The following is a 447,391-nucleotide window of genomic DNA, read 5'->3' as shown; positions in this document are numbered from 1 at the left end:
TGGCGAAAGGAGTGGGACGCAGTCCGAGACGAGACGACGGGAGTGGGTCGCTCGATCCCGGGAATCGAGCGAGTTGCGGCCGGAGCGACGCGCAGTGCCGGTCTGACGTGAAAAGCGTCTGTAACCGGCATCCGACTCAATGGTGTCCCGAGATAAAAAGACAGCGGTCGACGCCGCCGCTCGAAACGGCCTACAGCCGTCGGTCGCGAAGCGCGGGGAACTCCTCGCGGACGCTTCGAACCGCAGCTGGATCGATGTCGGCCGTGACGAGCACCGGGTCGTCGCCGCTCGAGGCTACGGTCACTCCCCACGGATCGTAGACGGTCGACCGGCCGAGTAGCGTGGCGTCGGCGTCGGGGAAGTGGCCGGCGCCGTTGACGGTCGCGACGTAGCTCTGGTTCTCGATCGCTCGAGCGCGCGAAAGCGTCTTCCAGTGTTCGATCCGCGGATAGGGCCACGCGCTCGGGACGAGGAGTAGATCTGCGCCGGCGTCGATCAGCCGACGGTAGAGTTCCGGGAACCGGAGATCGTAACAGGTCGTTACGCCGACGGTGAAGCCGCCGACCGACGCGGTCTCGAGTCGCTCGCCGGGAACGAGGAGCTCCGATTCGGCCGACTCGTAGCCGAAGAGGTGGTGCTTGCGGTAGACCAGCTGGAGATCGCCGCTCGCGTCGAACAGCGCGGCGGTGTTGGCCAGTCCCTCGTCGGCCGGCGTCTCGACCGTCTCCGTCGCGGCGAGATCCTCGACGATCGTTCCACCGAGCACCGCGATACCGTGCTCGGCGGCCGCCTCGCTGAGTCGAGTGAACGTCTCACCGGCGAACGGTTCTGCGTTGCGCTCGTAGAGGTCGAACGCGAAGTAGCCGACGTTGAACAGTTCCGGGAGGGCGACCAGATCCACGCCGCGGGCTGCGGCCTGGTCGATCGCCTCGAGGGCGCGCTCGACGTTCGCCTCGACCCGACCGGACTCGACCTCGATCTGTGCGAGTGCGATTCGGAACGTCTCCGCTTCGGATTCGGTCTGTGCTGTGGTCATTGTGTGGTCTGAATGTCCCGCTCGAGTTCCCGGTGGAGGTTCTCGAGTTCCTCGTCTAGATTCCGCTTGAAGAACTTCTCGACGCCAGGGAGCTTTCCGTCGACGACGAAGTGGTTCTCGAGACGACTGCCGCCTTCCGTTTCGACGATTGTATGCTCGCCCGTCACCGTCATCCCTTTCGAGTTCCCGGTGAACTTGACGTACTCGGGCGGGCGGCGAGTGATATCTTCCGTCTCGACGGCGATCGTTTTCCGAACGAGAGGGATCGGCAACTCGACGTGCCAGGTCGCGCGACGACCGTTCACGTCGTCGACGGAGTACTCCTGCACCACGCTGATTGCCTGCGCCCGGTTCGCCGGATCGGAGATAAACTCCCAGACGCGCTCGGGAGGCGCCGGCACCTCGAACGACCGGTCGACACGTACAGTCATGCCACTAGCTCGGTCGTTCTCCGGTAAAAAGACCGTGGACCGGGAGACGAACGGCTGCTCAGCTGACGGTGACTCGCCAGGTCGTCGAGCGGGCCCGACCCCACTTTTCGATGTCGACTTCGTCGGATTTCTCCGCGAGATGAGGGAGGCGAGCACCAACCTGTTTCGACGAGAGTCCGATTGCGTCCGCGATGTTCTTCGCCCGGAAGTACTGTTCGCCGCGGGCGGCACTCTCGCGGAGGTACGAGAGAATACGCTGCTCTTCGTCGGAGTAGTCGGTCATCGTCCGTACCTGCTCTAGGTCGTCGTCGGTCTTAACTCTTAACGGCAAATACCACGCACCTGAGACGGTGTGGATCGTGGTATCGTTCACCGAGGGTCGGCGTGTGGTTGCGGGTGAAGAACGAGGAGCGGTCGTCAGTCCCAGTAGAGGTGGATCCCGACGACCGCAAGCGAGCTAAACAACATTGCCCCGGCGAATCCCCATGCGGCTTCGATATCCGGCGCGCCGGTAAGCATCAAGAGTGCACCGATGGTCGCGACTGCACCGAGCGCGAGCGCCAGGCCCAGGCCCTTGTCCGTCGACTCCGATTGCGTAGCCATGCTCGAGGATTCTGTGCAGGGTCCCTTAACTGCATCCATTCGTGCAAACCGACAGTACGGCGCAGCGCCCCGGTAGCAAGGGTGGCGCGAGTCCGCCGCTCACTTGATCGTCGTGTGCTCGGACTCCTCGTTCAGCGCGAGGTTCGCCGAGATCTCGGCGTTTCGCATCGCGTACTGTGCGGTCTGCTGGAGGCTGACGAGCACCTCGCGAACCCGCAGCAGATCCTCGTTGGCCATCTCGGGCAGTTCGGCGAGGATCTCGTGCTCGCGGTCGGAGATCTCGTGGAACAGCGACCTGACCTCGTTCGACTTGTCGTAATCCCGCTCGACGGCCGCTTCGACGGCGAGGGACGTGATCTCGTCGACGACCTCGTTCAGTTCGCGGATGTCGCGCATGATCGAGCTGTCGACGTCCAGAGTGTGGCCTTCGATCTCCATGACGATGTCCGCGATGTCCTCGGCGTTGTCGGCCGTCAGCTCGAGGTTCTTCGCGATCGAACGGTAGCCGATCAGCGGGAAGCCGCTGTTCAGGCCGACCGCCCGCGCGAGGTTCGGGTTCTGGTAGGCCGTAAAGATCAGACGCAGCAGGAGGACGAAGATCTTGTTCGCCTGGCGCTCGCGGTTGAGTGCCCGCTGGGCCAGATCGGGGTTGCCGTGGGCCAGTGCCTTGATCGCCTCGCCGCGCATCGTCCGGCCGGTCCGCTCGAGGCGCTCGAGCAGGTTGTCGAGCGTGAAGTCCTCGGGATCGACCGAACAGCGGATCGAGATGCTCTCGGGCGTCTCCTCGATCACGCCCAGTCCCATCAACTGCGTCTCGGCCTGGTAGACCGCGTTGATGTGGTCCGAGTCGAGGGCGCCGTCCTCGCGCTGGATCCGGATGACGCGCCGCCCGAGGACGTACTGGGCGACGATAGCACGCTCGACGGCGGCGGCGTCGAGGTTATCGACGTGGATGATCGCCTCCGTCTCTTCGGTGTTTGCGGATTCGGGCATCACCGTCAGAGTGCCCTTCCCGCTGGTTCGAATCGTCACTTCGTCGCCCTTCTCGACGCCGTGCTCGGATGCCCACTCTGCGGGGAGGGTCATCGCGAGCGTCGACGGACCGAGTCGTTGCACTTTCCGCGTTTCCATGGACTGGCGTACGCTGGAGCCGACCTTAATCCTGACTATACACACAGTATATTCCGATCGATACTAATATGCTTGAAGCTACACGGAGATGCGAACCGATCCTAGATGACTTTGACGAGTCGCGTCGTGAACCGGCCCGTCCGGACCTGCATCCAGCCGCGAAGCGACTCGTCGACCTCGTCGTCGTCGGTATCCACTCGCAACGCACTGATGTCGTCGAGTTTCTCGCCCGAAGCGACGACCTCAATCTCGTCGGCTCGTTCGATGACCTGCGGCGAGATCTGGTGGTTCCCGCGGCCGAAGACGAAGCCCTGCCCGCCGATCGGCGAGACCACGATCGTGACCGGATCCTCGAGGACCTCGAGAATCTCTGACTCCGCGGCGTCCCGGGCGAGAAGGTCGCCGTCGCGCCAGACGTCGACGCCGAGCGGCGAGGGATCAATCCCGAGTTCCCTCTCGATCGCCCCGACGGTTCCGCCGGGGCCGAAGACGTAGGTTCGATCAGACTCGACCTCGCGAGCGAATCCGGCGGCCAGCGAGTCGACGTTGCCACTCGAGACCTGTTTTCCCGACTGGACGTCCGGCGCGACCGGCACCGGGACGACCGCCTGCAGTTCGGTGCGAACCTCGCCCTCGCGGTACGCCTCCTCGTCGATGTCGTTGACCTCGCGAGCCTCGACGCGGTCGAACTCGGCGGCGACGTAGCCGGCGTCCCTCGGCGTCACCGCGAAGACCGAGGAGTAAATTTTGACGCCGGCCGGCACCCCGAGCATCGGCGTCTCCTCGTCGTGCTCCTCGATCACCGCTGCGACGTCGACCGCCGTTCCGTCGCCGCCGACGAAGAGGATCAGGTCGACACTGTGCTCGAGAAACGCTCGAACGGCGGCCTGCGTGTCCTCCGCGGTCGTTTCCGCCGCCGCGGGATCCGTCGGCGGCGCCGCCGCCGATTCGTTTCCGGCCTCCGTCCAGGGATCGTAGACGACCTCGGGTTCGTAGCCGGCATCTCGAGCCGCGTCCTCCCCCATTACGCCAGCCGCCGTGTAGACCGTGAGGTCGGGCGTCCGCCGGTGCAACGACGCGAGTGCCGTTCGCGCTCGCTCGGGTGCTCGCGGCTCCGCACCGCGTCGACGCGCCTCCTCGACCTTGTCGTCAGTCCCCTTCAATCCGACCCGTCCACCCATCCCAGCGATCGGATTGACGACGACGCCGATGGAATCCATGTCGGACGGTTCGACAGCCGACGCTAAATCCGTGTGGCTTTGCACCGATCGACAGGCTTTCTGAAAAACTAAGAGGGCAGGGAACCGATCGCGGAGTATGAACGAACTGACCGCCGTCGTGCTCGAGACAGAAACGGCGCTGCCGATGGGTATCGCCGGCTGGGGAACGCTGCTCGTGAGTCTGCTGGTTGCGATCGTCTGGCTGGCTTACCTCTACAGATAGTCGGTCGGTTACGACGGTTCGTCGACCCGTTCGCGGAGCCACGCTGCGGCTTCCGCAGCCGTCGCTTCGTCCGCGCTTACGATTTCGACCCTGACCGACTCGCCAGGATAGCTCCCGACCGAGACGTCGAACCGGTCGTGTAACTCGTCGAACCGATCGAGCAGCGCACTCTCGGGTTCGTCTGCGACGACCGTCTCCCGGTAGGTTTTCGCGCCAGTAAACTCGGGTGCGATCGTCTCGAACATCGCTCGCATCTCCGCCGGCACGCCCGGCAGGACGTAGACGCTATCGAGCGCCGCGCCGGGTGCGACGCCCTCCTCGTTGTGTAGCGCCCGTGCACCGGCCGGTAACTTGGCCGTTCCGTCCGTCAGGTCCGAGCGCGAGTAGCCGTGGTTTTCGAGCCACTCGAGCGCGGCGTCGTGTGTCTCGAGCGACCGGCCGAACGCGGCGGCGATTCCGGCCATCGTAACGTCGTCGTGGGTCGGACCGAGTCCTCCCGTGACCACGACGGCGTCGTACTCGGCGCGGTACTCGTTGACGACCCGTGCGATATCCGCGACGCGGTCCGGAACGGTCGTCACGCGTTCGACCGTCGCGCCACGCTCGGCGAGTCGCTCGCAGAGCCACGTGGCGTTGGTGTTCGTCGTTCGTCCGGCAAGCAGTTCGTCTCCGACCGTTACGACCGCGACGTTCATACCGATCGTTCGACTCGACGATTCAAATGCGTCCCGCCCCGTCGATCGCCGGCCAGCCGATATTACTGTACTTCTGATATTCAAATAAAAAAGATACTCAAGATAATCGAAAGATTCAATTTTGATAACTAGTTATAGTGGAACTATGTCTCGTGGCTGGACGGCACAGGACCAGTCGGATTCGACGGCGGTCCTCACGGCACTCGGCAACAAGTACAGCGCGGAAATTCTCTGTGCGGCAGGCACCCCGAAGTCGGCACAGACGTTGAGCAAGGATATCGAGATTCCCATCGCCACCTGCTATCGGCGGATCGAGGAACTCGTCGACGCGGGTCTGTTGACCTGCGAGGGACGACAGCTCTCGGAGGAGGGACGCCGAACGAACATCTACCGGCGAACCGTCGACGAAGTCGGGGTGAACTTCTCGGCCGACGAACCGACGTTCTCACAGAAACGGCGGACCGAGGCGAAAAACAGGATCCAGGACCAACTCGAAGGCTGATACTGTCGGAGAGAAGCCAGTGAGAAGTCGGTCGTGAAATTCCGGCCGTCACCGCTGGTGACGCCCGTGTTCGAGCGACCGATCTTCGAATAGTCTCTCCGACAGGACGAACGGCACCGAATCCGCCGGCGGATTCCAGGCGGAGAGCGCTACTCCGTCGACACGCGCTGGTTCGATCACGGCCGGGTACACGTTCGCTTTTCTGCGATTCCGGACGACCGACTGTCGCGAGAGCGCCGGCCGCCGGTCGACCTCTCGACGTGCCCTGCGGTCCGGATCGACCAGAGTTAAGTATTCCCCAGCGAATATCCAGGTATGACCAAGGAGCTCGCCGCCCGCGAGGAACCCGCCGACGCCGTCGTCGGGACCAGCCGCACCCTCCACGTCGGCCGGGACCGGCCGATCCGGATCAGTACCGGCCACCGTCTCCTCCACCACGACGGAAAGTGTTCCCGACCGCACGGTCACAACTACGAGATCGCCGTCACCCTCGAGGGCGAACTCACCGAAGAGGGGTGGGTCGCCGACAAGGGCGATATTACCGACGTGATCTCAGAGTGGGATCACGTGTTCCTCCTCGAGCAGGGTGATCCGCTCGTCGAGGCCTTCGAGGAGGCCGGTGACGACGACGGCATCGTCGTTCTCGAGCAGCCACCGACGGCCGAGGTGATGAGCGTCCTCCTCGAGCGGAAACTCGAGGACACCCTGCCGGACACCGTGACCGACGTCGCCGTCCAGGTCAACGAGACGAGCGAACTCTGCGGGGGGAGTCAGTTCTGAGATGCCGGTTTCCGACTCGGTCGACCGCGAGACTGGCGACGCAGACCAGGAGAGTGCGTCGGCCGACGGCCTCCCGATCAACGAACTGTTCTACTCGCTGCAGGGCGAGGGAACGCTCGCCGGCGTCCCGTCGGTGTTCGTGCGCACGAGCGGCTGTAACCTCCGGTGCTGGTTCTGCGACTCCTACCACACCTCCTGGGAACCCACCCACGCCTGGATGGATCTCGAGGAGATCGTCGCGGAGGTCGAGTCCCACGAGCGGGCCGACCACGTCGTCCTCACCGGCGGCGAGCCGATGCTCCACGACGGAAGCGTCGACCTCCTCGAGGCACTCGACGACCGGGGCTACCACACCACCGTCGAGACCAACGGGACGATCTACCGCGACGCGCCGATCGACCTCGCCTCGATCAGCCCGAAACTCGAGAGCAGCACGCCGACGTCGGAACGAGACCCTAAAGGGAACGGAGAGTGGGCCGAGAGCCACGAGAACGACCGAATCGACCTCGAGGCGCTCGCCCGCCTCGTCGAGGACTACGAGTTTCAGTTAAAATTCGTCGTCACCGACGCGGACGATATGCCCGAAATTCTCGAGTTGCTCGACGATCTTCGAGACGTCTCGAGCGTCCCGATCCGTGACGACGACGTCCTCCTGATGCCCGAGGGAGCGACCCGCGACCGACTCGCGGAGACCCGTAGCCGGGTCGCCGACCTCGCGATGGAACACGGCTTTCGGTACACGCCCCGGTTACACGTCGACCTCTGGAACGACGCGCCCGAAACGTAATCCGCGACACCGACACCATCCGCGACACCGAGACCATGACCGACGACACCACGACCGAGACCGACGAATCGACCGCGAAACGCGCCGTCGTCCTCCTCTCCGGCGGCATGGACAGCGCGACCGCCGCCTACGAGGCGCTCGACCGCGGCTACGAGATCTACGCGCTGCACACCTCCTACGGCCAGCGGACCGAGGACCGCGAACTCGAGTGCGCGCGCCGGCTCGCCGACGAGTTCGACGCGGCCGACTTTCTGCAGATCGAGACGGGCCATCTCTCGGCGATCGGCGCCTCGAGCCTGACCGACGACGAAATGGCCGTCGAGGACGCCGACATGAAGAGCGACGAGATCCCCTCGTCGTACGTCCCGTTCCGGAACGCGAACCTGCTCGCGATGGCGACCTCCTACGCCGAGGCCAACGACTGCGAGGCGGTGTTCATCGGCGCCCACAGCGAGGACTTCTCGGGGTACCCCGACTGCCGACCCGAGTTCTTCGAGGCGTTCGAGACCGTGATCGACGTCGGCACGAAACCCGAAACCGAGATTACGACCGAGGCGCCGTTCGTCGAGTGGTCGAAGACCGACATCGCGGAGCGAGGCGTCGAACTCGAGGTCCCTTACGAACACACCTGGAGCTGCTACCGGGAGAACGAGCCCGCCTGCGGCACCTGCGACGCCTGTGCCTACCGCCTGCAGGCGTTCCAGCGATTAGACGTTCGCGATCCGATCGAGTACGAACAGCGGCCGTCGTACCTCGAGGACGAGTCGGAGCCGTAACAGTAGTTCGACGCCGATCCCGTCGCGTTCGACTCTCGAGTTGAACGGGTAGCCGTTCGAGACGCGCTCGGAGACGACGGTCCGACCGCACGAATCGAAAGACTGAGACCTCCTCGAACGCGTTTTATCATAACCAGATGGCCACGCAGATCAAGGACCCGGTGCATGGCTACGTCGAGCTTCCGGACCCGCTGGTCGAAGGGATCGTCGACCAGCCGGCGTTCCAGCGGCTCCGATACGTGCGCCAGCTCTCCGCGACAAACCTCGTCTACCCCGGCGCGAATCACACGCGCTTCGAGCACAGTCTGGGGGTCTACCACCTCGGTCGCACCGTGTTCGAAAACCTGCGCGAGGAGCCGTACTTCGTGCGCGATACGCCGAACGAGACGCTCGAGGAGATCCAGCGGACGCTCGAGTGTGCCTGCCTGCTCCACGACGTCGGTCATCCGCCGTTCTCGCACATCTGCGAGCCGTTCCTCGACAGGGGCGAGATCCGCGGCCGACTCGCCGATCACGGGCTGGACGCGGCGTTCCGCGACGCCGGGGTGGGCGAGAGGCCGCTCCGACGGGCGAACGATCACGAGCTGCTGGGCTGTCTGCTCGTTCTCCGGGACTTCGGAGCGAACCTCGAGACGCTGGGCGTCGATCCCGAGGAGGTGTGTGCGTACGTCCTCGGTTACAGCCTCGTCTACGAACGCGGTGGACCGTGGCAACACGGGTTGGGCGCGCAACTCCTCCACTCACCTATCGACGTCGACCGACTCGACTACATCACGCGGGACAACCAGATGACGGGTGCGGACGTGCTGAGTTTCGATACGGACCGTATGGTCGACTCCTACACCGCACACCCGGAGGAGGGACTCGCGCTCTCGGAGAAGGCGCTGTCGACGCTCGGCAACTACCTGGAGGGGCGGATCGCGCTGTACATGTGGGTCACCCAGCACCACAAGTCGGTGTACGCGAACGTCCTCCTGCGGGAACTCGTCGAAGAACTGGCGGCCGTGACGGGAGAACCCCCGGTGACGCTAGATGGAATCCTCGAAGGGTACGTCGACGACAACACGGTGATGGAGCGACTTCGCGTCGCCGCGCGGGACAACCCCGAAACGACGCTCGCGTCGCTTCACGACCGGTTTCGCCAGCGCCGGTTCCCGAAGACGTGCTGGAAGCACCGCATCGCGTACGCGGACCGCATCGACGCCGATCTCGACGCGTTCGGCCAGTGGCTCGTCTCCAACGACGTCCGACTGGAGGAGGCACTCGCCGATCGGCTCGACCTGCCCGTCCACGAGGTGTGGATCGAGCGCTCGTACGTCCCCGAATACGAGCCGGGGGAGCTGAAGGACATCCCCATCGCGTACGGCGGGACGACGCGGTCGGCGGGGGACTGGGGACTGTACGGGGAGCGCGCGTTCGACGCCCCGATTCCGTTCGTCTACGTCCCCGAAGGGAACAAGACTGCCGCGACGGAGTGGCTCGTCGATCGCTTCTACGCGGAACACGGAGGACGGTAGTCGAAAGGGGACCGTGTCACCCCGACCGTCGCGATATCGGTGAGGTTCCGGTCCGAACTGTCGACGCGGGAAACACTCAACTTCAGTGGCGTCGAACCGACGACAGACGGTTCGCTCGCCGCTCGAGTGGTTCCACGACGACGACGGGTGGGCCCGTCCGGACGGACGCAACGGAGAGTTCCTCGCGCTTCTCGTCGGACTTCCAGCGTTCGCCTGGTTCGCGTCCGGCGATCTCGGCGGCCTCGCCCTCGGTGAGAGCTGGCTCGCGGTCTCTCTTGGCGTCTGTTGCGGGTTCGCGTACGCCGCCTACTATCGGCAGCGACTGCTCGAGGTCGTCCACCTCCCTACACCCACCGTTCTCTTCGTCCTCGCCGCGGCCACGACGGTGCTCGGACTCTACGCGCTCAGATTCGTCTCGCCGCTGCACGAGGGAATAGAACCGCCGCGACGCGGCGCCGAGCCGCCGGCGGCGATCGACCCCCAGTAGCGGGCTACCACGCCTCTTCGAGCACGCCCTCGATCTCCTCGACCGTCGGATCGAGTCCCGGCGGCGCGTTCGCCATGAAGCCGTCCGCCAGGATCGCCTCCGCAACGTCGGCGAACTCGTCGTCCTCGACGGGCTCGAGGTCCCGCAGCCGGAACGGGAGTCCGAGGTCGTCGCGGAGTTCCGCGACGCGATCGACGACCGCGGCGCCGTGGTCAGCGGCCTCGCTGACGCCCAGCGCGTTCGCGAGGACTCCCGCCCGCGCGTCGACGTCCTCCTGCTCGAAGAGGTACCGAAGGACGTGCGGGACGACGACCGCGTGGGCGACGCCCTGCTGGAGGTCGTAGGCGTCCCGCAGCCCGTGGCCGAAGGCGTGAACGATCGAGAGCGTCGATTCGTCGGGACGGGAGATTCCGTACTGGACCAGCACGACCCCCTCGAGCAGCGTCTCGAACACCTCGCGGTCGCGGTCTCCTCGCCCAAACGCGCGGAACCCGTCCTCGAGTTTCTCGAGGCCGTGTCTGGCCGTTGCGTCCGTCACCGGCGTCGCGTTGGCGGCGTAGATCGTCTCGATCCCCTTGTCGAAGCCGTTCATCGCCGACCCCGCGAGGACCGACTCCGGCGTCGTCGCGACCAGTTCGGGGTCGTAGAACGCCGCCGCCGGCATCAACCCGGGGTCGGAGACGCCGCCGCCGAGTTCGTCGTCGACCAGCCCCGAGTCGGGAGCGGCGGTGATCCCCGCACCCATCGAGAGGTCGGCGCCGGCCAGCGTCGTCGGAATCGCGACGATCGGCATCAGCCCTTCGTCGGGGACGGTGATCGTCCCCGTCTCGGCGAACTCCTCGGCGACCTGCATGCGCGAACGGTCGCTCGCGGCGAGGACGCTGACGACTTTCGCGACGTCGAGACTGCTTCCGCCGCCGAGACTGACGACGACGTCCGCAGCTTCCTCCTCGAGCCGGTCGAGCCCGTCGAACGCCGTCCCAAGCCGTTTGTCGGGCGTCGTTTCGTCGAAGACGCCGGCCAGCCGGTCTCCGAGGCCGTCCGTGACCCGGTCGATCACCTCGGGCGTACTCCCGACCGTGGAGCCACAGACGACGAGCGCGCGCTCGAGTCCCAGTCGCTCGAGTTCGGTCTCGAGGTCGCCGACGCAGTCCGCGCCGAACCTGATCGTTCCCGGGTGGTACTCGAATCGGAACGACGCGAGGCGGTCGCTCGAATCGGACGTAGACATAGACGGCCGTACGAGCGGATCGGTGTTAAAGGGGAACACAGCGGCGATCCGTTCGGGTTCGCGCGGACCGTTCGGCGGACGGCGGGACGATTCGGCCCTTCCACGCCGCACTACCGCTCGTTTCGCACGGCCCAGGGGCGCAGGATCGCGTGAACGGCCTCGTTCATCGGAACGTCGGCGCCGACGTCGCTCGCGTGTCGAACGACGGAGCCGTGGAGCCCGTCCAGTTCCAGTCGCTTGCCGTGGGTCAGGTCGTAGTGGAGCGAGGAGGTCATCTCCGGATCGAGATCGGACGCGAACGCGAGCCACTCGTCGACGGTGTCCTCGGGGAGTTCGACGCCTTCCGCACGCCCGACGGCGCAGACCTCCTCCATGATGCGTCGGTACATCGTCCAGGACGCGTCGGTCTCGCGGAGTTCGCCGAGCGGAACTCTCGTCGCGGCGGTCATCCCCGCCTGCGCGCAGATGAACGCGAACTTCCGCCAGCGCTCGACGTCGATGTCGTCCGCGAGAACCGCGTCGATCCCCTCGCTGGCCGACAGCGCGTCGTCGAGCGCCTCGATTCGGTCCGTCCGTCGTCCGTCGAGTTCGCCGTAGACGAACCGGGCCGGACCGCCGGTGTGCTCGACGGTACCCGGTTCGGCGATGGTCGAGAAGATGTATGCCACGCCGCCGACGACGTGGTCCGCGCCGACCTCGTCGGCCAGCCAGCGCTCGTTGTCGACGCCGTTCTGGAAGGAGACGACGGCGGTGTTCGCGCCGATCAGCGGATCGAGGTCCGCGGCGGCCTCCCGCGTATCGTACGATTTCACGCAGAACAGCACGTAGTCGCACGCGCCGATATCGGCTGGATCGTCCGTTGCCGGGGGATCGACCGTCGTATCGCCGGCGACGCTCTCGACGCGCAGTCCGTCGGACCGGAGCGCCTCGAGGTGGTCACCCCTCGCGACGAGGTGGACGTCGTGGCCCGCGTCGGCGAGGCGACCGCCGAGGTAGCCGCCGACGCCGCCGGCACCGAACACGGCGAATTTCATACTCTCCGTAGGACAGCACGGACAAAAGCGATTGTGGGGTCGGTATCGGTCGGCGTCGATTCAGTCGCCGCTCGACTCGACGCTCGGCCCCTCGAACGGCGACAACTGCGCTTCGATCCGCTCGCGCTCGTCCTCGAGCCACTCCGGCAGCGCGAGGCTGGAACCGAGTTCCTCGACGTCTTCGTCGGCCGTGAACCCCGGCTCTATCGTCGCCATCTCGAAGAGGACGCCGCCGGGTTCGCGCACGTAGATCGACTGGAAGTACGTCCGGTCGATCACTTCCGTCGGCGAGAGCCCGTGATCGGCGAAGGCCTCGCGCCACTCCTGCTGTTCTTCGACGCTCTGGGCCTCGAACGCGACGTGGTGGACCGTCCCGACGCCCATCCGGCCGCGACCGGCGTCGCTCTCGACCAGGTCGACGATCGATCCCGGTCCGCCGGCTGCGCTGCGGTATCGACGCCGGCCGCCGTCTTCGGTCTCGGCCTCGAGTTCGTATCCCAGCACCTCGGTCAGCACGTCGGCCGTCGCGTCGACCGACTCGAGCGCGAGCGTTACGCTGTGGAACCCTCGGAGCTGGTGGTCGGTCGGGACCGGGCCCCCATCCCACGGCGTCGCGTCCGACTCGCCGTCGGCTGCGATCAGTTCGAGCCCGATTCCGTCCGGGTCGGTAAAGCGGAGGACGGTCTCGCCGAAGCGCTCCTCGCGCTCGACGTCGATCCCGTTCGACTCGAGTCGCTCGAGCCAGTAGTCGACCGACTCCGGCGGGACGCGGTAGGCGGTCGTCTTCGTCTGTCCCGCGCCGAACTGTCCGGAACGACCGCCGTCGGCCCACGGAAAGAAGGTGATGTTCGTCCCGGGCGTCCCTTCCTCGTCGCCGAAGTAGAAGTGATAGGTTCCGGGATCGTCGTGGTTGACGGTCTTCTTGACGAAGCGGAGGCCGAGCGTGCCGACGTAGAAGTCGGCGTTCCGCTGTGGATCGCCCGCGATGGCCGTCACGTGGTGTAGCCCTGGTGTGTCGGGTGCCATTACCGGTGGTACGGTCTCCGTCCTTAGGACGCTTCGCTCACCCCGGCGTCACGGGGTGACACGAACGTTATCGGGAGGGTGTTTCTCAGTGTCGAACTGTCTGCGAGTCTGCGTCGAGTGATTCGTTACGTGAAAATTAGCCGCGAATAATTCATACGGGAGACAGGGTGTTTGGGATCGATCAGTAGTGTCTGACCAAGCCTGACTCATCAGGTGTCGTGTTGATCCAACTATTACGCGTAGATACTAGTGATTCTCGATCTCTACATCGACAATCGGAGTGACAATGTCAACACACACTACGCAATACGACGGAGCGGCGGCCGGCTGGTGGACGTCACAGCGAGTACGCGCTGCTGGGCTCGCCGCAATCGCCGGCGGGACCCTCCTGTTCGCGTACTTTACGATCACAACGGTGCTGGAACTGCTCGGGTTCCTTACGCTCCACGGGACCGATCCGGTAGACGGCGTCGGCACCTCCTGGTACTACGCCAGCGAGGGCTCGCTGCTGATCGCGTGGACCCTCGTCTTCGTCGGCTTCGCGGCGCTGCACGTTCGACTCTCCGGGGCGGGGGGACGTCTCCTACGCGCCGGCACCCTTCTCGCCGCGATCGGATCAGGGATGGCCGCGGTCGGATTCCTCTTCGCGACCGCCGCACCGGCCGTCGGCGCGATCGGGATCGTCACGCCCGCGAACATCGGTATCGGCCTCGGCCTCATGGTCGGCATCAACCTCGGCACGTTCCTCATGGGCATCGCGCTCCTGCGAGCGTCGATCGTGTCGCGGCCCTTCGCGGCACTGCTGATCGCGGTCCTCCCGGCCACGCTGCTCGCGGGACCGGTCGGCTTCGCGCTGGGAGTCGGACTGATCGCCAGCATGATCGCCATCCTCCCGCTCTGTGCCGCGATCGTGCTCGTCGGCCACTACCTCCGAACGGAGACGCCTGAAGTCGTGCCGCCGACCGCAGCACCAGCGTGAATTATTTTTGCTAGAACGACTTCGCTCGCACTGTTTACGAAGACCTCGCACAGCGTCGTCGATCAGGGCTTTTGGAGGGGGAGCGGTCGTCCAACGACGGCCACCTGAACGAGGTCCACGGTCTGCTCAAGCCCCGCGACCTCGTCGACCCCGTCTACGCCACGCTCACCTTCGGGCCGGGAACGCTCACGCCGCCCAGGCCCCGGAACTTCCTGACCGCGATCGATAACCTCCCCGACGGCACGCTGTTCAACACGCTCGGCTTCGATCGGCACCAGCTTCCGTTCGCGACGATGGGGGTCCTCCTCGGCGGTCACGTGCGCGTCGGGCTCGAGGACAACGTCTACTACCGTCGCGGCGAACTCGCCGAGAGTAACGCCCAACTGGTCGAGCGGATCGTCCGGCTCGCGGAGGAACTCGGCCGCGAGGTCGCGACGCCCGCACAGACTCGGACGATCCTCGATATTTGATCCTCACTCGCCCGGGTAGCGAAACCGCTATGTATCCGATTGCCGTGCATGGTATTATCACACATGAATGGCTGCTCGGATCAGGCGCTGTTAGCGATGCTTGCCGAACGAGGGTCGGTCGAGATGGCGTCACTGGCGAGCGAGTTCGAAACGCATCCGATGACGATAACCCAGCGGTGTTACGAACTCCAGTCCGACGGCCACGTTCGCCAGATCGCAGGAGGTGTCTACGCGATCACCGACGACGGGCGGGCGTACCTCGAGACGCTCGAGGACTGACTCGAGCATCGTTGCCCGTCAGCTTTGCCGTCGTTCCCGCTCGATCGTCGTGACGTAGATCCCGGCGAGGACGACGCAGCCGCCGACCACCGTGACCGCGTCCGGCACCTCCGCGAGCAAGAAGAGCGCGAGCAGCGTCGCGCCGACGGGTTCGCCCAGCCAGGTGACGCTCACCACGACCGACTCGAGGTGTTTCAGGACCCAGTTGACGACGGTGTGGCCGAAGACGCCGGGGCCGACGGCCATCCCGAGAAAGAGCAGCCACTCGCGGGTCGGATAGGCGACGTAGTCGTGGCCCTGCGCACCGACGAGGACGAACAGGGTGAGCGCGCAGGCGGTGTAGACGACCGTCACGTAGGGAAACAGCGAGACTCGCTGGCGGATCGACCGCCCGGCCAGGACGTAGCCGGCGACGGTGATCGCCCCGAGCAGCGCGAGGGCGTTGCCGTACATCGTCGCGTCCGAGACGGGGGCCTCTCCGGCGCCGCCGAACGACATCGCGGCCGCGCCAACGATCGCGATCGCGATACCGATGACCGCCTCGCGATTGACGTACTCACCGAGAACGAGCGCCGCACCGAGCGCGACGAAGATCGGCTGGGTCTGGACGAGGGTGACGCTGGCGGCGACGCTCGTGTGGTTCAGGCTCTCGAACCAGGCGGCGAAGTGCACCGCGAGCGCGACACCGGCGACGACCGCGAAGCCGAGGTCCCGCCCGGAGAGACGAGCGAACTCCTCGCGATACCGCATCAGGGCGATCGGTGCGACGATCGCCGTCGTAAACAGCACTCGGTAAAACGCTGCGACCGAACTCGGGGCCGTACTCCAGCGCACCAGGATGGCGCTGGTGCTGGCGGCGAACACCGCGAACGCGAGGGCGGCCAGGGGCGTGACCTCGAGATCGGACGCCTTCACGTCGTGTCACAATACGTGATTGGAACAAACGCCTTCCGATAACCGAACGATCCGACGGGTGGCACTTTCTCGAGACGAAACGGGTGAAAAGTGACTCACAACGCCCTCGGTAGCCGGCGAGTCGGAGAAACCGACGGCGACGACACCCGGCGGAGCACTACTCCTCTGGGAACCGTCCCTCTCGATAGATCGACGCGATGTCGGCGTCGATCTCCTCGAACTCGACGATGTCGTCCTCGGTGAGTTCCTCGGAATCCCACTCGTCGAGGTACGCGACCGCGTCGTCCCGCTCCGCGAACGGGCGGGGGTTGAGGCTCATCACCTCGTCGACGTCGCTGTCGTCGGTGACGATCACGAAGTACGCCTCGGTGGCGTCGATCAACTCGCCGGTCTCGAAGTCGACCGTCCAGGCGCCGACGATTTCCGAGTCGACCGCCGGCGCGGCCAGATAGGCGCTCATACAGCCCGGCGAACAGAAGATCGCTCGCTCCTCGGTCTCGTGGACGAGCTGGCTGTGCCAGTCGGGGTAGTCCGTCGGCGTCATGGCACAGACGACGCAGCTCTGGTCCTGGCTGAACTCGAGAGGGTCGTCACCTGGCTCGGTGAGATGCGGTTCGTTCGGGTGGTCTCCCTCCTCGTCGTCCTCGCTCTCGTCGCCACCATTGCCGTCGCCATCGCCGTTGCCGCCGATACAGCCCGCGACGCCGACGCAGGCCCCCGCGCCGATCGCGCCCAGAAGCCGGCGCCGGGCGAGCGGTCGCCGATCGTGTGGACTCATGCTGTTCGATCTACCGTCGCCGCGACCAAAACGACCGCGATTCGCTCACTCGAGCTGGGCCCGCGTCAGCTGATGTCGCTTCCGAAACATGGCTTCGAATCCGACCCGGGAAAACGGCGTCGCCGCCGCGTTGAGCACGCCCAGCGGGAGTTCGTACTCGACGTGATCCCGAAGCAGCGTCTCGTCGCCGTCGGCGTAGAAGGCGTGTGTGTGAATCCAGCGATCGAACGGGCCGCGGACCATCTCGTCACGGAAGTACGCTGTGCCGTCGGCTCGCTCGCGCTCCGTGATAACCGACGTCCAGCGCTGGCGGGGGCCGACGCCGAACGGACGAGTTGAGAGCGTCAGTTCCGAGCCGGCCTCGAGGATCCCGGGATCCGGCTCGCCGTCCGGACCGACGATCGACTCGACGCGTAGCCCCATCCACCCCGGCGTCAGGGCCTCGAGGCCGGAGACGCGAGAGTGGAAGTCCCAGACCTCCTCGAGCGGCGCTTCGACTCGCAGTTCGCGTTCGTACGACGGCATGGACGTCGGTACGGCGGCCGCGGGGAAAAACTCGAGGCCGTCGTCGGGTCGTCGGTTACTCCTCGTGACGTCCGTCGAGGATTCCCGCGAGTTCGGAGAGACTCTCGAGTTCGTACGTCGCCCCCGCGGGAAGCGGTTCGTCCGCGTTGTGCGGGCGCCGAAGGTACGCCGCCTCGAGGCCCGCTTCTTCGGCCGCGATCACGTCCGTCTCGCGGTCGCCGACGTACAGCCCGCCGTCGACGTCGAGTTCCGCGAGCGTCTCGAGGAGGTAGTCCGGTTTCGGCTTGCGCCGCCGCCAACCCGCCGCCGTCGGGTCGCGTCCCCTGGCGGCCGCGAACGACGCCGGGAGGTGGTCGGCGACGAATTCGGCGGTCTCGTGGCGGTTGTTGCTCACGAGTGCGAGTGTCGCTCGCTCGCCGAGGGTCCGGAGCGCCTCGACATCCTCGTAGATGCCCCGCTCGCCGGAGCGGATCCGGTCGGCCGCGAGCCGAGACGCCTGCTCCTCCTTTCGACGCCAGAACTCCGTCGGGTCGACGCCAAGTGACGAACAGGCCGACTCGACGTTCTCGTAGCCGTGGTCGCGAAGATCTCGGCGCTGTCGCTCCGTCGGCTCGAGTCCGAGCGCGTCGATCGCCGTGTCGGCCGCACGGTTGTAGACCGACAGGGGAGTACCCGGTCCCTCGAGAATCACGCCGTCCATGTCGAACAGAATCGCGTCAGGTCGACTCGTCACGATTGTTCCTCTCGTCCGCGTACGCTCCGGCACGGTATGGATCCGGCGGATCCGGTGGATCTCTCGGAGCCGGCGGGACGAGCGGGTGAGAACGAAATTCCCAGTTTACGAGCGACGGACGGTTCGGCGCCGTGTGCAGTCGGCGATCGTTACTTCAGACGCTCCTGCAGGAAAGACGGGTGTGCCGCGGTGACCCCCTCGATCTCGAGCAGTTCGTCGGCGATGATCTCGCCGAGCGCGTCGCCGTCTTCGGCCCGGACCTCGGCCATCAGCATGTGGTCGCCGCTCGAACTGTACAGCGCCTCGACCTCCTCGAGTTCCTTGATCGCCTTCGTCGCCTCGACGTAGCGTTCGCTCGCCACGTCGAGACCGACCAGCGCGATGGTCTGGCTCGAGAGCTTCTTCGGGTCGACGTCGGCCGAGTAGCCGACGATGACCCCTTCCTCCTCGAGTTGGTTGATATACTTTCGAACCGTCGGCTTCGAAACCCCCGCGCGATCGGCAATATCGGCGTAGGACGCCTGGGCGTCCTCCTCGAGAACTGCGAGGATGCGATCTTCCGTCGCCTGTGTACTCATACTGTGTAGTTTTACTCGGACGGAAAAAGATCTTTTGTATCCGAAAACGTCGACTCACGTGACCGAAGGCGGTGTTGCTCGGGGGTTCCGGCTGCCGCGTCGACCCCGACCGGCGGACTTATTCGGGCCCTGACCACACGTTCGAGAAACGGCATGGTCGACTACAACCTCATCAGCGGCGGCGTCTGGCTGCTCTGCGGGCTCGCAATCTGCTACCTGGGCTATCTCATCGCGTTTCGGGGGCGCGCGGACCTCCACTCCAACTACGACGAGTCGGTCGATCCGGCGTACGTCTCCCGCTGGGCCGGCGGGACGGCGTTGCTCATGGGACTGCTGGTCGTCGGCTACGCGATCCGTGAGATGATCTACGGCTTCCAGCCGTACGCACTCGGCGCGCTAGTCGTCACGCTGCTCGTGTTGAGCTACGTCTCGAAGCTGTTCGCTCGAGGCGTCGGCTACAGCGAGTAGCGCTTTGGCGCGATAAAAAGACGCAGAATGGGTCAGAACGTCCGCGAGGTTACTTGTGACGGTCGAGCAGGTCGTAGCTGCGCTCCCACTCGCTGTCCTCGTCGAAGTAGCGCTCGGCGATCGGCTGCTCCGGCATCTCGCCGACGGCCTTCTTCTCCTGGGAGTAGGAGGGGCTCTCGTCGTCGACGTAGTACCGACCGGTGAGGACGGTGCCCTCGTTGAGGACGTCCTCGGTCTCGCGCATCATCTGCGCGGCTTCCTCCCGGTCGTGGACGTCGAAGTCGTAGTCGTCGGACTCCTGAACGTCGACGTACGGGACGTACTGACGCGCGTCCTTGTTCCAGGTCGGACACTGGGTCAGGAAGTCGATGTGTGCGAAGCCGTCGTGCTCGATCGCTTCCTTGATGATCTCTTTGGCCTGGTTCGGGTTGACGGCGGCCGTGCGCGCGATGTACGTCGCGCCGGCGTTCAGCGCCATCGACAGCGGGCGAAGCGGCGACTTCGCGCTGCCGGAGGGCTGGGTCTTCGACTTGTGTCCCTTGGGGCTGGTCGGGGAGGTCTGTCCCTTCGTCAGCCCGAAGATCTCGTTGTTGAACACGATATAGGTCATATCGTGGTTCTCCCGGGCCGTGTGGATGAAGTGGTTCCCACCGATCCCGTAGCCGTCACCGTCGCCGCCGGCCGCGATCACTTCGACCTCGGGGTTCGCGAGTTTCGCGGCGCGGGCCACGGGCAGCGAACGGCCGTGAATCGTGTGGAAGCCGTACGTGTCCAGATAGCTGTTCAGCTTGCCCGAACAGCCGATCCCGGTGACGGTCAGCACCTCTTCCGGGTTCTTGCCGACCTCCGGAAGCGCCTGCTTCAGCGACTTCAGGACGCCGAAGTCGCCACAGCCAGGACACCAGGTCGGCTGCGGTTCGACGCCGGGAGTGAACTCGTCCCGGTCGATCTCTCGTTCTTCACCGATTGCGTTGAATGCACTCATGGTTAGTCACCTGCAGCGGGTTCGATTCGTACCTGTGCGGTCGGTTCGCGGTCCTCGTCGGCGACGTTGACCTCGTAGCCCTCGACGACCTCGGCGGGTTCGAACGGGTTCCCGTTGTACTTCAGCAGGCTCGTCATCTTCTCGCCGAAGCGGCCGAGTTCCTTCTGGATCAGGCCGCGGAACTGGGCGGTGGCGTTCATCTCGACGACCATCGCCTCGTCGACGCTCTCGAGGAATTCCGTCACTTCGGTCTCGGCGAACGGCATCATGTCGGAGACGCTGAGACCCTTTACGGAGTGGCCCTGCTCGTTCAGGCGCCCGACGGCTTCCTCGACGGCACCCTGGCTCGAGCCCCACGTGATGATGCCGTACTCGGCGTCTTCCTCGCCGAAGTAGGTCTGGTTGGACTCGTGTTCCTCCTCGAGTTCCGTCCGGATGGACTCGAGTTTCTGCATGCGGCGCTCCATCTGGTAGACCCGGTTGTCGGGGTCCTCGCTGATGTGGCCGACGGGGCTGTGTTCGTTACCGGTCGCGAGGTAGCGACCGCCCTTCTGGCCGGGCAGCGAGCGCGGGCTGACGCCGTTCTCGCTCTCGTGCTGGAAGCGCTTGAACTTCCCAGAGTTGTCGTGTGCGGCCTCCGCGAGTTCGTCTTCGGTGAGCGTCGAACCGAGACCCGGTTCGGGCTCGCGGTCGAAGAACTCGACGTCGACGTTCTTGTTCTCACCCGACAGCTTCTGGTCGTAGATGATGATCGTGGGAATCTGGTACTCCCAGGCGATGTGGAACGCCAGACGCGTCTGTTCGTATGCCTCTTCGATGTTTCCGGGCGCGAAGACGACGCGCGAGGAGTCGCCCTGACTCGTGTAGAGGACGAACTCGAGGTCGGCCTGCTCGGGCTTCGTCGGCATCCCCGTCGAGGGTCCGGCACGCATCGATTCGACCAGGACGAGCGGCGTCTCGGTCATCTCGGCGAGACCGAGCGGCTCGCTCATCAGCGCGAAGCCACCGCCGGACGATCCGGACATGGCCTTCGCACCGGCGTGGCTCGCACCGACGGCGAGCGCGGCGGCGGCGATCTCGTCTTCGACCTGCTCGGAGACGCCACCCATGTCCGGGAAGTTCTGGCTGAGGATGGTGAACACGTCCGTCCACGGCGTCATCGGGTAGCCGGCGATGAACCGACAGCCACCGTCGATCGCGCCGTAGGCGATCGCGTTCGATCCGGACAGCAGCGCCTGCTCGGTGTCGTGTTCGCCCGTCGGGGCGCGGAGATCGTGTTCGGCCTCGATCTCGTCACCGACCATCTCGTAGGCCTCGTGGAGAATCTCGAGGTTGGACTCGAGAACGTCTCCGCCCATCGCATCGGACATCAGGTCCTCGATGTGCTCGAGTTCCATGTCGAGCAGTCCAGCGGTGATGCCGACGCCGGCGGTGTTGCGCATGACCTCGCGGCCGTGCTCCTTGGCGAGGCCGCGGAGGTCGACCGGGTAGACGTGCCAGTTGTTCTCCTCGGCACGCTCCTCGAGGTCGAGCTCTGCGACGTCGTCCTCGCTGAGGAGACCCTCGTCGTAGACGATGACGCCGCCCTCTCGGAGTTCGTCGAGGTTCTCCGACAGCGGCTTGATCTCCTCGTTGCCGTAGTAGGCTTCTTCTTGCGGGTTGCGGGCAAAGGAGTCCCCCAGTGCGAGGAGGAAGTTGTACCCGTCGCCCCGTGACTGTACCTCGTGGCCTGCCGCTCGAATCTCGACGTACGTGTGGCCGCCGCGAATCCGCGATGGATAATGGCGGTGTGTGAATACGTGGAGCCCCGAGCGCATCAGCGCCTTCGCGAAGTTCTGACTCGTCGAGTCGATTCCGTCTCCGGAACCGCCTGAGACTCGCCAGATGAGTTCTTCGTCGCTCATTGAAATCAGTGGCCAGTTGGCCAGCGGTATCCAAAATTTCGTCTCACCGTGCCTAAAGCCTTTGCTATAGATTGCCATGCATCTATCGTGAAGAATGAGCAATCATCCATTTTATTCCCGCCACACTTATAGTTTGTTTACAAAAATAACGATCTATCATCAACGATCGGTAGCAACCACACCTCATCAGCGGTCCGACCGCAGGCGGACGACGGGACATCGCGTCGCGCCGTTCGACCTACCGATATGCTTTATGCGATGGTTGTGCCACTTAGGCCCATGGGTTACGTTGTCAGGATGCCGAAGCTCGGATTAGAGATGGAACGCGGGGAGTTACTGGAGTGGACGATCGACGAGGGAGCCACGATCGAAGACGGAGAGGTCGTCGCCGAAGTCGAGTCCGAGAAGAGCGTCGCCGAGGTCGAGGCCAGAGAGAACGGCACCCTCCGACGGACCTACCTCGAGGAGGGCGAGTCGGTGCCACCGGGGACGCCGATCGGTATCGTCGCTCCCGCCGATGCCGACATCGGCGATCTCGAGTCGGAAGTGGCGGCGGAGCTCGACGCGACGGACGAGCCGACCCCCGACGCGTCCGATTCGGCAACCGACGACGGAACCGGTGCGGCGGACGACGCGGCCGTTGCCGAACACGAGAGCGAAACCGGATCGCGAGCAGCCGCCGCCGATCGGAAGATCTCCCCGCGGGCTCGAAAGCGCGCGGCGGAACTCGGCGTCGATCTCGCGACCGTCGAGGGGACCGGCTACGACGGTGCGATCACCGAGGACGACGTCGAGGAGGCGGCCGACTCCGACGCAAGCGAGCGGCGAGAAGCGGACGTCGACGCCTCACCCCGGGCGCGAAAGCGAGCCGAGGAGCTTGGCGTCGACCTTACGACCGTCGACGGGACGGGCTATCAGGGGTCGATCACCGAGAGCGACGTCGAGGAAACGGCGGAGTCGGCGGACGATGCTGGGCGCGCCCTCGTCGAAGAGCGGCCCTTCGACGGGATGCGACGGACGATCGCTTCGAGGCTCGGCGAGAGTTATCGGGAGGCCGTCCACGTGACGGTTCACCGCGAAGCCGACGCCGAGGGCCTGTTCGCCGCCGCCGACGCCGCGGACGCCGACCTCGAGGCGGACGTCTCCGTCCAGGACGTGCTCTTGCTCGCGGTGTCCGCGGCGCTCGAGGAACATCCCGCGTTCAACGCGACGTTCGAGGACGACGTCCACCGGCTCTGGGCGGAGCACAACGTCGGCGTCGCCGTGGACATCGAGCAGGGCCTCATCGCGCCGGTGCTCCGGGACGTCGGCGGGAAATCGCTCGAGGCGATCGCGACCGAACGCCGCGCCCTCGTCCGGTCGGCGACCGAGGGCGAGTACGCGATGGGCGACCTGCAGGGCGGGACGTTCACGGTGACGAACCTCGGCGTCCTCGGCGTCGAATCGTTCGATCCGATCATCAACCCGCCGCAGGTCGCCATCCTCGGCGTCGACGCGGTCGAAGAGGCGCCCGTTCGGGGCGCGAACGACGAGGTCGAGTGGCGGCGGCGGCTGCCGCTCGATCTCTCCTTCGACCACCGCGTCGTCGACGGGGCCGACGCCGCCAGGTTTCTCGAAACGCTGGTCGAGACGCTCGAGGATCCGTGGCCGCTGCTTCCGGACGAGGTCAGTCGTGAAGCCGGCGAGGAGGCGAAGGGTGCCGACACCGAAATGCCGGACCGGACCGTCACCGCGCACAATCCCGATGGGATGGCGGGAACGATCGAGGCCGGCTCGTTCGAGTGGTCGTTCGACGAACCCGAGGAGGCCGGTGGCTCGGAAACGGGACCGACGCCGGTCGACGTTTTCCTCGGCGCCCTCGCGTCGTGTCTCTCGCTGAGCGTCCGGTTCCAGGCGGACAAGCGCGATGCGCCGGTCGGCGCGATCGACGTCACGACCGACGCCGACCCCGGTCACGGCTCGGTCGAGCGCGTCGAGGCGACGGTCCGACTCGAGACGGACGCCGACGACGAGACGGTAGAGCGCATCGTCGACCTCGGCGAGCGAGGCTGTCACGTCTCGCAGCTGCTCCGGGAGGATCTGCCCGTCGAAATTTCCTGGACCCGGACCTGAACCTCGTTTTCGAATCCGCCTCAGTCCTCGGTCGTCGGTAGCGGGTCGGTGCGCTCGAGTGCGCCGGCGTCGGCCCCGGCCGCGAGCGTCGCGTCGACGTCGACCAGTCGGGGGCCGTCGGGAACGACCCGCAGTTCGACCGTGGTATCCGTAAGCTCGAGTTCGCGCTCGCCGTCGGCGCCGACGACGCCGTCGGGAACGTCGAACCGGACGGCCTCGTCCCATTCGAGGCGCTCGATCGACTCGATTCCGACCGTCGCCGTCACACCCGGGGCGAGAACCGCCCGGACGGTTCTCGAGGCCTCCGCGGGGTCTGACAGCCGGAGCGCGACGCCGCCGGGGTCGTCGGGCGCGACAGCCTCGACCGCGCCGGCGACGGCGGCGAGACCGACGTCTCCCGGATGGGCTCGCGAGACGACGCCGCCGCGCAGGTCTCCGGGATCCAACAGCGCCCGCGTCCCGACGAACGAACGGGAGGAGAGTTCGGCGGCCGCGAGCGCTGACAGTCGCCGCTCACCGGTCGCCGTCTCGGCCCGCGCTTCGATCATTCCGTGTCGGGCGGTCGCGTCCGCTTCCGGAACCGCGCCCGTCGCGACGAGCGCCGCGGCGACCCCCGCGACGGTGCCGTCGACGGCCGACGGGACGACGTTGTTCGTGCCGGTCGAGACGGCGACGACCGGAACGTCGCCGATTTCGCACGCGACGTCGCGGGTCGTCCCGTCGCCGCCGAGAACGACGACGGCCGCGACGCCGTCCTCGCGAAATCTGGCCGCCGCCCGGCGCGTGTCGGCCGCCGTCCCCTCGAGGGGTATCTCGAGAATCGACGCGTCGACCTCGTCCGGCGATTCGTCGCGTGCGTGGTCGGCGATCCCCGCCCGGTCCGGCATGATCTGCACGTTCGGCGGCTCGGTCACCGCCGTCAGCCCGGCGAGGACGCACTCGGCGACCCGACGCTTTGCGTAGTTGTCGACGACGCTGGCGCCGCCGGTGAGCCGGCGGATGTCCCGGCCGGCCGCGGGGTTGCCGATCAGTCCGACGCGCGTCACGAGTTACGTCACTCGCTCGACCGCTTCGCGCACGTCGTCACCGTCGGGCAGGACCTCCTGCTCGAGCGGCGGGCTGAACGGCATATGCGTGTCGGGCGTACCGACGCGCTGGATGGGCGCGTCGAGGCTGAAGAACGCCTCCTCCTGGACTCGCGCGATGATTTCGGCGTGCGTCCCGTAGGACAGCGGGCTCTCGTCGGCGACGATGAGCCGCCCGGTCTTTCGGACACTCTCGACGATCGTCTCGGTGTCGAGGGGGTACAGCGACCGGGCGTCGATCACCTCGACATCGACGTCATCGGCCAGGCTCTCGGCGGTCTGTACGGATTCCCCGACGAGGCGCTGGGTCGCGACGACGGTGGCATCTTCGCCCTCCCGTTCGATCGCGGCCTCGCCGATCGGGACGGTGAAGTCCTCGTCGACCGGCACCGCGCCCTGCTGCTCGTAGATCATCTTGTTCTCGAAGACGAAGACGGGATCGTCCGAGCGGATCGCGGCCTTCGTCAACCCCTTCGCGCTCGCAGCGGTGCCGGGAGCGACGGCCTTCAGGCCGGGGAAGTGCGCGATCCAGGTGTGGATCGTCCCCGAGTGCTGGCTCGCGGCGCCCATCCCGCCGCCCTCCGTCGTGCGAACCGTCACGGGCATCTCGGCCTTCCCGCCGAACATGTAGCGCATCTTCGCCATCTGGTTCATGATCTGTTCCATCGAGACGCCCGCGAAGTCCGAGAACATGAGTTCGACGACCGGACGGGTGCCGGTCGCCGCCGCACCCGTCGCCGCGCCCATGAACCCGGCCTCGCTGATCGGGGTGTCACGGACGCGCTCCTCGCCAAACTCCTCGTAGAGGTCGCCGGTGACCTCGAGGACGCCGCCGAAGAGGCCGATGTCCTCGCCCATGAGGTAGACGTCCTCGTCGCGCTCGAGTTCCTCGCGGAGGGCCTGCCGAACGGCCTCCCGAACGGTCATCGTCTCGGTTTCGGTCTCGAGTTCGCGTTCGGTCTGTGCGGTCATTATCGCTCACCTCCGTCGGTCCGGGCGACCGTCGCGAACCGCTCGATCTCGGGCGGCGTCTCGGCGAACATGTCGTCGTACGCCTCGTCGGGCGTCGGCTCGTCGGCCTCCTGGGCGTACTCGACCGCCGCCTGGATTTCGGCTTCGATCTCGGCCTCCATCTCGTCGAACTCCTCGGCGGTGAGTTCGCCGCGATCGATCAGCCGATCCCTGAACGACTCGATCGGGTCTCGATCCTTCCAGCGTTCGATCTCCGCCTCGTCCCGGTAGGGCTCCTCGTCGCCCTCGTAGTGGCCGCGGTAGCGGTAGGTCTCGGCCTCGACGAGGGTCGGCCCGTCGCCGGCCCTGGCACGCGCTCGAGCCTCGCCGACGGCCTCCGCGACCGCGGTGACGTCCATCCCGTCGACGGTCAGCCCCGGGATGTCGTGTGCCTGTGCGGTGTCGCTCAGGTTGTCGACGTTGTGCTGTTTCTCCACGGGCGTCCCCTCGCCGTACTGGTTGTTCTCGACGACGAAGATCGCCGGCAGGTCCCAGGTCGCCGCGAGGTTGATCGCCTCGTGGACCTGCCCCTGCGCGACGGCGCCGTCGCCGAGGAAGCCGACCGCGACCTGATCGCGATCCTGGTAGTCGATCGACAGCGCCGCGCCGGTCGCGAGCGGCGGTCCGGCGCCGACGATCCCGTTCGCGCCGAGCATCCCGGCGTCGACGTCTGCGATGTGCATCGACCCGCCCTTTCCGTTGCAGTAGCCCTCGGCCTTGCCGTAGAGCTCCGCCATCATGTACTTCGGATCCAGCCCCTTCGCGATGCAGTGGCCGTGGCCGCGGTGTGTGCTCGCGATGTAGTCGTCCGACTCGAGTGCAGCGCAGGTCCCGACGCCGACCGCCTCCTCTCCGATGTAGAGGTGGACGAAACCTGGGATCTCGCCGTCGGCGAACCGATCACCAGCCTCCGAATCGAACGCGCGGATCGTCAGCATCCGGCGCAGGGCTTCCGCTCGCCCGTCTCGGCTCTGTAAGTCAATCTCTCCCATGGTCGGCTACCCTGTACTACGGCCCGACTCATAAGTGCTAGTGACTACCACGCAGAGATACAACAGAGCGGTATCTCGGCGCTGATTCCGGCTCGGAAGAACGACCGACGGAGGGGCCGTGTTACTCGTTTCGCGGGTTACTCGGGTGGTAGTCTGTGTCGTACTCGCCGGGCTGATCGTCGACGCGATCGGGGTTGAGCCGACCCGACAGCAACATGAAGTCCACCAGCGTCAGCGCCAGCATCGCCTCGACGACGGGGACGCCCCGGGGTGGCAGGACGGGATCGTGGCGGCCGATGACTTGCTCCTCTTTGAGTTCGCCGGTCTCCCAGTCGGCCGTCTGCTGGCTCTTCGGGATCGACGTCGGGGCGTGCAGCGTCACCTCGCCGTAGATCGGCTCGCCCGAACTGATCCCGCCCTGAATGCCGCCGTGGTCGTTCTCGACCGGGGTTGGGTTCCCTTCGGAATCGAACTCCCAGTCGTCGTTGCGATCCTTGCCCGTCCACTCGGCGGCCTCGGTACCGAGACCGAACTCGAACGCCGTCGTCGCGGGAACCGCCATCATCGCCTGGCCGAGTCGGGCCGAGAGCGAGTCGAACCGGGGTGCGCCGAGACCGACGGGGACCCCCTGGGCTTCGAAGTAGATCGAACCGCCGATGGAGTCGCCCTCGTCCTGGTACTCCTCGATGAGTTCCTGCATCTCCGCGGCCGTCTCGGGGTGGGCACAGCGAACGTCGTTCTCCTCGCTGTGCTCGAGCATCTCCTCGAAGCTCACCTCGGGGGCCTCGACGTCGCCGATCTGGTTGACGTGGGCCTTGAGTTCGATCCCCTCGCGAGCGAGCAGTTTCTTCGCGATCGCGCCCGCGGCGACCCAGTTAACCGTCTCCCGCGCCGAGGAGCGGCCGCCACCGCCCCAGTTACGGGTGCCGAACTTCGCCGAGTAGGTGAAGTCGCCGTGGGAGGGCCGCGGCGCGGTGATGAAGGGCTCGTACTTGCCCGAGCGAGCGTCCTTGTTCTGGATGACCAGCCCGATCGGCGTCCCGGTCGTGTAGCCGTCCTGGACGCCCGACTTGATCGCGACGTCGTCGGGTTCGCCGCGGCTGGTCGTGATCATCGACTGGCCCGGCTTGCGTCGATCGAGGTCTGCCTGGATATCCTCTTCGGAGAGCTCGAGGCCGGCGGGACACCCTGAAACGGTGCAGCCCATCGCCTCCCCGTGGCTCTCGCCGAACGTGGTCACCTGGAAGAGGCGACCGAAACGGTTGCCGTTCATTGGCTCCCCCTCGGGGGCGCGCGTACTTATGGGTGAAGGATACACGCAAGATCGGGCGTTACCGCTGCAGCGCGTCGAGCCGCGTCGCGGCGAACGGGACCAGCATCTCCTCGCGCGTGAGCCCGCCGTGCATCCCGATCAACGTCATCTCCTCCCACCACAGTCCCCGGTTCCGGTGGACGGCGATCAGGTCGCCACACCGGCGCTCGAACAGCGACGACGGCGTTCCCGGCCCGAACAGGCCGCGCTCGAGCGCCTCCTCCCGCGTGAACGTTCGCCCCACCAGATTCGATTCGACGATCTCGCGCGCTTCCTCGAACCGGTCCGGCTGAACGTGAACGTGGACGTTCCGTGGGCTGCCGGTGGGGAGACGCGGCTCGCCCGCGGCGTCGCGGCGGAACGTCTCCCGGAGCGCCGGCCACTCGTCCCACTCGGTCGTCTCGACGTTCTCCTCGGGGACGGTGTCGACGATCCCGTGGTCGGCCGTCACCAGCAGCAGGGTTCGCTCTGCAACGTCGGGGTCGAGTCGGTCGACCAGTTCGTGGCGCAGGCGCTTGAGGATCGCGTCGAGGGTCGTCCGGTAGCGTTCGGTCCCAGTCCCCTCGGCGTGCGAGATGGCGTCGATGGTCGGCTCGTAGGCGTAGACGTAGGTCGGATCGGACGAGTCCTCGAGAGTCCGTCGGATCGTCACCGCGAGATCGGCCACGGTGTCGTACCCCACCCGCTCCGCGCCGGCGGTGGTCGCTCGCGTATATCCCGACTCGACGAACTCGTCGGGCTGGATCGCGTAGCTGTCGATCCCCGCCTCCCGTGCGCCCTCGTAGACCGTCACCGTCTCCCCGTCGAACAGCTCTCGCGTGTCCGACGCTGGCGACGCGTCCGCGAGCGATTCGCCCTCGAGAGTCTGGAACGGGAGCGTCTCGATAATTTGCTCGGCGGACTCGAGATACTGGAACCAGCCGAGCAGTCCGTGCTCGACCGGCGACCGACCGGTGTGGACGGTCGTCAGCGCCGCAGCCGTTTCCGAGGGGAAGATCGACGTCAGCGGCGTCACCGTGCCGCGATCGGTGAGCGCCGAGAGGAGCGTTTGCTCCTCGTGGTAGCGCTGCCAGTGCTCGTAGCCGAAGCCGTCGAGGAGAAAGAGAACGACGTTGTCGACGTCCGTCTCGACGCCCGCGAAAACGTCGTCGGGGAGCCTGGCGTCGAAGCCGTCGTCGAGCACCGACAGGGCCGTCTCGGGGACGTTCGCGAAGCAGTAATCCTCGTAGGACGGGGCCCAGTAGCCGTCTTCAGCCCGCTCGGCGAGCGACTGTGCGACGCGGTCCTGGAGCATGGCACCGCCTACGTGCTCACTGTAGTAAAGTGACGCCCGCCCGGATCCGTCAGTCGCTCCGGTCGAGCGTCGCCCCCAGTTCCTCGAGCGTGTCGAAGAAGTCGGGGAACGAGACGTCGACGTGTTCCGCGCCCGCGATCGTCGTCTCGCCGTCGGCGACCAGTCCGGCGAGCGCGAGCGCCATCACGATGCGGTGGTCGCCGCGACCGTCCACTCGGACACCCTCGAGATCCGACTCGTCGCCGTGGACCGTCAGTGCGTCCTGCTCCTCCGTCGTCTCGACGCCCATCTTCCCGAGTTCCTCGGCCATCGCGCTCACGCGGTCGGTCTCCTTGTAGCGGACGTGTTCGGCGTCGGTGATGTGGGTATCCCCGTCGGCGACTGCACCGAGCGTCGCGATCGTCGGGAGGAGGTCCGGCGTGTCCTCGACAGAGACTTCGATTCCCTCGAGGGCAGCGGTCGAAACGTCGATCGTCCCGTCCTCGCGGTCCCAGTCCACGTCGGCACCCATCCGCTCGACGATATCGACGATCGCCGTGTCGCCCTGCGCGCTCGGCTGTGCGCCCTCGACGCGGACGCCCTCGTCGCCGGCGATCGCCCCCGCCGCGAGCAGGTAGGAGATCGACGAGAAGTCGCCGGGAACGCGGTACTCGCCCCCTGCGGGGTCGTAGCGCTGGCCGCCCTCGACCGCGAAGCCGGCGTCGGTCTGGCGGGCCTCGACGCCGAAGTCCTCGAGCACTTCGATCGTGACGTCGACGTAGGGCGCGGACTTGAGTTCGGTCTCGAGATCGATCTCGAGCCCCTCCTCGGTGACGGCGCCGGCCATCAGCAAGGCGGTGATGTACTGCGAGGAGACGTCGCCGGGAATGGAGACCTCGGTGCCCGTGATCGGTCCGGTAACGACCAGCGGTGCCTGCCCGTTCCCGCGGGTGCTGTAGGCGTCGCCGCCCAGGTCCGCGATGGCCTCGAGCAGCGGCCCCTGTGGCCGGCTTCGGAGCGAGGAGTCGCCGGTGAGGACCGACGTTCCGTCGGCGAGTGCTGCTGTGGCCGTCACCAGCCGCATCGTCGTCCCGCTGTTCTCGCAGTCGATGACGTCCGCCGGAACCCCGGGCTGGCCGTCGAAGCCCTCGATCTCGAGGGTCCCGTCGTCGGTTCGGTCGACGTCGCCGCCGAACAGGTCGACGGCGCCGGCGGTCGCTTTCGTGTCGGCGCTCCAGAGCGCGTCCTGGACGGTCGCGCCGTCCGCGTAGCCGGCGGCGAGGATCGCCCGGTGTGTGTAGCTCTTCGACGGCGGTGCCCGTGCTCGTCCCTGCACTCGAGACGGCGAGATCGTGACGTTCATACTGGCCTCTGGGAAGGGCCGCCCTATCACGGTACCGATGCTGGTGATATTCCGTGACGAGGAGTTCTCGAGTCGGTCGGACTGCCGCCGCCGATTTCGGGTCGTTGGTGGGCGACTTCGAGGGGCTGTTACGCAGGGAGTGCGAACGTAACGCTACGATCGTTGTCAAATAGCGATAGTGTTTAGCGGATCGTGCTGAATAGAGGGCGCGAATGCAACACAGAGGGTACGTTGAATCCACGCTGTACGTAGGTCGATACAGGCACCAGACCGTGCACAGTGTCGCGCTGAAGGTTCTCTACTCGCGGAAATCGGTAAACGGATCAGTGACGGGGTGATCCGTTCGCTGGTTTTCCATCTGTTCGAGAACCGGTGTTAATTCGTCGAACCGGGGACCTCTCGCTACAAGACAATCCTCTGGATTCCATTCGATAAATCCATACTTTGCCAGCTTGGGAAGGTGAACACGGTGTTTCTGGATGAGTTCCGTGTCTGCTCCGGGGATCTCCAACTGCCCCGATAAAACCTGATCGAGGAGTGCGTCGTGGGCCTCGATCAGTTCCCGGGACGTGTCGGATAGGTCTGATACCCGTTGCAGATCGCTGTCCAGTAAGTCGACGAGCAGTTGACGCCGCTGTCCGTCTGCCAGCGCATCGAATACGTCATCGTCTTCCACCACCTCGCCCTGGTGATGCTGATCTGAGGAATGCGCAATCATGTATGGTATCACGTGCCACACACGGAAGAGTGCCTGTTACGTCCACAGTTACATGCGCTTCGGATTAAACAGGGTACAGCCGAGAGATGCGGGAAAGAACAGTATTCAGATGATCACGATCTCTCGGCTCCATCCACTCACTCGACGCTACTCCCGTGGCGCACGGAGTATAGTAATAACTGAAACTGTTTGCACACCGATCGCACGACGGGAGCGCACTGACCTCCAGTGGCTACTATAGCTGTTTTTCGACACGTATGTCTCTCTTCTGGGCCTCTCGACGAGACATGCTCGTGGCGTGTTCTGGCACGATACTCGGAGAGGAGAGACGTCCAGAAGGATACGGCAGGATATACGCGCCGGGCGATCAGTCCTCGAATAGATCCTTTCCGAAGTGATCGAACGGTTGAACGTGGAACTCTTTGATGACCTGACTGGAGACGATTTCGAGACCGAGGTTCTCGATTCCCGTGAGGGTCTCATCTGCCATATTGGAATCGACGGCCACCGACTCAATGTGGACGTTGTGGGTGCCAGTTGTCATCTCACGAACGTTGATCACGCCGGAGAGATCTAACGCCTTCTCGGCCAGCTCGGCTCGTTTTGCAACCGGCGCTCGACACACGATGAACAGATGGAGTTCGAATCCCGCCTCTTCGTAGTCGATCTCGGGGTGATAGCCACGAATCACGCCCTCCTCGAGGTACTCGATGCGGTTTCGCACTGTGCTGGCCGAGGTTCCGACCATATCGGCCATATCTGCGGCTGTAGCTTCCCGTGCATTCTTCTGGAGAAGGTGGAGAATACCTCGGTCGACGTCGTCGAGATTGTGAACCATAGAGACGAATACGGGCACCACTCGAAAGTGGTTTTTTCCAGTCATCTTGTACGATGGGCACTTCCAGCGAGCGGGTGATTCGGCGCGGAATGGGAGGAACGAACGTGGAGAGATTGCTGCATGCATCCACTCAGCACGTCGTTTCTGGCAGCTATCGGCAATGTAAATGGTTGCTCCGGTAACGCCTTCGCCTATACGAACCGGCTGTTTCGATGGCCGGTCCGAATAAATCGTCGTACTACTGCCGACTATTATTACAGGAAAGGCGTTCTGCTCGCACGAACACACGGAATTTCCACATCCACCCCGACCGATTTCTGCTCACGGGCACTGCGGGACGGCAACGCCGTCCCGACAGTCGCGCCACGCCGTGGCGCGCCTCACCTTACGAGGCACTCGCTTCACTCGTGCCTCGCTCCGCTCGACGCGGCTCAGCACGCGCCACGAAGTACGGACGGACCTTCTACTGTCCTGGCCCGCCGACGACGGCGTCGCGCTCGCGCTCGCTCTTCTCGGTCGTCGTCGCCCGCTTCTCGACGACGCAGTCCTCGAGGACGAGCACGTCCAGGCCCATCCCGTAGAAGTCCTTGATCGCCTCAGTCGGCGTGTTGACGATTGGCTCCCCGTGGTCGTTGAACGAGGTGTTCAACACGGCCGGGACATCGGTGATCGACTCGAACTCGGAGATCAGCCGGTGGTAGCGGGGATGCTGCTCGCGGTTGACCGTCTGGGGTCGCGTCGAGCCGTCCGCCGGGTGGATCACGGCCTCGAGGTCGTCGAGTTTCTCCTCGCGGACGTCGAACGTGTCGATCATGAACGGCGCCCGTTGGCCGTTGACGAGGTAGTCAGGTGCCGCCGACTCGAGCAGCGAGGGGGCGAACGGTCGCCACTCCTCGCGATGTTTGACGTACTTGTTGACCCGGTCGCGCGACTCTGCAGTGCGCGGATCGGCGAGGATACTGCGGCCGCCCAGCGCGCGTGGCCCCATCTCCATCCGTCCCTGGAACCAGCCGACGAGGTCCCCATCGGCGAGGCGTTCGGCGACGTACCGCTCCAGGTCGTCGGGCTTCCCGTACTCGATCTTGTTCGTCTGGAGCAGCGACTCGATCTCGTCGGTCCCGTACTCGGATCCGAAGTAGACCGTCGATTGAGAGTCGACGTTGGTGGGTCGCTGGTCGAGCCAGCCCGCACCGAGTGCGAGCCCCGCGTCGTGGGCGACCGGCTGGACGAACGTGTCGTCGACGGCGTCCAGTTCCCGGACCCGCTTGTTGAGTTTGCAGTTCAGCGCGACGCCTCCCGCCAGCGCGACGTTGTTCGACTGGGTGGCGCCGAGGTAGGCTTCGACGATCTCACGGACCGTCTCCTCGAGGAGTTTCTGTGCCGTGTGTGCGAGGTCTTTCTCCCACTGGTCGAACGCGCCGGGCTGGTCCTTACTCGGTCGGTCGAACGCTTCCTCGAGTTGCTCGACGCCGTAGCCGGTCCCCCACCGTTTCGTGAGTGCCGTTACGTCGTAGTCGACCCCGGTGTCGATCAGCCCGCGAAGCGTTCGTTCGATCTCCGGTCGGCGGTTGCCGTAGGGTGCCAGCCCCATCACCTTCCCCTCGCCGTTGAACATCCGATAGCCGAGATACTCGGTCACGATCGCGAAGAACAGCCCGAGACTGTTCGGATGCTCGTAGGTGCGGATGCGCGACAGCCCGTCTTCGGTCCCTCGCCAGATGGCAGTCGAGTCGTACTCGCCTTTCGCGTCGATCGTCAGTACGAGTGCGTCGTCGAACCCGGACGGGTGAAACGCGCTCGCCGCGTGACAGCGGTGGTGCGAGCGGCACTCGACCGGAGGAACCGGCGTTCCGATCGACTCGAGGTGGGACTCGACCTCCCGCGTCGGCAGGAACTGACTCCGGAACTCGTCGACGACGGTTTGCTCGAGTGCGGACACCTTCCTCGCGATCCCGGGTGCCGTAACTGCGTCGACGAGATAGTGGCGTCGAATTCGCGAGCGCAGTCTCGGATCGTACGGCAGCAGAATCCGCTCGAGATCGGCAAGATCGAGGTCACGGTACTCGAGACACGCGCGGATCGCTTTCTCGGGAAACGTGTCGACGGCATGTTTGTCCCGCGTCAGCCGCTCTTCTTCGATCCCAAAGATGGGGGTTCCGTTCTCGAAGAGGACGGCGCTTGGATCGTGTTGACCGTACAGTCCGATCGCGGGTTTGCAGGCGAGGGTATATGATGACATACTCATACGTAACGGGAGGACTCGTTTACCCACTCTGTGTGGGGGGCTCAAAATCCCCTCGAAAGTTCTCTCGGTCAGAAAAACGTGGATTATATACACCAGACGGTGCGAAAAACAGCTGTGCATACAGATCGCAGGTGTGACACCGGTTCTGTTCTCGATCTGCTGGCGGATCCGTACGCACGGAAGATTCTGACCGCAGCCAACGAAGAGCCGATGACTGCCAAAGCACTCAGTGAGGCGTGTGATGCGTCGCTGCCGACGGTCTACCGCCGCGTCGCCACGCTCGACGATCACGGGCTGCTCGAGGAGGAGACGGTCGTCGATCCCGACGGCTCGCATCGAAGCATCTACCGGACGACGGTCGAGTCCGTTCGCGCGACCTTCGACGGCGACGAACTGACCGTCGCCGTCGATACCCGGGACGAACTCGCCGACAACTTCGCCGACCTCTGGAGCGACCTCCGGGGTGGGGACTGATGGCCTCGAGTGTCGCTCTGGCGACGCCGGTTGGACTCACGGCGGGTCTCTCGATCGCGTACGGCGCGAAACTGGTCGTGCTCGCGTTGAGCCTCAGCATCGCCTACCTCGCGTACCACGGCTACCGCCGAAACGGCAACGAGCCGATGCTGTACGTCTCCGGCGGATTCGTCTTCATCGGGACGGGTGCGATCTGCGAGGGGATGCTCTACGCGCTGGGAGGAGTGTCGATCTCTGCGGCCGGCGTCGTGCAGGCGGGGCTCGTCTCGATTGGACTGACGCTCGTCCTCGTCTCCTTGCGAAAGGGAACGTAGCGGCCAGTCGTCTCGCACGCGGCCAGCGGCTGCCGTTCCACAATCCACGCAATTATGTGGAACGGTTGCACAAGCCCCCACATGGAGATCGATCTCACGCCGCTTCTTGCCACCCTCGAGGAGGAGGGAGTAGACGGCTACCTCATCGACGACGACGCCTCGGACTCCGATCAACGGTACGTCTCCGGCTTTACCGCGCCGGACGCCTACCAGACGCTGGTGACCGCCGACGGCGACGTCCATCTCCTCGTTTCGGGTCTCGAGTACGGCCGGGCGACGAAGGAGGCAGAAGCGGACTCCGTTACGCGACGCGCCGCGTACGACTACCAGGAACTGCTCGCCGAGTACGGCTCGTACGAGGGAACGGTTCGAACGATCGCGACCTTCCTCGCGGATCACGACGTCGATTCGATCGCCGTCCCGCGGAACTTCCCGACGGGGACCGCGGACGGCCTCCGAGAGCAGGACCTCGAGGTCACGGTCGAGTCCGAAGGCGTCGTCGAGGGCATTCGAGCGAGGAAAACCCCCTGGGAGACGAACCAGATCCGGGCGACCCAGGAGGCCAACGAGGCCGCGATGGCCGTCGCCGAGGAACTCATCGCGACGGCCGAAATCGAGGACGACGGCACCCTCGTCCACGGCGACGAGCCGCTGACCAGCGAGGACGTCACGGAGGAGATCGAAATCACCCTCCTGCGACACGGCTGCGCGCTCGACGAAACGATCGTCGCCTGCGGCCCGGATGGCGCCGACCCGCACAACCGCGGCAGCGGCACCCTCGAGGCGGACGAACTGATCGTGATCGACATCTTCCCGCGGGACAAGGAGACCGGCTACTTCGGGGACATGACCCGCACCTTCGCCCGCGGTGATCCGGGCGAGGAGGCCCGCCGGCGCTACGAGGTCACCGAGGAGGCGTTCGAGGCCGCCCTCGAGACCGTCGAGGCCGGCGTCACCGGCTCGGACGTCCACGACGCGGCCTGTGACGTGATCGAGGAGGCCGGCTACGACACCCTCCGGAGCGATCCGGAAGCCGAGACGGGCTTCATCCACAGCACCGGCCACGGCGTCGGGCTGGACATCCACGAACAGCCGAGCGTCGCCCCCACGGGCGGCGAACTCGAACCGGGTCACGTGATCACGATCGAGCCCGGCATCTACGACCCCGAGGTGGGCGGCGTCCGCATCGAGGACCTCGTCGTCGTCACCGAGGACGGCTACGAGAACCTGACCGAGTACCCGATCGAGCTATAGTAGCCACTGAAAGTCAATGCACACCTGATCGCACGACGGCTGTGCGATCAGTGTGTAAATCGTTTCAGTTGTTACTATAGAACCGGCGGCCACGTAACTGCAGCCGGCGATCCGTACCGAGACGGCCACTCTCGAACCTGATCCCTGATACTACTCGACCTGACGAGCGGGAGGGGACGAGGTGATCGAAGGGACGTTCCCGGAACCCATACCGCTCGAACGTTCGGAACGCCCGGTTCGGCCGGTTTCACCGCGAGAAGATAGCACTGACTGGTCAGAGTTGGTGGTTATACAGAGTGGTGTGGAGGTGCGGTATATGAGCCCGAAGTCGAAACCGACAGCAGAGAGACACCAGTTCCAGTTTGCGACCGATACTGCGGATCCGACGGTGGCCCTGGCCGAGGCGATCGCGTCCGTGACCGATCGAGACCCACTCGATCTTCCTCCGCTCTACGAGACGGTGGATACGATAGCGTTCGGACGGCTCGTCTCGAGCAGCGACGATGTGACGATCTCCTTCGAGGTCGACGGCCTGGACGTTCTCGTCGACGGCACCGGGAAAATCGTTGTTGCCGGCCAGTAGCGTGGACAGCGGAGGCGACAATCGCCCGTTCCTGATCAGGACCCGAGCGCGATCTGTTCACCGACGCCGAGCCCGTTTCGCAGTGCCGCGTGAAGCCGTCCCTCACCGGCGACCCAGTCGCCGACGCAGTACAGTCCCTCCGACTCCGCCTGTCGTAGCGGTTCGGTCGCGACGCCCGCCTCCGGCAGGGCGTACCGCCAGCCCTGGTGGTCGGTCCAGTCGGGATCGGTGAGGCGGTCGTCCTCGAGCAGTCCGGCGGTGAGCGCCGCGAGTTCCGCGAGGTTACGCTCGGGTTCCTCGTCGGCGTGTTCGACCGACCACTCGTGGTTCGCCTGAACGATCAACAGCGATTCGCTGTCGGGGAGGTGACCGGGCTTGCACTCCTCGCGACCGACCCAGCCTATCTCGTGGTCCTTGTCCACGTTAACCAGCGCGTAGTAGGGTGTCTCGAGTTCGAACGGGTAGTGAAAGACCCCCGTCCAGACCCGCCGATAGGGGACGTCCTCGACGGCTTCGACCAGCGGTTCGCGACAGTCCGCCTCCCAGGCGGCCGACCGCAGCAGGTCGGCCGTCTGCGGTGCCGGCGGATTGAGGAGCACGGCGTCGTACGGGCCCCAGCGCTTCCCGGTGGCGTCCTCGAGGTGCCACGTCCCGGCGTCGGCGTCGCGCACGACGCGCTCGACGCGAGTCTCTCGGTGGATCGTCGCGCCGGTGCGACCGAAGAGCCGCTTCCCGAGTTGCGTCAACCCCTGTCGGTAGGTCCACTTGTGCTCGTCGGCGTCGCGTCCGGGCGAAATCTCTCCCTCGCGGTCGAAGGTCCAGACCGGATCGGTGATATCGACGAGGCCGTCGCTCGAGAGCGTCTCCGTGAGGAGTTCGACGACGCGCTCGTCGTCCGATTTGACGTAGTTCGCGCCGTAATCGTAGACGACGTCGTCTCGCCGCCGGGTCGCTGCCCGGCCGGAGAGCCCGCGGGACTTTTCGAGCACCGTCACCGAGACGTCGGTGGTCGATTCCTCGATTTCGAAGGCCGCCGCGGCCGCACCGACTCCCGCGCCGACGATCCCGATCCGTTCCATACGCACAGTTCGAGTCGAACGCTGAAGTACCCTCACGCAGCCGGCAAACGGCGCCGGCTCGTCGCGTTCGTTCACCGCCTGCGTTCACGGGTACGACACACGTGATCGAATCGCAAGACGGCAACGCTTTCCCCCGAAATACGACGGCTCGATCGTCGAGCGCTGTCACTCGTCTGTTCACACATTCTGGCCACAGGCATATCCGACTGGCAGTTCGTTGTCCCGTTACGGAACGATCGCGTACCGTGTTTCCATTTCCGATCATGGAGGAGATGGTGGATGCATCGTCGTGCTTCCGTGACGCGATCCATTCGCGTGGCCGTTACGCGGGTCTCACGTCGAACAACCCGCGTTCCGCAACTCGAGTCACGCTTCCCATGACCTCCGACACCAACCATACGCAGCAGAATTCGAACGGTGATTCGGTTTCCCCCGACAGCATCGAGGCGGCCGACTCGAAACTCGTCATCGAGTTCACCGTCCCGACCGACGCGTTCGTCCTGGCGGAGACGTTAGCTGCCGTTCCCGATCACGTCGTCGAGTTCGAACAGCTCGTCCCCTCCGAGGGGTCACCCCTTCCGTACCTCTGGGTGAGGGGTGCGTCCGAGGCGTTCGAGGAGGCTGCAGCGGCCGATCCGACGACTGACAGCATCCAGCGAGTTGCAACGTTTTCCGAGGACGCACTCTATCGAGTCGACTGGGCCGCGTCGTCAGCCAACATCCTCCAGTGGATACGATCCCGCGACGCGACGGTTCTCCAGTCGGAGGGACAGGATCACGAGTGGCTGCTCAAACTGCGCGTCGAGTCTCGAGAGACGCTCGAGGACCTGCGGGCGTACTGTAACGACCACGATATCGCGTTTCACGTCGTCCGGCTCTACGATCTGGAGGAACCGAAGATGGGGCAGTTCAACGTGACGGCAAAGCAGCGCGAGGCGTTGATCACCGCCGAGGAGCTCGGACACTTCGAGATACCCCGTGACGCCACGCTCGAAGACGTCGCCGCCGCCCTCGACATCTCGCCGAAAGCGACGTCGGAACGGCTCCGTCGCGGTCAGACGAATCTCGTGAACAATACCCTCACGATCGGACAGCCGACCGGCGTCGGACTGGGCTGACGAACCGCGAGGAGCCGCGTGATATATAAGTGCGTTCGATTGTGGAGCCACCTCGTTTTCGTACCCGAGCTATTCTCTCCGGTGAAATGTTCGAACGCGTCACCAGTAGTTTATCTCACGTATCTGTAAGAAGAGAGGGAGTTAGCCCCTCTCGAGATGACCGGTGGTTCGATGAGTGAGCCGGAAAAGCAAAAGCTCGCGGCGAACTGCGTGTCCTGTGGAAACGTCTACGCTGCCCACCGGTGGCCGGACGGGACGATTCTTCCGATCGGACAACGAAAGGGTTGCGAGTGCGGATCGGCCGAGTTTCAGCCTATCAACGACGAAGACGGTCCCGCTTTTTCAGGTGCCGAACGATCAGAGACGTTGGGAGGCGACTGACCATCTCGGCTGGCGGAAAAGAACGAGACCATACGAACACGGAGTCTACTGCCTCCGTCGAGACCGACGGAAGCCACTCAATCGGGTGCGAGCCAGCCCAACGTATCCTCGCGCGAGAGTTCGTCGTCCTCGCCCCGCTCGATCTCGACGAGTTCCCCATCGGTAGGGGCCGGCACGTCGATACTGACCTTCTCGATCTGGATCTCGCAGACCGTTTCTCCTTCGTCGACCTGCCGGCCCTCCCGTGCGAACCAGTTGACGACGACGGCGGTCTCGTCCGCCTCGGCGTCCTCGGGCCAGACGTCGGCTGCCGCGACGGCGACCCGGTCTTCGTTCCCGCTCATGGTTACGATCGTGCGGAGCGGATCGCGGCTTCGATGTCCTCGGTCCCCGGAATCACCTCGTCTTCCATCGGTCGGGCGTACGGGAGCGGGACGTCCGGGACGGCGACTCGCTCGACGGCTTCGAGGTCGGCCAGTCCCTCCTCCGCGACGCGCGCGATGATCTCCCCGGTGACGCCGTAGGAGCGGTAGTCCTCGTCGACGACGACGAGCCGTCCCGTCTTCTCGACCGAGTCGAGGACCGTCTCGGTATCGAGCGGCACGAGCGTCCGGAGGTCGATCACCTCGGCGTCGATTCCGTCCTCGGCCAGGTCGTCGGCTGCCTCGAGCGCCCGGTGGACGTGCAGGCCGAGCGTGACGACGGTAACGTCCTCCCCCTCGCGTTTGACGTCGGCGCTGCCGAAGGGGATCGTGTAGGGTTCGTCCGGAACGGGCGTCTTCGGACCGTCCGGCGCGGGCATCCAGCCGATCCCCATCAGGCGCTTGTGGAACATGTAGACGACCGGATCGTCGTCGCGGATGGCGTTGTGCATCAGCCCCTTGGCGTCGTAGGCCGTCGAGGGGACGACGACTTTCATCCCCGGCAGATGGGCGAAGGTGCCGTAAAGCGTCTGGGAGTGCTGGGCCGCGTCGTTGTACGTCCCGCCGACGGCCGCCGTCAGAACCATCGGAACGTTCACGCTGGCGCCGCTCATGTAGGTGTTCTTCGCCATCTGGTTGTAGATCTGGTCCATACAGACGCCGAAGAAGTCGACGAACATCAGCTCCGCAATCGGACGCATCCCCTGCTGGGCGGCGCCGACGGCGGCGCCGATGTACGCCGTCTCGCTGATCGGGACGTCCATGATCCGGTCGCGACCGAACTCCTCGAGCAGCCCCTGGGTGCTGTCGAAGATGCCGCCGTAGTCGGCGACGTCCTCGCCCATGTAGAAGACCTCCTCGTTCTCGCGCATCTCGTGGCCGATCGCCTCGACCATCGCGCGGCTCATCGTCAGTTCGCGTTCGACCGCCTGCTGGGATTCCTTCTGTGCCATCAGTCGTCACCTCCGGCGAGTTCGTGGCTCGGTTCCTCGGTCGTCACGCCCGACGGCGGGTTGACGAAGACGTCCTCGTAGGCCTCTTCGGGCCCGGGTTCCGGCTGGTCTTTGGCCCACTCGATCGCCTCGTCGACCCGGTCGCGGGCTCGCTCGCGGATCTCCTCTATGTCGTCGTCCGCGACGCCTTCGCTCCGCAGATCGGCCGCGAGCCGCTCGATCGAATCCCGTTCCTGTGCCGCCTCCTTGTCCTCGTCCGGCCGGTAGCTCTCGGGATCGCCCATGAAGTGACCCATCCGGCGGTGAACCTGCACCTCGAGCAGCGTCGGACCGTTGCCCGCTCGAGCCCGCCCAATCGCCTCCTTCGCGGCGTCGTAGACCGCTGTCGCGTCGTCGTAGTCGACGCGAACCCCTGGCATGTCGAAGCCGCCGGCGCGCTGGGAACCGTCGTCGACGTCGGTGACGCGATCCTTCGGCATGCTGATCGCCCAGTCGTTGTCTTCGACGACGAAGATGACGGGAAGCTCCCGGACGGCCGCCAGGTTGAGCGACTCGAGGAACGCGCCCTGACTGATCGCGCCCTCGCCGAGGAAGGCGACGGCCACGCTGTCCTCGCTCCGTTTCGTCGCCGCGAGACCCGCCCCGACCGCCGGCGGACAGCCCTGCGCGATGATGCCGCTACAGGCGAAGTTCACGTCCGGATCGAACAGGTGCATGTGGCCGCCCTTGCCCTTGCTCAGACCGGTTCGCCGCCCGAAGATCTCCGCGGTCATTCGCTTCAGGTCGACGCCCTTCGCGATCGCGACGTGGTGTGGACGGTGGGGTGCCGTCACGGTATCTGAATCCCGGAGATGCCGGCAGACGCCCGCCGCGGCGGCCTCCTGGCCCGCCGCGAGGTGTAACTCACCCGGAATCGGGCCGGCGGAGATGTCGAACGCCGGCTGTTTCCCCTCCAGATACTCCTCCTGGAGGCGCTCCTCGTAGTACCTCGCCGTAACCATGTCCTCGAACATGGACTGTAACTCGTTAACAGCCACCATGATATCCATCGGAACGATTCGACACGAACGATCATATAGTTGATCGTGCCTCGCGACTCGCGAGGGTTCGAACCTCGCCTCGAGACCGTCAGGAACCGGTCTGTCGGGTCACCAGCACGATTTTGGGACGGAAAGCGGTCGACGAAAATCGCACCCTCGAGTCGCGTCCGGCTACCGAAGGCCGGCGATCACGAGGCCGAGACCGAGGACGGTTCCGGCGACGAGAAGCGCCGCTCCGGCGGCGCCGAGCATCTCGGCCGACGTCCAGCCGAGGAGCTGTTCCTCGTACCGCATCGCACCCGCGGAGAAGAGCAGCGAGAACCCGGCTCCGAACATCATCGTCGCGAGATCAACGCCGAACGGATTGCCGATGTCGACCATACGAGTAGTGGCCAGCCTGCGGGAATAGGAACCGGGCCGTCGTTCGCAGCCGATACTAGTCCCGTCGAGACATTCGCGACGAGTCGGACGTTCGCTCGAAAAGCGGCTGCAGGGCGATCGGCGAACCGGATGCGTGAGTTACTCGTCGTCTTCGTCGTCGCTCTCCCCGTCTTCGTCCTCGTCGTCCGGTTCCTCCTCCTGGACCTCTCCCTGCTCGTCGCCCGGTTCGTCGTCCTCACCCTCCTCGGGGTGGCCGCCGGTCTGCTCCTCGTCGTCGACCGGGCCGCCGCCACCGCCGTTCGAACCGTCGACCTCGTCCGGATGTTCGGGTTGTTCGTCGTCGTCGGGAGTTTCGTCGTCGTCGTCGCTACAGCCCGCGAGGGCGGTGATCGAGCCCGCTGCAGCGAGGCCGGAGAGTTCGAGCGTGCGCCTGCGGTCGAGTTCCGTCGATGAGTCGTCCGTCATAGAATCTATCGGTAGTTGCCGATTCGGAGGCATATCGGTCGTGCTTGCGACGATGCACGGTCGCCGGGTGCGAGACGACCGCAGGACGGTCTCGCGAACCGATCGATCGAACGCCTTTTGCAACGCCGACGGGTATCACAGCCCAATGGACGTACTGATCGTCGGTGCGGGATCCATGGGGACGTGGTTCGGGGATGCCGTCGACGCCGACGTCACCTTTGCCGACGTCGATCCGGATGCCGCGGCCGCGGCCGCCGCCGCCACCGGCGGCGACGTCACCGATCTCGAGCGCGACGACGCCTACGACGTCGTCTGCATCGCGGTACCGCTCGGATACGCCGCGGATGCGATCGCCGAACACGCCCCTCGCGCGCGGCGGGCGATCGTCGACGTCTCGGGCGTGATGGCCGAACCGCTCGAGGCGATGGCTCACCACGCGCCGGACAGCGAGCGCGCGAGCCTCCACCCGCTGTTCGCACCCGAGCGCGCTCCCGGTTCGATCGCGGTCGTTCGCGAGAACGAGGGCGCGACGATCGACGCGTTGCTCGAGGCGCTCGAGCGCCGGGGTAACGATCTGGTCGAGACGACGGCAGCGGAACACGACGAGGCGATGGAGACGGTCCAGGCGACGACCCACGCCGCCGTCCTCTCGTTCGCGCTGGCCGCCAACCGCGTTCCCGAGGGGTTCGAGACGCCGATCTACGACGAGTTACGGACGCTGGCAGCACAGATGACCGAGGGAACGCCGCGGGTCTACGCGGACATTCAGGAGACGTTCGACGGCGCCGAGGACGTCGCCGACGCCGCCACGGCGATCGCCGACGCCGACCCCGACGAACTCGAGTCGCTGTACCGGGAGGCCGCCCGACGAGTGCACGGCGACGACACGAGAGAGGAGTGAGAACACATGACTGATCAACGCGAAGCCATCCGCTCGAACGCGAAGTACCTGCGAAACGTCCGACCGATCGACCCCGACGAGATCTGCGACTACGTCGACGGCAGCCCGCATCCGGCGGTCGTGCGCCAGCACCTCCGCGAGGAGGCCGTCGACCTTGACCTGATCGAGCGCGAGGACGGGACGTTCGTCCCCGTCGGCGACGAGCCGGTTCGACCGAACCGGGGGCCCGTCGAGCGCTTCCCCAAGTCGTACGAGCGCCGACTCGAGGACCTGCTCGTCGAGCGCTACGGCGTGAACTGGCACGAGGACGCGACGGGCAACCTCCTCCGGTCGACCATCCGCCGGTTCAAGTCGCGCTACCTCGAGGGTCGTCACGTCGAGTACGACGACGACGTCGCTGCGGGATACGCGATCTACCACCTGCCGGGCTACTACGCCGCCGTCCAGTACGCGCTCGACGACCTGGCCGAACGTGGTCTGCTCGGTCGAAAGCTTCGCGTGCTCGACATCGGCGCGGGCGTCGGCGGCCCCGCCCTCGGACTCTGTGACTACCTCCCCGACGACGCCCTGCTCGAGTACCACGCGGTCGAGCCCAGCGCGGCGACGGACGTCCTCGAGGAGTTGCTCGCGGGCACGGGCCGGAACGTCCACACGTCGGTCCACCGGACGACGGCCGAGGCGTTCGATCCCGAGACGGCTCTCGAGGACGATGCGGACGAGTTCGACCTCGTGCTCGCCTGCAACGTCCTGAGCGAACTCGAGGATCCCCGCGCCGTCGCGGAGTCGTCCCTCGAAGTGCTCGCACCCGACGGAACCTTCCTCGCGATGGCGCCGGCGGACAAGAACACGAGCGTCCTGCTCCGGGAGGTCGAACGCGACCTCGAGGGGGCGCGGATCGACACGGGATCGAGTGATGCGGACGCAGATACGAGCGTGGACGCAGACACGGACGCAGACGCGGAGAACGAAGCCGAACCGCACGGCGAGGTCACCGTCTACGGACCGACCGTTCGTCTCTGGCCCGGCGAGACGCCGTCGGATCGCGGCTGGTCGTTCGACGTCCGTCCGGATCTCGAGGTGCCCTCGTTCCAGCGGCGACTCGACGAGGCGACGCCCGAACACGACGAGGAGCACGCACCCGGCGAGTTCGTCAACGTCGACGTCCAGTTCTCCTACTCGCTGTTGCGACTCGACGGCCGCCGCCGAATCGCCGTCGACCTCGAGACGAGCGAGCGGGCGAAGATGGCCGAGATGGAGCGCCACGTCACGAACCGGATCGACCTCGCCGCGGCGAAACTCAGCCGATCGCTGTCGGAGGCCGGCGGCGACGACGACCGACCGGGATCTGGCAACTCGAACCCGCTGTTCAAAATCAGCGACGGCAGCGAGACCGTCGACCACTACGCCGTCCTCACGAGGGAGACCTCGCTCAACCGGGCGCTGCTCGAGGCCGACTACGGCGACGTGCTCTCCTTCGAGCAGGCGCTCGTCCTCTGGAACGACGACGAGGAGGCGTACAACCTGGTCGTCGACGAGGAGACGATCGTCGATCGGGTCAGCTGAGTCGCCGCCCCTGTCCTGCATTCCGGAGCGTTTTTCGCGCCTCCGTCCGACGACGTCGATATGAGCGACGACCTCGAGATCCTGCTGACCAACGACGACGGGATCGATAGCACCGGCATTCGGGCGTTGCACGACGCCCTCTCCGAGCACGCGAACGTGACCGTCGTCGCACCGGCGAACGACCAGAGCGCCTGCGGTCGATCGATCTCCCACGCTGTCGACGTCCGGGAGCACGAACTGGGGTATGCGGTCGACGGGACGCCCGCCGACTGCGTGGTCGCGGGACTGGCAGAACTCGGTCCCGAGCCGGACATGGTCGTCGCGGGCTGCAACAAGGGTGCGAACCTCGGCGAGTACGTCCTCGGCCGTTCGGGGACGATCAGCGCGGCCGTCGAGGCCGCGTTCTTCGACGTCCCGGCCATCGCGACGTCGCTGTACGTCCCCGTCGACGACACGCCGTTCGACGAGATCGACGTCGGACCGGCCGACTTCGAGGAGGCGACTCGCGTGACCTCCTACCTCGTCGAACACGCCCTCGAGACGGACCTCTTCGACCACGCCGCGTACCTGAACGTCAACGTGCCGCTGCCCGACACCGATCCGGCACCGATCGAGATCACCGAACCGTCGAAGCGCTACGAGATGGGCGCCAGACGCGACGGCGACGTCATCCACCTCACGGATCGCGTCTGGGAGTCGATGGACCCCGAGACGATACCGGATCCCGACGGAACGGACCGCCGGGCCGTCGCGGAGGGGCGAATCAGCATCTCGCCGCTGACCGCCCCACACTCGACGAACCACCACGAGACCCTCGAAGCGCTCGCAGAATCCTACTTCGAGACCGTCGCCGCGGCTGACCGCTGACCGCCTCGAGCGCATCCCGCCAGCGTTCCAGAACCGGGAAGATATGTACGTCGCCGCTCAATCGTGTCGTGTGACAACCGTCGAAATCGAGTACTGCGTTCCGTGCGGGTTCCTCTCCCGCGCCGAAGACGTCCAGCGCGCACTGTTGACGACGTTCCGGGAGGACCTCGAGGCGGTTACGCTCCGAACCGGCGACGACGGCGTCTTCGTGGTTCGGGTCGACGACGACGTGGTGTTCGATAAGAGCGAGGATCCCTACGACGTCGACGAGATCGTTCGCAAAATTCGTGCGTACGTGTGACACGATTGAATCCGCACCGACTCGTGATGGAGATAACCAACTTGCGGTTCGCAAGGCCGTCGCTATTCCACAGCGGTAGCGTGGATACAAACCGAACTCGACAGCGGGCCAAGTATATAGCTGGCTGAACATAAGACCAAGGTAGGTAGACGTTCAAGCAGCGATAGTCCGAACGAGGGTGACCCAATATGGTATTCAGTACACTCTGGACGCGTCTCTCGTCTCTCTGGTCCGGCGACTCTGCCGACGAGGAGACGAGAGATGCGTCCACGACGGAAGCACCGGAGGAATCGATCGAAGAAAACGCGGACGAGACGCTGAGTTACGCGGAGCAAATCGAGTACGGGACCGAGGAGCGGGACCTTCCGGACGACGACAAGATTCTCCGATTGCTCGTCAAACGTGGTGGGCGGGTCGACGAGTCGACCGTGCTCGAGGAAACCGGCTGGTCGGAGGACCACCTGGCCAGCGTCATCGATCGTATGGAAGACGAAGATCAGGTCAGTGCGATCACCGTCGGCCGAAAACGCGTGATCTGTCGTCGCGGCTTCGAGCCGAAGGGATATCGTTCCCACCTGAACGAGTAATTTGTCGAGCAACGGTCGTGTTCTCTGTCTGCTACCGGAAGATAGCCTGCTAGCCGCGATGGTCTCCTTCGATGCCGGTACCGAACGGAACCGCTCGAACGAAAGACGGAGTCGCGCATAGACGAGGCGGCGCACGAACGCCACGTTCGTATTTGGCAGTGACCACTTCAGCGAACTCTACTCGGACTCGCACCGCTGCGTCTCGTCATCGCTATCGTCGCCAGCGTCTTCGGCGCGACAGCTATCGCCGGACTGACCACATCGACCGCCAGGACCGCGGGGCTGGTTCTCGTCCTCGCAGTCGTCTCGCTCCCCCTGTAAACCATCGGCTCCCGACACGACTCTATCAGCCATTCGTCGCGGATCCGTTACCGGGGAGCGAGGCGTCGTGCTCGTGGACTAGAGGGCCGGCGATCCACCGATCAGTGCGATCAGCGAGAACGGATCCGCGAGCTGTGAGACGGGGTAACCGATACCAGTTACTCCTGCACGGCAACACCTAACACGGAAGGGGTTGAATATACTGGTTGTATATTACAATGACCGAGATCGGCGGATTTCAGGACAACGTCGCACGGATCGACCTCAGCGAAGGGGAGGTGAACCACGAGCCGATCGACGAGGAGGACGCACGGAAGTACATCGGCGCTCGCGGACTCGGAGTGAAGTACGTCTTCGAGCAGGGACCCGACGTCGACCCGCTCGGGCCGGACAATCTTCTCGCGTTCATGAACGGCCCGCTGTCGGGGACACAGGTGACGATGAGCGGTCGGATCGCCGTCTGTACGAAGTCGCCGCTGACCGGCACCGTCACCGATAGTCACCACGGCGGCTGGTCGGGTGCCCGGCTGAAGTGGGCCGGCTTCGACGGCTTGCTGGTCGAAGGCGAGGCCGACGAGCCCGTATACGCCGTCGTCGAGGACGGCGAGGTCGAACTCCGGGACGCCTCACACCTCTGGGGGAAGGGTGTCCACGAGACTCGAGACACGCTCGAGGAGGAGGTCGACGGCTCTTACGGCAAGAACCTGAGCCTCATGGCGATCGGTCCCGGCGGCGAGAACGGGGTCCGCTACGCCTGCATCATGAACGAGGACGACCGGGCCTCCGGCCGCGGCGGCACCGGCTGCGTCATGGGCTCGAAGAATCTCAAGGCGATCGTCATCAAGTCGAACACGAAGATGCCCCAGCCTGCCGACCCGGAGACCTTCAAGGAGGGTCACCAGCAGGCGATGAAGGCGATCACCGAGTCCGACGTCACTGCGCCCAACGAGGGCGGGCTCTCGATGTACGGGACGAACGTCCTGATGAACATCACCGAAGAGATGTCAGGGCTGCCGACGCGCAACGGAAAGTACACTTCGACGGGTGACGCCGTCGCGGACGGCTGGGCCGACGACGAGTTCGACGCCGAGAACGTAAGCGGTGAGAACGTCCGGGAGAACATCCTCGTCGACGAGCCGACCTGTCACTCCTGTCCGGTCGCCTGCAAGAAGGAAGTCGAGGTGCAGGCGATGCACAAGGGCGAGGAGATGAACGTCCGCATGGAGTCCTACGAGTACGAATCCGCCTTCGCACTCGGTCCGAACTCCGGACACACCGAGCGCGACGACATCGCGCTGATGATCGACCGCTGTAACGACATGGGCGTCGACACCATCGAGGTCGGCAACATGATGGCGATGGCCATGGAGATGACCGAGGAGGGGAAACTCGAGGACGTCGGCGAGTTAGACTGGGGCGACTCCGAGACGATGGTCGAGATGATCGAGCGCATCGCCCGCCGCGAGGACGACTTCGCGGACCTTCTCGCCGAGGGCGCAGAACGGGTCGCCGAGGCCCGCGGCGCCGAAGACAACTCGCTGGCCGTGAAGGGACAGACCATCCCGGCGTACGACCCACGTTGTATGAAGGGGATGGGCATCGGCTACGCCACCTCGAACCGCGGCGCCTGTCACCTGCGGGGCTACACTCCCGCCGCCGAGATTCTCGGCATTCCGGAGAAGGTCGACCCCTACGAGTACGAGGGCAAGGGCGAACTCACCGCCGAGTTCCAGGATCTGCACGCCATCTCCGACTCGTTCGACATCTGCAAGTTCAACGCCTTCGCGGAGGGAATCGAGGAGTACGTCTCCCAGTACAACGGGATGACCGGCTTCGACGTTACCGAGGACGAACTCATGGAGACCGGTGAACGGATCTACAACTTAGAGCGCTACTACAACAACCTCGCCGGCTTCGACGGCGCGGACGACTCGCTTCCCGCACGATTCCTCGAGGACGGCATCCGCGGTCAGGGCGCCAGCGAGGGCGAGTACTGCGAACTCGAGGAGATGAAAGAAGAGTACTACGACCACCGCGGCTGGGTCGACGGCGTCGTCCCCGACGAGAAACTCGACGAACTCGAGATCGAGATCGGTCCCGGAACCGGCGTCAGTAGCGGCGACGGCGGTGCCGCAGCGCCCAGCGACGACTGATCGCATCGATCTTTTCGCGGGCCGTCGACCGAATTCGGACCGCGACCGATCAGATCAGGAGCAGTAACGAATGAGCGAGGGCGACATTCCACGGCTGGCGCTGCTCGACGAGTTGGCCGATCGCATCCTCGAGCACGCCGCGGACGAACTCGAACCCGAGCGCACGACGCTCGAGGTGACCGGCTACGCCGACGGCGATTACGAGATCGGCGCCTACGAGACGGTCGAGATCCGGAGCGATCCAGAGCGCGGCGAGGTCTGGGAGCGGGTCGAGATCCGATACAATCGCCAGCGAGAGTGGATCCAGCGCTACCAGTACGCCGAGGCCGAAGGCGGCCGGTTCGACGAGCGCGTTACGGACCTCGAGGCCTACCCCGATCCGGTAGCGCTGGCGGAGTACGACGACGAGTGACGATCTCGGGGTGTCGGTTTGGCGGGTGTGGGTACTCGAGCGCCGGTCTCCGGGCGCTGTCTTCAGAGACTGTTCCGAACCCGGACAGATGATCAGAAGACATATGTTCGTCGTGTTGAGATACGCGAGCAATGCATCCTCCCGCGTCACGCACCGCTCCGTCGCGACCGGTGGTCGACTCCCGCGACGGCGGCCCTGGTCGCCACGCACTGCTCAGTACCGCAGCCGGTATCGAACTCGATCGGTGATCCCCAGATGAGCACTTTCGTCGTCGACCTGACCAACGGCGTCCAGAAGACGTTCGAACGCGTCGAACAACTCGAGGCGGACTGGATCCGGTGTACCAGGTCGCGAACGGAGACGAAGCCCCACCACGCCGGTGACGAGACGACGAAGTACTATCCGCTGGTGGACGTCGAGTCGATTCGAACCGTCCGGTAGTCGCGTTTCGTCGTGTTTCGGTCGTTCGTTTTTGACCGTCCTCTGGTCTCGTTTCGGTTTCCGGTGTCCCGGTTTTCGGCTGGTCCGTTTCTCGGTCGTCGGTCGGTGTGGTTCGTCTCGAGAGAACCTGGACCGACCTCGTGGCCGGCGGGATCGGCTCCCGTGACCGGTCGCTCCCCAGGTGTGGCTGTTCAACTCGGTCGGTTATCCAGACCGGGACTGGAGAACCGACGATGAACGTTCCTCCCGATCGACTCCTGATCATGTTCATCGTCGCGACCGGATTCGCCGTCCTCGTTGGCGGCTGGGCGGGTGGACTCGTCCGCGCGGAAACTGGCGGCCTGGAAGCGATCGGATTGCGGATCGGGCTCGGTATCGTCTTCTTCGCCGTTTTGCTCGGCCTCTGGCAGGTGTTTCGAGGGATCGACGAAGACTCGAGTTGACGAACGGGTTGGAGAGGACTCGAGGGAACAGCGCTCCACACCGCCGTGAATCGACTCGTCCGGTTCTTTTCGGGGACGTGCGTAACATTCCTTGTCGCTGCCGTTCGTTGCTCCGGTATGGATACGAGTCGTGCTGGCGCGCGGGAACGCGACGCAGCAGATCCGCTCGCGGCGTTCGCCGACCGCTTCGACGTCCCGGGACTGTACATGGACGGCAACTCGCTGGGGCCGATTTCCCAGGACGCGGAGCGAACGCTCGATCGAGTCCGCGAAGAGTGGCGCGAGCGGGCCATCGGCGGCTGGACCGACGGCGATCCCCCCTGGTTCGAGTACGCAGAGGCCCTCGGCGACCGCCTCGCCCCGCTCGTCGGGGCCGACAGCTCCGAGGTCGTCGTCGCCAACTCGACGACGGTCAACATCCACACGCTGATCGACACCTTCCTCGAGGACGGGACGGTCGTCGTCAACGAACTCGACTTCCCGACCGACCACTACGCGATCCGGGCACAGTTGCGACGGCGAGGACTCGACCCCGACGAGCACCTGGTCGTCGTCGAGTCCCGCGACGGCCGCACGATCGACGCGGACGACGTGATCGACGCGCTTTCCGAGGACGTCGACGTACTCTTTATGCCCTCTGTGCTCTACCGCTCGGGACAGTTGTTCGACCTCGAGCGACTGACGAGCGCGGCCCACGACCACGGCGCACTCGCCGGGTTCGACCTCGCCCACTCCGTCGGCGTCGTCGACCACGCGCTCGGCGAGATCGGCGTCGACTTCGCCGTCTGGTGTCACTACAAGTACTGCAACGCCGGCCCGGGTGCGCCCGCGGGACTGTACGTCGCCGAACGCCACTTCGACCGCCGGCCGGCGCTACCGGGCTGGTGGGGCCACGAGAAGGAGACGCAGTTCGAACTGCGCCAGACCTACACCCCTGCGCCGGACGCCGGCGCCTACCAGATCGGAACGCCGCCGGTGCTCGCGATGGCGCCGCTCGAGGGCGCCCTCGAGACCATCGAGGCCGCGGGTATCGAGGCCATCCGCGAGAACTCCCTCGAGTTGACCGAGTACCTCATCTCGCTCGCCGACGAGCGACTGCCGGAGTGTACCGTCGGGACGCCGCGGGAACCTGCTCGGCGAGGGGGCCACGTGGCGCTCGAGCACCCCGACGCCTACGGGGTGTGCCACGCGCTGAAGGAACGCGACGTGGTGGTGGACTTCCGGCCGCCGAACGTAATCCGGGTCTGTCCGTCGCCGTTGTACACGAGTTTCGAGGACGTGTATCGGGTGGTCGAGGAGTTCGTGGAGGTTCTCGAGGAAGGGGAGTACGAGGGGATCGAACCGAAAGACGCCGACGTCACCTGATGGCGCGGTACCTCGTCGCCGGCGTTCCGGCCGTCCAGGGGAGGGACGCGACGGATCCCGCGACGCTCGCGACCCCACGCAGATGTCCCTTCATCAGCCTCCGAGGAGTACCACCACGCATGTCCGAGACCGTTCACTCCGACGTGGCGATAATCGGCGGCGGAGTCGCCGGACGAGCGGCGGGGATCTTCGCGGCCCGACACGGATTCGATACCGTCGTCCTCTCCGCCGGCAGTCCGCTCCTTCGACGCAACGCCCACCTGGAAAACTACCCCGGGTTCCCGGCCGGGGTAAATTCTCGACTGCTCCTCGACATGATGCGGGATCAGGCGGAGCGATCCGGATGTACGTTCCACGAGGCGGACGTCACCCGGATCGAACCGATAGACGACGGATTTTCGATCGAGACGGCGTCCGGCGACCGTTCGGCGGCGTACGTGATCGCGGCCACGAAGAACGCGACCGATTACCTGAGCGGCATCGAGCGCGTCGAAATCCTCGACCAGGGGAACGGATTCGTCGAAACCGACGAACGAGGCCGAACGGGCGTCGACGGGCTCTACGCGGCAGGACGCCTCGCGGCGAAGCCGCACCAGACGATCATCGCCGCCGGTCACGGCGCCGAGGTCGCCGTGACGCTGCTTGAGGACCACGGCGAGGGCTTCTTCCACGACTGGGTCGCCCCGGAGGGCTACTTCACCGAGCGCGGGATCAACGTCCCGCCCGGAGTCGAAGAGATCGACGAGGAGGAACGTCGACGCCGGGAGCGAGAGTCGATGGAGATCATGCAGGAGTACTTCGCGAAGCCACACCCGGACGAACCGGAACAACACCCGAACGTCCGGTGACCGGTCGCCGAAGCCGGCGGCCGTTCGCGCTACTTCCATCCATCCGTTCAGAAAAACGCGGACAGACGCCACTCCGCGTTCGGATGGCTACCGAGCGCTTTCTGCGAGAGGTCAGTCGCCAGTCTGAACGTAACGAATTCGGTCGGCTCGAGATCCGTTTTTGCGGTATAGAACCGTACTACGGCAGAAATTCGAGTGGACTGGAGTGAACGAAGCGAGCTGGAGTGAAAGGACTCGCCGGCTTTGAATCCGAAGGAAGACGATCACTCGCTTCGCTCTCTCGTGATGACGAAAGATGTCAAAGGCGTCTTTCGAACCACGACTTCCAGGGCTTCAAATCCCGCTTCGACGACGATTCGCGGCGCTCACGCATTTGTTCGCGCCGCAAAATAGTGGACTCGCCGGGATTTGAACCCGGGGCCTTCCCCGTGCCAGGGGGATGATCTACCACTGATCTACGAGCCCTCGTACGCACTCCCTGCTTTTGCACACGCGAGTATAAACCCCTCGATATCGGGCGATAGCGACGGGGCGCAGTGACGTGGGACGGAGTCACGTACCGCCTCGAGCCACCTTTCCCTACCCTCGATCCTCCAATTGATAGCAAAAAATTAGGCAGATCCCATCGTTGTCTGCTACCGTCCACCAATGAAACAGGAGATGCTCACGACGGACTTCCTCGAGCGGGCCGTCGACCTCTACGACGACGTGACAGGCGTCGTCGCCCACGACGGCACGGAGTACACCTACGCCGAGGTGAACGAGCGCGTCAACCGACTCGCACACGCGCTCGCTGAGAGCGGCGTCGAGCAGGGTGACCGGGTCGCGTTGCTCGCGCCGAACACCCACTACTTCATCGAGACGCTGTACGCGACGAACAAACTCGGCGCGGTGTTCGTCCCGCTGAACTACCGCCTGACGAGCGGCGAGTACGAGTACATCCTCGGCGACTGTGCGGCGAACACGCTCATCGCGGACTACGAGTACGCCGAGAAGGTCCAGGACGTTCGCGACTCGATCCCGGCCGAGACGTACGTCGGGTATCAAGCGGACGAGATCGAGGGTGGTGAGTGGCTGGATTACGAGGCGTTCCTCGAGGGCCAGCCGACCGAGGAACCCGACCGGCCGGAGATCAGCGAGGACGACGACGCCAGCATCAACTACACCTCGGGCACGACGGGCGACCCGAAGGGCGTCGTCCGGACCCACCGGACCGAACACTGGCACGCGCTGGTGCTCAACCAGCATATGGAGATCCGCGACGACGACACCTACCTCTGGACGCTGCCGATGTTCCACTGCAACGGCTGGGGGCACACCTACGCGATCACGGGCACTGGCGGAACCCACGTCTGCCAGCGGACGTTCGACGCCGAGGGGGTCTTCGATCGCGTCCGGGAGTACGACGTCACGTTCATGTGCGGTGCGCCGACGGTGCTGAACACCCTCATCCAGTATCACGGAGAAAACGACGTCGAGACGACCGGCGACCGCGACGTCCGGATCGCGACCGCCGGGAGCGCGCCCGCGACGGCGACCATCGAGACGGTCGAGGACGAGTTCGGCTGGCGGATCATCCACATCTACGGGCTGACCGAGACCGCACCGATCATCACGACGAGCAACTCGCCGCGTCGACTCGCCCAGCGCGGGCGCGACATCAAGGTCAAGCAGGGCTTCGAGACGCTCTGTACCGACGTCAGGGTCGTCGACGAGGACGGCGAAGAGGTCCCGCGCGACGGGGAGACGATCGGCGAGATCGTCGTCCGCGGCAACCAGGTGATGGACCGCTACCTGAACAAACCCGACGAGACCGAGCGGGCGTTCACCGAGCGCCTCGAGGGCTACTTCCACACCGGTGACCTCGCCACCATCGACGAGGACGGGATGATCGCCATCCAGGACCGCAAGAAGGACATCATCATCTCCGGCGGGGAGAACATCTCGAGCATCGAACTCGAGGACGTCCTCTACGATCATCCGGCCGTCCAGAAGGCCGCCGTCATCCCCGTCCCGAGCGAGCAGTGGGGCGAAACCCCGAAGGCGCTGGTCGTCCCGCGAGAGGACGCCGATCCGGACGAGTCGGAGATCGTCGAGTTCGTGACGGACAACCTGGCCGGCTACAAGAAGCCGAGCAGCGTCGAGTTCGTCGACGACCTGCCCGAGACGGCGACGGGGAAGGTCCAGAAGTACGAACTCCGCGAGGAGTACTGGGACGAAGAGGAGACGCGCGTCGGCCAGCAGTAGCGCCCTCACACCAGCCTCGCCGTCGGTCGGTTTCGGTGCTGGCACCGATTGACCGATCCCCAACAACGATAATGATCGATCCCGAAGGATCCACCGCATGGAGGTTCCGCTCTTAGTAACCGATTTTCTCGACCGGGCGCGCAAGTACTACGGCGACGAGGAAGCCGTCGTCGGCGCGACGGGCGAGCGATTTACGTACGACGAACTCGGTGACCGTTCCGACAGACTGTCCGCAGTACTCCAGGAGCGGGGCATCGAGAAGGGCGACCGCGTGGCGGTGCTCGATCCGAACACCCACTACCACCTCGAGGCGGCCTACGGGATCATGCAGATCGGCGCAGTCCACACGCCGCTGAACTACCGGCTGACCCCCGAGGACTACGAGTATATGCTCACCGACGCCGGGGTCGATGCCGTCGTCGCGGACTACGAGTACGCCCACAAGATCGACGCCGTTCGCGACGAGGTGCCGACGGAGACGTTCATCACGAACGACGCCGACGCGCTCGAGGAGTCCGACGGTGAGTGGGAGGACTTCGAGGCGCTCCTCGACGCCGCCGATCCCGACTACGAGCGGCCGGAGATGAGCGAGGACGAGGTCATCACGATCAACTACACCTCCGGGACGACCGGCGATCCGAAGGGCGTCATGCGAACGCACCGTACCGAATCCCTCCACGCCCAACTCGTGACGATCCACCACGAGATCAGCGACGACGACGTCTACCTCTGGACGCTGCCGATGTTCCACGTCAACGGCTGGGGGCACATCTACGCCATCACGGGAATGGGCGCGAAACACGTCTGCACGCGCGGCGTCGACGCCGAGGAGAATCTGCGGCAGATCCGGGAGGAAGACGTCTCCTTCCTCTGCTGTGCGCCGACGGTGCTCACGCTGTTCGACGAGTATCTCGAGGAGAACGATGTGCCGACCGAGGGCGACGCGCCGATGCGGGTCACCGCCGCCGGCGCCGCGCCACCCGAGAGCATCATCGAGACGGTCGAGGAGGAGTTCGGCTGGCACTTCCGTCAGCTCTACGGCGCGACCGAGACCGGGCCGCTCATCGGCACCTCCGCGACCCGGCGGCTGATCGACGAGGAGAGCGACGAGCGCTTCGCGCTGAAGAAACGCCAGGGGATCGCGCCGCTTTCGACCGAGGTCGAAGTCGTCGACGACGACGGAAACGAGGTGCCGTGGGACGACGAGACGATCGGCGAGATCCTCGTCCGGGGCAATCAGGTCATGGACGGCTACTGGGAGAAACCCGAGGAGACCGAAGAGGCGTTCGACGACAAGCGCGAGGGCTGGTTCCACACCGGCGACCTGGCGGTCGTCAACGAGGACGGGCTGATGGCGATCCAGGACCGCAAGAAGGACATTATCGTCTCCGGCGGGGAGAACATCTCGAGCATCGAACTCGAGGACACGCTGTTCGACCACCCCGACGTCGCTGACGTCGCGATCATCCCGTCGCCCAGCGAGAAGTGGGGCGAGACGCCGAAGGCGTTCGTCGTGCCGGCGAACGGTGATCCCGACGATCCAGCGGTCACCGAAGACGACCTGACGGCGTTCACGCGCGAACGCCTCGCCGGCTACAAGGTCGTCCACCACGTCGAGTTCGTCGACGAACTCCCGAAGACGGCGACCGGCAAGATCCAGAAGTACGAACTCCGCGAGCGGGAGTGGGAGGACGAAGATGCGATGGTCGGACAGGGGTAATCACCCGGTCTCCTTCTCTCATCTCGTGACCGCGGTCACGCCGTCGTGCGATCCGCCGCTGCAGCGGATGACGCAACTCTTTAGTCGCTGCTCCCGATATCCCCGGTGGGAAGCGCACGGCCGCAAATCTGACTCGCTGTCCACTCTTTCGGGCAGCTTGGGATTGCGGAAGTGCACGGCGAGAGCCGAGTAACGTGCGGTCAGTGCGATTCCTATCCTCGAACAATGGCACGAATGCACACCCGCCGTCGCGGCTCGTCCGGTTCGGACAAGCCGACGGCAGACGAACCACCGGAGTGGAGCGACGTCGACGCGGAGAAGATCGAAGACCGCGTCGTCGAACTGGCAGAGCAGGGCTACGATCCCAGCCAGATCGGGATCAAGCTGCGTGACGAAGGTGTCACGGGCATCCCAGTCCCGGACGTCAAGCTGGCGACCGGGAAGAAAATCACCGAGATCCTCGAAGAGAACGACGCGAAAGCCGATCTCCCCGAGGACCTTCGGAACCTGATGGTGCGCGCCATCCGCCTGCGCGAGCACGTTCAGGAGAACCCGCAGGACGCCCAGAACAAGCGCGCCCTGCAGAACACCGAGTCGAAGGTGCGCCGCCTGGTCGACTACTACCGCGGCGACAAACTCGAGGCCGACTTCGCGTACTCCTACGACGTGGCAGTCGAACTCCTCGAAGAGTAATCGATGTCCACAGAGGGTCGAACCGCCGAGTCGATGGCCGCCCCGCTCGAGAGCGCGAGCTTCGTCCGGTTCGTCACGCGAGCCGACGGTGACGCGCTCGCCGCAAGCGGGCTCCTCGCACGAGCGATGAGCGACCGTGGGGTCCCGTTCCAGGTAACCGTCGGTCGTACCGTCGCGGAGCGAACCGCACGGGCGATGGCCGGCGAAGCCGAGAACGGCGACGTGACGATCGTCGTCGGCAGCGCAGACGCCGACGTCACTCAGCTCGGGACGGCCGACCGCGCCGCGACGCTCGAGGCCGTCTCCCTCGTTCGCGATCTCGGCGAAACGCCGGACCCAATCCTCGCGCTCAGCGGTCTGATGGCCGCCGGGAGCGAGCCCGGTGCCGGCGAGAGCGAGTGGCTGCTCGAGACCGCACGCGAGCGCGGTCTCGTCGACCGCCGGCCGGGCGTCGCGGTGCCGACCGCGGACCCGGTCGACGGTCTCGCACACTCGACGCGACTTCGCGCGCCGTGGTCCGGCGACCCGGACGCGGTTCGCGAGGCGCTCGAGGCGCTCTCGCTCCCCGAGTCCGACGCGCTCGACGCCGACGATCACCGCGCGATCGGTTCGCTCGTCGCACTCGAAGCGGTCGGGTGCCCGGAGGCCACCGACGAGAGCGCGACCGCGATTCAGCGCGCGCTGAAGCCGTACGCGACGCCCGACGCCCCGTTCGCGACGGTCGGCGGCTACGCCGACGTGCTCGCGGCGACGGCCCGGACCGAACCCGGAACCGGTACCGCGCTCGCGATGGGCCACGGCGTCTCGGAGGCCGCACTCGCGGCCTGGCGAGCGCACGGCCGACGCACTCACGCGGCACTCGAGACGGCGACGACCGGTCGGTACGACGGGCTGTTCGTCCTCGGCGTCGAGGACGGTCCCGTCGAAACGATCGCCGAGGTGGCGGTCGCCTATCGGTCGCCCGAATCGACCGTGCTCGTCGTCAGCGAGGGAGAGTCCTCAAGCGATGAGCCACAGGCCGGTGACGCGACCGGTGAGGCGGCGATCGCTACGCGCGGCGACGAGTCGCTCGGTGCGACGGTCGAAGCCGTCGCCCGGGACCTCGAGAGCGAGACCGACGGTGACGTCGAATACGACGACGGCCGACGGTGTGGCTACCTGCGGTACGACCCCGACGTGGACGAGTCGACGATCATCGCGACAGTGAGGGAGTTCCAGTGAGTCGACGAGCGACGATCCGGACGACACACGACGATCCGGAACTGATCGCCCGCGCGATCGAGCCGGACAACACCGACGAGATGGAGACCGCGATCGACGGCGGTTCAGTCGTCACGCGGATCGAACGCGAGACGACGTCCGGACTCCACTCGACGGTCGACGACTACGTGGTCAACCTCGACGTCGCGATCGACGTAGCACAGCACGCAGAACCGACGGACACGGGCGCTGTGTCCGACACCCAGACAACACAGAATCATGAGTGAACGATCAGTTTCACGCGCGAAACAGGAGAAGCGGTGGTACACCGTCCTTGCACCGGAGCAGTTCGACCGCAAGGAACTCGGAGAGACCCCCGCGGACGAACCGGAAAAGGTCTACGGCCGAACCATCGAAACGACGCTCGGCGACCTGACGAACAACGCCAGCGAGAACAACACGAAGCTCACCTTCAAGATCTCCGACGTCGGGAGCGACTCGGCGTACACGGAGTTCGTCGAGCACTCGCTGACTCGAGACTACCTGCGCTCGCTGGTCCGCCGCGGTGCCTCGAAGATCGAGGCCTACGTCACCGTCCTCACGACGGACGACTACCGCGTCCAGATCCAGCCCGTCGCCTTCACGACGAAAAAGGCCGACGCAAGCCAGGAGAAGGCCATCCGCGAGCAGATGGTCGCGATGATCGAGGAGGCCGCTGCCGAGCGAACCTTCGAGGAACTCATCGACAGCATCGTCGAGGGACGGCTCTCCTCGGGGATCTACGGCGAAGCCAAGACGATCTACCCGCTTCGCCGCGTCGAGATCCAGAAGACGACCCTCGAGGCCCACCCCGAGGAAGTCGCCGAAGAGGAAGCGACGTCCGTCGACGTCGACGAAGAAGACGTCGCAGCCGGCGAGTAACGCAGCCGTCGACTCCGATTCGATTTTTATTGGTGCGCTGACGACGAGTGGAACGCATCAGGACCGTGATCGTCCTGCCAGGCGAACGCGAAGAGCCGACGCGCCGGCACTCGAGCGAGTTCGCGCCCGTCCGCCGCAATGCCCGTCGCGCCGTCCCACGTCGTTTCGTCCGCCCGAAACCGTCCTTCGTCCGATCGATCGAACTCGTATCCCGGATTCTCGAACGCGTGGATGCCGTCGTCCGTCGCGAAGACGACGACGTCGGTTTCGCCGACGGTTTCGTGGACGACCCCGCCGGAAGCCTGCACGCGAGGGAGCGGGAAGCCGAGCGCGTCCGACCCGATCTCGAGGCCGAGGACGACGGTCTTGGGCTCGAGGTCGTCGCGATCCCAGGACCGCGCGTCGTCCGCGCCGCGGTGTGCGGCGAGACCGAACCCCTCGCTATCGAAGTAGTCGGCGTACGGTTCCTCCTCGTACTCGATGTAGGCCGGTTCGTCGTCGTCGCTCGCCGCCTCGCTCTTCGCGTCCTCGAGCGGCTGGAGGACGATCCCGTCCGGGTGACGGTCGCGAAACGTGTCCCAGGTCGTGAGAGCGGCTGGTCGGACCCGCAACTCGCGGCCCTCGAGCGGGCCGTCGATACACTCGCCGGTCGACTGCTTCCACTCGGAGCCGGTTTCGCGGTCGTACATCACGAGATCGTCGTCCGCGAGCTTTCCGCTGACGCCGAACTCGAGGGTGCGGTCGTCGACCGTTCGCTCGTAGACGACCGCGCTGCCACAGAGCGGACACCACGTGACCGCAACCGGGACGGTCTCGCCGTCGACCGTAATCGTGTCGTTGACGATCTCGTGATAGTTCAGAATGCGGATCGGGTACGCGGTCGGCGGCGTCGCGTCGACGGCGATCACCTCGTCGGCATCGGCTCCAGCGTGTTCCATCCCGAACGTCGGCTCGTCGACGCTCGGAATCGCGTCCTTCGGAAGGACCTGCCGTACGTTCATACGCGCACCGACGAACTACGCGCTCAAAATTCTCCCGTTGGGTGACGTAATGGTCGCGTCCTCGTCGCTCGAACGAACTGGTATCCGAAAACAGCCCGGTTAGTCGACGACGACGACCTCGCCGATCATCCCACCCTTGACGTGTGGCTCGCAGATGTAGGCGTACGTGCCGGGGACGTCGAACGTGTGTTCGTAGGTGTCTCGAGTGCCGAGGCGACCGCCGCGGGACTCGTGCCAGGCGTCGATCGCCGTCTCTTCGTCCTCGTAGCCGCCGCTGGCGAAGTACTCGGCCTCGTCGGGAATCTGGTTCTCGAGGGCGGTCACCGTGTGGTCGGCGCCGCTCGTGTTCTTCCAGACGACGGTCTCGCCGACGCTCGCTTCGTAGCTCTCGGGGAGGAACTCGTTGCGGCTCATGCCGATGTCGCACTCGTCGCCGGCACACGGCCCGTCGTCATCGTCGAACACGCTGAGAACGGACGAGCAGCCGGCCAGGCTGGCCGAGGCGGCGGTCCCGACGGCGGCGAGATAGACGCGCCGGTTCATACGCTCGCGTTAGGATGGTTGCGGTATAACGGCCCCGGTTCGATTCTCGAACGTGGTCTCACTGCGGCGAACACGTTCGTGAGCCGGAGGTGTCTATCGAGAATCGAGGTAGACGAGTCGCGCGCAGCGCGAGCGCGGTCGCGGCGTGACCGCGATTGCGAACGACGAAGTCGTGAGCGAGCACGTCTCGGCGTGGTTCGATTCTCGAACAGGATTCGCTGCGGCGTCATCGTGAACGCAGTGAGCGATGGCTCGGAGCAGCAACACTGCTCCGGTGAACACGTTCGTGAGCCGCAGGGGATATCTCGAGATCGAACCCCGGCCGGTTCGCTCACCGTATCTTGCTCGCTGATTCCGGTCTCGAATCGGACCGACGTCTCTCGAAACGAAAACACGTAAGGTATCCGCTACCCGAATCGGAGAGTATGCTTCCGCGGTTCGTCGGCCGGCTCGGCGTTGCGGACGCGGTGACGATCGCCAACGCGACGCTGGGGTTCGTCGCGATCGTCGTCGCGTTCGTCGACATCGACCTCGCCGCACGGCTCATCCTGCTGGCGGCGATCGCCGACGGACTCGATGGACTCCTCGCACGCCGGTACGGCGGGACCCCGGCGGGCCCCTACCTCGACTCGCTCGCCGACGTCGCCTCCTTCGCTATCGCTCCCGCCGTCCTCGCGTTCGTCGTCGTCAGCGAGGGGCTCGGCGTCGGCTTCGACGCTGTCACCGCCGACCTCCTGATCGTGACCGCGATCTGTGGGCTGTTCGTCGCGATGGCCGTCACCCGCCTGGGACTGTACACCGCCTACGATACGACCGGGAGCTATACGGAAGGCGTCCAGACGACCCTCGCCGCGACGATCATCGGTGCCGCGATCCTCGCGGGACACCCCGTCGACGATCCGCTGCTCGTTCTCGGGGTCACGGCCGCCTTTTCGTACCTCATGGTCTCGCGAATCCCGTACCCGGACCTGCTGGCTCGAGACGCAGCCATCATGGGCGTCGTCCACGCGCTCGCGATGCTGATCCCGAACTTCGCCGGTCGGACGTTCCCGTACGCGCTGCTGACGCTCGGAATCGCGTACATGACGCTCAGTCCCTGGTTCTACTGGCGGCCGGAGTCCCGTCCCTCCGAAACAGACGTGCATGGAAACGCTTAGGAACGTGCTGACACGATTATCACGCATGAACGCAGTCACGCGTCGGTGTCGTCCCCGGGTGATTCCATGAGCGAGGACGAAGCGAACGGTGACGAGACTCCCGAGGAAGAGTCGGAGCACGAAGAAGTGGAGGAGGAGCCAGTCGACCTCGACGCCATCGGCGAGCGACTCGACCAGTTCGAGGACGACGTCGAAGCCCTCGAGACCGACCTCGAGGCCGCCGAAACCGAAGACGATCTCGACGTCGTCGAGGCCGACATCGAGGCGTTTCGCGAGGAGTTCGAGACCGTCGAGATTCCGGAGCCGCCAGAGGAAGACGAAGACGAGGAGGAAGACGAGGACGTCGTCCACCCCGAAGAGGAGCTGCAGGACCGGTACGACGAGATCGAAAGCGACGTCGACGACCTCGAGGACGACCTCGAGGACCAGCGCGGTCCCTACGCCGAGGACGTGGTCGGCGAGGTAAACGGCGTCAGCGGCACCATCACGGGCACGCGCTGGACGATCGAGGGCGACGAGGAACTGATCGAGGCCACCGACGCGTTCCTCGCGGACGTAAACGACCTGCTCGGAAGCACCGTGTCGCTTCCCGACGATCTAGAGCCCACCGAGGGCGCCGAACTCCGCGAGGACGCCCCTGACCAAGACGAGGAGGGCGTCCCGGAACGGCTGGACGTGACGCTCGACGAGGTCGTCGAGGCCGTCGAAGACGCGGATCTCGACCCCGACGACGACGCCGAGACGATCGCCGCCCTGCTCGAGGCGACCGACGAGTTCGAGAGCGACGTCGACGACGCCACCGAGTGGACCGACCTCAAGGTCCGCGAACAGCTCCGCCGTGAGGGGTTCTACGATGTCCTCGACCACGTCAAGGACTTCCCGCCGGAGTGGCACGCGCTGAAGGTTCACGAGAAGCGGGGCAACGTCGACATGATCCTGCTCGCGCTCGACTCGCTGGGCTCCGAGTTCATGGAGGACCACTGCATGGAGGCGCTCGAGCGAATGGGCGACGAAGCGGCCATCGAGCCGATGCTCCAGAAGGCGAACCGGCGGGATACGCAGGCGATGAGCATCCTCGGCAAGATCGGGTCCGACGAGGACCAGGTGGTCGACGCCCTGCTCGACTACGTCGACTCCAACCCGCAACTGCAAAAGCCCGCGTTCAGAGCGCTCGGCGAGGTCGGTGCCGAGGACGCCGTCCAGCCGATCGCGAACCAACTCGTCGACGACGAACCGGACGTGCGCAGCAACGCCGCCCGCGCGCTCGGGATGATCGGCGACACGCGAGCGATCGAGCCCCTCGCCGACCTCCTCGAGGACGACGAGGCAGACCGCGTCCGGGCCAGCGCCGCCTGGGCGCTCAACCAGATCGCGACGAAAGAAGCGCTCGAGATCGTCGCGGAGTACACCGACGACCGCGCCTACCTCGTGCAGGCCGAAGCCGAGCGCGCCGACCTCGAGCCCGCGGCCTAGTCCGCATCCGTCTTTTCCGCGAGTTTAAGTACGAACGAGCGGCCAGACGAGCCGATGTCACGTCGGCGAGTCGCGCTCGCAGTGATTATTCTCGCCGTCACCGCGATCGGCCTCCCGTTCGCAGCCAGCGGCGACACCGTCGTCTCGACACCCGAAGCGGCGCCATCGGAGACGGCCGCCGAGAGCCAGCCAGCGACGACGCCGTCCCCTCAGCAACGCGGAACCGACGACCTCGCCTGTCCTCGACCGACCGAAGCCGAAACGACCGCCTCTGAGCCGCGAATCGTCGAACTCTACCCGAACCCCACGACCCACGAAAACGTCGGCGAGTACCTCACACTCGAGACCCCGCCGGAGACGAGCCTCGAGAACTGGACGCTCACCGACGGCCACACGACCGCACACCTCCCGAACGAGACGGTTTCCGGACGGATCGCTGCCACCACTGCTCCGAAAGAGACCCGCGAGCTAACCGACGAACCGGTCGTCGAACTCGAGGGAACGCTTCGACTCGCCGTCGACGGGGACGAACTCGAACTGCGGAACGGATCGAAGACGATGGATACGGTGTCGTACGATCGCGCACCCACTGCAGAACGATGGTACCGAACCGAGGACGCAGCCGACCGGAACGCAACTGTCGACGAAACCCGGCGCGGTGTCTGGTGGCCCCGCGACGCGACCTGCCTCCCGGTCTCGACCACAGACGTCGACGACGCGACGGCGTTCGTCCTCCCCGACTCGCCCGACGTGGCGCGGGAGACGATCCGTGACGCCGACGAACGCCTGCTTCTGGCCGGCTACACCTTCACCGACGACGAAATCGCCGCGGACCTCGTCGCGGCTGTCGATCGTGGCGTCGAGGTGGCGGTCTTGCTCGAGTCCGGTCCCGTCGGCGGCACGCCCCGAGCAACCGAGTCGGTGCTCGAGACGCTCGAAGACGGCGGCGTCGACGTTCGCGTCGTCGGCGGGGAGGGCGCGCGGTACCGATTTCACCACCCCAAGTACGCCGTCGCGGACGACGCGGTCGTCGTTACGACCGAGAACTGGAAGCCGTCGGGCGTCGGCGGCGAGTCGAGTCGCGGCTGGGGCGTCCGCGTCGAGGACGACGAACTCGCGGACGAACTGGCCGCGGTCTTCCGGGCGGACTTCGAGGGGTGGGACACCGAATCGGGCGAGACCTTTCGAGAAGATGCGTCGTTCGTCGACGACGATCCGACACCGCCCCGGGACTTTCCGACGAGCCACGACCCGGAGACGGTGCCGGTCGACTCGGTCGAACTCCTGCTCGCGCCCGAAAACGCCGAACCGCGGTTACTGGAGCTGCTCGAGGACGCCGACGACGAGATCCTGATCAAACAGGCCAGCATCGCACCCGACGTCTCGCTGCTCGAGGCGAGCGTCGACGCGGCTCGTCGCGGCGTCGACGTCCGGATCCTGCTCGACTCGACCTGGTACGTCGAAGACGAGAACGAAGCGCTGGCCGCCGACCTCGAGCGAACCGCCGCCGCGGAGGACCTGCCACTCGAGGTCAGGGTCGTCGACGGCACCGACGAGTTCGAGAAGATTCACGCCAAGGGAGTCGTGATCGACCGGGAGACCGCCGTCGTCGGCAGCGCGAACTGGAACGATAACTCGCTGCAGCACAACCGCGAAGTCCTGGTCGCCCTGCACGGTCCGAGGGCAGCGAGCTACTACGCGAGCGTGTTCGAGAGCGACTGGAAGGGCGAGATGTGGTCCCTTCCGATCGAACTCTCCGTTACGGTCGTCGTCGTCCTCGTCTGTGCGGCGCTCGTGGGCCGGCGATACGTTCGTTTCGGCGCGGAGTAAGTATCCGGCAGTCAGTCCGCACAGCCGTCGACGGGCTCCAGTCGTTCACAGCAGTCCAGTTCGGGATCGAAACAGTCCGGACACTCCGCGGGCCGATCGATGATCGTATCGAGTCGCTCCGCGACTGTATCGTCGATGACGCTCTCGAGCGCGCGGGCCTCGTCGCGGAACTCCTCGACCTCGAGGACGTTCGCGAGGAACCGCTCGATGATGCAGTACGTCTGCAGGGCGTGGTGTGCGCGCTCGAGTCCCTCGTCGGTCAGGCTGGCACCCTTGTACTTCTCGTGTTCGACGAGATCGCGGCCCTCGAGTTTCCCGATCATCTCGTTGACGCTCGCCGGGCTGACCTCGAGCAGGTCGGCGAGCGTTCCAGTCGAGGCCGGCCCCTCTTCGATACGTTGTGCGAGGTAGATCGCCTTGAGATACTGATCTGCGGTGTTCATTTCGTCCCTCCGTCCGTCGCTATCTGGCTGCAAACTGCCGGTCGGCCCCGAACACGTCGCGCTCCGGTCATGCTCTGCGCTCCATGATCTCGGTCACTTCCTCGACGCCCTCTCGTTCCTCTTCGCGGATGTCGTACAGCGTCTCGAGCAGTCGGTCGCGATCGATCGCGAACTCGGCATCGGAGGCCTCGACCGCCCCGATCAGATCGTCGTAGAACTTGTAGGCGGTCTCCTCGTTACAGAGCTGATCGTAGAGGACGCCGTCCGTATCCTCCGGCGGCCCGTACCGCGCGTCGACCAGCGCGTTGATCTCCTCGTAAGCGACCGTCTCGGCATCGAGTTCGTCGACCAGCGCCTCGAGTCGCTCTCGGTGGTCGGCCGACTCCTCGGCGGCCTCGGCGAGCAACTCCCGCACCTCGTCGTCGATCGCCTCGCGCTCGTCGGCAGGCAGCGACTCGAGGTGGTGGGCGGCGCGTGACTCGACGACTTCCTCCAGCACGACCCCGATCTGGAGGAGTCGGGCGAGCTGGTGATCGCTCGAGACACGCTGTCCCAGACTCATGGCTATTTCTGGGTGAGCATGCTACTTAACTTCAGGCATCTCCGACCCGGATTCGGTTCAGCCGGTGTATCGCCAGGTGCGAGCACCGTCCCCGCCGTCGACCGTCTCGACCTGTCTAAAGACTGCCTTGAGGAACGACCACCAGCTCTCGGAGGTCGCGTAGCCAGCCGGGGACGTCTCGTAGAACCCCTCGACGAAGTCAGCCTTCCGTGCCTGACGCTCGTCTCGGAGGAAAGCGAGCGCCCGCCCGGCGACGGCGCGCCGTCGCGCCAGTTGCTCCTCGGAGCGGCCGGGGACGGACAGCGCCTCGAGGTCGACGAGGTCCGCGCCGGGCCGAACGTCCTCGTTCGTGAGCGGCGGCGTCGACCGATAGTCGAGTCCCGTCTCGACGTCCCGATCGAGCCGCTCTCGGGTCTTCGCGACGGCCCGCCGGGAGAACTCGTCGAGGCGCTCGACCTCGACGGACTCGAGGACGTCCGCGTCGGCCGCGACGGGATCTTCGGCGACCCGGACGACGCGCTCCGGCGTAAGCGGGGCCGAATCAGCGTCGGCTGGCGGTCGGCTGTCGTCCTCTCGTTGCTGCTGGCCGTCGGTTTCGGCTGGAGCGGGACGGTCAGTCTCGCTCATTTGCACGGTGGAACTACCACTGGTCGCTTCGGCCGGGGAACCGCCATCGGTCGCTTCGGCCGGCTGTTCGTCCGCCACGGCCCGGCGGACGGTCCGTTGCGGTCCGCCGCGGACTTCGATCGTCGGATCCTGCCCCCAGCGTCGCCACGCGTCGTCCTGGTCGGACCGCTCTCCCTCCGACCGGGAGTCGCTCCGCTCGTCCGACGAGTCGCTCTCTGCGTCTGTGTCCTCATCCAGGTCCGCGTCCTCGCCCACCGCCTCCCCACTCTCGCTCGAGTGAGCCGCGGACTCGAGGTCCTCGAGTCGCCGCTCGAGTTCGTCGATTCGCTGGCGGTACGCTTCGAGTAGTTCGTTGTCCTCGTCGGACCCGCCGCTGATCGATCCGCGGTGATCGACGATCCACCGGACGTACGCGGCCCGGTTCTCGAACCCGATCAGCCGTCGCTCCGCCTCGAGGGCCTCGAGCGTGTCTTCGTCCAGGTCGACGGGGAGTTCCCGCATCGACCACTCGTACCGCGCTTCGGTACAAAAAGGCTCGTCAGACGGTCGGGACTATCGGATCGCCGTCGTTCATTTCGACCGGCGAATCGACGAACTGGTCCGGTGCTCCCTGTCCAGACGTGTGGGTCGTCTGTTGGATATAAGTCCCCACCTGTGAAAAGTGGTGTCATGGAATCTACACCTTCAGAAGGGGTGGGCTGGGAGGGACATCCAACGGCCGATAGCCCGTTACCGGAGTTCGTCGACTGGATCCTCGGGGTCGTCGTCGCGCTGGCCGGACTGCTCTCGATCGTCGGCTGGAGCGCGCTCGCGTTTCTGGTGGACCGGGACGTGCTCGCCGAGGGGATCGAAGACGGCACCGTCACGGTAACGGTCGGGACGACCGAACTCGCCGACGCCGAAGCGCTCGAGGTGGCCGACGCCGTCGTGTCGTGGACGGGAACGGGGCTGCTGGTGACGGGCCTCGGGATGGTACTGGTCGCCGTCGGCTACGTCGTGGTGAGACACCGTGCCCACGGGCGGGCCCAAGCGGGCGAACCGGTCGATTCCTACGGCACGTACGCTGTCGTCGGCGCCGTCGTGACCGTGGTGTTCTCGTTCGTCCCCTTCTCGCCCGTTCTCGGCGGTGCGCTGGCGGGGTACCTCGAGCGCGCCGAGTCCGAACGAACGGTCAGCGTCGGAACGCTCGCGGGCCTCTTGCCCTTTTTGCCGGTCCTCGTAATTCTCGCGTTCGTCCTCGGCGGAGTGGTCGCGGGACTACTCGCCGTCGGACTGGCCGGGGAGGCGATCGTCGTCGGGGCGGCGCTGCTCTTTACGCTGTTGCTCGTGGTGACCATCGGGGCCGCCCTGGGTGCGCTTGGTGGCTACCTCGGCGGGCGGATCGCGGAACGTCGGGCGACGACTGGCGAGACGACGTCTGTTCGAGAGGGAGACGGAGTGCGAAGAACGGACGACGAATAAAAACGCCGGGTTCGGTTAGTCCCGCTGTCGAAGTCGCGCTTCGACCAGGTCCTCGAGGTCCTCGCGGAGTTCATCGACCGCGATCTCCTCGAGCACGGGCACGAAGAAGCCCTCGACGAGCATGTTGCGCGCGGCTCGGGGATCGATACCGCGGGAGGTCATGTACAGCAGGTCCTCCTCGTCGATCTGGCCGACCGTCGCCGAGTGGCTGGCCTCGGTGTCGTGGTTGTTGATGATCAGCTTCGGCGAGGCGTCGGCCTCGGACTCGTCGCTGAGCATCAGCGTGTTCTCGCGCTGGTAGGAGCTGGTGTCCCAGGCGTCGCGACCGACGTCCTGGACGCCCTCGTAGACCGAGCGGGCGATATCGTCGGTGACGCCGCGGGTGACGAGGTCGGCGGTCGTGTGCTCGGCGCGGTGCCAGACCTTCGCGTCGAGGTCGAAGTGCTGGTCGTTGTGGCCGTAGAACGCGCCGACGATCTGCGTTTCCGACCCTTCGCCGCTGAGTTCCGTCGAGACGCCCGCCTTGGTCAGCTGGGTGCCGAGGTTGACCTCGATCCAGTTGATCGTGGCGTAGGTGTCGGTCACACCGCGTTTGCGGCTGAAGTTGTAGGCCTCCTCCGAGAGGTTCTGGAGGCTGCCGTACTGGACGTTGCTGTTCTCACCGGCGGCGATCTCGACGATGCCGCTGTAGTACTGTTCGTCCTGTTCGGCGCCCGTCGACTGACGCTCGAGGATCGTGACCGAACTCGATTCCTCGGTAACGACGAGCGTGTAGTTGAACAGCGAGCGGGAGTTCTGCTCGGTCCGGATGGTGACGTCCTCGGCGTCGACGCCCTCGGGGACGTAGACGACCGTCCCGGTGCTAAAGAGCGCCGTGGAGAGCGCCGTCAGGTAGTCCTCCTGGGGGTCGACGATGCTGCCGAAGTGCTCTTTCAGGAGTTCTTCGTGCTCCTGAACGGCCTCGGCCCACGAGAGGACGTCGGCCTCTTCGGGACCGACCTGGTCCTTGTTCTCGGCCGCGTTCAGCGGGTCCACCAGCGACTCGAAGTCGAGTTCGTGGAGGTTCGTCCAGTCGCGACCCGGCGTCCGGATGACGTCCGGCATGTCGAGCTCTTCGAGCGCCTCGAGTGCCTCGAGACGGGTCTCGGTGAGCCAGTCGGGCTCGTCGAGTCCCTCGCTGATCTGCTGTACCTGCGCTTCCGTTAGATTGGCGTGTACCTGCGTACTCATATTATCCGAGGCTACCTTCCATCTCGAGTTCGATGAGGCGGTTGAGTTCGACCGCGTACTCGATCGGCAGTTCCTCCGTGATCGGCTCGATGAAGCCGGCGACGATCATCTTCTTGGCGTCGTCGTCGTCCAGTCCGCGCGACTGGAGGTAGAAGATGTCCTCGTCACCGATCTTGCCGACGGTCGCCTCGTGAGCGACGTCGACCTTCGACTCCTCGATCTCCATGTACGGCATGGTGTCCGAGGTGGACTCGTTGTCGAACATCAGCGCGTCACACTCGACGGCAGTGCTCGAGTTCTCGGCGCCGTCGGCGATGTGGACGAGACCGCGGTAGTTGGTGCGGCCGCCGTCCTTGGAGATCGACTTGGATTCAATGGTCGAACTGGTGTCGGGCGCGTTGTGGTAGACCTTCGCACCGGTGTCGATGTTCTGTCCCTCGCCCGCGAAGGCGATGGTGATGTGGGTGTCCGTCGATCCGCGACCCTTGAGGATCGTACACGGATAGAGCATGGTCGCTTTCGATCCCATGCTGCCGGAGACCCACTCCATCGTCGCGTTCTCCTCACAGATCGCGCGCTTGGTGTTGAGGTTGAACGTGTTCTTCGACCAGTTCTGGACGGTCGAGTACTGAACGTGGGCGTCTTCGCCGACGAAGACTTCGACACAACCCGAGTGGAGGTTGTGGCTCCCGTACTTAGGTGCGGAACAGCCCTCGATGTAGTGGACTTCCGACCCTTCCTCGGCGACGATGAGCGTGTGCTCGAACTGGCCCATTCCCTCGGAGTTCATCCGGAAGTACGCCTGGACGGGCATCTCGACCGTGACGTCCTCGGGGACGTAGACGAACGAGCCGCCGGACCAGACGGCGCCGTGCAGCGCGGCGAACTTGTTGTCGCTCGGGGGGACGCAGGTCGTCATGAAGTACTCCTTGACGAGCTCGGGGTGCTCCTGGACGGCCTTGTCCATGTTCATGAAGACGACGCCCTTCTCTTCCCACTGCTCCTGCATGTTCTGGTAGACGACCTCGGACTCGTACTGGGCGCCGACGCCGGAGAGTGCGTTCTTCTCGGCTTCCGGAATGCCCAGCTTGTCGAAGGTGTCCTTGATCTCGTCGGGCAGCTCCGTCCAGTCGTCGACGCCTTCACGCTTGTCGACGTCCGGGCGGATGTAGGGGACGATCTCTTCGATGTCCAGTTCGGTCAGATCCGGCTGGCCGGGCCAGTCGGTCGGCATCGGCATGTTCTGGTACTGCTTGAGCGCGCGCAGGCGGCGCTCGAGCATCCAGTCCGGTTCGTCTTTGTCTTCACTGATCAGTCGAACGACCTCTTCGGTAAGGCCTTTATCCGATTTGACGGCCGAGCGTTCTTCCTTCTTGAACTCGAACCGCGCTTCAGTGTCAGTGTCTTTGAGGTGATCTTGTTCGGAACTCATGATGTGATTGTGTATATGGTTACGGCTGTAGCGTTATTACCGTTGTTCTAGCCAAATTTGGTTACGCGGTGCCGTAGACTTCGTCGCGGACCCAGTCGTACCCCTTGTCCTCGAGTTCCTCGGCCAGCGAGGCGTCGCCGCTTTTGGCGATCTGGCCGTCGAGCATGACGTGGACGTGGTCGGGCTCGACGTAGTCGAGGATGCGCTGGTAGTGGGTGATCTGGAGGATCCCGGTGCCCTGCTCGTCGCGCAGCGCGTTGATCCCGTTGGAGACGTCCTGCAGGCGGTCGATGTCGAGCCCGGAGTCGATCTCGTCGAGGACGGCGATCGACGGCTCGAGGATGGCTGCCTGAAGGACCTCGTTCTGTTTCTTTTCGCCGCCGGAGAAGCCGGCGTTGAGGTAACGCTGTGCGAACTTCTCGTCCATGTCCAGCTGTTCCATCTTCTCCTGGAGGATCTGCTGGAATTCGGCGACGCCGACCTCACCCTCGTCCGCGGGGCCTTCCATCGGCGAGGTTTCGAAGCCTTCGTCTTCTTCCTCTTCCTCGGCTTCCTCGTCCTCGAAGAGCTCTTCGCGCTCGTCGATCTTGGCGTTGAGCGCCGTTCGGAGGAAGTTCGTCATCGTAACGCCGTCGATCTCGGCGGGGTACTGGAAGCCGAGGAAGACGCCGAGCGCCGCGCGCTCGTTGGGTTCGAGTTCGAGGAGGTTCCAGGTACGCTGGTCCTCGTCGATCTCGATATCGTTGCCGAACTCGCCCTCTTCGAGGTGGAGCAGGACCTCACCCTCGGTGACCTCGTAGGCCGGGTGGCCGGCGATGACCTTCGCGCATGTCGACTTCCCGGAGCCGTTTGGTCCCATCAGGGCGTGGATCTCGCCTGATTCGACCTCGAGGTTGACCCCCTCGAGAATCTTCTCGTCACCGTCCGCCACTTCTGCGTGCAGGTTGGATAGTTCGAGGCGTGCCATAGTGTTCTGTCGTTTGAATCGTGGGTCGTCTGCGTGATAACGGTTTCGTATCCGATTGGATACGATTTCGAATAACGAAGATTATTTTCTCGAACGGGAACCCCCACGGGGTGACAGTAAACCGCAGTGATCGGCAAACAGGAGTACCTCACCCGGTGAAGCGCCGCATTCCGACAGATGGGCGATCGTTCTAATAGGATGTGACGACCCCCAGACAAATGAGTGTGGCGGCGACCGCGGGTCGGCCGGGCTACCAGTACTGGTCCAGACCGGTCTGTTCCTGTCCCGACTTCACTTCGTCCCACGAGACGTCGAGCGCCTCGAGGATGCGCTCGATCGGCCCCTGGAGGGTCTTCTCGAGCATCGTGTCGTAGTCGACCTCGAACTCCTCGGGAATCTGGTCCTCGTACTCGAAGCAGATGACGTCCGGATCGCGCTTGAACGCCCCGTAGATCGGATCGGTTCGGGCGTCGAACCCTTCCTCCTCCTCGAGTCGTTCGAAAAAGGACGGATCGACCCGCTCGAGGTAGAGTCGCTTGGGCTTGCTCCCGCGCTGGAAGTTGGTCCCGAGCAGGCGGTTCGCGTACTTGGCGCCGCGAACCTGGGCCGTGTCGGTGTCGTAGTTGTCGAGGCGCTTGCCGATCCCGCCGGGGATACCGATCTCGTCGAGGGAGACGTCGCCCGTTTGGACGTCCTCGATGACCTCGTTGACGTACTCTTTCGCACCCTCGATGTCGCCCTCGCGGACGATCATCTCGATGACGCGGTGCTGGACCTCCTTGGTAATCGGGGCGATGTCCGATCGCTTGTACTCGAAGCCGGTGATATCGACGTCGTTGACGTCGTTTCCCTCCTTCCAGATGATGTGGCCGGCGTAGCGTTTCTTCGTGCCCGCCTGAAAGAACCGGCGGTAGAGCTTCTCGAATTCGATCTGAAACCGGTGGGCCTCGGCGTTCAGGTCCTCGCGCGCGAAGTCGTCGTAGCGCTCGTTGAGGTACTCCTCGATCTCGAAGGATTGCTCGATGGCTTCTTCCTTCGAGACGTCGGGGCCGAGCTCGAGCATGACGCTGTCGGTGTCGCCGTAGGCGACCTGATACTCCAGTTCGTTCGCGGCCGTCTCGGTGAACTCGATCACTTCCCGCCCCGTCGCGGTAATCGCGGACGCAGCTTCCTTGTCGTAGAGGCGGAACTGCTCCCAGCCCGAGACGCCGTACAGCGAGTTCATGATGACCTTCACCGCGCCCTGCTGGCGGTCGTACTGCTCGTACTCGGGGTCGCCCGGTTCGTACTCGTTGCGCAGCGATTTCTTCTCCTCGCGCTCCGCGAGCAGTTCCGTGATCATCTCGCGCATCACGCCGTCGGGCTCCTTGCGGAAGTGAATCGGCTCGGGTTCGGTCGGTGCGATGTAGGTCTCCCCGTCGTACGCGTCGGGATCGACCCTCGTCTCCGGCGAGGCGTTGATCGTCGTCATACACATCGGGTAGAGTGACTTCAGGTCGAGGACGGTGATGTTCTCTTTGACGCCCGTGATCGGCTCGAACACTGCGCCGCCCTCGTACTCCTCGCCACCCTCCTGCTGGCCCTTCGAGGGGAGGGCGAACCGGCCGTGGGCCTCGTGGAGGACGTACATGTCGACCGCGTCGCCCGGCGTCGGCGCGTCCTCGAGTTTACAGCCGACGAAGGCGCGCACCTCGTCCCAGAAGGGGATGATCTCCTGCTGGCGGTCGAGTTCGACGCAGATCTCGACGTCCCGCAGGTTGTACGCGAGCAGTTGCGTGGGATCCCCCTCCCAGAGATCACCGATGTCGCCAGCGTACCGTTCTTTGCCCACTCCGAGCTCCGCTTCGCCGACGGCGTCCAGTCGGTACGAATCCAGTTCGGAGAAGACCATCCGCTGGTAGCCGTAGAGCAGGTCGAAGACGACGCGACCCTTGATGTCGGGGCCGCCCCAGTTGCTGCGCCACACCTCGTCGACGCGGGAGAGGCGGTCGATATCGAGATCGTACTCGTGGTGGGAGCCCTGCAGTTCCTCGAGGCGGTCGAGGAAGTACGGCGCGTCGAAGTCTTCGAAGTTCCAGCCCGTCAGCACGTCGGGGTCGGTTTCTCGGATGTAGTCGACGAACGCCTCGAGCATCTCCTCCTCTTCGCCGAACGTACGGATCACGTGGTCGATCGCCCCTTCGATAGGGTCGTACTCCTCGATCTCGGTGGGGATCTCGCCGTCGCCGATGGGTGCCTCGTAGAGCCACATAATGTACTCGTCGCGGTAGGAGTCGTGGCTGGTGAGACAGATGATCGGCTCCTCGCCGTCCTCGGGGAAGCCGGAGCGGTCGTCGACCTCGATGTCGAACGTCTGGACGCGCGGTTCGGTGTCGACGTCCGTGGCTTCGACCTCCTCGTGGGGGACGATCAACGAGTCGTCGTCGGCCCGTCGCTCCGGGACGCGGATCCCGCTGCGAACGTCCTTGTCGATGAGAAGCCGGTTCGGGAAGAGGATGTCCGCCTCGTAGTGCTCGAAGTCGTCGCGCACCTGTCCGACGTCGCGGGGCGTCTGGCCGAAGATCTTGGTCAGCTTCTCGCCCCGGATACTCTCGTAGGGTTCGCCGTCCTCGCCGACCTCGCGGCTCCCGGTAAGCCGGTCGTAGGCGTCCTCCGGCGGGCGCTCGAGCGTCTCCGTCGGCGCGTAGAAGTAGGGCCGGAAGCCGACGACCTGGACGTGCTCGAGTTCGCCCGCTGACGTGCGGCCGAAGACGTGCACGATCGGCCGCTCCTCGTCGCCGTAGCCGGCGATCGTGTAGTCGACCTGCATCACGGCGAGTTCGAGTTCCCCGGTCGGTTCGGGAAGCGTCTCCTCACGAACGTCGATTACTGCTGTGCTGTTCCCCCCGCCGTCCCCGGCGACAGCGGCCGCTTCTTCGTCCGGCCGATCGGAGGACTCACCCGAGAACTCCGCAAGTCCGGTCTGGCCCGCCTCAGTCATGATGTCGAATTTTGCAGCGGCCGGATAAAAACCCTGCACTCCCATCCCCCGAGGACAACGCACTCGCCGGTGACGCACCAACCGCGGTCACACGGTATCGGTGCGACGTAATATTGAAGCGGCAACAAAGCATATAACGTGATAACACATACCATACTCCGAGGTGACTGACGTGTCCACCCGTGTCAACGACGACGAGATGACGGATCGAAGTGAACCGAGTAGTGAACCCGAGGGCACCGCGACGATCGAGGCCTACGAGACCGAGGATGGTGTCGTCTTCTATGACGCCGAGAACCCACTTGCCTGGGTCGAGACCTCCCAGACGCTTCCGCTCGAGGAACTCGCCTGAGTCTTCCGCGAGCGTGCGAACGCGAATCCTTTTCCTTCCCCTTGCCGTTCGACCACTCGTGGTATTCGATCGAAGCGAGCACGAACCGGAGGAGTGGGATCCTGAAGAGGAGTACGCGGATCCCGACAACGACTCGCTGACGATCCCACGAGTGGCAACCGAGGACGCAGGTTCCGATCTCCGGTCGGAGATGCGCTCGGAGCTCGAGTCGCCGACGACTCCCGAAATGTCGACCACCGAAGCGGACGTCTCGGGCGATCTGCTCCAGGCGTTCTGGTCGATCGTGCTCGTGGTCAACGCCGCCGTTCTCGCCCTCTCGCTGGGAGTCCTTTTCCTGATCTTCGAGGGCAGGTCGACCCACAGCATCGCGCTCGTCGGCGGTGGTGTGATCCTCTTCGGATCCGCCGTCCGCCGATACCGGAGCTACAGAGCAGCCGATGCCGATTCGACGACGAACGGCGGCGACGACGCGACGACGAACGACGACGATGACGATACGACGACGAGCGGCGACGATGCCGACGATGACAACGGTGAACCGCCCGAATCGGGCGTGGGAGCCGACGCTGCGCAGTCACCTACCGGCGAAACGAATTCGGCCCCCCAGGCCGAACACCGATCGTCGGACGACCCAGACCGAACATGAAATCCGTTCAAGACGACACCGGGAAGCGATACGTCCTTCTCAAACGGTCCGACCACGCAAGTCTCGTTCGTGATCCCGAAACCGGCAACGAATGTTACATCCAGAACGACCGTCTCGAGGCTGTCACGGACGAGTCGGCCCTCGAGACGGCCGCACGAACTGTCAGCGCTCCCGTCCGAACCCTGCTCACGGCCGTCCACGACGAGGACGGCCTCGGCCTGCTCGTCGAACTCGGCGAGCGCGGTCCGCTCGGCGTTCGGACGATGATGGACGCCTACGACTGCTGTGAGAGTGATCTACACGGACGGCTCACGGTTCTCACCGCCGCCGGGCTGATCGCGGAGACCAACGTCGGCGGCGAACGGGGCTATCAGCTCACCGACGACGGCAAGACCGCACTCGAGGCGATCGGCGCGAGAGTCGAAGAGACGTCCGAGAACCACCGCAAAAAGAGCGCGAACGCATCCGGCACCTGACCAGGTGTCGCTGTGATTTTTCGGACGACGTCTACTCCGACGCCAGCAGCGCCGCCTCCGGCGGCTCGCCGCGCTCGAGTTGCGAGCGGTTCGACGTCGCGTCCTTTTCGACGCGGACGATCGAGTCCGCTGCGCCGACGAGTTCCTCGTCGTGGCTGACGACGACGATCTGTTCGACGCCCAGGTCGCGCATCGACTCGACCAGCGACACTAGCTGCGTGACGTGACCCGAGTCGAGGAAGACGGTCGGCTCGTCGAGGATGAGCGGCGGCATCGGTGCCGTCCCCTCGACGCCTTCGGCGAGCAGCCGGTAGATCGCACACCGCAGGCTGAGGTTGAACAGCGCCCGCTCGCCGCCCGAGAGCTGTTCGGGCTCGAGGGGTTCGCCGTCCTTCTGGTAGACCGTCAACCGGTACTCCCCGTCCAGGTCGATCGCCGCGTACGAGTCGTTCTGGTAGACCAGGTCGAACGTCTCGTTCAGCAGTCGTTCCAGGGTCTCGACGTTGCGCTGGCGCAGTTCCGTCCGTAACTCGCCGTAGGTCGTCTGGAGCGTCTCGGCCTCGTCGTACAACGAATCGAGCCGCTCGCACCGGGCCTCGACGGCCTCGAGCCGCTCGCGGAGCCGTTCGAGCTCCTCGATCTTCTCCTCGACGCCGCCGATCCGTCCCTGGAGCTGATCGCGCTGTTCCTCGAGTTCCGTGAGCTTCTCGTCGACCTTTTCGATGTACTGCTCGGCGTTTTGCCGATCGTTCCGCGCAGCCGCGACGCGCTCCTCGTCGAACTCCGACTCGAGGTCGCGCTTGCGGTCGCGTTTCGCCGAGAGCTGGTCGCGGCGCTCGTCGTTCATCGTCTCCCAGTCGGTCCTGCGCTCGCGGAGCGTCTCGATCTCGCGGTCGAGTTCCGCGCGCTCGGCCTCGATCTCGGTCACGCGCCGGAGCGTCTCGAGCGTCGCCTTGATCTCGCCGCGCTCGCCGTTGATCTCGCCGAGTTCGGCCCGCGCGTCCGCGACCTCGCTCTCGAGGTCGTCGGCCTCGTCGCGCTTCGCCTCGGCTTCACGTTCGTACTCGTCGGCCGCCTCCCGGAGCTCCTCGCGCTGCTCGCGGCGCTCTTCGAGCGCGTCGCGCTTCTCGTCGACCAGCTGGGCGACGTTCTCGCGGTTCTCCTCGAGCCGGTCGACCCGCCGTTCGGCCTCGACGAGCGACTCGGCGCGCTCGATCCGTTCGTCGAGATCGTCGCGTTCGTCCTCGAGTTCCTCGCGTCGCTCCTCGAGTCCCGCCAGCTCCTCGCGTTTGTCGTCCAGCACGTCGACGTGGGGCGAATCCTCGACGGACTGGCCGCACTCGGGACACTTCCCCTCCTCGAGCAGCCGTTCGCCCTCCTCGATCGCGTTCTCGACCGTCCGGATCTCCGCGGTGACGTCACCGATCGTCGAGACGAGTTCCTCGCGCTCGGACTGGCGTGAGTCGAGCTGTGCCTCGGCCTCGCCGAACGCGACCGGCGCGTCGTCGAACGCGGCTCGAGCAGAGTCGATCTCCGCGTCGAGTTCCTCGAGTTTCGACTCCCGCTGATCGATCGCGTCGACGTCGTCCTCGAGCGCCGACTCGAGTTCGTCGGCCTCGCTTCGCGCCTCCTCGGCCTGGGTCTCGAGGTCGGACGCCGCCTCGCGCAGTCGTTCGATCTCGCCGTTGTACTCCGTGATCGAGACGCGAACGTCCTCGAGGTCGTCCCGAAGCTCGTCGTCCCGGCTCTCGAGTTCTTCGATCCGGCTTTCGACCGCGTCTTCGTCGCTCGCATCGATCTCCGCGTCCTCGAGCAGCTCGTCGCGTTCGTCGGCGAGTTCCTCGCGCTCGTCCTTGCGGTCGCGAAGGGTCTCGGCCGCGGTTTCGCGCTCGCGCTCCGTCTCGGAGATCTTCGAGCGAAGCTCCTCGATCTCGCTCTCGAGCTCCGCGATCTCCTCGCGGGTCTCCTCGTGGCGTTCGAGGACGTCCGCCGCTGTGTCACGCGTGTTCTTCGCCTCCTCGCGCTGGGACTCGAAGCGCTCGATCTCGGAGACGACGTCCGCGTGGCGCGACTCGAGTTCGTTCAGGCGGTCGTGGAGCTCCTGTTCTTCCTTTCGTTCGACCTGGGCCCGGAGATCCTCGAGCACCTCGCGCTGCCCGTCGAGCACCGACTTGACGCCGAGACGGGCGTCGCTGGCGCGCTCGCGGTACTCCTCGAGCGCACCAAGTTGCAGGAGGTCGTCGATCATGTCCTGGCGCTCTCCCGGCGAGGCGTGGATGAGCTTGTTGACCTCGCCCTGGCGGACGTACGCGCAGTTGACGAACGCGTCGGCGTCCATCCGCAGGAGTTCGGTCACCTCTCGGCGCACGTCGCGCGCGCCCTCGATGGTCTCGGTCGGCGTCTCGAGGACGCACTTCGTGGTCGTCGCCCGGTCGCCGCGAAGCTTGAGTCGGCGCTCGACGTGGTACTCGCGGCCGTCGTGGGTGAACCAGAGTTCGACCTCGCTCTCCTCTTCGCCCGTCGTGATCACGTCGTCGAGCGTCCGGTCGCCGAGCGCCTTCGAGCCGTAGAGCGCGAAGAAGACCGCCTCGAGCAGCGTCGACTTTCCGCTTCCGTTGACGCCGTGGACGACGGTGACGCCCCGCTCGAGACGGAGCTCTTCTTCACCGTAACACTTGAAGTTCAGCAGGCGGACGCGATCGACCCTCATTCGAAATCACCCAGCGAGGCGTACTCGCCGTCAGCGTTCGGTTCAGACCCAGGGCTGTCCCCAGAATCCGCGTCGGCAGCGTCGTCGGCCGACTGCTGGTTCGCCGCGGTTGTGGCATCCTCGGCCGTCGTCTCGTCGACTGCGGCGTCGTCGTCGGATTGGTCGTCGACCGCAGTCGAGGAATCGTCGCTCGAGTCGCCGTCGGCTGCGGCTGCAGACTCGTCAGGGGCTGACTCGGGCTGTGGGGCGGTCGTCTCGGCTTCGTCACCACCCGAGAGCTGATCCGCGACCGTCGTCACGTCCTCGTCGCTCGGTTCCCGCTCGGGTGCGGGTTCGAACGCGGAGCGGTCCTCCTCGAGCAGGTCGCGCACCCGCCGATCGACGCGCTCGCGGACGTTCGCGTCGGCGAGGCCGTCGTCGCGGACCGTCCGATCGATCTCGAGGGCGGCGTCGCTGAGTCCCAGTTCGCGGACGCGCTCGCGGACCGCGTCGTCGGGGTTGGCGAAGCTGACCGACACCTCCTCGCCCTCGTCGGGGAGCTCCCGTCGATCGTTCACGCGGGCGACGAGCGCCCCGCGGTCGATCGCGAGTTCCTCGACCGCCGCTGGCGTGATCGGTTTCCCGTCACCCTCGACGGTGACGATGACGACCGCGTCCTCGAGGTCGTGCTGGCGGACTCGTTCCTGGACCCGGTCGACCCCCTCGCCCTCGGCGAGTTCGACGTCGACGAAGACGAACTCGCGGGTCGACTCGAGCCCCCGGCGGCGGATCGCCGGCTCCTCGCCGCTCTCGAATCCGACGATGTTGTAGCCGCGGTCCTCGCGCTCGCTCGCGCTCGCGCGCTCGGTCGACCCGCAGTAGGTGACCCACGTATTCTGGACCTCCGCGGTGTCGGGGTGGTGGTTGTCGCCCAGCAGGACGGCGTCGAAGTCGACGGTCGACTCGTCGAGCAGCCGTTCGGTGTCCCAGTCGGCGTGGGGGAAGGGTTCGAACAGGCCGTGGCTCACGAGGGCGGCGTGCTCCGCTTCGCCGGGAACGGCCGCGAACTCGTACTCGAGGTCCTCGCGCCGCGACCGGGGGACGAAGTCGAGCCCGTAGAACGCGACGTCGCCGAGGACGTACGGCTCGGCGCCGAGGCGCGTCGCGAGGCCGAGGTCGGCGAACAGGTCGAGCCACTGAGCGTCGCGTTTCCCCTCGTGGTTGCCGACGACGGCGAGAAACGGGATGTCGGCCGCCGAGAGCGTTCGAAGGATCTCGACGGTTCCCTGGAGGTCGACGAGTCCGGGCCGGCGGTCGTGGAAGAGGTCGCCGGCGTGAATCACCGCGTCGACGTCCGCGTCGACCGCGTCGTCGGCTACGTTTCGGAAGGCCTCGAGAAAGTCCCGTCGTCGCTCGGGCGAGTTGTACTGCTGGTACCCGATGTGGGTGTCGCCCGTGTGTATCACCCGCGTCATCTGTCGGGACGTTGGCGTGCGGGGCCTAAAGGGGTTCCGTGACCGGACTGAAAGTAAAGCGAAGCGACGTGAGCGAATCGTGTCACGTTCGGAACCGGCGTCGCGACGGCTGGCATCGCGGCGGGCGCGATTTGAGACCGCGGCGGGCGCGACTGGCGAGGACCGACTGCGACGTTACGATTCGATATCGAGACTGTACAGGCGCTTGCGGGCGTCCGAGAACGAGAAGCGGGAGTCGATGACGTTCTCCTCGTCGAGGCGGTTCAGGGCGTAGCGAACCGTCCGGGCCGGCAGGAGCGTCTCGTCGGCGATCTGTTGCTGGGTCATCGTGTCGTTGTACTCGAGGACCTTCGCGACGAGCTTGGCGCTCGGGGGGAGGTCGCGGACGTCGTCCCAGGAGCCCTGGTTCGTGGTTTCTTGTTGCAGCGACTCTGAAGCACTCATCGTATACACCCATTCTAAATACGGCCTGATAATATTTTCTATTCCATCTTATGTCTAGTAGTTATACAACGAGCTCGAGTGCATCTACCCGAAGCCTCTTATGAGCCAACACCTAAACCACAGGTGATGAGCGACACTGTGGACGACGTCGACCTCCCATACGACGAGGACGAGGCGTCCCAACAGGAGAAAATTCAGGCGCTCGAGGATCGGCTAGAGATTCTCGAGTCGCAAAACGAGGAGATGCGGGACAAGCTCCTCGATGCGAACGCCGAGAACAACAAGTACCAGCAGAAACTCGAGCGGCTGACTCACGAGAACAAGAAGCTGAAGCAGTCCCCCCTGTTCGTCGCCACGGTCCAGGAACTCACGGACGAAGGCGTCATTATCAAACAACACGGGAACAACCAGGAGGCGCTGACCGAGGTCACCGAGGAGATGCGCGAGGAGATCGAGCCCGACGCCCGGGTTGCCGTCAACAACTCTCTCTCTATCGTCAAGACGCTCTCTAACGAAACTGACGTGCGCGCTCGCGTGATGGAAGTCACCGAGAGCCCCGAGGTCAGCTACGAGGATATCGGCGGTCTCGAGGAGCAGATGCAGGAAGTTCGCGAAACCGTCGAGATGCCCCTCGAGAAGCCCGAGATGTTCGACGACGTCGGGATCGAACCCCCGAGCGGCGTCCTGCTCTACGGCCCGCCGGGCACCGGGAAGACGATGCTCGCGAAGGCCGTCGCCAACCAGACCGACGCCACCTTCATCAAGATGGCCGGCTCGGAACTGGTCCACAAGTTCATTGGCGAGGGCGCAAAGCTGGTCCGCGACCTGTTCAAGGTCGCCCGTGAACACGAGCCAGCAGTCATCTTCATCGACGAGATCGACGCCATCGCCTCCAAGCGGACGGAGTCGAAGACCTCCGGCGACGCCGAGGTCCAGCGGACGATGATGCAACTGCTCTCGGAGATGGACGGCTTCGAGGACCGTGGCGACATCCGCATCATCGCCGCGACCAACCGCTTCGACATGCTCGACCGCGCCATCCTCCGGCCCGGTCGGTTCGACCGACTCATCGAGGTCCCCAAACCGAACCACGAGGGTCGTGAGATCATCTTCGAGATCCACACCCGCGGGATGAACGTCGCCGACGACGTCGACTTCTCGGAACTTGCCGAAGATGCCGAGGAGGCCTCCGGTGCCGACATCAAGGCCGTCTGTACCGAGGCCGGGATGTTCGCCATCCGTGACGACCGCACGGAGATCCGGATGGAGGACTTCCGCGGTGCCTGGGAGAAGGTCCAGGCCGAGAGCGACGAGACCGAAGACGTCTCGAAGACGTTCGCCTGAGCAGTTTTTCCTGTCGGACCGCCCCGTCCACGTTCGTTTTCACCGCCGTTCTCGAGACGCGTCGCTTGCGATCTCAGGAGTTTCGTCGAAAGCGGAGTGTCCGTCGAGCGCAGGGTACTCGTCGAAATCAGAGCGCTCGTCGAAGACGCGCCGTCCTCGAGTCGAGCCTACAGCGCCGCGAACACGAGCCACGGAACGACGAACAGTGCGACCGTGAGCACCACGAGAATCAGCAGATAGCCGACGCCGGTACTCGCCGCGGTGATCCAGGACGGATGATCGAATTCGCGTCTGTCGACTGCCATACCAGTACGATCCGGGGACGCGTTCATAAACGTACCGACCAGCCAACGGTTCCGGTCCGCTTTTATCGGGTGACTGGCTAGAGACCTCCAATGACGAAGATCGTCGTGGTGGACAACCACGGACAGTTCACCCACCTCGAGCACCGAGCGCTTCGCGACCTCGGCGTCGAGACGGAGCTGATCGACAACGACACCGACCCCGAGGAGGTCGACGCGGACGGCGTCGTCCTCTCGGGCGGCCCCGACATGGACCGGATCGGTCACTCGGCCGACTACCTCGAGGACGGCGTGCCCGTTCTCGGAATCTGTCTCGGCATGCAACTGATCGCCGAGGAACTCGGCGGCGAGGTCGGCAGCGGTGACTACGGCGGCTACGCCGACGTCACCGTCGAGATCGTCGACGACGAGGATCCCCTCACCGGCAGCCTCCATCCCGAAACCCGCGTCTGGGCGAGCCACGCCGACGAGGTCACGACGCTGCCCGACGGCTTCGAACTGACCGCCCGCAGCGACGTCTGCAACGTCGAGGCGATGAGCGACACCGACCGCGACCTCTACGGCGTCCAGTGGCATCCCGAAGTCGCCCACACCGAGGAGGGCGAACAGATCTTCGAGAACTTCCTCGAGATCTGCGAAGCGAACGCCGAGTAGCCGGCCGACCATCGACGCGGCGCTCGGTCCTCTCTTCTCCAGTCCACCCTCGCTACTGCACAGCACTCTGAAGCGTCGAGTGAGCGCTGTATTTTCACCGACGATGCTCCTGAACGCTTCCGATAACACCGGTGTTACGTGGTATCCCGAATGTCGCCGAACGGATATATGGGTTACATCACGAACTAGGTAACGTAATGCAATCACCAGACGACGCCGTTTCGATCGGGACTGGATCGGTTACAATCCTCGCTGTCGACGGAGGCGCGAACTAACGTGGCGACGAGCGTACTCGTCACCGGCGCGACCGGCAATCAGGGCGGTGCAGTCGTCGACCACCTGCTCGAGTCGAACGCCGAGTTCGACGTCTACGGGCTCACCCGAAATGCGTCGGGAGAGACCGCCCAGGACCTCGCCGACCGCGGCGTGACGATGGTCGAGGGCAATCTGAACGAGACGGAGTCGCTCGCGCCCCACGTCGCCGAGGTCGACGCGGTGTTCGCGGTCACCAACTTCTGGACGCAGGGGTACGACGCCCAGGTCCAGCAGGGCAAGAACATCGCCGACGTCGCCGCCGACGAGGGGGTCGACCAGTTCGTCCTCAGCGGCGTCGGCAGCCACGAGCGTGACACGGGCGTTCCCCACTTCGATTCGGCCTGGGAGATCGACCAGCACGCGCAGGAGCTGGACCTGCCGTTGACCGTCCTCCAGCCCGTGTTCTTCTTCCAGAACTTCGAGGCGTTCGCCGAGGACGTCGTCGAGGACGGCCAGGTCGCGCTGCCGCTCGAGGAGGGCGTCGCCCTCCAGATGATCGACACCGGAGACGTCGGCCGCGCCGCAGCGGTCGCCTTCGAGAACCCCGACGAGTTCCTCGGCGAGCGCGTCGAGCTCGCGGGCGACGAGTTGACCCTCGCCGAGACCGCCGAGACGCTCTCCGAGGTGACCGGCGTCGACGTCGAACCGGTTCACGTGCCGATCGAGGACGCCTACGACTCCTTCGGCGAGGAGTTCACCGTCATGTGTGAGTGGTTCAACGAGGTCGGCTACAGCGCGGATCTCGAGGGGCTCGAGGAGCGCTTCGGCTTCGAGTTCACTGACCTCGAGACCTACCTCCGCGAGCACGGCTGGGAGGACAAGGAAGGGATGGACTCGGTTCCCGGCTGGGTCAAGGCGATGGAGTAGACGACAAGTCGAACGGCGTCGTTTCACGTTTCGTCCTGGATCACCTGCTGCGTCCAGGCCAACTCCATTCATCTCGAGACGACCGGGGCCGTGTGGTTGCGCGCGCCATCTCTCGGGTTCGAACGAAGCGACGTGCAAGCTTGCGAGCACCTCGGAAGCGAATAGCAGTTGTACAGAACGATTGACTCGAGAAAATTCTGTACTCTGTACGGGTCAAGGAGGTAGCGGATCGGTGATCGACTTCACTGGTACTTATCAGGGGTAGTTTTGTACCGATTTGTCGGTACAACCGCAGACGTGTCACGGTTGCACCGGAACTGACTTCCAGCAGTGCGTATCACGCCGACTCGTCCTCGCAGTCCCGGTCCCGACCCTGCCAGGGATCGCTCGCCAGTCGTCCCGCGTGGCCCGGGTCGTGACCGTCCGGAAGGAGGTACTCCTGGACCGTGTACCCCGCGTCACAGAGATCGTCGAACTCCGCACAGTCGAGGACGAGTCGGACCGGCGGGACGTCGGTCTGGAGGGTAAAGGAGTCCTCAACGACGTACGGTGCGGGATCGTCTCGAGTGGTCGCATCGTCGATCGTGTACGCGCCGCGTTCAGCGCGGCCGACGATCGACCCGTCCGCGTCGACGGCCAGCACACGAACGTCGGTGAGACCATCGACGTACGACCCCTCGTGGTCGACCTCGTCGGGGTCGTGCAGCCAGGCCTCCACGCGGCCGTCGACGAGCCACTCGTCTCCGTCAGTTATCGGCCCAACCCAGGTGTCCAGATCGAACCTGAGCAGGTACGTCACCGGGTCGAACTCCTCACAGCCGGCGAGCACGCTCGCGGTGCCGACCGCCGCGAGTCCGAGGAGGTTCCGGCGGGTCGTTCTCACGCCGGATCACCGCCGTCGTACACCCGGAGTTCGTGGTCGGCCGTAACGACGGCGACGGCACCGTCCGCGACCAGCGGCCCCGCGACGGGGTGGGCCTCGAGGTCGATCACCCAGCGGGCCTCGCCCTCGCTGATCGCGTACAGTCGTCCGTCGTCGCTGGCGACGTAGACTGCCCCTGGGGTCCGGGTGGCGTCCGTCACGAACGTCCGCCGGTGGTCGCCGCCGGGGTCGAAGCGCCACCGTTCCTCGCCGTCCGCGAGCGCGAGTGCCTGTACGTAACCGGCGAAGCGGGGCACGTACGCGACGCCGTCGTCGACGGCCGGCGACCCGTAGATCGGACCGAGTCCCTCGCGTTTCCAGTGCGTCGATCCGTCGCGGTCGACGGCGCGGATCGTGCCGTGGACATCCCCCACGAGGACGCTCCCGTCGACGACCGTCGGCGGCGCAGTCGCCTCACCGTCGAGCGGGACGCCGAACCGGCGGTCGCCGTCGACGAGACGGACGAGGTCACCGTCGAGCGTTCCGACGAAGACGCCCGCGTCGTCCGCAGCCACGGGCGTCGAAGGCCGCAGGTCGACCGTCCACTCGCGGTCACCGGTCTCCGCAGCGACCGCGTACACGGCCTCCGTCGTGGCAGCGTAGACGACCCCACCGGCGGCGACCGGCTGGCCGTAAAGTCGGTGCTCGCCGGCGGAACGCCACAGGATCGCATCGTCAGGATCGTCGTCGCTCCCACCACTCGCGTGGAGGGTCGCCAGATCGAACGCCACCAGTTCGTGGTCGTCGCTGCCGAGATCGTAGCGATGGGTGATCAGGGTCCCGTCGGCGATGACACCGGTGCCGTCGATCTCCTGGGCACCACGTGCCTCCCAGCGGGGTTTGCCGTCGACACTGTCGATTGCCTGCAGTCGTTCGTCGTTCGTCTCCGGGGATCGACACACGAACGCGCCCTCGGAGAGCAGCGGTTGGCCGGTCCGGTCGTTTACGTCGGTCGCCCACCGCAACTCGGGATCCGACGGACCGCTTGCGGCCGTCACGCCGCTGTTCCCGGCGTCGTACTGGGTGGTTCGGATCGTACCCTCGAGTGGGTCGGGCTCACGATCGTCGCCGGTAGTGGTGACGCAGCCAGCGAGGCTCGACCCGCCGAAGGCAACACCGAACGTCGCCAGGACCGCGCGTCGGTGGGACGTCATGAACGTTGTATTCCTCTTTACCTATTTGAATCTTGTATTAAGTTCGGTTGCGGTGTGAGCGGTGCAGGACCGGTCCGGCCGTCGGTGACGTCCGGGCCGTCGATCTAGAGCGGTAGCTCGACCGCTTCGTCCGCAGTCGCCGTCGCCTCGTCGATCCGGTGCTCGAGCGCGCTCGTGGTGACACTCGAGCGTGCGGCGGCTGCCGTACCACCGTCTCGACAGCGACTGCTACCGCCGTCTCTCCCGACGAAGCCGAACAAAACGCTTCTGTATGTCTGTCAGTCCAAACTCACTCGAAGAGAAGAACGGCAAAATCAAACGCGGGCTCGTTAGTCGATCGCTTCGGCTCTCGCTCGCAGCTTTTCGAGCACCGACGGCCGACCGCGACACTCGATCTCGACCGTCTCTCCGGCGTAGTCGATCGACTCGACGGTCGTCCGGTCGTAGGCCCGCGACACCAGCGACATCGCGTCGTCGGTGTTCGGCAGCCGAAGCGTCGCGCGTTCCTCGGGGAACCGCTCCCGGACCGCCGACCGGAGCGCGTCGACGTTCGTTCCCTCGAGCAGGCTCGCGAGGATCGGGTCCGCTGCCGCCTCGGGGACGAGATCCGTCGCGGTCGAGTACCGGCGCCGGCGCTCGTCGTCGGTCAGGGATTCGGCTTTGTTCAACACCGTCACGATCCGCTCCTCGTCGACGTCCTGGGCCTCGAGCACCTCGAGCGACACCGAGAGTCGCTCGCGGAACGTCTCGAGGGTGTCGCTCGCGTCGACGACGAGGACGACGACGTCCGCCGCGGCCGCCTCCGACAGCGTCGAACTAAACGATTCGACGAGGTCGTGTGGCAGGTCGTCGACGAACCCGACCGTGTCGGTGACGAGGGCGGGTCGGCCCTCGAGGGTCGCCCGTCGCGTCGTCGTCTCGAGGGTCTCGAACAGCCGATCCTCGACGGCGGCGGTCGCGTCCTTCTCGGAACCGGGTTCGCGATCCGTCGCCGTCTCCTCGAGGGACATCTCGTCGGCGAGTCGGTGCAACAGCGTCGACTTGCCGGCGTTGGTGTAGCCGGCTAGCGTGACGAGGTCGAACCCTTCCTCCCGACGACGCTTCCGGAACTGGTCGGCCGGATCCGGGAGTTCGTCGAGTTTTCCCTCGAGTCGGTCGATCCGCGTCTGCACGTCGTAGATGCGCGATCCCTTCTCCGTCTGCTGGTTGAGTATCCCTTCGTCCGCCGCCGCGATCACCCGCGGCAGGTCGTAGCGAAGGCGCGCCAGTTCGACCTGGAGCTGGGATCGCCGGGTTCCGGCCTGGCTCTCGAATATCTCGAGAACGAGGCGATAGCGGTCGACCACGACGGTCTCGTCGGGCATCGCTCGTTCGACGGTGTGGTGTTGGTCGGGCGTGAGTTCGCCGTCGACAACGACGCGGCCCGCCTCCCGGTCTTCGACGGCGGCGGCGAGTTCGTCGAGTTTTCCTCGCCCGAGATACGTTCCGGAGTCGTCCGGGCCGACCTGCGTTACCTCCGCGACGACGCTATCCCCGTTCGCCCGGACGAGCCGCTCGATCTCGTCGGTTTCGACGGGTGCGGTCGGTGATCGCTTCACGATAACTGTGTTCGTCGGCTGCGTATCGACTGATGGTGACATGGTGTGTTCGATGGTCGCTGTTCGAGTGCGGTGCGCGGGTTCGGCTCGAGTCCGTGGCGGCCCGTCCGAACCGTGGACGAGGCGGGACGTGGCGGGGCTGGACGAGGCGAGGCAGGACGAAGCGGAGTGCGTCGGCGCTGGCTGAACCGTCGCCGCTGGACGGCGAGGGCGAGCCCGACTCACCGAACGAAAAGGGTCTCCATAGGCTGTGACCGTGTATTCCGGAACGCGGTACTAATCTGTTGTGCAGGTATGCTACACGGCGCCATGGTGCGTGAGTTCGGACGAACGCCGTCGCTACCGACTCGAGTCGTCGACGAAAAGCGGGTCGAACGCTCCTTACTCCCCGAACAGTTCGTCGACGGCCTCGCGCGCGGCGAGTGCGGCGTCGTCGGCGACCTGTTCCGGGTCGGCCTCGTCCTCGGGAGCGTTCAGGTAGACGTCGACCTCGAGGACGCCCTCCTCGAAGGTCACCGTAACGTCGTAGTCGCGAACGTTGGATTGCTTGTACCGGGAGAAGATGAGCCCCTCCGCGGCGTCGGAGGCCGTCTGGACGATCTCCTCGTCCGTCGGCTCATCGCCTGTCATTTACGCGCCGCCTGCGCCCGGACCGCCTGGGCCTGCTGGGCCGCCGCCCATGCCGCCACCCATCAGCTCTTCGAGGTCCTCCTGGAGGTCCTCGAACTGATCCTGGACACGCTCTTCTTGCTTCTCGAGGGTCTCGAGGCGGATCTCGAGGGAGTCGACCTTGTCTTCGAGGTCGTCCTGGGCCGTCTCGTAGTCGGTCTCGACGAAGAGTTCGCCGACGTTCCGGTACATCGTGGTCTCCTCGTCGACGTTCTCGAGTTCGTCGAGCGCGCTCTCGGCTTCGTTCAGGTTGGTCTCCGCCTGCTGCTTCTGGACGGCGACTTCCTGTGCGGTCTCCTGCAGACCCTGAAGCTGTTCGATTTTCTCCTGCGCTTCCGGCGGCAGATTTCCTTGCATACTTCGACCGTAGCCCTCCGGACTGATAAAGCCAAGCTTTGTCACTCGCGACGAAACCGGGCGGATCAGCCCGCCCTCATCGTCCGTTTCCACGGGTTGGGCGTGCAGCCTGCACGCCTATACGGATCGCCGGTGTGGCTATGGTGATGCGACGCCGCGACGCGCTCGCCGCCGGCGGACTCGTGCTCTCGCTGTCGGCCGGCTGTCTCGAGACGCTCGAGCGGGAGGATGCCTGGCGAGAACTCGTCGTCGATCCACCCGACGGCGTCTACGTGCCGCCGAAGGTCGACGGGATGACGGCGTACGGAACCACGACCGCCGACGGGCGGACGGTTTCGCTCGCAGCGACCCGCCCGCACTCGTTCTGGACGGTGACCGGCACCGAACGGGCCCGTGCGGACGTCCGGGACCACCACGCGGTTCACCTGATGGCCAGCGTCCACGACGCCGAAACCGGAACCGTCGTCCCGACGTCGGTCACGACGACGATCCGGCGCCGGGGTACGCCAGTCGATGAGCGCACGCTCTGGCCGATGCTCTCCCAGCGGATGGGGTTTCATTACGGCGACAACGTTCCGCTCGACGGCGACGGGCGATACGTCGCGACGGTGCGTCTCGAGCCGACGAGCGCGGCCGTCGCCGACGGACTCGACGACCACCTCGAGAGCGCGACGACCGTCGACCTCGAGTTCGAGCACGCCGCGGACGAGATCGAGGGGCTCGGCCGCCGACTGATCGACAAGGACGAGGGACGCGGCGACCCAGGCGCGGTCGAGCCGATGGGTGGCGGCGAGTACGACCACGACAACGACGGCAACGGTGACGGCGAGCGTGGCGATCACGGCGACAGTCACGATCATGGTGACGAGCACCCCCGTGGATCGGCCGACAACGAGCACTACGAGCACCGCGATCGACTCGAAGAACGCGCCGAGTCGTGGCTCGGAACCGCGACCAGCGGCGACCTCGAGTTCTCGCTGGCGGTGCTCGACGCCGAATCGGAACACGACGGCGTCCTCGCGGTGCTCCCGCGGACGCGTTACAACCGGTATCCGATCCCGTTCACGTCGCTCTCGGTCGCCCTCGTACGGAACGGGACCACAGAACGAAGCGTGGCGCTCCGGGAGCGGCTCGACGCCACCCTGGGCCACCACTACGGAACCGCCGTCGAGAGAGGCGTCCTCGAGCGAGCCGACGAACTCGCCGTCACCGTCGACGCACCACCCCAGGTGTCACGCCACGAGGGATACGAGACGGCGTTTCTCGACGTCGAGCCGGCGACGGTCGGCGTCGACCTGGAGTAGGAGAACCGACGTCGTTCTCGAGTAGTCTCGTCGTTAGTTCGCCCCGGAAACGGTGGCTCCGTCGGCGCTGCGAAGCAAGAGCAGTCCGACCGCGAGCATGACGATGCTCACGACGAGCCAGTGAGGGTTCCAGGCTTCGGTGCCGTGGACGACGTTGTGGAGATCGAGCACGTAGTGGCTGACCGTGCCGTCGAAGACGTTGAACACGCCCGCACCGACGACGATCGCACCGACGAGATACCGCGTCGAGAACCGGACGTCGGTCCCGTTGACGAGCCGCCAGGTCAGGCCGAGACCGATTCCCATGACGCCGAGCATGAGCAGCAGAAAGAGCCCGTCGAACATGACGTTCGTCCGCAGTCCGTCGAGACTGTACGGATCGTAGATCCCCGACAGCAGGTGATGGGTCTGGAGCGTGAGATGAAAGATTACGACGTCGATGATGGCCCCGAACCCGAACCCGACCGTGCCGCCGGCGAGCAGGAGCCGTCGACGGCGTCGCGTTCCGGCGTCAGTCGTCATAGTTTCACAGTCGGCGACCGCAGGGAAAAAGGACCGGCCGACGACTGCTACGTTTCCGGCCGCTCGATCGCTGTCGCCGGAGTACGTCCGCTGGTCCGTCAGGACGTCACGTTCTGACGACCGCGTCGCCGACGTTGGCCGTTCGTTCGGCGACGTCGATCAGCGAGAACCAGGTGTTCAACGCCGCGCGAAGCGCGACCACGTCGGCCGCGGTGATCTCGAGGAAGACGACCGAACCGTCGCGAGTGATAGTCGTTCGCGAGCGCTCGTCGTCGATTTCGCCGATCTCACGGGCGACGCTCTCGGCCACGATTCGGGCGCGAGACGGCGTCTCGTACTCGAACTCGAGCGTCGCGTCGTGAGAATCCACGGCGTTAGTTGGCGTCGACTTCCTTGACGTCGCGGCTGCGTTCTTTCAGGAGCACGCGATGACCGCAGTAGGGACAGCGGACACCGCCGTACTCGTCGATCTGGACGTCGCGTTTACAGCGGGAGCACTTGTAGCTCATGCGTGAGAGAGTGAGAGACGTCGTTATTCGTCTTCGGACAGCGCGGCGCGGATCGAGCGCTGGACGGTTCGGCCGGCGGGGGTCTCCGGGCGGTAGGCACCGCCGGTGAAGACCTCCCCGGTCTCCTCGTTCTTCCAGATGCCGGTGCCGATGCGGGTGACGTCGTCACCGTCGACCTCGGCGTTCTCCATGTCGTCTTCGATCTCACTGACGCGGCGTCGAGCGACGCGACCGTAGCGTGCGCCAAAACGGCCCGCACTGCCGATTCCTTGATTGGCCATAGTATCGCTATCTATCGCCACCTGATTCTTAAACCTGTTGAGTCACGGCGGCTCCTCTTCCGACTGTTTGGCGACCGGACCGACGAGGAGTTCGCGAAAGACGAGGACGAGTGCGGCGAGCGGGCCGACCGCAGTGAGCGGTGCGGCGAGGAACCCCGTCCCGACGCCAGTCACCGCGATCAGTGATCGAAGTGCGAGTCCACTTACGGCGAGCAGCGGAATCGCAGCCAGGATCGCGTCGGCGCGCTCGAGCATAGCTAATTATATCTAATTACACTCGGTCGGATAAGGGGCTGACAACCAGCAGAGACTGTCGCTTCCATCGACTCGTGAGAGTATCTACGCGATGGATCGTTTCTTCCGCGGCCGAACGGCGGGTGATCGGCGGGTGACCGTCCGATTCCGTCCGTTACAACCCGCACGAGCGGATTTCGATCCGGACAGATACTGAAGTATACGTTTCATTATTTCGTAGTAGTAAGTACTGACACTCACGTCCAGCCGTGACAACGTATTACGGTTTTGGCCGACGTGAGCACGAGTATGCGGCGACGGAGGTATCTCGCCGCCGGGGGGAGTCTGGCGGCGACGCTTACGGGTGGTGTGGAAGCGATCAAACGGGGGGCCGCGAACCGAGTGCGAGACGCCCGAGAAAACGACGGGAGCGTCGAGGTTCGGATCCTCGAGACGAACGCGCCGGTCGAAGGCGGCACGCTGCTCGAGGGGACCGTCGAACTCGAGAACACCGGCACGACGTCGGCGAGACCGACGGTCGAGAGTTTCGTCGAGGGCGATCGACACACGGTTCGCAGAACGTCGGTCGACGCCGGCGACACCGAGACGGTCGAATTCGGCGGCTACCGGACGTATCCGGTCGAAGCGGACGACCGGATAACGGTACGGGTCGAGACCGAGGACGATGCGGACGAGCGGGCGGTCGACGTGCTCGCCGTCGACGGTCTCGATCCGGCGCAGACGACGCCAGACCGAGAGGTTGCGGTTCTGCCGGGGACGACGGTTCTCTTCGAGGTTGAATCCGACGCGCTCGGCGAGTACGGCGGCCGGACGCAGTGGTTCGTCGACGGCGAGTACGTCGGGTGGTCGATGGGCCCCTGGTACAGCGCGTACTACGGTCACCGAGGTGCCGACTACTGGCGAGAGACGTTCGAATCCCCGGGGACCCGCGAGGTCACCGCAGCCATCGACGGCGACGACGAGACGTCCCGGGCGACGTGGACGGTCGAGGTGACGGAGGCCGGAACCCCGGCCCCATCCATCGACGAACAGCGGCCGGCCGACGAGTCGCTCGAGGTGGTTCGCGGCGAACCGACCGAACTCGAACTGGACGTGAGCCATCCCGGCGGCGGGCTCGAGCGCGTCGTCTGGTGGCTCGGCCACGCTGACGTCGTGCTGGAGACGACCGACGTCGGGGGAACCGAAGACACGGCGGCGATCGAACTCGAGAGATACTGTCACGGCTGTCCGATCGTCGTCTGGGTGATCGGCGAGCACGGAACCGTCGCGTCCGAGGGTCCGTGGGTAATCGACGAGGTCCGCGACGAACCCGATCCCGCGCTCGAGGTGACGATCACCGAGACGAACGATCCCGTCGACGCCGGCGAGCTCCTCGAGGTGACAGCCGACGTCGAGAACGCGGCCGACGCCGAGCGATCGGGAGAGGTGGACCTGATCGTCGGTCACGACCCGGAACTGGTCGACAGCCAGTCGGTGACGGTCGACGCCGGCGACACCGAGACGGTCGACCTGGAGTTCGAAACCGCCATGGTTCGCCGAACCCAGACGTTCCCCGCGCGGGTCAAAACCGACGACGACGCCGACGAACGGACGGTCGAGGTGATCGGAACCGAGGACGTCGCGTTGGACGTAACGATCACCGAGACCAATGCGCCGGTCCAGACGGGGGAGTTCCTCGAGGTCACCGCCGAATTCGAGAACGGCCACGACTCGGGACTTCAGCGCGAGGCCCAACTCGTCGTCGGTCACGATCCGGACGTGGTCGAGACGACGGTCGTCTCGGTCGACGCCGGCGACACCGAGACGGTCACGATGGGGTACGAGACGGCGCTCGTCGAGACGGACCAGGAGTTCCCGGTACGGGTCGAACTCGAGGGCGACGCGGACGAAGTTCCGGTCTTCGTCTACGTCGACGAGCCGCCCTTGCTCGTGAGCGTTCTGGAAACGAACGATCCGGTCGCTGCGGGTGATCTCCTCGAGGTCACCGCGGAACTCGAGAACACCGCGGATTCGGAAACGACACAGGAGATCGAACTCGTCGTCGGCCACGATCCACAGCTCGTCGACGCCCGGTCCGTGACGGTCGACGGCGGGGACACCGAGACGGTCAGCCTGGAGTTCGAAACGGCGCTCGTCCGGCGAACCCAGGAGTTCCCCGTTCGAGTCGAGGGTGACGACGACGCAGCCGTCCGCGACGTCGAGGTGATCGGAACGGACGACGCCGACGTGACCGTGGCGATCACGGAGAGCAACGACCCCGTCGACGCCGGCGAGGTCCTCGAGGTGATCGTCGACGTCGAGAACGACGGGGAGGCCGCGATCACGAAGGATCTCGAGTTCGTCGTCGGCCACGATCCGACGGTCGTGGACACCGCGTCCGTACGGGTCGACCCCGGAGAGACCGAAACGGTCGAGCTGAGCTTCGAGACGGCGACCGTCGAGAACGACCAGGAGTTCCCGGTGCGCGTCGAGAGCGCCGTCGCCTCGGACGAACGCACGGTCCTCGTCCGCGGAACGACCGAGGAGGAACTCGAGATCGAATTCGTCGACTGCACGCGAGCCGAGGTCGCCGGCAGGTTCGAGGACGGTGACGACCTGACCGTCGAAACGCTCTTCGTCGATTCGGCCGGCGTCGGAAACGCGCATTCGGGGATCACGGTCGGCGACGAGATCGACGCGCCGTTCTCCGGGACGATCCGCTTACGGATCGCCGAGGAGACTCGGATCGCCGATCGAACCGACGACGAGGTCCTCGTCGAACTGGCGACGGCGGGGTTCGGATCGACCATCGGCTCGGTCATCGTCAACTGGTTCGAGCCGGACGAAGTCCGCGAAAGCAATCCCCTCGACTGCGTGGACGAGCGCCGTCCCGACCGTCCGACGATCTTCCTCGAGGACGTCGCACCCGTCACCGCCGACAGCTACGAGGTCGTGTTCGGCTACGAGAATCCGAACGCCCTCGAGTTGATCGGCGGCGAGTTCGTCGAGGGAACGACGCCGGACGAGCCGCCTGCACTCGAGCCCGGAGCGCACATGTTCACCGTCGAGTGGATGCCCGAGACCGACGACGAGCGCCTCGTCTGGGAGGTCGACCTCGAGCACTACCTCTACGACGAGACGCTCCGTGCCGAAACGGAGCCCGCCAGCGAGTACCCCACTCTCGAGCCGGCGACGTTTGCGGTGACGATCCTGGACGCGCCCGACTCGGTTTCGGTCGGGGAGGTGCTCGAGGTGACCGCCGAACTCACGAACGTCGGCGACGAGTCCGGTGAGACGATCGTTCAGCTGGATACGGATCAGCAACAAGACGTCGACAGCCGATCCGTTTCGCTCGCTCCGGACGACTCCGAACCGGTCACGCTGACGTATCAACCGACGCAGGAAGACGTCGGTGAACGAACCGTCACCGTGAGCACCGACGACGACGCCGCGTCGGTTCAGGTCACCGTGACCGATCCCGAACCGGAGGAACCCGCCGACGAGCCTCTCGACGAGGAAGAGCCGGACGAAACGCCCGAAGAACCGGACGAGGATCCTCCAGCCGACCCACCCGAGGACGGTCCAGACGAAGATCCACCGGACGAGACACCCGAAGAGGGGCCGGACGAAGACCCGCCGGAAGATCCCGCAGAAGACGCTCCAGACGAACCGACCGACGACCAACCGGAGGAGTCGCCGGAGGATGCAGCCGAACAGCAACCGGACGATCAACCGCCGGCAGAATTCCCTGAGGAGTCTTCGGAAGAGTAGCTTCTTCCGGCCATCCGACTTCGCGAGGGGGCCACCCCTACTGGAACTCGGAGTTGGCGAGCACGTCGTTGAGATCGTCGCGGATCCGCTCACCCAGTTCTCGGTTCGGCGCCGTGGTGACGACCCGATTCTCCTGGACGCTCGAGCCGTCCCGGATGAGCATTCGGACGTTGCCGCCGTCGTCTGCTCGGGTCACCTTCGCGCGGAGTCCGGACTGCGAACCCTTCCCACCCGCGTCGATCGGGCCGGGGATGACTTTCTTGACGTGGGGGTGGTCGGCGACGGTGTGGATCGCGCGCATCCCGGTTCGGCCGCCGATGAGCGTCGTGTGGCTGCCGCCGATCTTCTCGGCCGGCGGCGTCTCGACCACCTCGAGCGCTCGATTGCCGCGCCGCTCGAGCACCGCCTCGACGGGATCCTCGCCGTCGACGCGGTAAAAGGGGTAGTGGACGTCGGTCCTGACCGCGCGGATCACCGCGCGCTCGCCGCTGGCGTAGACTTCTTCCGGACGCTTTCGGCGGATCTCGTCGCCGAGTAGGCCCGCGAAGTTCCGCAGTTCGACGACCTCGTTCTCGCCGTCCTCGGGGGTCGTGGTGATCGTCGTCTCGCCGATAATGGGGTCGTCGACGTCGTCGCTCGCCAGCATCGTCAGTGTCGCCCGGTCGCGGGCCGCATCGAGAACGATCGCCTCCGTGTTCTCTTCCCGGCAGACCAGACAGAAGTCGCCGGGTTTCTTAAGCGGCGAAGCGCAGTGGCGACACTCCATAGTCAGCGATTCGGCACACAGGTGTAAAACGAACGTGTTTTTCGGTTGGCGGGATCCGTGACTGGTCGGCTATCGTAGCCACTGAAAATCAATGCATACCCGATTGTACAGCCGTCGTGCGATCGGTGTGGGGACCGTTTCAGTTGTTACTGTAACTCGACGTTCCCATCGCATCCGCAAGTTTCGTTCCGCAGGCCCGACAGTACCGGGCGCCCGCCGAGACGACGGCCTCACAGTTCGGGCAGGCGAGTCCGGTCTCGTCGGCGGTTTCGGTTTCGACGTCGGCGCCACAGGACGGGCAGTAGGCGGCATCCTCGGAGACGTCGGTCCCGCAGTTCGGACAGCCGGTCGTCCGCTCCCAGAGCACCTGGCGACGCGAGTTCGAGACGTAGTTGTACGCCCCCCAGAGGACGTTTCCGATCCCCATCGTCCACCAGATCGTCAGGACCGCGACGAGGATGTGCGAGGCGACCGAGCCGAACTCCCGATCGACCATCACGACGCGGTTTCGGCCCTCGTCCTCGATCTTCCACCCCTGCGCGACGAGATCGTCGATCTCGCGTTGCATGCGTTTGCTTCGCATACTCGAGTGGAGGACTCGAAGGGAGAAAAATCTGACAGCGGTCGAGCGGTGCGACGAGAGGGGAACGGTGAGGACATCTGCCGGATTCCATCGATTTCGATCGGCAGAAACCCACAGGAACCGCAGACCGCGAACGTCGAACGGACGGTTCCTAGACGAAACAATTCATTTATATCATATGAGTAGACACGTTGCAACTGTCGGAGACATCAGAGGGGGTAGGCAGGTCGGTACGGGAGCAATCCGTTGACACACCACTGCTCGACTGAACCGTCTTCGATTCCTCTGACTCCGGCAATTCGAGAGGGGGTGATGGAGGAGTACCCGTCTCTGCTGCTCGAGCGGTGCGCCGTTCGAACAGTGGGTTCGTAGCAATACCCGGCAGACCCAAAACAGTCTGGAGTCACACGTCTCTTCGTCGAAGCGGTACGATAGCTGTGGCAGGGCGCCACGCCACGTCAGATCAGCAACTGCGGCCAGTACGTCAGCGACAGTGCCCCGTACGTCAGCAACAGCGCTCCGTACACCAGCACCCGTCCCTGCCACCGTACCCCGTTCTCTTCAACCGAGATCCACCGGATCGACCTTGAGGTACTCCCGTCCCACGACCGTCGCGTACGATCCTTTCGGCAGGGCGAACGACAGTGTCAACGGCTCGTCCTCGAGTTCCAGATCGGTCCGGACGAGAATCGCCCGTCGGGTTCCCGTCGAGTGGAACTCCCCGGGAAGGTCGAAGTCGCCCGACGCGAGATCGAGATCCTCGAGCACGGCGCGTTCGATCTCGCCCTGTTCGCCGTCGGCCAGTTCCGTCTCGGTGCCGACCAGCGGCGCCGTCACGAACGCCCGTCCGCGTTCGCAGTGGCGCGTCACCGAGTCGACCCGGCGCTCGTCGACGCGCTGGAGCCGGTCCGTGTCCGGTAGCTCGAGCCCCTCCGGAGCGTCGGTATCCGAAAAGCAGACCACGTCGCCGGCGACCGGTCGATCGAACGGGAGGCCACGCTCGAGCCGTTCGCTCAGCATCCGATTGAACGCGTACGACTGGGCGGCGTGGACGAACAGGCGCTGCAGGTTCGAGGGGACGCGCTCGAGTGCGGCGCGGAAGTCCTCCGGCCCGGGTTCGCCCTCGCACTCGGCCAGCGCGTGACACATCGATCGCTCGTAACGCAGGCGGTTCGGGATCCGTTCGAGGGCTTCCTGCCAGTCTCTCGTCTCTTCCACGAACGCACGGGCCTCCTGCGTTCCCTCGGGCTCCGCGTCCGCCGGATTCCCGAGATAGGCCATCACCGCACCTTCCCAGTCCTCACGGGCGATCTCGAGACCCACCTTGTGCGTGACCGGTCGTCGGCTGCCGAACCGCTGCTGGCCGAAGAAGTTGGGGACGCCGATCGAGGTTCCCTCGCCCCCGGTTGCGTTGCCTCGCCGCCCGAGGCCGCCGAACTCGTGCAGTTCGTCGGTGATCGCCTCGGCGTTCTCCGGCCGTTCGGCGTCGCCGACGGCGAGTTCGAACGCGTTGCCCGCGAGATCACCGAACTCGAGGTTCCGCCCCGCCCGACCCAGCACCTCGATCTCGGCACCGTTGACGTCGGGAAGGTTCTCGGGGTCCGCGCCGTAGACCGAGAACAGCTGCGTCGTCACGGCGTACTTGTCCTTCGTCCCGGCCCAGTTGACGCGCTCCCGCGAGACGCCGATCGCGTCCGACAGCCGGGATGCGAAGTCGTTCGTGTCCCACCCCCGTAGGGTCGCCCGGAAGACGAGGTGCGGATAGGCGTCCGTCGGCGCGTCGACGGGTTCGGTGTCGAAGCGCTCGAGTTCGCGCACCCGGAACTGATCGTCCTCGGCTCGTAACCGACCGCCGACGCCGTCGGTGTCGCTCACGTACTGTTCGATACCGACGGCCTGCTCCGTTGGGTGGGCTGGACGCATGCTCGTTGCCGGCCGTTAGACCGCCGCCGGTAAATCGGTTCGTTCTCGGTGACGAACTCTCTGCCCGGATCGAGCACCGTCCAGTCTGAACGATGAACGTGAAAAAACACGAACACGGGGCGAATGGTCAGACTGGAGCCGACCACTCGTGTCCGCAATCACCACACTCGAAATCCGCCGTCACGACGCCGTCGTCGCTGTTCTTTTGGAGTAGTTCGCCGAACCCATCGTCGCATTCCGGACACCGAGCGTTCATCGCTAATTCCGGCTATCTTCCCGCTGGAAATCAAACCGTCTCCCCGTTATTTTGGAGCGAAAATATGACCAATAAAAGCACTGACACTGAAATACCGTCGAACGGGTTCGCCCCGTCACTCCGCGACGTCCGCGACCAGTTCCCGCACGTACTCGAGTTCGTCCTCGAGTACCGTGTGGCCGACGCCCTCGTAGATCCGTTTCTCCACGTCGGCCTCGAGATCCGTGAACACCCGCGCGGTCTCCTCGACGCGGTCGACCGGAATGTGCTGGTCCTGATCGCCGCAGCCGACGAACACCGGCGTTCCATCCATCGAGCCGTCGTACTCTCTGGGGGTTCCCTCGGGGCCGATCAGGCCGCCGCTCAGCGCGACGACACCGCCGTACCGGTCGGCGTTTCGGGCGGCGTACTCGGTTGCGAGACAGCCACCCTGCGAGAAGCCGAGCAGGATCGTCCGCTCGAGCGGCATCGCGCCGTTCTCTCCCGACGTGACGCTCTCGACGACGTCGTCGAGCAGCGAGAGCGCCGAATCGAGGTGGGGCTGGTTCGCCTCGAGCGCCGCGAGGAACGCGTTCGGATACCAGGTGCCGCGCTGGGCCTGGGGCGCGACGTACGCGACGTCGTCGCGGCCGATCTCGTTCGCGAGTCCGAGCATCCCGCGCGCTCGCGCCCCGCGGCCGTGGACGAGGATCATCGCCGCCGACGCATCCTCGAGGTCGGCGCCGGCGTGCTCGATCGGCTGGTTCGCGTGTGGGCCGTCGGTCATACCGGATCGAACGCGCTCCAGTGGAAAAGGGGTTCGTGAGCCGGCGAGGAAGACGCCGACCGGCGATCAGAACAGCGAGAGTTCGCCCGTGACCCGGTCGACGACCTCCTCGTCGCCGGGGCCGACCGCCAGTGCGGTGACCGTCCCGGACTCGAGTTGCGTGTGGCCGGCGTCTCGGATGACCGCGTTCGGTAGTCCCCGACTGTCCGCGATCTCGGAGAGTTCGTGGAGTTGGCGCTCGCTCTCACCCTTTAGAACAACCTTCTTCTGGCCGCCGTTCTTCCACTGCTTTCGGGTTCGCTTGTCGGCTTTCTCGTAGGCCGACAGCGAGGCGTGTGCGACCTGCGCGGCGAGCTTTCCCTGACCCATGCCGATGTCGGTGCGGGCGACGATGGCCTGTTTCATGGGCGGATCGACGGGGCCGATCCCCATAGCCGCAGCGATCGAAACCGCCCGCCGGTGCGTCGCGAGTTACTTCCCCGACATGTTTTTACTACTGGAATAAATCGGTAGAGACGTATCGAATGACCCGAACCCCGCTCGTTGCACCCGCTGCGTACTTTTCCAGGCCCGACGCGTTCGATCCCCGGCAGGCAGTCCTTCCCACGGCCGCGTTCTGGCTCGCGACCCTCGGTACCAACGTCTACCTGTGGTCTATCAGCGACTTCGTCGTGGAACCCAGGTACCTCGCGTGGCTCTACCAGACGCTCGAATCGACGCTCCTGACGCTCCTCATCTTCACCCTCGTCGTGTACGTCCTGGGGCAGGTCGTCGGCGGCGACGGCGAGCCAACCGACGCGCTGGTGCTCGCCGCGTGGGCGCTCGTGCCCGCGATCGTCGCCAGAGTCGGCGCGGTGGCGAGCGCGTCCGGGCCGTTCGTCGATCCCGCGACCAGTACCGAACTCGCTGCGACCGTCGTTTTCGCGCTCGTCGCCTGTCTCTGGGCGGGCTACTGTTGGCGGGACGGCTTTCGGCACGCGTTCGATCTCGAGCGCCCCGTGGCGACGCCGACCGCAGTTCTCGGGGTCGTCCTCTGTGCGACGCTAGTGGTCGCGCCGCTGTTCGTACTCGCGTGAGGAACGCGACCGGCGGCTGTCGCGTTCCGGTCCATTTTAGAGCGCCCCATTCGAGAGTCAACACATGATCCTCTCCGACGCGGACATTCTGAAGCGACTCGAGGAGGGCGACCTCGTCGTCGACCCCCTCGACGATCCCGAACTGCAGATTCAGCCGGCGAGCGTTGACCTCCGACTGGGCCGGGAGTTCCTCGAGTTCCAGCGGACGAACATCCCCTGTATCCACCCGAACTCCGAGAACGAGGTCGACGAGTACGTTACCGAGACGATCGTCGAGGAGGGAGACGACTTCATCCTTCACCCCGGCGACTTCGTGCTCGGAACGACCTACGAGCGCGTCGAGATCCCCGCGGACCTGATCGCCCACGTCGAGGGGCGCTCCTCGCTGGGCCGCCTCGCCGTCGTCGTCCACGCCACGGCGGGCCTGTGCGATCCGGGCTATCGCGGCCAGATCACGCTCGAACTGTCGAACCTTGGATCGGCACCCGTCGCGCTGACGCCCGGGATGCGCATCTCACAGCTCACCTTCACGGAGCTCAAGACCGAAGCCGAGCGCCCCTACGGCAGTGACCGCGGCTCGAAGTACCAGGATCAGGACGGCCCGCAGGCGTCGCGGATCCAGAGCGACGACGAGTTCGGCGGCGATCAGCTCGCACGCGAGGACTGAAAGCTTCGGTATCGGAATCGACCGATACGGCCGGGACGGCTGGTTCTGTTGAAGCCCGCCGTTGGACCTATACCCGACCGGAAATCCAGATGGCGAGGACCAATCCGACCGCCGCGCCGAGCGCAGCCGACGAGCTCGGATCGAAGTGCAAGATCACGGCCGCGACGGCGGCGCCGAGCGCGAAGCCGATCGTGAATCCGGCGAACCCACCCGTCCAGCGGCGATGTCGAAGCGGCGTCTCCTCGGAGAGCCCGGTGGCGACACTGGCCACCGCGATCGCTCCGGCCACGGCACCGACGGGGAGACCGACGAGCAGCGAGACGCCGATCAGCTGATTCGCGAGTTCGCCGACGGCGACCCCGACGATGAGAAACGTCGCGACGCCGGAGCCGAGGACGAGAGCGATAGATTCGTCGGTGTTCATCCGTTTCGAGTACGTTTCCCCGATAGCCGTATAAAACGTGCGTAACGACCGAATCACCGCTCGAGTCGACCCCGATCGCTCGCCGTCGCAGTACCCACAAGTTATTCCCTCAGCGCTCGTATCGCCACCGAACAGATGAAATTCGTCGAAGAGATCGTGGTCGACGAGTTCCTGCCGACGGTTCGGTCGTTGCTCGCCGGCGAACTCCGCGAACGGGGACTCACGCAGAGCGAAGTTGCTACCGTGCTGGGAATCAGTCAGAGCGCCGTCTCGAAGTACGCCCACGGTGACGTGACGATCAACGACCGAATCGCCGAGGAGGAACGCGTCATCGCCCTCGTCGAGGAACTCGGTGACGGCCTCGCCAACGGCGACATGACGCCCGTCCAGGCGCTGATCGAGATCGAAGTGTTGATCCGGGAACTCGAGACCGGCGGCGACCTGCTCGCCCAGCTTCACGAGGAGGCCGTTCCGGAACTCGCCGACCACGGCTCGAGCTTTCGCATCCACGATCCGGAGAGCGAACTCCGGACCAGCGAGCGCGTGCTCTCGTCGCTCCGGCGGGGCCTTCGCCTGCTCGAGAACGCGAGCGGGTTCGCCACACTAATTCCGGCAGTCGGCTCGAACCTGGTCGCCTGTACGCCCGACGCGGCGGACGTCGACGACGTCGCGGGCGTTCCGGGCCGGATCTTCGACGTCAAGGGGAAGACGACCATCCCGAGCAGTCCCGAGTTCGGCGTCTCCGAACACGTCGCGACGGTGTTGCTCTCGGCGCGCCGCCACGGCGCGAACGCTTCGGCGGCGATCAACATCAGGTACGATCGTGAACTGCTGGGGAAACTCGCCGAGCAAGGACACGTCACCGCCGAGTTCGACGAGTCCGACGACGTCGCCTCGAGCGTCGGCGCGGCGATCGACGACCAGCCCGAAGCGACCGTCCTCTACCAGACCGGCGGGATGGGGATCGAACCGCTGATCTACGTGCTGGGGCCCGACGCGGAGTCGGTCGCAGAGACGGTTCGAGCGCTGCTCTGAGCCGTGGTGACTATGACCGACGAAACGGCCCAGGAGTTCTACGGCCGCTGGGCACGCCTCTACGACCTGATCGCCCGTCGAACACCCGGAATCCCACCGCTTCGTCGGCGGGCGGCCGCCGCCTGCCGACTCGAGCGCGGCGACACCGTCGTCGAGATGGGCTGCGGGACCGGCGCGAACCTCCCCTATCTCCGCGAGCAGGTCGGGCCCGACGGCACCGTCGTCGGGGTCGATTTCACCGGGCCGGTGCTCGAGCGCGCCCGCGAACTGACCGCCGAGTACGACAACGTCCACGTCGTTCGGGGTGACGCAACCAGTCCGCCCGTCGGCGAGGACGTCGACGCGGTCCTCGCCACGTTCGTCGTCGGGATGCTCGAGGATCCCGCCAGCGCGGTCGACGACTGGTGTGACCTCGTCGGTTCCGGCGGCCACGTCGTCCTCGCGAACGCCGCTCGAAGCGACGCGTGGTACGCCCCGCCGGTCAACGCCGTCTTCCGAGCGATCGTCGTCCTCTCGACGCCGCCAACGACGAAACTCCGGTACGAGAACGAGCCCCATCTCCGGCTCGATCGGAAGATCGATACCGCCCACGCCCGCCTCCGCGAGCGGTCGGCAGCGATCGCGGACGAGACGCACGTCTTCGGCGTCGTTCGACTGACTGGTGGCCGGATCGCGTAGGGGGACCGACGGGAGACCGGTCGCGTAAGAAAAGCGGTCGCTGTCGGCTGCGACTACGCCGACGCCTCGAGCCCCTCGTGCTCGCGGATGCGCTCTCGAATCGGCTCGGGGATCGGCGTCGGCTTCTGTTCCTCGGGATCGACGTGGACGATCGTCGTCTCGGCCGTGGCGACGACCCCGCCGTCGACCCGGAACTCGTGGGCCATCGTACAGCTCGTCGTGCCGAGTTCGGTCACGGTGAGCGAGACGGTCGGATCGTCACCTAGCTCGATCGACTGCCGATACGTGATCTCGAGGTTCGCGATAACGGAGGTAAACGTTTCGTCCCCGCGCTCGAGGACTGACTCGATGTAGGCGATCCGGGCTTCCTCGAGATAGCTCGCGTAGACGCCGTTGTTGACGTGGCCCATCGGATCGAGGTCGCGATAGCGAACCGGGACCTCGACGGTAAATGCGTCGCTCATATCTCTTCTCGAACGGATTCCCGCTGAAGTACACTCCGGTTTCCGACGGGATCCAGGAGTCGGTCGACCGGCTCCGCCACGGGGGATCAGTCGCCTGCATCGACGAACGAAACGACCGATCGATGACCAGATAGAAGGGCTTACAGACCGCCCGTTAGTATTGAAACCAATGGATTCGACTTCCGACGCAGACACGCCACTCCAGCGACGGGTACGTCAGCAGGAAGTCGTTGCCGACCTCAGTCAGCAAGCACTCCAGACGGACGATATCGATCGGTTACTGCACGAGGCCACGGCAGCCGTCGCTACGACCCTCGAGGCCGAGTACGTGGCGCTCCTCGAGTCGCGTTCCGGTGGCGACGAACTCTACCTCAGACACGGCGTCGGATGGCGCGACGGACTGGTCGGCTCGGCGACGGTGCCAGTCGAGTCGGATTCGCAGATCGGAGAGACGCTGTCCGCCGAGGATCCGACCGTCGTCACCGATCTCCAGACCGAGGGCCGCTCTTCCGGGCTCGAGTTGCTCACCACCTGCGACGTCGACAGCGGAATCAGCACCGTCGTCGGCCCGGTCGGGAACCCGTGGGGCGTACTGGGTGTGCACACGACGGAGAACCGCGAGTTCACACAGGAGGACGTGAACTTCGCACAGCGCGTCGCGAGCGTTCTGGCGACGGCGATCGAAAACCATCGGGCGCGACACGAACTCGAGGAGATGCACGGGCGCATCTCGGACGGATTTTTCGCACTCAACGAGAACTGGGAGTTTACGTACCTCAACGAGCGCGCCCACGAGTTGATCAATCCGGAGAACCGAGAGCTGGTCGGGAAGAACGTCTGGGACGTGTTCTCGAAAGCAGTCGATCGGGAGTTCAAGCCGACCTACGAGCACGCGATGTTCGACCAGGAGTCCGTCTCGTTCGAGGAGTACTATCCCGAACCGCTCGACAGCTGGTTCGAGGTTCACGCCTATCCCTCGGAGACCGGGCTCTCCGTCTACTTCCGCGACGTCACCGAGCGCAGAGCGCGCGAGCAGGAACTCGAGCGCCAGGAACGGCGCTTCGAAGCGATCTTCGACGATCCGAACATTCTCGTCGGCCTCCTCGAGCCCGATGGAACGGTGCTCGACATCAACCGGACGGCGATGGAGTACACCGAGGCCGACCTCGAGGACGTGACCGGCGAGCCGTTCTGGGAAACCCCGTGGTGGGGAGAGAGCGACGGTGGTGAGCGATCCTCGGCGGACTCGCGGTGCTCGTCCGCCGGTGTCCAGCCCGAGGTCAGGGAGTGGGTTGAACGAGCGGCGGACGGCGAGTACGTGGACTTCGAGGCCGATCTCACCCGTCCGAACAGCGAGGTGTACTCTCTGAGTGGCGTTTTCAGACCGGTCACGAACGACGAGGGTGAGGTCGTCTCGCTCGTCGTCTCGGGTCGCGACGTTACCGAGCGCAAGCAACACGAGCGGGAACTCGAAGAGGCCCAGCGCCGATATCAGACGCTCGTCGAACACTTTCCCAACGGTGCCGTCGCCCTCGTCGACGAGGAACTCAACTACGTCACCTTCGGCGGCACGCCGGAGGGAGAAACCGACGTAACGAGAGCGGATCTCGAGGGAGAACCGCTTCGCGAGGCACTGCCGTCGGAACTGGAAGACGTCGTCGTCCCGCACTACGAGGCCGCCCTCGAGGGCGAAACCAGAACGTTCGAACGGGCGATCGACGATAACGTCTATCAGTTCCACTTCGTCCCCGTTCGCGACGGCAACGGCGACGTCGTCGCCGCCATGGGCATGTCACAGGACGTCACCGAGCGGGTCGAGGCCCAGCGCGGACTCGAGGAGTCGGAGCAACGCTACCGCACGCTCGTCGAGCACTTCCCGAACGGGATCGTCACGCTGTTCGATCACGACCTCGAGTACACGCTGGCGGCGGGCCAGGCGTTCGAGGACTTGCCGGTCGATCCGGACGATCTCGAGGGGTGTCAGTTACGGGAAGCCTGGCCCGACGAGATCGCCGCGGCCCTCGAACCCGCGCTCGAGGCCGCACTGGACGGCGAGGTAGAGTCGGTCAACGTCGAATACGCCAGCTCGGAGTGGGTCGTCCACGCGGTGCCGATCACCGACGAGCGCGGGGACGTGTTCGCCGGGATGACGATGGCACAGGACGTCACCGAGCAGAAGGAACGCGAGCGGTACCTGCGCGATGCCAAAGCGCAACTCGAGGCCGCGACCGAGGCCGGCGCCGTCGGCACCTGGGAGTGGCAGATTCCCGAGGACCGGTTCGTCACCGGTGCCTCCTTCGCCCGGAAATTCGGCGTCGATCCGGAGGACGCACGGGGAGGAGTGTCGCTCGAACGGATGGTGTCGTCGATCCACGTCGCCGACCGCGACCGCGTGCAAGCGAAGATCGAGGAAGCCGTCGAGACCTGCAGTGAGTACGAGGCCGAGTATCGCGTCTGGAACGCCGACGGCGAACTCAGGTGGGTCGTCGCCCGCGGTCACGTCGAGTGCGACGACGAGGGCAACCCGGAGACGTTTCCCGGCGCGCTCACGGACATCACGGAGCGCAAACGAGCCGAGATCGAGGCCGAGAAGCGGCGGAAGGAGCTCGAAACGCTGTTCGAGGTGCTGCCCGTCGGCGTCGTCGTCGCGAACGGAGACGGATCGCTGCGCAGGGCAAACGACACCGCGAAGGAAATCTGGGGTGGGAACGTCTTCGACGCGGAGTCCGTCGAGGAGTACGAAAAGTACTCCGCCGTCTGGGCCGACTCGGGAGAGCCGGTCGAACCCGAGGAGTGGACGATGTCCCAGGTGCTTCGCGGCGAGGCGGTCACCGAGCCTAACGTGTACGAAATACGCACGTTCGACGACGAGAAACGAATCATCATGGAGCACGGGATGCCGGTCAGAGACGAGCACGGCGAGGTCAGCCGTGCCGTCGTGACGCTCACCGACATCACCGAGCGCAAGGAGTACCAGCGAAAATTGAAAGAGTCCAACGAACGCCTGGAGCAGTTCGCCTACGCCGCCTCCCACGACCTCCAGGAACCGCTGCGGATGGTCTCGAGCTACCTCCAGTTGATCGAGCAGCGGTACGCCGACGACCTCGACGATGACGGCGAGGAGTTCATCGAGTTCGCCGTCGACGGCGCCGAGCGAATGAGCAATATGATCGACGGCCTGCTCGAGTACTCCCGCGTCGAAGCGCAGGGAGATCCGTTCGACACCGTCGATCTGGACGCCGTGCTCGACGACGTGCTCGCGGACCTGCAGCTTCGAATCGAGGAGACCGACGCCGAGATCACGACCGAACCGCTTCCCCGCGTCGAGGGCGACGCCGAACAGTTGCGCCAGGTGTTCCAGAACCTGCTGTCGAACGCGATCGAGTACAGCGGGGACGGGCCGCCGCGGATCCACGTCGAAACCGAACGCACCGGCTCGAAGTGGCGAGTATCGGTCCGCGACGAGGGGATCGGTATCGATCCCGACGATCAGGACCGCGTCTTCGAGGTGTTCCAGCGCCTCCACAGCCAGGACGAGGGGAGCGGAACGGGGATCGGCCTCGCGCTCACCCGCCGGATCGTCGAGCGCCACGGCGGCGAGATCCGGGTCGACTCCGAGCCCGGCGAAGGGGCGACGTTCTCGTTTACGCTGCCCGAGGCGACCGAGGAGTAGGAGTACTCGATCAGGACCGGCCGTACCGTCGTGCGTGCTCGGTGCAGAACTCCGGTTCGCGAAGCTGTGCCGCGATCAGGTCCTCGTGGTAGTGGGCGTTGAAGAGTCGGCATCCCTCACGGTCACAGAAGCTCTCGCCCGTCTCGAGGAAGTCGTACGCCTGCAGGACGTACCCTTTCAGGGCGTCGGTCGTCCGCGGGTCGTTCTCGACGAGGAACTCGCCTTCGACGCGGTTCTCGAGCACCTCTCGCGGCGGCGTATCTCCCGAGAGCAGCGAGTGGCGCTGTTTCTCCTTGTAGTACGCCTCGGGTTTTGCGGGCGCCTCGTAGAGTCCGGGTACCGAGATCAGCGCCGGCTGTCCGAGGACGTTCACTCGCTTGTGCCAGCGACCGTCGTGCTCGCCCCAGGTACCGATCGCCCGGTCCAGTATCGCCACGTGGAGCGTCTCGAGGCCCCGTTCGTCGGCCGGAAGCGCGCTGTTGAGCGCCCGCTGGACCTGCTGGCCGTCGTAGAGCACCCCGCCCTCGCGTTCGGGGTTCTCGAGGGCGCGTTCCTCGTACCGGATGGTACCCAGCATGGTGTTCCCGGTCTCGCGGTCGTACGGCGAGAGAACCCGCGCCTCGGCGAAGCGCTCGGGAAGTTCGTCGGTTCGGTGTTCTTCGAGAAACCGGTCGCGGACGGCGACCGTCGCGTCGACGCGCGGCTCGAGCCAATTAGCAACCTCCTCGCTGTCAGCGACCGTCGTCGGTGCCCGGTAGAGCGCGATCTGATCGACCATATATTACCTAGTCGTACCACAGGATGAATCCGTTACGGTCGCACAGACGGCGACCGATTTATGAGCTCGAGCGTCCTTCTCTCCGAGAGACATGTTCCCGCCACCGTTCTCGAGCGAATTGATCCTCACGGACGACATGAATCCCCTTACGCAGGCGTACCACGACGTCGTCATCTACGGCGACGCCGACGCGGACGACGCCCTCTACGAGGGACCGGTCGTCGTCCACGCGAACGGCTGGCTCGAACTCGAGGGGAACCGGCTCCTCTCGCCGAGTGCGGTTCATCACATCGATATCTACGACGACGAGTCGGACGAACTCGGATCGGAACCTGCGGGGGGCGATACCGACGGCTCCGGTGACGGCGACGACGACCGGCGAACCGGTCGGTTCAGCCCCCGGTAGCCGGTCTCGAGCCCGCTCGCGGACGACACACCGTCGCGTTCAGTCGTCCAGAAACGCCGGCCCCGCGATAGCTTCGTCCTCCGCCTCCTGCCAGGAGTGTTCTGGCTCCCAGCCCAGTTCTGTGCGGGCTTTCGCCGTCGAGAACGGTGACTCCTCGCCCTCGAGGTCGCACTCGGCAGGCAGGTCGCCGAAGACGGCCTCGATCGTCTCCGCCGTGGGTCGACCGAGGTAGTTCTCCGCGGCGACCGCGAGATAGGTCTCGTGGCCGCCGCGGTCGGTCTCGAGCGCTGCCTCGACCATCGAGACGACGTCCCGGACGTCGACGTACGACCAGAAGTTCCCGTTCGGATCGGCGGTCTCGGGATCGAACGTCTCCCGAGCCTGCGCCGTTCGCTCGCCGCCAGGGTAGGTGACCCACGAGGGCCGAACCGAGGTGACGGAAATCCCGTGCTTTCGCGCGGCCATCGCCGCGACGTCCTCGCCGACGAGTTTCGAGGTCGCGTAGGGGTCCTCCGGACGGCGCGGGTGGGCCTCGTCGATCGGGAAGTAGTCGGGTAGCCACGGCTCGTCGGCGAACACCGAGCCGTAGATGCTCTCGCTCGAGGCCCAGACGACGTCCGCGCCCGCCTGGCCCGCGGCCTCGAGGACGTGGTAGGTACTCGAGACGTTCGTGAGGAAGGTCTCGGCTCCGGGCTCGAGGCCGACGCGGGGAATCGCCGCGAAGTGGATCACGGCGTCGGGTTCGTGGGCGAGGATCGCCTCCCAGGCCTGCCCCTGCTCGGTGAGATCGGCCGCGAGAAAGTCGGCATTCTCGCGCTCGCCGGCCGGGCGCTCGAGGTCGATCCCGAGGACCTCGTGACCCTCGCTCGCGAACCGTTCGACGATCCAGCTTCCGACACCGCCGGTTGCCCCGGTGACGACGACGTTCATGCTCGAGTCGAGTCACCAGGTATCGAAAAACGGTGGGGATTCGGAGGCGACTCGAGTTCGGTCCGACTTTTCGGGGGGTCCTCGAGGTCGGGACCGGCCGTCGTACCGAGGATCCACCAGCTACAGAGGACGGCGGTGATCGGTCCGAACCCGAACAGGAACCTCCGCTGACTCTCGCAGTGATCGGAATCACCATTGCACTGAGGCCAAACAGCGGTCCCAGCGTCGCGAAGATCGGGACCACGAGGACGGTGTTCAGAGTACACTGACTTGCTGAGAGAATCGAACACCACGAAACTCCCACCTGAGTCGGCTGCCTGGCCAGCCACCGCGGGTGGGACTGAAAGGGGCTGGGCCGCTCGGGGACGGCGGGCGATGCAAGCACGCGAGCGAAGCGAGCGCGCAGCGAGCCCCCCGACTCGAGCGGCCCAGGGGCTTTCGTGGTGGTCTCACCGGACGCTGAGTACTCACGGTCGTGTTTGAACACGTTCGCCACGAGGCGTCGAAAGAAGGAGTGTACTCGCGTCGAACGGGGACGAAACCGACGACGCGGTGATCGGTTGGTACTACGTCATAGGGTCGGTTGTAAGTCATTTCCGGTCATTCGGCATCCCGCTCTGACGAACGACCGGTAAACAGTTACAACCGACCCTATCAGTCGTCGGCCGGCGCAGCCCGCGAGGTCAGTTCGACCGGCTCGGCGTCGACCTCGAGTTCGTCGAGTGCGACCTGGGCGGCGCGCTTGCCCGAGACGAGCATGGCGCCGAAGGTCGGACCCATGCGCGGCAGGCCGTAGGTCGTCGCGGTCGCCATCCCGGTGGCGATGAGGCCCTCGTGGACGAGGCCGGTGTGTTCGACGACGGCGTCCTCGGACTTGCCGACCCACATCGAGTCGTGGCCGGGCGAGTCGTGGCCGGGGGCGCCGTAGCTGTCGTCGCCGGTCTGGTCCATTCCCGTCGCGTTTGCCTCGGCGTCGGCGATGCCCGGCGCGTCGAGCACGCCGCGCTCGTCGAGTTTCTTGACCGCCATCGCGTCGTGGCCCGTCGCGTCGATGACCAGGTCGGCTTCGACCGCGATCGGGTCCACACACGTGATTTCGCGCGGCAGGGCGTGGACCGGCGTCCAGTTCATGACGATGCCGCCGACACGGTGGTTCTCGCGGATGACGATGTCGGTGAACTCGGTCATGTTCTGCATCTTCGCGCCGGCGTCGCAGGCGGCCTTGATCAGCCCGGAACAGGCCTCGGGACCGTTGGCGACGTACAGATCCTCGCTGTCCTGTGACTCCTTGTAGGAGACCTCGAGTTCGTCGAGGACCTTCTGGGCCGGGTCGCGGACGGTGACCTTGTTCATCAGGAAGCCGCCGAGCCAGAAGCCGCCGCCGAGGTAGTTGTTCTTCTCGACGACCATGACTTTCACACCGCGCTCGGAGAGCTCCTTCGCGGCCGTCAGTCCCGAGGGACCGCCGCCGACGATGATGACGTCCGAGTCCGAGAAGTCCATGAACTCCTCGGTCCACTCCTGTCCGATCGCACGCGTTACGTCCGCTTCGCCGACGTCGCTGAACTGTTCGAATTCGCTCATACAACTAGGTGGTAACAGCCAGTAGTGAAAAGTGTGTCGTGATAGTCGGCCGGAGTGACACGTCGTTCGACGAACCGGCGTCGGCCGACACTCGTTCCCGAACGCTCAAGGCTAACCACCGCAACTAGCGGGATAGATGCACCGTCGCGCGTTTTTGGCAGTCGCCGGCTTGCTGCCGATTTCGGGCTGTCTCGAGTACCTCACGGACAACGGCGAGGAGATCACCGAACCCGCCGACGTCGAGATCGTCTGGGACGACCTCGTGCGCGACGATCCTGGCACCGAGGACGAACGCGTCTACGTCTGGGGCGTCGTCAGGAACGCCGGCGACCGAACCCTCTCCTACATCGAGATCCGCGCGACCTTCTTCGACGCCGAGGGCGAGGAACTCGAGAGCGTCATCGAGAACGTCGAGGAGGACGTCAGCTCCGGCGAGGAGTGGCCGTTCGACGTCGAGTTCCCGCACTTCGGTGAACGGGCGGCCGAAGTCGAGAGCTACGAACTCGAGCCGGCGACCGGTGTCTGAGACCGTCAGCATGGATCCGAACCAACAGATGCACACTACTCGCCCGCGACGAGGTGACTGTCGGCCGAACTCGACCGCTCCCACGCCGCCATGACTGACCAGGACGAAGGCATCACCACGCTCGCCAAGCAGGGGAGTATCACGTTCGTCGGGAACGTCGTCAACGGTGCGCTGGGCTTTGCGATCGTCATGCTGATGACGCGGTTCGTCAGTCCCTCCGTCTACGGCCTGTTCGTACTGGCGACGTCGGTCATCCTCTTCATGCAGGTGTTCGCGAACCTCGGACTGCCGCTCGCGATCGATTACTTCGTTCCCCAGTATCTCGACGACGACGAGCGGGGCAAGGCGAAGGGCGTGATCGTCCAGGTGACGGCAACCGTCCTCGTGACCTCGTCGCTCGTCGCGATTACGCTCGCTCTCAGCGCCGCCTTCATCGCCGATTTCTTCCAGGAGCCCGCGATGCGGGTCGGTCTGCTCCTGCTCTCGATCACGATCCCGATGCTGGCGATCTACAACGTCCTGCTCACCTCCTACTACAGCATCAAGAAGCTCCAGTATCGGGTTATCATGCGCGACCTCGTGCGCCCGATCGTTCGGTTCACGGTCACCGCAGGGCTGCTACTGGCAGGATTCGGGCTACTCGGGCTCGTTGCCGGCTACGTCGTCGGGCTGTTCGTCGCCATCACGGTCGGCGCGGCCGTTTTCACCTACAAGGCGTGGGACCTTCTGACGACGGACCTCGAACTCGTTGCCCCGGGGCCGATCGTGAAGTACTCCGTTCCGCTGGCGATGACCAGCGTCGTCTTCGTGCTCATGGGCCACGTCGACTACTTCGTGCTCGGCTTCTTCCTCTCCTCCGACGACGTGGGGATCTACCGCGTCGGCTACATGCTCGGCTCCGGCCTGATGATCATCTTCAACTCGCTGTCGCCCGTGTTCAAGCCGCTGATCGCCGAAACCAGAGACGACGTCGAACTGGTCGAACAGCGGTTCCGGATCATGGCCCGCTGGATCGCCGGCATCACGCTGCCGATCGCGATCTTCCTCTCGCTTGGCGCGAGTTCCTACCTCGCGGTGTTGTACACGCCCCAGTACGCCGAGGCGAACACCATCGTCGCACTGCTCGCCGCCGCGTTCCTGTTCAACGTCACGTTCGGCGGCCCCGATGGCTCGCTGTTGCAGGGGATGGGATACTCGCGGGTCGTCTTCGCCAATACGCTCGTCCTCTTCGGCGTCAACTTCCTCGTCTCGGCGGCGCTCGTCCCGTTCATCGGCATCGAGGGGGCCGCGGTCGGGTCGGCGACGGCCCTCTTTCTCGTTGGCGGCCTCACCCTCACCGAGATCTACGTCCTCGACGGGATCCACCCGTTCACCAGGGACTTCGCCAAGATCGTCGGAAGCGGCGTCCCCGCCACTATCGCCGGTGCACCGGTGGTCTACTTCCTCGAGTCCGACCTGCTGATCGTCACCGCTCTTCCGGTCGTCGTCGTCGGGGTCTACCTCGTCTCGTTGGTCGCCACCGACGCGTTCACGGACGACGACGCCCGGATGGCCGCCGAGTTCAGTCCGACCCTCCGGAAGTGGCTGCCGGTCGGCCCCGGACAGTGACCGTCGCGATCAGTCGTCGACGGCGTCCGCGTCGCTCCCCTCGGTGGTCGTCCCGTCCGTAGCCTCCGTCGGCTCGTCTCGAGGCCCGTCCTCGTCCGACTCGTCGATCACCACGTCCCGCCACGTTCCGACCCGGAACCAGGCGACGGCGAGGACGAACGAGGCGACCATTCCGAAGGCGAACGCCCACCAGATCCCCTCGACGCCCCAGCCGAGAGCGGCGACGGTCAGCCCGACACCGGGCAGGGTCACGGTCCAAGAGAACGCGAGCACCAGCGCGACGGGGACGCGGAAGATCCACCGCGAGAGAAAGGAGAGGACCATCGCCTCCTTCGTGTTGCCAGCCCCGCGGAACGCGCCCTGGATGACCATCACGCCGGCGAACAGCGCCCAGAACGGCGCCATGATCCGTAGGAAGACGACGCCCTCGGCGATCACTGCGGGATCGGCGACGAAGATCCGCATGGCCTGTGCGGGAAACGCGACCAGCACCGCGGCGATTCCGAAGATGAGCAGCATCGTCCCCGCCGTCGCCGTTCGCGCGACCGCCGCGGCCCGGTCGGGCGTCTTCGCGCCGAGGTTCTGGCCGACGCCGGTCGCCGTCGCGTTGCCGACGGCGCCCGAAACCGCCCAGGTCACGGACATCAGTCGGACGCCGATCCCGTAGGCCGCGGTCGGCGCGGCCCCGAACCGGGCGACGAAGCCGGCCATCGCGACTGCGGCAAAACTGCGCGCCCAGCCGTCGATCGTCGCCGGGTAGCCGATGTCGACCAGCTGTTTCTGGATCGAGAGGTCGGGCGCGAGATCCTCGAGGCGGAGCCGTACCCCGAAGCTGCCGTCGAGAAGGATGTAGATCCCCGCGACCGTCGCGAACGCGCGGGCGATGAACGTCGCGACCGCCGCGCCGCGGGTTCCCATCTCGGGGAACGGCCCCCAGCCGAGGATAAAGAAGGGGTCGAGGACGACGTTGATCCCCGCCGAAATGAACACCAGCCACATCGCCGTCTTCGTGTCGCCGGCACCCTGCAGCGACGATCGGAACGCGAAGAAGAGGAACGTCAGCGGCAACGCGAGGAAGATGACTTCGATGTACGCGAGCGCCTCGACGAACACCTCGTCGCGGGCGCCGATGAGCCACAGCAGCGGCCGCCGAAAGTAGAGGCCGACCGCGGCGAGGACGCTCGAGACCGCGAGCGCGAGCAGGATCGTCTGGGCGACGACCCTGTCGGCCATCCGGTCGTCGTCGGCGCCGACGTACTGGGAGACGAGCGCGATCGTCGCCGCCGTGAGCCCCATCGCCGTCGAGACGAACATCCACGAGAGCGGAAACATCAGGGAGACGGCGGCGACGGCCTCGCTGCTCACGCGGCCGACCCAGAACATGTCCGCGAGGTTGTAGAACGTCTGGAGCAGGTTCCCGAGGACGAGGGGCCAGGCCAGGTGGAGCAGTTTCGTGGGGATCGCGCCCGTCGTCATGTCGACCCGCTTTCGCTCTGTCTCTGCCACGGCGCTCTCGTCCCCTTGCTCGCCCGGACGGGTGAAAAGGACTCGGCTCCCGTGTCGCGTTGCCGCCTCTCTGCGCGACCCCTCGAACCGGACAGCCGTGTAGGATACCTGAACAGTAATGTGCTCGGCGTCGGAGCACGCCACTATGACCGACCTCGAGTCGTCGACCGTCGACCGAATCGATTCACTGCTGCGCGAGCGACTGCGCGAAGACGAACTCCCGGGACTGAGCCTCGCCGTCACCGACGGCGACGGAATCGTCTACGCCAGCGGCTACGGCTCGCGAGACCTCGAGTCGAACGACCCCGCGACCCCGGAGACGGTGTACGGCGTCGGCTCCGTCTCGAAGTCGTTCGCCGCGCTCGCGGTCGCACAGCTCGTCGACGAGGGGGAACTCTCCTTCGACGATGCCGTCGCGGACCACCTCGAGATCGACGTCCCGGACGACGTCACGCTCCACCACCTGCTCAGCCACACCTCCGGCTACCCGTCGCTCGCGGTCAGCGAGGCGCTGATCGCTCGCCAGTTGGACGTCGGCGAGGCGAACGTCCCGCTGGGAACGCAGGGGGACTTTCACGCCCACGTCGAGGGTGCCCGCGACGAGATCGCGGGCGAACCCGGCGAGCGCTGGCTGTACTGCAACTCCGGCTACACGCTCGTCGGCGAGGTGATCGAGGCCGTCACGGGACGATCGTTCACGGAGTACGTCGAAAGCGAGATCGTAGAGCCCCTCGAGATGGAGCGCTCGACGTACGACGGCGACGTCTTCGAATCGTTCGACGATCGGATGACGCCCTACTTCCGAGACGACGAAGAACTCGAGCCGGCCGCACTGCCGGTCCGCGAGCGAAGCGCGGCCGCGGGCGGCCTGCTCGCGCCCGTAACTGATCTCGCGAACTACCTTCGTCTACACCTGCACGGCGGCACGTTCGAAGGCAGTCGGCTGGTGAGCGAGGAGCCCCTCGAGCGCTGTTACGGCGCGTACGCGGAGACGCCGTCGGGGCCCTACGGCTACGGCTGGCGCACACGCGAGGTCTGCGGCCGGGAGCTGATCGGCCACGGCGGATCGATCGTCGTCTCGACCGCCTACGTCGGCTTCTCGCCGGCGGAGGACCTCGGGATCGCGATACTGGCCAACGCGTCGCCGGGATACGGGCTCGCTGAACTCGGGAAGGGCGTCTTCGCCGCGCTGGTCGGCGAGGATCCCCGCGATCTGCCGTTTTTCGCCCGAAAGAACCGACTCGAGGAGCTGGCCGGCGAGTACGAGACCTACCGCGGCATCAAGCAGGCCGAGGTGGAGATCGAGGGCGGGACGCTCCGCCTGCGGGTCGGCGGCCCCATCGAGGACGGCTCGTGGACGCCGCTGGTGCCGGTAGATCTCGAGGCTGGCGAGTTCCACGCGCTGACGACCGCGGGCGAACGCCAGCCGGTCCGGTTCGAGCGCGACGGGGACGACCTGAGCCTGTACGTCGATCGCTGGCGGCTCCACAGAACGTAGCGCCGTCGGATCGGATACTCGGAGTAAAAATGAAATCGGCAGGGTTCAGCTCGCCCGTTTCGCGGGGGTCTCGTCCATCGATTCGGCGTCCGTCTCGGCGTCCTTCCGGTAGGTGTCGATTCCCAGAAGTCGATTGATCGTACACTTCTGGACGACGCCGGTGGCGAAAAATACGGCACCGGCGACGATCAGTATCGCAGCTACTGTCGTTCCGACCGAGAGCAGTCCGGCGAACGACGCCAGACCGACGGCGACGAGGATCGCACCCCCGACGAGCCGCCAGGTCCGGTCGAATCCGCCGACGTTTCTCTTCATGGTGGTGTTACTCACGTATCACTACGTATCTCACCGTACGCGACGAGCGACGATAACCGTCGCGTCTCGTCGGGGAGGCGGTACCCGAGGCGAACGCATGCAACACCTCACGCACGCGCGAACGCAACCGCCTGCGAACGCACGCACACCCGCGCTGTCTGCCGGTTTTGCCGAAAGCGTTATCAAAGGCTCAATCGTAACGAGCGACAATGCATACCGCTCGCCCGCCGACGCCGAACCGGCACACTCGAAGAGGTGATCGACAGTGGAACTGATCATCACCGAGAAGGACAACGCTGCGAGACGGATCGCCGACATTCTTTCCGGCGGCACGTACGACTCGAGCCGCGAGAACGGCGTGAACGTCTACGAGTGGGGTGGAAAGCGGTGCGTGGGGCTGTCGGGTCACGTCGTCGGCGTCGACTTCCCGTCGGAGTACTCCGACTGGCGAGACGTCGAACCGGTCGAACTCATCGACGCGAGCATCGAGAAGACCGCGACGAAGGAGAACATTGTCGCCACGCTGCGGATTCTCTCTCGGCGAGCCGAGCGCGTGACGATCGCGACGGACTACGACCGCGAGGGCGAACTCATCGGCAAGGAGGCCTACGACATCGTCCGCGAGGTCGACGAGGACGTCCCGATTCGTCGAGTGAGATTCTCCTCGATCACCGAGAACGAAGTCCAGAACGCCTTCGACGAACCCGACGATCTCGACTTCGATCTCGCCGCCGCGGGCGAGGCCCGCCAGATCATCGACCTCATCTGGGGAGCGGCGCTCACCCGATTCCTGTCGCTTTCGGCCGGCCAACTCGGAAACGACTTCATCTCGGTCGGTCGGGTCCAGTCGCCGACGCTGAAGCTGATCGTCGACCGCGAGCGCGAGATTCAGGCGTTCGACGCCGAGACCTACTGGGAGCTGTTCGGCGATCTCACGAAGAGCGAGGAAGACGGCGACTCGGAGACGACTTTCGAGGCCCAGTACTTCTACCGTGACGAGGACGACAACGAGGCCGAGCGCGTCTGGGAGGAGGCCGCGGCCGACGAGGTTTACGAGACGCTCTCGAGTCGCGACACGGCGACCGTCGTCGACGTCAACCGGCGGACCAGGACCGACTCGCCGCCGACGCCGTTCAACACGACGCAGTTCATCCGCGCGGCGAGCGCGATCGGCTACTCGGCGAAGCGAGCGATGTCGATCGCGGAGGATCTCTACACCGCCGGCTACATGACGTATCCGCGAACGGACAACACCGTCTACCCCGACGATCTGGATCCCGAGGAGCTGCTCGACGACTTCGTCGGCCACCCGACGCTCGGCGACTCGGCCGAATCGCTGCTCGAGGCCGACGAGATCCAGCCGACGGAAGGCGACGAGGAGACGACCGACCACCCCCCGATCCACCCGACGGGAGAGATCCCCTCTCGTGGCGACGTCAGCGACGACGAGTGGGAGGTCTTCGAACTGGTCGTCCGCCGGTTCTACGCGACCGTCGCCGACGCCGCGATCTGGGAGCATCTCAAGGTCGTGGCCGAGGTCGAGGACTACCGGTTGAAGGCCAACGGGAAGCGCCTCGTCGAAGCCGGCTACCACGACGTCTACCCGTACTTCAACACGAGCGAGAACTACGTACCCGACGTCGAGACGGGCGAGGAGCTCGCGCTCACCGACGTCGAGTGCGAGGAGAAGGAGACCCAGCCACCCCGCCGGTACGGCCAATCGCGGCTCATCGAGACCATGGAGGACCTCGGGATCGGGACGAAGTCAACCAGACACAACACCCTCGAGAAGCTGTACGACCGCGGCTACATCGAGAGCGATCCGCCGCGACCGACGAAGCTCGCCATGGCCGTCGTCGACGCGGCCGAGAACTACGCCGACCGCGTCGTCAGCGAGGAGATGACCGCGCAACTCGAGGAGGACATGGACGCCATCGCCTCCGGCGAGGCGACCCTCGAGGACGTCACCGACGAGTCCCGGGAGATGCTCGAGGAGATCTTCGCGAATCTCGCGGACTCCCGAGAGGAGATCGGTGACCACCTGCGCAAGTCGTTGAAAGACGACAAGCGCCTCGGGCCCTGCCCGGAGTGCGGAGAGGATCTCCTCGTCCGACAGAGTCGCCACGGCTCGTACTTTATCGGCTGTGACGGCTACCCCGACTGCGAGAACACGCTCCCGCTGCCCTCGACGGGCAAACCGCTGATCCTCGAAGACGAGTGCGAGGACCACGGGCTCAACGAAGTGAAGATGCTGGCCGGCCGCCAGACGTTCGTCCACGGCTGTCCGCTCTGCAAGGCCGAAGACGCCGGCGAAGGGGAGATTCTGGGCGACTGTCCGGACTGCGGGGACAGCGCGACGACGGAGTCGTCGCGAGACGGAGGCGGTGAAACCGCCGAACACGGGGGCGAACTCGCGATCAAAACCCTCCAGAGCGGCTCTCGACTGGTCGGCTGTACCCGCTATCCCGACTGCGAGTACTCGCTCCCGCTCCCCCGTCGCGGCGAGATCGAAGTCACCGACGAGCACTGCGACGAACACGAACTCCCCGAACTCGTCATCCACAGCGGCGACGAACCCTGGGAACTGGGCTGTCCGATCTGTAACTACCAGGAGTTCCAGGCCCGCGAGAGCGACAGCGGCTCCGACCTCGAGACGCTCGAGGGGGTCGGTGCCAAGACCGTCGAAAAGCTCGCCAGTGCAGGTATCGAGAGCCTCGACGATCTGACCGACGCGGACCCCGACGCGGTCGCCGACGACGTGGACGGTGTCAGCGCCGACCGCGTTCGAAGCTGGCAGGCGAAGGCGTAGGCGCGCCGCTCGGTTCGTCTCTGTGCTCAGTCGCTCTCGTTTCCGCCGTCGGTTTCGTCCTCACTTTCGCTTCCGTCGGCGTCCGTTTCGGTTCCGGTCTCGGACTCTCGTCCGTCGGTGGAGTCGCCGTCTTCGGAGGAGTCGTCGTCTTCGGGACCGCCCTCGTCGTCATCCGCATCCTCCTCGGCTCCGGTACCGTCCTGCTCGCCCTCCTCATCCTCGTCATCCTCGTCGTCCGACTCGGCCTCGAGAACGGATTCGACGGCACTGACGAGTGAACTCGCGGCGGTGACGCCCGTGTCGCGCCAGTGTGCCTCGCCGTCGGCATCGACGACGATCGTTACCGGGTAGCCGACGGCGCTGTACTCTCGCATGAGATCCGAGGCGTCGTAGCTGACGAACCCGTCGCCGCCGTTCGTCGTCCACCAGTCGCGGAGTTCGTCGGGCGAAATCTGTTCTCGCGAGTCGTAGGTGACCGACAGGAACGTCACCTCGTCCGGATACTCCGCTTGCAGTTGTGCTCGAGCCTCGGTGAGACGCGATACCTGTGCCTGGCAGTTCCCGCAGGCGTTCACGAAGAACATGAGAACCGTAACGTCGTCCGACGGCACGGTCAGCGTTCCGGCGTCGCTGCCGCGAGCGTCGATCGTCTCGACGTCGATCGGGCCGTCGTCCGAGTCGTTCTCGTCCGCCATCGACTCGCTGTCCTCGTCGTCCTCGAACGTCGGCGCCCCGTACCGCAGGAGTGCGCCCGCGCCCGCGAGGACGCCCACACTCCCGATACCGGCGACGAGTTCGCGCCGTCTCACCGTCCGTTCACCTCTGGACGAACGCTCGGGGAGAGAACGCGGTCGCGAATCGAAGACCACCGGCGCTCGAGCGACCGATCGTTCCGCGGGAAGCGGCGTTCGGCGCGGCCGGTCGGTCGACGTCCCAGCGGCTGTTCCATACTCACCCGTATACGCCGAGGAAAAAAGGGCTCACCGGTTCGAGTCGCTCTCGGCGTGAGACCGTCGGCGAACGGACGAGGACGAACGGCGTCCGCCGACGTTCGTCAGGTCTCGGAATCGTCGCTCCCCTCGTCGGGGTCAGCGTCGGGGTCCGGATCCGCGGCCTCGGGTTCGGCCTCGAGTGCACGCTCGACGCCGGAGATCATATTACTCGCCGACGTTCCGCCAGCGTCGCGCCAGTGGACCTCGCCCTCGCCGTCGACGACGACCACCGTCGGGAACCCCTCGACGTCGTAGTAGTCGTTGAGCGAGCCGTCCTCGTCGACTCCGACCGTCCACTGACCGTCGTGTTCCTCCCACCACTCGGCCAGTTCGTCGTCCGAGGGATCCGGCCCGGATCGCGGATCGACGACCGAAACGAACCACACGTCGCCGTCCGGACCGACCTCGTACCGGGACTCGAGGTCCGCTTTGACGTCACCGATGGTCTCGAGCAGCCCCTCGCTCGTGGGACAGAGGAGCCGCGTGAAGTTGACGAACGTGACCTGCCCTTCCTGGGGAACGGACACCGACCCGGCCTGGCTGCCCGGCGCGTCGACCGTCGTTACGTCGAACGGGGGAGACGCTTGCTCGTTCTCGTTGCTGTCGTCTTCGCCTTCGCTCTCGTCGGCCCCGTTGGCGTCGTCCTCGCTGCCGCTCGAGCCGTCGAGACAGCCGCTGATCGCCGCCAGTCCTGCGAGGGAGAGAACGGCGCGCCGCCTCATCGTCCTCTCGGGCCAGCGTCTTCCGCGGCCGTCACCGTCTCGAGGACGGCTTCGATCCAGGGTACCGTCGTTGCACCGTCGTGAGTGCAGTCCATACCCTCCATACGAGATCCGGTCGCAAAGAGTCGGCGATCGGATCTTGCGCGAGCAGGAGTCGCCGACGCCGGCGGCCGACCGGTACCCGTGCGGGCGAACGAACTGATACGGTCACGACTATCACCAGTAGATATAAGCTACCACAAGTCAACAGCTAGACTGAAAACCGATCGGGCAACCGCCACGCCTGTCGCGCCTGTTCGGATGACGACGGACACGACTACCCAGCGACGACCGGATTCCACCCACATGATCGCAGACCGAACCACACACGCACTCACGCACCTGACGTCTCGTTCACGACAATCTCTACGAGCGCTCGTATCCGTACACGGCGACGAGGGGTGGCGATGAGCCGCGACGCGGTCGACTCGGAGTCCGATTCGACGTCGCTTCCTAACTGTCCGACCTGCGGTTCCCCGATCGCGATGGTGACGATGACCGGCCCGACGGACGGCGTCGCCTCGCCCTGTGGCTGTCAGTTCGTTCCGGAGTCGCTCGAGTAACGCCGAGGGCGACCGAAGGCGCGGTTCTTTTTACCGTCGCCGACCGACTCGAGAGCGAGTTCCGTGATCCTCGCCACCGCACTGGCCGGCGTCGTCTTCGGCATCGCGCTCGCCGCACCGCCGGGTCCGATGAACGCCATCATCGCCGAGGAGAGCGTCGTCCGCGGCTGGAACGCCGGGTTCCGTGCCGGACTCGGCGCGATGCTGGCGGACGTGCTCTTTTTCCTCCTCGCACTGGCCGGCGTCGTCGCGGTGATCGATCGCTACCCCGTGGTTCGGCCGGTGCTCTACCTCGTCGGCGGATTGCTCATGTGTTACTTCGCCATCGGTGCGACCCGCGAGGCCCGAGCGGCGACGGCCTTTACCGACGGCAGCCACGCGTCCTCGAAGGGCTTTCGCAAGACGTTCGCGCTCTCGCTGACCAACCCCTACCAGATCGGGTTCTGGCTCACCGTCGGTGTCGGCTTGCTCCAGTCGGGAACCCTCGATATCTTCGCTCACGTCCCGGGTGTCGGTGCCGCACTCGAGGGTGCACTCGTGGTCCAGACCGGGTCGCCGGCGCTGCTCGCCGGCTTCTTCGGCGGGATCGCGGTCTGGATAGTCGTCTACCCCGCGGCACTGGTGTCGGCCGGGCGGCGCGTCGACGCACTCGCGCCGGTGGTCGCCGCGCTCAGCGCCGTCGTCCTGGCCGGCTTCGGGCTGGTCTTCCTCGCCGTCGGCGCGCTCCAGGTAGTTTGAACGCCGACGGTAGCCACTGACGACCCACTCGACGGTGGCTGGTCGTGATGGGACGGCGACAGAACGGTGTGACGAGGTGACGCTGCGGCTCTACGGCTCTAGTCGCCCATCGCAGCGATTTCGTCCTCGAGCCACTCTCTGAACCACTTGACGCGCTTGAGCCGTCGGTGAGCGATTCCCTCGCCGGTGTCGCTCTGGACTCTCGAAGCGGCGTCGTAGCCGCGTTCGAGGACGCGGTCGACCATCTCGTCGGTCTCCATGTGGGTCCGGGCCTCGTAGCCCATCCGCAGCAGCATCAGCGCGGTCCCGTTGGCGCCGATCTTGTCGAGGAGGTCGGCCTCGATGAGACACTGGGTCTCGAGTGCCACGTCGTTCAGGTCGCCCTGGTAGGCGTGCTGTTCGACGGCGCGACAGACCTGTTTGATGAACGACTCGGGGTAGCCCGCACGGGATTCCAGGTACTCGCGAGCGACGCGAGCGCCGGCTTCGGGGTGGAGATCCTGGTCCGTCTCGAGTTTCGCGACGTCGTGAAAGAGCGCGGCGACGCGCGCGACGTCGACGTCCGCACCCTCCTCGTGGGCGATCTCTTCGGCCAGCGAGACGACGTTCAGAATGTGGTTGTGTCGGTACTCTGCGGAGTGCCAGGGGTACCATCGCATTCGTCCCCCTTCCTCTTCTTTCTCGACGCTTGCTGCGAGATACTCGAAGACGAACTCCTTCATCTCTTCGAACTCGGCGTCGGTTACTCTGGTTTCTTTTATTTCGACGCCCATGAAAGATCCCTCCGCAGTAGATGAACGATAGTCATTGGCTGAATGTAAGGTCGTTTCGCTCTTAGGCCTTTGGTTCGGAGTGCTTTCTGCTAGCACGGAACACACGATTGTCGAACATACCAGATCGAGAATAACTCACGAGAAGCGGATCTCTTCGCAGGAATACCGCCGTGAGAAGAGCCAGAGAGAATCTGCAGGAATTTCCGTTAAAGTCAAACAGGCGGCTGGGGAAGGGAGTGGTATGAGCAGCGAACAGGAACAGGAGTCGATTCGATGTCTCGTCGCCAAAGTCGGTCTCGACGGTCACGACCGCGGGGCGCACGTCATCGCCCGCGCGTTCCGTGACGCCGGGTTCGAGGTCATCTACTCCGGGCTTCACAAGGCGCCCGAGGAGGTCGTCCAGGCCGCCGTCCAGGAGGACGTCGACGTGCTCGGTATCTCGATCCTCTCCGGCGCTCACGACACGCTCGTCCCGAAGATCATGGACGGTCTCGAGGAGTACGGCGCCAAGGACGACACCCTCGTGCTGGTCGGCGGCGTCATCCCCGACGAGGATCGTCCCGAACTCGAGGATGCGGGCGTCTCGGCCATCTTCGGCCCCGGCACGTCGATCGAGGAGACGATCGAGTTCGTCCGCGAGAACGCCCCCGACCGATGAACGCGGACGACGAAGCGCTGCTCGAGGACCTGCTCGACGGCGAGCACCGCGCGCTAGCCCGGGTCATCTCGAAGATCGAGAACCGCGCGCCGGGCTACCGGGACCTGGTGTCTGCACTCTACGCTCACACGGGCGACGCCAGCGTCGTCGGGATCACGGGCAGCCCCGGCGCGGGGAAGTCGACGCTCGTCGACAAACTCGCGGAGGAGTACCGCGACCGCGGCGAGACGGTCGGCATCATCGCGATCGACCCCTCCTCGCCCTTTACAGGGGGCGCAGTGCTGGGCGACCGCATCCGGATGGCCTCGACGGTCGGCGACATGGACGTCTTCGTCCGCTCGATGAGCGCTCGCGGGACGCTCGGCGGGCTCTCGACCGCGACGGCGGACGCCGTCAAGGCGATGGACGCCTTCGGGAAGGACAGAATTATCATCGAGACGGTCGGCGCCGGTCAGAACGAGATCGATATCGTCCGTACCGCGGATACGGTCGCGGTGCTCGTCCCGCCGGGATCCGGCGACGACGTCCAGACGCTGAAGGCCGGGATCCTCGAGATAGCGGACGTCTTCGTCGTCAACAAGGCGGACCGTCCGGGATCCGATCGAACGGTACAGGAGCTTCGAGAGATGATCGAACTCGACTCCGGAAGCGGCTTCGGCGGCGGTGGTCACCACGGCGCCGACGCGATGGACGACCACGGCGGCTCCGCCGTGGCGACCCAGGAGTCGGCCGAGGACGACGCTCCCGAGAGCTGGACGACGCCCATCGTCGAGACCGTCGCCACCGACGGCACCGGCGTCGAGACGTTCATCGACGAACTCGCTGCCCACCAGCGCTATCTCGTCGACTCGGGGGCTCGCGTCGAGAAGGCTCAGCAGCGCTCCGCCGAGGAGATCCGGACGTTGCTCCGCGAGGACGTCCACGCCATGCTCGAGTCGGAACTCGAGCGCGCCGGCGGGATCGACGACCTCGCCGACGCCGTCCACCGCGGCGAGACGGATCCGTACACGATCGCCGACGAGGTCCTCGAGCCGGTCCGCTCGTGTCTCGGCGAACTCGAGACCGAGAACACCGAGTAGCACGGAGGGACGTCGCCGAGACACTGGGTGCGCCTCACACCCGCCGAATGCCAACCGCAGGCCTAAGGCCCTCGCCGGGGTAGGTTTTCGTATGCGAGCCCGAACTGCCCTCGGTGGCATCGTCGGAACCGTCGGCGCGGCCGTCCTCGGCAACCGGCTGCTCAACGCCCGCGCTCGAGAGTTCGAGCATCAGCTACCGGGTCTCGAGCGGACGTACCGCTGGCGTGGGGTCGAGACGTCGTACACCGTCGCCGGCGACCCGAACGACGAAGACGTGCTCCTTCTCCACGGCGTTCACGCCGGCGCGAGCAGCTACGAGTTCGAGCCGATCATCGAGCGGTTGGCCGAGGACTACCACGTCGTCGCCGTCGATCTCCCCGGCTTCGGCCGATCGGAGCGGCCGCCGCTGGTCTACTCCGCGGCCCTCTACGCCGAGTTCATCCGCGACTTCGCCGAGGAGATCACCGATGACCCCATCGTGATCGCCTCTTCGCTGACCGGCGCCTTTGCGGTCGACGCGGCCAGCGATACCGAGTTCGACCACCTCGTCCTGATCTGTCCGACCGCGGATACGGGCGAGAGTCGACCGCGGCTGCGGACGCTCATCCGATCACCGATCGTCGGGACGACGCTGTTCAACGCCCTCGCGAGCAAACCCTCTCTGCGCTACTTCTACAAGCGCGACGGCTACTACGACCCGGACCGGATCGACGAGGAGGAAGTCGACTATGCCTGGAAGAGCGCCCACCAACCCGGCGCGCGGTACGCAGCCGCCTCGTTCGCGTCGGGGACCCTCGATCCGGAGTTCGACCTCCAGACCGAACTCGCGGCGCTCGAGACGCCGACGACGCTCGTCTGGGGCCGAGACGCCGAACTCGTCCCGCTCAGCGAGGGACGAGATCTCGCCGACGCCGCCGACCTCGATCTGGTCGTCGTCGACTACGCAACCCAGCTTCCACACGCCGAACACCCCGAGAAGTTCGTCGAGTACCTGCTGGTGGAGCTGTTCGATACCGATCTCGGCAACGATATTGACGCCGACCTCGACGTCGATACGGGCTCCGACGGCACGGCGTAGGATCGACGACTCTCGAGCCCGAGTTCTACCGATATCGGCCGTCGACGCAAAGAAAACGACGAGTCGCGGGACCGGTCAGTCGTCCCCTGGCTCCTGATCGACGACCGACTCCGAGCCGGGAACGGAGACGTCGTCCTCCTCGCGGAGGAAGATCGCCTCTCGGCTTCCGAACGCGAGCACCATCGACGCGGCGGCGACCAGCGTGATAATCGCGAACGGCCCGCCGGTGATGATCGCGGCCGCCTGCAGCGCGTCGACCCCGCCCACGACCATCAGCAGGGACGCGAGCGCACCGATCAGGAAGCCCCAGATGACCCGATTGATCGTCGAGGGCTCCTGTTCGCCGCCCGTCGTCAGCATGCCGAGTGCCAGCGTCGAGGAGTCGGCCGACGTGATGAAGAACGTCGTCACCAGCAAGAGGAACATCACGGTCAGGACGCCGCCGAGGGGGAGCGCCTCGAACAGGGGATAGCCCGCGCCGGCCTCGTCGTAGGTCGCTATCGCACCGAGGATGTCGGCCTGCCCGTTCTGCTGGAAGTAGATCGCCGAGCCGCCCATCGTCGCGAACCACGGGATCGTGATGCTCGTCGAGGCGATGACGCCGGTGACGGCGACCTGCCTGACGGTCCGGCCCCGCGAGATTCGCGCGATAAACAGGCCGACGAAGGGGGCCCACGAGAACCACCACGCCCAGTAGAAGATCGTCCACCCGCCGACCCAGCCGGCGACGCTCGAGCTCTCGGCGGCGTCGGCGCCGGTGTAGAAGCTCATCGTGATGAAGTCGTCGATGTAGCCCCCGAGCGCCTCCGTCCCTACCGCCATGATGAATCGCGTCGGCCCGAGCAGGAAGGTCACGACCAGCAACACGGCGAACAGCGCGAGGTTGAAGTAGGCGATCCGCCGGATCCCCTTCCGGACACCGAGTGCAACCGAGATGGTGAACGCGACCGTCAGCCCGGTGATGACGAGTACCGTCCCCATATCTCCGACTTCGGTGCCGGTCGTCCACTCGATTCCGGTGAGGAACTGTCCCCCGACGAACCCGAGCGTGGCCGCGACGCCGCCGATCGTCGCGAACACTGCCAGGATGTCGACGGCCTTCGCGAGTGGGCTGTCGAGGTTGTCCTGGCCGAGCCAGGGAATGAGGATCGTCGAGATGCGCATCGGTGCGTCGTACCGGTAGCCGTAGTAGGCGATCGGGATTCCCATGACGACGTACGCGGTCCACGCGGAGATCCCCCAGTGGAAGAAGGTGTACTGAATAGCGCCAACGGCGGCCCCGGGCGTCTGTGAGTCGGCACCGACGAACGGCGAGACGGTGTCGTAGTGGAAGATTGCCTCCGCGGGCCCCCAGAAGACGACTCCCGCCGCGATACCCGCCGAGTACAGCATCGCGAAGTACGCGGGAAAGCTGAACGCCGGCTGCTCGTCGTCCGCGCCGAGGGTGATGTTCCCCCACGGGCTGAAGATCAGGAAACCGACGAAGGCGACCAGCACGAACATGACGAGCAGGTACGCCCAGCCGAAGCTCGCCTGGATAAGCTCGTTCGCGTCCTGCAGCCGACTGGCAGCGGCCTCGTCTCTGAACGTGAACGCGAGCACCGCGAGGAACGTGACGGCGAATCCGGCGCCGAAGACCGTGTAATCGAGTTCGTCGGTAAACCGCTGCCAGGCGTTTCGTACACCGCTCATTTGTGCATCACCGCTGAACACCACAGATCGTGCATCATATTTGGAAGGTTACGTCTCGCTTCGCTGACCGACAGAACGATATACGCGAACCCAGTCGTGATCGTGAGTCCATCGTATACACGTTGCTCGCCGTTCTGGCGGTGTTTTGCTCGCTGTTCATCGGCGTCGGTATCGGTTCGCGTTGCGTTTTCCCAGTCGCGTGGTCAATCGTCGAATAGCTCGGTTCTCACGGTGGTACTCGAGGAGGACATCCTCCCCGTCACCGCCCGACACCGGGCGGCGCGACCGAAACCGCTGATACGCTGTACGCCTCGAGCAAACGGGTGTGCGGCTCGACAGTACCCCGATAGTACCGACAAGCGTACTTGAAGCTGTGGCGGTCACACTCGTGTTGGTCTTATCAGGGGACGTCCGTCGGCCGCTATCGAGTCGGTTCGACGGGCAGGTCGTGGATCGTCGGCCGTGTTTCTCGTAGCTCGCGAAATTTCACTCGAGTGTCAAATCGAATCTCCGGTCCGAATCGGTTGCAGGTCGGTCAGAACAGCGGTTCCGGCGTCGCCGGCGGCGTCCGCTTGTGAGCGCTCTCTTCGTGGAGCGTCTCGACGTGCTCGACGCGATCGACCGTGGTATCGGCGAGACGTGCGACGACCGACGCCGGGAGGTTGCCGTCGATGTAGAACGCGAGCACGGCGTCGAGCGTGTCGTAGTCGAGGCCGAGTTCCTCTTCGTCGGTCTCGTAGTCGACCATGCCGCCGGTCGGCGTCTTCTGGACGACCGACTCCGAAACGCCGAGGTGGGCGGCGACCTGTCGAACCTGCTGTTTGTACAGGTTGCCGAGCGGGTTGCAGTCGACGCCGCCATCGCCGTACTTCGTCACGTAGCCCGTGGCGAGCTCCGCTCGGTTGCCGGTGCCGAGCACGAGTCGGTTCTCGCGGTTGGCGACGAGATAGATCAGCGTCATGCGAACGCGGGCGCTGGTGTTCCCGACGTACCGTCCTTCCCACTCGGCTTCGGACGCGTTGTCGGTCTCGGCGTCGCCCTGGCTCAGGACCTGCTCCATGATCGAATCGATACCGATCACGTCGTAGTCGATGCCCAGTTCCTCCGCGACGCGCTCCGCGTCGCTCATGTTCTCGTCCTCGTTTACCTCCTTGGGGAGGAGAATGCCGTGGACGTTGTCGGCACCGAGCGCTTCGACGGCGAGATACGCGGTCGCGGTGCTGTCGATACCGCCCGAGAGCGCTATTTCTGCGCCGTCAGTGTCCATCGCGTCGGCTCGCTCTCGGATGAAGTCGACGAGGTGGTCGACCTGTGTCTCGATTTCGTCCTCCGAAAATCGGAGGTCGACCGGCTGGATTTCGTCGTCCATCTGCTGGTAGAGACTCGACATGTGAACGCTCGAGTAACGGGGAGTTGAACGGAAAAGGGATGCGCTTTCGTTATCAGCGAGAGCCCCTGATATGCCAGATTTCGGGTGATCTATCGTACGAGAAGCTGCGGTCGCTCGCCGCTCGAGTCGCCGCCGACTGGCAGACGGTTACCGGTCCGCTGCCGACTCGAGTCAGGCCGGACTGAACCCGAGCACGCGCTCGCCGGTCGTCTCCGAAACCGTGATCTCGACCTCGACCTCCAGCCCGTTCTCGACCGTCTCGAGGTCGGTGCCGACGACCTGCCCCGTCAGCCGAACGGGGCCGAAGCGTGCGATAGCCGTCGCGTACGGTGCGTCCTCCTCGAAGGCCGGCGTCGGGACGTGGGTGACGGTGAACGTCTCGATTTCGCCGGTGTCGGGGAGCGAGACTTCCTCGAGGTCCGTCGCGCCACAGTCCGGACAGACGCGACGCGGTGGGAGCGAGCCGTGGCCGTTCGGACACTCGAGGGCGTACGCCTCGCCCGATTCGGCGGCGTCGATCCACTCGTCGAAGCCGGCGTCCTGTACCGCGGACTCGTCGTCGCTCATTAGTCCATCACCTCCAGTACGTGAACGGTAGCGCTGGCAACCGTTCCGCCGGCGTTGTGAGCGACGCCGGTCGTCGCGTCCGCGACGAACTCGCTGTTGGGATGCTCGCCCGACAGCAGGTCGGCGAGTTCGGCGATCTGGGAGACGCCGGTCGCACCGACCGGGTGCCCTTTTGCCTTGAGGCCGCCCGAGAGGTTGACGGGCGTGTCGCCGTCGGCGGTCGTTCGTCCGTCGCGGGCCGCCGAGATTCCCTCGCCGACGGACTCGAGGTCGAGTGCTTCGATCGCGAGCACCTCGGCGATCGTAAAGCAGTCGTGGACCTCGGCGACGTCGACGTCGCTCGCGTCGATGCCGGCGTCGGCGTAGGCTTCCTCGCCCGCGTCGCGGGCGGCGGGGGAGCGAGCGAGGAACTCGCGGTCGTGCAGCGCCATTCGGTCGCCACCCTGACCCGTGCCCGAGATTCTGACCGGCGCGTCGAGGTCGTTCTCGTCGGCGTAGTCGTCGCTCACGAGCACGACCGCCGCGGCGCCGTCGGAGATCGGACAGGAGTCGTAGAGGCCGAGCGGTTCCGAGACCGGCGGCGCCTCGAGCACGTCGTCGATCTCGATCGCGCTCTGGTACTGGGCCTTCTCGTTAGAGAGGGCGTTCTCGTGGTTCTTGACGGCGATGTGGGCGAGGTCCTCGTGCTCGCCGCCGTACTCGTCGAAGTACGCCTGGGCCATCAGCGCGTAGGCACCGGGGAACGTCATTCCGGCGCGCACCTCCCAGAGGTCGTCGGCGGCGATCGCGAGCGCCTCGGTCGCGCCCGCCGTGCCGAGGTTGGTCATCCGTTCGGCGCCGCCGACGAGCACGACGTCGTCCTCGCCGTTACGGATTCGCATCACTGCGTCGCGAACGGCGGTGCCGCTCGAGGCGCAGGCCGACTCGTAGCGGGTCGCCGGCGCCTGGACCCCTGCAGCCTCGGCCATCAGGGGACCGTGGTGGCCCTGGTGTTCCGACAGCTCACCCATGAAATTCCCGTAGAGGAGGGCTTCGACGTCCTCTCTGGAAACACCGCTGTCCTCGAAGGCTGTGATACTCGCTTCCGCGAAGAGGTCGCGACTCGTCCGCTCGGGGACGTGGCCGAACGCGGTCAATCCGGCACCTGCGACACGTACGTCACGCATACACACTCCTTACGTGCGGATCGGTTAATACCCCGCGGTTAATATCTCAATATCGTCGACGACGACCGTCAGGATGTGGAGATTTACTCCGTTCCGAATTTATTTGTTGGCACGAGCCGATCGCTTTTCACACGGTTGTACCGATCGCTTTCCACGCGTTTATCATACTCTCGGACACACGTGCGAGTATGGACTCTCTTTCGTTCGATACCGAACTTCTCGAGGAGCTCACCGAGACGAGCGGCGTCCCCGGCTACGAGGATCGCATCCGCGAACTCGTCGTTCGCGAGTTCGAGGACAGCGTCGACCGCGTTCGAACCGACGCGATGGGGAACGTCGTGGGTACCGTGGAGCCACGCTCCACGGAAAGTCAGACGGAGTCCGACGAGTCGCTCGAGGGCGCCTCGGAGTACTCCGTCGCTGTGGCCGCCCACATGGACGAAATCGGCTTTATGGTCAGGAACGTCCGCGGAACCGACGACGGCTTCGGTTTCGTCGAACTCGACGCCCTCGGCGGCTGGGACGCACGCGTTCTCAAGGCCCAGCGCGTGACGGTACACACCGAGGACGGCGACCTCCCCGGCGTGATCGGATCGCCGCCGCCACACACCTTAGACGACGAGGAGCGCGAAAAGACGCCCAAGGTCGAGGACGTCACCGTCGACGTCGGCCTCCCCTACGAGGAGGCGACCGAGCGCATCTCTCGGGGCGACCTCGTCACGATGGACCAGACGACCGAGCGCGTCGGCGAGACGATCACCGGGAAGGCGCTCGACGACCGCGTCTGCCTGTTCGCGATGCTCGAGGCGGCCCGCCGGATCGAGGACCCCGACGTCACGATCCACTTCTGTGCGACGGTCCAGGAGGAGGTCGGCCTGCGCGGCGCGAACGCGCTCGGCGTCGACGTCGATCCCGACCTCGCGATCGCGCTGGACGTCACCATCGCCAACGACGTCCCCGGCTTCGACGACGGCGAACACGTGACCGACCTCGGCGAGGGTGCCGGGATCAAGCTCAAGGACTCGAGCGTCATCACGAACCCGAAGGTTCACCGCCGACTGAAGGCCGTCGCCGAGGACGAGGAGATCGACTATCAACTCGAGATCATGCCCGCCGGCGGCACCGATACCGCCGGCTTCCAGAACACCGCCGGCGCGAAACCCGTCGGTGCGATTTCGATTCCGACCCGATACCTTCACACCGTGACCGAGACCGCCCACGTCGACGATATCGCGGCCACGATCGACCTCCTCGAGGCGTTCCTCGCGACCGAGGACGGCGAGCACGATTACACGTTGTAATCTCACGGGAGAGTCGAGAGCGAGGACCGGCTACTCCGGCAGATGAGCGAGCGAGAACCAGAACGTCTCGATCAGTTCGACCCGGTCGACGAGTTCGTTCGGATCGACGGGTTTCGTCAGGTAGGCGTTCGCCCCGGCCGCGTAGGCGCGTCGGATGTCTCCCTCCTCGCTCGAACTCGAGAGGACGATGATCGGAATGCGGCCGTGTTGGGAATCCGACTTCAGTTCGTTCAGCACCTCGTGGCCGTCGGTCTGGGGCAGGTTCAGATCGAGGAGGATCAGATCCGGTTGCGAGACGTCGTCGAACCCCTCTCGCTGATAGACGAAGTCGAGCGCGTCGCTCCCGTCGGTGACGACGTGGAGCCGGTGTGGGATCTCGGTGGCCTCGAGCGCCTCCCGGAGTAACCTGACGTCACCGGGGTTATCTTCGACGAGGAGGATGTCGGCGTTGACGGTCCGTCCCTCGTCCGACGAATCGGGCTCTCGGTCCGACGCGTCTCGATCGGTCATCGCCCCGTCCACGTAGTGACCGTCGCCTGCCAGTCGACGGACACCGACTGCGGACCGAAGACGGTGGGAGCGTGGTCCTGCTCGAGACTCGTCAGTCGTGGCTGGCTCGGGTGTTCCATATCAGTTCGGACGATACTGGAGAGGATGAGAATAGTGACTACCTATGTAGCGTTTTTATATACGTTCGCTCGATGACGGCGACGGTGTTCAGAGTACACCGACTCGCTGAGAGAATCGAACACCGGACGCTGAGTACTCACGGTAGTATTTGGACACGGCCATGACGGCCCGACCGACAGCGAGGAAAGCGAGTCACAACGCCCGTGTAACCTCGGCGAGCGCCGCGGTTTCGAGGAACAGGATCACGTGGTCACCGCGTTCGACGACCGTCTCGCCGCGCGGCGTGACGAACTTCCCGTCGCGGGTGATTGCACCGACGACGACACCGTCCGGTAGGTCCGCGATCACGTCGCGGATTCGGTTCCCAGCGAGCAGGCTCCCCTCGTCGACCTCGATCTCGAGGACCTCCGCGCGATCGTGTTCGAGCATCGCGACGTTCTCTGTCCGGTACTCGCGGGTGAAGCGAGTGATCTCTTCGGCCGTCACGAGCCGCGGGTTGATCGCGACGTCGATCCCGACCGTTTCGAAGAGATCGACGTACTCCGCGGATTCGACCACGCCGATCGTCCGTTCAGCTCCGATCCGTTTCGCGAGCAGCGACACCAGGAGGTTGCGCTCGTCGCTTCGCAGGGCGGCGACGACGACGTCCGACTCGTCGACGTGTTCGCGAACGAGGAAGTCGATGTCGGTCGCGTCGCTCTCGAGGACGAGCGTGTCCGGCAGGTCTTCGGCCAGTTCTCGCGCCCGACGGGAGTCGTGTTCGATCAATCGCGGCTCGAGTCCCTCGGCCCCGAACAGCCGGGCCGTCTGCGCGCCGATCTCGCTCCCGCCGATGATGACGATATCGTCGGCGTCCCCAAGTATCGGCTCGGACGTCAACGCGTCGGCGAACTCGCGGACGCTCTCCGGAGAACCGATGACGACGACCCGGTCACCCTCCCGGATGCGCGTCTCGCCCGTCGGGACGACGACCTCCTCGCCGCGAAACAGCGCCGCGAAGGTGAGTGACTCGAACTGATCGGCCTCCGAGACGGTTTGACCGGCGACCGGGCTATCGGCCCCGACCGGAAACTCGGCCATGTGGACGACGCCGTTCGCGAAGGTTTCGACGTCGTGTGCGTTCGGCAATCCGGCGATCCGGACGATCGTCTCCGCGGTGTGGAGGTTGGTACAGACCATGGAGTCGACGCCGAAGGCCTCTTCGGTCCGCTTCCAGGTCCGCAACAGTTTGGTCCTCTTAATCCGGGCGATAGTAAACGGGTCGTCGACGACTTTCGCGGCTCCACAGATGATGATGTTCGTTTCGTCGACGTCGGTGCTCGCGATGACCATATCCGCATCCGCGATGCCCGCGTCCTCGAGCGTCTCGAGCGAGGTTCCGTCGCCCTCGACGGTCAGCACGTCGTGGGAGTAGGTGATCTCCTCGACGCGGTCCTCGTCCGTGTCGATCACGACGACCTCGTGATCGTCGTCGAGGCTCTCGGCGATGTTCGTCCCGACCTCACCCGCACCGACGATGATTACGTACACGAGTTGCTCACCCGAAATCGCCGGTGTGTCTCCCGTGGTCGTAGCCGTCCATCGAACGTCCTCATACCCGTAGTACGACACCGGGCGAAAAGTGCGTTCGCCCCGCGACGGACGGCTGATACGGTCTACTGTAACTGTTTACCGGAGCAACCGCAGGACTGCTCGCGGTTGCTCCGGAAAGGACTTACAGCAGTCCGTATGAACCGCCTACGGCATCTCGTGAACCGTTAGCTCCACGTCGCGGCGCTCGCCCTCGATGTCGGCAACCAGCCGCTGGACGACGGTTTCGGCCTCGTCGACGATCCGGGGTTCGACCTTCCGGACGACCCAGTCCAGCGAGACGAACCGCGGCAGTGAGAGCGCGCTCTCGTCCGCCGAGTACGGGTCGTACACCGCCTCGAAGTAGATTCGACTCGCCGTCTCGACGCCGTCGGGAGCCGCCTCGGGTTCGGGCTCGACGCGCCACGTTCCCCTGGCGTCGACGTCGTTGAGCAGGTGCCACTCGAGCGACTCGGGCGCGTCGATCGCGGTCACCTTCGAACGGGCGGTGTAGCTGAGCTTCCACCAGGCGACCCGCAGGTCGTAGACGGAGCCGACGTCGCCGTTGCCGTGAACGCGCACCTCCTCGAGGTGCTCCGTATACCGTGGATAGTCGGCGAACGACCGGACGTACGGAAACACGTCCTCCGGAGGGCGGTGGGCGACCGTACTGAGCAGGATCCTGTCCACGTACGGGGTAGACGGTCTCCGATAGTAAGGATTACCATTCGGAGACTCACGATTTGCGATCGGACGCCCGTCGCGCCCGACACGCCGTCGTCGCGTGCGGTTGCCAACCTTCTATACGACGCGCCGGTAACGGCCGCCTATGCGAGACGTCTGTATCGTCGGCGGGGGCGTGGCCGGCCTCGCCGCCTCGATTTTCACCTCACGCGCCGGACTCGAGACGCTCGTCGTCGACGGCGGCGAGTCCATCCTCGAACGCAACGCCAGTCTCGAGAACTACCCCGGCTTCCCGAACGGCATCGACGCCCGTCGCTACCTCCAGCTCACCCGAGAGCAGGCCAGAAATGAGGGGTCCACGTTCGAACTCGGACGCGTGACCCGCGTCGAGCCGGTCGACAGCGCGATTCCGTCGGAATCGCGAGAAGCCGGGGAACCCGGCGTCGAGACCGATCTCGAGAAAGGGTTCGTCCTCGAAACGGAGGCCGGCGAACCGCTCGAGGCGCGGCGAGTGATCGCGGCCTCCTGGCCGAACAGTGATTTCCTCGAACCGCTCGACGTCGGCCGGAAACAGCGCGGGAACAAACACTTCGTCAGCGTCGACGAGGGCGGACGGACGGCGGTCGACGGCGTCTACGCCGCGGGCCGGATCGCGGACGAACCCCACCAGGCGATCATCGCCGCCGGCCACGGCGCGAAAGTCGGCTTCGCGGTGATCCACGACTCCGACGCGAACTTCTACCAGGACTGGGTCGTCCCGGAGGGATACTTCACCGACCGCGGGCGGGAGGTGCCGCCCGGCTGCGAAGAGATCAACGATGAGGAACGGCGGGCTCGAGACGAGCGAGCGCGAGAGACGATGCTCGAAGCTCTCGCGGAGCCGCTCGACGAACGGCCGACGATGCACCCGAGCGTCGATCGGGACTGACCGCGATCCGAGAACGTCTTCGTCCGCTATATCGTGTCCTGGGAAGTTATGACGGCTCGCGGTGAGGGAAAAATATCGATGACGGAACCGACCCGACGCGATCGCGAGCCGGGATACCTCCGAACGAGTGCAGAGCGGGACGCACTCGGTGCGGCTACCCGATACGCGCGAACCCACGACCTCGAGACGCCGGCGGAAGCGGCGTATCTCGAGGTCCTCGAGGACGCCCGACGCGATATTCTCCGCCGGTTCGTCCACGGAATCCTCCGGGGGAAACCGGAGGGGCTTCCTACCCCTCGCCTCGTCGAACCTGCGTCGTCCGATCTTCCGGAGAGCCTGGCGTCGTTCGACGGCCTCGACGCCGATCGGCTGCGCTCGTTCGTGAAGCCGCTGCCGGACCGCTGTCGCCGGCTCGGGCTCCTTCTCTTTCCCGGCTCCGGGACGCTTCTGGTGGTTCCAATCGAGGCACGACACGGCTACGACCGGTTCCGGTTCGTCGGGCCGGTTCAGCGGTGGATCGACGGATCCGAGACGGAATCCGGGACAGAGACGAACTTCGACGAGGGCGACCGACGAACGATTACGCATCCGATCGAACTCGTCCCGCTGCTCGAGCGCGAGGGCGCGTTCAGCGATGCCGACCAGGCCGAGCGGATCCGAGAGGAGGTGGCCGAGAGCGCCGCCAACCTCGCGCTGGCGCGGCTGGCCAGCCGCGTCCACTCGCAGGAGGTTCGGAACGAGACCGACGAGTCGACCGACTCCATCCTCGAGACGATCCAGATCGGCGTCTCGGCCGCCGATCCCGCCACCGCTTTCGAGCGGATCGTCACCGACGGCCACCCCTTCCACCCTGCCGGCAAGATCCGGCGCGGAATGAACGCCGCCGGCGGACTCGCCTACGCGCCGGAGTTCACCGACCGGATCGACCTCCGGTTCGTCGCCGTCGACAGGGAGTACGCCCTCGAGACGCGCGCGGACGACGCCGATCGGTTGACCGACCGACTGTACGCGACGTTCGCGGGACTCGAGGACGCACTCGAGCGCGCGATTCCCGCAGGTCGCGCGCGGGAGGAGTACGCTATCGTCCCCATCCATCCGCTGCAGTACCACTGGACGTTCCCGGATCGCTACGCCCGCCAGCGGGCTGACGGACGGGTCGTTCCGATTCCCGAGTACACGCAGCCGGCGACGCCCCAGCTCAACCTCCGAACGGTTGTCCCGTACGAGACCGAACGTACCGCAAGAGGGCCGCTTCCCCACCTCAAACTCGCGATTCCCGTCCAGACGACGAACGTCGTTCGGACGCTGTCGCCCCACGCCGTGACGAACGGGCCGCAGGTGACCGACGTCGTTCGAGCGATCGAGACGCGGGAGTCACTCGAGACGCTCGGGTTGCTCTCCGAACCGGCGGCGACCTGCTACTATCCGCCGGGTGGACCCCACCCGAGCGGCGACGGATTCGACGACGCCCGGCACCTCTCGGGACTGCTCCGGACGAACCCGTCGGCGCACCCGCTCGTGGACGAGGGATCGTCTCCGGTGGTGGCCTCGAGTCTCGTCGCCAACGCACCGACCTCCGGCCGGCCGCTCGTCTGTGAGTTGATCGATCGGTACGGGGAGACGATAGGCGCCGAACGCACGGACAAAGCGTCGCTCGCGTTCGTCGAGCAGTACGCCAGCGTCGTCGTTCCCGAGCAGTTGTTCCTGTTGAGCGAGTACGGCGTCGCCCTCGAGAGCCACCTCCAGAACAGCCTGGTCGTCTTCGACGCCGAGAACGCGCGCCCGACCGCGACCCTCGTCCGTGATCTCGGCGGGATTCGAATTCACCGGGAACGGCTCGCCGATCACGGGCTCTCGCTCGAGCCGTATCCCGACTCGGACCTCGACGCCGACAACGAACAGGAGCTCTACCGGAAGCTGTACTACGCGCTCTTCCAGAACCACCTCGCCGAACTCGTCGCGACGATCGCCGACGAACTTTCGGTCGACGAACGGGACTGCTGGGCACGAATTAGCGAGCAGTGCGAGCGAGCCTTCAGGACGATCCGCGCCGAGGGGACGGCTCCCGAAGATCGGATTCGGCGCGACGAGCGCGCACTGTTCGCTGAATCGACGTCGCACAAGGCGCTGACGGCGATGCGCCTCCGCGGCAAGCGCCACGAGTACGTGACCAGCGAGGTGTCGAACCCGCTCTCCGAGGCGGGACGGCGACGGATCGATCCGTAGTCCCGCTCGAGGCGACGATGGCTCGCTACGCTTAACATACCCCGAAAGAGAATACCAGACGAATGCTCGAGGGAGTCAACGTCGCGCTCGGGGTGACGGGATCGATCGCGGCCGTGAAGACGGTCGAGCTGGCCCACGAGTTGCGACGCCACGGTGCCGCGGTCCGGGGCGTGATGACCGGCAGTTCGCAGGGGATCATCCACCCCTGGGCCGTCGAGTTCGCCACGGACGAGGACGTCGTCACGGAGATCACGGGACGCGTCGAGCACGTCGACCTCTGCGGGTACGACGGCTGGGCCGACGTCTTCCTGATCGCGCCGGCGACGGCAAACACGGTCGGCAAGATCGCGGGTGCGGTCGACGACACGCCGGTCACGACGTGTGCGACGACCGCGCTCGGGGCCGACACGCCGGTCGTGATCGCGCCGGCGATGCACGAACCGATGTACGACCACCCCGGCGTGCTCGAGGCGATCGAGACCGTCGAAGAGTGGGGCGTCGAGTTCGTCGACCCGCGACTCGAGGAGGGGAAGGCGAAGATCGCGAGCGAAGCGGCGATCGTCACCGCCGTTGCCCGGGCGGTCGGCGACCGACCGCTCGAGGGACAGCACGTCGTCGTCACGAGCGGCGCGACGAGCGAGGAAATCGACCCCGTTCGCGTGCTGACGAACCGCTCGTCGGGGAAGATGGGGCGAGCCGTCGCCAGGGCCTGTGCCGTTCGCGGCGCCGACGTGACGCTGGTTCACGGCGTCGTCGGTCCGCGGCCGCTCGAGGAAGAGTCCGCAGTCGCGGACGTGAGCGACGCCGAGTTACGGCAGGTCGAGAGCGCCGCGGAGATGCTCGAGGCGACGGCCGACGCCTGTACCGACGCCGACGCGCTGGTGTCGGTCGCCGCGATCGGTGACTACACCGTCGACGCCAGCTCGGAGAAGATCCGATCCGGGCAGGAACGCACGCTGGAACTCGAGCCCACGCCGAAGCTCATCGACGAGATCCGTGCGGACCACCCCGACCTGCCCATCGTCGGATTCAAGACCGAGACCTCGGGCGACGACGAGGCGATGATCGAGCAGGCGAGGGAGACGCTCGAGCGGACCGACCTCGCGTTCGTCGTCGCCAACGACGCGAGCGTCATGGGTTCGGACCGGACGCGTGCGTTGCTGGTCCACGACGCGGACGCCGCGCGGTACGAGGGGAGCAAATCGGGGCTGAGTTTCGAGATCGTCGACTCGATCGCGGCGGTTCTGGGCGACGGTGAACCGGGGGCGTAACGGCCTTCGACGGCCGTCAAGAGAATTATATAGGTGGGGTTCATGCCCCAAATTAGTAGCTGTCCGAGCAGATTTGCGGTCGGATTCGACTCGTCTACCGAGGTGATCTCCCGTGGCTCAGCAACAACGAACCGACGATGCCGACGATAGTGACGACGAGATGCTCTCCAAGGGAGAGATATTCGAAGTTCTTCGCAACCAGCGGCGCCGATACGTCTTGCACTACCTGAAACAGGACGGACGGCCGGTCGAACTCGGGGATCTCGCCCAGCAGATCGCAGCCTGGGAGTACGAGACCACCCTCCAGGGCGTCACGCCCGAACAACGCAAACGAGTCTACACGACGCTTCAGCAGACCCATCTCCCGAAGATGGACCAGGCGGGAATCCTCACCTTCGACAGCGATCAGGGCGTGATCGGACCGACCGAGCGCACCCAAGAGATTAGCGTCTACCTCGAGATCGTCCCCGGCCGGGAGTTCGCCTGGCGCGAACTGTACCTCTCGCTCGGAGCGATTAGCTGTGCGCTCGTCGCCGGACTGTGGCTCGACGTCCCGGTGTTTACCGTCCTCTCGGATCTCGCCTGGGCGGGGGTCATCGCGGCCGTATTCACGGTAACGGCGGCCGTGCACATCTACCACGAGCGGCACATGCGACTCGGGCACGGGGACCAGCCGCCGGAGCTCAGTTACCGCGTGGACGATTGACAAACGCGCTCCGATACGTATCGTCAACTTTTACTCCAGTACCAACTCACCCACGACATGGACCAGTTGAAGCGGTCGCTTCTCGAGGCGCCCATCATCGAGAAAAACGGGTATCATTACTTCGTCCATCCGATCAGCGACGGGGTCCCGAAACTCGACCCGACCCTGCTGCGCGAGATCGTCATCCGCATCATCCGCAAGGCGGATCTCGAGGAAGTCGACCGAATCGTCACTCCGGCGGCGATGGGTATCCACATCTCGACGGCCGTCTCCCTGATGACGGACATTCCGCTGACCGTCATCCGGAAGCGCCAGTACGGTCTCGAAGACGAGGTCGCAATCTCCCAGAAGACGGGCTACTCGGAGAACGAGATGTACATCAACGACGTCCGGGAGGGCGAGCGCGTGCTCGTCCTCGACGACGTGCTCTCGACGGGCGGTACGCTCGCGTCCGTGCTCGAAGCGCTCGACGGCATCGGCGCCGAGGTCATCGACACGGTCGCCGTCATCAAGAAGGTCGGCGGCGAGAACAAGGTCGACGACGCCGGCTACGACGTCAAGACGCTGATCAACGTCGACGTCGTCGACGGCGAAGTCGTGATCGTCGACGAAGAGGGCGATTAGGTTACCCTTCCGATAGCTCTCTACAAAACTCCTAAATCGGTTCTCTGTTTCTTCAACGAGTAACGGGTCGTTTCGAACGCTCGTATTCGATCCGAGGAAATTCTGGACACTGGTCCGCGCCAGTAACATCTAATTAGACGGGGTAAGTATTGCTTGGTCATGAAGCAATACCTATATATACCTCCCCTACACACGAAAGTTCATGGTGCAGGATCACAAGCAGTCCTCCCTTAACGTCGATCGACGACAGTTGCTTCAAGGGGTTGGTGGAGTTAGTATCGCAGCAGTTGCTGGATGTCTCGGTGGCGAGGATGGGGAAGATGGCGATCCCACATTCCACGTTCAGCTCGAAGTGAACGCCGACAACGACGACCGAGTGCAGATGGTCGAACTGATCTCCACGTCACTGGAGGATTCGGGGTACTTCAGTACGGAGATCGAGACCTACGAGTGGAACAACTACATCGAGCGCGTGATGGACCTCGAGTACGCCGAGAGCGGGAACGTCCCCTGTATCGGCCTTTCCGGGACGTTCAATCCGGAGAGTTTCTGTCAGGCACTTCACCACAGTACGAACCACGGTCAGTGTTGTAACCTCGTCGGAATCGACGACTCCGAACTCGACGACCTGCTCGACGACGCCCGGTACGGCGTCGAGGTCTCGGGAGACGAGGACCTTCGTCGCGAGCGCTACGACGAGGTCTGGACGCATCTCGCCGAGAACCGCTACAGTTCGATCACGCACTTCGACCTCGTCGCAGGCGTGACGAACAACAACGTCCACGGGTTCAACATGTACCCGTTCAGCGAGGGCATCTTCAATTACGGGCTACACGCCCCGCAGGACGAGCAGGTCATGTGGATGGACGAGGACGCCGATCCGCGAGAGACCGACGTCTCTGACCTCGAGGAAGGTGGGACCCTCCGAGGCGCCGTCGGTGCGAACGTCGACTCGTTCGACCCGCCGTACAGCACCGACACGACCTCGACGCTCGCACAGGAGTTCGTCTTCGAACAGCTCCTCAGGAGTGACAAGGAGGGCAACCTCTACCCATGGCTCGCCGAAGACTACGAACTCGAGGAGACCAACGACGTCGAGCGACTTGACTACGAGGACTACATGACCTCGGTCGAGGCGGACGAGGAGGGAATCCTCGACACCGACGAACAGATTATCGTTCGTCACCCCGAGGACGACCCGGTCGAAGACGACGAAGTTCGCGTCCTCCTTCCCGACGACGCCCAGGAAGCCGTCGACGACGGCACCTTCGGGATGCGGTTCCGTTACGACCTCCACGAGGGTATCGAGTTCCACAACGGCGAAGAGTTCACGTCCGAGCACGTCATCGCGACCGTCGAGCGGTACTACAACTCGGACCTCGAGGCACAGACGTTCGACTCGCTGCTCCACGCCGAAGCGGACGGCGACAACACGGTTTACCTCTACGCGCAGATTCCCGACGCCGAGGCCGAGCGGGAGCTCCCCGGCATCTACATTCACTCGATGGAGCAGGCCGATCTCGAGGGCGGCGACCTCGATCCACGGGGAGACGACGGCGTCGAACCGATCGGTACCGGTCCCTACGAGTTCAGCGAGTTCTCGGACGAAGAGTACGTCGAGTACACGAAGAACGACAACTACTGGCTCGAAGAGCTCGGTCTCGAGCAGAAGGAGTGGTTCGACGGTCCCGAGGACTTCCCAGCAGGTCCCGTCATCGACGAGATCGATCTGCGGATCGTTCCGGACGACTCGAGTCGCTCCGCCGCGCTGCAGAACGACGAGATCGACATCACGTACGGCCTCTCCACGGCCGACCTCGACGAGTTCGACGACTCCGGCGACTACGTCGTCAAATCCGTCGAAGCGGGCGGGTACGAGTACATTCAGTACCCGGTCCACTCCGCCGACGACGAGATGCCCTGGGACGACGAGCGACTCCGTCAGGCCATCAACCACCTCGTCCCCCGCGAACAGATCGTCGAGCACGTGCTGAACGGCTGGGCGCGTCCCGCCTGGACCGACCTGCCTGAACTCGCCGAAGAGGCCGGCACCGTCGACGCCGACGCACTCGAAGACGAGATTCGGCCGTACAACGAGTACGACCCCGAAGCTGCCGCGGAACTGCTCGAAGAAGTCATCGAAGACCACGACCTCGAGTAAGGTCGTCGTACCGCGCCGTTTCCCGTCTTTCGTGCAAGAGATATGATCTTACCATGAGCTTACGACGTTTCATACTGAAACGACTGTTGTCGATTATCCCGATCCTGTTCGGTGTCTCAGTGATTACGTTCTCGCTGGTACACCTCACGCCGGGTGATCCGATCGCCCAGATGGTTGCGATGAACCCGAACGTAACGGCGGCCGAAGAGGCCCAGCTACGCGCCCGGTACGGTCTCGACGGACCGATCTGGGAGCAGTACCTGACCTGGATGGGGAACGTGTTGACCGGTGACTTCGGTGAAGTCATCGGCTCCGGCCGCGACGTTTCGGAGGTCGTGATGACGCGTCTCCCCGAGACGATCGCCCTCGGTCTGTTCGGCTGGGCGTTCGGACTCGTGATCGCGATCCCCACCGGGATTTACGCGGCCATCAACAAGGACGAGTTCGCCGACACCGCCAGCCGGTTCCTCGCCCTCTCGGGCATCTCGATCCCGAACTTCTGGCTCGGCCTGATGCTGATCCTGATCGGTGCGCTCTGGATCGGACTGTGGCCGGTCTTGCCGCCCTCGAGGCACGCGCTGTACCATCCCGAGATGCTGTGGTATCTGGTACTGCCCGGTATCACGATCGGGACCGCGGCCGCGGCGAGTATCATGCGCGTGATGCGCACGTCGATGGCCGAGGAGATGAACAAGGAGTACGTGACCGCCGCGCGAGCGAAGGGACTGCCGGAGCGAACGGTCGTCCTCAAGCACGTCCTCCGAAACTCCCTCATCTCCGTCGTCACGCTCGCCGCAACGCTGACCGCGAGTATCGTCGCCGGTTCGGTCGTCGTCGAAGTGGTGTTCAACTGGCCGGGACTCGGTCGAGAGTTCATTACGGCGATCGACGAACGAGAAATAAATCTCATCATGGCGATCACGCTGTTTACTGGCGTGTTCATCATTATCGCGAATCTGCTGGCAGACATCCTGTACGCAGTACTCGATCCGAGAATCAGATATGACTAGCAACGAACATACGGAGCGCGGACGGATCCAGGTTTCCGGATTCGACTCAGAGAAGGTGCGACAACGGGAACCGTTGACCGGATGGACCGAAGAGAGTGGAACGGAGACCGAGAGCCGACTGGGGCGCGCCTGGAAGCGATTCAAGCACAACCGGTCCGCGCTGATCGGCCTCTTCGTCGTCGGCATTCTCTCTCTGTGTGCACTCTTCGCGCGTCCGGTCACGGTCGTGGGAATGACGGTTCAGCCGTTCTCGCTGGCGCCGTACGATCCAACGACGATCATGTACATGACGCCGGATTCCTCCGCGGGGGTCTACGATTCGCCGACACTCGCACATCCGATGGGGACCGACGGCTCCGGTCGTGACCTGTTCTCGCGCATCCTCTACGGCGGCCGATACAGTATCTCGATCGGCTTCGTCGTCGTCGCGCTCACCGGCGCCTTCGGACTGGTCTACGGTGCCATCTCCGGCTACTACGGCGGCTGGATCGACGAAATCATGATGCGAATCGTCGACACGGTCTACGCGTTCCCGGCGCTCATCCTGGCGCTGATCATCGTCGCGATTCTCGGCGGTGGTTACTGGCAACTCGTCGCCGCGTTCACCCTCCCGGGCTGGGTTACGTACGCACGTCTCATCCGCGGGGAGGTTCTGACGGTCAAGGAGAACGAGTACGTCATGGCCGCGAAGGCCCTCGGCGCGCGTGATCGATCCGTCATCTTCAGACACATCGTTCCGAACGCGATGCCACCGATGATCGTCGTCGCGACGCTCAACATCGGTACCGTCGTCATCGGCGTCGCTGCACTCGGATTCCTCGGTCTCGGCATGCCGCCTGGCAGCGCCGAGTGGGGGACGATGCTCGACCAGACCCGCGATACGCTGATCCAGGGTCCCGAGGGAGCGATCCCCTGGTGGGCGACCATCTTCCCTGGCGGTGCGATCTTTCTGTTCGTGATGGCGATGAACATGATCGGTGACGGGATCAACGACGCGTTCGACGCCCAGGAAACGGGCATCGAACAGCAAGGAGGTGGCTAACTATGGCACTACTCGAAGTCAACGATCTCACGGTAAAGTTCTACACGCAAGAAGGAGTCGTCACCGCCGTCGACGACCTCTCGTATCGTATCGAACGCGGCGAAAAGTTCGGTGTCGTCGGCGAGAGCGGTGCCGGCAAGAGCGTTACCGCGCTCTCGCTGATGCGACTCATCGAGAGTCCGGGCCGTATCGAGAGCGGGGAGATCCTGTTCAAAGGAGAGGATCTCCTCCAGATGAGCGAAGAGGAGATCCGGGACGTTCGTGGCAACGAGATCGCCATGATCTTCCAGGACGCACAGACGGCGCTCAACCCCGTCTACACCGTCGGCGAGCAGATCGCCGAGGCGGTCAGACACCACCTCGACTACGGCGAGGAGGAGGCTCGCGAGCGGACGATTCAGCTGCTCGACACCGTCGGAATTCCGGAGGCCGAGTCGCGCTTTTCCGACTACCCACACGAGTTCTCCGGCGGGATGCAACAGCGTGCGGTCATCGCGATGGCGCTCTCTTGTGATCCCGATCTCCTCCTCTGTGACGAGCCGACGACAGCACTCGACGTGACGATTGAGGCGCAGATCCTGGAGGAACTCGAGGGGCTCGCGGACGAGTTCGACACGGCGATCCAGCTCATCACGCACGACCTCGGCGTCGTCGCCGAAGTCTGTGACCGCGTGATGGTCATGTACGCGGGCAAGCCGGTCGAGAAGGCTCCCGTCGAAGACCTCTACTACGATCCGAAACACCCCTACACGGTCGGGTTGATGAGTTCTATTCCACGAGTTGGCAACAAGCGGGAGCGACTGCAGACCATCCCCGGCACCATGCCGGACCTCGTCGAGTTGCCGCCGGGCTGTAGCTTCCACCCGCGGTGTCCGTACGCCGAGGACGCCTGTACGAAACGGGAGCCGCCCCTGCTCGACCCGGAAACCGGTACGAAAGTCACCGGCACCGACACCGAACGCGCGGCCGCGTGTCTCGAGTACACCGGCGAGTTGCAGGAGGGTCTCGACTACTCCGTCGAGGTCCGTTCGGAGTCGGCCAAAGCCGAAGCCGGTGCCGGTGCCGGTGCGACAGCGCCGAACTCGGAGCGTGATCGCAAATGACGAGACCGAACGAAGAGCCCCTGCTGCGGGCCGAGAACCTGAAAAAGTACTACGACACCAGCGAGGGGTTCCTCGACAATCTGCTCGGACGCTCGCAGTGGGTCAAGGCCGTCGACGGGATCGACCTCGAACTGTACGAGGGAGAGACTCTCGGCGTCGTCGGCGAGTCCGGTTGCGGAAAGAGTACGCTCGGCCGGTCGCTGCTTCGACTGATCGAACCGACGGAGGGCTCGGTGTACTACCAGGACCGGGGCGTCTCCGACGACCCGTCCCACCAGGAGGAGATCGAAGTGACCGACCTCTCGAGTTCGGAGCTTCGTGACCTCCGGAAGGACCTGCAGTACATCTTCCAGGATCCGTTCTCGAGTCTGAATCCGCGGCTCACCGTCGGCGACATCATCGGCGAGCCACTCGACATCCACAATCTCGCCGAGGGAGAGGAGCGAACGGAACGGATCTACGAACTCTTGGAGACCGTCGGACTGAGCCCCAGCCACGCCCACCGCTACCCCCACGAGTTCTCCGGGGGCCAGCGCCAGCGCATCGGCATCGCCCGCGCGCTCGCGGTCGACCCCGAGATCATTGTCTGTGACGAACCGGTCAGCGCGCTCGACGTCTCGGTGCAGGCACAGATCCTCAACCTGCTCGAGGACCTCCAGGAGGAGTTCGGCCTCTCCTACATCTTCATCGCACACGACCTGAGCGTGGTCGAACACATCTCGGACCGCGTCGCCGTGATGTATCTCGGCGAGTTCGCGGAGGTCGGAACGACCGAAGAGGTGTTTTCGCCGCCCCACCACCCGTACGCGGAGGCGCTGCTCTCGGCGATCCCCGAACCCGACCCCCTCTGGGAGGGCGAACAGATCCTCCTGCCCGGAACGGTTCCGTCGCCGATGAACCCGCCCTCGGGCTGTCGGTTCCACACGCGCTGTCCCAGCATCATTCCGCCCGACGAGATCGACCTGCCACAGGACGTCTGGCGGTCGATCGTCGACCTCAAGCTACGGGTGATGGGCACCGACGAACTCGAGTCGATCACCGCAGTGGACGAAATCGAGGGAACACAGGGTGAACGGGTCGATCCGAACGCGGTGTCCCGCGATCGGTTCGGTGAACTGGTTCGTGACGAGTTCGCCATCCCCGAGGTGGTATCCGACTCCACGGCCGAACGGACCCTCTCGCAGGTCGTCGACGCACTCCACGCGGAAGACTTCGAGACCGCTCGAGAACTGCTCGACGAGACGTTCACGTCCCCGTGTGAGGTGCACAATCCGGACCACGTCCGGACGGGTGAGACACACGAGATCGCGTGTCTGCTGTACGACGACCGGTACGTCGACGGCGAGTTCCGCTCGTCGAACGGCGGGACGGGCGACGCCGTCGCCGACGACTGACGGACCTCGTTTTCACCGTCTCGAATCGTATCCGAACGTTTTAGTCTTCGACATCCCTGTACGCACCAATGCGTCGGATCTACGAGTCAGGGGCCCTCCGCCGTGACGACGACGAGCCGTTCTCTCCGCGGGAGCAAGAGGAGTCGGTCACGCCGCAGGCGATGCGCTCGATCGACAGCACCAGTCTGAGCCGTCTCGTCGTTCCGAACTGGATCCGCCACCGAGCGATTTCGATCGACGTCTCGACGCCGCGGTCGACGTACCCGGCAGACGCCGCGATCCCGTTCCAGGTCACGATGAGAAACGCGATGCCGTTCCCGATCACGATCACGACCGAATCGCCGATCGTGTGGTCCTGGGAGGTCGACGGTATCACCGAGGCGTCCCACGTCCCGCTTCACGATCCACCGGACGAGCGCCGCGGGTTCAGGTTCGACCGCGGCGAGCGAAAACAGTTCAGGAAGCGGTGGCAACAGCGCTTCCGCGTGACCGACGACGAGTGGGAGTCGGCCGAGCCGGGAACCCACACGATCGGCGCCGGACTCAACGTCGAGAACGCCGCCGAAAAGGGGTTGTACGACGAGACGACGGTCACCATCGAGCCCGACGCAGAGTAGCGCGTCGACTCTCTTCTTATTGCCCTCACCGCATCCACGAACGGGGCGCAGCCTCGACCGACGAGTCGTAGCGGTGACACCGAACCGATCGCTCACGCTCGTCGCCGGTATTCGGCTCCGCTCGCTCGCAGACCGTCGGAAACGCCTCGGCGAGTCTCGCCCGTGCGGCCTCGAGGTCGCCGTCGCTGAGCGACCGAATCGCGTCGTCGACGGCGCGGTCGACCGTCTCGTCCGGGATCGTCGACGGCAGGTCGAACGCCACACGAACCGTCGACTCGTCGACAGACGACTCGTCCGTTTCGACGGCGACTGACTCGGGGAGTTGCCCGTCCTCGACGGCGAAACGAAACCGAGCGATCGTCCGCCAGCACTCTCTCGAGAGCGCCACGTCGCTCGGCGGGATCAGTTCCGGGCACCGGGTGTGAAACCGACAGCCCGAGGGAGGATCGGCGGGATCCGGAACGGTCTCGGTCAGCGGCCGCACGAACTCCCGATCGCTCGGATCGAGGCTCGGAACCGAGCCGAGCAGGACCCTGGTGTAGGGGTGTGCGGGCGACTCGAGTACCTCCGAAGTCACCCCCTTCTCGACGAGTTTGCCGAGGTACATGACGCCGACCCGGTCGCAGAATCGGCGGATGACGTCGATGTCGTGGCTGATACACAGCACCGCGATGTCGAACTCCCGGCGGAGTTCGTCGAGCAACGCGAGGATATCCGACTTGATGCGGCCGTCCAGCGCGCTCGTCGGTTCGTCGGCGACGATCAGGTCCGGATTGCAGACGAGCGCGCGGGCGATCGAGATGCGCTGTTTCTGGCCGCCGGAGAACTCGTGTGGGAACCGATCGGCGTCGGCGGCCTCGAGCCCGACCCGCTCGAGGAGGTCTGCGACGATCGCGCGCCGGCGGTCGCCGTCGTCCATTCCGTGGAGTGCGAGCGGTTCGGCGACGGCCTCGCCGACCGTCATCCGCGGGTTGAACGCGTCGTTCGGATCCTGGACGACCAACTGGACTCGTCGTCTGAACCGCCGGAGATCGGCGCCGGTGAGCTCCGTCACTCGCTCGCCGTCGAAGCGGATCTTGCCACCCGTCGCCGCTTCGAGTCGGAGAATCGAGTGGGCCGTCGTCGTCTTGCCGCTGCCGGACTCGCCGACGAGGCCGAACGCCTCGCCGGGACGAAGTTCGAAGCTGACGCCGTCGACGGCGCGAACCCGGCCGGTTTCTCGCCGGAGCCACCCCTCCGTAATCGGGAAGTGCGTCTCGAGGTTTTCGACCTCGAGCAACGCCGACTCGTCCTCGCGCGGCGTCTCGCCCTCCTCGTGACCGGCGGTCCGTTCAGTCATCGTCACCCTCCGTCGAAACGGGCCGCGCCGCGGCGGCGTCGGCCAGCACCGGCGTCGGGTCCCGGTCGGGTCCGTAATGGACGCAGGAGACCCCGTGTGTCTCGCGATCGCCGACGGCGTACGACGGGGGCTGCTCGCCACCCACACAGGTGTCGACCGCGTGTCGACACTCCGCACGGAACCGGCATCCAGCAGTCGGAACGTCCCTTCGGGCAGTTCGATCGCCGCGACTCGAGCAGCCGGTGTAGCTCTCGAAGAGCGCTTGCGTGTAGGGGTGTGCCGGGCGGTCGAACAGCTCCTCGAGTGGTCCGCGTTCGACGATCGTTCCGCCGTACATCACGAGCAACCGATCGGCGAGGGCAGCGGCGACCCGCAGGTCGTGGGTGATCAACAGCACGGACGTTCCGTCGTCGGTCAGCCCCCTGAGCAGTTCGATCAGACGGGCCTGGACGGTGACGTCGACGGCCGTGGTCGGCTCGTCGGCGATCAGCAGTTCGGGATCGGACGCGAGGGCGATTGCGATCGCAGCGCGTTGGCACATTCCGCCGGAGAACTCGTGGGGATAGTCGTCGATCCGACTGTCGGCTCGCGGAATGCCGACCCGTCGGAGAAGATTGATCGCGCGCTCGCGCGCGGCAGACGCGGTGTTGTGAATCGTGATCGCTTCGACGAGTTGATCGCCGATCGTGTAGACCGGGTCGAGCGCGCTCTGTGGGCTCTGGAAGACGTGTGCGATCCGGTCGCCGCGAATCCGCCGAAGCTGTTCGTCGTCGGCCTCGAGCAGCGACTGGCCGTCGAATTCGACGCTCCCGCCGACGACGTCGGCCGGTGGCTCGGGGAGAATTCCGGTCAGGGACCTGCAGGTGACGCTCTTGCCGCTGCCGGACTCGCCGACGAGACAGACGGTCTCGCCGCGACCGACCTCGAAGCTCACGCCGTCGACGGCCCGGATCGTCCCCTGGTCGGTCCGGATGTCTGTTCGAAGGTCGTTGACGGACAGTAAGCGGTTCGATTCGGCCTGTTCTGGTCCCGGTGAGGGGTGTCGTGTCGACATGGGTATCAGTGGCTGTTAGTGATCATCGCGCGGATCGAGCGCGTCGCGGACGCCGTCGCCGACGAGTTTGAGCGACGCGAGCGTGAGCGTGAGAGCGATCGCAGGGAACGTCGAAACCCACCAGATCTCGTGTGGGTGCATCTCGAGACCGATCCCCGAGAAGTGGGGGTCGAGCCCCTCCTGCATCGTCGATCCCCAGGAGTAGAGCTCGATGTGGTGGAAGCCGAGGAAGGCGACGCCGGCTTCGACGAGCACCAGCAACGCGAGCAGATGGAATATCGCGGGCACGAGCGTGTTCGTGATGTTGGGGACGATGTGGCGTTTCGCGATATACGAACGCGAGGCGCCGAGACTGCGTGCGACGAGCACGTAGCCGTCCTCGCGGCGTTGTAGCGTCTCGCTCCTGACGAGCCGGGCGATCCCGCCCCAGCTGAGTAACCCGAACGTGACCAGCAACAGGAGCAAGGAGACGTTCCAGTACATGTAGCCGATGAAGAAGACCACGATCGCCGGAATACACAGCTGGACGTCGACGTAGCTCATCAGCAGGTCGTCGACGACCCCGCCGCGGAAGCCGGCGATGATCCCGACGACCGTCGCGACCGGAACGACGAACGCGGCGGTAAAGACGAGCACGGTGAGGGTGACGCGCGCCCCTTCGACGAGGAGGTGGCCCATCGGATGACCGCGCTGGTTCGTGCCCAGCGGGTACGCCGCGGTCCCGTCACAGTAGCGGGTGATCCCCTCACCCTCCGTAATCTCTCCGAGGCACTCCGCGTGCCAGCCGTTCACGCTCGTAAAGCCGTACGGGGCGTGAAACCGGTGCTGGAAGGCGAGATCCGGCGACCCGAGGACGACCGAGCCGAGAACGGCGACGAGTGAGAGTCCCAGCAGGAACGCCGCGCCAGCCGCGTGAGCCGGTCGGGCGAAGAGACGACGCAGAAGGCGGATCAGCAGCGGCCGGTGTCGAACGGCAGGTACCAGCCCGACCGAGCCGAGCACGACCGTTCCTAGGAGCATCACCCAGTCGAGTCGATCGAACGTGCGGCCGGTGACGTCGATACCGACGGTCTCGAGGGCGTAGACACAGCCGACGACTACCAGCCCGACGAGAACCGCCGCCCGCGTCGGGGTGAGGAGCTGGCGCGACCCGTCGAGGTCGTCCCACTCCACCTCCTCGAAGCGGTGTGGATCGCCAGCGTCACTCATGAAAGCTAATCGAAAGGTACGACCGATATATAATAAAACTATGTTATATATTGGGCCCGATCGGCCGGGCAAAGAGCGTCAGAAATCCGATACGCTTTTCGTGTGACACTCGGTATCGGCGGGCAATGCGGTCCCGTTCAGCCGTCGACTCGCGCGAATCTCGTCTGCGATTCCAGTCGCTCGACCTGACGGTTTCGCGCCGGAGGTGGGTGCCGTGAGCGTGCTGCGGATCGTCGCAAAGCGAATCGCGCTGGGCGCCGTCACTGCGTGGGCGGTGCTGACGGCGGTGTTCGTCGCGTTCACCGTGAGCCGCGACTGGGTCGAAGGTGGAATCGAGGGGACGATGCGGTATCAGGGTGCCAGCGAGCAGGAAGTCGAGAGCGCCGTGGACGACTACCTCGCGACACACGGACTCGACCGTCCCCTGTGGGAGCAGTACGGAGACTGGATGGTGAGCATGCTCACGCTCGATTGGGGGGACTCGTTTTTCGTCGGCAGCGATCCGCAGTCGGACGCGGCACTTTTCGAGACCGGCGAGCCCGTGTTCCCCATGGTACTGGAAGCCACCGCTCGAACGGCGATCTACGTTCTCCCGGCGATCGCTATCGCCGTCGTGCTGGGGATGCTGATCGGACTGTACGCCGCGTTGCGTCCCGAGAAGCGACTCGCGAAATCGGGTTCGGGGACCGCCTACCTGCTGTTTGCAGTGCCGAACTTCTGGATCGGCGGGATGGCGCTCTCGCTGGCTGCCGGTGGTCGGATACCTCACTCGAACCTGGCGTTCGAACACCTGCTGCCGATCGCGTTGACCGCGACGACGCTACTCGGCGCGTACGTAAGCTACGCCCGTGCACACTCACTCGAGTACTCGAACGCCGCGTTCGTGACCCTCGTGCGAGCGAAAGGAGCGGGGCCGATCCGTATCGCGAGACACATCGTTCGAAACGCAGCGATTCCGCTGTTCTCGATGCTGTTTACGGAGGTGCTCGCGCTGCTCGTCCTCGCCATCTTCGTGATCGAGTCGCTGTTCGGGATCGACGGCTTCGGACTGTTGCTCTTCGAAGCGATCCACCTGCGGGATCTCCCGGTCGTGCTCGGCTGTACGCTGGTCATCATCGCAGTCGGCATCGTCGGGAACATCGTTCAGGACGTCGCCTACAGCGGTCTCGATCCGCGGGTAGACACCGGAACCCGTTGACCCACACACGATCGACCGTGGCGAGCGTAGACGCTCTCAGGGCTCGACTCCGCCGTCCGCGCCACCGATCTCGTTCGGATCGATCTCGAGCAGCGGCGCCGAACACCCTTCGCAGTTGAGCGCGAGCACTTCGTACGATCGGCAACACGACTCGATGGTGTCCTCGCTCATCGTGATCGGGCCGCCACAGGTCGGACAGGAGTCGTGGAACGACCGCAGCACCTCGAGCAGTTCGATGCGCTGGGCCTGGGGCACGTCCGTCCAGCGCTCGGTCAGTTCGGACAGCGCCTGGTGGGTCGCGATATCGGCAGCAAACGCGGCCTCCGAGGGCCACTTGTGAATCCGACGACCGATCTTGACGGCGGGGTAGGATCGGTCCTCGACGGTCACCGACTCGGGTTCGATACCGTACAGATCGGCGACGAGCGCTCGGTCGAGCGGTTCCTCGGGGAGGCCCGCCACTCGGTCGTCGATCGTGTCCGCGAGTTCGTCGGTGAAACAGAGGTCGTCCTGGGTTTTACACGGCTCGACGGCACCGACCTCGAGGAGGAACCGCTCGGGATCGACCGCGCTCTCCTGCTGGCGCTCGAACTCGTCGATGATCTCCGGCTCCCCCTCCGTCGACTGCCCCGGCTCCTCTCGCTGGCGTTCCTCGAGGGGATGTTTGTCGAACGCTGCGAGGATCCGCTCCGGGAGATACCGCTTCGTCAGCGTCGGCGTCCCGGGAACGAGGTATCCGCGGAGGGCGATCGCGGCGAGCGATCCTGCGAAGGTGAGGACGCCGCCCCTGCGCGAGACGATCCCGACGAGCGCACTCGCGGCGGCGGCGATCAAAACGTTGAGGATCGTACACGGGACACACCGGTTCTCGCCGGTGTACTCCGGATTTCGGAGGACGGAAAGCAGATCTCGGTCCGAATCTGTCATGCTAACCGATTGTAACCCGGTGACCAAAAACGGGAGGGCTCGATCCTGTCCGTCGTCGGCTCCTGGCACTCGTCACAGCCGCCGGATCGGTCGTCGGTCGGTCGCAGAGAGGGGGAACTCGAGTTGGTTCCTCGGACCGTCTCACGATCGGCGACCTAAGTAACGGGGTGTAGAATATATCCCTGTAGAATAGGTAGGTGCGACCAGTGCCAGATTATATCGAGTGTATCGATTGTGACTTCGTTCTGTTAGCCGCAAGCGCGACGGATCCGATCCCAAAGCGCCAGGACGTGTGTCCAAACTGTAGCAAATCTAACTTTCAGTTCATAGATAGCTGAAGCGGCTCTGCTGACCCGGGTCTCACGTCCACGTCCGTTCTCGTCGACGGCTCCAACACAGCTCTCGTGGGCGCTAAATTTGAACTACGCCGAGTTCGCACCCTCGTTGTCCTTCGAACTGACTCAGTACTTCCACGGATTCAGGACTCACTCCTCGCCGTGCTCGTCGTTCGGTGTTGAATCCCTGAAAAGTAGCGGGAGGTAGATTTGAACCACGGTCGCAGCAAAGCTGCTCCCTGATTCAAACTGCTCCGTGTTATGAGTGGCGCTCACGAACTTGTTCGCGCCAAAACATAGGGGGAGGTAGATTTGAACTACGCCGACTTCAGTCGCTTCGCTCCCTCGTCGTCTACTTCAAATCGACACTAAACTATTTTCGAGACTCACGGCACTCCTCGCTCTGCTCGGAGTTGTTGTTCGTCTCGAAAATAGCGGGAGGTAGATTTGAACTACCGATCTGCGGGTTATGAGCCCGCCGGAATCTCCTGGCTATCCCATCCCGCTATCACATCATAACCCGGTGCGCTAGTTAAGGGTTGTGATTCCGCCGCCGTATGTGGGTTTCTACCGCTACTCTCGATGCACCTTCCACGTGTAGAGGCTCTCACAGGTATAGTTGACGAAGAAGCCAATCGCCATCCCGACGATGTTCGCCGTCACGTACCAGACCCCGAACCGATGGTACAGTATCCAGAGAATCGAAAGCGCCACAAGCAGGCCGGCGAACCGAACTAGATTCGACCGCAGGAACCGCGTTCCGAGCGCTCGAGCCGACATCGTCCCGTGACTGGCGAACGTCCATCGCTCGTTGATTACGAAGATGACTGCGATGGCGAGTTCCCAGGCGATCATCTTCGCGAGGACCGGCCCCAGAACGGTCAGTTCGACCAGTGCGAAGAGGGCGACGTTGTCGACGGTCGCTCCCACGAGGCCGACGCTGGCGAACTGCGTAAATCGCGTTGTCGAGAGCAACGCCCGAAATCGTGTCCGGATCGCGTCGACGGGTGAACGTGACATCGTCGCTGGTTCAGATACGGCACTCGAGTCGGTCGCCGCCGGTCGGCAGCGAGGGACGAACTTCGGGCGGACCGACCGCCAGGGTCGCCTCGGTCGCGGTCGGCGGCATCCCTCGCTGGAACGTCCAGCGAACGCCGGCCGGCAGATCAGCACTGGCCGTCGCGCCCGGCTTACAGCGCGAGGTCGGCTTTCGGTCGAATCACGTCGACGGCCTCGGCGTCGATTCGCTCGACGTCGAGGAAGTGCGGGGTGAAGTTGCGCTTCTCGAAGTCCTCGAACTCGTCTTCGGTCCCGACGGTACACCACAGCTGAACCTCTTCAGGGCCGTGCCACTCGCCGTTGCGGCTGATGGCGAAACAGACCACTTCCTCCCCGCCGTACTCGATGATGGCTCCCTTCCGGATCCCGGGGTCGCCGTGGATGATGAGGCGCTTCATGTCGGCGAGTTCTCGTGAGAGTGGATTAAGCCTTCTGACTCTCGTACGGTTCGAGCGTCGGTTCGGCCCGGTCGCGAGTCCGGTCAGCCGTTCGCGACCCGGCGTCGTCGCGCGGCGACGAGGTGCCGAACCGATGCGACGGTGAAAGCGAGTGCGCCGAGGATCATCGGCGTGTCCCCGAGCGTTCGCGCCCACAGCAGCGTCTGGACGCGGTCTCGCTCGTAGAACTCGAGGCTCCGCGCGGCGGCGTAGCCGTCCCTGTAGGCAGTTTGGAGCTGCAAGAATCCAATCGGGAGCAGCGACGCGAGGGTCATGACCACCAGCCCGACGTTGGTCAGCCAGAACGCCCCGCGGAACCACGTCGGGTCCCACGCCGATTCGGGCGTGACGACCCGCAGAATGTACGTCCCGAGACCGAGCGCGAGCAGGCCGAAGGCTCCGAACGTCGCCGTGTGGGCGTGGGCGACGGTCAGGTAGGTCCCGTGTTCGTAGTAGTTGATCAGCGGCAGGTTGATGAAGAAGCCGAGCACCCCGCCGCCGACGAAGTTCCAGACACTGCTCCCGAGGATGAACAGTAGCGGCAGCGTGTACGGGAACTCTTCGCCCCGCGCTTTCAACGAGCGGTACTCGCCGAGGCTCCGGTAGAGGACGAAGACGAGGGGGACGAACTCGAGCGTCGAGAACGTCGTCCCGATCGGTACCCAGACGTCGGGGAGGCCGACCCACCAGTAGTGGTGGGAGACGCCGACGATCCCGGCCCCCATAATCGCGAAGACTTCGAAGAGGATCGCCTTCTCCGCGGTCGGTTTCTCGATCAGGTTCATCGAGACCAGCGCGGCGGAGGTGACGGCGGTGACGAAGAACTCGAAGACCCCTTCGACCCACATGTGGACGACCCACCAGCGCCAGAACTCCGTCACCGCGATGTTGGTGTCGGGCGTGTAGAGCATGCTCGCGGCGAACATGAGCGCGATCGACCCCCCGGAATAGGTCACGAAGTGGCCCAGCCCGGTCGGCGGTTCGTCCATTCGGCGGACGCCGCGGAGCACCAGTCCCGTCCAGGTGACGAAGCCGGCGAGCAGTCCAACTTTCCAGACCCGGCCGACCTCGAGGTACTCGAGGCCCTCGGAGCCGAGCCACCACCAGAGGTCGCCGTCGTCGCCGTCGGTGCCGGGCGAGCCGAACGCGCCACGAGTACCGAGCCAGACGCCGGCGAACGCGCCGACCGTGATAGCCACGAGCGCGCCGAGCAGTGCGGTCGCCCCTTCGGCCTGCCAGGGCGGATCGCCGTCCGTGAACAGGCCCGGCAGGAAGAGACCGCCCGCGAGCCACAGCGTCGTAATCCAGAGGATTCCGAGGTTGACGTGCCAGGTGCGACCCACCGAGAACGGCACCAGCGAGACGACGTCGATACCGAGCGCGTCGCCGATTCCGTAGAAGCCGGTGCGCTCGACGTAGTAGTGGGCCAGAAGGGCGCCGACGAGCGCCTGCGCGACGAACAGCGCGCCGGCGACGGGAACGTACCGCGCCGCGGCGTACTGGGCGGGCGTGACCGACACCGAATCGGGACCGGGGACGTCGACGAGTTCGGTCGTCGGCTCGGCGACGTCGAACGAGTGGTAGGCCCAGACGCCGATCCCACCGCCGGCGATGAGCAGGACGACGCCGATCGTACTCCAGACGACCACCTGTCCGGTCGGCCGGTTCCCGGCCGCGGGCACGTACGGCCAGTCGTTCGTATACGAGTGGTCCGAGTCGGGGCGGTTCGTGTGGGCCATCCACGCCGTCCAGCAGGCGAAGTCGGCGATTCGCTCGGCCTGCTCGGCCGAGTCGACGTACCCCTCCGGGATGCCGCGTTCGGGCGAACCGCCGTAGTATCGATCGACGTACTCGTCACGAATCCGACGGTGCGCGTAGACCTCCGCCGCCGAGTACCGGGCGATCGAACCCTCGAGAGCGTCGGCTCGCTCGCGGGCTCCCGCCCGCTCGCTCTCTCGAGTCCTCTTCTCGCTCAGCCTTGCCCCCAGTTCGTCTTCGACGCGATGCTCGACGGCCGCCCGGTCGGCCGCCTCGAGCGACTCGAACGCGTCGGCACCGTGCTGTCGGGCGTAGTACTCACGCATGTGCGCCGCTTTCGACTCGAGGGCGTCCGCCGTCAGATCGACGCCGAAGTACGAGCCGTTGCCCAGGATCGACCCATGGTTCATGAGGCCGTTGGCCTGGAACGCCTTCTTCCCGAGTCGTACCTGCTCGTCGGTCACGACGGTCTCCCCATCGGGACCCCGGATCTCGTCGGGGATCGGCGGCGCTTTCTTCCGGGAGATCCAGGCCCCGAGCGTCATCGCGACGAGGTTCGCGACGAACAGTCCCACGAGCGCCAACGATCCGGTCGACCTCGAGCGAAGCGCCGCGAGATCGAGGTCGCGCTCGGCTCCCGTCCGTATCAGCAGAGGGAGCAGTTCCCGGAGGATGCGGTCGGTCGGCACGTCGCCGTCGCCGGCCTGCAGCAGGTTCGTCGCCAGTTTCGCGATCGAGGGGTCGACGCCGCCGTCCGCGAGGAGCGTCGTCGCGGCGACGGCCATCGCGGCGGCCGACCGAGTGCTCCCGGTGCGATCGTCGTTTACTGTCGCGTCAGACCGTCCAGGCGCCGACCGCCTCGAGTAGGGTGCTCTCGTTCCCGGACCCCTCGAGTCGGCGGACGCCACCCTCGCCTGTGTCTCCGCCGCGAGGGACGGAAGCTCCTCGATGAGCAGTCGTTCGAGGTCGTGGGCCACCATCACGGCGTCGCGTTCGAGGACGTCCTCGAGCAGCTCCTCGAGGGACCGATCGGCGGAGCCGTCCAGTTGCGATCGGAGGACGGAACCAATCTGGACGATCACCTCGTCACTGGACCGGTCCGCGTCCGCCGTCGATCTGCCGTCGGCTGCACTCGAGTCACGGCCCGTGGCGGCGGCCGACTCCCGAGCGGACAGAACTTCCTCGAGCAACCGTTCCGGATCCACGTCGACGCTGGCGGCCAGCCGGGTACGTATCGCGTCCAGCGTCCGCTCGTCCAGCCGGTCCTCGTCGAGATCGTACCGTCGCAGGAAGTTCTCGAGCGCCCGATCGAGCGGGTCGTCCGGACCTGCCGTGGAGGTCTCGTCGTCGGCATCGAGCGGCGGACTCGAGAGCAGTTCCTCGGTAGTTCGATCGAGAGAGCGCTCGAGCAGTTCGTCGACGGCCTGGTCGGCGGCGTCGGTCGCCCGGCTGCTGGCAGTATCGCGGACCTGCGCCGAGAGATCGGCGACCGTTTCGGCCCCCGACGCGAGCCGATCCGACACGTAGTCGGCCGGACTCCGCCGGCCGCCCTCACCGACGACGTCCGTCTGGTGCAGCATATTCCTGAGAACCATTGAGTTTCGTTCACACCCCGTTGGCGTGGCAATAATTGACAAGCCGTCTGATAATGGTCCACTCGTCACTGGCCGGCAACTTATGATAGACCCCCGAGCGGCGGCGACGATCGGCCGACGGCGACGAACCAAACGGGTTTTAAACAGCGCTATCTTAGCCCACGTCAAGTGAGATAACCATGCAGATGCCACGCCGATTCAATACGTACTGTCCGCACTGCAACGAACACCACGAACACGAAGTCGAGAAGGTCCGCTCGGGCCGCTCCTCGGGAATGAAGTGGGACGCTCGCCGAACGCGTCGCAACACGGCCGTCATCGGTAACGCCGGCCGCTTCTCGAAGGTGCCCGGTGGCGACAAGCCGACCAAGAAGACCGACCTCAAGTACCGCTGCAACGATTGCGGGAAGGCCCACCTCCGCGAGGGATGGCGTACGGGTCGTCTCGAGTTCCAGGAGTGATTACGATGGCAGGAAACTTTTACAACGTCCGCTGCGGTGACTGCGAGAACGAACAGACCGTCTTCGGCAAGGCCTCCACGGAGGTCGCCTGTGCCGTCTGTGGCACGACGCTTGCCCGACCGACCGGCGGCAAAGCCGAGATCGACCACGAAATCCTCGAAACAGTCGAGTCACGATGAAGTACAGCGGCTGGCCCGACCCCGGTGAACTCGTCGTCGGCAAGATCGACGAGATCGAGGACTTCGGTGTCTTCGTCGACCTCGAGGAGTACCAGGACCAGCGCGGGCTGATCCACATCTCCGAGGTTGCAAGCGGCTGGATCAAGAACGTCCGCGATCACGTTCGCGAGGGCCAGATCGTCGTCTGCAAGGTACTCGACGTCGACGAGGAGTCCCAGCAGATCGACCTCTCGCTGAAGGACGTCAACGACCACCAGCGCTCCGACAAGATCCAGGAGTGGAAAAACGAGCAGAAGGCCGACAACTGGATGTCTCTGGCGCTCGGTGAGGACGCCGACGACGAAGAGTACACCGCGATCGCCAACGAACTGATCGGCGCCCACGGCAGCCTCTATCACGGGTTCAAGCAGGCGGCCATTCACGGCGACGAGGCGCTCGAGAACACGGATCTCTCGGACGACGAAATCGACGCCATCGTCGAGACCGCCCGCGAGAACGTCTCGGTGCCGTACGTTAACGTCACCGGCTACGTCGATCTCGAGAACGCGTCGCCGAGCGGCGTCGACGGCATCCGCGAGGCACTTTCGGCCGCCGAGGGCAACGGCGAGATCCCCGACGAGGTCGACCTCGAGGTCAGCTACGTCGGCGCACCGGAGTACCGGATCACGGTGAAGGCACCGAACTACAAGACCGCCGAGGCGCAACTCGAGGAGAGCGCCGAGCGCGCGGTCGTCGCTATCGAAGAACAGGGCGGCACGGGCGAGTTCCACCGCGAGCGTCGCACCGACGACGAATAATGAAATCCGACATCCGGGTCTGTTCGGCGTGGCGCGACGCCCACGATCGCCCGGTGTATACGCTTTCTACCGACTGCCCCGAGTGTGGAGCCGACGCCGTCAACAGCGCTCCAGCGCCGTTCGATCCCGAGGACTCCTACGGCGAGTACCGACGCGCTCTTAAACGTCGCAATCGCTGATACGGTATGGACGAACTCGAGATCGACGCGGTCGCCGAGGTCGAACTGGACGACCCCGTACTCGTCGAGGGGCTGCCAGGTGTCGGACACGTCGGCAGCCTCGCCGCCGAGCACTTACTCGAGGAGCTCGAGGGCGAGAGCACGCTCGTTCGACGGATCTACTCCCGCGAGTTCCCGCCGAAGGTGAGCGTCGAGGACGGCGTCGCCGAGCTGACCTGCGCGGAGATCTACGCCGTCTCGGTGCCAGACGGTCGGGACCTCCTCGTGCTGACCGGCGATCACCAGGCCCAGACCAACGACGGCCACTACGTGCTGACGACGGCCTTCCTCGACATCGCCGAGGAGTTCGGCGCGACGGAGCTGTACGCACTCGGCGGCGTTCCGACCGGCGAACTGATCGACGAGTACGCCGTCGTCGGCGCCGTCAGCCACGAATCGATGCTCGAATCGCTCGAGGACGCCGGCGTCGAGTTCCGCGAGGACGAACCCGCCGGCGGCATCGTCGGGGTCTCCGGGCTCCTGCTCGGACTCGGCGAACGACGCGGCTTCGAGACCGCCTGCCTGATGGGCGAGACCAGCGGCTACCTCGTCGATCCGAAGAGTGCGCGTGCCGTGCTCGAGGTCCTCGAGACGCTGCTCGGCTTCGAGGTCGACTACGAGACGCTCGACGAGCGGGCCGACGAGATGGAGGACGTCATCGGCAAGATCCAGGAGATGGAACAACAACAGCAGATGGACGTTCCGACGGACGACGACCTTCGATACATCGGGTAGTCGCTTCGATCGCTGACCGGTTTTCACTGCTCAATCCCGTCTATTAGTCTATCGTGGTGGTCGTCACGGCCTCGGGATCTCTCGTCTAATCATCGATTGAGAGGAGAGTGTAACGTCTGCTGTGAAAGCCCCTGACAGGCTCGAGGACGGCCCCTTTCAGTCCCACCCGACCGCACCTCGACCCTCCCCAACCTCGGCACTCACTTCGTTCGTGCCGTCCACTGTCAGAGCAAGCTCTGACAACCCTTCGCTCACTATCGTTCGCGAAGACCTCGCACGGTGTCGATGTCGTGGCCTCGCAGCGCTCGGTCACGCCTTCAGCGCGCGCCACGTGGCCGGGAGCGTAGCGCGAACGGCAGTGAGAGGCCCGCGTGCCCGGAGACCGAAGGTCTCCCGTACCTTCCGGTGGAACCGCGAGAACCCGGGGAAGGGCAGGGTCGCCGTTTTCCTGGCGAGCGCAGCGAGCAGAAGCGTCTTCCGGCGGAGCTTCTCTACGCCGAGAATCCACCCACGTATGTCAGAATATTCGTAAATGAGAGAGTGATAAACTAATAGCCGAAATAGTGCAGCGGAGCGACGAGTAGCCGTTCGAACGCAGGACGAACCTATCCCTCGAGCACTTCGTAGGAGACGTCGGCGTCCCGGAGCGTATCGGTCACGCGGCCGACGGCGTCGGTCGTCGCGACCGCGGTGACCGCGAGGCCGCGTTCGGCGGCGTCGGCCGCGACGTCGCCGACCGCGAGGGTGACTGCGGGCTCGGTCCCGGCCTGTCGGCAGGCGACGACCGCCTCGATCCCGGTCGCGAGCACGAGGTCGGCGTCTGCACAGTGGTCGGTGACCGTCTCGGCGTCGATCTCGCGGCTGCCGCCGGATCGGACCGCCGGAACCTGCAACACGGTCACGGATCCGGGCTCGAGTTCGATGACGCCCTCGAAACTCGTGACGCCGACGTCGGTGCCGGCCTCCGCATCCGTCGTCGCGACACCGGTCGCCGGCCCCTCGTCGCCGGGGCTCGCGTGGAGCAGTCCGTCCTCGATCGACAGCGAGACGATGTCGCCTTCCTGGAGATCGGCAGTCGCGATTGCGCTATCTTCGCCCATCGCACCCAGAACGTCCTCGGTGACGTGGTCGGCAAACCGGCGAACGTCGCCTGCCGCCTGGAACAGCCAGTCGACACCCTCCTTGGTGACGCGGTATCGAGACCGACCCTCCTTCTCGACGAGATCGTCGTCGACGAGTTCGCGGATGTACTCGCTGACGGCCTGGCTCGTTACGCCGACTTCCTCGGCGATCTCCCCCTGGCTGACGGCGGGCTGGCGCTCGGCGATCTGGACGAGGATCCGAAACCGCGTCGCGGCCCGCTTGTTGTCGAGGACGTCGACCATACGGGAAATTCCGTCCAGCACGGCAAAAAGGTAGGCGTCTCGCCGGCGGCGCTGTGCCGGCTGTGCCGGGGACTCCCCTGTCGTCTTCTCCACCGGGTCGCCGACGGTTCGATTCGGTGAACGAGTCGTCAAGTTGATAGCGAGAGAGTCCTTCTGGATAACACGAATATGTGGCCCTCCGTGACGACCGTCGGACTCGAGACGGTCGTTGGACTCGAATCCGCGACGAGCGGGGCGCTCGCTCCGGCAGTGCTCGGGGCCCAGCCGACCGATGCGCTCGCCTGGATCGCGATCGCCACGTTCGTCGCGGCCCTCCTCGCTCGATGGCGCGGCGCCGCCGGTCCCGCCCGGTCGCTCGGTGCGGCCGCCTGGGTCGCGTTCGGAACGTACTGGCTGTCGATGGCGCCGTACTACTACTACGACGTTCAGAGCCCCCTCCAGACCATACTGGCACTCGCCGCCCTGCCGCTGTGTGTCTACGCCGGCTCCCTCCTGTTCCGCGGGCGCGACTCCCTGTTCGTCCTCACGAAAGCCGTCGCGATCATGGGTGTGATCTACCTGCCGGCGGAGACGATTCCGTTCGTCCGCCAGTGGCTGATCGAGACCACTGCGGCCCAGACCCACTACGGGATGGAACTGCTGGGTCACAGCCCCGGAATCAACGAGGGGGCGAACGGGTACGAGAGCCGGTTCGACTTCGACTCCGACGAGACGGTCACCGGGCGAACGACGTACATCGTCATGGCCTGTACCGGCCTCGGGAGCATGGCGATATTCGGCGGGTTGATCGCGGCCGTCAAGGCGCCGCTCAAGCGAAAGGCGACCGCGTTCGCTCTCGCGATCGGCGTCATCTGGTTCCTCAACCTCGTTCGCAACGTCTTCATCGGACTGGCCTCGCCGTGGGGCTGGTTCCAGCAGGACTGGCTCGTGTCGTTCATGACGACGTACATGGGTGCGGAAGCGAACCGCGTCTCCTATCTCGTCGCCCACAACTACATCTCCCAGTTGCTGTCGGTCGTCGCGCTCGTCGGGATCACCCTCCTCGTCATCAAGATCCTCCCAGAAGTGCTCAGGCCCCTCGAGGAGGTATTGTTCATCTTCACCGGCACCGAGTACGACCTCGAGCGCGCGCTCGGCAACGACGTCCGGGCCGATGGCGGCACTGAAGTCGATGGATCACGATCAGGCGACTGATGAGCGAGCCAGCCGTCGACGTCCCGTTTACGCTCACCGATCGGGCGGTCTCCATCCCGGACGCGGACGCGCTCGTCCTCGCCGACGTCCACTTCGGCCGCGCCGCCTCCTCGAGCGTCGACGCACCCGTCGACGACGGCGGCGACGTCTGTGATCGGCTCGAGGCGTTGCTCGCGGCGTGCCAGCCGGAGACTGTCGTCGTCGCCGGCGACCTGCTTCACTCGTTCTCGCGGATTCCGCGCGGCGTCGAGCGCTCGGTAGCAGAGTTCGTCGATCGGGTCGAGACGGCCGACGCGTCGCTGGTCGTCACGCCCGGCAACCACGACACGATGCTCGAGGAGGTCTTCTCGGGCGAAACCGCATCGGAGTACCGGCTCGCAGACGGAGAGACGGTCGTCTGTCACGGACACGAACCGCCGAACGCGGACGCCGACCGGTACGTCGTCGGCCACGACCACCCGGCGCTGTCGATCGACGGCCGAAAACGCCCGTGTTTCCTCTACGGACCCGACAGCTACGAGGACGCGAGCGTCCTCGTGCTACCAGCTTTTACTCGCCTCGCACCCGGCGCAACCGTCAACCGCATGCGGTCTCGGGACTTCCAGTCGCCGCTGGTGACGGACGTCGACGCCTGCTATCCGGCCGTTCGGGATCCCTCGAGCGAGGAGACGCTCTGGTTCCCGCCGCTCGGACAGTCACGTCGGCTTCTGTAACCAGGCCGATTATCTCGGAATTCGGAGACGCTGTTCCGCTCGCCGACGACGCTGCCAAAAAGTACCATCTTCTGAGACAGTCACGATGGGAAAACATATACCGGAGCGTTCTAATTCACTCAGTATCAAAATGGCTGAACGTGCGGAACAGCAACCAATTCCCGACCGCCTCGTCTGCCCGAACTGCCCGGCAGACTATCCGACGCCCTTCTCGAGGCGATACATCACCTGTCGGCGCTGTGGATCCGAGTTCCTGGCTCCCGACGACGCACGCGATGCCGAAACCGACGAGGCGAACGCGGAAGAGGTCGTTGGCGACGAGCGCAGCGAGGAAGCCGCCGATGGACGCAGTGACGACCGGACACGCCGCTACCTGCAGACGATCCAGACGGGCGCACCGGCCATCGCACTGGGATTCAACGGCGCTGCCTTCTGTTTCTGGCTCGTCGGGATCGTCTCGTTCGAGATCGCCATCATGACCATGGTTCTCGTCACGAACGGCTACCTCGTTCAGGATCGACTCTGAGAGGGAGAAGACGACTGGGGGAGCCGTCTCGAGAGCCGATCGGCGCGAATCACCCCGAGAGATCCTCGAGCACCGCCTTCGCCGCGAGTCGTCCGCTCTTCATCGCCCCCTGGATCGACGACCACTGCGTGTAGTCTCCGGCCAGGTAGACGGGGCCGTCCGGAGCGCGCGCGTCCGGCAACCGATCGTAGATCCCCGGCGGCTGCTCGAACTGGGCGAATCCGATCCGGTCCGTCCGTAGCGTCTCGAGGTCGTCGAACCGGCGTTCGGGGTACCACGATTCGAGGGCATCCCGCGTGATCGCAGCGAGTTCCTCGTCGCTCTCCTCGCGTTCGCCCAGGTAGGTCGCGCTGATCAGCGTCGCGTCGTCGGGCGCGTACTCGGGTGCGACTTCGCTGTGGGGAGTCACGTGGTTTGGCTCCTCGCCACCCGCGTTCAGGAGGAGCCGTCCGCCGGTCTCGAGATCCGTTCCCGGAGGGAGTTCGTAGTACTGCGTGACGCAGGCCCGCGCCTCGGTCGGGATCGACTCCACGTCGGTCAGCCCTCGAGCGGCTGGCGGGTCGGTCGCGACGACGACCGCAGCGACGTCGATCTCCTCGTCGTCGTCGATCGTTACCGTGACGCCGCCGTCGCTGTCCGCGCTCGTCCCGTCGCTCGAGACGGCCGTGACGTCGGTTCCCGTCTCGATAGTTCCGCCCACGCTCCGCACTTCGTCGGCGAGCTGGGCCGGAATCGCGCCCATCCCTGCGGCTGGAACGGCGGCCTCGCTCGTCGCGAGCGTCCGGAAGGTGTACTCGAAGACCCGTTTCGAGGTCGACAGCGATCGGTCGAGCGTGATACCGCCGTAGAACGGGGCGACGAAGTTCCCGACGAAGTCGTCGGAGAAGCCGCGTTCACGGAGGGACGTTTCGATCGACGCGTCCGATTCGGGCTCCTCGAAGATCGTCTCCAGATCGGTTCGTCCGAGTTCGGCCACGAGTCGAGCGACGCGGAGTTTGTCTCCGAACGAGATGTCCGGGTTGAACAGCGTCGCCAGGAGCGTCTTCGGCTCTCTAAGAGGGTCCGAGAGCGTCGACCGGTGGTTCGACCGGGCGAGACACGCACCGGGGGCGAACCGGCGAAGTTCGAGTTCCTCGAGGTCCAGTTCGCGCTGGACGGCTGGATAGGCGGGAAAGAGCACCTGGAATCCGCGGTCGAACCGGAACCCATCGCGCTCTCGTGTCCGGACCCGCCCGCCGACGGTCTCGTCGCGTTCGAACAGCGTCACGTCGAGACCTGCGCCGGCGAGGTGGCGCGTGGCCACCAGACCAGCGAGTCCACCGCCGGCGACGATCACTCGCGGCGTCTCGGGCATGAGTGACTGTTCGGCGTCGAGACGGAAAATCGTACACGTAGCGGCAGCGCCGACGCGCGTTCACCTCGACGTTCGAGGACGGCGAGAGTTCCGACTCGTGTCCGAGCTACAGATCCGTAAGCAGCCGCAGTGCAATCCCGACCAGGATCGTGAGCACGCCGAGGATGGTTGCAACCGGCGGGATCGGAACGAACAACAGGACGACACCGAGCAGGATCACGACCGTCGACATTCTGACCATACGCTCGAAATGTCGGGAAGACAGGTAGCACTACGGCCGGCATTCACAACGTGGAACGCGACCGTCAACTCGTTCGGATCGATCTCGCCAACTGTCGCCAGCGACGACGTATCGCCACGTCCAGCACCTATAACTCTCGCTCGGTCGTGGTGGAGATATGGTCGATGCAACCGTCACCCCGATCGAGCGCGGGACGATCACCACGGACTTCAACCACATCCTCGAGGGCCACACGATGGGGTCTGCCGCCGATCCCGATCCCGAGACGACGATGGGCGACGGTCCCGTCTACAACCTCGTGATCGACCATCCCGAGGGGACGATCCTCTGGGATACTGGCTCGCATCCCGACGCCGATTCGGGACACTGGCCCGACGAACTGTACGCCGCCTTCGAGCACACGGGTCTCCGGCCGCTCGAGGACGACCTCGAGTCGGCGGGCTACGACGTCTCGGATATCGACTGCGTGATCCAGAGCCACCTCCACCTCGACCACGCCGGCGGCCTCTACGCCTTCGAGGGGACGGACGTCCCGATCTTCGTCCACGAAGAAGAGCTGAAGTACGCCTACTACAGCGCCAAGACCGACGCCGGCAGCGACGCCTACGTTCCCGGCGACTTCGACCGTGACCTGAACTGGGAGATCGTCCACGGCGAGCACGAACAACACTTCCGGGACCTCGAGTTCGTCCACCTGCCGGGCCACACGCCCGGCCTCCTCGGCATCCGACTCGAACTCGACGACGCCGGGACGGTGTTCGTCGCGGGCGACCAGGCCTACGTCCGGGCGAACTACGAGGACGAACACCCGATGGGCGGCAGCTTGCTCTGGAGCAAACGCGCCTGGCTCGAGAGTCTCCGATTCCTCAAGGAAGAAGAACGACGCTACGACGCGCAGATCATCTGTGGCCACGACGCCGAGGACCTCGAGACGTTGCGGGACGGACTGTAACGAGGGCGCTCGAGGGAGGCGCCGTCAGTGAACGCCGATGTAGGCGTCGCGGATGTAGTCGTCGTCCTGAAACTCCGAGGCGGAGCCGGACAGTTCGATCGTCCCGGTCTCGAGCAGCGCGAGCCGTTCGGCGTGGTGCAGCGCGAACGTCGAGTTCTGTTCGGCCAGCAGGATCGTCAGCCCCTCCTCGTTCAGCCGCTCGATCGCCTCGTTGATGTCCTCGATGATGATCGGCGCGAGTCCGAGCGTCGGTTCGTCGAGCATCAGGACCTCGGGATCGCTCATCAGCGCCCGGCCGATCGCGAGCATCTGCTGTTCGCCGCCGCTCATCGTCTCGGCCTCCTGTTCCCGGCGTTCGTCGAGGCGCGGAAACAGCTCGTAGACCATCTCGAGGTCCTCCCGGACCGCGTCGCGATCCTCCCGGAACTGTGCGCCCATCAGCAGGTTCTCGTGGACCGAGAAGAACGGGAACAGGTCCCGATCCTCGGTGCAGTAGACGAGTCCGTCGTTGACGATCTCCTGGGGCCCCTTCGAAGCGAGATCCGTTCCGTCGTACCGGATCCGCCCCTCGTAGTCGGTGAAGCCGGCGATGGCGTTCAGCATCGTCGTCTTTCCGGCGCCGTTCGGGCCGATCACGCCGTAGATCTCGCCGCGGTCGATGGCGAGGGAAACGCCCTTCAGCGCGTGGGACTTGCCGTACCGGACGTGGACGTCCTCGAGTTCGAGGACGGCCATCTACGGCACCTCCGTGCCGCCGAGATACGCTTTTCTGACGCGCTCGTCCGTCGTGACTTCTTTTGGGGGTCCCTCCATGAGTTTGTCACCGTTGTCGAGGACGACGGCCCGATCGACCAGATCCATCAGCCCGCCCATGTTGTGGTCGACGATGACCATCGTGATCCCGTCCTCGCGGAACTCCTCGAACGTCGCCGCGAGTTCACGGATCTCCTGTTGATTCATCCCGGCGAAGGGTTCGTCGAGCAGGAGTAGCTCCGGCTCCGTCGCGAGCGCCTTCGCGACCTCGAGCCGGCGAACGTCGGCGTGGGGAAGTTCGTCCGGGAGCTCCTGCAGTTCGCTCTCGAGGCCGACCCGTGCGGCGTACTGGTAGATCTCTTCCTCGCTCGCGCCGCCACGCAGGGAGACGACGCTGTTCGGCAGCGTGAACAGCTTGATGTTCCCGCCGACGGGCAGCGCGTCGATCGGGTTCGACTCCTGGGAGACCCTCGACAGCCCGTTGTTGACGACCTGATGGGTCCGGTAGTCGGTGATATCCTCCCCGCCGAACCGGATCGTTCCCCCGGTGACGTCGTACTCACTCATGATGCAGTTGAACATCGTCGATTTGCCCGAACCGTTCGGGCCGATCAGTCCGACGATCTCGCCGCGGTCGACGGTAAACGAGACGTCGTCGACGGCGACGAGACCACCGAACTTCTTCGTCACACTGTCGATCTCGAGCAGAGTCATCGCGTCTCACCTCTGCGACCGTACCGCTCGAGTGCGTGCCACAGCTTGCGGAACAGCCCGTCACGGGCGAACACGAGCACGAGCAGGATGATCGTCCAGAGGATCGTCCAGCGAGCCGACGCCGGCAGCCCCTCGAGGAGAAAGTCCTCGAGCATGACGAAGAGGAACGCACCGCCCAGCGGGCCGAGGATCGAACTCATCCCGCCCAGAACCGCCATGGCGATCATCTCGATGCTGTTGTCGACCACGACGAACGTCGTCGGATCGACGGAGCCGTAGTAGTGGACCAGGAGGACGCCACCGATCCCCATCGGGATCGAACTCAGGACGAACGACCAGAGCTTGAACTTGGTCGCGTCGAGCCCGGCGGCGTTGACCGCCGACTCGTTCTCCCGGATCGCCATAAGCACGAGCCCGATGTTCGAGCGGGCGACGAACGTGAGCGCGACGGCGACGACGAGCATCGGGATCAGCATGTAGTAGTAGCGCACGAGCGGATCGTACGTGAACACCGATACGGTCTGGATTCCAGTTTCGCCGCCGGTGTACTCGCTGAACGGTCGGATCATCCGGTAGAAGATCAACACGGCGACGAACGTGATCAACGAAAAGTACGGTCCGCTCAGTCGAAGCGTCGGGAGTGCGATCAGCATCCCGACAGCGAGCGCTGCGAGTATCGAGAGCGGAATCGTGATCGCCATCGACATCTCGGGATCGACGTTGTAGACGAGCATCGCCGTCGCGTACGCCGCCACACCCGAGAGCACGGAGTGGCCGAAGCTGATGTAGCCGGTGTAGCCGCTCTGGATGTCCCAGCTCATCGCGAACACCGCCCAGATGCAGGCGATCGTCATCGTCTGAATGAGCGAGAACGTGCCCCAGAAGGGGGCCGTCAACAGCCCGAGCAGCGATCCGAAGATCAACAGGAACTGCAGGCCGTTCATCTCGCCGAAGTACGCCCCGAACAGCCGGTTGTAACCGTCTGCGAGGGGCTGAAAGACGGGATTGATTCGATTGCCGACGCTGCGGAGTCCGTCGTCGACGCTGCGCCAGGTGTCTCCTAGCACCCGGGTCGAGCCAGTCGAACGATCGGTTTCGCTACTCATGGACGAACTCCCTCCCGTACAGTCCCTGCGGTAGGACGAGCAGGACGACGACGAGGACGACCAGCGAGAAGATCCCCTGGAAGCTCGAGCCAAGGAACTGGATCGTCACCGTCTCGAGGTAGCCGATGAGGTAGGCCGCGACGACCGATCCCTTGATGCTCCCGATTCCGCCGATGACGACGATGATGAACGCGATGGCGAGCGGGTTGAGCCACATCTCCGGGTACGTCGAGAGCAACGATCCCAGGAACACGCCGGCGATGCCGGCGAACGCGCCGGCGATCAGCCAGGTCCGGGACTTGACGAAATCGAGGTCGACCCCCGTGAGCTGTGCGCCGCGCTCGCTCATCGACGTCGCGAGAATCGAGCGGCCTTCGTCGGTCTGGGTCACGTAGTACCAGAGAAGGCCGATCGCGATCCAGGAGATGACGAACCCGAGCAACTCCATGTACCGGACGCGCGTCCCCACGGTCTCGAGGTGGATGGAGCCGGCGACGAGCGGAACGAGCTGGTAGGGATCCGTCCCGAACCAGAAGGTGACGAGTTCGGTCGCCAGCAGCGCGACGACGACCGTCGCGAGGAACGTGATGACGACGTTCTCCTCGATGAACTGCACCAGCCCCGCGTACATCGCGTAGGAGGCGGCGGCCGAAACGGCGACGGCGATGACGAACCCGACCAGCGGCGGCAAGGAGAGCATCCCTCCGGTCGAGGTGAGCCCGAGATACGCGAAGGCGCCGAGCATGATCAGGGCACCGTGTGCGAGGTTCAACACCCCGCCCACGCCGAAGATCATCGTAAAGCCGATCGCGATCAGCGCGTAGACGGCGCTGATCATCGCGCCCAGAATCAGTATCGACAGCAGTGTACCGAGCATGTCTGCTTACAGCCACTCCGGCGCGACGTGGTCGGCGGTCGCGTCGGTCTCGGGGAAGACGCACTCGACTTCCCCACCCTCCTGCCACTGAGTCATCGGGAAGTTCGAGATGTAGTCGTCCTCGTCGCGAGTTTCCTGGAGATCGTTCGGATATTCGGAATCCTCGTCGTACAGCGCCATATCGCCCGCCGCACCGGTGTGTTCGGTGCTGAGCATTGCGTCGACGATACCGTCGAGTTCGTTCTCGTAGTCGGCGGTGCCGGCGCTCTCGACGGCTTCCCTGTAGAAGTGGACCGCGTCGTAGGAGTTGAACCCCATGTACATGGGTTTGCTCGGCGGATCTTCGTCGGCGTGGCGGTCCTCGTATTCCTCGACGAACGGCATCGTCTGGTCGGTGAGTTCCGCGACACCGCCGGCTCCCGACTGGGACGTCGTCTCGTACAGACATGCCCCCTCGGTCGCGTCCCAGAACGCCGGCGACATGCCCGGGACGTTGATCCCCTCGACCGCGAACGGATACTCGTTGCTCTGCCACGTCGAGACGAACGCCGCGGAGTCGGCGTGAGCGATGAACCGGAAGACGGCGTCGGCGTCCGCGCTGTCCACGTCGTCGAGATACTGGGTGAAATCGTCGGTCTCGATTCCCATCGTATCTGTGTGAACGACGTCGAACCCCCGCTCTTCGATCTCGTCGGGGAGTCGATCCATGAACGGACCGGTCCAGGCGGCGTCGTCGGCCAGGATGGCGAACTCCTCCCAGCCGTGTTCGTCCGAGAGGAACTCGGCGTACTGGCCCATCCCCTCCGCCTGGAGGTCGGAGTTGATCGGTCCCGTTCGGAAGACGTTCTTGTACTGCTCGTAGTCCTGTCCGTGGAACTCCGTGATCGTGTCGGGATCGGCCGACCCGGTGATGAGGAACGGAACGTTCCGGTCGGCGACGAAGTCCATGACGCCCTGGGTCACCTCGCTGACGAACGTCCCCACCAGCAGATCGACGTTGTCCTCCTGGACCAGACTCTCGACGACCGCGGTCCCCTCGTCGACCTGTCCCTCCGTGTTCTCCGAGAGCAGTTCGACCTCCTGATCGAGGATCCCACCGTCGTCGTTTACCTCGTCGACGGCGATTTCGATGCTCCGTTCCGCCCCGAGTCCCATCTGGGATCGCGTCGGTGCCAGATGGCCGATTCGGAAGATATCGTCGTCTTCGCCGGCGATTCCCCCGAGACAGCCGGCGAGCGTCGTCGTTACTGCACCGACACCGGCAGCCCCGAGAAACGTTCTTCTTCTGACGAGTTCTTTACCAGCGTTTGTCATTTCTGCCCCCTTATTATCGTTGTTAGACATTGTGGACCACTATGTTAGCAACTCTGTTCCCCCAGTTCTGGTCCCGCTCTATTAAATATGCAGGTTGGTGACAACCGTCATACGGAGACGACCCTACCCCGTGAGATCGTTACGCGACGAACTCGCCGATCGACTCGCGATCGGTCGCGGAGTCGCGAAGGGCGTATCGACCCTCGTCGAACGTAACGACTCCTTCCTGTCGAAGATGGTCGAGGTGTGCGTACGCCTCGCCGGGCCCGTGAACGATGTGGATCCCCTCGAGGTCGCCGAAGAGGTGGGCGCTGACCGTCCAGGCGTCGGCCGGGCCGTGTTCCTCGAGCACGTCGAGGACGTTCTCGGTTCGCTCCCGGTGGTGCTCGAGGATCGTCTGCACGCGGTCGGTCGGTTCGTCGATCGGATCGCGGTGGCCGGGCCAGACGCGGTCGTAGTCCCGATCGAGGATCCGCTCCAGCGTCTCTGCGTACCGCTCCAGCGGTCGGTCGACCCTGAAGTCGGCCCCGCCGACGTTCGGAGTGTAGACCGGTAACACGGCGTCGCCGACGAACGCCTCCGTTCCGTCAGCGGCGTCACCTCCTCCACGCGTCTCCGGCCCACCGCCGATCTCGAAACAGCAGAGTCCGGCCGCGTGACCGGGCGCATGAAGGGTTTCGAGCGTCCTCCCGCCGACGTCGAGCACCGTGCCGTCCTCGATCGGCGTCGTCTCGGCTGGCTCGCCTTCGACGCTCTTCCCCATTTCGAGGAAGGAGAGCAGTTCGTCGCGTGCGTCGTCGGGAACGCCCCACTGCTCGAGCAGTTCCAGCCGCTGTTCCTCGACGGCGGCGACCGCGTCCGGATCCTGTTCGACGAGCGGCGCGTCGGCCTCGTGGACGTAAACCGTCGCGTCGCTTTCCCGCTGGATCTCGCCGGCGAGGCCCGCGTGGTCGACGTGGAAGTGCGTCAGGACGATGTCGTCGACGTCGGCAAACTCGTAGCCGCGCTCGGCCAGTCCCTCGCGAAGGTCCGCTCGGACGGCGTCGGTCGCGATCCCGGTGTCGACCAGCGCGAGTTCGTCCCGTTCCTCGTCAGCGAGTATGTAGGCATTGTTGCGCCCCTCGAACTCCTCGTTACCCAGCGAAATACGATCCATGTTACCCACGGACGTCGTGACCAGTCTTAATTCGGACGGTTGCGGAGAGGTGACACTGTTAACGTTTTCAGCAGACAGAGTAAACAGCGTTCGAAAGCGGCGCGTCTTCGGCTCCGGGAGAGCGAGTTAGCTCTCGAGTTCGGCCCGCAGCAGCTGGTTGACGTCGCCCGGGTCCGCGCTGCCGCCCGTCTTTTGCATCACCTGGCCGACGAGGAAGTTGATCGCGCCCTCGTCGCCCGACTCGTAGTCGTCGACCGCGTCGGGGTTCTCCTCGACCGCTTCGACGACGGCTTGCTGGACCTCGTCCTCGCCGGTCTTGCCCAGCCCCTCCTCCTCGACGATCTCGTCGGGCGCCTTCCCGTCGTCGAGCATCGATCGGAGGACGGTCTCGCGGGCGTTCTTCGCCGTAATCTCGCCCTCGGAGACGAGTTCGACGAGTCGCGTAACCTCCTCGAGTCGTCCCTCGATGTCCGTGATCTCCATGTCGCGGTAGTTGAGTTCGCCGAGCAGGTTGTCCGCGACCCACGTCGCGGCGAGGTCGGGGTCGAACTCGCCCGCGACGTTCTCGTAGAAGTCCGCGACCTGCTTGGTCGAGGTCAGCTTGGAGGCTGCCTCGTCGCTCAGGCCGTACTCGTCCTCGAACCGCTCGCGGCGCGCGGCGGGCAGCTCCGGAATCGAGATCTCGTCCTTCCAGCCCGAGACCCGGAGCGGCGGCAGGTCCGCCTCCTCGAAGTATCGGTAGTCTTTCTCCTCTTCCTTCGAGCGCATCGAGACCGTGATGCCCCGACTCTCGTCCCAGTGGCGGGTCTCCTGTTCGACCGCGCGGCCGCGCTGGATGGCGTTCTTCTGGCGAGTCTCCTCGTAGGCCAGGGCCTTCTCCGCGCCCTTGTGGCTCGAGATGTTCTTGACCTCCGTCCGGTTCGCGGCCGCGAGCGCCTCCGGGCCGATCTCGGTGACGTCGTCGCTCTCGATCTCCTCCTCGGGAATGATCGACAGGTTGGCGTCGATGCGCAGGCTGCCGTCGCGCTCGGCGTCGAAGACGCCCAGGTACTCGAGGACCTCCTCGAGTTCGGCCAGGAACGCCCGCACCTCGCCCGGACTGCGGAAGTCCGGCGCCGTGACGATCTCCATCAGCGGCGTGCCGGCGCGGTTGTAGTCGACGAGCGTGTAGTCGGCGGAGTCGATTCCGCCACCGCCGCCGACGTGCTGGAGGCTCCCGGGGTCCTCCTCTAAGTGCGCCCGCTCGATCGTCACCGACCGCCGCTCGCCCTCGACGGAAATCTCGAGGTCGCCGTCGGCGCAGATCGGCTCGTCGTACTGGGTGATCTGGAAGTTCTTGGGCAGGTCGGGGTAGTAGTAGTTCTTCCGGTGGAAGCGGGTTTCCTCCGGAATCTCGGCGTCGATCGCCTTGCCGATCTTGACCGCGGCCTCGACGGCGGCCTCGTTGAGGACGGGCAGGGCGCCCGGGAGGCCGAGACAGACCGGGCAGACGTTCTCGTTGGGCTCGTCGCTCTGTTCGGTCGAACAGCCACAGAAGATCTTCGTGTCGGTCTCCAGCTGGACGTGGACCTCGAGGCCGATGACGGTCACGAGGTCGCCCTGCTGGACGGTCTGGGCAGTCATTGGAGGCGATTCGGGCCCGTGGGGGTAAAACGTAACGGGACGGACCGAAGCAACCGCTGATCGCCGAGGCGTCGCGTTGCTGATGCGGGCGGCACCTACAACCTCATCTCGGTGGCGTGCGCTCGGGGGTCGCCGAGACGCAGCCGTGGCGTTCGAGGAGGGGTGAGAACAACCAGAGTCGAGGACGAGATCAGGATCACCCCCGTTTTGACGGAGATCTTACCGCCGCAAACGTCTTGGTGGCGCTGCTCAGCCTCTTTGCGTCAGGCCTGATCGTCCACCCTCTACGCATTCGGCGTCGAGACCTCCGTTCACGGCAGCGATCTCCTTGCCGTCGATACACGGATCACGCCGGAATCGGCGTTGCACTCACACTGAAGTTGAACCGTTCACCTCCTCCTCATCACCGGCGGGAAACCGCAAAAAGACGTGCGACGATCGGCGTCGTAGGCGCTGTAGACCCTCCTTCCAGCCGAATACGCAGATTACCGGGAGCTAGCACCGATTTCCCCTTACTGGTATGGCTTCGCTCTCTTTCCGTTCACGACCGAACGTCATACTGTAGACATGCATTCCGTTGACATGCTGGCGCCGATCTCCCGGCAGATCGTCCTCAAGACGCCAGAAACGCAGGCGGAGATCTTCGAATACGTCTTCGACGACACGCTGCTCGCGCTGTCGTTCGTGACCAACATCGCGCTCGCAGGGTTGACGATCCTGTTTATCGTCGCGATGGGCCGGGGCGTAACGGATCCGCGAGCCAACCTCATCCTCGTCGCGACGATGTTGATCTCGGTCGTCTCGATTTCGAGCTATACGGGCCTTACCTCCGGGCTCACGATAAGTTTCATCGAGATGCCTGCAGGCCACCCGCGGGCCGGCGAAGAGGTCCTGACCATGTGGGGGCGGTACCTCACCTGGACGTTCTCGACGCCGTTTATTCTCATCGTGCTCGGGTTGATCGCGGGATCGAACCTGACGAAGATCATGACGACCTGCGCGTTTACGATCGCGATGTGTGTGACCGGCCTGGCCGCCGCACTGACCACCTCCTCGATCGTCATGCGCTGGTGGTGGTTCGTGATCAGTTCGCTGTTCTTCCTCGTGATCGTCTACATCATCATGGTCGACTGGACGGCCGAAGCCGAGAAGACGGGGACCGCCGACCTGTTCAACACGCTGAAGATCCTCACCGTCGTCGGCTGGTTCGGGTACCCGATCCTGTGGGGGCTCGGCGTGGAAGGGATCGCCGTGCTCGACGTCGCGATCACCTCGTGGGGCTACAGTGTCCTCGACATCATCACGAAGTACATCGTCACCGGCCTGGTCGTGCTGTACGTCGTCAAAGAGCCCGATGCGATCACCGCTGGTTCCGACTACGGTTCGACCCGCAAGGCCGTCGTGGCCCCGAGTGACGACTAACTCGTACGGACAGCATCCAGATCTCGAATCCACCCCCGACCAACCGTGACCGGTATGACATGACTCGACCGTGGTACAACCCCTCGCCCGCGTTTCGGGCACCGAACCGAAGCACAGTACGATGACGCCTCCGCTCAGCTACCTCGAGTTCCACCTCGTCTTCACGCTGCCACCGATCGCACTCCTCGGCTGGCTTGCCGTTCGCCGCGATCGGGCGTGGTGGAACCGGGAAGCGCTTTCGGGGTTTGCCATCCTCGTTGCGCTGGCGGTCGTCTACACCACGCCGTGGACGAACGCCCTGATCCCCGAGGGCGTCTGGTGGTACGGCGACGGCGCTGTTCTGGCGACGGTCTGGCACACGCCGGTCGAGGAGTACCTCTTCTTCGTCCTCCAGACGATGCTGACGGCGTTCTGGCTGTTCCACCTGCTCGACGTCGCGGAGCTACCACTTCGGATCCCGACGAGCCACCGCGTCGTCGGCGTCCTCGCCGGCGCGGCGATCTGTCTCGCCGGCTGGCTCCTCCTCGGGACGACATCGACGTTCTACCTCGGCGCGATCCTGGTCTGGGCCGGCCCGGTTCTCGCGATCCAGTGGGGGTTCGGCCTCACGTACCTCGTCCGCGTTCGCCGGCGACTCTTCCTCGCGATCGCCGTCCCGACGCTGTACCTCTGGCTCGCCGACTGGGTCGCGATCTCGCTCGGCATCTGGATGATCTCCGAGACGCACACGATCGGCGTCGGGGTTGCCGGTCTGCCCCTCGAGGAGATGCTGTTCTTCCTGGTGACGAACGTCTTCATCGTCCAGGGGATCGTCCTCTACGTGTGGGTCCTCGACCGACTGGACGCTCCGGTGACGGTACAACACGTTCAGCGGGTCGTCGACCGACTCCTCTCCCGGTCAACCGATGGGTGAGTCGATGTCGACGGGGACAGCCGACGGCGCCCCGAACGCGATCGACGCGCGGACGACTGCCGCACGGCTCGCCGTTCTCGGCGGTGTGGCGACGCTTCTCCTCGGAGTGTCGATCACCGCCGTCGCCGGCACCCTTCCGCGGTCCGTCCAGTTTCTCTCGCTCGGGCTGAGCGTGCTCTTCCTCGGCGTCCCCCACGGTGCCGTCGACCACCTCGTGCTTCCGCGCGCACGGGACGCACCGGTCACGCACCGCGATCTGGCGCTGGTCGGCGGGATCTACCTGGTCGCGGGCGGACTCTACGCCGTCGTCTGGTGGCTCGCCCCCGCGGTCGCGTTCGCGGCGTTCATTCTGCTCACCCTCACTCACTGGGGGCAGGGCGACGTCTACGCGCTCGTCGCGCTCGTGGGTGCGGACCACCTCGAGACACGAGTCTCACGCACGTTGACGCTAATCGTCCGGGGTGGAATCCCGATGCTCGTTCCGCTACTCGCGTTTCCCGCCGAGTATGCGTTCGTCACGCGGGCCTTAGTCGGGCTGTTCGATCCCGCCGCTGCGACCGCACTCGAGTTCGCGTTCGAGCCCGAGGCTCGACTGGCCCTCGGAATCGGCTTCGCCACGCTGCTGGTCGCCTCGCTCGCGCTCGGCTACCGTGCGACCGACGACCACGGTCCCTGGCTGATCGACGCGGGCGAAACGCTCGGGCTCGTCGCGTACTTCGCGGTCGTCCCGCCGATCCTCGCGATCGGGCTGTACTTTCCGCTCTGGCACTCGCTGCGACACATCCTCCGGACGATGCTGCTCGACGGTCGGGCGACCGACCGGCTGGCACGGGGCCGATTGGGGCCCGCGTTCGGCCGGTTCGCCCGTGACGCCGCGCCGCTGACCGTCGGCGCCCTGCTCGTCTTCGCCGGGCTGGCGCTCGCGGTTCCGACGACGCCGGCGACGACGACGGATCTGCTCGGGCTCTACCTGGTCGGCATCGCGATCCTGACGCTCCCTCACGTCGTCGTCGTCACGCTGCTCGATCTCGAGGCGGGGATCTGGACGCCGAGGGGGTAGCTCGGTCGTGCCGAGGATGCCTATCGACCTTCCAGACCCGCGTCCGGACCGACAGCGACGACGTCAGAGTCGAACGGTTGGAGGATATCCTCGAACGTGGCGGTCAGTTCGTTGTCCGGGAAGAACCCGAGGATCCGGGCGGTTTCGTCGCCGGCGTTGTGGAGTCCGTGGGGTTCCAGCTCCGGGACGACTGCACACTGGCCAGCCTCGAGATCGATCGTCTCGTCGCCAATCGTCGCCTCGACGGCGCCGTCGATCACGACGAGCAGTTCCTCGTTGCTATCCCGGTGGGACGGGAGGGAGTTCCCCGGTTCGATCTCGATGCAGACGAGCATCAGCTCCTCGGCGCCGACGTCGCTCGCGTTCGGCGTTCCCGGAGACAGCGGGAAGTAGCCGCGAAGTCGGGCGCGCTCGTCGCCCTCCTGGTACGCGTCGGTCCCATCGAACTGGTAGAGGTCGACGGCTCGAGCAGCTCCGCGCTCGGGTTTCGGTGTTGTTGCCATGGCTCTCACCTGGGTGATTACGGGCCGATACGCGGCATTATAAAGACACCAACTCGGTGTAGACCGGCCTGAATCACGTTCTAGAACGCCCACTCGGGGCATAACCGTTTTTCACGCCGCCGGGAGAGTCCGCTCCAACGAACGAGCGGGGTAGAGAGTTTATTTGTGACCAGATCTTAGATGAGACAACGAATGTAGTTGATATTGTCACAGACTTCGTACTTTTCGTCAAAATATGTGGGTAGCGATAATCGGATTCACTCACCTTTATAATATAGTCTCCAGTTTTGAACAACTATGCCACGTGGTAACATCAAGGAGTACTGGTCACGATACCGTTCCGTCCCGATCGTCTATCGGATCGGTGCCGCGTTCGTCCTCGGTTCGATCCTCGGGTTAGTCGTCGGCGAACCCGCGACCGTGCTCGAGCCGCTCGGAGAGCTCTTCGTCCAGTTGCTAAGCATGATCGTCATTCCCATCATCGTCTTCACGCTGCTGATGGGGATCAGGCGGATCTCGCCGTCCACGCTCGGAAAAGTAGGCGGACAGATCCTCGCGCTGTACGCCATACTGTCCGGTATTGCGGTGTTTATCGGACTGGCGGTCGCGAACCTGATCAATCCGGGTCGGGGACTGACGCTGCAGGAGGACACGGAGTTCGACACGGAGGAGGCGCCCGACTTCCTCGACGTGGTCATGGGAATCGTCCCGGAGGAACCGATCGGGGCGATGGCCGAGGGCGACGTCCTCGCGACGATCTTCTTCGTCATCGTCTTCGGGATGGCGCTGTTGCTGCTCGCGGAGAACAGCGACGACGAGGCCGTCCAGTCGGGTGTGGAGTCGATCTTCAACATCGTCGAGGCCGGCACCGAGGCGATGTTCAAGATCGTCTGGGGCGTCATGGAGTACGGCGTCATCGGCGTCTTCGCGCTCATGGCCGCCGTCTTCGGCGAAGCCGGCGCCGGCGCGCTCGTCCCCTTCGCGCTGCTGATCGGGGCGCTGCTCGCCGCGGTCTTGATCCACATCACGGTCATCTATCTCGGCGGGCTGATCCTCCTGCTCACCCGGGAGTCGCCGATCGCCTTCCTCACCGGCTCGAAGGACGCGATCATCACCGCACTCTCGATCCGCTCCTCGAGCGGCACCCTGCCGGTGACGATGGCCAACGCCGACAACAACCTCAAGATCAACGAGGGGATCTACGGTTTCTCGCTCCCGCTCGGCGCGACCATCAATATGGACGGCACCGCGATGTACCAGGGCGTCGCTGCGATTTTCGCGGCGAACCTCGTCGGGGTCCAGCTCACGCTCGCCGAGCAGGTGACCGTCGTCCTCATCGCCGTCCTCGCGAGCATCGGTTCCGCCGGCGTCCCGGGGACCGGACTGATCATGCTGACGATGGTGCTCACCCAGCTCGGACTGCCCCTCGCGGTCGTCGGCTTCGTCGCCGGCGTCGACCCGATCCTCGACCGGCTGCGGACGATGACGAACGTGACCGGCGACCTCGCGGTCACCACGGTCGTCGCCCACTGGAACGACGGGATCGACTTCACGAGCGGCTCGTGGGCCGACCCGACGCACGGACTCGAGATCGGCGGCGAGAGCACGCCGGGCGACGACTGAGTTCCGAAACGCTTCGGAAGCTCGGTAATGATATTTTTGACGTGACGGGGGGCTTGAGAGACGTTCGAGCCACGACGAGGGTTTGTCCGGACGGCTGTTACGTACAGATGCGAACGGATCGATTCGAACCGTGTGTGATGACGAGAGTCGTAGCGTGATGACCGAGAGGCAGATTCACTCATCGTGGCAACGTGGAACTTTCACGCCCTCCCAGCCGATTCGCTCAGTCACTGCGTTCCCTCGCTCATCCACCGGAAGACGCGTAGCGTCTTCCGAGCCATTCGCTCACGGTGTTCGCAACGACCTCGCACAACGTCAGGCGACGGTGAGTGATTACCGAACCGTCGCCAGGCGCACGCCACCGCAACACGACGCAGTCGGCTCGGATGAGACGTGGCTCGTCCGACCTGAACGCGACCGGTAGTGATCGGCAGATAGAAGCGTTTCGTCGGGGCCGACTACCGCGCGTCCTCGAGTTCTTCGAGCGCCTCGGGGTTCTCGATGCTGCTCATGTCGCCGAGGTCCTCGCCCGTGTAGGTGGCCTCGATGGCCCGTCGGATGATCTTCCCCGACTGGGTCTTGGGGAACTCGTCGACGAACAGCACCTCGCGCGGGCGGAACGGTTTGCCGAGTTCCTCGCCGACCTGGCCTCGCAGTTCGTCGCGGAGGTCGTCGCTCTCCTCGACGCCGTCCTCGAGAATCACGTACGTAACGACCGCGGTACCGGTCGTGTCGTCCGGAGCGCCGATCGCCGCGGCCTGGTTGACCGCCTCGTGGTCGATCAGCGCGCCCTCAACTTCGGCGGGACCGACCTTGCGGCCGGCGACGTTCAGCGCGTCGTCGGCGCGGCCGTGGAGGAACCAGAAGCCGTCGTCGTCCTTCTGGGCCCAGTCGCCGTGGTTCCACATGTCCTCGAACGTCGACCAGTACTCGTTCAGGTAGCGCTCGTCGCCCGACCAGAGCGATTTGGTCATCGACGGACAGGAGTCTCTGGCGACGAGATAGCCGCGCTCGTTGTCTTCCTTGACGGAGTTCCCCTCGCGGTCGACGATGTCGATGTCCATCCCGAGACCGGGACCGCCGAGCGTACACGGCTTGAGGGGTTCGGTCGGCATCGGCATCAGGAAACAGCCACAGATCTCCGTCCCGCCGGAGATGTTGATGATCGGCGCCTCGCCGCCGCCGACGTTCTCGTAGAACCAGCGCCAGGATTCGGGGTCCCAGGGCTCGCCCGTCGAACCGAGCAGCCGGAGCGAGGAGAGGTCGTGGCCCTCGAGCCAGTCGTCACCGTGCTTGCGCAGCGCGCGGATGGCGGTCGGCGAGATGCCGAACTGCGTGAGCTTGTGCCGGTCGATCATCTCCCAGAAGCGATCCGGTTCGGGGTAGTCCGGCGCACCCTCGTACATGAAGACGGTGCCGCCGAAGCTGTGGGTCCCGATCAGCGTCCACGGTCCCATCATCCAGCCGATATCGGAGACCCAGAAGAACCGGTCGGAGGGCTCGAGATCCATCCCGAAGTAGACCTCCTTCGCACACTGGACCTGGACGCCCGCGTGGGTGTGGACGATCCCCTTCGGTTTGCCGGTGGTGCCCGACGAGTACAGCAGCATCGACTCCTGGCTCGAGTCGAGCGACTTGCTGTCGTAGGCGTCGTCGGCCGTCTCGACGGCATCGGCCCACCACTCGTCGCGGTCGTCGGTCCAGGGGATCTCGTGTTCGCTCTTCTGCTCGCGGGTCGCTTCGCTCCCCAATCGATCGAAAACGATCGTCTCCTCGACGTACCCCGCCTCCTCGATCGCCTCGTCCGCTGCGCCCTTCAGGTAGACCGGGTCGCCGCGGCGGTAGAAGCCGTCGCCCGTAAACAGCACCGAGCACTCGGCGTCCGCGATCCGGGTCGCGGCCGCGTCGACGCCGAAGCCGGAGAAGATCGGCACTGCGATCGCGCCGACCTTGAAACAGCCATAGAGGATGGAGACGACCTCGGGGACCATCGGCATGTAGAGGCCTACCGTGTCGCCCGTCTCGATGCCGCGGGCCTCGAGCGCGTTGGCGACCTGGTTCGACTGGCGGTGGAGTTCGTGGTAGGTGATCTCCCGGATCTCGCCGTCCTCGCCCTCCCAGATGGTCGCGACCTTGTTTCGGCGCTCCTCGTCGACGGCAGCGTGGCGATCCGCGGCGTTGTGGGCGATGTTGAGTTCGCCGCCGGGGTACCAGTCGGTGAACTGCGGCCCCTCGCTGTCGTCTCGTACCTCGTCGTACTCCTCGTAGAACTCGAGGTCGAGGTAGTCGACCAGTTCGTCCCAGAACCAGTCGACGCCGCTCTCGGGAACGCCCTCGAGCTCCGTCGTGGTGCGCTCGATGAGTTCCTCGTAGTCGTCGATCCCGTACTCCTGCATGAACTCGTAGACGTTGGTGGACTCGACGAACTCCTCGCTCGGTTCGTGAACCACTTCGTCGACATCCTCGAGGCTGGTGTTTCCTGCCATCGTTACTCTCACTCGTAGGTAAGCGTCACGCCCCCATCAAACAACAGGTCGCCGCCGTCGAGGTGGCGGCCGAGGTCGGAGAAGCCGAGCAGGAAGAGGTTCCCGACGTCGATCGGCTCCATCATCTCCTTGACGCGGGACTGGCCGAGCATCACGTCTTCGACCACCTCCTGGACGCTGATTCCGCGCTGTTCGGCGGTGTCCCGAAGTTGATCCGTCACGAGCGGCGTCTTCACGTAACCCGTACTCACGGAGAACGCCCGAATCTTCCCGTCACCCTCGGCGGCGATCGACTGGGTGAGTCCGCGCAGGCCGAACTTCGAGACGTTGTAGGCGACCTTGTCGCTCGTGACGTAGTGGGCGTGGATCGACGCCATGTTTCCGACGCAGCCCTCGCCGTCCTCGGTCTCCCGGAAGTGTGGGATACACAGCTTCGAGAGGTACAGCGGCGCTCGAAGCATCACCTCGTGCATTCGATCGTAGGCCTCCATCGGGAACTCCTCGATCGAGTCGATGTGTTGCATCCCCGCGACGTTCGCGAGGTACTTGAGGTCGCCCAACTCGGCCGTCTCGGCGACGATTCGCTCGATGTCGTCGTCGACCGTCAGATCGCCTGGAATCGGCTCGATTCGTCCGTCGAGGTCGAGTTCCTCGCCCCGGGCAACCGTTTCGTCGAGGCCGTCCTCGTCCAGATCCGTGATGGCGACGGTGAGACCGTTCCCCGCGGCCGCGAGTGCGGTCGCCCGGCCGATGCCGGAGGCGCCGCCCGTGACGAGACAGACGTTCCGTTCCGTAAAGGAGTCGTCCGCGATCGTGTGGATGTCCTCGCTCGTGACAGTCGGTGGAGTCACTTGATCCTGAGACATAGCGCTTACAGCTCTTACGAGGCTCGGAACACGCTAAAACGAGTCTGTTAACATATCAACGACGCTCGAACGGGCCGCGAAACCCCGAACCGAGAATGCTAACAGTTAATAGCCCTATTATGGTATAATCTGTCGTGATATGATCGATCTCGATATCGACATGCGGCAGTACGACTGCCCGTTCATCGATACCACCGACGACGTCGATATCGCCTTCTCCGCCGTGCAGTGGCAACTCGATACGGACGCCGAGAAACTCGAGACGAGGCTCATCGCGAAGGGGGATTCGATGGGGGAACTCGAGGAGGGGCTGCGCGCACTTCGGACACACCCGAACATGACGGACTGTTACATCCTCTCGAAACGGGATAACGTCGCGCAGATCGGGACGACGATCGAACAGACGAACGCGATGCAGACGATTCAGCAAAACGACGGCTACATCACCGGTCCGTTCCAGATCGAGAACGGCCGGGAGCGGTGGCACGTCGGCTTCGACGACGACGAGGCCGAGGATCGAACGCTCGCGCAGCTCGACCGCCACAACGATTACGAGGTCGAGGACCGCGACCAGTTCGGGACGTCCACGCTGTTCGACCTGCTCGAGAACTCGAACAGCGCGATGCAACTACTCGAGGGATGTCGCTCCCTGACGGAGACCGAGCGGGAAACCTTCGAGGTGGCCTCACAGAACGGCTACTACGAGACGCCGCGGGAGACGACGCTCGACGAACTGGCGGGCCACTTCGGCATCTCGAAGACGGCGGTCTCGATGAACCTGCGACGCAGTGAGCGAAAGATCCTGAAGGCGGCGCTGACGGCGCTGGAGGGGATGAACGACCTCGATGAGCTCTGACTGACTGACTGTCGATCACTCTCCGCCGCCCTGCATCAGCATCTGGATCTCCTCGTCCTCGGCGAGTACCTCGGGGTCGCCGCTATCGACGATCTCGCCGCGTTCGATCACGTACATCCGGTCGACGATGTCGGGGACGTGACTCGCGTTCGACTCCGCGATCAGCACCGAGATATCCCGTTTGATGATCTCGTGGAGGTACGATTTGAGGTTCTCGACGACGACCGGCGCGAGCCCCTCGAGCGGTTCGTCGAGGAGCAACAGATCGGGCTGGAGCGCGAGCGCCCGGCCGATCGCAGTCATCTTTCCCTGGCCGCCGCTCAGGTTCTGGACTTCGGCGTTTCGCCGTCCCTCGAGTTCGGTGAACAGGTCGAAGATATCTTCGACGAGGGCGTCCTCGTCGTCGATACCGCGGGCCCGTCCCGAGGTCCAGATCGGGAGTCGGAAGTTCTCCTCGACGGTCATCCCGGTAAAGAGGTCCCGGTTCTCCGGCTGGTAGCCGATGCCGCGCTTGGGAATCAGTTCGGACCGGAGATCGAGCAGTTCCTCGCCGTCGAAGCGGACCGAGCCGTTTGCGACCGGCGTCAGCCCCATGATCGACCGGAACGTCGAGGTTTTCCCCGCACCGTTGCGGCCGACGAGCGCGACCGCTTCACCCTCTCGCACCTCGAGGTCGATGCCGTGAGTGACCTCGAACCCCTGGACGACCGCCGAGAGGTTCGAGACCTCGAGCAGCGGGTCGCCGGCGGTCGCTTCGCGATCGACGGCGGCGTCGCGCTGGCTCATTCGTCCACCCCCAACAGGACCTGTCGGAGCTCCGGATCGTTCTCGAGCAGGTCGGGGTCTCCCTCCCGGAAGACGCGCCCCTCGTGGAGGACGACGAGCCGATCCGCGTAGTTTTTGACGAGATCCATATCGTGTTCGATGGTCACCGTCGTCACCTCCTCTGCGTCGCTGGCTTCGACGATCGTCTCGATGACGTACTCCTTCTCCCGGGTCGCGACGCCGGAGGTCGGTTCGTCGAGCAGGAGGTAGCGCGGATCGAGCGCGAACGCCATCGCCACGTCGAGCAGTTTCCGGTCGCCGTGAGGCAGCGTCTCGGCCACCTCGTCCGCGATATCCTCGAGTCGGAACCGCGCCAGGAGATCGTCGACGTCCCCCTCGACTTCGGCGTGACCGTCGTCGAGTGTCCGCATACTCAGGGTCTTGTCGTACCGGGAGAGAGCCGCAGTACGAACGTTTTCCCGGACGGTCATCTCCTCGAAGACGTGGACGATCTGGAAACTCCTGACCAGTCCCGCCTCGACCCGGTCCTCGGGAGCCATCCCGGTAATGTCCTCTTCGACGGTCGTGCCGTTCTCCTCGGTGTGAACGACGACCGAACCCCTGTCGGGCTCGAACAACCCGGTGAGCAGGTTGACGAGCGTCGTCTTTCCGGCGCCGTTCGGGCCGACGATGAACACCATCTCGCCGGGCGTCTCGCCGAACGCCAGGGAGACGTCGTCGGTGGCGCGGAGCTCTCCAAATTCCTTCCGTAAGTTGCGGGCTTCGAGCATGTTAGTTCACCCCGAATACGATGATTCGAACGGTCGTTATCGCACGATCCACGGCTCGCCGCATGGCGGCGGCGATGCCACGGATATCCTCCCGGACGAGCCCGGGATCGTGCCGTCGGTGCGCGAGCGCCGCGCCGATCGACGGCAGCGAGCCGACGATCCCCTTCGGCATGAAGAAGACGATAGCGAGCAGGACGAGGCCGGTCAGCGCGTGGTAGTAGGTGACCCAGAACCGCGCCGCCTCGAGCAGGTAGACGAGGACGATGCCGCCAATGAGCGGCCCGACGAGTGTGGTGAACCCGCCGAGAATCGCCATGAAGAGGATCTCACCGGAGACGAACACGTACAGCGTCGGCTCCGGCTGGACGTGAAGACGAAGCAGTGCGTAGACGCCGCCGGCGAACGCCCCGTAGAGTCCGGAGATAGTAAACGAGATCCAGACGTAGCGCTCGACTGGAATGCCGATGAACCGCGCTCGCGTCCTGTCCTGGCCGATCGCGTCGAGCGCGCGCCCGAACGGCGAGTTGATGAGCTTCCACATGCCGAGCAGCATGACGAGCAAGAGCACGATCGTCGTGTAGTAGAGGACGAGATTGTAGCCGAGCGTCGTCCACTCGAGGCCGAACAGCGACGGTCTGTCGCCGCCGATCCGAACCTGGAGTCCGTCGTTGTAGTTGAAGAAGCCGCTGCGGAACACGGTCGCGAACATCACCTGGTTGAACGCGAGCGTGAGCAACGCGAAGTAGATGTCCACGTAGCCCGCGACGAAGTAGCCGATGATGATCGCGACCAGCGTGCCGATCAGGACGGCTCCGAGCAACAACAACAGCCCCTCCGAGACGTCGTAGTGAGCGGCCAACACGGCGACGCCGTACGCCCCGGAGCCGAAGAAGGCCGCGTGGCCGAACGAGACCAGTTCGGTGTGGCGCAAGAGCAGGTTCAGTCCGACGGCAGCGATACCGAAGAGGATGCCCCTGAACAGCCGCTCCCACGAGAGTCCGACGAGACCGCTGAAGAACGGCAGCCCGAACAGGAGCACGATGCCGACGAGTACGAGGACCGCCTGCACCGGCGTCAGACCGAGCCCCCGGGTCAACGGAACGCGGACGATGGATTCCCCGTTCCGCTCCTCGACGAAGGGGATCCGGCTCATTCGATCTCACCCCACGTTCCGTAGAGACCTTCCGGTTTGAACAACAGGATGATCAGCATCACTGCAAACGGCGCGGCCAGTTCGACTGGCGGGTAGAGCCAGATCGCCCACCGGCTGATGACGCCGACGATGAGCGCGCCGACGAACGCCCCTTTGAGGCTTCCCAGTCCGCCGATGACGATGATAACGAACGAGAGCACCAGCGGGTCGAGCCCCATCTCGAGGAACGCGGTCCCTGGCCCGATGCTGACCATCGCACCGCCGAAGCCGGCGAAAAACGCGCCCATCGCGAACACGAGCGTGAACGTCCGATCCGTGCTCACACCGATCGCCGTCGCCATGTCGCGGTTGATCGCGGTCGCGCGGACGATCCGCCCGGTCTTCGATCGGTCGAAGAACCAGACGAGCCAGCCGAAGACGGCCAGTCCGACGAGCATCACGATGACGTTGTAGCTGGGGTAGCCAAAGCCGACGAGTTCCGTCGTCGGAATCCTGTTGAGCGTGCCGTAGACGCCAGGATCTACCGGCGTCTGTCCCCAGCCGAACTTCATCACGTCGATGAATATCAACAGCAATGCGTACGTCAACAGGAGCTGATAGACCTCGTCTCGCTCGTAGATCGGCCTGACGAACACCGACTCGACGACCGCACCGACCGGAAGCAGGATCGCCGCGGCGGCGAGCGACGCGGCCAGGACGACGATCCCGAAGACGATCGCCGACACCGTTCCGGTCGGACTCGCGACGAGGCCGGTGGCGAACCCGACGACCGAGAACACGAGAAACGCACCGAGGGCGTAGAGTTCGCCGTGAGCGAGGTTCAGGATCCCCAGGACGCCGAAGATGATCGTCAGCCCTGCCGCGATCATAAACAGAATAAAGCCGTAGTAGAGCCCGTTGAGCGTGTGCGTGACGAACGATTCGATCATCGGTGACCCTCACTGTCGGGCAGTCCACCCCGGTTCTGGTTCGATGATGTCGAATGCATTGCTCTCTGTACCGTCAGTCCCAGTCGGCGATCCAGTCCCGCGATGTCTGTCCCTGTGGCGGTGACACGTTCTTCGGATCGTAGACGTTGACGTCCTCGAGAATCGCCGCGTCCAGGTCGTCCGACCAGGTGAGTTCGCCGAAGTGTGCGTTCGAGTAGCCCTGGTGATCCGGACCCATGGTGTGATAGCCCGCCGGCGTGTAGAAGCCATGATTGACGAGGATATCAGCGAGTTGCTCCTGTTCGGGCCATCCGCCCAGGATCCTGACCGCCTTTTCGGCGGCCGTCGCCCACGCCGTCACCGCGCCGTAGCCGCTCATGAAGTGTGCGGTCGGAACGACGTCGTACTCCTCCTGGACCTCCTCGAACAGCTCCCGGCCGGGATCCCACCGATCGACGCTCGGCTGGTCCCAGTAGAAGTTGCGCGACCCGGACCGGATGGGTCCGTCGACGAGCGCCTCGCTCAGATCGTTCGCGGAGCCGTACAGCACCGGGCCGACCAGGAGTTCGATGTTGTCGAACATCCCTGCACCGTGGCCCTGCTCGAGCAAGAGCGTCGCGTCGCCGCCCCAGGCGCTCGAGAAGAGGACGTCCGGCTCCGCGCTGTTGACCTCCTCGATGTGGGTCGACATGTCGTCGGTTCCGAGATCCGGGAACCCTTCGTACACCAGCTCCGCGTCGGCCAGTTGCTCGATGCCGGCCGAGAAGAGCTCCTGTTCGTCGAAACCGAACGCGTACCCCGGATTGATCCCCGCGTACGTCTCGATCTCGTCGGCTCCGAGCAGTTCGGTCGCTTCGACGGCCGCCGCGAGCGCCTCCATCACGTCGTGGTTCTGGAACCGGAACGAGTACTGGTTGTCCTCCGGCGGGTGATCCTCCTCGTACAGCGTCGTCACCGTTCCGTCGGTCGCGACGTTGATGACCCCCTGATCGTTCACTTCCGGTACCATCGCCTCGTGGTTTCCACTCGAGATTGGGCCGAACGTGACGTCCATGCCGGCCTCGACGAACTCCTGATAGTTCTCGAGAGCCTCCTCACCCTCCTCGACTACGGTAAGATCGATCTGTCTGCCGGCGATCCCGTCGTTTTCGTTGATGCGCCGGACGGCGGTTTCGGCACCGTACTCGGCCTGAACGCCGAGCACTGCCGGTGCACCCTCGAGAAACGTCTGGAGTCCCGCCTCGATGGGTTCGTCCGGAACCTCTGCCTCCTCGAGCGGATCCTCCTCGTCTTCCAGTAACTCCCCACAGCCGGCGAGTGCAACGGCGATCGCCGATCCACCGACCGCTTTCAGCACCGTTCGCCTCTCCATTCCCCCTGATTCCGATTCTGCAGTTGAGTCGGACATCATTGTTAGCTCGCTCGCCATCCCTTGGTACGAGACAGCATATCAAATAGCGAGGTGTGCACATGTTAATGCATTCGCCCCTAATGAGGCATAAACGTCGCATATCATCCTATAATAGACTATGAATAAAACATATACTGCAGTAAAATCACCCAAACACAGTTAATTGACTGCTATCCGCTCGGTAACACGTCGTTGCTCGAGGAGAAGCGGGACTGAGCCATACCAGGCTGCCGTCCCGTCGACGGGGAGCCGAGAGACGGTGCACCGAGAAGGTACCAGAACTGTTAGTTGTGTCTGACGTACGTTTATGTGCTCGCATGAGTCCCTAGAGTATATGTCGAAAAACCGCGTCGAGCAGCTCGAATCGACCGTTGCGGAACTCGAGTCGACAGTAGAGGGACTTACGAGCGAACTTATCGAGGCCAAGGAACGAATTCGCGTCCTCGAGGCCGAGCTCGACACGGACACGCCGACTCGCGTTCCCGAGCGACGGAGCGGCGAGGTGGACGCAAGCGAGGAAGAGACGCCGGAAGCGGCACCTGACGAGGTCGCCGAGGCGACGGCCGACGCCGATGCGGACGAGCCTGCGACCGGTGACGAAACGGAAGACTCAGGTACCGACGACATTATCGTCGCATAACTGCACGGCTACGCCGCAGTTCGGTTCGCGGCGGGGGCGAATGGAGGACTCGAGAAGGGTATGTACATCAAGGCGATCGTTTTAGACAACTTCAAGAGCTTCGGCCGAAAGACCAAGATCCCGTTCTACGAGGACTTCACCGTCGTTACCGGGCCAAACGGCTCCGGAAAGTCGAACATTATCGACGCCGTCCTCTTCGCGCTGGGTCTCGCCCGAACGCGAGGGATCCGCGCGGAGAAGCTGACCGATCTCATCTACAATCCCGGTCACGAAGACAGTTCCACGTCCAGCGGCCCGCGCGAGGCGGTCGTCGAGGTCATTCTCGACAACTCCGACGAGACCCTCGAGCGGTCCCAGGTGATCAACGCCGCTGGCAGCGAGGACGTCGGCGACGTCGACGAAATCCGCATTCGACGGCGGGTCAAGGAGACCGAGGACAACTACTACTCCTACTACTACCTGAACGACCGGGCGGTCAATCTCTCCGACATCCAGGATCTGCTCGCACAGGCCGGCGTCACCCCGGAAGGGTACAACGTCGTCATGCAGGGCGACGTCACCGAGATCATCAACATGACTCCCCATGCTCGTCGGGAGATCATCGACGAAATCGCCGGCGTTGCGGAGTTCGACGCGAAGAAGGAGGACGCCTTCGAGGAACTCGAGGTCGTCCAGGAGCGGATCGACGAGGCTGAACTCCGCATCGAGGAGAAACGCGACCGACTCACCCAGCTCGAGGACGAGCGCCGGGAGGCGCTGCGATACCGGCGGTTGCGCCGCGAGAAGGAGGAGTACGAGGGATACAAGAAGGCGAGCGAACTCGAGGAGAAGCGCGAGGAACTCGACGCGCTCGAGGAGACCGTCAGAGAGTTCGAAGCGGAACTCGAGGAGCTTCAGCGCACCCTGGACGAACGCCAGGGGACGGTCATCCGCCTGCAGGAGGATCTCGAGGATTTAAACGCCGAGATCGAGCGCAAGGGTGAGGACGAACAGCTCCGGATCAAAAGCGAGATCGAGGAGATCAAAGGCGACATCTCGCGACTCGAGGACAAGATCGAGGCCAGCGAGGAGCAGATCGAGGGCGCCGAGTCCGACCGCCGCGAGGCGTTCGTCCAGATCGACCGCAAGCAGGAACAGATCGACGACCTCGCGGACGAGATCCGCGACCACAAACTCGAGAAGGCGTCGATCAAGACCGAGATCCAGGAACGCGAGGCCGAACGCAACGAACTCGAGGCCGAGATCGAGGCCGTCGACACCGAGTTCGACGAGCTAAAAGCCGACCTCGCCGACCGCAAGGACGATCTGGAGGAGGCCAAAACCGAGAAGAACGACCTCCAGCGCGAGCAGGACCGGCTGCTCGACGAGGCCCGACGGCGCTCGAACGCCATCAGCGAGAAAGAGCAGACGATCGAGCAAAAACGAGAGGAAATCCCCGAACTCGAGAGCAAGAAGGGCGAACTCGAGCGGGAACTGCAGAAGGCGGAGACGAACCGCGAGAACATCGCGAGCGTCGTCGACGACCTGAAGGCGGAGAAGCGACGCGTCCAGTCGGAACTCGACGAACTCGACGACGAGATCCAGGCGAAACAACAGGAGTACGCCGAACTCGAGGCCAAAGCCGGGGAGAGCGGCGACTCCTCGTTCGGTCGCGCGGTCACGACGATCCTCAACGCAGGGATCAACGGCGTTCACGGCGCGGTCGCCCAGCTCGGAACGGTCTCGGGCGAGTACGCGGTCGCCTGCGAGACGGCCGCGGGCGGGCGGCTCGCGAACGTGGTCGTCGACGACGACGTCGTCGGCCAGCAGTGTATCGAGCACCTGAAATCGCGCAACGCGGGCCGGGCGACGTTCCTCCCGATGACCGACATGAACGAGCGTCGGCTACCGAACGCGCCGACCGATCCCGGCGTCGTCGGCTTCGCGTACGACCTCGTCGACTTCGACGAGCAGTACGCCGGCATCTTCTCGTACGTCCTCGGTGACACCCTGGTCGTCGAGGACATCGAGACCGCCCGCTCGTACATGGGTGACTACCGGATGGTCACGCTCGACGGCGACTTAGTCGAGAAGAGCGGCGCGATGACCGGCGGTTCCCGAAAAGGCTCTCGATACTCCTTCACCGGCGGCGGCGAGGGACAGCTCGAGCGCGTCGCGAAACAGATCACCGATCTGCAGGAGGAACGCGAGTCGCTGCGCGACGACCTCCGGGACGTCGAGGATCGGCTCGACGACGCCCGCGACCGGAAGACCGACGCGGCCGACGAGGTGCGGTCGATCGAGAGCGAAATCGAGAAACTCGAGGACGGGCACGAGACGATCGAGAGCGAAATCGACGATCTCGAGGCCGAACTCGAGGAACTCCGCGACGAGCGCGAGTCCGTCGACGAGCGGATGACCGAGATCTCCGGGGAGATCGAGGAGCGGACGGCGGTGATCGAGGAGATCGAGGCCGACATCGACGAGCTCGAGACGGAGCTCGCGGACTCGAAGATCCCCGAACTCACCGCCCAGATCGAGGACCTCGAGGACGAGATCGACGATCGGGAGGCCCAGATCGGCGAGATCGACGGCGAACTCAACGAGCTGAGCCTCGAGAAGGAGTACGCCGAGGACGCTATCGAGGAGCTTCACGACGATATTGAGGACGCCCAGAACCGAAAGGCGGAGCACGAAGACCGGATCGTCGAGTACGAGGAGACGATCGCCGAGAAGCGCGAGACCCTCGAGGCGAAACACGAGGCGGTCGAGGAACTCGAGACCGAACTCGCCGAACTGAAAGACGAGCGAAGCGACCTGAAGGAGGAGCTCTCCGATGCCCGGACGAAGCGTGACCAGCAACAGGACCGGGTCAACGCCGTCGAGAGCAAGCTCGAGGATAGGCGGAGCCGACTCGGCGACCTCGAGTGGGAGATCGAGAGCCTCGAGGCGGAGGTCGGCGACTACGATCCGGAGAACGTGCCGGACCACGACACCGTCCTCGAGATGATCGATCTCCTGGCCGCCGACATGGAGGCGATGGAGCCGGTGAACATGCTCGCGATCGACGAGTACGACGAGGTCCGCGACGATCTCTCAGAGCTCGAAGACGGGAAGGCCACCCTGGTCGAGGAGGCCGACGGCATCCGCGAGCGGATCGAGCAGTACGAGACCCAGAAGAAACGGACGTTCATGAACTCGTACGACGAGATTGCTGCCCAGTTTACGGAGATCTTCGAGAAACTCTCGGAGGGGACCGGTTCCCTCCACCTCGAGGATCAGGAGGATCCGTTCGAGGGCGGGCTGACGATGAAGGCTCAGCCGGGCGACAAGCCGATCCAGCGCCTCGACGCGATGTCGGGCGGCGAGAAGTCGCTGACCGCGCTGGCCTTCATTTTCGCGATCCAGCGGCACAACCCGGCGCCGTTCTACGCGCTCGACGAGGTCGACGCCTTCCTCGACGCCGTCAACGCAGAACGGATCGGCCAGATGGTCGACGAACTCTCCGAGAAGGCGCAGTTCGTCGTGGTTTCTCACCGCTCGGCGATGCTCGACCGCTCCGAGCGCGCTATCGGGGTCACGATGCAACAGGACAACGTGAGCGCGGTGACGGGGATCGACCTGAGCGAGGGTGAGGGTGAAGAGGTGCTGGCTGATGACTAGCGAGGACCCCGAGGAGTCGGAGACGACGAAGGGGTCCTCGGTAGAAGCGAGCGGTGAAGCCGCGAGCAGCGGAGGGTTCGAGGAGTCGGAGACGACGAAGGGGTCCTCGGTAGAAGCGAGCGGTGAAGCCGCGAGCAGCGGAGGGTTCGAGGAGTCAGAGACGACAAACGGGTCCTCGAGAGAAGCGAGCGGTGAAGCCGCGGACGGAGAGCGCCCGCGAGCGGATCGGAAGGCAGCGGCGACACGGAACCGCTCACGTCCACCGATCCGGACCGACGGCGGTGACGATATCCCGCTGAACATCGCCGGACACGACGACCGCGACCCGCCGGATGAGGACGGCGGCTCGGTGCTCGAGTTCACCGACAGCGAGGCCGACCTGGATGAGTCCGAAGACGACGACGAGGTCGAACCCGTCGAACTCCTCGTCCAGCTCGCCAAGGACGGCGAGATCGATCCGTGGGATATCGACATCGTCGCGGTGACCGACAAGTTCCTCGAGGCGCTCGACGACGCCGACCTGCGGACGTCCGGGCGAGCGCTGTTCTACGCGAGCGTCCTGTTGCGGATGAAAAGCGACGAACTGTTCGCACCGGACGAACCCGACGAGGAGGAACTCCCGCCCTGGGAGGCCCCGTTCGCGGACGACAGAGCCGTGGACGATCCCGAGGGGGAGCCGGCGTTCGACCCGGTCGAGGGTCTCGAGGCGGAGATGGAGCGACGACTCGAGCGCAAGCACGCTCGCGGCAAGCCCGAGACGCTGGACGAACTGGTGCGCGATCTTCGCGATGCGGAGCGCGACACCTGGTGGAAGGACTCCCGAAGCTACGATACGAGCGACTCCCCTCAGGGGTACGACCGCGGCGTTCAGGAACTGAGCTACCACTCGGGCGACGACTTTCGGGTAGACGACGAACCGACCAGCGACGACGTCACGCACACGACTCACGAGGAGGATATCGACCGCGTCATCGAAGACGTCGAGACGGAACTCGAGTCGCGGTACGAACGGGGACGCGAAGAGGTCCTGTACGCCGAGATCGACGAGATCGGCGGCTCACGCGTGATGACGTATCTCGCACTCCTGTTCCTGTCACACCGTGGAGCGATCGTACTCGAGCAGGACGAACTGTTCGGTGATCTCTGGATTCAGCGGACGACTGCCGATACGGATCCCTCCGAAGCGGTCGCAAACTATAGTAACGACTGAAACGATTCACTCACTGATCGCACAGCTGTCGTGCGATCGGGTGTGCATTGACTTTCAGTGGCTACTATAACGCGAGGTCGGCACGGAGAACGGACGATCGGCTGCAGATAGCTTCACGAGTGAGATTTCGGCGAGACTCGACACCGTCGACACCGTCGGTTACTGGAGAGACAGGCTGTTGGCTGATTCGACGAACTGCGGCAGATTCGTGACGAGAGTGATCAGTGCGAACAGCGCGGTAATGATCGCTCCGAGCACCAGTCCGGGGATCGTGAGGACACCGGCGACGGATGCGAGCAGCAGACTCGCACTCGCGGCGACTGCGGTCGCGTAGTACTCTTTGACCGTGGGACCGCTGGATGCCTGGGATTCCAGACTCGAGGCACCGTCTTCGGTCGCCTTGATGTAGGGTTCGAACGTATCCAGTTGCTCCGTCGGACGGACGATTCCGCGCGGCTGGTTGTACTCGATCACTCCTTCTTCGTCGAGTTTCGGCAGGTGCGACTGGTACAGCGGGATGTAGACGCGCTGTCGCTCCGTCGAGGACAGTTTCGCGACGGTCGTCTCGTTCTCGCGAGCGGCGACGTACTCCGCAACGTCGCGCATCTTGACGGGGCCGTCCTCCTCGAGGAGGTATCGAATCGTGTCCCGCCGGCGGTTCGTCTGAAGAATATGGAAGATTTCGTCGCTGGAGAGTGTCGGCATCTCCTCGGACGCTGCCTCGGGGGCGGGCTCGTCCGATGAGTGGGCTGAACGGTCAATTTTGGGGGTCATACTCTGCACTCGATAATGCAGTCTATAGATACATAAAACTTTCCGTGAGAATCTGAATTTTTGAATATATCAGGACAAACAGTAATCTACTGCCCTAATAATAGGTGTAAAACTGCATGATTGTCAGATTTCCCGCGTCTGCCGACCGGGCCGACCGTTCGGCGGTCGAGGCGGACTGACGATCTGAGCGTGGGCGGGTTATCTCGCACTCGAACAAAAGAAAGAAAGAGGCATAGGGGTTGTTCCAACGATATTTGGTATGGTAGAGAGTCACTACAATAACGTAGGTGGTCCATAACAGGCTCGTCTCCCCCGAAACGGCGAACTCGAGGCTTCAGCGAGGGCGGTTAGAACTCAGTACGGTATGGATACGACTCTCGTAGCCGGTCGATAACACGCGAATTTTCCGCGAGAAACTGTTCCGGGAGGCAAACGATCCGACGACGAACCGCCGACGCGGTCTTTTGCTCCTCTATCGCTAGTCGAGATAGCTACCGGCCAACAGGTCGACCCGCTCGCGGGTCTCCGACGGAATGGCATCGGTCGGCGTGTTGATCGTTCCCTCGAGCGCGCTCCAGGCCTCGCTTTCGAAGTCCTCGGGCATCGTCCGAATCGCGTGTTCGATCACCGCGTTGATCGACTCCTGGTTGGCTTCGGCGTTCTCGAGTACCTCTTCGAGACTCACTTCGCTGTCGTCCTTCCAGACGTCGTAGTCGGTGACGCCGGCGACAGTCGCGTAGCTCAGTTCGGCCTCGCGGGCGAGTTTCGCTTCCGGGATAGTCGTCATGCCGACGATGTCCCACCCCTGTTCGCGATAGAACTCGCTTTCGGCTTTCGTCGAGTACTGGGGGCCCTCGATGCAGACGTAGGTGCCGTCCTCCGAGACGTCGGCGTCGGTCGCCTCGCGTGCGGATTCCGCGAGGTGGCCGACCATCTCGGGACAGTACGGCTGGGCGAAGCTCATGTGGACGACCATCCCCTCGCCGAAGAACGTCGGCGTGCGGTGTTTCGTCCGGTCGTAGATCTGGTCCGGTACGACGAGCGTCCGCGGGGGCAACTCCTCTCGGAGGCTGCCGACGGCGTTGGTCGAGATCACGCGATCGACTCCGACGGACTTCAGCGCGTAGATGTTCGCCCGGTAGCCCGCCCCCGTCGGCGTGTGCTGGTGGTCCTCGCCGTGTCGTGGGAGGAACGCGACCTCTTTCCCCCCGAGTTCGCCGAGGGTGACGTCCTCGCTCGGTTCCCCGTACGGGGTCGAGACCGACTTCGTCGAGACGTTCTCGAGTGGCAGTGCCTCGTAAATACCGCTTCCGCCGATGACGCCGATGGTCATGCACACACCTCGCGCGGGCGGGGACGTAAACGATACGGGTTCGGTGCGGTTCGGGTCGGGTTCGGTGCGGTTCGGGTTCGATGCGGTTTCCGCTGGATCGTCCGTCCGCCGAGACCGACCGATCGATACGGGACGTGGTATCACTCTCCACGAGTGTTCAAGTGGATCGGGTGTATTTCGATCCGTAATGCCCTCCGAGCCGGACGCCAACGAGGACGGAGCCCCGGCGACGAGCGAGGCGGAAAGCTCCGGAGGGGCAGACGATGTAGACGGTGCGGAGACGGCTGGAGACCTCACCGACGGGGACCTCATTCGGCCGATGTTCGGGCTCGCCTGGCCACTGGTCGTCATCCAGCTACTGCAGGTCGCCTACAACGTCGGCGACACGTTCTGGCTCGGTGCGCTCTCGCCCGACGCCGTCGGTGCGCTCAGCCTGGCGTTTCCGTTGATTTTCTTCCTGATCTCGATCGGCGGCGGCTTCACCGCGGCGGGGGCGATCCTCGTCGCACAGCACACTGGCGCCGAGAGCGGCGAGGGCGGGCTGATCGCCGGACAGACGCTCTCGTTCATCTCGATCGTCGCGATCGTCCTCGGTATCGCGGGCTACTTCCTGACCGATCCGATGCTCGCGCTGTTGCCCGCCGACGCCGAGACCCAGGCCCGGATCGTCCCGCTCGCGGCCGACTATATGCGGGTGTTCTTCCTCGGGATGCCGTTCCTGTTCGGCTTTTTCATCTTCGTCTCGCTGATGCGCGGCTACGGGAACACCCACGCGCCCATGCGCGTAATGTTCGTCAGCGTCGTGATCAACCTCGCGATCGACCCGCTGTTGATTTTCGGCGTCGGACCGTTCCCTCGCCTCGAGATCCAGGGCGCTGCTGTCGCGACTGTCGTCTCGCGGGCGGTCGCCACTGCGATCGGGTTCTACGTCCTGTTCTACACGGACGTCGGGCCCGACATCGAGGCAGATCACCTCGTACCGCGTCTCGAGTACGTCTCGAAGATCACTCGGCTGGGCGTGCCGACGGCGGCGGAGCAGTCGATGAGTTCGCTCGCGATGATTTCGATGACGGCGATGGTCGCGACGTTCCCGCCCGCGGTCGTCGCGGCGTACGGCCTCGGCAACCGGCTCATCTCGCTGGCGTTTCTCCCCGCGATGGGGATGGGCCAGGCGACCGACACCATCGTCGGCCAGAACCTCGGCGCCGGCAGGGCCGACCGCGCCGAGAAGGCGACCTGGCTCGCCTCGAGTGCGATCGCCGGGATCATGCTCGCGGCAGGTGCGATCGCGTTCCTGTTCCCGGAGCCGATCGTCGGCGTGTTCCTCACGGCCGACGAGGCGGGGCGGGCGGACACCCTCGCCTACGGGACAACCTACCTGCAGGTCGCCGCGGTCATGTTCGTCTTCATGGGCGTGCTGCAGGTGATCCTCGGGGCGTTCCGCGGCGCGGGGAACACGAAGACCGCGCTAGTCTTCTCCGTCGTCACGCTCTGGATCGCCCGCGTCCCGGTCAGCTACTACCTGATATTCGTCGCGGGCTGGGGGACGACCGGTATCTGGGTCGGCGTCGTCGCCGGCGACGTCGTCGGGGCACTGGCGGCCATCGCGTGGTTCACTCGGGGTACCTGGAAGGAATCGATCGTCGACGAGGATGACGAGGACGACGAGCAAACCCGAGACGCGGAGGAGGGTGAGCGCCCTCAAGAACAGGACGAGGAAGCCGACTCGAAGACCCCGACGCCGGCGGAGTAGTCAGCCGTCCTCGGCGTCGGCGGATCGTTTCGCCGCTTCGTACCGTTCGAGTGCCTCTTCGAACAGTTCGCGACCCACGTCGGTGCGAACGCGAGGCTCGGCCGTCGCGAAGAACTCGTCGAGATGGTCGTACTCGGAGAAACGGTCGTCCGGATCCGCTGTCGGGTCGTACCGCCGTTCGCGTTCGTACCGAACGGCCTGCAGGCACATATCGACGAGATCCATGTCTTTGACGAAGCGCGCCGTCTCGCTCTCGCGGCGTTCGTACGCCTCCCACAGCGCGCGAAGGTCGCCGTCGTCGAACGGTTCGAGCAGGTCCGTGATGGCCGCTCGCTCGAGGCGCTCCTTCTCTTCGGTGTCGATCGTCGTCGCCGTCGTGTCGGCGCGAGTCGGAAAATCGCCGGTCTCGGCTTCCGCGAGGTCGTGGACGAGGGCCATCCGAAGCGCACGGTCGCGGTCGACGTCCGCGAGGGGTGCGTAGAACAGACACAGCAGACACACACCCCACGTGTGGTCGGCGACCGATTCGGGTTCGTCGACGCCGCGGAGCTGCCAGCCGGTTCGTCGCTCGTCTTTCAGTGCAAACGCCCGGAGTACGGCCTCGACAGTGTCCTCGCGATCGGGATCAGCGTTCGACGCCGCGTCGGTTCCGGGGCCGTCGCTCACCGTCGGTCACTCGACCAGTACCCACTCGCCGTGGTTGGCCATCTCGAGGACTCCGCGGCGCTCCATCTCCGTGAGCACCTCCTGAAGGCGGTCTGGCTGGGCGATCTCCATCTCCATGCGCTCGATGCCGTGGTACTCCGAGAGGTAGTGGCGGATGTCGTCGATCGTGAACTCCTCCTGGTCGGCCCGTTCCATCGCTCCCGTGATCAGGTCGACCATGTCCTCGATGAAGTTCCACGGGTAGACGACCCAGGTCCACTCCTCGAGTTGCTCGCCGACGTAGTCGGGTTCGTACTCGCTGGTCTGGAGCAACTGGAGGGTCGCGGTCCGAACTTCGCCGGCGTTGCGGTCGTCGACGTACTCGTAGGCGCGCTCGATCGAACCGCCCGTGTCGGCGATGTCGTCGATGATGAGGACGTCCTTCCCCTCGACGCTGCCTTCGGGCATCGGGTAGCGAACCGTTGGCTCGCCCGTCTTCTGGGCCGTGCCGACGTAGTGTTCCATCTTCAGGCTCGTCAGATCGTCGAGGCCCAGGAAGTCACAGATACAGCGGCCCGCGAACCAGCCGCCGCGGGCGAGTGCGACGATGACGTCGGGTTCGAAGTCGTCTTGGCGCACTTCGTCGCTGACGTCGCGACAGAGGCTGTAAATATAGTCCCAGTTCGTTATCGTACAGTCGAAATCGTCCGGTAGGTCGGACATCTGGTGGCCACCTACTCGAGACGGAGTAGTCCCACCCCCATAAGTGGGCTGAAACGAGCCCTCGTCTCGGTCCGTGACACGCGACCACACGACTAAGCACCTTCGGTACGAACACGTTGTCGCTTCAATTATGCCCACAACGCAGGATTTCGAGTACCTGCTCGAGTGTCGGAACGTGATCGGTGTCGACTACGACGAGGGCGAGGACAGGGTCCGGGTCTTCGTCTCTCGAAAGCTGCCGCCCGACGCGCTCGACGACGAGGACGACGTCGAAAGGCGCGTCCAGGAAACGGGCGCCGAGACGACCGTCGACGTCGTTGACGCCGGCTACGACGAGGACCGCGAGGGATACGAACCGCTGTCGATCCTCGAGCCGATCCCCGAAGCGGCCGAGGACCGCAGCGACCGGCACCGTCCGGTCCCGGCCGGCGTCAGCGAGAGCAACGCGGACCTGACGGCGGGGACGGGCGGCCCCTACCCAGCACGGATCGAAAACGACGCGGGCGGCGACGCGAGCGAGGCCGTCTGGGACGACGTCGAAGCCGGCGACCTCGTTCGACTGTCGAACAACCACGTGTACGCCCGCTCGAACGAGGCCGACCTGGGGGAGTCGATCCTCCAGCCCGGCCCCCACGACGGCGGGGATCAGGACGACGCGGTCGGGGAACTCGTCGGCTACGTCCCGATCGCGGACGGGGTCCGGGTCGACGTCGCCGCCCGGTCGGTCGAGCGCGACCGGGAGTCCGCGAGCTACTACGGCCTCGACGAGGAGTGGCCGACCGCGGTCCGTCGAGAGGAATACGGCGAACTCCGCGGAGAGACCGTCACGAAGACCGGCCGAACCACCGGCGTCACGAGCGCGACGGTCGAGGCGACGAGCGCGAGCGTCAGCGTCGAGTTCGGCGGCGAGCACGGCACCGTCACCCTCCGCGATCAGCTGATCACCGGCTACATGTCCGAGGGCGGCGACAGCGGTTCGGCCGTCTTCCTCGAGGACGGAGCGCTCGTCGGCCTGCTGTTCGCCGGCTCGGCCGAACAGACGATCTGTAACAAGATCTGCAACGTCGAGCGCAAACTCGGCGTCGAAATCCTCACTGGAGAACCCGGCGAGGGAGACGGCGACGACGAACGGGACGCGACCGTCTACACGACCACGTTCGAGCGCTCGGTCGAAGTCGCCCTCGAGGGGGCGGCGCTCGACCTCGAGTCGGTCACGTTCGAGGACCGGCCTCGTCCCGGCACGCAGGTGGGGGCGACGGTCGCCGTTTCGGCGAGCGAACCGGGCAGCTACTGGCTCGAGATCGGTGACGAGCGCCGATCCTTCGAAATCGAACAGGGTGGCGACGACCCGGAGCCGGTTCGAGACGGACTCCGTCACTCGATCGAGGCCGAGGTCGACGTCCCCGACGACTCGAGCGAGACGGTCGACGTTACGATCACCGGCGGTCGAATCGAGTAGCGATCCGTGCTTCGAGACGACGATCCCGATATTTATAACCTAGTAATACCACCTAGTGATCGATGGCCAGAACACAGCTCCAGGCCGCCCGCGCAGGAGTCGTGACGCCCGAGATGGATCGCGTCGCCGAACGAGAGAACCGCGATCCCGAGTTCGTTCGAGAACAGGTCGCCGAGGGACAGGCCGTGATTCCGGCGAACGTCGCCCACGACGCGCTCGATCCGATGATTATCGGTCGCGAGTTCGCGACCAAGGTCAACGCCAACATCGGGAACAGCGACGAGTCGAGCGACCTCGAGACGGAACTCGAGAAGCTTCATGCGGCCGTCCACTACGGCGCGGACACGGTGATGGACCTCGGAACGGGCAGCGATCTGGACGAGATCCGGGAGACGCACGTCGAGTACTCGCCGGTTCCGATCGGAACGGTCCCCCTGTACGAGGCGGTCAAGCGGGCAGGCAGTTCCGAGGAGATCACGACGGAGTTGCTGCTCGAGGTCGTCGAGAAGCAGGCCGAGCAGGGCGTCGACTACATGACGATCCACGCGGGTATCCTGGCCGAGCACCTGCCGCTAACTGACGGTCGGAAGACGGGAATCGTCTCTCGCGGCGGGTCGATCGTGGCGAAGTGGATGGAAGAACGCGGCGAACAGAATCCGTTCTTCCAGATCTTCGAGGACCTCTGTGAAATCTTCGTCGAGTACGACGTCACCTTCAGCCTCGGCGACAGCCTCCGGCCGGGCTGTCTGGCCGACGCCTGCGACGAGGCCCAGTACGCCGAACTCGACACGCTGGGCGAACTGACCGACGTCGCCTGGGACCACGGCGTGCAGGTGATGGTCGAAGGGCCCGGCCACGTTCCGATGGACGAGGTTGCAGCGAACGTCGAGCGCCAACAGGAGGTCTGCGACGGTGCTCCGTTCTACGTGCTGGGGCCGCTCGTGACCGACGTCGCGCCGGGCTACGACCACATCACGAGCGCGATCGGTGCCGCGATAGCCGCCCAGGCCGGCGCGGCGATGCTCTGTTACGTCACGCCCAAGGAGCATCTCGGCCTTCCCGAGCGGGAGGACGTCCGAGACGGACTCGCCGCCTACCGGATCGCCGCACACAGCGGCGACGTGGCGAACGGACTCCCCGGGGCTCGAGACTGGGACGACGCCCTCTCGGAGGCGCGATACGAGTTCGACTGGCGCGAGCAGTTCCGCCTCGCGCTCGACCCTGACCGCGCCCGCTCGTTCCACGACCAGACGCTGCCCGGGGACAACTACAAGGAGGCGCGCTTTTGCTCGATGTGCGGCGTCGAGTTCTGTTCGATGCGGATCGACCAGGACGCGAGGGAGGCGGGCGAGATGCGGCGTCTCGAAACGGAAACCGATCTCGAGAGCTCGCCCGCGGCGGACGTGAACCTGCCACCGGTCGGCACGCACGACTCGAGCGGCCTCGCGGAACTCGAGAAACTGGACGAAGAGGCTCTCGAGGAGACGGCCGACGACTGAACGCTCGCCGACGGGAGGGTGTACTCGACTCCGGATCGGCCCTCCCGGCCGGCCCTTCGGACGGTCGTCGGGCGAGCATGTTTCACGGAGTGACAACGTGGAACACAGCTATTGTAACAGGTACTGATCGATCAGTAACGATGAACGAACTGCGACGACGGACGCTCCTGGCCTCGGTTTCGGCGGCGGCGGGTTCGGCCCTCGCGGGGTGTACCGACCTGTTCGGCGACGACATGTCGGAGACGGACGACGGAACCGGCGAAGACTCCACACAGTCCGGGACGGCCGTGGAAACGGCGACCCAATTCGTCGAGACGTTGGGGAACGAACGGTTCGAGCAGGCACACGATCGGACCGCTCCGGATGCGCAGGCACAGGTCGCCGTCGGCGAACTCGAGCAGATCTGGCTGGGCTACACCGCGGTCGGCGGCGAGTTCCGCGAGGTCGCGGAGACGACCGAGACCGTCGCGAGTGGGTTCGACGCCGTCGACGTCACGATGGCGTTCGAGCGCAGCGACCACGAACTGCAGGTCCTCGTGACCGACGAGTTCGACGTCGCCGGGATCACGTTCAACGACAGCTACGAGCGACCGGGATACGTCGACCGCGATGCGATCACGGAGCAGGAGGCGACCCTCGAGACCGAGGAGTGCCCTCTGGATGGAACCGTAACCGTTCCCGCGGACGCGGATCCGGATTCGGTTCCCGGCGTCGTTCTCGTCCACGACTCCGGCCCGGCCGACAGGAACCTCGGTAGCGTCGCGACGAGAGCGTTCGCAGATCTGGCGGAGGGACTCGCGACCGAGGGAGTCGCGACGTTCCGGTACGACAAACGGACGTACGCCTGCCCGCAGGAGATCGAACCCGAAGATCACACGCTCGACGCGGCGACCGTCGACGACGCGCTGCTCGCGGTCGACGAACTCCGGAGCGTCGAGGCGATCGACGAGGACCGAATCGTCGTCGCCGGTCTGGGAGTCGGCGGACTCGCCGTCCCTCGGATCGTCGACCGAGACGGCGATCTGGCCGGCGGCGTCGCGATGGGTGCTCCCGCGCGCCCGTTCCACGACGTCGTCCTCGCACACGTCGAGCACCAGGCCACGGTCGGCAGCCACGACTGGCCCGCGATGACGAACATGTACGAGAAGCAGGCCGACGAAATCGACCGCGTCCGCGACGGCGACTACGACGAAGACGACGTCCTCCTCGACTTCTCCGGCGCGTTCTGGGAGAGCCTCGCAGAGTACGACGCTCTCGAGACGGCTCGAGAGACCGACGAACCGCTGTACTTCCTCCAGGGGGAACGGGACTTCCAGGCCAGCCTCGAGGACGACTTCGGCGTCTGGCAGTCGGAACTCGACGACCGCTCCGAGACGAGTTTCGACAGTTACGACGGCCTCAACCACCTGTTCATGCCGGTCGAGGGGCCCGGCGTCGCCTTCGAGTATCGCGTGCGAAACAACGTCGATCCGCAGGTGGTCGACGATCTCACGGACTGGATCGAGGCGGTGTAAGCCAGCGCTGGCGATGGATTGATGCCCCGTCCGTTCGACGCCGACGGTATGGACACGATTCGGGTCCTGCAGGTCGACGCGTTCACCGACGAACCGTTGGCGGGGAACCCAGCCGGCGTCGTTCCCGAGGCGGATGGACTCACGGACGAACAGATGCAGGCGATCGCCCGGGAGCTCGCGCTGAGCGAGACGGCGTTCCTCCGCTCGAGCGACGACGCAGACGCCGACCGCCGAATCCGGTACTTTACCCCGACCCAGGAGGTCGACCTCTGCGGGCACGCCACGATCGGTAGCTACGCACACCTTCACGACGAGGGACTCGAAGCCGGCACGACGACCCTCGAGACGAACGTCGGCATCCTCGAGATCGAACTCGAGTCGAACGGCACCGTCTGGATGACCCAGGACACGCCGACGGTCCGCGAGGTCGAGGTCGACTACGACCGCGTCGCCGAGGCTCTCGGGGTCGACCGGGCGGCGCTCGAGGGCGCGAGCGCCGATCTTCCGCTGGCAGTGTCCTCGACGGGGCTGCCGTTTCTGATGGTGCCGATCACGTACCTCTCGGACGTCGGGAGCGCGGCGCCGGATATGGCGGCGATCGAGGAACTCACGACCGACCTCGACGTGACAGGGATCTATCTGTTTACGTTCGATGCGCTCGAGGCTGCCTCGACGCTTCACGGTCGCATGTTTGCCCCCGGCGCGGGCGTCCCGGAGGATCCGGTCACCGGCACCGCCAGCGGCGCCGCGGGCGCGTACCTCGATCGCTTCGGGGCGTTCGACGACGACCTTCCCGACGAACTCCGACTCGAGCAGGGCCACTACGTCGACCGGCCGGGCACCGTCCGCGTTCGCGTCGACGACCGCGTACAGGTCGGTGGTCGCGGCGTAACGGCGCTGGACGGAACCCTCGCCGTCCCTGACGAGGACGAGGACGAGATTCTCGAGGCCTGACCCGGTCGGACGTGCCGTACAGGGCAGTGTTCTCCTGATCGTCTGTATCGGTGTCGTGTTCTTCTGACCGTCCGTATCGGTGTCGTGTTCTTCTGACCGTCCGTATCGGTGTCGTGTGTCCCAACCAGCGAACGGATGGTATGAACCGATCTGTTCCCTCGTGCGTACGCTGAACGAGGGAACCCAGACGTGAGGAACGAGATCATCTCGTTTCTCCGGAAGAGCGAAATTTGCCACCGGAATGAAAAACTGACTCGTTATCGAGTATCTAATCTACACGATCGTTCGCAACCTTCTTTATTCGCTCCGGTGTCCACGCAGATACAGATGGCTGTACTCTGGTTGGACGAAATCAGCGCCGGTGACCTCGAGAAAGTCGGCGGCAAAGGAGCTTCTCTGGGCGAGCTCACGGGCGCTGGCTTACCTGTCCCACCTGGATTCGTCGTAACTGCGGGCACCTACCGATCGTTCATCGAGAACGCGAATATCGACGAGGAACTGTTCGAAGCGGTCGACGTCGACGTCGAGGACTCGAGCGCGCTCGCCGAGGCTGCCGAGCGCGCCCAGGAACTCATCGTCGAGACGCCGTTCCCCGACGACCTGCGCGAAGAGGTTCTCGACGCCTACCGACAGGTCGGCGACGACGAGGAAGCGTTCGTCGCCGTCCGTTCCTCCGCGACCGCGGAAGACCTCCCGGACGCCTCCTTCGCCGGCCAGCAGGAGACGTTCCTGAACATTACCGAGGACGATTTGCTCGACCGCGTGCGAAGCTGCTGGGCCTCGCTGTTCACCCAGCGGGCGATCTACTACCGACAGGAGAAGGGGTTCGACCACTCCGCCGTGAACATCGCGGTCGTCGTCCAGCAGATGGTCGACGCCGAGAAGTCCGGCGTCATGTTCACGAGTCACCCCTCGACGGGCGATCCGACGATGATCGTCGAGGCCGCCTGGGGGCTCGGCGAGGCCGTCGTCTCCGGCGCCGTCTCGCCCGACAACTACGTCATCCCGCGTGACGGCGGCGACGTCGACGTCACCGTCGCCGAAAAGAAAGTCATGCACCTCAAAGACGACGAGACCGGCGAGACGGTCGAACGCGAGGTTCCCGAGGGCAAGCGGAACGCGCGCGTGCTCTCACAGGACGAGATCGATCGGCTCGTCGAACTCGGCGAACGGGTCGAGGACCACTACGACACTCCACAGGACGTCGAGTGGGCGATCGTTGAGGGAGAGGTCTTCATGCTCCAGTCGCGACCGATCACGACGATCGACGAGAGCGACACCGGAGGCAGCGACGTGACAGACGATGCCGTCGACGCCGCGAAGGGACTCACCGATGGAAGCGGCGTTCAGACGACAGATACCGGCGAGACGTCGGGAACGGAGGCCAGCGGAAGCGGCGACGTCGTCGTCGACGGTCTCGGTTCGAGCCCGGGGCGAGTAAGCGGCGCGGCCCGGATCGTGACGAAACTCGACGAACTCGACAAGGTCGGCGACGGCGACATCATCGTCACGGAGATGACGATGCCCGATATGGTGCCAGCGATGAAGCGCGCCGCCGGGATCATCACCGACGAGGGCGGCATGACCAGCCACGCCGCCATCGTCTCCCGAGAGCTCGGCGTCCCAGCGATCGTCGGCACGACCAACGCGACCAGCGTACTCGAGGACGGCCAGGTCGTCACGCTCGACGGCGACAAGGGCTCCGTGCTCGAGGGCGACGTCGTCTCCGACGAAGAGGAGGCCGAACCCGTCGAAGAGGTCCGCCCGCAGTCGCCGGTCAAGCCGATGACCGCGACGGAGGTCAAGGTCAACGTCTCGATTCCCGAGGCCGCAGAACGGGCCGCGGCGACGGGTGCCGACGGCGTCGGCCTCCTGCGAACAGAACACATGATCCTCTCGCTGAACCAGACGCCGGCGAAGTTCATCGAAGAGAACGGCGAGGACGCCTACATCCAGGAACTCGTCCAGGGCATCCGCGGCGTCGCCGACGAGTTCTACCCGCGGCCGGTCCGCGTGCGAACGCTCGACGCGCCGACCGACGAGTTCCGCCAACTCGAGGGCGGCGAGGACGAACCGAACGAGCACAACCCGATGCTCGGCTACCGCGGCATCCGACGGTCGCTGGATCGACCGGAGGTATTCGCACACGAACTCGAGGCGTTCCGCCAGCTGTACGAGATGGGGTACGACAACGTCGAGATCATGTTTCCGCTGGTCAACGACGCCGAGGACGTTTACCAGGCCAAACGGCTCATGACAGAGGCCGGGATCGATCCGGAAAAGCGCACCTGGGGCGTGATGATCGAGACGCCCGCCTCCGCGCTGTCGGTTGAGGAGATGGCCGGAGCCGGCATCGACTTCGCCTCGTTCGGGACGAACGACCTCACCCAGTACACACTCGCCGTCGACCGAAACAACGAGCACGTCGCCGACCGGTTCGACGAACTTCACCCCGCCATCCTCCGACTGATCGGTACCGTCATCGAAACCTGCCGCGAGCACGACGTCGAGACGAGTATCTGCGGCCAGGCCGGTTCGAAACCCGAGATGGTCCAGTTCCTCGTCGACGAGGGGGTCAGTTCGATCTCGGCGAACATCGACGCCGTCCGCGACGTCCAGCACGAAGTCAAGCGCGTTGAGCAGAAACTGCTGCTCGATTCGGTTCGCTAACTGGACACCGTTCACCTCGCGTTTGCGGCGTCTGGAACGTGGTTCGATTTTTCGTAATAGGATTTTCGTAAAAACTTTCTCAGCTCTTGAAAAACCAAAGAGATTATTTTATGACTACCTGAGGTTTTTCTTGTGTGACAATGGCGCGCATAAACCGGCGACGGTTCCTACAGACGACTGCCGTCGGGGCGACGCTGGGGACCGCGACGACCGCGGCGACGGCCGAGGAGTGGGCGACTGGCTACGTCTCGACGCGGGATCACTTCGACTGTGACGGGAACGCACTCGAGGAGAAAGATCACTACGAGACGAACGACGTCCCCTGCTTCGATCGTGGCTGTGAGGACGACCTGCTGGTTCACGTTCACGGCTGGAAGAACAAGGACGAGGGCGACGCCAAGGGTGCCTTCGAGAACGCGGAGGCGCACCTCCACGAGGGAGGGTACGAGGGCGAGGTGATCGGCTGGTGGTGGGACTCCGACTGTAGCTGGGAGACGTCGAAGGACATCGCCTGGTGGAACGGCAAGAAACTGGCGCAGTTCGTCAGAGACTACCGACACCTCCACGGGGACGACCCGACGGTCCGGATCACGAAAACCTCCAGCCCGGCCTTCGAGACGCCTTCGGTGGGACGTACAACTACGTCAATCGGGAGGACGACGTTCTCGGCTGGTACGCGTACAACTGGGCCGAGTGGAACGACGCGCTCGGGAAACACGGCTCCGAGAACGGCGGTACCTGTAACTTCCACGACTGGGACGTGACCGACTGGTGGGGCAACGATCACGACTTCGAGACGTACATCGAACACTGCAACGACCTCGTCGTCGAGGACATGCACCGCGTCGACGAGTACGACGAGTGCTGACCGTCCTCGCGTCGGAGAACGCAATCCATAACACCCAGTTGATGAATGTGGGGGTATGGACGCCGTGCGCGAGGTCGAGCCACAGGATTTCGACCGGGTGCTCTCGTCGATGTGTACCGAGCCACACCCAGTCGCCCGCGACGCGGCCGAACGATTTCTCGCGACGAACCCCGGCGATCCCGGCACCTACCCGCAGGTCGCGGAACTCGAGCGCGAGGCGATCTCGCTGCTCGGCGAGGTAGCCGGCCTCGAGGATCCGGCGGGATACGTCGCCAGCGGCGGAACGGAGGCGAACATCCAGGCCGTCCGCATCGCCCGGGAGCGGGCCGACTCGCGGACGCCGAACGTCGTCATGCCCGAGTCGGGCCACTTCAGTTTCCAGAAGGCCGCCGACCTGCTCGAGGTCGAACTTCGGATCGTCCCGACCGACGACGACCACCGTGCGGACCTCGCAGCCGTTCGGTCCTGCGTCGATTCCGACACCGCACTCGTCGTCGGCGTCGCGGGAACGACCGAGTACGGCCGCGTCGATCCGATTCCGGAACTCGGCCGCGTCGCACGGTCGGTCGACGCCATGCTCCACGTCGACGCTGCCTGGGGTGGTTTTGTCCTCCCCTTTACCGACGACGAGTGGCACTTCGGCCACGCACCGGTCGACACCATGACGATCGACCCGCACAAGATGGGCCAGGCCGCCGTTCCCGCCGGCGGACTGCTCGTTCGCTCGGCCGACCTCCTCGACCACCTCGCCGTCGACACGCCGTACCTCGAGTCGACCTCCCAGGCGACGCTCACGGGAACTCGCTCGGGCGCGGGCGTCGCGAGCGCGGTCGCCGCGATGGAGGCGCTGTGGCCCGACGGCTACCGCCGGCAGTACGTCCGCTCGCAGAACAACGCCGAATGGCTGGCGGAGGCCTTAGAGAAGCGGGGCTACGAGGTCGTCGACCCGACGCTGCCGCTCGTGGCCGCGAGCGTTCCGCGCTCGACGTTCGACGCGCTTCGCGCTCGAGGGTGGCGCATCTCCCGGACCGCGACGGGCGAACTCCGGGTCGTCTGCATGCCCCACGTGACCCGCGAGATGCTCGCCTCCTTCATCGGCGATCTGGACCGACTCGAGGTGCGCGCCAGCGTACCGATCACCAGCGACGACTGAGGTGATAGGGATGGATCGACTCGACGTCATCGCGTTCGTCGGCTTTCTGGGACTCGTGGCGGCATCGGCGGTCGTCGATGGGATCGTCGTTGCAGCGGCGCTCGCCGGGTTCTTGCTCTCGCTCGCGACGTGGCGACTCTACGACGGACGCCCCTGGGAGGCGCTGGCCTGGCTGGCGTGGGTCGGCACCGCCGTCGTCCTGGTGATCGATCCCGGCGGCGTGGTCTTTCCGCTTGCCTTCTTTGGTTTCATGCTCCTCGGTATCGGCCTCCTCTTCGGCAGTCGGCTGGACCTCCTGCCGGACGTCTGGGTCGTCGACCGGGACTCGGGCGAGTGAGTGACACGGTCGCAGTACACTTTTGTCGACCCCGCTCGTACGCTCGAGTGAATCTATGACGGCACTCGCTGTCCTCGAGGGTCGCGCGGCTCGTTCTATGCGGATGCGGGGATAGTGCCGTCGCCAGGCGGAGGACCACCACCCCAAAAATCGCCGGTCATACGGCTCCAGCGTGGTACCGAAACCTGGACGTTCGCGTTGCCGTCGATAGGTATCGCCCCATCCGAACGATCGACCGAAAACCGGCGGGTTTTACGCCCGCCACCGACTGATCACGCATATGAGTAACGACGACTTTCCGACGGACCGTCCCGCGGTCGTGACCTGCGGGTTGCCGTACGCGAACGGCGACCTCCACATCGGTCACCTCCGCGGCTACATCGGCGCAGACGCTTTCAACCGCGCGCTCGAGACGCTGGGCCAGGAGACGGCCTACGTCTCCGGCTCGGACATGCACGGCACGCCGGTCGCCGTCAACGCCGAGCAAGAGGGCGTCGACCCCGAAGAGTTCGCGCTCGAGTGGCACGACCAGTACGAGGAGACGTTCCCGAAGTTCAACGTCGACTTCGACAACTACGGCCACACTCACGACGAGACCAACACCGAACTGACCCAGGAGATCGTCCGCACGCTGGACGAGGAGGGCTACGTCTACGAGAAGGAGATCCAGGTCGCCTACGATCCCGACGCCGACCAGTACCTCCCCGATCGCTACGTCGAGGGCACCTGTCCCTACTGCGGCGAGAAGGCCCGCGGCGACGAGTGCGACGAGGGCTGTCAGCGCCACTTGGAGCCCGGCGAGGTCGAGGATCCGACGAGCACGATCACCGGGAACCCGGCCGAGTACCGCGAGCGGACGCACAAGTTCTTCCGCGTCTCGGAGTTCGAAGAGTACCTGACCGAGTTCCTGGACGGCCTCGAGGGAACCTCGAACGCCCGCAACCAGCCCCGCCAGTGGATCGACGAGGGGCTGCAGGACTGGTGTCTCACCCGCGATATGGAGTGGGGGATCGACTATCCAGGAGAGGAAGCGGACGAAGACATCGTCCTCTACGTCTGGGTCGACGCGCCGATCGAGTACGTCGCCTCGACGAAGCAGTACTCCGAGCGCGTCGGGACCGATGAGTACGACTGGGAGCGCGTCTGGAAGGATGACGGCGAGATCGTCCACATCATCGGCCGGGACATCATCCAGCACCACACCGTCTTCTGGCCGGCGATGCTCGAGGGAGCCGACTACAACGCCCCACGAGCCGTCGCCGCGACGGGCTTCATCACGATCAACGGAAAGGGGCTCTCGACGAGTCGCAACCGGGCAATCTGGGCGAAGGAGTACCTGGACGAGGGCTTCCACCCGGACCTGCTGCGATACTACCTGACGACGACCGGGGGTCTCCAGCAGGACGTCGACTTCTCCTGGGACGCCTTCCAGGAGAAGGTCAACGGCGAACTCGTCGGCACGGTCGGTAACTTCTGGTACCGCTCGCTGCTCTTTGCCTACCGGAACTTCGAGGGGACGCCGGAGGCCGAAGTCTCCGAAGAGGTCCACGAGCGCATCGAGGGCGCCATCGGTGAAACCCGCGAGGCCGTCAACGACTACTCGCTGCGCGGGATCGGCCAGGCCGCGACGCGACTCGCCCAGTTCGGCAACGAGTACATCCAGCGCAACGAGCCCTGGAAGCTCACCGACGAGGAGCCCGAGAAGGCCGCACAGGTCATCCGCGACTGCGTCCAGATCGCCAAGGCCGTCGCCGTCCTGCTCGAGCCGATCACGCCCGAGAAGAGTCAACTGCTGTGGACACAGATCGGTGAGGAGGGCGACATCGCCGACGCCCACCTCGAGGACGCTCTCGAGGCCCCGCCGCGGAGCTTCGACGAACCGGGCGAGCTGTTCGCGAAGATCGAGGACGACCGCGTCGCGGAACTCAACGAGAAGCTCGAAGAACGCGTCGCGGCCGCGGCGAGCGGCGGTGACGACGAGGAAACCGAAAGCGACGACACCGACGAGGACGAAGCCGGAGATATGGCAGACGTAGACGACCTCGAGCCCCTGCTCGAGGACCGGATCGGCTTCGAGGAGTTCCAGAACGTCGACATCCGCGTCGGACGGATCGAGACGGCAGAGGGTATCGACGGTGCCGACGACCTCGCGCGACTCGAGGTCGACATCGGCTTCGAGACCCGCCAGGTCGTCGCGGGGATCAAACAGCTCCACGACCTCGAGGAACTGCCCGGCGAGAAGTGCGTCCTGCTCGCGAACATGGAGCCCGCCGAACTGTTCGGCGTCGAGTCCAACGGCATGATTCTCGCCGCCGGCGAGCAGGCGGACCTGCTGACGACCCACGGCGATGCTGAGGTCGGCGAGAAGATTCGATAACGGTCGCGGACTCGGTTCGTTGCTCGGCTATATTTCGTCGACGAGATTCGAAAAGTCGTCAGTGTCCATGATCTCCATCGTCTGTGCGTCCAACCCGTGCCGATGGAGCGTCAATGCCGACTTGAACGCACCCTCACGATTCGGTGCCTCGAAGATCACGAGGAAGTCGTGTTCGCCGAGGATGGCGTACGAATCGCGTAGTTCGACGTCGTGTTCCTCGAACTCCGCCCTGACCTCGCCCCAGATCGACGCGAGTTCCTGCATGTTCTGGACGTCACGGTCGTCGAGTTGGATGGTGGAAGCATAGATAGGCATACTCTCTCAAAGGGTCGATCCCCGGAAAACGATTCTCGTGGCACATGATGGGTTTCGAAATCGAACTCGAGAACGAGTAAACCAGCCACCTTTTTTGCTGTGCTCGCGCTACCGCTCAGTATGAGAAACGCGAAAATCGTCTGTACCCTGGGACCTGCGTCTGACGACCGGGGGACGATTACGGCGCTCGCAGAGGCCGGGATGTCCGTCGCCCGGCTGAACGCGAGCCACGGCAGCCTCGAGGACCGTGCGACGCTGATCGACCGCGTGCGCACCGTCGACGAACAGAAGGAGGAACCCGTCGCCGTCATGCTCGATATGAAGGGGCCGGAGATCCGGACCGCACCGCTTCCGGAGGCCGAGACGGTCGAACTCGAGACCGGCTCCGAGATCGAGTTCGTCGAGGGGGAGGAAGCCGCTCCGCAACGGGTCGGACTCTCCCTGCCGATCGAAGCCGTCGAAGCAGGGGACCGCATCCTGCTCGACGACGGCCTCATCGAGACGACGGTCCTCGAGCGCGACGGCGGAACGGTTCGGGCGCGGGTCGACACCGGCGGCGAACTCGGTGGCCGCAAGGGTGTCAACGTTCCCGGCGTCGACCTCGACCTCGACATCGTAACCGAATCGGACCGGAAAGACCTCGAACTCGCCGCCGAGAAGGAGGTCGACTTCGTCGCGGCGAGTTTCGTCCGGGACGCGGAGGACGTCTACGAGGTCAGCGGGGTGCTCGAGGAGCTGGGCGCCGAGATCCCGGTCATCTCGAAGATCGAACGCGCTGGCGCAGTCGAGAATCTCGACGAGATCATCGAAGCCTCGTACGGGATCATGGTCGCCCGCGGCGACCTCGGCGTCGAGTGTCCGATGGAGGACGTCCCGATGATCCAGAAGCGGATCATCCGCAAGTGCCGGAACACGGGCTCGCCGGTCATCACGGCGACCGAGATGCTCGACTCGATGGTCCACGCCCGCCGGCCGACGCGCGCGGAGGCCTCAGACGTCGCAAACGCCGTCCTCGACGGCACCGACGGGGTCATGCTCTCGGCCGAGACGGCGATCGGCGACCACCCGGTCGCCGTCGTCGACGCGATGGATAGCATCGTCCGCCAGGTCGAGAACTCCGAGGAGTACACCGAGACCCTCGAACAGCGCGTCCCCGCCTCGGGCGAGGCGCGGACAGATGCGCTGGCCCGATCGGCGCGCTACATGGCCCGTGACATCGGCGCGGACGCCATCGTCGCTGCGACCGAGTCCGGCTACACGGCGCTGAAGACGGCGAAGTACCGCCCCGGCGTCCCGGTCGTCGCCTCGACGCCGAGCAACGACGTGCGCCGCCGTCTCGCGCTGTCGTGGGGCGTGACGCCGTTGTACGCCCAGGTCTCGGACCAGGGTGCAGGCGCCGTCGTCGAGAAAGCCGTCCAGGCGGCGCTCGACGCCGGCGTCGCCGACAGCGGCGACACGGTCGTCGTCCTCTGTGGGATGATGACGGAACTCGAGGGAGCGAACACGACGAACATGATGAAGGTCCACGTCGCTGCGGACGCGCTGACGACCGGCCGCGTCGTCGTCGAGGGACGCGTGACCGGCCCGCTCGTCCGACTCGAGGACGGCAACCTCTCGTCGATCCCGGAGGGTGCGATCATCGCACTCGAGACGGAGTTCGACGACGAGTTCGAGGGCGACCTGACGAAACTCAGCGGGATCGTCAACGCCCAGCGCGGGATGACCGGCTACCCGGCGCTCGTCGCCAGAGAGATGGATGTGCCGATGATCAGCGGTGCCGACGTCGACAACCTCGAGGACGGCAGGACCGTCACCCTGGATGCGGAACGCGGCGTCGTCTACGGTGGCAACATCGACGACACCCAGCGCGACTGACCGGACCGGCCGGACCGCGGGTTTTTGACGACGGATCCACTATCGTCACGCATGGCAGGCGACGCCTCCGGTGGCCGACGTGACGAGAGCGACAACTCGCGGGAGCCACCGGCGACCGATCGGGACACGTCCAACGTGTCCGGAGACGGGTGGAACGCGCCCGATTCGAACGGGGACGACCGGACGGCCGACAGCGACCGAATCCCGCTCGACCTCTCGAGCGACACGGACGAGAACGAGGGCGAGGACGACCTCGAGGACGGTGCGGACGATCCCTACGCACCCGAGCCGAGTTCGACGCCGATCGAGCGCGGAAATCCGAGCCTCGAGAACGCGATTTTCGTCGTTCTGGGGGCGCTCGCGATGATCCTCGTCATCGTCCGCGTGGTTTCGCTTCCGATGTAATTCGGTTCCGCGGGGACGATTCCCGTTCGAATCGCCACTAAACATTTAATCACGACGAGACCTTAGCGTCACCCATGGTCGAAGTCCTCTTCGAGAATATGCCCTTGCTGCTGTTGACAGTGGGGCTCGTGCTGATGGGGCTCGAGGCGCTCTCGCCCGGGGCGCACCTCATCGTGATCGGCATCGCCCTGGTCGGCGCGGGACTCGTCGGGATGCTTTTCCCGCCGGCCGCAAACCTGCTCGTGTTAGCCGGACTGACGCTGGTTATCGGGCTCGTCGCGACGTACATCTATCGCGAGTTCGACTTCTACGGCGGGAAGGGAACCCCACAGACGAAGGACTCGACTTCACTCGCCGGATCCACAGGGTACGTGACCGAAACCGTCACCAACCGCAGCGGTGAGGTCAAACTCGAGGAGGGTGGCTTCGCCCCGTACTACAGCGCCCGAACGACGGACGGCACGATCGAAGAGGGCGAAGAGATCATCGTCCTCGATCCCGGCGGCGGAAACGTCCTCACCGTCGAAGCCCTCGGCTCGATCGGCGAAGACGAGATCGACCGCGCGCTCGCGAGAGAGTCCGCTGTGGACGCCGACGAGACGGGCGAGACGACGGAGTCCGGAGACGATTCGGTGACCGAACCGGAGACGGAGAAGTCGGGCTGACCGAACAACGTCACAAATGTTAGATAGGGGAACGTTTTTCCCGTCACCGACGTAAGATCGACGTATGACGATCGAACTATTCCCCATGCAAACCGGCGGCGCACTGCTGTTTCTCGGTGCGCTCGTTCTCGTCGTCGTCGTCGCTGCGCTCCTCAGCGCGATCGAAATCGTCGACGCCTACGAGAAGCGTGCACTGACCGTCTTCGGTGAGTACCGCAAACTCCTCGAACCCGGGATCAACTGGGTCCCGCCGTTCGTCTCGAACACCTATCGGTTCGACATGCGAACCCAGACTCTGGACGTCCCGCGACAGGAAGCGATCACGCGGGACAACTCGCCCGTGACGGCCGACGCCGTCGTCTACATCAAGGTCATGGACGCGAAGAAGGCCTTCCTCGAGGTCGACGACTACAAGAAGGCGACGTCGAACCTCGCCCAGACCACCCTGCGTGCCGTGCTGGGTGACATGGAACTCGACGACACGCTCAACAAGCGCCAGGAGATCAACGCCAAGATCCGCCACGAACTCGACGAACCCACCGACGAGTGGGGGATCCGCGTCGAGTCGGTCGAGGTCCGCGAAGTGAACCCGTCGAAGGACGTCCAGCGCGCGATGGAGCAACAGACCTCCGCAGAGCGCAAACGTCGTGCCATGATCCTCGAGGCGCAGGGTGAACGCCGCAGTGCCGTCGAGAAGGCCGAGGGTGACAAGCAGAGTGAAATCATCCGCGCACAGGGTGAAAAGCAGAGCCAGATCCTGGAAGCGCAGGGTGACTCCATCTCGACCGTGCTCCGCGCCCGCTCGGCCGAATCGATGGGCGAACGCGCCATCATCGACCAGGGAATGGAGACACTCGCCGAGATCGGCCAGAGCGAGTCGACGACGTTCGTCATGCCCCAGGAACTCACCTCGATGGTCGGCCGCTACGGCAAACACCTCTCGGGTAGCGACGTCAAACAGGACGGCGCGGACCTCGAGAGCCTCGAGTTCGACGAGGAGACCCGCGAACTGATCGGCCTCGACGACATCAGCGAGATCATCGGCGAGATCGACCAGGAGGCCGAGATGGACGTCGAGGCGATGGAACAGGAGGCCCAGGCGATCAAGGAAGGTCAAGATCCGTCGAACATCTCCGATCCCGACGAGGTCATCGAAGAGATGGACCAGGACTTCCAGGGCCAGACCGACGGCGGTACCACCGACGCTTCGGCCGACGCCGGCGACTCGAACTCGAACAACTGAGAACTCTCGGCACGCGTCGACGGTCCGTTCCCGTCGTTTTCTGTTTTGCTGATTTGCTCGAGCGGCCGCCCCTATCCGCGTCGTACGCAACCGCAGCTTTCGATCCGTTTTGTGCGGTGCGTTTTCGATCGCCGTGAGTTCGGTTAGCGATTCGTGTTACTGAACGATCTCCCAGTAGTCGGACCGAACGACCGAGAGGGGGCGGCCAGCGAGTTTGTCGCAGTGGAACGGTCGCGCTTCACACAACGATCCGGAGCGAAACGGGTTTTACGCGGCGTCCCTTTCGTGACTGTAGAGTATCAATGGGATCGCCCGATGGGGTCGACGACGACAAACGCGCGACCCTGCGCCGATTCGCCGCTCTCGGTGCCGCCACACCGGTCGCCGGCTTCACGGAGTCAGCCACGGCCGAAACTGGCGAGAGCGATGCCCGCGACGCGATCGGGGGGTATCTCTCGACGACCCCGGGCGCACACTTCTCGAAGATTCGTGACGATCTCCAACTGGGGACCGGTGAGACCCAGCACCACCTGCGCCAACTCGAGGAACAGGGCGTCGTCGAGCGCTACCGGGACGGCGACTACAAGCGATTCGTTCCGGCCGGGCGGTTCGACGAGTTCGAGAAACTCGCCCTCGGCTACCTCCGACGGGATACGCCTCGCGGAATGCTGATCGAGTTGCTTCTCAACGCCGACTCGACGGCCGGCGACATCGCGGACTCTCTCGGCGTGTCGCCGCCGACGGTGAGCAAGTACGCCGGCGAACTCGAGGACGTGGGGCTGCTCTCCCGTAACGACGGCTACGCGGTCGAGCGACCCGAAACCGTGCTGGTGCTGGCCGTCCGACACGCGGACTCCTTCGGTGAACGAGCGCAACGCCTCGCTCGAAACGCCGACCAGTTCCTCGCCTACGACGGCTGACTCGGCGAGTCACACGCGAGGCTCGCGTCCCAATCGCAATCCAGAATCGGTCGTTCTGCAGCCTTTCAGTTGTGATGCACGCTCGAATCAGAACCCGTCTAACCCGACGAGCAGCGCCACAACGGGGCCGCTACAGGCTCACTTTCCAGGTGGTGCTCGAGGAGTAGCCCCACTTTTCGATATCGATATCGTAGTCGCCCTTCTGGAGCGCAGAGATGTTCGAGCCGACCTCCTTGGCCGTCATCCCCAGTTCCTTGGCGATGAGTCGCGACTTGAAGTACGTCTTCGTCGCCGCCTTCTCCCGGAAGTACTGGAGAATCTGGTGCTGTTTGCTCGTGAGGTCGGTCGCCATTGCTGTGCTCATACACGTACGAACACCGGGAACACTCTTAGGGGGTTTGGTACGTCCAGTTAACTCGCCGCAGTCTTGCGATTATTCGGAGAAGTAAGGATAGAATAATCGATCGGAAAGGGCGTGTTGGTACGGCCGGCTAATCGGTTCGAGTCGACGACAGTCGGACGAACGAACCCATCGTGAGTGTAGCCTCTCGTTAGTCGGCGTCGTACTGCTCGACCAGGAGCGGCCCGACACTACAGGCGACCGCCTCCCCGAGCGCCCGCGTTCGATCGGTCAGCCCGTCCGTGAGCACGCCGGCGGCCCCGTCGCTCTCGGCGATCCCATCCCGCCCGAGGACGTCGTCCATCACCGGACCGAGTTCCTCGCCCGCCTCGAGTCGACTCGCGATCCGGTCGGGAAGTCGAAGCGTCGGTCCGCTCCCTCGCTCTGTTCGCTCGCCGTCGGTCGCCGCGCCCCACATGATCAGCGACAGTCCCGACAGCCCCTCGAGTCGGGCGACGCCGCCCTCGAGGCCGACGCCGTAGGTGGCATCGGTTGCCTCGAGTGCACGACGAGCGCGAGTTTCAGCGCCCGTGACGGTTTCGGCGATCGACCACGGCTGTTCGGAGACGCCGGAGTCGACTGCGACGGCGGTCACCGTCGGTTCGTATCGCTCGAGCGCTCGTTCGACCGCTTCGACCTTGACCGGATTGCTGCTCCCGACTGCGACGTCCATACTCGACTCTCGTGACCGATCGGTTTGGGCCCCCCGATTCGACCGTAATCGGTAGTTTCAATGTTTCGCTTTTCTGCCCCAATTTTAACGAAGGAAAGCTTCTCGGCCCGTGATGGATAGAGATTCCGAAATTCTTAAATCCGGTGTCTCGGAACCACGTAGGTAACAACCACGTCCGGCTTCTGTCCGTGACTCAGCCGGGCCGTGCTCGTCATCCAATGACTAACGCAACACCGAACACCAGAGTACGACGTACCGAACGAGAGACGGAAGCGGAAACGAACGAGAGCGAGCAGAACGACGTTGCCTGCCCCGAGTGCACTGGCAACCTCGTCGTCGACGACGAACACGGCGAAACGGTCTGTGAAGACTGTGGCCTCGTCGTCGAAGAGGACTCGGTCGACCGCGGCCCGGAGTGGCGCGCCTTCGACGCCACGGAGAAAAACGAGAAGTCCCGCGTCGGTGCGCCGACGACGAACACGATGCACGACAAGGGGCTCTCGACGAACATCGACTGGCGGAACAAGGACGCCTACGGCAACTCGCTGGGCTCCCGTCAGCGCGAGAAGATGCAGCGCCTGCGCAAGTGGAACGAACGCTTCCGCACCCGCGACTCCAAGGAGCGTAACCTGAAGCAGGCACTCGGCGAGATCGACCGGATGGCCAGCGCGGTCGGCCTGCCGACGAACGTCCGCGAAACGGCGTCGGTCATCTACCGCCGCGCACTCGACGAAGACCTCCTCCCGGGACGGTCGATCGAGGGCGTCTCGACGGCCTGCGTCTACGCCGCCGCCCGTCAGGCCGGCGTCCCCCGGAGCCTCGACGAGATCGCCGACGTCTCCCGCGTCGAGAAGAACGAAATTGCCCGCACCTACCGCTACGTCGTCCGCGAACTGGGCCTCGAGGTCCAGCCCGCTGACCCCGAGAGCTACGTCCCGCGGTTTGCCTCCGGGCTCGAACTCTCCGACGAAGCCGAGCACCGCGCCCGCGCGCTGCTCCAGAACGCGAAGGAGAAGGGCGTCCACTCGGGCAAGTCGCCGGTCGGCCTCGCCGCCGCGGCCGTCTACGCCGCCGCGTTGTTGACCAACGAGAAGACGACCCAGGCCGCCGTGAGCGACGTCGCCGACATCTCCGAAGTGACGATCCGCAACCGCTACCACGAACTGCTCGAGGCCGAGGAAACCCTCGGTATGGCGTAACTCGCCGGAACGACACCGTTTTTTCCGTGCTCCGCGCTACATCGGAGCAATGAGTCTCGACTTCGACGAGTTCGTTCTCGCCGCCTCGACCGCCAACCTGAGCGAGGAGCCCGCCGCCCGCGAGTACGCGGACGCGATCGAGTTCCGGATGGATCTGGCAGACGAGTCACTCGCCGCGCTCGAGGACTACGATGGCGGGTTGCCGATTCTTGCGACGAACAGGGCTGCCTGGGAAGGTGGGGAATGGGATGGAAGCGACGAGGAACGGCTCGAGATACTCGCCGAGGCGACGAGGTTCGACGCCGTCGATGCGATCGATATCGAACTCGAGGCGATCCTGGACGACGAGATCGGGACTGACGCAGTGCTCGAGACCGCACGCGAGCGCGACGTCGCGATCGTCGCCTCCGCCCACGACTTCGAGGGGACGCCGTCCCGCGGCGAGATGGTTTCGACGTTGACCGAGGCCGGCAAGTACGCCGACGTCGCGAAGCTCGCCGTCACCGCGGAATCGAAGGCGGATACCCTGGCGCTGCTGTCCGCGACGGAGCAGTTGACCGCCCACGGCGACGCCGTCGCCACGATGGCGATGGGCGAGGTCGGCAGCCACACGCGCGCGGTCGCGCCGGTCTACGGCTCGAGGATCGGGTACGCACCGGTCGATCCCGAGGCGGCGACTGCGCCAGGACAGTACGACCTCGAGACGCTCTCGGAATTGGTCGGAACGCTGGGTGCCGAATAAAAGAGTGAATTACCCGTCGGTCGGAAGGCTCTCCGTCGTGTCTTCCGCGGCGACGAGTTCGATGGACGTCTCGTACGTACCGAGCGGTGTGTCCGTGGTATCGATCTCCACGGAAAACTGTACTACCTCGCCAGGTCCGATTTCCGACGACGGTGAATCAGCCGTCAGTGGATCGTCGCTGGGACTCGGTGGGTATTCGAGTACCCGGATGTCGGCGACAGCATCATCGTCGTACTCGAAGTACAGGCTGACGTCGCGTGTCCCCTGATTTCTCGCCGAAAAAAGGTCGTCGAACGTGTAAACGGAGTCAGACCCGACGCCCTCACCGAAGTCGCCCGCCTCGCTGAAGACGTCGTCGAAGTCGAACTTCAACCGTCCGTTAGTCGAGTGAGAGACGTAGTTCGAGTCCCTCGGCATGAGTCTGAGGTACGCCTCTTTGTCGACGACGACCTCGGCCTCGACAGTTCGATCCGCCCTCACGAAACTGAACGCGCCAGAACCAGCGACTACACCGGCCCCTCCGAGCGTACCGCCGACGGTGGCAATGAGGGTTCGTCGCTTCATGAATCGCTTTCGTGGACGGGCTCAGTCAGGGTTCCTCTGCGACGATTCCGAGGTGCTCCGGCAAGTCGTCTTCACCGTATTCGGTCAGCCAGAAGATGACGTGGATATAGAGCTCCTCGCCAGGTTCGATGACCGGATTGTCCTCGTTCACTTCGTTGTCCTCCCAGCCGGAGTCTTCCGAGTAGTACCACGTCGCACCGGGAGAATCGTAGCCGACTTCTCCTTCGGTATCGTGGAACGAGATTCGTGCATCGTTCGTTCCCTGGTTCGTGATTTTGAACACGTCGTCGAATCGCGAGTCGGCGTTTTCGTTCAGGCCTTCTCCGCCGTGGTCGGTTTCACCCCAGTGAAGTTCTAGCTGTCCGTCTTCGGTTCCCGACGCGTACGCGCTCGTCTCTCCGAGTCCGAGATAGGCGTTCTCGTCAGACTCGACATTAAGCTCAACGTCACGTTCGGCACGAACAAAACTGAACGCACCCGAACCGACGAGCGCGCTTGCTCCAATTGCTGTACTACCTGTCCCGATCAAGAATTTCCGTCGTTCCATAGTTGTCACCCAATGTTGCACGCTCGGATCTTCGGCCGATCGTCGCACGACGGCGTGTCGTCAGTTCCGAACGCATGCACTCCCACCATCCTCAGGACGCTCCTTGTGTATACACTGACAGGAGATTCGACACGCGAGTCTTGCAGGTCGACAGTCGCGTCGAAACCGCGTGCGGCCAAAATCAAGTCCCGATCGCGACGATATCAGTCGCGCCGTACCCCGCCGCAGGGGGTTCGTTCTCTCGAGTAGGGACCGCCAGTAGCGCCGGCAGGAGTGCGATGACGGATCGACAGGGACCGCCTGGAGCGTCCTCGAGCGAGCGCATCGAAGAATAGCGAGCGGTCGGTACTCGAGCCGAGACCGAACTACGAGTCGGTGTCGTCGGACTCGCCGCCCGATCCGTCGGCCAGCGTGGTCTCTTCGGGGGTTCGATCCACGCTCCCGTCGGCCGCCTCGAGCGCGTCCGGGACGTAGACGTACAGCGACTCCCCGTCGACCACGTAGTACTCGCCCGCGCGCTCGTCCTCGAGTACGCGCCGATCGCAGTCGATCGCCACGTCGACGAGATCCTCGAGCGTCGCCACCTCGATCCGCGCTCGGTCGCGAACGTCGTCGGGGAGCGACCCCCGCGAGATCCAGTCGTCGAACTCCTCGCGTTCGTACCGCTCGCGCACACGCTCGAGTTCGGTCTCGGACGGCGCGAGGGTGCCGTTCTGTCTGGCGATGACGAGCGCCCCCAAGGCACAGATCGACGCGAGCGTCAGGAGGACGGGAGCGACCGAGCCGAGGAAACCGGACGTACTCGCAGCCGCGACCTCCTCGGTTCGCTCTTCGGTTCGCTGTTCCGCCGTGGGCGCGTCGACGGCGTAGGTCGAGCCGCCGGGCTCCAGCGCGAGTTCGTAAGTTTCGACGCGATCGACCGGTTCGCCGTCGATCGTCCCCTCCACCGTCACGTGGACGACGACGACGGTCTCGACGGATCCGGCCGAGCCGCCGAGGCTGTCTTCGATGCGTTCGGACTCGTTTGCCGTCTCCGGCACGTCGACGCTAAAGGACGTCGTGTGCTCTTCGCCGGGCTCGAGACCGCGGGTATCGCTCTCCGCGATGGTTTCGTTCACGGACCAGTGTTCGACGTCTTCGTCGTCGACCGACCGGATCACGCGCTCGGCCTCGACGCCGACCGCAACGTCACCGTCGGGTGCGTCGTACCCGTAGCGAAACGTCGCGTCGAGTTCGGGTGAGACCTCGGTGAAGTAGACCGACCGGTCCGACAGTTCGCTCCCGGCCGGAAACACCTCGTTCTCTTCCTGGACCGTCGCGCCGTGGTCGAAGCCGGCGGTCGACGACCACACCTCGACGGTCTGCTGTTCGACCTCGTCGTCGGGCGCCGCGACGGAACCGTACGCCGCCCAGCCGCCGACGAGGCTCAGCGTGAGCAATGCGACGATGACCACGACGAACCACTCGTCGAGCGCGGCGCGAAGCCGCAGCAGCGTTCGTTCACTGATCACGTTCGATACCCCCATCTCCGGTAATGCGTAGCTGTGATTCGTTCATATCAGTCACCTCAGTATCCCCCCAGTGGCGTCCGAGCGATGCCGCGATCGCGTTCTAATCTCGCGGGCGCCGACGAGCAGGGCGAACGGGACGACGAGCAGTCCAGCGAGGGCGGTCGCCACGGCGGTCATCGCCAGCCACGGATGGATCGCGTGCAGGGCGGCGATGATCGGCGCCGGAAGCACCGCGAAGTACGAGTGTTCGGTGAACGAGCGCAGGTAGTACCCCGTCTCCGGCGGTGCAGTGTACGAGACGGTTACGTTCGCACTCTCGCCGTGGTGAAGCGTCTCTCGTTCGTCCACTGCTACGCCGTCGCTCGCTGGTTCGACGATCGTCACGACCGGAAGGAGACCGTCGTTTCGAAGTTCGTACGCGTGCGCTTCCGTTTCACCGGCCGGGATCACGTCCGGGCGCTCCGAGTCGAACTCCGCACTCACAATCCCCATCTCGGTCGAGCCCGACATGGCGATCATCGTCGCGAGGGAAACGACGACGAGCAGTGCACCCATCGCGAAGACGAGTTTCCGCGCGTCGTAGATCTCCCTGCGCGAGCGCGTCCGAGATCGGTTGCGCGTGCTCGTCCCGCGGCGGTCGAGCGCGACCGAGACGCCGAGTACCGCTACTCCGAACCCGATCAGGAGATACGAGAGCCCTTCCGTACCGAGAACGGCTGTCGTCCCCAGGGTCGACGCCAGCCACCACTGGGTCGACTCGAGACCGCTCTCGAGACCCATTACTGCCGTCCCGAGGTGTGGGATCACCACTACCTCGCCGTTCACTTGCAACGCCTTCGCAGTGACCTGCCCGTCGGTGACGTGGGGTTCGCTTCCGTCCTGATCGGTCACCATGTTCGCGTCGCCCCGCGTCACGTACCCGTGTTCGGTCACGTCGACGACGCGATGCGTCGTCAGACCACCATCCTCGACCTCCTGGGCGTCGTAGACGATCACATCCCCTTCTTCGACGGGACCGGCGACGGCAGCCGGAACGGCAACGAAACCGTCGCCGGCGTCGATCGTCGGCTCCATGCTTCCGGTTTCGACGTACCCGAGCCCGATCGGAACGCCGAGAACGTGTCCGACCAGGAGGGTAACGACTATCAGCGCGATACCGATCGCACTCGCTCGTCGGAGAACTGTCCGGCCAGTCGTGCTCGAATCTGTCATATGTGCTACCAGCCCCGGTGACGCGACGACGAGCGCATCGGGTACCCCAATCCCTCGCGACGCGTCGGTTCAGCGAACGAGACTGTCCGGTTTTGCTATGGGCCGATTTCCCCCGCTGCTGGCGACGACTGTAGTCGGAAAACCGCGTATTACCGGTCATCCATTCCGTTCCGTCGAAACTGACCCGTTGCCGAGATAATTCAACGCCGGTCGCAAATATGTAAAAATACAGTCAGGAAGTGGTTTCCGGAACCGTCGTCGTGAACGGTAGTTGCACCAGAATGGATACCAGAATGTAAACTGTAACTAATTAACACCTCTGGTGGTGAGTAATCGGATGGGTGGATGATGGGGTGAGCAGTTACGTTCCAGCAGTAGACGAACCGCGATCGAAGACTGACAAACTGACGCGTGACGAGATATTTACGATGCTGAGCAACCGTCGGCGGCGATGGGTACTCTACTTTCTCGAACAGTGTGACGACCGGCGGGTGGATCTTCGAACGCTCGTCGATCGAATCTCGGCGTGGGAGTACGACACGCCGCCCGACGAACTACCGTGGAAGAAACGAAAGCGGGTCTACACCGCACTGCGCCAATCGCATCTTCCGAAACTCGCCGAGGTCGGGGCCATCGAGTACGATCGCAACCGGGGCGAAGTGGAACTGACCGACGAGGCATACGAACTCCGGATGTACCTCGAGTACGTTCCGTCGCACGACATTCCCTGGAGTCAGTGTTATCTCGGTCTATCGGCGATCGCCGCGGCGATGACCGCGCTGACGTGGTACTCGGTGTACCCGTTTGCCGGCCTCTCGGGTGTAGTGCTCGCGGCGATACTCGTGGCGATGTTCGGCGCGTCGGCGGTCGTACACACCTGGCATACCCGCCGCAACCGTCTCGGATCGGAAGGGAGGCCACCGTGACGACTCGACTCGGTCTCGCGATCACGATACTGGGACTCGTGTCGCTGGTCGTCGCCACCGCTGGCGCCTCCTCCGTCGCGCTCGAGCGCCCGGTCACCATCGACGTCGTCGACGACGACGAGGCGACGATCGGGTTCGAACCGGAGAACGGAACCGACCTCGTCACGATCACGAACCGACACGGCTCGCCCGTCACCGTCTTCGCCGACGTGCGAGCGGAGAATCGCTCCGAGAACGGAACCGAAGTCGAGCCGGGTGAGAGCGAGACGATAGCGAATCCGGCGTGTGACCTCGAAACCGACGGGGGCGACGTTCCGGTCGACGTGACCGTCGTATCGGACTCGTTCGAACTGGAACGAACGGTGACGGCGTCTACCGATTGTTCCGCGGACGAGGACGGGGGATAATCGACCGGCCACAGCGCTGCGACCGGGCCCGGTTTTGCATCGCTTCGTACCGGCAGGTCGATCGTCGAGACGTTCACGACGAAATCGGAATGTTAAGGGCGATCCCCTACCTTTCTCACGTACGATGACATGGCTCCGTGCGCTCGCGGCCGCCGGTCTCTCAGTACTCCTCCCCGGCGCAGGCCACGTGCTCATCCGCGACTGGATGCGCGCGCTGGCGTTCGGTGGCGTATTTGTGGCGGCACTTGCGATCTTTCTCCCGCCGACCGAACAGATCGCGGCTGTCGGCTCGGTGAGCGACGGGATGACGCTCGTCACCGAGGAAACGGACACGATCAGTCAGTTCGTCCTCTCCTTTATCGTGTTGTTCGCCGCCATCGACGCGACGTTCCGCGCGATGGGGTTCCCACCGAACTCGAACGCGGGCGACGACGCCGACGGACCGAGCTGCCCCCAGTGCGGGAAACCGCTCGACGAGGATCTCACCTTCTGTCACTGGTGTACCACGCGGCTCGAACCGATCGAGGACGAGGAAGAGCCGACCCCCTGAGATCTCCCCAACAAGCCGTGATCCGCGGGATATAACCACACTAGTAGTACTTTGACGGAACCCTTTTCAGCGTCACTCGGATACGAGAGGCACCGATGTCGGCTACAGCAGATGGCCGGCAGGAGCTATTCGAGATGAATCCGAACAGCCAACAGGAGACGGTCCGGAACGAGCCGACCGCTCTCGAATTCGACGAGTACGTGAGCTACGAAGACGACGGTGCCACGGTCATCTGTGACCGACGAAACGCCACGGCGTGGATCCGATCGACAGCCGTCTGGCCGTGTTGCCGATAGCCCCGCGAAACCGTTCTTCGCCCGGTCGAGGAATCATCGAGGGTGAGCGACGCCGTCAGCGACAGCGATCGCAGACGTACGTCGTCGGATCCGCGCTCCGAAGCTTCGGTCCCGGCACGTACCGGCCGCAGTCGGCACACCAGGTCCAGTACACGCGGTGACTCGTCGCCGTCTCGGTCGCCGACTCGCCGCGCGCGTCGATCGAGATCGATCGGTCGTCGACCCCGGTCACCGTTCCGTCGATCGGCGCGTGCTGGGCGATGCTGATCCCGTCTCCGGGCCGCGCGATCATCTCTCCTTCCTCGAGTTCGTCGCCCGGTCGAACGATCGGCTCGCTCGGCGTGACGACCCCCTCGAAATTCGGATTCGTGATCAGCGGGACCTCGACGCGGCCGGGGACGATCGTCTCCGTGGGCTCGATCTCGTGGACCGAGTGCTTCCAGGCTGCCGGCGCGAGGACGTTGACACGTCCGCCGCCGCCGAGGCGGTTCTCCTCGACGACCGACTCCTCCATCACCAGGAGGCAGTTCGTTCGCTTTCGGACGCCGAACTCGTCGGGCGAGTCGTCGATCTCGAAACACCACCCGGGACCGCCATCGAGGATCACCTCGTTCTCGTCGAGTCCGTCGGTTCGTCCCGCCGCCTCGAGCAGATCGGTCGCGGGCGTCCCGACTGGCACCTCGAGGAAGCGGTGACGAGGCACCCGCCCGTCGACGTGGACGAACTTTCGGGTCGTCGGTTCGCCGTCGACGAGCGCGGCGCGGACGTTCCAGAGCGTCTCGGTGTTCTGGACGATCCAGCCGTGATCCATCGGCAGTTCCTCGCCCTGCATGACGACCCCCGCGACGAGTCGCAGGAGGACGCTCTCCATCCCGAACTCGTACTTGTCCTCGGTGTAGGCGACGACGACGCCGCGCTCGCTCTCGTCGATCGGCAACTCGTCGGGCTCGTAGATCGTCGCATCGGTCGCCCGCTCGAGGTCGCCGACCCACTCCTGCCGGTCGGTCCACTTGGCGCCGATCACGATCCGATCGAAGGCGTGATCGAGCAGTCCCTCGAACAGCGCGACCAGCTCGTCCGTCCGCTCCCGGCCGAGCCACTTGTCCATGTAGTAGTTCGGTTCGCTCTCCTGATGGTTCACCAGCAACGAGTCGACCGACTCGAGGTGTTCCCACTTGGCGTAGGACGGGAACCCGGCACCGCCCGCGCCTGCGACTCCCGCGTTTCGGAGTGTGACCGCGAACTCCGGCAGTTCGACCCCTCGAAGTTGTTCTCGGGTTACGCTCATGGCCCCGGAAGAGAGCATGCCACCGACTGGCATAGATTTTGCCAACAACTGCGCTAAATTACTGGACTATTTCCACGTTTATTCGGTATCTAGTGTTCGATTGGCCGAGTCTGTCCAGATTTGGCAGACAAACGGCGCAGTCTCGGGCAATTCCCCGAAAGGCGTGCGGTATGGTAGCAATACCCTGTTTCGGGAGACGAAGACGTTCCGGAAAAGTGTTATTTCTCGATAATACTCTCCTCGACCGCCTCGCCGAAGTGTCGCGCGGTGTCCTCGTAGTAGAGCAGCAGTTCGTCGCCCGCCTCGAGGTCGGTGACGGCCGTTCGACCCGCACTCGTGGGCACCTTGATCGTCTCGGCGTTCTGGAGCAGCGTCTCGATGCGGTCGCCATCGTTCGTTTCGAGGGCGATCCGGAACATGGGTCGTTTTTCGATCTTGACGCGGCCGACGATCGCCTCGCGGGTGTTACCGTCGGTGTCGACGATCTGGACCTCGTCGCCGCTCTGGAGCTCCGAGAGGTACTTCGTGCCGCCGTCGGGCGTTCGGACGTAGGCATGGACCGCGCCGGCGTTGACCCGGAACGGCCGCGAGGCGACGTACGGCGACTCGGCGGTCTCCGCGTGGACGAAGACGAGTCCGCGGGCCATCGAGCCGACGAGCATCCCCTCGTCGTGTTCGAGCAGCGACCCGGTGTCGACGCAGACTCGATCCGCGCTGCCGACCTGCTCGACGTCGAGCACTTCCGCGTACTCGAGGGAAAGCGACTCCCGCTCCGCTTCGTCGCGTACCTCGACCGTTCGGCGGATCTCGTCGGGGTCGTCCGAGTCGAGCAACACGGCGTCGGCACCGATCTCGAGGGTTTCGAACGCCGTCTTCGCCTCCTCGGCGGAGGTGACGCCCGCGACGAGGTCGGTCTCCTCGCCGATGCGCGCGATCAGGTTCTCGAGGGGGATGATCGTCCAGTCCTCGCCAACGACGATCGTGTAATCGGCCTCCTCGGAAGCAGTTTCGGCGAACGACTCGTACTCCTTCCCGAGGATGCGCACGTACGCGCCCCGGTCCAGTTCGCCGTTGCGACGCAGCGTCGAGAGGTCGGCGGAGCCGGAGAGATCCTCCGGAAGGTCGATCGTGCCGTCGCCCTCGCCCTCCTTGCCGACGACGATGGCGTCGGGTTCAACGTCCGTCGTATCGTCGCTCTCGATGTTGTCGACCAGCGTCACGTCTCCGTCGGTTCGGAACGCTGCGACGCCGATCTCGCCGAGTTCGCGGACGCGTTCGACGTCCTCCTCGTCGACCAGTACCCAGTCGGCTCCTGCCTCGAGCGCGGCCGTGATCCGCGCTCGGCGATCGTCCCAGTCGCCGACGGCATCGTCGGCCTTGACCCAGACAGCTCTCGTCATACCACGATCCTCGAAGGGGAGTGGCTTGAACGTGGCGAATCTGGCAGCAGTCGGGGCAATCGAAAGGTCGGCTCGCGTGACAGCCGGGCGCTCGAGTCGCGTCACGGGCACCACGCCTCGCTGCGAAACGTTGAGAACGCCTGGTGCCATACTACTGCCAAGATGAGTTCTTACGACGCGGTCTGTTTCGATCTCGATAAAACGATCTGCGAACCCACGCAGGATCCCGCGACGCTGCTCGAGCGGACGTTCGAGGGCGTCGACTGCGACCGGTTCTGTACGCCGTCCGATCTCCGCGCCGCCGTCCCGTCGCTGCCGACGGTCCAGACGGCCCGCGAGTTCTACGAACACCTCTTCAGCGAGGTCGCCGGCCGAGCGGACGCCGATCCGACCCTCGCCCCCTCGCTCGCCGAGCGGTATCTCGAGGTGCAGGATCCGAGCGCCGTCCGGTTCCGTCCCGGCGCGGCGGCCGCCCTCGAGCACGCTCGCGAGCGCGGGCAGGTCGCCCTCATCACGAACGGGGGACGACCGACCCAGATCCAGAAGCTGCGAGCGCTCGACATCGAGGACGCGTTCGACGTTCGCGTCTACACGGACCCGAGCGCCGGTATCCACCCGAAGCCCAACGCGGCGCCGTTCGAGCGCGCACTCGGCGAACTCGAGGCGACGCCCGACGCCGCGATCCACGTCGGGGACTCGCTGCGCGCCGATATCGCCGGCGCCAACGCGATGGGGATCGACTCGGCCTGGATCGACGTCGGTCGCGACCGCGCGGCGGAAGACGAACACGTGCCGACCTACGAGCTCTCGTCGCTCGAGCGACTCGAGTCGATCCTCTGAGGCCGCGATAGCGGCGACCGGCTACTGCGAGGGAAGCAGGTCGGTGTGGACGACGGCGCGGTACCTGCTGTCGGTCGACTCGTCCAGCCGTTTGAGCAGGGGTGGGACGGCCGGGAACGAGTCGGGAAGCTCGAACGGATCGTCGTCCCGCTCGCCGCGTTCCGTACAGCGCTTGACGAACGCGGCCAGCGCCGAGTAGTCGTCCGACTGTATATAGACGACGCCCATCGCGTCGGTTCCCTCGTCGAGCCGTTCGTGCCAGGTTTCGAGCAGCGTCTCGGCGCGCTGTCGGGTCTCTCGCTCCCGTTCGACGAGCTTGGTTGCGTCGGGCCCGTCGCCGTCGAAGAGGTCGTCGAAGGCGTCCTGGATCTCTCCGGCGTTCTCCTCTATGGAGGGCGCCTCCGCGTCGGCCGCGAGCAGGTCGTCGACGGCCTCGAGTTCCTCGCGCCGGACCGCGGTCGGGTAGACGAACTCGTGTGTCTCCTCCGGAAGCTTGTACGAACGACCCTCGACCCCCTGTTGGCCCTCACCCGACTTTCCCAGCATCAAATCGAGTATTCCCATGGATGAACCTGCACTCGGTCGCCGAATAAGTGTTCCGTGGCCGACTCGCCGGTAGTGCTCAGAGACGCGATGCTGCATCGCTCCGAAAGCTCTCGCGCTCGCGGCCGCTCGGGCGAATATCCTCGTTTGCACGCGGCGTTGCCGGTCGCGTGTCGCGGTTCTCGTTCACTGCGTTCGCCGATCCGCTCACCACTCGTCGCCGAGTGCCGCCTTCGCTCCGCCGAATCCGCTCGCGCTCTCCCACGTCCGGCCGCTGTCGGTGTGCTCGACCTCGAGAGCACCGCCGCAGTCGCCACACCGGTACCCGTCGGGTGCTCGCACCGGCTTCGACGCCCGATGACGCGTTGCTCGCCACGTGCAGCCGCGCTCGCGACAGCGAAGCACGTACCGCGGCTCGGCGAACGACCGACAGTGACGGGGCGCCTCGAGCGTCGCGGCCAGTTCGCGAAACCGCGAGCCGTGACCGGACTCGCCGAAGCGCTGGAACTCCCAGGCGTGGACGAGTTCGTGTCTGACGACGGCCGCGAACTCGGCCCACTCGTAGCGCTCGTAGGCCCGGCGGGCGAGCACGATCGTCGCCACCTCGCGGTCGGCGTGCCACCGGCACAGTCCCGCTCGTCGGCGCGCCCTCGCGGACACTCGCCACTCGAGCGCGTCGAGTGCGAGCCCGAGATCGTGCTCGTCGATCACCTCGCGAGCGTGAATGCGAGCGCGGGCGACGATCTCGTCGTCGATCGTGAGCTCCTCCCCCTCGGTCACGGATCGACGAACGAAACCGGACCCCGAAACAGTTCCGAATCGCGACATCCCTTCGGTGCACCTTTCTCCGCAGGCGACGAGCGTCGGCTATGAGCGACCGCACGCTTCCGGAGCCGCGGCCGCCCGCGCCTGACGCGCCGGTCCGACCGACCGCGCTCGTCCTCACCGCGGTCGCGGAACCGCCGCTGGACGAGCGGGGGGCGTGGCTCGAGCGCTACGAACCCACCGACGCGCTCGCCGTTCCGGGGACGGACACGCCGCTGTACCTGACCGAGTCGGGGATCGCTATCACGACGACCGGGATCGGCAAGAGCGACGCGGCGACGACGACGGCGTCGCTGCTAGCGTCTCCGGGCGTCGACCTCGAGTCGACGTACGTGCTCTCGAGCGGTATCGCCGGCGCGTCGCCGTCTACCGCCGCGCTCGGGTCGGTCGTCGTCGCCGACGCCATCGTCGACTGGGATCGAAAGCACCGGTGGGACCGGACCGAAACACCGAACGGACGAACCGACGGCAAATCGGCGGAGATCGACGCGATCGACACCCTCGCTTACCGGCCGCGGGATTACGTCCACCACCTCGAGGAGCGACTCGTCGACGCCGCGTCCACGGCTGCTCGGGAGGTCGATCTTCGGACGAACGCGGCCGTCGACGACTACCAGCGCCGGTATCCCGACGCTCCCGATGGCGGACCGACCCTCGAAACCGGGACGACCGTCTGCGGCGACGAGTTCTGGCACGGCCCGCAGTACGCTGCAGAGGTCGAGTGGCTCTGCGAGCGCTACGGCGTCGCGCCGTACGCCACCACACAGATGGAAGACGCCGCGACGGCGACCGCCCTCGAGCGGTTCGATCGGCTCGAGCAGTACCTGAGCGTGCGCGCGGTCGCGAACTACGACCGACCGGCGCCCGGACAGGCGGTCGAGGAGAGCTTCGACGGGACCGAGCCGAGCCTCGCGCTGGCGATCGAGAACGCCGCGCGCGTCGGCTCGGCGGTCGTCGAGCATCTCGTCGCGACGGATCCGCTCGGGATTCGTTAAAGGACCCCGTCTGCGAGCGCCGCCTCGAGCGTCGACATCACGGCGTCGCCCTCGCGCTCGCGGACGGAGCGCCCCTGCTCGAGCTGGAGGCCGCCGCCGTCCGCCGCGAGCCAGTTGACGAAGTTGTTCGGGCTGGCACCGGCGTACGGCCCGTCAGAGACGGTTTCGACGGGGAGCGTGAGAGCCGCCTCGAGACGCGAGGCGACCGCTCGTTTCGCGTCGGCGTCGATTCCGCCGCCGACGAGCACCCGATCGTCGCCGAGCCCGTGCAGGCTGATCACGGTCTCGAAGCCGCGGTCGGCGATTTCCGCGAGCAGCGGGTACTCTTCGGGATCGATGGCCGACGAGGGAGGGTGCCACTCCTCGAACGCGTCGCGTTCGTCGTATCCCAGGCAGGCCCAGCAGCTGGCGGTCGGGAGCCGCGTCGCCAACTCGAGTGCCTGTTCCGCGGTTCCGGGCTCGACCTCGCCCCCGTGGGCGGCACAGACCAGCACTTCGTCGTTCGAGCCGTCGTCGTACAGCAGCTCCGTCAGGTGTCCCGTCTCGGTCGCCTCCAGCGGTCGCGTCGTGATCGTCGGTCGGGCCACGAATTCGGCGTACGCCCTCGCTCGGGATAACTATTGAAGAACTGGGGAGCGTGATCGGAAAAATTCGGACGCGGTGGCTCACGCACCGCGCGGTTCGGTCGCCGGCGGCGCAACGTCCTCGTCGATGCGGCGACCGCCGTAGGCCACGGCAACCATCGAGAGCCCGGTCGTGAAGAGGCTGATACCGACGAGCAGCCCGATCGCCCAGGCAGCATCCGCGGGGAATCCAGCCCAGAGGAGGCCCGCGAGGACGAGCGAGATCACGCCGCTGGCTGCGATCCAGCCACGGCCTGGCTCGCCGGCCATTCGGAGACTCACACCGAGTTCCGCGAGGCCCTCGACCAACAGGTACGCGATGACCAGGATCGTCAGGCTCAGGAGTCCGAGAACCGGGTTGACGAGGAGGGCGATCCCGGCGACGATCGAGACGACCGCGAGCGTCAGTTGCCAGAGTGAACCCCGCCATCCGCGCGCCGTGACGGCGTGTCCGGCGTGGACGATTCCGCCGACGACCAGTAGTGCACCGACGAGGTACGTTATTGCGAGACCCATCGCGAACGGGAGCAACATCGCGAGTAGGCCGAGTAATACGAGGACGCCGCCCGCGAGCGCGAGCGTTCGCCATCCCTTCTGCAGGGAGTACGTTCCGGCTTCCGAAGGAGCTGTGCTCATGGTAATCTCCGGTAGTACCGAGGCGTCGCGAGTAGATATACATTGTTTACAGATTGACAGTAGCTCTGACGGGCGGATCAGTCCGTCGTGGAGAACGAAAACGGAACCGAGTCGAACGACCCCGTCGAGAAGATGCGGGTAGCGGTATCGACGGAGGAGAGAACGGACCGAGAGCGCTGCGCGAAGCGGATGCGCCGAACGTTCAGACCTCGAGCGCCAGCCCGGATTCCGCGAGCGCGTCGTCGACCGAGAGGTCGTCGTGGACGACGCCGGAGACGGCCGTCGCGATCGCCTCTGGATCCTCGTGCTGGAAAATCGATCGACCCATCGAGATGCCGGCGCCGCCGCCGTCCATCGCTCCGCGAACCATCTCGATGGTCTCCCGGTCGGTCCCTCTCGAGCCGCCGGCGATGACGACCGGGAGCCGGGTCGACTCGACGACGTGCTGGAAGCTGTCGGCGTCGCCGCTGTAGCCCGTCTTCACGAGATCGGCGCCGACCTCCTCGGCGAGCCGAACCGCGTGGCCGAGCGCCTCGGGATCGGCGGAGTCGACGCCCGGCCCGCGGGCGTAGGCCATCGCGAGGACCGGAATCCCGAACCGGGTCGCCGTTTCGGTGACTTTCGACAGCTGCGCGGTCTGGTCGGGTTCGTAGTTCGAGCCGACGTTGATGTGGAAGGAGACGGCGTCGGCGCCGGCACGGATCGCTTCCTCGACGGTGCCCGTCATCCGTTTGTCCTGCTCGTCGGGTCCGATCGTCGTCGAGGCGTTGAGGTGGACGATGTAGCCTTTATCGTTTTTGTTCTCGTGGACGCGCGGCGCGATCCCCTTCTGCGTGAGGACGGCGTCGGCGCCGCCGCGAGTTACAGCGTCGATGGTCGATTCGATATCCTTCAGGCCCTGGACGGCACCCAGCGTGATGCCGTGGTCCATCGGGACGATTACGTACGATCCGTCTGTACCGATTCGGTCGAGTCGTGCGTCGATTCCGGTAGTCATTGCGAGTGTCTAGCAATCAGTTGGTTATGGCTGTTCTGGTTCCGGTACATCTCCCTCGGCGCCACGAAGCGCGCCGCGTTTGAGTTCGCGAGCTTTAGCCTCGAGGTCGTCCGCCGCGGGCGCGTCTCCCTCTTCATGTTCCGCAATTATGTCGACGAGCGCGCTGCCGACGATGACGCCGTCAGCGCCCGCTTCGACGATCTCGGCGGCGTGGTCGCCCTCGCTGACGCCGAAGCCGACGGCTTTGGGGACGTCGTACTCCTCGAGACGCGTGAGACTGTCGTGGGTCGCGTTCGAGACATCCGCTCGAGCGCCCGTCGTCCCGAGTCGAGCCTGCACGTAGGCGAAGCCCGACACCTGTGACATGATGGTCTCGAGGCGCTCGCCCTCGGTCGTCGGCGCGACGATGAAGACGAGGTCGAGTCCGTGGTCGTCGCAGGCGTCCCGAAGCGGGTCGGCCTCCTCGGCGGGGAGGTCGGGGACGATGATGCCCGAGAGGCCGGCCTCTGCGGCCCGTTCGACGAACGGCCGGACGTCGGGTTCCGATCCATACTGGAGAATCATATTGTAGTAGGTCATCACCAGCAGCGGCGCCTCCGTCTCGAGTTCGTCGACGAGTTCGAAGAAACCCTGGGGGGTCGTGCCGGCGTCCAGGGCGCGGTTGATCGCCGCCTGGATCGTCGGCCCCTCCGCGATCGGTTCCGAGAACGGCAGGCCGAGTTCGATCAGGTCCGCGCCGCCGCGGTCGAGCGCCTCGACGTACTCCTTCGTGTCCTCGAGCGAGGGATCGCCAGCGGTGATGTAGCTGATGAGGGCGGGGTGGTTCTCGCGGATGGCAGCCTCGATGTCGCTGTCGGTCTGCGCGTTCGTCTCACCACTCATGAATCGAACACCTCCACTTCGGGCGCGGCCTCGAGATCGCGTTTCTCGGTCTCCTCGAGCACCGTTTCCAGATCCTTATCGCCGCGTCCGGAGACGTTTACGACGACGAGATCGCCCAGTTCCTCGTAGTTCTCGTCTCGCGGCTTCGCCGCTCGACCATCCGCGGCGGGCCCCGCCGCGCGCTCCAGGTAGCCGAGCGCGTGACTCGACTCGAGCGCCGGGATGATCCCTTCGAGCCGCGAGAGTCTGTGGAAACCGTTGAGCGCGTCGTCGTCGTCGACGCTGACCGGGGTGACGCGACCAGTGTCGACCAGGTGTGAGAGTTCGGGGCCGACACCGGCGTAGTCGAGTCCCGCACTGACGCTGTGTGATTCCATGATCTGTCCGTCGCCGCTCTGGAGCAGCTTGGTCATCGCGCCGTGGAGCACGCCGTCGGTGCCGGTCGAGAGCGTCGCGGAGTTGGGGGCAAGACCCTTTTTTTCGTCGATATCGAGGCTCGAGCCGCCGGCCTCTACCGCGTGAAGGGCCACGCTCTCGTCGGGAACGAACTCGTGAAACGCCCCCATCGTGTTCGAGCCGCCGCCGGCGCAGGCGACGACACTGTCGGGGAGTCGGCCGGCCTGCTCCTGGATCTGCTCGCGGGCTTCGCGGCCGATGACGGCCTGGAAGTCCCGGACCACCTTCGGGAACGGATGCGGGCCGACGATCGACCCGATCACGTAGTGGGTCCGCTCGACGGTCGTCGCCCAGTCGCGCATCGTCTCGTTGATCGCCTCCTTCAGGGTGGCGCTGCCGGCGTCGACTGGGTTCACCTCGGCGCCGTTCATCCGCATGCGGTAGACGTTCGGCCGCTGGCGGTTGATGTCCGTCCGGCCCATGTAGATCTCGCAGGGCATGTCGAGGTGGGCCGCGGCCATCGCCGTCGCAGTGCCGTGCTGTCCGGCGCCCGTCTCGGCGATGATCCGCTCCTTGCCCATGTACTTGGCCAGCAGCACCTGTCCGAGCGCGTTGTTCAGCTTGTGCGCGCCGCCGTGGAGGAGGTCCTCGCGCTTGAGGTAGATCTCGCGGTCGTAGCGCTCGCTCAGTCGATCCGCGCGCTGCAGCGGCGTCGGTCGACCGCCGAAGTCCCGCATCCGCTCGCGGAACTCGTCCATGAACCCGTCCTCGTTCTCGAGGACGTAGCGCTCGTAGGCGTCCTCGAGTTCCTGCACCGCCGGCATCAGCGCCTCGGGAACGTACTGTCCGCCGTACTCTCCGAACGTTGCTTCGCTATCCCGCTCGCGGTTGCGTTGGCTTTCACTCATGATCAGTCTCGCCTCCGAGGTTCGTCGCTCGCGTCAGTCGCCGGACGTTCTCGCTCACGTCGCTGTTGCCGCCGTGGTCCATGATGGCGCTGCCGACGAGCAGCGCGTCGGCGCCCGCCTCGCGCATCCGGCGGACGTCTCCCGGCGTCGACACGCCGCTCTCCGCGATCAGCGTCACGTCGTCCGGAGCGTGTCTCGCGGTTCCACCGCTCGACTCGTCGAGGCGACATAGCCGCCTCGCATGCGGCCCGACGGATTCAAACGTTCCGAGATCGACCTCGAGTCGCGCGAGATCCCGGTTGTTCACGCCGATGATCTCGGCACCTGCCTCGAGTGCGGTCTCGAGTTCCTCGCGGTCGTGAACCTCGACGAGCGGCTGGAACCCGCGCTCGCGGGCGGCCGCGATCAGTTCCTCGAGATCAGCGTCAGAACCCGGCGGGTTCTGACTGGCTCGCGAACCGGATGGTTCGCGAACGCCGACGAACCGCGCGATGAGCAGGAGGAGATCGGCTTCGACGACGTCCATCCCGTCCTCGTCGAGCACGAAGTCCTTCCGAAGGACGGGGACGTCGACGGCCTCGCGAACTCGAGCGAGTGCTTCGGGAGAGCCACCGAAGTGCGACGGCTCAGTGAGCACCGAGATGGCCGCTGCACCGCCCTCGACCATCGCCTCGGCGAGTTCGACGGGATCGTCCGCGCGCGTTCCGTCGGCGGTCGGACTCGTCGGCTTCACCTCCGCGATGATCGGGACGCGACCCTCCGCCTCCGCTCGAGCCAGCGCGTCGGGAAGCGATCGCGCCTCGACGGACAGTCGTTCGCCGTCGCCGCCCGATCGCTCCCGGGCCGCCTCGAGGATGGACTGGACTGCGGGAGCCAGCTCCGTTCGAGAGTTCATTATTGTACATCGACGTACTGTTATGTACATAAGACTTGCGTCATCGAACCGAACCGACCGGCGAATATTCAAGGCTGTCTCCCCTATCGGTCCGGTATGGAGGAGGCCACGGACGCTGGCATCTACGCGCAGGAGTCGCCGTACCTCGACCGGTACGTCCAACTCGGGGCTGCGAGCGGGCGGGTGCTTCGCGTTGCGTTTCCGAACACTGCGGAACCGGACGCCGAGACCGACCATCCCGTGCTCGATCGGATCTTCGAGTATCTCGACGGCCTCGAGGAGATCGAGTTCGACGACGTTCAGGTCGCGCTGACGATGCCGACCGACCAGCGCGCGGTGTTAGAGCAGGTCCGAGAGATTCCCTACGGCGACCAGGTCGACGTCCGTACCCTCACGCGGATGACGCCCGAACTCGATTCCGACGACTCGGCGGACGTGAATCTGGTGCGAACTGCACTGGACAACAACCCGGCCCCGATTCTGATCCCCGACCACCGCGTTCGCGACGGCCCGAGCGCCGCGCCGCCGCCGGTCGAACAGAAGTTGCGTTCGCTCGAAGGACTGTAAGGCAGCGTTCGGCATCGAGCGACGCCTCGGTTACCGTCCCACGAACTCGTTTCGACACAGGCAGTATCTCGGTGAGCCGGCACGAACCGCCTACTCGCTGTACCAGGCCGCGTAGATGTAGAGTCCGATACCCGTAAAGACGAGTATCGACGTCGCCAGGTCGAACACCAGCAGCCGGGTGAACAGGTAGACGAACTGGAGCAGGCCACCCGAGACGAGACAGACCGCGGCACCCATGACGATCGACAGCTCTTTTTCGGCTTCCCGGAAGAGGATCGCTCCGATCCCGATCGCGATCACGCCGAAGACGAACTCGGTCGCGTACATCGCAATCACGTCGTCGGCGATCGTCGCGTACAGGAACAGCGAGAAATAGAAGATTACCCCGTACATGATCAGTCGGCGCGTCGACTCCGGCAGGTCGATCGTTCCGTTCATATCGGATTCTACGGGTCGGACCCCTTAGCTTTCGAGGGTTTCCGCCCACTCGAACTCGAGCCCTTCGTGGACGACGAACTCGAGGGCGTTGATGAAGTAGTGTGCGACCACGACCACCAGGAAGCTCCCGGTGACGATGTAGATGGCCGCGAGGACGAACCCGAGGACACCCGTGACCACGATTCCGACGCTGCCCTGCATCCCGTGACCGATCGCGAACGCGACCGAGGAGACGACGGCCAGCAGCCACGGCGAGATCCCGAAGCCGACGGAGAGCGCGCCGATCAGCGCCGCCCGAAAGAGCAACTCCTCGAAGACCGCGATGATCGGGAGCACGACGCCCAGCAGGACGAGCCAGCCCTGGATCGACTCGGGTGCGAGCAGTTCCCGCAACTGTTCGTCGTGGTCGAAGCCGAACCGCGTCGCGGTCGCGGCGCCGAGTTCGTTCGCGACGTAGAGTACGAGGCCGAACGCGGTGCCCAGGAGCAGTCCAGTCTCGAGATACGACCGCGAGAACTCGATCCCCAGGGCGTCGGCCGGCACGCCGGTGTAAACGACGGCGCCGAGCAACACGAGCGCGAACAGTCCCTGTGACGCCGCGACGTTCGCGAGCACCATGCCCGTCGTCAGCGACTCCGGATCGACCCCCCGGTCGTCAGCGCGCGGCTGCTCGCGAACCGTCGGTTCGGCGGGTTCGCCGTCGGCATCGGTCTCGAGGCCGGTGGTCGCGTCGACCGACTCGCTCGTCGAGTCGGCGGACTCGCCGGTACTCGGCGTCTCGGAATCCGGGCTCTCGCCTGCCGGTGTCGAATCCGTGCCGGAGGTGGTCTCGGCCGCGGTGTCGTCACTGGAGTCGGTATCGAGATCCGCATCCTCGAACGCGGACTGCGTGAGGGTGGAAAGAACGAGCAACAACGCGAGGACGACGCCCGTAATAGCCGCGAACGCCGTCCAGTCAGCCATCTACTGCGGACTCGGGTTCGAGCCGCCGGCACCGCTGACGGCCTGCTGGTCGAACGCCGATCCGGTGATCGACTTGAGTCGATCGACCAGCGAGTCCTTCTTCGGCTCGCCCATCAGGGCGACGTCGAGGACTTCGCTGATGTTCGAGCACGGGATGATTTCGATCATCTCGGCGTACTCGTCTTCGATCATCACGTCCTGTTCGTTGGCCTGGGGGATGATGACCTTGCTGCAGCCGGCCTTCGCGGCGGCTTCGATCTTGTGGGTCACGCCGCCGACCGGAAGGACGTCGCCCCGGACCGAGAGCGAGCCGGTCATGGCGACCGACTGATCGATCGGGATATCCTCGAGCGCGCTGATGACGGCCGTCGCCACCGTAATGGAGGCGGAGTCGCCGTCGACGCCCTGCTGGCCGGCCTGGACGAACTGGATGTGAACGTCCTTCTCCGAGAGGTTTACGTCGGAGAACTTCTTGATGATCGCCGAGACGTTCTGGACGGATTCCTCGGCCATCTCCTTTAGCTGGCCGGTCGCGATAACCTGACCCTGGCCCTGTGCGGGCGCGATTTCGGCCATCACGGGGAGCATGATACCGGAGTCTTCGCCCATGACGGCGAGGCCGTTGACGCGGCCCTCGACGCCGTCCTGGGTGACCTGCAGTTCGTAGTCCTTGCGGCGCTCGATGTAGTCGTCGGCGAGCTGTTGCTCGATCGAGCGCGAACGGTCCTTGGCCTGCAGGACGTCGTCACGCGTCGTGTACTCGCGGTCCTCGGCGCGGGCGATGTCGCCGGCCACCCGCACGAGACCGCCGAGGTTCCGGAACAGCAGCGTGAGATGTTCCTTGCGGCCCGCACGGCGCTTGGCCTCGAGGATGATCTCCTCGACGGCCTCGCGCTCGAAGTGGGGGAGCCGCCCGTCGCGATCGACCTCCTGGGCGATGAAGCGGGCGTACTTGCGCCGCATCTCGGGCGTGTCCTCGATGGTGTCGTCCATGTACACCTCGTACCCGTAGCCCTTGATCCGCGAGCGGAGCGCGGGGTGCATGTTCTCCATCGCGTCCAGGTTCCCGGCCGCGATCATGACGAAGTCACAGGGGACGGGTTCGGTCTGGACCATCGCGCCCGAGGAGCGCTCGGACTGGCCGGTGATCGAGAACTCGCCTTCCTGGATCGCCGTCATCAGCTTCTGCTGGGTCCGGACGTCTAACGTGTTGATCTCGTCGACGAACAGCACACCCTTGTTGGCCTTGTGTATCCCGCCGGGTTCGACCCGGTCGTGAGATGGCGTCTCCATCCCACCGGACTGGAACGGGTCGTGGCGGACGTCGCCGAGCAGCGCGCCGGCGTGGGCGCCGGTCGCGTCCTCGAACGGCGCGGTGCGCTGATCGCCGTTGTCGACGATCATGTTCGGCACCATCGCGTCCGTGCCGCGGCTGGTGTAGCGGAAGATGAACCAGATGATACCCGCTGCGAGGATACCCAGCAGGATCTGTCGGGCGAGGATAGCGTACCCGACGACGATCGCGATAATGATCCACATCAGGATCGACCGCATCTGGTTGCGCTTGCGGGCTTCTTCCTTGTGTGCGTCGATAATCTGTTCTCCCTTGCCGGCGGGGACGGTCCGGACCTTCGGCTCGTTGCCGTCGTCCGGGTTGTGGTAGACGAGAACGTCTTGCAGATCTTCCTGGGGCAGGAGCTGACTCATCGCCTTCGCTAGCATCGACTTGCCGGTTCCCGGCGAGCCGATCATCATCACGTGTCGGCGCTGTTTGGCAGCCTTAATGATGATGTCTCGAGCTTCGTCCTGTCCGATGACCTGGTCGACGAGGCGGTCGGGGACCTCGATGTCCGCTGTCGAGTCGATCTTGAGTCCGCCGAGCAGATCGTCTTCGGCGTTCTCCTCGTCGACTTCGACACCCGGATCGACTTCGACAGTACTGCCGAGGTCTTCGACCGTTTCGACCTCGTCGTCGGTCTCGTCGGTACCCGACTCGGGGTCAAATTCCTCGTCCGGGGCGCCGCCGGACTCGTCGGTCTGGTCGCCGTCATCCGTGTTCGGCGACCGATCCCCTTGGCGATCCGGACGCTGCTCCTCTCGCTGGACGTCGTCGGGAGCGGCGTCAGATGCGCCTTCAGGGGAGTCGTCAACGTTCGTATCGTTACTCATAGAACTCTGTTCAGTACCTGATCCGAAGGGATTGCGACTGATATACTTTCTCCATGCGGCGCATTGCGTTAGTACCCGAAATCAGAGACTACGGGCCCAGTGTCGCACGATTACGCCGAGGGGGAATCCGTTCGGTTCCGACGGATTCACCGGAACTGTCCCAATTCCAACCGGTCGGTCGACGGAATCAGCGTGGCGGAAAACTCGCCACGCTTAAGCGCCACGCACAATCAGTGTTCGGCATGAGGGGGTTCTATATCGGTCGCTTCCAGCCGTTCCACAACGGCCACCGCAACATGGTCGCACAAATTGCCGAGGACGTCGACGAACTCGTGCTGGGAATCGGAAGCGCCGACGACTCACACACCGTCCGGAATCCGTTCACCGCCGGCGAGCGCATCATGATGATTACCAAGTCGCTCGTCGATACCGACCTCGTGACCTACGCCGTCCCGATCGAGGACTTAGAGCGCAACTCGGTCTGGGTGAGCCACGTCCAGAGCATGAGTCCCGACTTCGACGTCGCGTACTCGAACAATCCGCTCGTCATCCAGCTGTTTCGCGAGGCCGACATCGAGATCCGCCAGTCGCCGATGTTCAACCGGGAGGTGCTCGAGGGAACCGAGGTCCGCGAGCGCATGATCAACGGCGGCGACTGGGAGTCGCTGGTTCCCGAGGCCGTCGTCGAAGTCGTCGACGAGATCAACGGCATCGAGCGCATCCAGATGGTCAGCGGCTCCGACTCGAACGGAGCGTAACGGCTCTTCAATACCGTCGTTCCGCACTGTGTCCCCAGGAGCGAGGCTGCCGCCCGGACGATCGGTCCGAGACACACTGATTTTGACCGATGGAATCGTACCCTTCGCCGTGATCACGCTCACGTCGGATTTCGGCACCCCGTATCCCGCAGCGATGAAAGGCGTCGTGCTCCAGCGCACCGACGCGAAACTGGTCGACGTCGGACACGACTTCCCCCGACACGACGTCCGTACGGCGGCGTTCTGGCTCCGGGAGACCCTCCCGTACTTTCCACCCGCGACCCACCTCGTCGTCGTCGATCCCGGCGTCGGCACCGACCGCGACGCGCTCGTCGTCCGCGCCGGCGAACACACGCTTGTCGGGCCGGACAACGGCGTCCTGCTGCCCGTCGCGCGTCGACTCGCCGGCGAGGATGATTTCGAGCCCCGCGACGACATCGAGTCGGGTAACGGCCTCGAGACGTTCCTGATCGACGAGCAGCGCCTCGAGCCGGTCGAGCCGACGACCGGAACGGCTCCCGTCGTCCCCGCTGGAAGCGCCGACCGGGGGCCGGCCAGCACGACCTTCCACGGACGGGACGTCTTCGCCCCCGCCGCGGCGGCGGTACACGAGGGCGATCCGGATCGGCTCGAGTCGCTTGCCGTTCTCGAACCGACGGACGACTTCGTCGATCTCGCACTTCCCGAGGCGACCGTAGACGAGGACGGCTGCGCCGTCGGTGAGGTCCTGGTCGTCGACGACTTCGGGAACGTCATCACGAACGTTCCTGGCAGCTATCTCGAGAGCCGAGACCAGATCATCGCGAACGACGACCGCCTTCCCGTCGGCGACACCTTCGCCGACGTTCCGACGGGCGACCGACTCGCGACCGTCGGCAGCCACGGCTACGTCGAACTCGACGTCAATCAGGGACGCGGCGACGAGGCGTTCGACCTCGAGGTCGGCGACCGAGTCGACCTCGAGTCGGCACCCGCAACCGACTGAAGATCGTCGCCGGCGAGATCGATCCCGTCACGGAGTCGTCGACGGATCGATGACGATCTCCCCGTTTGCGTGGACCGTGACGTCACATCGCGCGAACGGAAACGAAACCGATCCCGCTTCCGTTCTGGGGGAGCCGCTGTGCCGGGCGGCGAAAATCGCGTCGAGTGCGTCCGGATCGACCCGCGTCGAGAGTGACTCGATCCTGTCCGGTTCGACGTCGAGTACTGCCGACATAGCCAGGACGAGTGTCGTACTCACTGGATCGTAATCGGCGTTCTCTACCCACGTATGGTAGGTACCACGGTGATCGTCGTAGTAGATGATCCGTCCGGCAGCGTCGTCGATCGGCGTCAGCCGGTCTGACTGAGGAGGCCCGGACATTGTATCCCTGCAGTTAGGTGTGTTAACATTTAACACTTTTGGAAGTTAAAAATATTTGAATGAAGACACGTACGGGACAAAAAATGTTGCTACCAGTAACCGAGAGTTACTCGGCGGCGATGACGTCGTCGATGCGGACGATCATCGTCGCGGCCTCGGTCGCGCTCTCGATGGCCTCGCGCTTGACGTCGGCGGGGTCGACGACGCCGTACTCGAACGGATCGTCGATTGTGACGTCCTCGCCGTCGGTGATGAGGCCGGCACGCCCCTCCGACTCGTGGGCGGCGCGGAGGTCGACCAGCGCGTCGATCGGGTCCTGACCCGTGTTGCCGGCGAGCGTGCGCGGGACGACGTCCAGCGCGTCGGCGAAGGCCGTCACGGCGAGCTGCTTGCGACCCTCGATTCCTGCGGCTGCCGAGCGGACCTTGTCCGCGATGGCGATCTCGGTCGCACCGGCGCCGGGAACGACCTCGCCGGAGGCGAGCGCCGTCGAGACGACGTCGAGTGCGTCACCGATGGCGCGCTCGAGTTCGTCGACGACGTGTTCGGTGCCGCCGCGGACGAAGACGGTGACGGCCTCGGCGGCCGCGCCGCCCTCGACGAACGCGAGGTCGTCGTCGCCGTAGTTCTTGGTGCGGACGCGGTCGGCCGCGCCGAAGTCGGACTCCTCGAGGTCGTCGAGAGCGCCGACGCGGCTGGCACCCGTGGCGGAGACGATCTGGCGAGCGTCGGAGTTCCCGATGTTGTCGAAGACGAGGACGCCCTCGCCTGCGAGGAACGAGCTGATACGGTCGTCGACGTCGTCGGTCGTGAAGACGACGTCGGCGCCACTCTCGGCGAGCGTTTCGGCGTAGCCCTGGACCTCGCTCTCCTCGGCGTCGATGGCCTGGTTGAGCTGGTCGATCGAGTCGATGGCGTACTCGGCGTCGATCTCGCCGGTGCGGACGCCGAGTTCGACGTCGAGCACGGCGATCGAGGCGTCCTCGACCTCGCTCGGCATCGCGTCGTGTGCGGCCTCCTCGTCGATGACGATGCCGGGAACGAGTTCGGTCGCGTTCGAGGACGCACCGACCTGGGTGTGGACGGCGACGTTCTCTCGCTCGACGCCCTCGTCCGTCTCGACGTGTCGGATGGCCTCGACGACCGTCTCGGCCAGCGACTCGGCGGTCAGGCCGCCGGTGCCCTTGCCGGTCATGCTCGATTCGGCGACCTGCTTCAGGATTTCGTCGTCGACTTCGCCCTCGTTGACCTGCTCGGCGATCGCCTCGAGGGCGATCTCGGCGGCCTCGTGGTAGCCCTCGACGATCGTCGTCGCATGGACGTCCTGTTCGATGAGGTCCTCGGCTTCACCGAGCAGGTTGCCAGCGATCACGGCCGCGGTCGTCGTTCCGTCGCCGACCTCCTCCTCCTGGGAGTCGGCGACCTCGACGAGCATCTGGGCCGCGGGGTGTTCGATGTCCATCTCGTTCAAGATGGTCGCGCCGTCGTTCGTGATGACGACCTCGCCGCTCGAGTCGACGAGCATCTTGTCCATCCCGCGGGGTCCGAGTGTCGTCCGTACCGACTCGGCGACCGCCTTGCCGGCCATAATGTTCGACGACTGGGCGTCTCGGCCCTGCGTTCGCTGACTATCCTCGCTCAGAATGAACATAGGCTGTCCGCCCATGCGTCGCTGTTGTGCCATTGTGAATCCTCACTAACCATGTCGTCAGCACTTCTATATAAGCGTTTCCCTCCCTGTCGGACTCTCGTCTTGCGATTACACCGTGTGAACTGCCTGCACACCACGCACGACAAGTCGGTAGCAAAATATATTCGTTCCGAAAAGAGGCGGATGGGATGCTGGAGCTGGAACACGGGTTTCGTATCGTGGACGTCTACGCACGACTGATACCGGAGCGCGAGACGCCGGCTGAGGGTCGAACGATCTCACCGGACCGACTCGAGCGGGAGATGCACCAGGCAGGGATCACGCGATCGATCGTCTTTCCGCCCGCGACGGCGGGGACGGGGTACGTCGCCCCGAACAACGGCGTCGCCAGACGCAGCGTCGACCGCCCGTTCGTCGCGTTCGCTCGGATCAACGGAACCCGCGAACCCGAGACGACCGCGACGGGTCGGCTTCGAAACGCCGTCAGCCGGCGCGCGGACCACCATACGACCCCCGCCGACATCGAGAGATACGCGTACGACGACCGATTTCACGGCTTCGTCCTCGATCCCACCGTCGACGACTACCCCGACGAGGAGGTGCTCGCAGCCCTCGAGGACGTCGAACTCCCGCTGATCGTCCGCGGCGGCGCCGACGCACCACCCGCGGTACTGGCGGAGACGCTCCTCGGCCGATCGTTCCCGGTGGTCGTCGCACACTTCGGCGGCCACCCGCTCGATCGGTCGCTCATGACCGAGATGATCGACCTCCTCGAGCGCTACGACGACTGCTACCTCGAGACGAGTTTCGTCAGGTATCGCGACCCCCTCGAGCGCGCACTTCGTGAGCACCCCGACCGCGTGCTCTTCGGCAGCGCCAGTCCCGCCTGCCATCCGGACGTCGCCGTCATGGAGATCCTCACACTGGACGTCTCGGAAGATCTGCTGCGCCGCGCCTTCTCGAAGAACGCCTGTCGTGTGATCGACGCACTCGCACCGAACGCGGAATCGCGGAACTGAACGCTCTTCCTCGACGAACCGTCGGATTATCGGCGGCTGTTCCGAGTGAGTCGATTTATATCCGTCCCCGAACGTTCGGTACGTATGGTCGCGACACGAGCGGCCGGATCGGCCGGCCCGCCGACGACGATCGAACGGTGACTCCCACGTATGTTACATGCTCTCGAACAGCGACTCGGTTCCCGAGTGGCGTTCCTTCGAACCTACTGCTACGGACTCTGTATGGGGACGGCCGACGCGCTCCCCGGCGTCTCCGGCGGCACCGTCGCCCTGCTACTCGGCTTTTACGGCCGATTGATCGCCGCCGTCACCGCGCTCACGCCTGGGCGTGGGATCGCCGTGCTCCGCGGGTACGATCCCGATCGGCGAGAGCGCGCTCGAGAAGCGTTACTCGAGATGGACCTGCAGTTTCTCCTGCCGTTGGGCGTCGGGATGGTGACCGCCGTCGCGCTCATCGCGGGCGCCGTCTCGGCGCTGTCGGAGTCCCACCCGCTCGCGCTCTTCGGCTTCTTTACGGGGCTGATCGCCGCCTCCGCGGTCGTTCTCTTCCGGAGCCTGACGCTGTCGACGGTCCAGCACGCGCTTGCGGCCGCCGCCGGGACCGGTCTCGCGCTGCTGGTCGCTGCGAACGTCCTCCAGCTGCCGGGCAGCGGTGCCGTCCTGATCTTCCTCTCGGGCGCGCTGGCGATCAGCGCGATGATCTTGCCAGGCATCTCCGGCTCGCTGATCCTGATCCTGCTCGGACAGTACGTCTTCCTCTCGTCGGAGCTGACCGCGTTCCTCCAGTCGATTCGGGACCTCGTTCTCGCCAACGGAACGCTCGCAGGCGTCCTCGAGCCGGGGACGACCGTCGTCGTGTTCGTCGCCGGCGGGCTCGTCGGACTCGTCACGATCGCTAGGCTGGTGCGACGCGCACTGGATCGCCACCGCGGGGTGACGCTCGTCTTCCTCGTCGGACTGATCGCCGGCTCGGTGCCCGCGCCGCTTCACAACGTCGGCGAGGCACACGCCTGGACCTCGGAAACGATCCTGCTGACCGCTGGGTGGGCGCTCGTCGGCGCAATTGCGCTGTTCGCCCTCGACCTCCTCGCCGGCGGCTTCGATCCCGAGTGACGAGACGGGATTTCGCCTGGCGAGCGACCGACCAACTTCGCGAACTCACTACCGACCCTCTCCGCGAACCCGAACGTTATACTCCTGGCAGCTGACCGGTCCTCCATGGAATCCATCGGCACGGGACTCGCAGCTATCGACTGGAACGACCGGAGAGCGGACGTCTACCTCTCTCGCCCCGAAAAGCGAAACGCGATGACGGTCGACCTCATGCGAGATCTGACCGAGGCGTTCGAGCGCATCGACACCGACGACGAGGTGTGGGCGGTGACCCTTCTCGGAGAAGGTCCAGTCTTCAGCGCCGGAATGGATCTCTCGATGATGCGCGACCGCGTCGAACCCGACTCCGAGATCGATCGCGACACGTTCCCAGCCCTGCTCGAGACGATCGAGTCGACGCGACAGCCGGTCGTCGCCGGAATCAAACGGGCCGCGCCGGCCGGCGCGTTCGAACTGACCCTTCCCTGTGACTTCCGGATCCTCGGTCGCGACGCGAAGTACGGCCTGCTCGAGGTCGCACTCGGGACATTCCCCCACGGCGGCGGCACCCAGCGCCTGCCCCGGCTGGTCGGCCTTTCGAAAGCCAAGGAGATCGTTCTTACCGGCGAGTTCGTCGACCCCAAAGAGGCGAAACGGATGGGACTGGTCCACGAACTCTGCGACGACGAGGCGGTCGACGAACGAGCGAAAGCGTTCGCGGACCGGCTCTGTGAGAACGCACCGCTGGGTCTCGAGAACGGAAAGCGCGCGCTCAACGCGGCCTTCGAGATGCCACTCGAGCAGGGGCTCCAGTTCGAGCGGACGCTCGGGCGCGAACTGGACGACACCGACGACTACCGAGAAGGGTTCGAGGCCAGACTCGAAGAACGAGAGCCGCAGTTTCGCCGCGAGTGAGACCCCTCACCGGCGATCGTACACGCGAACGGCCCGATCGTGGCGCACCGAGACCCCGTTCGGGTTTCGCCGAGAGGATCGATCCGTGTAGCGAGCCCGAATGCCGTCACGGAACCCGCTGCCGACGTTCGTGACGACGTCGAGTCCGTCCGAGAGCCACCCCGTGGGCGTCGCGTCGCCCGTCACGATCTCTCGAACGCCAGCGGCGCCGTCGCGGACTGCGCTGCCGACCGTCCGGGCGAGGACAGTTGGTCGCGGACCGTAGTTCTTCGCGAGGCGATAGGAGAGCGCTTGGTAGGTCGCTCCCCAGTCGGCATCGGTCCGTCCGCCGTCGGCTCCGACGTCGCTGTGAGCCGCCATCGACGTCGACCAGGTGACCTCGAATCCGAGACCGGCGACGCGGTGGGCGCAGTCCCGGGTGCCGTCGGCCTCGAGGTACTCGTCGAAGCCGTCGAGCGCCTCGAGAACGGTCCGATCGAACCCAACGTTGTCGCCGTCGAAGGCCGTCACGCTCCGGCCGCCGACCGTCTGTTCCGACTCTCCGTTCGACGTCGTTCCGTCGGCCTCCCTGATCGGACCGGTGACGACGTCGGCGTCGTTCTTGATCGCGTGCTCGACGGCCTCGTACCAGCCGGGTTCGATCACGTACTCTCCGTCGAGGAAAGCGACGACATCGCCCGTCGCCTCCTCGAATCCGGCGTTCCGGGAGACGTTGGGATTTCGTTCGGAAATTTCCACGAGAACGTCCACGTCGGAACGTTCGCGTACGACACCGGTCGTTCCGTCCGACGACGGGCCGTTGACGACGACGATCTCCGTGTTCGCTGGCGTCTCAGCGCTGAGCGCGTCGAGACACGAAAGCAACTGCTCTCGGTCGTTGAGCGTCGAGACGACTACCGAGAGCTCCATACCGTATAGTAGATTGAGCCGAGAATAAAAATAGGGTGGGATTCGATCCCGGAGGCGAAGGCGGGTTCAACGAACCCGCGTGTTCCAGTACGAGACCGATGCCAGGTGGTCGGCGATCGGATGGCCGCCTACGGCTTCGTCGATGGTACGAATCGGGGTGGCGAGTCCGTTCGGGATCGACCGGTAGAGGCCGTACGGGGCGAGGAAGTCGTCCTCGACATCGACCAGCGTCAGGTCGTTCTTCGCGAGCAGGACGCTCACTTCGCTCTTCGAGTAGAGCCGCGACCCCATCGGAAGCGCCCAGTTGTAGACGCTGCGCGCGCTGAACCTGTTGAACGTGTCGAAGACGATCTGGTCGCTCGAGACTCGCCGCATCTCCCGCAGGAACGCCTCCGGATCGTCCGCCAGATGGAAAAATCGCATCGCGATGACGATGTCGAAGTGATCGTCCGGGAACGGAAGCCGGCCGGCATCACCGCGGAGGAACTCGAGCGTTCCCGCGAGATCCCTGTTCTGGGATTTCTTGCGTCCTTGCTGTAACATCGCTGCCGAAATGTCCAGCCCGACGACGTCCGCGCCGCGTTCCGCGAGCATGACGGTGAATCGCCCGGTACCACAGGCGATCTCGAGGACGTTCCGATCCTCGACCGGCATGATCGCGTCGAGTACGGCCTCCTTCTCCCGCCGGTCGATCAGCTGACCGCCCTGGGAGAAGCGCTTATCGTCGTACTCCTCGGCGACGTCGTCGGCCTGGTACCACTCCTGTCCTTTCACACTGGGAGCAACTACAGCGGCCGTGGGATAAAACGATACTGGAGTCTGTCGACGGTGATTCCGAGTGGTCTACGTGTCAAACGCGTAACGTACCGGTCGGTCGACGGCTTTCGACTCCGGTTCGTGACACCACTATTCCTCGAGAAATCGACTGTTCTTGGACTCTCTCACCCGTTGAGGGAGCCATCACTATCGATCGCATACCGAGAGTGAACCAGTTAGCTAGCTGTGATTATATTCCATTTATACCCCTAATACAAACTGGATTGTTCGTATCCACATATAGGGAAGCTTTACCATCGACGATTTCGCTGGAGTAGGTATGAGCATGAGTACCGCGGAGGACCGCGCCGCTGCTGCCGAAGACCTTCTTTCCGAAGAGGAATATCGCGAACGGCTTCGCGACCTGCCACCCAGTGCGAAGCTGGTCGCCAAGGTTCTCGAGACCGACTCCCCGCTCTCGCAGGGACAGTTGGCCGAAGAATCGCTGCTCCCCGACCGGACCGTTCGCTACGCGCTCAACCGCCTCGAGGACGTCGAACTCATCGGCTCGCGCTACAGTTTCCGCGACGCACGCAAGCAGGTGTACTTCCTCAAGCACTGACTGCGACCACCAATCAGCCACTGACCGCCGCCAACAGGCCTTTTTTCGCTCGCTCCGATGGCCGGGTATGGACGTCGTTCGCTGCTCGGTTCCCGCCACGACGCGCGCGCCCGGAGGACGCACGAACGCGTACCTGATCGGCACGCAGCCGGCGATACTCGTCGATCCTGCCGCCCGAACCGGAGAACTCGACCGACTGATCGACGAACGCGCCGTCGAGCACATCGTCCTCACGCACACCCACCCCGACCACGTCGGGGCGGTCGACGCCTACGCCCGTGAGACGAACGCAACCGTCTGGGCGCGATACGGCCGGACGGATCGATTTCGCGAGGCGACGGATCGACATCCCGACCGCGAACTCCGTCCCGGAACGACGATCCAGTGTGACGACGAGCGCGTTCGCGTGCTGGACGCTCCGGGACACGCCTCGGACCACGTCGCACTCGAGGTCGGCGCGGACGGACCGATCCTCTGCGGTGACTGTGCCGTCAGCGAGGGGAGCGTCGTCGTCGCCGCGCCCGAGGGCGACATGCGCGCCTACCTGACCACGTTGCGGCGACTCTGGGCGATCGATCCGCCGGCGCTTCACCCCGGTCACGGTCCCGTCATCGGTACTCCTCGAGAGAGCCTCGAGCGACTCATCACGCACCGGTATCGCCGCGAGCGACGGGTGCTCGAGGCCGTCGAAAACGGCGCCGAATCGCTCGAAGAGATTCTCGAGGAGGCCTACGAGAAGGATCTCTCCGGCGTCCGCGACCTCGCTCGGGCGACCGTTCGCGCCCACGTCGAGAAACTCGCGGTCGAGAGGCGACTCGAGTGGGACGGCGAGCACGCCACGTTCCGTCGGGACGGCCGTACTACACGTCCGAAGTGAACTGAAACTCGAACGTCAACTGGTCGTCCATCCGCACTCGTACGCCACCGAACTCCTCGGAAATCTGCTTGCGAGCCTCCGAACTCGGCTCGACCGTGAGCGTGACGCTGTTGTTGTTCGCGTTGTACTCGATTCTGCTGACGGTGACGTCGAACTCGAAGAGGTTCGGGACCTCCGTTCGCAGGAGTTCCCGAACCTGATCGATCTCCGTCTGTACATCGGCCATCTCCTCGTTGAGCGATGACATTAGCTACCGTACGTCGTGGACGCTCCTAACGGTTTGTCCCTGCTCTGGCCGTGCGGGCGTCGATCACAAGCGACCGGCTTTTGCCGCTCGGTCGCGTCGAACCCGGTGTGCAATCGCTGGAGGCCGAACTCGAGTCCGCCCGCGACCTCGCGATCGACGAGCTCGCCGACGCCATCGAGTCGATCGGCTTCGAGTGTACCCGCTGTGGCGCCTGCTGTACGGGCCACGGCGAGGATGAACACACGGCGACGGTGTTTCCCGACGAGGTCCGCGAACTCGAGGACGCCGACGGAGAATCCGACACCGTCCCCGAACCCGACGAGCGCGACTGGCGCGACGTCGCCCGACCCATGCCTTACGGCCTCGAGGAGCGAGACGGCGACCTCGAGGGCGAGACCTTCGAGTGGGCGCTCCAGACCGACGGCTGCGGCGACTGCGTCTTTTACGAGGAGGACGACGCCGGCGTCGGCGCCTGCGTCGCCCACGACGACCGCCCGCTGATCTGTCGAACCTATCCGTTCAGCGTCGCCCTCGCCGGCACCAGCCAGCCGATGGGCGAGTCGGTAGACGAGGAAGGCATCGTCCGCGCCCACGAGTGCGAGGGACTCGGACGGGACATCTCCCGCGAGGACGCCGAGGAACTCGCGCGCGGCTTGAAAGAACGCGCCGTCCGGGAACTCGAGGAGGCGATCGGCGTCCGGGACAACTACGAACCCGCTGGATCCACCGCCGAATCGGTCGTCGTCCACGACTCCGAGGGCGCGAAACGGATCGACGGGACGCCGATCGAGGGCGAGACGCGGGACCTCTCGGATGACGCGCACGGAACCGATAGGAATTAGGCGTGACCGCTGAATCCGTCGCCATGGATATCGACTGGGACGAGATTACCCACGTCACGAAGGTCGATCCGGCGAAGTCGTTACCGGCGACCCTCGAGATCCTCGAGGGGACCGATATGGTGCTCGTCGGCGGCTCCGACAACGTCAGCGAGAGCAACAGTCTCGACGCGATCGAACGCGTCAAGGACGCGTTTCCGGGCCTTCCGGTCTTGCAGGAACCGTACAGTTCGGACCACGTCTCGACGGACACGATCGAGGCCGCCGACTACCTCTCGATTCCCGCGGTGTACAACGGCGACCGGGAACACTTCGTCGGCAAGCACCTCGATCTCTTCACCGAGGTCGGGCAGAAGCCCGACGAGTTACTCGGCTCGAGCGTGCCGCTCGTCGGCGACCTGATCGCGTCGAAAGGCGTCGAGGCGGTGTCAGAACTCGCGACGAAGGTGGTCGGCGAGGGGTACGTCGTCCAGCACCTCGAGTCGACGGCGGCCGCCGTCTCGGGCGTCGACACGAAGTACACCCCCGAAGAGGTCGCCGGCGCCGCCCTCGCCACGGAAGCGTTCTACGACTTCCCGATCTTCTACGTCGAGTACTCGGGCACCTACGGCGGCCCAGCGGACGTCGAGGCAGCCTCGAAATACCTCTCGGAGACGGCGCTGTTCTACGGCGGCGGAATCAACAGTGCCGAGAAAGCGAGCGAGATCCTCGAGGCTGGTGCGGATGCAATCGTGGTCGGCGACTGTTTCCACGACGATCCGGAGACGTTCCGGGAGACGATTCCGGAGTAGAGTGACTCGAGCGCGGGCAGACTACTGAAAAGCTTATTTCTGATCGGCCTTCGGTGGGCGTGGTACGTACAGGCGGAGGAGGTAACGCTGCGGTAGCGGTTCGAGGCCAGCACCCGCGAACGAGCGAAGCGAGTGAGCGGCCTTTTTCATCGAAGTTTTTGCGCCGAGGGTGAGCGAGTACAGCGAGCGAACCCGAGGCGGAAAAAGTTCGGTATGCACTCACTGAGCAACAGCAGTTTCAAGAACCGCTGTAGCGAAAGCTAGCATACTGCTCACTTCGTGTGCTGTTCCCCGAGCGCGCCCTTCGGGCGCGCTCGGCTTTTTTCATCGAAGTCCGCGAGCGCGGAGCACTCGCGGGCCCATCAGAAATCTTCGATTTCTGAGGACGTTTTTTGACGGGGGTTGAGCGACCGGCCGTAGGCCGGTCGCGATGCCCTCGTGACAAAAGTTCGTCTTTAGAACGTCTCTTCGATGATCTCACCGACGGCGAAGTTCGACTTCACCTCGGAGATTTCGACCTTGACGCGTTCGCCGACGTCCGCGCCGGGAACGATGATGACGTAGCCGCGCTCGACGCGAGCGATGCCGTCACCCTGCTTGCCGATGTCCTCGATCTCGACGTACCGCGTTTCGCCGACGTCGACCGGCGGCTGTGGTTCCGACGGCGCGGTCTGTGGCTGCGATGTCGATGTGGACGCGGACGTCTCCTCTGTTGCTTCATCACGAGAGATGAGCGCGACGCGGTAGACGTCACCGGCGTCGATATCGCCGGTTTCGACCTCCTGTCGTGGCACCTCGATGACGTACCGATCCTCCTCTGCCGAGACTTCCGTACTGAACAAACACAGCAGTTTTTCAGATATTTCCACAGGTAGACCCTCAAGTTTGACTCAGAGTGGCAACCGTAATAGAACTACCGACCGTGTACCGTGGTGAACGATGGCAGTCGACTCACCGACCGCGCTCAGTCCGCCCGCTCGAGCGGTCGCGTCGTGACGACCCCCTCGAGGTCGACGTTGGTCCCGAGGTCGGCCTCGCCGATGGACTCGTAGGGTCGGTTGACGACGATGTCGCCCGCGGTCGAGTCGCCGATTCCGGGGATGACGGTGAGTTCGTCCATCGAGGCGTCGTTGAGATCGAGCGGGTACGGGACGCCGGTCACCGACCGGTAGCCGTGGTCGACGACGGCGACGTCGATCGTTTTGCCGAGTTCGCGCTCGCCGGGGATGCCGACCAGCAGCGGGTACGTGCCGAGCTGTCGCCCAAACGTCTTGCCGTCCTGGTGGTACTCGAGGTGAACGTTCGGCAGGACCGTTCCCGTCGGAGTGACGCGGGCGAGCATCGGGTTGTCGATCTCCTCGCGGACCTGCTGTTTGTAGCGTTTGAACAGTTTCTTGTGCTCGTTGGCGATCTCGGCACCGGTATCGGACATGTCGGTGCCGTCGAAAGCCATCACCTGGCGGATGTTGACCCGCCGGAGCATGTAGCCCTCGTCGTAGACCCGGTGGAGGAACTCGAGGTTGCGCTCGTAGGTCTCCTCGCGTTCGCCCTTGAGCCCGTGCAGGAGGTTGATTCCTGGCAGGAGCTTGGGCAGGCGTTGCGGCGCGTCTTCACCGAAGGTGGGTGCATCCGTGGGCTCTCCACCCGCGCTCGCGCTGTCGGAGGTCCTCGGATCCCTCGGACCTCCCGGCCGCCAGCCGGCTTCCTCGTTGACGATCTTGACCGCCTCGAAACACTCCTCGGCGGTGACGTTCAGGTTGTTCTCCTCCTGGACGAGTGGATCGGCGGACTCGAGGCCGAACGCAGCCGTATCGCCCGGGGTGTTGTGCTCGGCGATGATCCGAATCCCCTCCCGGCTCTGTTCGGGCCAGTTGACGATCGTGATGGGGTTCATGTTGTCCAGGTGGAGCGTCTCGAGGTCGGGTGCGACCGCGCGGATCCCGCCGTAGAGTTCCCGGAGCGCCTCGGGGTTGGGGGCCTCGCCGTCGCCACCGTAGGCGAGGATGTCGGCCTGGCGGCCGATCCGGAAGTGTCGAACGCCGAAATTCGAGAGCGCGTCGACCTCGCCGACGACGGTCGGCGGCGGCCGGAACGAGGGGTTGCCGTACAGCGGTTCGGTACAGAACGAACACCGATACGCGCAGCCGCGGGAGGTCTCGAGTTCGCAGATTAGGTACTCGGGGTGGTTGGGGTGTTGCTCGACGATGAAGGCGCCCTCCTGGGCCCACCGCGAGACCTCGTCGACGTCGCGCATCCGGTTGTTGTACCCCTCGAGTCCGCTTTCGACGAGATCGAAGACGGCCGCCTCGACGTCGCCCTTGGCGACGAAGTCGAAGTCCAGATCCTGGCGTTCGGTCTCGGTCCCACCCTCGTTAGCATCGCCGACGCCGAACTTGACGGGGCCGCCCATCAGGCTGGTGCCGTTGGCCGTCCAGGCCAGTTTCCGCACCTCGTCGGGTTCGGCGGGGGTACCGCCGACGTACTTGCCGGGCACGGTCATGCCGCCGAGATAGATCATGAGATCGGCCTCGTCGACGTCGCGCCATCGGTCGGGCTCGTCGCGCAAGCCGTCGATCGTGTGGTAGGTGATCTGCTCGCGCGGGACGCCCGCGTCGACGAGCGCACCCGCCGCGTACCGGGGGTACGTCGAGATGTACGGCGGCACCCCGAAGTGGGCGGGCTCGTCGACGTAGCCGTCGACGATCGTCACCGACAGCGTCTCGGGGTCAGTCATGGGCTCGGATAGCGCCTCGAGCGGTAAAACGATGACTACACGAAAGCCCTCGCCGGTCGCCGCTTCGCGGCCGACCGGCGACCCCTTTCAGTCCCACCCGAAAGCCCCGCCCTTTCAGTCCCGCCCAGCGGTGGCTGGGTCGGGGAGCCGATACGGCGGTAGCCAAGGTGGGCAGCCGATACAGCGGTCGCCAGCCGGGGCGGGGAAACCGAGTGCCGTAACCCGGACGTTGATAGTCGTCGTGGCGCTACTATCGCGTATGCCACCGACGGAAGAGATCGTCTGCACTGCCGAGGACTGTTTTCTCGACCTCTTCGAGAACCACTACACGTACGACGTCCCCGACGAATTCGACGTTTCGGCCCTCTCGTGTCCGGTCTGTGGCGGCACCGACTGTCTGGAGCCGGTCGAACTCTGAGCGGTCGACCAGTGGCGGAGACGTCAGACGTTTATTTCGCCCATCACAACCAATAAGAACGCGGCTCTCGTACCGAGACGTCAGGACATGTCCAGAATCTACTGCCTGGTCCCCGCCTCAGCTTCTGGTCGCCCTCACCCACTTTGCCCGGGTGATCGCCCGTGAGTTTCAAAGAACTCCGTAATGTCGTCGGAAGCACGCTCTACCGCCAGGTCGGTCGCGCGAACGGTCGCGTCCAGACCCACCGGCCGCTTCCGGTCGATCTCCTCGAGGACGAGACGAGCTATCTCGCCGTCTTCGACGCGCCCGGTGCCGAGCCCGACGACATCCAGGTTCGCTACCTCGAGGGTACCGTCAAGATCCAGATCGATCGCTTCCGGCAGTTCCACGACGGCTACGAGATGCGCTTTCCCGGTCGCGGGATGGAACTCGAGGGGGAGGCCGAACTCCCCGGCGACGCGGTCGTCGAACCCGACGCGGGAACCGCCAGACTGACCGAATCCGGTGCGCTCCGCATCGAGATTCCGAAGGCGTCCGCGATCGAGGACGACCACGACGATCACGACCTCGACGCCACCCACGACGATCACGACCTCGACGCCACCCACGACGATCACGACGTAACAGCCTCCGACGCCGAAGAGCTCACCGTCGAGGATCGCGACTACAGTACCAGCTGAAATGCCTCCACACCGAGGGACCGTCCGTCGTGTCCTCGAGTGCGCACGCCGTTCGTAACGACTAGTTCTCCATCTCGATCGTCATTCCCTCCACGATATCGAACTCCTCGTCACCAGTGAACCGAGCGGGATCGAAGGGATCGATCCCGTCACCACCGAGGATCTCGTCGGCGACGCGTTCGGCGATCGCCGGCGCGCGCATGAAGCCGTGGCCCTGGAACCCGGTTGCGACGTAGAGTCCGTCCTCGAGTCGCCCGACCAGCGGGTCCCGATCCGGCGTCGCCGTACAGAGCCCGGCCCAGGCCCGCTCGAGGTCGGTGGTCTCGAGATCGACGCCCGACAGCCGGTGGTCGACGCGCTCGAGCAGGCCGGCCGCGAACCCCGGTGAGGCGTCGCGATCGTACGCGTCCGGATCCGCCTCGACGTACTCCGTGCCGTCGCCCGCCAAGAGCCCGTCGGCGTGGGGCCGCAGGTAGAACTCCTCGGTCGCGTCGTAGCACATCGGTCCCGAGAGGCTGCAGTCGGCGACGAGCGCCTGCACCCGGTAGGGCTTCATCGGGATCGAGAGCCCGGCCTCCGCGAGCACGCGCTTCGTGTGGGCGCCCGCGGCGACGAGCACGGCGTCGACCTCGTGGCTGGTGCCGTCGGCGTCCAGCACGACTCGAGCGGGATCCGTTCGAACCCGGACGGACGTCTCCGGCCGCAACGTCGCACCGGTTCCGTCCGCGGCCGCCGCGAGACAGGCCGTGTACCTGGCCGGGTCGGTGTACCCCGCGGCGCCGGCGATGCCCGCAACTGCTACGTCGTCCGTCCGCAGACTCGAGAAGCGATCCGCGAGCGCCTCGCCGTCGGCCTCGAGGGCGACGAGGCCGTTCTCCTGCATTCGCACCACCTGCTCCCGGATGGCGTCCGCCCGGCGGTCGTCACCCTCGCGAGCCAGCCAGACGTAGGGACACTCGACGAACGGGAACGTGTCGTCGCCGGAGAGCGACCGAAACCGCTCGATAGCATCGCTGCCGATCTCGGCGTCGAGCGGGTCGGCGAAGGCGTCGTAACAGACCCCCGCGGCGCGGCCGCTCGAACCGCTCGCGATGGGACCGCGGTCGTACAGCGTCACGTCGGCCCCCTCGCACGCCAGATCGTAGGCGGCCGTCGCACCGATCGCACCGCCGCCGACGACGGCCACCTCGAGGTCCTCGCCTCGCCGGTTGAACGCGTCCGCGCCGACGGCAAGTTCCGGCACCGATTCGTCCTCGCTCATCGGTGATCACGCGGCCAGCAGGCCTCGAGCGGGCGGTCGGCGAGCCAGTCGATCAGGGCGTGGAGCCGGTCGCGTCCGGTCTCGAACAGCCGTTCACCCTTCTCCGGGTCGGCCTGGGTCGGCCGGCCGACCGCGCCGCTGTCGGAGAAGTCGATCGTATCGAAGCCGAGCGCCGCGCCGTGGACGGACTCGCCCCAGCCCTCGCTGGCGCCGGCCTCGGCGGCCTCGAGTTCGTCCGGGCGGACGAGGTCCTCGCGAACGTGCCAGAGGAGACTCGACTCCATCGCGTCGGCGTGACCGCCGTCCTCGTCGAAGAGGTCGTCTGCGAGCTCCTCGACGCCGTCCCACCAGTTCCACGGTGGTGCGAACGCCGTCCGGTCCTGGCGTAGCGTTCGTGCGGCCCGTCGGAGCGCCCCCGAATTGCCGCCGTGGCCGTTGACCACGACCGCCTTCCGGACGCCGTGTTCGGCGAGACTCGAGACCGTCTCGGCGACGTAGCGTTCGAACGTCTCCGCGGAGACGTACAGCGTGCCGTCGAACTGTCGGTGGTGTTCGCTTACGCCGACCGGGAGCGTCGGCAGGACGACCGCGTCGTCGTGGCCGGTTGCCGTCCGGGCGAACGCCTCGGCAGCCATGTGATCCATTCCGAGTGGCAGTGCGGGGCCGTGCTGTTCGGTACTCCCCACTGGGAGCACCGCAACCTCGGCCGCCTCGAGTTCGGCGGCGGCCGTCGTCGTCGTGTGCTCGGCGAGCAACGTCATGCCCGCCAGTGGATGCCGGAGGCTCTTATCTACAGGGGATAACAGAACGCGAACCCGGCGGCAGGTGACGCTACTCCAGGACGGCCTCGAGACCGCGCGCCGGATAGCCGACGACCGTCGTCGCGCCGGCTTCCCGAAGAACGTCCGTCTGCTCGCCGATTTCGGCTTCGGTGCCGACGAGCGCGTAGTCCTCGGCTGCGGCCAGCAACACTTCGCGTGCGCGACCGGTGGCCTGCGAGTCAGTGGCCGCCCCTTCGGGAAGCGCCGCCGCGACCGGCCGTCGACGAGCGACGTAGGCGCCGACCGCGTCGAGGACGGCGTCGTCGTCCTCGGTGAGGACGGTCGGCGCGTAGACGGCGAGATCGCCGTCGAAACCGGCCGACCGGAGCGCGCGCAGTTCGCGCTCGGTCGTCCGCGAAAGCAGGTCGTACTGCGTCGCACCCGTCGCCATGGCGATCCGTTCGACGCTCTCGGTGCCGACCCAGGCGTCGGGATCGCGCTCGAGGGCCGCACCCAGGCGGGGGGCGACCGCTCGAGCCTGCTCCTCGTCGGTGAGGTAGGCGGGGTGGCCGGCCACCAGGACGCGACTGACCGCGGGTGGCAGGTCGGCGAGGACGGAGTGGTCACCGAGGGGATCGAAGCCGTCGGCTCGAACCGGCGTCGTGACCAGTACGTCCGTCTCGGCCGAGAGCGACTCGAGGATCGCAGGGTCGGGAAGGTAGTCGCGACCCTCGTAGTCGATCGCGACCGTCTCGACCGGGATCGATCCGGCCGCCGAGACGTCACACTCCGTGGGTTTGAGGGCGATTGCATCCAGTCCGGCGCGGGCGACAGTACTCGTGGTTAACATCGGAACTCACCTCGCGCGACGAAGAAGTTGCTACAGTCGATTCGGAACTCGATCACTCGTCTGCGCGACCATAGACGTGCTGGGTGGCGGCCGCGCAAAAAGCTGACGCTCCGTGCAGTATTCCGTTTACAGCGTCGAACGGTCGATGCGCTCGGGAGCCTCGAACTCCGTCGTCAACTCGAGCAACTGGACCAGGATCCGACCGGTCGCGCCCCAGACGGTGTAGCCGTCGACGTGGAAGTAGTGGATGACGATGTCGCCGTAGTAGGGATGCGTTCGACGCTCCGTCTCGTAGTTCGCGGGGTCGAGCAGGCCCGACAGCGGCAGGACGACGATCTCGGCGACCTCGACGCCGTCGCGCTCGTACTCCCGGTCTGGGACTCGGGCGACGAACGGTGTGACGGCGTACTCGGTGATCGTCCGGATGTCGTCGAGTTGGCCGACGACGTCCGCCTCGGCGGGCCCGAGTCCGATCTCCTCGTTCGCCTCCCGGAGCGCGGTCGCGAGGATCGACTCGTCCTCCGGTTCGGCGCCGCCGCCGGGGAAGCTCATCTGGCCGGGATGTTTGCCGAGGTCGTCGGCCCGGCGGGTAAACAGCAGGTAGTCCTCGTCCTCGCGCTCGATGACGGGTGCGACGACCGCCGCGTCGTGTTCCTGATCGTCGATCCCGATCGGCGGATGGTCCGCGATCGGTTCGAGATCCAGTCTCGGCCCTCCCATGCGATCACTCGAGGGCGGCGTCCAGTCGCGTTCGTTCGTCGTCCAGTTCGACCGGTGCCCACGCCTCGAGGTCGTAGCTGACGTCGAGCAGCGTCTCGATCCGTTCGGTGTCGCCGTCGTCGGCAGCGTCCTCGACCGCGTCCACGAACTCGTCGCGAACCGCCTCGCCGAGCGTTTCGCGGTCGAACCGGCGCGGCTCGACGTCGAGAATGTGTGGGACGTCCTCCGCGTGATCCGGAACCGTCGGGAACGCGGTCGGGCCGGCGACCAGCAGCGTCTCGTCGCCGCCGTCGGTCGCCGGCGAGGCCGCTCCCGTACCCCCGTCGCGGCCTGACGGCTCGTAGGCGACGAGTGCGAACGACTCGAGCGCGCGGTCGACGGCCGCCTCGAGAGCGTCCTCGTCGACGGAGGCCCCGTCCGCACGGAAGGCTGCCTCGGCGAGCGCTCGCTCGAGTTCCGATCGCGTCAGGCCGCCGAAGAGGTCGACGACGCCGGCGAGTTCGTCGGCGGTCGCGTCCATACGGCGTCCAACGGTCGGTGTATTGATAAAGATTGATAGCCCGGGCGTGGGCTCAGTCGCCGCCCGCCGAGTCGACGGGGCGCTCGAGGCGCGGCCTGGCCGCTTCGACGACCGCTTGCGGGGTGATCGGTGCGTCGGTCCAGCGCGGAAGCCGGCGGTCGGGACCTGGCGAGGCGATCGAGTCGGCGTAGCGCTCGAGTTGGTCGCGCTCCCCGGCCGGATCGTACGCGAGCCCGTTGAACGCCGCATCGGCCCGGTACTGCTCGATCAGCTCCCGGCCCGCGGCACGGTACCGAGTTGGCAGGCGATCGTACTCGGGGTCGACGCCGTGTTCCTCGAGCACTCGCAGCAGTTCGGCCGCCACCTCGCGGCTCATCCCTTCGAGCCCCGTCTCACCCGCGACGGCGCGGTGGTCGTGCTCGTGGGAGCCGAGGTCGACCTGCGCGGTTCCCGCGAAGCCGGCGTAGTCGAAGGCGTCGCCCAGCGTTCCGACCTCGAGTCCCCACTCTCGCGGCGGCCGGAGCCGGCGGGCGAGGTCGGCACGCATCGCGAACTCGCCGGCGAGCGCGTACCGGAACGCGTCGAAGTAGCCGAGAACGGGCGCGTCGTGACTCTCCGAGAGCGCCCGGAGCAAGGGAGCGTAGAACAGCCGGAACAGTCGTCCGTAGAGCTGTCCCTGCTCGACGCGCGCGTAGTATCCCTTCGAGAAGGCGAACTCCATCGTCAGGGGCGCGAGCAGCCGCCGGACGTGGTCGGCCTCGTAACTTCGGGCGTCGGCGTCGTGAACCACGACGTAGTTCGCGGCCTCGGCCGCAGGGCCGAGCGCGAGCCAGACGTCGTGGCCTTTTCCGGCGCGTCCGGCGAGTCCGGCATCGGCCAGCAGCGTCTCGACGGCGGGCGCGTTACACCAGAGCAGCCGGATCGGCAGCGCGAACGACTCGAGCCACTCGCGAAACGGCTCGATGCGGTCGGGCGAGGCGCGGACGGGAACGAACACGGCGGCCGGCTCTACGTCCTCGAGTTCCGAGAGCACGCGCTCGGCGGCCGGGCTCTCGAGTTCCCGGCCGGTCATCGGAACGACGACGGCCGTCTCGGCGACGGGGTCGCGCTCGAGGCCACCAGGGACCACCGTATCGCCCGCCGTATCCCCGAGATCGTGGAGCGTCGCGATTCGCTCCTGAACGTACTCCATCAGTCCACTGTTCGAGCGAACCGATAAAACGGCCACGACTCCGGCGATTCGAACACGGACGGAAGCCCGAGTAGTCGTTCGCGCCGCCCTGGGTCGATTTCGCGTTCGACTCCTTCGAATCAGGTACAGTCAATTATTTCTGTATTACCAGAAAAAGCACCAGTCTTTTTCACCCCCTCCTCCGTAGGGAGCGAACATGAAATCAGTCCGGAAGGCACTTCGCGAGGACGAACTCGAGAAGGACACCTACGACCGACTCGTCTGTGGCCAGTGTGAGAAACCGTTGAAGACCGAGAACGATCCGGATCAGATCAAGACGGTGCGGATCTGTCCCGACTGCGCCGCAGAGTGGAAGGAGATCCGGTAAGACGGAGTTCGAGGCGACTCCTGGAAGCCAGCGACGACGATCACTCGAACAGCGCTTCGAACGCGTCGTCCTCGAGCGGGTCGTGGAATCCCGACGCGACGTTCTCTTCGACGTGAGCGGGTCGACTCATCCCGACGAGCGACGACGTCACCCCCGGTGCCGAGCGGGCGAACGTCAGCGCCTGCTGAACCGGACGGTCGCCGGGAACGCGTTCTGCGATCGCGTCCGGAAGCGTCGAGGCGAGGTCTCCCTGCGCGATGCTCGCGCTCGTGAAAACGGCCACCCCGGCGTCGGCCGCGGCCCGGAGAACGGGGATGGGAGACCCGCTGTCGGCCGCATCCTGGCCAGCGACGGTGAACGCCTCCGGCATCGCGGCGTTGAACGGGAGCTGAATCGCCCGGAAGTGGGGTTCGTCGGTCCCAGCGGCCCGCGAAGCCGCCCGCGCTCGCTCGAGAATCTCGACCAGCGAGAGGTGTGACGAGTGCTCAGGGGGGACCCGGAACGCCTCCCAGGTCGCGACGCCGTACTGATCGACGTCGCCGGCGGCGGCTCGTTCCTCGAGTCGAGTGAACGTCGCCTCGAGCTGATCGTAGACCGTCTCCGGCGACCGCTCTCGAAGCTGGGTCTCCGGATTGTGGACGTAGTACAGGTCGATCGACTCGAGATCGAGGTTCTCGAGCGACCGATCCAGTTGGGTCTCGACGTAGTCGGGTGCGATGCAGTGACTGCCCGCGACGAGGTCTTCGCGATCGACGATCCCGGTATCGAGATACTCCTCGATCACGTACTGGCCCGGATCCGGCGGCCGCGAGCCGTCGAACGGAACGAACCCGCCTTTCGTCGCGACCAGAACCGCTTCCCGGTCGATCTCGCTCTCCGCGAGCGCGCGGCCGACGACGCGCTCGCTGCGCTGGCACCGGTAGTTGATCGCCGTATCGAGGACGTTACAGCCGGATTCGAGGGCGGTCAGGATGGCGGACGCGTACCGGTCGTCGACTGCGTCGGTCGGATCCCCGAGGTAGGTTCCGACTCCGAGACTCGAGACGACGGCATCGTCGAACGCCCGGAAGTAGCCGTCGCCGAACGGTTCCTGTCGCTCGTCCCGGTAGGCCCGGGTTGCAGGTCCGGTTGCCATAGACACTCCATCGACGGGTCGGGATAAAAGAGCGGGGCTCGTTCCAGGGGACGCCTTTTAGTAGTGAGTGTGGCAGTAGCGGGTGTGAGCTACGCCGCGCTCGTCGATCGCCTGGGAGCGGAGTGTCCTGATAGCCCACGGCGTATCGTCTCGCTGCCCGACGGAAGCGTGGACCACTGCTATCGCGTGACGGGTCCCGGTGGAGCGCGCCTCGAGTCCAGGGCAGCCCTCGGCCGCCACCTGCTCGAGGACGGCGAGACGTTCCCGCTCGAGCACCTCGAGGTCCGCCCCGGCGGGCAGGCGGTCAACGCATCACGACAGATTCACGCGCTCGGCGACGACGCAGCGCTCGTCGGCCACCTCGACCACTCCGTCCTCGCGGACCTGCCGTTCGAGACCCACTCGATGGGGCCGCCGGCGACGATCCACGTCCTCGCGTTCGACGGCGAGGAGTGCCTGTTTCCCGAACGGACGGATCGATTCGCGCAGTGGGGCGTCGACGATCTCCTGGCCGCCATCGACTGGGCGGACCTCGTCGATGCGGACGCGCTGTGCTGTGGAAACTGGGTCTCCTTTCACGGCCTCTCCGAGGTCTTCGACCGCCTCGCCGCTCGGTCCGTCGACTGCCCCCTCGTCCTCGACCCCGGAGCAATCGGGCTGGCGGAGTACGCGGCGATCACGGACCTGTTCGACGCGCTCGCTGCGGCCGACGACTCGCTCGAGGTCGCGTTGAGCGTGAGTCAAAGCGAGTACGAAGCGGCTGCCGAGGTCGTCGGCGTCTCCGGCGACGATCCGACCGCCACGCTCTCGGCGTTGCGATCGGCGCTCGAGATCTCCGCCGTCGTCTTCCACGGCACCGACGAGGCGATCGCGGCGACGAGAACGGGACCCACTCGGGTGGAGACCCCCGACGTCGACGACCCGCAGCTCACGGTCGGCGCGGGCGATCGGTTCTCCGGTGGACTCGCGTGTGCGCTCGCTCGCGACTGGCCGTGGGAGGATGCGCTCGCGCTCGGCAACGCCTGTGCCTCACACTTCGTCGCGACGGGAGAGACGGGAGATCGATCGGCGCTGGCGTCGTTCGTCCGGGAGCAGGGGTGACCGAACACGGCCATCGGTGAACGAGACGGGTCTCGAGTCGGGGGCCTACCGGTTGCCGGCCATCGCCGAAAAGAGGCGGTCCTCGAACGCGTCCCTGTCGATCCCGTCGGAGGGACCGATTCCCTCCATATGGTCGACCGACACCTGGCCGCCGCCCATTCGGGCGTGGCCGCCAGCGTTGGCCATCGGGATATCGCTGACCGCGTGGCGGAGCGTCTCGCCCATGTGGACCCGGTCGTCCCGGGAGCGCCCCGAGAGGTGGAGTGTTCCGTCGTACTCGCCGTAGACGACGACCGCGGTGACTCCCTCGAGTTGCATCAGTTCGTCCGCAGCCTGGGGAATCGCGTCGACGTTCGCGATGGTCCCGACGTCGCAGACGGCGAAGGGGCCCTCGATACGCCGCTCCGTAATCGCGTGCGCTTTGATCTGCAGGACGTCGTCGCTGACCTGTGGGTTGGCGATCCGGTCGAGCAGGTCCTCATCGACGCCGTCGTAGAGGAAGGCGCAGGCGTCGAACTCGGCCTGCGAACAGCCGTTCGTCAGGTGATTCGTGTCCGACAGGATTCCGTAGAGCAGTCCCGTCGCGAGCTCCGAAGAGAGCTCCGGCTCGTCCGTGTCGCCGGTCGAATCGGTCGCCACCCCGAGCTCCTGGAAGTACTCGACGACGATCGTCGAGGCCGCTCCGTACTCGGTTCGGACGTCCGTAAACTCCGTTCCGGTTCCGTTTCCGGGATGGTGGTCGACGACCGCGATCGGTTCGACAAGTTGTGCCCCGGTGAACCCGCGCGCCGTGTTGTGATCGACGAGGACGATCGCGTCCGCGGCTATCTCGGACGCCGCCTCGATGCGCTCGAGGTCGAGGCCGAGAACGGTCCGGAACGCGCGGTTCTCCTGGTGGCGGATCTCGCCCGGAAACTGGAGCGTCGCGTCGGTATCGACCGACGACGCAATCTCGGCGATCCCCATCGCACACGCCATCGCGTCGGGGTCGGGGTTCGGATGCATCAACACCGCCACCTCGTCGTACCCGCCGAGGATACGTTGCAGTCGCGACCCTGGCGGTCGGCGAAGCCACCGGACGAGCCACCAGCCCCCGAGCAGGAGTGCGACGACGGCCACGACGAGCAACGAGAGGACGAGTGGCTCGAGGGAGCGGACCGTCTCTACGGTAGTGTCGACGGCCAGTGTGGTACCCCCGGCCCCCTCTCCCCGGTATCGCATATCACACCATCAAATTGGATACCTAAGAAGTTTCCTGTCAGTTTATTTCTCGTAGTCAGGCCCTATACCCCTTCGTAGGCGGCGATCGCGTCCCGATACCCCTCTCGAAAGGTCGGGTAGGCGAACTCGTAGCCGAGGTCGCGCAGCTGCTCGTTCGAGCACCGCTTGCTCGTCAGGATTCGTCGCTGGGCGGCCTCCGAGAGGTCGTCGTCCTCGAGGCGTTCGGCTTTCGTTCGTTTCGGCGGCTGCTCGACCCCCGCTTCGTCGGCGAGCCAGTCGGCGAACTCCCACTTCGAGACCGGTTCGTCGTCGACCACCTGGACGACCTCGTCTCGAGCGAGGTCCTCCTCGAGCAGGAATCGAACCGCGCCGGCGGCGTCGTCCCGGTGGACCATGTTCAGGTAGCCCTCCGTGACCGGTCCCTCGAGGTAGCGCTCGAGGCGGTAGCGATCGGGACCGTACAGCCCGGCGTAGCGCGCCACGGTGCCGTCGAACCCGTACTCGGGGGGCTGCTCGAGGGCGATCCGCTCGGCCTCCGCGAGCACCTCGGTCTTCTCGGTGGTGGGTTCGATCGGTGTCTCCTCGTCGACCCAGTCGCCGTCGTGGTCGCCGTGGACGCCCGTCGACGAGGTGTAGACCAGCCGCTGGGGCGGATCGTCGCGTTCGCCGAACGCCTCGATCGCCGTCCGCAGCCCCTCGACGTAGATCTCGCGTGCGGCGTCCGCCCCTCTGCCGCCGCTGCTGGCAGCGAAGACGATGGCGTCGACCGACGGCACGGCCTCGAGCGCCGCCGCGTCGGTGACGTCGGCCCGAACGGCGTCGAAACCCGCGTCGTCGATCCGTGCGATACCGTCGTCCGACCGGCGAACGCCGATCGCGTCGTGACCGCGTTCCGTGAGCTGTCGGCCGAGTTCGCAGCCGACGTATCCGCAGCCGAGAATTGCAACTCGCATACGCCGACTCGGGAGCGGACCCCCATAATCGCACCGCCCGACCGAACGGTCGGAGATCCGAGGAGGATCCGTACTGTCGACTGCGTGTCAGTACGCGTCTTCACCGGGTGGTCGCGGCGAATCCCCAACCAGTTACAGCCGGCAGTATAACACGCTGTGGAGGGTACACCGAATATGCCTCTCATCGTCGAGTTCGAACTCTCGACGCCGATCCTGCGTGAAGTAGCCGTGGCGGCGTCACAGCTCACCGTCGAGCAAGTCTATCAGCTGGAGACGGGTGCGACGAAACTCGTCTTCTGGGCTACCGACGGGTGCTTCGAGGCGATCGAAAGGGCGCTCGAGACCGACAGATCCGTCGACGAGTACACGCTGCTCGAGAAGATGGCCGCAAAGCGCCTGTACAGTGCGAGACTGACCGAGTGGGGTGCTGATCGGCTGACCCACCCCGCGGCCGCGGCGAACGACATCGCGTTCCTCGAGATTACCGTCACCGGCGACACCCAGGTCCGCGCTCGCGTCCCGTCGCGCGACGCGCTCTTCGCGTATCGCGAGAGCTGTCGCGAGCGTGACGTTCCGTTTCGACTGCAGCGAATCTACCACGAGACGGAACCCGAGGGGGGCCAGTACGGTCTCACCGACAGACAGCAAGAGGCCCTGCTGGCCGCGCTCGAGGCGGGCTACTTCGACGTCCCGCGCGAGGCGACGCTCTCCTCGATCGCCGAACGGCTGGAAATCTCGGATCAGGCACTGTCGGCGCGCCTCCGGCGCGGACAGGCCAACCTCCTGCGGAACACCGTGGTGGGCGACGACCCCATTTAAAACGTTGACGATCCAACGAGGGCCGTTTCCCCTGTTCGTCCGGTAAAGGGAGACATGAGATCAACAGGCCACTCGGCCAGCCCCTCCCAGAACGCTCAGGACTCGTTCACGTACCAGTCCGATCCCGACCAGCCGCTCAGTGAAGCGATCGTCTCGGCCATCTCGTCGGCCGAAGGCATCGATCAGCTCGAGCTCGCCGACGAGTACGAACCGCTGTACGACGCGATCGATCCGACGGCGCTCGACTCGCTGTTTCACTCGTCCGGTTCGACCGGCCGATCGGTCGGCACCGTCACGTTCGAGTACGCCGGCTACCAGATCACGGTCGACCAGACCGGGCAGGTAACGCTCGCGTCGTAACGGCGACCGTGGGGTCGCGCTCGCGCCTCTCGTTCACTCCTTCGCTCCTGTTCCTGCGAACGCGTTTCCCGTTCTCTACTCGCTCGCCCCTCGCTACGGCATCTGGTCGACGATGACGTGCTGAACGTGGACGTACTCCTCGAAGGACATCGGCGCTCGGCGTTCGATCTTCTGCTGGACCTCCTTCGCGTCGAGGTCGATCTCGAGGAAGCTCTCGACCGAGTCGACGTCGAGGACGGCCGAGGACATCCCCAGAAGCAGGTGCTCGCAGGCCATCGTCACGATCGTCTCCGCGTCCGGTTCGTCCTCCTCGAGCGCCTGGATCTCTGCAGCCTCCTCGAGCGACAGCGCCGGCGACGCCTCGTCGCGTACCGCCTCGATCGTCTCGCGGTCGACGGTCGTTCGCTCGGCGGCCGTCTCGACGCCGTGGCGGTCGACGATCGACGCGAGGTCCGCCTCGTACTCCGCCCGGAGGTCGGCCGGCGTCTCCGGAACGGCCATTCGCTGTTCGTAGAACATACGCGACACCACAGCGGTCGGCCACAAGTGGATTGCCATTGCCGAACGACCTGCCCCCTTCGACGGTTTCGTCGGGATACTGACCAGTCCAGAGACCGGAACGTTCAACAGGTCGCCAGGAGAGACAGACTCTATGAAGGTTGCCCTGATTGGGGTCGGGCAGGCTGGTGGAAAGGTGACCGAACGACTCGCTCGGTTCGACGCGAAGATGGGATTCGGTGCCGTGCAGGGTGCACTCGCGATCAACTCCGCGAAGAGCGATCTCGCGGGCCTCGAGTTCGTCGACACCACGCTGATCGGCGCCGACCGTGTGAACGGCCACGGCGTCGGTGCCGACAACGAACTCGGGACCGAGATCATGCAGTCCGATAGCCAGCAGGTGATCGACGCCCTCGACGGGCGGATCACCTCGAGCGCCGAGGCCATCTTCGTCGTGGCCGGACTCGGCGGCGGTACCGGCAGCGGGGGCGCGCCCGTCCTCGTTCACCGCCTCCAGCGAATGTACGACGTCCCGGTCTACGCGCTCGGAATTCTGCCGGGACGGAACGAAGGTTCGCTCTATCAGGCCAACGCCGGTCGGTCGCTGAAGACGCTCCTGCGGGAGGCCGACGCGACCCTGCTGATCGACAACGACGCCTGGCACGAACAGGGAGAGAGTGTGGAAGGGGCGTTCGAGACGATCAACCGCAAGATCGCCCAGCGGGTGGGACTGCTCCTCGCCTCGGGCGAAGCCGTCGAGGGCGTCGGAGAGAGTAGCGTGACGTCGAAGACGTCACGAACGAGAGGCGGCGCAGCCGCCGCTAGTGTAGTGGACTCGAGCGAGATTATCAACACCCTTCGCTCGGGCGGCGTCGCGACGCTCGGTTACGCCAGCGCGGCCGCAGCCGAGGACAGCGCGGAGAACATCAACACCGCCCTCACCGTCTCCCGACAGGCGCTGCTTACCGGAACCAGTTTGCCGGACGCGACGACGGCCGACTCCGCCCTGCTGATCGTCGCCGGCAAACCCGATGCCATTCCGCGGAAGGGCGTCGAGCGGGCCCGACGGTGGGTCGAGGACGAGACCGGAAGCATGCAGGTTCGCGGCGGCGACTTCCCGCTCGAGAGCGACCAGCTCGCCGCACTCGTCTTGCTCGGCGGCGCCGAACGCTCCGATCGGCTCGAGGCGTTCATGGAACGCGCTCGCGAAGCGAAGGCGGACGACGGCTCGGACGACGATCCCACCGAACAGTTCGCCGAAGACCGACTCGAGGACCTGTTCTGATACTGCCGGACAGATGTCAATGAGAAGCCGATGGCTTCAGTCCCTTCCGGCAACGGGAGCGGCGACCAGTCGATCCGTTTTCGAGTGAAATCGACAGCACGCAGCCGGGAACATTTATAAACTCGTCACCAATCATGTTGCACCATAACATGGCTCCATGGGGTCCCTGCTAACGGTTTTCACGGGTTTAGTGACCGGTACATTTAAATTACCGGCGACAGTAGTTGCAGTCACCAGAACGCCACCGGGGCGCGTATCGCTCGACGATCGATGACAGGAAATCTTATTCACCGAGGTTTCGCAGATCGTGAGCGAACGCTGTGCGCGACGGATCGGGACGAGTCGGCAGTTCGCCGAGTTATTGAGCGAACGCCGTCGTTGACTCCCATCGACTGCTCCGGTGCGGGTATGGCACAGAGGTTTGACTAACACATGGTAGACGAATCGAAAAACATCGAACTGACAGAGGACGACCTAGAAAACGACTCCAAGGGACAGCTTATCAAGAAGGCTGGCCAGCTCCGAGACCGACGGAACGAGCTGAACCAGATGGCCTCCGAACGAGCATCCAGCCGCGACGACCTCAACGCGAAGACGCGTGAGAAGGTCGACGAGGCCCAGGAACACCGCGAGAAGCGCGACGAGCTCAACGAGCAGGTCCAGGAGCACAAGGACAAACGCAACGAGCTCAACGCCGAGGCCAACGAGCTGTTCGACCGCGTCGAGGAACTCAAGTCCGACATGGAGCTCAACGAGGGCAAGGACCTGGAGGAACTCGAGGAGGAGATCGAACAGCTCGAGTTCAAACAGCAGACCGAGGTCCTCTCGAGCGAAGAGGAGAAAGAGCTCATCGAGAAGATCGAGTCCAAGCGCGAGGAGTATGAGGAGCGCAAGGGGAAACTCGAGCAGAACGAGGATCTCGAGGAACTCGTCGACGAAGCCGAGGAAGTGCGTTCCGAAGCGTCCAAACATCACCAGAAGGTCACGGAGCTGGCGGACAAGGCCCAGGAACATCACAACCAGATGATCGAGGCCTACCGCGAGGCCGACGACATCCGTGACGAGGCCGACGAGATGCACGAGAAGTTCGTCGAGGCCCAGGAAGCCGCCGACCGCCACCACGAGGACTTCGTCCGCGTCCAGAAGCGCCTCCGCGAGCTGGACAAGCAGGAAGAAGAGCAGCGCAAGTCCCAGCGCGACAAGAAGAAGGAGGAGGCCAAAGAGGAGGCCGAAGAAATCTATCAGAAGTTCAAGGAAGGCGAGACCCTGGACACCGAGGACCTGATGAAGCTCCAGAAGACGGGGCTGCTCTAACTCGATTCGTCAACCTGTGTCTGCTGCCGTTCGTTTTTGTCGGTAGCTGTTGTTTCGTTTCCAGGCTGAACGGTCGATGGCGCGTTTCGTACTGTCGGGCAGAACTATGTACGCATCGCTCGATTACGACCATCGACGGCGGAGACGGTCACCGGTTCGAGTGGCCGACGTCTCACTGACCGCTGTCCGACACTGTCACGATCTGACTGTAGCCACAGGCTTCGATACCCACGGACTGGCTACGCGTTGCTCTTCGACCGTGTGCGTGCCTGTAGTCGATACCTAGGGGACGGCAGCCGAAACGAAATCCGACGCAGACACCCTCGTTCGGCAGTAGTCCGGTTATAACAATACAATCGTCTATTGGTGCATATTTTATGCACGAGCCCAGGGACGACGCCGCCGTTCTCGTGCCGGGGATCGACGCCCCGAGCACGGTCGCCTGTCTTCGTTCACTCCGTCCACGCGGTGTCGGAACGATCGTCGGCAGTGAGAGCACGACGACGCCGGCGGCGTTCTCGAGATACTGTGACGAGTTCGTCCAGCTACCGGACCCGAACGACGATCTGCTCGCCTACGGCGACGCTCTTCTCTCGATCGCCGAGCGGTCCGACGTCCGAACGATCGTTCCCGTCCGCGAGGAGGACGTCTACTCCCTCGCCCGAAACCGGGAGGCGTTCGCAGAAGCGGTCGCCACGCCCTGGCCGACGTTCGAGACGCTCCGACGAGTTCAGGATCGCGTCGAACTCTTCGAGGCGGCCGAGACGGCTGGCGTCGCGGCTCCGGAAACGGCCCTCCTCGACGAGTGGGAGGACTGGAGCCGCGAGACGATCATCAAACCCCGGTACACGGTCGCCGCACCGGAGTATCTCGGCCCCACGTTCGACCGCGGCGAGATCGGCTCGACGCATTACCAGACGCCGGGAGAGCCGCCGAATCGAGCTGCCTGCGTCGAAAAGCTTGGCCACGTCCCGCTCGTCCAGGAACTCGTCCCCGACTCCAGGGAGTACGGTTTCTTCGCGCTGTACGACCACGGCGATCCGGTCGCGACCTTCCAGCACTGCCAGCGCCGCGGCTGGGAGTACTGCGGCGGGCCGAGCGCCTACCGCGAGTCGGTGTACATCCCCGAACTCGAGGACGCCGGCCGGGCACTGCTCGACGAACTCGAGTGGCACGGGCTAGCGATGGTCGAGTTCCTTCGCGATCCGCAGACGGGAGAGTTCAAACTGATGGAAATCAATCCTCGGTTCTGGTCGTCGCTGCCGTTTTCCGTCCGTGTGGGAGCCGACTTTCCGTTCTACTACTGGCAGCTGGCGATGAACGAACCGATCCCGGGACGACCGACCTACGAGACCGGGGTCGGCGGCCACCTCATCCGGGGCGAACTCAGCTACGTTCTCAGCGTCCTGACCGAGGAGTACCCGCTCGTCGAACGGCCGTCACTCGAGACGGCCGTCCGTGACGTCGCCAGTTCGTTCGTTCGACAGCCTCGGTTCGACTACGCGGTTGCCGAGGACCCGGTTCCGTTCGTCCGCGATAGCTGGAACGTCCTTCAGGACTGGATCGCCGGCTGGACCGTGCAAGCCGACGAGGATCTGTCCGGTACCGACGAGTCGAGACGGCAGTCCGAAAACGATCGCGACCCCACCGACGCGACCGGGAGCCTCGCGGCCGAGTGATACTGTCGGACAGCAGTCAGTAGAGGATTCATCGGGACACCGCTCCACAACCCGGATCTCGCGGCTCACCCGACCTGTAAAAGTCAACGCTTAACGGGCCGGGAGTTCCACCGTTGGATATGACTCGAGGTGCCTGCTGTGGTCAGTAGCGAAGGAATCGGGCGACTCGCCATCGTCGCGCTCGGGGCCGCGGTGTTCGCCGTGATCGGCGTCGCGCTGTTCGTCATCTATCCGGACACGCTTGCGGACCTCGTCGGCGTGCTCGTCGCACTCGCCGTGATCGTCCTCGGCGTTCGGATCGCCGGCTCGATCGCCGAGAACCTCTTTCCCGGCTACGACGTCGCCGAGGTCGCCGTCGATGGGCCGATCACCCGCGACGGCGGCGGTGGACGATTCCCCTCGAGCCCGGGCTCGACCCCGGCCGACGATATCGTCGAGCAGATCGACCGGGCCGACGAGGACGACAACGTCGACGCACTTCTCCTGAAGCTGAACACGCCCGGCGGCGAGGTCGTCCCCAGCGACGACATCAAACTCGCGGCCGAGCGGTTCGACGGGCCAACGGTCGCCTACACGACCGACGTCTGTGCGAGCGGCGGCTACTGGATCGCCAGCGGCTGCGACGAACTCTGGGCGCGCGACGGTAGTATCGTGGGGTCGATCGGCGTCATCGGTTCGCGGGTCAACGCGAGCGAGTTCGCCGACAAGGTAGGCCTCTCCTACGAACGGTTCGCCGCGGGCGAGTACAAAGACGCCGGCTCCCCGCTGAAGGAGATGGACGACAGCGAACGAGCCTACCTCCAGGGGCTGATCGACGACTACTACGAGACGTTCGTCGAGCGCGTCAGCGACGGCCGGGACTTAGAGCCCGAGTTCGTCCGCGAGACCGAGGCCCGGATCTACCTCGGTGAGCAGGCCCACGAGATGGGGTTAGTCGACCACCTCGGCACCCGCCGCGAGATCGAAGACGAACTCGCGGACCGCCTCGAGGTCGACGCCGTGACCGTCGAGGAGTTCGAACCCGAGCGACCGCTGATGGCCCGTGTCGGCGGCGGTGCCCAGAGCCTCGCGTACGCCTTCGGCGCCGGAATTGCGGGCATCGTCGGCGACCGAGAGTTCCGGCTTCGGTTCTGAGACGGACGGGCGTAACGAGGGCAGGGGTTCGACCAATCGCTCAGCCGACCCCCGTCGACGACATCCGTCTGGCAGTACGTGCCGGTGAACGAGTCCGTGGTTTTATCGTTGCACAGAATGGATCGCCTACCGTGACAACGCTGGTCGTCTGTCTCGACCGGACCGACGATGTCGGGCGAAAGACCGGTCTTCGGTCGCCCATCGTCGGCTGGGAGGCAATTCGTGCGCTCGTGACGGACGTCGGCCTCGCGGATCCGGAGGATTCGGGAGTCAACTCCCTGCTCGAGACCCTGCGCGTCGCCCAGAACCTTCGCGACGAGAACGAGAACGTCGTCGTCGCGGTCGTCTCGGGGGACCGAGAGTCGATGGTCTCGGCCGATCGGTCCGTCGCACGACAGATAGACGACCTCATGGCGAGCCACGACCCCGACTCGGCCGTCGTCGTCATCGACAGCGCCGAGGACGAGCGACTGGTGCCGATCGTCGAGAGTCGCGTCCAGGTCGACTCCGTCGACCGCGTGGTCGTCCGCCAGGCTCGCGATATCGAGTCGACCTACTACCTGCTCAAGCAGTTCCTCGCCGACGAAGAGCTCCGACAGACGGTGCTCGTGCCGATCGGGTTGACGCTGCTGGTGTTCCCGATGCTCGCGACGGTCGTCGGTCCCGCCGAGGGTGCAGCCGCAATTACGACCGTGATCGGGGTCTTCCTGCTCTACAAGGGGTTCAACATCGACGAGATCATGACCGGGTTCGCACACCAGGTCCGCGAGTCGCTGTACTCCGGACAGGTGTCGGTCGTCACCTACGTCGTCGCAGCGGGATTGACGCTCGTCGGGCTCTTCGCCGGTGCACTCGGCGTCTCGAACCTCGAGGAGCCGTCGGGAATTCTGCTCCCGGCAGTGCGGTTCGCCTTCGACAGCGTCCCCTGGCTCGCCGCCGCCGGGCTGACGGCGAGCGCCGGTCGACTGCTCGACGAGGTCATCCGCGAGGAGCCGATCCGGAGCTCCTATCTCAACCTGCCCTTCATCGTCGTCGCCGTCGGGCTGGTGATCCGCGGCTTCTCGGCGTACTTCCTCGAGCAACAGCGGATCATCGACTCGGTTCTGGTGCCCGCGATCGAGCAGGGCGTCCTCTCGATCGACAGTTTCGCCATCACGGCCGGCGAGCGACTGGCGCTGTACGTCGTCAGTGCGATCGTGGTGAGTCTCGTCGGCGCCAGGGTCGCCTCGACGTTTAGCGGATCGAACGGTGAGGCGAGCGAGGAGACGACCCTCACGGACACCGAACCGGAGTCGGGGCTCACCGACGGCGGACCGCAGTCCGCGTTCCGTTCGACGGCCGATCTCGACTCCGGCGGCGAATCAGAGGCGATCGACTCCGACGGGGACCCACCGGAAGACCCGACGACCGACGACGAGTCAGGTTCCAGTCCGTCCCGGTGACGGCCGAAACTCGTCACCCCTTTACTCCCGTGTGGTCAGCAGTCAGTATGAGCGACGTAGACGGGGCGTGGATCAGCCTGTTCTCCGGCGGCAAGGACTCCGCGTGGGCACTGTACCAGGCCCTCGAGCGCGGACTGAACGTCGAGCGACTCGTCACCGTTCACCCGACGGGCGACTCGTACATGTACCACGTTCCAGCGACCGAACTGGCCGGACTGGCGGCCGAGAGCATCGGGATTCCGCTGGTAGACGTCGAACCGGCGGACTTCGAGGCCGACAGCGCCGCGAACTCGAGCGTCCAGGGCGACGACGAACTCGAGCCGCTCGAGGCCGCCCTGACGGAACTCGACGCCGAACGTCCCGGTGGTATCGCAGGCGTCACGGCGGGTGCCGTCGAGAGCGAGTACCAGACGAGCCGAATCCAGGGGATGTGCGACCGCCTCGGCTGCGACCTGTTCGCGCCGCTCTGGCAGGAGGATCCCCGCGAACTCGCCGACGCGATGCTCGAGGCCGGCTTCGAGATCACGATCGTTCAGGTTGCGGCCCACGGTCTCGACGAGTCGTGGCTCGGCCGAACCATCGACGCGGAAGCGCTCGCGGAACTCGAGGCGCTCAACGAGGAGTACGGCGTCCATATCCTAGGAGAGGGCGGCGAGTTCGAGACGCTGGTAGTGGACGGCCCGCATATGGACCGACGGATCGGCCTCGAGTACGAAACCGAGTGGGACGGAACGCGCGGGACGATTCGGGTGACCGACGCGCAGTTGGAGTAAGAGTTGCTCTACCGGGAGTGGGCCGTGTTCAGAGACTACTGTGAGTGATCAGCGTACCGGATGGTCGATTCTCTCGGCGAGTCGGTGTACTCTGAACACCGTCCTGCGAGTGAACGAGCCGCCTTTTCGATCTCTTCGCGAGCAGGAGTGGGCGACGGTCAGCGAGAACGGAGCTCTCGCCGAACAGATGTGCGCCAGCGCAGGATCTCCGCCCTGCGAGCCGTACAGACGGCCGCGTAGCGTCCGTGGGCAGAGAGCAGTCGTCCAGGACGAGACTCGAGGCGAAAAAGTAGCTCTGGAACGATTCGGCGGCGGAACGCCGAGGTAACCCGACCGAGTCGGGGAGACCCAATCTGTTTTGACCGGCCCCTTATGTACTACTCGCTCATAGCCCGACACGAATGAAGCGCCAGCGCAGGATCCCCAGTCGCAACGAGGCCGAGGAGATCGTAGTGACGGAGACGAATTGCGTCGAGCGTGGCGCGAACCGACGACCGGGGATCAGATATCACTCTCGTGCGTCTGGCGAGCGTATTCACGAGCGGGGGACCGCCCGGCCGATCAGGAGTTGACTGGGGACGGACGATGAGCACGTACGAGAACGATTTCAGTCGCCGAGACGCCCAGACGAGAGAGATACTGCTCGTCGAAGACAATCCCGGAGACGTCCGACTGCTCGAGGAGGCGATGGAGGAGGCCGACATCTCACACCGAATTCACGTCGTCTCCAACGGACGGGACGCACTCGAGTTCGTCCGGCAGCGGGAGCCGTACGAGGACGCTCCGCGTCCGGATCTCGTCCTCCTCGATCTGAACCTGCCACAGCTGTCCGGCGAGGAGGTACTGGACAGCCTCAAAACGGATCCCGACTACTGTGAGATCCCGGTGATTATGCTCACGAGTTCGGACACTCCCGAAAACGTGCGGCAGGCCTATCGACTGGGGGCAAACGCCTATCTGACGAAGCCGGTCGATCCGGACGCGTTCGTCGACATCGTGCGATCGATCGAGGAGTTCTGGCTTGCGACCGCGACGCTTCCACCCGGTCAGTGAGCCGGATCACCTGGCGCCGGTTTTGTCGGGTCGCAGCTCGGAGTCGGAATCGAGCCCTATCGCGATCGAGAGCTGCGGTTCCAGGGATCCGAGCCGATCGGTCGGTTCGACGATGTTCCGTTTCCGATCGTACTCGACGAGTTCGAGCGCTGCGAGTTTCGGGACGTGGGTGTGCTGCAGTGAGAGAAAGATGTCGTAGACGTCGTCGCCGGGAATATCGGTAATCAGCGCTTCGGACTCCTGAACGGCGATCTCTTTGGTCAGGTCGTTCAACGTCAGTCGCCGATCGTCCGCCTTGAGAACGCCAAGAACCCGACGCCGTCGTTGATTCGCAAGAAGGTCGAAGACGACGTCGAGTTCCGCACTGCCGTGTTCCATAGATACGAATAATCTGTACCGAACGGGGTTGAGCCGTTGGTTTGTATAGTCAGTCCTTTAAGTTTCGAGAGCGGCCGAATCCGATGCTGGCGGTCCGACCAGTCACCTGGCGATCGACGACTCCTCGGTGGGCGGCGTGACGGCGAGCGTGTTGCTGATCAGCGCCTCGTGACCTCGGTGCAACCGTTTGGAGAGTGATTGTTGCGTGATGTCGAGTTCCGCGGCAACATCTTTGAGTGAGACAGACGGCGACGAGAAGTACCCCATCTCCCAGGCGGTAACGAGCGCCTCGTGCTGTTTTTCGGTCAGCCCGTACTGTCCGACGCCGCGCGGATGAGCGCGCGCGAATAGCTGAGTGAGCCGGTACGGAATGTCGTAGTCGGCACAGTACGACTGGAACTCGTCGAGCCCCTCACGGTCGGTAAACCGCATCCGAAGCTCCCACTCGTCGTGCTGTGCGGACGCCTCGAGGATCGTGACGCCGGCCTCCGCGTAAGCGTAGACGAGCGATTCGACGTTTTCGGTCCACTCCGCGCGATACAGCATCGAGCGGTCGTAGTCGTCGATGTGTCGAACGTCTCGAACGGTCGGATCGGACGTGACCGCCTGCTCGAACGTCTCACCATCGACACCGGTGACCCAGAAGTACGGCGTGAGGATTTCGTCGGCCGCGACGACGCGCTCGACTTCGACGACGAGGTCTGGTAGGGTCCGAAGCGTTTCGTGGAGTGCGAACGCCTTGGCAGGAACGTGAAACTCCCCAAAGAGGCTCATACTGCCCAGTTTTTCCAGACCAAAATAAGTGAATCGAGTAGGGGCCCTCGTCGGGGCAGACCACGATACGCGACGACGGGACAGGCGGCGGTCACGGGGGTCTCGGCGCGTTTCGAGTGCCCGCAGAAGCGATTTGTACGTCGATACTGACCTCCCCGATGGAATGATCGAATCGGAACGAGACCTGTTCGTCCGGAAGCTTCGTGAACTGTACCACCTCGAGCGAGAACTCGAGGAGTTGCAGACCGAACTGGCCGAGGCCACGACCGACGAGGAACTCGAGGAGTTCTACATGGCCCACAGCGAGGCGACGACGGACCAGGTAGGACGACTCGACGTCGTCTTCGAAGGTATCGACGCCGAACCCGGACCGATCGAGCACGAACCGCTCGACACCCTTCGCTCCGAGCGCGAGGAACTCGTCGACGACCTCGAGCGACCGGTCCTCGGCGACCTCGTCGAAGCAGAGTTCGGGCGAACGATCGAGCGACTCGAGATCACGATACTCGAGACGCTCCTGGAACTCGCCGATCGGATGAACCTGCCCGAGGAAATCGTCGATCCGCTCGAGGAGACGAAGACGGAGGCAGAAGACGGTCTCGAGCGGTTGCGGGACCTGACCGCGGCGGCATAATCTCGGCTGCGGCCGTACTCGACGTGCCGTTCACTCTCCCTGGTCCTGGTCCAGTGCGAGGCCGGCGAGCTTGTTCAGACCCGTCTGCAGGTGCTGATGAAAGGTCGGCGGCGAGATGTCGAAGGAGTCCGCGATCTCTCCACCGGTGGTCTCGCGCGGGCGCTCGAAGTAGCCGGCGAAGTAGGCTGCTTCCAGCATATCGCGCTGTCGGTCCGTGAGCCGATCGTCGAGTGCAGCCCGGAATTCGCGAGTCGACCGGATCGACCGCTCCGTCCGCTGTTTCGAGCGGAGCCTGGCGGTCGGACGATTCGACAGCACTGCTTCGACTACGCTGCGGACCTCGGACCCGGCCGCGACGGCCGCCGATAGCTCGAGGGTCCCGTCCTGGGCACGGGCAGCCTCGACGGTTGCACCGTACTCGACGAGCGGAACGAGTGGCGACCCCGCTCGGATGGTACACTCGAGCAGAAAGTCGTCCGTGCGCTCGCTCACGACGTGGGCCGTGATGCCGTCGAGTCCGTCGATACTCTCGAGCACCGTCTCGGGCGGCGTCTCGGTGATCGTCACGTAACAGCGAAGGGTCCCGTCTCCCGCGGGGACGACCCCATCGAGGACGACCGTACACTCGGTCTGATCCGAGATGGTCGCCAGCAGCGAGTCGGGTTCGGAAACCTCGAATCTGAGTTCGGTGACGGCATCCGCGTGGAGAAGCTGCCGGTTTTCGATCGCGTTGTAGGCGTAGCCGATCGCGTCGCCGAGCACGTCGAACGCCGACTGCTCCCTGTCGCTGAAGGCATGGAAATCGATCGCGTTCACCACCAGCGCACCGTACGTCGTCCGGCGGTAGCAGATCGGAACGATCAGGTGTGACTCGTAGCCGTGGTGGCGAGCGACGTCCGCGACCGGCCCGGGGATCGAACCCGCTTCGAACAGTCCGTTTACGGCCTCGGTGGAGCCCTCGTCGATCGCGGTCTCGAGTCCGGTGCCAGAGCAATCCGCGTTCTCGAGGTCGGCGAGCGTTCGTTCCGTCTCCTCCGAGAAGCCGGCGCTCGCCCGGACCGAGAACCCACGATCGTCGAGCGAGCGGTCGACGATGTACGCCGAGTGAAAGAGCGAACTGGTCGCGAGTTGCTCGCAGATCGCGGTCTCGATGTCCGTTTTCGTGACGCCCGCCAGCAGCGAATCGATCACGTTCCGGACGATCGAGTTGACCTGGTTGAGCGTCTCGAGTTCCGTGTTCTGTTCCTGCACCCGGAGTTCGGAGCGCTTTCGGTCCGTGATGTTGAGGTGCAAGACCAGCACGTACTCGGCGCCGTCGTGCTCGAACTGGATCGCCCGCATCGTGAACCATCGCCGTTCGTCGTCGCTGTGACACGGGTATTCGAAGCTGAACTGCGACTGGGTACCCCCGAGGACGGCGTTGATACCGGCTGCGGCCGTCGCTGCGTGCTGGTCGTCGCTCTCCTCACAGACCTCGAGGTAGTCGACACCGAGCGTGTGAGCGGGCTCTGCAATCCCGTTCGACTCGCCGAACCGCCGCCACGCGTCGTTCGTGTAGACGATCTCGCCAGTGTCGTCCAGAATCGCGACCTGCGTCGGGAGCGCGTTGAACGCCGCTTCGATAAAGCTGTGCTCGCTCAGCGGGCTCGAGACCGGGTCAGGATCCTGAAGCGAATACTCGTCCGAAGATTCTGGCGGTGGTGTCATCGATGCGCCAATTAGCTACTTCCTAGAGGCGGCGTTCGGTAAGTCTATTGGTGCCATCTGCTTCCGATCAGTCGAGAGCATATTCAGTCAGCACGAACGAGACATACATAGCCATTAGGCACTGCGTTTTATTCCGTTCGATTACTCTCACGGGTAGTGGACAGAATCGCTCACTGATGCGATCGATCACACCAGGTTATGTCCAAGGAGCATCCCTACTCGACAGCCGAGACGGCGAGAGAGGAGCGCTCGACAGCAGTCACGTCCCGCCACGACTGGCACACCGACGAGTCGCTCGCAGTCGACGTGGTGACGGCGGTCGCGACGGCGGTCGACAGCGCACCCACCGAACTCGAGTCGCTGTACGCGACGATCGACCCCGACGCCCTCGAGACCGTTCTGCGGTCGGATCGAAACGACGAGCAGTTGTCCGAGCGGCGGCGCGTCTCGTTCGAGTACGCCGGTCGTGTAGTCACCGTGCGATCGGACGGAGTAATTACCGTATCGACGCGGGGACGAACCCGAGGGGAGGGCGATGAGTAACACTGCAACGGACGGACACGACGTCGAGATACTCCTGGTGGAAGACAACCCGGGCGATATCCGACTGTTGCGGGAAGCGATGGCGAAAACGGAGATTCCACACCGGATCCACACCGTTAGAGACGGGAGCGCGGCGCTCGAGTTCGTCGAGGCGGACGACTCCGACGCGCCACGACCGGATATCGTCCTGCTCGATCTGAATCTCCCGCAGGTGACCGGCGACGAGGTACTGGCGGAGTTCAAGGCGGATCCGGAACTGCGCAGCACGCCGGTGATCCTGTTCTCGAGTTCGAGGGCTCCGGAAGACGTTCGACGAGCCTACGAACTGGGGGCGAACGCGTATCTCTCCAAGCCGATCGATCCGGACGAACTCGAGGAACTCGTCCAGTCGGTCGTCGAGTTCTGGTTCGAGACCGCCAACCTGCCGACGCAGTAGCGTCGCGATCCGCCCCTCGTGGCGGTGTCGCGATCCCCTACTCCGACGATCCGTTCGTGATCGTCGTGTGCGCTCCGATGAGCGCGCCGGCGAGATCGAGATCCTCGAGGCGGGTCCCCTCGTCGATGATCGAGCGTCGGATATCGGCGTTCTCGACGTGCGCTTCCGGGAAGATGACCGCGTGATCGAGATTCGTGTCGGTGAGCGTCACGCCGTCCATCACGTGGACGTTGTCACCGATCGTCGCGTTCTCGAGGGCCGCCGACTCGGCGACGAGTGAATTGCCGTCGAGATACCAGGCGACGGCGTCGAGGTAGCTCTCGGGCGTCCCGATGTCGAACCACGCCCCCTCGAAGGTGTAGGCGTAGGTCGGTTCCCGGTTCTGGAGCCACTGGACGAACCAGCCGGGTTCGTCGGGGTTGTTCCCGTCCTCGAGATACGTCGGAAAGAGGGAGAGGGCGTCCTGAGGAAACGCGTAACAGGCGATCGACACCAGCGTACTGTTCGGATCGTCCGGCTTCTCCTGGAAGTCGACGACGCGGTCGCCCTCGAGCTCGACCAGTCCGTAGGACTTGGCTTTCTCGAGGGAGCCGACGTCGTACGCGGCGAGCGTCGGTGCGTCGTGCTCCTGGAAGTAGTCGAGGAAATCCGAAATATCGAAGCTCATCAGGTTATCGCCGGCGACGACCAGCAGATCGTCGTCGACGTTCTCCCGGTCGATCAGCTGGGCGAGGGCACCGACGACGCCGAACTTGTCGTCCTCTTCGGTCGTCTCCTCGACCGAGAGCGTCGGCTTGTCGAACTCGCTGTCGGCGAGGTGTTCCTCGAAGTCGGCGGCGAACCGTTCGTTCGTGCTCACGAACACCTCGTCGATCCGGTCGTCCGCCTCGAGTTCTTCGAAGATCCGATCGATGACCGTGGCATCGCCGATCGGGAGGAACATCTTCGGACGATGTTTCGTGATCGGCCACATCCGGGTCGCGTATCCGCCTGCAAGGACGACGGCCTTCATAATCTGGTGTTCTCCTGCGGTATGTAAGTGGTTTGCCCTTACATCGATCCCGGCCTGCGGTTCTCGCTTCGAGGGTCGTCTGCGGGAAGCCGAAGAGATAACCGGCGCCAGCGGAGAGTAGGCGTATGCGAGAAGCCGACGAAACGACCCGGCAGCGACTCGCAGACGCCCTCCGTGCGGAGCCGTCGACGCCGAGCGAACTCGCGACGCAGTTCGACCTGACGACGCACGCGGTGGTTCGCCACCTCGAGCACGTTTCACGATCCGTCGACGGCGCGGACGAGCAGTTTCTCGTCGCACCGCCGGCCTGTCGAGACTGTGGCTTCGACGACTTCGACGACCTGCTGAACCTCCCCTCGCGCTGTCCCGACTGCAAGAGCGAGGCCGTGGACGAACCGGCGTACACGATCGAGTAGTCGAACCGTCTGTTCTGGCGAACGTTCTGGCGCCGAATAGCGTCGAATCGGATTCGACACTCCTATTTACGGGCGAGGCGACCACCTGATACGAACCCGGAAGTGAGCGAACGATCCACGTCTCTCTCGGGCGACAATCGCCTCTCGTCTCCACTGGTCGTCCGTTCGATCCGGGAATTGACGGAAATACGTATGACTAATACGTCTCAATCGGAGTTCGACGGTATCGAGTTCGTCCTGGCGATGCTCGACTGGCTCGAGCAGCGCGAGGAGTCCGCAGACGCCGTCGACGAAGCCTTCGACCTGCTGGCCGACGAGCGCCGTCGACTGCTGCTCCAGGTGATGCGCACCTACAGCGAGGAACTAACGCTGCCAGATGCCGCCGAAGAAGTCGCGGTCCGCGAGAACGGCTGCAAGGTGACGGAGCTCTCCGCCGAGCGGGTCGCCAACGTCTACATCTCGCTGTACCACGACCACATGCCGCGGCTGGTCGACGCCGGGCTGATCGAGTACGACCAGGAACGAGATCTGGTCATCCCGGTCGAAGTTCGCGACAACACGCTCTGACTCGGGACGGAATTTTCTGACGTGCCAGGTTCGACGTAACGACGACGCTATTCTCGCTGCGTATCACGACCCCCTGGTCGATCGAGGCGACGCCCTCAGAACTCGACGTTCGAGGTCGAGGTCAGATCCGCGTCGTCGGTGTCGACCGGCCCCGTCCCGACGAACTCGTACTCGTCGTCGACCAGATAGATCCCCCCGTCGTCGACCGTCACCTCGAGTTCGGTCAGGTACGCACCCTCGCAGGGCCCGAACGTACACTCGCCGGAGTCGGCGTCGAAGTACGCGCCGTGGTTCGCACAGATCACCTCGCCCTCGCGCATCGGTGCGCCGTCGCCCTTGTCGAGTTTGATGTGTGTAAAGTGCTGACAGTAGTTCAGCCAGCAGGAGACGCCGTCTGCCGACGCCGTCTCCTCGGTCGACTCCACTCCGTTCGCGACGAGGATCGCCTCTCGCTCGTCACCCAGTTCGTCGGCGACGCGAAAGAGAAACGTCGACTCCCGGGGCACCTCCTCGAGCGACGCGATCCGCTGTGTGGCCGCCATCACTCCCCGGTTACGAGTCACCGGTCGTGAATATTTCGACACTGTCTGACGGAGTTTTAACATGCCGAGTGCGCAACGACGGCTATGGACTCCCTTCTCGTCTACGGTTCGTACGGCTACACCGGACGGCTAATCGTGAGCGAAGCCGTCTCGCGGGGCGGCGCGCCGACGATCGCCGGACGCGACCGACGTCGCGTCGCCGAACAGGCCGCTGCACTCGGTCTCGAGGGGCGGCGGATCGATCTCGAGATGGACGATCTCGAGGCCGAAATCGGGAGTTTCGACGCCGTGTTGAACTGTGCGGGCCCGTTCGTCGAAACGGCCGAACCGCTCGTCGACGCGTGTCTCGAGACGGGGACGGACTACCTCGACGTCACCGGCGAGTTCCCGGTGTTCGAGCGGCTCCGTCGGGAGGACGAGGCGGCTCGAGCGGCGGGAGTCACGCTCCTTCCGGGCGTCGGCTTCGACGTCGTGCCGACGGACTGTCTGGCGGCGACCCTCCACGAGCGACTTCCCGACGCCGACCAGTTGCGACTCGGGATCAAGAGCGACCTCTCCTTCTCGCGTGGAACCGCGCGGACGTTCGTCGAACTCGCAGATCACGGCAGCGTCGTTCGCCGGAACGATCGCCTGCTCAGCGTGCCGGCGACGTTTCGGACCCGTGAGATCGACTTCGGTGAGGGGCCCGAGCACGCCGTGACGATTCCGATGGGCGACGTCGTCACCGCGGCGCACACGACCGGGATCGACTCGATCGAGGTCTACGGCGCCGTCCCTGCGTGGACCGAACCGCTGCTGTCGGCCGCCGACTCGCTACGGTGGCTTCTCGAGCGGTCGCCGATCGAACGCGTCGCAAACCGTGCGATCGATGCCTTCGTCGACGGCCCCGACGAGCGCGAGCTGGCGACCGAGACCGCGGTCGTCTGGGGCGAGGTCCGGGACAGCGAGACCGGGCGGCGGGCGCGCGGCCGACTTCGGACGCCCAACCCGTACGCGCTGACCGCCGAGTCCGCGGTGCGCGCCGCCGAGCGCGTGCTCGCGGACGGGCAGATCGAGTCGGGGTTCCAGACACCCGCCCGCGCGTTCGGCGCCGACTTCGTACTGGAACTCTCCGGAACGGATCGAGAACTGCTCGAGGTGCCCGACGAAGCCGAGTCGGTGCTACTCGAGCCAGGCGAGTAACCGCGGCCGCCGCTCGCGCCGTCAGTTCTCGGCGTCCCGTCAGTCCTCGGCGGTCGTGCTTCCCCGTTCGTCCATCATCGACTGGGTGCGCTCGATCCAGCCGCCGCGGTAGAAGCCGACCGCGACGTAGATCGTCGCCCAGACGTAGTAGACGACGATCGAGGCGTAGATCGCCGGCACACCGTAGCCGAGGTGGACCCCGGCGACGTACGAGATGCCGACCATCCCGAAGGACATCCCCGTCACGCGGGCAATAAAGGGCGTCATCGTGTCGCTGCCGCTGGTCAGCGCCCCGGCGAGGACGACGTACAGGACGGTGACCGGCGCCGCGGCGGCGTAGGCCTTCGCGAACCCGGCCGCGTACGACAGCGTCTCCGGATCGTCGGTGAACAGCGAGACGAACCGCTCGGCTCCCACGAAGAGGACGACGCCGAGCGAGCCGACGGTCACGACCCCGAGCGCGGCCGCGGCCCAGCCGTTGTACCGCGCCCCGGCGGGGTCGCCGTCGCCGAGACTCTGCCCGACGACGATGCTCGTGCCCGTGCGGTAGCCTCGCGAGAGCGGCGACGTCAGCTGCTGGTAGACTCGCCGCCCGATCTGGTAGGCCGCGTTGACCTCGGTCCCGAAGAAGAGCAAAATCGCGTTGAACGGGAACTCGAGGAGGAACGTGACCGCGCCTTCGGCGATCCGGGGCGCACTGATCGCGAGCAGTTGCTTCGTGATCGTCAGCTGGGAGGGGCGGACGAACCCGGCGGGTGTCCACGACGAGTGGATGGCCGCGACGAGCGCCAGCGCGGAGAGGACGTTGCCGAAAGCGGTCGCGATGCCGACGCCGACGATGTGGAGCTCCGGTGCCGGACCGAGCCCCAGCCCGAGGACGACCGTGCCCACGATGTTGAGCGCGTTCGAGACCCCGTTGACGTACATCGGCGTGCGCGTATCACCGGCCCCCTGGATCGATCGCGCGGCGATGATCGCAACGTGGCGGGCCGGACTCGTCGCGAAGATGATCGCCAGGTAGATCCCGCCCATGCGGGCGACCTCGGCTTCGGCACCCAGGATCCGGATCGCCCACTGGCCCAGCAGGAAGCCGAAGAGCACGAAGGGAATCCCCGCGAGCGCGCCGAGGATCACCGCCTGCGAGATCGCCTCGTCCCGGTTCGCGGTCGCGCCGCTGCCGGTGTCCTGGCTCGAGAGCGCGATGACGCCGCTGCCGAGTCCCAGTCCGATCCGGAGCGGGAGCCGGGCGTACAGGTCGGCCAGCCCGACGGCTGCGACCGCCGCCGGGGAGAAGAGTCCGGTGACGGCGACGTCCGTCGTCCGCATCAGCGTCCGGAGGAACTGCTCGGCCATCACCGGCCACGACAGATCGAAGATCCGCCGCCAGACCTCGAGCAGCCGCCGGCGTCCCCTCGAGAACACGTCTCCGTCTCCCGTTCGGCCGGGCTTGAAACTGTGGGAGCCGGCACGCTGGGGAACGGAAACGGTGTGAACGAGGGACGGGAATCCCGAGTCGAACCCGACCGATCCTCGTGCGGTGGCGCGCGCTGAGCGACAGTGAGCGAACAGCGAACTGTCGCTCAGCGCGCGCCGCCGCACCCGATGGACACTCCTCGAGTCCGTCTCCGCCGACTAGTAACAGACTTCCTCGACGCGCTCGTCGTAGCGCCTCGAGAGTCGTTCCGTCACCTTTCCCCCACCGATCTCGGCCCGGTCCAATTCGGCTACCGGACGGAGCTCCCAGGTCCGGTTGGTGAGAAACGCCTCCTCGGCCTCGAGTACGTCCTCGAGTTCGTACTCCCCCTCCTCGACCGGCACCCCGGCCTCGCCGGCTACCTCGAGCACGACCGACCGGGTGATCCCTGCCAGCAGGTCGCCGTCGGCCGTCGGCGTGTGAAGGACGCCATCGCGGACGAAAAACAGGTTGCTCGTGGCGCCCTCGGCGACGTTTCCGTCGATATCGCGAAGGAGGGCCTCGTCGGCGTCGTCCTCGAGTTCCGTCCGCGCGAGGATTCCGTTCAGGTAGTTGTGGGTCTTCGCGCCCGCCGGAATCGCCGCGTCGGGGACTCGTCTGGTCTCGACCGACTGAACGGTCGCCGGCCCGTCCCAGACGGACTCCCCGTCGACCCCACCCCTGGGCAGCGGTTTGACGTAGACGACCACCGTCGGCTCCACGTCCGACTGCGGCGTCAGCTTCCCCGGCTGGACGCCGCGAGTAATCGACAGTCGCACGTAGGCGTCCGCGAGGTCGTTGGCCGCGAGCGTCTCCCGGACGCGCTCGCGGAGGTCGGCGGTCGAGAGGCCGTGCTCGAGGCTGAGCGCGTCGCAGGTTCGCTCGAGGCGTTCGACGTGTGCCTCCCAGCCGAAGATCGTCCCACCGTAGGCGCGCAGCGTCTCGAACGCGGCGTCACCGTAGCGAAAGCCACGGTCGTCGACGCTGACGGTCGCCTCGTTCGTTGGAACGAGTTCGCCGTCGACGTGATAGAGTAACTCGTCGCTCATCGGCTCACCTCCGGTTCGGCTTGCTCGACTCGTGGTCGGCGGCGAACGCACAGAAGTTCGCGACCATCCGCTTGCCGACCGCGAGCGAGATGCCGTCCCCCTCGGCGGCGTCCTCGTGGCCTCGCGTGAGGATGCTCTCGGGGTGGAACTGGACGCCGAGGTGTGGCTTCTCGTGGTGGCGAACGGCCATCAGGACGCCGCGCTCGTCGGTCGTTCGGGCGGTCTCGGCGAGCGTCTCCGGCAGGTCCTCGCGTTCGACCGCCAGCGAGTGGTACCGCCCGACCTGGAACGTCTCCGGAAGCCCGGAAAAGAGCCCTTCACCGTCGTGGGAGACCGTCGACGGCTTTCCGTGGACGACGTGGGGCGCGTGGACGACCGGGGCACCCTCGGCCGCACACAGTGCCTGGTGGCCGAGACAGACGCCCAGGATCGGGTACTCGGTCTCGGCGAACAGCGGGATCGAGATCCCCGCCTCCTGTGGGGTCCCCGGTCCCGGCGAGACGACGATTCCCGTCGGATCGAGGTCGCGAACGCCCTCGAGGTCGATCTCGTCGTTTCGTCGGACGACGACCTCGTCGGCGACCTCGCCGACGTACTGGACGAGGTTGTACGCAAAGGAGTCGTAGTTGTCGACAACTACTATTCGAGTTCGGGACTCGATCTCACTCATCTCCTTCACCCCCGTCCGTCTCGAGCGCCATTCCGGCCCGCTCCCCGAGCGCCTCGTCGATGGCGGTGATCAGCGCCCGCGCCTTGTCGAGGGTCTCGTCGTACTCCCGGTTCGGCTCCGAGTCGTGGACGATCCCTGCGCCGACCCGGAGGTGGTACTCCTCGGCGTGGCGAACGAGCGTCCGGATGGTGATGGAAAGCGTCGCGCGGCCGTCGAAGCCGAAGATCCCGACGCTGCCGGTGTAGGGGCCCCGCTGGGTCGCCTCGAGTTCGTCGATGATCTCCATCGTCCGCGGCTTGGGCGCGCCGGTGATCGTTCCGCCCGGGAAGGTGGCTGCGACGGCGTTCGCGAGCGTCTCGTTCGGACGGAGCCGGCCGGTCACGTTCGAGACGAGGTGCATCACCTCGGAGTAGCGGTCGATCCGCCGGTACTCGTCGACCTCGACGGAGCCGTACTCGCACACTTTGCCGAGGTCGTTGCGCTCGAGGTCGACGAGCATCGCGTGCTCGGCGCGCTCCTTCTCGTCGGTTTGTAGGTCCGCCTCGAGCGCCTCGTCTTCCTCGGCCGTCGCCCCCCGCGGCCGCGTTCCGGCGATGGGCTCCGTCCGGACGAAATCCCCGTCGCGCTCTCGCGGACCGCGAGACGGCGACGCCGTCTCGTTCGAGGCGGTGGAACCGCCTCGCCGTCCGCTCGAGGATTCCGGGGAGGGTGGCTCCCCGCGTTCGAGCAGCAGTTCGGGACTCGCACTCACCAGATCGGCGGACCGAAACTCGAGCAACCCGGAATAGGGCGCCGGGTTCACTCGCCGCAGGGCGTCGTAGGCGGCGACCGGATGCACCGCGGCGGGGGCGACCAGCCGCTGGGAGATATTCGCCTGAAAGGTGTCGCCGTCGCGGATGTACTCCTTGACCCGGCGGACGCGGTCGGCGAACGCCTCGCGGCCGCAGTCGCTCTCGAAGTTCGCTTCGTCGGCGTCGACCGGCGCCTCGCCGATCCCCGGATCGCCCTCGAGACAGGCGCGAGCGAGGTCGAGCGCTCGCTCGCGGCCGCGCTCGTAGGCGGCCTCGAGATCGGCGGTCGAAACGTTCCCAGAGATCGGTGGACAGGCGGTGATCCGTAGCGTGACCGCCCCGTCCGTCGTCTCTGCCGAATCCGTCGTCTCCCAGGCGACCAGCCGGTCGTAGACGCCCAGTTCGAGCCGCGGCAGTCCGCGGTCGTCGACGGCCGACTCCGGCAGCGCCTCGAGTTCGCGCGCGACGTCGTAGGAGAGCCAGCCGACCGCGCCGCAGGGGTAGGGCACGTCACAGTCGCCGCGGACGAGCCGGTCGCGCTCGAGCAGGCCCTCGAGCGCAGCGAGCGTCGGCGAGTCGACACCCCGTTTCCACGAAACCGCGTCCGGACCGACCGTGAGCCGATCGACGGGGTCGGTTCCGAAGTAGCCCCAGCCGGGTTGGCCGCCGGTCGTCTCGAGATAGACGCTTCCGGCTCCATCGCGTGCCCGTCGGTACGCCAGAAACGGATCGGCGGCAGAAACCTGCACTTCGACGGGAATGCGAGTCGTGCGCGCCGTCTCGTCCTCGTCGCCCGACTCGAGGGCGCCGCGAGCGGCGGCTCGAAACGAGTCGAGCGACGTGACGACGCGCGGTTCGCTCATACCCTCTCTGTGGGAGCGTATCCCTAATCCTCTTGCGGTTCCGGGCTCGCAACGAACGGTAGTGAGGAGAAACGAGAGCGCGAATCGGCGTTCGTTATCGAACCTTCGCCCGGTCGATCCAGCCCTGAATGCGCTTTTCCGAGATGTCGGTCTCGGACTCGAGTTCGGCGGCGTCGGCGTCGGCGAGGTCGGCGACGGTTTCGACGCCCGCGTCGGCCATCCGGTCGGCGTAGGCGGGACCGATCCCCTTGATCACGTCGACGGGTTCGCTTTGCTCCTCCTCGTCGGCCTCGTCGTCCGCGCTGGTGTCTTCTTCCGTCTCCGTTTCGGCTGTGGTTTCCGTTTCGTCCGCCGTCTCTTCGGCGGAGTCCTCGACGCCCGCTTCGTCCGGAGTTTTCTCTGCCTCCGGCACCGCGTCGGTCTGACTCGGCCCCGTCGCCTCCGCCGGTTCAGCCGGCTTCTGGGGGGCGTCGGACGGTTCAGTCATCGAGTCAGTCGACGCCGCCGCGTCGGTGCCCGATGCCGCCGCGTCGGTGCTGGTCGACGTCGATTCATCGTCGGTGACCGTCTCGGTGTCGGTCTCCCCGGACCGTTCGCGTTCGACCGTTACCCCGACCTCCCGAGTGTCCCCTCGCTCCGAGCCCGAATCGTCGAACCCCAGCAGCGACTTCAGCTTTTGGAGGATTGCCATTAGCTGAATATAGTCCGCTCCCCTCACTTAAATTCGCCTGATACCAGCACGAGCAGCGTTCCACAGAGACGCTTCAGAGCCGCGACCGGAGCGCCTCGTTCATCGTCGCGACCGGTGCCTCGCGATCCGTCCACAGTTCGAACGCCTCGACACCCTGATAGAGCAACATCCACGCGCCGTCGACGGTCGTCGCTCCGACTGCGGCCGCATCGCGTAACAGGCGCGTCTCGAGCGGACGATAGACGGCGTCCATCACGGCGAGGTCGCCGTGGAGCGCGTCGGCCGGAACCGGCGTAGCGTCCTCCTCCATCCCGACGCTCGTCGCGTTGACCAGCACGTCGGCGTCCGCGAGCAGGTCTGCGAGTCCGTCAAGCCCCTGGCCGGACGCGCCGGGTACCTCGTCGGCGAGTTCCTGGGCCGTCGACTCGGTCCGGTTCGCAATCGACACCGCCGCACCCGCGTCGGCGAGCCCGAACGAGATCGCTCGGCCGGCGCCGCCGGCACCGACGACCACCGCGCGTGCGCCCTCGAGATCGACGCCGTGATCGCGGAGCGCGCGCAGCGCGCCGCCAGCGTCGGTGTTGTGGCCGGTCGGCGGTCCCTCCCCTCCGAAATCGACGGTGTTCACCGCGCCGATCCGACTCGCTAGCTCGTCCGCGTCGACGATCTCGAGAGCGTCCTGCTTGAACGGGATCGTCACGTTCAGCCCGCAAACGCCGAGCGCGTCGGCGCCGTGGATCGCGTCTGCGATCTCCGCCGGCTCCGGTTCGAAGGTGACGTAGCGCGCCTCGAGCCCGAGCTCGTCGTAGGCCGCCTCGTGCATCGGCGGCGAGAGCGAGTGACCGACGGGATTTCCGAGCAGTCCGAAGACCTTCATCGTCATGTCCGATACTCGATCCGGCGGGGTCATAATCGGTGTGGCTTCGGCGACGCGGTGGCTCGAGGGCGTCTCCACGCTCGAATTGAGCCGGGCAGCAGCGTCAGTCGTCGGCTGCCCGCGCCGGCATCGATACCAGTCCCGATCCGCGATACTGTCTCATCACCCGTTCGCGTACTTCGCGCCGCTTATACATCCTTCTCGAGTACCGCGTCCTATGCTCTCGGATCTCCTTTTGCTCGCGGCCGGGATCGTCGCCCTCTACGCCGGCGCGGAGTTGCTCGTCGCCGGCGCCGGCCGGCTCGCGCTCGGAATCGGCCTCCGGGCGGCGACCGTCGGTGTAACTGTGATCGCGTTCGCGACGACCGCGCCGGAACTGTTCGTCGCGACCATCGGTGCGCTCGACGTCTCGACGGATATCGGGCTGGGTGCGGTTATCGGCTCGAACATCGCGAACATCGGGCTCGTCCTGGGGGTTTCGGCCCTCATCAAGCCGCTTTCGGTCAGCGAGACGGTTATGAAGCGACACGTTCCGTTCATGGTGTTCGCGGCGATCCTGCTCGTCGCCTTCGGTGCGAACGGGACGATCGGTCGTCTCGAGGGGGCGCTCTTCCTGCTCGCCCTCGGCGGCTTCACGGCGTACCTACTCTACTACGTCAGCGCAGATCCGGCTCCGGTGGCGGACACTCCCGCGGGTGGGAACGGCATCGAACCCCGCGACGTCGCGCTCGTCGCCGGCGGACTCCTGGCGCTGGTCCTCGGGTCGCGCTGGCTCGTCGCCGGCGGCTCCGGACTTCTGCTGGAACTCGGCTTCTCCGAACTGTTCGTCGGACTCACCGTGCTCGCGCTCGGTACCTCGCTGCCGGAGCTGGCGGCTTCGGTCGTCGGCGCCATCCGAGGCGAGACGGGGTTCGCGATCGGAAACGTCGTCGGTTCGAATATCTACAACGTCCTCGCGGTGCTGGGCATCGTCGCACTGATCACGCCGATCCGGATCGCCCCGAGCACGCTCCGGTTCGAACTGCCGGTGCTGGTCGTCTTCACCGTCGTACTGGTCGCGATGATGGGATACGGCAGACGACTGTCCCGCCTCGATGGAGCCGCGCTCGTCGCCAGCTACGTCGTTTTCGTCTTCCTGTTGTTGCCCTGATCGGCGAGGTAGTGCTCGATCTCGACCCAATTACTTTGGGAGAGGGCTTTACCTGAAACACGTGATAGGTATGGTTATGAACGAAACAGAGAACGTGACGTACGTACACAAGGCCTGTGCGTACATCACGCGACAAACGGGCGAGTTGCTCGTCTTCGAGGGACCAGGCCACGACGGACTGCAGATTCCGAAGGGGACGCTCGAGACGGGCGAGTCCCCTCGAGAGGGGCTATTCCGCGAGGTGAGAGAGGAGAGCGGACTCGAGAACCTCCACGGCGCGCGACACGTCACGACGGACGTCTGGACGCGTCGCCAGTCGCCACCGAAGCGGTACGTTCGCCACTTCTTCCACGCGACCGTTCACGAACCGCGCGACGAGTGGACCCACGTACTCACCGACGGCGGCGAGGAGCACGGCGCCGAGTTCGAGTTCGAGTGGGTCGACCCGACGACTCACCGAGAGTTCGCACTGGATCTCGACGACTACGCGCAGCAACTCTCGACTGAAGCCCCCGCGCCGGAGCAGCCGATCGCCTCCGACTGATTCTCAACCCGCGGCCCGAACGGCCGAAAACGGAGGGTATTCGAGGCGCCGCAACCGACACTCGACTCGTGATCGCAATCGTCGAGAGCCGTGCCGACCGCGCGTCCGTCCACATCTGCGACCACCTCCGCGAGCGCGCCGACTGGACGGCCCGCGAGGACGACACTCGCCCCGACGCCGACGGCGGCGGCACCTACTACCGACTCGAGAACGCCGAACTCCGTTCGTTCGACGATTTACATCTCGAACTCGAGCGCCCGGCCGCGGCGTTCGACTGCGATCCCGATCTGCTCGTGTTCGCGTCCCGCCACTCGGGCGACACCGGCGCCCTGCTCACGGGCCACTTCACGGGAAGCTTCGGGCCGGCGGAGTTCGGCGGTGAAGACGATACGCTCGCCGAGGCGTGTCCGAACGCCCTGGGTCGCCTGCTCGAGGCCTTCGAGGAGTACGCGCCCGACGAGTACGAGGTCGGCATGGAGTGTACCCACCACGGCCCGAGCGACGTCGGCTGTCCGTCACTGTTCGCCGAACTCGGCAGCGGCGACGAGCAGTGGGACGACCCCGGCGGCGCGGACGCCGTCGCGCGTGCCGTACTCGAACTCCGCGACGTCGACCCCCACGGCCCCGGGCAGTTCGTCGGCTTCGGCGGCAACCACTACGTCCCGCGATTCGAACGGATCGTCCGGGAGACGCCGTGGGCAGTCGGCCACATCGCCGCCGACTGGGCGCTCGAGGCGATGGGCCATCCCGAGAGCCATCGGGAGGTCCTCGAGCAGGCGTTCGCGGCGAGTCGGGCCGACGTCGCGATGCTCGACGGGGAGTGGCCGGTGCTCGAGGAGACGCTGGCCGACCTCGACTGCCGGATCGTCGGCGAGACCTGGCTGCGCGAAGTCGGCGACCGCTCTCTCGAACTCGTCGACGCCGTCGAGTCGAGACTGGGGACGATCGAGGGCGGCGTCCGATTCGGCGACCGATCCGAGTCGTCGTTTTCGGTCGTCGACCTCCCGACGGAACTGCTCGAGACGGCAGAGGGGATCGACCCTGCCCGGGTTCGCGAGATCGTCGAGCACCGCAGCGTCGCGTTCGAGACCGAGAACAGCGGAAGTCGCGTCGGCGCGCGAGCCGCGGTCCCGGAGTCCGAGAGTCGGCACCGGATCGTCGAGGAGGTAGCTGCCGTCCTCGAGACGAAGTACGAGTCGGTGACGGTTGAGGACGACGCCGTCGTCGTCGAGGAACTGGCCTTCGATCCGGAACGCGCCCGGACGCTCGGTATTCCCGAGGGGCCGAAGTTCGGTGCGCTCACCTCCGGTGAGTCCGTCACCGTCAACGGCGAAACCATCAAACCCGAAACAGTTCACCGCGAGCGGACGCATCGGTTCCCGATCTGACTGAATCGAAAGCGAACAGTAATTGTCTCATTCCCGTCCGCTATTGCGGGATTTTCGATTCACCGTTCGTGATAGGTAAGATCTCCTTACCAGTCAGCCAGAAGTCTGACGTGTAGGGGAAAGGTAATTACGCTCCATCTACTAGTCAGGGCCAGGAATGGACTCTCTCATCGAAGATGCGATCGACGAGGCCGAAAACGCGGAGGGGGAGGTTCCCGAGTCGGGGTCCGGCCCGTCGACCGCGGACGGATCGGACACCAACACAGGGACGATGACGGACGACGAACTGGAAGACGTTCTGCAGGATCTCCAGACAGACATCACGGTCGTCGGCTGCGGGGGTGCCGGCGGAAACACGATCAACCGGATGCACGAGGAGGGAATCCACGGCGCGAAACTCGTCGCCGCGAACACGGACGTTCAACACCTCGTGGAGATCGAGGCCGACACCAAGATTCTGATGGGCGAGGACAAGACCGGCGGCCGCGGCGCCGGTTCGCTCCCCCAGGTCGGTGAAGAGGCTGCCCTCGAGAGCCAGGAGGACATCTACGACGCGATCGACGGCTCCGATATGGTCTTCGTCACGGCCGGTCTCGGCGGTGGCACCGGTACCGGATCCGCGCCCGTCGTCGCGAAGGCGGCCCGCGAGTCCGGTGCACTCACGATCTCGATCGTTACTACGCCGTTCACCGCCGAGGGAGAGGTCCGCCGGACGAACGCCGAAGCCGGTCTCGAGCGGCTTCGTGACGTCTCCGACACCGTCATCGTCGTCCCGAACGATCGCCTGCTCGACTCGGTCGGCAAACTTCCCGTCCGCCAGGCGTTCAAAGTGAGCGACGAGGTGCTGATGCGCTCGGTCAAAGGGATCACGGAACTGATCACGAAACCCGGCCTCGTCAACCTCGACTTCGCCGACGTTCGCACCGTGATGGAACGCGGCGGCGTCGCCATGATCGGTCTCGGCGAGTCCGACTCGGAGGCCAAGGCCGAAGACTCCGTCAAGACCGCCCTCCGATCGCCGCTGCTCGACGTCGACATCTCCGGCGCGAGTTCCGCGCTGGTCAACGTTACCGGTGGCAACGACATGTCCATCGAGGAGGCGGAGGGCGTCGTCGAAGAGATCTACGACCGGATCGACCCCGACGCCCGCATCATCTGGGGGACCTCGATCGACGAGACCCTCGAGGGCAGTATGCGGACGATGATCGTCGTGACGGGCGTCGAGTCGCCACAGATCTACGGCAACGGAGAGGGAGAAGCGGTCCAGCCCGAGCGCGCGGCCCAGGGCGACGACATCGACTTCGTCGACTGACGGGTCGACACGGATCGGCTGTTCTGGTCACTTACGTTTCGACGAGTCCGCCGACGTAGACGAGACTGCCGAGCAACAGCACCACTCCGAGTGGTAACAGCCAGGGGAGGACGGTCAGCACGGTCCCGCTCACCTGCACCCCGAGCGCGATGACGATCACTGGTGCACAGCAGGCGGTTCCCGAGAGGAGGGCCGGAAGGGACGCGGCCGCGCCGGCACCCGCGCCGATCCCGCAGGACCGCGGCTGGACGAGTGCGAGGTACGCGAGGGCGAGGTTGAGTCCGACGAGTCCCGCGAGCACCACCCCCACGAGGACGTCGATGGGAGAGACCAGCAGTCGCACGAGCCACAGGTCGACCAGCGCGACGGGTTCGAACTGCAACTGGCCGGTTCGTTCGAGCATTCGCACCAGCGGTTCGTCGACGACCGTCACGGAGACGCCGAGACCGCTCCGGACCGAGAGGAGATTCGCCGCCCAGAGGTAGCCGGCGAGGTAGCCCACGGCGACGAGGGCGGTGATCGCGAGGGCGTCGAACCGCCCGACGGCGAGGCCGACGGCTCGGCTCGTATCCCGTATCCGTCGCCGAACCGCGCGTCGCCACCGGCCCGACGCGGTGCTGGATTCCGCCATCGCGATCACCCGAAGTGCGTCGTCTCGGGGTAGAACCCCGTCCACGCGAACCACATCGCGTCGTACGCGTACACCCGCTCGAGTGGAACGTCGTCGGGAGCGTACGCGTCGTCGTTCTCGTCGACGATCCGATCCTCTTCGAGTACGAACGTCTCCTCCGACGGGTTCCGGTAGAGGAAGCCGAGGTCGAGCGAGCGGTCGTGAACGGCGAGCAGCGTCGCATCTTCGTGCTCGATCTCGAGCAGCCGCTCGTCTCGAAGCGTCTCGAGGTCGATCGAGAGCGGTCCCTCCGGCGGACGGGCGCCGAGGACCATCCGCTTTGGCGGTTCGCGGTCGTCGCTTCGTAGCGGCTCGAAGATCGGGTCGCTGTCCTCGCGGTAGTAGCCGCTGACCGGGTTGTACATTCCGTAGGGATCGTCGCCGTAGTCTCTGACGTACCCGGTGTCCTCGGTGAGCACCGTCGAGTCCGGGTAGGCCGCTCGCCAGTCGTTCCAGGTGTTCCAGTGGACGGGGAACTCCCGGAGCGAGGCCGCCTCGAGCGGACCCTCGATCGCCGTCCCGAGCATCTGGGGCCACATACTCTCGCCCTCCCGATCGTACATGATGAGGTTGCTGTTCACCAGATTCCCGGAGACGCCGAACTCGACGCCGCCCCGCTCGAACCCCATCGCGGTCCCCGTCAGCGGACAGTAGGTGACGGCGACCGACTCGCCGCCGATCTCGTCGTTGACGATCTCGTGGTGGACGAGGATCGACTGCGGGTAGGCCCGCGCCTCGCCCTCCCGGACGACGCCGAAGACGGGATCGTCCTCGCGGAACCGGTCGTCGACGTCTGCGACGGGTTCGAACGCCGGATCGTCGATCGAAGGGATGCCGTCCTGAGGGACGCCGCCGTCGACGACCGCATCGCGAAGCGTCTCGAGCGGGTAGCTGACCGGCAGTTGTTCGTCCGCGATGGGGAGTGCCGTCTCCGAGACGGCCGTCTCGTCCGGCGACGCGGTCATCGGTTCCACTGTCACGTCTTCGGACCCGCCCTCGGGTTCGTACGGACCGATCCCGTCCGAGTCGCCGAGACAGCCCGCGAGCGAGACCGACACCGTCGCCGCGAGCACCCCGCGCCGCGTCCAGTTCATATCGTCCGTACGCCGGCGACGAGTGAAGCCGTACTGTGGACGTGTGTGACCGACGCACGACCGCCGAATCGATTCCGTCGCTCTCGCTGCTCTCGCCGTTCGAGACTCAGTCGTCCGCCGGCGTCGGTTCGCTTCCGGTGTCCGCCTCGAGGTCGCCCTCGATGCTCGGCGGATACTTTCCTCGGTCGAGTTTGAGGTCCGACTGCGGGCGCGCCATGCAGGTGAGCGCGTAGTTCTCCGCTTCCTTTTCGGTGAGCCCGCGAGCCGCCGGCTGGGTGACCTCCCCCTCGAGAATTTCGGCTGAGCAGGCCAGACACATCCCGACGCGGCAGGAGTACTCCTGTGCGATGCCCTCCTCGAGACAGCGGCTGAGGATCGTCTCCTTGTCCGTGCAGGTGATCGTCTCGCCCGTGCCGACGAACTCGACGGTGTACTCTGTCATACGGGACGATACGAAAGACCCCACCAAAACTCTTTATTACAATCGCTCGAGACAGTTCCGACGAAGCTACCCGAGGCCGACCCCGCACACCCCGGACGTCCGGCATCAGCCGGACGTTCGTCGCCGACGGATCGCCGGAGTGCTCATAAAACGTTTTCTTACCGCGGAATACACATTATCGATATGAGTACGCAGGAACAGTCGGCCACCGCCGCGACGCCCGAGACTCGATCACCCGACGTGGTCGTCGTCGGCGCCGGGACCGCAGGCTGTTACGCCGCAGCGACCGTTGCACGCGAGGGACACGACGCCGTCATCCTCGAGCGAAAGTCCGAGGAGGAAGCGGGACACATCGCCTGCGGGGACGCGTTGAAGGGTGCGGACGCCTTCCCCGAGTCGATCCCCAAGTCGAAGATCGAACCCGCCTTCACCAACACCGGCGTCGACCACGGCCGGTTCGAGATTCCACAGGAAGATACCGTCCTCGAGATCCCCGTTCCCGGGGAGCTCGCGGTCATCGACCGCTGGGAGTACGGCAAACTTCTCATCGAGGGGGCCGACGAAGCTGGGGCCGACATCCACTACGACACCGTCGTCCAGGACGTCACCCAGGCCGACGACGGTCAGGTGACCGGCGTTACGGCGATGCGAAAGGGAGAGCCGCTCGAGTACGAGGCCGACATCGTCATCGACGCGGCCGGCTCGCTGTCGGTGCTCCAGGACCACGTCGACTTCTCGGGGTCGACGTTCGACACGAACGTCGACTACACCCACTTCTGTTCGGCCTACCGCGAGATCGTCCACGTCGACGAGCCGGTCGAGTGGTCCGACGCGCTCGTCTTCAAGCCGACCGAGCGCGCGGCGGGCTACCTCTGGTACTTCCCGCGCACGGAGACGGAGATCAACGCCGGACTCGGCTTCCAGATGACCGAGGAGCCGATGGAACTCGTCGAGGATCTCAAGCGCGACCTCGAGAACCGTGCGGAGTTCGACGGTGCCGAGGTGGAGGACAAACTCGGCGCCGCGCTTCCGACGCGGCGACCGTACGATTCCGCCGTCCATCCCGGCTACATGGCCGTCGGCGACGCCGCGGGCCACGTCAACCCCACGACGGGCGGCGGCATCGCCGGCGCCGCCTACGCCGGCAAGTACGCCGCCGAGCAGGCGATCGAGGCCGTCGAAACGGGCGACTGCGGCGAGGCCACCCTCTGGGAGTACAACCAGCAGGTGATGGAGCACTTCGGCGCCCGGTACGCCGCACTGGACGTCTACAACATCCTCTCGACGGCCGTCGACGTCGACGACCTGATGGGGCTGCTCGCCGCGATGCCCGGCGACAAACTCGCCGAGGCGCTCTACTCCGGCAGTACGGATATCGGCACGAAGCTCAAGGCCGAGGCCCTGTTCAAGAGTCGCGGCCACTGGGGCACCATCTGGAACCTCTACCAGACGAAACGGCGGGCAGACGACCTCCTCGACCACTACGAGAACTACCCGTCCCACCCCGGCGCGCTCGGTAGCTGGCAGGACCGACGCGACGATCTGATGGATGCCGTCTACGAGACGACCGGCGCGGATCCGAAGTACTGAATAACGACTTATTACCCCTCGAGGAGCGCGCTTTCGACCGATTCGGTCCCGCGTTCGTCGCGCGACGTTCGACGTCCAATCTTACACTGTTAGGGACAGTTCCCAATTCTGCCAGCGTCGAATATGTGTCTATGTCCCAAGGACACACCCGCCGACGCACACTGACTCTGATCGGAGCGACGGGCGCTGGACTGGTCGCCGCCAGTTTCGGTGCCGCGACCGACGACCACGGTGGTGACGAGGATGACTACGACGACCACGACGACTACGCGGACGACGAACACAACGAACAGCCGGACGAACTGGCTCGCGTCCGAGCGGCCCACCTCTCCCCGGACGCGCCGAACGTCGACGTCGCCGTCGACGGCGACGCCGTCCTCGAGGACGTTCCCTTCCGCGCGGTGAGCGACTACCTCGAGTTGCCCGTCGGAACCGCGAACGTCGCGATCTCCGCAACCGAGGATCCGGATACCGTGGTCTTCGACGAGGACCTCGAACTCGCCGAGGGCGCGTTCACGATCGCGGCGCTCGGCGAACTCGCCGGGGAGAACCAGCCCTTCGCGCCGGCAGTGCTCGAGGACGACCTGAGCGACCCCGGCGAGGATGCGCGGGTTCGACTCGTTCACGCCTCGCCCGACGCGCCGGCCGTCGACGTCACCGTCGAGGACGGCGAGATGGTACTGTTCGAGGACGTCGCGTTCGGCGACGCCGGCGCGATCGAGGTCCCCGCTGGCGACTACACCCTCGAGGTGCGGCCCGCGACGGAGTGCAACGACGGCGACGTCGTCGCCGAGTTCGACGTCAGCCCGGGCGCCGGCAACGTCTACACGGCGTTCGCCGTCGGCTACCTCGAGCCCGACGCCGCGCCCGCCGACGAGCCGTTCGACCTCGAGGTCGTCCTGGACGCCGAGGGTGACGGCGGCTACGACGACGACCGGAAAAACGAGGATGGCTGCGATACTGACGACGACCACGACGACGGCTACTGAAACGTCACGGCCCCCGTCGTAACGGAGACTCCGGACGGAACCCCACGTATTCTTTGTGTCTCAACTTCCCGGCGAGTACCGACTCGCTACGGCTGTTTGCGGCTGATTTCCTCGATAGCACCGGCAACCATCTCGATGCCGTGACCGATGCTCTCCTCGTCGACGTCGAACGTCGAGGTGTGGTGGCCGCCGGGGTGGTCGGTGCCGACGCCGACGTAGCAGGCGGTACCGCCGTTTTGCTGGACCTCTCGCATCAGGAACGTCGCGTCCTCGCTGCCGCCGAGTTCGTCGCGCTCGAGGATGTTCTCCACGCCGGCGACGCCGTCCGCGACGTCGGCGACGATATCGACGAGTTCCTGATCGCTCGTCGCGCTCGGCGCGGCGGCACCGATCTCGGTCTCGACCTCGCAGTCGTGCATCTCGGCCGCGGAGCGAAACACGCGCTCGGCCTTCTCGTGCATGTACTCCATCAGTTCGGTCGTCTCGCCTCGCACCTCGGCGACGATGCGGGCCTCCTCGGGGATGACGTTCGCCGCGCTCCCGCCCTCGACGACGCCCGCGTTGATGCGGGTCGCGCCGTCGCTGTGACGCGGGATGGCGTAGCAGTTCTGGACCGCCGTCGCCATCGCCTGGACGGCGTTGCGTCCCTGTTCCGGGTGGCCGCCCGCGTGGGCGGGTTCGCCCGTGAAGGTGGCCTCGAGGTGGCGCACCGCCAGAAAGCCGTCGATGCCCGCGACGACCTCTCCGGTCGGGTGATCCAGACCGATGTGGAGCGCGAGCAGGTGGTCGACGTCCTGGAGATGGTCGCTCTTCGCCATCGACTTTCCGCCGCCGACGACCTCCTCTGCGGGCTGGAAGAACACCTTCAGCGTCCCCGAGAAGTCGCTCTCGGCGACGGCCTCGAGCGCGCCGATGCCGATCGTCGCGTGGGCGTCGTGGCCGCAGGCGTGCATCGCGCCCTCGTGCTCCGAGCGGAACCCCTCCGCTACGGGGGCGTGGTCGCCGTCGTCGGCTTCGGCTCGCGGCAGGCCGTCGATGTCGACGCGGAGACCGACGGTCGGCCCGTCGCCCCTCTCGAGAACGGCGACGGCACCCGTGTAGCCGCCATCGAGCGATTCGAGGACGGATTCGTCGACGTCGTACTCGCAGGCCTGCTCGTACCAGGCGGTCAGTTCGGCCTCGTCGGGCACGCCCATCCGGTGTTCGGCGGCGATCGCGTCCCGGCCGACGTGGAGTTCGTCGAGATCCACGCGAGACTCGAGTTCTTCGACGATCCGTGCGGTGGTGTAAAACTCGCGCCAGGCGGGTTCCGGTTTCCGGTGCAGGTCGCGACGCAGCGAAACGAGTGTCTCGTCGGTCATACCGTTGGGTCGTCGGGGACGCTAAAAAGTGCTATCGAAGATCGGGCCTTACTCCGCCCGTGTGATCGCCGTCGCCAGCTCTTCGAGTGTCCCTGTGATCCTCTCGAGTTGTTCGTCGACGCCCTCGAGGTCGTGTCGATCGGCGAGAAACTGCGGATCGTTGTACGTGACGAACACCTCCCCGTCGTCCTCCCAGAGGAGGAACTTCTGGGGGAGATCGATCCCGACCGATCGGCTCGCCTGCATCAGTGGCGTCCCGACCTCGGGATTCCCGAACAGAAACAGCGTCGTCGGCGGGAGCTGTTCGCCGACCTCCGCGGCGTTTGCGGCGTGATCGACGGTCGTGACGAGCACCAGCTCTCGCTGCTCGAGTTCGTCCTCGAGGCGAGCGACCGTCGTCTCGAAATCGCCAAACGGTGCCGGATCGGCTCTCGAGTTGTTCGTCGATCGGTCGAGGAAACTGTCCGAACTCAGTTCCGATTTCGTCCCGCGCCGTGGATCTGCTCCACCTCGGCCTCGATGTGGACCGAGTCGGGGAAGTTCTGCGAGGCGATATTCCGCGCGAGATTGTCGTGGCCGTGGATCTCGAGTTCGCGCGTGAAGACCGTGTACTCCCAGGAGGAGAACCGTCGCTCGTCGTCGCCGTGCAGGCGGGCGTGCTGAGGGACGGTCAGTTTCTCCGGCGGACGGGAGTGTGGACCTTTCAGCGCGGCCCCTTTCCGCTCGGCGGAGGATTTGATATCGTCGACGATACCATCGAGCGCGGCTCTATCGCCGCTCTGGAGCGTGAGGCGGGTAACGAAGGTCATGGCTGTGTTGTGCAACCGTCGACGGCCGGCGTGTAAAAACCTGCTGAGACACGTCTACGTCGAACGAACAGTCCGATATTCTCTTAACGTCCCGCCCGTTACTCAAGGTAATGGCAGTCGAAGCTACGAGCGCAGGCGCGATCCTCTTCCGCGATACGCGGGGCCGGCGCGAGTATCTTCTACTCAAGAGCCGCCCGGGCGACTGGGAGTTTCCGAAGGGCGGTGTCGAAGGAGATGAAGAGCTACAGCAGACGGCGATCCGCGAAATAAAGGAAGAGGCAGGTATCGAGCAGTTCCGACTACTCGACGGCTTTCGAGACGACTACGACTACGTCTTCGAGGCGAACGGCAAGACGATCCACAAGACCGTTCACCTCTTTATCGCCCGGTCGTTCGAGGCGAGCGCAGAGCTGTCGAACGAACATCGTGACCTCCAGTGGCGCGATTACGAGCAGGCGGTAAACACCGTCACGCAGGACGGACCGCGAGAGATCCTGGAGGAAGCACACGAGTTCATCGACGAGATCGAGGACGACGAGGACGAGGAGTAACCGACGACCCGCACTCGACGACCGCGGTGCGTTCGATCCACCGAGAGCGTCGGCCACCTCGCGGACAGCGCCCGACGTGCTCGGCGCGCTCGACGACGGACCACAGCGCACTTATCGTCTATCTCCGTACGACCGGTAATGATCCACCCGGACGACAGCGAGTTCTCCTTCGAGCTTCGCACCTGTCGCTGGGCGGAGCGCGCGTGGCCCCCCGCCGACGACGGGACCGACCGTGCAATCGTCGTCGCCCGCCAGCTCGGCACGAAACGCCGGCGCTGGGACACGATCGTCCTCGAGTGCGACCGCGAGGCCTTCGAGCAGCGCGCGAACTTCGGCCCGAAGCGACTCGATAGCGACCTGTTACACGTCGTTCGGAACGCCCCCGCCGAATGGGCGTACTACCGCGACGCGCTTCCCCACCCCGGCTACCCGTGGCGATACGTCCGCGAGGCGATCCATCGCGCCGACGACCGCGGCGCCCTCGAGACCCGAAAGAACGGCAACCGCATCGAGATCCGGCGGAAATGGCCCTATCCGAACTGGGTCGACCGCATCGTCGCCATCGAGAACAAGCCGGACCTCGACGCGAGCGCCGCCCGAAACCTGGGAACCCAACTCGAGTACGACGTCGCGCTCGCGCTCGCCGACGAAGTCTGGGTCGCCAGCCGGGAGACCGGTGAGCGCGTCGAACCGGTACTCTTCGAGGACCTGCCGGTCGAGGCCGGCGTGCTCGCACTCGACCCCGAGACGCTCGCCGCTGACGTCTCCTGGTATCCGCGCTCGCTCGCAGTCGACGAGCCGGGAACGCGAATCCTCGAGCGACCGGACGGCGGAACCAGGGACGGATCTGCCGCCCGGTTCGAGTACGTCGACCCCGCCGAAAAGGCCGAGATGCGGCTTCGGATCGCCGAGCGGGCGTACGAGCGCGGCTGGCGCTCGTTCGTCGACACGATGCGGCCCGACTGTCGCCACTTCGCGCTGCGCGGAACCGACGGGATCCAGTTGCGGCCCTACTGCGAGTCCAAGGAGTGCTGCCAGACGGCCGCGGAGTGTTCCGGCTCCTGTCCCGCGTTCGAGCCGGAGCCGCCGGTCTGGCGGACCCGCGGCTGGCCGATCGAGGGGGGACCCGGAAAACGAAGCAAACAGTTGCTCGAGGACCGTCGCCGGCGACGCCGGCCCGGGCTGTAAGACGGTCTCAGAAAACCGCCGCGACTGGTCTCAGTCAGAGACGTCGACCTCGAGGTCGTCGCGCTCGACGGCCAACCGGAACGTGGGAACCGTTCGGTACTCGATCTCGACGACGCCTTTGCGGCGAAGACTCTGGAGGCTCGAGCGGACGTCCTCGGAGTCGGGATCGACGTCGTAGGCATCCCGGAGCTTGTGTAACACCGAAACGACGCTTTCCGACTCCTCGTCGGGGCCGGCGAGAATCTCGACGATCTGTGCCTGTAACTCGGGAACGCGAATCCGCGAGGGGGTCCCTTCATCCGGATCGCTCTCGATTCCCGGTTCGACATCGACGAGGTCCGCCGCCTCCGCGGTCGCGCGGATCAGGCTGTTGTCGTCCCGGAAGTAGTAGTCCCCGAGTTCGTTCTCCAGGTACTGGTGGACCTCGCTGCCGCTTTCCAGTTCCCACCGGTCCTGAAGCTCGGAATTTTTCGTCGGCTGTAGTTCCACCACGTCGGCCAACCGGTCTCTGGCCTCGTCCGAGAGCGTCATCGTCGAGAGCTATGCGGATCCGGTACTTTTGCGTTGCGTCCCGTCGGCTTCCACGAGGTCGTTCGGGAGGTCGATAATTTCTCGGTGGATCGTGGTGAGCGAACGACAGGCGGCGACTAGCCACGGACGGTTCCGAATTACGCAGGGTGGAAATATCTACTTTCGAACAATCGGACACAGATCGAAATCCGCTATCCGAGTCGGCTGCTGCGCCCTCGATATGCCTCGGTTTCATCTGTTAAATGGGTTTTTTGATCACTGAACGATTGCTTCGATTTATCGTGAGCACGATTGGCACATCGTTGCCCGCCGCGGGCAAAAACCAATGACCAATCGTACAAGACGTCAGTTCCGGACGTACCGACGAACAGTGATGATTGCGGTGGTCGCTGTCGGTCTCCTCGCGCTGAGTGCCGGTATCGGCGCGGCCGCAGAGGTGGGAGAACCGGGAGAAACAGGGTTCGACGACCAGACGACCGAAGAAGTGAGCGAAGAGGTGATCGAGCAGAACGAAGAGGAGGTAATCGAAATCGATGACGACGCGGGTGGCGACACGGCCGCCCCTGACGATCCGAACGAGACCGTCGGTGATGGAGATGTAATCGACGAAGACGACCTCGTGCCCGAGGACGTACTGGAGGAGCAGCCCGAAATAGACGAGCCTGAAACGGACGGACCGGATATGGACGAACCGGATATGGACGAACCGGATATGGATGAGGTCATCCCTGACGGACTCTTCGACGACATCGTCGATCTCTGATCGACGGCCGTAGTCGACACCACGACCTCACACCCTGCCGTTTCGAATCACTGTGACCGTTCTCGGACATCCGTTGTTGCCCGCCATTGTATACATCGATCTGATACCGCCGAGCAGCGAGAGGGGCAGGATCGGGAGCTAGTCGTCGCCGACGACCGGCACCGACGCCGTGGTCTCGAGGGTCTCTTCGACCTGCGTGTAGACGAGCACCGCGCCGAACGCTGCGAGCACGGTCCCGAAGGCGAACGGTACCACGAACCCGTAGCTGATCAGCGCGCCGGAGGAGAGGGGGCCGATCGCGATTCCAAAGCCGAAGGCCATCGTGAGCACCGAGAGCTTCGATCCGGACTCGCCCTCGCCCGCGAGGTCGCCCGCCAGCGCCAGCGCCGGGGCGAACACCATCGCGCCGGCGATTCCCTGTACGAGTCGGGCCAGGAACATGGTTTCTGAGGTCGTGACCAGCCCCTGGGCGAGCGTCGACGGGACCAGGATCACCATTCCCAGCACGATGAACGGACGCCGTCCGTACAGATCGCAGGCCCGCCCGATCGGCGTCTGTAACACGATCTGTGCGATGATGAACGCCGCAAACTGGAGGCCGAACCAGGTCGCCCCCTGTTCCAGGTGATCGTTGACCTGTGGCTGGATCGTCGCGAAGAGGGCGATCGCCGTCGCCATGAGCAGCGAGACGACTCCCAGCGTGAAGATCGGATCGAGCAGGTTCCGCCCCGTGGGATCGAAGACGTCGATCGAGAGGTCCGCGGCGGCGTTCGCCTCCGTCGACTCGGGATCCGTGATCAGCACCGTCACCAGCAGGTAGCTGATCACCGCCGTGATCGCCGCGATGTAGAAGGCTGCGTCGAAGCCGCTGATCGTCCAGCCGACAGGAAGGGAGTAGGGGCCGGCACTGACGATTCCGCCGGCAGCGACGGGTCCGGCGCCGAACCCGACCAGACGGAACGTGTTGTAGACGCCCATGTTTCCGCCCCGGTCACCGGTCGTCGCGAGTTCGTTGACCAGCGCGACCGACGTGGGGATGATGAAGGCGACGCTGATGCCCTGCAGTCCGCGGATAACCAGCAGCGACGCGTACGTCTCGGCGAACAGGTAGGCCAGGTTCGTAATCGCGAGGCCGCCGAGGCCGACCAGGATGAACTGCTTTCGTTTCCCCGTTCGATCCGAAAACCGGCCGGTGAGGGGTTGAAACGAGCTGTTGAGGAACCCGAACAGCGAGAGGATGATCCCGATGATCATCGCTTCGCCGAGTCCGAACGTCACTCCGCCGACGACGTCGTCGGCGACGTAGAGCGGGATGACGATGATCAGAAAGGAGTTGCCGATTCCGTCGGCCATCCGAGCGAACGCGAGCGCGAGCACCCGTCTGTCGACGGCAAACTGCGCGAGTAGCAGCCGAACGAGGCCGAAAAATCGTGCCAGTACCCATCGAACGAGACGCCGCATCGGATCGGACTGCGTGACCCATCCCGATTATCGTTTCGAATCGAAATCCTGGGGGACAGGACGGTCCGTTTCGCCTGAACTGCATTACAAGACCTCGGCCATCCTCCCCTGTCGTATGAGCCCGGAGGTAAAACTCAGCCGAATCGACGCGACGTTCGAAAGCCTCGAGTATCCGATCGATACCGACGACGCGGCGAGCGAACTCGACGACGTCACGCTCTTACTCGCCGACGGGGAACGGAATCTCGGAGAGCTACTCGAGCGCAGCGAGAGGGATAACTTCGAGTCCCCCGCCGACCTCGAGTCGGAACTACACAACGTGTTGCCGCGGGAGGCCGTCGGCGAGCCGTACCAGTCCGAGGGCGAAGGATAGCCGTCCACACCCGGTCGTGGAACGAGCCCACCACCGGGACGGCGACGGCCCCAAACGGGTCGCTTAAGTCGCTCGACCGACGTATCCCGGGTAACGATGGAATTTTGCGACGACTGCGGTTCGATGATGAAAGCCGAAGACGGTACGTGGGAGTGTGGCAGTTGCGGCTTTACGAAACCGAAGGGCGACGCCTCTCAGTACACGGTAACCGAAGACCAGGAAGCGAGCGAGGTCATCGAATCCTCCGGGGAAACGTCGCTTCCCGAAACCAACGCACAGTGTCCCGAGTGCGGCAACGACCGCGCCTACTGGTATATGAAACAGATTCGGGCCGCCGACGAGTCCGAAACGCGATTCTTCATCTGCACCGAGTGTGAGTACAAGTGGCGCGAAGACGATAACTAACGAGATTTTGCGCTGCGCTCCGGCCAAACGGGCGCTACCGATAGCGGTACCCGTTTCGCTGACGCTCGGCAACATTTCGCTCAAAAATTCTGGTTCGAAGCGAGAGCACTGCTACTCGTTCCGAGCGATCGTTAGGTATCCCGTGTGTCCGACGGGTGCCGTCGACGGCCGGGTGCCCCGGTCGTCGAACTGCATCTCGCGCTGGATCGTCTCCCGCGTCCAGACGTTCGACAGGTCGACCTCTCGAGCGGTCTCGACGACCTCCCTGGTCGACTCGATGAACGGACTGTAGACCGCGACGTAACCGCCGTCGACCAGCAGTTCGGGTGCGTGTGCTACCACGGACGGTGCATCACCCGTATCGAGGGTGAGGACGTCGAACGACGACGGCTCGAGGGAGTCGACCTCCTCGGTGAGATCCCCCGTCCGGACGTCGACGGCGTCGGCGACGCCGCCCAGTTTCATGTTCTCTCGAGCCACGTCGGCGAACTCGGGGTCGCGCTCGTAGCTGACCACCGACGCGCCGGCGCGGGCCATCAACGCCGAGAGGACGCCCGTTCCGGTGCCGGTGTCGAGCACGCGGTCTCCCCGCGAGATACCGGTCTCGCCGATCACCAGGCCGATATCACGGGGTACCATCGGCGCGCCCGTGCGCTCGAAGTGGTGAAAGAGGTCCGGTCCCCGAAGCCGTCGCACCTGGAACTCGTTCCCGAGATGGGTCTCGAGCGTCGCTCCCGGTTCGACGTCGTCGGGCACCTCGAGCACGCCGAGGTCGGTTCCCATCTCCTCGCCGGGTTCGACGAGGTACTCGCGGTCGTCGCGAACCAGCAGGACCGGGACAGTCACGCGTGTGTCACTCGAGGGCCTCGACTGCAGCGGCGAGGTCGCCGTCGTTGTCCTCGAGGGCCTCGCGGGCCTCGTCCTCGCTGACACCCGTCCGGGTGGCGACGATTTCGATGTCGTCGTCGGGAATCGCGGACCCGCTCTCCTCATCGGCGCCGGCATCGCCGGCGGCGGAACCGCCCGCCGCACCGGATTCGACCTGCTCCGGCGAGCCGATGATCTGGTAGGTCTCCTGGCCTCGAGCGTCCATCTTCGTGACTTCGGCGTCGTCGAAGACGAGGTCGAACTCGTCGGTGCGGATGATTACCTCTTCGGCCTCGACGTCCTCGACGTCGATCCCCATCTGTTCCATCATCTGTTCCATCTTGCGCGGGTTCATTCCGCCGCCTCCTCCAAACATACCCGGTACATCGCCACCCGCAACCTTTTACTCTGCGGTCTGCCGCGCTGGCGGCTTCGCCGCACAGCGCGGCGTCCCTCGGTAAACGGTTGATCAAAAGCACCGGAAGACGTTCCGACTCGCTCACTTCGTTCGCTACGTGGGCTGCGGCTTCCGAGCCTTCGTTCACTCCGTTCACGAAAACACCCCTTCCTCCTTTCCGTTCGGTGACTCGCGGTTTCACCGCTCGTCTATACGCGGCGCATAGCGCCGCGTAACCCTCACTCCGGGTCGGTCGTCGGCCCACTCGCTCACTTCGTTCGCTCGTGGTCAGGGTCGGTGAGTAGCCTGCTCTTCCCCGGGGAACGCGGCTCTCGCAGCGCTCGAGCCACGCTCCCGGCCACAGCGCCAGACGGAGAGCGATTTGATAAACCGTCAGTTCTCCGCGGGCACTCCTTCGCGCACGCTCACCGCCATCCCCGTCTCGAAGTCTTCGATCGCTGCAGCGTCGAGTTCCGCCGTCCCGACCGCCAGCACCTCGCCGCGCTCGTGGACGACCACCACCTCGTCGCCCGGCCGGATCTCCGCGCCGGCCTCGAGGACGAACTTCGCAAAGACGTTCATCTCGTCGCGGACGAACGGTTCGCTCTCGTCGTCGACGACCACGCGGTAGGCCGGGTAGTCGAGGGCGGCGTCCAGTCGGCGCCCGCCCTCGATGCCGAGCGTGAACCGGCCGTCGATACCGAAAGAGACGAGGCGGCCGGTCTCGCCGTGGACCTGCTGGGGTCGTCCCGACGTGGTGCGTTTGACCGTCAGCGACTCCTCGGGTGGGAAGAGCGCCTCGCCCGCGCCGGCACCGAACTGGTAATCTGCGATCGTCCGAAGGCTCGAGAGTCCCGCGTTCCCGTCGGCTGGGTCGCTCATTGACCGGTGTTTGCCGCGGTGGGTCGAAAGCCCTTCGACTGGTGGTCCGACGGCCTTCGACGCGCTCTCGAGACCGATTGTGTCGTGCTGACAGACAGCCGTCCACGACTGTCATCAGGAATATTATATAGTCCGTTGTGTATTCAACGGTCGAATGGATCTTGGACAGGTTGCGCTTGGACTGGCGCTACTGGCAGTGAGCAGCCTGACGCTCGCTGGGCCCGCGCTGCTCGAATCGTACGGACTCATATACGTGGTGATAGGTTCGGCGCTGGTACTCGGCACGGGCGCCTGGCTCATCAGCGTCGCTCGCGAAGCCCAGTCGCAGTAAGGAGCGGTCCGAGAGAATCAGAGCAGGAACGTCTCGTGGCGTTCCTCGAGATCGAGGAACGAATCCGCCTCGGCGATGAGTTCCTCGGCGGTCGAGGACTCGAACGCCATCACTTCGACGCGAACACCCTCGTGGCGCAGGTGCGAGCAGAGTCTCGAGAAGTCGCCGTCGCCCGTACAGAGGACGACCGTGTCGACGTGATTGGCGAGCGTGACGGCGTCGAGACTCATTCCGACGTCCCAGTCCGCCTTCTTCGTTCCGTCGGAGAACCGCTTGATATCCTTGATCTTCGTCTCGAAGCCGATGTCGACCAGTGCCTCGAAGAAGCTCTCCTCGTCGGGTGCTTCGGCCCGGATGACGTACGCGATGGCTCGCGTAAGCTGGCGATCCTGGACCGCCTTCTCGAGTAGCGCGGAGTAGTCGATATTGCGGCTGTGAAGACTCTGTGCCGTGTGATAGAGATTTTGCGCGTCGACGAGAACGGCGACGCGCTGATTCGGATGAATCTCGGTCATATCCTATCCGTAACGTGCGATCGTGAAAACCCTTCCCACAACGGACGGTTTCTCGCCAACCGTCGGACTACGGTGGACCGAACGCGAAGAACGAAACCAAACCGCGGTTCAGCTCCGAAGCTTCTCGATTCGCTTCTCGGTCGGCGGATGCGTCGCGAAGAGCTGCTGGAGGATGCTCCGGTCGGTGTTCAGGATGCAGAGCGCGCTGACGTTGTCGTCGACCTTCGACTCGCGACCCTCGGAACCGCGCTGGATCTTCTCGAGTGCGCGGGCGAGCGGATCGCCGCTGCCGATGTACTGGCGAGCGTCGTCGTCGGCGACGTACTCGCGGTACCGCGAGATCGCCATCACGAAGATGAGCGTGAGCATCTGTGCCACGATCGACGCGGCGTAGGCGACGACGAAGTTCCCGATGCCCTCACCCGAGTCGCGGACCAGGAAGAACACCGCGTAGCTGACGACCATCCCGATCGACTGGCCGATGATCATCGTGATGGTGTCGCGGTTGTTCAGGTGCGCCAGTTCGTGGGCGATGACGCCCTCGAGTTCGTCGCGGTCGAGCAACTGAATGAGCTGTGGCGAGAGACAGACGACGCCGGCACCCTTCCGGCCGGTCGCGAAGGCGTTGGGAACGCCCATATCCTGGACCATGAGCTTCGGTTTGTCGAGACCCATGTCCCGCGAGAGCGACTCGGTCATCTGATGGATATCCTGGTACTGTCCACTCTCGGGCATCTCCTCGGCGCCCCTGAGCGCCAGCCACTTTCCGATCTTGTACTGTGCTGCGGGGAGGACGACGAGACTGACCAGCAGAACTGGAATCAGCGGAACGCCCCACGCTGCATGGAAGAACAGCGCTGCACCGAAGTAGAGGGCAAACAGGATGGTTCCAACCAGTACCATCCGGAGTTTCAGTTGTGTGTTTCGCATACCCGCCGGTTAGCAATCGAGAAGTATAAATGACGCGGGAAGCGACGAGCGAAACCGAACGAGTGCATCGAGATCGCACGTGGCAGCATCCTGATCACCGACGAATCGAGCCGTTCGGCGCTCTCGAGCCACGGCCCGGATCAGATATGCCGAAGTCACAATCGATAAGTCGGTTCGGGTAGCTGGTCTCAGTATGTGCCACACCGCTCACCGATTCGATATCGGCGTCGTGAGCGGCGTGTCCCCTCGTTTTTCGAAGCCTAAACGCATCTGCGTGTGCTCGCGGCGGGCGTAGCGTCCCCGTCCCGGGTGCGGTTCGGCCGTGCAGGACCGGCGATATCCGACGATAGCGAAACCGATTGACCAGTTCGACACCACACACTACTCATGACAGCACTCGACCTTTCGGGCGTCTTTCCGGCGATGTGTACGCCCTTCGACGAGGACGAAGAGATCGACTTCGAAACACTGCAGACCGACGCACAGCGACTCGAGGCCGCGGGCGTCGACGGGCTCGTTCCCGTCGGCTCCACGGGCGAGTCGGCGACCCTGACCCACGACGAACACATCCAGGTCGTCGAGGCCGTAATCGACGCCGTCGGCGACGTGCCCGTCATCGCGGGCTCGGGGTCGAACAACACCCGCGAGGCCCTGGAACTCTCCGAGCGGTCGGCCGAGGCCGGCGCCGACGGTCTGTTGCTGATCTCGCCGTACTACAACAAGCCCGAACAGCGCGGACTGATCGAGCACTACCGGACGATCGCGGACGCGGTCGACCTGCCCCAGATCGTCTACAACGTCCCTTCCCGGACGGGCCAGAACATCGAGGCCGACACGGCCGTCGAACTCGCCTCTCACGAGAACATCGCGGGCTTCAAGGCCGCCAGCGGCGACCTGGGCCAGATCGGCGAGATCGCAGAGCGCACAACGGACGAAGAGTTCGCCGTCCTCTCAGGCGACGACGCGCTCACCCTGCCGACGATCTCCGTCGGCGGCACCGGAACGATCAGCGTCTCGGCGAACGTCGAACCCGAACGGACCTGCGCGATGGTCGGCGCCGCCCTCGACGGGGACTACGAGCGCGCACGCGAGATCCACCACGAACTCGGGCCGCTGTTCCGCGAACTGTTCGTCGAGACCAACCCGATCCCGGTCAAGGAAGCCATGGAGATCCGCGGCTACGGACCCGCACGGATGCGCTCGCCGCTCTCCCGACTCTCCGAGGAGTACCGTGACGACCTCGAGACCGTACTCGAGGACCTCGAGCGCGAGTCGGCGGCGGTTCCCGACGCGGAGGCCAACTGATGACGACCCGAATCGGCGTCACCGGCGCCACCGGTCGAATGGGGCGGGAAGTGATCGACGCCGCCGTCGACCACGACGAATGCGAGATCGTCTTCGCCGTCAACCGCAACCCGGACGACCGGACCGTTCGGGGCGTCGACGTCGAATCCGCCGGGGCGTTCGACTCGCTGCTGACCGAGCGCGAGCCGACGGCCGTCATCGACTTCACCGGGCCGGAGTCGGCCGTCGACTACGTCGAGGCCTGCGCCGACGCCGGCGTCGCCTTCGTTACGGGGACGACCGGCTTCAACGACGACCAGGCGGCCGCACTCGAGGCCGCGAGCGACGAGACCGCCGTCCTTCACGCGCCGAACTTCGCTCGCGGCGTCCAGGCACTGGTGAACGTCGTCGGCGAAGCGGTCCGAAACCTGCCGGGGTACGACGTCGAACTCGTCGAGACCCACCACAACGGTAAGCGCGATGCCCCGAGTGGCACCGCGAACCGGCTCCTCGAGGAGATCGAGAAAAACGGCGAGTTCACCGAACGCACTCACGGCCGCGAGGGTGACGCACCTCGCGAGGCGGGCGAGATCGGGGTTCACGCGCTCCGCGCCGGTAATATCACCGGCGAGCACGAGATCGTCCTCGCCGGGAACGACGAGGAGGTTCGACTGACCCACCGGGCCGAGGATCGCGGCGTCTTCGCGGCCGGCGCGGTCGACGCGGCGGTCTGGATCGCTGGACAAAAGGCGGGGAACTACGAGTTTGCGGACGTGATCGACGAATGAGCACGCTCGAGACCGAAATCGACGATCTGTGGGCACAGTACCAGAACGACGAACACAGCGCCGACAGCGTCGGCGGCGACGAGTACGCGACGCTCGACGCCTTCCTCGACGCCTTAGAGGACGGCGAGATCCGAGCAGCCGAGAAGAACGACGGCGAGTGGGAGGCCAACGAGTGGGTCAAGCGGGGGATCCTGCTCAACTTCGGCCTGCGCCACAACCGGGCGTACGACTACGGTGGTACTGACCACTACGACGTCCTCCCGCTGCGTGACACCGAGGACCTCGGCGAGCGCGGAACCCGAAACACGCCCGACGGAACGACGATCCGACGGGGCGCCTACCTCGGCTCGGACTGCATTATGATGAGTCCGAGCTTCGTCAACATCGGCGCCTACGTCGGCGACGGTACCCTCGTCGACTCCTGCGATACGGTGGGTTCCTGCGCCCAGATCGGCGAGAACGTCAAACTCGGCGCGAACACCCTTATCGGGGGCGTTCTGGAGCCCGTCGAGAGCGCGCCAGTCATCGTCGAGGACGACGTTTCGCTCGGCGCCGGCTGTCGGGTCACTTCGGGCTTCGTCGTCGGCGAGAACAGCGTCGTCGGCGAGAACACCCTGCTGACGCCGCGAATTCCGGTCTACGACCTCGTCGAGGAGGAGGTCATCTACGGCGAACTCCCCGCAGACCGACGCGCCTTCACGCGCTTCGTCGAGTCCTCGGTCAGCGACCACGACCTCTTCGAGGGCGGCGCCTACAAGCCCGCCGTCGTCGCGACCGACCTCGAGACGGAGACGCTCGAGGCGACCGAACGCGAGGACGCGCTCCGGGAGTAGGACTCGACGGAGTACGATAGTTCGACAGTTCGTGATTTCAGCCGGTCGCGATTCGGTTCGCTCGAGATCCGATTTTTCGGACGGAACCTCCTGAACCGTCTGCTACGTCGAAGCTCGTACGTAGCCATTATAGACAATTGATTGGAAATAACTAATGTAAAAATATTACCGTCTGAAAATAGGTGTCACGCAAGGGCTTATCTAATTCAGGAATCTACCGATGGTATGAGTAACCGGGCCGAGAGTTCCGAAATGGCGTTCTGGGAAGACGCAGTTGAAGACGAGGCCCACCAGCGGTATCGAACGCTCCTGAACACGATCGGCGACGGAATCTTTCAACTCGACGTCGAGGGCCGTCTCGTCGCAGTCAACGACGTCATGGTCGAGATAACGGGGTACGACTACGACGAACTTCTGGGCACCCACGTCACGGAAATCCTCAACGATAAGGGGTCGGCTGTCGAGTCCGAAATCGACCGACTCCACGAAAATCCGTCCGAGCAGAGCGCGCTGCTCGAGTTTCCCGTCCAGACTGCCGACGGAAAACGAATTCTCTGTGAGGTTCGCGTAAACCCGTTCGAAGCGGACGATTCCCTGCAGGGTTCCGTCGGAACGGTTCGTGAGATTCTCGGCCGGAAACGAACGACGTTCGACGAACGCGAACAGAACCGCGAGTCCGCCGCCGGACAGTTCGAGTTGACGGACGGCCTGCGACAGAGCGAGGAGCGATTGCGTCTCGCGCTCGAGGCCGGCGAGTTGGGGACGTGGGAACTCGATCTGCAGACCGAGGACTCCCCCGTCCGTTCGCCACAACACGACCGGATCTTCGGCTACGAGGAGCGAGTCGAGGACTGGAGCTTCGACATCTTCCTCGATCACGTTCACCCGGACGACCGCGAGTTCGTCGCCCGTCGCTTCGAAGAGGCGTTCGAGACGGGTGTCTGGGAGTTCGAGTGCCGGATCATTCGAGCCGACGGCGAACAGCGATGGATCGACGCCCAGGGAGAGTTCTACTACAACATCGAGGGGGAGCCAGTTCGTGCAATCGGGATGGTTCAGGACATCACCGAGCAGAACGAACGGGAGGAGCAACTCGAGGAGGCTATCGACAAACTCGAGAAGTCCAACGAACGTCTGGAGAGATTCGCCTACGCCACCTCTCACGACCTCCAGGAGCCCCTGCGGATGGTCTCGAGCTATCTCATGCTGATCGAGCGACGGTACGACGACGAACTCGACGACGAGGTTTTGGAGTACATCGACTTCGCGATCAACGGTGCCGAGCGAATGCGGGACATGATCCAGGCACTGCTCACCTACTCCCGAATTGATACTGGCGAGAGGACGCTCGAGCCGGTCGACCTGGACGCCGTCCTCGCGGATGTTCGCACGGATCTCCAGTTGAAAATCGAGGAACACAACGCAGAGGTCTCTGCGGACTCGCTGCCTCGAGTCGAAGGTGACGAGGAGCAGTTACGGCAGGTGTTCCAGAATCTGCTGGACAACGCTATCGAGTACACCCGCACCGACGAACCGACGGTACACATCTCGGCCGAGCGCGATGGACCGGCGTGGAAACTCACCGTTTGCGACGAGGGGGTCGGCATCGAACCGGACGACGCCGATCGCATTTTTCAGGTGTTCGAGCGCCTGCACACGAACGACGAACACGGCGGAACGGGGATCGGGCTCGCCCTCTGTGAACGCGTCGTCGAACACCACGGCGGCGAGATCTGGGTCGACTCCGAACCTGGCGAGGGCTCGAGCTTCTCGTTTACGCTGCCGGCCGTAGACGATCATCCCCCGTGAGCGCGCTGCGGGTTCCGTTTCCCGCGAGAAACGGAACTCGAACGCGAATCGCTCACACCACCCCGAAGACGAACGCGCCGATACCGACGATGGCCGCCGGAAGAAGCGCGTCGCTCAGGTCGACGTCGTGCGTGGCCGCCGTTCCGTACGCGAGGATGTAGACGCTCCACCCCACCGTAACGACGAGCAACAGGAAGGGAACGAGTCCGGTTCCGTCCAGTTGTGCCATTTCGAGCTGTCGTTCGAGCGTCTGCGGATCGGAGCCGTCGAACGTCTGCTGCTGGATCTCGTAGCGCGCGTGGGCGTACGAGAGCGGAAGGGTGAGGAGGTTCGGCGCGTACGCCCAGCCCGCGACCGCCACCGCGTTCCCGAACGACCCCGCCGTCCGGCTTCCGCCGCTCAGGTAGTGCATGAGGGCCGCGATCACGAGCAGCGCGAGGACGGAGATGAGGACCAGGAAAAATGTCATCGGGACGATGATCTCCGACACCGCCTGATCGACGGCTCGGTCGAATTCGGGAGGCGCGTTTTCGACCTGACCGAAGATAACGTTCACCAGCAACGCGAACATCGCGATTGACACGACCAGGTAGCCGATGAAGACGACGAGACCCGCCGTGTGCGGATTGTGCGGCTCCTGTTCGAAGTATTCAGCGGGAGAAACGAGCGGGGACTGGGGGGCCATACGTGACAGCTCTCTACGACTATTGATAAGTTTTCTGTACTAAACAGTCGAGTGATATAAACGAGTGGGTAGCGGTCGACTCGACGCGGGTCGGATGAGAGGGTTCTTGTCGCCAAACCGAAAACACGCGGTATGCAGCTTCCATCGATCGGTCTCGGCACGATGGGTATCGACGATCCCGACACGATCGCGACGGCCCTGGAACTCGGCTACGACCACCTCGACACGGCACAAATTTACGAGAACGAGGCCGTCGTCGGTGAGGGACTGGCCCGCAGCGACGTCCCTCGCGAGGACGTCCTCGTCGCGACGAAGGTTTGGGCCGACAGCCTCGCGCCCGAAGACGTCCACCGAACGACCGAGGAGAGCCTCGAGCGACTGGGACTCGATCGTGTCGACCTGCTGTACGTCCACCGACCGATCGAGACGTACGACCCCGAACGGACGCTGCCGGCGTTCGACGAACTGTCCGACGAAGGCACAATCGGCGGCGTCGGAGTGAGCAACTTTTCGGTACCCGAACTCGAAACCGCGCAGGATGTCCTCGAGGAACCGATCGCGGCCCACCAGGTCGAGTACCACCCGCTGTTCCAGCCCAAGGATCTCCTCGCGCACGCACGCGAACACGGCTATCCGCTGGTGGCCTACTCGCCGCTCGCCAACGGCCGCGCCGGCGAGATCGACGCGGTCGTCGCCGTCGCCGAGAGCCACGAGACGACGCCGGAAGCGGTCTGCCTCGCGTGGCTGGCCGCGAAAGACGGCGTCGTGACGATTCCGAAATCGAGCAGCCGCGAACATCTGGAGGCGAACCTCGAGGCGCTGGAGCTCGACCTCGAGTCGGACGAACTCGAGCGAATCGATGCTATCGAGCGAACCGAGGAGCTGTTTCCGGAGTAGTGACTCGAAACTCGATCAACCAGTGCACGGCGGCGCGTGCTGGACGACAGTGAGCGAAGCGAGGCGCGAGTAGCGCGAGCGCCTCGGAAAGCGAGCGGTGACCGAGGGGAACCGCGAGCCTCGGGCGAACTGTCGTCCAACGTCGCGCGAGGGATGAGTGAGGGAGCGACGCGACCGAACGAATCGGCTGGGGAGGGTGTGGCGATTCCTCGTTGCCAGCAACAAGTGCGTATTCGTTTCTCTCGAATCATGATAACGGAGCGATTCGGTTACCGACAACACGGGTGAACTGACCTGGGTTACTTCGAAGGCAGCCAGAAGGTGTTCCACAACTCGTGGACACAAGGGGTCTCCACGCCCTCCCCAGCCGATTCGTTCGCTCGCAGGCTCGCTCACTCATCCCTCGCACGGCATCGACCGACGGCTCACGCTCCGTTCACCGTCGGTCAGCGCGCGCCACCGCTGAGATGAGGTCGTCTGGACGAGGCAGACGCCGTCCGTAACGCGAGTGTCACGACGAAATCCGATACCGAAGCCGTCCTTCCGGCACCGTTCTGAACTCGTCAGCAACCGAGATGCTTCGCGACCGATCCAGAGAGCGGATGCCAAACCCAAACCCTTGTCTTGTCGCGGTCACTCGAGGCGAACATGACCGACCTCGCCGACTCGCCGGCGGTTCGCCGGCTTGCCGACTGGGACCACGAGCGACTCGAGTCCCTCGCCGACGAGCACGACACGCCGCTGTACGTGATGGATCTCGACCGCGTGAAGGAGAACTACACCCGTTTCGCCGCCGAGTTCCCCGACGCCGACGTCATGTACGCCGCGAAGGCCCACACGGGCAAGGCGGTCCTCGAGGCCGTCCTCGAGGCCGGCGCCGACATCGAGTGTGCGGCCTGGGGCGAACTCCAGCGCTCGATCGACGCCGGCGCGGACCCGAACACGCTGCAGTACACCGCCGTCAACCCGCCGGATCACGATCTGGACTACGCCGTCGACCTCGCCGCCGAGGCGCCCGGACTAACGATCACGATCGGTGCGTCCGACACGCTCGAGCGCCTCGCCGAGCGGGGGTACGACGGCCGGATCGCGATCCGCATCAACCCCGGCATCGGGACGGGCCACCACGAGAAGGTCGCTACCGGCGCCGACGCGAAGTTCGGCATTCCCTACGAACAGGTGCCCGAAGTCGCGGACCAGGTCCGCGAGGGGTTCGACCTCGTCGGGCTTCACGCCCACGCCGGCAGCGGGGTGCTGACCGAGGGGCTCGAGGACCACTGCCGGGCGATCGAACGAGTCGGCGAGATGGCCCGCCGCGTCGGCGACGCGGACCTCGAGTTCGTCGACGTCGGCGGCGGCTACGGCGTGCCCTACCGCGAGGACGAGGAACCGCTGGACCTCGAGCGTACGTCGGAGATGGTCCGCGACGCGGTCGGTGACCTCGACGCGACGCTCAAACTCGAGCCCGGCCGGTACGTCGTCGCCGATGCGGGGCTCATCCTGAGCGAGGTCAACACGATCAAGGAGGCTCCGGACACGACGGTCGTCGGCATCGACGCCAGCCTGGCGACGCTCATCCGGCCGGCGATGTTCGGCTCCTATCATCCCATGCTGAACGTCAGTGCGCCGGACCGCGACCCGCATCCGGTCACCGTCGGCGGCCCGGTCTGTACCAGCGCGGACGTCTTCGCCCACGATCGGCCCGTCGCCCGGCCCGAACGCGGCGATATCGTCGCCATCGGCAACGCCGGCTCCTACGGCTACGAACTGGCCAGCCAGTTCCACTCCCAGCCTCGACCCGCCGAAGTAGCACTCGAGGACGGCGAGGCCCGCGTCGCCCGGCGACGCGAGACGCTCGAGGACGTGACCCGCGTCGAGCAGTGACCGCTCGGCCATGCTGACGGTCACGGGTCCGAGAACGACCGCGTGATACCTTTAGACGGCTGGCTCCCGTAGAGCCGGGTATGAGCGACCGCCCGTCGGCTCGAGACACGGAAGTCCTCGTCCCGCGCCTGGCCGGACTCGCCGCCGTACTCGGCACCTGGATCTTCTGGTCAGGCGTCTTCTTTACGGGATTCGGCTGGATCGTCACGAACAACGTCATCGTCGGCGCCGTGATCGCCACCCTCGCCGCCTACACCGCGGCCCGTCCAGCAGGTGGACGGCTCCCGCCGCTCGCCGCGCCGCTACTGATCGTTCCACTGGGGTTGTGGACCGCTGCTGCGCCGTTCGTCTTCGAGCAGACGATGGCGTTCCCGCCCTCGATCGATCTCCTGTTCTGGAGTAACATCGTCGCGGGCGCGCTCGTCGCGCTGCTGGGCGCCGTCAGCGTCTACGGCAGCTGGCAGCTCGGAACGACGGCGACGACTGGCACGGGCGGGGATTAATAAAACGCGATTTCGGCTCACAGCTCCCGCTCCATCTCGACGACCGTCCCGGTCACGCCCGTCGATTCCTCACCCGAGAACTCGTGTTCGAACTCCCGAACGCGTTCGTAGCCCCGCGCCTCGTAGAACGGGACGGCATTTCGCGACGCCGACAGCCCGAGCGTTTCGACGCCGGACCGACGGGCTCGGCGCTCGAGTTCGTCGTAGATCGCGGAGCCGACGCCCTGCCGAGCGACCGACGGGTCGACGTAGAGGCCGGTGATCTCGGCGTCGACGTCGGCCTCGTATCTGCCGGGCGGTTCCGGCGCGAGCGAACCGAAGCCGACGACGGCGCCGTCGCGCTCGGCGACGAGAAACTCGAGGTCCCGGATCGCACGCTCGTAATCGGCCGACTCACAGCCGGCCGCCCACGCGTCGACCTGCTCCGTCGTGTAGGCGTCCGTCCCGAGTCCCCTGATCGAACGAACGTGGACCTCACGGATGGCCTCGGCGTCGGCAGGGACCGCGTCGCGGACCTCCATCGAGGGCGATTTCGAGGGACATTCCCATCAGCGTACCGCCGATATGCGTGCGCTTATCACTCGCCGTTCGAAAGGAACGACATCGACGAGCCGTCGCTGCGACGACGGTGAATACCCATGAGTTTCGACATCACCACCTTCCACGCCGACGCCGTCGGGACGCCCTCCCACGAGGACGTTTCCGAGATGCGCGAACTGGTGCTCGAGACGCTCCGAGACGCCGGGCTCGAGCCGACCGTGGACGAGCGCGGCAGCGTCCTCGCCAGCCGCGGGACCGACGACGGAACGCACGTCGTCCTGAATACGCACGTCGACACCGTGGCACCGCACGTTCCCTACCGGCGCGACGGTGACACCGTCTACGGCCGAGGATCCTGCGACGCGAAGGGGCCGCTCGCCGCCCTGCTCGCCGCGTTCCTCCGAGTCGAGCCGACCGACGGCCGAGTCACGCTGGCGCTGACCCCCGACGAGGAGACGCTGATGACCGGCGCCGAACGCCTGCAGGAGACGCTGTCCGCCGACGGCTACATCGTCGGCGAGCCGACCGGGTTCGACGTCTGCATCGCCGCCCGCGGACAGTGCGAAGGGACGATCACCCTCGAGGGCGAGGCCGGCCACGCGGCGAGCGTTTCCGCCGATCGGAACCCGGTGTTCGGACTCCCCAACGTGCTCGAGGCGCTGCGCGCCTACGACGACGAGGCCGGCCCGGAGCCGGATCCGGTGCTCGGCTCGCCGAAGCTGACGCCGACGGTGCTCGCCGGCGGCGAGGCGCCGAATCGCGTTCCCGAATCCTGTCGAGTGACCTTCGACCGGCGGAACGTGCCGCCGGAGACCAGCGATTCGTTCCGCGAGAATCTCGAGGCGTTCCTCGAGTTCCGCGTCCCCGACGACCTGTCGGTCTCGGTCGACCTGATTCGTCCGGATACGCCGTTTCCCGACCCGTTCGTGACCGACGAGGACGACCGGCTGGTGCAGGTTCTGCAAGAAGCGAGCGGCGGTGACGTCCGCCCGTTCGGCGCGGCGACGGAGGCCTCGTTCTTCGCACGTGACGCGCCGACCGTCGTCTTCGGGCCGGGCCTACTCGCCGACGAAGAGGGGCCGGTTGCCCACGCCGAACGCGAGTACGTTCGAGTATCCGAGCTCGAGGCTGCCGCCGAGGCCGTCGAAGCGACGCTCGAGTCGCTTCTCGGCTAACGTCCTTCCGCCCGCTCGAGCGACGACGCCGAACCATAGGCGAACTGGTTCTTTGAACTACACTTACGTCCAAGTGTGTCAATGGTAATCACATGCAGTGTTGTGAGCCACACGAACCGGACCGAACCGACTCGACCGTGCTCGAGGGGCAAACGGGGACGACGGGCGACGAAATGCACCCGGAGGGGCGATAGATGGTCGACGACGATGCGCTCTCGAGCGACGAGTTGGCGGTCCGCCTCAGCGACGACGAACTGGTCGTTCGCGCGACGATCGACAGACCGGATCGGCGAAACGCGCTCAACGAGGACGTGATCCGAGGACTGCAGGACGTCCTCGCGGCCGCCGACGCGGGACCGACCCGCGTCGTCGTGATTCGGGGGGCCGAGGGAACGTTCTGTTCGGGGGGCGACCTCCAGGAGTTTCCGATCGGACAGGGAACCCAGGCGTACCGCTCGAACTTCGGGGCGCTGTCCGGACTGATCGAAGCGTTACACGACACAAGCGCGCTCACCGTCGCGGCGGTCGAGGGACACTGTCTCGCGGGCGGACTCGGTCTCGCAACCGCCTGCGAGTTCGTCCTCGCGAGCGACGACGCCGTGTTCGGGACTCCCGAGGTCGACGTGGGCCTGTTCCCGGCGCAGGCGATGGCACCGATCACTCGCGCCGCGACCGAGAAGGCCGCGCTGAAGTTGCTCTTCACGGGCGAGGAAGTGTCCGCCGACCGCGCCGCCGAGATGGGGCTGGTGACCGACGTGGCGGCGGCCGACGAGTTCGACGCAGAACTCGAGTCGCTCGTCGAGACGCTTTCGCGTAACAGTCCCGTCCTGATCGAGATGGGAAAGGAGGCCTACTACGAGCAGCGCGAAATGGAGTTCGGCGCGGCGCTCGCGTACCTGAAGGAAGTGATCGCGATGATCGCGATGAGCGAGGACACCGAGGAGGGGATCGACGCGTTTCTGACCGACCGCGAACCGGAGTGGCGGGGGCGATAAAATGAGCGACACGATCTACGACCGACAGGCGTCGACGAAGGGGAACGATCCCGACAAACCGATCGTCACCGCGGCGCTGACCGGCGCGCTCACCACCCGCGACCAGTGCGAGGCGATTCCGTACACGCCGGTCGAAATCGCGGAGGAGGCGGCGGCCGCGTGTGAGGCGGGCGCGGCGGTCGTCCACATCCACGCCCGAACCGACGACGGCGCGCCGACGTTCTCGACCGAGACGTACCAGGAGATTCACGACGAGGTCCGCGCTCGGTCGGACGTCGTTCTCAACTTTTCGACCGGGGCGATCGACACGCCACTTGAGGAGCGCCTCGACTACGTTCGGGACGTCCAGCCGGAGGTCGCCGCGCTCAATATGGGGTCGATGAACTACGCGAAGTACTCGGACCGGCGCGAGGACTACGTCTTCGACATGGTGTTCGAAAACCCCTTCTCGGAGATCCGCGAGTTGCTCGCGGGGATGAACGAAGCGGGGGTGACGCCCGAACTCGAGTGTTTCGACACGGGTCACGTCGGCAATACGCGCCCACTGTTGCGAGAGGGCGTGCTCGAGCGCCCGTTTCACGCGAGCCTGATCATGGGCGTCCTCGGCGGGATTCCGGCGAGCGTGGAGAACCTGGCCCACCAGGTGCGCCAGTTGCCCGACGACTGCACCTGGCAGGTGATCGGCGTCGGCGAGGACCAGTGGCCGCTGGTCTCGGCCGCGCTCGCGATGGGTGGCAACGTCCGCGTCGGCCTCGAGGACAACTTCTACCGGCCGACCGGCGAGATGGCCGAGAGCAACGCCGACCTGGTCGCGGATGCGGTCGAGATGGCGAAACAGGTGGGCCGCGAACCGGCGACGCCCGACGAGGCACGCGATATTCTGGGCCTGGAGGCCGCGGAATGAGCTTCCCCGAAACGCCTCCCACAACCGACCTCTTCGCCGAGGACCTGCTCGCGGGCGAGGTCGCGCTCGTGACGGGTGGCGGAACGGGCATCGGAAAGGAACTCGCGCTGGCCTACGCCGACCACGGCGCGGACGTGGCGATCGCCAGTCGCTCGATGGACCACCTCGAGCCCGTCGCCGAGGAACTCGAGGCGCGTGGTGCGAACGCCTGCGCGACGACGGTGGACGTCCGGGAACCCGACGAGGTGGACGCGATGATCGAGACGGTCCTCGCGGAGCTGGGCGATCTCTCGATCCTCGTGAACAACGCTGGCGCGAACTTCCTCTGTCCGGCGGAGGACCTCTCGGCCAGCGGCTGGCGGTCGGTCGTCGGGACCATCCTCGACGGGACGGCCAACTGCACGTTCGCGGCGGGCGAGCACCTGATCGACCGTGGCGGGGGTGCGATCGTCTCGATGGGCGCGACGAACTCGGTTCGGGGTGCACCCTACCACGCCCACTCGGGTGCCGGCAAAGCCGGCGTGCACAACCTGATGCAAACCGTCGCCGCGGAGTGGGCGCCACACGGTATCCGGGCGAACACGGTCGCGCCGGGCGTGATCCGAACCGAGGGCGTCACGGACGTGATGGGCGAGGCCGTCGCGGAGCAGGTGATCGAGGACGACCTCGCCGCAGACAGGCTCGGAACCCCCGCCGACTGCGTTTCCGTCGCGCTGTTTCTCTCGAGTCCGGCCGCATCGTACGTGACGGGGTCGTACTACGCGGTCGACGGCGGGCAGTTGCTGGCGCCGACGCCGGTGTAGCCGGCCGTCCGAATCACTGCCCCGTCGGCTCAGAACAGCACCGTTCCGTGATGTCGGTCGCGCTCCGTCCGGCGCTTTCCGCGAAGCGTCCGCAATCGCGCCTCGAGTTGCTCCCGAAGGTCCCCTGCGGGCAGCAGTTCGTCGACCTGCATCTTCGCGGCCTGGGCCTGGATGTCGATCTGCTCGTCGTACTCCTCGAGCATGGCCTCCTTGAACGCCTCGCGGGATTCGGGGTCCATCTCGGCGAGCTGTTCGGAAAAAAGGGCGTTGACGGCGGCGTCCGGACCCATCACGGCGATTTCGGCGCTCGGAAGGGCGAGGGTGGCGTCGGGTTCGAAGGAGGGGCCCGCCATCGCGTAAATGCCTGCACCGTAGGCCTTGCGGGTGACGACGCACAGTTTCGGAACCTGTGCGTTCGAGGTCGCGTAGATGAACTTCCGGCCCTTCTGAAGGACGCCCTCGCGTTCGACCTGCGAGCCGACCATAAAGCCGGGGGTGTCACAGAGGTAGACGATCGGGATGCCGAACGCGTCGCAGGTCCAGACGAAGCCCGCACCCTTCTCGGCGGAATCCGGAAAGATCGCACCGCTTTTGGCCGCGGGCTGGTTCGCGACGATCCCGACCGGTCGGCCACCGATGCGCGCGAGGCCGGTGACGAGTTCCGGCGCGAACCTGGGTTTGAGTTCGAACCACGTGTCGCCGTCGACCAGTCTGTCGATCACCTCGAGTACGTCGTACGCCTCGTTGGGTTCGTCGGGAATCACGGCGTCGAGTCCGTGCGGGTTCGCAGTCGGCGGCGTCGACTCGCGGGTCGGAAGCGGGGCGTCGTAGCGTTGCGGGAGATACGAGAGGAGGTTCCGTACCGCACCCGCCGCCTCGCGTTCGTCCGAGACGACCAGATCCGCGCTCCCGGACTGGGTGGCGTGGACGTCGGGCCCGCCGAGGTCTTGCATGGTCGTCTGTTCGCCGGTCACCGCCTCGACGACGCGCGGGCTGGCGATGGCCATCCCGCTGATCTCTTCGACCATGACCAGATAATCGCAGAAGACGGGCGTATAGGCCGATCCCGCGATTTCGGGTCCGTAGAGGACGCCGATCTGTGGGACCTGCCCGGAGTGGATGCACTGGTTGTAGAACATCTTCCCGCCGCGGTAGCGACCCATGTGCGTATCCCCCGGCTCTCGATCGTCCAGATTGAGTCGTGCGCCAGTCGAATCGATCAGTCGAAGGATCGGCGCGCCGGCTTCGACCGCCCGCTCCGCGAGTCGAATCTCCTTTTCGACGCCCATCATCCCGAGCGATCCGGCCTTGACGCTGTAATCGTTCGCCGCGAAAAACACCGTCCGCCCGTCGATCGTCCCGACGCCGGTGATCATCCCGTCCGCCGGCAACTCCCCGTCCGCGTCGTGTCTGGCGAACGTCCCGTCCTCGTACTCGATCTCGTCGAAGAGCAACTCGAGTCGGTCCCTGACGAACAGCTTCCCCAGTTCCTCGAGTTTCTCGTGGCCGCGCTCGGGGCCCCCAGTCAGAATCGTCTCGATTTCGTCGCGAAGCCGCTGTTCTCGTTCGGTGACGACCGCGTCGTCCCAGCCGTCCTCACCCGTGCTGGCGATCGGTTCGTCGTCGACGACGAGTTCGACGGATCGTCCGAGGTGGGCCGAGAGCGCGCTGACGATCGCTCGAGCGGTCTCTTCGTCGGGAGCGCTGTCGATTGATACTTTCACGCGCGCCACCTCCGCGGGTCGCGTCCACTGGCGTCCATGGTCTGTTCATCGATACCAATTGACAAATGTATTCGGCCGCCAGCGTCGATTGAACTCCGTTTCCGTTTCCTCCTGTGGGAAAACGTAAGGGATGTGTGCGCCATTTGTTGTCAACAGGCATGGACTACACCGAGACCGAGGAACAACAGCTTATCCGTGACAGCGTCCGGGAGATCTCCGGAGATTACGACTGGAGCTACTGGAAGGAGCGAATCGAAGGGAAGGAGTTTCCCGAGGAGTACTGGGCCGACCTGGCTCGAGACGGCTGGCTCGGTGTCACGATTCCGGAGGAGTACGGCGGTGCGGGTCTGGGCATGCTCGAGATGTCGATGGTTATCGAAGAACTCTCGCGCGGTGGCGGTCAGGGCGGGATCATCTTCGTGCTAACGCCGGTCTTCGGCGGAATCAGCATCGAACGCCACGGCACGGACGAGCAAAAAGAGCGCTACCTGCCAGCCATCGCGGACGGCGACATGCGTTTCTGTATGGGCCTGACGGAGGCCGGCGCGGGGACGAACACGCTCAACATCGAGACGAGGGCCGAGCGCGACGGCGAGGAGTTCGTCCTCTCGGGGCAGAAGATGTGGATCAGCGGGGTGGAAAACGCCGACGAGATGCTGTTGATCGCCCGGACCTCCGAGTTCGACTCGAGCGATCCGACCCACGGCCTGTCGATGTTTCTCGTCCCCGACCCCGCCGAGCAAGACGGCATCTCACTGACGCCGCTCGACGTCGAGGTGCCGTGGTTCGAGACGCAGTACCAGGTCGATATCGACGGACTGCGGGTCCACGAAGATCGGATTCTCGGGGCGGAAGACGGTGGCCTCTACCTGCTGTGGGATACGCTGAACACGGAACGCATCGCGGGGGCGGCGAGCGCTGTCGGCGGCGGCCTCCGGGCGGTCGACCTCGCCGTCGACTACGCGAACGATCGGTCGGTGTTCGGCCAGAAAATCGGCTCCCATCAGGCGATTCAACATCCCCTCGCCGACGCCTACGCCGAACTGTGCTGTGCCCGCGAAATGACCTACAAAGCCGCCTCGAAGTGGGACCAGGGCGAAGACGCCGGCGCAGAGGCGAATATGGCGAAACTTCGCTCGAGCGAGGCGGCCACGAAAGCGGCGGATCAGGCGGTCCAGACCCACGGCGGCAACGGATTCTCCGCCGACTACGAGGTCTACGACATCTGGCAGAACTCGCGGCTGCTGAAGACCGTCCCGATCACGAACGAGATGGTCCGCAACTTCCTCGCCGAGCACACCCTCGGCCTGCCCCGGTCGTACTGAGGCGCTGGTGCGGGTGGCGCAGCGGCCTCGTTCGAGGCCCGACGCTCGTTCAGACGTTCAGAGATCGTCCCCGCTCGAGGACAGCGGCCCGTCGAGGCGTTCGTCGACCTCCTCCTCGAGAACGTAGCGCTGGACCTTCTGGGTCGCGCTACGCGGGAGTTCGTCCACGAAGAAGATCCGCCGCGGATGGGCGTAGGTGGCGACGCGCTCGAGGGCGAACCTGCGCAGATCGGTTTCCCCGGTATCCGTACCCTCCTCAGGGACGACGAACGCAACTGGTGCCTGGCCTTTAATTTCGTGTGGCGCGCCGACGACCGCGGCTTCGGCGACGTCGGGGTGTTCGTAGAGGGCGTCTTCGACCTCGGCGGGGTAGACGTTGTTGCCGCCGGTGATGATCATGTCGTCCGCGCGGTCGACCATCCAGAAGTAGCCGTCTTTTCGGGCTGGTTGTAGTAGCCTTCGAAGACGTTCGGTCCCCTGATCGCCAGCTCGCCGGTGACCGCGTCTTCGTCGTCGAAATCGATATCGGGGTCCGGGATCGGCTCCAGATCGTCGGGCGAAATTTTCGTCTCGCGGGTCGCCGGATCGACGATTTTGAGTTCGATCCCCGGCAGCGGCGGACCGATACAGCCCGCTTCCTTTCTGACGCCGTGGGCTGACTCGAGGGTTCCCGCTGGCGCTGTTTCGGTCATTCCCCAGCCCTCGATGACGGGGACGTTCCAGGCCTCTTCGATCGTTCGACGAACCTCCTCGGCGAGCGGCGCGGCCGCGCAGGTCACGTCGTCGAGCGACGAGAGGTCGTACTCCTCCGGGTTCTCGCGGTACTCCCGGAACATCATGTTGTACATCGCCGGGACGCCGGCGAACTTCGTCAACTCGTGGTCCTCGATAGCGGTCAGCATGCTGACCGGTTCGGGTTCGGGCTGCAGCACCATCTTTCCGCCGCGATAGATGAACGAGCCCAGCAGGGCGTTGAGGGCGTAGATGTGAAACAGCGGCAACACGAGCAGGATCGAATCGTCCGCGTCGATCGACAGCCCGCCCCTGCTGTAACTCTCGAGCGTCGACAGCACGTTTCGGTGGCTGAGCATGACGCCCTTCGGCCGTCCGGTCGTGCCGCTCGTGTAGGGCTGGACACAGATGTCGCTCGAGTCGCGCTCGACGGGGTCGAATTCGTCGTCGGCCTCCATCGTCGCGTGCGAGTAGTTGATGATGCCCTGCTCTTCGTCCGCGACACCGGGAAGAAACAGCGTGTCGACGCCTGTAGCCGACGCGAGTTCCTGCGCTTCGTCGGCGAGGAACGCCGACGCGATCATCGTGTCGATTCCAGCGTCCTGAATCACGTAGCCCAGCGTCTCCGAATCCATCCGCAGATTCAACGGTGTCGCGACCGCACCCGCTTTGATGATTCCGAAGTACGCTGACGGGAACTGCGTCGTGTTCGGGATGAACAGACCCACGCGATCACCCGGTTCGACGCCGTGGTCGACCAGCACGTTCGCGACACGGTTCGCCTGCGTTTCGAACTCCCGGTACGACTGGTCGCTCCCCATAAAGGAGAACGCGGTCTTCTCGCCGTAGCGATCCGCTGCCATCGTCGGCACCGTCCCCATGTGCTCGAGCCGATCCCCGTGATGATATTCCATGGTACGTATGGCCATACCATATGTTGTGTAATAAAATATCAGTAGTAGACCAGTTCACTCGGACTCGACAGGAGAACCGACTGGTGGAGTCCTCCGCGATGCGAGCGGCGGCGACGTCCGCCCGTTCGGAGCGGCGAGGAGGCGTCCGTTTTTGCGACAGACGTGCCGACCGTCGAGCGCGTCGCGATCACACTCCACTACAACCACCTTTCCGTGATGGCCTGTTTCGGCGTTCTCGAATACGATTCCGTGGCGCGGCGAGTCGATCCATCTGGAGTTCCGGTAGCCATCGTGTGCGGAGACCAGATCGAACTCGACCAGCTATGAACGTCGCGCTCGAGGTCGCCGGCTCGTTCCCACCATTCGCGTAGAGCGAACGCGTACCCTCCGTACAGCAGTTCTTTGGCACGATCCTACGGGTATCGAACGTCTCGTCCTCACCTGGCGACGATTCCGGTCGCCGTACGTGCGGACGCGGGGAGCGATCGGCGTCTCCGGGCCTCGATACCGCAGAAAGGAGGTCTCACCACCTGGTCGAGATGTACAACAGAATAATCATACAGACGATCCCGATGAGAAAGAGCAGGATCGTGGCGATTTCCGGGAAGAGCGCCTCGAACATGGTCGACGATTAGCGTCCGGCGCTCAAATCAGTACTGATCGACGCTCCCGAATCCGGGCGTCGCTACTGCTGGCCGTCGACCAGGTCGCTCGCGACGCCGGTGTACCCCGTCGGCGTCAGCTCCCGAAGCTCTTCGCGGACCGCCTCGTCCACCTCGAGGTCGGCGAACAATTCGTGGAAGTCCTCGAGCGAGACCTCCCGCCCGCGGGTGAGTTCCTTGACGCGCTCGTAGGCGTCTTCCTGGCCCTCCCGCCGGAGGATCGTCTGGACCGCCTCGCCGATGATCTCGGGGGTGTCTTCGAGTTCCGCCCGCATCACGTGCGCGTTGGGGACGACCTTCCCGAGACCGGCGGCGGTCTTGTCGTAGCCGATCAGACAGTGGGCGAGCGCGGCGCCCACGTTGCGCTTGACCGTCGAGTCCGAGAGGTCGCGCTGGAGCCGCGAGGTCGTGACGTAGTCGGCGAGGAAAGCGAGATCCGAGTTCGCCTTCGAGAGGTTGCCCTCGCTGTTCTCGAAGTCGATCGGGTTGACCTTGTGGGGCATCGTCGAGGAGCCGGTCTCGCCGGCGACAGTCTCCTGGCCGAGGTAGCGATCCGAGACGTAGAGCCACATGTCCAGATCCAGGTCCAGCAGGACGTCGTTCGCACCGCGGAAGGCGTCGAACAGCGCCGCGAGGTCGTCACAGGGATTGACCTGCGTCGTAAGCGGGACGAACTCGAGGCCCAGTCCCGTAACGAACTCCTCGGCGAACGCTGGCCAGTCGACGTCGGGGTACGCCGCGACGTGGGCGGCGTAGGTGCCCGACGCGCCGCCGAGCTTTCCGCTGAGATCGTCCGTCGCCTCCCGAATTCGACCGGTCGTCCGACCTAGCCGGGCCGCGTAGACAGCCATCTCCTTGCCGAACGTCGTCGGCGTCGCGGGCTGGCCGTGCGTGCGAGCGAGCATCGGCAGGTCGCGGTGCTCGCGGGCCATCTCCGCGAGCGTCTCCTGGACCTCGTACAGCGTCGGCAGCAACACCTCGTCGACGGCGTCCCGGACGAGCAGCCGGTGGGCGAGATTGTTCACGTCCTCGCTGGTCAGCCCGAAGTGGATCCAGGCCGAAGCGTCGCTCTCCTCGGGGAGCCGGTGGCGGACGAAGTACTCGACGGCTTTGACGTCGTGGTTCGTCGCGTCGAACTCCTCGTAGCCCTCGGTCTCGAGAGTCTTGATCAACCGGGCGTCCTCCTCGGCGAAGTGTTTGTACAGGCCGCGCAGGTGTTCGCGTTCGTCGAGGTCGAGTTCGAGCGGCGTCGCCTCGAGGTCGGCTAGCGCGATCAGGAACTCGACTTCGACGCGGACGCGGGCGCGCATGAGCGCGGCCTCGCTGGCGTACGGCGAGAGCCGTTCGGTCCGGCCTCCGTACCGGCCGTCCAGCGGCGAGACGGCGTACAGCGCGTTGGTGTCGGTCATCGTTCGGATGCTTTCCAGCGCGGTGCAAAAACGTATCGAAACGGGAAGCCACGAGCGTGCATACATCAACGATGTCGTGCCGAAATACTGCCTCAGCAATGCGAGATTGTGTATAAGACGGCGATCGAGACCGCAACCACTTTCCCCTTCGCGGGCACGGGTTCGACTATGACGCGAATCGCCGGGATGGCCGGCAACCGAGGGCGCAACCTGTTGAACGTCGCCGACCGACGGCCGGGCGGGGCCGAACTCGCCGTCGTGCTCACGAACAGCGAGGATGCACCGGTGCTCGAGGCCGCGGCCGAGCGCGGAATCCCCACGGAAGTCGTCCCGCTCGAGGACGGGATGAGCCGCCGGGAGCACGAACGAGCAGTCAACGAGGCCCTGTCCGGGTACGAGTTCGACCTCGTCTGCCTGGACGGCTACATGCGCATCCTCTCGGACACCTTCCTCGAGGCCCAGCCGACGACGCTGAACGTCCACCCCTCGCTGCTGCCATCGTTCCCCGGCACGGACGCCTGGGGCGACGCGCTCGAGGCCGGCGTCTCGGTGACCGGCTGTACGGTCCACGTCGTCACCGACGCGACCGACGAGGACGGGAACGTCCTCGAGAGCGAGGTCGACGCCGGTCCGATCGTCACCCAGGAACCGATCCCGGTCTACGAAGGCGACGACGAGGAGACGCTGAAGGAGCGCGTCCTCTACGAGGGCGAGTTCCGCGCGTACCCGCGGGCGGTGAACTGGTTCGCCGAGGGTGCCGTCGATGTGGACCTCGCCGCGGGTGAGGTCGACGTGGAACTCGATCGAACGGGCGAGGACGGACTTCCCGCGCGACGACTGGTCTCGAGCGACCGCGCCGACACGCTCCGCTACGGCGAGAACCCCCACCAGGACGCCGCGGTCTACACCGACTACACCTGCGACGAGGCCAGCGTCGTCCACGCCGACCAGCTAAACGAGGGCGCGAAGGCACTTTCGTACAACAACTACAACGACGCCGACGGCGCGCTGAACCTGATCAAGGAGTTCGACGAGCCCGCTGCGGCGGTCATCAAACACACCAACCCGGCCGGCTGTGCGACCGCGGATACCCTCGCCGAGGCGTACGAAAGAGCGCTCTCGACCGACCCGATGAGCGCCTTCGGCGGCATCGTCGCCCTGAATCGCGAGTGCGACGCCGAGACCGCCGAACAGGTGATCGACTCGTTCAAGGAGGTCGTCGTCGCACCGGGCTACACCGACGACGCGCTCGAGGTGCTCTGCGAGAAGGAGAACCTGCGAGTTCTCGATGTCGGTGAACTCGGAGCGCGAACTGAGCGCTTTACCGAGAAGCCGCTCGTCGGCGGCCGGCTCGTCCAGGAGCGTGACTTCCAGTCGATTTCGGTCGACGACCTCGAGGTCGTCACCGAGCGCGAGCCGACCGACGAAGAACTCGAGTCGATGGTCTTCGCCTGGCAGACGCTCAAACACGTGAAGTCCAACGGCATCCTGTTCACGAAGGGTACCGAGACGGTCGGCGTCGGGATGGGCCAGGTCTCCCGCGTCGACGCAGTTCGCCTCGCGGCGATGAAAGCCGACGAGCACGCCGAGGGGAAGGACGCCGAAGGCGCCGTCATGGCCTCCGACGCCTTCTTCCCGTTCCCGGACGGGATCGAGGAAGCCGCCGAAGCGGGTATCGAAGCGGTCGTCCAGCCCGGCGGCTCGGTCAACGACGACGACGTGATCGAGGCCGCGGACGAACACGGTATCGCGATGGCGTTTACGGGCCAGCGATCGTTCAGACACGACTAACACCCGCGACCGAGCGGATTTTTGCTCGAGATTTCCCAGGAGTGGTGAGCGAACAGAGCGAGCGTACTTTTCGAACACGCCCGATCGGAGTGACGGGCTTCTGAAACGGCGACGATGTCAGTTCGGATGTCGTTCGTTAGTTTCGGATACGACGAGTTTTGGTTGTAGGGGCAGACGGGCACTTCGTTGGAAGGGTGTCGGTAAGAGCCTTGTGTGGCCGAATTGATATGGCTCCTATGAACAGGGACGAACTGGTACAGTACCTCGACTTAGAGGGCGATGAAGTAGTTATGCGTCTGAATCTCATCATCACGTTGCTGTTGATCATCCTCTTTTTACTCATCTATCCGATCATCGGCGTGTATCTCGGACTCATCATCGTGGCCTTCTTCACCATCGTCGCCCTCGAGATATCGAGAGAAGAGTGAACTATCGAGCCCGCGGCCCGGATATCCGTCCTACCACTCTCACCGGAGCCGATCACGCAGTCGGCGCCACACCGCGTCCGAAACGTCCTGCTTCCGTTTGGCCATGAGCACTGCACCCTCGGCCTCACGACCGATCGCCTCGGGAACGTCGCCGACGAGGGCACGCCGCAGGAACCCACCCTCGGCCGCGCCGACGACGGTCACGTCGTGGTCGGCCGAGCGGTCGACGATCGTCTCGACGACTGGTCCCTCGAGGACGGTCTGCTCGACCGATTCGACGGCCCCCAGCGCGGGTGCCGTCCCGTTGAGGAGGTCCCGCGCTTCGGCGACGGTCGCCTCCTCGCGGTCAGGCACGACGGTCACGAGTTCGATCCGCGCGCCGTGGGCGCGGGCGAGCGCGCCGGCGGTTTCCGCGGCGAACTCGGTGTTGGGTCCGCCGGCGACGGGGACGAGCACCGACGAGACGGCCAGGCGGTCGCGATCGATCCGCTTGACGAGGACGTCACACGGCGCGTCAGCCAGCACGTCGTCGATGTAACTTCCGAGGACGATATCCCGCCGACGGGGCCGACCACGCCAGCCGAGCAGAATCACCCCGGCAGACTCGTCCGAGGCAACCCCGCAGATCCCGCTCGCGACGCTTCGTCCGAACCTGATTCGCCCGGTCGCCGAGATTCCGTAGCCGCGAACGCGTTCGACCGCGTCGTTGACGGTCGCTTCTTGTTTATCGACGTCGAACTGACTGCGAGCCTGCCCGAGCGACAGTTGCATCGGGACGGTGACCACGGTGAGCACGAGGATCTCGAGGTCTCGATCGGCGGCGATATCGACCGCGGTGTCGAGCAACCGATCCGCGGTTTCCGGGTTCGCGACGGGAACGAGCAAGCGATCGTCCGGCATAGGTAGTGTACGAAGACGGTCTACGCGAACCAACAAGTAGCCTCTCCCGACACGTAAAGCTCAAAGCGCTCTTTGAGCTTCAGGTAGTGTTATTTAATTGCCACGTGTGGGATTCCCTATGAATCGACGACAGTTCCTCGCAGGATCCGGTATCGCCGCTGTAACGACGACGGCCGGCTGCCTGACGAGTGCGTTCGGAAGCGACGACCCGGGATCGGCAACGCAGACCACCGACGCCGGCGACGACAACGAGATCGTCGTCAGCACCACCGGCGAGGCGACGGCCGAGCCCGACGCGGCGAGCCTCAGCGTCGGCGTCGAAGCGAGCGGCGACACCGCCGAGGCCGTCACCGACGAGTTAGCCGCCCAGGCCGACGCGCTCCGCGAGGCGTTCGACGAGCTCGAGATTCCCGACGAGAACGTCGAGGAAGGGCGGTATCGCGTCCACCCGCGGCGCGGTCGAGACGGCGAGACCGACGGCTACGAGGGCCGCCACTCGTTCCAGCTCACTATCGACGACGTGGACCGAATCGGCGAGATCATCGACGAGCTAACCGCCGCCGGAGCCGACGACGTCGGCCGAGTGACGTTCAGTCTGCAGGAGGAGACGCGCGACGAGATCCGCGACGAGGCGCTCGACGACGCCCTGGCGAACGCGGACGACGAGGCACAGCACATCGCCGACAACCGCGGCGTCACGATCACCGGCACGAAGTCGGTCGAGACCGGCGACGTTCGGCTGGATACGGTCTACCACGAGACCGACGACGTCGCCGCGGACGACGCCGCCGACGGGCCGCCGACGGAGATCGACGCCGACCCCGTGAGCGTCACCGCATCGGTAACCGTCGCCTACGGATTCGAGTGACGGTCCGTCTCCCTCCGTGAGTCGGGCGGTTCCTCGTTGTCGGCAGTCAGTCGGAGTCCTCGGCGATGAACTCCTCGTAAAAATCGTCGGAGAGGTGTCGACGCTCCCAGTCTCGCCGCTCGGACTCGTCGGTCCTCGTCCCCCAGAGTGCCAGCAGCGTGAGGAACGCTCCGAACCCGGGGACCATCACGATCACCGTCGTGAGAAGCGGTTCGACGACGAGCAGTCCGACGAACCGGTCGGCCAGTCCCGCGAGGTCCGGTCCGAAGAGCAGCCAGCGGCCGACGAACGGAGCGAGAAGGACGATCGCAACCGGGTAGACGAGGGTGTTCAGAACGGGGCCGCCGTAGCCGCGGACGAACGCGAGCGCGAAGTAGGCCCAGACGCAGATCGAACCGACGACCCCGCCGACGCGCTGTTGCTCGACGCTCGTCTCCGGCGCGAGCACCGAAAGGTCACCGTAGACGGCGACGACGGCGCCGAAGTAACCGAGACAGCAGACGACGACGGCGACGGCGACCGTCAGCACGTGTGCTAACCGGCTCTGCTCGTCGAAACTCGCGAGACCGAGCGGACGCTCCATCGCTCGAGCAAGCGCACGCCCGGCTGTTCAACGTTCCGGGTTCCGAGCGCGGTGAAAAAGACGGGGGAGCTAGTCGTCGGCAGGGACGGCTCGCTGGCTTCGATCGCCCGCCATCGCAAGGACGTCGTCGAAGAAGTCGAGGGTGTCCTCCGGGCCGGGGTTGGCTTCGGGGTGGTACTGGCGGGTGAGGACGTCGTACTCGACGCCGTCTAACCCCTCCGGCGTGTCGTCGTTGACGTTGATCTGAGAGACCTCGAGATGCTCTCCCGGCTCGTCGACCGTGTAGCCGTGGTTCTGAGTCGTCATGACGACTCGATCCGACTCGAGGTCGAGGACGGGCTGGTTGACGCCGCGGTGGCCGAACGCCATCTTCTCGGTGGTGCCACCGAGCGCGCGGGCGACGATCTGCTGGCCGAGACAGATGCCGGCGACCGGCGTCTCCTCGACGAACGCCTCGACGAGCGAGACGGCCTGCTCGTAGTTGGCCGGATCGCCGGGCCCGTTCGAAACGAACAGGATGTCGGGATCGATCGCCTCGACGTCCTCGACGCTCGTATCGTGTGGCAGGACGTGGACCGTCGCATCGCGGGCGACCAGCGAGTCGACGATCGAGCCCTTCGCGCCGCAGTCGACCAGGGCGACGGTCTCGCCGTCGTTGTCGGCGCCGCGGACGACGGGTTCGTCGACGCTGACCTGGGCGCCGATCTCCGTGTGTTCGCTCATTCCCTTGCAGGCCTCGAGTTCGTTCAGGGCGTCTTCCTTGGTGGCGTCCTCGCCGACGGCGATCCCACACTTCATCGCGCCGCCGTCACGAATGTCGGTGACGACTTCGCGGGTGTCGAGATGGTCGATGGCTGGAACGCCCTCGCTCTCGAGCCAGTCGGCGACGTCGTCGGTGAGTTCTCGCGCGAGCACGGCGCGCGGGTGGACGCGGTCGTCCTCGAATCGCTCCTCGCGGACGCCGTAGTTTCCGATCAGGGGGTACGAGAAGGTGAGGATCTGTTCCTCGTACGATGGATCGGTCAGACTTTCTTCGTAGCCCGTGTAGGCTGTCGTGAAAACGAGTTCGCCACGAGCGGTCCCCGGAGCACGACCACGTCCCTCGATCACGTGGCCACCCTCCAGCGCAACGTAGGCAGCTGTCATTACGAACTACGTATTGTATAGCCGGGCATAAGTGTTGCCTTCGAAGCTGAGTTACGAAATTCGTAATCGGTAAGTGCGAGTCGTTCGTACTTACGAATCTCTATGGACGAGCTGGACCGACAGATTCTCGATATGCTTCGGCGAGACGCCCGAACGCCGTACACGGAGATCGCCGACGAAGTCGGGACGAGCGAGGGAACCGTCCGAAACCGTGTCGAACGGATGATGGACGAGGACGTGATCGAACGGTTCACGATCTCGACGCACACCGGGAACGTCAAGGCGATGATCGAAGTCAGCGTCGCGGTCGACGTCGATACCAAGGGGATCTCGGAGCGAATGGCCGAGTGGGAGGAGGTCGACTTCGTCTGGATGGTCTCCGGCGAGCAGGACGTCGTACTCGTCGTCGACGCCGCCGACACCCGCGGCGTGAACGACCTCATCACGCAAGCTCGAGACCAGGAAGAGGTCGTGAGCACGAAGACACGGCTGATTCTGGACGAACAGCTCGGATAACGCGACCGTCGGCGATACCGCAGCCGAGGGAGACTCTCACGCTCGAGTCCGCGGCGTTAGCCGCGGATGGACACCGTCCCAAGGACGACGTCGATTCGGGTGGTACTCTCCGGTATGGCCGCTCGACTCGACAAACAGGCTCTGGCGGAGGTCGCCATCAGAGAGGTCGTTGCGGTCGGAATGGACACTCCGTTCCGCGAACCGATACTCGAGGGCGTCGAAAAAGGGACGGGGGCACCGGTGACGGAATCGCGACGCCTCCCGGTCGCTGTGGGTTTGCTCGCCACGAGCTTCGTGACCGGCTACTTTCTCGGCCGACGATCCACGCAGGAGTAGACGACGCTACTCAAGACGAGTCCTCTCCAGGCGGGGACCCCACGCCCGGCGTCGGCCGTTCGATCGCGTCGATCACTCGTTTTCGGCGGTGGATCGCCCGATATCCCCGTCGCAACAGCTGGTCGAATCTCGTCTGGGAGACGCGAGCGTCGACTCGCCCGTCGCGGATCGCTTCGACGAGCGCCGCGGGCGTGAGCCGCTCGGCGTCGACGACCGTGTACGCTCGCCCCACCTCGAACGGGTAGTGGGCGTCGCTGCCGCCGACCAGCGGGAGGTCCCGGCTCTCCGCCAGTTCCTGGACCAGCGGCCGCGATCGCGGGTGTTTCCCGTTGACCTCGATCGCGTCGAACGGGATCTCCTCGAGTTCGCGGACGGTACTGTTGCGAAACGGATGGGCGACGATCGCAGCACAGTCGCGCTCGTGGGCCAGATCGACGGCTTCGGCCGGGGTGAGCGCCCCCGGTTCCGTCTCCTCGGGCGGATCGGGACCGATCACGAGGACGTGCCCGCGGCTGGTCGTGATCTCGATTCCAGGGAGCGTGGCCACGTTCGCGGTCGATTCGAACGGCGTAAAGTAGTCGTGGTTCGTCGTCACGACCCCCTCGAGGCCGCGTCGCTCGGCCAACCACGCGAGCAGACGGACGCCGAGCGGATCGAACCGGTCACCGAGAGATCGGCGACCGTGGAAGAACCGCGTATGCGTGTGCAGATCGACGGCGTACATGGCTGAGCATACGCCGGGGAGGCCCTTTTGCGCACGCCCGGCATATACTGCGGCTATGGAATCGGACGGTGCGGGTCGACGCGTTCTCGTCCTCAATCCCGTGAGCGGGAGCGAAGATCACGTCGACGATATCGTCGAACTGGCGGCCGACCACGGCTTCGAGATTCGAAAGACCGAGGCGGTCGGCGACGCTCATCGATTGGCGCGCGAGGCCACGTCCGATGCCGACCTCGTCGCCGCGGCCGGCGGGGACGGAACCATCAACGAGGTCGTCAACGGCATCGCGGCTGCCGACGCGCTCGACACGACGACGCTCGCCGTCGTCCCCGCCGGGACGGGAAACAATTTCGCGGCGAACGTCGGCGTCGAAAGCATCGAGCACAGTTTCGCGGTGATCGAGGACGGTCAACGGCGGACGATCGACCTCGGAGTCGCGAACGACCGGTGGTTCGCCAATTCCTGCGTCGGCGGCGTCACCGCCGAGGCGAGCTGCGAAACGACCTCGGAGGGAAAACGCGAGTTTGGCGTGCTCGCGTACGTAAAGAACACCCTCGAGACGGTCAGGGAGTTCGAGTCGCTCCCGTTGCGCGTGACGACGGTCGAAGGCCCGGACGGGGAGGCGACGGAGTCGTGGGAAGGGAAAGCGATGTTCGTCCTCGTCGGGAACTGTCGGCGATTCACCGGGGCTCGGGCCGCACAGGCGAACGTCGAGGACGGCCTCTTCGAGGTCACGATCGTCGAAGACGCCGGAACCGTCGACCTGCTCGGGGAAGCGGCCCTCGAGGGGCTGTTCGGGCGCGACAGCACGCACATCGTCCGGCGTCGGGCGCCGTCGCTCACGGTCGAGAGCCTCCGCGATTCGGTCCAGTACAGTCTCGACGGCGAGATGCTCTCGACCGAAACGCTGCGCCTCGAAACGAACGCGAAGGCCCTCGGCGTCCTCGTCGGAGACAGCTACCGATCGAATCCCGACGACGACGATCGGTGGCCGTTCAACGGACAGCGGTAACCGATCGCTGCAGCCGTCGGACCAGACGAAAAGACGATACTGGTTTCAAGACCCTCTACAATTGTGAGGACATGAGCACGCAAGAGGACGATCACTCCCACGAAAACGCAAAGCAGGATGTGATCGCCGTCGACGGAGACGACACCGAACTCGATCTCGTCAACCGACTCGAGGCCCACACCGGCGACGGTATCCGCCACCGGGCCTTCACCTCGCTCGTCTTCGACCAGGACAACAACATTCTGCTGGCCCAGCGCGCCCCCGGCAAGCGCCTCTGGGGTACCTACTGGGACGGTACCGTCGCCTCCCACCCCGTCCAGGGACAGAGCCAGGAGGAGGCGACCAAGCAGCGACTCGAGGAGGAACTCGGAATCACGCCCGACCAGTACGACGACGTGCGGCTGACCGACCGCTTCGAGTACAAGCGCTACTTCGAGAACGCGGGCGTCGAGCACGAGGTCTGTGCCGTCCTGAAGCTGACGCTGTCGGACCGAACTCTCGATCCGGACGAGGAGGAGGTCGCCGGCCTGATGTGGGTCCCCTACGAGCGCCTGCACTCGAACCCCGAGTGGTACCGACAGCTTCGTCTCTGTCCGTGGTTCGAGATCGCGATGCGTCGCGATCACCAATAGCACGGGCCGATCGGGAGGGTATCGTTCAAACTCGCTCGGTTCTGGAGAGCGTCATCGCTCGGGCGATGACGTACAGCAGAGCGTTGGCACCCCCCAGGAACAGCACGAACTCGCCGAGAAATCGCGAAACGATCCCGATCGGACTACTCGAATCGACGAAGACGGCGTACAGCAGCGGTCCGGCGGCGATCAGCGACCAGACGGCCAGTAGTTTACCTATCGGAATCGCTTCTGCGAGGAGATTCGAGGTATCGAGCGTCTCACGTCGACTGTCTTCTCCGTTCATATTCAGTAAAATCAGTCGGTGGTGTGACCATTGTTTCTATAGCGATGCGTCCGTCCGGCGGATCAGCACGGACCGGTGTTCGTCGTCTGTGCTTCGACCTCCGTCGACCACCGTAGTCCGGTACCACTCTCGAGATCGGGAATGAGAACGGAACTTCGGAGGACTGAATAGCCGATGATATCGGTGACGTCCCGTTCGCTACAGCCGACGAATCGGACCGAGTACTCGCCCGCGTCGCCGGGCGAGTAATCACCGGGACCGATCTGACCGTTGTCGACGTACGTCGCACCGGAGATACCGAACCCGACCGGACCAGCAGTCCCCTCGACGCCGATACTGACGTACTCGCCGTCGAGAGTTTCCGACGTCCTCGGATCCCGGTCCGATAGTTCGACGTTGGTATTACGAACGTCGAGGTGGCTGTCCATATGGGTCGTTTTCGGGTCGCCGTGCCAGAATCGGTGCTGACCCTCCGATTTCGAGTAGTGCTCGAAAACGTATACGTAGCGGCCATCCCCATCCGTTACTCGATTGCCGGAGTCATCGACCGCTTCCAGCAGGGTCATCGTATGATCCGTCTCGGCGATCGTCGCATCCGTCTGATCCGAATCGACATCGTACTCGTGCTCCCAGTGATCGACGTAGGACAAGTTGTCCTCGTCGCCGACCGTCAGCGCGTCAAATTCACTCCCGAGCTGTCGTTCGAGTCGCCGTTCGCGTTCGGCTCGCTTTCGCTCGTACCGTTCCCTCGGAGCACCGTTCTCGGAAGTCAATTCGGTGCGCCGGGATGCAGAGCCGTACAGTTTCCGTTGTGGTCCTTGTTCTGAACCGTTCCGACCGTCTCCAGCCGACGCAGCGGTCGTACTCGTTCCGACGAGCGATCCCGAAATCGCGAGTCCTTTCAATACGGTCCGTCGGTTCGCAGTCGATATTTTCTCCAACATCGATAATTCATTTATACCAGTATGTTATTATGTTAATCTTAGATATATTTATCAGATACAGATAGATCCCACGGTAGGTGAGAGATTCACCGGACGATGCGCTCCAGCGGAGCGGTATAACTCGAAACCGATCGCCGTCACTAGTCGCCCGGTTCCCTACGAGCGGCGGCCAACTCCCGCACTTCCGGGTCCGGCCGCTGCGTCGGAGACGGCTCTCGGTCCTCGCCTTCATAGGGAAAGGAGAGTCAAACACCGTCGAGACTCAAACCGTGCTAGTAGACGTCCTCTCAAAGCGAAGCGCAGTCCTCGAAGCGCTTACCGAAGAGCCGAAGACGAAACCGGAATTGGTGAAGTCGCTGTCCGTTTCGCGGTCTACCGTCGATCGGGCGATCTCCGAACTCCGCGGAGTGGACTGCATCCATCGCTCCGGATCCGCGTACCGGTCGACCGAGATCGGACGAATCGCGCTCGAGGAGTACGCGTCGTACACCGACCGAATGCAGTCGCTGGAAGAAGCGACACCGGTTATCAAAAGCCTCCCGCGCGATAGCGTGACGCCGGGTCTCTTCTCTCGGGAAGCGTCCGTCGAGACCGCAAACCCGAGACGGCCGCTCCACATCTTCGACCGCCTATCGGCCGTTCTCGAATCCGCGAAGCGATTTCGCGGAACCGTTCCCGTCGCATTAGCGCCGTACTTCGAGGTGATACGCACGTCCGCGGCGGAACACGGTATCGACGTCGAACTCACCGTCGACGCTGTCCTTTACGACGATCTCCAGACCGAAAGCCGAACGTCGATCGAACGGCTCGAGCGCTCGAAGACGGTTCGTCTCGTCACGTCCGACGTCGCGACCTCGTACGCGGTCTGGATCGCCGAAACGAGCACGCAAACGTACGCGGGGATTATCGTCTACGATCAGGGACGCGTCGAAGGAATGATCGTAAACAGCACGCCCGCTGCCACGGAGTGGGCGCTGAATCAGTACCGGGAGTTCAAGAAGCGAGGGGAGAGCGGATAGCCGACGCGACGCACCGTTCGGTTTCTCGTGTCGATCCCTCCACCGTCGAACGGGAGACTCAGGGCCGCGTCGTCGCCCAGACCGCCGTCAGCGCGAGCAAGACGGCGGGGGCGAGTGGCAACACGATCAGCGCGAACAGGTAGTCCGTCGCCGGCGGCCACAGCAGAATCGTAAGCGGCGAGACGACGAACGCGAAGACGATGACGCCGACGAGTGTCCATCCCCGCCAGTCGAATTCGCGGTCGGTCGCCGCCGGGTGGATCGGCTCGTCGACCCAGTCGTCCCCGTCGGTATCGGCCTCGCCGCCCTCTTGCCGTTCGCCGTCCTCGAAGGCCGCGGGATCGTGAACGTAGCCGCCGTCGTCGCTCGAGGTCACACGCGTGAGTTACGAGTCCGTGGCCAAAGCACTCACGGTTCCGGGACCGACGCCCGGAGGACGTTGCGGGCGCTACAGTTCGCTGTCGGGACGGACGGCGACTTTGCCGAAGCCCTCGCGGGACTCGATGATCTCGTGGGCGCGTGGGGTCTCACTCATCGGCAAGACCTCACGGATCGCGGGCTCGAAGGTGCCGTCCCAGACGAGTTCCATCACGTCGTCGACCTGACCCGGCGTCCCCATGGTGGAGCCGATGATCTGGAGCTGGTTCCAGAAGATCCGCGGAATGTCTGTCTCGGGGTTTCCGCCGGCTGTCCCGCCGCAAGTGACGAGGCGGCCGTTCTTCGCGAGGCTCTTGATCGAGTCGCGCCAGGTGCCGGCGCCGATGTAGTCGACGACGACGTCGACCCCACGGCCGCCGGTCTCGCTGCGGACCCACTCCGCGAAGTTCTGTTGTTCGTAGTTGACGACGTGGTCCGCGCCGAGTTCGCGTGCGTGCTCGAGCTTCGCCTCCGTGCTGCCGGTAGCGTACACCTCCGCGCCCGCGTAGTCGGCGATCTGGACGGCTGCGTGTCCGACGCCGCCGCTGGCACCCAGGACGAGCACCTTCTCGCCGGCCTCGAGATCCGCACGGTCGATCAACAGCCGCCAGGCGGTCTGGAAGACGAGCGAGGTCGAGCCGGCGGTGATCCAGTCGACGTGCTCGGGTACCGGGATCAGGTTGTCCTCCGGAATCGCGGCGTACTCGGAGTGGACGCCGGTGACGTGTTCGCCGATCAGGTGGAAGTTGATGCAGAGCGTCGGATCGCCGTCACGACAGAACTCGCAGTCACCGCAGTTGACGCCCGCCGTGAGCGCGACGCGGTCACCTGGTTCGAAGCGCGTGACGGCCTCCCCGACGTCCTCGACGACGCCGGCGGCGTCGCTGCCCGGCACGTGGGGCATCTCGAGGTCGAGCGTCGGCAGTCCGCGGCGAACCCAGACGTCGAGGTGGTTGAGCGCGCCGGCTTTTACGTCGACCAGCACCTCGTCGCGGTCCACTTCGGGGTCGGGATAGTCGCCGTACTCGATGACGTCGGTATCGCCGTGCTCGGTGACTTTGACCGCTTGCATACACGTCGGTCGACGGAAAGCACGAGCATAACAGTTGGGTCGACGGAGTGTCATCGACGACAAACGATACGTCCGGTTTGCCAGCGTTTTACCCGCTACCGCTCCAACGAAGGGTATGACCGAATCGAACGAGGAGGCCGGACCGATCGGTGGGCCGATCGGGACCGGTCTCATAACTGTCGCGACGAATCGCTCCATCGACACCGGCGCTGCCGGCGGCGAGATCGCCACGTTCCTCGGGGAGAACGGCTGCGAGGTCGTCATTCAGGAACACATCGACTCCGACTACGACAAGGTCCAGTCGGTCGTCTCCCGACTTGTCGACCGTGACGACGTCGACCTGATCGTCACCAGCGGCGGAACCAGTATCGAACCCGACGACGTCACTCTCGAGGCCGTCGGTCCGCTGATCGAAAAGAACCTTACCGCCTTCAGCGAGCTGTTCACGACGCTCGCCTACGAGAAGTTCGGGACGCAGGTCATCGCCGCACGGGCCCTCGCGGGTGTCGCCGAGGAGGTGCCGGTATTCTGTCTTCCCGGCAACCGCGACGCGGTCCGGCTCGGCCTCGAGGAGATCATCCTGCCGGAGGCGCGCCACCTCGTGACCCTCGCACACAGTGAGACGACCGAGGAGTCGACCGAGATGGAAACTGGCGCCGCCGGGAGCGGGGAGAACGATGTCGACGAGTGACGGGGACGGCCCCGACGGGAAGGAACGGATCCGCGAACGCGTCTGGAACGACCTCGAGGACAGCGGCGTCGCCCGCTTTCCGTTTCCACCCCACGGCCGAATACCCAACTTCGCCGGCGCCGAGGACGCCGCCGACCGGCTGGCCGACCAGTCCGAGTGGGAGGCGGCGGAAACGGTCAAGGCGAACCCCGACGCGCCACAGCTTCCGGTCCGTCGGCGCGCGCTCCGCGAGGGGAAGACCGTCTACATGGCCGTCCCGCGGCTCAGCGACGAGCGATGCTTCCTGAAACTCGATCCCGACGTCCTCGAGGATTACGACGCGGCGACGACCGTTTCGGGCTCGTCGGAACACGGGGAACAGGTCGGTCCGGAAGCGGTCGACGAGATCGATCTCATCGTCTCCGGGAGCGTTGCGGTAACCGATGGGGGAGATCGAATCGGGAAAGGCGAGGGGTATAGCGACCTCGAGTACGCCGTGCTCCGGGACCTCGGACTCGTCGACGAGACGACGCCGGTCGCCACGACGGTCCACGAACGACAACTGGTCGACGACGACGTCGCGACCGGTGATCACGACGTCTCGATGGATCTGATCGTCACACCCGAGCGCGTGCGTCGGCCGCCCGACCGGGAGCAGCCGTCCGGCATCGACTGGGATCTGCTCACGGACGAACGACTCGAGGAAATTCCAGTTCTGGAGCGGATTCGAGACCGGTAGCTGCTCGTCGAGCGCTGGAACTGACGCGGCACTGGCCGTCGTCGAGACTCGTTGGGAGTAGTAGTGAAGCCATACTGGGACACGACCCGGTGTCCCTGTGCAGAATCGCGAGCGGCGACGCGGGCCGGTGCAGGGACCCGCGTCACCGATCAAGCGGATAACGGTATGGCAATGGTGGGGGGAAGGGTGCTGTGGTGGGGTTGCTGGAAGTCACGGGTTGGCAGATGGGTGCCACTTGGTGGGGTCTGCCCGTCGACCTCCATCTATCCATACCGCCGGGAACTACTTGAACAGGGGAGACGGTATAGATCTCTTACGTCGAATTCCGTCAGATTTAACTCGAGTTTATCCACTCGAATTCTGGGCAGAGAAAGTTCATACTGGCCGTATAGCGGCATTATCGGAGAAAGGGGTTCGTACGGCAGCGACCCCCGCAGAACGGGCGTTCGATCAGTCGATCAGTTCTTCGGCGACGATCGTCGCGTCCATCAGCCGCGGATCGATCGCGAGGTCGAGCTGTCCGCGAACGAACTCCGGAACCGTGTCTCGAGTGTACGTGACGGCCCGGATCTCGTCGTTCAGATCGCAGGCGATCGGGATCGTCGTCGCCTGGCCGACGTCGGTCAGGACGTAGAGATCCGTGTCGACGATCCCCGCCTCCTCGAGCGAGGGTCGCGAGACGACGCCGTTGACGCGGGTGACGTCGACGCCTTCGGCCTCGAGCGCGTCGCCGATTTCGTCGTCGTCGGGACCGGCGACGATAGCGTTCGTGCTCATTCGTACTCGATGGTCGCGGGTGGTTTGTGCGTCACGTCGTAGACGACGCGCGCAACGTTCTCGTTCTGGCCGGTGATCCGCGACTGGATGCGCTGGAGCGTCTCCCAGTCGATCTCCTGGGCGCGAGCGGTCATCCCGTCGCGAGATTCGACGGATCGTACGGAGACGACCCAGCCGTGAACGCGGTTGTCACCTTTGACGCCCGTCGCCTTGCCGATAACCGCCGCGAGGGCCTGCCAGGGTTCGTACTCCTCGAGTTCCTCCTCGACGACGTGACAGGCGTCGCGGGCGACCTCGAGTTTCTCCTCGGTGATCTCGCCGATCACGCGCACGGCGAGACCGGGACCGGGGAACGGCATGCGCTCGGCGACGATTTCGTCGAGACCGAGGTGGCGTGCGACCTCGCGAACCTCGTCCTTGTAGAGGTCGCGGACGGGTTCGACGATCCCCTCGAAGTCGACGACGTCCGGGAGGCCGCCGACGTTGTGATGGGACTTGATCCCGCCCTCGCTCTCGATGCGGTCGGGGTAGATCGTCCCCTGGACGAGGTAGTCAGCGTCCGACTCCTTCGCCTCGCGCTCGAACTCGCGGATGAACTGCTCGCCGATGACCGCGCGCTTCTCTTCGGGGTCCGTCACGCCGGACAGCGCGTCGAGGAACCGATCCTTGGCGTCGACGATCCGCAGCGACTCCATGTAGTCGAACGTCTCGCGGATCTGGTCAGTCTCGCCTTTACGCATTAGGCCGGTGTCGACGTAAACGGGTGTCAGCTGGTCGCCGATCGCCTCGTAGGCCAGGGCGGCCGCGACGGAGGAGTCGACTCCGCCGGAGAGGGCGATGACGGCATTCGCGTCGCCGATTTCGTTCTCGATCTCTTCGACTGCTTCGGGTACGAACGTGTGTGTCTCGACCATCAGTGGGTTACCTCAGTTTCGTTCTCCGTCGTCGTGTCGTCGTCGGTCTCCGCGCGATCGACCACGGCCTCGAGCAGGCCGAGGAACGGTGGGCTCGGCTGGCCGGGTCGGGACGTGTACTCGGGGTGGAACTGCGTCCCGAGGAAGTAGGGGTGGTCCTCGAGTTCGAGGATCTCCATCCGGTTGCCCGCTGTGCCGGAGAAGACCAGCGACTCGTCGTCGAACTGCTCGAAGTACTCGGGGTTGACCTCGTAACGGTGGCGGTGTCGCTCCGAACAGGAGGTGTCGCCGTACAGTTCGTAGGCGAGCGTCTCGGGTTCGATCACGGTCGTGTGCTCGCCGAGGCGCATCGTGCCGCCCATATCCTCGACCTCGTACTGTTCGGGCAGGATGTCGATGACCGGGTGGGGCGACTCCGTTTCCATCTCCGCGGAGTGAGCGCCCTCGAGGCCGAGCACGTTCCGGGCGTACTCGACGACGGCCATCTGGAAGCCCAGACAGAGTCCGAGGAACGGCACGTCGTTCTCCCGGGCGTACCGGACGGCCTCGATCTTGCCCTCCGAGCCGCGCATGCCGAAGCCGCCGGGAACGATGACGCCGTCCATCCCCTCGAGCTGTCCGTCGTGGCCGTCGGCCATCTCGCCGGCGGCCACCCAGTGAACGTCGACGTCGACGCCGAGTTCGAAGCCGGCGTGTTTCATCGACTCGTGGATCGACATGTACGCGTCCTCGAGATCGTACTTGCCGACCAGTGCGACGTCGACCGTTCCGGTCTTCTCGGACGTGACGATCTCTCGCCACTCCTGGACTCGCTCGCCCTCGGGCAGCGCCCGGTCGGCGAGTCCGAAGTGTTCCAGGACGTACTGATCGAGGCCTTCCTCTTCGACCATCAGCGGAACGTGGTAGACGTCCTCGACGTCCGGGTTCGAGAAGACCGCCTCGGTGGGAATGTCACAGAACAGCGCGATCTTCTCTTTCGTCTCGGGATCGAGTCTATCCTCGCAGCGTCCGACGATCACGTCGGGCTGGAGACCGATCGAGCGGACCTCCTTGACGCTGTGCTGGGTCGGCTTCGTCTTCTGTTCGCCGTTCTTCGAGTACGGGACGAGCGTGACGTGGGTGAAGAGGACGTTCTCCTCGGGTTCCTCGTGGGCGAACTGGCGCAGCGCCTCGAGGTAGGGCATCCCTTCGATGTCGCCGACGGTGCCACCGACTTCGATGATACAGACGTCGGTGCCTTCGGCGGCCTCCCGAATCCGCCGTTTGATATCGTCGGTGATATGCGGGATGATCTGGACCGTCTTCCCGAGATAGTCGCCCGCGCGCTCCTTCTCGATGACGTGCTGGTAGGTCTTCCCGGTGGTGATGTTGTGGTCCGAGGTCATGTCGATGTCGAGGAACCGTTCGTAGTTCCCCAGGTCGAGGTCGACCTCGCCGCCGTCCTCCAGGACGTACACCTCCCCGTGCTGGTAGGGGTTCATCGTCCCCGCGTCGACGTTCAGGTAGGGGTCGACTTTTACGGCGGTGACGTCGAACCCGGCGTTCTTCAGGAGCCGACCGGTGCTCGCGGCTGTAATCCCCTTTCCGAGACCCGACATAACCCCGCCAGTAACGAAGATAAACTTGTTCCCCAGCGAGGGATCATAATGAGTGTCCGATTCCGTCGGCATACCGAGTGTGCGCGCGAGCAGTTGAAAACGATTTCGGGACTGGCCGGGCCTCGAGAGATGATGTCAGTCTCTCGCGTGACACGTCTCTCGTCGCTCGAAAGCCGGCGTCTCGAGCGTCCGGGGCCGGACCTTCGTTACGGCTCTTCGTCCTGCACTTCGACGATCTCGGCCTGCGGGAGGTGTTCGATTCCCCCGCCCATGCGGAGCTGGATCGTCCGCCCCGGGAGATCCGGATCGTCCTCGTCGGTCGGCTCCTGCGGAACGGAGACGGCTGTGACCCCGCTGATCGAGACGTCGCGACGCTGGATCGGGTCGTCCTCGTACTCGACGGTCTCCCACGTCTCGAGGTCGAAGTCGTCGATGCTCTCGCCGAAATACTCCTCGGGCTCCTTGTCGACCGTATCCTCGGTCTGGGATTCGCCGGTCGTCCGGTTGTCGTCGAACTGGACCTCCTCGTGTTTGTACTGCTGAAGATGGACGAGCATACGACACGCCACCACGACCAGTGTGTTAACGCTTGCCGGAGACATAGAAGGCCCCCTCGCTCGCGCTCGCGGAGACCGCCGCCGTTCGGAGTCGCACAGTGACGGGACGACCGGGTGCGGCCTGGCGCACGATCGGTCTGATCGGGACCGTCGACGACCGTCTCCTCGAGACGACCCGGACCGGCGCACCCGAACCGCGGGCCGCGATCGAGGGCGGCGCATCGATGCGCCTCGAGCGAGTCGTCGAGACGTCGAGTCGTGATTTCGGACGGACACGTCAACCGTGTGTATTTTTGCGGGATGACGATGTACCGTGGCGTATGTCCCTCGAGCACCGTCGGCCGGTCGCCGACGCCGAGCCGCCGGATATCGGGTTTCAGGCCGCCTTCGGCTTCTACCTCGGGCTCGTCGCCGGCGGTCTCGTCGCGCTCGTCGGCCTGCTCGCCGACGTCACCACGGCGACGCTGCTCGGAACGTTCCCGACGGTCGTGACGGCGGTGACGCTCGTCGGTCACGTCGTCGCAAAGCGAGCCCACGGCCTCCCCGAGCGGATCGGCCGCCGTCGTCGCCTGCGTCTCGCCTGCTCCCTGCCCGCCGTCGGCTTCGCCGCAGCGGCTGTCGCGCCGAGCGTGACGTCCCTCGAGCACACCGGACGATACCTCGCGTTGATGATCGGGTTCGCACTCGTCCTCGGCGTCACCGCTCTCGGGCTCTCGAGTCTGTGTCGAAACCGGTACGTCGAGGCCATCACTGCCGACGAACCAGCTGTCACGTGGGACTACCGTCCGGCGAGCGCGTTCTCCCAGGGTGGCGTCTGGATCGTCCTCCTGTTTTTCGTGGTCACCGCCGGTGGCGCGAACGCCGCCGTCGGAGACGCGTTCGGCCTGTTCTGGATCGCCTTCGGCGTCGTCATGGCCGTCGTGATCCTGGTCGACGTCGAGTCGAACTCCAACGGGAAAAAGTACTACGGCAAGCGGTTTTCGATCGAGACGACCGCCAACTCCGAGAACGCGCTGGGCGAACTGCACGCTCACGAGCGCGGGATCCGCCTCGACCAGGGCCGCTCGAGGAAGCTCACCCCCTGGGAGAAGATCACCGACGTCGAACTCACCGACGACGAACTCGTCCTCGAGCGCCGGTTCCGGAACCTCCGCTGCGATCGGTCGGCGATCGACGACCCCGAGGCGGTGCTCGAGGTGCTCCTGGAGACGCGAGCGCGTGCCGAAGAACGCGAACAGATGGCGGAGAACTGACGGCGACTACTTGCCCCAGAAGGGGTCCCGGCTGCGCTGCTTGTCGAGGTACATGTTCAGCGCCTCGAGTTCGTCGCCGGGGATCTCGCTGGCGAGTTCCTGCTCGAGAATCTTGCCGTGTTTCTCGGGAATCTCGGTCCAGAGTTCGTCGTCCTCCTCGATCTGGCGGCCGACGGTGGGGCCGTCGATAGCGACCGAGACGCGGTTGCCCGCACGGGCTTCGTCGACGTCCTCGCCCTGCTCCTGGATCCCCTTGATCTGACCGACGCGTTCGGGCTCGTTCCCGTCGAACTTGACGACGTTCGTGTTGTTCTGGATCGTTCCCGAGTTCACTTCGACGCCGACGACCGCGGGGTCGTTCTGGCGGAAGGTGTGATCGGGGAGGATGCGGAACCGGGCGGGTCGGATGATGTTCTCGAGGATCGTGTCCTGCTGGGCGCGTTCGAGTTCGTCGACGAACTCCTCGTACTCGTCGATCAGCTGATAGATAACCTCGTCGGAGAACACCCGGACGTCCTCGATTTCGGCGCGCTGCTCCGCGTCGTCGAGGACGTCGACGTTGAAGCCGAGGATCGCCTGCTGTTTCGTGTCGTCGGCGGTCGAGGCGACCGAGACGTCGCGCGGGGCGATGTCGCCGACCTCCGCACGGACGATGGGAACTTCGGCCTCCTCTAAGGCGTCCGCCATCGCCTCGAGGCTGCCGAGCGTGTCGGCCTTGACGACGACGCCTTCCTCCTCGGTATCGACGGCGATGCTCGCGAGTTCGGCCTCGACTTCCTCGATGACGTCCTCGAGTTCGCGGTCGCGGACGATCCGAACGGGGGCGCCGGCGATCGCCTCTCCGAGATCGGGTGCGGCGACCTTGATCCCGGCTGCCGCGGGCACCTCGTCGACCTTCTCGAACCGGCTCTCGGTGCGGATCTCCGCGAGCGGCCGCGGCTGCAGGAGGGCGCGAACGTCGGTGACGATGGTCTCGTTCGTTCCGCCGACGACGATCGTATCGTCGGCCCGGATCGTCCCGTCGTAGAGGACGATGTCGATCGTCTTCCCGAAGCCTTTCTCGTCTTTGACCTCGAGGACGGTGCCGACGCCGGGGCCGGTGACGTCGATCTCCATCTCCTCTTTCATGTAGCGCTGGGAGAGCCCCATCATCACCGCGAGCAGGTCGGGAACACCCTCGCCGGTCATCGCCGAGACGGGGACGACGCCGACGTTGCGCTGGAAGTTCTGGACCCGCCAGTAGAGGTCCGCGGAGAACTCCTCGTCCGAGAGGTTGCCGATGATCTCGTAGAGGCTCTCGTCTAACCGCGAGCGGACGCGGTCGGACTGGGCCTCGTACGTCGCGTTGATCGGCGAGTCCTCGTTGGCGTTCCAGCCGGGGACGGTGTCGATCTTGTTCGCCGCGACGATAAACGGCGTCTGCGAGCGCTGGAGGATGTCGAGCGCCTCGAGCGTCTGGGGCTGGAAGCCGTCGTTGACGTCGACGACGAGGATGGCGATGTCCGCGAGCGCTCCGCCGCGGGAGCGAAGCGTCGTAAAGGAGTGGTGGCCCGGCGTGTCGATGAACAGCAGGCCGGGGAGGTCGAAGTCGTCGGGATCGACGAGTTCGCCAGCGATCGAGGAGATGACGTCCAGCGGGACGGCGGTCGCCCCGATGTGCTGGGTAATCGCCCCTGCTTCGCCCTCGATCACCGCGGAGCCGCGGATCTTGTCGAGGAGACTGGTCTTGCCGTGATCGACGTGTCCGAGGACGGCAACGATCGGCGTTCGGAGAGATGTAGGGTCGCGCGTATCTGAATCAGACATGGTGACCACCCGAGAAGGTCTTTGCTAAATTGTCCGTAGGACCGTAGTTAAACCCATCGTCACGGTCGCACTGGGTCGTCCACTCCGACCCGTTCGCGCCGCGTGTTTCGATCACGACGACTCGTCGAGATTCCGGAACAGAGGGGACCGACGCGAAGAGGAACGGCGTGTGGGCCACCCACTGCAGCGTTGTCGTGGTCGGTTGTGTTCGTCGGAGCGAGAGTCGGTCGACCAGTGAAAACGGTGGGTTCCCCCGTGGACTTTAATAGTAACTAGTAAGTACGGGGTAGCATGAGCGAGATACTCGCTGAAAATCTCTCGGGGAAGTCCGTCATGGGTTCCGACGGGACGGAACTGGGGATGCTTTACAACATCACGATGGATATCAACTCGGGGGCGCTCCACGACCTCATCATCGAACCCGACGAAGAGCTACCAGACCGGGCGGTCGATTTCGAAACCGACGATGTCGGCCGATTCCTCGTTCCTGTCAACCGCGTTCGTGCGGTGAAAGACTACATCGTCGTCCAGCGCTAACGGTATGTACGTTCTCGACTCCTCGGCTTTTATCCACGACTTCCACACGGCAGAACAGACTGCAACGATCCCACTCGTCCGCGAAGAACTCGAGGACGAGAGCGCCTATCGCTACGACGCGATGGAGGGATCGGGGATGCACGTTCACATCCCGAACGAGGACACCACCGAGAAGGTCCGCCGCGCAGCAAAGGAATCCGGTGATCTCGAGGTCCTCTCGGACACCGACATCCGACTGATCGCTGCGAGTTTCGAACTCGATGCCACCCTCGTCACCGACGACTACGCGATGCAAAACGTCGCCGAAAAGCTCCACGTCGGCGTCGAAGTGATCGCTCGAGACGGCATCGACGAGCAGCGCCACTGGCTGTTCCAGTGTCAGGGCTGCGGGCGAGAGTTCGACGAAGAGAAGGACCGGTGTCCGATCTGTGGTTCGGGGCTGGCCCGAAAGAATCCGACGTAATCAGGCGAGGTAGATCATCGCCATCTGCGCCGCGTTGAAACAGCCGTGGACGACGGCCGGAACGACCAGGTTGTCCGTCCGTTCGTAGACGAATCCGAGCACCAGCGAGAGCCCGAACAGCACCATCAGACTTGCGAGCACTTCGCCAGCGCCGGCCGTCGCGTACGCTGCGACGTGGACCGCCGCGAAGATGACGCTCGTGACGACGACGGCGCCGTACCGCGAGAAGGTGTCGTAGAGCGACTTCTGGATGACGTTGCGGTACAACAACTCCTCGAACGGACCGACGATCAGGATCATCGCGGGAATGATGACGACCAGCAGTTCGGGGTTCTGTTCTGCCTGCTGTGCCGTGCCGTGTTCGGCGGTGTCGACGCCGACGGCGGTCATGAGCAAGGAAATCGCGACGAGCGCGCCGAAGATCATCACCAGTCCGCCGACCGTCCAGAGGATCGACCGAACGCTCGGGCGCTCGAGGTCGAGATACGACAGATCGTGGCCGCGCCACAGGAGGTAGACGGCTGCGATCGAGCCGAGTCCGATCGCGGTCGATGCGTACTGGACGAGTTGTCCGTCGAGTTCCGAGACGCCGCCGCTGAACGTGGTGACGAGCGTGAAGAGGAAGATACTGACGAACGCCATCGAGAGCAGGCCGGCGAACCCGAGCCCCATCATCGTCGAGAAGCGCAGCACGCGACGTATCAGTCCGCGAGGCGAGACGCCGGCGTAATCGGCGGCGGCGATACCGATCGAGCCGCCCGCTGCCACGAACGCGAGAAAGAGCATCGAGACCGTCCACTCGAGTCCGGGGACGGTGACCGGGCCGGATATCCCCTGGTTGAGGGCGTAGCCGGCACAGAGCACGACCAGCAGACTCGAGCCTGCAGCGGCCAGGCCGCCGAGTTCCGGCTCGAGTGCCCCGTGACGGCGGGCGAGAAAGGCGACGACGGTGACGACCGTGAAGGCGGCCGCCAGCCAGACGAACGGATCGTCGACGCCGCCTCGAATGGGAACGAACGCGGCGGCCAGGGCAACGGACGCGGGAACGACGCCGAGCGACGGGACGAGCGAATCGTCGACGGGGTCCTCGGCGCCGGACCGAACTGTCTCGCTCATACCGGAGTGTTCGAGCGAATGCTCATATGGCCTCCGCAATTCGCCAGTGACGATCGGCCGGAACCGACCGCCGAAACCCGAAACGAGTTACTGCTCGATGCGGAGTTCCGTCTTTTCGGCGACGGCCTCGGCCTCCTCGAACTCGCCACCGCCGAGCAGGCCGCGGGTCGCGTTCTTGGCCCACTCGACGGCCGGCTGCTCGAAGGTATTGACGCCGTAGAGTTCGCCCGCGAGCACGCAGGCAGCCTCCATCCCGTACAGCAGGCCGCCGAGTTCGTACTCGTCGACGCGCTCGAGTTCGACTCGCACGTTCGGTCGACCGGCCGCGGCGAGGCTGGCTTCCGTCGCCTCGAACTCCGCCTCGAGGAGTTCGCCGAGACTGGCGTCGCCGAGGTAGGCGAGGTCCTCGACCTCGGTGGCCGGGATCGATCGATCCTCACTCTCTCGCGTCGTGACGAACGTGACGACCTTGTCGCGCGGGCCCGCGCGATAGAGTTGGAGTTGGGAGTGCTGGTCCGTGACGCCGAGCGCGCGCAGCGGCGTCTGTCCGAGGTCGTCCTTCCCGAGGCTCTCGGCCCACAGCTGTGCGAACCACTCGGAGTAGGTCTCGAGCGACTCCGCGTAGGGGACCATCGCGTTCATCCCGGCACCGCGGGCGTCGAGCGCGTAGGCCGTCGCCCCGTAGGCGTAGGCCGGGCAGTCGAACAGCGAGCCGGTAAGGGTCTCGGCTTCGGCGGCCGCCCCTTCGAGCAGCGCCTCGAGGTCGTGGCCACAGACTGCGGCGGCAACCATGCCGACCGCCGAGAGCGCCGAGAAACGGCCCGGAACGCCGTCGGGAACCTTCAGCGACGGCAGATCGTGGCGGTCGGAGAGATCCCGTAGAGGGCCGGAGTCGCCCGTCGTGACGATCGTCCGCTCGGTCCAGTCGACGCCGGCGTCTTCGAAGGCCTCCCGGACCACGAGGAAGTTCGCCAGCGTCTCCGCGGTCGTCCCCGAGCGCGAGACGACGTTGATCGCGGTATTCTCGAGCGGCAGTCCCTCGAGACGGTTCGAGACCCACGCGGGATCGACGTTGTCCAGGTAGACCGTCTCGGTGTCCGAATCCAGTGCGTCCGTGATCGTCGCCGCACCCAGCGCGCTGCCGCCGATACCGACGGTGATCAGCGCCTCGGCGTCGGCGACCGGCTCGACCGCCGCGCGGATTTCGTCCGGGTCGGTTCGCTCGGGCAGGTTCAACGCGGCGTAGCCGTGCTCGCCCTCGGCCATTCCGGTTTCGATACGCTCGTGTGCGTCGGCGACCTGCTCGTCCAGGCGCTCGAGGGAGTCTCGAGAAACGCCCGGGGAGGCGACCGACGCCAACGCGTTACCGATGTCGACGTCCATGCTCGAGAGGGCACCCGCCTGCGGTAAAGACGTTCCGTCACGCGGTGAAAAGTAGTGGCTGTTCATCGTGGCCGACCCCGAGGACGGTAAAGTCGATCTCCACTCACTCTCGTCGCATCCTGTCGGCGGGAGACGGGCTTTCGCTCGACTCGTCCCGCTGTTCCGCACAGAGGAACTGCGTCTCACTCCGGTTCAGCGAACGCTCCTGCGGTGGCGCGCGCTGTCGGCCGGCCGAACGCCAGTGAGGACGGTCAACAACAGTGTGCGAGGGACGAACGAGCGGAGCGCGGCGCGGAGCGCCGCGGACAGGCGAACGGCCAGCGGCCGTGAGCCCGTCAGCGAGTGAGTCGGCTGGGGAGGGTGTGGCGATCCCCTGTGTTCGTGCGAGCAGAGTCTGCTTCTGTAGTTATCATGGCGAAAGCCGTGGCCCCTCCAGTCCTATCCGGCGGTGGTTGGGTAGGGCTGCGGATTCGACGCCGGATGTTCCATTCGCATCTCTGTGTAACGGATCAACCGACTCGAGCCCAAAACCCAGACCGAATACCGAACCCGTATTGCCAATCGCTGCGATCGTCACGGTTCGATGTCGTCGGTGACGATCGCGGTCGCTTCAATCTCGACGAGCAGTTCCGGATCGACGAGCTGGTTCACTTCGACCATACTCGTCGCCGGCCGGATTTCCTCGAACGCCTCCGCGTGTGCATCGCCGACGGCCTCCCACCGCTCGATGTCGGTCACGAAGAGTCGCGTCCGAACGACGTCCTCGAGCGAGGCGTCCGCCCGCTCCAGTGCGGTCCGGACGTTGGTTATCGCCCGGAGCGTCTGGTTGTACGCATCACCTTCGTGGACGATCTCACCGTCGTCGTCCGTCGCCGTCGTTCCCGACACGTGGACGTGGGGGCCGGTACGAACCGCTCGCGAGTAGCCGACCCGCGACTCCCACTCGGTCCCCGACGAGATGCGCGTCCGTTCCATAGGCAACCGCCTCGAGAGATACGCATAAGCGTTCGGTCGAACCGGGGCGTGGTTGTTCGGAACGCAATCGGCTCGATCCGGTTCGACCTCGAGCGACGACACCACACCCGATGTGCGGCTCGCAACGATCCGAAACCCCGAAACCCACCACGCGCCTACGAGCCGCTATGACCGAACAGACGGGCACGTTCGTCGTCACGCACGCCGAGGACGAGTCGGCCGTCGTCCGCGACGTCGAAACCGCACAGGTCCACACCCTCTCGTCGAACCCCGGCCTCGAGGTCCACGACGTCCTCGAGGCGACCGTCGCACCCGAACCGCCCCTCGAGGTCGCCTGGGAGGTCGTCGACGTCGCCGACCGGCGGACGATCGACCTGGTCGACAGCGACCTCGAACCGACTCGACACGAGAAGGACCTCGCGGCCGACGCCGATGTCGGCGACCTGATTCAGGAGGAGCGAGCGGGGACCGGCGAGATTCACGTCTTCAACCTCGAGTCGGACGTCGAAGCCGCCGCGCGGGACGTCCTCGAGGACGAGGAGACGATCGCACGAGCGGCCAGACTCGAGGCGGTCCGCGTCGAGGTGCGTCGCTCTGCCGCCGACGGCGTGTTGAGCGTCCGGTACCTGCCAGACTGACGGGGTTCGGGGTCAGCCCTGACTCGGCCCGCCCTTGCTCTGAACGCGCCAGCTCCCCTGAATGCCACACGCCTCGCGGACCTCGTAGTCGATTTCGGTGTCGTCGCCGACCCGCTCGCCGCCCTCGACGGCTTCGACTCGGAGCGGGACGTCGAGGGTGTTTCCACAGCAGCCGACGCCGACGAACTCTTCCCAGATATCGCCCTCCTCGGCGGCGTCGCGTGTCTTTCGAAGGAACGCCCGAAAGGAGGGCTTCTCGACCTGGAACCGTCCCCAGTCCGAGAGATCGGACGGGTAGGAGACGACGACCCGCTCGGCCGGTTCGGAGAGCGTCGCGTTGGCGGACTCCTCGAGTTCCGCGGACGATCGCGTTGATTCTGGCGCCATACTCCCGCGTACGGACTCGAGGGGCTTCAGGTCGTTGCGTGATCCGAAATTATTCTCACTGAAAAACGCTGCAGAAATTGGGAAGGCTTACACCCGCTGACTACGAGTGGTCCGGTATATGGGGTATTTCGACGTACCGGAGATCGACTACACCCGGTACACCGACCGCCAGCTCGCGGCGGTGCCGCTTGCGGTTCTTGGGGTCGCACTGCTCGTCCTCGCCGGTTCGTTTCTGCTGTTCGGCACACCGGTGCAACTCGGCATGGATTTCGCCGGCGGGACAGAACTTACGGTACAGACGACGACGCCGGAAGAAGACATTCCGGAGGCGTTCGACGAGGACCCGGAGTCGGTCCAGGCCGTCGCCTCGCCTGACGCGGAGAACCAGTACATCGTCCAGTTCACCTCGACCGAACAGGAGGCGCTGAGCGAACAGGCCGAGGCCAACCTGGAGCCGGACGGTGACGCGTCGGTCATCCAGCAGGTCTCTTCGACGTCGGCGAGTTTCGGCCAGCAGACCCAACAGACCGCACTGCTGGGGATCGCCGTCGCGTTCCTCGGCATGAGCGTGCTCGCGTTCCTGCTCTTTCGAACGTTCGTGCCGTCGATCGCGATCGTCGCCTCGGCGTTCTCGGACATGGTGATTCCGCTCGCGTTCATGTCTCTCGCCGGCATTCCGCTCTCGCTCGGGACGGTCGCTGCGCTCCTGATGCTGATCGGATACTCGGTCGACTCGGACATCCTGTTGAACAATCACATCCTGCGCCGGAGCGGTGACTTCTACGAGAGTACCAACCGCGCGATGCAGACCGGGGTCACGATGACCGTCACGTCGATGATGGCGATGCTCGTGATGGGGACCGCCGCGTGGATCTTCGGCGTCGAACTGCTGGCGTCGATCGGGATCATCCTCTTCGTCGGTCTCGCAGCCGACCTGATGAACACGTACATGCTGAACCTGAGCCTGCTTCGATGGTACAAGTTCCACGGGGTGCGATCATGAATCCGATCGCCTTCGTCAAGGAGTACTGGCGGATCCTCCTGTTGACGCTCTTCGTGACCGCCGCGCTCGTCGCGCTGTTCGCCCCCGGCGGCGTCATGGACGACGACACGCTCGTCGAGGATGAGAACGAAACCGTCGAAGACAACCCGACCAACCTCGAGTACGGTCTCGGTCTCGACGGCGGCACGCGAATTAGTGCGCCACCGACCGGGATGACCGCCGACATCGACATCGAACCCGGAGAGGAACGGGAGGTCGAGACGACGCTGTACGAGGAACTCGGTATCGACTCCTCGGACGGGATCGTCCGCTACCACGAGGACGACAACCGGTTCACCGCGGAGGTGTTCGACGGGGACGTCACTCCCGGCGAGTTCGCCGCCGCGCTGCAGGAAGCCGGCGTCGACGTCGACGAAGACGACGTCAATGACGGCGTCACCCAGCAGACCCGCGACGAGATGATCAACACGATCGACTTGCGGATCAACGAGGCGGGTCTCTCCGGCGGGAACGCCTACCAGGAGGCCACCGTCGGTGACGGCTACTACATCGTCACCGAGGTCCCCGGGATGAGCCCCGGGGAGCTCCGTGACCTGCTGACCGAGCGCGGTGACGTCCAGATCGTCGCCTACCACCCCGACGAGAACGGCACCCAGACCAACGAGACCGTTCTCGAGGGCGAGGAGTTCGACAACGTCGGCTCGGCGTCGTACGACGACCGGCGCGACCAGAACTACGTCCCGGTCACGGTCGACAACACCGAGGACGAGGACGGCAACAGCCCCGCCTCGGAGTATCAGGCGGCGATGAACGAGTACGGCTTCACCAGCGACGGGATGGGACAGTGTACCATCCACGACCGCGAAACCGGCGAGTTCGACTTCGATCCCGACAACCCGCAGTGGTGTCTGCTCACCGTGGTCGACGACGAAGTGGTCGACGCCCACAGCATGAGTCCGGATCTCGGCCAGAGCATGGCCGACGGAACCTGGGAGAACGACCCGACGTTCCAGATGATCGTTCCGACCCAGCAGGACGCCCACCAGCTCTCGGTCAACCTGCAGTCCGGTGCGCTGACCGCGCCGCTCGATTTCAGTAGCGAACAGACGTACTCGCTCGAGCCGGCGCTCGCCGACCAGTTCAAGTTCTACTCGCTGATCATCGGCGTGCTCTCGGTGCTGACCGTCAGCGGGATGGTCTACCTGCGCTACAGCGATCCGCGCGTCGCCGCGCCGATGGTGCTCACGGCGCTGGCCGAGGTCGTCATCCTGCTCGGCTTCGCCGCGCTGATACGCATGCCGCTGGATCTCTCCCACGTCGCCGGCTTCATCGCCGTCGTCGGTACGGGGGTGGACGACCTCATCATCATCGCCGACGAGGTGATGGACGAGGGTGACGTCAACTCCCAGCGGGTGTTCGAGTCACGGTTCCGCAAGGCGTTCTGGGTCATCGGCGCCGCGGCAGCGACGACGATCATCGCGCTCTCGCCGCTGGCCGTGTTGAGCCTCGGCGACCTCCGCGGGTTCGCTATCATCACGATCCTCGGCGTGCTCATCGGGGTGCTCATCACCCGTCCGGCCTACGGTGACATCCTGCAGCGGCTGCTGACGGACAAGTAGCGGCGTTCGGTTACTCGATTCGATTCAGCTTCTCACTCGTCTCGACACCGCGGACACCAGTCGACGGTCTCGGCACCGTCGCCGTGAGCGCGGACGAAGTCGAGCGAAACGGGGTTCTCACATCGCGTACAAACTGGCATTACTCTCGCTCTCCTCGTGCATCGCATCGCTCCGACGAGTAAGAGCCCCCTCCCTGCCACTGCAGCCTCGACGATTCGAGTCCGCGCCGTCGGTCGCTACGTCGGAACGACGTTCGAGATTCCGACGCTCTCGAGTATCAGCCAGCCGACGAACACGGCGTACGCGAACAGCAGGAACCAGGCCTCGCGTCGAGATAACAGCATGTCCGTTCGCGCGATGGCGAAGAAGACGGTCGTCGCGAGGACGAGGAACCCCATCATCGGCACGATGTGAGCGAACGTGATCGACAGCGTTCCCGCGACGAGGACGCCGACCGGGACGGCGACGAGCAGGTCGAAGACGTTGCTCCCCAGCACGTTCGCGAGGCTGACCGACGGCCGGTCCGACCGGGCGGCGGCGATGCTGACGAACGCGTCCGGAACGCTCGAGCCGGCGGCGACGACGATCATCCCCCAGAGGAACGCCGGCGTGCCGAAGGTGTCGCCGAGACCGATGGCGGCCCGGACGAGTCCCTCGACGCCGACGACGATGACGACCAGGCCGATCCCGAACCAGAGCCAGGTCCGGAGGCGATCGACGGACGGGTCGGCCTCGGTCTCGTCTTCGGTCGCGTCGAGGTACTGCGTGAAGACGTAGAGGCCGTACAGGGCGAGCGGGAACAGCGCGAGCGGCCGGGTGACCTCACCCTGCAGTCCCCCGCCCTCGAGCGGGTTGTAGATCACCGCCAGCGAGAAGGTGAGCAGGAGCACCGCGAGCGCGAGCATGTAGAACAGCGCCTCCTTGTACACCAGCTCCCGGCTCGTCGAGACGCCGCCGGTTCCGACTAACACCGCGAGCCCCGGAATCACGAGGAGGTTGAACACGGCCGAGCCGACGATGGCACCAACGCCGAGTTCGAACTCGCCGTGGACGAGCGTCGCGAGGAGCACGCTCACCAGTTCGGGCATGCTCGAGCCGATGGCGGCGATGACGGCGCCCTGAACGACCGGCGGAACACCGTAGCCGACCGCGAGCCGGTCCGCGGCCGACTCGAGCCAGGTGCTTCCCTTCCAGACGACGGCCGTCCCGACGGTCGCGAGCGCGAGAAACCAGGCGATATCGAGCACGGTTACTCGTGTATACACGACCGGGATCCCGCATAAAACGGCAACCTGAATCGAAGACGGACGAGAGAGGGAGAGTCAGAACTGCTCGAGTCCCGTCTGCTGGGACTCGGCGAGCACGTTCGTACAGGTCGACCACGACTCGCGGGCGAAAGGCGGCAGTTCGCCCGTCTCGGCGACGTAGCTCTCGAGGAACTCCCGTGTCGTCGGATCGCTCGGATAGCCGCTGCCGACGGAGCCGTACTCGTCGGCTAGCGCGGCCATGTGGGCGTCGCGTGCGACCTTGGCGACGATGCTCGCCGCGCCGACGATCGGATCGTCGTCGTCGGCGCCGTGCTCGGCCACGAGGTCGACCTCGAGTCCGCAGGCGTCGGTCACCCGGCGGGCGAAGCGGTCGGCGTCGGTGTCGCAGGCGTCACAGAGTCCGGAGACGGGTGCCGCGGGTGCGTCGAGGGTCGCCTCGATCGCCTCCGCGTGGGCCCTGACCGCGAGCGAGTTCATGTCCGTCTCGGGATCGTCGATGAGTGCGGGCGGAATCTCGCTACTGCCGACCGCGATTCGGTCGTCCTCGCGCAGCGTCGCCGCCAGTTCCTCGCGGCGCTCGGGTGCGAGTCGCTTCGAGTCCGCGATCCCCTCCGGGAGCACGTCGGGTTCCTCGCAGTGGACGGCCGCGGCGAACATCGAGCCGAGCGCCGGCCCCTTCCCCGCCTCGTCGACACCGAATGGCATGGCTCGAAGGTTGGCAGGCAGGACAAAAGTCGTTCTGACTCGTTCCCACCAAACGCCTTTACTCATCGATGTACAATGTACACATCGTGAGCTCCGAGAAGAAGCGCGTGCAGTTTCGTGCACCCCACCGGCTCGTCGATCGAGCGGACGCGCTCGCGACGGTGTTCGGATCCGATCGAACCGACGTGCTCGTCACGGCGCTTCGCGAGTACCTGCAGGAGGCGACCCACGACGACGAACTCAAACAGGAGATCGCAGCCGCGTACTACGACGACGAGATCACGTTCGATCAACTCTCGGATCTGGTCGGCCGCGAGGAGGCGGCGAACTTCCGCGTTCTGAAGCGGCAACTCGAGGACGGGTACACCGACGAACTCGCCGATCTATAGATGACGGAACTCGTCGCAGATACGTCGGCACTGGTTAGTCTCGGCATCGTCGACGATCACGATCCGTCGCCGATTGCGCTTCTCGATCGAGAGTACGATCTGCTCGTACCGAACGAAGTGGCCGAGGAACTGACCGACGTCGCGTCATACGACGACGAACACGGACGAGCGGCGCAGACGGTCCGAAGCAGCCTCACCGACGACTGCGTTCTCTCCGTCGAACTCGATAGGGAGTTCCCACTCGACGACGGCGAGAACGCAGCCGTGTGTCTGGCGAACGAACGCGCGTCCGAAATTCTCCTGTGCGACGAGTTCAATAGTCTCGGACTGATTCACGCCTCCCTCGCAGATACGCGTCTCGTGACGACGCCGACGCTTCTCTCGGTCTTTACGAAACGAGAGCAACTCTCGCAGTCGACGGCCGCCGCTATTCTGAATACTATCGCCGACGCGCGGAGTTGGGACGGGAACAGCTACGTCCAGCGAGCGCGCTCACAACTCGAGAACGGCTGACGGTTCGCTTCTCAGTCGGATGTCTCGGTCAGTTCATCGCCCTCGTTCCGCGGTTCGTTACGGAAGTACTCCTCGAGTTCGAACGGCTCGTCCTCGCCCTCGACGCCGGTCACGTCCAGGGCCGTCACCTCGGCGTCAGTCTCGAGTAGCCCGGCGAGGCTCGGCTCCGTTCGGCCGTCGTCGCTGCTGACGAGTTCCTTCACGTAGAGCCCGCCGGCGCCGTGGATCCGGACCTCCGCCAGGGTTGGCTCGTGGAGGTCGCCGTCCATCTCGTACACCGTCCGCTCGCGGGTGAGTCCCGCGCGACGGTGATCGACGCGCTGTGGCGTGTACTGCTCGACGGTGGTTCCGGTGAGTTCCTCGAGAGCCATCTCGAACTCCTCTTCGTCGACGGGGTCGGCGAACTCGACGTCGGCGCGGTAGTGCTTGCTCGCGTCGTGTTCTTTGACGCGTTCGACCATCTCGTAGGTCGCCAGCCGCAGCCCCTCGACCTCGACAGCGCCGTCGGCGGCGTCGTTGATCTCGCGCTCGAGCGCCCCGGCGTCGGGGTCCCGGTGGCGGGGGCGCTTGACCTCGAGGACGAACGGTCGGCCGCCCTCGAGCATCCGCGCGTCGACGTCCTCGCGGCCCGCGCCGTGGAAGGTGCCCTCGTCGCCGTCCATGGCCTCGACGACGTGGGGTCTGACGACCTGCTCGACACTGGTGTCGTACATGTAGCCCGAGCCGCCGCAGTAGTCACAGGGCTCCTCGCCGTCGTCGCCAAGCTGGATCCCGCTGCCGCCACACTCCCGACAGGGCCACTCCGTCTGGGGGATATCTCGCTCGAGTTTTCGGTAGCGGCCGTAGACGAACGCCGGGTTGACCTGGACGTCGACCGCGTGACTCGTGACGCTGTCGTCCTCGAGGGTGTCGAACGGGTCGAACGCCTCGAGGTCGACGATGGCGAGGACGTCCGGGCGGTCGAAGTCGACCTCGGCACCGGTTTTCGCGCCGACGCGGCGGCCGACCTCGCGGTTCATCTCGCGTTTCATCGACTCGCCGACGTCCGGTTCGAGGTCCGCGTCCTCCCGGAGGAGGCGTTCGTTCTCCTCGACCAGCGGCGGGACGCGCGTCCCGACCTGGTAGGTGGCGAACTCGACGCCCTCGAGTTCGGCCGTGATCGTCTCGGCAATCGCGTCGAACGTGGCGCAGTAGCCCTCGCAGACCCAGCACGACTCGGGATCGACGGGCTGGAAGTCCTCGTCGTCCTCGAGTGCGATCGTCGTTCGCAGTGCCCGGCCACGCTCGGCGTTGGTCAGTCCGAAACTCCGCTCGGCGAAGGGACGGCCGAGACAGGAGTCACAGATTTCCCCCGTCGAGAGCAGGCCGCGGGCGTCTTCCGTGATCATATGACAGCACTCGGGCACCCGCGGGTAACACGTTTTCCTTTCGGGCGGCGAGGCGACGCGCCGGATCCTCGGATACGACTCCCCGAAGTTGAAATACGTCGACTCCTACCCGTCCACATGGACCAGTACCGACCGGGTCGTCGCGAACTGCTCGCGACGGCGGGGACTGCCGTAGCCGGTCTCGTCGCCGGTTGTGCCGAGCCTCGGACCGACAGCTCGATCGAGGGGAGTTCGTCTCACGGTATCGACCGCGAGAACCGCGCGGACGGATCGACCTACACCGAGGTGTACGACGCGCTCATCGATTCGGTGACGCAGGTCCGGGTCTTCGGAATCGAGGACCCGTTCACCGAGGAGGAGGGCCGGGGCCAGGGCTCCGGCTTCCTCGTCGAGGGCGATTACATCGTCACGAACGAACACGTCGTCGCCGGCGGCGAGGAGATCGACCTCCAGTACATCAACGGCGACTGGACCAGCACCCGCCTCGTCGGACGGGACGTCTACAGCGACCTCGCCGTCCTCGAGGCCGACCACGTCCCCGAGTCGGCGACGCCGCTCGGGCTGACCAGCGACTACCCGGTCGTCGGCCAGGAGGTCGTCGCGATCGGCAACCCGCTCGGACTCGAGGGATCGATGTCGAAGGGGATCGTCAGCGGCGTCAACCGAACGGTTCCCGCACCGCACGGCGAGTTCTCCTTCTCGAACGTCGTCCAGACCGACGCGGCGGTCAACCCGGGCAACAGCGGCGGACCGCTGGTCGACCTCGACGGGAACGTCGTCGGTGTCGTCAACGCCGGCGGGGGGAACAACATCGGCTTCGCGATCTCGGCGGCCCTGAGTCGCCGCGTCGTTCCGGCGCTGGTCGAGGACGGCGAGTACGAGCACGCCTTCATGGGTATCGGGCTCCGAACCGTCGACCGACTCGTCGCCGAGGAGAACGACCTCTCCGAAGCGACCGGCGTCATCGTCACCGAGACGATCTCCGGCGAACCGGCCGAGGGGGTTCTCGAGGGTGCCGACCGATCCGCCCGGCGACGGGGCGAGGAGATTCCCGTCGGCGGCGACGTCATCCTCGCGATCGACGGCGAACCGATTCCGGATCGCCACGCGCTCTCGACGCATCTCGCGCTCGAGACCAGCCCTGGCGACACCATCGCCGTCGAGATTCGACGAGATCGGCGGGAGGAAACCGTCGAACTCACGCTCGGGACGCGGTAACGTCGACTCGAGAACGCCGAACTCGGTGTGTCGGATCGGCAATGAACGGTTCGAACGGTGTCCCTACTAGATCGGGTTCCGATTGTATTCGTCGAAAACAGTGTATAGCGGCCCCATACATGTTGCCGAAGGATACATTCAGCTACGGCTGATTAAACTGTCCGAAATCGGAGCGAACCTGACGCTACCGTTTCGGTTAGCGAGTTTAAATTGTCGATAACAATGGTAGTCTCTCCTGTAAGACTACTCGGCGCGATGGCCGCCTGTCCAACATGACCGACGCTAACGCAAACAACGTGGACGCTCGACGGACGACCACCGAGGACCCGGTGTTCGAACTCGATCACGTCACCATCGAGAACGAGAACACCCCGAACGAGTGCGCCATATTCCCACGAGACGCGACCGAGGACGAGCTGATGACCAACTGGATCGAGGCCCACGACGAGGCGTTCGTCGATCTCGAGTCGATGCGCTAGAGTCATGCACGGATGGAGCATCGTCACTGCAGTTGGCTTCTGGCTCGGGACGATACTGCCGGTCTTCTACCTGCCGGTGTTCATCGCCGGTATCGACTCGGTAGAGACACTAACCCTGCTGCTTGCCCTGCTCATCGTCCACGCGCTCGCGCTCGTCGTCGGTCACGAGTACGACGGTTCGCGGACCCAGTGATCGCGCCGTCGGGTCCCCGCTCGACGCTTCGAATCCACGTCTCGAGGAGAACAATCGGTTCTCGGGCGTAAAGCCCGTGTCTGCCGGCTCCGGTGCTCGAACGGCCCGTCGTCATACGGCATCGCGCTTCGGAGCCGGCATCGTCACCGTTCTATGACCTTACTGCGACGGCTGCCACACCTGTGCCTGCGGCGTGCCGCAGCTATCACAGACTGCTGCAGTGTTGTCCTTGTATTCGTCACGTTCCAGTTCGCCGTCCGGACAGGCTGGACACGGTCGCCCTTCGAGAAGGGCGAGCAACCGCTGGTGTTGCCCGTCAGACGACTGTGGTTTCGACATACTAGACCTAACTGCCGCCTGACGGAGTAGAAACGATTCTGCCTGAGTATGCAATGTAACATAGCTTGAAAGAAAATACTGCTGGCACTGCATCCCTGATATCTTGCTCGAGCAGACTCGAGTCCGAGCTGTCGCCTCGATCGGCGACGGTGGGGAGGAATCGTGGTCCCTATCTCCCCGGTCGGCGTTGTCCCGCTATGCGCCAGTTCGTACTCATCGGTCACGACGTCCCAACCGAGCCGGAGTTCTCGCTCGACGACCTCGCCGGCGGCGCCGGTCGTCTCGACGCGCTCTGTCGGTCGATCACGTCGGCGTTCGTCACCTCCCACGGTATTCGCGAGGACGTCCGGGTCCACCTCGTCGTCCAGGACGAACTCACCATCAGTTTCGACGGGAGCGAGCTCCGGCGGCTGAACCCCGACGAGCGATCCACCGCCGCGCTGGTTCGCAAGGCCCTCGAGCACCGCGACGAGGCCATCGGCGCGCTCCCGGCCGAGCCAAGCCCCGGCGTCGAACTCTATCGCCGCGGGTTCGAGGAGACCCTCGAGGAGATCGCCGACGAGGGAGCCGTCGTCCAGCTTCACGAGGACGGCGAGGCAATCGTCGAGGTGGAGGGCCTCGAGAATCCAATTTTCGTGCTCTCGGACCACCACGATTTCACGGCTGAAGAAGCCGAGTTGCTGTCGGCGGCAGCCGACCAGCGGATCCGGCTGGGGCCGGAGTTGTTGCACGCCGACCAGGCGATCACGGTCGCCCATCACTACCTGGATACCGGCGGCTACGAGGAGTTTTAGGAGGTCGTTAGTGGGGGGTCGCTCGAGGTCGAGAACCGCTAGCAGGCGACCCGATACTGGCTTTCGGAAGCGTTAAACGAACAGGCGTCCATATCTCGAGATGCGGGCCGGTGGGGTAGCTTGGTATCCTTCGGCCTTCGGGTGGCCGTAACCGCAGTTCGAATCTGCGCCGGCCCACTTTTCCCGCACCGCAAAACGAGGAGCGACGCGTGGCGCGAAGCGCCACGTTATTGCGAACGGCGAAGCCGTGAGCGCAGCGAGCGGTCTGCGGTGCGGGGAAATGGATCCAAGCAGATTCGAGCCAGCAAACCGAGCGAAGCGAGGTTTGCGCTGTTCGAATCTGCGCCGGCCTACTACTCATCCTTAGATCAAGTTACGGGAAATAGATTGATTCATCGACTCAAGGAAAATCAGCGCGTGTCTCCAAGGAGACAGAGCCAAAAAATCACACCATCCCGCGTGGAATGATGAATACTATGAAGAACCACACCCAATTCAGCCATTTGTTCCACATATTCGAAATGTCTTGCGACAGATTAGAGAAACGGTCCAATTGACTGTTGAGTGACTTAGTCGTCAAGAATACTCCGCTCATGATGATAGTTAGACCAACTGTACTTAATCAGTTAGAAAAGAACGGAAGCTGCGTAAGCGCAAGAAACGGTGACGATGAAAAATGTGCTATAATTATTTTTGAATAGTTCAGTGTTGGACTCTCCATTTCTGACGGGATATAATCAAACGTTCGCCATCCTGCTTCGAGGTAATAGAAAGTACCCAAGAAAACAAGACCAATCATCGTTGCAGAAATCGTTGCGAACAAACGCCAAAACTCTGGATCGACCACGGTTACGTGAAACTAGCAGACGACCAACTAATCTTTATTGGTGCTCCGCGGTCATCTTATTTGAAAACCACTGTACTTATCACGGAAACGCATTAGTTGATGGGCCCTGTCGATTTTTTCCTCTGCACGTTCTTTATTTTGTTCTACGATAGACACTGGTTCGTCCAAAAAGTCAACAAGCGCAGAATCATCCAACCGATCAGAGTGAATATATGCCTCTACCTCTGCCTCACTTAGCAAACCAGCACCGATTAATGTATCTACCCTTTCTCCAGGCTTTTCGACGTTATTTGAAACCTCTATTGTCTTCTCAGCCTGCTTAAATAGTGCTTCTGCACTCTCTAATTCATCCTCCAGTTCGTCCTCTGATATGTTGAATACTGTTCCAGCGTCCTGTTTGGGCGGATCCATAATGACGAAATAAACAAACGCGTTAGCTTCGCGTTCGCTATGGAAGCCGATTTGAACTAACTCGTCAGCGATATCGGTAGGGTCGGAGTTGTGAACATTCTCCCTTTTCATACTGTTCAGAACCGAAAGGAATGGTGAAATAACTACCGGAGGTGGCACCAATATCTGTTCCAATTCACAAAGGGGAATGGATGGGGTTACGCTATTTCTCCCCTTAGGGTTGCACGTCGACAGAATCGGTTCCTGGAATACGCACACAAGATTCGAAATGCCGTGTGGACACAGTCTGGCAACTACAACGATTCAGAATTCGTAACTACTCGAGTAGCCTATCTGAACCCACAACTACCCATTCTAACCCACCTCGAGCAAACCAAAAATCAACCCAAAACCGAGTCCGTGTGTACGAACCGGTACTCACTCGAGTGATCCAACCCTAAAAAACCCGATCAGCCCGAATCCGCATCACAACCCGCTCCGTCTCGATCGGGTTCGGATACTTCTCGCGGTCCATGTACCGCTGTGTGAGTTCGTCGATGTGCTCTCGAGCCCCCTCAGTCACTAACTCCTCCACCTCACCGATCACAGAGAGATACCGATACGGATCGTCAGGATCGGTCATGCTGACCCCGACGGCGGGATTCTCGCGTGCGTTGCGCTCCTTCTGGCGGCCGCGCTCGGTGTTGACCAGCAGGCGGTCGGCCTCGAGATCGTAGTCGATCCAGACCGGCGTCACGTGCGGGAAGCCCTCGGCGGTCATCGTCGCGACGTGAGCGAACGTCTGTCGCTCGAACAGATCGTGGTACTCGTCGGGAATGGCGACCATGGGTGGGTCGATGCAGCCCAGGTGCTTGGGCGTTCCACCTTACGAGTGAGTCGCCGACGACGGGATCGGGGTGCAGCGACGCGAATCGACGGGTCGGGTGAGAACGAGGGAGCCGCCCCGACCACGCGACTGCCGGCGCTCGGCATATTCCGCTCGAGCGACACTAGCCCGTATGAAACGCACTCGACAGAGTCGGCGGCGGCTGTTGCAGGCGACCGGCGGCGTCGCAGCGACGGCGCTCGTCGCCGGCTGTGGCGGCCCCGACGAGGAAGAGCAACCGGAGGAGGAAGAAACTCCAGAAGACGAAGACGGCGGTATCGGTGGTGACGACGAGAATATCGAAGAGGAGGACGACGAAGACGCCGGCATCGACGGCGGCGACGACGAGCCCGAATCCGAGGAGGGAACGGGTAACGGGCAGGACGAAGACGAGTAACCGGCCTCCACGGCGTCACTCGCTCGAGCCGCCGACTCGCCGGACTGCAGCCCGCCCGTCGTGCGATATCCAAAACCGTTACCGTGCCGTGGCCCCTTCAACGGACGATGACTGACGGACTCGAGACCGACGTTGCAGAGGCAGCCGACGTCGCCGCGCGACGCGACGAACTGGCGGCCCGCGTTCGGTCCCACGCCGGCGAGATGGCCCGCGAACTCGCCGTCCTCCAGGGTGGCGACTACGGACAGCAGACGTTCGACACCGACGGCGGAAGCTGGACGCTCAAGTACGAGGCCGGCGACGTCCAGTACCTCCGGTTCGACCCGAAGTCGGGGTCGGAGACCTACGTCGTCTCGAGCAAGCAGCCGCCCGAACCCGGCCCGCTCGGGACGGCGATGGAGGACTACGAGGCGTTCGTCGCGGCGTTCAACGAGCACATCGACTCCTTCGACGGCCTGCTCGAGGACGCGCCGGACGAGTTTCCGGCGGTCGCGAGCACGGCCGAACTCGTCGCCGAGCGCGACCGGATCGTCGAGCGGATCCGGAACGTCGCGAACAGGATGGCACAGGAACTCAACCGGTACGACGGCGAGTACGGCACCTACGCGACGACGGTGTCGGGAGCCCGCTGGGAACTAAAGTGGGACGGCGACGCCGCCGCCTATCTGCGAGTCGGTGGCTCGGACGGCACCTACCTGCTGTCGCAGTACGGTCCCGCCTCGGCTCCGGAGGTCCGTCGACTCGTGGACGACGTCGACGACTTCGTCGCGGCGTTCAACGAGTACGTCGAGGAACTCGAGGCCGACCTCTCGGAGGTATCGTTCGACGACGAGCCGTAACGACAGCATACGGTTCGAACACGCGCCCATACTCGTGAGCGGTATGGTTCGCGTTCCGCTGACATGCCGAGCTTACAGCACCCCCGCGACGAGTAATCGGTCGCTTCGCCCATCGATCGGGCGCAGTGCCGTGGGTGTTCGTGACAGTCGAGAGGAGCGTGACCGCTACTCGACGGACGTTCCCGTGCCAGCCCGTGAGCCACCCCGATGGACGGACCGTACTTGCGCCACCGTTCTCGAGGAGGACTACCTGGTACTGTTCGTCGACCGGAGACAGCACGAACAGCTCTCGGTTGCCGGTTTCCGTGCGAGCTGCCGGCGCACTCGAGTGACGCCACTACTGGCGTTCGGTCTCGGATGAAGGGATAGTTGGGTCAGACGTCGACGTACCGATTGACCCACTCCTGGCGCTGCTGGAGTTCGCGTTGCCCCTTCGGAGTCAGTGCATAGTAGTTCGTCCGTCGATCGAGTTGTCCCTTCTCCACGAGTTCCTTCTCGACGAGCGTGTCGAGATTCGGATACAGTCGACCGTGTGTTACCGGTTGGTCGATGTAACTGTTGATGTCGTCGAGAATTTCCTGCCCGGACGGCCGGTCTTTGCCTGCGATGACGTACAGCAAGTCACGCTGGAAGCCAGTTAGTTGATCCATGGATCACCCTCTGAATACCGACCTTCACCGATCTGTGGCTTTGTTATAGAGCAGGTACGCACACGTAGTCCCGGAGAACGCGCCACATATGGCGGACCTGTGGAATCGCCACCGGCAGTGATCCGAACGAACTCGTGACGCGGCGCTTTTGACAGCGACGGACGTAACAGCCGGTATGCCAACGGATCCCCTCGCCTGGAAGACGCTCGACCGGCAGGTAGCGTACACCTGTCCCGGCTTCGATATCGTTAACGAGACCGTTCAGCTTCCTGACGGAACCGAGACCGAGTTCGACTACCTCTCGGAACCCGCGAGTGTCTGCATCCTGCCGTTTACCCCAGATGGCGACGTCGTCTGCATCGAAGAGTGGCGCCAGGCGGTCTCTCGGCTCAACTACGGGCTCCCCGTTGGCGGCACCGAACCGAAAGACGACGACCTCGAGGCCGCTGCCCGCCGCGAACTCGCCGAGGAGACCGGTCACGAGGCCGATCGACTCGAGTCGCTGGTGACCGTCGAACCGGCGAACGGGATCGCCGACGCTGTCCTTCACTTTTTCGTCGCCCACGGCTGTCGTCCTACCGCGGAGCAACGGCTCGACCACAACGAGAGCATTCGCGTCACTGAGACGACGCTCGAAGAGCTGACGAAAGCAGTTCGGGACGGCGAGATCCGAGACGGCCGAACGGTGTTGGCGCTCTCCTATTATCGGCTGTTCGACGAGGAGTAACGCGGCGAGCGAGGACGCTATCCGGAACGTTGCGGTCGTCCGATTACAGTACTGCTAAAAGAAGTGCCGGCGGATCGTGTCCGGTTGGTTCGTGTCGATCAGCTCAGAACGGCGATCGAGGGCTGGTCCTCGTCGTCATTCATCTCCTCATCTTCAGGATCCTCTTCGGGGTCTTCTTCCTCAGGATCCTCTTCCTCAGGCTCCTCGTCGTCAACCTCTTCGTCGTCGACAGCGTCCTCGAGTTCGTCCGTATCGAGCGTCATGGTGTCGACGGTTGCGTCACCGATCGTGATGACCGACGCGGATGCCTGCGTGACGACCTCTTCCTCGGCAACCTCGTCGTTCTCTTCTTCCTCGTCATTGAGGACGTCATCGTCTTCTTCGTCGTTAGCGACGTCGTTCTCCTCTTCCTCGTCGTTGAGGACGTCATCGTCTTCTTCGTCGTTAGCGACGTCGTTCTCCTCGTCTTCCTCGACGTCGTTCTCTTCTTCGTCAGCCTCCTCGAGTGATTCGACGGTCATCGAGTCGATCGTGATCTCCTCGACGTCGAACTGCTCGATGGTCAGCTGCTCGATCTCCTGTGTCTCCACCTCGTCGTCTTCTTCGTCGTTAGCGACGTCGTTCTCCTCTTCCTCGTCGTTAGCGACCTCGTCATCTTCTTCGTCGTTAGCGACGTCGTTCTCCTCTTCCTCGTCTTCATCGTTGAAGATGTCGTCGAAGAAGTCACCGATATCGTCGAGGATGCCGTCATCCTCGACTTCCAGCTGATCGATGGTCATCTGTTCGACGTCCATCGTCTCGATGGTCAGATCCTCGATGATGAGTTCGTCAGCTTCCTCGTCGATCAGGTCGACCTCTTCGTCGTCAACCTCGTCGTTCTCCTCTTCCTCGACGTCGTTCTCCTCATCTTCTTCGACGTCGTTCTCTTCATCTTCTTCGACATCGTTCTCCTCTTCCTCGACATCGTTCTCTTCATCTTCTTCGACATCGTTCTCCTCTTCCTCGACATCGTTCTCTTCATCTTCTTCGACATCGTTCTCCTCTTCCTCGACATCGTTCTCTTCATCTTCTTCGACATCGTTCTCCTCTTCCTCGACATCGTTCTCTTCATCTTCTTCGACATCGTTCTCCTCTTCCTCGACGTCGTTCATCTCGTCCTCCTCGAGTTCGAGGTCCTCCATCGTGACGTCCTCGAGTTCGAGCGTCTCGAGTTCGACGTCAGTGAGCATCACTTCCTCTTCGACGTCGTTCTCGACGTCATTTTCCTCTTCGACGTCGTTCTCGACGTCATTTTCCTCTTCGACGTCGTTCTCGACGTCATTTTCCTCTTCGACGTCGTTCTCATCTTCTTCAACATCATTCTCATCTTCCTCGAGGTCGTTCTCCTCTTCCTCTTCAACGTCGTTCTCCTCCTCGTCGTTCTCGTCGATCTCCTCTTCGAGTTCCTCTTCGTCGATATCGAGTTGCTCGACGTTGAGTTCCTCGATCGTCGCGTCCTCGATGGTGACGGTGTCGAGCTCGAGTGTCTCGACCTGTACGTTTTCAATTGTTGCGCCCATGTCTCCGGCATCGTCACTCGTGCCCGATGACGCTCCAGCGAAGGCAGGACCCCCCGAGAGAGCAACCATCAGTACGACGAAGACGACGCCGAGTTTCTGCGGTCGTGAAACCATGCGCTCGACGGTACAGCCAAGACCAGAGTAAAACGAGGCGACTGTTACGTCATTATCTCCGAGAAAATCACAATTAGAAACCGTCGCTCTCGCCCTAATGAGCAGTTCATTCACACCCGGTTTTCACACCAGTACTATACGAGATCGGATCGCTCGACACAGTACAATGATCGTTGTGCTTGCGACTGCTACTGCACTATTTCGGAAAGAAGAGAACGAGAGATTTACTGCAGGACCGTTTGATTTTGGTGATCGAAATCGAGTGTGCACGGAACGTGCAGAACCGAGACAGTCCGCAGAACTGCAACAGTCGTCTTCGTCGACGGGCCAGGGCTATGCGCCGCTTGGCTGGCCAGAAAAAAACAGAAAGTTGATCGTCGGAATCGTGTTCGTACCGATCAGTTCAGGACGGCGATCGACGGCTGCTCGTCGTCTTCATCGTCGTCCAGTTCGTCATCCTCGTCGTTCAGTTCGTCGTCCTCATCGTCTTCGATCTGCTCGAGGTCTGCTGCGTCACCGAGAGTGAGGGTATCGGCAGTCGCGTCACCGATGGAGATCGACGTTGCGGAGGCCTGCGTCACGGTTTCCTCCTCGGCAACGTCGTTCTCTTCTTCGTCAACGTCGTTCTCCTCGTCCTCGGTCACGTCATCGTTCTCCTCCATCTCGTCATCGTCGAGGCCGTTCTCTTCGTCGTCAACGGCGTCCTCTTCTTCGTCCATCTCGTCATCGTCGAGACCGTTCTCTTCGTCGTCAGCAACATCGTTCTCGTCGTCCACCTCGTCAGCTTCCTCGACGGACTCGACGGTCATCGAGTCGATCGTGACCTCGTCGACGTCGAACTGCTCGATCGTGAGGGCGTCGATCTGCTGTTCTTCGACGTCGTTCTCATCTTCCTCGACGTCGTTCTCCTCGTCGTCCATCATTTCGTCGTCATCGTCCATCATCTCGTCATCGTCGTCCATCATCTCGTCATCGTCGTCCATCATCTCGTCATCGTCGTCCATCATCTCGTCATCGTCGTCCATCATCTCGTCATCGTCATCCATCTCTTCGTCATCAGCGACGTCGTTGTCCTCCTCGTCCACGTCGTCGACCTCATCGTCTTCGACGGTGAGCTCGTCGATGGTCATCTGTTCGACGTCCATCGTCTCGATGGTGAGCTCGTCGATGGTGAGCTCGTCAGCTTCCTCGTCGATCAGGTCGATTTCCTCGTCTTCCTCGACGTCGTTCTCCTCATCTTCTTCGACGTCGTTCTCCTCGTCCATCTCGTCATCGTCGAGGCCGTTCTCCTCGTCCTCAGCGACGTCCTCTTCCTCGTCAGTGACGTCGCTATCCTCTTCCATCTCGTCGTCCTCAGCAACGTCTTCCTCTTCTTCGTCGACGTCGTTCATCTCGTCCTCGTCGAGTTCGAGGTCCTCGATCGTCACGTCCTCGAGTTCGAGTGACTCGAGTTCGATGTCGGAGATCGTGACTTCCTCCTCGGCAACGTCGTTCTCTTCTTCGTCAACGTCGTTCTCATCGTCCTCGGTCACGTCATCGTTCTCCTCCATCTCGTCATCGTCGAGGCCGTTCTCCTCATCATCGAGGCCGTTCTCCTCGTCGTCAACGGCGTCCTCTTCCTCGTCCATCTCGTCGTTCTCTTCATCGAGGGCGTCCTGGAGCTCCTGCGTGTCAGCGTCGAGCTCCTCGACGTTCAGCTCCTCGATAGTGGCGTCTTCGATGGTGACGGTATCGAGTTCGAGTGTCTCGACCTGTACGTTCTCGAGTGTTACGCTCATGTCTCCGGCATCGTCACTCGTGCCTGACGACGCTCCGGCGAGGGCAGGACCCCCCGAGAGAGCGACCATCAGTACGACGAAAACGACACCGAGTTTCTGCGGTCGTGAAACCATGCGCTCAACGGTACAGCCAAGACCAGAGTAAAACAAGACGACTGTTACGGCATTATCTCCGAGAAAATTACGATTAGAAACCGTGCAACGGTCGTAACCTCTCGTTCATCGTATCGGCTTCGATTACAGTCATAGACGCTGTACGCGCGCTCCGATCGGTCGATATTGGCATTGTGCTTGCGGTTGCTACCCCGGTATTTCGACTCCGGGAGAACGGAACGTTTACCGACGTCCTCGCCAACACACGGTCGATGCGCGAGTGCTTCGAACTCCGAGATACCGACGCGGGCGGCCGAATCGGTGAACTCACCGTCCCACGTGCCGACGTAACCGTCGAGACGCCGGCGCTCCTGCCGGTGATCAACCCGAATCTGGATACGATCAGTCCCCGTCGGCTCGCCGAGGAGTTCGGCGCCGAGATTCTCATCACGAACTCGTATATCATCTACGGCACCGAGGACGTCCGCGAGGCTGCCCTCGAGGACGGGCTCCACGAACTGCTCGATTTCCCCGGCGCGATCATGACCGACTCCGGCTCGTTTCAGCTCGCGGAGTACGGCGAAATCGACGTCACCAGCGAGGAGATCCTCGAGTTCCAGCACGCGATCGGATCCGACATCGGGACGCCGGTCGACATCCCGACGCCGCCGGACGCCTCCCGCGAGCAGGCCGAACGCGAACTCGAGACCACCCAGGAACGCCTCGAGGCCGCCGAAACCGTCGACACCGGGGAGATGCTCGTCAACGCTCCCGTACAGGGATCGATCTACCCCGATCTCCGCGAGGAGGCTGGTCGCCACGCCCAGGGGACAGACCTCGACGTCTTCCCGGTTGGTGCGGTCGTCCCGCTGATGAACGACTACCGGTACGCCGACATGATCGACGCCGTCGCCGGCGCTAAGCGCGGACTCGGCGCTGATGCACCCGTCCACCTCTTCGGCGCCGGCCACCCGATGATGTTCGCGCTCGCGGTCGCGATGGGGTGTGACCTCTTCGACTCGGCCGCCTACGCACTCTACGCTCGCGACGATCGCTACCTGACCGTCCGGGGCACGCGCCACCTCGACGATCTCGACTACCTGCCCTGTTCCTGTCCGGTCTGTGCCGCCCACAGTCCCGCCGAACTCCGCGAACTCCCGGACAAGCAACGCGAGAAGGAACTCGCCGCGCACAACCTTCACGTGACCTTCGAGGAGATCCGCCGCATCAAGCAGGCTATCCGTGCGGGGAACCTCCTCGAGTTGGTCGAACAGCGCGCCCGCGCTCATCCGACGATGCTCGACGGCTACCGGACGCTGCTCGACCACGCCGATCAGCTCGAGCGATCCGATCCGGTCTCGAAGGGTGCGTTCTTCTACACTTCCAGCGAGAGCGCCCGCCGGCCCGAAGTGCTGCGCCACCACCGTCGCCTCGAGCGACTCGACGTCCCCGACTCGCTCTTTCTCACGGAGGGCAGTCCGGGGAGCGGAGACGAGTACGACGACTCCTGGCGCGTCGAACCGCCGTTCGGCCCGTTCCCGCGGGCGCTCTCGAAGAGCTATCCGCTCACCGCGGAGGTTCCAGCCCGGACCCACCGGGCCGCGCTCGAGGCTGCAGCCGACGGCGTGGCTCGACTGGTCGAGACGAACCCCGACACGGAGTTCGCGCTCGGCCACCGAGGGTGGCCTACCGAGGTGGTCGCGCGAGTTCCCGAGACCGTGGAACTGATCGACCTGACCGAGAGTTACGACTAGCGGAGCTACCGGCTATCAGTGCACACCCGAGCGCACGAGGGGAGCGCGGTTCGGAACGAACGAAGTGAGTGAGAACCGCGGACCGCGAACGGGGAGCGAACGCGACCCGTGAACGACGCAAGCGAGAACCGCGGACAGTGCGATCGGTATGTGAGCCGTTTCAGTTGAGACGGTACCAACCTCGAGACGAACTGGTTCCCGGAGTACGGCTTACGCGTCGGAACGAGACTCGTCACCGGAGTCGCTCTCGGCCGTCGGCTCGGTTGCCGCCTCGCCCACGGTGATCGAGAGTCTATCCTTCTGTTGGATGGTAATGGTATGTCCCGCGTAGTCGAAGACGAACCGCCGCTCGCCTCCCAGGTCGGACGCTGGTGCATCGAAAATGCGCTCCAGCGCCTCCGGATCGACCCAGTCGTACAGCGGCGGTAGTTCGCTCTGCTCGACCCCCCGACGATCTGCGACTGTCTGAACGACCGCGAGGCCAATAGTACAACGGGACCGGCCACCCCCTGAGCTGCCGATCGAGTGAGTCACGTCCGCCACCTCTACACCAGCCAGTAAAAGTCCAGCGGAATATCGATGACGTTGGAAGAACCAGCTCTACACGGCTTAAACCCCGACTACCGGGTATCGCTTACACGGGGGATCCGATCGGACGCTTCTCAGTAGTTGGTAGCACGGTTTCGTTATTCAGTAGGTCACGTGAAACTCGCGTTCCGTACACGGGAACGATGTCTCAGTTCGTTCTGGCCAAACCTCGCTGCGGTGGCGCGCGCTGTCGGTCGGCCGAACGCCAGTGAGGTCGGTCGACACCAGTGTGCGAGGGACGAACGAGCGGAGCGCGGCGCGTAGCGCCGCAGACGGGCGAACGGCCAGCGGCCGTGAGCCCATCAGCGAGTGAGTCGGCTGGGGAGGGCGTGGCTATCCCGTGTGTTCGTGCGAGTGGAGTCTGCTTCTGTAGTTATCACGGCGAAAGCCTGCCCTTTCAGCCCCACCCGGCGGTGGTTGGGGAGGGCTGCGGATTCGACACCGGACGTTCCATCCGCATCTGTCGGTACCGAATCGACCAACTCAGTTTCAGGCCAGATTCTGAATAACAAAATCGCGCTACTATCGACTGTTCTCCGTCGCCGTCCTGATACACGCGCATACGCGGCACTCGCTGGTGTGCAGTGGAGAGGGTACGATGGTCGATCCACCGGGTGATCTTGCAATCACCCTGCGGAGTGTTACTTCTTGTGTGTAAAGAGGACCGCCTGACCGTCCGCCGACCCCACACAGAGATCCAACTGTTTCGAAAGGTTGAGGCTCGTCGGATTTTCCTTGCACACGACGAGGTCGTCGAACCGGGCCTCACAGGCCGGACAGGCGACTGCCACCGTGTTCTGGTAGCTCTTGATCGCCTGGTTTTCCTCACGGAGTGTCAGCGATGCCACGAGTTCGTCGAAGTCAACATCGTCCATACGGATACTTTCGGCCCGGGTCTCATAAAATCAGGCGAGAGTAGCGATCCGCGCTGCACCGAAACTCGTCTGCTGACCGACGGCAACGATTCGACAGCGCCTCGAGACCGGGATCAGAACACCAAAGAGGTGGGCGACACCCAGTAGCGGTATGCTCGGGGTTGCGTCGCTCGTACTCGGGGGTATCGTCGGACTCCTCTTCGTTTCGTGGCTGGTCGGTCGAATTCGTGGTGGCGGCGGCGAACGGGAAGAATCCTACCAGCGCCACAGGGACGCCCAGCAGCGCGAGCCGCCGGTCGAAATCGGAGACGTCGAAACGGTCGCCATCGAGGAGTTCACGACCCACCACACCGGCGAACGCCACGCCGTCTGCAAGGTCGAAGGATTCGTCGTCTTCGTCCAGGACCTGCCGGAGAGCCTCGAGGCGACCGACGTCATCCAGGTCAAGATTCTCTCGTTCAACAGCGGACACACGTCCGCGACCGCCACGTTCCTCGAGCGCGCCTGATCGCGAGGCCCCACACTGAAACGGTTCACAGGCCGATCGCACGACGGCCGTGCGACCGAGCGCGCACCGACTGTCAGTGGGTATCAGACGACTCCAGTTCTTCCTCGAGCGACAGCAACCAGAGGCTGCCCTGACCGCGAACCTCGAGGCGCTCGAGACGTCCCGTTTCGACCAGCGATTCGAGCGGGACGATCAGTTCCTCGGCCGGGACGTCCAGTTCCTCGGCGAGATACTGCGTGTTCACGACAGGCTGTGGCGCGCTCCGGATCGCCTCGACGATTCGGTCGTCGGTCGGGTCCTCGGAGTCGGACGCACTCCCCGAATCACGGTCAGGAGGTAGCGACATACGAGCGATACGGCTCCCGCAGAGTTGAACCCTGTGGGGTGACCACACATCGTCCCGCTCGCCGTGTGAGGTTTTTCTTCCCGACCGGTGTGTGAGGAATATGCGCCGCGTACTGCTCGTGCTGATTGCCGTCGTCGAAATCGTCGCTCCCGGCCGAATCGTCGCGTGGGGAGAGCGCCACGCGTTCGAGAACTCGGGTGCTGGAAAACGTCGACCGTGGACGCTTCCGATGGCCCGACTCGAGGGACTCGCCGTCCTCTGGCTGGTGTGGAACTGGGAGAGCGCCTGGCCCGGCGTCAAACCCCTCTTCGGCACCGTCGGCCTCCCCGCGCTGGTAACCCCCCGTCCGTTTCTCCGTGTCGCGCTGACGACAGCCTACGAGAACCCCGACGCGATCGAGTTGAAGTCGTGGGTCGTCCCCGCCACGCGAGCGCTCGGCGGTTGCTTCCTGATCGTCGCGCTGTGGCCCGGCGAGTCGGGGGCCAGCGCCCGCTCCGAGCGATAGCCGCTGGGTGGTATCGACAACCTCTTTCGCGCGCCGCCGCGATGTCCGGTATGACCGATTACTTCGAAGTACACGCACGCGACGGGGCCGCGCGCGTGGGCGAACTCCGCCTCGAGTCCTCGCTGACGACCCCCGCGCTCGTCGACGACGTGCTCGAGGACGCGGGTTCGCTCTGGAGCGCCAACCGCGAGGTGCCCGAGGGCGACGACTCGGCGCTCACCGTCCTCCCCCACCGATCGTTCCCCGGCGGCACCGCCGACGAGGTCCAGGAGTCCTTCGCCGTCGACTACCCCGACGTGGAGTACCCGAGCGTCGCCGTCGTCTCGAGCGAGGGCGCCGCGGACCACGGGACCGACGCGTACGCCGTCTCGGACGTGCAGTCGATCACGGGTCACGGCGCGGCGCTGGTCGAGGCCGTCGTGAACGCCCGCGAGGCGACGCCCGCCGACACCGCCCTCCTGTTCTCCGGCGTCGCAACGCCGCGAAACGTCGCCCTGCTCGCGTACGCCGGCGTCGACCTGTTCGACGAGACGGCCGCCGCGATCAAGGGCACCGAAGGACGGTATCTGACGACCGACGAGGCCTACTTCCTCGAGGATCTGGAGGAACTGCCCTGCTCCTGTCCGGCCTGCCAGAAACCGCGCGAGGAGTTCACTCGCGAGGACTGCGTCGAGCACAATATCAACGCGCTCGAGGCGGAGTTAGGAATCGTCCGCCGGCGGATCCGCGACGGCCGCCTTCGCGACTACGTCGAGGGCCAGGCCCGCCACGACCAGTGGCTCACCGCCGCGATGCGCGAACTCGACTCGCAGTGGGGCTACCTCGAGGAGCGCACGCCTATCCTCCGTGACGCCCAGATCAACGCCGCGACCGAGGACACCCTCCGCCGGGTCGAGATCCAGCGCTACGCCGACCGCGTCACGACGCGGTACCAGAACCGCTTTTCCAACCCGCTCGTGCTAGTGCCCTGCTCGGCGGCGAAACCCTACAGCGAGTCCCAGAGCCACCGCCAGTTCCACGACGCCATCCAGTGGCGCGCCCACCTCGTCTCGATGACCAGCCCCATCGGCGTCGTCCCGCAGGAACTCGAGACGACCTACCCGGCCCAGCACTACGACACCGTCGTCACCGGCCGCTGGTCCGACGACGAGAAGCGATTCGTGAGCCAGGTGCTCCAGCGCTACCTCGAGCGAAACGACTACCCGAAAATCATCGCGCACGTCCCCGACGAGGGCTACCGCGACATCGTCGGTCGCGTCGAGGAGGAACTCGACCTCGACGTCACCTACACCGTCGAGGAACACCCGACGGACGACGAGTCGCTCGCGAACCTCCAGCAGGCGCTCTCGGGCGAACTCAAGTATTCCAAACGCGAGCGCGAACACAACACCGTCCGCGCGATCGCGGACTACCTGCTCGGCGACGGCGCCGGCGACGACCTCTTTTCCGACATCCAGACCACCAGTCGCTACCCGAAGATCCAGGTTCGGGATCGCGACGATACGCAGCTGGCGACGATGGTACCCCAGTACGGCACGCTGTCGTTTACGCTCGAGGGCGCGAAGCGGTGGGTCGACAGCGAGGCACCGACGAAGCGCGTCGAGATCAACGGCTTCGTCCCCCACGGCAGCGTGCTCGCGCCGGGTGTCGTCGATGCCGACGAGGAGATCCGGGTGGGAGACGAGGTCGTCGTCGAGGGGCCGAAGGCCTTTGGCGTCGGCCGCGCCGAGATGTTCGGCCGCGAGATGACCGAGAGCACGCGCGGCATCGCCTGCGAAATCCGTCACGTCGAGGAGAAGTAGCTGTCGTCGCTTTCTTGCGGTTCATCGTCAGGAACCCACCGCTCGGTCCCGCCTTTGGGGTTTTAGCGAAGGGATCCGACCACGTTGCTGTGGCGCACGCTGGACGACGGCGAGCGCAGTGAGGCGCGAGCCGTGGTCCGATATCGTGCGAGGGATGAGCGAACGAACGGCGTGAGTGAGCGAATCGGCTGGGGAGGGCGTGGCGAACCCGTGTTGCCGGTTAAAATAGGGGTTCCGATCACAGCCTTCTATCTCTCAAAATGAGTTCGTACCGAAGCACGTGGTTTCAAAACGATCTGAGTCGACGTATTCAGTCCCTTACGTAGGGGTGCGAACTGGACGAATCGGAGAAGGCATATATTCAAACAAACCAACAGTAGCACATGGACACTCCTTCCGACAAACGTCTCTTTTCGATGTGTCTGATTTCGGCTCTTGCAGGCTTCCTCACTTGGCGTGCCTTCGGAACTGACTACAGCGGAGGACTAATTCTATTCGTCGCAATAGCGGTCTTTGCAGTACTGATGTTTGCTGACGGATACATGCAGACTGCGTAGGGCAACGGTCACTTCGATGCCTGTACGTAACACACTCACACTGACAACACGGGTTCGCCACGCCCTCCCCAGCCGATTCGCTCACTCACGCTGTTCGTTCGCTCATCCCTCGCACAGTGTTGGACGACGGTTCGCTCTCGCTCACCGTCGTCCAGCGCGCGCCATCGCAGCGTCGCTGGGATCGTTCGAACTGACAATCCGGATCCGCACTCATCGAGGTGCTCGCAGTACCAATCGCTGTTAGCGCCCCGAACACTCCTTCAGCAGATGTTCGCGGTAGATCGGTACGGGAACCCGCGAGCCACAGTACTCACACTCGAGGGAATCCACATCGGATCGATCGGACACGACTCGGCGTAGCCTCCCCAAAACGGTAGCCGTTTCGACTCTTGTGGATGGGTCACTCGCGGATCGACGGCACGAGATCGAGCGCGACTGCGGCGATCGCAAAGCCGAGTCCGACGAGTGCGAGGCTGACGACCGCACCGGTCGTCCCGGCCGCCTCGAGCAGTCCGCGGGCACCCGTCGTGACGAAAAGCAAGCCGAGTCCGAGCAGCGCGATGGTGCCAACGACGTCGAGCAGCGCGTCTTTGACGGCGGCGCGGACGACGGCGTAGAGTTCCTCGCGATCCGCCTCGAGTGATCTCCCACCGCCGGATTTCGTTCTCATGCGAACAGGTGTGATTTCAGACACGTAAACACTCACCCGTTCGCCCGACGGAACCGCGTACTGGCTCGAGTCGAACGGTTATTCAGCCCGCGTCCCCGACCGACCGTCGTGAACCTCTCGATCGTCGATCTGGCGCCCGTTCGCGACGGGGAGAGCGCGACCGAGGCCTACGAGCACACCACCGAATTCGCTCGAGTCGCCGAGGAACTGGGCTACGAGCGGTTCTGGGTGGCCGAACACCACGGGCTGGCCGACTCGATCGCGAGCACCACGCCGGAGGTGCTGATCGCCCACCTCGCGGCGAAGACCGACGAGATTCGGGTCGGCTCGGGCACCGTTCTGCTCAACCACTACAGCCCGTTCAAGGTCGCCGAGACGTTCAGCTCGCTCGACGCGCTTGCGCCCGGCCGAGTCGACCTCGGTCTCGGTCGCGCGACGGGGATGCCCGCCGTCGACCGCGCGCTGGGGACCGAGCGACGCAAGCGCAACCCCGATCAGGATCACGCCGAGAAGGTCGAGGCCGCCGTGAGCCACCTTTACGACGGCTTTCCCGACGACCATCCGTACGCAGACATCACGCTGCCGCGTTCGGCCGACGACGTCCCCGAAGCCTGGGTGCTCGGCTCGAGCCCCTCGAGCGCCGAGATCGCCGGCGAACTCGGACTTCGATACTGCTTTGCGGCGTTTATCCGACCCCAGCTCGCGGAACGGGCCTTCGAGACCTACCGGAACAACTTCGAGCCCTCCGAGTTCGGTGCCGGCCCGGACGAACCGCAGGGGATGCTCGCGGTGAACGCGGCCTGCGCCGAGACCGACGAGGAGGCGGCCCGGCTTCGGTCGACGGCCGAAGCGTCGTACAAACGCATGCAGCGTGGGGTCGTCGGATCGATGCCACCGGTCGAGGAGGCGATCGACGAACTCGGCGGCGTCCCCGAGCCGACGCCGAGTCCGCTTCCGGACGGCGAGTGGCCGCGGTCGATCTCGGGGAGTCCGGAGACGATGCGGGACCTGCTCGAGCAGCTCACCGACCGCGTCGGCGTCGACGACGTGATCGTCCAGAATCTCATCGCCGACCACGGCGACGTGATCCGCTCGCACGAACTGCTCGCCGAGGCGGTCGGGCTCGAGAGACGCTAACTCCCGCGTTCGCTCGCGAAGTGCCCCTCGACCGACGGCGCGAGTGGGTCGAATCGGTCTTTCAGTTTACAGAAAACACATACCACCGTCGACACGATACGGGCTATGAAGCGGCGATCGGTTCTCGCGGGTATTTCCGCCGGTACGACCGCACTCGTCGGCTGTCTGGATACTGCAGCCGATGCCGAGACGGCCGACGAAAGCGGCGACGGTACAGACGAGGACGAGGACACAGGGATCGACGAACCCAACGACGATGGTGACACAGAGGCCGAGTGCGCTCGAGAGCAGCGGAACGCGAACGGAAGGGCGAAGCCGATCGAAACCGCCGTCGAACTCCAGATGGAGACCACGTCGGAACGGAATGTCGACGAACGCTGTGCGAAAGAAGCCGCCAGAGCCGCGTTCTCCCGGCTGGACGACCGACACGATCTCGACCTCGAGCACGCCGACTGGATCTATCCCGGCTGGCGGTACGACGGCAAACGACACGAAGCGCCGATCGTGATTCAGGCCGTTCAGAACAGGGAGCGAACCGGGTATCCCGTCTGCCCGGACCCCGAGTTCGACTACGACGCCGCGCTCGAGGACGTCCCCGCCGAGGTGACGGTCTCACTCGAAATCAACGACGGCGACGAGCGCCACGACTGTGCACACGAGATCACGCTCCGGCAGCGAACGATGCACATGGACTGACGCGTCGCGTAGCGCGATTCGATCGATCTGCGCGCGCCGTCGGGCACGTGATGCGCGTGATACGAAGAGAAAATCGACTCCGAGGTGGTCGTCCGATTACTCGCCGAGCACCGAGTCGAAGAACTTCCGCTCGGAGGTCCGGAGGTGCTGGTTGAACGTCGCCGGCGAGATGCCGAGCCGTTCGGCGATCTCCTCGCCCGTGCTCTCGCGGGGCCAATCGAAGTAGCCTGCGAAGTACGCCGTCTCGAGGGCCGCTCGCTGTTTCTCCGTGAGTTCGCTCTCGAGGACCGTCGCCGAACCGGAGTCCGACCGGTCGCCCCGCTCCGTCGTGCGCTGGGCGAGATAGGTGAGATCCGACCGCTGTTCTTTGAGCAGTTCGATCATCTGGCGGGTGTCCCGACCGCGCGGAAGTTCGACCACGAACCGGAACTCGCCGTCCGCGATCGTCGCCGACTCGACCCGTCCGCCGTGGGTTGCGATCGTCTCGAACAGCGAGACGGCAGTCGGGGCCACGAGTTCGAACTCGAAGTAGTCCCGCCTGGCCGAGAGGATGCGGAGATCGCTGATCCCGTTGGTTTCGTCGACCGTTTCCTCGAAGGCCTCCTGGGAGACGTCGTGGGCGGAGCCGTAGACCAGCAGCGTCTCGTCGCCGTGAATCATCTGGTTGAACTCGATCGTACACGACTCCTCCGTCGAGAGCGCGATGAGTTCCTCGGCCATCTCCTCGATCCGGAACTCGAGTTCGATGACGGCGTCGCTGACCAGTGCGTCCTTCCGTTCGATCGCGGTGATCGCGTGGGCGATGACGTCGCCGATCCGCGAGAGGATCGTCGCCTCGGGGTTCGTAAACGAGTTCTGCGAGCCGGAGTAGATGTTCAACACGCCGTAGACGAGGTCCTCGTGGACGATCGGGACCGACGCTGACGAACTGTAGCCGCGTTCGCGGGCCGCCTCTCGCCACGGTTCGAACGCCGAGTCGGTCTGCGTGTCGTGTGCGACCTGGACCTCGCTGGTCCGGATCGCCCGCCCCGACGGCCCTTGCCCGCTATCTGCGTTCTCGTCGGCGGTGATCTCTACCTCGTCGAGATACCCGTCCTCGACGCCGGCCGCTGCCTTCGGCTCGATGCGGTCGCTTCCGGGGTTGACGCCGCCGATCCACGCGAAGCGGTAGCCGTCGTCCTCGACGAGACGGTCACAGACCTGCTGTTCGAGTTCCGCGCGCGTCTCGGTCGTGATCACCGCGTGGGTGATATCGTGGCCGATCCGGTTGAGTCGGTTGAGCGCCTCGAGCTGTTCGCGCTGGCGTCGGCGTTCGCGCTCCTGGCGAGATCGCTCGATGGCGTGGTAGATCGTCCGGACCAGCAGTTCACTGGTGACCTCGTCCTTGACGAGGAAGTCCTGAGCGCCGCTTTGAATCGCCTGGACCCCGACCTCCTGGTCGCTGACGCCGGTAAACACGACGATCGGTGTCTCCTCGACCGCGTCGCTAACCGTCTCGAGGGTCTCGATCCCCCGGCTGTCAGGCAGGTTCAGGTCGAGCAGGACGAGGTCGGTAACCGCCGATTCGAGCGTCTCGAGTCCCTCTTCGAGCCGATCCTCGTGGAGGACGGTCGGCGCCTGACTCGTCGGCTCGTCGGGATTGACGCGCTGTGTGAGCTCCGTCGCGTCCCTGAGCATCTCCTGGATCAGCCGTGCGTCGCCGGGATTGTCTTCGATCAACAGGAGATCGAGCGTCGCCTCGGCGTCTCCGTTGGAGTCGCTCTCCTCGACTGTCGGCTGTCGTTTGCTGTCACTCATGACTGTTCATCCTCGGGTGGCAGTCGCACCACTGAGAACCAGAATTTCTCGAAGGCGCGAACGGTTTCGATGAACTCGTCCGGGTCGACGGGTTTGGTGAGATACGCGTTCGCGTGCAGTTCGTACGATCTGACGACGTCCTCTTCGGCTCGCGAGCTCGTCAACACGATAACCGGAATCGAGCGGAGTTCGGAGTCGTCTTTGAGTTCTTCGAGAACCTCCTCGCCGTCTTTGCGGGGAAGGTTGAGATCGAGGAGGACGAGGTCGGGGCGCGGAACGTCCGTATACTCGCCCCGCTGGTGGAGGAAATCCAGGGCTTCGCTGCCGTCCGAGACGGTGTGCAAGTCGTTCTCGATACGTCCTTGCTTGAACGCCTCTTTGGTCAGGCGAACGTCACCCGGATTGTCCTCGACCAGGAGAAGCTGTGCTGGTTCGGGAGGGTGCTGTCCTGACTTACTCATTGGTCTTCGGTTCGAATTCAACGCTCGTTTCTGCTTCGGTTTCGGAAGGTACGGAAGAAACCGCGGGACTCATCGTATCGCCACCGTCTGTGTCGGTAACGTAGCGTCGCTCGTCGGAGTTCGCTACGAGCCGTCGGCGGGGGCTGATCTCGGTGTCCGCTCTGACGTCCGTCTCGTCGGGAATAGTAAACTTACGGGGCAAGATGAGTCGTTCACGTGTTCCTTTCTCATCGAAGACGGATATACGTACGGTCTACCTGCTAACGGAGCGGAACGACGATCGGCGCTACGCATCCTCCCCGTCGACGAGTCGGTACGTTCGGCCCCCTCGTTCGCCGACGGCGGCGATAAGATCGTAGTGAACCATCTTCGTCAAGTAGTTTCGCAGCGTTCTGTTGCTCTTCGGCGCATCGACTCGCCGTTCGTACTCCTCGTAAAGCGCGCCCGGTTCGATCTCGCCGGCGTCGGCGATCACGTCGTATAGCACCCGCTGGTGTTCGATCAGCCCGTCGACGGTTTTTTGCCTGATCTCCGTCCTGGCGTCCGGGATGGCCGCCTCGAGCACCTCGTCCGTAATCGTCTCACACCGTTCGCGCTCCGCCCGGCGGGCGGCCGAGCGGAGGACGCCGATCCCTACGCGAGCGTCCCCCGACGCGGCGTCGGCGATCCGCTCGAGTTGGGCGTCGGTCACGACGTTCGGCTCGAGCGCCTTCGCGGTTCGTTCCCGGAGGATCGCGACGAGTTCGTCGGTGCCGTAGCGGTCGAATCGGACACGGGTCCCGGCACGCAGCCGCGACCGAACGCGGTCGTCGAAACTCGCGAACAGCTCGTCCTCGCGGTTGGCGATCAACACGAGCGAGACGTGTGGCAGGCGGTGGAGATCGTAGAGCGCCGCCGTCCCCTCGAGCTGGTCGACCTCGTCTAAGATGACGACGATCGGTTGCTCGTCGCACCCGGCTAACCGCTGGAACAGTTCGTCTTTCGGCGTCGTGCGGTGGACGTCGATCGCTCGGTCGACCGCCTCGAGCACGCCGTAGAGCACTCGAAACCGGGTGTACTCCTGCCAGCAGTTGACGTACGCGATCCGTACCTTCGGAACCTGTTCGCGAAGCTGTCCCAGCGTGTACCGCGCGATACAGGTCTTGCCGACCCCCGTCGGGCCGAAGAGAAACGATGGCTCGGGCCGGCCGCCGGAGACCAGCGGCTCGAGGGTCTCCGAGAGGAGGTTCACCTCGTCGTGGCGGTGGACCACCTCGCTCGGAACGAAATCCTCTCGCAGGATACGGCCGTCGACGATCACGGCGTTCTATTCCAGCTATACCGTCTTAAGTTACGGGAGGTCGGTTCCGAAAGTTCCGATTCGAACCTGTTTTCGTATCGCGCTATACGATTTATTGAACCAGTATGCCGGTGTGATTGGCACAGCAGCTATCGGGAGTGGTGTCACGCGCGACTGTTTGCACTCGCGAGAAAGACTGATCGAACGGTCGAATAGCGAGAGTGACTCGTGGATTCTTTTCGAGGGCAGCCGTCGAATCCAAGCTCCGAAACGGTGCGCGCCCACGGATGGCGTTCACCCGGCGGCGTCCTAAAATCGAGCCGCCGGCGTCAGAACGCGAACACGAGTCCGAAGCCCGCCATCAAGACGAGCCCGAGCCAGAGGAAAAACACGGTTGCAGCTTGCTTGCCGTTCAGTGATTCCCCGTCTAGGAATTCGTTGACCTGCATCGACTGATGGTACGGCTGGAATCGTGTTTGAAAATAGCGACCGTTCTAACGAACTGGGAATCGTCGGTAGCGATCTCGGTGAGACGGTATTTCGCCACCCGTTTCTCACGCCACTGAGTCGAGATCGGACACGACGACGGATCGGGAATCGCCGGGCTTTCACCGGGGGTGTACGGCCGTAGTCCGGTGGTCCCCGTCTCGAGCGTTCAGACACCGAGTTGGGATCTCGAACGTTCGGACACCGAGTTGGGATCTCGAACGTTCGGACACCGAGTTGGGATGTCCACAGGTGGAGCTCTGAACGAACCCATACTGACTCTTGGAGTCCGGATATCCAGCTGAAGAAACGTCCACCGTGGGGCATTGGGATGGCCAGTCCTACGGCACCCGTCCCGAAAGAGTTACAGACTGAAGTTGCGAGACGGCGTTTCTCGAGGAACGGTCCGTAGCCCATCGACTGCTTCCCTCGCCCGCGGTCCGTCCCTCGCGAACGCGGATCCGCTTCGGCCACGACGCTGTATGTTCTTTTTCCCGCACAACTTCGCAGTCGTCGTCGATCCCACCATCGAGTGCTACTCGAGACGACTCCAAACTCGAGTGCCGTTGCGGTCCGCCGATCCGGTTCGACCTCGGTCGCAGCCCGCCGAGCCAATTCGAACTGAAAAGTGATTTCGGATTCACCCGCCACTCCGACCGTGACGTCAGGCGGAGTTACGCTGGCCGAGAATCGCAGTTCTCGAGCGATCGAACCGTCTCGATCGGCCGCCCATGGTTCGATAAATCAAATAGCGCGATATCAGATTAGGAGCACGGCGGATTTCGAAGCGAGGATTGCAGGCCGACGAGCGGCGGGACCGGCTAGTGGTTTCATACCGCTCGCGTCCCTCAGTCGGCGTATGGACGAAATCTCACTCGGCGTTCCGGAACCGCTGCTCGAGCGACTACCCGACGAGGACGAGGCCGCCGCGGCCGACATGCAGGAGGCCGTCGCCGGCTGGGAGCGACAGCTGAATCGGGTGCTCGAGGAGGCCGACGACGACCGCGAGGCCGCGGGTCGGGTTCTCGAGGCAGTCGACCGCTTCGAAGACCGCTACCAGACGTACGACGAGCTGGTACCCGAACTGCGGGCGTGGGGTCAGTCGCCGATCTACGCGATCGCCTGGCGAACGCTGTACGCCGACGTGGTCGCCCAGCTGTACGAGCACGACGAGCTCGGCGACCACCTCGAGCGGGAGCGAAACGCACGACTGGTCGAGGACGGCATTCGACTAAAGGACCTGTAGCGAGGCCAGGCCCTGGTTCTCGACCGGTCGATCGTCGGTCCGGTGGGCCCCGCCGGGGCTTCCTTTTTGCGCTTCCGGGTGGTAGGCCCCGAGAGCCGATCGAATGCACTATACACCGATAGAACGGTACGGCGTCGTCGGCAACCTCGAGACCTGCGCGCTGATCGCCGACGACGCCAGCGTGGACTGGCTCCCGTTTCCCCACGTGGAGTCGCCCAGCGTCTTCACGCGGCTGCTGGACGCCGAACGGGGCGGTCACTGGTCGATCCAGCCGGTCACCGGTGGGGCCTCCCAGCAGACGTATTTCGAGGAGACGAACGTCCTGCAGACGAGATTCGACCTCGAGGAGGGGGAGCTCGTGGTGACCGACTTCATGCCAGTCGTCGACGACCCGGCCGGCGACGATGCCGATAGAGAGCCCGAGCGCGCCCTCTACCGAAAGGTCGCGTGCCCGGACGGTGCGGTCGACGTCCGCGTCCGAATCCGTCCCCGGTTCGACTACGCGCGCGAACAGCCAGCGATCCGACACCGGCCGTGGGGGATCGAAGCGACGGCCGACGACCGGCGACTCGGGCTGTCGAGCACTGCGACGGTTCGCTCCCAGGAGCGGCTGGCAGTCGCGACGCCGACCGTCGAGGCGGGCGAACCCCAGTGGTTCGTGCTGGGGCCGGGCGTGTCGGGTTCCGTCGATCGGAACGTGTGCCAGCGACGACTCGAGGAGACGATCGATTACTGGCGAGAGTGGGCCCACGACTGCCCCGAATCGGGCTGTCTGTTCGCCGGTCCCTGGCACGACGCCGTCGTCCGGTCGGCGCTGGCGCTCAAACTCCTCACCCACCGCGAGACGGGGACGATCTGTGCGGCCGCGACGACGTCGCTCCCGGAGGATGTCGGCGGCGTTCGCAACTGGGACTACCGGTACAACTGGATCCGCGACGCCGCGTTCACCACTCAGGCACTCGCCAAACTCGGCCACGTCGCCGAGGCGCGCTCGAACCTCGAGTGGTTCCTCGACCGGTGTCACGTCGACGAGCCCGGCGAGATCCAGCCGCTGTACGGTCTCCACGGGGAAACTGGCCTCGAGGAGGAGACGCTCGACCACCTCTCGGGCTACTGCGACTCGTCACCGGTCCGCGTCGGCAACGCCGCCAGCGACCAGCGACAGCTCGACGTCTACGGCGAACTGGTCGAGGCTGCCGCCGAGGCGATGCGCTACGGCGTGGCGTTCGACGCGAACGACTGGGCGGCAATCCGAGAGATCGTCGACTACGTCTGCGACGTGTGGGACGAACCCGACGCCGGAATCTGGGAGGTCCGCTCCGAGCCCCGACAGTTCGTCTACTCGAAGGTGATGTGCTGGGTCGCGCTCGACCGGGGCCTCGAGATGGCCGACGACGGCGGGTTCGAGGCGCCGACCGACCGCTGGGAGGATACCCGCGAGGAGATTCGAGACGCCGTGCTCGAGCGCGGCTACGAGGAGTCGATCGACAGCTTCGTCCGCTCGTTCGAGGCGGAGGACACCCTCGACGCGACGGGACTGCTGATTCCGGCGACCGGTATCCTCCCGTTCGACGACGACCGAGTACAGGGAACCATCGACGCGACGATGGATCGACTGCTCACTGCCGACGGCCTGGTCGACCGCTACGAGGGCGAGGACGGCCTTCCGGGAGACGAAGGCGCGTTTCTCCTGTGCTCGTTCTGGCTGGTCGATGCACTGGCGCTGTCGGGCCGACTCGAGGAGGCGACCGAGCTCTTCGAATCGGTCCTCGAGTATCGGAGCCCGCTCGGGTTGCTCGCCGAAGAGATCGACCCGGAGACGGGCCGCCACCTCGGGAACGTTCCCCAGGCGTTCAGTCACGTGGGCGTGATCAACAGCGCGCTGTATCTCGGCTACGCCCGGCAGGACGACAGAACCGAGCCCGATCCGCGCGGGTTCGAGGGGGCAGTCCACGATTTCGAGTGAGCAGCCCGTGAGCCGTGTGAGGGGTCAGGTCGTCGAGACGACAGGATCCACAACGATTTTGCGTTCGTGTGCGTACGTTGGATCGTGGCAGCGACTGACGATCGGGACACCCCCCGCAAGGCGATCGATCTGACGACACGGGTTCGCCGTCGCGTCCTCCCGACCCTCCACCGGATCAAGGAACCGTTCGGCGGTTTCGCACAGTGTACGCAACACCCCGACGAGTACGTCGGGACGGTCCAGCGCGGCCTTCACGAGTTTCGCTCGGATCTCGAGGCGATGTCGTTCGCGCCGGAACCGATCGCCTCGTTGAAGGTCCACAGAGACGGTCGACTCTCCTGTGGCAGTTGGGTTCATCGAACGTCGCCGTTCGCGACGTGGCAACTCCACGTCGCACTGTTCGAAAATGGAGCCGACGCTGTCGAGGTGTTCGCCCACCGGGAGCGCTCGTGGCTTCGACATCCCTACAAACACTACACGGGACAGGGGTGGGATATGAGCGGCGGCGTCCAGCGAATGCGGTCGTTGCTCTCCGCCCACGACGTCGCGTTCCGGGTCGAGTAGCCGGCTGATTGCCCCCCGGCCGACTGTGCCAGCGAGAATCGAAGCCGGCCGGAGCGACACCCGCGTGCCGGCGGTGTCTCGAGGTGAACGTATCGGATCCAGAACTGATTTTACCCCCGACGGTGCACCGTCGACCGATGACCAGGACGGAGACTGTCGCCGCGTTCACCGACCTCTACTTGCCGACAGTCAACGGCGTTACCTATACGGTTTCGCTCTGGCGCAAGCGGTGGCCCCGCTGTCGAACGTCGATGGCCGTCGTCTTCCCCGAGATGGACGGCTACGAGCCTGGCGAGGGCGAGTACGCGCTCTCGAGTGTCAGTGCGCCGTTGTATCCGCGGTACCGACTCGGGCTGCCGACGATCCCTGACGGCCTCGAGGCCCACGACGTCGTTCACGTCCACACGCCCTTCACCGTCGGATTCGCGGGTGTTCGGTTCGCTCGCAAACACGACGTCCCCGTCGTCGCGTCGTATCACACGCTACTCCACGACCGCGTGGCCGACCGCCTCCCCGATACGCTGGTCGAACCGGGACAGCGACTCTGTCGGGCCTACGAACGAACGTTCTTCGAGAGCGTCGATCACGTCGTCGCGCCGACGTCGTTCGCCCGCCGACACCTCCTCGAAGAGATCGGTGCGGATACCGAGGTGACCGTCGTCTCGAACGGGATCAACACCGATTTCTTCCAGCCCACGGATCCGACCTCGTTCCGCGAGCGCCACGACCTCCCCGACGGGCCGCTGCTCGGCTACACCGGCCGCCACGGCCCTGAAAAGAACCTCGAGGAGGCGATCGACGCCGTCGCGGGCACCGACCACACGCTCGTGCTGGCCGGCGACGGCCCGGCCCGCGAGGAACTCGAGGCACACGCGTCGGAGACCGACGCCGACGTCCGCTTTCTGGGCTTTCTCGAGCGCGACGAACTTCCGGCCTTTTACTCCGCGCTCGACGTCTTCGTCTTCCCGAGTCCGGTCGAAACCCAGGGGCTCGTCGCGCTCGAGGCGACCGCCTGCGGAACGCCGGTCGTCGCCGTCGACGTCGGCGCGCTGATCGACAGCGTCATCGAGGGGGAGACCGGCTACCGCTACGAGCCAGGCGACCTGGCGGAGTTCCGCTGGGCGATCCGGCGGACACTCGCCGAGAACGAGCGACTCTCGGACCTCTGTCGGCGACGGCGGGCGATGCTCTCGGTCGAACACTCGCTCGAGCAACTGGCGCGGGTCTACGACGGGCTTTCCCGGTGACGACGCCGGCGACCCGGTATCGCCGAACTGGTATGAGAAGCCAACCCAAGCGTTCAAATCACGGGACTTGCTAGAAGCGCTATGGAGTATGCCGTCTCACGCGAGGGAACGACACTCGTAACGCTTCACAACGGAAGCGACACGACCGCAACTGACGACGCGACCGAACAGCTCGCCGAGACGTTCGAGTCCCTCGCCGCGGAGGGAGCGATCGACGACTGGGAGATCACCGACGCCGAGGTGGACGAACACCCGACCGCGCCGTTCGATCCCTACACGATCGCGGTTACGTTCGCGATCACCGTTCCGGTCGAAGCTGACGACGCCGACGAAGCGGGCGACCGCGGCGCCGACCTCATCGACGACCTCCTCGAGGATGCCGACGTCGACGCCGTCTCGTACACGTCTCCGGCGACGGCGTCGGCGGCCTGAACAGTCGCGCGAGGAAGGGATCGTCGCTACCGCCCGAACTTAAGGTTGCGTACTCCCATCATCGAACATGGAACTCGATCTGCGATTTTTCGCCACCTTTCGCGAGGCCGTCGGGGAGAAAGAGCGAACGCAAACGTTCGACGACGACGCGACCGTCGGTGACGTCCTCACGACACTCGAGGGCGAGTACGACGACCTCGAGGGGCAGTTGCTCGAGGACGGCGAGATCCGGCCACAGCTGAGCGTGTTGAAGAACGGACGAGACGTCGTTCACATGGACGGCCCGGAGACGGACCTCGAGCCGGGAGACACGCTGTCGGTGTTTCCGCCGGTCGCCGGCGGGTAACGGAGTTGCAACTGCGATCGCGAGCGCGGTAGCACACTCGAGACCGCAGTAGCGCACTCGAGCGGGCCGTGTACGGACCGCATCGTCGAGAGGTCGGAACGGAGACGGAACGGATGTGATTCTTCGATCGAGTCCGCTTTCGAGAGAGATTTACGAGTCGGTCGTCGGAGAGAAGGGTAGGAAGTATCGATGCAAGACGACCCCCAGACGAGCGACCGCGAACCCACTACGGCGAGTGGGAACGTCGAGCGAACGGAGACGTCACAGCCCGATCCCGTATCGTTCAGTCGAGGGGGGATCCGAGCCGGGCTGCTCACCTGCGTCCCGGTCGCGATCGGGGTCGCCGGCTACGGCGTCGCGTTCGGCGTCCTCGCCAGCCAGGTCGGCCTGAGCGTCGCGGAGGCGGCGCTGATGAGCGCGCTCGTGGTCGCCGGCGCATCCCAGATCATCGCCGTCGAACTGTGGGGGGACCCGATCCCGGTCGTCGCCATCGTCGTCACGACGTTCGCGATCAACCTGCGCTACTCGCTGATGGGCGCAGCGCTCCAGCCCTGGTTCCAGCGCCTCTCGGCGACCAAGGCTTACGGCAGCCTGTTTTTCATGGCCGACGAGAACTGGGCGCTGACGATGCGAGACTTTCGCGCCGGGAACAGACGGGGCGCGTTCCTCCTGGGAAGCGGTATCGCGATCTGGCTCTTCTGGGTCGGCTCGACGATCGTCGGCGCGCTCGCAGGCGAGACCATCGGCGACCCTGCGCAGTACGGATTCGACTTCGTGCTCGCGGCGGTCTTCGTCGCGCTCGCGGCCGAACTCTGGGAAGGGCGCTCGACGCTCCTCCCCTGGGTCGTCTCGCTCGGCACCGCCGTCATCGCCGCGGAGTTCCTGCCGGGTCGGTGGTACATCCTGCTCGGCGGCTTCGCCGCGGCGCTCCTCGAGGTGATCCGCCATGATCGGTGAGCGGGTGCTCGCGCTCGATCCGATCGTCGTCGGCGTCATCCTCGCGATGGCGATCGTGACCTACGCCACCAAGACGGGCGGACTGTGGCTCGTCAACCGAATCGAGATGAGCGAGCGGCTCGAGGCCGGACTCTCGGTCCTGCCGGGCGCGATCGTGATCGCCATCCTCGGGCCGGAACTCGCGGCGGGCGGTCCGGCCGAGTGGGGCGCCGCCGGACTCGTGTTGCTCGTGATGTGGCGAACCGAGAGCATCCTGCTGGCGCTCGGCACAGGCGTAGTGTCGGTCGTGCTGCTTAGAGGACTTTTCTGAACGTCCGGCGTCGAATCTGCAGTGCCGGCCAACCACCGCGGGTGGGACTGAAAGGGCCAGGGGCTTTCGCAGTAATTCTCCGGGAGCAGGTCCGACTCGCACGACCATAGGGGGATTACTACGCCCACCCCAGCCGACTCACTCACCTCGCTGACAGCGCGCGCTACCGCAGGAAAACAGGTTGGTCCGAAGTGATACGTAGTTCACCTGTACGAAATACGATTTTCGCGGTCAATTCTGAGTAACAAAACTGTGGAACTATTTATTGGTAAGCACGCGGGCGGAGTGAGCGCGCAGCGAGCCCCCGACCCGAGCGGTCCAGGGACTTTCGTGGTGTTCGACTCTCTCGGCGAGTCGGTGTACTCTCGACACCGCCGTTGCCGTCGAGCGCGACTTTATCCGCCTGGCCGTCGAATCGGGCGTTATGGCAACGCGAACGCGCGTCGAGCGCACCTTTCGCGGCATCTCCGAGCGGCTCGCGATCCGTTATCTGACGAACCTGGGCGGCGAGCGCGTCGACGAGGAGACGGTCGAAGGCGACGGCTGGACGGCGACGATCTCTTCAGATACCGTCGGCATCGGGCCATCGCTGACGCTGACCGAAGTGACGGTCGTCTTCGAGGGCGACTCGAAGACCCTCGAGCCGCTGGTCGAGGACTTCGCCCAGAAGGCGATGCGGGCGGGTGGCTGATGGCCGGCGATCCGATCGACGGGCAGGTCCTCCTGCTCACCGCCGCGAAGGCGAGCGTGTCGCCGACTCGGCTCCCCGATCTCGTCGACCTGACGCAGGCACAGCTCGGACCCGAACTCGAGCGGTACCGACGCGAGTACGAGCGACTGTACGCGGGCGAGGAGTTCGAGGCGTTCCTGGTCGAGTGGGGTCACTGGGACGAACTCGGCGACGAATTGGAGTTCAGCGACCGTGAACAGTCGGCCGTCCGCAGGGCCCACGAGGAACAGCTGCTGCGGATCGGTCGCCGAACCGATCGAGAAGACGAGTTCGAGACCGCACTCGAGATCCGCGAACCGGTGCTCGTCGGAATCGACGGCGACGAAGACGGTTCGGGTTAGTCGTCGCCGGCTGCCGTCGCACCGTCCTCGCTGCTGACGCCGGTGCCGGGACCGATCTCGATCTCGAGTTCGTCGAGTTTTTCGTCGGGGACGACGCCGTCGACCCAGCCGCGGTGGTCGTAGTACTCTTCTTTCATCTCCTCGAGTTCGCAGTACTCGCCCTCGGAGGCGCCCTGACCGCGGATCCCGTCCTCGAGGAACCGTTCCGGGAGCGTGTCGTCCGACCCGTCGAAGCCGGCGAGGTTGTTGTAGTAGCGCTCGAGGGTGTAGATCCGCTCGCCGGCCTTCATCAGTTCGTCTTCGGTGACGTCGAGACCGGTCATCCCGTTGTACTGGGTGACGTACTCCTCGATCCCCTCGGCGAAGGCGTTGAACTTGCAGATGTCGAACGAGTCGGAGATGGCGTGGAGGTCCTGGAACTCCGCGGTGAGTTCTCCCTTGCCCTCCCACTCGTAGGGATCGACCTTCTCCGGGATGCCGAGAATCTCCGCAGCCGGGGTGTAGCCCCGCAGGTGACAGGCCCCACGGTTCGAGGTCGCGTAGGCGATACCCATCCCCTTCATGCAGCGTGGGTCGTAGGCGGCGATCGCCTGGCCCTTCACGTCGAGGCGGCACTCGTGTGCGTCGAGTTCCTCGGCGACGCGCTGCTGTCCCTCGGCGAGGAGGTCGGCGAGGTCGTCCTCGCGGTGAGCAATGCGCTCGATCATCTCGACCATCTCGTCGGCGTCACCCCACTGGATTCCGTCTCCGAGATCCTCGAGGTAGCCCTCTTCGGTGAGCTCCATCCCCATCGCGAGGATGTTGCCCGTCTCGATGGTGTCGACGCCCATGTCGTTACAGCGGTCGATCATCAGCGCGACCTTGTCCCGGTCGTCGTTCATCGAGTTGGGGCCGAGCGCCCACGCGGACTCGTACTCGTAGGACTCCATCCGGACGTTCATCTCCTCGCCCTTGTGCATCACGTCGACCTCGACTTCCTTCTTACAGGCGACCGGACAGGAGTGACAGGTCGGCTCGTCGACGAGGATGTTCTCCCGGACGTTCTCGCCGCTCACCCGCTCCGAGTCGAGTTCCGCTTCGCCGGCGTCGACGGCGTCGCGGGTCGACGTATACTCGGCGTTCTTGGTCGGCAAGCCGGACATCTCCTCGGTGACGTTCATCAGGACGTTCGTCCCGTACATCGAGAGACCGCCCTCGTTGGGTGCGGTGACCTCCGACTCCTGGATGGCCTGCATCGCCTGCTGGTGGCCCTCCGTGAAGGTCTCGGAGTCGGCCGGCTGGGGCATCCGCGTGTTCGACTTGACGACGACCGCCTTGAGATTCTTCGAGCCGGCGACACAGCCCGTTCCGCCGCGTCCGGACGCCCGGTCGTCTTCGTTCATGATGCAGGCGTAGCGGACCCCGTTCTCGCCGCCGGGGCCGATCGCCATGATCGAGAGGTTCTTGCCGTAGGAGCCGTCGACCTCCTCCTCGATCGTGTCTCGAGTTTCGTGGACGCCCTTCCCCCAGAGGTGTGAGGCGTCCCGAAGTTCGACCTCGCCGTCCTCGACGTAGGCGTATACGGGCTCGTCGGCCTCGCCTTCGAACAGCAGGCCGTCGAAGCCGGCCCACTTCAGCCGGGCGCCCGACCAGCCGCCGTGATGAGAGTCTGTGACGGTGCCGGTCAGCGGCGATTTCGTACAGATGGCGATCCGGCCGCTCATCGTCACCTGCGTCCCCGACAGCGGGCCGTTCATGAACGCGAGAAGATTGTCCGGCCCGAGCGGGTCGACGTCGGGCCCCTGCTCGAAGACGTACTTTACCCCGAGTCCGCGCGCGCCGATATACTTCTTCGCGTCCTCCTCGTCGATCGGTTCGTAGTTCACCTTCCCGTCGCTGAGATCGATCCGTGCCACGTTGTCTTGGAATCCACCGAGTTCAGCCATTGGGACTCACACGCAGTGTATCGTGTTCTGCCGTGTTAGGTGTTACCTCACATTAGTAGCCGTCAACAGTTACTTGTCGAGTTATTATTGACTATTCGGAGTTATTTAAGGGATAAATCTGATCGTACGTAGGAACTGTCGAGAGCGTTGTCAGAAGTTCTATAGGAACGTGTGGCCGACAATCCACCTGAACCGCACGAACGATCACCGATAGCTCGTGGGGCACAGTTCCGACGGTCGCAGGGACGTTTTTGACCGTGAGAGGTGTAGCATCCCATAGTGGGTTCCCGTGACCGACCGCTCTGAGGCGATCGAACGGCTTGCACGGCCCGAATACACGGGCGAGAATCGGTGTCTGCCGTGTACGATGGTGAACGTAACGATCGCAATCGGGCTCGCGATCGGACTCGCCGTTGCCGTTTCCGGCACCGTCGGTGCACTCGCGTTCGTCGCATTTCTCGCGGTTATCTACCTCCGGGGGTACCTGATCCCGGGCACGCCGGCACTCACCCGTCGGTATCTTCCCAGACGAATTCTCGAGTGGTTCGGTAAGTTATCCGACCAGAGACCAACTATCGAGACGGCGGATCTCGAGCCGGCCGTCGACGCCCTCTCGACGGCCAGCGTCGTGAGCCGACAGGGAAACGAACTCGAGTTGACGCGCGAGTTTCGGGACCGATGGCGCGATCGCATCGAGAGCGAGAGCGGCGAAACGGCGCTTCCGAACGCGGCCGCCGTCGCAGCGATGTTCGACGCCGACGAGGTCGAACTGCGCGGCGATGCGACCGTCGAGATCGACGGCAGACGACTGGTTCGGTGGCCGTCCGTTACGGCGCTCGCGGCGGACGTCGCCGCCGATCGCGAACTTCGAGGCGAACTCGAGGGGTGGACCGACCTCGATCCCGACGATCGGCGCGACGTTCTCACCGGGCTGCGCCTGCTGGCGGAGCGCTGTCCGGCTTGTGACGGGCGACTCGTCAGGGACGTCGAGCGTCTCGAACACTGCTGTCGCCGCCCGCACGTCGCCCTCGAGGTCGACTGCGAGGAGTGTGGCCAGCCGATCACGTCGCTCGCCGTTCCCGAGTCGAGCCCCCTCCTCGAGTGGGCACCTGAGGACGTCGCGGACGCGTGACCGCGATCCAGTGAACTGCCGACTCCGAGTCGATACGTGGCGTTCGCGGAGACCAACCGCTGTCCGTTCTCGAAAGCGTCGAGGCGTTCGACGACGAACCCACCACGTTCGTCGAGGATGCCGACTGCGGAGATCGCCCTCGCCGGAGCGGATCAGTCGTCGGCGGCGGCGTCGTCCGTAGGTTCGATGCCGACCTCGATCTCCGCGGCTGCAGCCTTGTACTCGGGGATTTTCGCCCGTTCGTCGAGCACGTCATTCGTGAGCTTGTTGGCCGAGGCGGCCGCGAAGTGGGGCGTCGTCCAGACGACGCCCTCCTTGGTGTCTTCGGTAACCTGCGCCTCGACGGTGATCTCGCCGCGGCGCGATTTGAGGACGACCTCGTCGCCGTCCTCGATGCCGTAGCGTTCGGCGTCTGCGGGGTGGACGTCGACGAAGTTCTCCGGCGTCTGCCGGTTGAGCGTCGGCGATCGGCGGCTCATCGTCCCCGTATTGTAGTGTTCCTCGAGGCGTGCCGTAGTGAGGATCAGCGGGTACTCGTCGTCGGGAGTCTCCGCCGGCGGCGTGTGGCGGACGCCCTCGATGTGACCCAGCCCGCTCTCGGTGTCGAACTCCTCGGCGTAGAGGTAGGGGTCGCCCTCGTCGCCGGGTTCGTAGCAGGGCCAGTGGAGCCCCTCCTCGCCCAGCAGGTCGTAGGTCATCCCGTGGTAGATCGGACACACCTGCCGGAGTTCCTCGAACACCTCCTCGGGGTCGTCGAACTCGAACAGTTCGTCTCCGTCGTCGAACAGTCGTTTCCCGACCTCCGAGAGGATCTCGAGGTCGTGTTTGGTGTTCTCGTGGACCTTGTCGACGCCGCGCATCCGCTGGACGCGCCGGTCGGTGTTGGTGACGGTACCGCCGCGTTCGGCCCAGGTCGTCGCGGGCAGGACGACGTCGGCGTACTTCGCCGTCTCGGTCATGAAGATGTCCTGGACGACCATGAACTCGAGTTGCTGGACGCGTTCGGCGACGCGGTTGGCGTCGGGCTCGCTCATCACGGGGTTCTCGCCCATGACGTACAGTCCGTGGACGGAGTCGCCGAACTCGTGGGAGAGTTCGACGTTGGTGAGGCCGGGCTCGTCGGGCACCTCGAAGCCCCACTCCGTTTCGACGGCCTCGCGGGCCTCGTCGTCGTCGACCAGCTGGTAGCCCGGTAGCACGTTCGGCATCGCGCCGACGTCGCAGGTCCCCTGGACGTTGTTCTGGCCGCGCAGCGGGTTGACCCCGGTGCCGGGTCGGCCGATATTGCCCGTGATCAGCGCCAGGTTGATCTCGTTCTGGACGTTGTCGACGCCGCAGGCGTGCTGGCTCATCCCCATCCCGGTGAAGATGGCCGCGTTGTTCGCCATCGCGTACTTCTCCGCGGCCAGTTCGATATCCTCGAGCGGGACGCCACACTCCTCGGCTGCGGCTTCCTTGTCGAACTCCTCGAGCGTCTCCTTCAGGTGGTCGAACCCCTCCGTGCGCGCTTCGATGAACTCCTCGTCGATCCAGCCCTCGTCGGGGTTCTCCTCGTGGTGCTCGAGGATCGTTTTGAGGACGATATTCAGCAGCGGGATGTCGGTCCCCGGGTTCAACTGGAGGTGCATGTGCCGGTCGGTGTCGTCGATCTGGAACGACCGCGTCGTCTTGTTCGCGTGGGGGTCGACCTGGATGACGGTCGCTCCCTCGAGGACGGCCTGCCGGAAGTACTGGCTGTTGGCGATGGGGTGTTGCTCGCCGGGATTGGCCCCCTGGATCCAGAAGACATCGGCCGCCTCGCGGAGGTCGCGCATGCTGTTGGTCATCGCGCCCGCGCCCAGGCTCGTCCGCAGCGCCCAGACCGTCGAGGCGTGGCACATCCGCGTGCAGTTGTCGACGTTGTTGGTGCCGTAGCGGCGAGCCAGTTTCTGGAGAACGTAGTTCTCCTCGTTCATCGTCTTCGAGGAGCCGAAAAAGCCCGTCGCGTCGGGACCGTGCTCCTCGCGGATCCGCTCGAGTTCGTCGACGATTCGGTCGTAGGCTTCCTCCCAGGTTGCCTCGCGGAACTCGCCGTCCTCCTTGATCAGCGGGTCGGTGAGCCGGTCCTCGTGGTCGACGACCTCGGTGGCGGCGCCACCTTTGATGCAGATCCGGCCCTCGTTGACCGGCGCGTCGCCCCAGGGCATGAACTGCACGTCGCCGGGCTCCTCACCCTGTTTGACCTGTATTCCACAGCCGACGCCACAGTACGGACAGATCGTCTTGACCGTGTCTTGCTTATCACTGGACATAGTTCTGATTGGTTACGTATCGAACCGCGCCACTGTTGACACATGTACGGTCTTCGCCCACGTCCATGAGTCTTTCTAGCATCCATCACTGGCCGTCGACGGTTCGCGGTCCCGGCGGAGCCGAGACCGCGCTGCCAGTCGGGGAAACGCTCAGGACGCCACGTGTCGAAGGTGTCGTACGATGGCGCTTTCCCGATCGGTCGTGGCCACGAAAGCCGACGAGTATCGGGACTGGGAGCCGCTCTTTCCAGTCGAACAGGAAGCGATCGAGACGCTTCCTGACGCCTTCTCGACGGGAGAGTTCGGCTGGCGGGACGCCGAGTGGGTCGTACAGTGGTACTACCGGCGGTTTCTCGGCGCGGTGCCGAACGCCGACCGGCGCGAGCGCGAGGACCAGTTCGGTCGAAACGAGTTCGACGACGTTCTGGACGCCGTCACCGACGTCGCTGCGGCGGCGGACCCCGCCGATCGGATCGATCGTCTGCTCGCCCTCGAGGGCGTCGACGTTCCCGTCGCGTCCGCCTTCCTCCTGTTCGCCGATCCCGAGACGTGTATCGTGGTCGGCGAGCGCGAGTGGACGGTACTGGTCGAGTATGGGTTGCTCGACGATCCCTATCCGGAGTCGCCGTCGATCGACGATTACGAGACGTATCTCGAGTGCTGCCGATCGGTGACGGACCGCCTCGAGTGCGACACGTGGACGCTGTACCGCGCGCTCTGGCGGCTGTGGAAGGACTGACCGAGGGTGTCGATCACCGAACCGAGAGATCCGAGCCGCTCCGCCGTTCGGAGAACTCGATCTCGACCTCGAGTTCGCGCTCGCGCTGTTTCGTAAACTCGATCTCGACCTCAATCGGGTCGCGGTACTCGAAGGGAATCTCCCACTCCGACCCTGCGATCGTCACCGTCCTGTCGGCCTCGATCTGGTCGGCGAGATCCCGGAGAAACGTGGCCGTCTCCTCTCGGGACAGGTACACCTCTCGTTCGAAGAAACCGTCGGTGATCGTCCGGCGTTCTCGATCATGGTCCTCCGGAAGGTTAACCGGGTCAGACATGGTATAGAATACCACGCAGAGTGGCATAAACCTGGAGCAACAGCCATCGGATCCTGTATGTAAGCGACGCATACCTGCGAAATCCTTCTTGTGTCCCCTATCGAAGACTCAGCTATGTCACTCATCGAGACGTTGGGGAACGGGACGCGACTCGAGATTCTGCGCGAACTCTCCCGGGAACCGAAGTACGTCTCGGAACTCGCGGAGGCGACCGGGATGGACGGCAAGACTGCCGTCCACCACCTCTCGACGCTCGAGGAGGCCGGCCTGGTCGAGTGGTACATGCGCGGCAATCGCAAGTACTACGCGCTGACCGCGTCCGTCGAACTCCGGATCGCCCCGCCGCCAGAGCGGCGGTTCGTCCTGCAGACGACCGACGTCGACGTCGAACCGGCCGACGATCACGGTGGGCGCTGATCAGGCGTCTCCGGGATCGAACGCCGGAAGGGGATGAGACGCAGCGATCGTCACCGCGACCGGCGTCCCGATCTCGAACCACTCCTCGTGGGAGCGACGGCTCTCGAGGACGTCTCCCTCGGAAAGCTCGATCCGGTAGCGGGCCGTCGGCCCGTCGAACTGTCTGTGAACGATCCGGCCGTCCGCCCGGTCGGCCGGAGCGGGTTCGATCGCGACGTCGTCGGGACGAACGAGTACGTCGACCGGTCCGGACCCCACCCCACCGCCTCCCGACGAGTGAGCGACATCGACTGCTCCGATCGGCGTGTCGACGGTGCCGTCGACGAGTCGACCGCGGAGGTAGGTCGCTCGTCCGAGGAAGTCGGCCACCAGCCGCGACGCGGGCCGCATGAATAACGTGCGCGGTGAGTCGATCTGCTCGATCGAGCCGTCGGTCACGACGGCGGTTCGGTCGCCGACAGAGAGCGCCTCCGCCTGGTTGTGGGTGACCCAGACCGCGGTGACGTCGACGGCCTCGAGGACATCAGTCACGGTCTCGCGCATCCGGACTCTGAGTCCGGCATCGAGGTCCGAGAGCGGCTCGTCGAGCAGCAGGACGTCCGGTTCGGGCGCGAGCGAACGTGCGAGCGCGACCCGCTGTTTCTGGCCGCCCGACAGTTCGTTCGGGTACCGATTCCGGTACGCTCCCAGGCCGACGAGTTCGAGCAACTCGTCGACGACCGCCGCGTCCGCGTCTCGTTCTTCGGGCGGCAGGCCGAACGCGACGTTCGCGGCGACCGTCCTGTGCGGAAAGAGCGCGAACTCCTGGAACACGATGCCCACGTCGCGACCCTCCGCGGGGACGAACGTCTCTTCGCTCGCGATCGGTCGGCCTCGAAGTCGAACGGTCCCGGCGTCGGGTCGCTCGAGCCCCGCGATCAGGCGCAGCGTCGTCGTCTTCCCGCAGCCCGACGGGCCGAGCAGTGTCAGCACCTCCCCCTCGCGAACCGACAGCGAGAGCTCCGAGACGGCAGGCCCGTTGTCGTAGCACTTCGTCACGTCGGCGAGTTCGAGGACGACATCCTCGTCGGTCTCCGCTCGCTCGTCCTCGAGCGAGCGGTGGTCGGTATCCGTGCCCGTCGTCGGCCCGACCCGCGTGCCGCCATCCGCGGCGCTCGGCCGCCTGTCGGTGTCGCGTTCCCCGCGTTCGGCCTCGGTCGTCACGCCGATACCCTCGTCCGTCGATTCGTCACCGTCGGGGTCGCCGTCCCGACGAAAGAGCGACCAGTACTCGACGTAGCTGTTGGGAAACACGCCGAGGATCGCGATCGCGGAGACGCAAACGAGGACGAGCGCGGGCGCCGCCGCGTAGCCGTAGTAGGCGTTTCGCTCCGCCATCCAGATGAACGTCGCCAGGGACTCGAATCCGGTCGGCCGGAGCAACAGCGTCGCCGGGAGCTCCTTCATCGCGTGGAGGAAGACGAGTGCCGCGCCCGCGACGATTCCAGGGAGGACGAGCGGCAGTGTGACACGGCGAAACGCCGCGAGCGGCGTACAGCCGAGGGCGCGTGCAGCCTCGACGAATCGCGGGTTGACGTAGACGAACGACGTTCGGGCCGCCCCGACTGCGAGCGGCAGGTAGAGGACGACGTACGCGAAGACGAGTAGCGGTATCGTCTGATAGATCGCCGGCACGTACGACGACCCGAAGGAGACGAGGCTCAACCCGATGACGACGCCGGGAACCGCGAAGCCGACGTACGTGGCTCGTTCGATGACGGCCGACGGAAGCGAGCGCTCGTGGGCTGCCAGATACGCGACCGGGAGTGCGAGTACCGCGGCGACGACCGCGGCCAGTACGGACACGTACACCGAGTTTATCGCGTACTCCGGACGGAATTCGAACGCGCCGACGTACGCCTCCGGGCCGGTGACGAGCCACCAGAGAAGGAACGCGACCGGCAGGACGATCGCGAAGCCGACGACGAGCGCACAGGCGGCCAGCGCGGGCCACTTCCAGCGCCCCAGCCGAATCGTATACGAGCGGGTTTCTCCACGCGCGCTGCCGTGGACCGCTCGGTGGCGGCGGACGCGAGACTCGAGCGCGAGGATGACGAGCGTGATCGCGACGAGGTGAAGCGACAGCATCGCGGCGTAGTCGTGGGCCAGCGCGTTGTGCTCGACGTAGATCTGGCGCGTGAACACGTCGAACCGCAACATCGCCGGGACCCCAAAGTCGCCGGCCGTCTCGAGCGCCGCGAGCAGCGCTCCGGCGAGGATCGCGGGTCTCGTCATCGGAATCACGATGCGCCGGAACACGTCGACGAGGTCGTTCTCGAGCGAGCGTGCGATGTCGATGTAGCTCGTGTCGAACGAGCGCAGTCCGGCGACCGTCGTGAGGTAGACGAAGGGGTAGTTGTAGAGAGTGAGAACGAAGACGGTCCCCGGGAAGCCGTAGATTTCGGGCAGCGAGTCGACCCCGAGGGGCGCGACCAACGACTGGACCAGTCCGTTCGGCCCCCAGACGGAGATGAACGCGTAGGCGCTGGTGTAGCTCGGGATCACGAGCGGGACGGAGAGCGCGACCAGCCAGAACCGGCTGTACGGCAGGTCCGTCAACGTGGTGAGAATTGCCAGTGGGACCCCGATGAGCACGGAGAGCGTCGTGACGACGACGACGAGCGAGACGGTGTTTACCAGTACCTCGAGCGTCGTCGACCGGACCACGATCGACATCGCGCGATCGGGCTCGACGCGCAGCGCGACGATCGCGATCCAGCAGACCGGCACGACGATCAGCGCGGCGATAGCCGCGGCGAGCAGCGTAATCCCGGTCCGACGCGGCGACTCGGGACTGTCGTCGCGGCCAGAGTCCTCGGTCGCCGTCGGGCTCGTCCCGTCGACGTCGAATGGATCGGGCGTCGGCATGTGCGGATCTACAGCACATCCTCCTCCCGAAGGAGTTCGAGCGTCGGCTCGAGGTCCGCGAGTTCGTTCAGATCGAACTCGGGGGGCTCGAACTCGTCGGTGGTCGGGAGTTCGTCGATCGGGTCGACGCCCTCGATGGCCGGGTACTCCCAGGTCGTCGTCGCGAAGTACTCCTGGGCTTCCGCCGACAGCAGGTGCCGAACGAAGTTCGCGGCGATTTCGCTCTCGTCGCCGTCGGCCAGCACCGTCGCGCCGGTGACGTTGAACATCGCCCCGGCGTCGCCGCTGGTGAACGCGAGCCCGAGGTTTCCGTCGGGGTGATCGCGGAGCACGTAGTGGTTGGTGAACGCGATCCCGACCTCGCCGTCGGAGGTGGCCCGCGCCATCGCGCTGTCGCCGCCGGGCGACGTCGCGACGTCCTGTCGATCGACCATGTTCCGGATCCACGTTCTCGTCTCGTCCTCGCCGTGGAGCAACCGCATCGCCGTGACGAACGCCTGGAACGATCCCTGATCGGGCGCCCACATGATGTCGTCCCGGAACCGGTCGTCTTCGGCGTACGCGAAGACGTCGTCGGGCAGTTCGGCCGCGTCGTAGCGGCTCTCGTCGTAGCCGACGACTCGGAACCGTCTCGTGAAACCGATCCAGTGACCGTCCGGATCCCTGACTCCGTCGGGGGTGAGTTCGAGCACGTCTTCGGGCAGCGCCGCGGTGTCGCCAGCCTCCTTCAGGTGCGTCATCGACTGCGTCTCGCTCCCGTAGAAGACGTCCGCCGGCGTCTCGGCCTCCGCCTCGATCGTGCTGACGAGATCGGCCGTGTCGTCGTACCGAATCTCGAGCGTCAGGTCGTCGTACTGGCGCTCGAGGTACTCCATCAGTTCGCCGATCCGCGGCTGGCTGCGCGCGGAGTAGATCGTCAACTCCCCCGAGAGGTCCGGCATCTCCGACATCGGTGTCCCACCCGGGTCGGGCCGTCCCTCCGCGTATTCGGGATCTCCGAGAACCTGTGATTCGTCCTCACCGACGCCGAGACAGCCGCTCGCGAGCGCAGCCGACGTCGCCCCCGCCATTACGAGCAGTTCGCGTCGACGTACTGCGTCCATAGCCACCACATCCCACGGCAACGTGTAGCATAAACCCCGAGAGTCGGGTGGAGTCGTTCATTGGAAAAGTATACACGGGCGGTCGCCGGCGACGAGCGACGCCCCCATCCGGGAGAAAAACGTCGTCGCTCGTCGCGGTTGCGTCGCGCGAAAAAACGGACCGCGAGCGGAAGCAGCTAGTCGTCGTTCTCGTCCGCTTCCTCCTCGGCTTCCTCGTCCTCCGGCGCCTCGCCGACGTCGACTTCGCCGACCGCCTCGAGCTGGGATTGGTCGAGGTAGACCGACATCTCTTCCTTGGCGACGAACTCGACCGACTGCGTCTCGCCCTCCTCGTCGGTGAAGTCCGATCGGACGTGGGTGTTCCACACGTCCGTCTCGTCGCCCTCGGCGATCGCGAAGTTGTGTCCCGGGAGCTGTTCGCCGGGTTCCATCTCGCCCTCGTCGAGTCGTCGGCCGATCGCGTTCTCCCACTCGACTTCGTAGGTTTCCTCGGCCTCGAGTTCGAGGGTCGGGTTCTCCTCGTCCGCGATCTCGTCGGGCGCGACGCCCTGCCAGGCGTCTTCCTCGAGCCTGAGTTCGAAGGTCTCGACCGGGTCTTCGGGTTCGATCGCCGGCAGGGAGACGGTGATCTCCTCGTCGTCGCCGTCGATCGTCACCTCCTCGGTGACCCGCTCGTGGTCGTACGTCCAGACCTCGAGTTCGTGTTCGCCGTCCTCGAGCAGGTCGAAGCGGGCCATCGCGACCTCCTCCTCGTACTCGGGGTCGAGTTCCTCGTCCTCCTCGTTCTCCTCGTCTTCGTCGTTCTCGACGTCGGTTTCTTCGTTTTCGTCCTCGTCGTCGTTCTCGTCCGGGTCGGGTCGCGCGGCGATATCCGAGAACGAGTGCATATCGTCGAGGAACACCTCGGCCTCGAGCGGATTGCCCTCGTCGTCCTCGACTCGTACCCGGAGTTCGTGGAGCTCTTCGGGATCGATTAGTTCGAAGGGGCCCCGCATCTGAACCGGGTGCGGCTCGCAGATGTACTCGGTCATCTCCGGCTCCGCAGTGAAGGTGAGCTCGAGCGTTTCGCCGAGTTCGTCCGTCATCGACGTCGCTTCCATGGCGTCGCCGTTCTCGTCGAGGATGACGAAGTTGTGACCCGACCCGTCGCCGTTGGTCCAGTAGATCGTGTGTTCCTCGCCCTCGATCAACCGCAGCGTCGGCCCCGACTGGCCGTCGATCTCGGCGGGTTCGACGCCCTGCCAGCCGCCGACGATGCCGAGGAGACTGAACGTCCGGGCGGCGTCCTCGTTCTGGGCCGCTACCCGCGGCTGGTCGAGATCCTCGAGGACCTCGCGATACTTGCCCGCCGCGGGACCGGCGAAGGCGGCCGTCCCGGCGGCGGCAGCCGTTCCTTGCAGTACGCCTCTGCGCGAGATGCGGTTTCGGTCGCGTGATTGCTCTTTCTCTGACATGGTTGGTGTGGTGTGGCGAGTCGATCAGCCCTCCATCGAGAACACGGCGAGCGTGTCGCCGCGCGGGCCCTGGCGGAGCCAGCCGCTGCCGCCGACCTGGACGGCGACGTACTGGGCCTCTTCGTCGGGATCGTACCAACTCATCGGCGACGCGCTGATCGGCACGTCGAACTCGTACTCCCAGAGTCGGTCGCCGGTCTCGCCGTCGTAGGCGACGAAGTTCCCGTTCTGGTCGCCGTTGAACACGAGTCCCGTCGCGGTCGTCATCGAGCCGCCCCACATGTAGTGTTCGCTCTCGATCTGGTCCATCCAGGCGATCTCGCCCGTCGTGGGGTCGACCGCGACGAAGTGCGTGATGTAGCCGTTCCACTCGTCGGGGATCTCGTCGGCCGGATCGTCGAGTCCGCCGCCCCAGTAGGGATCGCCGGGCTCGTACTCCTCGAACCGCCAGTAGAGGTCCTGCGGGAAGTTCTGGTGGACGAAGTACGCGAGTTCGGTCTCCGGACTGTAGGACGGGGGCTGCCAGTCGTTGCCGCCCGGTGCTCCGGGGACGAACGGGATCCGCTCCTCCTCGCTGATGTGGGGGATCATCCGCCACATGTTGATGTGCTGGCTGCACCCCTCGCTGCGCTCGTAGAGACGGCCGTCGTCGGCGTCCAGGATGTAGACCCAGCCGGTCTTCCCGGACCCGAGCACGACGTCGGTCTCCTCGCCGTCGATCTCGACGTCGCGGACGAGCACCCGCGGCGCCGCCGAGTCGTAGTCCCAGACGTCGTGGGGGCTCTCCTGGAACCCCCACTGGATCTCGCCGCTCTCGAGATCCATCGTGAGCGTCCCGCAGGTCGGGAAGTTCGGCCCCGGCCGGACCGTCCCGTCGAAGTCGGGGCCGGGGTTGCCGATGGGCGTGTAGAGGACGCCCCGCTCCTCGTCGATCGTCGGCGTCATCCAGCTCGTGCCGCAGCCGCTGTCGCGGCTCGCGCCGATCCACTCGTCCTCAGGAAGCGTATCCTCGTGCCACACTTCGTCGCCGCTCTCGGCGTCGAGCGCCGCGAGGAAGCCGAGCACCCCGTACTCGCCGCCAGCGCTCCCCGTGTACACGGTCCCGTCGTAGACGACCGGCGCCCACGTCGCCGAGTAACCGACCTCGTGGTCGCCGGTGAACGTGTGCCACTCCTCTTCCCCGGTGTACCGATCGAGCGCGACGACGCCCGAATCGAGCGTCGTCATGTAGATCTTATCGCCGTAGACGGCGACGCCGCGGTTGTTGTCGTCGCAGCACAGCAGGACGTCGATCGGTGGCGCGTAGGCGTAGCTCCAGAGGACCTCGCCTTCTCGAGCGTCGATCGCGTTTACGTGATTCGGCCCGTTGGTCTGGTACATGATCGGCGGATCGCCCGGGACCACGACGGGCGTCCCCTCCATGCTCGAGCCCGTGCCGACCGACAGCTCGTACTCGAGCTCGAGGTCGTCGACGTTGTCGGGCGTGATGACGTCGGCGGTGGTGTGTCGGTGTTGCTCGTAGCCGCCGCCGTACATCAACCACGATTCGGGGTCCTCGCCCGACTCGCTCAGCATCTCCTGGTCGACGTCGACCTCCGGAATCCGATCGGTGTCGTGCTGTTCGAGGACCGGATCGTCGGGAACGTTGGTCAGTCGATACCCGTCTTCTACTTCCGTGAGTTCCATCCGCCGCGAAGCCTCGATGGCCCTGTTGCTGGTAGGTTGTGCCATAGGTGATCACCTCAGTTTGCTCGGCGCGCGCATCTCGTCCGTGATGTAGAAGACGTCCCGCATCAGGTCCTCCTGGCTGACGATCTGGATCGCGGCGCTTCCCGTGAACGCGGCCGTCACCGTCTCGTCGGAGAACGACTCCGCCGTCGCCAGGTCGTGGGCCGCGAGAGCCGTCACGTAGATGCCGCCCAGCATCGCCTTCGTGTACCAGGCGGCATCGTCCAGGATCGCCTCCGTCACGAGCGGTTCGTACTGCCAGAGGTGTCTGTCGAGCCCCCGGATCCACAGCAAGGCCCCGCCCATCGCGCGCTGGTGGAGCGGCGGCACCTTCGAGGTGTCGAACTCGACGCCGTCCGGAATCTGGTTCGCCGGTACCCAGCGGGCGAGCCGTTCGTTGTTGGTCGCGACGGCCACGAGCAGCGCCGTCTTCTCCGTCTCGTCGAAGCCGATCTCTTCGAGCGCCGACGAGAGCGACTCCGTCCCGACGAGTTCCCGGGTCGTCCGCTCGACGTGCTCCGCGGTGAACCGCGGCATCGTCTCGTCGAGGCGCTCGAAGAAGTTGATCTCGAGGAGGTGATCGTAGAGTCGCCACCCCGGCTCGGCGACCGCCACGTAGTTTCCGCCCGGTTCGTCGGGGACGCCGACGGCACGAACCTCCGGCAGCCGCCGGAGTTCCCGCTCGAGCCCGTCAAGCACGTCCTCGAGCAGCGCCGCGTCGAGTTGGCCCGCGAGGTCGGCCCGGATCTCCTCGCCGATCGAAGCGAACGCCGGGTCGCTCGTCGACTCGACCCGTCCCGCGAGCCCGTCCCACGTCACCGGTTCGTCCCCACTGACGTCGACCTCGAGGGCGTTAGCCAGATCGCGTCGTTGCGCGACCGTCGTTGTTTCGTCCGCAGATGTTTGTGTCATGACACCACCACAGGTAAACCGTCACCGTGTGGTTAGATAACTATTACCAAAGATTTCCAGTGCTACAATCACTTTCTAAATTCAGTGTTAGGATGCACAAATTAAACTTAGTACAGCGTACTGCCGTTCGGCTACCACCGCCACGAACGGGCCGGGTCGCCGTGCCCGCTGCCGGTAAGCAGAGACTACGCTCGAGTTCGTCGCCATTATCGTATTGACAAAACGTTTATAAACGGTCGGCGGCGGGGGCTGCAGCGCGTCGCGAAGGCGGACGATGATACCATTATGTGCCGCAGGGTGGACACTCGCCCCAGAATGCGTTCGCAGAGGTTCTGGGTGCTCGAGGGCGACGAACCCCTCGTCGAGCGCCTCGCGGCCGGTCTCGGCCGGAGCCCGGCCCGCGTGCTCGCGTACCTGCTCTTGCGGGCCGAGCGCGAGGACGACCCGACCACGAGCGTTCATCTCCAGGTCGGCACCCGGCTGAACCGAACGACCATCAGTGACGCGACGACGCGCCTCGAGGAGACCGGACTGATCGGACGCGATTCGCTCCGGGACAGCGAACCGGGACGACCCCAGACGGCGTGGCACCCGCACGCGGATCACGAGACGACGATCGAACGGACGTACGATCGCCACGGGGTCGCCCTGGTCGACCGGGCGCTCGAGATCCACGATCACGAACGGACGGTCCGGTCCGCCGACGACTCCTCGCTCGCGCTCGCGCTGAACTGGCGACCGAACGCCCTCCACGCTCCCTTCTACGCGGCGCTCGCGTCCGACTGGTACGAGACGTTCGGCCTCGACGTTCGGATCGAGCACCACGAGGGATCGCGACGGGCGCTCCGGCAGGTCGGCGACGGGTCGGCCGACGTCGCCGTCGCCGGCGCCGCGACGGTTCTTCGCGCACGCGAGGCCGGCGAACCGATCGTTCCGGTCGCGCCGTGCTACCAGCGCGCGACGACCGTCCTCTACACGGTCCGATCGGTGTTCGGCGAACCCCTCCGGAGCGTCGCCCAACTCGAGGGACGGCGAATCGGCATGCCACCGAACTCCGAGACGAAACTGCTCGGACGCCTCTTCCTCTCGCAGACCGCGTTCAGCGACGACGTTCGCGTTCTCGATACGGACGGCGAGGAGCGGACCGCCCTCGTCGACGGCGCTGCCGACGTCGTCACCGGCTCGTTCGCCGATCCGCTCGAACTGGAACGACGGGACATGACGGTCGACGCCCTGCACGTCACCGATCACTTCCCAATCTACGGACCGACGCTCGTCGTCCACGAACGGACGCTCGCCGAGCGGGCGGGGACGCTCGAGCGGTTTCTCGCGGCGACGACCGGCGGCTGGGCCGACGCCCGATCGGACCCGGGGCCGGCCGCCGAGCGGATCGCCGCGGTGAGCGACGAGGACGAAGCGCGAATCGAGCGAACGTTCGAGCGGGCGGCGTCGGCGTTCGGCGGGAGCGAGGCCGTGCGAGAGCGCGGCTGGGGGTGGCAACGGCGCGAGATGTGGGATCGACTCCGAACGGCGCTCGAACAGGGACGCCTGCTTCGCGAACCGGCATGATCGAACTCGAGGGAGTCACGGTGGAGTTCGACGATGTCACCGCGATCGCGGACGTCGACCTGCGGATCGAGACCGGCGAGTTCGTCACGGTCGTCGGCCCCTCTGGCTGCGGGAAGACGACGCTGTTGCGGACGATCGGCGGCCTCCAGGAGCCGACGGGCGGCCGGGTTCACATCCGCGACCGCGCTCCCGAGCGCGCGCAAACGGCCGGCGACGTCGGCTTCGTGTTCCAGCGCCACACGCTCTTTCCGTGGAAGAGCGCGCTGGAGAACGTCACGTTCCTCCGGTCGCTGGCCGGACGGGAGCCGAACGAGGCGGACGCGCAGGCGCTGTTACGGTCGATGGGGCTCGAGGGGTTCGAGAACGCGCGACCGGACGCCCTTTCCGGGGGGATGAAACAGCGGGTCGCCATCGCTCGCGCGTTGCACCTCGGCGCAGACGTGTTGTTGATGGACGAGCCGTTCGGGGAACTCGACGAGATCACGCGCGACGAACTCGGCGTCGAGATCAGGCAGCTCTGGCGCCGCGAGCGGAAGACGGTCGTCTTCGTGACCCACAGCGTTCCGGAGGCGGTGTTTCTCGCCGACCGCTGTCTCGTCATGCGCGGCCTGCCGGGTCGGATCGACGCGACGTTCGACGTCGACCTGCCCGAGCCCCGGGACGAGGCGGTGTTCGGCACCCGCTCGTTCCAGGAGCAGGTCGCCCGCGTCCGACGGACGCTCCACGAGAGCTATGACTGATCGCGTTCGCGCCGCCGCGGGCGATATCCTCCTCCCGACGCTCGCGCTCGCCGTCGGCGTCCTCGCCTGGTGGGCCGTGACGGTCGTCGGCGACGTCCCGCCGTTCGTGCTGCCGGGGCCGGAGACCGTGGCCGCCCAGCTGTTCGAGAACTGGACGCTGTACGCCTGGAACGCCTGGTACACGCTCGAGAAGGTGGTCTACGGCGGCGCCGTCGGGATCGTCGGTGGCTTCCTGCTCGCGGTGGCGATCGCGTACCTCCCGTGGGCCCGGACCGCGGTGTACCCCTACCTCGTCACCGTCAGGGTGGTCCCGAAGATCGCCGTCGCGCCGCTGTTGCTGATCTACCTCGGGACGGGAACGGCGACAGCGGTCGTCTTCGTCGCGCTCGTCACGTTCTTCCCGCTCGTGTTAAACACGGTGGCGGGACTCGACGCGGCCCCGGACGCGCACCGCGAACTGCTGCGCTCGGTCGATGCCGGCCCGATCGCGCGAATCCGCTACGTCGACGTGCCGTACGCGATGCCCGACGTGTTCGCCGGACTCAAGCAGTCGGTGACGCTCGCGGTGGTCGGCGCCGTCGTCGCGGAGTGGGTGATCGCCGACGACGGCCTTGGTTTTCTCGTGTTGATGGGCGCGGAGAACGTCCGCCCCGACGTCATGCTCGCGGCGCTCGTGACGCTGCTGCTCGAGGGGCTGTTGCTGTACGGGGCGGTCGTGCTGGCTCAGCGCGCCGCGGAGCGACGGCTGGGATTCGGTCGGTAGCTCCTACGGTTCGGCCCACAGCGCGCGCTCGAGGACGACCGGCACGAGGTAGAACGCGACGCCGAGCGCCGAGAGGACGACCAGCGCCGCGTACGTCTCGGCCGTCCGGAGGTACGTGGCGGTGTCGAACACCCGGTAGCCCAGCCCGGACCGGAGCGTGACGAACTCGGCGACGACCGCGCCGATGACGCTCAGGGTCGTCGCGATCTTGACCCCCGCGACGACGCTCGGCGCGGCCGCCGGAATCCGGACGAAGCAGAACGTCGCGAGGGGGGACGCGCCGACCGACTCCGCCAGGTCGAGGTAGGCCCGCGGCGTGTTCCGCAGGCCGTCGAGCGCGGCGATCGTCACCGGGAAGAGCGTCATCGACGCGACGAGCAGCGCTCGAGCCGGGATCCCGCGACCGAACCAGAGGAACAGCAGCGGCGCGATAGCGATCAGCGGCGCGATGCGCAGCGCGACGACGTACGGGAGGGCCGTCCGCGCCGCCGTCCGCGAGTACGTCATCGCGAACGCGAGCGCGAGGCCGACGACGCCGCCGGCGACCAATCCGAGCGCGGCCGTCGCTCCCGTGACGAGCGCGTCCCCGAGCAGCGTCGGATACGTCTCGAGCAGCGCGACGCCGACGTCGACCGGCGACGGGAGGATCATCGTCGGCAGGTCGGTGACGACGACGGCGGCCTGCCACGCGGCGAGTATCGCCGCGAGGACGACGGTCGGCGGCAGAACGCGCTCGCCGCCGGCGACGAGTCCCTCCCGGACGATCGGCGACCGCGGCAGCGCCGGCGTCCACACGGGTCGTCCTCGGGAATCGCCGCCGTCGGTCACGGCACCACCCCGAGCCAGCGCTCGCACTCGGCAGTCGCGCCGCGGTCGCGCTCCCGATTCGCCGACGGGGAGCGGCTACGCCCCCGCCAGATCGGCGTAGTCGGCGATGTACTCGTACTCATCGTCGAGGTAGTCGTTCGTCCAGACCGCGTCGGGATCGACGTCGTTCTCGAAGACGTCGGCCGCCGCGAGGGTCTCGTACGTCGACTCCCACGGAGACGGCTCGTTCCACCCCCAGCCGTTCTCCCGGACGGCCTCCGACTCCATGTACTCGGATCGCATCCGCTCCCACTTGTCGAGCTGGTTCTCCCGGACCTCCTCGAGTTCCGGCTGGACGTCGACGAGGTGATCGATCGCCGCCTCGGGACGCTCGCTCGCCCAGACGGCCCCCCTGGCAGTCGCACGGAGGAACGAGCGGACGGTCGTCTCGTGGTCCGCTGCGAACGCCTCGTCGGTGACGACGAGATGACCGTACGACGGGATCGTCTCGTCGATCCGGAGGACGTCGACCTCCGCCCCCTGATGCTCGGCGTCGACGACGTCGCCGAACACTCCGCCGGCGGCGTCGATGTCGCCCGCGAGGAGCTGCTGGACGGTATCGAACCCAGCATCGACGTAGTCGACGGTCTCGAGAACGTCGTGGTAGTCGAGATACGCCTGTGTCATCTCGCGCACCATGCCGGGTCCACTGCCGACGGTCGCTCCCTCCAGCTGTTCCGGATCGGTCAGTTCGCCGAACCCGTCCCGGGTGGCGAAGACGACGTTCGGATTTCGCTGCATCACGACCGCGATACAGCGCGGATCGAGCCCGCGACTGTTTACGTTGAGGATCTGATCGGGACTCGATACCGCGAACTCGACGTTGCCGAGTCCGGCCTGGTTCGCCGCGAAGTCGGAGCCGTCGCCGCTCTCGATCGTCACCGACTCGAACCCTTCCTCGTCGTAGAACCCGTTCTCCCGCGCCGCGACGTACGGCGCGTGGAGCCCGCTCAGTTGCCAGTTGAGCAACAGCGAGATCGACTTCTCCTCCGGCTCGTCGCCGTTTCCCTCCGCCGCGTCGTCACCGTTTCCACCGTTCGAACCGTTGTCCTCGGACTCGCCCAGACAGCCGACCACGGTCGCGGTTCCCGCGGCTGCGAGGACGCAACGGCGCGTGTGTCGATTGTGTGTCACCATCTCCCACACGAGAGAGCTATCACCAGGGGTCTGATAAAGGATTGTGGGATTTTTTTAAGTAGTCGCGCGCTCGTGACCGTCATCGATGGCGAACAGCCGCCGGGCCGAGCCAGCAGCTGGGCGGTCGATTCAGCGGTTCGAAGTCGCTCGAGACCCGCGTCTGCGAACCGTCGCCTCGCTCGCGGGTCGCTCCGCTCCCCGTTCGCAGTTCCGAGGGGAAGTAGCGAAGCGAGCGAACCTCGCCTACAGGAGGAGCGCGATCACCGCGAGAACGATGAAGATCAGCACGAAGATCCGTGCGATCTCCATCGAGACACCGGCGACGCCGCGGGCGCCGACGGCGGCGGCGACGATCGCGAGGATAAAGAAGATCACTGCCCAGTACAGGAAGCCGCCGCCACCGATCTGGAGCGGAGTTGCGGTTGCGAGTTCGAGCATACCTCGGGCTCCCACGTCGTCTCATATAAATCTCGGCGACCGTCCGTCCCAGTTCGTCCCGCTAAGCGCGGGCTACACGACGGTTACGAACCCCTTCGACGGTCCTCGAGGCGAGACCGCGGCTCATACTGTCGGACAGCAGTCAGTGAGACGTCGGTCGCGAAATCCCGGCCGTTACCGCTAGTGACGCCCGACTCGAGCGACCGATCTCCAAATAGTTCCGTCCGACAGTATCAGTCGTCGCCGAAGAACGCAGCGCAGAGTTTCGCCTCGGCGGTTCGGAGGTGCTCGTGGAACGTCGGCCGCGAGACGTTCATCGTCTGGGCGAGTTCCTCGCCGGTCGTCGGCCGCGGCCACTCGAAGTAGCCTGCGAGATAAGCCCGTTGTAACGCGACGAACTGTCGGTCGGTGAGCGACGTCTCGATTCGTGCGGCAAACTCCTCGGGCGTCTCGCCGTCGGCGTCGCGCTGCCGGAACGAGACGACGTCGGTCCCCTCGTACCGGTCCTCGATCGCCTCGACCACCGAGCGGACGTTCGCCGAACGGGGGATCTCGACCGTGAGACGGGCGCTGCCGCCTTCGCTCTCGATCGTCTGCGTTCGGACGCCGCGCGCCGAGAGCCAGGCGACGAGATCGTGTTCGTCCATCAGTTCGATCAGACAGCCCTCGTCGTGTTCGACGAGGACGGCGAGGTCGGCCGACGGGAGTTCCGCAGCGGCCGCCCGAAGTTCGTCGCCGGTCGCACCCGTGACGGTGAACAGCGACGCCGTCCCGTCGTCGGTGCCGTGGACCGATCGGCGGTACTCGAGGTGGCCATCCGTCGCCGCCGAGAGCGCCACCGGCGCGACCGACGGGTCGGTAAGCTCGAGTTCGACAGCGACGACGGCGTCCGTCTCGAGGGTCCGGCTGGTCTCGCGGGCGTTGACGCCGCTGGCGATGGCACGCGCGAGCGCCGAGAGGATCACCGCCTCTCGATCGACGATCGGGCGATCGCGGTCCGTACAGACCGTCAGAACACCGTACTCGATACCGTTGTAGGTCAGCGGGAACGACGCGTGGGTCGTCTCCCCGTCGCCACGGCTGGCGACGTCGTCGGTCGCGAGCGTTTCGGCTGCCGGATGGGATCCGTCCACCGCCGGAGCCTCGGGCGAGACGCCGGCACTCGAGCGAACCTCGATCGCCTCAGTCGCGGGATCCCGTTCGCCGATCCAGGCCCCGTCGTAGGCCGGCTCCGCGGCGATCCGTTCACAGACTGCGGCCTCGAGCTCCGACCGGGAGGTCGATCCCGCGACGACGTCCGTCACGTCCTGGACCAGCCCCTCGACGCGATCCAGGATGTACTCGAGCTCCGCCGTTCGGCGCTCGAGTTCGCGTTCGGCCTCCTTGCGCGCCGTCACGTCGTTCTGAAAACCGACGTAGTTGGTGAGTTCGCCGGCCTCGTTGTAGACGGGGGCGATCGTCACCTCGTTCCAGAACTCGGTGCCGTCCTTGCGATAGTTCGTGAGTTCGACGGTGACGGGTCGTTCTGCTGCGATGGCGTCTCGCATCTCTGCGATCGCTTCGGGGTCGGATTCCTCTCCCTGGAGGAACCGGCAGTTCCGGCCGACGACCTCGCTGTAGCTGTAGCCGGTCATCTCCTCGTAGGCGTCGTTGACGTACACCAGCGGATTGTCCTCGCGGTCCGGATCGGAGATCGTGATTCCGACCGGCGCCTCGTTGATCGCGCGCTCCTTGACGACGCGATCGCTCGACGGCGCGTCGCTCTCGCTCGTTCGCTCGAACGTGATCGTCGCGCCGTCTTCCCCTCGATGAACGCGCGCGTCGTAGACGTCGTGATCGAGCGAGACGTGTCGGGCGGTGCCGACCGTCGTCTCCGTGATCGCGTCTCTAAGCACGTCCCAGTGCGGTGCGAGCAGCGTTGGCGCATCCAGTGAGTCGTCCTCCGAGAGGTCGAACTCGCCTCGCGCGGCCTCGTTCGCGTACGTGATAGTTTCGTCGCTGACGGCCAGTACGGGATCGACGACGTACTCGAGCGCGGCCGTCGACGACGAGACGCCCCCCGAATCGTGCGTCCCCCGAGTAGTATCCATATCGTTCCGTACGGCGGGACTCCCTAAGAACCATGGTGGGTGTGGCGACCGACCTATCAACGAGACAGCACTGAACATTATGACAGTTCGTGTTGTATGCTACCACATGTCTGCCTACCGATCGCCGTTCGAACGACTCCGGGCGAAGTTCGAAGAGTCGGAACTCGAGTGTCCGCAGTGTGGCTACTTCGACGGCGACGGCGGGTGGCGGGTCACGACGAGCGGAAGTCGAGTCCAGTATCAGTTCGTCTGTCCGTCGTGTGACGCCGTCGAGACCAGAGAACTCCGCTTGTAGAGGCGAGCATCGACACAATGCAGTCGGCCGACCGCAGTCGAGTCGGTCACTCCTCTTCGCGTTCGTACAGTTCGGGTTCGTCTACTCCGCGCTCGTAGCTCTCTCGCTCGGCGATCTGGACCTCCGCGTCGTCCGCTTCGGCGACCACGCGCTCGAGACCGTCGGCGTCCGCCGTCGAGAACTCCAGGTCACCGATCGACGCGGTTTCGTTGGGCTCCGGAATCGCCACCTCGCCGACCTCGTCCCCGTCCTCGGTGACCCGAAGCAGGAACGCGTCGTCCGCCGGGACGACGTGAACCGCCTGCCCGTCGACCGCCGCGTGGGCCCGCACCGGTTCGGAGGTGTACGATCGGGTCGTCTCGTCGTCGACCTCGAGATCCACGGCGTACGCCGTCTCGTTCCCGGTCACCTCCCAGCCGGTCCGTTCGACGTGGACGGTCTCGCGCCAGCCGAACCCGCCGACGTGGACGGTCTCCTCGCCCTCGTACTCGAGCAGATCGGTGCGAACGGCGACCGTCGCGAGTTCGCGGTCGTCGTTGACGACGATCACGCCGTCCTGCGGGATATCGAGAGTCTCGTTCTCGTCGCCGACGTCTACGACCGAGCGCTGATCGAGCGTCGCGTTCCGTTCGTAGGTGACGGCGTACTCCTCGACGTCGACCTCGCCGGACCCGGGGACGGTGTCGTCGTCGACCACCGTCAGGCCGAACGGGACGCTCGGAACGGCAACCAGTACTGCCAGCACGGCGAGACAGACGATGGCCGTCTGGCGACGCGAGACCGGACTCGAGAGCCACCGATCGGGAACGATCGGCGGGAGCGCCGGAAGCGCGAGCAACAGCGAGAACAGGAGCAGCGTTCCGAGCGAGAGGAACAGCGGCTGATCCTCGAGCAAGACGCCCGCGGTCCCCGCCAGGAAGCCGATCGAGACCACGAGCAGCCAGGCGACGGCGAGCTGGCGCCGCGTCGGCGCTCGGGGGAGCCTCGAGAGCGGTCGGGGGAGCGGACGGTCGCTGCCCGCGACGGCGACCGTGACGACCATCGCCAGCAGGACGACGAGCACGGCCCCGGCACCGCGATAGAGCACGAACACGTCGTCGCCAGCGGGCCAGACGAGGAGCCAGAGCGCCTGGGCGAACCCGAGCAAGAGGGCCGCAAAGAATACTCGCTCCCCGGTCGGCCGCCGTCTCCTGCGTCTCAGCAGCGCGATCCCGACGAGTGCGCCGACGAGAAAGCCCAGCAGGTGCGCCTGGAATCCGATCGCGGCCCACTCCGGCGGCGTCGGTGGCCCCGTCTGAACCGCCTCGCGCACGACGGGCTGGGTCAGGGCTTCGTACAGTAGCTGCAGGGCGCTGGAGGCGACGAGCGCGACGACGGTCGCGAGCGGATGCGTGACGAGCGCGAATCCGGCGATAGCGAAGACCGCGCCGGAGAACCCGAGCCCCGGTCCCAGCGAAAAGAACGCCGTGAGATACGCAGCGGCGAGCAGCGCGGCCGGAAACACGACGACCGCTCGGATCCAGGGGCGGGTCAGCCAGCCGCCGGACTTCGATCGTCCTCGAGCGTGACCCGTGCTCCGCGAGGACCGAGGATAGTGACTCCACGCGTACTCCGCGATCGGAGCGAACGCGAGGGTCCCGACCATGTTTGCTACCAGGTGTTCGGGCGAGCCGTGTGCGATACCGGCCGTGAGCCATCCGGTCGGGTAGAAGTACGACCACGTGATGAACGGGTACGTGAGCGGCTCTCCCCAGTGGCGGAGACCGCCCTGGGCCAGCAGGTAGAACGCGACGACGATACCGACGGTGACGAGCGTCCCCCAGGGGACGCCGTAGAGGAATCTGTCTCCGACGAGCGAGCGCCAGCGGTCGCGCTCTCCGTACTGCCACACGAAGCCGAGCGCGGCGAGGATCGTCAGCACGAGGACGATCTGGGTGGGCGTGACAGCCATTGTGAATGCGTTACGAGACCGGGATCGTAACTATTCGGTATTCTCTCGAACGTGACAGTTCGAGCCGCGGTCCGGCGTGGCCAGGAGGGCCGAGAGGGCGGCCGCCGAGACAGACGAAGGCGATTTAGGCACTGGACCGCTTTGCACTCCTAATGAGTCAACCGACGCCCGACGTCTACGAGCAGGGCAAGGGGATGGACGCCCACAACCAGGTGATGCGGGAGATCCGCTCGCGCAAGGAGGCGAGCTACGACCCTCACGAGCCGACCCGCGTCTGGCTCGACGAGGACAACACGCCGACCGGCGTCAAGCAGAGCCTGACGATCATCCTGAACACCGGCGGCTGCCGGTGGGCCCGCGCGGGCGGCTGTACGATGTGCGGCTACGTCGCCGAGAGCGTTGACGGCGGCTCCGTCTCCCACGAGGCGCTGATGAATCAGATCGACGTCTGTCTCGAACACGAGGAGGAGAACGGGGACGAGCCCGCCGAACTCATCAAGATCTACACCTCCGGCTCCTTCCTCGACGAGCGCGAGGTCGGCGCAGAGACCCGCCGCGCCATCGCCGACACCTTCGCCGACCGCGAGCGGATGGTCGTCGAGTCACTCCCCGACTTCGTCGACCGCGAGAAGATCGGCGACTTCACCCAGTACGGCGTCGACACGGACGTCGCGATCGGTCTCGAGACCGCGACCGACCGCGTCCGTCACGACTGCGTGAACAAGTACTTCGACTTCGCCGACTTCGAGGACGCCTGTACGGAGGCCGCAGTCGCGGACGAAGACGCCGGCAGCGAGGCGGACGCAGGGATCAAGGCCTACCTGCTGATGAAGCCGCCGTTCCTCACGGAATCGGAGGCCGTCGAGGACATGATCTCCTCGATCGAACGCTGTGCCGACGTCGAGGGCTGTCACACCGTCTCGATGAACCCCTGTAACGTCCAGCGCTACACGATGGTCGACGAACTCTACTTCAACGACGGCTACCGGCCGCCGTGGCTCTGGTCGGTCGCTCACGTCCTCGAGGAGACCGCGGACGTCGACGCCATCGTCGTCTCGGACCCGGTCGGCCACGGCTCCGACCGCGGACCCCACAACTGCCAGGAGTGCGACGACCTCGTCCAGAAGGCGATCAAGGACTTCGACCTCCGGCAGGATCCGACGGTCTTCGAGCAGGTCTCCTGCGAGTGCGAACTGACCTGGGAGGTCGTCATGGAGCGCGAACGCGGGTTCAACCAGCCGCTGACCCGGTAACGTCCCGATCGCGACCGGCCGTCGGCTCAGTCTGCATCAATCGCCGTCGGACGCGACCGTCTCGGGGTCCGCTCGCGGCACCTCGAGCGTGATGACGGTCCCGCGCGGCTCGTTGTCCGCGAACGAAAGCTGGCCCCCCGACTGTGTGACGACCCAGTCGACCAGCCAGAGCCCGAGACCGCTGGCGTGTCGAAGCTGAGTGATCTCTCGTTCTTCCTCGAGCAGTTCACGTTCCGCTCTGGGGATGCCGGGCCCGTCGTCGGCGACCGACAGGACGATTACGCCGTCGTCCACCTGGTCGCGAAGCGTTATCTCGACCGTCGGCGTCGGCCTGTCGTGGTGTTCGGCCGCGTTCTCGAGCAACTGCGAGAGCGCCATCTCGAGGTACTCGTCGGCGCGCGCGAAGACCTCGTCCGGGACGGATCGCTCGAGTTCGACGCACGGATACTCGCGCTCGAACTGCGAGAGCGTTCGCCCGACCATCGCGGAGACGTCGATCGGTCCCGTGCCGCCGGAAGTTCGCTCGAGAGTGTGTTCGACGGCGCGCGTCTTTTCGGCGAGATCGGTGAGGTCGGCGGCCCGGTCCTGGATCGTCGCCACGTATTCGGCGTGCTCGTCGTCGACGGTTTCGGCGAGCATCTCGGCGCAGCCGTCGACGATGTTCATCCCGTTGCGCAGGTCGTGGCGCAGGACGCGATTGAGGATCTCGACGCGTTTCTGGCGCTGTTTCTGTTCGGTGATGTCGGTGTAGAGTCCGAACGCGCGACTCGTCGACCTCCCGATCTCGATCGGAACGACCCGTATCATGAAGTCGCGAAGACCGTCGGCAGTCCGGCGCTTGGCTTCGGCTTCGATGATATCTCCCTCGTGGACGCGACGGTTGATCGCCGTCGCCTCGGCGGCTCTGTCGGGTGGAACGAGATAGTCGTCCAGCGGTTCGCCGGTGATTTCGGATTCGTCGTAGCCGAAGACGCGCTCGAACGCGGCGTTGACCGCTTCGACGATCGGTTCGTCCCCGCGGTAGCGGATGCTGACGACCGCGTCCGGGACGTTCTCGAACAGCGCGACGAACCGGTCGCGTTCGTCCTTGAGCTCCGCCTGCGACGCTAGCTGGTCGAGTCGATCGGTGACGTGAGAGAGCAGCAACTCGGTCAGTTCGACGTCGTCGCGATCGAACGCGTCCCGTTTCGTGGATGCCGCCTGAAAGACGCCGTGCTCACCGATCGGGACACTGAGGAGCGACTCGTAGGTGTCGGTTTCGTTGACTCCCTCCTCGGACGATTCGGCCTCGTCGAGACGATACGTTTGCTGGTCTCGGTAGGTCTTCCCGGCGATTCCCTCCGTGACGTGAAATCGTTCGACGTAGTCCGCGTCGGCGATATGCGAAGAGAGCGCCGCTTTTTCGAGATAGTCACCGACCACGCGATCGACGACGCAGACGTCGAAGTTGAGGACGTCTTCCGCGGCGATTACCGTGAGATCGTAGATCTCCGCAGGCTGGTCGCAGTCGTCGAGCAGCGAGGCGATCTCGTGGAGGCTCTCGATCTTCGCTCGCCGGTCGACGAGTTCGCGCTCCATGCGCTTGCGATCGCTGATGTCGCGGACGATTCCGACGACCCCCTCGAGTTCGTCGTCCGCGGATAGCAGCGTCGCGTTGACCTCGCTCGGGATCCGCGCTCCCGACCGCGTAACGATCGTCACTTCGGCCGTCGTGACGCCGCGCTCGTCGGCCGAGACGAGTTTTCGAACCCGTCTCCGGCCTCGTTCGAGACTCTCTTCGGTCAGCACCGCCGACGCGTGTTTTCCGACGAGTTCGTCCCGGTCGTAGCCGGTCATCTCCGCCATGGTGTCGTTGACCGTGGCGAAGCATCCGTCGCGATCCAGCACGCAGATCCCGTCGCCGACGGTCTCGAGGATCGTCTTCGCGCGCTCGAGTTCGCGTTCGCGCGCCGCCCGGTCGAGCGCCGCTTCCACCGTCGCGGCGAGCACGTGGACGAGGTGGACGTCTGTGGCCTCGAGTTCGCGCTGTCCCGTCGAGCCGATCGACAGCAGGCCGTGTTCCCCGAGCGGGTGGAAGATGGCGCTCTCGACGTGGTGATCGATTTCGTAGGGGACCAGTTCGGTCGAGGCGTCGTCGACGACGATCGGCTCCTGGCGCTCGTAGGCGTCCCAGAGGACTCCGTCGCCGGGGCCGACCGGCGGAAGCGTCCCCGTAGTGCGCTCGAGCCGGCTCGTCGTCGCGGCGATCTCGAGTCGCTCCGTCTCGTCGTCGTAGAACCGGATTCCGGCCAGCGAGCGGTCGATCACGGTCTCGGTCGCGTTCATGGCGATCTCGGCGATCTCGTCGACCGACGCGGCTCGCATGAGCTCGTGGGTCGTCTCCTGGAGCGCCTCGAGCGCGTTCGCGCGCTCGAGTTCGTCGGTGACGTCCTGGCCGAACGAGAGGACGCTGACTACCTCGCCGCTGTCGTCGACCAGCGGCGTGTTGAACCACTCGCAGGTGATCACGGAGCCATCCTCGCGGACGTTGCGGTTGACGTTCCGGGACGATCCCTCGGCGGCGCTAGCGTCGACGAGGCGCTCCCAGTGACTCTTCACGTCCTCCCTGTCCGCGTCGGCGACGATCAGCTCGAGGGCCGACCGACCGAGCGCCTCCCGTGGCGTATAGCCGAACAGCTCCGTCGCCGCCGGATTCCAGCTGATCGCCTCGAACTCGAGGTTCCACTCGACGATCGCGAGCGGCGACTGATCGACGAGCAACTCGAGTCGTTTCGACGGGTCCTCCGGCCCCGAGTCGGCGGTGTCAAACGAGGTGTCGTCCGCTGGCAACAGCCTGGAAACGCGACTCGAGAGCGTCTCGACTCCCTGCGAGCGCGGGACGTAGCCGTCCGCACCGGCGGCGACCACCGCCCCGGCGAGTGCCTCGCTTCCGGTCGCCGGAAACACGACGATCGGCACGTCCGATCGACGGTGCCGGATCTGGACGCAGAGTTCGAGACAGGTCGCATCCGGAAGGACGCCCGCCGTTACGATACAGTCCGCACTCGAGAGGCGGCGCAGACAGTCGGCGGCCGTCTCGACGACGTCGACCGTAGCGCCGACCGTACCGAGGGCTCGTTCGACGGTCGCAGGTGTGTTAGAGCCGACGTAGACGACGCGAGTGTCCCTGTTCATGAGCCGTGCGCTGGCGGAAACCCGGTAGCTCAGCGAACCGGCTCGGACCGATCGATCGCCGCTCGGACCGAGCCGACAGCACGATCCCCACTCCGCCCGGTTTCTGCCAAGAATCGCAGTGGTTGGAAAATAAATGTATCGGCTGCCGTTAGACGCCGTCGGCGACCGACTCGAAGCCGCGGAGAATACCCTGACCGTCGGTCGGCCCGACGTCCGGCAACGTGGCGCGTTCGGGGTGGGGCATCAGCACCGCGACGGTATCTCGGTCGCCGAGCACGCCTGCGACGTTGTGTTTGGACCCGTTCGGGTTCACGTCCGATCCCGTCTCGCCGGATTCGTCACAGTACCGGAACAGAACGCGGTTCTCGTCCTCGAGTTCGGCCAGTCGGTCGTCGTCGATCTCGTAGCGACCCTCGCCGTGGGCGATCGGCACCTCGATGACCTCGCCCTCGTCGTAGGCGTCGGTCCAGGGCGTGTCGGCGCGCTCGACGCGCAGGAAGACGCGCTCGCACTGGAACCGGGCGCTCTCGTTCGTGGTGAACGCGCCCTCGGTGAGTCCCGACTCGCAGCCGATCTGGGCGCCGTTGCAGACGCCGAGGACGGGCGTCCCGTCGGCGGCGGCCTCGCGGACCTCGGCCATGATCGGCGAGCGAGCGGCCATCGCACCCGCGCGGAGGTAGTCACCGTAGGAGAAGCCGCCCGGCAAGACGATCCCCGTGGTGTCGGCGGGGAGGCCGTCCTCGTGCCAGACGATCTCGGCGTCGATGCCGAGGTGCTCGAGGGCGCGCTCGGCGTCGCGGTCGCAGTTCGAACCGCCGAAGCGGACGATCGAGACTGTCACAGTCGCCACCCCCCGGTGTGTCGACCGACAGTCTCGGTCGGTGTGATCGAGACCCTCACAGTCGACACCCCGCAGTGTTGCAACCGACAGTCTCGGTCGGTGTGATCGAGACCGTCATCTACCGCTCGTCGACCTCCACGTCGTAGTCGTGGATGGTCGGGTTCGCGAGCAGTCGTTCCGCCATCTCGCTCGCGCGCTCGTGAGCGGCGTCGGCGGACGCGGCGTCGAGGTCGATCTCGAAGCGGTCGGTCGAGCGCAGGTCCTCGAGTTCGAAATCCAGGCGCTCGAGCGCCTGTTTCGTCGTCTCCGCCTCGGGATCGAGGACGCCGCGTTTGAGTCGAACCGTCACCGTCGCGGTGTAGGCCGTCATTATCTGGTACCCCGTATCCGTGCTCAAAAACGCTTTCGCCTTTCGTCCGTAATCCACGTTCGTGGATATCTCCGGAGTTGCAGGACGACTTACGGAAACAGCCGAGCGATCGTCGACCGCAGGCGGTAGCCGACCGACCCGTTCTGGTAGCCGTTCCAGCCCCGCATTCCGCCGGCGAGCGTCGCGGCGTCGTACCCCTCCCCCTCGAGCAGCGACGTCGCCTTTCGGGCGACGATCCCCGCCTTGCAGACCGTGACGACTGTCTCGTCGCCGGGAATATCGTCGAGCGAGTCCCGGAGTTCGGCTTCGTCACCCCGGCGGAGGTCGGCGTAGACCGGGACGTTTCGGCTCCCCTCTATGTGACCGCGCTGGTAGGCTTCACGCGGTCTGATGTCGAGGACGTAGGGGTCGTCGCCGCTCGAGAGGTGCTCGTCCAGTTCCGGCGGTTTGATCTTGCCCATATAGCACAATACTATACACGGACACAAAACGGTACGGATAGTTCCTGGGTCCGGGCGGAGACTCCAGCGATCGACCGGCTAGCTGTGTCGTCAGTCGGCCGGCAGTGACGGTCTCTTGTCAGCAGCGATCGGTGCTGCCAGTCGATCGGCGGCCCGCCGCGCGCCGGCGACGTTCCCCGCCAGGGGACCGACAGTTCCAGCCGCCAGCGCGCCGGTGACGAACACCGACGATCGGCCGCCGTCGGTCCGCTGCCACGCCAGCGTCTCGTCGTCGAGCACCGGCATCCCCCGATAGCCTCGCTCGAGGCCGAGTTCGGCCGCGACGCGGTCGACGAACGGGTGTTCGAAGACGGGCGCGAAGCCGGTCGCCAGCACGACACGATCCGCGGAGAGGCAGCCATCGTCCGCGAGGAGGAGCCGTACACGATCGTCGACCGCCCGAGCCGATCGAATTTCGTCGGTGCGGACCGTCAGCCCGCCGTCCTCGACCGCCTCCTCCAGCGAGTCGAACAGCGTCGGCGGAATCGTGGCGTCGTTGCGCGCCTCGCGGACGGTTTCGACGCGCGCTCGAGCGCCCGGTGGGTGGCGGTGGAGGTGACGTTCGACGTGATTCCAGTTGATCCAGCGGGGATCGGCTTCGATCGTCGCCTCCTCGAGTTCGTGTCTCGAGAGCAGGGTCACGGACTCCCGACCGGCGAGGCAGGTCGCTAGCTGGGCGGCGGTGACGCCGCCGCCGACGACGACCGTCTCGTCGACACTCACATCCGGATCGAACCCGTCCCAGACGTGGCTGATCGCGTCGATCCCGTCGGCCCAGTCGGGCGTTCGGTAGCGACCGCCGTGGCCGATCGCCAGCACGCAGGATCGACTGTGGATGGAGCCGTCGGTCGTCTCCAGCACGAGTTCGTCGCCGCGCTCCTCGATCGTCTCGACCGCTGCCTGCCGGTGCAGCGACTCGAGGTCGCGGCCGTCGACGACGTACTCGGCGTAGTCGAGGAAGAGCGACAGCGACGGCCGCCGCGGGTATCCCGGCGTTGGCAAGAGTTCGTCTTCCCGACCGCGGGCCTCGGCGAAGCTCTCGAGCCCAAACGGCTCGGTGCCGACGTGGTGGACGAACGTCGATCGCATCGCGTCCATCTCGCAGGCCTGCGCTTTGCGACGGAACGAGGCCAACAGCCGGTCGTTCGGATCGACGATTCGGATCTCCTCGCGCTCGAGGTCGGTGTCCTCGAGCAGGCGCTGGACGAGGTAGGTGCCGTGGATACCACCGCCGACGATCACGCACTCGAGCATGTGGACGCAGTACGGTTCATTATTACTTTACTCCTTCGTATTAATAATCATCAACATAGGCTTGTTCCGTGTTAGTACTGTCGTCTACCTCCCGATCGACGGTCCATCCTCGCAGCCACGCAGAATCGGTCGCACGAGTAGACGGTCATGACAACCGCTAGTAACACCTTTGGCCGTGGGTGAGGTCGTCCGAGACGATGACCGAGGACGGCGACGATCCGGTTTATTACGTGATCAGCGATCTCCACATCGGCGGCGACGAGCAACTCGAACACGTCGACTTCCTCGAGGAGCTACTCGGATTTCTCGAGCGCCTCGAAACCAGCGACGAGGACGCGGAGCTAATCATCAACGGCGACGCGTTCGGGCTCTGGGAGTTCACCGAACTCGAGGGGTTGGAGAAGTTCGACGAGTTGGTCGATCGGTATCCGATGCTGTTCGAGCAACTTCGTGCGACCGGCGAGTCAATTCCGATCACGCTGCTCCCGGGCAATCACGACCACGAACTCGCCGCCTACGACGAGTACGCCGAGCGCCTCGCCGCGTACAACGTCGAGCTCGTCCGGGCGCTGTCGATCACCCGACCGGTGGGCGATCGAGCGATTCACTTCGAACACGGACACCAGCAGGATCCCAACAACCGGATCGAAGACTTCGGCAACCCGCACGCGACGCCGATGGGGTACTTTTACAATACGCACGTGACGAGTCGCGCCGGGCGACTCTCCGATCGGGGGCGGTACAACTGGTTGAAGGACGTTCAGGCGGTGACGCCGACCGAGCGACTCCCGAACTGGCTCGCCTCGAAGTACTTCTATCGCGAGATGAATCCCCTCCTGCGATACGCCGTGATCCCGTTCTTGCTGTTGCTCAACGTCAGCGTCGTCCTCGCCGTTTTCGCGGGGCTCGATCTGGCCGGCGTCTGGACGATGCCGGTCGACGCGGCCGACGCGTTCCTCGATCAGTTCGGCCTGGCCGGCGCGGCCGTTCACCTGCTTCTCGTCCTCAACGCGGTGGTCGCCGGACTGCTGTTGCTCGTCGGTATTCCGCTGCTTCTCTTCGTCAGGGACCTCAGAGGGACGATCGATCGGTTCGGCGTCGTCGAAACCGACCTCACGGTCGATCCGGAGCAGCCGTACCGGGAGGCCGCCCGCGAGGTCTTCGACGAGCGGCCGGAGACGGCGATCTTCTGCTACGGTCACACCCACCGGCCGACGATGGTGGACGTCGACGGCAGACTGCTCGTCAACAGCGGGACCTGGCTGAAGCGGCTCCACCGCCGTGACGTCGTCGCCGGACACCTCCCGCCGGTCTTTTACCCGTCGTACCAGCTGTGCGTCGTCCGTATCGCGTCCGGCGACGAGGGCGTCGTCGTCGAGTACGAAGAAGTCGAGAAACCGAGTCCGACGGCGGAGGAACTCACCCTGGCCGAGCGACTCCTCACGCTGGGTCGGGAGCCGAACCCCGAACTCCCCGGGCGGGCGGTCGTGGCGAGCGGTGCACCCGAGTCCACTGCGGACGTACTCGAGTGAACGATCCTAGAACAACAGGCGCCCGAGCCACGCGATGGCGAGCGCGAAGCCGATCGCCGCCCCAGCCTGCCGGGCGAGCAGTTTCGCGACGAATCGGACGGAGACCTCGCGGGCGACCGTGATCGCGGTGACCAGACAGGGCAGGAGCACGCCCGCGAGATAGACCGCGACGAGCACCTGCACCGGCGAGAGCGCCGCGAGACCCGCCGAGTCCGCCGTCAGAAGGGCGATCCCGTCCTTGCGAACCGAGGCGAGCACCACGGGCAGCGCGGCCTCGGCCGGCAGCCCGAACGCGCCCATCGCGGGCGCGAGCGCCCCGCCGAGTCGCTCGAGCGCGCCGGCGTAGTCGAGCAGCGCGGCAGCGGCACAGATCCCGACGAAGATGGGCAAAGCAGTCGTGACGAAACTCGCGAGCGACGTCCGGGCCTCTCTCCAGACCGCGCGGGGACGGGGCCACTCGAGGTAGGTGCGGCGATCGGTCGCGAGCGAGGTCGTCCGGGCCTCGGGCGGCGCGATCAGGCGGACGTAGAGCAGCGTCGTCGCGACGAGTACGACGAGGTAGGGGACGACGAGCCAGGACATCCCCACCGCGGCGAAGACCGCGAGCGTGGCCGGAAACTGGTAGGAGCAGGCCGCGCCGAAGGAGATCGCCGAGATGGTGGTACAGCGGGTGCAGTCCGAACAGCTCCGGGTGCTCGTCACGGCGGGCACGTTACAGCCAAAGCCCATCACGACCCGGACGAGATCGCGTCCCGTCAGTCCGACTCGGCGCATGACGGGGTGTAGTGCTGCCGTCACCCGCGTCACGAGCCCGCTTGCCTTGTACGCACCCATGAAGAGCGCGAAGATGAGCATGGTCGGCAACGCCCAGACGAACAGGAACGGCCCCATCGCGAGCAGCCCGTAGTCGCTGACGAGGACCGCCACCAGCGGATCGGGCAGGGTCTCGAAGCCAAGCAGGCTCGCGAGCGAGTCGGGCAGCGTCGCCGTCTCGATCCGGACGATCGCGGGCTCGAGCGCCTCGCCGACGATCGGATCGAGTTCGCCAGCGACCGTGTTGGCGAACCAGACGGCGACGACCGCGGGCAGGAGCAACACGAGCGCGCTCGCGGCCGGTCCGAGATACGGTCGCTCGAGGATCGTCTCGGGCGGCTGGATCTCCCAGCCGACCTGCGTCGCGGTCCCGCCCGGCAGCGTGCCGCCGTATCGGATCGCGTCGAGGACGGCCCGCGGGTCGCTCGCTCCTGTCGGTGCTTCGGCCGCAGAGTCGGCGCCGCCACCAGCCCCGAACTCGACCCCGCCGTCCGCAGCCACGCGTGTCAGATTCCGCGCGTCGACCGGTACGACCGGGACGCCGAGATCGGTCTCGAGGGACGCGATTCCCTCCCTCGCACCGGGATCGTCGTCGACCTTGTCCCAGTAGGTGACGACGACCGCACCCGGCCGTCCCTGGACGAGCGGCAGCAGGTCTGCGAGGTCCCGGTCGAGGTCGGTCGCCGAAACGACCAGGACGACCCGGTCGGTCGCCTCGAGTTCCGACAGCGCCTCGCGGGTCGTCTCGGTGTCCGCCTCGAGCGTGATCCCCGGCGTATCGACCAATTCGAGATCGCCGGTGCGGTAGATTTCGCTCGAGACCGTCGAACCGCCGACGGTCGACGAGGCCGGCACGGCGCCAGTGAGTCCGGCGGCGAGCGCCGATTTGCCGACGCTTTCCTTCCCGATCAGGACGACCCGCTCTCGATCGTCGCTCATTCGATTCCCCTGAGATCGGTCGTCGGCAACGCTGCAGCACCGAATCGACGGGCTGTCGCGATAGCGGCGCGACGCAGGTAGTGCATCTCTGGCTCGGCACTCGCCGTGCCGAGTTAATAATACTATCGACTGAGATAATAACTACTATTAGATTCGAGTTCGTATTGCTAACTAGATGCCCGACAGCTCGATCCCAGTCACGGTACTGTCCGGAACGCTCGGCGCCGGCAAGACGACCGTTCTGAACCACGTCCTACACGAGAGCGACGATCGGCTCGCCGTCCTCGTCAACGACATGGGCGAGGTCAACGTCGACGCCGAACACGTCGCCGAATCGTCGGACATCGCCGACGAGGACGAGGAGTTGATCGAACTCTCGAACGGCTGTATCTGCTGTGAGCTTCGCGGCGACCTGCTCGAGGCGATCGACGGTCTCGCCCGCGAGCGCGAGTTCGACGGAATCGTCGTCGAGTCGACGGGCGTCGCGGAGCCCCTCCCCGTCGCCCAGACGCTGACGCTCGGCTTCGACCAGGGAGACCTCGAGCCGACCGAGTTCTACGAGGAGACCGGTATCGAGCCGCTCGAGGACTGTCACCTCGATACGACGGTGACCGTCGTCGACGCCCACCAGTTCCGGGAGGCGATGCGCTCCGACGAGATCCTGGACGACGACGGCACCGAGAAACACCTCGGCGACCTGCTGGTCGAACAGGTCGAGTTCTGCGACGTCCTCCTGTTGAACAAGTGCGACCTGGTCGACGAGGCGACCCTCGATCAGGTAGAGTCGACGCTCGAGGTGCTGCAGCCGCGAGCGGAGATCCTCCGGACGGAACACGGCCGCGTCGATCCCGACCTGATCGTCAGCGCGGACCGGTTCGACTTCGAGGAGGCGCGCCGATCCGCTGGCTGGATCCGAGAACTGCAGGAGCCACACGAGTCCGCCGAGGAGGAACACGGCGTCACCTCGTTCGTCTTCGAGTCCCGGCGGCCGCTCCACCCGGAGCGGTTCGCCGAGTTGCTCGACGAGTTTCCCGACGCGGTCGTCCGCGCGAAGGGGCACTTCTGGCTCGCCGGTCGCGGCGAGGAGGCGATCACGCTCAACGTCGCGGGACAGTCGACCCGCGTCGGGCCGGGCGGCCCGTGGACCGACGCGCTGCCGGAACCCGAGCGCAGCGAGCGGCTCGAAGCGAACCCCGAACTCGAGGAGTACTGGCACGACCGGTGGGGCGACCGAAGCGTCCAGTTCGTGCTGATCGGCACCGAAATGGACCACGAGTCCCTGCGGGCCGACCTCGCTGACTGCGTGCTCAGCGACGAGGAACTCGAGGCCGACTGGTCGGCCTACGAGGACCGGTTCCCGACGTTCGAACTCCCCGACGAGGACGAGGAAGACGAGGGATCCACGCCGGATGCCGACGAGTCCCGGTCCGGCCAGGAGGAAATCGGCATTGCGGACTGAACGACAGCGGAGTGATCGTCCGTGACCGAACGCGACCTCGAATCCGAGTCGGAGCCGTTCGCCGACGTGCCGGCAGAGGACGGCGACGTCTCGCCGTGCTATCAGGCGTACGTCGAGCGAAACGATCACCGGCCAGATAGCTGCACGATCTACGAAGCCCTCGACGCCGAATCGATGTCCGACACCTGGATCAGAGCCATGGAAGGCGCGTTCGTCTCCAGGGAGGACGCCAGATGAACGCCACGAGAACGAACCGGTCGACGACCACCCACACGACGAATCAACACATGTCCACACAGTTCCAGACCGCAGTGAGATCGAACGTTTCGCACACGCACCGACGCGATGCGATCGACCGACTGATTGCCGACGACGAGCGGACGAACCTCGCACTTCTCGTCAAAATGAGCGGCCTTCGCGGCGAATTCCGACGCCGGGCGCTCGAGGGATTGGGCGAGTGCAACGCCACCGAAACGCTCGCGGATCTCGCCGAGAACACGACGATCGATCCGTCGTTACGACGTCGAGCGGGAGAACTATGCTGATCGCAAGCCCGAAGTTGGCAATGGATCGCCGAGCAGTTGCTAAACTGTAGTCCGTCTGGTTACCTAGTTACTAGCAACTCTTTTTAAGTGAGCGCTCTTCAGTTAGCAACGCTATGGCATACAGCTGTTCCACCTGCGACGAGTCGTTCCAGTCAGCGGCAGGCGTCACCCAACACGTTGCGCTCCACCACAACACCTGCGCCGTCTGCGACGACGCGTTCGACGACGCGGACGGACTCCGAAGCCACGTTCACGAGAATCACTGACGCCGATCGACGGTCTTCGTTTTTTGCGTTCAGTCCAGAGCGGACGAGATCCGAGTCGGCTACCGACTGGCTCGAAACGTCGCGTTATGAACAGCAACCTCTTTTACCGGGGGCGTCGGCTGACGTCGTAGACGCCAGCCTCAACCCCCGGCAAAACCCATTGATGCCAAAAGGCCGCCGTCGCGGGGTTTCACCCCACTCCGCCGGTGAACCACTCGCTTCGCTCGTGGATGTTGGTCATTTTCCGCAGTGTTCCATTCGCACTCTCCACGGAACAGCCATCCAAACGACTGCTTCCGATGCCGGCGCTCAACAGTCGCAGTAGTCAGGCTCGCAACAGTCGAGATCATCCAGCACCATCTGCTTCTCGCGATAGGCCTCGAGCGGGTCGGTGTCGACACCGAGTCGCTCGCCGATCGTCTCGGCGACGACGGCGAACCGCTGACGGAACTTGTAGATGAAGCAGAACTGCTGGCCGTTGTGAGCGACCTGGGGGCCGGCGAGGAATACGCCGGGGGTCTCGGTGGACTCGTCGCGGTCGGTCAGTTCTGGGAACTCGCCGTCGGACGCGAACAGGTCCTCGACGAGCGAGAGGCTTCCGTCGAACCCGGTCGCGAGAACCGGGGGCGTTCGTGACCGAAACCGATCGTCGTCCGTGGTGGTTACGACGTACTCCGCGTCGCGGTCATCACGTTCGATCCCCTTCACGCGCGCCTCGGGAACGAGATCGAGCGACTTGCCGTCCTCGAGAGCCCCCTCGAGTCGCTCGTTCGTTCTCGGCGAGAGCACCTCGCTGGGGTCGGGGCTGCGGAACTGCCAGGTACCCTCGTCGTCGAGCACCGTAACCGAGAGACCTTCCTCGGCGAGGCCGAGCGCCGCGTCGATCCCGCTTTCGGCACCGCCAACGACCACGGCGTCGGCCGCGTCTGCGGTCGTCGCTCCGGCGCCGTCTGCCGCGACCTGCGGTCTGCCGTCGGTCTCGTCGCTCGAGACGCGATCGGCGTAGGCCGCCCACGAGTCCACGCCGGCGACGTGGACGCCGTGCGATTCGCCGTCGATCGACCCGCTCGAGGGGTACTGGTACTGTCCCGCCGCCCAGACGACGTACCGGGCGCGGATCGGACCGTCCGCCGTCTCGAGCGTGAATCCGGCCTCCTCGGTCTCGCGGTCGTCCTCGTCCCCGGTCTCCGCCGCGGGGACGACTGCGTCGACGTCGACGCCCGTCTCGACGGGGAGGTCGTGAAACTCGGCGATCGCCTCGAGGTAGTCGGCGTACTGGTCGCCCGTCGGGTGTTCGCAGTCGAGCGCCAGCGCCGGCGACGTGTCGATCGTGACGGCGTTCAGATCGCGCACGCCGAAGGCGTTGGCCGGGAACGACGGCGTCAGCAGCCGCATCTCGTCGGGCCAGTCCCGGAACGACGCGCCGATTCGGTCTCGCTCGAGGATCGCGTAGTCGACGTCGAGTCGCTCGAGTGCGACTGCGGTACCGATTCCCGCCGGTCCGGCGCCGACGATCGCGACCTCGAGGTCGGAAGCGCTCATATCGAATCGGTGGGTGCTCCACGTACTTAATAAAACTGGATGTAATATTATCAAACACTGCTAAGGCTGCACGGGGAGATAGTTAATGATCGTTTGAACGGATATCGGCGGAAAGCAGGACTTTTAGCCGCTCATAGACTGGAACCAGTACTGATGAATCGATCTTCGCTCGAGCGGAGGTGGCTGCGATGACGACCGACGTAACCGAAATCACCGTAATCGGAGACGACGACACCGGACTGGTTGCTCGCGTGACCAGCCTCCTGTTCGAGCGCGGAGCCAACATCGAGGACCTCGACCAGGCGGTCCGCGACGGCGTCTTCCGGATGTATCTCGCCGTCGACACCGCGGAGATGGTCTGTACCGAGGCAACGCTCCGGGAGGACCTCCACGAACTCGGCGAGGATCTCGGCCTCGACGTTCAGGTTCGGTTTCCGGCCGACCGCGAGACCCAGCAGATCGCCGTCCTCGGCACCAAGGAGAGCCACTGTCTCGAGGCGCTGTTCGAGGCCTGGGCGAACGACGAACTCGGCGCTGACATCGGCGTGGTCATCGGCAACCACGACGACCTCCAGCCGCTGGCGGAGCACTACGACGTCCCGTTCCACGACATCGGCGACGAGAAGGGCCAGCAGAACGAGGAACGGCTCCTCGAACTCCTCGCCGAGTACGACGCCGACCTGATCGTCCTCGCGCGCTACATGCGTATTCTTTCTCCGAACGTGGTCTTCCGGTACGAGGACCGCATCATCAACGTCCACCCCTCGCTGCTGCCGGCGTTCCCCGGCGCCGAGGCCTATCGACAGGCCATCGAGGAGGGCGTTCGCGTGGCGGGTGTCACGGCACACTACGTCACGACGGACTTAGACCAGGGGCCGATCATCACCCAGCGTGCGTTCGACGTCCCCGACGACGCCGAACTCGCGGAGATGAAACGTCGCGGTCAGCCACTCGAGGCCGACGCGCTGCTCGAGGCGGTTCGGCTCCACCTGAACGGCGACGTCTCGGTCCACCGCGGCCGGACGAGCGTCCGCGAGAACGGTGACAGCTACCAGCTCGGACTGCCGGGAGAGATGGACGAGATCACGCCGGACCGACCGGTCGATGGGATCGGTAGCGCCGTTGCGGACGCTCAGCGCGAAACGGAAGACGCAGACGAGTCGGAGCGAGAAGCGGAATCCGAGACGCCGGCGAACTGACGCGTTACGTCCGCTCGCCGGACTCGAGACACGCCGGACTGCAGAACTGGTAGTGAATCGCCTCGCCGTTTTTTACGATACTTTGGATCCGTCGCCCGTCACCCTCGGTTACCGGGTCGCCACACGCTCGGCACTCGGGGGCGTCCTCGTCGGTCGAATCGCTCATTGCTAACCGAAGTAGTGCGTCAGCCACTTGAACGAACCTGTTGCGGCGGTATCGGCCATTCGCTGCGTCGCTCGTCGTGCCGCCGTTCGGACGGGGGCCAAAAAAACGGAATCGCGATCCAGGGATGTCGGTTCGATCCCGGCAGTTCGAACCCTCTATACGTTCACCTTCGGCGATTCAAGAGCCCTATACGTTCTCCTGATCGACCGCGACGTCCTCGAACAGGGGATGAAGCCCGTCGTCGAGCTGTGCCTTCAGGTCCTCGAGTTCGCCCTCCGTCAGAGCGACCGTGATCGCGTCGGTGACGCCGTCGGCGTACCGTTCGGCGTCGTCCGGCTCGACGTCGGTTCCCTGGAGGTGTTCGCCGACCCGGTCGACGAACTCGCTGCGGTCGTAGCCGGCGCCGTCGTGGTCGGCGTCCTCGATGACGCTCGCCAGTTCGGGTGGGAGCTGGCTCGCCACGTCCTCGGCTTCGCCGCCGGTCAGCGTCTCGCCGAGCGTCTCGAGGACGGCCTCGCTCGCGACCTGCGCGCGGTCGATCGTATCGAGGTGGCTCGCCTCCTGTGCGAGTTTGTAAAATTCGTCTTCCTGCATAGGTGGCCGTTCGGCGGTGACCGGTTTTGGGGTTTGGCCCTCAGATGCAAGGCTGCTAGCGGCCACCTTCGCCCTCGGTGAACAACGCCTCGAGTCGTCGGAAAGCTAAGTCGGCCGACACAGAGATCTTCGCGTCGAATCACGTCCGCAAACGTGGCGACGACCGAAACTGACACGCGTGCCACTACACGGTTTATCACGTCTTGCGTGGTATTATATCACACAATGGCTCAACGAGAAGTCCAACAGGAACTGTCCGTCGACCGGTATACGCTCGGACTCGTCGGTCCCGAGCAGGAGTGGGCGGGGACCGTCGCCGACGGCGGACGGATCGAGACGTACACGCCGCCGGGCTGCTGGGGCCCGATGATCACACCGGAGTTCCGCGGCGGACACGAGGTCACTCGGCCGATCCGCGTCGAGAACGCCGAGGTCGGCGACGCCGTCGCGCTGAAGATCAGGGACGTCGAGGTCACCTCGCTCGCGACGAGTACGGGATCGATGCGCGAGCGGACGGAGGCGTTCGGCGACGACCCGTTCGTCGACCACCGCTGTCCCGACTGCGGGACCGAGTGGCCCGAGTCGGTCGTCGAGGGGACCGGGGAGGAGGCGATCCGCTGTGCGGAGTGTGGCGCGAACGCTTCCTCGTTCGGATTCGAGTACGGCTACACCGTCGCCTTCGACGAGGATCACACCGTCGGACTCACGATGGACGAGGAGGGGGCCCACGAACTCGCGGAAGACGCCACAGAACTGATGGACATCCCCGAAAACTCGCGACAGCATCCGATCTTGCTGTACGCGCCCTCGGAGATGCCCGGCACGCTCGGCCGCCTGCGCCCCTTTATCGGCAACGTCGGGACGACGCCGGCCATCGAGATCCCGGACTCGCACAACGCGGGCGACTTCGGCCAGTTCCTGCTCGACACCGATCACGACTGGGGGCTCGACTCGGCGGAGGAACTCGAGGAACGCACCGACGGTCACATGGATATCCCCGAGGTCCGGGCCGGCGCAACGCTCATCTGTCCCGTCAAAGTCGACGGCGCGGGCGTCTACGTCGGCGACCTCCACGCCAACCAGGGCGACGGCGAACTCTCCCTGCACACGACCGACGTCAGCGGGACCGTGACGATGGACGTCGAGGTCATCGAGGGATTCGAGATCGACGGTCCGATCCTCCTGCCCAACGAGGAGGACCTGCCGTTTATCAGCAAACCATACAGCGACGAGGAACTCGAGGCGGGCCGCGAACTTGCGGACGAACACGGCGTCGACCTGCTCGACGAAATGGGGCCGATTCAGGTGATCGGCACTGGCGCGACGATCAACGACGCGACCGAGAACGCCTTCGACCGGGCCGGCAAGCTACTCGACATGAGCGAGGGCGAGATTCGCTCGCGGTGTACGTTCACCGGCGGCGTCCAGATCGGTCGCCTCCCCGGCGTAGTGCAACTGGACATGCTCGCACCGATGGACGTCCTCGAGGAACGAGGTGTCGCTCACCTGGTCCGAGAACAGTACGGGACAGCAGAGAACTGACGCGACCGACGGCGTTCAGTCGGCCTCGGACTCGAGGGAGGAACCGCCGCTCGAGGCGACGCCGAACCGTTCGGTCCACGACGAGGAGGCGAGCGGTTCGACGGCGAAAAACACCATCGCGGGCACGAACAGCGAGAGCACGACGGTCGCGATACGAAGCCGTACGGACCGTCAGACTCGAACGACCGAATCGCATTTACCCCTCCGTCCGGACGAACGTGTATGGAGATTCCCGAGGGACTGGGTTTTCACGTCCTCGACAATCTATCCCCGAGCATCGCAGTACTGGATGCTGAGGGGACGATTCTGGCGACGAACGAGGCGTGGAAGGAGTTCGCCCACAAGAACGACCTCCAACCGCCGGCCGACAGCGTCGGCATCAACTACGTCTCAGTCTGCGACGATTCTGATACCCCGTACGCGGACGACGCTGCCGATGGACTCCGGGCCGTCATCGGCGGTGAGCGAGAACGATACACGCTCGAGTATCCCTGTCGCTCGCCGACGGCGGAGTGGTGGTTCCAGCTGACTGCGACACGGACCGAGTACGAGGGTGAGGTGTACGGTATCGTCACCCACTGGAACATCACCGACCGCAAGCAAAGCGAACAGCAGGTCGAAGAGTCGAACGAACGCCTCCAGAAGTTCGCCTACGCCGTCTCGCACGATCTGCAGGAACCGCTTCGGATGATCACGAGCTACCTCGAACTGCTCGAGCGTCGGTACGCCGACGACCTCGACGAGGACGCCGAGGAGTTCATCGAGTTCGCCGTCGACGGCGCCGAGCGGATGCGGGATATGATCGAGGGACTGCTCGAGTACTCCCGGATCGAGACCCGCGGAAACCCGTTCGAGCCGGTCGATCTGGACGAGGTTTTTGAAGAGGTTCGGACGGATCTACAGGTCGTACTCGAGGAGCAGGAGGGCGAGCTGTCGGTCGATTCCCTGCCGACGGTCCCGGGAGACCGGAGTCAGCTCCGGCAACTCTTTCAGAACCTGCTGCAGAACGCGATCAAGTACAGCGGCGACGAGCCGCCACGGATCCACGTGGAGGCCGAGGAGGGCGACGACGAGTGGATCGTCGCCGTCAGCGACGACGGCATCGGCATCGATCCGGACGACCAGAAGCGAATCTTCGACGTCTTCGACCGTCTGCACAGCCGCGAGGAGTACGAGGGAACGGGAATCGGACTCGCCCTCTGTGAGCGCATCGCCGAGCGCCACGGCGGTACCATCGAGGTCGAGTCCGAGCCAGGCGAAGGCTCGACCTTCTTCGTGACGCTCCCGAGCCCCTGATTCGTTCTGACCGTTCGATGGGTCAGCTGGTAGTGACTTCTCTACGTGAACCGGCTTACCTGCGCGCAGTCTGCTCTGCTGATTTCGAAATCGGTCGACGAGAATTAGCAAGCAATCGTCGATCACCACCATGGCTTCCGGAGAGTGCCAGAATCGTAATATACCGTGCCTTCACCACACGAATCGGTGAAATCACCAGACTGTAGCGATCCGAATTGTCGAATAAGGCCTTAGAGGAACTAAATCGGAAGAAATCACTCACATATACAACCCAATTATTTATCACCAATGGTGTGGTGCAGAATGGCATGATCGAGAACCCGCTCGCGGTTTTCGTAATCGGTCTGGTGGTGGTGGTAGCATTGCTCGTCTGGCTGCGGTTGCCGGCGTTCATCGGGTTGGTCATCGCGGGGTTAGTCGTGGGCGCTGCGACGGTCGAGGTACCGTTCGGAGAGGTACCAGAGGAGTTCGCAGGTGCCCTCGGCGACACGTTCGCCGGCATCGGGATCCCAATCCTGATGGCCGCC

At 65.0% G+C, this 447,391-nt stretch carries 454 protein-coding genes, 3 tRNA genes and 2 pseudogenes (1 of these 459 only partly in view); 226 read left to right on the top strand and 233 right to left on the bottom strand.

Annotation, left to right across the window (positions count from 1 at the left end):
- Positions 1 to 190 precede the first annotated feature (190 nt).
- The 6 genes from CV102_RS02830 to CV102_RS02805 all read right to left on the bottom strand — a co-directional run bounded on the left by CV102_RS02830 (position 191) and on the right by CV102_RS02805 (position 4,421).
- Positions 191 to 1,036 (bottom strand): carbon-nitrogen family hydrolase, encoded by an 846-nt coding sequence (locus CV102_RS02830; RefSeq protein ID WP_148856318.1) that lies wholly within the window; start codon positions 1,034 to 1,036, stop codon positions 191 to 193.
- A complete protein-coding gene (locus CV102_RS02825; protein WP_148856317.1) occupies positions 1,033 to 1,467 on the bottom strand; it encodes an SRPBCC family protein in 435 nt (144 codons plus the stop codon). The genes CV102_RS02830 and CV102_RS02825 overlap by 4 nt, the downstream gene beginning before the upstream one ends.
- A gap of 58 nt (positions 1,468 to 1,525) precedes the next feature.
- Positions 1,526 to 1,750 (bottom strand): DUF7123 family protein, encoded by a 225-nt coding sequence (locus tag CV102_RS02820; protein ID WP_148856316.1) that lies wholly within the window; start codon positions 1,748 to 1,750, stop codon positions 1,526 to 1,528.
- 134 nt (positions 1,751 to 1,884) lie between these two features.
- Entirely contained in the window at positions 1,885 to 2,070 is a 186-nt protein-coding gene (locus CV102_RS02815; protein WP_148856315.1) for a DUF7525 family protein, read from the bottom strand.
- A 99-nt stretch (positions 2,071 to 2,169) separates the two neighbouring features.
- Positions 2,170 to 3,201 carry a phosphate signaling complex PhoU family protein gene (locus tag CV102_RS02810; protein WP_148856314.1) on the bottom strand — a complete coding sequence of 344 codons (1,032 nt, stop codon included), beginning with the start codon at positions 3,199 to 3,201 and terminating at the stop codon, positions 2,170 to 2,172.
- 101 nt (positions 3,202 to 3,302) lie between these two features.
- Positions 3,303 to 4,421 carry an ATP-NAD kinase family protein gene (locus CV102_RS02805; protein WP_148856313.1) on the bottom strand — a complete coding sequence of 373 codons (1,119 nt, stop codon included), beginning with the start codon at positions 4,419 to 4,421 and terminating at the stop codon, positions 3,303 to 3,305.
- 97 nt (positions 4,422 to 4,518) lie between these two features.
- On the opposite strand from CV102_RS02805, the gene CV102_RS26965 reads away from it, so the two are divergent.
- A complete protein-coding gene (locus CV102_RS26965; protein WP_267903112.1) occupies positions 4,519 to 4,644 on the top strand; it encodes a hypothetical protein in 126 nt (41 codons plus the stop codon).
- Between the two features lie 8 nt (positions 4,645 to 4,652).
- Here the strand turns inward: CV102_RS26965 and CV102_RS02800 are convergent, their stop codons facing one another.
- Positions 4,653 to 5,339: a competence/damage-inducible protein A gene (locus CV102_RS02800; RefSeq protein ID WP_148856312.1), complete on the bottom strand. Its 687-nt coding sequence runs from the start codon at positions 5,337 to 5,339 to the stop codon at positions 4,653 to 4,655.
- A 145-nt stretch (positions 5,340 to 5,484) separates the two neighbouring features.
- Here CV102_RS02800 and CV102_RS02795 point away from each other — a divergent pair, with 145 nt between their 5' ends.
- The 6 genes from CV102_RS02795 to CV102_RS02765 all read left to right on the top strand — a co-directional run bounded on the left by CV102_RS02795 (position 5,485) and on the right by CV102_RS02765 (position 10,188).
- Positions 5,485 to 5,841, top strand: coding sequence for a winged helix-turn-helix domain-containing protein (locus CV102_RS02795; RefSeq protein ID WP_148856311.1), 357 nt, complete (start codon positions 5,485 to 5,487; stop codon positions 5,839 to 5,841).
- Positions 5,842 to 6,156: 315 nt separating this feature from the next.
- Positions 6,157 to 6,621 carry a 6-pyruvoyl trahydropterin synthase family protein gene (locus CV102_RS02785; RefSeq protein ID WP_148856310.1) on the top strand — a complete coding sequence of 155 codons (465 nt, stop codon included), beginning with the start codon at positions 6,157 to 6,159 and terminating at the stop codon, positions 6,619 to 6,621.
- A gap of 1 nt (position 6,622) precedes the next feature.
- Positions 6,623 to 7,408 carry a 7-carboxy-7-deazaguanine synthase QueE gene (locus CV102_RS02780; RefSeq protein ID WP_148856309.1) on the top strand — a complete coding sequence of 262 codons (786 nt, stop codon included), beginning with the start codon at positions 6,623 to 6,625 and terminating at the stop codon, positions 7,406 to 7,408.
- A 35-nt stretch (positions 7,409 to 7,443) separates the two neighbouring features.
- Positions 7,444 to 8,184, top strand: a complete 741-nt coding sequence (gene queC, locus CV102_RS02775) for a 7-cyano-7-deazaguanine synthase QueC (RefSeq protein ID WP_148856308.1) — start codon at positions 7,444 to 7,446, stop codon at positions 8,182 to 8,184.
- Between the two features lie 137 nt (positions 8,185 to 8,321).
- Positions 8,322 to 9,701, top strand: a complete 1,380-nt coding sequence (locus CV102_RS02770) for an HD domain-containing protein (protein ID WP_148856307.1) — start codon at positions 8,322 to 8,324, stop codon at positions 9,699 to 9,701.
- An 85-nt stretch (positions 9,702 to 9,786) separates the two neighbouring features.
- Entirely contained in the window at positions 9,787 to 10,188 is a 402-nt protein-coding gene (locus tag CV102_RS02765; RefSeq protein ID WP_148856306.1) for a hypothetical protein, read from the top strand.
- Between the two features lie 4 nt (positions 10,189 to 10,192).
- On the opposite strand, the gene CV102_RS02760 is transcribed toward CV102_RS02765, so the two are convergent.
- From CV102_RS02760 to CV102_RS02750, 3 genes are all read right to left on the bottom strand, one after another.
- Complete coding sequence (locus CV102_RS02760; protein WP_148856305.1) at positions 10,193 to 11,419, bottom strand: iron-containing alcohol dehydrogenase family protein; 1,227 nt, start codon at positions 11,417 to 11,419, stop codon at positions 10,193 to 10,195.
- Between the two features lie 110 nt (positions 11,420 to 11,529).
- Positions 11,530 to 12,453 (bottom strand): 2-dehydropantoate 2-reductase, encoded by a 924-nt coding sequence (locus tag CV102_RS02755; RefSeq protein ID WP_148856304.1) that lies wholly within the window; start codon positions 12,451 to 12,453, stop codon positions 11,530 to 11,532.
- 60 nt (positions 12,454 to 12,513) lie between these two features.
- Positions 12,514 to 13,479, bottom strand: a complete 966-nt coding sequence (locus CV102_RS02750; RefSeq protein ID WP_148856303.1) for a ring-cleaving dioxygenase — start codon at positions 13,477 to 13,479, stop codon at positions 12,514 to 12,516.
- Between the two features lie 286 nt (positions 13,480 to 13,765).
- On the opposite strand from CV102_RS02750, the gene CV102_RS02745 reads away from it, so the two are divergent.
- The 3 genes and pseudogenes from CV102_RS02745 (at position 13,766) to CV102_RS02735 (ending at position 15,207) form a co-directional block, all read left to right on the top strand.
- A complete protein-coding gene (locus CV102_RS02745; RefSeq protein WP_148856302.1) occupies positions 13,766 to 14,458 on the top strand; it encodes a hypothetical protein in 693 nt (230 codons plus the stop codon).
- Between the two features lie 89 nt (positions 14,459 to 14,547).
- Positions 14,548 to 14,928: pseudogene (locus CV102_RS02740) on the top strand (3-keto-5-aminohexanoate cleavage protein); the annotation flags it as partial.
- A 48-nt stretch (positions 14,929 to 14,976) separates the two neighbouring features.
- Entirely contained in the window at positions 14,977 to 15,207 is a 231-nt protein-coding gene (locus tag CV102_RS02735) for a hypothetical protein (protein ID WP_187432853.1), read from the top strand.
- A gap of 18 nt (positions 15,208 to 15,225) precedes the next feature.
- Here the strand turns inward: CV102_RS02735 and CV102_RS02730 are convergent, their stop codons facing one another.
- From CV102_RS02730 to lrpA1, 5 genes are all read right to left on the bottom strand, one after another.
- Positions 15,226 to 16,122, bottom strand: coding sequence for a DMT family transporter (locus CV102_RS02730; RefSeq protein WP_148856301.1), 897 nt, complete (start codon positions 16,120 to 16,122; stop codon positions 15,226 to 15,228).
- 157 nt (positions 16,123 to 16,279) lie between these two features.
- On the bottom strand, positions 16,280 to 16,900 hold the full coding sequence (locus tag CV102_RS02725; RefSeq protein WP_148856300.1) for a nitrous oxide reductase accessory protein NosL: 621 nt from the start codon (positions 16,898 to 16,900) through the stop codon (positions 16,280 to 16,282).
- A 45-nt stretch (positions 16,901 to 16,945) separates the two neighbouring features.
- The gene (locus CV102_RS02720) at positions 16,946 to 17,425 is read right to left on the bottom strand and encodes an SRPBCC family protein (RefSeq protein WP_148856299.1); all 480 of its coding nucleotides are present in this window, start codon (positions 17,423 to 17,425) and stop codon (positions 16,946 to 16,948) included.
- A gap of 55 nt (positions 17,426 to 17,480) precedes the next feature.
- Positions 17,481 to 18,158: an HAD family hydrolase gene (locus CV102_RS02715; RefSeq protein ID WP_267903111.1), complete on the bottom strand. Its 678-nt coding sequence runs from the start codon at positions 18,156 to 18,158 to the stop codon at positions 17,481 to 17,483.
- 149 nt (positions 18,159 to 18,307) lie between these two features.
- Positions 18,308 to 18,736, bottom strand: coding sequence for an HTH-type transcriptional regulator LrpA1 (gene lrpA1, locus CV102_RS02710; RefSeq protein ID WP_148856298.1), 429 nt, complete (start codon positions 18,734 to 18,736; stop codon positions 18,308 to 18,310).
- 153 nt (positions 18,737 to 18,889) lie between these two features.
- On the opposite strand from lrpA1, the gene CV102_RS02705 reads away from it, so the two are divergent.
- Positions 18,890 to 19,204, top strand: a complete 315-nt coding sequence (locus CV102_RS02705; RefSeq protein ID WP_148856297.1) for a hypothetical protein — start codon at positions 18,890 to 18,892, stop codon at positions 19,202 to 19,204.
- Positions 19,205 to 19,253: 49 nt separating this feature from the next.
- On the opposite strand, the gene CV102_RS02700 is transcribed toward CV102_RS02705, so the two are convergent.
- Complete coding sequence (locus tag CV102_RS02700) at positions 19,254 to 20,189, bottom strand: thiamine pyrophosphate-dependent enzyme (RefSeq protein ID WP_148856296.1); 936 nt, start codon at positions 20,187 to 20,189, stop codon at positions 19,254 to 19,256.
- A 2-nt stretch (positions 20,190 to 20,191) separates the two neighbouring features.
- Positions 20,192 to 22,093, bottom strand: coding sequence for a 2-oxoacid:acceptor oxidoreductase subunit alpha (locus tag CV102_RS02695; RefSeq protein WP_148856295.1), 1,902 nt, complete (start codon positions 22,091 to 22,093; stop codon positions 20,192 to 20,194).
- Between the two features lie 279 nt (positions 22,094 to 22,372).
- On the opposite strand from CV102_RS02695, the gene CV102_RS02690 reads away from it, so the two are divergent.
- Positions 22,373 to 24,205 (top strand): 2-oxo acid dehydrogenase subunit E2, encoded by a 1,833-nt coding sequence (locus CV102_RS02690; RefSeq protein ID WP_148856294.1) that lies wholly within the window; start codon positions 22,373 to 22,375, stop codon positions 24,203 to 24,205.
- 20 nt (positions 24,206 to 24,225) lie between these two features.
- Here the strand turns inward: CV102_RS02690 and CV102_RS02685 are convergent, their stop codons facing one another.
- From CV102_RS02685 to CV102_RS02645, 9 genes are all read right to left on the bottom strand, one after another.
- A complete protein-coding gene (locus tag CV102_RS02685; protein ID WP_148856293.1) occupies positions 24,226 to 25,251 on the bottom strand; it encodes an NAD(+)/NADH kinase in 1,026 nt (341 codons plus the stop codon).
- A gap of 3 nt (positions 25,252 to 25,254) precedes the next feature.
- Positions 25,255 to 26,262, bottom strand: coding sequence for an alpha-ketoacid dehydrogenase subunit beta (locus CV102_RS02680; protein ID WP_148856292.1), 1,008 nt, complete (start codon positions 26,260 to 26,262; stop codon positions 25,255 to 25,257).
- Positions 26,262 to 27,293 carry a thiamine pyrophosphate-dependent dehydrogenase E1 component subunit alpha gene (locus CV102_RS02675; protein WP_148856291.1) on the bottom strand — a complete coding sequence of 344 codons (1,032 nt, stop codon included), beginning with the start codon at positions 27,291 to 27,293 and terminating at the stop codon, positions 26,262 to 26,264. The genes CV102_RS02680 and CV102_RS02675 overlap by 1 nt, the downstream gene beginning before the upstream one ends.
- Positions 27,294 to 27,414: 121 nt before the next feature.
- A complete protein-coding gene (gene aroC, locus CV102_RS02670) occupies positions 27,415 to 28,566 on the bottom strand; it encodes a chorismate synthase (RefSeq protein WP_148856290.1) in 1,152 nt (383 codons plus the stop codon).
- A gap of 58 nt (positions 28,567 to 28,624) precedes the next feature.
- Positions 28,625 to 29,899 (bottom strand): alkaline phosphatase family protein, encoded by a 1,275-nt coding sequence (locus CV102_RS02665; RefSeq protein ID WP_148856289.1) that lies wholly within the window; start codon positions 29,897 to 29,899, stop codon positions 28,625 to 28,627.
- Between the two features lie 49 nt (positions 29,900 to 29,948).
- Positions 29,949 to 31,241 carry a 3-phosphoshikimate 1-carboxyvinyltransferase gene (aroA, locus tag CV102_RS02660; RefSeq protein WP_148856288.1) on the bottom strand — a complete coding sequence of 431 codons (1,293 nt, stop codon included), beginning with the start codon at positions 31,239 to 31,241 and terminating at the stop codon, positions 29,949 to 29,951.
- 298 nt (positions 31,242 to 31,539) lie between these two features.
- Complete coding sequence (locus CV102_RS02655; RefSeq protein ID WP_148856287.1) at positions 31,540 to 31,959, bottom strand: hypothetical protein; 420 nt, start codon at positions 31,957 to 31,959, stop codon at positions 31,540 to 31,542.
- 367 nt (positions 31,960 to 32,326) lie between these two features.
- A complete protein-coding gene (locus CV102_RS02650) occupies positions 32,327 to 32,923 on the bottom strand; it encodes an Lrp/AsnC family transcriptional regulator (protein ID WP_233710615.1) in 597 nt (198 codons plus the stop codon).
- A gap of 337 nt (positions 32,924 to 33,260) precedes the next feature.
- The gene (locus CV102_RS02645) at positions 33,261 to 35,036 is read right to left on the bottom strand and encodes a carbamoyltransferase family protein (protein ID WP_148856286.1); all 1,776 of its coding nucleotides are present in this window, start codon (positions 35,034 to 35,036) and stop codon (positions 33,261 to 33,263) included.
- A 36-nt stretch (positions 35,037 to 35,072) separates the two neighbouring features.
- Here CV102_RS02645 and CV102_RS02640 point away from each other — a divergent pair, with 36 nt between their 5' ends.
- The 4 genes from CV102_RS02640 (at position 35,073) to CV102_RS02625 (ending at position 37,667) form a co-directional block, all read left to right on the top strand.
- Positions 35,073 to 35,516 carry an ArsR/SmtB family transcription factor gene (locus CV102_RS02640; RefSeq protein ID WP_306438827.1) on the top strand — a complete coding sequence of 148 codons (444 nt, stop codon included), beginning with the start codon at positions 35,073 to 35,075 and terminating at the stop codon, positions 35,514 to 35,516.
- A complete protein-coding gene (locus CV102_RS02635) occupies positions 35,516 to 35,830 on the top strand; it encodes a DUF7521 family protein (protein ID WP_233710614.1) in 315 nt (104 codons plus the stop codon). The genes CV102_RS02640 and CV102_RS02635 overlap by 1 nt, the downstream gene beginning before the upstream one ends.
- Positions 35,831 to 35,911: 81 nt before the next feature.
- On the top strand, positions 35,912 to 37,084 hold the full coding sequence (locus CV102_RS02630; protein WP_148856284.1) for a M24 family metallopeptidase: 1,173 nt from the start codon (positions 35,912 to 35,914) through the stop codon (positions 37,082 to 37,084).
- 181 nt (positions 37,085 to 37,265) lie between these two features.
- A complete protein-coding gene (locus CV102_RS02625) occupies positions 37,266 to 37,667 on the top strand; it encodes a HalOD1 output domain-containing protein (RefSeq protein ID WP_148856283.1) in 402 nt (133 codons plus the stop codon).
- 35 nt (positions 37,668 to 37,702) lie between these two features.
- On the opposite strand, the gene CV102_RS02620 is transcribed toward CV102_RS02625, so the two are convergent.
- Positions 37,703 to 38,746 carry an NAD(P)/FAD-dependent oxidoreductase gene (locus CV102_RS02620; protein ID WP_148856282.1) on the bottom strand — a complete coding sequence of 348 codons (1,044 nt, stop codon included), beginning with the start codon at positions 38,744 to 38,746 and terminating at the stop codon, positions 37,703 to 37,705.
- Positions 38,747 to 39,123: 377 nt separating this feature from the next.
- On the opposite strand from CV102_RS02620, the gene CV102_RS02615 reads away from it, so the two are divergent.
- The gene (locus CV102_RS02615) at positions 39,124 to 39,864 is read left to right on the top strand and encodes a bacterio-opsin activator domain-containing protein (protein WP_187432841.1); all 741 of its coding nucleotides are present in this window, start codon (positions 39,124 to 39,126) and stop codon (positions 39,862 to 39,864) included.
- Positions 39,865 to 40,322: 458 nt separating this feature from the next.
- Here the strand turns inward: CV102_RS02615 and CV102_RS02605 are convergent, their stop codons facing one another.
- The 5 genes from CV102_RS02605 to CV102_RS02585 all read right to left on the bottom strand — a co-directional run bounded on the left by CV102_RS02605 (position 40,323) and on the right by CV102_RS02585 (position 43,506).
- On the bottom strand, positions 40,323 to 40,589 hold the full coding sequence (locus CV102_RS02605) for a lipoyl domain-containing protein (protein ID WP_148856279.1): 267 nt from the start codon (positions 40,587 to 40,589) through the stop codon (positions 40,323 to 40,325).
- A gap of 2 nt (positions 40,590 to 40,591) precedes the next feature.
- On the bottom strand, positions 40,592 to 41,620 hold the full coding sequence (locus CV102_RS02600) for an alpha-ketoacid dehydrogenase subunit beta (protein ID WP_148856278.1): 1,029 nt from the start codon (positions 41,618 to 41,620) through the stop codon (positions 40,592 to 40,594).
- Positions 41,620 to 42,633 (bottom strand): thiamine pyrophosphate-dependent dehydrogenase E1 component subunit alpha, encoded by a 1,014-nt coding sequence (locus CV102_RS02595; protein WP_148856277.1) that lies wholly within the window; start codon positions 42,631 to 42,633, stop codon positions 41,620 to 41,622. The genes CV102_RS02600 and CV102_RS02595 overlap by 1 nt, the downstream gene beginning before the upstream one ends.
- 198 nt (positions 42,634 to 42,831) lie before the next feature.
- The gene (locus tag CV102_RS02590) at positions 42,832 to 43,041 is read right to left on the bottom strand and encodes a hypothetical protein (RefSeq protein WP_148856276.1); all 210 of its coding nucleotides are present in this window, start codon (positions 43,039 to 43,041) and stop codon (positions 42,832 to 42,834) included.
- 138 nt (positions 43,042 to 43,179) lie between these two features.
- Entirely contained in the window at positions 43,180 to 43,506 is a 327-nt protein-coding gene (locus CV102_RS02585) for a hypothetical protein (RefSeq protein ID WP_148856275.1), read from the bottom strand.
- Between the two features lie 145 nt (positions 43,507 to 43,651).
- Between CV102_RS02585 and CV102_RS02580 the strand changes: the two genes are divergently transcribed.
- The 11 genes from CV102_RS02580 (at position 43,652) to CV102_RS02525 (ending at position 53,708) form a co-directional block, all read left to right on the top strand.
- Positions 43,652 to 44,407: a prephenate dehydrogenase/arogenate dehydrogenase family protein gene (locus CV102_RS02580; RefSeq protein WP_148856274.1), complete on the top strand. Its 756-nt coding sequence runs from the start codon at positions 43,652 to 43,654 to the stop codon at positions 44,405 to 44,407.
- A gap of 6 nt (positions 44,408 to 44,413) precedes the next feature.
- Positions 44,414 to 45,970: a small ribosomal subunit Rsm22 family protein gene (locus CV102_RS02575; RefSeq protein WP_148856273.1), complete on the top strand. Its 1,557-nt coding sequence runs from the start codon at positions 44,414 to 44,416 to the stop codon at positions 45,968 to 45,970.
- 60 nt (positions 45,971 to 46,030) lie between these two features.
- Positions 46,031 to 46,837: a 5'/3'-nucleotidase SurE gene (surE, locus tag CV102_RS02570; RefSeq protein WP_148856272.1), complete on the top strand. Its 807-nt coding sequence runs from the start codon at positions 46,031 to 46,033 to the stop codon at positions 46,835 to 46,837.
- 70 nt (positions 46,838 to 46,907) lie between these two features.
- A complete protein-coding gene (locus tag CV102_RS02565; RefSeq protein WP_148856271.1) occupies positions 46,908 to 47,138 on the top strand; it encodes a SelT/SelW/SelH family protein in 231 nt (76 codons plus the stop codon).
- A 188-nt stretch (positions 47,139 to 47,326) separates the two neighbouring features.
- Positions 47,327 to 47,725, top strand: coding sequence for a helix-turn-helix transcriptional regulator (locus tag CV102_RS02560; RefSeq protein ID WP_148856270.1), 399 nt, complete (start codon positions 47,327 to 47,329; stop codon positions 47,723 to 47,725).
- 539 nt (positions 47,726 to 48,264) lie between these two features.
- Positions 48,265 to 50,199: an aldehyde ferredoxin oxidoreductase family protein gene (locus CV102_RS02550; protein ID WP_148856269.1), complete on the top strand. Its 1,935-nt coding sequence runs from the start codon at positions 48,265 to 48,267 to the stop codon at positions 50,197 to 50,199.
- A gap of 70 nt (positions 50,200 to 50,269) precedes the next feature.
- A complete protein-coding gene (locus CV102_RS02545; RefSeq protein WP_148856268.1) occupies positions 50,270 to 50,611 on the top strand; it encodes a hypothetical protein in 342 nt (113 codons plus the stop codon).
- A 255-nt stretch (positions 50,612 to 50,866) separates the two neighbouring features.
- Positions 50,867 to 51,052 carry a hypothetical protein gene (locus tag CV102_RS02540; protein WP_148856267.1) on the top strand — a complete coding sequence of 62 codons (186 nt, stop codon included), beginning with the start codon at positions 50,867 to 50,869 and terminating at the stop codon, positions 51,050 to 51,052.
- Between the two features lie 233 nt (positions 51,053 to 51,285).
- On the top strand, positions 51,286 to 51,495 hold the full coding sequence (locus CV102_RS02535) for a hypothetical protein (protein ID WP_148856266.1): 210 nt from the start codon (positions 51,286 to 51,288) through the stop codon (positions 51,493 to 51,495).
- Positions 51,496 to 51,612: 117 nt separating this feature from the next.
- Positions 51,613 to 52,860: a kynureninase gene (gene kynU / locus CV102_RS02530; protein ID WP_148856265.1), complete on the top strand. Its 1,248-nt coding sequence runs from the start codon at positions 51,613 to 51,615 to the stop codon at positions 52,858 to 52,860.
- Positions 52,861 to 52,979: 119 nt separating this feature from the next.
- Positions 52,980 to 53,708 carry an FAD-binding protein gene (locus CV102_RS02525; protein ID WP_148856538.1) on the top strand — a complete coding sequence of 243 codons (729 nt, stop codon included), beginning with the start codon at positions 52,980 to 52,982 and terminating at the stop codon, positions 53,706 to 53,708.
- Positions 53,709 to 54,101: 393 nt separating this feature from the next.
- Here the strand turns inward: CV102_RS02525 and CV102_RS02520 are convergent.
- Positions 54,102 to 54,173, bottom strand: a tRNA-Ala gene (locus CV102_RS02520).
- A gap of 183 nt (positions 54,174 to 54,356) precedes the next feature.
- Between CV102_RS02520 and CV102_RS02515 the strand changes: the two genes are divergently transcribed.
- The 6 genes from CV102_RS02515 to CV102_RS02490 all read left to right on the top strand — a co-directional run bounded on the left by CV102_RS02515 (position 54,357) and on the right by CV102_RS02490 (position 60,489).
- The gene (locus CV102_RS02515) at positions 54,357 to 55,955 is read left to right on the top strand and encodes a long-chain-fatty-acid--CoA ligase (RefSeq protein ID WP_148856264.1); all 1,599 of its coding nucleotides are present in this window, start codon (positions 54,357 to 54,359) and stop codon (positions 55,953 to 55,955) included.
- A 97-nt stretch (positions 55,956 to 56,052) separates the two neighbouring features.
- Positions 56,053 to 57,675: a long-chain-fatty-acid--CoA ligase gene (locus CV102_RS02510; protein ID WP_148856263.1), complete on the top strand. Its 1,623-nt coding sequence runs from the start codon at positions 56,053 to 56,055 to the stop codon at positions 57,673 to 57,675.
- A gap of 225 nt (positions 57,676 to 57,900) precedes the next feature.
- Positions 57,901 to 58,368 (top strand): 30S ribosomal protein S15, encoded by a 468-nt coding sequence (locus tag CV102_RS02505; protein WP_148856262.1) that lies wholly within the window; start codon positions 57,901 to 57,903, stop codon positions 58,366 to 58,368.
- A gap of 3 nt (positions 58,369 to 58,371) precedes the next feature.
- Positions 58,372 to 59,589: an exonuclease gene (locus CV102_RS02500; protein ID WP_148856261.1), complete on the top strand. Its 1,218-nt coding sequence runs from the start codon at positions 58,372 to 58,374 to the stop codon at positions 59,587 to 59,589.
- The gene (locus CV102_RS02495) at positions 59,586 to 59,855 is read left to right on the top strand and encodes a KEOPS complex subunit Pcc1 (RefSeq protein ID WP_148856260.1); all 270 of its coding nucleotides are present in this window, start codon (positions 59,586 to 59,588) and stop codon (positions 59,853 to 59,855) included. The genes CV102_RS02500 and CV102_RS02495 overlap by 4 nt, the downstream gene beginning before the upstream one ends.
- Positions 59,848 to 60,489: a 30S ribosomal protein S3ae gene (locus CV102_RS02490; protein WP_148856259.1), complete on the top strand. Its 642-nt coding sequence runs from the start codon at positions 59,848 to 59,850 to the stop codon at positions 60,487 to 60,489. The genes CV102_RS02495 and CV102_RS02490 overlap by 8 nt, the downstream gene beginning before the upstream one ends.
- Positions 60,490 to 60,515: 26 nt before the next feature.
- Here the strand turns inward: CV102_RS02490 and CV102_RS02485 are convergent, their stop codons facing one another.
- Complete coding sequence (locus tag CV102_RS02485; RefSeq protein ID WP_148856258.1) at positions 60,516 to 61,490, bottom strand: DUF3179 domain-containing protein; 975 nt, start codon at positions 61,488 to 61,490, stop codon at positions 60,516 to 60,518.
- 99 nt (positions 61,491 to 61,589) lie between these two features.
- Positions 61,590 to 62,033, bottom strand: a complete 444-nt coding sequence (locus tag CV102_RS02480) for a cupredoxin domain-containing protein (RefSeq protein WP_148856257.1) — start codon at positions 62,031 to 62,033, stop codon at positions 61,590 to 61,592.
- Positions 62,034 to 62,458: 425 nt separating this feature from the next.
- Here CV102_RS02480 and CV102_RS02475 point away from each other — a divergent pair, with 425 nt between their 5' ends.
- The 3 genes from CV102_RS02475 to CV102_RS02465 all read left to right on the top strand — a co-directional run bounded on the left by CV102_RS02475 (position 62,459) and on the right by CV102_RS02465 (position 66,493).
- Positions 62,459 to 63,190, top strand: coding sequence for a protein sorting system archaetidylserine synthase (locus CV102_RS02475; protein ID WP_148856256.1), 732 nt, complete (start codon positions 62,459 to 62,461; stop codon positions 63,188 to 63,190).
- 66 nt (positions 63,191 to 63,256) lie between these two features.
- Positions 63,257 to 64,663: a HEAT repeat domain-containing protein gene (locus CV102_RS02470; protein ID WP_148856255.1), complete on the top strand. Its 1,407-nt coding sequence runs from the start codon at positions 63,257 to 63,259 to the stop codon at positions 64,661 to 64,663.
- A gap of 54 nt (positions 64,664 to 64,717) precedes the next feature.
- On the top strand, positions 64,718 to 66,493 hold the full coding sequence (locus CV102_RS02465; RefSeq protein ID WP_148856254.1) for a phospholipase D-like domain-containing protein: 1,776 nt from the start codon (positions 64,718 to 64,720) through the stop codon (positions 66,491 to 66,493).
- An 11-nt stretch (positions 66,494 to 66,504) separates the two neighbouring features.
- On the opposite strand, the gene CV102_RS02460 is transcribed toward CV102_RS02465, so the two are convergent.
- The 3 genes from CV102_RS02460 to CV102_RS02450 all read right to left on the bottom strand — a co-directional run bounded on the left by CV102_RS02460 (position 66,505) and on the right by CV102_RS02450 (position 68,626).
- Positions 66,505 to 66,936 (bottom strand): metal-dependent transcriptional regulator, encoded by a 432-nt coding sequence (locus CV102_RS02460; protein ID WP_148856253.1) that lies wholly within the window; start codon positions 66,934 to 66,936, stop codon positions 66,505 to 66,507.
- Between the two features lie 67 nt (positions 66,937 to 67,003).
- Positions 67,004 to 67,498 carry a ferritin-like domain-containing protein gene (locus tag CV102_RS02455; protein ID WP_148856252.1) on the bottom strand — a complete coding sequence of 165 codons (495 nt, stop codon included), beginning with the start codon at positions 67,496 to 67,498 and terminating at the stop codon, positions 67,004 to 67,006.
- Between the two features lie 57 nt (positions 67,499 to 67,555).
- Complete coding sequence (locus CV102_RS02450; protein ID WP_148856251.1) at positions 67,556 to 68,626, bottom strand: hypothetical protein; 1,071 nt, start codon at positions 68,624 to 68,626, stop codon at positions 67,556 to 67,558.
- A 168-nt stretch (positions 68,627 to 68,794) separates the two neighbouring features.
- On the opposite strand from CV102_RS02450, the gene CV102_RS02445 reads away from it, so the two are divergent.
- The gene (locus CV102_RS02445; RefSeq protein ID WP_148856250.1) at positions 68,795 to 69,586 is read left to right on the top strand and encodes a DUF5518 domain-containing protein; all 792 of its coding nucleotides are present in this window, start codon (positions 68,795 to 68,797) and stop codon (positions 69,584 to 69,586) included.
- Positions 69,587 to 69,601: 15 nt separating this feature from the next.
- Here the strand turns inward: CV102_RS02445 and sufD are convergent, their stop codons facing one another.
- From sufD to CV102_RS02425, 4 genes are all read right to left on the bottom strand, one after another.
- Complete coding sequence (gene sufD / locus CV102_RS02440; protein ID WP_148856249.1) at positions 69,602 to 70,816, bottom strand: Fe-S cluster assembly protein SufD; 1,215 nt, start codon at positions 70,814 to 70,816, stop codon at positions 69,602 to 69,604.
- A gap of 1 nt (position 70,817) precedes the next feature.
- Positions 70,818 to 72,248 (bottom strand): Fe-S cluster assembly protein SufB, encoded by a 1,431-nt coding sequence (sufB, locus tag CV102_RS02435; protein ID WP_148856248.1) that lies wholly within the window; start codon positions 72,246 to 72,248, stop codon positions 70,818 to 70,820.
- Between the two features lie 61 nt (positions 72,249 to 72,309).
- Positions 72,310 to 73,215 carry an ABC transporter ATP-binding protein gene (locus tag CV102_RS02430; RefSeq protein ID WP_148856247.1) on the bottom strand — a complete coding sequence of 302 codons (906 nt, stop codon included), beginning with the start codon at positions 73,213 to 73,215 and terminating at the stop codon, positions 72,310 to 72,312.
- Positions 73,216 to 73,465: 250 nt separating this feature from the next.
- The gene (locus CV102_RS02425) at positions 73,466 to 76,195 is read right to left on the bottom strand and encodes a DNA-directed DNA polymerase (protein WP_148856246.1); all 2,730 of its coding nucleotides are present in this window, start codon (positions 76,193 to 76,195) and stop codon (positions 73,466 to 73,468) included.
- Positions 76,196 to 76,358: 163 nt separating this feature from the next.
- On the opposite strand from CV102_RS02425, the gene CV102_RS02420 reads away from it, so the two are divergent.
- From CV102_RS02420 to CV102_RS02410, 3 genes are read left to right on the top strand one after another with little or no spacing between them, the layout of a single operon-like run.
- Complete coding sequence (locus CV102_RS02420; RefSeq protein WP_148856245.1) at positions 76,359 to 76,547, top strand: DUF7331 family protein; 189 nt, start codon at positions 76,359 to 76,361, stop codon at positions 76,545 to 76,547.
- 58 nt (positions 76,548 to 76,605) lie between these two features.
- Positions 76,606 to 77,193: a DUF7322 domain-containing protein gene (locus CV102_RS02415; RefSeq protein WP_148856244.1), complete on the top strand. Its 588-nt coding sequence runs from the start codon at positions 76,606 to 76,608 to the stop codon at positions 77,191 to 77,193.
- A complete protein-coding gene (locus CV102_RS02410) occupies positions 77,190 to 77,669 on the top strand; it encodes a DUF7346 family protein (protein WP_148856243.1) in 480 nt (159 codons plus the stop codon). Before CV102_RS02415 ends, CV102_RS02410 begins: the two co-directional genes overlap by 4 nt.
- A 31-nt stretch (positions 77,670 to 77,700) precedes the next feature.
- On the opposite strand, the gene rad50 is transcribed toward CV102_RS02410, so the two are convergent.
- The 3 genes from rad50 to CV102_RS02395 all read right to left on the bottom strand — a co-directional run bounded on the left by rad50 (position 77,701) and on the right by CV102_RS02395 (position 82,277).
- On the bottom strand, positions 77,701 to 80,379 hold the full coding sequence (gene rad50 / locus CV102_RS02405) for a DNA double-strand break repair ATPase Rad50 (RefSeq protein ID WP_148856242.1): 2,679 nt from the start codon (positions 80,377 to 80,379) through the stop codon (positions 77,701 to 77,703).
- Positions 80,376 to 81,833, bottom strand: a complete 1,458-nt coding sequence (mre11, locus tag CV102_RS02400; protein WP_148856241.1) for a DNA double-strand break repair protein Mre11 — start codon at positions 81,831 to 81,833, stop codon at positions 80,376 to 80,378. The genes rad50 and mre11 overlap by 4 nt, the downstream gene beginning before the upstream one ends.
- 174 nt (positions 81,834 to 82,007) lie before the next feature.
- A complete protein-coding gene (locus CV102_RS02395; RefSeq protein ID WP_148856240.1) occupies positions 82,008 to 82,277 on the bottom strand; it encodes a MarR family transcriptional regulator in 270 nt (89 codons plus the stop codon).
- A 126-nt stretch (positions 82,278 to 82,403) separates the two neighbouring features.
- On the opposite strand from CV102_RS02395, the gene pan1 reads away from it, so the two are divergent.
- Positions 82,404 to 83,621 carry a proteasome-activating nucleotidase Pan1 gene (gene pan1 / locus CV102_RS02390; RefSeq protein WP_148856239.1) on the top strand — a complete coding sequence of 406 codons (1,218 nt, stop codon included), beginning with the start codon at positions 82,404 to 82,406 and terminating at the stop codon, positions 83,619 to 83,621.
- Positions 83,622 to 83,788: 167 nt separating this feature from the next.
- Here the strand turns inward: pan1 and CV102_RS25720 are convergent, their stop codons facing one another.
- A complete protein-coding gene (locus tag CV102_RS25720) occupies positions 83,789 to 83,926 on the bottom strand; it encodes a hypothetical protein (RefSeq protein WP_187432840.1) in 138 nt (45 codons plus the stop codon).
- A gap of 90 nt (positions 83,927 to 84,016) precedes the next feature.
- Between CV102_RS25720 and CV102_RS02385 the strand changes: the two genes are divergently transcribed.
- Together CV102_RS02385 and CV102_RS02380 are read left to right on the top strand one after the other, a co-directional pair.
- Positions 84,017 to 84,577, top strand: coding sequence for a GMP synthase subunit A (locus tag CV102_RS02385; RefSeq protein WP_148856238.1), 561 nt, complete (start codon positions 84,017 to 84,019; stop codon positions 84,575 to 84,577).
- A 276-nt stretch (positions 84,578 to 84,853) separates the two neighbouring features.
- Entirely contained in the window at positions 84,854 to 85,759 is a 906-nt protein-coding gene (locus CV102_RS02380; protein WP_148856237.1) for an NmrA/HSCARG family protein, read from the top strand.
- Positions 85,760 to 86,096: 337 nt separating this feature from the next.
- On the opposite strand, the gene CV102_RS02375 is transcribed toward CV102_RS02380, so the two are convergent.
- The 5 genes from CV102_RS02375 to CV102_RS02355 form a co-directional block, all read right to left on the bottom strand.
- Positions 86,097 to 86,642 carry a hypothetical protein gene (locus tag CV102_RS02375; RefSeq protein WP_148856236.1) on the bottom strand — a complete coding sequence of 182 codons (546 nt, stop codon included), beginning with the start codon at positions 86,640 to 86,642 and terminating at the stop codon, positions 86,097 to 86,099.
- Positions 86,639 to 87,835: a PQQ-binding-like beta-propeller repeat protein gene (locus tag CV102_RS02370; RefSeq protein WP_148856235.1), complete on the bottom strand. Its 1,197-nt coding sequence runs from the start codon at positions 87,833 to 87,835 to the stop codon at positions 86,639 to 86,641. The genes CV102_RS02375 and CV102_RS02370 overlap by 4 nt, the downstream gene beginning before the upstream one ends.
- 329 nt (positions 87,836 to 88,164) lie before the next feature.
- Positions 88,165 to 89,475: a GTPase HflX gene (gene hflX / locus CV102_RS02365; RefSeq protein WP_148856234.1), complete on the bottom strand. Its 1,311-nt coding sequence runs from the start codon at positions 89,473 to 89,475 to the stop codon at positions 88,165 to 88,167.
- 339 nt (positions 89,476 to 89,814) lie between these two features.
- Positions 89,815 to 90,063, bottom strand: a complete 249-nt coding sequence (locus CV102_RS02360; RefSeq protein WP_148856233.1) for a DUF3194 domain-containing protein — start codon at positions 90,061 to 90,063, stop codon at positions 89,815 to 89,817.
- Positions 90,064 to 90,459 carry a prefoldin subunit beta gene (locus CV102_RS02355; RefSeq protein WP_148856232.1) on the bottom strand — a complete coding sequence of 132 codons (396 nt, stop codon included), beginning with the start codon at positions 90,457 to 90,459 and terminating at the stop codon, positions 90,064 to 90,066. It abuts the gene before it with no gap.
- 146 nt (positions 90,460 to 90,605) lie between these two features.
- Between CV102_RS02355 and CV102_RS02350 the strand changes: the two genes are divergently transcribed.
- Entirely contained in the window at positions 90,606 to 91,763 is a 1,158-nt protein-coding gene (locus CV102_RS02350; RefSeq protein WP_148856231.1) for an iron transporter, read from the top strand.
- Between the two features lie 33 nt (positions 91,764 to 91,796).
- Here CV102_RS02350 and CV102_RS02345 read toward each other — a convergent pair whose 3' ends face one another.
- From CV102_RS02345 to CV102_RS02325, 5 genes are all read right to left on the bottom strand, one after another.
- Positions 91,797 to 92,285: a DUF2243 domain-containing protein gene (locus tag CV102_RS02345; protein WP_148856230.1), complete on the bottom strand. Its 489-nt coding sequence runs from the start codon at positions 92,283 to 92,285 to the stop codon at positions 91,797 to 91,799.
- A gap of 106 nt (positions 92,286 to 92,391) precedes the next feature.
- Positions 92,392 to 92,655 carry a KEOPS complex subunit Pcc1 gene (locus CV102_RS02340; RefSeq protein ID WP_148856229.1) on the bottom strand — a complete coding sequence of 88 codons (264 nt, stop codon included), beginning with the start codon at positions 92,653 to 92,655 and terminating at the stop codon, positions 92,392 to 92,394.
- 4 nt (positions 92,656 to 92,659) lie between these two features.
- On the bottom strand, positions 92,660 to 92,794 hold the full coding sequence (locus CV102_RS02335; protein WP_148856228.1) for a DNA-directed RNA polymerase subunit P: 135 nt from the start codon (positions 92,792 to 92,794) through the stop codon (positions 92,660 to 92,662).
- Positions 92,795 to 92,817: 23 nt separating this feature from the next.
- Positions 92,818 to 93,075, bottom strand: coding sequence for a 50S ribosomal protein L37ae (locus tag CV102_RS02330; RefSeq protein ID WP_148856227.1), 258 nt, complete (start codon positions 93,073 to 93,075; stop codon positions 92,818 to 92,820).
- A 42-nt stretch (positions 93,076 to 93,117) separates the two neighbouring features.
- Positions 93,118 to 93,330 carry a hypothetical protein gene (locus CV102_RS02325; RefSeq protein ID WP_148856226.1) on the bottom strand — a complete coding sequence of 71 codons (213 nt, stop codon included), beginning with the start codon at positions 93,328 to 93,330 and terminating at the stop codon, positions 93,118 to 93,120.
- 288 nt (positions 93,331 to 93,618) lie between these two features.
- On the opposite strand from CV102_RS02325, the gene CV102_RS02320 reads away from it, so the two are divergent.
- Positions 93,619 to 97,080: a hypothetical protein gene (locus CV102_RS02320; protein WP_148856225.1), complete on the top strand. Its 3,462-nt coding sequence runs from the start codon at positions 93,619 to 93,621 to the stop codon at positions 97,078 to 97,080.
- Positions 97,081 to 97,117: 37 nt separating this feature from the next.
- Here CV102_RS02320 and CV102_RS02315 read toward each other — a convergent pair whose 3' ends face one another.
- The 5 genes from CV102_RS02315 to pth2 form a co-directional block, all read right to left on the bottom strand.
- Positions 97,118 to 97,846, bottom strand: a complete 729-nt coding sequence (locus tag CV102_RS02315) for a DUF2103 domain-containing protein (protein WP_148856224.1) — start codon at positions 97,844 to 97,846, stop codon at positions 97,118 to 97,120.
- A gap of 139 nt (positions 97,847 to 97,985) precedes the next feature.
- Entirely contained in the window at positions 97,986 to 98,429 is a 444-nt protein-coding gene (locus CV102_RS02310) for a zinc ribbon domain-containing protein (RefSeq protein ID WP_148856223.1), read from the bottom strand.
- A gap of 561 nt (positions 98,430 to 98,990) precedes the next feature.
- On the bottom strand, positions 98,991 to 100,352 hold the full coding sequence (gene truD, locus CV102_RS02305) for a tRNA pseudouridine(13) synthase TruD (RefSeq protein WP_148856222.1): 1,362 nt from the start codon (positions 100,350 to 100,352) through the stop codon (positions 98,991 to 98,993).
- A 371-nt stretch (positions 100,353 to 100,723) separates the two neighbouring features.
- Positions 100,724 to 101,374 (bottom strand): alpha/beta hydrolase, encoded by a 651-nt coding sequence (locus tag CV102_RS02300; protein ID WP_148856221.1) that lies wholly within the window; start codon positions 101,372 to 101,374, stop codon positions 100,724 to 100,726.
- A 66-nt stretch (positions 101,375 to 101,440) separates the two neighbouring features.
- On the bottom strand, positions 101,441 to 101,779 hold the full coding sequence (gene pth2, locus CV102_RS02295) for a peptidyl-tRNA hydrolase Pth2 (RefSeq protein WP_148856220.1): 339 nt from the start codon (positions 101,777 to 101,779) through the stop codon (positions 101,441 to 101,443).
- Positions 101,780 to 101,898: 119 nt separating this feature from the next.
- Between pth2 and CV102_RS02290 the strand changes: the two genes are divergently transcribed.
- Both CV102_RS02290 and dcd read left to right on the top strand, forming a co-directional pair.
- Positions 101,899 to 102,450 (top strand): YIP1 family protein, encoded by a 552-nt coding sequence (locus CV102_RS02290; protein ID WP_148856219.1) that lies wholly within the window; start codon positions 101,899 to 101,901, stop codon positions 102,448 to 102,450.
- 64 nt (positions 102,451 to 102,514) lie between these two features.
- Positions 102,515 to 103,117: a dCTP deaminase gene (gene dcd, locus CV102_RS02285; RefSeq protein ID WP_148856218.1), complete on the top strand. Its 603-nt coding sequence runs from the start codon at positions 102,515 to 102,517 to the stop codon at positions 103,115 to 103,117.
- Between the two features lie 67 nt (positions 103,118 to 103,184).
- On the opposite strand, the gene CV102_RS02280 is transcribed toward dcd, so the two are convergent.
- Positions 103,185 to 103,541 carry a hypothetical protein gene (locus CV102_RS02280; protein ID WP_148856217.1) on the bottom strand — a complete coding sequence of 119 codons (357 nt, stop codon included), beginning with the start codon at positions 103,539 to 103,541 and terminating at the stop codon, positions 103,185 to 103,187.
- Positions 103,542 to 103,676: 135 nt separating this feature from the next.
- On the opposite strand from CV102_RS02280, the gene CV102_RS02275 reads away from it, so the two are divergent.
- Positions 103,677 to 104,576 carry a thiamine-phosphate synthase family protein gene (locus tag CV102_RS02275; RefSeq protein ID WP_148856216.1) on the top strand — a complete coding sequence of 300 codons (900 nt, stop codon included), beginning with the start codon at positions 103,677 to 103,679 and terminating at the stop codon, positions 104,574 to 104,576.
- A gap of 12 nt (positions 104,577 to 104,588) precedes the next feature.
- A complete protein-coding gene (locus tag CV102_RS02270; RefSeq protein WP_148856215.1) occupies positions 104,589 to 105,254 on the top strand; it encodes a class I SAM-dependent methyltransferase in 666 nt (221 codons plus the stop codon).
- 53 nt (positions 105,255 to 105,307) lie between these two features.
- Here CV102_RS02270 and CV102_RS02265 read toward each other — a convergent pair whose 3' ends face one another.
- Positions 105,308 to 105,718 (bottom strand): acyl-CoA thioesterase, encoded by a 411-nt coding sequence (locus tag CV102_RS02265; protein WP_148856214.1) that lies wholly within the window; start codon positions 105,716 to 105,718, stop codon positions 105,308 to 105,310.
- 169 nt (positions 105,719 to 105,887) lie between these two features.
- Between CV102_RS02265 and CV102_RS02260 the strand changes: the two genes are divergently transcribed.
- Positions 105,888 to 109,391 carry a PAS domain-containing protein gene (locus CV102_RS02260; RefSeq protein WP_148856213.1) on the top strand — a complete coding sequence of 1,168 codons (3,504 nt, stop codon included), beginning with the start codon at positions 105,888 to 105,890 and terminating at the stop codon, positions 109,389 to 109,391.
- 10 nt (positions 109,392 to 109,401) lie between these two features.
- On the opposite strand, the gene CV102_RS02255 is transcribed toward CV102_RS02260, so the two are convergent.
- Positions 109,402 to 110,169: a DUF7001 family protein gene (locus CV102_RS02255; RefSeq protein WP_148856212.1), complete on the bottom strand. Its 768-nt coding sequence runs from the start codon at positions 110,167 to 110,169 to the stop codon at positions 109,402 to 109,404.
- Between the two features lie 91 nt (positions 110,170 to 110,260).
- Between CV102_RS02255 and CV102_RS02250 the strand changes: the two genes are divergently transcribed.
- Positions 110,261 to 110,575, top strand: coding sequence for a hypothetical protein (locus CV102_RS02250; RefSeq protein WP_148856211.1), 315 nt, complete (start codon positions 110,261 to 110,263; stop codon positions 110,573 to 110,575).
- 39 nt (positions 110,576 to 110,614) lie between these two features.
- Here CV102_RS02250 and CV102_RS02245 read toward each other — a convergent pair whose 3' ends face one another.
- Together CV102_RS02245 and CV102_RS02240 are read right to left on the bottom strand one after the other, a co-directional pair.
- Positions 110,615 to 111,505 carry an NAD-dependent epimerase/dehydratase family protein gene (locus CV102_RS02245; protein ID WP_148856210.1) on the bottom strand — a complete coding sequence of 297 codons (891 nt, stop codon included), beginning with the start codon at positions 111,503 to 111,505 and terminating at the stop codon, positions 110,615 to 110,617.
- Between the two features lie 654 nt (positions 111,506 to 112,159).
- The gene (locus CV102_RS02240; protein WP_148856209.1) at positions 112,160 to 113,089 is read right to left on the bottom strand and encodes a sulfide-dependent adenosine diphosphate thiazole synthase; all 930 of its coding nucleotides are present in this window, start codon (positions 113,087 to 113,089) and stop codon (positions 112,160 to 112,162) included.
- A 136-nt stretch (positions 113,090 to 113,225) separates the two neighbouring features.
- Between CV102_RS02240 and CV102_RS02235 the strand changes: the two genes are divergently transcribed.
- Both CV102_RS02235 and CV102_RS02230 read left to right on the top strand, forming a co-directional pair.
- Positions 113,226 to 113,615, top strand: a complete 390-nt coding sequence (locus CV102_RS02235) for an FxLYD domain-containing protein (protein ID WP_148856208.1) — start codon at positions 113,226 to 113,228, stop codon at positions 113,613 to 113,615.
- A gap of 90 nt (positions 113,616 to 113,705) precedes the next feature.
- Positions 113,706 to 115,223 (top strand): flippase, encoded by a 1,518-nt coding sequence (locus tag CV102_RS02230; RefSeq protein ID WP_148856207.1) that lies wholly within the window; start codon positions 113,706 to 113,708, stop codon positions 115,221 to 115,223.
- Between the two features lie 9 nt (positions 115,224 to 115,232).
- Here the strand turns inward: CV102_RS02230 and CV102_RS02225 are convergent, their stop codons facing one another.
- Entirely contained in the window at positions 115,233 to 116,699 is a 1,467-nt protein-coding gene (locus tag CV102_RS02225; RefSeq protein ID WP_233710626.1) for an MATE family efflux transporter, read from the bottom strand.
- A 175-nt stretch (positions 116,700 to 116,874) separates the two neighbouring features.
- Here CV102_RS02225 and CV102_RS02220 point away from each other — a divergent pair, with 175 nt between their 5' ends.
- Entirely contained in the window at positions 116,875 to 118,227 is a 1,353-nt protein-coding gene (locus CV102_RS02220) for a serine hydrolase (protein WP_148856205.1), read from the top strand.
- Positions 118,228 to 118,272: 45 nt separating this feature from the next.
- Here the strand turns inward: CV102_RS02220 and CV102_RS02215 are convergent, their stop codons facing one another.
- Entirely contained in the window at positions 118,273 to 118,542 is a 270-nt protein-coding gene (locus CV102_RS02215) for a YgaP family membrane protein (RefSeq protein WP_148856204.1), read from the bottom strand.
- Between the two features lie 265 nt (positions 118,543 to 118,807).
- Between CV102_RS02215 and CV102_RS02210 the strand changes: the two genes are divergently transcribed.
- Positions 118,808 to 121,351: a DNA topoisomerase I gene (locus tag CV102_RS02210; RefSeq protein WP_148856203.1), complete on the top strand. Its 2,544-nt coding sequence runs from the start codon at positions 118,808 to 118,810 to the stop codon at positions 121,349 to 121,351.
- Between the two features lie 26 nt (positions 121,352 to 121,377).
- Here the strand turns inward: CV102_RS02210 and CV102_RS02205 are convergent, their stop codons facing one another.
- Positions 121,378 to 122,160: a TlpA family protein disulfide reductase gene (locus CV102_RS02205; protein ID WP_148856202.1), complete on the bottom strand. Its 783-nt coding sequence runs from the start codon at positions 122,158 to 122,160 to the stop codon at positions 121,378 to 121,380.
- A 245-nt stretch (positions 122,161 to 122,405) separates the two neighbouring features.
- Positions 122,406 to 123,065 (bottom strand): TlpA family protein disulfide reductase, encoded by a 660-nt coding sequence (locus tag CV102_RS02200; RefSeq protein ID WP_148856201.1) that lies wholly within the window; start codon positions 123,063 to 123,065, stop codon positions 122,406 to 122,408.
- 446 nt (positions 123,066 to 123,511) lie between these two features.
- Here CV102_RS02200 and CV102_RS25715 point away from each other — a divergent pair, with 446 nt between their 5' ends.
- Entirely contained in the window at positions 123,512 to 123,667 is a 156-nt protein-coding gene (locus tag CV102_RS25715) for a hypothetical protein (protein ID WP_187432839.1), read from the top strand.
- Between the two features lie 63 nt (positions 123,668 to 123,730).
- On the top strand, positions 123,731 to 124,405 hold the full coding sequence (locus CV102_RS02195; RefSeq protein ID WP_148856200.1) for a LysE family translocator: 675 nt from the start codon (positions 123,731 to 123,733) through the stop codon (positions 124,403 to 124,405).
- 98 nt (positions 124,406 to 124,503) lie between these two features.
- Here the strand turns inward: CV102_RS02195 and CV102_RS02190 are convergent, their stop codons facing one another.
- On the bottom strand, positions 124,504 to 125,178 hold the full coding sequence (locus CV102_RS02190) for an HD domain-containing protein (protein WP_148856199.1): 675 nt from the start codon (positions 125,176 to 125,178) through the stop codon (positions 124,504 to 124,506).
- Positions 125,179 to 125,419: 241 nt separating this feature from the next.
- On the opposite strand from CV102_RS02190, the gene CV102_RS02185 reads away from it, so the two are divergent.
- From CV102_RS02185 to CV102_RS02175, 3 genes are all read left to right on the top strand, one after another.
- A complete protein-coding gene (locus tag CV102_RS02185) occupies positions 125,420 to 125,836 on the top strand; it encodes a cobalamin B12-binding domain-containing protein (protein ID WP_148856198.1) in 417 nt (138 codons plus the stop codon).
- Positions 125,833 to 126,915: a methylmalonyl Co-A mutase-associated GTPase MeaB gene (gene meaB / locus CV102_RS02180; protein ID WP_148856197.1), complete on the top strand. Its 1,083-nt coding sequence runs from the start codon at positions 125,833 to 125,835 to the stop codon at positions 126,913 to 126,915. The genes CV102_RS02185 and meaB overlap by 4 nt, the downstream gene beginning before the upstream one ends.
- A gap of 91 nt (positions 126,916 to 127,006) precedes the next feature.
- Positions 127,007 to 127,993, top strand: coding sequence for an alpha/beta fold hydrolase (locus tag CV102_RS02175; RefSeq protein ID WP_148856196.1), 987 nt, complete (start codon positions 127,007 to 127,009; stop codon positions 127,991 to 127,993).
- 75 nt (positions 127,994 to 128,068) lie between these two features.
- Here CV102_RS02175 and CV102_RS02170 read toward each other — a convergent pair whose 3' ends face one another.
- The 4 genes from CV102_RS02170 to CV102_RS02155 all read right to left on the bottom strand — a co-directional run bounded on the left by CV102_RS02170 (position 128,069) and on the right by CV102_RS02155 (position 132,808).
- Entirely contained in the window at positions 128,069 to 129,685 is a 1,617-nt protein-coding gene (locus tag CV102_RS02170; RefSeq protein ID WP_148856195.1) for a BCCT family transporter, read from the bottom strand.
- A gap of 535 nt (positions 129,686 to 130,220) precedes the next feature.
- Entirely contained in the window at positions 130,221 to 131,075 is an 855-nt protein-coding gene (locus CV102_RS02165; protein WP_148856194.1) for an NAD+ synthase, read from the bottom strand.
- 171 nt (positions 131,076 to 131,246) lie between these two features.
- Positions 131,247 to 131,642: a Zn-ribbon domain-containing OB-fold protein gene (locus CV102_RS02160; RefSeq protein ID WP_148856193.1), complete on the bottom strand. Its 396-nt coding sequence runs from the start codon at positions 131,640 to 131,642 to the stop codon at positions 131,247 to 131,249.
- On the bottom strand, positions 131,642 to 132,808 hold the full coding sequence (locus CV102_RS02155; RefSeq protein WP_148856192.1) for a thiolase domain-containing protein: 1,167 nt from the start codon (positions 132,806 to 132,808) through the stop codon (positions 131,642 to 131,644). Before CV102_RS02155 ends, CV102_RS02160 begins: the two co-directional genes overlap by 1 nt.
- Positions 132,809 to 132,996: 188 nt before the next feature.
- Between CV102_RS02155 and CV102_RS02150 the strand changes: the two genes are divergently transcribed.
- Positions 132,997 to 134,109, top strand: coding sequence for a M42 family metallopeptidase (locus CV102_RS02150; RefSeq protein ID WP_148856191.1), 1,113 nt, complete (start codon positions 132,997 to 132,999; stop codon positions 134,107 to 134,109).
- A 30-nt stretch (positions 134,110 to 134,139) separates the two neighbouring features.
- On the opposite strand, the gene CV102_RS02145 is transcribed toward CV102_RS02150, so the two are convergent.
- The 4 genes from CV102_RS02145 to CV102_RS02135 form a co-directional block, all read right to left on the bottom strand.
- Positions 134,140 to 134,619 carry a response regulator gene (locus CV102_RS02145; RefSeq protein WP_148856190.1) on the bottom strand — a complete coding sequence of 160 codons (480 nt, stop codon included), beginning with the start codon at positions 134,617 to 134,619 and terminating at the stop codon, positions 134,140 to 134,142.
- A complete protein-coding gene (locus CV102_RS26960; RefSeq protein WP_267903110.1) occupies positions 134,616 to 134,738 on the bottom strand; it encodes a hypothetical protein in 123 nt (40 codons plus the stop codon). The genes CV102_RS02145 and CV102_RS26960 overlap by 4 nt, the downstream gene beginning before the upstream one ends.
- Positions 134,739 to 134,931: 193 nt before the next feature.
- Positions 134,932 to 136,269: a Trk system potassium transporter TrkA gene (gene trkA / locus CV102_RS02140; RefSeq protein WP_148856189.1), complete on the bottom strand. Its 1,338-nt coding sequence runs from the start codon at positions 136,267 to 136,269 to the stop codon at positions 134,932 to 134,934.
- A 207-nt stretch (positions 136,270 to 136,476) separates the two neighbouring features.
- The gene (locus CV102_RS02135; RefSeq protein WP_148856188.1) at positions 136,477 to 136,998 is read right to left on the bottom strand and encodes an SRPBCC family protein; all 522 of its coding nucleotides are present in this window, start codon (positions 136,996 to 136,998) and stop codon (positions 136,477 to 136,479) included.
- A 139-nt stretch (positions 136,999 to 137,137) separates the two neighbouring features.
- Between CV102_RS02135 and CV102_RS02130 the strand changes: the two genes are divergently transcribed.
- The 11 genes from CV102_RS02130 to CV102_RS02080 all read left to right on the top strand — a co-directional run bounded on the left by CV102_RS02130 (position 137,138) and on the right by CV102_RS02080 (position 150,074).
- Positions 137,138 to 137,920: an NAD(P)/FAD-dependent oxidoreductase gene (locus CV102_RS02130; protein WP_148856187.1), complete on the top strand. Its 783-nt coding sequence runs from the start codon at positions 137,138 to 137,140 to the stop codon at positions 137,918 to 137,920.
- Positions 137,921 to 137,998: 78 nt separating this feature from the next.
- Positions 137,999 to 140,146 carry an IucA/IucC family protein gene (locus CV102_RS02125; protein WP_148856186.1) on the top strand — a complete coding sequence of 716 codons (2,148 nt, stop codon included), beginning with the start codon at positions 137,999 to 138,001 and terminating at the stop codon, positions 140,144 to 140,146.
- 62 nt (positions 140,147 to 140,208) lie between these two features.
- Positions 140,209 to 141,417 carry a bifunctional phosphopantothenoylcysteine decarboxylase/phosphopantothenate--cysteine ligase CoaBC gene (coaBC, locus tag CV102_RS02120; protein ID WP_148856185.1) on the top strand — a complete coding sequence of 403 codons (1,209 nt, stop codon included), beginning with the start codon at positions 140,209 to 140,211 and terminating at the stop codon, positions 141,415 to 141,417.
- Between the two features lie 160 nt (positions 141,418 to 141,577).
- Positions 141,578 to 142,123, top strand: coding sequence for a DUF7344 domain-containing protein (locus CV102_RS02115; protein ID WP_233710625.1), 546 nt, complete (start codon positions 141,578 to 141,580; stop codon positions 142,121 to 142,123).
- Between the two features lie 57 nt (positions 142,124 to 142,180).
- Positions 142,181 to 142,747, top strand: coding sequence for a hypoxanthine/guanine phosphoribosyltransferase (hpt, locus tag CV102_RS02110; RefSeq protein WP_148856183.1), 567 nt, complete (start codon positions 142,181 to 142,183; stop codon positions 142,745 to 142,747).
- Between the two features lie 202 nt (positions 142,748 to 142,949).
- Positions 142,950 to 144,908 (top strand): ABC transporter substrate-binding protein, encoded by a 1,959-nt coding sequence (locus CV102_RS02105; protein WP_148856182.1) that lies wholly within the window; start codon positions 142,950 to 142,952, stop codon positions 144,906 to 144,908.
- A 53-nt stretch (positions 144,909 to 144,961) separates the two neighbouring features.
- The gene (locus tag CV102_RS02100) at positions 144,962 to 145,918 is read left to right on the top strand and encodes an ABC transporter permease (RefSeq protein WP_148856181.1); all 957 of its coding nucleotides are present in this window, start codon (positions 144,962 to 144,964) and stop codon (positions 145,916 to 145,918) included.
- The gene (locus CV102_RS02095) at positions 145,911 to 146,960 is read left to right on the top strand and encodes an ABC transporter permease (RefSeq protein WP_148856180.1); all 1,050 of its coding nucleotides are present in this window, start codon (positions 145,911 to 145,913) and stop codon (positions 146,958 to 146,960) included. The genes CV102_RS02100 and CV102_RS02095 overlap by 8 nt, the downstream gene beginning before the upstream one ends.
- Before the next feature lie 2 nt (positions 146,961 to 146,962).
- Positions 146,963 to 148,063 carry an ABC transporter ATP-binding protein gene (locus tag CV102_RS02090; protein ID WP_222863680.1) on the top strand — a complete coding sequence of 367 codons (1,101 nt, stop codon included), beginning with the start codon at positions 146,963 to 146,965 and terminating at the stop codon, positions 148,061 to 148,063.
- Complete coding sequence (locus tag CV102_RS02085) at positions 148,060 to 149,457, top strand: ABC transporter ATP-binding protein (protein ID WP_148856179.1); 1,398 nt, start codon at positions 148,060 to 148,062, stop codon at positions 149,455 to 149,457. Before CV102_RS02090 ends, CV102_RS02085 begins: the two co-directional genes overlap by 4 nt.
- A 68-nt stretch (positions 149,458 to 149,525) precedes the next feature.
- A complete protein-coding gene (locus CV102_RS02080; RefSeq protein ID WP_148856178.1) occupies positions 149,526 to 150,074 on the top strand; it encodes a hypothetical protein in 549 nt (182 codons plus the stop codon).
- A gap of 25 nt (positions 150,075 to 150,099) precedes the next feature.
- Here the strand turns inward: CV102_RS02080 and CV102_RS02075 are convergent, their stop codons facing one another.
- The 3 genes from CV102_RS02075 to CV102_RS02065 are packed head-to-tail and all read right to left on the bottom strand — an operon-like array spanning position 150,100 to position 153,676.
- On the bottom strand, positions 150,100 to 151,413 hold the full coding sequence (locus CV102_RS02075) for an ABC transporter ATP-binding protein (RefSeq protein WP_148856177.1): 1,314 nt from the start codon (positions 151,411 to 151,413) through the stop codon (positions 150,100 to 150,102).
- Positions 151,406 to 152,467 (bottom strand): ABC transporter ATP-binding protein, encoded by a 1,062-nt coding sequence (locus tag CV102_RS02070; RefSeq protein WP_148856176.1) that lies wholly within the window; start codon positions 152,465 to 152,467, stop codon positions 151,406 to 151,408. The genes CV102_RS02075 and CV102_RS02070 overlap by 8 nt, the downstream gene beginning before the upstream one ends.
- Positions 152,468 to 152,482: 15 nt before the next feature.
- Complete coding sequence (locus tag CV102_RS02065; RefSeq protein WP_148856175.1) at positions 152,483 to 153,676, bottom strand: ABC transporter permease; 1,194 nt, start codon at positions 153,674 to 153,676, stop codon at positions 152,483 to 152,485.
- Between the two features lie 214 nt (positions 153,677 to 153,890).
- Between CV102_RS02065 and CV102_RS02060 the strand changes: the two genes are divergently transcribed.
- Positions 153,891 to 154,874 carry an ABC transporter permease gene (locus CV102_RS02060; RefSeq protein WP_187432838.1) on the top strand — a complete coding sequence of 328 codons (984 nt, stop codon included), beginning with the start codon at positions 153,891 to 153,893 and terminating at the stop codon, positions 154,872 to 154,874.
- Between the two features lie 36 nt (positions 154,875 to 154,910).
- Here the strand turns inward: CV102_RS02060 and CV102_RS02055 are convergent, their stop codons facing one another.
- From CV102_RS02055 to CV102_RS02035, 5 genes are all read right to left on the bottom strand, one after another.
- Positions 154,911 to 155,801: a hypothetical protein gene (locus tag CV102_RS02055; protein ID WP_148856173.1), complete on the bottom strand. Its 891-nt coding sequence runs from the start codon at positions 155,799 to 155,801 to the stop codon at positions 154,911 to 154,913.
- Positions 155,802 to 156,568: 767 nt separating this feature from the next.
- Positions 156,569 to 156,643, bottom strand: a tRNA-Met gene (locus tag CV102_RS02050).
- Positions 156,644 to 156,709: 66 nt separating this feature from the next.
- Entirely contained in the window at positions 156,710 to 157,156 is a 447-nt protein-coding gene (locus tag CV102_RS02045; protein ID WP_148856172.1) for a GtrA family protein, read from the bottom strand.
- Between the two features lie 170 nt (positions 157,157 to 157,326).
- Positions 157,327 to 157,593, bottom strand: a complete 267-nt coding sequence (locus CV102_RS02040) for an HAH_0734 family protein (RefSeq protein WP_148856171.1) — start codon at positions 157,591 to 157,593, stop codon at positions 157,327 to 157,329.
- Between the two features lie 83 nt (positions 157,594 to 157,676).
- A complete protein-coding gene (locus CV102_RS02035; protein ID WP_187432837.1) occupies positions 157,677 to 160,985 on the bottom strand; it encodes a nitric-oxide reductase large subunit in 3,309 nt (1,102 codons plus the stop codon).
- Between the two features lie 179 nt (positions 160,986 to 161,164).
- Between CV102_RS02035 and CV102_RS02030 the strand changes: the two genes are divergently transcribed.
- From CV102_RS02030 to CV102_RS02010, 5 genes are read left to right on the top strand one after another with little or no spacing between them, the layout of a single operon-like run.
- Positions 161,165 to 161,446 (top strand): 50S ribosomal protein L44e, encoded by a 282-nt coding sequence (locus CV102_RS02030; protein WP_148856170.1) that lies wholly within the window; start codon positions 161,165 to 161,167, stop codon positions 161,444 to 161,446.
- 5 nt (positions 161,447 to 161,451) lie between these two features.
- Entirely contained in the window at positions 161,452 to 161,625 is a 174-nt protein-coding gene (locus CV102_RS02025) for a 30S ribosomal protein S27e (protein WP_005553725.1), read from the top strand.
- Entirely contained in the window at positions 161,622 to 162,422 is an 801-nt protein-coding gene (locus CV102_RS02020; protein ID WP_148856169.1) for a translation initiation factor IF-2 subunit alpha, read from the top strand. The genes CV102_RS02025 and CV102_RS02020 overlap by 4 nt, the downstream gene beginning before the upstream one ends.
- Complete coding sequence (locus tag CV102_RS02015) at positions 162,422 to 162,601, top strand: RNA-protein complex protein Nop10 (RefSeq protein WP_148856168.1); 180 nt, start codon at positions 162,422 to 162,424, stop codon at positions 162,599 to 162,601. Before CV102_RS02020 ends, CV102_RS02015 begins: the two co-directional genes overlap by 1 nt.
- A gap of 6 nt (positions 162,602 to 162,607) precedes the next feature.
- Positions 162,608 to 163,375 (top strand): proteasome assembly chaperone family protein, encoded by a 768-nt coding sequence (locus CV102_RS02010; RefSeq protein ID WP_148856167.1) that lies wholly within the window; start codon positions 162,608 to 162,610, stop codon positions 163,373 to 163,375.
- A 605-nt stretch (positions 163,376 to 163,980) separates the two neighbouring features.
- On the opposite strand, the gene CV102_RS02005 is transcribed toward CV102_RS02010, so the two are convergent.
- Positions 163,981 to 164,760 carry a DUF7839 domain-containing protein gene (locus CV102_RS02005; protein WP_148856166.1) on the bottom strand — a complete coding sequence of 260 codons (780 nt, stop codon included), beginning with the start codon at positions 164,758 to 164,760 and terminating at the stop codon, positions 163,981 to 163,983.
- Positions 164,761 to 164,928: 168 nt separating this feature from the next.
- Between CV102_RS02005 and artA the strand changes: the two genes are divergently transcribed.
- The 3 genes from artA to CV102_RS01990 all read left to right on the top strand — a co-directional run bounded on the left by artA (position 164,929) and on the right by CV102_RS01990 (position 167,193).
- Positions 164,929 to 165,954 (top strand): archaeosortase A, encoded by a 1,026-nt coding sequence (gene artA, locus CV102_RS02000; RefSeq protein ID WP_148856165.1) that lies wholly within the window; start codon positions 164,929 to 164,931, stop codon positions 165,952 to 165,954.
- Positions 165,954 to 166,667 carry a metallophosphoesterase gene (locus CV102_RS01995; RefSeq protein WP_148856164.1) on the top strand — a complete coding sequence of 238 codons (714 nt, stop codon included), beginning with the start codon at positions 165,954 to 165,956 and terminating at the stop codon, positions 166,665 to 166,667. Before artA ends, CV102_RS01995 begins: the two co-directional genes overlap by 1 nt.
- 130 nt (positions 166,668 to 166,797) lie before the next feature.
- A complete protein-coding gene (locus tag CV102_RS01990; protein WP_148856163.1) occupies positions 166,798 to 167,193 on the top strand; it encodes a hypothetical protein in 396 nt (131 codons plus the stop codon).
- A gap of 49 nt (positions 167,194 to 167,242) precedes the next feature.
- Here the strand turns inward: CV102_RS01990 and CV102_RS01985 are convergent, their stop codons facing one another.
- Together CV102_RS01985 and CV102_RS01980 are read right to left on the bottom strand one after the other, a co-directional pair.
- Positions 167,243 to 168,547 (bottom strand): NAD(P)/FAD-dependent oxidoreductase, encoded by a 1,305-nt coding sequence (locus tag CV102_RS01985; RefSeq protein WP_148856162.1) that lies wholly within the window; start codon positions 168,545 to 168,547, stop codon positions 167,243 to 167,245.
- Positions 168,548 to 168,653: 106 nt separating this feature from the next.
- A complete protein-coding gene (locus CV102_RS01980; protein WP_148856161.1) occupies positions 168,654 to 168,788 on the bottom strand; it encodes a transporter in 135 nt (44 codons plus the stop codon).
- Between the two features lie 157 nt (positions 168,789 to 168,945).
- Between CV102_RS01980 and CV102_RS01975 the strand changes: the two genes are divergently transcribed.
- A complete protein-coding gene (locus CV102_RS01975) occupies positions 168,946 to 169,740 on the top strand; it encodes an N-acyl homoserine lactonase family protein (RefSeq protein ID WP_148856160.1) in 795 nt (264 codons plus the stop codon).
- A 24-nt stretch (positions 169,741 to 169,764) separates the two neighbouring features.
- Here the strand turns inward: CV102_RS01975 and CV102_RS01970 are convergent, their stop codons facing one another.
- The 7 genes from CV102_RS01970 to gatB form a co-directional block, all read right to left on the bottom strand.
- Complete coding sequence (locus CV102_RS01970) at positions 169,765 to 170,475, bottom strand: ABC transporter ATP-binding protein (protein WP_148856159.1); 711 nt, start codon at positions 170,473 to 170,475, stop codon at positions 169,765 to 169,767.
- Positions 170,476 to 171,207, bottom strand: coding sequence for an ABC transporter ATP-binding protein (locus tag CV102_RS01965; protein ID WP_148856158.1), 732 nt, complete (start codon positions 171,205 to 171,207; stop codon positions 170,476 to 170,478). It lies immediately after the preceding gene.
- A complete protein-coding gene (locus CV102_RS01960; RefSeq protein ID WP_148856157.1) occupies positions 171,204 to 172,313 on the bottom strand; it encodes a branched-chain amino acid ABC transporter permease in 1,110 nt (369 codons plus the stop codon). The genes CV102_RS01965 and CV102_RS01960 overlap by 4 nt, the downstream gene beginning before the upstream one ends.
- On the bottom strand, positions 172,306 to 173,190 hold the full coding sequence (locus tag CV102_RS01955; RefSeq protein WP_187432836.1) for a branched-chain amino acid ABC transporter permease: 885 nt from the start codon (positions 173,188 to 173,190) through the stop codon (positions 172,306 to 172,308). The genes CV102_RS01960 and CV102_RS01955 overlap by 8 nt, the downstream gene beginning before the upstream one ends.
- A gap of 6 nt (positions 173,191 to 173,196) precedes the next feature.
- Entirely contained in the window at positions 173,197 to 174,504 is a 1,308-nt protein-coding gene (locus tag CV102_RS01950) for an ABC transporter substrate-binding protein (RefSeq protein ID WP_148856156.1), read from the bottom strand.
- Positions 174,505 to 174,643: 139 nt separating this feature from the next.
- The gene (locus tag CV102_RS01945; RefSeq protein WP_148856155.1) at positions 174,644 to 175,660 is read right to left on the bottom strand and encodes an MBL fold metallo-hydrolase; all 1,017 of its coding nucleotides are present in this window, start codon (positions 175,658 to 175,660) and stop codon (positions 174,644 to 174,646) included.
- Positions 175,661 to 175,786: 126 nt separating this feature from the next.
- Positions 175,787 to 177,283, bottom strand: coding sequence for an Asp-tRNA(Asn)/Glu-tRNA(Gln) amidotransferase subunit GatB (gatB, locus tag CV102_RS01940; protein ID WP_148856154.1), 1,497 nt, complete (start codon positions 177,281 to 177,283; stop codon positions 175,787 to 175,789).
- A 567-nt stretch (positions 177,284 to 177,850) separates the two neighbouring features.
- Between gatB and CV102_RS01935 the strand changes: the two genes are divergently transcribed.
- The 3 genes from CV102_RS01935 to CV102_RS01925 all read left to right on the top strand — a co-directional run bounded on the left by CV102_RS01935 (position 177,851) and on the right by CV102_RS01925 (position 180,678).
- Positions 177,851 to 178,705 carry a bacteriorhodopsin gene (locus CV102_RS01935; RefSeq protein WP_148856153.1) on the top strand — a complete coding sequence of 285 codons (855 nt, stop codon included), beginning with the start codon at positions 177,851 to 177,853 and terminating at the stop codon, positions 178,703 to 178,705.
- Positions 178,706 to 178,826: 121 nt separating this feature from the next.
- Entirely contained in the window at positions 178,827 to 179,618 is a 792-nt protein-coding gene (locus tag CV102_RS01930; RefSeq protein ID WP_148856152.1) for a lycopene cyclase domain-containing protein, read from the top strand.
- Between the two features lie 4 nt (positions 179,619 to 179,622).
- The gene (locus CV102_RS01925) at positions 179,623 to 180,678 is read left to right on the top strand and encodes a Brp/Blh family beta-carotene 15,15'-dioxygenase (RefSeq protein ID WP_148856151.1); all 1,056 of its coding nucleotides are present in this window, start codon (positions 179,623 to 179,625) and stop codon (positions 180,676 to 180,678) included.
- Positions 180,679 to 180,698: 20 nt separating this feature from the next.
- Here the strand turns inward: CV102_RS01925 and CV102_RS01920 are convergent, their stop codons facing one another.
- Entirely contained in the window at positions 180,699 to 181,181 is a 483-nt protein-coding gene (locus CV102_RS01920; protein ID WP_148856150.1) for a cupin domain-containing protein, read from the bottom strand.
- Between the two features lie 297 nt (positions 181,182 to 181,478).
- Between CV102_RS01920 and CV102_RS01915 the strand changes: the two genes are divergently transcribed.
- Positions 181,479 to 182,804 (top strand): dicarboxylate/amino acid:cation symporter, encoded by a 1,326-nt coding sequence (locus CV102_RS01915; protein WP_148856149.1) that lies wholly within the window; start codon positions 181,479 to 181,481, stop codon positions 182,802 to 182,804.
- Positions 182,805 to 183,262: 458 nt separating this feature from the next.
- Here the strand turns inward: CV102_RS01915 and CV102_RS01910 are convergent, their stop codons facing one another.
- The gene (locus CV102_RS01910) at positions 183,263 to 185,290 is read right to left on the bottom strand and encodes an AMP-binding protein (protein ID WP_148856148.1); all 2,028 of its coding nucleotides are present in this window, start codon (positions 185,288 to 185,290) and stop codon (positions 183,263 to 183,265) included.
- An 8-nt stretch (positions 185,291 to 185,298) separates the two neighbouring features.
- Entirely contained in the window at positions 185,299 to 186,156 is an 858-nt protein-coding gene (locus tag CV102_RS01905) for an SDR family oxidoreductase (RefSeq protein ID WP_148856147.1), read from the bottom strand.
- A gap of 139 nt (positions 186,157 to 186,295) precedes the next feature.
- Between CV102_RS01905 and CV102_RS01900 the strand changes: the two genes are divergently transcribed.
- Entirely contained in the window at positions 186,296 to 187,012 is a 717-nt protein-coding gene (locus CV102_RS01900; RefSeq protein WP_148856146.1) for a helix-turn-helix domain-containing protein, read from the top strand.
- 15 nt (positions 187,013 to 187,027) lie between these two features.
- On the opposite strand, the gene CV102_RS01895 is transcribed toward CV102_RS01900, so the two are convergent.
- The 5 genes from CV102_RS01895 to CV102_RS01875 form a co-directional block, all read right to left on the bottom strand.
- Positions 187,028 to 187,798 carry an ABC transporter ATP-binding protein gene (locus CV102_RS01895; protein ID WP_148856145.1) on the bottom strand — a complete coding sequence of 257 codons (771 nt, stop codon included), beginning with the start codon at positions 187,796 to 187,798 and terminating at the stop codon, positions 187,028 to 187,030.
- A complete protein-coding gene (locus tag CV102_RS01890; RefSeq protein ID WP_148856144.1) occupies positions 187,795 to 188,568 on the bottom strand; it encodes an ABC transporter ATP-binding protein in 774 nt (257 codons plus the stop codon). Before CV102_RS01890 ends, CV102_RS01895 begins: the two co-directional genes overlap by 4 nt.
- 1 nt (position 188,569) lies before the next feature.
- Positions 188,570 to 189,721, bottom strand: coding sequence for a branched-chain amino acid ABC transporter permease (locus CV102_RS01885; RefSeq protein WP_148856143.1), 1,152 nt, complete (start codon positions 189,719 to 189,721; stop codon positions 188,570 to 188,572).
- Positions 189,718 to 190,650: a branched-chain amino acid ABC transporter permease gene (locus CV102_RS01880; protein WP_148856142.1), complete on the bottom strand. Its 933-nt coding sequence runs from the start codon at positions 190,648 to 190,650 to the stop codon at positions 189,718 to 189,720. Before CV102_RS01880 ends, CV102_RS01885 begins: the two co-directional genes overlap by 4 nt.
- Positions 190,651 to 190,723: 73 nt before the next feature.
- The gene (locus CV102_RS01875) at positions 190,724 to 192,058 is read right to left on the bottom strand and encodes an ABC transporter substrate-binding protein (protein ID WP_233710613.1); all 1,335 of its coding nucleotides are present in this window, start codon (positions 192,056 to 192,058) and stop codon (positions 190,724 to 190,726) included.
- A 337-nt stretch (positions 192,059 to 192,395) separates the two neighbouring features.
- Between CV102_RS01875 and CV102_RS01870 the strand changes: the two genes are divergently transcribed.
- Genes CV102_RS01870 through CV102_RS01860 form a run of 3 tightly spaced genes read left to right on the top strand, consistent with a single transcriptional unit; the run spans position 192,396 to position 197,553 of the window.
- Positions 192,396 to 192,701, top strand: a complete 306-nt coding sequence (locus tag CV102_RS01870) for a DUF7518 family protein (RefSeq protein WP_148856141.1) — start codon at positions 192,396 to 192,398, stop codon at positions 192,699 to 192,701.
- A 60-nt stretch (positions 192,702 to 192,761) separates the two neighbouring features.
- Positions 192,762 to 196,343 (top strand): chromosome segregation protein SMC, encoded by a 3,582-nt coding sequence (smc, locus tag CV102_RS01865; RefSeq protein WP_148856140.1) that lies wholly within the window; start codon positions 192,762 to 192,764, stop codon positions 196,341 to 196,343.
- Positions 196,336 to 197,553 carry a segregation and condensation protein A gene (locus CV102_RS01860; RefSeq protein ID WP_148856139.1) on the top strand — a complete coding sequence of 406 codons (1,218 nt, stop codon included), beginning with the start codon at positions 196,336 to 196,338 and terminating at the stop codon, positions 197,551 to 197,553. Before smc ends, CV102_RS01860 begins: the two co-directional genes overlap by 8 nt.
- Positions 197,554 to 197,712: 159 nt before the next feature.
- On the opposite strand, the gene CV102_RS01855 is transcribed toward CV102_RS01860, so the two are convergent.
- On the bottom strand, positions 197,713 to 198,327 hold the full coding sequence (locus CV102_RS01855; protein ID WP_148856138.1) for a DUF7344 domain-containing protein: 615 nt from the start codon (positions 198,325 to 198,327) through the stop codon (positions 197,713 to 197,715).
- A gap of 478 nt (positions 198,328 to 198,805) precedes the next feature.
- Positions 198,806 to 199,660 carry an S-methyl-5'-thioadenosine phosphorylase gene (gene mtnP / locus CV102_RS01850; RefSeq protein ID WP_148856137.1) on the bottom strand — a complete coding sequence of 285 codons (855 nt, stop codon included), beginning with the start codon at positions 199,658 to 199,660 and terminating at the stop codon, positions 198,806 to 198,808.
- 319 nt (positions 199,661 to 199,979) lie between these two features.
- On the opposite strand from mtnP, the gene CV102_RS01845 reads away from it, so the two are divergent.
- On the top strand, positions 199,980 to 201,413 hold the full coding sequence (locus CV102_RS01845) for an MATE family efflux transporter (protein WP_233710623.1): 1,434 nt from the start codon (positions 199,980 to 199,982) through the stop codon (positions 201,411 to 201,413).
- On the opposite strand, the gene CV102_RS01840 is transcribed toward CV102_RS01845, so the two are convergent.
- A complete protein-coding gene (locus tag CV102_RS01840; RefSeq protein ID WP_148856135.1) occupies positions 201,414 to 202,079 on the bottom strand; it encodes an HD domain-containing protein in 666 nt (221 codons plus the stop codon).
- A 6-nt stretch (positions 202,080 to 202,085) separates the two neighbouring features.
- Positions 202,086 to 202,781, bottom strand: a complete 696-nt coding sequence (locus CV102_RS01835; RefSeq protein WP_148856134.1) for a phosphoribosyltransferase — start codon at positions 202,779 to 202,781, stop codon at positions 202,086 to 202,088.
- Between the two features lie 130 nt (positions 202,782 to 202,911).
- Between CV102_RS01835 and CV102_RS01830 the strand changes: the two genes are divergently transcribed.
- From CV102_RS01830 to metG, 9 genes are all read left to right on the top strand, one after another.
- Positions 202,912 to 204,240 carry a hypothetical protein gene (locus tag CV102_RS01830; RefSeq protein ID WP_148856133.1) on the top strand — a complete coding sequence of 443 codons (1,329 nt, stop codon included), beginning with the start codon at positions 202,912 to 202,914 and terminating at the stop codon, positions 204,238 to 204,240.
- A 62-nt stretch (positions 204,241 to 204,302) separates the two neighbouring features.
- Entirely contained in the window at positions 204,303 to 205,739 is a 1,437-nt protein-coding gene (gene thiC, locus CV102_RS01825; protein WP_148856132.1) for a phosphomethylpyrimidine synthase ThiC, read from the top strand.
- Positions 205,740 to 205,879: 140 nt separating this feature from the next.
- Positions 205,880 to 207,253, top strand: a complete 1,374-nt coding sequence (locus CV102_RS01820) for an alpha/beta hydrolase (protein WP_148856131.1) — start codon at positions 205,880 to 205,882, stop codon at positions 207,251 to 207,253.
- 48 nt (positions 207,254 to 207,301) lie between these two features.
- Complete coding sequence (locus CV102_RS01815) at positions 207,302 to 208,207, top strand: PhzF family phenazine biosynthesis protein (RefSeq protein ID WP_148856130.1); 906 nt, start codon at positions 207,302 to 207,304, stop codon at positions 208,205 to 208,207.
- 327 nt (positions 208,208 to 208,534) lie between these two features.
- Entirely contained in the window at positions 208,535 to 210,877 is a 2,343-nt protein-coding gene (gene ppsA, locus CV102_RS01810) for a phosphoenolpyruvate synthase (protein ID WP_148856129.1), read from the top strand.
- 140 nt (positions 210,878 to 211,017) lie between these two features.
- A complete protein-coding gene (locus CV102_RS01805) occupies positions 211,018 to 211,641 on the top strand; it encodes a hypothetical protein (protein ID WP_148856128.1) in 624 nt (207 codons plus the stop codon).
- A gap of 159 nt (positions 211,642 to 211,800) precedes the next feature.
- Positions 211,801 to 212,898: a tyrosine decarboxylase MfnA gene (gene mfnA, locus CV102_RS01800; RefSeq protein ID WP_148856127.1), complete on the top strand. Its 1,098-nt coding sequence runs from the start codon at positions 211,801 to 211,803 to the stop codon at positions 212,896 to 212,898.
- 10 nt (positions 212,899 to 212,908) lie between these two features.
- Entirely contained in the window at positions 212,909 to 213,235 is a 327-nt protein-coding gene (locus CV102_RS01795) for a hypothetical protein (RefSeq protein ID WP_148856126.1), read from the top strand.
- 280 nt (positions 213,236 to 213,515) lie between these two features.
- Complete coding sequence (gene metG / locus CV102_RS01790; protein WP_148856125.1) at positions 213,516 to 215,612, top strand: methionine--tRNA ligase; 2,097 nt, start codon at positions 213,516 to 213,518, stop codon at positions 215,610 to 215,612.
- Between the two features lie 27 nt (positions 215,613 to 215,639).
- On the opposite strand, the gene CV102_RS01785 is transcribed toward metG, so the two are convergent.
- Positions 215,640 to 215,927, bottom strand: coding sequence for a GYD domain-containing protein (locus CV102_RS01785; protein WP_148856124.1), 288 nt, complete (start codon positions 215,925 to 215,927; stop codon positions 215,640 to 215,642).
- A gap of 120 nt (positions 215,928 to 216,047) precedes the next feature.
- Between CV102_RS01785 and pyk the strand changes: the two genes are divergently transcribed.
- The 5 genes from pyk (at position 216,048) to CV102_RS01760 (ending at position 221,035) form a co-directional block, all read left to right on the top strand.
- A complete protein-coding gene (gene pyk / locus CV102_RS01780; RefSeq protein WP_148856123.1) occupies positions 216,048 to 217,802 on the top strand; it encodes a pyruvate kinase in 1,755 nt (584 codons plus the stop codon).
- Between the two features lie 51 nt (positions 217,803 to 217,853).
- A complete protein-coding gene (locus CV102_RS01775) occupies positions 217,854 to 218,207 on the top strand; it encodes a DUF7312 domain-containing protein (RefSeq protein ID WP_148856122.1) in 354 nt (117 codons plus the stop codon).
- 74 nt (positions 218,208 to 218,281) lie between these two features.
- Positions 218,282 to 218,872 carry an NfeD family protein gene (locus CV102_RS01770; protein ID WP_148856121.1) on the top strand — a complete coding sequence of 197 codons (591 nt, stop codon included), beginning with the start codon at positions 218,282 to 218,284 and terminating at the stop codon, positions 218,870 to 218,872.
- 64 nt (positions 218,873 to 218,936) lie between these two features.
- Positions 218,937 to 220,115, top strand: coding sequence for an SPFH domain-containing protein (locus CV102_RS01765; protein WP_148856120.1), 1,179 nt, complete (start codon positions 218,937 to 218,939; stop codon positions 220,113 to 220,115).
- A 302-nt stretch (positions 220,116 to 220,417) separates the two neighbouring features.
- On the top strand, positions 220,418 to 221,035 hold the full coding sequence (locus CV102_RS01760; protein WP_148856119.1) for a winged helix-turn-helix transcriptional regulator: 618 nt from the start codon (positions 220,418 to 220,420) through the stop codon (positions 221,033 to 221,035).
- Between the two features lie 130 nt (positions 221,036 to 221,165).
- Here CV102_RS01760 and CV102_RS01755 read toward each other — a convergent pair whose 3' ends face one another.
- Entirely contained in the window at positions 221,166 to 221,399 is a 234-nt protein-coding gene (locus CV102_RS01755) for a DUF7123 family protein (RefSeq protein WP_148856118.1), read from the bottom strand.
- Between the two features lie 187 nt (positions 221,400 to 221,586).
- On the bottom strand, positions 221,587 to 222,108 hold the full coding sequence (gene yjjX / locus CV102_RS01750) for an inosine/xanthosine triphosphatase (protein WP_148856117.1): 522 nt from the start codon (positions 222,106 to 222,108) through the stop codon (positions 221,587 to 221,589).
- Positions 222,109 to 222,326: 218 nt separating this feature from the next.
- On the opposite strand from yjjX, the gene CV102_RS01745 reads away from it, so the two are divergent.
- Both CV102_RS01745 and CV102_RS01740 read left to right on the top strand, forming a co-directional pair.
- A complete protein-coding gene (locus tag CV102_RS01745; RefSeq protein WP_148856116.1) occupies positions 222,327 to 223,307 on the top strand; it encodes a transcription initiation factor IIB in 981 nt (326 codons plus the stop codon).
- Between the two features lie 49 nt (positions 223,308 to 223,356).
- Positions 223,357 to 224,049 (top strand): type I 3-dehydroquinate dehydratase, encoded by a 693-nt coding sequence (locus CV102_RS01740; protein ID WP_148856115.1) that lies wholly within the window; start codon positions 223,357 to 223,359, stop codon positions 224,047 to 224,049.
- A 9-nt stretch (positions 224,050 to 224,058) separates the two neighbouring features.
- Here CV102_RS01740 and CV102_RS01735 read toward each other — a convergent pair whose 3' ends face one another.
- The 4 genes from CV102_RS01735 to CV102_RS01720 form a co-directional block, all read right to left on the bottom strand.
- Entirely contained in the window at positions 224,059 to 224,613 is a 555-nt protein-coding gene (locus CV102_RS01735) for a DUF1102 domain-containing protein (RefSeq protein ID WP_148856114.1), read from the bottom strand.
- Positions 224,614 to 224,638: 25 nt separating this feature from the next.
- Positions 224,639 to 225,160, bottom strand: a complete 522-nt coding sequence (locus CV102_RS01730) for a hypothetical protein (protein ID WP_148856113.1) — start codon at positions 225,158 to 225,160, stop codon at positions 224,639 to 224,641.
- A 365-nt stretch (positions 225,161 to 225,525) separates the two neighbouring features.
- A complete protein-coding gene (locus CV102_RS01725; protein ID WP_233710612.1) occupies positions 225,526 to 226,686 on the bottom strand; it encodes a DUF5305 domain-containing protein in 1,161 nt (386 codons plus the stop codon).
- Positions 226,687 to 226,722: 36 nt separating this feature from the next.
- Positions 226,723 to 227,883, bottom strand: a complete 1,161-nt coding sequence (locus tag CV102_RS01720) for a signal peptidase I (protein WP_148856112.1) — start codon at positions 227,881 to 227,883, stop codon at positions 226,723 to 226,725.
- 428 nt (positions 227,884 to 228,311) lie between these two features.
- On the opposite strand from CV102_RS01720, the gene CV102_RS01715 reads away from it, so the two are divergent.
- The 4 genes from CV102_RS01715 to CV102_RS01700 all read left to right on the top strand — a co-directional run bounded on the left by CV102_RS01715 (position 228,312) and on the right by CV102_RS01700 (position 230,062).
- Positions 228,312 to 228,809, top strand: coding sequence for a DUF7344 domain-containing protein (locus CV102_RS01715; protein WP_233710611.1), 498 nt, complete (start codon positions 228,312 to 228,314; stop codon positions 228,807 to 228,809).
- On the top strand, positions 228,806 to 229,216 hold the full coding sequence (locus tag CV102_RS01710) for a hypothetical protein (protein ID WP_148856110.1): 411 nt from the start codon (positions 228,806 to 228,808) through the stop codon (positions 229,214 to 229,216). Before CV102_RS01715 ends, CV102_RS01710 begins: the two co-directional genes overlap by 4 nt.
- 124 nt (positions 229,217 to 229,340) lie before the next feature.
- Entirely contained in the window at positions 229,341 to 229,766 is a 426-nt protein-coding gene (locus CV102_RS01705) for a zinc ribbon domain-containing protein (RefSeq protein ID WP_148856109.1), read from the top strand.
- 95 nt (positions 229,767 to 229,861) lie between these two features.
- Positions 229,862 to 230,062 carry a DUF7331 family protein gene (locus CV102_RS01700; protein WP_148856108.1) on the top strand — a complete coding sequence of 67 codons (201 nt, stop codon included), beginning with the start codon at positions 229,862 to 229,864 and terminating at the stop codon, positions 230,060 to 230,062.
- Positions 230,063 to 230,117: 55 nt separating this feature from the next.
- Here the strand turns inward: CV102_RS01700 and CV102_RS01695 are convergent, their stop codons facing one another.
- On the bottom strand, positions 230,118 to 231,350 hold the full coding sequence (locus CV102_RS01695) for an NADH dehydrogenase subunit (RefSeq protein ID WP_148856107.1): 1,233 nt from the start codon (positions 231,348 to 231,350) through the stop codon (positions 230,118 to 230,120).
- 218 nt (positions 231,351 to 231,568) lie between these two features.
- Positions 231,569 to 232,750 (bottom strand): 3-dehydroquinate synthase II, encoded by a 1,182-nt coding sequence (locus CV102_RS01690; protein WP_148856106.1) that lies wholly within the window; start codon positions 232,748 to 232,750, stop codon positions 231,569 to 231,571.
- Between the two features lie 162 nt (positions 232,751 to 232,912).
- Between CV102_RS01690 and CV102_RS01685 the strand changes: the two genes are divergently transcribed.
- Positions 232,913 to 233,590, top strand: coding sequence for an HAD family hydrolase (locus CV102_RS01685; RefSeq protein ID WP_148856105.1), 678 nt, complete (start codon positions 232,913 to 232,915; stop codon positions 233,588 to 233,590).
- Between the two features lie 21 nt (positions 233,591 to 233,611).
- On the opposite strand, the gene CV102_RS01680 is transcribed toward CV102_RS01685, so the two are convergent.
- Positions 233,612 to 234,154: a hypothetical protein gene (locus CV102_RS01680; RefSeq protein WP_148856104.1), complete on the bottom strand. Its 543-nt coding sequence runs from the start codon at positions 234,152 to 234,154 to the stop codon at positions 233,612 to 233,614.
- 186 nt (positions 234,155 to 234,340) lie between these two features.
- Positions 234,341 to 234,913 (bottom strand): SprT family zinc-dependent metalloprotease, encoded by a 573-nt coding sequence (locus CV102_RS01675; RefSeq protein WP_148856103.1) that lies wholly within the window; start codon positions 234,911 to 234,913, stop codon positions 234,341 to 234,343.
- 89 nt (positions 234,914 to 235,002) lie between these two features.
- Here CV102_RS01675 and CV102_RS01670 point away from each other — a divergent pair, with 89 nt between their 5' ends.
- Positions 235,003 to 235,953: a phosphorylase family protein gene (locus tag CV102_RS01670; RefSeq protein ID WP_148856102.1), complete on the top strand. Its 951-nt coding sequence runs from the start codon at positions 235,003 to 235,005 to the stop codon at positions 235,951 to 235,953.
- Here the strand turns inward: CV102_RS01670 and CV102_RS01665 are convergent.
- From CV102_RS01665 to trpC, 6 genes are all read right to left on the bottom strand, one after another.
- On the bottom strand, positions 235,950 to 236,540 hold the full coding sequence (locus CV102_RS01665) for a poly-gamma-glutamate hydrolase family protein (RefSeq protein ID WP_148856101.1): 591 nt from the start codon (positions 236,538 to 236,540) through the stop codon (positions 235,950 to 235,952). The two genes, CV102_RS01670 and CV102_RS01665, sit on opposite strands and share 4 nt — an antisense overlap.
- Positions 236,541 to 236,618: 78 nt before the next feature.
- Positions 236,619 to 237,212 (bottom strand): HdeD family acid-resistance protein, encoded by a 594-nt coding sequence (locus CV102_RS01660; RefSeq protein WP_148856100.1) that lies wholly within the window; start codon positions 237,210 to 237,212, stop codon positions 236,619 to 236,621.
- 202 nt (positions 237,213 to 237,414) lie between these two features.
- Positions 237,415 to 238,209, bottom strand: a complete 795-nt coding sequence (locus CV102_RS01655; protein WP_148856099.1) for a 2-amino-3,7-dideoxy-D-threo-hept-6-ulosonate synthase — start codon at positions 238,207 to 238,209, stop codon at positions 237,415 to 237,417.
- A 24-nt stretch (positions 238,210 to 238,233) separates the two neighbouring features.
- Positions 238,234 to 239,091 carry a tryptophan synthase subunit alpha gene (gene trpA / locus CV102_RS01650; protein ID WP_148856098.1) on the bottom strand — a complete coding sequence of 286 codons (858 nt, stop codon included), beginning with the start codon at positions 239,089 to 239,091 and terminating at the stop codon, positions 238,234 to 238,236.
- On the bottom strand, positions 239,088 to 240,395 hold the full coding sequence (gene trpB / locus CV102_RS01645; protein ID WP_148856097.1) for a tryptophan synthase subunit beta: 1,308 nt from the start codon (positions 240,393 to 240,395) through the stop codon (positions 239,088 to 239,090). The genes trpA and trpB overlap by 4 nt, the downstream gene beginning before the upstream one ends.
- The gene (gene trpC, locus CV102_RS01640; protein ID WP_148856096.1) at positions 240,388 to 241,290 is read right to left on the bottom strand and encodes an indole-3-glycerol phosphate synthase; all 903 of its coding nucleotides are present in this window, start codon (positions 241,288 to 241,290) and stop codon (positions 240,388 to 240,390) included. Before trpC ends, trpB begins: the two co-directional genes overlap by 8 nt.
- Before the next feature lie 96 nt (positions 241,291 to 241,386).
- On the opposite strand from trpC, the gene CV102_RS01635 reads away from it, so the two are divergent.
- On the top strand, positions 241,387 to 241,857 hold the full coding sequence (locus CV102_RS01635; RefSeq protein WP_148856095.1) for an MGMT family protein: 471 nt from the start codon (positions 241,387 to 241,389) through the stop codon (positions 241,855 to 241,857).
- Between the two features lie 90 nt (positions 241,858 to 241,947).
- Here the strand turns inward: CV102_RS01635 and CV102_RS01630 are convergent, their stop codons facing one another.
- The 3 genes from CV102_RS01630 to lonB are packed head-to-tail and all read right to left on the bottom strand — an operon-like array spanning position 241,948 to position 245,427.
- Positions 241,948 to 242,295 (bottom strand): hypothetical protein, encoded by a 348-nt coding sequence (locus tag CV102_RS01630; protein WP_148856094.1) that lies wholly within the window; start codon positions 242,293 to 242,295, stop codon positions 241,948 to 241,950.
- Between the two features lie 24 nt (positions 242,296 to 242,319).
- Positions 242,320 to 243,258, bottom strand: a complete 939-nt coding sequence (locus tag CV102_RS01625; protein ID WP_148856093.1) for a CPBP family glutamic-type intramembrane protease — start codon at positions 243,256 to 243,258, stop codon at positions 242,320 to 242,322.
- The gene (lonB, locus tag CV102_RS01620) at positions 243,259 to 245,427 is read right to left on the bottom strand and encodes an ATP-dependent protease LonB (RefSeq protein WP_148856092.1); all 2,169 of its coding nucleotides are present in this window, start codon (positions 245,425 to 245,427) and stop codon (positions 243,259 to 243,261) included. It lies immediately after the preceding gene.
- Between the two features lie 242 nt (positions 245,428 to 245,669).
- On the opposite strand from lonB, the gene CV102_RS01615 reads away from it, so the two are divergent.
- Both CV102_RS01615 and CV102_RS01610 read left to right on the top strand, forming a co-directional pair.
- Positions 245,670 to 246,185 (top strand): nicotinamide-nucleotide adenylyltransferase, encoded by a 516-nt coding sequence (locus CV102_RS01615; RefSeq protein ID WP_148856091.1) that lies wholly within the window; start codon positions 245,670 to 245,672, stop codon positions 246,183 to 246,185.
- A gap of 109 nt (positions 246,186 to 246,294) precedes the next feature.
- The gene (locus tag CV102_RS01610) at positions 246,295 to 247,170 is read left to right on the top strand and encodes an SAM hydrolase/SAM-dependent halogenase family protein (RefSeq protein WP_148856090.1); all 876 of its coding nucleotides are present in this window, start codon (positions 246,295 to 246,297) and stop codon (positions 247,168 to 247,170) included.
- Positions 247,171 to 247,197: 27 nt separating this feature from the next.
- Here the strand turns inward: CV102_RS01610 and CV102_RS01605 are convergent, their stop codons facing one another.
- Together CV102_RS01605 and thsA are read right to left on the bottom strand one after the other, a co-directional pair.
- Positions 247,198 to 247,551, bottom strand: a complete 354-nt coding sequence (locus CV102_RS01605) for a HalOD1 output domain-containing protein (RefSeq protein ID WP_148856089.1) — start codon at positions 247,549 to 247,551, stop codon at positions 247,198 to 247,200.
- A 106-nt stretch (positions 247,552 to 247,657) separates the two neighbouring features.
- Positions 247,658 to 249,202 (bottom strand): thermosome subunit alpha, encoded by a 1,545-nt coding sequence (gene thsA, locus CV102_RS01600; RefSeq protein WP_148856533.1) that lies wholly within the window; start codon positions 249,200 to 249,202, stop codon positions 247,658 to 247,660.
- A gap of 188 nt (positions 249,203 to 249,390) precedes the next feature.
- On the opposite strand from thsA, the gene CV102_RS01595 reads away from it, so the two are divergent.
- From CV102_RS01595 to CV102_RS01585, 3 genes are all read left to right on the top strand, one after another.
- Positions 249,391 to 250,221: an amidohydrolase family protein gene (locus tag CV102_RS01595; protein ID WP_148856088.1), complete on the top strand. Its 831-nt coding sequence runs from the start codon at positions 249,391 to 249,393 to the stop codon at positions 250,219 to 250,221.
- A gap of 150 nt (positions 250,222 to 250,371) precedes the next feature.
- Positions 250,372 to 251,334, top strand: a complete 963-nt coding sequence (locus tag CV102_RS01590) for a DUF368 domain-containing protein (protein WP_148856087.1) — start codon at positions 250,372 to 250,374, stop codon at positions 251,332 to 251,334.
- Positions 251,335 to 251,439: 105 nt separating this feature from the next.
- Complete coding sequence (locus tag CV102_RS01585) at positions 251,440 to 252,228, top strand: enoyl-CoA hydratase/isomerase family protein (RefSeq protein WP_148856086.1); 789 nt, start codon at positions 251,440 to 251,442, stop codon at positions 252,226 to 252,228.
- 6 nt (positions 252,229 to 252,234) lie between these two features.
- Here CV102_RS01585 and CV102_RS01580 read toward each other — a convergent pair whose 3' ends face one another.
- Together CV102_RS01580 and CV102_RS01575 are read right to left on the bottom strand one after the other, a co-directional pair.
- Positions 252,235 to 253,137 carry a glycosyltransferase family 2 protein gene (locus CV102_RS01580; RefSeq protein ID WP_148856085.1) on the bottom strand — a complete coding sequence of 301 codons (903 nt, stop codon included), beginning with the start codon at positions 253,135 to 253,137 and terminating at the stop codon, positions 252,235 to 252,237.
- 66 nt (positions 253,138 to 253,203) lie between these two features.
- Complete coding sequence (locus CV102_RS01575) at positions 253,204 to 253,911, bottom strand: class I SAM-dependent methyltransferase (RefSeq protein WP_148856084.1); 708 nt, start codon at positions 253,909 to 253,911, stop codon at positions 253,204 to 253,206.
- A gap of 322 nt (positions 253,912 to 254,233) precedes the next feature.
- Between CV102_RS01575 and CV102_RS01570 the strand changes: the two genes are divergently transcribed.
- The gene (locus CV102_RS01570; protein WP_148856083.1) at positions 254,234 to 254,515 is read left to right on the top strand and encodes a MarR family transcriptional regulator; all 282 of its coding nucleotides are present in this window, start codon (positions 254,234 to 254,236) and stop codon (positions 254,513 to 254,515) included.
- 67 nt (positions 254,516 to 254,582) lie between these two features.
- Positions 254,583 to 255,392 carry an MBL fold metallo-hydrolase gene (locus tag CV102_RS01565; RefSeq protein ID WP_148856082.1) on the top strand — a complete coding sequence of 270 codons (810 nt, stop codon included), beginning with the start codon at positions 254,583 to 254,585 and terminating at the stop codon, positions 255,390 to 255,392.
- Here the strand turns inward: CV102_RS01565 and CV102_RS01560 are convergent.
- The gene (locus tag CV102_RS01560; protein WP_148856081.1) at positions 255,376 to 255,639 is read right to left on the bottom strand and encodes a hypothetical protein; all 264 of its coding nucleotides are present in this window, start codon (positions 255,637 to 255,639) and stop codon (positions 255,376 to 255,378) included. The two genes, CV102_RS01565 and CV102_RS01560, sit on opposite strands and share 17 nt — an antisense overlap.
- A 107-nt stretch (positions 255,640 to 255,746) precedes the next feature.
- Between CV102_RS01560 and CV102_RS01555 the strand changes: the two genes are divergently transcribed.
- Together CV102_RS01555 and CV102_RS01550 are read left to right on the top strand one after the other, a co-directional pair.
- Positions 255,747 to 256,481, top strand: a complete 735-nt coding sequence (locus CV102_RS01555) for a YkgJ family cysteine cluster protein (RefSeq protein WP_148856080.1) — start codon at positions 255,747 to 255,749, stop codon at positions 256,479 to 256,481.
- Between the two features lie 23 nt (positions 256,482 to 256,504).
- Positions 256,505 to 257,269, top strand: coding sequence for a heptaprenylglyceryl phosphate synthase (locus CV102_RS01550; protein WP_148856532.1), 765 nt, complete (start codon positions 256,505 to 256,507; stop codon positions 257,267 to 257,269).
- A gap of 455 nt (positions 257,270 to 257,724) precedes the next feature.
- Here CV102_RS01550 and CV102_RS01545 read toward each other — a convergent pair whose 3' ends face one another.
- The gene (locus CV102_RS01545) at positions 257,725 to 258,138 is read right to left on the bottom strand and encodes a TRAM domain-containing protein (RefSeq protein ID WP_148856079.1); all 414 of its coding nucleotides are present in this window, start codon (positions 258,136 to 258,138) and stop codon (positions 257,725 to 257,727) included.
- A gap of 95 nt (positions 258,139 to 258,233) precedes the next feature.
- On the bottom strand, positions 258,234 to 260,003 hold the full coding sequence (locus CV102_RS01540) for a radical SAM protein (protein WP_148856078.1): 1,770 nt from the start codon (positions 260,001 to 260,003) through the stop codon (positions 258,234 to 258,236).
- A 259-nt stretch (positions 260,004 to 260,262) separates the two neighbouring features.
- Here CV102_RS01540 and CV102_RS25710 point away from each other — a divergent pair, with 259 nt between their 5' ends.
- Together CV102_RS25710 and CV102_RS01535 are read left to right on the top strand one after the other, a co-directional pair.
- A complete protein-coding gene (locus CV102_RS25710; RefSeq protein WP_187432835.1) occupies positions 260,263 to 260,421 on the top strand; it encodes a DUF7559 family protein in 159 nt (52 codons plus the stop codon).
- 161 nt (positions 260,422 to 260,582) lie between these two features.
- Complete coding sequence (locus CV102_RS01535; RefSeq protein WP_233710610.1) at positions 260,583 to 261,101, top strand: Hsp20/alpha crystallin family protein; 519 nt, start codon at positions 260,583 to 260,585, stop codon at positions 261,099 to 261,101.
- A gap of 61 nt (positions 261,102 to 261,162) precedes the next feature.
- Here the strand turns inward: CV102_RS01535 and CV102_RS01530 are convergent, their stop codons facing one another.
- The 6 genes from CV102_RS01530 to CV102_RS01505 all read right to left on the bottom strand — a co-directional run bounded on the left by CV102_RS01530 (position 261,163) and on the right by CV102_RS01505 (position 266,405).
- Positions 261,163 to 262,362, bottom strand: a complete 1,200-nt coding sequence (locus tag CV102_RS01530; protein ID WP_148856077.1) for an NAD(P)/FAD-dependent oxidoreductase — start codon at positions 262,360 to 262,362, stop codon at positions 261,163 to 261,165.
- A complete protein-coding gene (locus CV102_RS01525) occupies positions 262,359 to 263,123 on the bottom strand; it encodes a creatininase family protein (RefSeq protein WP_148856076.1) in 765 nt (254 codons plus the stop codon). The genes CV102_RS01530 and CV102_RS01525 overlap by 4 nt, the downstream gene beginning before the upstream one ends.
- A gap of 70 nt (positions 263,124 to 263,193) precedes the next feature.
- Positions 263,194 to 263,973 (bottom strand): DUF7388 family protein, encoded by a 780-nt coding sequence (locus CV102_RS01520; protein ID WP_148856075.1) that lies wholly within the window; start codon positions 263,971 to 263,973, stop codon positions 263,194 to 263,196.
- Between the two features lie 126 nt (positions 263,974 to 264,099).
- Complete coding sequence (locus tag CV102_RS01515; protein WP_148856074.1) at positions 264,100 to 264,693, bottom strand: NUDIX hydrolase; 594 nt, start codon at positions 264,691 to 264,693, stop codon at positions 264,100 to 264,102.
- Between the two features lie 4 nt (positions 264,694 to 264,697).
- The gene (locus tag CV102_RS01510; RefSeq protein ID WP_148856073.1) at positions 264,698 to 265,213 is read right to left on the bottom strand and encodes a DUF7109 family protein; all 516 of its coding nucleotides are present in this window, start codon (positions 265,211 to 265,213) and stop codon (positions 264,698 to 264,700) included.
- A 52-nt stretch (positions 265,214 to 265,265) separates the two neighbouring features.
- Positions 265,266 to 266,405, bottom strand: a complete 1,140-nt coding sequence (locus CV102_RS01505; RefSeq protein ID WP_148856072.1) for a glycosyl transferase family 2 — start codon at positions 266,403 to 266,405, stop codon at positions 265,266 to 265,268.
- 196 nt (positions 266,406 to 266,601) lie between these two features.
- Here CV102_RS01505 and CV102_RS25705 point away from each other — a divergent pair, with 196 nt between their 5' ends.
- Positions 266,602 to 266,772, top strand: a complete 171-nt coding sequence (locus CV102_RS25705) for an HVO_0758 family zinc finger protein (protein ID WP_187432834.1) — start codon at positions 266,602 to 266,604, stop codon at positions 266,770 to 266,772.
- A 40-nt stretch (positions 266,773 to 266,812) separates the two neighbouring features.
- On the opposite strand, the gene CV102_RS01500 is transcribed toward CV102_RS25705, so the two are convergent.
- A complete protein-coding gene (locus CV102_RS01500) occupies positions 266,813 to 267,907 on the bottom strand; it encodes an aldo/keto reductase (RefSeq protein ID WP_148856071.1) in 1,095 nt (364 codons plus the stop codon).
- Positions 267,908 to 267,970: 63 nt separating this feature from the next.
- On the opposite strand from CV102_RS01500, the gene CV102_RS01495 reads away from it, so the two are divergent.
- On the top strand, positions 267,971 to 269,008 hold the full coding sequence (locus CV102_RS01495) for a carbohydrate kinase family protein (protein WP_233710609.1): 1,038 nt from the start codon (positions 267,971 to 267,973) through the stop codon (positions 269,006 to 269,008).
- Positions 269,009 to 269,053: 45 nt separating this feature from the next.
- Here CV102_RS01495 and CV102_RS01490 read toward each other — a convergent pair whose 3' ends face one another.
- Entirely contained in the window at positions 269,054 to 270,229 is a 1,176-nt protein-coding gene (locus tag CV102_RS01490) for a DHH family phosphoesterase (RefSeq protein WP_148856070.1), read from the bottom strand.
- A 62-nt stretch (positions 270,230 to 270,291) separates the two neighbouring features.
- Complete coding sequence (locus CV102_RS01485) at positions 270,292 to 271,182, bottom strand: SDR family oxidoreductase (protein ID WP_148856069.1); 891 nt, start codon at positions 271,180 to 271,182, stop codon at positions 270,292 to 270,294.
- A 174-nt stretch (positions 271,183 to 271,356) separates the two neighbouring features.
- Here CV102_RS01485 and CV102_RS01480 point away from each other — a divergent pair, with 174 nt between their 5' ends.
- The gene (locus CV102_RS01480) at positions 271,357 to 272,001 is read left to right on the top strand and encodes a helix-turn-helix domain-containing protein (protein WP_148856068.1); all 645 of its coding nucleotides are present in this window, start codon (positions 271,357 to 271,359) and stop codon (positions 271,999 to 272,001) included.
- Positions 272,002 to 272,055: 54 nt separating this feature from the next.
- Positions 272,056 to 272,361, top strand: coding sequence for a HalOD1 output domain-containing protein (locus tag CV102_RS01475; RefSeq protein WP_148856067.1), 306 nt, complete (start codon positions 272,056 to 272,058; stop codon positions 272,359 to 272,361).
- A 93-nt stretch (positions 272,362 to 272,454) separates the two neighbouring features.
- On the opposite strand, the gene CV102_RS01470 is transcribed toward CV102_RS01475, so the two are convergent.
- Complete coding sequence (locus CV102_RS01470) at positions 272,455 to 272,880, bottom strand: DUF5791 family protein (protein ID WP_148856066.1); 426 nt, start codon at positions 272,878 to 272,880, stop codon at positions 272,455 to 272,457.
- Positions 272,881 to 273,013: 133 nt separating this feature from the next.
- On the opposite strand from CV102_RS01470, the gene CV102_RS01465 reads away from it, so the two are divergent.
- From CV102_RS01465 to CV102_RS01435, 7 genes are all read left to right on the top strand, one after another.
- A complete protein-coding gene (locus CV102_RS01465) occupies positions 273,014 to 274,144 on the top strand; it encodes a tubulin/FtsZ family protein (RefSeq protein WP_148856065.1) in 1,131 nt (376 codons plus the stop codon).
- Between the two features lie 432 nt (positions 274,145 to 274,576).
- Positions 274,577 to 275,458 (top strand): coiled-coil protein, encoded by an 882-nt coding sequence (locus CV102_RS01460; RefSeq protein WP_148856064.1) that lies wholly within the window; start codon positions 274,577 to 274,579, stop codon positions 275,456 to 275,458.
- A gap of 377 nt (positions 275,459 to 275,835) precedes the next feature.
- Positions 275,836 to 277,137, top strand: coding sequence for a carboxylate--amine ligase (locus CV102_RS01455; protein WP_148856063.1), 1,302 nt, complete (start codon positions 275,836 to 275,838; stop codon positions 277,135 to 277,137).
- A gap of 138 nt (positions 277,138 to 277,275) precedes the next feature.
- Complete coding sequence (sppA, locus tag CV102_RS01450; RefSeq protein ID WP_148856062.1) at positions 277,276 to 278,271, top strand: signal peptide peptidase SppA; 996 nt, start codon at positions 277,276 to 277,278, stop codon at positions 278,269 to 278,271.
- Positions 278,272 to 278,402: 131 nt separating this feature from the next.
- Positions 278,403 to 279,713 (top strand): DUF373 family protein, encoded by a 1,311-nt coding sequence (locus CV102_RS01445; protein WP_148856061.1) that lies wholly within the window; start codon positions 278,403 to 278,405, stop codon positions 279,711 to 279,713.
- A gap of 47 nt (positions 279,714 to 279,760) precedes the next feature.
- A complete protein-coding gene (locus CV102_RS01440; RefSeq protein ID WP_148856060.1) occupies positions 279,761 to 280,486 on the top strand; it encodes a diphthine--ammonia ligase in 726 nt (241 codons plus the stop codon).
- Between the two features lie 585 nt (positions 280,487 to 281,071).
- The gene (locus CV102_RS01435) at positions 281,072 to 281,539 is read left to right on the top strand and encodes a response regulator (RefSeq protein WP_148856059.1); all 468 of its coding nucleotides are present in this window, start codon (positions 281,072 to 281,074) and stop codon (positions 281,537 to 281,539) included.
- 6 nt (positions 281,540 to 281,545) lie between these two features.
- Here the strand turns inward: CV102_RS01435 and CV102_RS01430 are convergent, their stop codons facing one another.
- Positions 281,546 to 281,917, bottom strand: a complete 372-nt coding sequence (locus tag CV102_RS01430) for a DUF7344 domain-containing protein (RefSeq protein ID WP_148856058.1) — start codon at positions 281,915 to 281,917, stop codon at positions 281,546 to 281,548.
- 102 nt (positions 281,918 to 282,019) lie between these two features.
- Positions 282,020 to 282,691, bottom strand: coding sequence for a helix-turn-helix domain-containing protein (locus tag CV102_RS01425; protein ID WP_148856057.1), 672 nt, complete (start codon positions 282,689 to 282,691; stop codon positions 282,020 to 282,022).
- A gap of 163 nt (positions 282,692 to 282,854) precedes the next feature.
- On the opposite strand from CV102_RS01425, the gene CV102_RS01420 reads away from it, so the two are divergent.
- The gene (locus CV102_RS01420) at positions 282,855 to 283,325 is read left to right on the top strand and encodes a YciE/YciF ferroxidase family protein (RefSeq protein WP_148856056.1); all 471 of its coding nucleotides are present in this window, start codon (positions 282,855 to 282,857) and stop codon (positions 283,323 to 283,325) included.
- Between the two features lie 30 nt (positions 283,326 to 283,355).
- Here CV102_RS01420 and CV102_RS01415 read toward each other — a convergent pair whose 3' ends face one another.
- Positions 283,356 to 285,032 carry a bacterio-opsin activator domain-containing protein gene (locus CV102_RS01415; protein ID WP_148856055.1) on the bottom strand — a complete coding sequence of 559 codons (1,677 nt, stop codon included), beginning with the start codon at positions 285,030 to 285,032 and terminating at the stop codon, positions 283,356 to 283,358.
- A 198-nt stretch (positions 285,033 to 285,230) separates the two neighbouring features.
- Here CV102_RS01415 and CV102_RS01410 point away from each other — a divergent pair, with 198 nt between their 5' ends.
- Positions 285,231 to 285,575: a HalOD1 output domain-containing protein gene (locus tag CV102_RS01410; RefSeq protein WP_148856054.1), complete on the top strand. Its 345-nt coding sequence runs from the start codon at positions 285,231 to 285,233 to the stop codon at positions 285,573 to 285,575.
- Positions 285,568 to 286,011 carry a response regulator gene (locus CV102_RS01405; protein ID WP_148856053.1) on the top strand — a complete coding sequence of 148 codons (444 nt, stop codon included), beginning with the start codon at positions 285,568 to 285,570 and terminating at the stop codon, positions 286,009 to 286,011. The genes CV102_RS01410 and CV102_RS01405 overlap by 8 nt, the downstream gene beginning before the upstream one ends.
- 37 nt (positions 286,012 to 286,048) lie before the next feature.
- Here the strand turns inward: CV102_RS01405 and CV102_RS01400 are convergent, their stop codons facing one another.
- The gene (locus CV102_RS01400; protein ID WP_148856052.1) at positions 286,049 to 287,023 is read right to left on the bottom strand and encodes a sugar phosphate nucleotidyltransferase; all 975 of its coding nucleotides are present in this window, start codon (positions 287,021 to 287,023) and stop codon (positions 286,049 to 286,051) included.
- A 125-nt stretch (positions 287,024 to 287,148) separates the two neighbouring features.
- Between CV102_RS01400 and CV102_RS01395 the strand changes: the two genes are divergently transcribed.
- Positions 287,149 to 287,439: a transcriptional regulator gene (locus CV102_RS01395; protein WP_148856051.1), complete on the top strand. Its 291-nt coding sequence runs from the start codon at positions 287,149 to 287,151 to the stop codon at positions 287,437 to 287,439.
- A 192-nt stretch (positions 287,440 to 287,631) separates the two neighbouring features.
- Entirely contained in the window at positions 287,632 to 288,006 is a 375-nt protein-coding gene (locus tag CV102_RS01390; protein ID WP_148856050.1) for a DUF7344 domain-containing protein, read from the top strand.
- 95 nt (positions 288,007 to 288,101) lie between these two features.
- On the opposite strand, the gene CV102_RS01385 is transcribed toward CV102_RS01390, so the two are convergent.
- Complete coding sequence (locus CV102_RS01385) at positions 288,102 to 288,548, bottom strand: Rieske (2Fe-2S) protein (RefSeq protein ID WP_148856049.1); 447 nt, start codon at positions 288,546 to 288,548, stop codon at positions 288,102 to 288,104.
- An 84-nt stretch (positions 288,549 to 288,632) separates the two neighbouring features.
- Between CV102_RS01385 and CV102_RS01380 the strand changes: the two genes are divergently transcribed.
- Positions 288,633 to 289,730 (top strand): saccharopine dehydrogenase family protein, encoded by a 1,098-nt coding sequence (locus tag CV102_RS01380; protein WP_148856048.1) that lies wholly within the window; start codon positions 288,633 to 288,635, stop codon positions 289,728 to 289,730.
- A gap of 39 nt (positions 289,731 to 289,769) precedes the next feature.
- Here the strand turns inward: CV102_RS01380 and CV102_RS01375 are convergent, their stop codons facing one another.
- The 6 genes from CV102_RS01375 to CV102_RS01350 all read right to left on the bottom strand — a co-directional run bounded on the left by CV102_RS01375 (position 289,770) and on the right by CV102_RS01350 (position 296,124).
- Complete coding sequence (locus tag CV102_RS01375; protein WP_148856047.1) at positions 289,770 to 291,152, bottom strand: MATE family efflux transporter; 1,383 nt, start codon at positions 291,150 to 291,152, stop codon at positions 289,770 to 289,772.
- 210 nt (positions 291,153 to 291,362) lie between these two features.
- Positions 291,363 to 292,232, bottom strand: coding sequence for an aminotransferase class IV (locus CV102_RS01370; protein ID WP_148856046.1), 870 nt, complete (start codon positions 292,230 to 292,232; stop codon positions 291,363 to 291,365).
- Between the two features lie 4 nt (positions 292,233 to 292,236).
- Entirely contained in the window at positions 292,237 to 292,902 is a 666-nt protein-coding gene (locus tag CV102_RS01365; RefSeq protein WP_148856045.1) for an anthranilate synthase component II, read from the bottom strand.
- On the bottom strand, positions 292,895 to 294,556 hold the full coding sequence (locus tag CV102_RS01360) for an anthranilate synthase component I family protein (RefSeq protein ID WP_148856044.1): 1,662 nt from the start codon (positions 294,554 to 294,556) through the stop codon (positions 292,895 to 292,897). The genes CV102_RS01365 and CV102_RS01360 overlap by 8 nt, the downstream gene beginning before the upstream one ends.
- Before the next feature lie 94 nt (positions 294,557 to 294,650).
- Positions 294,651 to 295,247, bottom strand: a complete 597-nt coding sequence (locus CV102_RS01355) for a helix-hairpin-helix domain-containing protein (protein ID WP_148856043.1) — start codon at positions 295,245 to 295,247, stop codon at positions 294,651 to 294,653.
- A gap of 73 nt (positions 295,248 to 295,320) precedes the next feature.
- Positions 295,321 to 296,124 (bottom strand): shikimate dehydrogenase, encoded by an 804-nt coding sequence (locus tag CV102_RS01350; protein WP_148856530.1) that lies wholly within the window; start codon positions 296,122 to 296,124, stop codon positions 295,321 to 295,323.
- A gap of 217 nt (positions 296,125 to 296,341) precedes the next feature.
- Here CV102_RS01350 and CV102_RS01345 point away from each other — a divergent pair, with 217 nt between their 5' ends.
- From CV102_RS01345 to ftsZ, 4 genes are all read left to right on the top strand, one after another.
- A complete protein-coding gene (locus tag CV102_RS01345; protein ID WP_148856042.1) occupies positions 296,342 to 297,274 on the top strand; it encodes a calcium/sodium antiporter in 933 nt (310 codons plus the stop codon).
- 76 nt (positions 297,275 to 297,350) lie between these two features.
- Positions 297,351 to 297,818 (top strand): NUDIX hydrolase, encoded by a 468-nt coding sequence (locus CV102_RS01340; RefSeq protein ID WP_148856041.1) that lies wholly within the window; start codon positions 297,351 to 297,353, stop codon positions 297,816 to 297,818.
- Between the two features lie 68 nt (positions 297,819 to 297,886).
- Positions 297,887 to 299,206 (top strand): D-aminoacyl-tRNA deacylase, encoded by a 1,320-nt coding sequence (locus CV102_RS01335; RefSeq protein WP_148856040.1) that lies wholly within the window; start codon positions 297,887 to 297,889, stop codon positions 299,204 to 299,206.
- A gap of 157 nt (positions 299,207 to 299,363) precedes the next feature.
- Positions 299,364 to 300,518: a cell division protein FtsZ gene (gene ftsZ / locus CV102_RS01330; protein WP_148856039.1), complete on the top strand. Its 1,155-nt coding sequence runs from the start codon at positions 299,364 to 299,366 to the stop codon at positions 300,516 to 300,518.
- Between the two features lie 31 nt (positions 300,519 to 300,549).
- On the opposite strand, the gene CV102_RS01325 is transcribed toward ftsZ, so the two are convergent.
- The 3 genes from CV102_RS01325 to CV102_RS01315 all read right to left on the bottom strand — a co-directional run bounded on the left by CV102_RS01325 (position 300,550) and on the right by CV102_RS01315 (position 302,724).
- Positions 300,550 to 301,149, bottom strand: coding sequence for a hypothetical protein (locus CV102_RS01325; protein ID WP_148856038.1), 600 nt, complete (start codon positions 301,147 to 301,149; stop codon positions 300,550 to 300,552).
- A 5-nt stretch (positions 301,150 to 301,154) separates the two neighbouring features.
- On the bottom strand, positions 301,155 to 302,282 hold the full coding sequence (locus tag CV102_RS01320; RefSeq protein WP_148856037.1) for a DUF3179 domain-containing protein: 1,128 nt from the start codon (positions 302,280 to 302,282) through the stop codon (positions 301,155 to 301,157).
- 106 nt (positions 302,283 to 302,388) lie between these two features.
- Positions 302,389 to 302,724 (bottom strand): 2Fe-2S iron-sulfur cluster-binding protein, encoded by a 336-nt coding sequence (locus CV102_RS01315; protein ID WP_148856036.1) that lies wholly within the window; start codon positions 302,722 to 302,724, stop codon positions 302,389 to 302,391.
- Between the two features lie 183 nt (positions 302,725 to 302,907).
- Between CV102_RS01315 and CV102_RS01310 the strand changes: the two genes are divergently transcribed.
- On the top strand, positions 302,908 to 304,314 hold the full coding sequence (locus CV102_RS01310; protein ID WP_148856035.1) for a geranylgeranyl reductase family protein: 1,407 nt from the start codon (positions 302,908 to 302,910) through the stop codon (positions 304,312 to 304,314).
- A gap of 131 nt (positions 304,315 to 304,445) precedes the next feature.
- Positions 304,446 to 305,303, top strand: a complete 858-nt coding sequence (locus CV102_RS01305; RefSeq protein ID WP_148856034.1) for a DUF4397 domain-containing protein — start codon at positions 304,446 to 304,448, stop codon at positions 305,301 to 305,303.
- Between the two features lie 86 nt (positions 305,304 to 305,389).
- Here the strand turns inward: CV102_RS01305 and CV102_RS01300 are convergent, their stop codons facing one another.
- The 3 genes from CV102_RS01300 to CV102_RS01290 all read right to left on the bottom strand — a co-directional run bounded on the left by CV102_RS01300 (position 305,390) and on the right by CV102_RS01290 (position 307,473).
- Entirely contained in the window at positions 305,390 to 306,664 is a 1,275-nt protein-coding gene (locus tag CV102_RS01300; RefSeq protein ID WP_148856033.1) for an amidohydrolase, read from the bottom strand.
- 48 nt (positions 306,665 to 306,712) lie between these two features.
- Positions 306,713 to 307,018 carry a DUF302 domain-containing protein gene (locus CV102_RS01295; protein WP_233710608.1) on the bottom strand — a complete coding sequence of 102 codons (306 nt, stop codon included), beginning with the start codon at positions 307,016 to 307,018 and terminating at the stop codon, positions 306,713 to 306,715.
- A gap of 116 nt (positions 307,019 to 307,134) precedes the next feature.
- A complete protein-coding gene (locus CV102_RS01290; RefSeq protein WP_148856030.1) occupies positions 307,135 to 307,473 on the bottom strand; it encodes an uS10/mL48 family ribosomal protein in 339 nt (112 codons plus the stop codon).
- Positions 307,474 to 307,583: 110 nt separating this feature from the next.
- Between CV102_RS01290 and CV102_RS01285 the strand changes: the two genes are divergently transcribed.
- Both CV102_RS01285 and CV102_RS01280 read left to right on the top strand, forming a co-directional pair.
- Positions 307,584 to 308,024 (top strand): bis(5'-nucleosyl)-tetraphosphatase, encoded by a 441-nt coding sequence (locus CV102_RS01285; protein WP_148856029.1) that lies wholly within the window; start codon positions 307,584 to 307,586, stop codon positions 308,022 to 308,024.
- 138 nt (positions 308,025 to 308,162) lie between these two features.
- Positions 308,163 to 309,212 (top strand): DUF5787 family protein, encoded by a 1,050-nt coding sequence (locus tag CV102_RS01280; RefSeq protein ID WP_148856027.1) that lies wholly within the window; start codon positions 308,163 to 308,165, stop codon positions 309,210 to 309,212.
- Between the two features lie 30 nt (positions 309,213 to 309,242).
- Here the strand turns inward: CV102_RS01280 and CV102_RS01275 are convergent, their stop codons facing one another.
- Positions 309,243 to 309,743: a DUF5797 family protein gene (locus tag CV102_RS01275; protein ID WP_148856025.1), complete on the bottom strand. Its 501-nt coding sequence runs from the start codon at positions 309,741 to 309,743 to the stop codon at positions 309,243 to 309,245.
- A gap of 373 nt (positions 309,744 to 310,116) precedes the next feature.
- Between CV102_RS01275 and CV102_RS01270 the strand changes: the two genes are divergently transcribed.
- Positions 310,117 to 310,506, top strand: coding sequence for a hypothetical protein (locus CV102_RS01270; RefSeq protein ID WP_148856023.1), 390 nt, complete (start codon positions 310,117 to 310,119; stop codon positions 310,504 to 310,506).
- 138 nt (positions 310,507 to 310,644) lie between these two features.
- On the opposite strand, the gene CV102_RS01265 is transcribed toward CV102_RS01270, so the two are convergent.
- Entirely contained in the window at positions 310,645 to 311,967 is a 1,323-nt protein-coding gene (locus CV102_RS01265; protein ID WP_148856021.1) for an MFS transporter, read from the bottom strand.
- A gap of 115 nt (positions 311,968 to 312,082) precedes the next feature.
- Here CV102_RS01265 and CV102_RS01260 point away from each other — a divergent pair, with 115 nt between their 5' ends.
- Both CV102_RS01260 and CV102_RS01255 read left to right on the top strand, forming a co-directional pair.
- Positions 312,083 to 312,340, top strand: coding sequence for a DUF5789 family protein (locus tag CV102_RS01260; protein WP_148856019.1), 258 nt, complete (start codon positions 312,083 to 312,085; stop codon positions 312,338 to 312,340).
- 96 nt (positions 312,341 to 312,436) lie between these two features.
- Positions 312,437 to 312,745, top strand: coding sequence for a transcription factor S (locus CV102_RS01255; protein ID WP_148856017.1), 309 nt, complete (start codon positions 312,437 to 312,439; stop codon positions 312,743 to 312,745).
- 111 nt (positions 312,746 to 312,856) lie between these two features.
- On the opposite strand, the gene CV102_RS01250 is transcribed toward CV102_RS01255, so the two are convergent.
- The 3 genes from CV102_RS01250 to CV102_RS01240 all read right to left on the bottom strand — a co-directional run bounded on the left by CV102_RS01250 (position 312,857) and on the right by CV102_RS01240 (position 314,891).
- Positions 312,857 to 313,591 carry a methyltransferase domain-containing protein gene (locus CV102_RS01250; RefSeq protein ID WP_233710607.1) on the bottom strand — a complete coding sequence of 245 codons (735 nt, stop codon included), beginning with the start codon at positions 313,589 to 313,591 and terminating at the stop codon, positions 312,857 to 312,859.
- 7 nt (positions 313,592 to 313,598) lie between these two features.
- Positions 313,599 to 313,988 carry a nascent polypeptide-associated complex protein gene (locus CV102_RS26505; protein ID WP_148856013.1) on the bottom strand — a complete coding sequence of 130 codons (390 nt, stop codon included), beginning with the start codon at positions 313,986 to 313,988 and terminating at the stop codon, positions 313,599 to 313,601.
- A 414-nt stretch (positions 313,989 to 314,402) separates the two neighbouring features.
- Positions 314,403 to 314,891, bottom strand: coding sequence for a PUA domain-containing protein (locus CV102_RS01240; RefSeq protein ID WP_148856011.1), 489 nt, complete (start codon positions 314,889 to 314,891; stop codon positions 314,403 to 314,405).
- Between the two features lie 154 nt (positions 314,892 to 315,045).
- On the opposite strand from CV102_RS01240, the gene CV102_RS25700 reads away from it, so the two are divergent.
- The gene (locus tag CV102_RS25700; RefSeq protein ID WP_187432833.1) at positions 315,046 to 315,222 is read left to right on the top strand and encodes a hypothetical protein; all 177 of its coding nucleotides are present in this window, start codon (positions 315,046 to 315,048) and stop codon (positions 315,220 to 315,222) included.
- 17 nt (positions 315,223 to 315,239) lie between these two features.
- Here the strand turns inward: CV102_RS25700 and CV102_RS01235 are convergent, their stop codons facing one another.
- Together CV102_RS01235 and CV102_RS01230 are read right to left on the bottom strand one after the other, a co-directional pair.
- A complete protein-coding gene (locus CV102_RS01235; RefSeq protein WP_148856009.1) occupies positions 315,240 to 315,737 on the bottom strand; it encodes a LabA-like NYN domain-containing protein in 498 nt (165 codons plus the stop codon).
- A 108-nt stretch (positions 315,738 to 315,845) separates the two neighbouring features.
- Entirely contained in the window at positions 315,846 to 316,667 is an 822-nt protein-coding gene (locus tag CV102_RS01230; protein WP_148856007.1) for a M48 family metallopeptidase, read from the bottom strand.
- Positions 316,668 to 317,054: 387 nt separating this feature from the next.
- Here CV102_RS01230 and dapA point away from each other — a divergent pair, with 387 nt between their 5' ends.
- From dapA to CV102_RS01210, 4 genes are all read left to right on the top strand, one after another.
- A complete protein-coding gene (gene dapA / locus CV102_RS01225) occupies positions 317,055 to 317,972 on the top strand; it encodes a 4-hydroxy-tetrahydrodipicolinate synthase (protein WP_148856005.1) in 918 nt (305 codons plus the stop codon).
- Complete coding sequence (gene dapB / locus CV102_RS01220; RefSeq protein WP_148856003.1) at positions 317,972 to 318,739, top strand: 4-hydroxy-tetrahydrodipicolinate reductase; 768 nt, start codon at positions 317,972 to 317,974, stop codon at positions 318,737 to 318,739. The genes dapA and dapB overlap by 1 nt, the downstream gene beginning before the upstream one ends.
- Positions 318,736 to 319,572 (top strand): 2,3,4,5-tetrahydropyridine-2,6-dicarboxylate N-succinyltransferase, encoded by an 837-nt coding sequence (locus tag CV102_RS01215; RefSeq protein ID WP_148856001.1) that lies wholly within the window; start codon positions 318,736 to 318,738, stop codon positions 319,570 to 319,572. Before dapB ends, CV102_RS01215 begins: the two co-directional genes overlap by 4 nt.
- Positions 319,573 to 319,797: 225 nt before the next feature.
- Entirely contained in the window at positions 319,798 to 321,381 is a 1,584-nt protein-coding gene (locus CV102_RS01210; protein ID WP_148855999.1) for a sensor histidine kinase, read from the top strand.
- Positions 321,382 to 321,433: 52 nt separating this feature from the next.
- Here CV102_RS01210 and CV102_RS01205 read toward each other — a convergent pair whose 3' ends face one another.
- Positions 321,434 to 322,066 (bottom strand): YIP1 family protein, encoded by a 633-nt coding sequence (locus CV102_RS01205; protein ID WP_148855997.1) that lies wholly within the window; start codon positions 322,064 to 322,066, stop codon positions 321,434 to 321,436.
- A gap of 132 nt (positions 322,067 to 322,198) precedes the next feature.
- Here CV102_RS01205 and CV102_RS01200 point away from each other — a divergent pair, with 132 nt between their 5' ends.
- From CV102_RS01200 to CV102_RS01190, 3 genes are all read left to right on the top strand, one after another.
- On the top strand, positions 322,199 to 322,963 hold the full coding sequence (locus CV102_RS01200) for an aldo/keto reductase (RefSeq protein WP_148855995.1): 765 nt from the start codon (positions 322,199 to 322,201) through the stop codon (positions 322,961 to 322,963).
- 648 nt (positions 322,964 to 323,611) lie between these two features.
- A complete protein-coding gene (lysA, locus tag CV102_RS01195; protein WP_148855993.1) occupies positions 323,612 to 324,847 on the top strand; it encodes a diaminopimelate decarboxylase in 1,236 nt (411 codons plus the stop codon).
- An 80-nt stretch (positions 324,848 to 324,927) separates the two neighbouring features.
- Positions 324,928 to 325,350 (top strand): SPW repeat domain-containing protein, encoded by a 423-nt coding sequence (locus CV102_RS01190; protein WP_148855991.1) that lies wholly within the window; start codon positions 324,928 to 324,930, stop codon positions 325,348 to 325,350.
- Between the two features lie 17 nt (positions 325,351 to 325,367).
- Here the strand turns inward: CV102_RS01190 and CV102_RS01185 are convergent, their stop codons facing one another.
- Entirely contained in the window at positions 325,368 to 325,871 is a 504-nt protein-coding gene (locus CV102_RS01185) for a GNAT family N-acetyltransferase (RefSeq protein ID WP_148855989.1), read from the bottom strand.
- 117 nt (positions 325,872 to 325,988) lie between these two features.
- On the opposite strand from CV102_RS01185, the gene CV102_RS01180 reads away from it, so the two are divergent.
- The 4 genes from CV102_RS01180 to CV102_RS01165 all read left to right on the top strand — a co-directional run bounded on the left by CV102_RS01180 (position 325,989) and on the right by CV102_RS01165 (position 329,767).
- Positions 325,989 to 327,065: a M20/M25/M40 family metallo-hydrolase gene (locus tag CV102_RS01180; RefSeq protein WP_148855987.1), complete on the top strand. Its 1,077-nt coding sequence runs from the start codon at positions 325,989 to 325,991 to the stop codon at positions 327,063 to 327,065.
- Between the two features lie 194 nt (positions 327,066 to 327,259).
- Positions 327,260 to 328,060 carry an enoyl-CoA hydratase/isomerase family protein gene (locus tag CV102_RS01175; RefSeq protein ID WP_148855985.1) on the top strand — a complete coding sequence of 267 codons (801 nt, stop codon included), beginning with the start codon at positions 327,260 to 327,262 and terminating at the stop codon, positions 328,058 to 328,060.
- A 1-nt stretch (position 328,061) separates the two neighbouring features.
- Positions 328,062 to 328,964: a BKACE family enzyme gene (locus tag CV102_RS01170; protein WP_148855983.1), complete on the top strand. Its 903-nt coding sequence runs from the start codon at positions 328,062 to 328,064 to the stop codon at positions 328,962 to 328,964.
- Positions 328,961 to 329,767, top strand: coding sequence for an SDR family oxidoreductase (locus CV102_RS01165; RefSeq protein WP_148855981.1), 807 nt, complete (start codon positions 328,961 to 328,963; stop codon positions 329,765 to 329,767). Before CV102_RS01170 ends, CV102_RS01165 begins: the two co-directional genes overlap by 4 nt.
- 29 nt (positions 329,768 to 329,796) lie before the next feature.
- Here the strand turns inward: CV102_RS01165 and CV102_RS01160 are convergent, their stop codons facing one another.
- Entirely contained in the window at positions 329,797 to 331,491 is a 1,695-nt protein-coding gene (locus CV102_RS01160) for an acyl-CoA carboxylase subunit beta (protein ID WP_148855979.1), read from the bottom strand.
- Between the two features lie 158 nt (positions 331,492 to 331,649).
- Between CV102_RS01160 and CV102_RS01155 the strand changes: the two genes are divergently transcribed.
- A complete protein-coding gene (locus CV102_RS01155) occupies positions 331,650 to 332,816 on the top strand; it encodes an acyl-CoA dehydrogenase family protein (protein WP_148855977.1) in 1,167 nt (388 codons plus the stop codon).
- Positions 332,817 to 332,873: 57 nt separating this feature from the next.
- On the opposite strand, the gene CV102_RS26350 is transcribed toward CV102_RS01155, so the two are convergent.
- The 3 genes from CV102_RS26350 to purB form a co-directional block, all read right to left on the bottom strand.
- Positions 332,874 to 333,236, bottom strand: a complete 363-nt coding sequence (locus tag CV102_RS26350) for a class I adenylate-forming enzyme family protein (protein ID WP_222863679.1) — start codon at positions 333,234 to 333,236, stop codon at positions 332,874 to 332,876.
- Positions 333,212 to 334,462, bottom strand: coding sequence for a class I adenylate-forming enzyme family protein (locus CV102_RS01150; protein ID WP_222863678.1), 1,251 nt, complete (start codon positions 334,460 to 334,462; stop codon positions 333,212 to 333,214). Before CV102_RS01150 ends, CV102_RS26350 begins: the two co-directional genes overlap by 25 nt.
- Before the next feature lie 685 nt (positions 334,463 to 335,147).
- Complete coding sequence (gene purB, locus CV102_RS01145; protein WP_148855975.1) at positions 335,148 to 336,533, bottom strand: adenylosuccinate lyase; 1,386 nt, start codon at positions 336,531 to 336,533, stop codon at positions 335,148 to 335,150.
- 168 nt (positions 336,534 to 336,701) lie between these two features.
- Here purB and purH point away from each other — a divergent pair, with 168 nt between their 5' ends.
- Both purH and CV102_RS01135 read left to right on the top strand, forming a co-directional pair.
- A complete protein-coding gene (purH, locus tag CV102_RS01140) occupies positions 336,702 to 338,324 on the top strand; it encodes a bifunctional phosphoribosylaminoimidazolecarboxamide formyltransferase/IMP cyclohydrolase (protein ID WP_148855973.1) in 1,623 nt (540 codons plus the stop codon).
- Positions 338,325 to 338,560: 236 nt separating this feature from the next.
- A complete protein-coding gene (locus CV102_RS01135) occupies positions 338,561 to 338,752 on the top strand; it encodes a hypothetical protein (protein WP_148855971.1) in 192 nt (63 codons plus the stop codon).
- 39 nt (positions 338,753 to 338,791) lie between these two features.
- Here the strand turns inward: CV102_RS01135 and CV102_RS01130 are convergent, their stop codons facing one another.
- Entirely contained in the window at positions 338,792 to 339,652 is an 861-nt protein-coding gene (locus CV102_RS01130; protein WP_148855969.1) for a universal stress protein, read from the bottom strand.
- Between the two features lie 118 nt (positions 339,653 to 339,770).
- On the opposite strand from CV102_RS01130, the gene CV102_RS01125 reads away from it, so the two are divergent.
- Positions 339,771 to 340,520, top strand: a complete 750-nt coding sequence (locus CV102_RS01125; RefSeq protein WP_148855967.1) for an SIMPL domain-containing protein — start codon at positions 339,771 to 339,773, stop codon at positions 340,518 to 340,520.
- 46 nt (positions 340,521 to 340,566) lie between these two features.
- On the opposite strand, the gene CV102_RS01120 is transcribed toward CV102_RS01125, so the two are convergent.
- Together CV102_RS01120 and carA are read right to left on the bottom strand one after the other, a co-directional pair.
- Complete coding sequence (locus CV102_RS01120; protein ID WP_148855965.1) at positions 340,567 to 341,103, bottom strand: hypothetical protein; 537 nt, start codon at positions 341,101 to 341,103, stop codon at positions 340,567 to 340,569.
- 69 nt (positions 341,104 to 341,172) lie between these two features.
- The gene (carA, locus tag CV102_RS01115) at positions 341,173 to 342,249 is read right to left on the bottom strand and encodes a glutamine-hydrolyzing carbamoyl-phosphate synthase small subunit (RefSeq protein WP_148855963.1); all 1,077 of its coding nucleotides are present in this window, start codon (positions 342,247 to 342,249) and stop codon (positions 341,173 to 341,175) included.
- A gap of 102 nt (positions 342,250 to 342,351) precedes the next feature.
- Between carA and CV102_RS01110 the strand changes: the two genes are divergently transcribed.
- Together CV102_RS01110 and CV102_RS01105 are read left to right on the top strand one after the other, a co-directional pair.
- Positions 342,352 to 342,765 (top strand): Lrp/AsnC family transcriptional regulator, encoded by a 414-nt coding sequence (locus CV102_RS01110; RefSeq protein ID WP_148855961.1) that lies wholly within the window; start codon positions 342,352 to 342,354, stop codon positions 342,763 to 342,765.
- A 114-nt stretch (positions 342,766 to 342,879) separates the two neighbouring features.
- Complete coding sequence (locus CV102_RS01105) at positions 342,880 to 343,101, top strand: hypothetical protein (RefSeq protein WP_148855959.1); 222 nt, start codon at positions 342,880 to 342,882, stop codon at positions 343,099 to 343,101.
- Positions 343,102 to 343,111: 10 nt separating this feature from the next.
- On the opposite strand, the gene CV102_RS01100 is transcribed toward CV102_RS01105, so the two are convergent.
- Complete coding sequence (locus CV102_RS01100) at positions 343,112 to 343,825, bottom strand: PHP domain-containing protein (protein WP_148855957.1); 714 nt, start codon at positions 343,823 to 343,825, stop codon at positions 343,112 to 343,114.
- A 55-nt stretch (positions 343,826 to 343,880) separates the two neighbouring features.
- Between CV102_RS01100 and CV102_RS01095 the strand changes: the two genes are divergently transcribed.
- Both CV102_RS01095 and CV102_RS01090 read left to right on the top strand, forming a co-directional pair.
- The gene (locus CV102_RS01095; RefSeq protein WP_148855955.1) at positions 343,881 to 344,834 is read left to right on the top strand and encodes a diacylglycerol/lipid kinase family protein; all 954 of its coding nucleotides are present in this window, start codon (positions 343,881 to 343,883) and stop codon (positions 344,832 to 344,834) included.
- Positions 344,835 to 344,905: 71 nt separating this feature from the next.
- Entirely contained in the window at positions 344,906 to 345,466 is a 561-nt protein-coding gene (locus CV102_RS01090; RefSeq protein WP_148855953.1) for an NUDIX hydrolase, read from the top strand.
- A gap of 25 nt (positions 345,467 to 345,491) precedes the next feature.
- Here CV102_RS01090 and CV102_RS01085 read toward each other — a convergent pair whose 3' ends face one another.
- Positions 345,492 to 345,752 (bottom strand): hypothetical protein, encoded by a 261-nt coding sequence (locus CV102_RS01085; protein ID WP_148855951.1) that lies wholly within the window; start codon positions 345,750 to 345,752, stop codon positions 345,492 to 345,494.
- Between the two features lie 62 nt (positions 345,753 to 345,814).
- Positions 345,815 to 346,525 carry a hypothetical protein gene (locus tag CV102_RS01080; RefSeq protein WP_148855949.1) on the bottom strand — a complete coding sequence of 237 codons (711 nt, stop codon included), beginning with the start codon at positions 346,523 to 346,525 and terminating at the stop codon, positions 345,815 to 345,817.
- Between the two features lie 440 nt (positions 346,526 to 346,965).
- On the opposite strand from CV102_RS01080, the gene CV102_RS01075 reads away from it, so the two are divergent.
- On the top strand, positions 346,966 to 347,715 hold the full coding sequence (locus CV102_RS01075) for a helix-turn-helix transcriptional regulator (RefSeq protein ID WP_148855947.1): 750 nt from the start codon (positions 346,966 to 346,968) through the stop codon (positions 347,713 to 347,715).
- A 58-nt stretch (positions 347,716 to 347,773) separates the two neighbouring features.
- Here the strand turns inward: CV102_RS01075 and CV102_RS01070 are convergent, their stop codons facing one another.
- On the bottom strand, positions 347,774 to 348,091 hold the full coding sequence (locus CV102_RS01070; RefSeq protein WP_148855945.1) for a hypothetical protein: 318 nt from the start codon (positions 348,089 to 348,091) through the stop codon (positions 347,774 to 347,776).
- 72 nt (positions 348,092 to 348,163) lie between these two features.
- Positions 348,164 to 349,204, bottom strand: coding sequence for a zinc-binding dehydrogenase (locus tag CV102_RS01065; RefSeq protein ID WP_148855944.1), 1,041 nt, complete (start codon positions 349,202 to 349,204; stop codon positions 348,164 to 348,166).
- A 115-nt stretch (positions 349,205 to 349,319) separates the two neighbouring features.
- Between CV102_RS01065 and CV102_RS01060 the strand changes: the two genes are divergently transcribed.
- Both CV102_RS01060 and CV102_RS01055 read left to right on the top strand, forming a co-directional pair.
- Positions 349,320 to 349,895, top strand: coding sequence for a MogA/MoaB family molybdenum cofactor biosynthesis protein (locus CV102_RS01060; protein WP_148855942.1), 576 nt, complete (start codon positions 349,320 to 349,322; stop codon positions 349,893 to 349,895).
- A complete protein-coding gene (locus CV102_RS01055; RefSeq protein ID WP_148855940.1) occupies positions 349,882 to 350,613 on the top strand; it encodes a 5-formyltetrahydrofolate cyclo-ligase in 732 nt (243 codons plus the stop codon). The genes CV102_RS01060 and CV102_RS01055 overlap by 14 nt, the downstream gene beginning before the upstream one ends.
- Positions 350,614 to 351,063: 450 nt before the next feature.
- On the opposite strand, the gene CV102_RS01050 is transcribed toward CV102_RS01055, so the two are convergent.
- The 4 genes from CV102_RS01050 to CV102_RS01035 form a co-directional block, all read right to left on the bottom strand.
- On the bottom strand, positions 351,064 to 351,390 hold the full coding sequence (locus CV102_RS01050; protein ID WP_148855938.1) for a DUF7126 family protein: 327 nt from the start codon (positions 351,388 to 351,390) through the stop codon (positions 351,064 to 351,066).
- A complete protein-coding gene (gene guaA, locus CV102_RS01045; RefSeq protein ID WP_148855936.1) occupies positions 351,387 to 352,304 on the bottom strand; it encodes a glutamine-hydrolyzing GMP synthase in 918 nt (305 codons plus the stop codon). The genes CV102_RS01050 and guaA overlap by 4 nt, the downstream gene beginning before the upstream one ends.
- Positions 352,304 to 353,974, bottom strand: coding sequence for a glutamine hydrolyzing CTP synthase (pyrG, locus tag CV102_RS01040; RefSeq protein ID WP_148855934.1), 1,671 nt, complete (start codon positions 353,972 to 353,974; stop codon positions 352,304 to 352,306). The genes guaA and pyrG overlap by 1 nt, the downstream gene beginning before the upstream one ends.
- Positions 353,975 to 354,108: 134 nt before the next feature.
- On the bottom strand, positions 354,109 to 354,459 hold the full coding sequence (locus CV102_RS01035; RefSeq protein ID WP_148855932.1) for a hypothetical protein: 351 nt from the start codon (positions 354,457 to 354,459) through the stop codon (positions 354,109 to 354,111).
- A gap of 98 nt (positions 354,460 to 354,557) precedes the next feature.
- Between CV102_RS01035 and CV102_RS01030 the strand changes: the two genes are divergently transcribed.
- Positions 354,558 to 355,712, top strand: a complete 1,155-nt coding sequence (locus CV102_RS01030; RefSeq protein WP_233710606.1) for a hypothetical protein — start codon at positions 354,558 to 354,560, stop codon at positions 355,710 to 355,712.
- 6 nt (positions 355,713 to 355,718) lie between these two features.
- Here the strand turns inward: CV102_RS01030 and infB are convergent, their stop codons facing one another.
- Positions 355,719 to 357,518, bottom strand: coding sequence for a translation initiation factor IF-2 (gene infB / locus CV102_RS01025; protein ID WP_148855930.1), 1,800 nt, complete (start codon positions 357,516 to 357,518; stop codon positions 355,719 to 355,721).
- Positions 357,519 to 357,809: 291 nt separating this feature from the next.
- On the opposite strand from infB, the gene CV102_RS01020 reads away from it, so the two are divergent.
- A complete protein-coding gene (locus CV102_RS01020) occupies positions 357,810 to 358,055 on the top strand; it encodes a PRC-barrel domain-containing protein (RefSeq protein WP_148855928.1) in 246 nt (81 codons plus the stop codon).
- Between the two features lie 4 nt (positions 358,056 to 358,059).
- A complete protein-coding gene (locus CV102_RS01015) occupies positions 358,060 to 358,518 on the top strand; it encodes an NOB1 family endonuclease (protein ID WP_148855926.1) in 459 nt (152 codons plus the stop codon).
- Here the strand turns inward: CV102_RS01015 and CV102_RS01010 are convergent, their stop codons facing one another.
- From CV102_RS01010 to CV102_RS01000, 3 genes are all read right to left on the bottom strand, one after another.
- The gene (locus CV102_RS01010) at positions 358,519 to 359,634 is read right to left on the bottom strand and encodes a CPBP family intramembrane glutamic endopeptidase (RefSeq protein ID WP_148855924.1); all 1,116 of its coding nucleotides are present in this window, start codon (positions 359,632 to 359,634) and stop codon (positions 358,519 to 358,521) included.
- 87 nt (positions 359,635 to 359,721) lie between these two features.
- Positions 359,722 to 361,017, bottom strand: a complete 1,296-nt coding sequence (locus tag CV102_RS01005) for a glucose-6-phosphate isomerase (RefSeq protein WP_148855922.1) — start codon at positions 361,015 to 361,017, stop codon at positions 359,722 to 359,724.
- A 573-nt stretch (positions 361,018 to 361,590) separates the two neighbouring features.
- Positions 361,591 to 361,992 (bottom strand): RidA family protein, encoded by a 402-nt coding sequence (locus CV102_RS01000; RefSeq protein ID WP_148855920.1) that lies wholly within the window; start codon positions 361,990 to 361,992, stop codon positions 361,591 to 361,593.
- Positions 361,993 to 362,159: 167 nt separating this feature from the next.
- Here CV102_RS01000 and CV102_RS00995 point away from each other — a divergent pair, with 167 nt between their 5' ends.
- On the top strand, positions 362,160 to 362,630 hold the full coding sequence (locus CV102_RS00995; RefSeq protein ID WP_148855918.1) for a DUF5812 family protein: 471 nt from the start codon (positions 362,160 to 362,162) through the stop codon (positions 362,628 to 362,630).
- Between the two features lie 12 nt (positions 362,631 to 362,642).
- On the opposite strand, the gene CV102_RS00990 is transcribed toward CV102_RS00995, so the two are convergent.
- Positions 362,643 to 363,017, bottom strand: coding sequence for a hypothetical protein (locus CV102_RS00990; protein ID WP_148855916.1), 375 nt, complete (start codon positions 363,015 to 363,017; stop codon positions 362,643 to 362,645).
- A gap of 118 nt (positions 363,018 to 363,135) precedes the next feature.
- On the opposite strand from CV102_RS00990, the gene secF reads away from it, so the two are divergent.
- Together secF and CV102_RS00980 are read left to right on the top strand one after the other, a co-directional pair.
- Positions 363,136 to 364,020, top strand: coding sequence for a protein translocase subunit SecF (gene secF / locus CV102_RS00985; RefSeq protein WP_148855914.1), 885 nt, complete (start codon positions 363,136 to 363,138; stop codon positions 364,018 to 364,020).
- Positions 364,017 to 365,639, top strand: a complete 1,623-nt coding sequence (locus CV102_RS00980; protein WP_148856528.1) for a preprotein translocase subunit SecD — start codon at positions 364,017 to 364,019, stop codon at positions 365,637 to 365,639. Before secF ends, CV102_RS00980 begins: the two co-directional genes overlap by 4 nt.
- 32 nt (positions 365,640 to 365,671) lie before the next feature.
- On the opposite strand, the gene CV102_RS27355 is transcribed toward CV102_RS00980, so the two are convergent.
- From CV102_RS27355 to rnhB, 3 genes are all read right to left on the bottom strand, one after another.
- Positions 365,672 to 365,779 (bottom strand): DUF7563 family protein, encoded by a 108-nt coding sequence (locus CV102_RS27355; RefSeq protein WP_449289623.1) that lies wholly within the window; start codon positions 365,777 to 365,779, stop codon positions 365,672 to 365,674.
- 96 nt (positions 365,780 to 365,875) lie between these two features.
- Positions 365,876 to 366,886 (bottom strand): sodium:calcium antiporter, encoded by a 1,011-nt coding sequence (locus CV102_RS00975; RefSeq protein WP_148855912.1) that lies wholly within the window; start codon positions 366,884 to 366,886, stop codon positions 365,876 to 365,878.
- A 75-nt stretch (positions 366,887 to 366,961) separates the two neighbouring features.
- Positions 366,962 to 367,612: a ribonuclease HII gene (gene rnhB / locus CV102_RS00970; protein ID WP_148855910.1), complete on the bottom strand. Its 651-nt coding sequence runs from the start codon at positions 367,610 to 367,612 to the stop codon at positions 366,962 to 366,964.
- Positions 367,613 to 367,698: 86 nt separating this feature from the next.
- Here rnhB and CV102_RS00965 point away from each other — a divergent pair, with 86 nt between their 5' ends.
- Together CV102_RS00965 and CV102_RS00960 are read left to right on the top strand one after the other, a co-directional pair.
- Positions 367,699 to 368,001, top strand: coding sequence for a hypothetical protein (locus CV102_RS00965; RefSeq protein WP_148855908.1), 303 nt, complete (start codon positions 367,699 to 367,701; stop codon positions 367,999 to 368,001).
- Complete coding sequence (locus CV102_RS00960; RefSeq protein ID WP_148855906.1) at positions 368,002 to 368,514, top strand: hypothetical protein; 513 nt, start codon at positions 368,002 to 368,004, stop codon at positions 368,512 to 368,514.
- A gap of 11 nt (positions 368,515 to 368,525) precedes the next feature.
- Here CV102_RS00960 and CV102_RS00955 read toward each other — a convergent pair whose 3' ends face one another.
- A complete protein-coding gene (locus tag CV102_RS00955) occupies positions 368,526 to 369,902 on the bottom strand; it encodes a tRNA pseudouridine(54/55) synthase Pus10 (RefSeq protein ID WP_148855904.1) in 1,377 nt (458 codons plus the stop codon).
- Between the two features lie 117 nt (positions 369,903 to 370,019).
- Between CV102_RS00955 and CV102_RS00950 the strand changes: the two genes are divergently transcribed.
- The 3 genes from CV102_RS00950 to CV102_RS00940 all read left to right on the top strand — a co-directional run bounded on the left by CV102_RS00950 (position 370,020) and on the right by CV102_RS00940 (position 371,792).
- Positions 370,020 to 371,120, top strand: coding sequence for a S1C family serine protease (locus tag CV102_RS00950; RefSeq protein WP_148855902.1), 1,101 nt, complete (start codon positions 370,020 to 370,022; stop codon positions 371,118 to 371,120).
- Between the two features lie 272 nt (positions 371,121 to 371,392).
- Positions 371,393 to 371,599, top strand: a complete 207-nt coding sequence (locus CV102_RS00945) for a DUF7511 domain-containing protein (protein ID WP_148855900.1) — start codon at positions 371,393 to 371,395, stop codon at positions 371,597 to 371,599.
- A gap of 4 nt (positions 371,600 to 371,603) precedes the next feature.
- Positions 371,604 to 371,792, top strand: a complete 189-nt coding sequence (locus CV102_RS00940) for a hypothetical protein (RefSeq protein WP_148855898.1) — start codon at positions 371,604 to 371,606, stop codon at positions 371,790 to 371,792.
- Between the two features lie 159 nt (positions 371,793 to 371,951).
- On the opposite strand, the gene CV102_RS00935 is transcribed toward CV102_RS00940, so the two are convergent.
- Entirely contained in the window at positions 371,952 to 372,131 is a 180-nt protein-coding gene (locus CV102_RS00935) for an HVO_A0556 family zinc finger protein (protein ID WP_148855896.1), read from the bottom strand.
- Between the two features lie 197 nt (positions 372,132 to 372,328).
- Between CV102_RS00935 and trmY the strand changes: the two genes are divergently transcribed.
- Entirely contained in the window at positions 372,329 to 372,925 is a 597-nt protein-coding gene (gene trmY / locus CV102_RS00930; protein WP_148855894.1) for a tRNA (pseudouridine(54)-N(1))-methyltransferase TrmY, read from the top strand.
- A 104-nt stretch (positions 372,926 to 373,029) separates the two neighbouring features.
- Positions 373,030 to 373,102: transfer RNA gene (locus CV102_RS00925), tRNA-Pro, on the top strand.
- 721 nt (positions 373,103 to 373,823) lie between these two features.
- Here the strand turns inward: CV102_RS00925 and CV102_RS00920 are convergent.
- Together CV102_RS00920 and CV102_RS00915 are read right to left on the bottom strand one after the other, a co-directional pair.
- Positions 373,824 to 374,294 carry a hypothetical protein gene (locus CV102_RS00920; RefSeq protein WP_148855893.1) on the bottom strand — a complete coding sequence of 157 codons (471 nt, stop codon included), beginning with the start codon at positions 374,292 to 374,294 and terminating at the stop codon, positions 373,824 to 373,826.
- A gap of 325 nt (positions 374,295 to 374,619) precedes the next feature.
- The gene (locus CV102_RS00915; RefSeq protein WP_148855891.1) at positions 374,620 to 375,009 is read right to left on the bottom strand and encodes a PPOX class F420-dependent oxidoreductase; all 390 of its coding nucleotides are present in this window, start codon (positions 375,007 to 375,009) and stop codon (positions 374,620 to 374,622) included.
- A 172-nt stretch (positions 375,010 to 375,181) separates the two neighbouring features.
- Between CV102_RS00915 and CV102_RS00910 the strand changes: the two genes are divergently transcribed.
- On the top strand, positions 375,182 to 375,445 hold the full coding sequence (locus tag CV102_RS00910) for a twin-arginine translocation signal domain-containing protein (protein ID WP_187432832.1): 264 nt from the start codon (positions 375,182 to 375,184) through the stop codon (positions 375,443 to 375,445).
- A gap of 107 nt (positions 375,446 to 375,552) precedes the next feature.
- Positions 375,553 to 376,284 (top strand): hypothetical protein, encoded by a 732-nt coding sequence (locus CV102_RS00905; protein ID WP_148855889.1) that lies wholly within the window; start codon positions 375,553 to 375,555, stop codon positions 376,282 to 376,284.
- A 374-nt stretch (positions 376,285 to 376,658) separates the two neighbouring features.
- Here the strand turns inward: CV102_RS00905 and CV102_RS00900 are convergent, their stop codons facing one another.
- Positions 376,659 to 376,934, bottom strand: coding sequence for a PadR family transcriptional regulator (locus tag CV102_RS00900; protein WP_148855888.1), 276 nt, complete (start codon positions 376,932 to 376,934; stop codon positions 376,659 to 376,661).
- Between the two features lie 175 nt (positions 376,935 to 377,109).
- On the opposite strand from CV102_RS00900, the gene CV102_RS00895 reads away from it, so the two are divergent.
- Positions 377,110 to 377,661, top strand: coding sequence for an NUDIX hydrolase (locus tag CV102_RS00895; protein ID WP_148855885.1), 552 nt, complete (start codon positions 377,110 to 377,112; stop codon positions 377,659 to 377,661).
- 98 nt (positions 377,662 to 377,759) lie between these two features.
- On the opposite strand, the gene CV102_RS00890 is transcribed toward CV102_RS00895, so the two are convergent.
- Together CV102_RS00890 and CV102_RS00885 are read right to left on the bottom strand one after the other, a co-directional pair.
- Positions 377,760 to 379,334, bottom strand: a complete 1,575-nt coding sequence (locus CV102_RS00890; protein WP_148855883.1) for a hypothetical protein — start codon at positions 379,332 to 379,334, stop codon at positions 377,760 to 377,762.
- Positions 379,335 to 379,732: 398 nt separating this feature from the next.
- On the bottom strand, positions 379,733 to 381,112 hold the full coding sequence (locus CV102_RS00885; RefSeq protein WP_306438821.1) for a hypothetical protein: 1,380 nt from the start codon (positions 381,110 to 381,112) through the stop codon (positions 379,733 to 379,735).
- Between the two features lie 365 nt (positions 381,113 to 381,477).
- Here CV102_RS00885 and tgtA point away from each other — a divergent pair, with 365 nt between their 5' ends.
- Positions 381,478 to 382,959, top strand: a complete 1,482-nt coding sequence (gene tgtA, locus CV102_RS00880) for a tRNA guanosine(15) transglycosylase TgtA (RefSeq protein ID WP_148855880.1) — start codon at positions 381,478 to 381,480, stop codon at positions 382,957 to 382,959.
- Between the two features lie 210 nt (positions 382,960 to 383,169).
- Here tgtA and CV102_RS00875 read toward each other — a convergent pair whose 3' ends face one another.
- Together CV102_RS00875 and CV102_RS00870 are read right to left on the bottom strand one after the other, a co-directional pair.
- Positions 383,170 to 383,493: a HalOD1 output domain-containing protein gene (locus CV102_RS00875; RefSeq protein ID WP_148855878.1), complete on the bottom strand. Its 324-nt coding sequence runs from the start codon at positions 383,491 to 383,493 to the stop codon at positions 383,170 to 383,172.
- Positions 383,494 to 384,188: 695 nt separating this feature from the next.
- Positions 384,189 to 384,422 carry a DUF7385 family protein gene (locus CV102_RS00870; protein WP_148855876.1) on the bottom strand — a complete coding sequence of 78 codons (234 nt, stop codon included), beginning with the start codon at positions 384,420 to 384,422 and terminating at the stop codon, positions 384,189 to 384,191.
- Positions 384,423 to 384,573: 151 nt separating this feature from the next.
- Here CV102_RS00870 and CV102_RS00865 point away from each other — a divergent pair, with 151 nt between their 5' ends.
- Positions 384,574 to 384,930: a TRAM domain-containing protein gene (locus CV102_RS00865; RefSeq protein WP_148855874.1), complete on the top strand. Its 357-nt coding sequence runs from the start codon at positions 384,574 to 384,576 to the stop codon at positions 384,928 to 384,930.
- 73 nt (positions 384,931 to 385,003) lie between these two features.
- Here the strand turns inward: CV102_RS00865 and CV102_RS00860 are convergent, their stop codons facing one another.
- On the bottom strand, positions 385,004 to 385,276 hold the full coding sequence (locus CV102_RS00860; RefSeq protein WP_148855872.1) for a hypothetical protein: 273 nt from the start codon (positions 385,274 to 385,276) through the stop codon (positions 385,004 to 385,006).
- 100 nt (positions 385,277 to 385,376) lie between these two features.
- Between CV102_RS00860 and CV102_RS00855 the strand changes: the two genes are divergently transcribed.
- Together CV102_RS00855 and arcS are read left to right on the top strand one after the other, a co-directional pair.
- Positions 385,377 to 385,781 carry a hypothetical protein gene (locus CV102_RS00855; protein WP_148855870.1) on the top strand — a complete coding sequence of 135 codons (405 nt, stop codon included), beginning with the start codon at positions 385,377 to 385,379 and terminating at the stop codon, positions 385,779 to 385,781.
- Positions 385,782 to 385,831: 50 nt separating this feature from the next.
- The gene (gene arcS / locus CV102_RS00850; protein ID WP_148855868.1) at positions 385,832 to 387,583 is read left to right on the top strand and encodes an archaeosine synthase subunit alpha; all 1,752 of its coding nucleotides are present in this window, start codon (positions 385,832 to 385,834) and stop codon (positions 387,581 to 387,583) included.
- A gap of 957 nt (positions 387,584 to 388,540) precedes the next feature.
- On the opposite strand, the gene CV102_RS00845 is transcribed toward arcS, so the two are convergent.
- Complete coding sequence (locus tag CV102_RS00845; protein ID WP_148855866.1) at positions 388,541 to 388,810, bottom strand: hypothetical protein; 270 nt, start codon at positions 388,808 to 388,810, stop codon at positions 388,541 to 388,543.
- 108 nt (positions 388,811 to 388,918) lie between these two features.
- On the opposite strand from CV102_RS00845, the gene CV102_RS00840 reads away from it, so the two are divergent.
- Positions 388,919 to 389,947, top strand: a complete 1,029-nt coding sequence (locus CV102_RS00840; RefSeq protein WP_148855864.1) for an LLM class flavin-dependent oxidoreductase — start codon at positions 388,919 to 388,921, stop codon at positions 389,945 to 389,947.
- Between the two features lie 105 nt (positions 389,948 to 390,052).
- Positions 390,053 to 390,643: a hypothetical protein gene (locus tag CV102_RS00835; RefSeq protein ID WP_148855862.1), complete on the top strand. Its 591-nt coding sequence runs from the start codon at positions 390,053 to 390,055 to the stop codon at positions 390,641 to 390,643.
- A gap of 96 nt (positions 390,644 to 390,739) precedes the next feature.
- Here CV102_RS00835 and CV102_RS00830 read toward each other — a convergent pair whose 3' ends face one another.
- From CV102_RS00830 to CV102_RS00820, 3 genes are all read right to left on the bottom strand, one after another.
- Positions 390,740 to 392,440 (bottom strand): bacterio-opsin activator domain-containing protein, encoded by a 1,701-nt coding sequence (locus CV102_RS00830; protein ID WP_148855860.1) that lies wholly within the window; start codon positions 392,438 to 392,440, stop codon positions 390,740 to 390,742.
- Complete coding sequence (locus CV102_RS00825) at positions 392,437 to 392,901, bottom strand: response regulator (protein WP_148855858.1); 465 nt, start codon at positions 392,899 to 392,901, stop codon at positions 392,437 to 392,439. Before CV102_RS00825 ends, CV102_RS00830 begins: the two co-directional genes overlap by 4 nt.
- 286 nt (positions 392,902 to 393,187) lie before the next feature.
- Positions 393,188 to 394,201, bottom strand: coding sequence for a Cdc6/Cdc18 family protein (locus tag CV102_RS00820; RefSeq protein ID WP_148855856.1), 1,014 nt, complete (start codon positions 394,199 to 394,201; stop codon positions 393,188 to 393,190).
- Positions 394,202 to 395,525: 1,324 nt separating this feature from the next.
- Here CV102_RS00820 and CV102_RS00815 point away from each other — a divergent pair.
- From CV102_RS00815 to CV102_RS00770, 10 genes are all read left to right on the top strand, one after another.
- The gene (locus tag CV102_RS00815; RefSeq protein WP_148855854.1) at positions 395,526 to 395,912 is read left to right on the top strand and encodes a hypothetical protein; all 387 of its coding nucleotides are present in this window, start codon (positions 395,526 to 395,528) and stop codon (positions 395,910 to 395,912) included.
- 103 nt (positions 395,913 to 396,015) lie between these two features.
- The gene (locus tag CV102_RS00810; protein WP_148855852.1) at positions 396,016 to 397,878 is read left to right on the top strand and encodes a glycoside hydrolase family 15 protein; all 1,863 of its coding nucleotides are present in this window, start codon (positions 396,016 to 396,018) and stop codon (positions 397,876 to 397,878) included.
- Between the two features lie 84 nt (positions 397,879 to 397,962).
- Positions 397,963 to 398,442: a hypothetical protein gene (locus tag CV102_RS00805; RefSeq protein ID WP_148855850.1), complete on the top strand. Its 480-nt coding sequence runs from the start codon at positions 397,963 to 397,965 to the stop codon at positions 398,440 to 398,442.
- A gap of 137 nt (positions 398,443 to 398,579) precedes the next feature.
- Positions 398,580 to 399,689, top strand: a complete 1,110-nt coding sequence (locus CV102_RS00800; RefSeq protein ID WP_148855848.1) for a glycosyltransferase — start codon at positions 398,580 to 398,582, stop codon at positions 399,687 to 399,689.
- An 81-nt stretch (positions 399,690 to 399,770) separates the two neighbouring features.
- Positions 399,771 to 400,121 (top strand): hypothetical protein, encoded by a 351-nt coding sequence (locus CV102_RS26500; RefSeq protein WP_148855846.1) that lies wholly within the window; start codon positions 399,771 to 399,773, stop codon positions 400,119 to 400,121.
- 67 nt (positions 400,122 to 400,188) lie between these two features.
- Entirely contained in the window at positions 400,189 to 400,467 is a 279-nt protein-coding gene (locus CV102_RS00790; protein WP_148855845.1) for a ubiquitin-like small modifier protein 1, read from the top strand.
- A gap of 189 nt (positions 400,468 to 400,656) precedes the next feature.
- Positions 400,657 to 401,424 carry an AzlC family ABC transporter permease gene (locus tag CV102_RS00785; RefSeq protein WP_148855843.1) on the top strand — a complete coding sequence of 256 codons (768 nt, stop codon included), beginning with the start codon at positions 400,657 to 400,659 and terminating at the stop codon, positions 401,422 to 401,424.
- Positions 401,414 to 401,734 carry an AzlD family protein gene (locus CV102_RS00780; protein WP_148855841.1) on the top strand — a complete coding sequence of 107 codons (321 nt, stop codon included), beginning with the start codon at positions 401,414 to 401,416 and terminating at the stop codon, positions 401,732 to 401,734. The genes CV102_RS00785 and CV102_RS00780 overlap by 11 nt, the downstream gene beginning before the upstream one ends.
- Before the next feature lie 424 nt (positions 401,735 to 402,158).
- The gene (locus CV102_RS00775; RefSeq protein WP_148855839.1) at positions 402,159 to 402,425 is read left to right on the top strand and encodes a hypothetical protein; all 267 of its coding nucleotides are present in this window, start codon (positions 402,159 to 402,161) and stop codon (positions 402,423 to 402,425) included.
- Positions 402,425 to 402,805 (top strand): hypothetical protein, encoded by a 381-nt coding sequence (locus CV102_RS00770; RefSeq protein ID WP_148855837.1) that lies wholly within the window; start codon positions 402,425 to 402,427, stop codon positions 402,803 to 402,805. Before CV102_RS00775 ends, CV102_RS00770 begins: the two co-directional genes overlap by 1 nt.
- Here CV102_RS00770 and CV102_RS00765 read toward each other — a convergent pair.
- Positions 402,802 to 404,730, bottom strand: coding sequence for an aldehyde ferredoxin oxidoreductase family protein (locus CV102_RS00765; protein WP_148855835.1), 1,929 nt, complete (start codon positions 404,728 to 404,730; stop codon positions 402,802 to 402,804). The two genes, CV102_RS00770 and CV102_RS00765, sit on opposite strands and share 4 nt — an antisense overlap.
- 289 nt (positions 404,731 to 405,019) lie before the next feature.
- On the opposite strand from CV102_RS00765, the gene CV102_RS00760 reads away from it, so the two are divergent.
- Complete coding sequence (locus CV102_RS00760) at positions 405,020 to 405,862, top strand: hypothetical protein (protein ID WP_148855833.1); 843 nt, start codon at positions 405,020 to 405,022, stop codon at positions 405,860 to 405,862.
- Between the two features lie 152 nt (positions 405,863 to 406,014).
- On the opposite strand, the gene fdhF is transcribed toward CV102_RS00760, so the two are convergent.
- Positions 406,015 to 408,153, bottom strand: coding sequence for a formate dehydrogenase subunit alpha (fdhF, locus tag CV102_RS00755; RefSeq protein WP_148855831.1), 2,139 nt, complete (start codon positions 408,151 to 408,153; stop codon positions 406,015 to 406,017).
- 181 nt (positions 408,154 to 408,334) lie between these two features.
- On the opposite strand from fdhF, the gene CV102_RS00750 reads away from it, so the two are divergent.
- Positions 408,335 to 408,892, top strand: coding sequence for a hypothetical protein (locus tag CV102_RS00750; RefSeq protein ID WP_148855829.1), 558 nt, complete (start codon positions 408,335 to 408,337; stop codon positions 408,890 to 408,892).
- A 13-nt stretch (positions 408,893 to 408,905) separates the two neighbouring features.
- Here the strand turns inward: CV102_RS00750 and CV102_RS00745 are convergent, their stop codons facing one another.
- Positions 408,906 to 409,208, bottom strand: coding sequence for an amphi-Trp domain-containing protein (locus CV102_RS00745; protein ID WP_148855827.1), 303 nt, complete (start codon positions 409,206 to 409,208; stop codon positions 408,906 to 408,908).
- Positions 409,209 to 409,322: 114 nt separating this feature from the next.
- On the opposite strand from CV102_RS00745, the gene CV102_RS00740 reads away from it, so the two are divergent.
- Entirely contained in the window at positions 409,323 to 409,625 is a 303-nt protein-coding gene (locus tag CV102_RS00740; protein ID WP_148855825.1) for an ArsR/SmtB family transcription factor, read from the top strand.
- Here the strand turns inward: CV102_RS00740 and CV102_RS27195 are convergent, their stop codons facing one another.
- From CV102_RS27195 to CV102_RS00715, 6 genes and pseudogenes are all read right to left on the bottom strand, one after another.
- On the bottom strand, positions 409,626 to 410,663 hold the full coding sequence (locus CV102_RS27195) for an ABC transporter ATP-binding protein (RefSeq protein WP_394349473.1): 1,038 nt from the start codon (positions 410,661 to 410,663) through the stop codon (positions 409,626 to 409,628).
- 258 nt (positions 410,664 to 410,921) lie between these two features.
- Positions 410,922 to 412,532, bottom strand: a pseudogene (locus tag CV102_RS27190) (ABC transporter permease); the annotation flags it as partial.
- 8 nt (positions 412,533 to 412,540) lie between these two features.
- A complete protein-coding gene (locus CV102_RS00730) occupies positions 412,541 to 413,635 on the bottom strand; it encodes an extracellular solute-binding protein (RefSeq protein WP_148855821.1) in 1,095 nt (364 codons plus the stop codon).
- A 176-nt stretch (positions 413,636 to 413,811) separates the two neighbouring features.
- Positions 413,812 to 415,089 carry a cupredoxin domain-containing protein gene (locus CV102_RS00725; protein WP_148855819.1) on the bottom strand — a complete coding sequence of 426 codons (1,278 nt, stop codon included), beginning with the start codon at positions 415,087 to 415,089 and terminating at the stop codon, positions 413,812 to 413,814.
- Between the two features lie 24 nt (positions 415,090 to 415,113).
- Positions 415,114 to 416,820 carry a pyrroloquinoline quinone-dependent dehydrogenase gene (locus tag CV102_RS00720; protein ID WP_148855818.1) on the bottom strand — a complete coding sequence of 569 codons (1,707 nt, stop codon included), beginning with the start codon at positions 416,818 to 416,820 and terminating at the stop codon, positions 415,114 to 415,116.
- A gap of 6 nt (positions 416,821 to 416,826) precedes the next feature.
- Entirely contained in the window at positions 416,827 to 417,729 is a 903-nt protein-coding gene (locus CV102_RS00715) for a hypothetical protein (protein ID WP_148855816.1), read from the bottom strand.
- Between the two features lie 315 nt (positions 417,730 to 418,044).
- Here CV102_RS00715 and CV102_RS00710 point away from each other — a divergent pair, with 315 nt between their 5' ends.
- From CV102_RS00710 to CV102_RS00700, 3 genes are read left to right on the top strand one after another with little or no spacing between them, the layout of a single operon-like run.
- Positions 418,045 to 419,298, top strand: coding sequence for an ABC transporter substrate-binding protein (locus CV102_RS00710; protein ID WP_148855814.1), 1,254 nt, complete (start codon positions 418,045 to 418,047; stop codon positions 419,296 to 419,298).
- Positions 419,295 to 420,038: an ABC transporter ATP-binding protein gene (locus CV102_RS00705; protein ID WP_148856526.1), complete on the top strand. Its 744-nt coding sequence runs from the start codon at positions 419,295 to 419,297 to the stop codon at positions 420,036 to 420,038. The genes CV102_RS00710 and CV102_RS00705 overlap by 4 nt, the downstream gene beginning before the upstream one ends.
- Entirely contained in the window at positions 420,031 to 420,801 is a 771-nt protein-coding gene (locus CV102_RS00700; protein WP_148855812.1) for an ABC transporter permease, read from the top strand. Before CV102_RS00705 ends, CV102_RS00700 begins: the two co-directional genes overlap by 8 nt.
- A gap of 3 nt (positions 420,802 to 420,804) precedes the next feature.
- On the opposite strand, the gene CV102_RS00695 is transcribed toward CV102_RS00700, so the two are convergent.
- The 4 genes from CV102_RS00695 to CV102_RS00680 all read right to left on the bottom strand — a co-directional run bounded on the left by CV102_RS00695 (position 420,805) and on the right by CV102_RS00680 (position 425,333).
- On the bottom strand, positions 420,805 to 421,629 hold the full coding sequence (locus CV102_RS00695) for an ABC transporter permease (protein WP_148855810.1): 825 nt from the start codon (positions 421,627 to 421,629) through the stop codon (positions 420,805 to 420,807).
- Positions 421,630 to 421,704: 75 nt separating this feature from the next.
- The gene (locus CV102_RS00690) at positions 421,705 to 422,805 is read right to left on the bottom strand and encodes an ABC transporter substrate-binding protein (protein ID WP_148855808.1); all 1,101 of its coding nucleotides are present in this window, start codon (positions 422,803 to 422,805) and stop codon (positions 421,705 to 421,707) included.
- Positions 422,806 to 423,048: 243 nt separating this feature from the next.
- Positions 423,049 to 423,243: a DUF1328 family protein gene (locus CV102_RS00685; RefSeq protein WP_148855806.1), complete on the bottom strand. Its 195-nt coding sequence runs from the start codon at positions 423,241 to 423,243 to the stop codon at positions 423,049 to 423,051.
- Between the two features lie 233 nt (positions 423,244 to 423,476).
- The gene (locus tag CV102_RS00680; protein ID WP_148855805.1) at positions 423,477 to 425,333 is read right to left on the bottom strand and encodes a bacterio-opsin activator domain-containing protein; all 1,857 of its coding nucleotides are present in this window, start codon (positions 425,331 to 425,333) and stop codon (positions 423,477 to 423,479) included.
- 106 nt (positions 425,334 to 425,439) lie between these two features.
- Between CV102_RS00680 and CV102_RS00675 the strand changes: the two genes are divergently transcribed.
- Positions 425,440 to 425,628 carry an HVO_0649 family zinc finger protein gene (locus tag CV102_RS00675; RefSeq protein ID WP_148855803.1) on the top strand — a complete coding sequence of 63 codons (189 nt, stop codon included), beginning with the start codon at positions 425,440 to 425,442 and terminating at the stop codon, positions 425,626 to 425,628.
- A gap of 46 nt (positions 425,629 to 425,674) precedes the next feature.
- On the opposite strand, the gene CV102_RS00670 is transcribed toward CV102_RS00675, so the two are convergent.
- On the bottom strand, positions 425,675 to 427,579 hold the full coding sequence (locus CV102_RS00670; RefSeq protein ID WP_148855801.1) for a rhomboid family intramembrane serine protease: 1,905 nt from the start codon (positions 427,577 to 427,579) through the stop codon (positions 425,675 to 425,677).
- Positions 427,580 to 427,731: 152 nt separating this feature from the next.
- On the opposite strand from CV102_RS00670, the gene CV102_RS00665 reads away from it, so the two are divergent.
- Entirely contained in the window at positions 427,732 to 428,832 is a 1,101-nt protein-coding gene (locus CV102_RS00665) for an archaeosine biosynthesis radical SAM protein RaSEA (RefSeq protein WP_148855799.1), read from the top strand.
- A 36-nt stretch (positions 428,833 to 428,868) separates the two neighbouring features.
- Here CV102_RS00665 and CV102_RS00660 read toward each other — a convergent pair whose 3' ends face one another.
- From CV102_RS00660 to CV102_RS00640, 5 genes are all read right to left on the bottom strand, one after another.
- The gene (locus tag CV102_RS00660) at positions 428,869 to 432,006 is read right to left on the bottom strand and encodes a PAS domain S-box protein (RefSeq protein ID WP_148855796.1); all 3,138 of its coding nucleotides are present in this window, start codon (positions 432,004 to 432,006) and stop codon (positions 428,869 to 428,871) included.
- A gap of 148 nt (positions 432,007 to 432,154) precedes the next feature.
- Positions 432,155 to 432,847 carry a phosphoribosylformylglycinamidine synthase I gene (gene purQ, locus CV102_RS00655; protein ID WP_148855794.1) on the bottom strand — a complete coding sequence of 231 codons (693 nt, stop codon included), beginning with the start codon at positions 432,845 to 432,847 and terminating at the stop codon, positions 432,155 to 432,157.
- A 118-nt stretch (positions 432,848 to 432,965) separates the two neighbouring features.
- Positions 432,966 to 433,217 (bottom strand): phosphoribosylformylglycinamidine synthase subunit PurS, encoded by a 252-nt coding sequence (gene purS, locus CV102_RS00650; RefSeq protein WP_148855793.1) that lies wholly within the window; start codon positions 433,215 to 433,217, stop codon positions 432,966 to 432,968.
- A gap of 89 nt (positions 433,218 to 433,306) precedes the next feature.
- Positions 433,307 to 433,678 (bottom strand): rhodanese-like domain-containing protein, encoded by a 372-nt coding sequence (locus CV102_RS00645; protein WP_148855791.1) that lies wholly within the window; start codon positions 433,676 to 433,678, stop codon positions 433,307 to 433,309.
- Positions 433,679 to 433,768: 90 nt separating this feature from the next.
- Positions 433,769 to 434,971: an FAD/NAD(P)-binding protein gene (locus CV102_RS00640; protein ID WP_148855789.1), complete on the bottom strand. Its 1,203-nt coding sequence runs from the start codon at positions 434,969 to 434,971 to the stop codon at positions 433,769 to 433,771.
- Between the two features lie 197 nt (positions 434,972 to 435,168).
- Between CV102_RS00640 and CV102_RS00635 the strand changes: the two genes are divergently transcribed.
- Complete coding sequence (locus CV102_RS00635) at positions 435,169 to 436,503, top strand: metallophosphoesterase (protein ID WP_148855787.1); 1,335 nt, start codon at positions 435,169 to 435,171, stop codon at positions 436,501 to 436,503.
- Between the two features lie 6 nt (positions 436,504 to 436,509).
- Here the strand turns inward: CV102_RS00635 and CV102_RS00630 are convergent, their stop codons facing one another.
- The gene (locus CV102_RS00630) at positions 436,510 to 438,255 is read right to left on the bottom strand and encodes a nucleoside recognition domain-containing protein (RefSeq protein WP_148855786.1); all 1,746 of its coding nucleotides are present in this window, start codon (positions 438,253 to 438,255) and stop codon (positions 436,510 to 436,512) included.
- Between the two features lie 175 nt (positions 438,256 to 438,430).
- Between CV102_RS00630 and CV102_RS00625 the strand changes: the two genes are divergently transcribed.
- The 4 genes from CV102_RS00625 to CV102_RS25695 all read left to right on the top strand — a co-directional run bounded on the left by CV102_RS00625 (position 438,431) and on the right by CV102_RS25695 (position 440,525).
- Positions 438,431 to 439,714, top strand: a complete 1,284-nt coding sequence (locus CV102_RS00625; protein WP_148855784.1) for a GTP-binding protein — start codon at positions 438,431 to 438,433, stop codon at positions 439,712 to 439,714.
- Positions 439,715 to 439,735: 21 nt separating this feature from the next.
- Entirely contained in the window at positions 439,736 to 439,951 is a 216-nt protein-coding gene (locus CV102_RS00620) for a DUF7511 domain-containing protein (protein WP_148855782.1), read from the top strand.
- 50 nt (positions 439,952 to 440,001) lie between these two features.
- A complete protein-coding gene (locus CV102_RS00615) occupies positions 440,002 to 440,259 on the top strand; it encodes a hypothetical protein (RefSeq protein ID WP_148856525.1) in 258 nt (85 codons plus the stop codon).
- Between the two features lie 113 nt (positions 440,260 to 440,372).
- Positions 440,373 to 440,525 carry a C2H2-type zinc finger protein gene (locus tag CV102_RS25695; protein ID WP_187432831.1) on the top strand — a complete coding sequence of 51 codons (153 nt, stop codon included), beginning with the start codon at positions 440,373 to 440,375 and terminating at the stop codon, positions 440,523 to 440,525.
- Between the two features lie 309 nt (positions 440,526 to 440,834).
- Here CV102_RS25695 and CV102_RS00610 read toward each other — a convergent pair whose 3' ends face one another.
- On the bottom strand, positions 440,835 to 442,067 hold the full coding sequence (locus tag CV102_RS00610) for an NAD(P)/FAD-dependent oxidoreductase (RefSeq protein ID WP_148855780.1): 1,233 nt from the start codon (positions 442,065 to 442,067) through the stop codon (positions 440,835 to 440,837).
- A gap of 188 nt (positions 442,068 to 442,255) precedes the next feature.
- Here CV102_RS00610 and CV102_RS00605 point away from each other — a divergent pair, with 188 nt between their 5' ends.
- The gene (locus CV102_RS00605) at positions 442,256 to 443,266 is read left to right on the top strand and encodes a formyltetrahydrofolate deformylase (protein ID WP_148855778.1); all 1,011 of its coding nucleotides are present in this window, start codon (positions 442,256 to 442,258) and stop codon (positions 443,264 to 443,266) included.
- Positions 443,267 to 443,270: 4 nt separating this feature from the next.
- Here CV102_RS00605 and CV102_RS25690 read toward each other — a convergent pair whose 3' ends face one another.
- Positions 443,271 to 443,432: a DUF7576 family protein gene (locus CV102_RS25690; protein WP_187432830.1), complete on the bottom strand. Its 162-nt coding sequence runs from the start codon at positions 443,430 to 443,432 to the stop codon at positions 443,271 to 443,273.
- 186 nt (positions 443,433 to 443,618) lie between these two features.
- Positions 443,619 to 444,026 carry a DUF2267 domain-containing protein gene (locus tag CV102_RS00600; protein WP_148855776.1) on the bottom strand — a complete coding sequence of 136 codons (408 nt, stop codon included), beginning with the start codon at positions 444,024 to 444,026 and terminating at the stop codon, positions 443,619 to 443,621.
- Between the two features lie 225 nt (positions 444,027 to 444,251).
- Here CV102_RS00600 and CV102_RS00595 point away from each other — a divergent pair, with 225 nt between their 5' ends.
- The 3 genes from CV102_RS00595 to CV102_RS00585 form a co-directional block, all read left to right on the top strand.
- Positions 444,252 to 445,568 carry an acetamidase/formamidase family protein gene (locus CV102_RS00595; protein ID WP_148855774.1) on the top strand — a complete coding sequence of 439 codons (1,317 nt, stop codon included), beginning with the start codon at positions 444,252 to 444,254 and terminating at the stop codon, positions 445,566 to 445,568.
- Between the two features lie 222 nt (positions 445,569 to 445,790).
- Positions 445,791 to 446,864 carry a PAS domain-containing sensor histidine kinase gene (locus CV102_RS00590; protein WP_148855773.1) on the top strand — a complete coding sequence of 358 codons (1,074 nt, stop codon included), beginning with the start codon at positions 445,791 to 445,793 and terminating at the stop codon, positions 446,862 to 446,864.
- A 308-nt stretch (positions 446,865 to 447,172) separates the two neighbouring features.
- Positions 447,173 to 447,391, top strand: the beginning of a protein-coding gene (locus tag CV102_RS00585; RefSeq protein ID WP_148855771.1) for a GntP family permease. 1,161 nt of this gene lie beyond the right edge of the window; the window shows 219 of its 1,380 coding nt (coding positions 1-219); it begins with the start codon at positions 447,173 to 447,175; its stop codon lies off the right edge, out of view.

The sequence above is a fragment of the Natronococcus pandeyae genome, from assembly GCF_008122205.1.
GTDB classification, from domain to species: Archaea; Halobacteriota; Halobacteria; order Halobacteriales; family Natrialbaceae; genus Natronococcus; species Natronococcus pandeyae.
Note: the sequence above shows the minus strand (reverse complement) of the source record. Positions and strands in the feature narration are given on the sequence as shown.

Bases quoted from the DNA above. Each gene is read 5' to 3' on its own strand.
- CV102_RS02830 (WP_148856318.1), bottom strand. From the start codon at position 1,036: ATGACCACAGCACAGACCGAATCCGAAGCGGAGACGTTCCGAATCGCA.
- CV102_RS02825 (WP_148856317.1), bottom strand. From the start codon at position 1,467: ATGACTGTACGTGTCGACCGGTCGTTCGAGGTGCCGGCGCCTCCCGAG.
- CV102_RS02820 (WP_148856316.1), bottom strand. From the start codon at position 1,750: ATGACCGACTACTCCGACGAAGAGCAGCGTATTCTCTCGTACCTCCGC.
- CV102_RS02815 (WP_148856315.1), bottom strand. From the start codon at position 2,070: ATGGCTACGCAATCGGAGTCGACGGACAAGGGCCTGGGCCTGGCGCTC.
- CV102_RS02810 (WP_148856314.1), bottom strand. From the start codon at position 3,201: ATGGAAACGCGGAAAGTGCAACGACTCGGTCCGTCGACGCTCGCGATG.
- CV102_RS02805 (WP_148856313.1), bottom strand. From the start codon at position 4,421: ATGGATTCCATCGGCGTCGTCGTCAATCCGATCGCTGGGATGGGTGGA.
- CV102_RS26965 (WP_267903112.1), top strand. From the start codon at position 4,519: ATGAACGAACTGACCGCCGTCGTGCTCGAGACAGAAACGGCGCTGCCG.
- CV102_RS02800 (WP_148856312.1), bottom strand. From the start codon at position 5,339: ATGAACGTCGCGGTCGTAACGGTCGGAGACGAACTGCTTGCCGGACGA.
- CV102_RS02795 (WP_148856311.1), top strand. From the start codon at position 5,485: ATGTCTCGTGGCTGGACGGCACAGGACCAGTCGGATTCGACGGCGGTC.
- CV102_RS02785 (WP_148856310.1), top strand. From the start codon at position 6,157: ATGACCAAGGAGCTCGCCGCCCGCGAGGAACCCGCCGACGCCGTCGTC.
- CV102_RS02780 (WP_148856309.1), top strand. From the start codon at position 6,623: ATGCCGGTTTCCGACTCGGTCGACCGCGAGACTGGCGACGCAGACCAG.
- queC (WP_148856308.1), top strand. From the start codon at position 7,444: ATGACCGACGACACCACGACCGAGACCGACGAATCGACCGCGAAACGC.
- CV102_RS02770 (WP_148856307.1), top strand. From the start codon at position 8,322: ATGGCCACGCAGATCAAGGACCCGGTGCATGGCTACGTCGAGCTTCCG.
- CV102_RS02760 (WP_148856305.1), bottom strand. From the start codon at position 11,419: ATGTCTACGTCCGATTCGAGCGACCGCCTCGCGTCGTTCCGATTCGAG.
- CV102_RS02755 (WP_148856304.1), bottom strand. From the start codon at position 12,453: ATGAAATTCGCCGTGTTCGGTGCCGGCGGCGTCGGCGGCTACCTCGGC.
- CV102_RS02750 (WP_148856303.1), bottom strand. From the start codon at position 13,479: ATGGCACCCGACACACCAGGGCTACACCACGTGACGGCCATCGCGGGC.
- CV102_RS02745 (WP_148856302.1), top strand. From the start codon at position 13,766: ATGTCAACACACACTACGCAATACGACGGAGCGGCGGCCGGCTGGTGG.
- CV102_RS02735 (WP_187432853.1), top strand. From the start codon at position 14,977: ATGGTATTATCACACATGAATGGCTGCTCGGATCAGGCGCTGTTAGCG.
- CV102_RS02725 (WP_148856300.1), bottom strand. From the start codon at position 16,900: ATGAGTCCACACGATCGGCGACCGCTCGCCCGGCGCCGGCTTCTGGGC.
- CV102_RS02720 (WP_148856299.1), bottom strand. From the start codon at position 17,425: ATGCCGTCGTACGAACGCGAACTGCGAGTCGAAGCGCCGCTCGAGGAG.
- lrpA1 (WP_148856298.1), bottom strand. From the start codon at position 18,736: ATGAGTACACAGGCGACGGAAGATCGCATCCTCGCAGTTCTCGAGGAG.
- CV102_RS02705 (WP_148856297.1), top strand. From the start codon at position 18,890: ATGGTCGACTACAACCTCATCAGCGGCGGCGTCTGGCTGCTCTGCGGG.
- CV102_RS02700 (WP_148856296.1), bottom strand. From the start codon at position 20,189: ATGAGTGCATTCAACGCAATCGGTGAAGAACGAGAGATCGACCGGGAC.
- CV102_RS02695 (WP_148856295.1), bottom strand. From the start codon at position 22,093: ATGAGCGACGAAGAACTCATCTGGCGAGTCTCAGGCGGTTCCGGAGAC.
- CV102_RS02690 (WP_148856294.1), top strand. From the start codon at position 22,373: ATGGGTTACGTTGTCAGGATGCCGAAGCTCGGATTAGAGATGGAACGC.
- CV102_RS02680 (WP_148856292.1), bottom strand. From the start codon at position 26,262: ATGACCGCACAGACCGAACGCGAACTCGAGACCGAAACCGAGACGATG.
- CV102_RS02675 (WP_148856291.1), bottom strand. From the start codon at position 27,293: ATGGGAGAGATTGACTTACAGAGCCGAGACGGGCGAGCGGAAGCCCTG.
- aroC (WP_148856290.1), bottom strand. From the start codon at position 28,566: ATGAACGGCAACCGTTTCGGTCGCCTCTTCCAGGTGACCACGTTCGGC.
- CV102_RS02665 (WP_148856289.1), bottom strand. From the start codon at position 29,899: ATGCTCCAGGACCGCGTCGCACAGTCGCTCGCCGAGCGGGCTGAAGAC.
- aroA (WP_148856288.1), bottom strand. From the start codon at position 31,241: ATGAACGTCACGATCTCGCCGTCTCGAGTGCAGGGACGAGCACGGGCA.
- CV102_RS02655 (WP_148856287.1), bottom strand. From the start codon at position 31,959: ATGATTGCGCATTCCTCAGATCAGCATCACCAGGGCGAGGTGGTGGAA.
- CV102_RS02650 (WP_233710615.1), bottom strand. From the start codon at position 32,923: ATGCATGCAGCAATCTCTCCACGTTCGTTCCTCCCATTCCGCGCCGAA.
- CV102_RS02645 (WP_148856286.1), bottom strand. From the start codon at position 35,036: ATGTCATCATATACCCTCGCCTGCAAACCCGCGATCGGACTGTACGGT.
- CV102_RS02635 (WP_233710614.1), top strand. From the start codon at position 35,516: ATGGCCTCGAGTGTCGCTCTGGCGACGCCGGTTGGACTCACGGCGGGT.
- CV102_RS02630 (WP_148856284.1), top strand. From the start codon at position 35,912: ATGGAGATCGATCTCACGCCGCTTCTTGCCACCCTCGAGGAGGAGGGA.
- CV102_RS02620 (WP_148856282.1), bottom strand. From the start codon at position 38,746: ATGGAACGGATCGGGATCGTCGGCGCGGGAGTCGGTGCGGCCGCGGCG.
- CV102_RS02615 (WP_187432841.1), top strand. From the start codon at position 39,124: ATGACCTCCGACACCAACCATACGCAGCAGAATTCGAACGGTGATTCG.
- CV102_RS02605 (WP_148856279.1), bottom strand. From the start codon at position 40,589: ATGAGCGGGAACGAAGACCGGGTCGCCGTCGCGGCAGCCGACGTCTGG.
- CV102_RS02600 (WP_148856278.1), bottom strand. From the start codon at position 41,620: ATGGCACAGAAGGAATCCCAGCAGGCGGTCGAACGCGAACTGACGATG.
- CV102_RS02595 (WP_148856277.1), bottom strand. From the start codon at position 42,633: ATGTTCGAGGACATGGTTACGGCGAGGTACTACGAGGAGCGCCTCCAG.
- CV102_RS02590 (WP_148856276.1), bottom strand. From the start codon at position 43,041: ATGGTCGACATCGGCAATCCGTTCGGCGTTGATCTCGCGACGATGATG.
- CV102_RS02585 (WP_148856275.1), bottom strand. From the start codon at position 43,506: ATGACGGACGACTCATCGACGGAACTCGACCGCAGGCGCACGCTCGAA.
- CV102_RS02580 (WP_148856274.1), top strand. From the start codon at position 43,652: ATGGACGTACTGATCGTCGGTGCGGGATCCATGGGGACGTGGTTCGGG.
- CV102_RS02575 (WP_148856273.1), top strand. From the start codon at position 44,414: ATGACTGATCAACGCGAAGCCATCCGCTCGAACGCGAAGTACCTGCGA.
- surE (WP_148856272.1), top strand. From the start codon at position 46,031: ATGAGCGACGACCTCGAGATCCTGCTGACCAACGACGACGGGATCGAT.
- CV102_RS02560 (WP_148856270.1), top strand. From the start codon at position 47,327: ATGGTATTCAGTACACTCTGGACGCGTCTCTCGTCTCTCTGGTCCGGC.
- CV102_RS02550 (WP_148856269.1), top strand. From the start codon at position 48,265: ATGACCGAGATCGGCGGATTTCAGGACAACGTCGCACGGATCGACCTC.
- CV102_RS02545 (WP_148856268.1), top strand. From the start codon at position 50,270: ATGAGCGAGGGCGACATTCCACGGCTGGCGCTGCTCGACGAGTTGGCC.
- CV102_RS02540 (WP_148856267.1), top strand. From the start codon at position 50,867: ATGAGCACTTTCGTCGTCGACCTGACCAACGGCGTCCAGAAGACGTTC.
- CV102_RS02535 (WP_148856266.1), top strand. From the start codon at position 51,286: ATGAACGTTCCTCCCGATCGACTCCTGATCATGTTCATCGTCGCGACC.
- kynU (WP_148856265.1), top strand. From the start codon at position 51,613: ATGGATACGAGTCGTGCTGGCGCGCGGGAACGCGACGCAGCAGATCCG.
- CV102_RS02525 (WP_148856538.1), top strand. From the start codon at position 52,980: ATGTCCGAGACCGTTCACTCCGACGTGGCGATAATCGGCGGCGGAGTC.
- CV102_RS02515 (WP_148856264.1), top strand. From the start codon at position 54,357: ATGAAACAGGAGATGCTCACGACGGACTTCCTCGAGCGGGCCGTCGAC.
- CV102_RS02510 (WP_148856263.1), top strand. From the start codon at position 56,053: ATGGAGGTTCCGCTCTTAGTAACCGATTTTCTCGACCGGGCGCGCAAG.
- CV102_RS02505 (WP_148856262.1), top strand. From the start codon at position 57,901: ATGGCACGAATGCACACCCGCCGTCGCGGCTCGTCCGGTTCGGACAAG.
- CV102_RS02500 (WP_148856261.1), top strand. From the start codon at position 58,372: ATGTCCACAGAGGGTCGAACCGCCGAGTCGATGGCCGCCCCGCTCGAG.
- CV102_RS02490 (WP_148856259.1), top strand. From the start codon at position 59,848: ATGAGTGAACGATCAGTTTCACGCGCGAAACAGGAGAAGCGGTGGTAC.
- CV102_RS02485 (WP_148856258.1), bottom strand. From the start codon at position 61,490: ATGAACGTACGGCAGGTCCTTCCGAAGGACGCGATTCCGAGCGTCGAC.
- CV102_RS02480 (WP_148856257.1), bottom strand. From the start codon at position 62,033: ATGAACCGGCGCGTCTATCTCGCCGCCGTCGGGACCGCCGCCTCGGCC.
- CV102_RS02475 (WP_148856256.1), top strand. From the start codon at position 62,459: ATGCTTCCGCGGTTCGTCGGCCGGCTCGGCGTTGCGGACGCGGTGACG.
- CV102_RS02470 (WP_148856255.1), top strand. From the start codon at position 63,257: ATGAGCGAGGACGAAGCGAACGGTGACGAGACTCCCGAGGAAGAGTCG.
- CV102_RS02465 (WP_148856254.1), top strand. From the start codon at position 64,718: ATGTCACGTCGGCGAGTCGCGCTCGCAGTGATTATTCTCGCCGTCACC.
- CV102_RS02460 (WP_148856253.1), bottom strand. From the start codon at position 66,936: ATGAACACCGCAGATCAGTATCTCAAGGCGATCTACCTCGCACAACGT.
- CV102_RS02455 (WP_148856252.1), bottom strand. From the start codon at position 67,498: ATGAGTCTGGGACAGCGTGTCTCGAGCGATCACCAGCTCGCCCGACTC.
- CV102_RS02450 (WP_148856251.1), bottom strand. From the start codon at position 68,626: ATGCGGGAACTCCCCGTCGACCTGGACGAAGACACGCTCGAGGCCCTC.
- CV102_RS02445 (WP_148856250.1), top strand. From the start codon at position 68,795: ATGGAATCTACACCTTCAGAAGGGGTGGGCTGGGAGGGACATCCAACG.
- sufD (WP_148856249.1), bottom strand. From the start codon at position 70,816: ATGAGTACGCAGGTACACGCCAATCTAACGGAAGCGCAGGTACAGCAG.
- sufB (WP_148856248.1), bottom strand. From the start codon at position 72,248: ATGAGTTCCGAACAAGATCACCTCAAAGACACTGACACTGAAGCGCGG.
- CV102_RS02430 (WP_148856247.1), bottom strand. From the start codon at position 73,215: ATGGCACGCCTCGAACTATCCAACCTGCACGCAGAAGTGGCGGACGGT.
- CV102_RS02425 (WP_148856246.1), bottom strand. From the start codon at position 76,195: ATGACTGAGGCGGGCCAGACCGGACTTGCGGAGTTCTCGGGTGAGTCC.
- CV102_RS02410 (WP_148856243.1), top strand. From the start codon at position 77,190: ATGAAATCCGTTCAAGACGACACCGGGAAGCGATACGTCCTTCTCAAA.
- rad50 (WP_148856242.1), bottom strand. From the start codon at position 80,379: ATGAGGGTCGATCGCGTCCGCCTGCTGAACTTCAAGTGTTACGGTGAA.
- mre11 (WP_148856241.1), bottom strand. From the start codon at position 81,833: ATGACGCGGGTGATACACACGGGCGACACCCACATCGGGTACCAGCAG.
- CV102_RS02395 (WP_148856240.1), bottom strand. From the start codon at position 82,277: ATGAGTGCTTCAGAGTCGCTGCAACAAGAAACCACGAACCAGGGCTCC.
- pan1 (WP_148856239.1), top strand. From the start codon at position 82,404: ATGAGCGACACTGTGGACGACGTCGACCTCCCATACGACGAGGACGAG.
- CV102_RS25720 (WP_187432840.1), bottom strand. From the start codon at position 83,926: ATGGCAGTCGACAGACGCGAATTCGATCATCCGTCCTGGATCACCGCG.
- CV102_RS02385 (WP_148856238.1), top strand. From the start codon at position 84,017: ATGACGAAGATCGTCGTGGTGGACAACCACGGACAGTTCACCCACCTC.
- CV102_RS02370 (WP_148856235.1), bottom strand. From the start codon at position 87,835: ATGACGTCCCACCGACGCGCGGTCCTGGCGACGTTCGGTGTTGCCTTC.
- hflX (WP_148856234.1), bottom strand. From the start codon at position 89,475: ATGTCACCATCAGTCGATACGCAGCCGACGAACACAGTTATCGTGAAG.
- CV102_RS02360 (WP_148856233.1), bottom strand. From the start codon at position 90,063: ATGACAGGCGATGAGCCGACGGACGAGGAGATCGTCCAGACGGCCTCC.
- CV102_RS02355 (WP_148856232.1), bottom strand. From the start codon at position 90,459: ATGCAAGGAAATCTGCCGCCGGAAGCGCAGGAGAAAATCGAACAGCTT.
- CV102_RS02350 (WP_148856231.1), top strand. From the start codon at position 90,606: ATGCGACGCCGCGACGCGCTCGCCGCCGGCGGACTCGTGCTCTCGCTG.
- CV102_RS02345 (WP_148856230.1), bottom strand. From the start codon at position 92,285: ATGACGACTGACGCCGGAACGCGACGCCGTCGACGGCTCCTGCTCGCC.
- CV102_RS02335 (WP_148856228.1), bottom strand. From the start codon at position 92,794: ATGAGCTACAAGTGCTCCCGCTGTAAACGCGACGTCCAGATCGACGAG.
- CV102_RS02330 (WP_148856227.1), bottom strand. From the start codon at position 93,075: ATGGCCAATCAAGGAATCGGCAGTGCGGGCCGTTTTGGCGCACGCTAC.
- CV102_RS02325 (WP_148856226.1), bottom strand. From the start codon at position 93,330: ATGCTCGAGCGCGCCGACGCGATCCTGGCTGCGATTCCGCTGCTCGCC.
- CV102_RS02320 (WP_148856225.1), top strand. From the start codon at position 93,619: ATGCGGCGACGGAGGTATCTCGCCGCCGGGGGGAGTCTGGCGGCGACG.
- CV102_RS02315 (WP_148856224.1), bottom strand. From the start codon at position 97,846: ATGGAGTGTCGCCACTGCGCTTCGCCGCTTAAGAAACCCGGCGACTTC.
- CV102_RS02310 (WP_148856223.1), bottom strand. From the start codon at position 98,429: ATGCGAAGCAAACGCATGCAACGCGAGATCGACGATCTCGTCGCGCAG.
- truD (WP_148856222.1), bottom strand. From the start codon at position 100,352: ATGCGTCCAGCCCACCCAACGGAGCAGGCCGTCGGTATCGAACAGTAC.
- CV102_RS02300 (WP_148856221.1), bottom strand. From the start codon at position 101,374: ATGACCGACGGCCCACACGCGAACCAGCCGATCGAGCACGCCGGCGCC.
- pth2 (WP_148856220.1), bottom strand. From the start codon at position 101,779: ATGAAACAGGCCATCGTCGCCCGCACCGACATCGGCATGGGTCAGGGA.
- CV102_RS02290 (WP_148856219.1), top strand. From the start codon at position 101,899: ATGACCCGAACCCCGCTCGTTGCACCCGCTGCGTACTTTTCCAGGCCC.
- dcd (WP_148856218.1), top strand. From the start codon at position 102,515: ATGATCCTCTCCGACGCGGACATTCTGAAGCGACTCGAGGAGGGCGAC.
- CV102_RS02280 (WP_148856217.1), bottom strand. From the start codon at position 103,541: ATGAACACCGACGAATCTATCGCTCTCGTCCTCGGCTCCGGCGTCGCG.
- CV102_RS02275 (WP_148856216.1), top strand. From the start codon at position 103,677: ATGAAATTCGTCGAAGAGATCGTGGTCGACGAGTTCCTGCCGACGGTT.
- CV102_RS02270 (WP_148856215.1), top strand. From the start codon at position 104,589: ATGACCGACGAAACGGCCCAGGAGTTCTACGGCCGCTGGGCACGCCTC.
- CV102_RS02265 (WP_148856214.1), bottom strand. From the start codon at position 105,718: ATGAGCGACGCATTTACCGTCGAGGTCCCGGTTCGCTATCGCGACCTC.
- CV102_RS02260 (WP_148856213.1), top strand. From the start codon at position 105,888: ATGGATTCGACTTCCGACGCAGACACGCCACTCCAGCGACGGGTACGT.
- CV102_RS02255 (WP_148856212.1), bottom strand. From the start codon at position 110,169: ATGGTCGATCAGATCGCGCTCTACCGGGCACCGACGACGGTCGCTGAC.
- CV102_RS02250 (WP_148856211.1), top strand. From the start codon at position 110,261: ATGTTCCCGCCACCGTTCTCGAGCGAATTGATCCTCACGGACGACATG.
- CV102_RS02245 (WP_148856210.1), bottom strand. From the start codon at position 111,505: ATGAACGTCGTCGTCACCGGGGCAACCGGCGGTGTCGGAAGCTGGATC.
- CV102_RS02240 (WP_148856209.1), bottom strand. From the start codon at position 113,089: ATGAGCGAATTCGAACAGTTCAGCGACGTCGGCGAAGCGGACGTAACG.
- CV102_RS02235 (WP_148856208.1), top strand. From the start codon at position 113,226: ATGCACCGTCGCGCGTTTTTGGCAGTCGCCGGCTTGCTGCCGATTTCG.
- CV102_RS02230 (WP_148856207.1), top strand. From the start codon at position 113,706: ATGACTGACCAGGACGAAGGCATCACCACGCTCGCCAAGCAGGGGAGT.
- CV102_RS02225 (WP_233710626.1), bottom strand. From the start codon at position 116,699: ATGACGACGGGCGCGATCCCCACGAAACTGCTCCACCTGGCCTGGCCC.
- CV102_RS02220 (WP_148856205.1), top strand. From the start codon at position 116,875: ATGACCGACCTCGAGTCGTCGACCGTCGACCGAATCGATTCACTGCTG.
- CV102_RS02215 (WP_148856204.1), bottom strand. From the start codon at position 118,542: ATGAAGAGAAACGTCGGCGGATTCGACCGGACCTGGCGGCTCGTCGGG.
- CV102_RS02200 (WP_148856201.1), bottom strand. From the start codon at position 123,065: ATGAGGCGGCGCGCCGTTCTCTCCCTCGCAGGACTGGCGGCGATCAGC.
- CV102_RS25715 (WP_187432839.1), top strand. From the start codon at position 123,512: ATGAGCCGCGACGCGGTCGACTCGGAGTCCGATTCGACGTCGCTTCCT.
- CV102_RS02190 (WP_148856199.1), bottom strand. From the start codon at position 125,178: ATGGGCGTCGAAATAAAAGAAACCAGAGTAACCGACGCCGAGTTCGAA.
- CV102_RS02185 (WP_148856198.1), top strand. From the start codon at position 125,420: ATGAGCAGCGAACAGGAACAGGAGTCGATTCGATGTCTCGTCGCCAAA.
- meaB (WP_148856197.1), top strand. From the start codon at position 125,833: ATGAACGCGGACGACGAAGCGCTGCTCGAGGACCTGCTCGACGGCGAG.
- CV102_RS02175 (WP_148856196.1), top strand. From the start codon at position 127,007: ATGCGAGCCCGAACTGCCCTCGGTGGCATCGTCGGAACCGTCGGCGCG.
- CV102_RS02170 (WP_148856195.1), bottom strand. From the start codon at position 129,685: ATGAGCGGTGTACGAAACGCCTGGCAGCGGTTTACCGACGAACTCGAT.
- CV102_RS02165 (WP_148856194.1), bottom strand. From the start codon at position 131,075: ATGTCGAGTCTCTACCAGCAGATGGACGACGAAATCCAGCCGGTCGAC.
- CV102_RS02160 (WP_148856193.1), bottom strand. From the start codon at position 131,642: ATGAGCGACGACGAGTCCGCGGTACAGGACGCCGGCTTCGACGAGTGG.
- CV102_RS02155 (WP_148856192.1), bottom strand. From the start codon at position 132,808: ATGCGTGACGTACGTGTCGCAGGTGCCGGATTGACCGCGTTCGGCCAC.
- CV102_RS02150 (WP_148856191.1), top strand. From the start codon at position 132,997: ATGGACTCTCTTTCGTTCGATACCGAACTTCTCGAGGAGCTCACCGAG.
- CV102_RS02145 (WP_148856190.1), bottom strand. From the start codon at position 134,619: ATGACCGATCGAGACGCGTCGGACCGAGAGCCCGATTCGTCGGACGAG.
- CV102_RS26960 (WP_267903110.1), bottom strand. From the start codon at position 134,738: ATGGAACACCCGAGCCAGCCACGACTGACGAGTCTCGAGCAGGACCAC.
- CV102_RS02130 (WP_148856187.1), top strand. From the start codon at position 137,138: ATGCGAGACGTCTGTATCGTCGGCGGGGGCGTGGCCGGCCTCGCCGCC.
- CV102_RS02125 (WP_148856186.1), top strand. From the start codon at position 137,999: ATGACGGAACCGACCCGACGCGATCGCGAGCCGGGATACCTCCGAACG.
- coaBC (WP_148856185.1), top strand. From the start codon at position 140,209: ATGCTCGAGGGAGTCAACGTCGCGCTCGGGGTGACGGGATCGATCGCG.
- CV102_RS02115 (WP_233710625.1), top strand. From the start codon at position 141,578: ATGCTCTCCAAGGGAGAGATATTCGAAGTTCTTCGCAACCAGCGGCGC.
- hpt (WP_148856183.1), top strand. From the start codon at position 142,181: ATGGACCAGTTGAAGCGGTCGCTTCTCGAGGCGCCCATCATCGAGAAA.
- CV102_RS02105 (WP_148856182.1), top strand. From the start codon at position 142,950: ATGGTGCAGGATCACAAGCAGTCCTCCCTTAACGTCGATCGACGACAG.
- CV102_RS02100 (WP_148856181.1), top strand. From the start codon at position 144,962: ATGAGCTTACGACGTTTCATACTGAAACGACTGTTGTCGATTATCCCG.
- CV102_RS02095 (WP_148856180.1), top strand. From the start codon at position 145,911: ATGACTAGCAACGAACATACGGAGCGCGGACGGATCCAGGTTTCCGGA.
- CV102_RS02090 (WP_222863680.1), top strand. From the start codon at position 146,963: ATGGCACTACTCGAAGTCAACGATCTCACGGTAAAGTTCTACACGCAA.
- CV102_RS02085 (WP_148856179.1), top strand. From the start codon at position 148,060: ATGACGAGACCGAACGAAGAGCCCCTGCTGCGGGCCGAGAACCTGAAA.
- CV102_RS02080 (WP_148856178.1), top strand. From the start codon at position 149,526: ATGCGTCGGATCTACGAGTCAGGGGCCCTCCGCCGTGACGACGACGAG.
- CV102_RS02075 (WP_148856177.1), bottom strand. From the start codon at position 151,413: ATGACTGAACGGACCGCCGGTCACGAGGAGGGCGAGACGCCGCGCGAG.
- CV102_RS02070 (WP_148856176.1), bottom strand. From the start codon at position 152,467: ATGTCGACACGACACCCCTCACCGGGACCAGAACAGGCCGAATCGAAC.
- CV102_RS02065 (WP_148856175.1), bottom strand. From the start codon at position 153,676: ATGAGTGACGCTGGCGATCCACACCGCTTCGAGGAGGTGGAGTGGGAC.
- CV102_RS02055 (WP_148856173.1), bottom strand. From the start codon at position 155,801: ATGACAGATTCGGACCGAGATCTGCTTTCCGTCCTCCGAAATCCGGAG.
- CV102_RS02045 (WP_148856172.1), bottom strand. From the start codon at position 157,156: ATGTCACGTTCACCCGTCGACGCGATCCGGACACGATTTCGGGCGTTG.
- CV102_RS02040 (WP_148856171.1), bottom strand. From the start codon at position 157,593: ATGAAGCGCCTCATCATCCACGGCGACCCCGGGATCCGGAAGGGAGCC.
- CV102_RS02035 (WP_187432837.1), bottom strand. From the start codon at position 160,985: ATGGTTCTCAGGAATATGCTGCACCAGACGGACGTCGTCGGTGAGGGC.
- CV102_RS02030 (WP_148856170.1), top strand. From the start codon at position 161,165: ATGCAGATGCCACGCCGATTCAATACGTACTGTCCGCACTGCAACGAA.
- CV102_RS02025 (WP_005553725.1), top strand. From the start codon at position 161,452: ATGGCAGGAAACTTTTACAACGTCCGCTGCGGTGACTGCGAGAACGAA.
- CV102_RS02020 (WP_148856169.1), top strand. From the start codon at position 161,622: ATGAAGTACAGCGGCTGGCCCGACCCCGGTGAACTCGTCGTCGGCAAG.
- CV102_RS02015 (WP_148856168.1), top strand. From the start codon at position 162,422: ATGAAATCCGACATCCGGGTCTGTTCGGCGTGGCGCGACGCCCACGAT.
- CV102_RS02010 (WP_148856167.1), top strand. From the start codon at position 162,608: ATGGACGAACTCGAGATCGACGCGGTCGCCGAGGTCGAACTGGACGAC.
- CV102_RS02005 (WP_148856166.1), bottom strand. From the start codon at position 164,760: ATGGTCGACGTCCTCGACAACAAGCGGGCCGCGACGCGGTTTCGGATC.
- artA (WP_148856165.1), top strand. From the start codon at position 164,929: ATGTGGCCCTCCGTGACGACCGTCGGACTCGAGACGGTCGTTGGACTC.
- CV102_RS01995 (WP_148856164.1), top strand. From the start codon at position 165,954: ATGAGCGAGCCAGCCGTCGACGTCCCGTTTACGCTCACCGATCGGGCG.
- CV102_RS01990 (WP_148856163.1), top strand. From the start codon at position 166,798: ATGGCTGAACGTGCGGAACAGCAACCAATTCCCGACCGCCTCGTCTGC.
- CV102_RS01985 (WP_148856162.1), bottom strand. From the start codon at position 168,547: ATGCCCGAGACGCCGCGAGTGATCGTCGCCGGCGGTGGACTCGCTGGT.
- CV102_RS01980 (WP_148856161.1), bottom strand. From the start codon at position 168,788: ATGGTCAGAATGTCGACGGTCGTGATCCTGCTCGGTGTCGTCCTGTTG.
- CV102_RS01975 (WP_148856160.1), top strand. From the start codon at position 168,946: ATGGTCGATGCAACCGTCACCCCGATCGAGCGCGGGACGATCACCACG.
- CV102_RS01970 (WP_148856159.1), bottom strand. From the start codon at position 170,475: ATGGCCGTCCTCGAACTCGAGGACGTCCACGTCCGGTACGGCAAGTCC.
- CV102_RS01965 (WP_148856158.1), bottom strand. From the start codon at position 171,207: ATGACTCTGCTCGAGATCGACAGTGTGACGAAGAAGTTCGGTGGTCTC.
- CV102_RS01960 (WP_148856157.1), bottom strand. From the start codon at position 172,313: ATGAGTAGCGAAACCGATCGTTCGACTGGCTCGACCCGGGTGCTAGGA.
- CV102_RS01955 (WP_187432836.1), bottom strand. From the start codon at position 173,190: ATGCTCGGTACACTGCTGTCGATACTGATTCTGGGCGCGATGATCAGC.
- CV102_RS01950 (WP_148856156.1), bottom strand. From the start codon at position 174,504: ATGACAAACGCTGGTAAAGAACTCGTCAGAAGAAGAACGTTTCTCGGG.
- CV102_RS01945 (WP_148856155.1), bottom strand. From the start codon at position 175,660: ATGGATCGTATTTCGCTGGGTAACGAGGAGTTCGAGGGGCGCAACAAT.
- gatB (WP_148856154.1), bottom strand. From the start codon at position 177,283: ATGACTGCCCAGACCGTCCAGCAGGGCGACCTCGTGACCGTCATCGGC.
- CV102_RS01935 (WP_148856153.1), top strand. From the start codon at position 177,851: ATGCATTCCGTTGACATGCTGGCGCCGATCTCCCGGCAGATCGTCCTC.
- CV102_RS01930 (WP_148856152.1), top strand. From the start codon at position 178,827: ATGACGCCTCCGCTCAGCTACCTCGAGTTCCACCTCGTCTTCACGCTG.
- CV102_RS01925 (WP_148856151.1), top strand. From the start codon at position 179,623: ATGTCGACGGGGACAGCCGACGGCGCCCCGAACGCGATCGACGCGCGG.
- CV102_RS01920 (WP_148856150.1), bottom strand. From the start codon at position 181,181: ATGGCAACAACACCGAAACCCGAGCGCGGAGCTGCTCGAGCCGTCGAC.
- CV102_RS01915 (WP_148856149.1), top strand. From the start codon at position 181,479: ATGCCACGTGGTAACATCAAGGAGTACTGGTCACGATACCGTTCCGTC.
- CV102_RS01910 (WP_148856148.1), bottom strand. From the start codon at position 185,290: ATGGCAGGAAACACCAGCCTCGAGGATGTCGACGAAGTGGTTCACGAA.
- CV102_RS01905 (WP_148856147.1), bottom strand. From the start codon at position 186,156: ATGTCTCAGGATCAAGTGACTCCACCGACTGTCACGAGCGAGGACATC.
- CV102_RS01900 (WP_148856146.1), top strand. From the start codon at position 186,296: ATGATCGATCTCGATATCGACATGCGGCAGTACGACTGCCCGTTCATC.
- CV102_RS01895 (WP_148856145.1), bottom strand. From the start codon at position 187,798: ATGAGCCAGCGCGACGCCGCCGTCGATCGCGAAGCGACCGCCGGCGAC.
- CV102_RS01890 (WP_148856144.1), bottom strand. From the start codon at position 188,568: ATGCTCGAAGCCCGCAACTTACGGAAGGAATTTGGAGAGCTCCGCGCC.
- CV102_RS01885 (WP_148856143.1), bottom strand. From the start codon at position 189,721: ATGAGCCGGATCCCCTTCGTCGAGGAGCGGAACGGGGAATCCATCGTC.
- CV102_RS01880 (WP_148856142.1), bottom strand. From the start codon at position 190,650: ATGATCGAATCGTTCGTCACGCACACGCTCAACGGGCTCTACTACGGC.
- CV102_RS01875 (WP_233710613.1), bottom strand. From the start codon at position 192,058: ATGTCCGACTCAACTGCAGAATCGGAATCAGGGGGAATGGAGAGGCGA.
- CV102_RS01870 (WP_148856141.1), top strand. From the start codon at position 192,396: ATGTCGAAAAACCGCGTCGAGCAGCTCGAATCGACCGTTGCGGAACTC.
- smc (WP_148856140.1), top strand. From the start codon at position 192,762: ATGTACATCAAGGCGATCGTTTTAGACAACTTCAAGAGCTTCGGCCGA.
- CV102_RS01860 (WP_148856139.1), top strand. From the start codon at position 196,336: ATGACTAGCGAGGACCCCGAGGAGTCGGAGACGACGAAGGGGTCCTCG.
- CV102_RS01855 (WP_148856138.1), bottom strand. From the start codon at position 198,327: ATGACCCCCAAAATTGACCGTTCAGCCCACTCATCGGACGAGCCCGCC.
- mtnP (WP_148856137.1), bottom strand. From the start codon at position 199,660: ATGACCATCGGCGTCATCGGCGGAAGCGGTATTTACGAGGCACTGCCA.
- CV102_RS01845 (WP_233710623.1), top strand. From the start codon at position 199,980: ATGTTCGGGCTCGCCTGGCCACTGGTCGTCATCCAGCTACTGCAGGTC.
- CV102_RS01835 (WP_148856134.1), bottom strand. From the start codon at position 202,781: ATGTCCGACCTACCGGACGATTTCGACTGTACGATAACGAACTGGGAC.
- CV102_RS01830 (WP_148856133.1), top strand. From the start codon at position 202,912: ATGCCCACAACGCAGGATTTCGAGTACCTGCTCGAGTGTCGGAACGTG.
- thiC (WP_148856132.1), top strand. From the start codon at position 204,303: ATGGCCAGAACACAGCTCCAGGCCGCCCGCGCAGGAGTCGTGACGCCC.
- CV102_RS01820 (WP_148856131.1), top strand. From the start codon at position 205,880: ATGAACGAACTGCGACGACGGACGCTCCTGGCCTCGGTTTCGGCGGCG.
- CV102_RS01815 (WP_148856130.1), top strand. From the start codon at position 207,302: ATGGACACGATTCGGGTCCTGCAGGTCGACGCGTTCACCGACGAACCG.
- ppsA (WP_148856129.1), top strand. From the start codon at position 208,535: ATGGCTGTACTCTGGTTGGACGAAATCAGCGCCGGTGACCTCGAGAAA.
- CV102_RS01805 (WP_148856128.1), top strand. From the start codon at position 211,018: ATGGCGCGCATAAACCGGCGACGGTTCCTACAGACGACTGCCGTCGGG.
- mfnA (WP_148856127.1), top strand. From the start codon at position 211,801: ATGGACGCCGTGCGCGAGGTCGAGCCACAGGATTTCGACCGGGTGCTC.
- CV102_RS01795 (WP_148856126.1), top strand. From the start codon at position 212,909: ATGGATCGACTCGACGTCATCGCGTTCGTCGGCTTTCTGGGACTCGTG.
- metG (WP_148856125.1), top strand. From the start codon at position 213,516: ATGAGTAACGACGACTTTCCGACGGACCGTCCCGCGGTCGTGACCTGC.
- CV102_RS01785 (WP_148856124.1), bottom strand. From the start codon at position 215,927: ATGCCTATCTATGCTTCCACCATCCAACTCGACGACCGTGACGTCCAG.
- pyk (WP_148856123.1), top strand. From the start codon at position 216,048: ATGAGAAACGCGAAAATCGTCTGTACCCTGGGACCTGCGTCTGACGAC.
- CV102_RS01775 (WP_148856122.1), top strand. From the start codon at position 217,854: ATGGCAGGCGACGCCTCCGGTGGCCGACGTGACGAGAGCGACAACTCG.
- CV102_RS01770 (WP_148856121.1), top strand. From the start codon at position 218,282: ATGGTCGAAGTCCTCTTCGAGAATATGCCCTTGCTGCTGTTGACAGTG.
- CV102_RS01765 (WP_148856120.1), top strand. From the start codon at position 218,937: ATGACGATCGAACTATTCCCCATGCAAACCGGCGGCGCACTGCTGTTT.
- CV102_RS01760 (WP_148856119.1), top strand. From the start codon at position 220,418: ATGGGATCGCCCGATGGGGTCGACGACGACAAACGCGCGACCCTGCGC.
- CV102_RS01755 (WP_148856118.1), bottom strand. From the start codon at position 221,399: ATGAGCACAGCAATGGCGACCGACCTCACGAGCAAACAGCACCAGATT.
- yjjX (WP_148856117.1), bottom strand. From the start codon at position 222,108: ATGGACGTCGCAGTCGGGAGCAGCAATCCGGTCAAGGTCGAAGCGGTC.
- CV102_RS01745 (WP_148856116.1), top strand. From the start codon at position 222,327: ATGACTAACGCAACACCGAACACCAGAGTACGACGTACCGAACGAGAG.
- CV102_RS01740 (WP_148856115.1), top strand. From the start codon at position 223,357: ATGAGTCTCGACTTCGACGAGTTCGTTCTCGCCGCCTCGACCGCCAAC.
- CV102_RS01735 (WP_148856114.1), bottom strand. From the start codon at position 224,613: ATGAAGCGACGAACCCTCATTGCCACCGTCGGCGGTACGCTCGGAGGG.
- CV102_RS01730 (WP_148856113.1), bottom strand. From the start codon at position 225,160: ATGGAACGACGGAAATTCTTGATCGGGACAGGTAGTACAGCAATTGGA.
- CV102_RS01725 (WP_233710612.1), bottom strand. From the start codon at position 226,686: ATGGGGGTATCGAACGTGATCAGTGAACGAACGCTGCTGCGGCTTCGC.
- CV102_RS01720 (WP_148856112.1), bottom strand. From the start codon at position 227,883: ATGACAGATTCGAGCACGACTGGCCGGACAGTTCTCCGACGAGCGAGT.
- CV102_RS01715 (WP_233710611.1), top strand. From the start codon at position 228,312: ATGCTGAGCAACCGTCGGCGGCGATGGGTACTCTACTTTCTCGAACAG.
- CV102_RS01705 (WP_148856109.1), top strand. From the start codon at position 229,341: ATGACATGGCTCCGTGCGCTCGCGGCCGCCGGTCTCTCAGTACTCCTC.
- CV102_RS01700 (WP_148856108.1), top strand. From the start codon at position 229,862: ATGTCGGCTACAGCAGATGGCCGGCAGGAGCTATTCGAGATGAATCCG.
- CV102_RS01695 (WP_148856107.1), bottom strand. From the start codon at position 231,350: ATGAGCGTAACCCGAGAACAACTTCGAGGGGTCGAACTGCCGGAGTTC.
- CV102_RS01690 (WP_148856106.1), bottom strand. From the start codon at position 232,750: ATGACGAGAGCTGTCTGGGTCAAGGCCGACGATGCCGTCGGCGACTGG.
- CV102_RS01685 (WP_148856105.1), top strand. From the start codon at position 232,913: ATGAGTTCTTACGACGCGGTCTGTTTCGATCTCGATAAAACGATCTGC.
- CV102_RS01680 (WP_148856104.1), bottom strand. From the start codon at position 234,154: ATGGGAATACTCGATTTGATGCTGGGAAAGTCGGGTGAGGGCCAACAG.
- CV102_RS01670 (WP_148856102.1), top strand. From the start codon at position 235,003: ATGAGCGACCGCACGCTTCCGGAGCCGCGGCCGCCCGCGCCTGACGCG.
- CV102_RS01660 (WP_148856100.1), bottom strand. From the start codon at position 237,212: ATGAGCACAGCTCCTTCGGAAGCCGGAACGTACTCCCTGCAGAAGGGA.
- CV102_RS01655 (WP_148856099.1), bottom strand. From the start codon at position 238,209: ATGACTACCGGAATCGACGCACGACTCGACCGAATCGGTACAGACGGA.
- trpA (WP_148856098.1), bottom strand. From the start codon at position 239,091: ATGAGTGGTGAGACGAACGCGCAGACCGACAGCGACATCGAGGCTGCC.
- trpB (WP_148856097.1), bottom strand. From the start codon at position 240,395: ATGAGTGAAAGCCAACGCAACCGCGAGCGGGATAGCGAAGCAACGTTC.
- trpC (WP_148856096.1), bottom strand. From the start codon at position 241,290: ATGAACTCTCGAACGGAGCTGGCTCCCGCAGTCCAGTCCATCCTCGAG.
- CV102_RS01635 (WP_148856095.1), top strand. From the start codon at position 241,387: ATGGAGGAGGCCACGGACGCTGGCATCTACGCGCAGGAGTCGCCGTAC.
- CV102_RS01630 (WP_148856094.1), bottom strand. From the start codon at position 242,295: ATGAACGGAACGATCGACCTGCCGGAGTCGACGCGCCGACTGATCATG.
- CV102_RS01625 (WP_148856093.1), bottom strand. From the start codon at position 243,258: ATGGCTGACTGGACGGCGTTCGCGGCTATTACGGGCGTCGTCCTCGCG.
- lonB (WP_148856092.1), bottom strand. From the start codon at position 245,427: ATGAGTAACGATACGAACGTTGACGACTCCCCTGAAGGCGCATCTGAC.
- CV102_RS01615 (WP_148856091.1), top strand. From the start codon at position 245,670: ATGAGGGGGTTCTATATCGGTCGCTTCCAGCCGTTCCACAACGGCCAC.
- CV102_RS01605 (WP_148856089.1), bottom strand. From the start codon at position 247,551: ATGTCCGGGCCTCCTCAGTCAGACCGGCTGACGCCGATCGACGACGCT.
- thsA (WP_148856533.1), bottom strand. From the start codon at position 249,202: ATGTTCATTCTGAGCGAGGATAGTCAGCGAACGCAGGGCCGAGACGCC.
- CV102_RS01595 (WP_148856088.1), top strand. From the start codon at position 249,391: ATGCTGGAGCTGGAACACGGGTTTCGTATCGTGGACGTCTACGCACGA.
- CV102_RS01590 (WP_148856087.1), top strand. From the start codon at position 250,372: ATGTTACATGCTCTCGAACAGCGACTCGGTTCCCGAGTGGCGTTCCTT.
- CV102_RS01585 (WP_148856086.1), top strand. From the start codon at position 251,440: ATGGAATCCATCGGCACGGGACTCGCAGCTATCGACTGGAACGACCGG.
- CV102_RS01580 (WP_148856085.1), bottom strand. From the start codon at position 253,137: ATGGAGCTCTCGGTAGTCGTCTCGACGCTCAACGACCGAGAGCAGTTG.
- CV102_RS01570 (WP_148856083.1), top strand. From the start codon at position 254,234: ATGAGCATGAGTACCGCGGAGGACCGCGCCGCTGCTGCCGAAGACCTT.
- CV102_RS01565 (WP_148856082.1), top strand. From the start codon at position 254,583: ATGGACGTCGTTCGCTGCTCGGTTCCCGCCACGACGCGCGCGCCCGGA.
- CV102_RS01560 (WP_148856081.1), bottom strand. From the start codon at position 255,639: ATGTCATCGCTCAACGAGGAGATGGCCGATGTACAGACGGAGATCGAT.
- CV102_RS01550 (WP_148856532.1), top strand. From the start codon at position 256,505: ATGGATATCGACTGGGACGAGATTACCCACGTCACGAAGGTCGATCCG.
- CV102_RS01540 (WP_148856078.1), bottom strand. From the start codon at position 260,003: ATGACTGACCCCGAGACGCTGTCGGTGACGATCGTCGACGGCTACGTC.
- CV102_RS25710 (WP_187432835.1), top strand. From the start codon at position 260,263: ATGCCACCGACGGAAGAGATCGTCTGCACTGCCGAGGACTGTTTTCTC.
- CV102_RS01530 (WP_148856077.1), bottom strand. From the start codon at position 262,362: ATGAGCGAGGACGAATCGGTGCCGGAACTTGCCGTCGGCGCGGACGCG.
- CV102_RS01525 (WP_148856076.1), bottom strand. From the start codon at position 263,123: ATGACGTTGCTCGCCGAGCACACGACGACGACGGCCGCCGCCGAACTC.
- CV102_RS01520 (WP_148856075.1), bottom strand. From the start codon at position 263,973: ATGTTAACCACGAGTACTGTCGCCCGCGCCGGACTGGATGCAATCGCC.
- CV102_RS01515 (WP_148856074.1), bottom strand. From the start codon at position 264,693: ATGGGAGGGCCGAGACTGGATCTCGAACCGATCGCGGACCATCCGCCG.
- CV102_RS01510 (WP_148856073.1), bottom strand. From the start codon at position 265,213: ATGGACGCGACCGCCGACGAACTCGCCGGCGTCGTCGACCTCTTCGGC.
- CV102_RS01505 (WP_148856072.1), bottom strand. From the start codon at position 266,405: ATGGAGTACGTTCAGGAGCGAATCGCGACGCTCCACGATCTCGGGGAT.
- CV102_RS25705 (WP_187432834.1), top strand. From the start codon at position 266,602: ATGAAATCAGTCCGGAAGGCACTTCGCGAGGACGAACTCGAGAAGGAC.
- CV102_RS01500 (WP_148856071.1), bottom strand. From the start codon at position 267,907: ATGGCAACCGGACCTGCAACCCGGGCCTACCGGGACGAGCGACAGGAA.
- CV102_RS01490 (WP_148856070.1), bottom strand. From the start codon at position 270,229: ATGCGATACCGGGGAGAGGGGGCCGGGGGTACCACACTGGCCGTCGAC.
- CV102_RS01485 (WP_148856069.1), bottom strand. From the start codon at position 271,182: ATGCGAGTTGCAATTCTCGGCTGCGGATACGTCGGCTGCGAACTCGGC.
- CV102_RS01480 (WP_148856068.1), top strand. From the start codon at position 271,357: ATGCCTCTCATCGTCGAGTTCGAACTCTCGACGCCGATCCTGCGTGAA.
- CV102_RS01475 (WP_148856067.1), top strand. From the start codon at position 272,056: ATGAGATCAACAGGCCACTCGGCCAGCCCCTCCCAGAACGCTCAGGAC.
- CV102_RS01470 (WP_148856066.1), bottom strand. From the start codon at position 272,880: ATGTTCTACGAACAGCGAATGGCCGTTCCGGAGACGCCGGCCGACCTC.
- CV102_RS01465 (WP_148856065.1), top strand. From the start codon at position 273,014: ATGAAGGTTGCCCTGATTGGGGTCGGGCAGGCTGGTGGAAAGGTGACC.
- CV102_RS01460 (WP_148856064.1), top strand. From the start codon at position 274,577: ATGGTAGACGAATCGAAAAACATCGAACTGACAGAGGACGACCTAGAA.
- CV102_RS01455 (WP_148856063.1), top strand. From the start codon at position 275,836: ATGCACGAGCCCAGGGACGACGCCGCCGTTCTCGTGCCGGGGATCGAC.
- CV102_RS01440 (WP_148856060.1), top strand. From the start codon at position 279,761: ATGAGCGACGTAGACGGGGCGTGGATCAGCCTGTTCTCCGGCGGCAAG.
- CV102_RS01435 (WP_148856059.1), top strand. From the start codon at position 281,072: ATGAGCACGTACGAGAACGATTTCAGTCGCCGAGACGCCCAGACGAGA.
- CV102_RS01430 (WP_148856058.1), bottom strand. From the start codon at position 281,917: ATGGAACACGGCAGTGCGGAACTCGACGTCGTCTTCGACCTTCTTGCG.
- CV102_RS01425 (WP_148856057.1), bottom strand. From the start codon at position 282,691: ATGAGCCTCTTTGGGGAGTTTCACGTTCCTGCCAAGGCGTTCGCACTC.
- CV102_RS01420 (WP_148856056.1), top strand. From the start codon at position 282,855: ATGATCGAATCGGAACGAGACCTGTTCGTCCGGAAGCTTCGTGAACTG.
- CV102_RS01415 (WP_148856055.1), bottom strand. From the start codon at position 285,032: ATGACACCACCGCCAGAATCTTCGGACGAGTATTCGCTTCAGGATCCT.
- CV102_RS01410 (WP_148856054.1), top strand. From the start codon at position 285,231: ATGTCCAAGGAGCATCCCTACTCGACAGCCGAGACGGCGAGAGAGGAG.
- CV102_RS01405 (WP_148856053.1), top strand. From the start codon at position 285,568: ATGAGTAACACTGCAACGGACGGACACGACGTCGAGATACTCCTGGTG.
- CV102_RS01400 (WP_148856052.1), bottom strand. From the start codon at position 287,023: ATGAAGGCCGTCGTCCTTGCAGGCGGATACGCGACCCGGATGTGGCCG.
- CV102_RS01395 (WP_148856051.1), top strand. From the start codon at position 287,149: ATGCGAGAAGCCGACGAAACGACCCGGCAGCGACTCGCAGACGCCCTC.
- CV102_RS01390 (WP_148856050.1), top strand. From the start codon at position 287,632: ATGACTAATACGTCTCAATCGGAGTTCGACGGTATCGAGTTCGTCCTG.
- CV102_RS01385 (WP_148856049.1), bottom strand. From the start codon at position 288,548: ATGGCGGCCACACAGCGGATCGCGTCGCTCGAGGAGGTGCCCCGGGAG.
- CV102_RS01380 (WP_148856048.1), top strand. From the start codon at position 288,633: ATGGACTCCCTTCTCGTCTACGGTTCGTACGGCTACACCGGACGGCTA.
- CV102_RS01370 (WP_148856046.1), bottom strand. From the start codon at position 292,232: ATGAGCGACGAGTTACTCTATCACGTCGACGGCGAACTCGTTCCAACG.
- CV102_RS01365 (WP_148856045.1), bottom strand. From the start codon at position 292,902: ATGAGTGAGATCGAGTCCCGAACTCGAATAGTAGTTGTCGACAACTAC.
- CV102_RS01360 (WP_148856044.1), bottom strand. From the start codon at position 294,556: ATGAGCGAACCGCGCGTCGTCACGTCGCTCGACTCGTTTCGAGCCGCC.
- CV102_RS01355 (WP_148856043.1), bottom strand. From the start codon at position 295,247: ATGGCAATCCTCCAAAAGCTGAAGTCGCTGCTGGGGTTCGACGATTCG.
- CV102_RS01350 (WP_148856530.1), bottom strand. From the start codon at position 296,124: ATGAAGGTCTTCGGACTGCTCGGAAATCCCGTCGGTCACTCGCTCTCG.
- CV102_RS01345 (WP_148856042.1), top strand. From the start codon at position 296,342: ATGCTCTCGGATCTCCTTTTGCTCGCGGCCGGGATCGTCGCCCTCTAC.
- CV102_RS01340 (WP_148856041.1), top strand. From the start codon at position 297,351: ATGAACGAAACAGAGAACGTGACGTACGTACACAAGGCCTGTGCGTAC.
- ftsZ (WP_148856039.1), top strand. From the start codon at position 299,364: ATGGACTCTCTCATCGAAGATGCGATCGACGAGGCCGAAAACGCGGAG.
- CV102_RS01325 (WP_148856038.1), bottom strand. From the start codon at position 301,149: ATGGCGGAATCCAGCACCGCGTCGGGCCGGTGGCGACGCGCGGTTCGG.
- CV102_RS01320 (WP_148856037.1), bottom strand. From the start codon at position 302,282: ATGAACTGGACGCGGCGCGGGGTGCTCGCGGCGACGGTGTCGGTCTCG.
- CV102_RS01315 (WP_148856036.1), bottom strand. From the start codon at position 302,724: ATGACAGAGTACACCGTCGAGTTCGTCGGCACGGGCGAGACGATCACC.
- CV102_RS01310 (WP_148856035.1), top strand. From the start codon at position 302,908: ATGAGTACGCAGGAACAGTCGGCCACCGCCGCGACGCCCGAGACTCGA.
- CV102_RS01305 (WP_148856034.1), top strand. From the start codon at position 304,446: ATGTCCCAAGGACACACCCGCCGACGCACACTGACTCTGATCGGAGCG.
- CV102_RS01300 (WP_148856033.1), bottom strand. From the start codon at position 306,664: ATGACCGACGAGACACTCGTTTCGCTGCGTCGCGACCTGCACCGGAAA.
- CV102_RS01290 (WP_148856030.1), bottom strand. From the start codon at position 307,473: ATGACCTTCGTTACCCGCCTCACGCTCCAGAGCGGCGATAGAGCCGCG.
- CV102_RS01285 (WP_148856029.1), top strand. From the start codon at position 307,584: ATGGCAGTCGAAGCTACGAGCGCAGGCGCGATCCTCTTCCGCGATACG.
- CV102_RS01280 (WP_148856027.1), top strand. From the start codon at position 308,163: ATGATCCACCCGGACGACAGCGAGTTCTCCTTCGAGCTTCGCACCTGT.
- CV102_RS01275 (WP_148856025.1), bottom strand. From the start codon at position 309,743: ATGACGCTCTCGGACGAGGCCAGAGACCGGTTGGCCGACGTGGTGGAA.
- CV102_RS01270 (WP_148856023.1), top strand. From the start codon at position 310,117: ATGATTGCGGTGGTCGCTGTCGGTCTCCTCGCGCTGAGTGCCGGTATC.
- CV102_RS01265 (WP_148856021.1), bottom strand. From the start codon at position 311,967: ATGCGGCGTCTCGTTCGATGGGTACTGGCACGATTTTTCGGCCTCGTT.
- CV102_RS01260 (WP_148856019.1), top strand. From the start codon at position 312,083: ATGAGCCCGGAGGTAAAACTCAGCCGAATCGACGCGACGTTCGAAAGC.
- CV102_RS01255 (WP_148856017.1), top strand. From the start codon at position 312,437: ATGGAATTTTGCGACGACTGCGGTTCGATGATGAAAGCCGAAGACGGT.
- CV102_RS26505 (WP_148856013.1), bottom strand. From the start codon at position 313,988: ATGTTTGGAGGAGGCGGCGGAATGAACCCGCGCAAGATGGAACAGATG.
- CV102_RS01240 (WP_148856011.1), bottom strand. From the start codon at position 314,891: ATGAGCGACCCAGCCGACGGGAACGCGGGACTCTCGAGCCTTCGGACG.
- CV102_RS25700 (WP_187432833.1), top strand. From the start codon at position 315,046: ATGGATCTTGGACAGGTTGCGCTTGGACTGGCGCTACTGGCAGTGAGC.
- CV102_RS01235 (WP_148856009.1), bottom strand. From the start codon at position 315,737: ATGACCGAGATTCATCCGAATCAGCGCGTCGCCGTTCTCGTCGACGCG.
- CV102_RS01230 (WP_148856007.1), bottom strand. From the start codon at position 316,667: ATGCGAAACACACAACTGAAACTCCGGATGGTACTGGTTGGAACCATC.
- dapA (WP_148856005.1), top strand. From the start codon at position 317,055: ATGACAGCACTCGACCTTTCGGGCGTCTTTCCGGCGATGTGTACGCCC.
- dapB (WP_148856003.1), top strand. From the start codon at position 317,972: ATGACGACCCGAATCGGCGTCACCGGCGCCACCGGTCGAATGGGGCGG.
- CV102_RS01215 (WP_148856001.1), top strand. From the start codon at position 318,736: ATGAGCACGCTCGAGACCGAAATCGACGATCTGTGGGCACAGTACCAG.
- CV102_RS01210 (WP_148855999.1), top strand. From the start codon at position 319,798: ATGAGTAACCGGGCCGAGAGTTCCGAAATGGCGTTCTGGGAAGACGCA.
- CV102_RS01205 (WP_148855997.1), bottom strand. From the start codon at position 322,066: ATGGCCCCCCAGTCCCCGCTCGTTTCTCCCGCTGAATACTTCGAACAG.
- CV102_RS01200 (WP_148855995.1), top strand. From the start codon at position 322,199: ATGCAGCTTCCATCGATCGGTCTCGGCACGATGGGTATCGACGATCCC.
- lysA (WP_148855993.1), top strand. From the start codon at position 323,612: ATGACCGACCTCGCCGACTCGCCGGCGGTTCGCCGGCTTGCCGACTGG.
- CV102_RS01190 (WP_148855991.1), top strand. From the start codon at position 324,928: ATGAGCGACCGCCCGTCGGCTCGAGACACGGAAGTCCTCGTCCCGCGC.
- CV102_RS01185 (WP_148855989.1), bottom strand. From the start codon at position 325,871: ATGGAGGTCCGCGACGCGGTCCCTGCCGACGCCGAGGCCATCCGTGAG.
- CV102_RS01180 (WP_148855987.1), top strand. From the start codon at position 325,989: ATGAGTTTCGACATCACCACCTTCCACGCCGACGCCGTCGGGACGCCC.
- CV102_RS01175 (WP_148855985.1), top strand. From the start codon at position 327,260: ATGGTCGACGACGATGCGCTCTCGAGCGACGAGTTGGCGGTCCGCCTC.
- CV102_RS01170 (WP_148855983.1), top strand. From the start codon at position 328,062: ATGAGCGACACGATCTACGACCGACAGGCGTCGACGAAGGGGAACGAT.
- CV102_RS01165 (WP_148855981.1), top strand. From the start codon at position 328,961: ATGAGCTTCCCCGAAACGCCTCCCACAACCGACCTCTTCGCCGAGGAC.
- CV102_RS01155 (WP_148855977.1), top strand. From the start codon at position 331,650: ATGGACTACACCGAGACCGAGGAACAACAGCTTATCCGTGACAGCGTC.
- CV102_RS26350 (WP_222863679.1), bottom strand. From the start codon at position 333,236: ATGGTCGACCGCGCGGACGACATGATCATCACCGGCGGCAACAACGTC.
- CV102_RS01150 (WP_222863678.1), bottom strand. From the start codon at position 334,462: ATGGAATATCATCACGGGGATCGGCTCGAGCACATGGGGACGGTGCCG.
- purB (WP_148855975.1), bottom strand. From the start codon at position 336,533: ATGACCGACACCAACGCGCTGTACGCCGTCTCGCCGCTGGACGGCCGG.
- purH (WP_148855973.1), top strand. From the start codon at position 336,702: ATGACGCGAATCGCCGGGATGGCCGGCAACCGAGGGCGCAACCTGTTG.
- CV102_RS01135 (WP_148855971.1), top strand. From the start codon at position 338,561: ATGAACAGGGACGAACTGGTACAGTACCTCGACTTAGAGGGCGATGAA.
- CV102_RS01130 (WP_148855969.1), bottom strand. From the start codon at position 339,652: ATGCCGGACGATCGCTTGCTCGTTCCCGTCGCGAACCCGGAAACCGCG.
- CV102_RS01125 (WP_148855967.1), top strand. From the start codon at position 339,771: ATGAATCGACGACAGTTCCTCGCAGGATCCGGTATCGCCGCTGTAACG.
- CV102_RS01120 (WP_148855965.1), bottom strand. From the start codon at position 341,103: ATGGAGCGTCCGCTCGGTCTCGCGAGTTTCGACGAGCAGAGCCGGTTA.
- carA (WP_148855963.1), bottom strand. From the start codon at position 342,249: ATGACAGCTGCCTACGTTGCGCTGGAGGGTGGCCACGTGATCGAGGGA.
- CV102_RS01110 (WP_148855961.1), top strand. From the start codon at position 342,352: ATGGACGAGCTGGACCGACAGATTCTCGATATGCTTCGGCGAGACGCC.
- CV102_RS01105 (WP_148855959.1), top strand. From the start codon at position 342,880: ATGGCCGCTCGACTCGACAAACAGGCTCTGGCGGAGGTCGCCATCAGA.
- CV102_RS01100 (WP_148855957.1), bottom strand. From the start codon at position 343,825: ATGTACGCCGTCGATCTGCACACGCATACGCGGTTCTTCCACGGTCGC.
- CV102_RS01095 (WP_148855955.1), top strand. From the start codon at position 343,881: ATGGAATCGGACGGTGCGGGTCGACGCGTTCTCGTCCTCAATCCCGTG.
- CV102_RS01090 (WP_148855953.1), top strand. From the start codon at position 344,906: ATGAGCACGCAAGAGGACGATCACTCCCACGAAAACGCAAAGCAGGAT.
- CV102_RS01085 (WP_148855951.1), bottom strand. From the start codon at position 345,752: ATGAACGGAGAAGACAGTCGACGTGAGACGCTCGATACCTCGAATCTC.
- CV102_RS01065 (WP_148855944.1), bottom strand. From the start codon at position 349,204: ATGCAAGCGGTCAAAGTCACCGAGCACGGCGATACCGACGTCATCGAG.
- CV102_RS01060 (WP_148855942.1), top strand. From the start codon at position 349,320: ATGACCGAATCGAACGAGGAGGCCGGACCGATCGGTGGGCCGATCGGG.
- CV102_RS01055 (WP_148855940.1), top strand. From the start codon at position 349,882: ATGTCGACGAGTGACGGGGACGGCCCCGACGGGAAGGAACGGATCCGC.
- CV102_RS01050 (WP_148855938.1), bottom strand. From the start codon at position 351,390: ATGAGCACGAACGCTATCGTCGCCGGTCCCGACGACGACGAAATCGGC.
- guaA (WP_148855936.1), bottom strand. From the start codon at position 352,304: ATGGTCGAGACACACACGTTCGTACCCGAAGCAGTCGAAGAGATCGAG.
- pyrG (WP_148855934.1), bottom strand. From the start codon at position 353,974: ATGCCGACGGAATCGGACACTCATTATGATCCCTCGCTGGGGAACAAG.
- CV102_RS01035 (WP_148855932.1), bottom strand. From the start codon at position 354,459: ATGCTCGTCCATCTTCAGCAGTACAAACACGAGGAGGTCCAGTTCGAC.
- infB (WP_148855930.1), bottom strand. From the start codon at position 357,518: ATGTCTGATTCAGATACGCGCGACCCTACATCTCTCCGAACGCCGATC.
- CV102_RS01020 (WP_148855928.1), top strand. From the start codon at position 357,810: ATGAGCGAGATACTCGCTGAAAATCTCTCGGGGAAGTCCGTCATGGGT.
- CV102_RS01015 (WP_148855926.1), top strand. From the start codon at position 358,060: ATGTACGTTCTCGACTCCTCGGCTTTTATCCACGACTTCCACACGGCA.
- CV102_RS01010 (WP_148855924.1), bottom strand. From the start codon at position 359,634: ATGAGCGAGACAGTTCGGTCCGGCGCCGAGGACCCCGTCGACGATTCG.
- CV102_RS01005 (WP_148855922.1), bottom strand. From the start codon at position 361,017: ATGGACGTCGACATCGGTAACGCGTTGGCGTCGGTCGCCTCCCCGGGC.
- CV102_RS01000 (WP_148855920.1), bottom strand. From the start codon at position 361,992: ATGGAACGGACGCGCATCTCGTCGGGGACCGAGTGGGAGTCGCGGGTC.
- CV102_RS00995 (WP_148855918.1), top strand. From the start codon at position 362,160: ATGACCGAACAGACGGGCACGTTCGTCGTCACGCACGCCGAGGACGAG.
- CV102_RS00990 (WP_148855916.1), bottom strand. From the start codon at position 363,017: ATGGCGCCAGAATCAACGCGATCGTCCGCGGAACTCGAGGAGTCCGCC.
- secF (WP_148855914.1), top strand. From the start codon at position 363,136: ATGGGGTATTTCGACGTACCGGAGATCGACTACACCCGGTACACCGAC.
- CV102_RS00980 (WP_148856528.1), top strand. From the start codon at position 364,017: ATGAATCCGATCGCCTTCGTCAAGGAGTACTGGCGGATCCTCCTGTTG.
- CV102_RS27355 (WP_449289623.1), bottom strand. From the start codon at position 365,779: ATGCCAGTTTGTACGCGATGTGAGAACCCCGTTTCGCTCGACTTCGTC.
- rnhB (WP_148855910.1), bottom strand. From the start codon at position 367,612: ATGCCATTCGGTGTCGACGAGGCGGGGAAGGGGCCGGCGCTCGGCTCG.
- CV102_RS00960 (WP_148855906.1), top strand. From the start codon at position 368,002: ATGACGGAACTCGTCGCAGATACGTCGGCACTGGTTAGTCTCGGCATC.
- CV102_RS00955 (WP_148855904.1), bottom strand. From the start codon at position 369,902: ATGATCACGGAAGACGCCCGCGGCCTGCTCTCGACGGGGGAAATCTGT.
- CV102_RS00950 (WP_148855902.1), top strand. From the start codon at position 370,020: ATGGACCAGTACCGACCGGGTCGTCGCGAACTGCTCGCGACGGCGGGG.
- CV102_RS00945 (WP_148855900.1), top strand. From the start codon at position 371,393: ATGACCGACGCTAACGCAAACAACGTGGACGCTCGACGGACGACCACC.
- CV102_RS00940 (WP_148855898.1), top strand. From the start codon at position 371,604: ATGCACGGATGGAGCATCGTCACTGCAGTTGGCTTCTGGCTCGGGACG.
- CV102_RS00935 (WP_148855896.1), bottom strand. From the start codon at position 372,131: ATGTCGAAACCACAGTCGTCTGACGGGCAACACCAGCGGTTGCTCGCC.
- trmY (WP_148855894.1), top strand. From the start codon at position 372,329: ATGCGCCAGTTCGTACTCATCGGTCACGACGTCCCAACCGAGCCGGAG.
- CV102_RS00920 (WP_148855893.1), bottom strand. From the start codon at position 374,294: ATGAAAAGGGAGAATGTTCACAACTCCGACCCTACCGATATCGCTGAC.
- CV102_RS00915 (WP_148855891.1), bottom strand. From the start codon at position 375,009: ATGGTCGCCATTCCCGACGAGTACCACGATCTGTTCGAGCGACAGACG.
- CV102_RS00910 (WP_187432832.1), top strand. From the start codon at position 375,182: ATGAAACGCACTCGACAGAGTCGGCGGCGGCTGTTGCAGGCGACCGGC.
- CV102_RS00905 (WP_148855889.1), top strand. From the start codon at position 375,553: ATGACTGACGGACTCGAGACCGACGTTGCAGAGGCAGCCGACGTCGCC.
- CV102_RS00900 (WP_148855888.1), bottom strand. From the start codon at position 376,934: ATGGATCAACTAACTGGCTTCCAGCGTGACTTGCTGTACGTCATCGCA.
- CV102_RS00895 (WP_148855885.1), top strand. From the start codon at position 377,110: ATGCCAACGGATCCCCTCGCCTGGAAGACGCTCGACCGGCAGGTAGCG.
- CV102_RS00890 (WP_148855883.1), bottom strand. From the start codon at position 379,334: ATGGTTTCACGACCGCAGAAACTCGGCGTCGTCTTCGTCGTACTGATG.
- CV102_RS00885 (WP_306438821.1), bottom strand. From the start codon at position 381,112: ATGAGCGTAACACTCGAGAACGTACAGGTCGAGACACTCGAACTCGAT.
- tgtA (WP_148855880.1), top strand. From the start codon at position 381,478: ATGCGCGAGTGCTTCGAACTCCGAGATACCGACGCGGGCGGCCGAATC.
- CV102_RS00870 (WP_148855876.1), bottom strand. From the start codon at position 384,422: ATGGACGATGTTGACTTCGACGAACTCGTGGCATCGCTGACACTCCGT.
- CV102_RS00865 (WP_148855874.1), top strand. From the start codon at position 384,574: ATGCTCGGGGTTGCGTCGCTCGTACTCGGGGGTATCGTCGGACTCCTC.
- CV102_RS00860 (WP_148855872.1), bottom strand. From the start codon at position 385,276: ATGTCGCTACCTCCTGACCGTGATTCGGGGAGTGCGTCCGACTCCGAG.
- CV102_RS00855 (WP_148855870.1), top strand. From the start codon at position 385,377: ATGCGCCGCGTACTGCTCGTGCTGATTGCCGTCGTCGAAATCGTCGCT.
- arcS (WP_148855868.1), top strand. From the start codon at position 385,832: ATGACCGATTACTTCGAAGTACACGCACGCGACGGGGCCGCGCGCGTG.
- CV102_RS00845 (WP_148855866.1), bottom strand. From the start codon at position 388,810: ATGAGAACGAAATCCGGCGGTGGGAGATCACTCGAGGCGGATCGCGAG.
- CV102_RS00835 (WP_148855862.1), top strand. From the start codon at position 390,053: ATGAAGCGGCGATCGGTTCTCGCGGGTATTTCCGCCGGTACGACCGCA.
- CV102_RS00830 (WP_148855860.1), bottom strand. From the start codon at position 392,440: ATGAGTGACAGCAAACGACAGCCGACAGTCGAGGAGAGCGACTCCAAC.
- CV102_RS00825 (WP_148855858.1), bottom strand. From the start codon at position 392,901: ATGAGTAAGTCAGGACAGCACCCTCCCGAACCAGCACAGCTTCTCCTG.
- CV102_RS00815 (WP_148855854.1), top strand. From the start codon at position 395,526: ATGGACGAAATCTCACTCGGCGTTCCGGAACCGCTGCTCGAGCGACTA.
- CV102_RS00810 (WP_148855852.1), top strand. From the start codon at position 396,016: ATGCACTATACACCGATAGAACGGTACGGCGTCGTCGGCAACCTCGAG.
- CV102_RS00800 (WP_148855848.1), top strand. From the start codon at position 398,580: ATGACCAGGACGGAGACTGTCGCCGCGTTCACCGACCTCTACTTGCCG.
- CV102_RS26500 (WP_148855846.1), top strand. From the start codon at position 399,771: ATGGAGTATGCCGTCTCACGCGAGGGAACGACACTCGTAACGCTTCAC.
- CV102_RS00790 (WP_148855845.1), top strand. From the start codon at position 400,189: ATGGAACTCGATCTGCGATTTTTCGCCACCTTTCGCGAGGCCGTCGGG.
- CV102_RS00785 (WP_148855843.1), top strand. From the start codon at position 400,657: ATGCAAGACGACCCCCAGACGAGCGACCGCGAACCCACTACGGCGAGT.
- CV102_RS00780 (WP_148855841.1), top strand. From the start codon at position 401,414: ATGATCGGTGAGCGGGTGCTCGCGCTCGATCCGATCGTCGTCGGCGTC.
- CV102_RS00775 (WP_148855839.1), top strand. From the start codon at position 402,159: ATGGCAACGCGAACGCGCGTCGAGCGCACCTTTCGCGGCATCTCCGAG.
- CV102_RS00770 (WP_148855837.1), top strand. From the start codon at position 402,425: ATGGCCGGCGATCCGATCGACGGGCAGGTCCTCCTGCTCACCGCCGCG.
- CV102_RS00765 (WP_148855835.1), bottom strand. From the start codon at position 404,730: ATGGCTGAACTCGGTGGATTCCAAGACAACGTGGCACGGATCGATCTC.
- fdhF (WP_148855831.1), bottom strand. From the start codon at position 408,153: ATGTCCAGTGATAAGCAAGACACGGTCAAGACGATCTGTCCGTACTGT.
- CV102_RS00750 (WP_148855829.1), top strand. From the start codon at position 408,335: ATGGCGCTTTCCCGATCGGTCGTGGCCACGAAAGCCGACGAGTATCGG.
- CV102_RS00745 (WP_148855827.1), bottom strand. From the start codon at position 409,208: ATGTCTGACCCGGTTAACCTTCCGGAGGACCATGATCGAGAACGCCGG.
- CV102_RS00740 (WP_148855825.1), top strand. From the start codon at position 409,323: ATGTCACTCATCGAGACGTTGGGGAACGGGACGCGACTCGAGATTCTG.
- CV102_RS00730 (WP_148855821.1), bottom strand. From the start codon at position 413,635: ATGGACGCAGTACGTCGACGCGAACTGCTCGTAATGGCGGGGGCGACG.
- CV102_RS00725 (WP_148855819.1), bottom strand. From the start codon at position 415,089: ATGTCAGAGAAAGAGCAATCACGCGACCGAAACCGCATCTCGCGCAGA.
- CV102_RS00720 (WP_148855818.1), bottom strand. From the start codon at position 416,820: ATGGCACAACCTACCAGCAACAGGGCCATCGAGGCTTCGCGGCGGATG.
- CV102_RS00715 (WP_148855816.1), bottom strand. From the start codon at position 417,729: ATGACACAAACATCTGCGGACGAAACAACGACGGTCGCGCAACGACGC.
- CV102_RS00710 (WP_148855814.1), top strand. From the start codon at position 418,045: ATGCGTTCGCAGAGGTTCTGGGTGCTCGAGGGCGACGAACCCCTCGTC.
- CV102_RS00705 (WP_148856526.1), top strand. From the start codon at position 419,295: ATGATCGAACTCGAGGGAGTCACGGTGGAGTTCGACGATGTCACCGCG.
- CV102_RS00700 (WP_148855812.1), top strand. From the start codon at position 420,031: ATGACTGATCGCGTTCGCGCCGCCGCGGGCGATATCCTCCTCCCGACG.
- CV102_RS00690 (WP_148855808.1), bottom strand. From the start codon at position 422,805: ATGGTGACACACAATCGACACACGCGCCGTTGCGTCCTCGCAGCCGCG.
- CV102_RS00685 (WP_148855806.1), bottom strand. From the start codon at position 423,243: ATGCTCGAACTCGCAACCGCAACTCCGCTCCAGATCGGTGGCGGCGGC.
- CV102_RS00680 (WP_148855805.1), bottom strand. From the start codon at position 425,333: ATGGATACTACTCGGGGGACGCACGATTCGGGGGGCGTCTCGTCGTCG.
- CV102_RS00675 (WP_148855803.1), top strand. From the start codon at position 425,440: ATGTCTGCCTACCGATCGCCGTTCGAACGACTCCGGGCGAAGTTCGAA.
- CV102_RS00670 (WP_148855801.1), bottom strand. From the start codon at position 427,579: ATGGCTGTCACGCCCACCCAGATCGTCCTCGTGCTGACGATCCTCGCC.
- CV102_RS00665 (WP_148855799.1), top strand. From the start codon at position 427,732: ATGAGTCAACCGACGCCCGACGTCTACGAGCAGGGCAAGGGGATGGAC.
- CV102_RS00660 (WP_148855796.1), bottom strand. From the start codon at position 432,006: ATGAACAGGGACACTCGCGTCGTCTACGTCGGCTCTAACACACCTGCG.
- purS (WP_148855793.1), bottom strand. From the start codon at position 433,217: ATGACGGCCTACACCGCGACGGTGACGGTTCGACTCAAACGCGGCGTC.
- CV102_RS00645 (WP_148855791.1), bottom strand. From the start codon at position 433,678: ATGGGCAAGATCAAACCGCCGGAACTGGACGAGCACCTCTCGAGCGGC.
- CV102_RS00640 (WP_148855789.1), bottom strand. From the start codon at position 434,971: ATGCTCGAGTGCGTGATCGTCGGCGGTGGTATCCACGGCACCTACCTC.
- CV102_RS00635 (WP_148855787.1), top strand. From the start codon at position 435,169: ATGACCGAGGACGGCGACGATCCGGTTTATTACGTGATCAGCGATCTC.
- CV102_RS00630 (WP_148855786.1), bottom strand. From the start codon at position 438,255: ATGAGCGACGATCGAGAGCGGGTCGTCCTGATCGGGAAGGAAAGCGTC.
- CV102_RS00625 (WP_148855784.1), top strand. From the start codon at position 438,431: ATGCCCGACAGCTCGATCCCAGTCACGGTACTGTCCGGAACGCTCGGC.
- CV102_RS00615 (WP_148856525.1), top strand. From the start codon at position 440,002: ATGTCCACACAGTTCCAGACCGCAGTGAGATCGAACGTTTCGCACACG.
- CV102_RS25695 (WP_187432831.1), top strand. From the start codon at position 440,373: ATGGCATACAGCTGTTCCACCTGCGACGAGTCGTTCCAGTCAGCGGCA.
- CV102_RS00610 (WP_148855780.1), bottom strand. From the start codon at position 442,067: ATGAGCGCTTCCGACCTCGAGGTCGCGATCGTCGGCGCCGGACCGGCG.
- CV102_RS00605 (WP_148855778.1), top strand. From the start codon at position 442,256: ATGACGACCGACGTAACCGAAATCACCGTAATCGGAGACGACGACACC.
- CV102_RS25690 (WP_187432830.1), bottom strand. From the start codon at position 443,432: ATGAGCGATTCGACCGACGAGGACGCCCCCGAGTGCCGAGCGTGTGGC.
- CV102_RS00600 (WP_148855776.1), bottom strand. From the start codon at position 444,026: ATGCAGGAAGACGAATTTTACAAACTCGCACAGGAGGCGAGCCACCTC.
- CV102_RS00595 (WP_148855774.1), top strand. From the start codon at position 444,252: ATGGCTCAACGAGAAGTCCAACAGGAACTGTCCGTCGACCGGTATACG.
- CV102_RS00590 (WP_148855773.1), top strand. From the start codon at position 445,791: ATGGAGATTCCCGAGGGACTGGGTTTTCACGTCCTCGACAATCTATCC.